At 60.1% G+C, this 456,219-nt stretch carries 415 protein-coding genes, 11 tRNA genes, 3 rRNA genes and 17 pseudogenes (2 of these 446 cut by a window edge); 223 read left to right on the plus strand and 223 right to left on the minus strand.

Annotated features, from left to right (window positions below):
• From AB4P96_RS20050 to AB4P96_RS20060, 3 genes are all read right to left on the minus strand, one after another.
• Positions 1–358: the start of a mechanosensitive ion channel domain-containing protein gene (locus tag AB4P96_RS20050; protein WP_395599987.1), read on the minus strand. It extends 1,088 nt beyond the left edge of the window; the window shows 358 of its 1,446 coding nt (coding positions 1–358); its start codon is at positions 356–358; the stop codon falls past the left edge of the window.
• Between the two features lie 231 nt (positions 359–589).
• Complete coding sequence (ycaC, locus tag AB4P96_RS20055; protein ID WP_138453962.1) at positions 590–1,216, minus strand: isochorismate family cysteine hydrolase YcaC; 627 nt, start codon at positions 1,214–1,216, stop codon at positions 590–592.
• 85 nt (positions 1,217–1,301) lie between these two features.
• On the minus strand, positions 1,302–2,168 hold the full coding sequence (locus tag AB4P96_RS20060) for a pirin family protein (protein ID WP_138453963.1): 867 nt from the start codon (positions 2,166–2,168) through the stop codon (positions 1,302–1,304).
• A gap of 106 nt (positions 2,169–2,274) precedes the next feature.
• Between AB4P96_RS20060 and AB4P96_RS20065 the strand changes: the two genes are divergently transcribed.
• Positions 2,275–3,183: a LysR family transcriptional regulator gene (locus AB4P96_RS20065; RefSeq protein ID WP_395600991.1), complete on the plus strand. Its 909-nt coding sequence runs from the start codon at positions 2,275–2,277 to the stop codon at positions 3,181–3,183.
• Between the two features lie 117 nt (positions 3,184–3,300).
• On the opposite strand, the gene AB4P96_RS20070 is transcribed toward AB4P96_RS20065, so the two are convergent.
• A complete protein-coding gene (locus AB4P96_RS20070; RefSeq protein WP_395599988.1) occupies positions 3,301–4,503 on the minus strand; it encodes a multidrug effflux MFS transporter in 1,203 nt (400 codons plus the stop codon).
• A gap of 101 nt (positions 4,504–4,604) precedes the next feature.
• On the opposite strand from AB4P96_RS20070, the gene AB4P96_RS20075 reads away from it, so the two are divergent.
• From AB4P96_RS20075 to AB4P96_RS20100, 6 genes are all read left to right on the plus strand, one after another.
• Complete coding sequence (locus tag AB4P96_RS20075) at positions 4,605–5,711, plus strand: efflux RND transporter periplasmic adaptor subunit (RefSeq protein WP_395599989.1); 1,107 nt, start codon at positions 4,605–4,607, stop codon at positions 5,709–5,711.
• A 2-nt stretch (positions 5,712–5,713) separates the two neighbouring features.
• On the plus strand, positions 5,714–8,797 hold the full coding sequence (locus AB4P96_RS20080; protein ID WP_395599990.1) for an efflux RND transporter permease subunit: 3,084 nt from the start codon (positions 5,714–5,716) through the stop codon (positions 8,795–8,797).
• Between the two features lie 146 nt (positions 8,798–8,943).
• The gene (locus AB4P96_RS20085; protein WP_395600992.1) at positions 8,944–13,743 is read left to right on the plus strand and encodes an RHS repeat-associated core domain-containing protein; all 4,800 of its coding nucleotides are present in this window, start codon (positions 8,944–8,946) and stop codon (positions 13,741–13,743) included.
• A complete protein-coding gene (locus AB4P96_RS20090; protein WP_099547779.1) occupies positions 13,740–14,120 on the plus strand; it encodes a hypothetical protein in 381 nt (126 codons plus the stop codon). The genes AB4P96_RS20085 and AB4P96_RS20090 overlap by 4 nt, the downstream gene beginning before the upstream one ends.
• 26 nt (positions 14,121–14,146) lie before the next feature.
• Positions 14,147–14,431: a hypothetical protein gene (locus AB4P96_RS20095; RefSeq protein ID WP_017137775.1), complete on the plus strand. Its 285-nt coding sequence runs from the start codon at positions 14,147–14,149 to the stop codon at positions 14,429–14,431.
• Positions 14,425–14,841: a hypothetical protein gene (locus AB4P96_RS20100; RefSeq protein WP_395599991.1), complete on the plus strand. Its 417-nt coding sequence runs from the start codon at positions 14,425–14,427 to the stop codon at positions 14,839–14,841. Before AB4P96_RS20095 ends, AB4P96_RS20100 begins: the two co-directional genes overlap by 7 nt.
• 207 nt (positions 14,842–15,048) lie before the next feature.
• On the opposite strand, the gene AB4P96_RS20105 is transcribed toward AB4P96_RS20100, so the two are convergent.
• The 5 genes from AB4P96_RS20105 to AB4P96_RS20125 form a co-directional block, all read right to left on the minus strand.
• Positions 15,049–16,278: a M20/M25/M40 family metallo-hydrolase gene (locus tag AB4P96_RS20105; RefSeq protein ID WP_177032232.1), complete on the minus strand. Its 1,230-nt coding sequence runs from the start codon at positions 16,276–16,278 to the stop codon at positions 15,049–15,051.
• A gap of 47 nt (positions 16,279–16,325) precedes the next feature.
• On the minus strand, positions 16,326–17,384 hold the full coding sequence (locus AB4P96_RS20110) for a diguanylate cyclase (protein WP_099547776.1): 1,059 nt from the start codon (positions 17,382–17,384) through the stop codon (positions 16,326–16,328).
• An 80-nt stretch (positions 17,385–17,464) separates the two neighbouring features.
• Positions 17,465–18,097 (minus strand): LysE family translocator, encoded by a 633-nt coding sequence (locus AB4P96_RS20115; RefSeq protein WP_017137772.1) that lies wholly within the window; start codon positions 18,095–18,097, stop codon positions 17,465–17,467.
• A 66-nt stretch (positions 18,098–18,163) separates the two neighbouring features.
• Positions 18,164–19,033, minus strand: a complete 870-nt coding sequence (locus tag AB4P96_RS20120; protein WP_099547775.1) for a sugar phosphate isomerase/epimerase — start codon at positions 19,031–19,033, stop codon at positions 18,164–18,166.
• A 27-nt stretch (positions 19,034–19,060) separates the two neighbouring features.
• Entirely contained in the window at positions 19,061–19,225 is a 165-nt protein-coding gene (locus AB4P96_RS20125; RefSeq protein ID WP_016968943.1) for a rubredoxin, read from the minus strand.
• Positions 19,226–19,383: 158 nt separating this feature from the next.
• On the opposite strand from AB4P96_RS20125, the gene AB4P96_RS20130 reads away from it, so the two are divergent.
• From AB4P96_RS20130 to AB4P96_RS20145, 4 genes are all read left to right on the plus strand, one after another.
• A complete protein-coding gene (locus tag AB4P96_RS20130; RefSeq protein WP_017137770.1) occupies positions 19,384–20,793 on the plus strand; it encodes a PLP-dependent aminotransferase family protein in 1,410 nt (469 codons plus the stop codon).
• A gap of 116 nt (positions 20,794–20,909) precedes the next feature.
• Complete coding sequence (locus AB4P96_RS20135) at positions 20,910–21,650, plus strand: response regulator (protein ID WP_395599992.1); 741 nt, start codon at positions 20,910–20,912, stop codon at positions 21,648–21,650.
• Complete coding sequence (locus tag AB4P96_RS20140; RefSeq protein ID WP_017137768.1) at positions 21,647–22,954, plus strand: ATP-binding protein; 1,308 nt, start codon at positions 21,647–21,649, stop codon at positions 22,952–22,954. Before AB4P96_RS20135 ends, AB4P96_RS20140 begins: the two co-directional genes overlap by 4 nt.
• A gap of 199 nt (positions 22,955–23,153) precedes the next feature.
• Positions 23,154–24,236: an LLM class flavin-dependent oxidoreductase gene (locus AB4P96_RS20145; RefSeq protein WP_017137767.1), complete on the plus strand. Its 1,083-nt coding sequence runs from the start codon at positions 23,154–23,156 to the stop codon at positions 24,234–24,236.
• A gap of 137 nt (positions 24,237–24,373) precedes the next feature.
• Here the strand turns inward: AB4P96_RS20145 and AB4P96_RS20150 are convergent, their stop codons facing one another.
• The gene (locus AB4P96_RS20150) at positions 24,374–25,168 is read right to left on the minus strand and encodes a class II aldolase/adducin family protein (RefSeq protein WP_099547773.1); all 795 of its coding nucleotides are present in this window, start codon (positions 25,166–25,168) and stop codon (positions 24,374–24,376) included.
• 241 nt (positions 25,169–25,409) lie between these two features.
• Positions 25,410–26,315, minus strand: coding sequence for a LysR family transcriptional regulator (locus AB4P96_RS20155; RefSeq protein WP_017137765.1), 906 nt, complete (start codon positions 26,313–26,315; stop codon positions 25,410–25,412).
• Between the two features lie 225 nt (positions 26,316–26,540).
• Here AB4P96_RS20155 and AB4P96_RS20160 point away from each other — a divergent pair, with 225 nt between their 5' ends.
• The 6 genes from AB4P96_RS20160 to AB4P96_RS20185 all read left to right on the plus strand — a co-directional run bounded on the left by AB4P96_RS20160 (position 26,541) and on the right by AB4P96_RS20185 (position 33,375).
• On the plus strand, positions 26,541–27,152 hold the full coding sequence (locus AB4P96_RS20160) for a cysteine dioxygenase (protein ID WP_017137764.1): 612 nt from the start codon (positions 26,541–26,543) through the stop codon (positions 27,150–27,152).
• Positions 27,149–28,732: a rhodanese-related sulfurtransferase gene (locus tag AB4P96_RS20165; RefSeq protein WP_236461738.1), complete on the plus strand. Its 1,584-nt coding sequence runs from the start codon at positions 27,149–27,151 to the stop codon at positions 28,730–28,732. Before AB4P96_RS20160 ends, AB4P96_RS20165 begins: the two co-directional genes overlap by 4 nt.
• A gap of 99 nt (positions 28,733–28,831) precedes the next feature.
• On the plus strand, positions 28,832–29,806 hold the full coding sequence (locus tag AB4P96_RS20170; protein WP_236461735.1) for an ABC transporter substrate-binding protein: 975 nt from the start codon (positions 28,832–28,834) through the stop codon (positions 29,804–29,806).
• Positions 29,807–29,820: 14 nt separating this feature from the next.
• Entirely contained in the window at positions 29,821–31,161 is a 1,341-nt protein-coding gene (locus AB4P96_RS20175) for an LLM class flavin-dependent oxidoreductase (RefSeq protein WP_395599993.1), read from the plus strand.
• A complete protein-coding gene (locus AB4P96_RS20180) occupies positions 31,158–32,414 on the plus strand; it encodes an acyl-CoA dehydrogenase family protein (protein WP_236461728.1) in 1,257 nt (418 codons plus the stop codon). The genes AB4P96_RS20175 and AB4P96_RS20180 overlap by 4 nt, the downstream gene beginning before the upstream one ends.
• A 13-nt stretch (positions 32,415–32,427) precedes the next feature.
• Positions 32,428–33,375: a D-isomer specific 2-hydroxyacid dehydrogenase family protein gene (locus AB4P96_RS20185; RefSeq protein WP_138454135.1), complete on the plus strand. Its 948-nt coding sequence runs from the start codon at positions 32,428–32,430 to the stop codon at positions 33,373–33,375.
• A gap of 56 nt (positions 33,376–33,431) precedes the next feature.
• Here AB4P96_RS20185 and AB4P96_RS20190 read toward each other — a convergent pair whose 3' ends face one another.
• From AB4P96_RS20190 to AB4P96_RS20210, 5 genes are all read right to left on the minus strand, one after another.
• Positions 33,432–34,313: a LysR family transcriptional regulator gene (locus tag AB4P96_RS20190; protein WP_176991948.1), complete on the minus strand. Its 882-nt coding sequence runs from the start codon at positions 34,311–34,313 to the stop codon at positions 33,432–33,434.
• A 116-nt stretch (positions 34,314–34,429) separates the two neighbouring features.
• Positions 34,430–35,047, minus strand: coding sequence for an isochorismate family cysteine hydrolase YcaC (gene ycaC, locus AB4P96_RS20195; protein WP_017137757.1), 618 nt, complete (start codon positions 35,045–35,047; stop codon positions 34,430–34,432).
• Positions 35,048–35,075: 28 nt separating this feature from the next.
• Positions 35,076–36,914, minus strand: a complete 1,839-nt coding sequence (locus AB4P96_RS20200) for an amidohydrolase (protein WP_056857894.1) — start codon at positions 36,912–36,914, stop codon at positions 35,076–35,078.
• The gene (locus AB4P96_RS20205; protein ID WP_236461726.1) at positions 36,911–37,501 is read right to left on the minus strand and encodes an antibiotic biosynthesis monooxygenase; all 591 of its coding nucleotides are present in this window, start codon (positions 37,499–37,501) and stop codon (positions 36,911–36,913) included. Before AB4P96_RS20205 ends, AB4P96_RS20200 begins: the two co-directional genes overlap by 4 nt.
• A gap of 96 nt (positions 37,502–37,597) precedes the next feature.
• Positions 37,598–38,506, minus strand: coding sequence for a LysR substrate-binding domain-containing protein (locus tag AB4P96_RS20210; protein ID WP_017137754.1), 909 nt, complete (start codon positions 38,504–38,506; stop codon positions 37,598–37,600).
• Positions 38,507–38,710: 204 nt separating this feature from the next.
• Here AB4P96_RS20210 and AB4P96_RS20215 point away from each other — a divergent pair, with 204 nt between their 5' ends.
• Positions 38,711–39,109, plus strand: coding sequence for a helix-turn-helix domain-containing protein (locus tag AB4P96_RS20215; RefSeq protein ID WP_017137753.1), 399 nt, complete (start codon positions 38,711–38,713; stop codon positions 39,107–39,109).
• Between the two features lie 57 nt (positions 39,110–39,166).
• On the plus strand, positions 39,167–41,929 hold the full coding sequence (locus AB4P96_RS20220) for a winged helix-turn-helix domain-containing protein (protein WP_099547766.1): 2,763 nt from the start codon (positions 39,167–39,169) through the stop codon (positions 41,927–41,929).
• Here AB4P96_RS20220 and AB4P96_RS20225 read toward each other — a convergent pair.
• Positions 41,876–43,321, minus strand: a complete 1,446-nt coding sequence (locus AB4P96_RS20225; protein WP_236461720.1) for a winged helix-turn-helix domain-containing protein — start codon at positions 43,319–43,321, stop codon at positions 41,876–41,878. The two genes, AB4P96_RS20220 and AB4P96_RS20225, sit on opposite strands and share 54 nt — an antisense overlap.
• A gap of 147 nt (positions 43,322–43,468) precedes the next feature.
• Entirely contained in the window at positions 43,469–44,419 is a 951-nt protein-coding gene (locus tag AB4P96_RS20230) for a GlxA family transcriptional regulator (protein WP_017137750.1), read from the minus strand.
• Between the two features lie 180 nt (positions 44,420–44,599).
• Here AB4P96_RS20230 and AB4P96_RS20235 point away from each other — a divergent pair, with 180 nt between their 5' ends.
• Complete coding sequence (locus AB4P96_RS20235) at positions 44,600–45,322, plus strand: pirin family protein (protein WP_177032249.1); 723 nt, start codon at positions 44,600–44,602, stop codon at positions 45,320–45,322.
• A 145-nt stretch (positions 45,323–45,467) separates the two neighbouring features.
• Positions 45,468–45,815 (plus strand): hypothetical protein, encoded by a 348-nt coding sequence (locus AB4P96_RS20240; RefSeq protein ID WP_099547763.1) that lies wholly within the window; start codon positions 45,468–45,470, stop codon positions 45,813–45,815.
• 276 nt (positions 45,816–46,091) lie between these two features.
• On the opposite strand, the gene AB4P96_RS20245 is transcribed toward AB4P96_RS20240, so the two are convergent.
• The gene (locus tag AB4P96_RS20245) at positions 46,092–47,090 is read right to left on the minus strand and encodes a quinone oxidoreductase (protein ID WP_170038579.1); all 999 of its coding nucleotides are present in this window, start codon (positions 47,088–47,090) and stop codon (positions 46,092–46,094) included.
• 102 nt (positions 47,091–47,192) lie between these two features.
• Here AB4P96_RS20245 and AB4P96_RS20250 point away from each other — a divergent pair, with 102 nt between their 5' ends.
• Both AB4P96_RS20250 and AB4P96_RS20255 read left to right on the plus strand, forming a co-directional pair.
• Complete coding sequence (locus AB4P96_RS20250; protein ID WP_395599994.1) at positions 47,193–47,861, plus strand: LysR family transcriptional regulator; 669 nt, start codon at positions 47,193–47,195, stop codon at positions 47,859–47,861.
• Positions 47,862–47,873: 12 nt separating this feature from the next.
• Positions 47,874–48,056, plus strand: a complete 183-nt coding sequence (locus AB4P96_RS20255; RefSeq protein WP_395599995.1) for a hypothetical protein — start codon at positions 47,874–47,876, stop codon at positions 48,054–48,056.
• Position 48,057: 1 nt separating this feature from the next.
• On the opposite strand, the gene AB4P96_RS20260 is transcribed toward AB4P96_RS20255, so the two are convergent.
• Positions 48,058–49,014: a GlxA family transcriptional regulator gene (locus tag AB4P96_RS20260; RefSeq protein ID WP_395599996.1), complete on the minus strand. Its 957-nt coding sequence runs from the start codon at positions 49,012–49,014 to the stop codon at positions 48,058–48,060.
• A gap of 106 nt (positions 49,015–49,120) precedes the next feature.
• Between AB4P96_RS20260 and AB4P96_RS20265 the strand changes: the two genes are divergently transcribed.
• Positions 49,121–49,663, plus strand: coding sequence for an acyl-CoA thioesterase (locus AB4P96_RS20265; protein ID WP_099547759.1), 543 nt, complete (start codon positions 49,121–49,123; stop codon positions 49,661–49,663).
• Between the two features lie 352 nt (positions 49,664–50,015).
• Here the strand turns inward: AB4P96_RS20265 and AB4P96_RS20270 are convergent, their stop codons facing one another.
• From AB4P96_RS20270 to AB4P96_RS20285, 4 genes are all read right to left on the minus strand, one after another.
• Positions 50,016–50,804, minus strand: coding sequence for an ABC transporter ATP-binding protein (locus AB4P96_RS20270; protein ID WP_395599997.1), 789 nt, complete (start codon positions 50,802–50,804; stop codon positions 50,016–50,018).
• A complete protein-coding gene (locus AB4P96_RS20275; protein WP_395599998.1) occupies positions 50,798–51,787 on the minus strand; it encodes an ABC transporter permease in 990 nt (329 codons plus the stop codon). The genes AB4P96_RS20270 and AB4P96_RS20275 overlap by 7 nt, the downstream gene beginning before the upstream one ends.
• Complete coding sequence (locus tag AB4P96_RS20280) at positions 51,774–52,832, minus strand: ABC transporter substrate-binding protein (protein ID WP_177032259.1); 1,059 nt, start codon at positions 52,830–52,832, stop codon at positions 51,774–51,776. The genes AB4P96_RS20275 and AB4P96_RS20280 overlap by 14 nt, the downstream gene beginning before the upstream one ends.
• A gap of 151 nt (positions 52,833–52,983) precedes the next feature.
• Positions 52,984–54,303 carry an LLM class flavin-dependent oxidoreductase gene (locus AB4P96_RS20285; protein WP_395599999.1) on the minus strand — a complete coding sequence of 440 codons (1,320 nt, stop codon included), beginning with the start codon at positions 54,301–54,303 and terminating at the stop codon, positions 52,984–52,986.
• Between the two features lie 345 nt (positions 54,304–54,648).
• Here AB4P96_RS20285 and tal point away from each other — a divergent pair, with 345 nt between their 5' ends.
• Both tal and AB4P96_RS20295 read left to right on the plus strand, forming a co-directional pair.
• Positions 54,649–55,572: a transaldolase gene (gene tal / locus AB4P96_RS20290; protein ID WP_236374482.1), complete on the plus strand. Its 924-nt coding sequence runs from the start codon at positions 54,649–54,651 to the stop codon at positions 55,570–55,572.
• Between the two features lie 528 nt (positions 55,573–56,100).
• Positions 56,101–56,349, plus strand: a complete 249-nt coding sequence (locus AB4P96_RS20295) for a hypothetical protein (protein ID WP_138454274.1) — start codon at positions 56,101–56,103, stop codon at positions 56,347–56,349.
• A 60-nt stretch (positions 56,350–56,409) separates the two neighbouring features.
• On the opposite strand, the gene AB4P96_RS20300 is transcribed toward AB4P96_RS20295, so the two are convergent.
• From AB4P96_RS20300 to AB4P96_RS20325, 6 genes are all read right to left on the minus strand, one after another.
• On the minus strand, positions 56,410–56,778 hold the full coding sequence (locus tag AB4P96_RS20300; RefSeq protein ID WP_171045966.1) for a lysozyme inhibitor LprI family protein: 369 nt from the start codon (positions 56,776–56,778) through the stop codon (positions 56,410–56,412).
• Between the two features lie 99 nt (positions 56,779–56,877).
• Entirely contained in the window at positions 56,878–57,438 is a 561-nt protein-coding gene (locus AB4P96_RS20305) for a hypothetical protein (RefSeq protein ID WP_236462446.1), read from the minus strand.
• Positions 57,435–57,881, minus strand: coding sequence for a hypothetical protein (locus AB4P96_RS20310; protein ID WP_138453531.1), 447 nt, complete (start codon positions 57,879–57,881; stop codon positions 57,435–57,437). Before AB4P96_RS20310 ends, AB4P96_RS20305 begins: the two co-directional genes overlap by 4 nt.
• A gap of 42 nt (positions 57,882–57,923) precedes the next feature.
• Positions 57,924–59,111 carry a sugar transporter gene (locus tag AB4P96_RS20315; RefSeq protein WP_395600000.1) on the minus strand — a complete coding sequence of 396 codons (1,188 nt, stop codon included), beginning with the start codon at positions 59,109–59,111 and terminating at the stop codon, positions 57,924–57,926.
• Between the two features lie 111 nt (positions 59,112–59,222).
• Entirely contained in the window at positions 59,223–59,585 is a 363-nt protein-coding gene (locus AB4P96_RS20320; RefSeq protein WP_017137735.1) for a hypothetical protein, read from the minus strand.
• Between the two features lie 86 nt (positions 59,586–59,671).
• On the minus strand, positions 59,672–60,670 hold the full coding sequence (locus tag AB4P96_RS20325; protein ID WP_099547751.1) for a bile acid:sodium symporter family protein: 999 nt from the start codon (positions 60,668–60,670) through the stop codon (positions 59,672–59,674).
• 85 nt (positions 60,671–60,755) lie between these two features.
• On the opposite strand from AB4P96_RS20325, the gene AB4P96_RS20330 reads away from it, so the two are divergent.
• A complete protein-coding gene (locus tag AB4P96_RS20330) occupies positions 60,756–61,544 on the plus strand; it encodes a helix-turn-helix domain-containing protein (RefSeq protein WP_017137733.1) in 789 nt (262 codons plus the stop codon).
• A gap of 127 nt (positions 61,545–61,671) precedes the next feature.
• On the opposite strand, the gene AB4P96_RS20335 is transcribed toward AB4P96_RS20330, so the two are convergent.
• Positions 61,672–62,685 carry an ABC transporter substrate-binding protein gene (locus AB4P96_RS20335; protein WP_017137732.1) on the minus strand — a complete coding sequence of 338 codons (1,014 nt, stop codon included), beginning with the start codon at positions 62,683–62,685 and terminating at the stop codon, positions 61,672–61,674.
• Positions 62,686–62,850: 165 nt separating this feature from the next.
• On the opposite strand from AB4P96_RS20335, the gene AB4P96_RS20340 reads away from it, so the two are divergent.
• On the plus strand, positions 62,851–63,279 hold the full coding sequence (locus AB4P96_RS20340) for a hypothetical protein (RefSeq protein WP_236447762.1): 429 nt from the start codon (positions 62,851–62,853) through the stop codon (positions 63,277–63,279).
• A 185-nt stretch (positions 63,280–63,464) separates the two neighbouring features.
• Positions 63,465–63,803 (plus strand): hypothetical protein, encoded by a 339-nt coding sequence (locus AB4P96_RS20345; protein WP_169987204.1) that lies wholly within the window; start codon positions 63,465–63,467, stop codon positions 63,801–63,803.
• A gap of 81 nt (positions 63,804–63,884) precedes the next feature.
• Here the strand turns inward: AB4P96_RS20345 and AB4P96_RS20350 are convergent, their stop codons facing one another.
• From AB4P96_RS20350 to AB4P96_RS20375, 6 genes are read right to left on the minus strand one after another with little or no spacing between them, the layout of a single operon-like run.
• On the minus strand, positions 63,885–65,627 hold the full coding sequence (locus AB4P96_RS20350) for an ABC transporter substrate-binding protein (RefSeq protein ID WP_017137730.1): 1,743 nt from the start codon (positions 65,625–65,627) through the stop codon (positions 63,885–63,887).
• Positions 65,628–65,675: 48 nt separating this feature from the next.
• Positions 65,676–65,948: a DUF2160 domain-containing protein gene (locus AB4P96_RS20355; protein WP_026013758.1), complete on the minus strand. Its 273-nt coding sequence runs from the start codon at positions 65,946–65,948 to the stop codon at positions 65,676–65,678.
• A gap of 11 nt (positions 65,949–65,959) precedes the next feature.
• A complete protein-coding gene (locus AB4P96_RS20360) occupies positions 65,960–66,760 on the minus strand; it encodes a carbohydrate ABC transporter permease (protein ID WP_003174634.1) in 801 nt (266 codons plus the stop codon).
• Between the two features lie 10 nt (positions 66,761–66,770).
• A complete protein-coding gene (locus AB4P96_RS20365) occupies positions 66,771–67,637 on the minus strand; it encodes a carbohydrate ABC transporter permease (protein ID WP_017137728.1) in 867 nt (288 codons plus the stop codon).
• Entirely contained in the window at positions 67,634–68,731 is a 1,098-nt protein-coding gene (locus tag AB4P96_RS20370) for an ABC transporter ATP-binding protein (RefSeq protein ID WP_017137727.1), read from the minus strand. Before AB4P96_RS20370 ends, AB4P96_RS20365 begins: the two co-directional genes overlap by 4 nt.
• Complete coding sequence (locus tag AB4P96_RS20375; RefSeq protein WP_177032267.1) at positions 68,731–69,825, minus strand: ABC transporter ATP-binding protein; 1,095 nt, start codon at positions 69,823–69,825, stop codon at positions 68,731–68,733. Before AB4P96_RS20375 ends, AB4P96_RS20370 begins: the two co-directional genes overlap by 1 nt.
• Before the next feature lie 351 nt (positions 69,826–70,176).
• Between AB4P96_RS20375 and AB4P96_RS20380 the strand changes: the two genes are divergently transcribed.
• On the plus strand, positions 70,177–71,994 hold the full coding sequence (locus AB4P96_RS20380) for a sigma-54-dependent Fis family transcriptional regulator (protein WP_395600001.1): 1,818 nt from the start codon (positions 70,177–70,179) through the stop codon (positions 71,992–71,994).
• A 1-nt stretch (position 71,995) separates the two neighbouring features.
• Here AB4P96_RS20380 and AB4P96_RS20385 read toward each other — a convergent pair whose 3' ends face one another.
• From AB4P96_RS20385 to AB4P96_RS20395, 3 genes are all read right to left on the minus strand, one after another.
• Positions 71,996–72,928 carry a FecR family protein gene (locus tag AB4P96_RS20385; protein WP_395600002.1) on the minus strand — a complete coding sequence of 311 codons (933 nt, stop codon included), beginning with the start codon at positions 72,926–72,928 and terminating at the stop codon, positions 71,996–71,998.
• Entirely contained in the window at positions 72,925–73,467 is a 543-nt protein-coding gene (locus tag AB4P96_RS20390) for a sigma-70 family RNA polymerase sigma factor (RefSeq protein ID WP_177032271.1), read from the minus strand. Before AB4P96_RS20390 ends, AB4P96_RS20385 begins: the two co-directional genes overlap by 4 nt.
• 370 nt (positions 73,468–73,837) lie before the next feature.
• Positions 73,838–75,952 (minus strand): TonB-dependent receptor family protein, encoded by a 2,115-nt coding sequence (locus AB4P96_RS20395; RefSeq protein WP_395600003.1) that lies wholly within the window; start codon positions 75,950–75,952, stop codon positions 73,838–73,840.
• Between the two features lie 242 nt (positions 75,953–76,194).
• Between AB4P96_RS20395 and AB4P96_RS20400 the strand changes: the two genes are divergently transcribed.
• The 3 genes from AB4P96_RS20400 to AB4P96_RS20410 all read left to right on the plus strand — a co-directional run bounded on the left by AB4P96_RS20400 (position 76,195) and on the right by AB4P96_RS20410 (position 77,563).
• Complete coding sequence (locus AB4P96_RS20400) at positions 76,195–76,353, plus strand: hypothetical protein (protein WP_017137721.1); 159 nt, start codon at positions 76,195–76,197, stop codon at positions 76,351–76,353.
• A 5-nt stretch (positions 76,354–76,358) separates the two neighbouring features.
• Positions 76,359–76,985, plus strand: a complete 627-nt coding sequence (locus AB4P96_RS20405; RefSeq protein ID WP_236447651.1) for a helix-turn-helix domain-containing protein — start codon at positions 76,359–76,361, stop codon at positions 76,983–76,985.
• A 62-nt stretch (positions 76,986–77,047) separates the two neighbouring features.
• On the plus strand, positions 77,048–77,563 hold the full coding sequence (locus AB4P96_RS20410; protein ID WP_395600004.1) for a hypothetical protein: 516 nt from the start codon (positions 77,048–77,050) through the stop codon (positions 77,561–77,563).
• 240 nt (positions 77,564–77,803) lie between these two features.
• On the opposite strand, the gene AB4P96_RS20415 is transcribed toward AB4P96_RS20410, so the two are convergent.
• Complete coding sequence (locus tag AB4P96_RS20415; RefSeq protein ID WP_138453771.1) at positions 77,804–78,103, minus strand: hypothetical protein; 300 nt, start codon at positions 78,101–78,103, stop codon at positions 77,804–77,806.
• 117 nt (positions 78,104–78,220) lie between these two features.
• Positions 78,221–78,961: a hypothetical protein gene (locus tag AB4P96_RS20420; protein ID WP_170038609.1), complete on the minus strand. Its 741-nt coding sequence runs from the start codon at positions 78,959–78,961 to the stop codon at positions 78,221–78,223.
• 427 nt (positions 78,962–79,388) lie between these two features.
• Here AB4P96_RS20420 and AB4P96_RS20425 point away from each other — a divergent pair, with 427 nt between their 5' ends.
• From AB4P96_RS20425 to AB4P96_RS20435, 3 genes are read left to right on the plus strand one after another with little or no spacing between them, the layout of a single operon-like run.
• On the plus strand, positions 79,389–79,847 hold the full coding sequence (locus tag AB4P96_RS20425) for a (2Fe-2S)-binding protein (RefSeq protein ID WP_017137716.1): 459 nt from the start codon (positions 79,389–79,391) through the stop codon (positions 79,845–79,847).
• Positions 79,847–82,084, plus strand: a complete 2,238-nt coding sequence (locus tag AB4P96_RS20430; protein ID WP_017137715.1) for a molybdopterin cofactor-binding domain-containing protein — start codon at positions 79,847–79,849, stop codon at positions 82,082–82,084. The genes AB4P96_RS20425 and AB4P96_RS20430 overlap by 1 nt, the downstream gene beginning before the upstream one ends.
• Before the next feature lie 16 nt (positions 82,085–82,100).
• The gene (locus AB4P96_RS20435) at positions 82,101–83,438 is read left to right on the plus strand and encodes a cytochrome c (RefSeq protein ID WP_138450651.1); all 1,338 of its coding nucleotides are present in this window, start codon (positions 82,101–82,103) and stop codon (positions 83,436–83,438) included.
• Between the two features lie 146 nt (positions 83,439–83,584).
• Here the strand turns inward: AB4P96_RS20435 and AB4P96_RS20440 are convergent, their stop codons facing one another.
• Both AB4P96_RS20440 and AB4P96_RS20445 read right to left on the minus strand, forming a co-directional pair.
• Positions 83,585–83,947 (minus strand): hypothetical protein, encoded by a 363-nt coding sequence (locus tag AB4P96_RS20440; RefSeq protein WP_170038613.1) that lies wholly within the window; start codon positions 83,945–83,947, stop codon positions 83,585–83,587.
• Between the two features lie 2 nt (positions 83,948–83,949).
• Complete coding sequence (locus tag AB4P96_RS20445) at positions 83,950–84,867, minus strand: hypothetical protein (protein ID WP_395600005.1); 918 nt, start codon at positions 84,865–84,867, stop codon at positions 83,950–83,952.
• 610 nt (positions 84,868–85,477) lie between these two features.
• On the opposite strand from AB4P96_RS20445, the gene AB4P96_RS20450 reads away from it, so the two are divergent.
• The 11 genes from AB4P96_RS20450 (at position 85,478) to AB4P96_RS20500 (ending at position 95,886) form a co-directional block, all read left to right on the plus strand.
• On the plus strand, positions 85,478–85,780 hold the full coding sequence (locus tag AB4P96_RS20450; RefSeq protein WP_186617408.1) for a DUF6124 family protein: 303 nt from the start codon (positions 85,478–85,480) through the stop codon (positions 85,778–85,780).
• Positions 85,781–86,061: 281 nt separating this feature from the next.
• Positions 86,062–87,075, plus strand: a complete 1,014-nt coding sequence (locus tag AB4P96_RS20455) for an iron ABC transporter substrate-binding protein (protein WP_395600006.1) — start codon at positions 86,062–86,064, stop codon at positions 87,073–87,075.
• 3 nt (positions 87,076–87,078) lie between these two features.
• Complete coding sequence (locus AB4P96_RS20460; protein WP_026013755.1) at positions 87,079–88,668, plus strand: iron ABC transporter permease; 1,590 nt, start codon at positions 87,079–87,081, stop codon at positions 88,666–88,668.
• Entirely contained in the window at positions 88,665–89,732 is a 1,068-nt protein-coding gene (locus AB4P96_RS20465; RefSeq protein ID WP_395600007.1) for an ABC transporter ATP-binding protein, read from the plus strand. The genes AB4P96_RS20460 and AB4P96_RS20465 overlap by 4 nt, the downstream gene beginning before the upstream one ends.
• Positions 89,733–89,793: 61 nt before the next feature.
• Positions 89,794–90,558: a hypothetical protein gene (locus tag AB4P96_RS20470; protein ID WP_176991964.1), complete on the plus strand. Its 765-nt coding sequence runs from the start codon at positions 89,794–89,796 to the stop codon at positions 90,556–90,558.
• Between the two features lie 23 nt (positions 90,559–90,581).
• Positions 90,582–91,004, plus strand: coding sequence for a hypothetical protein (locus AB4P96_RS20475; RefSeq protein ID WP_017137707.1), 423 nt, complete (start codon positions 90,582–90,584; stop codon positions 91,002–91,004).
• Positions 91,005–91,086: 82 nt separating this feature from the next.
• Positions 91,087–91,752, plus strand: a complete 666-nt coding sequence (locus AB4P96_RS20480) for a response regulator transcription factor (RefSeq protein ID WP_017137706.1) — start codon at positions 91,087–91,089, stop codon at positions 91,750–91,752.
• A complete protein-coding gene (locus tag AB4P96_RS20485) occupies positions 91,728–93,074 on the plus strand; it encodes an ATP-binding protein (RefSeq protein ID WP_099547738.1) in 1,347 nt (448 codons plus the stop codon). The genes AB4P96_RS20480 and AB4P96_RS20485 overlap by 25 nt, the downstream gene beginning before the upstream one ends.
• A gap of 83 nt (positions 93,075–93,157) precedes the next feature.
• Complete coding sequence (locus AB4P96_RS20490; protein WP_170038621.1) at positions 93,158–94,105, plus strand: ornithine cyclodeaminase family protein; 948 nt, start codon at positions 93,158–93,160, stop codon at positions 94,103–94,105.
• A gap of 21 nt (positions 94,106–94,126) precedes the next feature.
• The gene (locus tag AB4P96_RS20495) at positions 94,127–95,260 is read left to right on the plus strand and encodes an FAD-binding oxidoreductase (protein WP_017137703.1); all 1,134 of its coding nucleotides are present in this window, start codon (positions 94,127–94,129) and stop codon (positions 95,258–95,260) included.
• Positions 95,260–95,886 carry a transcriptional regulator gene (locus tag AB4P96_RS20500; protein ID WP_017137702.1) on the plus strand — a complete coding sequence of 209 codons (627 nt, stop codon included), beginning with the start codon at positions 95,260–95,262 and terminating at the stop codon, positions 95,884–95,886. Before AB4P96_RS20495 ends, AB4P96_RS20500 begins: the two co-directional genes overlap by 1 nt.
• Before the next feature lie 140 nt (positions 95,887–96,026).
• Here AB4P96_RS20500 and AB4P96_RS20505 read toward each other — a convergent pair whose 3' ends face one another.
• Positions 96,027–96,803, minus strand: coding sequence for an ABC transporter substrate-binding protein (locus AB4P96_RS20505; RefSeq protein WP_395600008.1), 777 nt, complete (start codon positions 96,801–96,803; stop codon positions 96,027–96,029).
• A gap of 388 nt (positions 96,804–97,191) precedes the next feature.
• Between AB4P96_RS20505 and AB4P96_RS20510 the strand changes: the two genes are divergently transcribed.
• The 3 genes from AB4P96_RS20510 to AB4P96_RS20520 all read left to right on the plus strand — a co-directional run bounded on the left by AB4P96_RS20510 (position 97,192) and on the right by AB4P96_RS20520 (position 99,525).
• On the plus strand, positions 97,192–97,941 hold the full coding sequence (locus AB4P96_RS20510; protein ID WP_026013754.1) for a response regulator: 750 nt from the start codon (positions 97,192–97,194) through the stop codon (positions 97,939–97,941).
• Positions 97,938–98,999: an ATP-binding protein gene (locus AB4P96_RS20515; RefSeq protein WP_017137699.1), complete on the plus strand. Its 1,062-nt coding sequence runs from the start codon at positions 97,938–97,940 to the stop codon at positions 98,997–98,999. Before AB4P96_RS20510 ends, AB4P96_RS20515 begins: the two co-directional genes overlap by 4 nt.
• Before the next feature lie 220 nt (positions 99,000–99,219).
• Positions 99,220–99,525 (plus strand): hypothetical protein, encoded by a 306-nt coding sequence (locus AB4P96_RS20520; RefSeq protein WP_176991967.1) that lies wholly within the window; start codon positions 99,220–99,222, stop codon positions 99,523–99,525.
• A gap of 195 nt (positions 99,526–99,720) precedes the next feature.
• Here AB4P96_RS20520 and AB4P96_RS20525 read toward each other — a convergent pair whose 3' ends face one another.
• Complete coding sequence (locus AB4P96_RS20525; protein ID WP_099547733.1) at positions 99,721–100,575, minus strand: DNA/RNA non-specific endonuclease; 855 nt, start codon at positions 100,573–100,575, stop codon at positions 99,721–99,723.
• A 296-nt stretch (positions 100,576–100,871) separates the two neighbouring features.
• Between AB4P96_RS20525 and AB4P96_RS20530 the strand changes: the two genes are divergently transcribed.
• The gene (locus tag AB4P96_RS20530; protein WP_169987174.1) at positions 100,872–101,768 is read left to right on the plus strand and encodes a LysR family transcriptional regulator; all 897 of its coding nucleotides are present in this window, start codon (positions 100,872–100,874) and stop codon (positions 101,766–101,768) included.
• A gap of 105 nt (positions 101,769–101,873) precedes the next feature.
• Here the strand turns inward: AB4P96_RS20530 and AB4P96_RS20535 are convergent, their stop codons facing one another.
• The 3 genes from AB4P96_RS20535 to AB4P96_RS20545 form a co-directional block, all read right to left on the minus strand.
• The gene (locus tag AB4P96_RS20535; RefSeq protein WP_017137694.1) at positions 101,874–102,173 is read right to left on the minus strand and encodes a putative quinol monooxygenase; all 300 of its coding nucleotides are present in this window, start codon (positions 102,171–102,173) and stop codon (positions 101,874–101,876) included.
• Positions 102,174–102,412: 239 nt separating this feature from the next.
• Positions 102,413–103,483: an NAD(P)/FAD-dependent oxidoreductase gene (locus AB4P96_RS20540; RefSeq protein WP_395600009.1), complete on the minus strand. Its 1,071-nt coding sequence runs from the start codon at positions 103,481–103,483 to the stop codon at positions 102,413–102,415.
• Between the two features lie 172 nt (positions 103,484–103,655).
• Positions 103,656–104,147 carry a DUF2938 domain-containing protein gene (locus tag AB4P96_RS20545; RefSeq protein ID WP_395600010.1) on the minus strand — a complete coding sequence of 164 codons (492 nt, stop codon included), beginning with the start codon at positions 104,145–104,147 and terminating at the stop codon, positions 103,656–103,658.
• A gap of 81 nt (positions 104,148–104,228) precedes the next feature.
• Here AB4P96_RS20545 and AB4P96_RS20550 point away from each other — a divergent pair, with 81 nt between their 5' ends.
• Both AB4P96_RS20550 and AB4P96_RS20555 read left to right on the plus strand, forming a co-directional pair.
• Entirely contained in the window at positions 104,229–104,654 is a 426-nt protein-coding gene (locus AB4P96_RS20550; RefSeq protein WP_017137689.1) for a helix-turn-helix domain-containing protein, read from the plus strand.
• Between the two features lie 7 nt (positions 104,655–104,661).
• Positions 104,662–104,817, plus strand: a complete 156-nt coding sequence (locus tag AB4P96_RS20555) for a hypothetical protein (RefSeq protein ID WP_186617397.1) — start codon at positions 104,662–104,664, stop codon at positions 104,815–104,817.
• Between the two features lie 57 nt (positions 104,818–104,874).
• Here AB4P96_RS20555 and AB4P96_RS20560 read toward each other — a convergent pair whose 3' ends face one another.
• Together AB4P96_RS20560 and AB4P96_RS20565 are read right to left on the minus strand one after the other, a co-directional pair.
• Positions 104,875–106,239, minus strand: coding sequence for a glycosyltransferase family 39 protein (locus AB4P96_RS20560; protein WP_099547727.1), 1,365 nt, complete (start codon positions 106,237–106,239; stop codon positions 104,875–104,877).
• Positions 106,240–106,422: 183 nt separating this feature from the next.
• Positions 106,423–107,208 (minus strand): helix-turn-helix transcriptional regulator, encoded by a 786-nt coding sequence (locus AB4P96_RS20565; RefSeq protein ID WP_186617396.1) that lies wholly within the window; start codon positions 107,206–107,208, stop codon positions 106,423–106,425.
• A gap of 96 nt (positions 107,209–107,304) precedes the next feature.
• On the opposite strand from AB4P96_RS20565, the gene AB4P96_RS20570 reads away from it, so the two are divergent.
• The 4 genes from AB4P96_RS20570 to AB4P96_RS20585 all read left to right on the plus strand — a co-directional run bounded on the left by AB4P96_RS20570 (position 107,305) and on the right by AB4P96_RS20585 (position 109,877).
• Positions 107,305–107,556: a hypothetical protein gene (locus tag AB4P96_RS20570; protein WP_017137683.1), complete on the plus strand. Its 252-nt coding sequence runs from the start codon at positions 107,305–107,307 to the stop codon at positions 107,554–107,556.
• Between the two features lie 396 nt (positions 107,557–107,952).
• A complete protein-coding gene (locus tag AB4P96_RS20575; protein WP_225933042.1) occupies positions 107,953–108,129 on the plus strand; it encodes a hypothetical protein in 177 nt (58 codons plus the stop codon).
• Positions 108,130–108,386: 257 nt separating this feature from the next.
• A complete protein-coding gene (locus AB4P96_RS20580; RefSeq protein ID WP_017137681.1) occupies positions 108,387–108,842 on the plus strand; it encodes a GNAT family N-acetyltransferase in 456 nt (151 codons plus the stop codon).
• 15 nt (positions 108,843–108,857) lie between these two features.
• On the plus strand, positions 108,858–109,877 hold the full coding sequence (locus AB4P96_RS20585) for an alpha/beta hydrolase (protein ID WP_138450023.1): 1,020 nt from the start codon (positions 108,858–108,860) through the stop codon (positions 109,875–109,877).
• Positions 109,878–109,977: 100 nt separating this feature from the next.
• Here the strand turns inward: AB4P96_RS20585 and gabP are convergent, their stop codons facing one another.
• From gabP to AB4P96_RS20605, 4 genes are all read right to left on the minus strand, one after another.
• Positions 109,978–111,390 carry a GABA permease gene (gene gabP / locus AB4P96_RS20590; protein ID WP_178110952.1) on the minus strand — a complete coding sequence of 471 codons (1,413 nt, stop codon included), beginning with the start codon at positions 111,388–111,390 and terminating at the stop codon, positions 109,978–109,980.
• A gap of 248 nt (positions 111,391–111,638) precedes the next feature.
• Positions 111,639–113,006: a glutamine synthetase family protein gene (locus tag AB4P96_RS20595; RefSeq protein WP_395600011.1), complete on the minus strand. Its 1,368-nt coding sequence runs from the start codon at positions 113,004–113,006 to the stop codon at positions 111,639–111,641.
• A gap of 72 nt (positions 113,007–113,078) precedes the next feature.
• Complete coding sequence (locus AB4P96_RS20600) at positions 113,079–114,476, minus strand: aspartate aminotransferase family protein (RefSeq protein WP_236460865.1); 1,398 nt, start codon at positions 114,474–114,476, stop codon at positions 113,079–113,081.
• A 168-nt stretch (positions 114,477–114,644) separates the two neighbouring features.
• Positions 114,645–115,436: an SDR family NAD(P)-dependent oxidoreductase gene (locus AB4P96_RS20605; RefSeq protein ID WP_170038641.1), complete on the minus strand. Its 792-nt coding sequence runs from the start codon at positions 115,434–115,436 to the stop codon at positions 114,645–114,647.
• Between the two features lie 96 nt (positions 115,437–115,532).
• On the opposite strand from AB4P96_RS20605, the gene AB4P96_RS20610 reads away from it, so the two are divergent.
• Positions 115,533–116,438, plus strand: a complete 906-nt coding sequence (locus tag AB4P96_RS20610) for a LysR family transcriptional regulator (protein ID WP_017136660.1) — start codon at positions 115,533–115,535, stop codon at positions 116,436–116,438.
• 112 nt (positions 116,439–116,550) lie between these two features.
• Here AB4P96_RS20610 and AB4P96_RS20615 read toward each other — a convergent pair whose 3' ends face one another.
• From AB4P96_RS20615 to AB4P96_RS20635, 5 genes are all read right to left on the minus strand, one after another.
• Complete coding sequence (locus tag AB4P96_RS20615) at positions 116,551–118,161, minus strand: gamma-glutamyltransferase family protein (RefSeq protein ID WP_395600012.1); 1,611 nt, start codon at positions 118,159–118,161, stop codon at positions 116,551–116,553.
• 23 nt (positions 118,162–118,184) lie between these two features.
• Positions 118,185–118,964: an amino acid ABC transporter ATP-binding protein gene (locus AB4P96_RS20620; RefSeq protein WP_065888097.1), complete on the minus strand. Its 780-nt coding sequence runs from the start codon at positions 118,962–118,964 to the stop codon at positions 118,185–118,187.
• Between the two features lie 2 nt (positions 118,965–118,966).
• On the minus strand, positions 118,967–119,743 hold the full coding sequence (locus AB4P96_RS20625) for an amino acid ABC transporter permease (protein WP_003236553.1): 777 nt from the start codon (positions 119,741–119,743) through the stop codon (positions 118,967–118,969).
• Positions 119,744–119,755: 12 nt separating this feature from the next.
• Positions 119,756–120,565: an ABC transporter substrate-binding protein gene (locus tag AB4P96_RS20630; RefSeq protein ID WP_395600013.1), complete on the minus strand. Its 810-nt coding sequence runs from the start codon at positions 120,563–120,565 to the stop codon at positions 119,756–119,758.
• A gap of 76 nt (positions 120,566–120,641) precedes the next feature.
• Positions 120,642–121,310, minus strand: coding sequence for a GntR family transcriptional regulator (locus AB4P96_RS20635; RefSeq protein ID WP_395600014.1), 669 nt, complete (start codon positions 121,308–121,310; stop codon positions 120,642–120,644).
• A 433-nt stretch (positions 121,311–121,743) separates the two neighbouring features.
• Here AB4P96_RS20635 and AB4P96_RS20640 point away from each other — a divergent pair, with 433 nt between their 5' ends.
• Positions 121,744–122,805, plus strand: coding sequence for a Rieske 2Fe-2S domain-containing protein (locus AB4P96_RS20640; RefSeq protein WP_395600015.1), 1,062 nt, complete (start codon positions 121,744–121,746; stop codon positions 122,803–122,805).
• 29 nt (positions 122,806–122,834) lie between these two features.
• Entirely contained in the window at positions 122,835–123,785 is a 951-nt protein-coding gene (locus AB4P96_RS20645; RefSeq protein WP_017134660.1) for a PDR/VanB family oxidoreductase, read from the plus strand.
• Positions 123,786–123,791: 6 nt separating this feature from the next.
• Here the strand turns inward: AB4P96_RS20645 and AB4P96_RS20650 are convergent, their stop codons facing one another.
• The 6 genes from AB4P96_RS20650 to AB4P96_RS20675 form a co-directional block, all read right to left on the minus strand.
• Positions 123,792–124,505: a GntR family transcriptional regulator gene (locus AB4P96_RS20650; RefSeq protein WP_017134659.1), complete on the minus strand. Its 714-nt coding sequence runs from the start codon at positions 124,503–124,505 to the stop codon at positions 123,792–123,794.
• 55 nt (positions 124,506–124,560) lie between these two features.
• On the minus strand, positions 124,561–126,303 hold the full coding sequence (locus AB4P96_RS20655; protein ID WP_395600016.1) for an acyl-CoA dehydrogenase: 1,743 nt from the start codon (positions 126,301–126,303) through the stop codon (positions 124,561–124,563).
• Between the two features lie 34 nt (positions 126,304–126,337).
• A complete protein-coding gene (locus tag AB4P96_RS20660) occupies positions 126,338–127,573 on the minus strand; it encodes a thiolase family protein (RefSeq protein ID WP_170038659.1) in 1,236 nt (411 codons plus the stop codon).
• Complete coding sequence (locus AB4P96_RS20665) at positions 127,570–129,444, minus strand: feruloyl-CoA synthase (protein WP_395600017.1); 1,875 nt, start codon at positions 129,442–129,444, stop codon at positions 127,570–127,572. Before AB4P96_RS20665 ends, AB4P96_RS20660 begins: the two co-directional genes overlap by 4 nt.
• A 62-nt stretch (positions 129,445–129,506) precedes the next feature.
• A complete protein-coding gene (locus AB4P96_RS20670) occupies positions 129,507–130,955 on the minus strand; it encodes an aldehyde dehydrogenase (RefSeq protein WP_395600018.1) in 1,449 nt (482 codons plus the stop codon).
• A 76-nt stretch (positions 130,956–131,031) separates the two neighbouring features.
• On the minus strand, positions 131,032–131,862 hold the full coding sequence (locus tag AB4P96_RS20675; RefSeq protein ID WP_017139056.1) for a p-hydroxycinnamoyl CoA hydratase/lyase: 831 nt from the start codon (positions 131,860–131,862) through the stop codon (positions 131,032–131,034).
• A 213-nt stretch (positions 131,863–132,075) separates the two neighbouring features.
• Here AB4P96_RS20675 and AB4P96_RS20680 point away from each other — a divergent pair, with 213 nt between their 5' ends.
• Positions 132,076–132,564 carry a MarR family winged helix-turn-helix transcriptional regulator gene (locus tag AB4P96_RS20680; protein ID WP_099547707.1) on the plus strand — a complete coding sequence of 163 codons (489 nt, stop codon included), beginning with the start codon at positions 132,076–132,078 and terminating at the stop codon, positions 132,562–132,564.
• A 5-nt stretch (positions 132,565–132,569) separates the two neighbouring features.
• Here the strand turns inward: AB4P96_RS20680 and AB4P96_RS20685 are convergent, their stop codons facing one another.
• Complete coding sequence (locus AB4P96_RS20685) at positions 132,570–133,895, minus strand: OprD family porin (protein ID WP_395600019.1); 1,326 nt, start codon at positions 133,893–133,895, stop codon at positions 132,570–132,572.
• Between the two features lie 305 nt (positions 133,896–134,200).
• Here AB4P96_RS20685 and mhpT point away from each other — a divergent pair, with 305 nt between their 5' ends.
• Positions 134,201–135,409, plus strand: coding sequence for a 3-(3-hydroxy-phenyl)propionate transporter MhpT (gene mhpT, locus AB4P96_RS20690; RefSeq protein WP_017139053.1), 1,209 nt, complete (start codon positions 134,201–134,203; stop codon positions 135,407–135,409).
• Here mhpT and AB4P96_RS20695 read toward each other — a convergent pair.
• The 3 genes from AB4P96_RS20695 to AB4P96_RS20705 all read right to left on the minus strand — a co-directional run bounded on the left by AB4P96_RS20695 (position 135,387) and on the right by AB4P96_RS20705 (position 138,732).
• The gene (locus tag AB4P96_RS20695) at positions 135,387–136,334 is read right to left on the minus strand and encodes a transporter (protein WP_395600020.1); all 948 of its coding nucleotides are present in this window, start codon (positions 136,332–136,334) and stop codon (positions 135,387–135,389) included. The genes mhpT and AB4P96_RS20695 overlap by 23 nt on opposite strands.
• A gap of 81 nt (positions 136,335–136,415) precedes the next feature.
• Positions 136,416–137,183 (minus strand): coniferyl-alcohol dehydrogenase, encoded by a 768-nt coding sequence (locus AB4P96_RS20700; protein WP_395600021.1) that lies wholly within the window; start codon positions 137,181–137,183, stop codon positions 136,416–136,418.
• A gap of 73 nt (positions 137,184–137,256) precedes the next feature.
• On the minus strand, positions 137,257–138,732 hold the full coding sequence (locus AB4P96_RS20705) for a benzaldehyde dehydrogenase (RefSeq protein WP_177034103.1): 1,476 nt from the start codon (positions 138,730–138,732) through the stop codon (positions 137,257–137,259).
• Positions 138,733–139,002: 270 nt separating this feature from the next.
• Here AB4P96_RS20705 and AB4P96_RS20710 point away from each other — a divergent pair, with 270 nt between their 5' ends.
• Positions 139,003–140,757: a sigma-54-dependent Fis family transcriptional regulator gene (locus AB4P96_RS20710; RefSeq protein ID WP_186617389.1), complete on the plus strand. Its 1,755-nt coding sequence runs from the start codon at positions 139,003–139,005 to the stop codon at positions 140,755–140,757.
• 99 nt (positions 140,758–140,856) lie between these two features.
• Positions 140,857–141,468, plus strand: a complete 612-nt coding sequence (locus tag AB4P96_RS20715) for a TetR/AcrR family transcriptional regulator (RefSeq protein WP_170038675.1) — start codon at positions 140,857–140,859, stop codon at positions 141,466–141,468.
• Between the two features lie 46 nt (positions 141,469–141,514).
• Here AB4P96_RS20715 and AB4P96_RS20720 read toward each other — a convergent pair whose 3' ends face one another.
• The 5 genes and pseudogenes from AB4P96_RS20720 to tnpC all read right to left on the minus strand — a co-directional run bounded on the left by AB4P96_RS20720 (position 141,515) and on the right by tnpC (position 147,244).
• Positions 141,515–142,618 carry a polyamine ABC transporter substrate-binding protein gene (locus tag AB4P96_RS20720; RefSeq protein ID WP_395600022.1) on the minus strand — a complete coding sequence of 368 codons (1,104 nt, stop codon included), beginning with the start codon at positions 142,616–142,618 and terminating at the stop codon, positions 141,515–141,517.
• A gap of 40 nt (positions 142,619–142,658) precedes the next feature.
• On the minus strand, positions 142,659–143,996 hold the full coding sequence (locus AB4P96_RS20725) for an alginate export family protein (protein WP_017139045.1): 1,338 nt from the start codon (positions 143,994–143,996) through the stop codon (positions 142,659–142,661).
• Between the two features lie 116 nt (positions 143,997–144,112).
• The gene (locus tag AB4P96_RS20730) at positions 144,113–145,375 is read right to left on the minus strand and encodes a serine hydrolase (protein ID WP_169987122.1); all 1,263 of its coding nucleotides are present in this window, start codon (positions 145,373–145,375) and stop codon (positions 144,113–144,115) included.
• A 268-nt stretch (positions 145,376–145,643) separates the two neighbouring features.
• Positions 145,644–146,051, minus strand: a complete 408-nt coding sequence (locus AB4P96_RS20735; RefSeq protein WP_017139043.1) for a DUF3224 domain-containing protein — start codon at positions 146,049–146,051, stop codon at positions 145,644–145,646.
• Positions 146,052–146,120: 69 nt separating this feature from the next.
• Positions 146,121–147,244: pseudogene (gene tnpC, locus AB4P96_RS20740) on the minus strand (IS66 family transposase).
• 52 nt (positions 147,245–147,296) lie between these two features.
• On the opposite strand from tnpC, the pseudogene fabI reads away from it, so the two are divergent.
• Positions 147,297–147,659, plus strand: a pseudogene (fabI, locus tag AB4P96_RS20745) (enoyl-ACP reductase FabI); the annotation flags it as partial.
• A gap of 389 nt (positions 147,660–148,048) precedes the next feature.
• On the opposite strand, the pseudogene AB4P96_RS20750 reads toward fabI, so the two are convergent.
• Positions 148,049–148,262 (minus strand): annotated as a pseudogene (locus AB4P96_RS20750) (helix-turn-helix domain-containing protein); the annotation flags it as partial.
• Between the two features lie 22 nt (positions 148,263–148,284).
• Positions 148,285–149,850, minus strand: coding sequence for a carbohydrate porin (locus AB4P96_RS20755; RefSeq protein WP_017139041.1), 1,566 nt, complete (start codon positions 149,848–149,850; stop codon positions 148,285–148,287).
• Between the two features lie 164 nt (positions 149,851–150,014).
• Here AB4P96_RS20755 and AB4P96_RS20760 point away from each other — a divergent pair, with 164 nt between their 5' ends.
• From AB4P96_RS20760 to AB4P96_RS20830, 15 genes are all read left to right on the plus strand, one after another.
• Complete coding sequence (locus AB4P96_RS20760) at positions 150,015–151,289, plus strand: ABC transporter substrate-binding protein (RefSeq protein WP_026013843.1); 1,275 nt, start codon at positions 150,015–150,017, stop codon at positions 151,287–151,289.
• A gap of 21 nt (positions 151,290–151,310) precedes the next feature.
• Entirely contained in the window at positions 151,311–152,273 is a 963-nt protein-coding gene (locus AB4P96_RS20765) for a carbohydrate ABC transporter permease (RefSeq protein WP_099547696.1), read from the plus strand.
• Entirely contained in the window at positions 152,270–153,112 is an 843-nt protein-coding gene (locus AB4P96_RS20770; RefSeq protein WP_236460883.1) for a carbohydrate ABC transporter permease, read from the plus strand. The genes AB4P96_RS20765 and AB4P96_RS20770 overlap by 4 nt, the downstream gene beginning before the upstream one ends.
• Before the next feature lie 27 nt (positions 153,113–153,139).
• Positions 153,140–154,285, plus strand: coding sequence for a sn-glycerol-3-phosphate ABC transporter ATP-binding protein UgpC (locus tag AB4P96_RS20775; protein WP_017139037.1), 1,146 nt, complete (start codon positions 153,140–153,142; stop codon positions 154,283–154,285).
• 29 nt (positions 154,286–154,314) lie between these two features.
• Positions 154,315–155,784 carry a sucrose-6-phosphate hydrolase gene (locus AB4P96_RS20780; RefSeq protein WP_080593801.1) on the plus strand — a complete coding sequence of 490 codons (1,470 nt, stop codon included), beginning with the start codon at positions 154,315–154,317 and terminating at the stop codon, positions 155,782–155,784.
• 82 nt (positions 155,785–155,866) lie between these two features.
• The gene (locus AB4P96_RS20785) at positions 155,867–156,859 is read left to right on the plus strand and encodes a LacI family DNA-binding transcriptional regulator (RefSeq protein ID WP_099547693.1); all 993 of its coding nucleotides are present in this window, start codon (positions 155,867–155,869) and stop codon (positions 156,857–156,859) included.
• Positions 156,860–157,053: 194 nt separating this feature from the next.
• Positions 157,054–157,770 (plus strand): autoinducer binding domain-containing protein, encoded by a 717-nt coding sequence (locus tag AB4P96_RS20790; protein WP_017139034.1) that lies wholly within the window; start codon positions 157,054–157,056, stop codon positions 157,768–157,770.
• Positions 157,771–157,929: 159 nt separating this feature from the next.
• Positions 157,930–158,505, plus strand: coding sequence for an acyl-homoserine-lactone synthase (locus AB4P96_RS20795; RefSeq protein WP_017139033.1), 576 nt, complete (start codon positions 157,930–157,932; stop codon positions 158,503–158,505).
• Positions 158,506–158,644: 139 nt separating this feature from the next.
• Positions 158,645–159,238 carry an NAD(P)H-dependent oxidoreductase gene (locus AB4P96_RS20800; RefSeq protein WP_017139032.1) on the plus strand — a complete coding sequence of 198 codons (594 nt, stop codon included), beginning with the start codon at positions 158,645–158,647 and terminating at the stop codon, positions 159,236–159,238.
• Positions 159,239–159,251: 13 nt separating this feature from the next.
• On the plus strand, positions 159,252–159,782 hold the full coding sequence (locus AB4P96_RS20805) for a DUF2867 domain-containing protein (protein WP_099547692.1): 531 nt from the start codon (positions 159,252–159,254) through the stop codon (positions 159,780–159,782).
• Positions 159,779–160,984, plus strand: coding sequence for an AfsA-related hotdog domain-containing protein (locus tag AB4P96_RS20810; protein WP_395600023.1), 1,206 nt, complete (start codon positions 159,779–159,781; stop codon positions 160,982–160,984). The genes AB4P96_RS20805 and AB4P96_RS20810 overlap by 4 nt, the downstream gene beginning before the upstream one ends.
• A 13-nt stretch (positions 160,985–160,997) precedes the next feature.
• Positions 160,998–162,146, plus strand: coding sequence for a hypothetical protein (locus AB4P96_RS20815; protein WP_017139029.1), 1,149 nt, complete (start codon positions 160,998–161,000; stop codon positions 162,144–162,146).
• 1 nt (position 162,147) lies between these two features.
• Positions 162,148–162,918, plus strand: a complete 771-nt coding sequence (locus tag AB4P96_RS20820) for an SDR family NAD(P)-dependent oxidoreductase (RefSeq protein ID WP_017139028.1) — start codon at positions 162,148–162,150, stop codon at positions 162,916–162,918.
• A gap of 8 nt (positions 162,919–162,926) precedes the next feature.
• Entirely contained in the window at positions 162,927–163,694 is a 768-nt protein-coding gene (locus tag AB4P96_RS20825; RefSeq protein WP_099547690.1) for an SDR family oxidoreductase, read from the plus strand.
• Complete coding sequence (locus AB4P96_RS20830) at positions 163,675–164,112, plus strand: hypothetical protein (protein ID WP_017139026.1); 438 nt, start codon at positions 163,675–163,677, stop codon at positions 164,110–164,112. The genes AB4P96_RS20825 and AB4P96_RS20830 overlap by 20 nt, the downstream gene beginning before the upstream one ends.
• 30 nt (positions 164,113–164,142) lie before the next feature.
• Here AB4P96_RS20830 and AB4P96_RS20835 read toward each other — a convergent pair whose 3' ends face one another.
• Positions 164,143–165,057, minus strand: coding sequence for a LysR family transcriptional regulator (locus AB4P96_RS20835; protein ID WP_186617380.1), 915 nt, complete (start codon positions 165,055–165,057; stop codon positions 164,143–164,145).
• Between the two features lie 141 nt (positions 165,058–165,198).
• On the opposite strand from AB4P96_RS20835, the gene AB4P96_RS20840 reads away from it, so the two are divergent.
• Positions 165,199–165,594, plus strand: coding sequence for a RidA family protein (locus tag AB4P96_RS20840; protein ID WP_017139024.1), 396 nt, complete (start codon positions 165,199–165,201; stop codon positions 165,592–165,594).
• 266 nt (positions 165,595–165,860) lie between these two features.
• Here the strand turns inward: AB4P96_RS20840 and AB4P96_RS20845 are convergent.
• The 6 genes and pseudogenes from AB4P96_RS20845 to AB4P96_RS20870 form a co-directional block, all read right to left on the minus strand.
• Positions 165,861–166,094: pseudogene (locus tag AB4P96_RS20845) on the minus strand (phage integrase central domain-containing protein); the annotation flags it as partial.
• Positions 166,095–166,261: 167 nt separating this feature from the next.
• Positions 166,262–166,337: transfer RNA gene (locus AB4P96_RS20850), tRNA-Gly, on the minus strand.
• A 63-nt stretch (positions 166,338–166,400) separates the two neighbouring features.
• Positions 166,401–166,961, minus strand: coding sequence for a CDP-diacylglycerol--glycerol-3-phosphate 3-phosphatidyltransferase (gene pgsA, locus AB4P96_RS20855; protein WP_099547687.1), 561 nt, complete (start codon positions 166,959–166,961; stop codon positions 166,401–166,403).
• A 32-nt stretch (positions 166,962–166,993) separates the two neighbouring features.
• Positions 166,994–168,817, minus strand: a complete 1,824-nt coding sequence (gene uvrC, locus AB4P96_RS20860) for an excinuclease ABC subunit UvrC (protein ID WP_099547686.1) — start codon at positions 168,815–168,817, stop codon at positions 166,994–166,996.
• Position 168,818: 1 nt separating this feature from the next.
• Entirely contained in the window at positions 168,819–169,460 is a 642-nt protein-coding gene (uvrY, locus tag AB4P96_RS20865) for a UvrY/SirA/GacA family response regulator transcription factor (RefSeq protein ID WP_003190387.1), read from the minus strand.
• 151 nt (positions 169,461–169,611) lie between these two features.
• Positions 169,612–169,977, minus strand: a complete 366-nt coding sequence (locus AB4P96_RS20870) for a helix-turn-helix domain-containing protein (protein ID WP_099547685.1) — start codon at positions 169,975–169,977, stop codon at positions 169,612–169,614.
• Between the two features lie 81 nt (positions 169,978–170,058).
• Between AB4P96_RS20870 and AB4P96_RS20875 the strand changes: the two genes are divergently transcribed.
• A complete protein-coding gene (locus tag AB4P96_RS20875) occupies positions 170,059–170,298 on the plus strand; it encodes a DNA-binding protein (RefSeq protein ID WP_017139021.1) in 240 nt (79 codons plus the stop codon).
• A gap of 35 nt (positions 170,299–170,333) precedes the next feature.
• Here the strand turns inward: AB4P96_RS20875 and AB4P96_RS20880 are convergent, their stop codons facing one another.
• The gene (locus AB4P96_RS20880; RefSeq protein WP_395600024.1) at positions 170,334–170,780 is read right to left on the minus strand and encodes a GNAT family N-acetyltransferase; all 447 of its coding nucleotides are present in this window, start codon (positions 170,778–170,780) and stop codon (positions 170,334–170,336) included.
• Position 170,781: 1 nt separating this feature from the next.
• Positions 170,782–171,531 (minus strand): carbon-nitrogen hydrolase family protein, encoded by a 750-nt coding sequence (locus tag AB4P96_RS20885; protein WP_395600025.1) that lies wholly within the window; start codon positions 171,529–171,531, stop codon positions 170,782–170,784.
• Between the two features lie 620 nt (positions 171,532–172,151).
• On the opposite strand from AB4P96_RS20885, the gene AB4P96_RS20890 reads away from it, so the two are divergent.
• Positions 172,152–173,231, plus strand: coding sequence for a 3-deoxy-7-phosphoheptulonate synthase (locus tag AB4P96_RS20890; RefSeq protein ID WP_236447016.1), 1,080 nt, complete (start codon positions 172,152–172,154; stop codon positions 173,229–173,231).
• A 120-nt stretch (positions 173,232–173,351) separates the two neighbouring features.
• Here AB4P96_RS20890 and AB4P96_RS20895 read toward each other — a convergent pair whose 3' ends face one another.
• From AB4P96_RS20895 to AB4P96_RS20945, 11 genes are all read right to left on the minus strand, one after another.
• Positions 173,352–174,053: an NAD(P)H-dependent oxidoreductase gene (locus AB4P96_RS20895; protein ID WP_017139016.1), complete on the minus strand. Its 702-nt coding sequence runs from the start codon at positions 174,051–174,053 to the stop codon at positions 173,352–173,354.
• Positions 174,054–174,062: 9 nt separating this feature from the next.
• Positions 174,063–175,682: an ABC transporter ATP-binding protein gene (locus tag AB4P96_RS20900; protein WP_395600026.1), complete on the minus strand. Its 1,620-nt coding sequence runs from the start codon at positions 175,680–175,682 to the stop codon at positions 174,063–174,065.
• Positions 175,683–175,684: 2 nt separating this feature from the next.
• Complete coding sequence (locus AB4P96_RS20905) at positions 175,685–176,512, minus strand: ABC transporter permease (RefSeq protein WP_099547681.1); 828 nt, start codon at positions 176,510–176,512, stop codon at positions 175,685–175,687.
• Positions 176,513–176,515: 3 nt separating this feature from the next.
• A complete protein-coding gene (locus tag AB4P96_RS20910; protein ID WP_236447014.1) occupies positions 176,516–177,475 on the minus strand; it encodes an ABC transporter permease in 960 nt (319 codons plus the stop codon).
• 149 nt (positions 177,476–177,624) lie between these two features.
• Complete coding sequence (locus tag AB4P96_RS20915; protein WP_395600027.1) at positions 177,625–179,211, minus strand: ABC transporter substrate-binding protein; 1,587 nt, start codon at positions 179,209–179,211, stop codon at positions 177,625–177,627.
• A gap of 19 nt (positions 179,212–179,230) precedes the next feature.
• Positions 179,231–180,838 (minus strand): 5-guanidino-2-oxopentanoate decarboxylase, encoded by a 1,608-nt coding sequence (locus tag AB4P96_RS20920; protein WP_395600028.1) that lies wholly within the window; start codon positions 180,836–180,838, stop codon positions 179,231–179,233.
• A complete protein-coding gene (locus tag AB4P96_RS20925; RefSeq protein WP_395600029.1) occupies positions 180,828–182,936 on the minus strand; it encodes an acetate--CoA ligase family protein in 2,109 nt (702 codons plus the stop codon). Before AB4P96_RS20925 ends, AB4P96_RS20920 begins: the two co-directional genes overlap by 11 nt.
• A gap of 18 nt (positions 182,937–182,954) precedes the next feature.
• Positions 182,955–184,115 (minus strand): acyl-CoA dehydrogenase family protein, encoded by a 1,161-nt coding sequence (locus tag AB4P96_RS20930; protein WP_395600030.1) that lies wholly within the window; start codon positions 184,113–184,115, stop codon positions 182,955–182,957.
• A gap of 31 nt (positions 184,116–184,146) precedes the next feature.
• Positions 184,147–184,938 (minus strand): enoyl-CoA hydratase/isomerase family protein, encoded by a 792-nt coding sequence (locus AB4P96_RS20935; protein ID WP_169987095.1) that lies wholly within the window; start codon positions 184,936–184,938, stop codon positions 184,147–184,149.
• A gap of 150 nt (positions 184,939–185,088) precedes the next feature.
• Entirely contained in the window at positions 185,089–185,727 is a 639-nt protein-coding gene (locus AB4P96_RS20940; protein ID WP_069787296.1) for a TetR family transcriptional regulator C-terminal domain-containing protein, read from the minus strand.
• 41 nt (positions 185,728–185,768) lie between these two features.
• Positions 185,769–186,527, minus strand: coding sequence for a class II aldolase/adducin family protein (locus AB4P96_RS20945; protein WP_395600031.1), 759 nt, complete (start codon positions 186,525–186,527; stop codon positions 185,769–185,771).
• Between the two features lie 132 nt (positions 186,528–186,659).
• Here AB4P96_RS20945 and AB4P96_RS20950 point away from each other — a divergent pair, with 132 nt between their 5' ends.
• The 3 genes from AB4P96_RS20950 (at position 186,660) to AB4P96_RS20960 (ending at position 190,319) form a co-directional block, all read left to right on the plus strand.
• Positions 186,660–188,615: an FAD-dependent oxidoreductase gene (locus tag AB4P96_RS20950; RefSeq protein ID WP_395600032.1), complete on the plus strand. Its 1,956-nt coding sequence runs from the start codon at positions 186,660–186,662 to the stop codon at positions 188,613–188,615.
• On the plus strand, positions 188,603–189,181 hold the full coding sequence (locus tag AB4P96_RS20955) for a helix-turn-helix domain-containing protein (RefSeq protein WP_017139004.1): 579 nt from the start codon (positions 188,603–188,605) through the stop codon (positions 189,179–189,181). The genes AB4P96_RS20950 and AB4P96_RS20955 overlap by 13 nt, the downstream gene beginning before the upstream one ends.
• A gap of 310 nt (positions 189,182–189,491) precedes the next feature.
• Positions 189,492–190,319 carry a hypothetical protein gene (locus tag AB4P96_RS20960; RefSeq protein ID WP_236447009.1) on the plus strand — a complete coding sequence of 276 codons (828 nt, stop codon included), beginning with the start codon at positions 189,492–189,494 and terminating at the stop codon, positions 190,317–190,319.
• Positions 190,320–190,328: 9 nt separating this feature from the next.
• Here AB4P96_RS20960 and AB4P96_RS20965 read toward each other — a convergent pair whose 3' ends face one another.
• Positions 190,329–190,724: a carboxymuconolactone decarboxylase family protein gene (locus AB4P96_RS20965; protein ID WP_017139001.1), complete on the minus strand. Its 396-nt coding sequence runs from the start codon at positions 190,722–190,724 to the stop codon at positions 190,329–190,331.
• A gap of 275 nt (positions 190,725–190,999) precedes the next feature.
• On the opposite strand from AB4P96_RS20965, the gene dkgB reads away from it, so the two are divergent.
• A complete protein-coding gene (gene dkgB / locus AB4P96_RS20970) occupies positions 191,000–191,818 on the plus strand; it encodes a 2,5-didehydrogluconate reductase DkgB (RefSeq protein WP_395600033.1) in 819 nt (272 codons plus the stop codon).
• Here dkgB and AB4P96_RS20975 read toward each other — a convergent pair.
• From AB4P96_RS20975 to AB4P96_RS21010, 8 genes are all read right to left on the minus strand, one after another.
• Positions 191,815–192,237: a hypothetical protein gene (locus AB4P96_RS20975; RefSeq protein WP_017138999.1), complete on the minus strand. Its 423-nt coding sequence runs from the start codon at positions 192,235–192,237 to the stop codon at positions 191,815–191,817. The genes dkgB and AB4P96_RS20975 overlap by 4 nt on opposite strands.
• A 134-nt stretch (positions 192,238–192,371) precedes the next feature.
• Positions 192,372–195,998 (minus strand): transporter substrate-binding domain-containing protein, encoded by a 3,627-nt coding sequence (locus AB4P96_RS20980; RefSeq protein WP_099547669.1) that lies wholly within the window; start codon positions 195,996–195,998, stop codon positions 192,372–192,374.
• A 6-nt stretch (positions 195,999–196,004) separates the two neighbouring features.
• Positions 196,005–196,649, minus strand: coding sequence for a response regulator transcription factor (locus AB4P96_RS20985; RefSeq protein WP_026013841.1), 645 nt, complete (start codon positions 196,647–196,649; stop codon positions 196,005–196,007).
• Between the two features lie 262 nt (positions 196,650–196,911).
• Positions 196,912–197,628: an MgtC/SapB family protein gene (locus tag AB4P96_RS20990; protein WP_099547668.1), complete on the minus strand. Its 717-nt coding sequence runs from the start codon at positions 197,626–197,628 to the stop codon at positions 196,912–196,914.
• A gap of 574 nt (positions 197,629–198,202) precedes the next feature.
• Positions 198,203–198,784 (minus strand): GNAT family N-acetyltransferase, encoded by a 582-nt coding sequence (locus AB4P96_RS20995; RefSeq protein ID WP_395600034.1) that lies wholly within the window; start codon positions 198,782–198,784, stop codon positions 198,203–198,205.
• A gap of 13 nt (positions 198,785–198,797) precedes the next feature.
• Positions 198,798–199,142 carry an FKBP-type peptidyl-prolyl cis-trans isomerase gene (locus tag AB4P96_RS21000; protein WP_170038739.1) on the minus strand — a complete coding sequence of 115 codons (345 nt, stop codon included), beginning with the start codon at positions 199,140–199,142 and terminating at the stop codon, positions 198,798–198,800.
• A gap of 94 nt (positions 199,143–199,236) precedes the next feature.
• The gene (locus AB4P96_RS21005; RefSeq protein ID WP_017138992.1) at positions 199,237–199,857 is read right to left on the minus strand and encodes a hypothetical protein; all 621 of its coding nucleotides are present in this window, start codon (positions 199,855–199,857) and stop codon (positions 199,237–199,239) included.
• A 123-nt stretch (positions 199,858–199,980) separates the two neighbouring features.
• On the minus strand, positions 199,981–200,949 hold the full coding sequence (locus AB4P96_RS21010) for a hypothetical protein (protein ID WP_395600035.1): 969 nt from the start codon (positions 200,947–200,949) through the stop codon (positions 199,981–199,983).
• A 171-nt stretch (positions 200,950–201,120) separates the two neighbouring features.
• Here AB4P96_RS21010 and AB4P96_RS21015 point away from each other — a divergent pair, with 171 nt between their 5' ends.
• The 3 genes from AB4P96_RS21015 (at position 201,121) to AB4P96_RS21025 (ending at position 203,288) form a co-directional block, all read left to right on the plus strand.
• A complete protein-coding gene (locus AB4P96_RS21015) occupies positions 201,121–202,617 on the plus strand; it encodes a PAS domain S-box protein (protein ID WP_017138990.1) in 1,497 nt (498 codons plus the stop codon).
• 132 nt (positions 202,618–202,749) lie between these two features.
• A complete protein-coding gene (locus AB4P96_RS21020; RefSeq protein ID WP_064451786.1) occupies positions 202,750–203,001 on the plus strand; it encodes a CsbD family protein in 252 nt (83 codons plus the stop codon).
• 14 nt (positions 203,002–203,015) lie between these two features.
• Positions 203,016–203,288 (plus strand): DUF1652 domain-containing protein, encoded by a 273-nt coding sequence (locus tag AB4P96_RS21025; protein WP_017138988.1) that lies wholly within the window; start codon positions 203,016–203,018, stop codon positions 203,286–203,288.
• A gap of 119 nt (positions 203,289–203,407) precedes the next feature.
• On the opposite strand, the gene AB4P96_RS21030 is transcribed toward AB4P96_RS21025, so the two are convergent.
• Together AB4P96_RS21030 and AB4P96_RS21035 are read right to left on the minus strand one after the other, a co-directional pair.
• Positions 203,408–203,716, minus strand: a complete 309-nt coding sequence (locus tag AB4P96_RS21030) for an RcnB family protein (protein WP_017138987.1) — start codon at positions 203,714–203,716, stop codon at positions 203,408–203,410.
• Between the two features lie 119 nt (positions 203,717–203,835).
• Positions 203,836–204,330 carry an REP-associated tyrosine transposase gene (locus AB4P96_RS21035; RefSeq protein WP_395600036.1) on the minus strand — a complete coding sequence of 165 codons (495 nt, stop codon included), beginning with the start codon at positions 204,328–204,330 and terminating at the stop codon, positions 203,836–203,838.
• A 268-nt stretch (positions 204,331–204,598) separates the two neighbouring features.
• On the opposite strand from AB4P96_RS21035, the gene AB4P96_RS21040 reads away from it, so the two are divergent.
• From AB4P96_RS21040 to AB4P96_RS21055, 4 genes are all read left to right on the plus strand, one after another.
• Entirely contained in the window at positions 204,599–205,156 is a 558-nt protein-coding gene (locus AB4P96_RS21040; protein ID WP_017135024.1) for a helix-turn-helix domain-containing protein, read from the plus strand.
• Between the two features lie 11 nt (positions 205,157–205,167).
• Positions 205,168–206,514 (plus strand): glutamine synthetase family protein, encoded by a 1,347-nt coding sequence (locus AB4P96_RS21045; RefSeq protein WP_395600037.1) that lies wholly within the window; start codon positions 205,168–205,170, stop codon positions 206,512–206,514.
• Between the two features lie 14 nt (positions 206,515–206,528).
• Complete coding sequence (locus AB4P96_RS21050) at positions 206,529–207,629, plus strand: DNA alkylation repair protein (protein ID WP_395600038.1); 1,101 nt, start codon at positions 206,529–206,531, stop codon at positions 207,627–207,629.
• A 165-nt stretch (positions 207,630–207,794) separates the two neighbouring features.
• Positions 207,795–209,654, plus strand: coding sequence for a DUF3857 domain-containing transglutaminase family protein (locus tag AB4P96_RS21055; RefSeq protein ID WP_099547841.1), 1,860 nt, complete (start codon positions 207,795–207,797; stop codon positions 209,652–209,654).
• Between the two features lie 135 nt (positions 209,655–209,789).
• Here AB4P96_RS21055 and AB4P96_RS21060 read toward each other — a convergent pair whose 3' ends face one another.
• Entirely contained in the window at positions 209,790–210,683 is an 894-nt protein-coding gene (locus AB4P96_RS21060; protein ID WP_065911353.1) for a LysR family transcriptional regulator, read from the minus strand.
• Positions 210,684–210,898: 215 nt separating this feature from the next.
• Between AB4P96_RS21060 and AB4P96_RS21065 the strand changes: the two genes are divergently transcribed.
• The 6 genes from AB4P96_RS21065 (at position 210,899) to AB4P96_RS21090 (ending at position 218,766) form a co-directional block, all read left to right on the plus strand.
• Entirely contained in the window at positions 210,899–212,545 is a 1,647-nt protein-coding gene (locus tag AB4P96_RS21065) for a GMC family oxidoreductase (RefSeq protein WP_395600039.1), read from the plus strand.
• A gap of 65 nt (positions 212,546–212,610) precedes the next feature.
• The gene (locus tag AB4P96_RS21070) at positions 212,611–214,233 is read left to right on the plus strand and encodes an MFS transporter (protein ID WP_017135018.1); all 1,623 of its coding nucleotides are present in this window, start codon (positions 212,611–212,613) and stop codon (positions 214,231–214,233) included.
• Positions 214,234–214,454: 221 nt separating this feature from the next.
• Complete coding sequence (locus tag AB4P96_RS21075) at positions 214,455–216,404, plus strand: DNA topoisomerase III (protein WP_026013519.1); 1,950 nt, start codon at positions 214,455–214,457, stop codon at positions 216,402–216,404.
• A gap of 132 nt (positions 216,405–216,536) precedes the next feature.
• Complete coding sequence (locus AB4P96_RS21080) at positions 216,537–216,977, plus strand: CBS domain-containing protein (RefSeq protein WP_017135016.1); 441 nt, start codon at positions 216,537–216,539, stop codon at positions 216,975–216,977.
• An 8-nt stretch (positions 216,978–216,985) separates the two neighbouring features.
• A complete protein-coding gene (locus AB4P96_RS21085; RefSeq protein WP_395600040.1) occupies positions 216,986–217,831 on the plus strand; it encodes an NAD-dependent protein deacetylase in 846 nt (281 codons plus the stop codon).
• Between the two features lie 605 nt (positions 217,832–218,436).
• The gene (locus tag AB4P96_RS21090; protein WP_017135014.1) at positions 218,437–218,766 is read left to right on the plus strand and encodes a hypothetical protein; all 330 of its coding nucleotides are present in this window, start codon (positions 218,437–218,439) and stop codon (positions 218,764–218,766) included.
• Positions 218,767–218,888: 122 nt separating this feature from the next.
• On the opposite strand, the gene AB4P96_RS21095 is transcribed toward AB4P96_RS21090, so the two are convergent.
• Complete coding sequence (locus AB4P96_RS21095; RefSeq protein ID WP_017135013.1) at positions 218,889–219,791, minus strand: LysR family transcriptional regulator; 903 nt, start codon at positions 219,789–219,791, stop codon at positions 218,889–218,891.
• Positions 219,792–219,924: 133 nt separating this feature from the next.
• Between AB4P96_RS21095 and AB4P96_RS21100 the strand changes: the two genes are divergently transcribed.
• Genes AB4P96_RS21100 through AB4P96_RS21110 form a run of 3 tightly spaced genes read left to right on the plus strand, consistent with a single transcriptional unit; the run spans position 219,925 to position 222,507 of the window.
• Positions 219,925–220,623: a CoA transferase subunit A gene (locus tag AB4P96_RS21100; RefSeq protein WP_017135012.1), complete on the plus strand. Its 699-nt coding sequence runs from the start codon at positions 219,925–219,927 to the stop codon at positions 220,621–220,623.
• Positions 220,624–220,654: 31 nt separating this feature from the next.
• A complete protein-coding gene (locus AB4P96_RS21105) occupies positions 220,655–221,314 on the plus strand; it encodes a CoA transferase subunit B (protein WP_017135011.1) in 660 nt (219 codons plus the stop codon).
• 11 nt (positions 221,315–221,325) lie between these two features.
• Entirely contained in the window at positions 221,326–222,507 is a 1,182-nt protein-coding gene (locus tag AB4P96_RS21110) for an acetyl-CoA C-acetyltransferase (protein ID WP_017135010.1), read from the plus strand.
• Positions 222,508–222,685: 178 nt separating this feature from the next.
• On the opposite strand, the gene AB4P96_RS21115 is transcribed toward AB4P96_RS21110, so the two are convergent.
• Positions 222,686–223,111, minus strand: coding sequence for a PaaI family thioesterase (locus tag AB4P96_RS21115; RefSeq protein WP_017134644.1), 426 nt, complete (start codon positions 223,109–223,111; stop codon positions 222,686–222,688).
• Positions 223,112–223,201: 90 nt separating this feature from the next.
• Entirely contained in the window at positions 223,202–224,287 is a 1,086-nt protein-coding gene (locus tag AB4P96_RS21120) for a DUF1615 domain-containing protein (protein ID WP_169987064.1), read from the minus strand.
• Positions 224,288–224,432: 145 nt separating this feature from the next.
• Here AB4P96_RS21120 and AB4P96_RS21125 point away from each other — a divergent pair, with 145 nt between their 5' ends.
• The 4 genes from AB4P96_RS21125 to AB4P96_RS21140 all read left to right on the plus strand — a co-directional run bounded on the left by AB4P96_RS21125 (position 224,433) and on the right by AB4P96_RS21140 (position 231,002).
• Positions 224,433–225,047 (plus strand): LysE family translocator, encoded by a 615-nt coding sequence (locus AB4P96_RS21125; protein WP_017134642.1) that lies wholly within the window; start codon positions 224,433–224,435, stop codon positions 225,045–225,047.
• A gap of 184 nt (positions 225,048–225,231) precedes the next feature.
• Positions 225,232–229,968 (plus strand): RHS repeat-associated core domain-containing protein, encoded by a 4,737-nt coding sequence (locus AB4P96_RS21130; protein WP_395600993.1) that lies wholly within the window; start codon positions 225,232–225,234, stop codon positions 229,966–229,968.
• Positions 229,965–230,396, plus strand: coding sequence for a hypothetical protein (locus tag AB4P96_RS21135; RefSeq protein ID WP_017137783.1), 432 nt, complete (start codon positions 229,965–229,967; stop codon positions 230,394–230,396). The genes AB4P96_RS21130 and AB4P96_RS21135 overlap by 4 nt, the downstream gene beginning before the upstream one ends.
• A 219-nt stretch (positions 230,397–230,615) precedes the next feature.
• Positions 230,616–231,002, plus strand: coding sequence for a hypothetical protein (locus tag AB4P96_RS21140; RefSeq protein WP_236448000.1), 387 nt, complete (start codon positions 230,616–230,618; stop codon positions 231,000–231,002).
• A gap of 53 nt (positions 231,003–231,055) precedes the next feature.
• Here AB4P96_RS21140 and hemB read toward each other — a convergent pair whose 3' ends face one another.
• The 3 genes from hemB to AB4P96_RS21155 all read right to left on the minus strand — a co-directional run bounded on the left by hemB (position 231,056) and on the right by AB4P96_RS21155 (position 233,690).
• Positions 231,056–232,030 (minus strand): porphobilinogen synthase, encoded by a 975-nt coding sequence (gene hemB, locus AB4P96_RS21145; RefSeq protein WP_069786976.1) that lies wholly within the window; start codon positions 232,028–232,030, stop codon positions 231,056–231,058.
• A gap of 115 nt (positions 232,031–232,145) precedes the next feature.
• Complete coding sequence (locus AB4P96_RS21150; RefSeq protein WP_395600041.1) at positions 232,146–232,988, minus strand: PhzF family phenazine biosynthesis protein; 843 nt, start codon at positions 232,986–232,988, stop codon at positions 232,146–232,148.
• A gap of 3 nt (positions 232,989–232,991) precedes the next feature.
• On the minus strand, positions 232,992–233,690 hold the full coding sequence (locus tag AB4P96_RS21155; RefSeq protein ID WP_017137779.1) for a glutathione S-transferase N-terminal domain-containing protein: 699 nt from the start codon (positions 233,688–233,690) through the stop codon (positions 232,992–232,994).
• 251 nt (positions 233,691–233,941) lie between these two features.
• On the opposite strand from AB4P96_RS21155, the gene AB4P96_RS21160 reads away from it, so the two are divergent.
• Both AB4P96_RS21160 and AB4P96_RS21165 read left to right on the plus strand, forming a co-directional pair.
• Entirely contained in the window at positions 233,942–234,643 is a 702-nt protein-coding gene (locus AB4P96_RS21160) for a histidine phosphatase family protein (protein WP_395600042.1), read from the plus strand.
• Between the two features lie 199 nt (positions 234,644–234,842).
• A complete protein-coding gene (locus AB4P96_RS21165; protein ID WP_170038757.1) occupies positions 234,843–235,898 on the plus strand; it encodes a permease in 1,056 nt (351 codons plus the stop codon).
• A 118-nt stretch (positions 235,899–236,016) separates the two neighbouring features.
• Here the strand turns inward: AB4P96_RS21165 and mnmH are convergent, their stop codons facing one another.
• From mnmH to AB4P96_RS21185, 4 genes are all read right to left on the minus strand, one after another.
• Complete coding sequence (gene mnmH, locus AB4P96_RS21170) at positions 236,017–237,120, minus strand: tRNA 2-selenouridine(34) synthase MnmH (RefSeq protein ID WP_395600043.1); 1,104 nt, start codon at positions 237,118–237,120, stop codon at positions 236,017–236,019.
• Positions 237,120–238,154: a selenide, water dikinase SelD gene (selD, locus tag AB4P96_RS21175; RefSeq protein ID WP_017134558.1), complete on the minus strand. Its 1,035-nt coding sequence runs from the start codon at positions 238,152–238,154 to the stop codon at positions 237,120–237,122. Before selD ends, mnmH begins: the two co-directional genes overlap by 1 nt.
• Positions 238,155–238,247: 93 nt before the next feature.
• Entirely contained in the window at positions 238,248–238,997 is a 750-nt protein-coding gene (locus AB4P96_RS21180) for a TerC family protein (protein ID WP_017134559.1), read from the minus strand.
• Positions 238,998–239,025: 28 nt separating this feature from the next.
• Positions 239,026–239,277 (minus strand): hypothetical protein, encoded by a 252-nt coding sequence (locus tag AB4P96_RS21185; protein WP_017134560.1) that lies wholly within the window; start codon positions 239,275–239,277, stop codon positions 239,026–239,028.
• Between the two features lie 134 nt (positions 239,278–239,411).
• Between AB4P96_RS21185 and nhaR the strand changes: the two genes are divergently transcribed.
• Positions 239,412–240,314: a transcriptional activator NhaR gene (gene nhaR, locus AB4P96_RS21190; protein ID WP_395600044.1), complete on the plus strand. Its 903-nt coding sequence runs from the start codon at positions 239,412–239,414 to the stop codon at positions 240,312–240,314.
• 126 nt (positions 240,315–240,440) lie between these two features.
• Here nhaR and AB4P96_RS21195 read toward each other — a convergent pair whose 3' ends face one another.
• The gene (locus AB4P96_RS21195) at positions 240,441–241,598 is read right to left on the minus strand and encodes an MFS transporter (protein WP_017134562.1); all 1,158 of its coding nucleotides are present in this window, start codon (positions 241,596–241,598) and stop codon (positions 240,441–240,443) included.
• Between the two features lie 242 nt (positions 241,599–241,840).
• On the opposite strand from AB4P96_RS21195, the gene sstT reads away from it, so the two are divergent.
• On the plus strand, positions 241,841–243,061 hold the full coding sequence (sstT, locus tag AB4P96_RS21200) for a serine/threonine transporter SstT (RefSeq protein WP_017134563.1): 1,221 nt from the start codon (positions 241,841–241,843) through the stop codon (positions 243,059–243,061).
• 68 nt (positions 243,062–243,129) lie between these two features.
• Here sstT and AB4P96_RS21205 read toward each other — a convergent pair whose 3' ends face one another.
• Positions 243,130–243,639: a DUF1993 family protein gene (locus AB4P96_RS21205; RefSeq protein WP_017134564.1), complete on the minus strand. Its 510-nt coding sequence runs from the start codon at positions 243,637–243,639 to the stop codon at positions 243,130–243,132.
• A 117-nt stretch (positions 243,640–243,756) separates the two neighbouring features.
• Here AB4P96_RS21205 and AB4P96_RS21210 point away from each other — a divergent pair, with 117 nt between their 5' ends.
• Positions 243,757–244,407 carry a YceH family protein gene (locus tag AB4P96_RS21210; protein ID WP_017134565.1) on the plus strand — a complete coding sequence of 217 codons (651 nt, stop codon included), beginning with the start codon at positions 243,757–243,759 and terminating at the stop codon, positions 244,405–244,407.
• Between the two features lie 120 nt (positions 244,408–244,527).
• Here AB4P96_RS21210 and AB4P96_RS21215 read toward each other — a convergent pair whose 3' ends face one another.
• Positions 244,528–245,346, minus strand: a complete 819-nt coding sequence (locus AB4P96_RS21215; protein ID WP_170040688.1) for a shikimate 5-dehydrogenase — start codon at positions 245,344–245,346, stop codon at positions 244,528–244,530.
• A 156-nt stretch (positions 245,347–245,502) separates the two neighbouring features.
• Here AB4P96_RS21215 and AB4P96_RS21220 point away from each other — a divergent pair, with 156 nt between their 5' ends.
• From AB4P96_RS21220 to AB4P96_RS21230, 3 genes are all read left to right on the plus strand, one after another.
• Positions 245,503–245,856, plus strand: a complete 354-nt coding sequence (locus tag AB4P96_RS21220) for a hypothetical protein (RefSeq protein ID WP_170040687.1) — start codon at positions 245,503–245,505, stop codon at positions 245,854–245,856.
• 256 nt (positions 245,857–246,112) lie between these two features.
• Positions 246,113–246,307, plus strand: coding sequence for a hypothetical protein (locus AB4P96_RS21225; protein ID WP_010211349.1), 195 nt, complete (start codon positions 246,113–246,115; stop codon positions 246,305–246,307).
• Positions 246,308–246,397: 90 nt separating this feature from the next.
• Positions 246,398–246,580: a hypothetical protein gene (locus AB4P96_RS21230; RefSeq protein ID WP_017135285.1), complete on the plus strand. Its 183-nt coding sequence runs from the start codon at positions 246,398–246,400 to the stop codon at positions 246,578–246,580.
• A 31-nt stretch (positions 246,581–246,611) separates the two neighbouring features.
• Here AB4P96_RS21230 and AB4P96_RS21235 read toward each other — a convergent pair whose 3' ends face one another.
• The gene (locus AB4P96_RS21235) at positions 246,612–247,679 is read right to left on the minus strand and encodes an AI-2E family transporter (protein WP_017135286.1); all 1,068 of its coding nucleotides are present in this window, start codon (positions 247,677–247,679) and stop codon (positions 246,612–246,614) included.
• A 93-nt stretch (positions 247,680–247,772) separates the two neighbouring features.
• Positions 247,773–248,219, minus strand: a pseudogene (locus AB4P96_RS21240) (thioredoxin family protein); the annotation flags it as partial.
• A 266-nt stretch (positions 248,220–248,485) separates the two neighbouring features.
• Here AB4P96_RS21240 and yegQ point away from each other — a divergent pair.
• Complete coding sequence (gene yegQ / locus AB4P96_RS21245) at positions 248,486–249,799, plus strand: tRNA 5-hydroxyuridine modification protein YegQ (protein ID WP_170040685.1); 1,314 nt, start codon at positions 248,486–248,488, stop codon at positions 249,797–249,799.
• A 65-nt stretch (positions 249,800–249,864) separates the two neighbouring features.
• On the opposite strand, the gene AB4P96_RS21250 is transcribed toward yegQ, so the two are convergent.
• The 3 genes and pseudogenes from AB4P96_RS21250 to AB4P96_RS21260 form a co-directional block, all read right to left on the minus strand.
• A complete protein-coding gene (locus AB4P96_RS21250) occupies positions 249,865–250,686 on the minus strand; it encodes a methyl-accepting chemotaxis protein (RefSeq protein WP_395600994.1) in 822 nt (273 codons plus the stop codon).
• Between the two features lie 36 nt (positions 250,687–250,722).
• Positions 250,723–251,544 (minus strand): annotated as a pseudogene (locus AB4P96_RS21255) (cache domain-containing protein); the annotation flags it as partial.
• Positions 251,545–251,790: 246 nt separating this feature from the next.
• The gene (locus AB4P96_RS21260; protein WP_169987274.1) at positions 251,791–253,110 is read right to left on the minus strand and encodes a Na+/H+ antiporter family protein; all 1,320 of its coding nucleotides are present in this window, start codon (positions 253,108–253,110) and stop codon (positions 251,791–251,793) included.
• A 1,493-nt stretch (positions 253,111–254,603) separates the two neighbouring features.
• On the opposite strand from AB4P96_RS21260, the pseudogene AB4P96_RS21265 reads away from it, so the two are divergent.
• Both AB4P96_RS21265 and AB4P96_RS21270 read left to right on the plus strand, forming a co-directional pair.
• Positions 254,604–254,660, plus strand: a pseudogene (locus AB4P96_RS21265) (hypothetical protein); the annotation flags it as partial.
• Between the two features lie 396 nt (positions 254,661–255,056).
• Positions 255,057–255,566 (plus strand): annotated as a pseudogene (locus AB4P96_RS21270) (methyl-accepting chemotaxis protein); the annotation flags it as partial.
• Between the two features lie 114 nt (positions 255,567–255,680).
• On the opposite strand, the gene AB4P96_RS21275 reads toward AB4P96_RS21270, so the two are convergent.
• Genes AB4P96_RS21275 through AB4P96_RS21285 form a run of 3 tightly spaced genes read right to left on the minus strand, consistent with a single transcriptional unit; the run spans position 255,681 to position 257,982 of the window.
• Positions 255,681–256,994, minus strand: a complete 1,314-nt coding sequence (locus AB4P96_RS21275) for a sensor histidine kinase (RefSeq protein ID WP_017135292.1) — start codon at positions 256,992–256,994, stop codon at positions 255,681–255,683.
• Positions 256,991–257,659: a response regulator transcription factor gene (locus tag AB4P96_RS21280; RefSeq protein WP_017135293.1), complete on the minus strand. Its 669-nt coding sequence runs from the start codon at positions 257,657–257,659 to the stop codon at positions 256,991–256,993. Before AB4P96_RS21280 ends, AB4P96_RS21275 begins: the two co-directional genes overlap by 4 nt.
• Positions 257,659–257,982 (minus strand): PepSY domain-containing protein, encoded by a 324-nt coding sequence (locus AB4P96_RS21285; protein ID WP_017135294.1) that lies wholly within the window; start codon positions 257,980–257,982, stop codon positions 257,659–257,661. Before AB4P96_RS21285 ends, AB4P96_RS21280 begins: the two co-directional genes overlap by 1 nt.
• A 171-nt stretch (positions 257,983–258,153) precedes the next feature.
• On the opposite strand from AB4P96_RS21285, the gene AB4P96_RS21290 reads away from it, so the two are divergent.
• Positions 258,154–259,233 (plus strand): patatin-like phospholipase family protein, encoded by a 1,080-nt coding sequence (locus AB4P96_RS21290; RefSeq protein ID WP_099550066.1) that lies wholly within the window; start codon positions 258,154–258,156, stop codon positions 259,231–259,233.
• 258 nt (positions 259,234–259,491) lie between these two features.
• Positions 259,492–260,659, plus strand: a pseudogene (locus tag AB4P96_RS21295) (tyrosine-type recombinase/integrase).
• Positions 260,660–260,824: 165 nt separating this feature from the next.
• Here the strand turns inward: AB4P96_RS21295 and AB4P96_RS21300 are convergent.
• From AB4P96_RS21300 to AB4P96_RS21325, 6 genes and pseudogenes are all read right to left on the minus strand, one after another.
• Positions 260,825–261,046 carry a hypothetical protein gene (locus AB4P96_RS21300; RefSeq protein ID WP_395600045.1) on the minus strand — a complete coding sequence of 74 codons (222 nt, stop codon included), beginning with the start codon at positions 261,044–261,046 and terminating at the stop codon, positions 260,825–260,827.
• A 188-nt stretch (positions 261,047–261,234) separates the two neighbouring features.
• Positions 261,235–261,897 carry a hypothetical protein gene (locus AB4P96_RS21305; RefSeq protein ID WP_395600046.1) on the minus strand — a complete coding sequence of 221 codons (663 nt, stop codon included), beginning with the start codon at positions 261,895–261,897 and terminating at the stop codon, positions 261,235–261,237.
• Positions 261,866–262,342: a DUF2280 domain-containing protein gene (locus AB4P96_RS21310; RefSeq protein ID WP_395600047.1), complete on the minus strand. Its 477-nt coding sequence runs from the start codon at positions 262,340–262,342 to the stop codon at positions 261,866–261,868. Before AB4P96_RS21310 ends, AB4P96_RS21305 begins: the two co-directional genes overlap by 32 nt.
• Before the next feature lie 31 nt (positions 262,343–262,373).
• Positions 262,374–262,980, minus strand: a pseudogene (locus AB4P96_RS21315) (putative metallopeptidase).
• A gap of 975 nt (positions 262,981–263,955) precedes the next feature.
• Complete coding sequence (locus AB4P96_RS21320; RefSeq protein WP_395600995.1) at positions 263,956–264,231, minus strand: hypothetical protein; 276 nt, start codon at positions 264,229–264,231, stop codon at positions 263,956–263,958.
• The gene (locus AB4P96_RS21325; protein WP_395600048.1) at positions 264,231–264,602 is read right to left on the minus strand and encodes a chemotaxis protein; all 372 of its coding nucleotides are present in this window, start codon (positions 264,600–264,602) and stop codon (positions 264,231–264,233) included. Before AB4P96_RS21325 ends, AB4P96_RS21320 begins: the two co-directional genes overlap by 1 nt.
• A 208-nt stretch (positions 264,603–264,810) precedes the next feature.
• On the opposite strand from AB4P96_RS21325, the gene AB4P96_RS21330 reads away from it, so the two are divergent.
• Complete coding sequence (locus AB4P96_RS21330; protein WP_395600049.1) at positions 264,811–265,674, plus strand: type II toxin-antitoxin system HicB family antitoxin; 864 nt, start codon at positions 264,811–264,813, stop codon at positions 265,672–265,674.
• Positions 265,675–265,977: 303 nt separating this feature from the next.
• Here the strand turns inward: AB4P96_RS21330 and AB4P96_RS21335 are convergent, their stop codons facing one another.
• From AB4P96_RS21335 to AB4P96_RS21350, 4 genes and pseudogenes are all read right to left on the minus strand, one after another.
• The gene (locus tag AB4P96_RS21335; protein WP_395600050.1) at positions 265,978–266,382 is read right to left on the minus strand and encodes a hypothetical protein; all 405 of its coding nucleotides are present in this window, start codon (positions 266,380–266,382) and stop codon (positions 265,978–265,980) included.
• A 116-nt stretch (positions 266,383–266,498) separates the two neighbouring features.
• A complete protein-coding gene (locus AB4P96_RS21340; protein ID WP_395600051.1) occupies positions 266,499–266,870 on the minus strand; it encodes a hypothetical protein in 372 nt (123 codons plus the stop codon).
• A gap of 218 nt (positions 266,871–267,088) precedes the next feature.
• Positions 267,089–267,588: pseudogene (locus AB4P96_RS21345) on the minus strand (hypothetical protein).
• Positions 267,585–267,980 (minus strand): annotated as a pseudogene (locus AB4P96_RS21350) (recombination protein NinG); the annotation flags it as partial. The pseudogenes AB4P96_RS21345 and AB4P96_RS21350, both read right to left, overlap by 4 nt.
• A 130-nt stretch (positions 267,981–268,110) precedes the next feature.
• On the opposite strand from AB4P96_RS21350, the pseudogene AB4P96_RS21355 reads away from it, so the two are divergent.
• The 3 genes and pseudogenes from AB4P96_RS21355 to AB4P96_RS21365 form a co-directional block, all read left to right on the plus strand.
• A pseudogene (locus AB4P96_RS21355) lies at positions 268,111–268,527 on the plus strand (siphovirus Gp157 family protein); the annotation flags it as partial.
• 103 nt (positions 268,528–268,630) lie between these two features.
• Positions 268,631–269,407 carry a hypothetical protein gene (locus AB4P96_RS21360; RefSeq protein WP_395600052.1) on the plus strand — a complete coding sequence of 259 codons (777 nt, stop codon included), beginning with the start codon at positions 268,631–268,633 and terminating at the stop codon, positions 269,405–269,407.
• 936 nt (positions 269,408–270,343) lie between these two features.
• Positions 270,344–270,823 carry a hypothetical protein gene (locus AB4P96_RS21365; RefSeq protein WP_395600053.1) on the plus strand — a complete coding sequence of 160 codons (480 nt, stop codon included), beginning with the start codon at positions 270,344–270,346 and terminating at the stop codon, positions 270,821–270,823.
• A gap of 32 nt (positions 270,824–270,855) precedes the next feature.
• Here AB4P96_RS21365 and AB4P96_RS21370 read toward each other — a convergent pair whose 3' ends face one another.
• Positions 270,856–271,032 carry a hypothetical protein gene (locus tag AB4P96_RS21370; RefSeq protein WP_244383648.1) on the minus strand — a complete coding sequence of 59 codons (177 nt, stop codon included), beginning with the start codon at positions 271,030–271,032 and terminating at the stop codon, positions 270,856–270,858.
• 105 nt (positions 271,033–271,137) lie between these two features.
• On the opposite strand from AB4P96_RS21370, the gene AB4P96_RS21375 reads away from it, so the two are divergent.
• A complete protein-coding gene (locus AB4P96_RS21375) occupies positions 271,138–271,698 on the plus strand; it encodes a hypothetical protein (protein WP_395600054.1) in 561 nt (186 codons plus the stop codon).
• A gap of 4 nt (positions 271,699–271,702) precedes the next feature.
• Here the strand turns inward: AB4P96_RS21375 and AB4P96_RS21380 are convergent, their stop codons facing one another.
• Entirely contained in the window at positions 271,703–271,924 is a 222-nt protein-coding gene (locus tag AB4P96_RS21380; protein WP_094953491.1) for a hypothetical protein, read from the minus strand.
• Positions 271,925–272,470: 546 nt separating this feature from the next.
• On the opposite strand from AB4P96_RS21380, the gene AB4P96_RS21385 reads away from it, so the two are divergent.
• Positions 272,471–273,109: a hypothetical protein gene (locus AB4P96_RS21385; RefSeq protein ID WP_395600055.1), complete on the plus strand. Its 639-nt coding sequence runs from the start codon at positions 272,471–272,473 to the stop codon at positions 273,107–273,109.
• Between the two features lie 26 nt (positions 273,110–273,135).
• On the opposite strand, the gene AB4P96_RS21390 is transcribed toward AB4P96_RS21385, so the two are convergent.
• The gene (locus AB4P96_RS21390; protein WP_395600056.1) at positions 273,136–273,693 is read right to left on the minus strand and encodes a hypothetical protein; all 558 of its coding nucleotides are present in this window, start codon (positions 273,691–273,693) and stop codon (positions 273,136–273,138) included.
• 85 nt (positions 273,694–273,778) lie between these two features.
• Between AB4P96_RS21390 and AB4P96_RS21395 the strand changes: the two genes are divergently transcribed.
• Both AB4P96_RS21395 and AB4P96_RS21400 read left to right on the plus strand, forming a co-directional pair.
• Positions 273,779–274,291: an HNH endonuclease gene (locus AB4P96_RS21395; RefSeq protein ID WP_395600057.1), complete on the plus strand. Its 513-nt coding sequence runs from the start codon at positions 273,779–273,781 to the stop codon at positions 274,289–274,291.
• Between the two features lie 312 nt (positions 274,292–274,603).
• A pseudogene (locus AB4P96_RS21400) lies at positions 274,604–274,864 on the plus strand (DNA cytosine methyltransferase); the annotation flags it as partial.
• 35 nt (positions 274,865–274,899) lie between these two features.
• Here the strand turns inward: AB4P96_RS21400 and AB4P96_RS21405 are convergent.
• Complete coding sequence (locus AB4P96_RS21405; RefSeq protein ID WP_395600058.1) at positions 274,900–275,748, minus strand: hypothetical protein; 849 nt, start codon at positions 275,746–275,748, stop codon at positions 274,900–274,902.
• 210 nt (positions 275,749–275,958) lie between these two features.
• On the opposite strand from AB4P96_RS21405, the gene AB4P96_RS21410 reads away from it, so the two are divergent.
• Complete coding sequence (locus AB4P96_RS21410; RefSeq protein ID WP_395600059.1) at positions 275,959–276,288, plus strand: hypothetical protein; 330 nt, start codon at positions 275,959–275,961, stop codon at positions 276,286–276,288.
• Positions 276,285–276,869, plus strand: coding sequence for a hypothetical protein (locus AB4P96_RS21415; RefSeq protein ID WP_395600060.1), 585 nt, complete (start codon positions 276,285–276,287; stop codon positions 276,867–276,869). Before AB4P96_RS21410 ends, AB4P96_RS21415 begins: the two co-directional genes overlap by 4 nt.
• 335 nt (positions 276,870–277,204) lie before the next feature.
• On the opposite strand, the gene AB4P96_RS21420 is transcribed toward AB4P96_RS21415, so the two are convergent.
• Positions 277,205–277,480: a hypothetical protein gene (locus AB4P96_RS21420; RefSeq protein WP_395600061.1), complete on the minus strand. Its 276-nt coding sequence runs from the start codon at positions 277,478–277,480 to the stop codon at positions 277,205–277,207.
• A gap of 130 nt (positions 277,481–277,610) precedes the next feature.
• On the opposite strand from AB4P96_RS21420, the gene AB4P96_RS21425 reads away from it, so the two are divergent.
• The 8 genes from AB4P96_RS21425 (at position 277,611) to codA (ending at position 283,050) form a co-directional block, all read left to right on the plus strand.
• A complete protein-coding gene (locus AB4P96_RS21425; protein WP_395600062.1) occupies positions 277,611–278,081 on the plus strand; it encodes a hypothetical protein in 471 nt (156 codons plus the stop codon).
• A 62-nt stretch (positions 278,082–278,143) separates the two neighbouring features.
• The gene (locus tag AB4P96_RS21430) at positions 278,144–278,356 is read left to right on the plus strand and encodes an AlpA family transcriptional regulator (protein ID WP_081609232.1); all 213 of its coding nucleotides are present in this window, start codon (positions 278,144–278,146) and stop codon (positions 278,354–278,356) included.
• A gap of 63 nt (positions 278,357–278,419) precedes the next feature.
• Positions 278,420–278,776: a 6-carboxytetrahydropterin synthase QueD gene (gene queD / locus AB4P96_RS21435; RefSeq protein ID WP_003237990.1), complete on the plus strand. Its 357-nt coding sequence runs from the start codon at positions 278,420–278,422 to the stop codon at positions 278,774–278,776.
• A 234-nt stretch (positions 278,777–279,010) separates the two neighbouring features.
• Positions 279,011–279,208: a helix-turn-helix transcriptional regulator gene (locus AB4P96_RS21440; RefSeq protein ID WP_395600063.1), complete on the plus strand. Its 198-nt coding sequence runs from the start codon at positions 279,011–279,013 to the stop codon at positions 279,206–279,208.
• Between the two features lie 25 nt (positions 279,209–279,233).
• Positions 279,234–279,674 carry a GNAT family N-acetyltransferase gene (locus AB4P96_RS21445; RefSeq protein ID WP_395600064.1) on the plus strand — a complete coding sequence of 147 codons (441 nt, stop codon included), beginning with the start codon at positions 279,234–279,236 and terminating at the stop codon, positions 279,672–279,674.
• Between the two features lie 9 nt (positions 279,675–279,683).
• Entirely contained in the window at positions 279,684–280,307 is a 624-nt protein-coding gene (locus AB4P96_RS21450) for an NUDIX hydrolase (RefSeq protein ID WP_017135298.1), read from the plus strand.
• Between the two features lie 140 nt (positions 280,308–280,447).
• Positions 280,448–281,716: a cytosine permease gene (codB, locus tag AB4P96_RS21455; RefSeq protein WP_395600065.1), complete on the plus strand. Its 1,269-nt coding sequence runs from the start codon at positions 280,448–280,450 to the stop codon at positions 281,714–281,716.
• Positions 281,717–281,814: 98 nt separating this feature from the next.
• Positions 281,815–283,050 (plus strand): cytosine deaminase, encoded by a 1,236-nt coding sequence (gene codA / locus AB4P96_RS21460; protein WP_017135300.1) that lies wholly within the window; start codon positions 281,815–281,817, stop codon positions 283,048–283,050.
• A gap of 9 nt (positions 283,051–283,059) precedes the next feature.
• On the opposite strand, the gene AB4P96_RS21465 is transcribed toward codA, so the two are convergent.
• From AB4P96_RS21465 to AB4P96_RS21485, 5 genes are all read right to left on the minus strand, one after another.
• Complete coding sequence (locus AB4P96_RS21465; protein ID WP_395600066.1) at positions 283,060–285,216, minus strand: lipase family protein; 2,157 nt, start codon at positions 285,214–285,216, stop codon at positions 283,060–283,062.
• Positions 285,217–285,230: 14 nt separating this feature from the next.
• Positions 285,231–286,016, minus strand: a complete 786-nt coding sequence (locus tag AB4P96_RS21470; RefSeq protein WP_236447381.1) for a hypothetical protein — start codon at positions 286,014–286,016, stop codon at positions 285,231–285,233.
• On the minus strand, positions 286,009–286,833 hold the full coding sequence (locus AB4P96_RS21475) for a DUF4123 domain-containing protein (RefSeq protein WP_236447380.1): 825 nt from the start codon (positions 286,831–286,833) through the stop codon (positions 286,009–286,011). Before AB4P96_RS21475 ends, AB4P96_RS21470 begins: the two co-directional genes overlap by 8 nt.
• Positions 286,833–288,851, minus strand: a complete 2,019-nt coding sequence (gene tssI / locus AB4P96_RS21480; protein WP_395600996.1) for a type VI secretion system tip protein TssI/VgrG — start codon at positions 288,849–288,851, stop codon at positions 286,833–286,835. Before tssI ends, AB4P96_RS21475 begins: the two co-directional genes overlap by 1 nt.
• 302 nt (positions 288,852–289,153) lie before the next feature.
• Positions 289,154–290,140, minus strand: coding sequence for a diaminopimelate epimerase (locus AB4P96_RS21485; protein ID WP_099550073.1), 987 nt, complete (start codon positions 290,138–290,140; stop codon positions 289,154–289,156).
• Positions 290,141–290,496: 356 nt separating this feature from the next.
• On the opposite strand from AB4P96_RS21485, the gene AB4P96_RS21490 reads away from it, so the two are divergent.
• Positions 290,497–291,648 carry an MFS transporter gene (locus AB4P96_RS21490; RefSeq protein ID WP_017135306.1) on the plus strand — a complete coding sequence of 384 codons (1,152 nt, stop codon included), beginning with the start codon at positions 290,497–290,499 and terminating at the stop codon, positions 291,646–291,648.
• 25 nt (positions 291,649–291,673) lie between these two features.
• On the opposite strand, the gene AB4P96_RS21495 is transcribed toward AB4P96_RS21490, so the two are convergent.
• The 14 genes from AB4P96_RS21495 to AB4P96_RS21560 all read right to left on the minus strand — a co-directional run bounded on the left by AB4P96_RS21495 (position 291,674) and on the right by AB4P96_RS21560 (position 305,269).
• On the minus strand, positions 291,674–292,210 hold the full coding sequence (locus AB4P96_RS21495) for a type III secretion effector protein (protein WP_178110951.1): 537 nt from the start codon (positions 292,208–292,210) through the stop codon (positions 291,674–291,676).
• A 13-nt stretch (positions 292,211–292,223) separates the two neighbouring features.
• Positions 292,224–292,445 carry a hypothetical protein gene (locus tag AB4P96_RS21500; RefSeq protein ID WP_099550076.1) on the minus strand — a complete coding sequence of 74 codons (222 nt, stop codon included), beginning with the start codon at positions 292,443–292,445 and terminating at the stop codon, positions 292,224–292,226.
• A gap of 814 nt (positions 292,446–293,259) precedes the next feature.
• Positions 293,260–295,665, minus strand: coding sequence for a TonB-dependent siderophore receptor (locus AB4P96_RS21505; protein WP_395600067.1), 2,406 nt, complete (start codon positions 295,663–295,665; stop codon positions 293,260–293,262).
• A gap of 97 nt (positions 295,666–295,762) precedes the next feature.
• The gene (locus AB4P96_RS21510) at positions 295,763–296,713 is read right to left on the minus strand and encodes a FecR family protein (protein WP_170040677.1); all 951 of its coding nucleotides are present in this window, start codon (positions 296,711–296,713) and stop codon (positions 295,763–295,765) included.
• A gap of 32 nt (positions 296,714–296,745) precedes the next feature.
• A complete protein-coding gene (locus tag AB4P96_RS21515; RefSeq protein WP_017135310.1) occupies positions 296,746–297,246 on the minus strand; it encodes a sigma-70 family RNA polymerase sigma factor in 501 nt (166 codons plus the stop codon).
• Between the two features lie 90 nt (positions 297,247–297,336).
• Positions 297,337–297,981, minus strand: a complete 645-nt coding sequence (locus AB4P96_RS21520) for an ABATE domain-containing protein (RefSeq protein ID WP_017135311.1) — start codon at positions 297,979–297,981, stop codon at positions 297,337–297,339.
• Positions 297,982–298,075: 94 nt separating this feature from the next.
• The gene (cysC, locus tag AB4P96_RS21525) at positions 298,076–298,690 is read right to left on the minus strand and encodes an adenylyl-sulfate kinase (RefSeq protein WP_017135312.1); all 615 of its coding nucleotides are present in this window, start codon (positions 298,688–298,690) and stop codon (positions 298,076–298,078) included.
• Positions 298,687–299,916, minus strand: coding sequence for a nitrate/nitrite transporter (locus tag AB4P96_RS21530; protein WP_186618187.1), 1,230 nt, complete (start codon positions 299,914–299,916; stop codon positions 298,687–298,689). The genes cysC and AB4P96_RS21530 overlap by 4 nt, the downstream gene beginning before the upstream one ends.
• Before the next feature lie 10 nt (positions 299,917–299,926).
• The gene (locus tag AB4P96_RS21535) at positions 299,927–300,697 is read right to left on the minus strand and encodes a bifunctional 2-polyprenyl-6-hydroxyphenol methylase/3-demethylubiquinol 3-O-methyltransferase UbiG (RefSeq protein ID WP_138454194.1); all 771 of its coding nucleotides are present in this window, start codon (positions 300,695–300,697) and stop codon (positions 299,927–299,929) included.
• Between the two features lie 12 nt (positions 300,698–300,709).
• A complete protein-coding gene (locus AB4P96_RS21540) occupies positions 300,710–301,846 on the minus strand; it encodes a hypothetical protein (RefSeq protein WP_017135315.1) in 1,137 nt (378 codons plus the stop codon).
• On the minus strand, positions 301,843–302,568 hold the full coding sequence (locus AB4P96_RS21545; protein ID WP_236447412.1) for an SDR family oxidoreductase: 726 nt from the start codon (positions 302,566–302,568) through the stop codon (positions 301,843–301,845). The genes AB4P96_RS21540 and AB4P96_RS21545 overlap by 4 nt, the downstream gene beginning before the upstream one ends.
• A 10-nt stretch (positions 302,569–302,578) precedes the next feature.
• Positions 302,579–303,307: a sulfotransferase family protein gene (locus tag AB4P96_RS21550; protein WP_395600068.1), complete on the minus strand. Its 729-nt coding sequence runs from the start codon at positions 303,305–303,307 to the stop codon at positions 302,579–302,581.
• Positions 303,304–304,527 (minus strand): transaldolase family protein, encoded by a 1,224-nt coding sequence (locus AB4P96_RS21555; protein ID WP_026013552.1) that lies wholly within the window; start codon positions 304,525–304,527, stop codon positions 303,304–303,306. The genes AB4P96_RS21550 and AB4P96_RS21555 overlap by 4 nt, the downstream gene beginning before the upstream one ends.
• A gap of 25 nt (positions 304,528–304,552) precedes the next feature.
• Positions 304,553–305,269 (minus strand): HAD family phosphatase, encoded by a 717-nt coding sequence (locus tag AB4P96_RS21560; RefSeq protein ID WP_017135319.1) that lies wholly within the window; start codon positions 305,267–305,269, stop codon positions 304,553–304,555.
• 256 nt (positions 305,270–305,525) lie between these two features.
• Between AB4P96_RS21560 and AB4P96_RS21565 the strand changes: the two genes are divergently transcribed.
• From AB4P96_RS21565 to AB4P96_RS21590, 6 genes and pseudogenes are all read left to right on the plus strand, one after another.
• The gene (locus AB4P96_RS21565; RefSeq protein ID WP_017135320.1) at positions 305,526–306,326 is read left to right on the plus strand and encodes a glucose 1-dehydrogenase; all 801 of its coding nucleotides are present in this window, start codon (positions 305,526–305,528) and stop codon (positions 306,324–306,326) included.
• On the plus strand, positions 306,319–308,145 hold the full coding sequence (locus AB4P96_RS21570) for a glycoside hydrolase family 15 protein (protein ID WP_395600069.1): 1,827 nt from the start codon (positions 306,319–306,321) through the stop codon (positions 308,143–308,145). Before AB4P96_RS21565 ends, AB4P96_RS21570 begins: the two co-directional genes overlap by 8 nt.
• A 123-nt stretch (positions 308,146–308,268) precedes the next feature.
• Positions 308,269–308,817 carry a GNAT family N-acetyltransferase gene (locus AB4P96_RS21575; RefSeq protein ID WP_170040666.1) on the plus strand — a complete coding sequence of 183 codons (549 nt, stop codon included), beginning with the start codon at positions 308,269–308,271 and terminating at the stop codon, positions 308,815–308,817.
• A 56-nt stretch (positions 308,818–308,873) separates the two neighbouring features.
• Positions 308,874–309,114, plus strand: a pseudogene (locus AB4P96_RS21580) (hypothetical protein).
• A 12-nt stretch (positions 309,115–309,126) separates the two neighbouring features.
• A complete protein-coding gene (locus tag AB4P96_RS21585) occupies positions 309,127–309,756 on the plus strand; it encodes a BRCT domain-containing protein (RefSeq protein WP_138452028.1) in 630 nt (209 codons plus the stop codon).
• Positions 309,757–309,965: 209 nt separating this feature from the next.
• Positions 309,966–310,892: an alpha/beta fold hydrolase gene (locus tag AB4P96_RS21590; protein WP_099550087.1), complete on the plus strand. Its 927-nt coding sequence runs from the start codon at positions 309,966–309,968 to the stop codon at positions 310,890–310,892.
• On the opposite strand, the gene AB4P96_RS21595 is transcribed toward AB4P96_RS21590, so the two are convergent.
• Positions 310,862–311,830, minus strand: coding sequence for a GlxA family transcriptional regulator (locus tag AB4P96_RS21595; RefSeq protein ID WP_017135325.1), 969 nt, complete (start codon positions 311,828–311,830; stop codon positions 310,862–310,864). The two genes, AB4P96_RS21590 and AB4P96_RS21595, sit on opposite strands and share 31 nt — an antisense overlap.
• Positions 311,831–311,920: 90 nt before the next feature.
• On the opposite strand from AB4P96_RS21595, the gene inhA reads away from it, so the two are divergent.
• Positions 311,921–312,601, plus strand: coding sequence for an isonitrile hydratase (inhA, locus tag AB4P96_RS21600; RefSeq protein ID WP_170040665.1), 681 nt, complete (start codon positions 311,921–311,923; stop codon positions 312,599–312,601).
• 50 nt (positions 312,602–312,651) lie between these two features.
• Here inhA and AB4P96_RS21605 read toward each other — a convergent pair whose 3' ends face one another.
• Positions 312,652–313,281 carry a LysE family translocator gene (locus tag AB4P96_RS21605; protein WP_395600070.1) on the minus strand — a complete coding sequence of 210 codons (630 nt, stop codon included), beginning with the start codon at positions 313,279–313,281 and terminating at the stop codon, positions 312,652–312,654.
• A 165-nt stretch (positions 313,282–313,446) separates the two neighbouring features.
• Between AB4P96_RS21605 and AB4P96_RS21610 the strand changes: the two genes are divergently transcribed.
• From AB4P96_RS21610 to AB4P96_RS21680, 15 genes are all read left to right on the plus strand, one after another.
• Positions 313,447–313,968, plus strand: coding sequence for a sigma-70 family RNA polymerase sigma factor (locus tag AB4P96_RS21610; protein ID WP_395600071.1), 522 nt, complete (start codon positions 313,447–313,449; stop codon positions 313,966–313,968).
• On the plus strand, positions 313,955–314,905 hold the full coding sequence (locus AB4P96_RS21615; RefSeq protein ID WP_395600072.1) for a FecR domain-containing protein: 951 nt from the start codon (positions 313,955–313,957) through the stop codon (positions 314,903–314,905). Before AB4P96_RS21610 ends, AB4P96_RS21615 begins: the two co-directional genes overlap by 14 nt.
• Positions 314,906–315,011: 106 nt before the next feature.
• Positions 315,012–317,498 (plus strand): TonB-dependent receptor, encoded by a 2,487-nt coding sequence (locus tag AB4P96_RS21620; protein WP_169987012.1) that lies wholly within the window; start codon positions 315,012–315,014, stop codon positions 317,496–317,498.
• A 431-nt stretch (positions 317,499–317,929) separates the two neighbouring features.
• Positions 317,930–319,369 carry an undecaprenyl-phosphate glucose phosphotransferase gene (locus AB4P96_RS21625; RefSeq protein WP_017135331.1) on the plus strand — a complete coding sequence of 480 codons (1,440 nt, stop codon included), beginning with the start codon at positions 317,930–317,932 and terminating at the stop codon, positions 319,367–319,369.
• A complete protein-coding gene (locus tag AB4P96_RS21630) occupies positions 319,369–320,829 on the plus strand; it encodes a mannose-1-phosphate guanylyltransferase/mannose-6-phosphate isomerase (protein WP_169987010.1) in 1,461 nt (486 codons plus the stop codon). The genes AB4P96_RS21625 and AB4P96_RS21630 overlap by 1 nt, the downstream gene beginning before the upstream one ends.
• Positions 320,829–321,740 (plus strand): glycosyltransferase family 2 protein, encoded by a 912-nt coding sequence (locus AB4P96_RS21635; RefSeq protein ID WP_017135333.1) that lies wholly within the window; start codon positions 320,829–320,831, stop codon positions 321,738–321,740. Before AB4P96_RS21630 ends, AB4P96_RS21635 begins: the two co-directional genes overlap by 1 nt.
• A gap of 6 nt (positions 321,741–321,746) precedes the next feature.
• A complete protein-coding gene (locus tag AB4P96_RS21640) occupies positions 321,747–322,541 on the plus strand; it encodes a polysaccharide biosynthesis/export family protein (protein WP_078820823.1) in 795 nt (264 codons plus the stop codon).
• A 76-nt stretch (positions 322,542–322,617) separates the two neighbouring features.
• On the plus strand, positions 322,618–324,597 hold the full coding sequence (locus AB4P96_RS21645; protein ID WP_169987008.1) for an exopolysaccharide transport family protein: 1,980 nt from the start codon (positions 322,618–322,620) through the stop codon (positions 324,595–324,597).
• Complete coding sequence (locus AB4P96_RS21650) at positions 324,597–325,778, plus strand: glycosyltransferase (RefSeq protein WP_017135336.1); 1,182 nt, start codon at positions 324,597–324,599, stop codon at positions 325,776–325,778. The genes AB4P96_RS21645 and AB4P96_RS21650 overlap by 1 nt, the downstream gene beginning before the upstream one ends.
• Positions 325,775–327,115: a beta-xylosidase gene (locus AB4P96_RS21655; RefSeq protein ID WP_395600073.1), complete on the plus strand. Its 1,341-nt coding sequence runs from the start codon at positions 325,775–325,777 to the stop codon at positions 327,113–327,115. Before AB4P96_RS21650 ends, AB4P96_RS21655 begins: the two co-directional genes overlap by 4 nt.
• A 22-nt stretch (positions 327,116–327,137) precedes the next feature.
• Positions 327,138–328,352, plus strand: a complete 1,215-nt coding sequence (locus AB4P96_RS21660; protein WP_017135338.1) for a glycosyltransferase family 4 protein — start codon at positions 327,138–327,140, stop codon at positions 328,350–328,352.
• Positions 328,343–329,446 carry a glycosyltransferase family 1 protein gene (locus AB4P96_RS21665; RefSeq protein WP_176992328.1) on the plus strand — a complete coding sequence of 368 codons (1,104 nt, stop codon included), beginning with the start codon at positions 328,343–328,345 and terminating at the stop codon, positions 329,444–329,446. Before AB4P96_RS21660 ends, AB4P96_RS21665 begins: the two co-directional genes overlap by 10 nt.
• Positions 329,446–330,849 carry an O-antigen ligase gene (locus AB4P96_RS21670; RefSeq protein WP_017135340.1) on the plus strand — a complete coding sequence of 468 codons (1,404 nt, stop codon included), beginning with the start codon at positions 329,446–329,448 and terminating at the stop codon, positions 330,847–330,849. Before AB4P96_RS21665 ends, AB4P96_RS21670 begins: the two co-directional genes overlap by 1 nt.
• A complete protein-coding gene (locus AB4P96_RS21675) occupies positions 330,846–331,667 on the plus strand; it encodes an acyltransferase (protein ID WP_017135341.1) in 822 nt (273 codons plus the stop codon). Before AB4P96_RS21670 ends, AB4P96_RS21675 begins: the two co-directional genes overlap by 4 nt.
• Positions 331,667–333,073, plus strand: coding sequence for a lipid II flippase MurJ (locus tag AB4P96_RS21680; protein ID WP_017135342.1), 1,407 nt, complete (start codon positions 331,667–331,669; stop codon positions 333,071–333,073). Before AB4P96_RS21675 ends, AB4P96_RS21680 begins: the two co-directional genes overlap by 1 nt.
• A 59-nt stretch (positions 333,074–333,132) precedes the next feature.
• Here the strand turns inward: AB4P96_RS21680 and AB4P96_RS21685 are convergent, their stop codons facing one another.
• The 4 genes from AB4P96_RS21685 to AB4P96_RS21700 all read right to left on the minus strand — a co-directional run bounded on the left by AB4P96_RS21685 (position 333,133) and on the right by AB4P96_RS21700 (position 337,527).
• Positions 333,133–333,708, minus strand: coding sequence for a DUF4174 domain-containing protein (locus AB4P96_RS21685; RefSeq protein WP_017135343.1), 576 nt, complete (start codon positions 333,706–333,708; stop codon positions 333,133–333,135).
• Positions 333,709–333,884: 176 nt separating this feature from the next.
• Positions 333,885–334,505: a glutathione S-transferase family protein gene (locus tag AB4P96_RS21690; RefSeq protein ID WP_017135344.1), complete on the minus strand. Its 621-nt coding sequence runs from the start codon at positions 334,503–334,505 to the stop codon at positions 333,885–333,887.
• Between the two features lie 13 nt (positions 334,506–334,518).
• Complete coding sequence (locus tag AB4P96_RS21695; RefSeq protein WP_099550095.1) at positions 334,519–335,097, minus strand: GNAT family N-acetyltransferase; 579 nt, start codon at positions 335,095–335,097, stop codon at positions 334,519–334,521.
• Between the two features lie 72 nt (positions 335,098–335,169).
• On the minus strand, positions 335,170–337,527 hold the full coding sequence (locus AB4P96_RS21700) for a DNA polymerase II (RefSeq protein WP_177034954.1): 2,358 nt from the start codon (positions 337,525–337,527) through the stop codon (positions 335,170–335,172).
• Between the two features lie 324 nt (positions 337,528–337,851).
• Here AB4P96_RS21700 and AB4P96_RS21705 point away from each other — a divergent pair, with 324 nt between their 5' ends.
• Positions 337,852–340,074, plus strand: coding sequence for a TonB-dependent siderophore receptor (locus AB4P96_RS21705; protein WP_138449861.1), 2,223 nt, complete (start codon positions 337,852–337,854; stop codon positions 340,072–340,074).
• Between the two features lie 44 nt (positions 340,075–340,118).
• On the opposite strand, the gene AB4P96_RS21710 is transcribed toward AB4P96_RS21705, so the two are convergent.
• A complete protein-coding gene (locus AB4P96_RS21710) occupies positions 340,119–340,586 on the minus strand; it encodes an SRPBCC family protein (protein WP_170040655.1) in 468 nt (155 codons plus the stop codon).
• 100 nt (positions 340,587–340,686) lie between these two features.
• On the opposite strand from AB4P96_RS21710, the gene AB4P96_RS21715 reads away from it, so the two are divergent.
• Complete coding sequence (locus AB4P96_RS21715; protein WP_017135350.1) at positions 340,687–341,088, plus strand: GFA family protein; 402 nt, start codon at positions 340,687–340,689, stop codon at positions 341,086–341,088.
• On the opposite strand, the gene mrdA is transcribed toward AB4P96_RS21715, so the two are convergent.
• From mrdA to AB4P96_RS21745, 6 genes are all read right to left on the minus strand, one after another.
• A complete protein-coding gene (gene mrdA, locus AB4P96_RS21720) occupies positions 341,089–342,981 on the minus strand; it encodes a penicillin-binding protein 2 (RefSeq protein WP_017135351.1) in 1,893 nt (630 codons plus the stop codon).
• 349 nt (positions 342,982–343,330) lie between these two features.
• Positions 343,331–343,446 (minus strand): 5S ribosomal RNA (gene rrf / locus AB4P96_RS21725).
• A gap of 157 nt (positions 343,447–343,603) precedes the next feature.
• Positions 343,604–346,495, minus strand: a 23S ribosomal RNA gene (locus AB4P96_RS21730).
• A gap of 237 nt (positions 346,496–346,732) precedes the next feature.
• Positions 346,733–346,808: transfer RNA gene (locus AB4P96_RS21735), tRNA-Ala, on the minus strand.
• A 10-nt stretch (positions 346,809–346,818) separates the two neighbouring features.
• A tRNA-Ile gene (locus tag AB4P96_RS21740) sits at positions 346,819–346,895 on the minus strand.
• A 122-nt stretch (positions 346,896–347,017) separates the two neighbouring features.
• Positions 347,018–348,554 (minus strand): 16S ribosomal RNA (locus tag AB4P96_RS21745).
• Together the 16S, 23S and 5S rRNA genes with 2 tRNA genes alongside form the textbook arrangement of a ribosomal RNA operon.
• Before the next feature lie 639 nt (positions 348,555–349,193).
• Here AB4P96_RS21745 and rhtA point away from each other — a divergent pair.
• The 4 genes from rhtA (at position 349,194) to AB4P96_RS21765 (ending at position 351,996) form a co-directional block, all read left to right on the plus strand.
• Complete coding sequence (gene rhtA, locus AB4P96_RS21750) at positions 349,194–350,081, plus strand: threonine/homoserine exporter RhtA (protein WP_017136336.1); 888 nt, start codon at positions 349,194–349,196, stop codon at positions 350,079–350,081.
• A gap of 164 nt (positions 350,082–350,245) precedes the next feature.
• Positions 350,246–350,527, plus strand: coding sequence for a hypothetical protein (locus AB4P96_RS21755; RefSeq protein WP_017136337.1), 282 nt, complete (start codon positions 350,246–350,248; stop codon positions 350,525–350,527).
• Positions 350,528–350,626: 99 nt separating this feature from the next.
• Complete coding sequence (locus AB4P96_RS21760) at positions 350,627–351,358, plus strand: SDR family oxidoreductase (RefSeq protein ID WP_099547899.1); 732 nt, start codon at positions 350,627–350,629, stop codon at positions 351,356–351,358.
• A 47-nt stretch (positions 351,359–351,405) separates the two neighbouring features.
• Positions 351,406–351,996 carry a 2-hydroxychromene-2-carboxylate isomerase gene (locus AB4P96_RS21765; RefSeq protein WP_186618333.1) on the plus strand — a complete coding sequence of 197 codons (591 nt, stop codon included), beginning with the start codon at positions 351,406–351,408 and terminating at the stop codon, positions 351,994–351,996.
• Between the two features lie 175 nt (positions 351,997–352,171).
• Here the strand turns inward: AB4P96_RS21765 and AB4P96_RS21770 are convergent, their stop codons facing one another.
• The 3 genes from AB4P96_RS21770 to AB4P96_RS21780 all read right to left on the minus strand — a co-directional run bounded on the left by AB4P96_RS21770 (position 352,172) and on the right by AB4P96_RS21780 (position 355,694).
• Positions 352,172–353,980, minus strand: a complete 1,809-nt coding sequence (locus AB4P96_RS21770; RefSeq protein WP_186618334.1) for an aminopeptidase P family protein — start codon at positions 353,978–353,980, stop codon at positions 352,172–352,174.
• 49 nt (positions 353,981–354,029) lie between these two features.
• On the minus strand, positions 354,030–355,190 hold the full coding sequence (locus AB4P96_RS21775; RefSeq protein WP_186618335.1) for a cysteine desulfurase family protein: 1,161 nt from the start codon (positions 355,188–355,190) through the stop codon (positions 354,030–354,032).
• Between the two features lie 234 nt (positions 355,191–355,424).
• On the minus strand, positions 355,425–355,694 hold the full coding sequence (locus AB4P96_RS21780; RefSeq protein ID WP_138453707.1) for a hypothetical protein: 270 nt from the start codon (positions 355,692–355,694) through the stop codon (positions 355,425–355,427).
• Positions 355,695–356,094: 400 nt separating this feature from the next.
• Here AB4P96_RS21780 and msuE point away from each other — a divergent pair, with 400 nt between their 5' ends.
• From msuE to AB4P96_RS21800, 4 genes are all read left to right on the plus strand, one after another.
• Complete coding sequence (gene msuE, locus AB4P96_RS21785; protein ID WP_017136343.1) at positions 356,095–356,658, plus strand: FMN reductase; 564 nt, start codon at positions 356,095–356,097, stop codon at positions 356,656–356,658.
• 9 nt (positions 356,659–356,667) lie between these two features.
• Positions 356,668–357,810, plus strand: coding sequence for an FMNH2-dependent alkanesulfonate monooxygenase (gene ssuD, locus AB4P96_RS21790; RefSeq protein WP_017136344.1), 1,143 nt, complete (start codon positions 356,668–356,670; stop codon positions 357,808–357,810).
• Between the two features lie 166 nt (positions 357,811–357,976).
• Positions 357,977–359,164 (plus strand): acyl-CoA dehydrogenase family protein, encoded by a 1,188-nt coding sequence (locus AB4P96_RS21795; RefSeq protein ID WP_017136345.1) that lies wholly within the window; start codon positions 357,977–357,979, stop codon positions 359,162–359,164.
• Between the two features lie 11 nt (positions 359,165–359,175).
• The gene (locus AB4P96_RS21800; protein ID WP_017136346.1) at positions 359,176–360,279 is read left to right on the plus strand and encodes a sigma-54-dependent Fis family transcriptional regulator; all 1,104 of its coding nucleotides are present in this window, start codon (positions 359,176–359,178) and stop codon (positions 360,277–360,279) included.
• Here the strand turns inward: AB4P96_RS21800 and AB4P96_RS21805 are convergent.
• Positions 360,268–360,633 (minus strand): antibiotic biosynthesis monooxygenase, encoded by a 366-nt coding sequence (locus AB4P96_RS21805; RefSeq protein WP_099547893.1) that lies wholly within the window; start codon positions 360,631–360,633, stop codon positions 360,268–360,270. The genes AB4P96_RS21800 and AB4P96_RS21805 overlap by 12 nt on opposite strands.
• A 100-nt stretch (positions 360,634–360,733) precedes the next feature.
• Here AB4P96_RS21805 and soxR point away from each other — a divergent pair, with 100 nt between their 5' ends.
• The 5 genes from soxR (at position 360,734) to AB4P96_RS21830 (ending at position 365,549) form a co-directional block, all read left to right on the plus strand.
• A complete protein-coding gene (soxR, locus tag AB4P96_RS21810) occupies positions 360,734–361,183 on the plus strand; it encodes a redox-sensitive transcriptional activator SoxR (protein ID WP_099547892.1) in 450 nt (149 codons plus the stop codon).
• 165 nt (positions 361,184–361,348) lie between these two features.
• Positions 361,349–361,807: a VOC family protein gene (locus AB4P96_RS21815; protein WP_236448255.1), complete on the plus strand. Its 459-nt coding sequence runs from the start codon at positions 361,349–361,351 to the stop codon at positions 361,805–361,807.
• Between the two features lie 409 nt (positions 361,808–362,216).
• Positions 362,217–363,092 carry an alpha/beta fold hydrolase gene (locus tag AB4P96_RS21820; protein ID WP_170040041.1) on the plus strand — a complete coding sequence of 292 codons (876 nt, stop codon included), beginning with the start codon at positions 362,217–362,219 and terminating at the stop codon, positions 363,090–363,092.
• A gap of 96 nt (positions 363,093–363,188) precedes the next feature.
• Positions 363,189–364,493, plus strand: a complete 1,305-nt coding sequence (locus AB4P96_RS21825; RefSeq protein WP_395600074.1) for a dicarboxylate/amino acid:cation symporter — start codon at positions 363,189–363,191, stop codon at positions 364,491–364,493.
• 141 nt (positions 364,494–364,634) lie between these two features.
• On the plus strand, positions 364,635–365,549 hold the full coding sequence (locus tag AB4P96_RS21830; protein WP_395600075.1) for a LysR substrate-binding domain-containing protein: 915 nt from the start codon (positions 364,635–364,637) through the stop codon (positions 365,547–365,549).
• Here AB4P96_RS21830 and AB4P96_RS21835 read toward each other — a convergent pair.
• The 6 genes from AB4P96_RS21835 to leuC all read right to left on the minus strand — a co-directional run bounded on the left by AB4P96_RS21835 (position 365,530) and on the right by leuC (position 372,525).
• A complete protein-coding gene (locus AB4P96_RS21835) occupies positions 365,530–366,762 on the minus strand; it encodes an MFS transporter (RefSeq protein WP_017136352.1) in 1,233 nt (410 codons plus the stop codon). The genes AB4P96_RS21830 and AB4P96_RS21835 overlap by 20 nt on opposite strands.
• A complete protein-coding gene (locus AB4P96_RS21840; RefSeq protein WP_186618345.1) occupies positions 366,759–367,499 on the minus strand; it encodes a 2OG-Fe dioxygenase family protein in 741 nt (246 codons plus the stop codon). Before AB4P96_RS21840 ends, AB4P96_RS21835 begins: the two co-directional genes overlap by 4 nt.
• A 4-nt stretch (positions 367,500–367,503) precedes the next feature.
• Entirely contained in the window at positions 367,504–368,868 is a 1,365-nt protein-coding gene (locus tag AB4P96_RS21845; RefSeq protein ID WP_395600076.1) for an acetyl-CoA carboxylase biotin carboxylase subunit family protein, read from the minus strand.
• 26 nt (positions 368,869–368,894) lie between these two features.
• Positions 368,895–370,049, minus strand: a complete 1,155-nt coding sequence (locus tag AB4P96_RS21850) for a KamA family radical SAM protein (RefSeq protein WP_169985824.1) — start codon at positions 370,047–370,049, stop codon at positions 368,895–368,897.
• 446 nt (positions 370,050–370,495) lie between these two features.
• Positions 370,496–371,110: a 3-isopropylmalate dehydratase small subunit gene (gene leuD / locus AB4P96_RS21855; RefSeq protein WP_395600077.1), complete on the minus strand. Its 615-nt coding sequence runs from the start codon at positions 371,108–371,110 to the stop codon at positions 370,496–370,498.
• Positions 371,107–372,525, minus strand: a complete 1,419-nt coding sequence (leuC, locus tag AB4P96_RS21860) for a 3-isopropylmalate dehydratase large subunit (protein WP_395600078.1) — start codon at positions 372,523–372,525, stop codon at positions 371,107–371,109. Before leuC ends, leuD begins: the two co-directional genes overlap by 4 nt.
• Before the next feature lie 268 nt (positions 372,526–372,793).
• Between leuC and AB4P96_RS21865 the strand changes: the two genes are divergently transcribed.
• Genes AB4P96_RS21865 through AB4P96_RS21900 form a run of 8 tightly spaced genes read left to right on the plus strand, consistent with a single transcriptional unit; the run spans position 372,794 to position 378,902 of the window.
• Positions 372,794–373,993, plus strand: coding sequence for a PepSY domain-containing protein (locus AB4P96_RS21865; protein WP_017136358.1), 1,200 nt, complete (start codon positions 372,794–372,796; stop codon positions 373,991–373,993).
• The gene (locus tag AB4P96_RS21870) at positions 373,993–374,532 is read left to right on the plus strand and encodes a thiamine pyrophosphate-binding protein (RefSeq protein WP_395600079.1); all 540 of its coding nucleotides are present in this window, start codon (positions 373,993–373,995) and stop codon (positions 374,530–374,532) included. The genes AB4P96_RS21865 and AB4P96_RS21870 overlap by 1 nt, the downstream gene beginning before the upstream one ends.
• Positions 374,529–374,852 (plus strand): hypothetical protein, encoded by a 324-nt coding sequence (locus tag AB4P96_RS21875; RefSeq protein WP_099547881.1) that lies wholly within the window; start codon positions 374,529–374,531, stop codon positions 374,850–374,852. Before AB4P96_RS21870 ends, AB4P96_RS21875 begins: the two co-directional genes overlap by 4 nt.
• Positions 374,849–375,409: a DUF6162 family protein gene (locus AB4P96_RS21880; protein WP_170040029.1), complete on the plus strand. Its 561-nt coding sequence runs from the start codon at positions 374,849–374,851 to the stop codon at positions 375,407–375,409. The genes AB4P96_RS21875 and AB4P96_RS21880 overlap by 4 nt, the downstream gene beginning before the upstream one ends.
• A gap of 19 nt (positions 375,410–375,428) precedes the next feature.
• The gene (locus tag AB4P96_RS21885) at positions 375,429–376,349 is read left to right on the plus strand and encodes a metal ABC transporter substrate-binding protein (protein ID WP_017136362.1); all 921 of its coding nucleotides are present in this window, start codon (positions 375,429–375,431) and stop codon (positions 376,347–376,349) included.
• The gene (locus tag AB4P96_RS21890; RefSeq protein ID WP_099547880.1) at positions 376,346–377,089 is read left to right on the plus strand and encodes a metal ABC transporter ATP-binding protein; all 744 of its coding nucleotides are present in this window, start codon (positions 376,346–376,348) and stop codon (positions 377,087–377,089) included. The genes AB4P96_RS21885 and AB4P96_RS21890 overlap by 4 nt, the downstream gene beginning before the upstream one ends.
• The gene (locus AB4P96_RS21895; RefSeq protein WP_169985818.1) at positions 377,089–377,988 is read left to right on the plus strand and encodes a metal ABC transporter permease; all 900 of its coding nucleotides are present in this window, start codon (positions 377,089–377,091) and stop codon (positions 377,986–377,988) included. The genes AB4P96_RS21890 and AB4P96_RS21895 overlap by 1 nt, the downstream gene beginning before the upstream one ends.
• Positions 377,988–378,902, plus strand: a complete 915-nt coding sequence (locus tag AB4P96_RS21900; RefSeq protein ID WP_017136365.1) for a metal ABC transporter solute-binding protein, Zn/Mn family — start codon at positions 377,988–377,990, stop codon at positions 378,900–378,902. The genes AB4P96_RS21895 and AB4P96_RS21900 overlap by 1 nt, the downstream gene beginning before the upstream one ends.
• Before the next feature lie 123 nt (positions 378,903–379,025).
• Here the strand turns inward: AB4P96_RS21900 and AB4P96_RS21905 are convergent, their stop codons facing one another.
• Entirely contained in the window at positions 379,026–379,739 is a 714-nt protein-coding gene (locus tag AB4P96_RS21905) for a UTRA domain-containing protein (protein ID WP_017136366.1), read from the minus strand.
• 351 nt (positions 379,740–380,090) lie between these two features.
• Between AB4P96_RS21905 and AB4P96_RS21910 the strand changes: the two genes are divergently transcribed.
• From AB4P96_RS21910 to AB4P96_RS21935, 6 genes are all read left to right on the plus strand, one after another.
• Positions 380,091–381,158 carry an ABC transporter substrate-binding protein gene (locus tag AB4P96_RS21910; protein WP_017136367.1) on the plus strand — a complete coding sequence of 356 codons (1,068 nt, stop codon included), beginning with the start codon at positions 380,091–380,093 and terminating at the stop codon, positions 381,156–381,158.
• A 142-nt stretch (positions 381,159–381,300) separates the two neighbouring features.
• Positions 381,301–382,107, plus strand: coding sequence for an alkaline phosphatase family protein (locus AB4P96_RS21915; RefSeq protein ID WP_138453583.1), 807 nt, complete (start codon positions 381,301–381,303; stop codon positions 382,105–382,107).
• Positions 382,086–382,949: an ABC transporter permease subunit gene (locus tag AB4P96_RS21920; RefSeq protein WP_178110818.1), complete on the plus strand. Its 864-nt coding sequence runs from the start codon at positions 382,086–382,088 to the stop codon at positions 382,947–382,949. The genes AB4P96_RS21915 and AB4P96_RS21920 overlap by 22 nt, the downstream gene beginning before the upstream one ends.
• Complete coding sequence (locus tag AB4P96_RS21925) at positions 382,936–383,736, plus strand: ABC transporter permease (RefSeq protein ID WP_170040023.1); 801 nt, start codon at positions 382,936–382,938, stop codon at positions 383,734–383,736. Before AB4P96_RS21920 ends, AB4P96_RS21925 begins: the two co-directional genes overlap by 14 nt.
• Complete coding sequence (locus AB4P96_RS21930) at positions 383,733–384,722, plus strand: ABC transporter ATP-binding protein (protein WP_010565203.1); 990 nt, start codon at positions 383,733–383,735, stop codon at positions 384,720–384,722. The genes AB4P96_RS21925 and AB4P96_RS21930 overlap by 4 nt, the downstream gene beginning before the upstream one ends.
• Positions 384,723–384,752: 30 nt before the next feature.
• On the plus strand, positions 384,753–385,406 hold the full coding sequence (locus AB4P96_RS21935; RefSeq protein WP_099547875.1) for an HAD family phosphatase: 654 nt from the start codon (positions 384,753–384,755) through the stop codon (positions 385,404–385,406).
• Positions 385,407–385,542: 136 nt separating this feature from the next.
• Here the strand turns inward: AB4P96_RS21935 and AB4P96_RS21940 are convergent, their stop codons facing one another.
• The gene (locus AB4P96_RS21940; RefSeq protein WP_395600080.1) at positions 385,543–386,505 is read right to left on the minus strand and encodes a zinc-binding dehydrogenase; all 963 of its coding nucleotides are present in this window, start codon (positions 386,503–386,505) and stop codon (positions 385,543–385,545) included.
• 105 nt (positions 386,506–386,610) lie between these two features.
• Here AB4P96_RS21940 and AB4P96_RS21945 point away from each other — a divergent pair, with 105 nt between their 5' ends.
• Both AB4P96_RS21945 and AB4P96_RS21950 read left to right on the plus strand, forming a co-directional pair.
• Positions 386,611–388,725, plus strand: coding sequence for a carboxy terminal-processing peptidase (locus AB4P96_RS21945; protein WP_017136373.1), 2,115 nt, complete (start codon positions 386,611–386,613; stop codon positions 388,723–388,725).
• Positions 388,726–388,843: 118 nt separating this feature from the next.
• Positions 388,844–390,607 carry a bifunctional diguanylate cyclase/phosphodiesterase gene (locus AB4P96_RS21950; RefSeq protein ID WP_395600081.1) on the plus strand — a complete coding sequence of 588 codons (1,764 nt, stop codon included), beginning with the start codon at positions 388,844–388,846 and terminating at the stop codon, positions 390,605–390,607.
• Here the strand turns inward: AB4P96_RS21950 and AB4P96_RS21955 are convergent.
• The 4 genes from AB4P96_RS21955 to AB4P96_RS21970 form a co-directional block, all read right to left on the minus strand.
• Positions 390,604–390,975 carry a hypothetical protein gene (locus tag AB4P96_RS21955; RefSeq protein ID WP_005786715.1) on the minus strand — a complete coding sequence of 124 codons (372 nt, stop codon included), beginning with the start codon at positions 390,973–390,975 and terminating at the stop codon, positions 390,604–390,606. The genes AB4P96_RS21950 and AB4P96_RS21955 overlap by 4 nt on opposite strands.
• Positions 390,972–391,310 carry a helix-turn-helix transcriptional regulator gene (locus AB4P96_RS21960; RefSeq protein WP_026013635.1) on the minus strand — a complete coding sequence of 113 codons (339 nt, stop codon included), beginning with the start codon at positions 391,308–391,310 and terminating at the stop codon, positions 390,972–390,974. The genes AB4P96_RS21955 and AB4P96_RS21960 overlap by 4 nt, the downstream gene beginning before the upstream one ends.
• Before the next feature lie 96 nt (positions 391,311–391,406).
• Positions 391,407–391,862, minus strand: coding sequence for a YkvA family protein (locus AB4P96_RS21965; RefSeq protein WP_017136376.1), 456 nt, complete (start codon positions 391,860–391,862; stop codon positions 391,407–391,409).
• Between the two features lie 395 nt (positions 391,863–392,257).
• A complete protein-coding gene (locus AB4P96_RS21970) occupies positions 392,258–392,998 on the minus strand; it encodes an FKBP-type peptidyl-prolyl cis-trans isomerase (RefSeq protein WP_017136377.1) in 741 nt (246 codons plus the stop codon).
• A 258-nt stretch (positions 392,999–393,256) separates the two neighbouring features.
• On the opposite strand from AB4P96_RS21970, the gene AB4P96_RS21975 reads away from it, so the two are divergent.
• The 8 genes from AB4P96_RS21975 to AB4P96_RS22010 all read left to right on the plus strand — a co-directional run bounded on the left by AB4P96_RS21975 (position 393,257) and on the right by AB4P96_RS22010 (position 404,904).
• Positions 393,257–395,068, plus strand: coding sequence for a di-heme-cytochrome C peroxidase (locus AB4P96_RS21975; RefSeq protein ID WP_395600082.1), 1,812 nt, complete (start codon positions 393,257–393,259; stop codon positions 395,066–395,068).
• Positions 395,065–396,228: a catalase family protein gene (locus AB4P96_RS21980; RefSeq protein ID WP_017136379.1), complete on the plus strand. Its 1,164-nt coding sequence runs from the start codon at positions 395,065–395,067 to the stop codon at positions 396,226–396,228. Before AB4P96_RS21975 ends, AB4P96_RS21980 begins: the two co-directional genes overlap by 4 nt.
• A gap of 606 nt (positions 396,229–396,834) precedes the next feature.
• Positions 396,835–396,888, plus strand: coding sequence for a K(+)-transporting ATPase subunit F (kdpF, locus tag AB4P96_RS21985; protein WP_231590042.1), 54 nt, complete (start codon positions 396,835–396,837; stop codon positions 396,886–396,888).
• Between the two features lie 107 nt (positions 396,889–396,995).
• Complete coding sequence (kdpA, locus tag AB4P96_RS21990) at positions 396,996–398,702, plus strand: potassium-transporting ATPase subunit KdpA (protein WP_099547873.1); 1,707 nt, start codon at positions 396,996–396,998, stop codon at positions 398,700–398,702.
• A gap of 10 nt (positions 398,703–398,712) precedes the next feature.
• On the plus strand, positions 398,713–399,360 hold the full coding sequence (kdpC, locus tag AB4P96_RS21995) for a potassium-transporting ATPase subunit KdpC (RefSeq protein WP_395600083.1): 648 nt from the start codon (positions 398,713–398,715) through the stop codon (positions 399,358–399,360).
• A gap of 11 nt (positions 399,361–399,371) precedes the next feature.
• Complete coding sequence (gene kdpB / locus AB4P96_RS22000) at positions 399,372–401,441, plus strand: potassium-transporting ATPase subunit KdpB (protein ID WP_395600084.1); 2,070 nt, start codon at positions 399,372–399,374, stop codon at positions 401,439–401,441.
• A gap of 122 nt (positions 401,442–401,563) precedes the next feature.
• On the plus strand, positions 401,564–404,215 hold the full coding sequence (locus tag AB4P96_RS22005) for a sensor histidine kinase KdpD (protein WP_170040011.1): 2,652 nt from the start codon (positions 401,564–401,566) through the stop codon (positions 404,213–404,215).
• On the plus strand, positions 404,212–404,904 hold the full coding sequence (locus AB4P96_RS22010; protein ID WP_395600085.1) for a response regulator: 693 nt from the start codon (positions 404,212–404,214) through the stop codon (positions 404,902–404,904). Before AB4P96_RS22005 ends, AB4P96_RS22010 begins: the two co-directional genes overlap by 4 nt.
• On the opposite strand, the gene AB4P96_RS22015 is transcribed toward AB4P96_RS22010, so the two are convergent.
• The gene (locus AB4P96_RS22015; protein WP_395600086.1) at positions 404,864–405,787 is read right to left on the minus strand and encodes a LysR family transcriptional regulator; all 924 of its coding nucleotides are present in this window, start codon (positions 405,785–405,787) and stop codon (positions 404,864–404,866) included. The two genes, AB4P96_RS22010 and AB4P96_RS22015, sit on opposite strands and share 41 nt — an antisense overlap.
• Positions 405,788–405,892: 105 nt before the next feature.
• Between AB4P96_RS22015 and AB4P96_RS22020 the strand changes: the two genes are divergently transcribed.
• Positions 405,893–407,395: an MFS transporter gene (locus AB4P96_RS22020; protein WP_395600087.1), complete on the plus strand. Its 1,503-nt coding sequence runs from the start codon at positions 405,893–405,895 to the stop codon at positions 407,393–407,395.
• A 79-nt stretch (positions 407,396–407,474) separates the two neighbouring features.
• Here the strand turns inward: AB4P96_RS22020 and AB4P96_RS22025 are convergent.
• The 4 genes from AB4P96_RS22025 to AB4P96_RS22040 form a co-directional block, all read right to left on the minus strand.
• Positions 407,475–407,551, minus strand: a tRNA-Asp gene (locus AB4P96_RS22025).
• A gap of 19 nt (positions 407,552–407,570) precedes the next feature.
• Positions 407,571–407,646: transfer RNA gene (locus tag AB4P96_RS22030), tRNA-Val, on the minus strand.
• 373 nt (positions 407,647–408,019) lie between these two features.
• Positions 408,020–408,096: transfer RNA gene (locus AB4P96_RS22035), tRNA-Asp, on the minus strand.
• Positions 408,097–408,115: 19 nt separating this feature from the next.
• Positions 408,116–408,191, minus strand: a tRNA-Val gene (locus tag AB4P96_RS22040).
• A 159-nt stretch (positions 408,192–408,350) separates the two neighbouring features.
• On the opposite strand from AB4P96_RS22040, the gene rdgC reads away from it, so the two are divergent.
• The 3 genes from rdgC to sugE all read left to right on the plus strand — a co-directional run bounded on the left by rdgC (position 408,351) and on the right by sugE (position 410,867).
• The gene (rdgC, locus tag AB4P96_RS22045; RefSeq protein WP_003172886.1) at positions 408,351–409,271 is read left to right on the plus strand and encodes a recombination-associated protein RdgC; all 921 of its coding nucleotides are present in this window, start codon (positions 408,351–408,353) and stop codon (positions 409,269–409,271) included.
• A 209-nt stretch (positions 409,272–409,480) separates the two neighbouring features.
• On the plus strand, positions 409,481–410,440 hold the full coding sequence (locus tag AB4P96_RS22050; RefSeq protein WP_099547867.1) for a bile acid:sodium symporter family protein: 960 nt from the start codon (positions 409,481–409,483) through the stop codon (positions 410,438–410,440).
• 112 nt (positions 410,441–410,552) lie between these two features.
• Positions 410,553–410,867: a quaternary ammonium compound efflux SMR transporter SugE gene (gene sugE, locus AB4P96_RS22055; protein WP_017136389.1), complete on the plus strand. Its 315-nt coding sequence runs from the start codon at positions 410,553–410,555 to the stop codon at positions 410,865–410,867.
• 107 nt (positions 410,868–410,974) lie between these two features.
• On the opposite strand, the gene AB4P96_RS22060 is transcribed toward sugE, so the two are convergent.
• From AB4P96_RS22060 to AB4P96_RS22070, 3 genes are all read right to left on the minus strand, one after another.
• Positions 410,975–412,849 carry an MFS transporter gene (locus tag AB4P96_RS22060; protein ID WP_099547865.1) on the minus strand — a complete coding sequence of 625 codons (1,875 nt, stop codon included), beginning with the start codon at positions 412,847–412,849 and terminating at the stop codon, positions 410,975–410,977.
• A gap of 65 nt (positions 412,850–412,914) precedes the next feature.
• Positions 412,915–414,093, minus strand: coding sequence for a TDT family transporter (locus AB4P96_RS22065; protein ID WP_017136391.1), 1,179 nt, complete (start codon positions 414,091–414,093; stop codon positions 412,915–412,917).
• Between the two features lie 109 nt (positions 414,094–414,202).
• A complete protein-coding gene (locus tag AB4P96_RS22070) occupies positions 414,203–415,393 on the minus strand; it encodes an MFS transporter (RefSeq protein ID WP_177033479.1) in 1,191 nt (396 codons plus the stop codon).
• A gap of 91 nt (positions 415,394–415,484) precedes the next feature.
• On the opposite strand from AB4P96_RS22070, the gene AB4P96_RS22075 reads away from it, so the two are divergent.
• Complete coding sequence (locus tag AB4P96_RS22075; protein ID WP_395600088.1) at positions 415,485–416,024, plus strand: TetR/AcrR family transcriptional regulator; 540 nt, start codon at positions 415,485–415,487, stop codon at positions 416,022–416,024.
• 174 nt (positions 416,025–416,198) lie between these two features.
• On the opposite strand, the gene AB4P96_RS22080 is transcribed toward AB4P96_RS22075, so the two are convergent.
• From AB4P96_RS22080 to AB4P96_RS22095, 4 genes are all read right to left on the minus strand, one after another.
• Positions 416,199–416,978: an ABC transporter permease gene (locus AB4P96_RS22080; RefSeq protein ID WP_017136394.1), complete on the minus strand. Its 780-nt coding sequence runs from the start codon at positions 416,976–416,978 to the stop codon at positions 416,199–416,201.
• Complete coding sequence (locus AB4P96_RS22085; protein ID WP_017136395.1) at positions 416,975–417,907, minus strand: ABC transporter ATP-binding protein; 933 nt, start codon at positions 417,905–417,907, stop codon at positions 416,975–416,977. The genes AB4P96_RS22080 and AB4P96_RS22085 overlap by 4 nt, the downstream gene beginning before the upstream one ends.
• Positions 417,908–418,041: 134 nt before the next feature.
• On the minus strand, positions 418,042–418,659 hold the full coding sequence (locus tag AB4P96_RS22090) for a glutathione S-transferase (protein WP_017136396.1): 618 nt from the start codon (positions 418,657–418,659) through the stop codon (positions 418,042–418,044).
• 56 nt (positions 418,660–418,715) lie between these two features.
• Positions 418,716–419,387 (minus strand): transglutaminase family protein, encoded by a 672-nt coding sequence (locus AB4P96_RS22095; RefSeq protein WP_099547861.1) that lies wholly within the window; start codon positions 419,385–419,387, stop codon positions 418,716–418,718.
• A gap of 178 nt (positions 419,388–419,565) precedes the next feature.
• On the opposite strand from AB4P96_RS22095, the gene AB4P96_RS22100 reads away from it, so the two are divergent.
• Both AB4P96_RS22100 and AB4P96_RS22105 read left to right on the plus strand, forming a co-directional pair.
• A complete protein-coding gene (locus tag AB4P96_RS22100; RefSeq protein WP_099547860.1) occupies positions 419,566–422,013 on the plus strand; it encodes an acyl-CoA dehydrogenase in 2,448 nt (815 codons plus the stop codon).
• A 91-nt stretch (positions 422,014–422,104) separates the two neighbouring features.
• Positions 422,105–422,512, plus strand: a complete 408-nt coding sequence (locus AB4P96_RS22105) for a PA2817 family protein (RefSeq protein ID WP_010567536.1) — start codon at positions 422,105–422,107, stop codon at positions 422,510–422,512.
• Positions 422,513–422,667: 155 nt separating this feature from the next.
• On the opposite strand, the gene AB4P96_RS22110 is transcribed toward AB4P96_RS22105, so the two are convergent.
• Complete coding sequence (locus AB4P96_RS22110) at positions 422,668–423,600, minus strand: LysR family transcriptional regulator (RefSeq protein ID WP_395600089.1); 933 nt, start codon at positions 423,598–423,600, stop codon at positions 422,668–422,670.
• 89 nt (positions 423,601–423,689) lie between these two features.
• Between AB4P96_RS22110 and AB4P96_RS22115 the strand changes: the two genes are divergently transcribed.
• Positions 423,690–424,316, plus strand: coding sequence for an alanyl-tRNA editing protein (locus AB4P96_RS22115; RefSeq protein WP_138454177.1), 627 nt, complete (start codon positions 423,690–423,692; stop codon positions 424,314–424,316).
• A 248-nt stretch (positions 424,317–424,564) separates the two neighbouring features.
• Here the strand turns inward: AB4P96_RS22115 and AB4P96_RS22120 are convergent, their stop codons facing one another.
• Positions 424,565–426,139, minus strand: a complete 1,575-nt coding sequence (locus tag AB4P96_RS22120) for an alkaline phosphatase D family protein (protein WP_395600090.1) — start codon at positions 426,137–426,139, stop codon at positions 424,565–424,567.
• Positions 426,136–426,690, minus strand: coding sequence for a GNAT family N-acetyltransferase (locus tag AB4P96_RS22125; protein WP_170039993.1), 555 nt, complete (start codon positions 426,688–426,690; stop codon positions 426,136–426,138). Before AB4P96_RS22125 ends, AB4P96_RS22120 begins: the two co-directional genes overlap by 4 nt.
• A 190-nt stretch (positions 426,691–426,880) precedes the next feature.
• On the opposite strand from AB4P96_RS22125, the gene AB4P96_RS22130 reads away from it, so the two are divergent.
• From AB4P96_RS22130 to AB4P96_RS22155, 6 genes are all read left to right on the plus strand, one after another.
• Complete coding sequence (locus AB4P96_RS22130) at positions 426,881–427,288, plus strand: biopolymer transporter ExbD (RefSeq protein ID WP_017136403.1); 408 nt, start codon at positions 426,881–426,883, stop codon at positions 427,286–427,288.
• A gap of 2 nt (positions 427,289–427,290) precedes the next feature.
• Positions 427,291–428,025, plus strand: coding sequence for an energy transducer TonB (locus tag AB4P96_RS22135; RefSeq protein WP_176991161.1), 735 nt, complete (start codon positions 427,291–427,293; stop codon positions 428,023–428,025).
• A gap of 24 nt (positions 428,026–428,049) precedes the next feature.
• Positions 428,050–430,335 (plus strand): TonB-dependent receptor, encoded by a 2,286-nt coding sequence (locus tag AB4P96_RS22140; protein ID WP_395600091.1) that lies wholly within the window; start codon positions 428,050–428,052, stop codon positions 430,333–430,335.
• 25 nt (positions 430,336–430,360) lie between these two features.
• Complete coding sequence (locus AB4P96_RS22145; protein ID WP_069788768.1) at positions 430,361–431,008, plus strand: MotA/TolQ/ExbB proton channel family protein; 648 nt, start codon at positions 430,361–430,363, stop codon at positions 431,006–431,008.
• Between the two features lie 56 nt (positions 431,009–431,064).
• Positions 431,065–432,282 carry a phospholipase D-like domain-containing protein gene (locus AB4P96_RS22150; protein WP_395600092.1) on the plus strand — a complete coding sequence of 406 codons (1,218 nt, stop codon included), beginning with the start codon at positions 431,065–431,067 and terminating at the stop codon, positions 432,280–432,282.
• 270 nt (positions 432,283–432,552) lie between these two features.
• Positions 432,553–434,292: a dipeptidase gene (locus tag AB4P96_RS22155; protein WP_236447089.1), complete on the plus strand. Its 1,740-nt coding sequence runs from the start codon at positions 432,553–432,555 to the stop codon at positions 434,290–434,292.
• Between the two features lie 72 nt (positions 434,293–434,364).
• Here the strand turns inward: AB4P96_RS22155 and AB4P96_RS22160 are convergent, their stop codons facing one another.
• The 3 genes from AB4P96_RS22160 to AB4P96_RS22170 all read right to left on the minus strand — a co-directional run bounded on the left by AB4P96_RS22160 (position 434,365) and on the right by AB4P96_RS22170 (position 436,976).
• The gene (locus tag AB4P96_RS22160; protein ID WP_099547853.1) at positions 434,365–434,913 is read right to left on the minus strand and encodes a hypothetical protein; all 549 of its coding nucleotides are present in this window, start codon (positions 434,911–434,913) and stop codon (positions 434,365–434,367) included.
• Positions 434,914–434,933: 20 nt separating this feature from the next.
• Complete coding sequence (locus AB4P96_RS22165) at positions 434,934–435,188, minus strand: hypothetical protein (RefSeq protein WP_017136409.1); 255 nt, start codon at positions 435,186–435,188, stop codon at positions 434,934–434,936.
• 126 nt (positions 435,189–435,314) lie between these two features.
• The gene (locus tag AB4P96_RS22170; RefSeq protein ID WP_395600093.1) at positions 435,315–436,976 is read right to left on the minus strand and encodes a M24 family metallopeptidase; all 1,662 of its coding nucleotides are present in this window, start codon (positions 436,974–436,976) and stop codon (positions 435,315–435,317) included.
• A 77-nt stretch (positions 436,977–437,053) separates the two neighbouring features.
• Between AB4P96_RS22170 and AB4P96_RS22175 the strand changes: the two genes are divergently transcribed.
• A complete protein-coding gene (locus AB4P96_RS22175) occupies positions 437,054–438,535 on the plus strand; it encodes a PLP-dependent aminotransferase family protein (protein ID WP_395600094.1) in 1,482 nt (493 codons plus the stop codon).
• A gap of 586 nt (positions 438,536–439,121) precedes the next feature.
• Here AB4P96_RS22175 and AB4P96_RS22180 read toward each other — a convergent pair.
• Complete coding sequence (locus AB4P96_RS22180; protein ID WP_099547849.1) at positions 439,122–439,373, minus strand: hypothetical protein; 252 nt, start codon at positions 439,371–439,373, stop codon at positions 439,122–439,124.
• A 55-nt stretch (positions 439,374–439,428) separates the two neighbouring features.
• Positions 439,429–440,532, minus strand: coding sequence for a polyamine ABC transporter substrate-binding protein (locus AB4P96_RS22185; protein WP_017136287.1), 1,104 nt, complete (start codon positions 440,530–440,532; stop codon positions 439,429–439,431).
• Positions 440,533–440,670: 138 nt separating this feature from the next.
• Between AB4P96_RS22185 and AB4P96_RS22190 the strand changes: the two genes are divergently transcribed.
• Both AB4P96_RS22190 and AB4P96_RS22195 read left to right on the plus strand, forming a co-directional pair.
• Positions 440,671–441,462 (plus strand): response regulator transcription factor, encoded by a 792-nt coding sequence (locus AB4P96_RS22190; protein ID WP_017136286.1) that lies wholly within the window; start codon positions 440,671–440,673, stop codon positions 441,460–441,462.
• Between the two features lie 118 nt (positions 441,463–441,580).
• The gene (locus AB4P96_RS22195; protein WP_395600095.1) at positions 441,581–443,800 is read left to right on the plus strand and encodes a hypothetical protein; all 2,220 of its coding nucleotides are present in this window, start codon (positions 441,581–441,583) and stop codon (positions 443,798–443,800) included.
• On the opposite strand, the gene gltS is transcribed toward AB4P96_RS22195, so the two are convergent.
• Complete coding sequence (gene gltS / locus AB4P96_RS22200; RefSeq protein WP_395600096.1) at positions 443,757–444,968, minus strand: sodium/glutamate symporter; 1,212 nt, start codon at positions 444,966–444,968, stop codon at positions 443,757–443,759. The genes AB4P96_RS22195 and gltS overlap by 44 nt on opposite strands.
• 93 nt (positions 444,969–445,061) lie before the next feature.
• On the opposite strand from gltS, the pseudogene AB4P96_RS22205 reads away from it, so the two are divergent.
• Positions 445,062–445,283, plus strand: a pseudogene (locus AB4P96_RS22205) (hypothetical protein); the annotation flags it as partial.
• A 68-nt stretch (positions 445,284–445,351) separates the two neighbouring features.
• Here AB4P96_RS22205 and AB4P96_RS22210 read toward each other — a convergent pair.
• The 4 genes from AB4P96_RS22210 to AB4P96_RS22225 form a co-directional block, all read right to left on the minus strand.
• Positions 445,352–445,427, minus strand: a tRNA-Gly gene (locus AB4P96_RS22210).
• A gap of 4 nt (positions 445,428–445,431) precedes the next feature.
• Positions 445,432–445,507: transfer RNA gene (locus AB4P96_RS22215), tRNA-Glu, on the minus strand.
• A gap of 105 nt (positions 445,508–445,612) precedes the next feature.
• Positions 445,613–445,688: transfer RNA gene (locus tag AB4P96_RS22220), tRNA-Gly, on the minus strand.
• 3 nt (positions 445,689–445,691) lie between these two features.
• Positions 445,692–445,767: transfer RNA gene (locus AB4P96_RS22225), tRNA-Glu, on the minus strand.
• Positions 445,768–446,150: 383 nt separating this feature from the next.
• Between AB4P96_RS22225 and AB4P96_RS22230 the strand changes: the two genes are divergently transcribed.
• Entirely contained in the window at positions 446,151–446,909 is a 759-nt protein-coding gene (locus tag AB4P96_RS22230; RefSeq protein ID WP_080593750.1) for a hypothetical protein, read from the plus strand.
• Between the two features lie 690 nt (positions 446,910–447,599).
• Positions 447,600–448,412 carry an alpha/beta fold hydrolase gene (locus tag AB4P96_RS22235; protein ID WP_176991168.1) on the plus strand — a complete coding sequence of 271 codons (813 nt, stop codon included), beginning with the start codon at positions 447,600–447,602 and terminating at the stop codon, positions 448,410–448,412.
• Between the two features lie 27 nt (positions 448,413–448,439).
• Here the strand turns inward: AB4P96_RS22235 and AB4P96_RS22240 are convergent, their stop codons facing one another.
• The 4 genes and pseudogenes from AB4P96_RS22240 to AB4P96_RS22255 all read right to left on the minus strand — a co-directional run bounded on the left by AB4P96_RS22240 (position 448,440) and on the right by AB4P96_RS22255 (position 452,899).
• Positions 448,440–449,357 carry a methyl-accepting chemotaxis protein gene (locus AB4P96_RS22240; protein WP_371318485.1) on the minus strand — a complete coding sequence of 306 codons (918 nt, stop codon included), beginning with the start codon at positions 449,355–449,357 and terminating at the stop codon, positions 448,440–448,442.
• Positions 449,346–450,407: pseudogene (locus AB4P96_RS22245) on the minus strand (HAMP domain-containing protein); the annotation flags it as partial. The pseudogene AB4P96_RS22245 and the gene AB4P96_RS22240, both read right to left, overlap by 12 nt.
• 114 nt (positions 450,408–450,521) lie before the next feature.
• The gene (locus AB4P96_RS22250) at positions 450,522–451,934 is read right to left on the minus strand and encodes a PLP-dependent aminotransferase family protein (RefSeq protein WP_017134452.1); all 1,413 of its coding nucleotides are present in this window, start codon (positions 451,932–451,934) and stop codon (positions 450,522–450,524) included.
• Between the two features lie 203 nt (positions 451,935–452,137).
• Complete coding sequence (locus tag AB4P96_RS22255; protein WP_170039983.1) at positions 452,138–452,899, minus strand: SDR family oxidoreductase; 762 nt, start codon at positions 452,897–452,899, stop codon at positions 452,138–452,140.
• 228 nt (positions 452,900–453,127) lie between these two features.
• On the opposite strand from AB4P96_RS22255, the gene AB4P96_RS22260 reads away from it, so the two are divergent.
• On the plus strand, positions 453,128–454,135 hold the full coding sequence (locus tag AB4P96_RS22260) for an NADP-dependent oxidoreductase (RefSeq protein ID WP_017134454.1): 1,008 nt from the start codon (positions 453,128–453,130) through the stop codon (positions 454,133–454,135).
• Positions 454,136–454,246: 111 nt separating this feature from the next.
• Here the strand turns inward: AB4P96_RS22260 and pyrF are convergent, their stop codons facing one another.
• Positions 454,247–454,945: an orotidine-5'-phosphate decarboxylase gene (gene pyrF, locus AB4P96_RS22265; RefSeq protein ID WP_017134455.1), complete on the minus strand. Its 699-nt coding sequence runs from the start codon at positions 454,943–454,945 to the stop codon at positions 454,247–454,249.
• Between the two features lie 261 nt (positions 454,946–455,206).
• Here pyrF and AB4P96_RS22270 point away from each other — a divergent pair, with 261 nt between their 5' ends.
• Together AB4P96_RS22270 and AB4P96_RS22275 are read left to right on the plus strand one after the other, a co-directional pair.
• Positions 455,207–455,971 (plus strand): response regulator, encoded by a 765-nt coding sequence (locus tag AB4P96_RS22270; protein WP_026013476.1) that lies wholly within the window; start codon positions 455,207–455,209, stop codon positions 455,969–455,971.
• Positions 455,971–456,219, plus strand: partial view of a HAMP domain-containing sensor histidine kinase gene (locus AB4P96_RS22275; RefSeq protein ID WP_017134457.1) — the beginning only. Its footprint extends 786 nt past the window's final position; 249 of the gene's 1,035 nt are visible here — the first part of the coding sequence; its start codon is at positions 455,971–455,973; the stop codon falls past the right edge of the window. The genes AB4P96_RS22270 and AB4P96_RS22275 overlap by 1 nt, the downstream gene beginning before the upstream one ends.

Raw genomic sequence — 456,219 nt, forward strand, 5'->3', positions numbered from 1 at the left:
TCGCGATCAGGAAGATCACTGCGCCCAGCAGGTCTTGCAACAAGCGCCCGCCGTGCCCGACGCGATTCATCATGACCGTGCCGAGCAATACCGTGAGGGTGCGCGCTGCGAACAGCCACCAGCCGATCTGCAACGCCGTGGCCGCCAGGTGCAAGGCGGTGTTGTCGCCATAGGGCGCAAGCTGCATGGGGTTCATGCCGTCGTTGAACAGCACGGCGCTGAACACCGCAAAGATCGCCAGGCGCGCCGCCAGTTTCCAGTTGGCGAGGTTGGCGGAAATAAGCCGCCACACAGCGATGTCGATAAAGATCAGCGCCACGGCGCACAGCATCGGGTGATCAGCGATAAATGAAGGCATCCAGGCGACTCCAGGGTGTGTGGCGAGAAGATCGCATGAATCGGCAATACTGAATAACAAAATGTGGGAACAGGCTTAATGTGGAAGCAGGCTTTGTGTGGGAGCTGGCTTGCCTGCGATGCGGACACCTCGGTATGACTGATAAACCGAGGTGATGCCATCGCAGGCAAGCCAGCTCCCACACTAACCCGCTCCACACAGGGGGTATGTGGCAACCCTTGGGTCTTGCGCTTACTTGGCGCCAGTCAGCGCGTTATAGCTGGTAAACAGGTTGCGATAGTCCGGGATATGGTTGGCAAACAAGGTACCCAAGCCTTCGATATCGTTGCGCCAGTCGCGGTGCAGCTCACAGGCCAGGCCGAACCAGGTCATCAGTTGCGCGCCGTTGGCCGACATGCGGTCCCAGGCCGAATCGCGGGTGATTTCGTTGAAGGTGCCGGATGCGTCCGTCACCACGAACACCTCAAACCCTTCAGCCAGAGCCGACAACGCAGGGAACGCCACGCAAACCTCGGTTACCACGCCGGCGATGATCAGTTGTTTCTTGCCGGTGGCCTTGATCGCCTTGACGAAATCTTCGTTGTCCCAGGCATTGATCTGGCCAGGGCGCGCAATGTACGGCGCGTCCGGGAACAGTGCCTTCAGCTCCGGTACCAGTGGGCCGTTGGGGCCGGTTTCGAAGCTGGTGGTGAGGATGGTCGGCAGCTTGAAGTACTTGGCCAGGTCAGCCAGGGCCAGCACGTTGTTCTTGAACTTGTCCGGTTCGATATCTCGCACCAGAGACAGCAGGCCAGCCTGATGATCAACCAGCAGAACGGCGGCGTTGTCCTTGTCCAGACGCTTGTAGGGAGTAGTCATGAGTGCTTCCTCTTTTCCATGGGCGACAGCCATCCTTGGCCGGTAAACCGGCCTGGCCATCTGGGTTGGGTGTTGCGGGGGTGAATCAGTGATGCATCTGGCCGAACTGGCCGGACTGGAAGTCGGCAAAAGCCTGGTGGATCTCTTGCTCGGTGTTCATCACGAACGGGCCGTGGCCGACGATAGGCTCATCGATAGGTTCGCCGCTGAGCAGCAGGAACATCGCGTCGTTGTTCGACTCCAGGGAGAGTTGGTCGCCGTCGCGTTCGAACAACGCCAGTTGCCCTTCGCGCACCAATTCCTGGCCATTAACCTGCACCGTGCCTTTGAGCACTACCAGCGCGGTGTTGCGCCCGGCGTGCAGGTCGAGGGTCACAGACTTACCGGCATTGAGGCGCACATCCCACACGTCGATCGGCGTGAAGGTGCGGGCCGGGCCTTGTTTACCGGCAAACTCACCGGCAATCAGGCGCAAGCTGCCGGCGTTGTCGGCCAGCGGTAATGACGGGATATCGCCGTCGAGGATGGTCTGGTAGCCGGCATCGGTCATTTTGTCCTTGGCCGGCAGGTTGACCCACAACTGCACCATTTCCAGCGCGCCGCCCTTTTGGGCAAACGCTGCGGAGTGGAACTCCTCATGCAGGATGCCTTTGGCCGCCGTCATCCATTGCACATCGCCTGGGCCGATGGTGCCGCCAGCGCCGGTGGAATCGCGGTGCTCGACTTCGCCCTTGTAGACGATGGTCACGGTTTCAAAGCCGCGATGCGGGTGCTGGCCGACGCCACGACGTGCTTGGGTCGGGGTGAAATCGGCCGGCCCGGCGTGGTCCAGCAACAGGAACGGGCTGATGTGTTTGCCCATGGTGTCGTAGGAAAACAGCGTACGAACCGGAAAGCCGTCGCCTACCCAATGGCTGCGTGGGCTGGTGTAGATACCGATGATATTTTTCATGGCGTTTCTCCAAAGGCGTGAAAGCAGTGCATGTACACAGCTTAAATCCGCTACCTTTACCGCGCTAGACGGCAAAAATAACCCTTAGCGTTCTATTTGGAGAACGATAGTGGAAGACCTCAACACCCTCTATTACTTCACCCAAGTGGTCGAGCACCGTGGTTTTGCCGCCGCGGGCCGCGCGCTGGACATGCCTAAATCGAAGCTCAGCCGGCGTATCAGCGAGCTCGAAGAGCGCCTGGGTGTGCGCCTGATCAACCGCACCAGCCGGCATTGTTCGCTCACCGAAATTGGCCAGGTCTATTACCAGCGCTGCCTGGCCATGCGGGTAGAGGCCGAAGCCGCCGCCGAAGTGATCGAGCGCAACCGTTCCGAGCCCCAGGGCATTGTGCGTTTGAGCTGCCCCACCGCCCTGCTCAACTCCTGGGTCGGGCCGATGCTGACCCGCTATATGCTCAAGTACCCGCTGGTGGAGTTGCACCTGGAGAGCACCAACCGGCGTGTGGATGTGATTCACGAAGGCTTCGACATCGCCCTGCGCATTCGCTTTCCGCCCTTGGAAGACACCGATCTGGTGATGAAGGTGCTTGGCAACAGCACGCAGTGCCTGGTGGGCAGCCCGGCGTTGGTGTCGCGCCTGTCCAACCCGCCGTTGCCGGGGGACTTGAATGGGTTGCCGAGCGTGTATTGGGGCTCGGCGCAGCGCGAATACCAGTGGGAGTTGTTTGGCGAGAACGGTGCCAGCGCGGTGATCCGGCATTTCCCACGGATGATCACCGATGACCTGTTGACGTTGCGCCACGCGGTGTGTGCCGGGGTGGGTATTGCGCACCTGCCGAGTGTGGTGGTGCGCGAGGACATTGCTGCCGGGCGCCTGGTCAACTTGATCCCGGGTTGGTCGCCAAGGACCGGGATCGTGCACGCGATTTTCCCTTCGCGCCGTGGGCTGTTGCCGTCGGTGCGCACCCTGATTGATTTTCTCGGCGAGGAATTCGCGCACAGCGACATGGCCTGACCGCTGATCGTTCCCACGCTCCGCGTGGGAATGCATCCAGTGACGCTCTGCGTCACGACTGCCAGAGCGGGACGCGGAGCGTCCGGGGCGGCATTCCCACGCAGAGCGTGGGAACGATCAAGCCGCGGCCAGCAGCGCTTGGCGCTGGCGCAGCAGGTGGAACGCCACAAACGCCGAAACCGCAAAGCTCGCCTGGATCATGATCATCGGCGTGGCACTGCCATCACGCAGATGGCTCAGCAACAGGCCACTGCACGTCGCGCCAAACATCTGCGAAAAGCCCATCAATCCCGCCGCCAACCCCGCACGATGGGCGTTGGGCATCACCCCGCCCGTGACAGAGCCCGGCAACACCAGGCCGCCGCCGAGGGTGACCAATGCCACCGGAATATCCAGGCCCAGCGCCGACAGGCCGAACAGCTCGTAAATCACCACCGCTAGAATCCCGCCGATGGCGACCAGCATCACGCCCATCGACACAATGCGTTGCGGCCCCAGGCGCAGGATATTGCGCCGGGTGTAGGTAGAACCCACGATCAGCATCGACACGATCAGGCCAAAATTAAGCCCGTACTCCAGGCTGCTGAACCCCAGCAAGTTGATAAACACCGCCGATGAACCCGCGATCACCGCGAACATCGCGCCGTAGGTGCAGGCCAACGCCACCGCGTACGCCCGATACTGGCGGCCCTTGAGCAAATCCAGGTATTGCCCGCCGAGGGTGCGCCAATGCCCGGCCTTGGGGTCCAGAAAGTGATTGCTCTCGCGAAAGAACAGCAGCGCCAACACCAGCACCACGCTGCCGATCACCAGCGCCAGCACGATCGGCGCCTGCCAGCCCAGCAGCTTGATCAGCAACCCCCCAATCATCGGCGCCACAACGATGGCGTAGAGCATGCCGATCATGGTCAACGCCAGCGCCGGCCCCGCTTCGGCCTTCCACACATCACGCACCACCGTGCGCGCCAGCACCAGCGCGGCGCAGGCGCCCAGGCCTTGCAGCACGCGGGCGGCAATGAACTGTTGAATGTCGCTGACCAGCAGCATCGACAGGGTTGCCAGCACATACAGCGCCAGGCCGCCAAGTAGCACGGGGCGACGGCCGATGCGGTCCGACAGCGGCCCGAACAGCAATTGCCCAAGGCCAAATGCAGCCACAAATGCCGACAACGCCATCAACGCCGAACCCGCTGGCGCCGCCAGTGCCTGCTCGATGGCGCCCAGGCCGGGGATGAGCAATTGGGTCGAGACTTCACCGAGTGCGGTGAGCGCCATCAGTAAAAACAACAGGCTTCGTGAGGGGGCCGGGGCGTTCGACATAAGGAATATCCGGGGGCTGGATTAATTTATATTTCAACCATAATATGAGCAAAAAATTATGTCCATAATTTTTTATCCATTGGCCACCCCTGGAGCCCGTCATGCACCCTCTTCCCCTGCGTCTTCTCACGCCCCTGGCCCTGTTGATTATCCTCAGCGGCTGCAACAGCAAGGCCGACACCGCTGCTGAAGTGCCGCTGCCGCGTCCCGTTCTGGCCGCCAAGGTAGAGGCCGCCGGCACCCAGCAAAGCGCCTACACCGGCGTGGTCGCGGCGCGCACCGAAAGCGATTTGGGCTTCCGGGTCAGCGGCAAAGTCATCGAACGCAAGATCGACCCCGGCCAGCACGTCGCCCGTGGTGACACCTTGCTGGTGCTGGACATCGGCGACTTCGAACTGGCCCTGCGCTCGGCCAAAAACCGCGTCAACGCTGCCCAGGCGCAATTGCGCCAGCGCCGTGATGACGAAAACCGTTACCAGCGCCTGGCCAGCACCGGCGCCGTGTCGCGGCAGATCTTCGACCAGTCGGCGACCAACCTGCGCGTGGCCGAAGCCGAACTGGCCGCGGCGCAATCGGATGCCAGCCAGATCGAAAACCGCCGCACTTACTCGGTGCTCAAGGCCGACGGCGACGGCATCATCACCGATGTGCGCGTGGATCGCGGCCAAGTGGTCGCCGAAGGCCAGATCGTGGCGCGCCTGGCCCACGACGGCGCCCGCGAAGCCATCGTCAACCTGCCGGAAAACCAGCGCGACCAAGCCGCGCAAAAAGCCCTGGCCTTCCCGTTCGGCGCACAGGACCAGGCCGTGACAGCCACCCTGCGCGAGCTGTCGGCCAGCGCCGACCCCACCACCCGCACCTACCGCGCACGCTACGTGCTGCATGGCGCCGTCGACCGTTTTGCCCTCGGCTCCACCATCACCGTACGCCTGCAAGGCAACGGCCAGACCCAGCAAACCCGCGTGCCCATCGGCGCGTTGCAGGATGCGGGGCAAGGCACCGGCGTGTGGGTGATCGGCGCGGACGACAAGGTCAGCTTCGCCCCCGTTAACGTGGCCAGCCTCGGCCAGGAAGACGCGCTGCTCGACAGTGGCGTAACGCCCGGCCAGATCGTCGTCGCCCTCGGCGCGCACTTGCTGCACAGCGGCGACACCGTGCGCCTGCTGCCGGCCCAGGCACTGGCCCTCAACCGTAAACAGGACCACTGAGCATGCGCGGCATCAACCTCTCCGAACTGGCGGTAAAGCACCGCGCCGTCACGCTGTTTCTGATCATTGCGATCCTCGCCGCCGGGATCTTCTCGTTCGGCAAGCTGGGGCGCGCTGAAGACCCGTCGTTTACCGTCAAGGTCATGACCATCACCGCCGCCTGGCCCGGCGCCACCGCCCAGGAGATGCAGGAGCAAGTCGCCGACCGCCTGGAAAAACGCCTGCAGGAACTGGACTACTACGACCGCGTCGAGACCATCGCCCAGCCGGGTTTTGTGTCGATGCGCATGACCTACAAGGAATCCACGCGCCCCAGCGAGATCCAGGACCTTTTCTACCAGACCCGCAAAAAGCTCAGCGACGAAGCGGCGAAACTGCCCAAAGGCGTGATCGGACCGTTCTTCAATGATGAATATTCCGATGTGTATTTCGCCCTGTATGCGCTGGAAGCCGAGCACCTGCCCCATCGCCAGCAAGTGCAGATGGCCGAAGACTTGCGCCAGGGCTTGCTCAACCTGCCGGGCGTGAAGAAGGTCAATATCCTCGGCGAGCAGGCGCAGCGGATCTTTGTCGAGTTCTCCTATGAGCGCCTGGCCACGCTGGGCATCAAGCCGGACCAGATCTTCGCCGCCCTCGCCGCACAGAACGCCGTGGCGCCGTCGGGCTTTGTCGAAACCGCTGGCGCGCGTGCCTATATTCGCATCGACGGCGCCTTCGACAGCCTGGCGCTGATCGAAAACGTACCGCTGGAAGTCAACGGCCGCGTACTGCGCATTGCCGATGTGGCCAGCGTGAGCCGTGGTTATGAAGACCCGCCCAGCTATCGCATCCGCCATCAGGGCGACCCGGCGCTGATGCTTGGCGTGATCATGGAGAAGCACTGGAACGGCCTGGAATTGGATAAAAGCCTCAAGGCCCAGGAAGCCAGAATCCAGGCGGACCTGCCGCTGGGCGTGAACTTCGCCAAGGTCTCCGACCAGGCGAAAAACATCAGCCTGGCGGTGAATGAGTTCATGCTCAAATTCTTCGTCGCCCTGGCCGTAGTGATGGTAATCAGCCTGTTGGCCCTGGGCTTTCGCGTCGGGTTGGTGGTGGCCGCCGCGGTGCCGCTGACCTTGTCGGTGGTGTTTGTGATCATGCTGCTCACCGGGCGTGAATTTGACCGCATTACCTTGGGCGCGCTGATTATTTCCCTGGGTTTGCTGGTGGACGATGCGATCATCGCCATCGAGATGATGGTGGTAAAACTCGAAGAAGGGTTTGACCGGATTCACGCCGCCACGTTTGCCTGGAGTTCCACCGCGGCGCCGATGCTCACCGGCACCTTGGTGACCATCATCGGCTTTCTGCCGGTGGGTTTTGCGCGCTCCGGCGCCGGGGAATATGCCGGCAATATCTTCTGGATCGTCGGCTTTGCGCTGATCTCGTCCTGGCTGGTGGCCGTGGTGTTCACGCCGTACCTGGGCGTGAAGTTGCTGCCGCAGATCAAACCGGTGCCAGGCGGTCATGACGCGATTTACGCCGGCCGTTATTACCAGAAACTGCGCAGCCTGGTCGAAGCCTGTGTGCGCCAACGCTGGCTGGTCACTGGCCTGGTGGTCGGTGCCTTTGTACTGTGCGTGCTGGGCATGGGCGTGGTGAAGAAGCAATTTTTCCCCAACTCCGACCGTTCCGAGCTGATCCTTGAGGTGTATATGCCGCCCGGCAGCGCCTTCAAAAGCACCGAAGCGGTGGCGGCGCAGCTGGAAAAAGCCTTGCTGCAAGAACCGCAAACCAGCCTGGTCGACACCTATGTAGGCGGCGGCGCGCCACGCTTTTTCCTTTCGCTGAACCCCGAACTGCCCGACCCGGCCTTTGCCAAACTGATTGTGCAAACCCCGGACTCCCATGCCCGTGACGCATTGAAAGTGCGCATGCGTGAACGCATTGCCGCCGGTGAATTCCCGGCAGCGCGGGTGCGCGTCACGCAATTGCTGTTCGGCCCGCCGGTGCCGTTCCCGGTGGTGTTTCGTGTGTCCGGGCCGAACCTGGATGTGCTGCGCGGGGTGTCCGAAGACGTGCGCCGCGTCGTGGCGGCCAACACGCTGACCAGGGACGCTTTCCTCGACTGGGGCGAACGCACCAGCGGTTATCGGCTGGTGCTGGACCAGGACCGCCTGCGCCTGCTGGGTTTCACGCCCAACGAGGTCAAATCCCAGCTCAACGCCTTGCTCAGCGGCAACCCGATCACCGAAGTGCGCGAAGGCAACCGCACCGTGTCGGTGGTCGCGCGTGCCCAGGGCAACCAGCGCGAGAACCTCGGTAACCTCAACAACATGACCCTCACCAACAGCGCCGGCACCTCGGTGCCGCTGGCCCAGGTCGGGCACTTCCAGGCGGTGATGGAAGAGCCGATCCTCAAGCGGCGCAACCGTGCAAGCACCGTGGAAGTGCGCGCCGACATCATCGACGGCGTGCAACCGCCCGACGTGGAAATGGCCGTGTACAAAGACCTGCAACCCTTGATCGCCAAGCTGCCCGCCGGTTACCAGATCGAGATCGGCGGCCCGGTGGAAGAAAGCGCCAAGGCCAACGTGGCGCTGGCGGCACTGTTCCCGATCATGATTTTGCTGACCCTCACGGTGATCATGTTCCAGGTGCGTTCGTTCGGCGTGATGTTCATGGTCTTCGCCACCGCGCCGCTCGGGTTGATTGGCGCGGTGCCGACCCTGCTGCTGTTCAACCAGCCGTTCGGCTTTAACGCGATTCTGGGCCTGATCGGGATTGGCGGCATTCTGATGCGCAACACGCTGATCTTCACCGACCAGATCCGCCAGAACCAGGACCATGGCATGGCGGTGCGCGAGGCGATTATCGAAGCCACCGTGCGCCGGGCGCGGCCGGTGATCCTGACCGCATTGGCGGCGGCGCTGGCGTTTATTCCGTTGACGCTGTCGGTGTTCTGGTCGTCCCTGGCCTACGTGCTGATTGGCGGGGTGCTGGTAGGCACCGTGTTGACTCTGTTGTTCCTGCCGGCGCTGTGCAGCCTGGTGCTTGGGCGGGAGCGCACGAAGGCCGTTGAAACTTCCCACGTAAACGCCGGATAAGCTCTACAGAGTTGTCCTGAAAATCTCTGCAAAGTCCTTCGCCTGATCACACAGTGCGAGGGATTGCAGATGGTTTTGTTAGTTAGAGCCCAGGCCAAAGGGGCTAGCGCTTGAACCCGGCCATTGGCAGGCTGGCCCTGACCCCAATGGACGTGAAGACGGTCGACGTTGAAAGCGTCTTCCGTGATTTTCGCGAATGCCTGAATACCTTTGACGAATGGGCGTCGAGCTTCTGGAGCTTCTCGGCGCTGGATGTCGAGCAGGTGTTCAAGGTCGGGGATGAGGTGGCGCTGGTCGCCCCGATCAACCGCTCCATCATTCCCAGCAGCACCGTTGCCACGTGCCAGGCCAATGGCACGTTGACCCTGGTGCATATGTTCCAAAGCACGCGTTTTGTGCCCATCGGCAATACGCCGGTGGTGCTGCAACGCGTCGATCCCAACGGCGGCCCATTGGGCGAGCCGATCCACCACACCATCGGCCCCAGCGGCATTCTCGAAATCACCGAGTGTGATCGTAATCAATCGTACCGAATCAGTTTTTACCCCGATGTTTCCAAAGATCACGTCAAGGCACTGTACGCGTCTTATCAGTCAGTGATTGCGGGGTTGGAAGAGCGCCTGCGTAAAGAGTGGAACGACACCTTCCAAGCGCAGTGGAGAATTTATACCGACGCCAAACCGCTTGATCAACGCAGGATGCTGGAGAAAGCGGCTCTCAATGGCATGGGCACGGCGCTCTACACCCTTTGGGACAACTTGACGCAGCTGTTTGACATGTTGGCGGACATCAAGCCCAACAGCGAAAAGTTGCTCAAGTACATCTCCCAGGCCGAGCTTGATGAGCTGCTGACACTCAGCAATGACGCGATCGCCAACGGCCTGCTGGTACTCAGCGATGAGCCGCTGTTGTTCATTTACGTGTCGGCAATGGTCAGCTGGATGCGCCTGCTGCCGCCGCAAGACATGCAGGAGCTGATGGGCGAAATCACCGGCGAGGTGTTGATCAACTTGCTGTTGATTCGGGCGACGGCGGGCATGGGCGTGGCAGTACGCCTGGGCACTCAAGTCCTCGGGCACATCAAGTCCGGGCGGGCGCGGAGTTTGCTCGAGTTGCTGGCAAAACAGCATGTGGGGCCGACGTTGGAGCCACATGTAGCGGCGGTTAAACCCTTGTTGCTGAGCAGTGCCCCGACGCCGATCAAGACCGTGCCGGTTGCGCCGCTGAAGGCTGGGGACCAGTTGGTTGCCAACCCGGTGCCGGCGGTGCGCGGCAAGACGCAGCAGACCGCGTTGGTGCGCCAGGAACCTGTGGATGATGTGCCGGCTTCGGGCAAGAACCTGAATGGCGATGCGGCGGCTCCGGCCGACAGAACCGTTACCAACGGCTGCCCGGTGTCGATGGTCACCGGCGAGGAATTGCTGACGCTCACAGACGGCACGTTGGATGGGGTTTTGCCGTTTGAGTGGACGCGGTTGTATCGCACCAGTGCAGTGGAAGTGGATTGCGGGTTGGGGTTTGGTTGGAGTCATTCGCTGGCGCAGCGGCTTTCTGTTTCCGGTGATTCGGTGGTGTGGACGGATCATGAGAATCGCCGTACTGAGTTTGTGCTGCCCTCCGCTGCTCGACCGGCGATTACCAATAGCTTGGCTGAAGCGGCGATCTTTTTGGGTGATCTGCCCGATGAACTGGTGCTGGCCCAGGCGTCGCGGTTCTACCACTTTCAAGAGGGTGTGCTGACAGCCATCAGCGATGCGTATGACAACCGGCTGCGCGTTTTTCACGATCGTTTGGGGCGGGTTGAGCGGCTGGATAATGGTGTAGGTCGCTCGCTGTTTCTGCGTTATGAGCTGGGCCGCATTGTGGCGGTGGACTATCAGGTTCATCGGGCCAAAGGGCATGAGCCGTTTGAATGGGTCACCGAACAGAGCATTGTTTCCTACGCCTATGACGACCTTGGCCGACTGGTTTCTGCGACCAATGCTGTGGGTGAAAGCGAGGTTTATCGCTACGACGAGCAGCACGTCATTCTTGAACGTGGGTTGGCCGGTGGCGCGAGCTTCTTTTGGGAGTGGGAACGGGCTGGCAAGGCCGCTCGGTGTGTTCGGCATTGGGCCAGCTTTTCGCAGATGGATACGCGGTATGCCTGGGGCGATGACGGCCGTGTCACGGTGCATAACGCTGATGGCAGCCGGGAAGTGTATGTTCATGATGACCGTGCGCGGCTGGTGCAACGGATTGATCCGGACGGTGCTGAACACTTCAAATCCTATGACGACAAGGGCCGGCTGACGGTCGAGCAGGACCCGCTTGGGGCGGTGACGGCGTACCAGTACGACGAAGCCGGACGCTTGGTGGCGTTGTTTCCGGGGGACGATGAGCCGACGTCCTACGAGCATGACAACGGGTTCGTACGGGTCGTAAGGCGTGGTCTCGCCGTCTGGAAATATGAGCGCAATGATCAGGGCGACGTCATTCGCAAGACCGATCCTGACGGCAATATTACGGACTACAGCTACAACAAATATGGGCAGCTGACGGGGGTTTGGTTTCCCGACAACAGTTGCCATCGGCTGGTCTGGAATGAGCGCGGGCAGCTGCTTGAGGAGCTGCTGCCCAATGGGGGTATCAAGCGTTATCGCTATGACGATCTTGGTCGTCAGATCACGCGGGAAGATGAGCACGGCAAGCTCACACAGTACCAACGGGACGCTGCCGGGCGCCTGCGAAAACTGACCCTTCCAGGCGGCGCGACGCGCGAATACAGCTACAACGCCTACGGAAAAATTACCGCCGAACACGACGAACTCGGCCACGTCACCCGTTACGAATACGCCGACGGCCTGCACCTGATCAGCCGTCGTATCAATGCCGATGGCAGCCATGTCAACTACCGCTACGACAACGCGCGCCTGCTGCTGACCTCGATCGAAAACGAGGCAGGCGAAACCTACCAACTCGATTACCACCCCAATGGCCTGATCCAGCAGGAAATCGGCTTTGACGGCCAGCGCACGGCTTACGTGTATGACCTCAACGGCAACCTGGCGGAAAAAACCGAACACGGCGACGACGGCAGTCAGCTCGTTACACGCTATAAGCGAGACCACGCCGGGCGCCTCGTAAGAAAAACCCTGCCAGACGGCAATGTTGTCGACTATACCTACGACCGCCAAGGCAACCTCCTCAGCGTCGACGACGGCCACTGGGCGCTGGCCTACGAGTACGACCCACAAAACCGCCTCACCGCCGAACACCAAGGCTGGGGCACCTTGCGCTACGGCTATGACGCCTGCGGCCAACTGCACAAACTGCGCCTGCCAGACAACAACCGCCTTACCTTCAACCACGACAAAGGCGGCCACCTTTCCACCGTCGAGCTGAATGGCGAAACCCTCACCTCCCACCTGTTCAAAACCGGCCGCGAACACCAACGCCAGCAGGGCCAGCTCCTCAGTCACTACCACTACGACGACCAAAACCGCCTGCACGCCCACGCGGTCAGCCAACAGCAACACACGCTTTACCAACGCCAATACGACTACGACAAAAGCGGCAACCTCACCCGCCTGCTCGACACCCGCAAAGGCGAACACCACTACCACTACGACCCCCTCGCCCGCCTGACCCGCGCCGACCACTCGCAAGACGTACAGGAACGCTTCGGCCACGACCCGGCCGGCAACCTGCTCATGCAAGACCGCCCCGGCCCGGACATCGTGGCGGGGAACAGGTTGATGATCCAAGGCGATCATCACTACGACTATGACGCCTTCGGCAATTTGATCCGCCAGCGACGTGGCAAGGGTCATCAGCTGGTTACTGAATACCGCTACGACTGCCAGCATCGGTTGATTGGCATTACCCAACCCAACGGGCAAACCGCCAGCTACCGCTACGACCCGTTTGGGCGGCGGATCAGCAAAACCGTTAACGACATAACCACGGAGTTTTTCTGGCAAGGCGACAAGCTGGTGGCAGAACACCACGCGGACTGCCATCGCAGCTACCTCTATGAGCCAGACAGTTTCCGGCCGCTAGCACTACTGGAAGGTTTTGGCCCTGAAGACACCAAGCCCTTCCACTACCAACTCGACCACCTCGGCACGCCGCAGGAACTGACAAATCCCGAAGGCGAAATCGTCTGGTCCGCGCACTACCGCGCCTACGGGGAAATCGCCCGCCTAGACGTCAGAAAAATCGACAATCCGTTGCGCTTCCAGGGCCAATATTTCGATGCGGAAAGCGGGCTGCACTACAACCGCCATCGCTACTACAATCCAGATATTGGTCGCTACCTGACGCCGGATCCGGTGAAGCTGGCGGGTGGGATTAATGCGTACCGGTACGTGCCTAACCCTACCGGGTGGGTAGATCCGTTAGGCTTGAATACTTGTCCTGGGGCTGATGGGTGCAAGCCAAACAATTCTGCTCAGAATCCTATAGCAGGGGTTGAACACGGAGAACCCGCTTTACCTCAACTGGGACGCGCACAGCGACAAGCACGCATTAATGAGCTTGGAGAGGCCAACGCTCACCGGCGCTTATCAGAACTGGAAAGGTCAATCCCAGGGGCGCACTTCTTGGAAAAACACGGTGCTCAGACGTTACTCGAATCTCAACTTGAGCGAGTGATTACAGCTAGAAACCCTACCACTGGGGAAATTGAAACGTTCGATAGAGGGAGGAACGCAGGACAACCTCGGCCTCCAAGCGCCGCCACACGCTTCCTGAGCCATAGAGATCAATTGAACGCTATTGATCGAGCGATTTTAATCTTCAAACTTAACGGCCGGTCCCGAGCGCCTAAAGCAATGAACATGGGCAAAACAATCGGAGAAGGATATAAAAGAGAGGGACTCGAATATGGAAAACAAACCAAAGCAATCGTACATCTAAACACAGATGGAAAACCCATCACTGCTTATACGGAGTTTGACAAATGAACAAAAAACCAGACTTGGAAATCCTTCGAGGCCTATTGTTCACTTATTGTATAGAAAACACTAAAGATCTAGACAGAGAAGAAATTATAGTTTCCAAAAACGTCAACAACCCAAAAGAGCTTGCAGAGCTTTTCGATGCATTGACCAAATCAGAATTTTTCTCCTACAGAGAAGACGAGCAACAATGGTTTATCGATACCCTTGAGCACTTCCTCTCTACCGACGAAAATTTCGAATCTGTTTTTTACTTATTCGATACCTACTTCGAAGATGAAATATTTGACAAAAGAGCCTTCATGATGGTGCTGCTCGAACGCCTCAAAAGCTACATGAGCGAAGCGCTCTCAGCTAAACCGATACAAGACGGCACCCACTAAACCCAACCCAAAGGCAAAACCAACCTATGCAACTAAGTACTAAATTCAAAAGCCACAAAATGCAACTTGCAGCACTGAATGAAGTCACCACAAGAACAGCCCGCAAACTGGAGCCTTTCACTGGAGAGGATTACTACGGAAACCCCATCGTCCGCATAGAACTGCAAGGCTGTGGAGAAGGCTACATTCCTAACCCAGAGGATCTGACCAACCCAGTATATGATGATGACATGAATACCATCGTTGCAAAATTCGACCGTGAAACCAAAAAACTCTACACCGTATTCCCCGTGAGTGACGACCAATGCTAAAACACCCTTTTCTAAATAAGCCCTACCAGCCAAAATTTCGACACTTCCTTTCCCCCTTCGACATCTATGATCGTGAAGAAACACTGGGCGAAATATTTTCAACCTACAACATCAATCATAAACGCGACAGAGAAAAACTAATCAAAAAGTACATTATAGACAAAAGTACAGGCTTAAATTATCGGCATCGAAAACTCCTAGTCGACACTTTAGGCGATGCTCTTGAAGACGAAACTTATGATTTTTCGCAAGCTTTGAGCCAGGCTCCTGGTTTTTACTGTTCTCTACCTTGGGGATGGAGCGATATGGAGGATCCAAGAGGTTTCTTCGAGGATATCTATAGGATGACGAATGAGTGGTGGAAAGACGACCTCCAAAAAGCCAGCCTGGAAGACCCATCAACATGGTAAAAACACCACCTACACCACTGAAACACCCCACCACTGTGGCGAGCAGGCTTGCCCTGCGTTGGGCTGCGCAGCAGCCCCAATAGGGAAAAAGCGAGATACTAGCGTTAACCAGTGTCGTCTGTTTTGGGGCTGCTGCGCAGCCCAACGCAGGGCAAGCCTGCTCGCCACATGAGTACGCTCAGCCGTTCAATGAGCCCTGCGAACCTCTCACCGCTTCGACAGCTCCATAATCATCCGACTCAACAAATAAACCCGTGGCGCCACGCTCTCCACCTCGGCATATTCCTCCGGCGTATGAATATTCCCACCGACAATCCCAAACCCATCCAACGTCGGCGTCCCGACCCCAGCTGACAAGCTCGCATCTGCGGCCCCGCCGCTGCCTTCAATGGTCAATTTACGACCCAATTCGCCATAGATCCCCTGGGCAATTGCGACCAATTTGTCCGACTGCGGCGTCTGTGGCATCGGCGGCAGGCCGCGCAACAAACTCGTTTTCACTTCAGTGTCCGGGATCAGCTTATTGGCTGACACCCGCGCCAGGTCTTTTTCGATCCGATCAAACTCTTCCGGCAGTGCCGCGCGCACGTCGGCTTTGGCGGTGGCTTGGTCGGGGATGACGTTGGTGCGGTCGCCGGCCTTGATCACGGTGAAGTTGATGGTGGTTTTCTTCTCTTCATCGCCGAGTTTGCCCAGTTGCAGAATCTGGTGCGCGGCTTCCATGGCGGCGTTGCGGCCCAGTTCGGGGGCGACGCCGGCGTGGGCGGCTTTGCCTTTGACTTCGACCATTGCAGTGGCGCTGCCTTTGCGCCATACCACCAGGCCGTCGGCTGGGCGACCGGGTTCCAGGTTCAAGGTTACGTCGTGGGCCTTGGCGGTTTTGCGGATCAGTTCGGAGGCGGCTTCTGAGCCGGTTTCTTCGCTGGCATCGAGCAGGAAGGTGATTTGTGCGTAGTCCTTGAAGCCCTGGTTTTTCAGGACTTTGAGCGCGTAGATGCCGGCGACGATGCCACCCTTGTCATCCATCACGCCGGGGCCGTAGGCGCGACCATCCTTGATATGAAACGGTCGCTCGGCGGCCGAGCCTTCCTTGAACACGGTGTCCATGTGCGCCATCAGCAGGATTTTGGCTTTACCGGTGCCCTTGAGGGTGGCGATCACATGGCTGTTGTTAGCCGCTTTGTCGGGCACCAGCTCAATGCTGAAACCGAGCTGCTTGAGCTCATCCACGGCAATGTCGCGCACTTGGGTCAGGCCCGGCTCGTAGCCGGAGCCGGAATCGATGTTCACCAGGCGTTCGAGCAGTTTCAGGGCCTCGGCCTTGTACTGTTCGGCATCCGCCTGGATTTGCTTGTGGGGTTCGGCGCTGTAGGCCGGCACGGCGAAGGTCAGGGCCAGGGTGGCGGCCAGCAGGGTACGGGAGAAGGTGAAGAGCATGGACCGATCCTTGTTGTTGTGGGGGTATGCTGCGCTACCCTACCCCACTAAACCGAGCGTAACCAACTGCCTTGCACGGAACTGACGCGGTTGCGCCCGCTGCTCTTGGCTTCATACAGCGCCTGGTCTGCGTCGTTGAGCCAACTGGTGGAGTCGGCGTGCGCCGGCTGGTACGGCGCCAGGCCAATGCTCAAGCTGGCGCGCAGGGTCGGGTCTTGTGCATAGGCCAGCGCGCTGAAGCGATCACGCAAAGCGTCCATCACTTCGGTGGCGCGATTGAGCGGCATGCCTGGCAAAATCACACAGAATTCGTCGCCGCCATAGCGCCCGGCCAGGTCGGACGCCCGCAGGTTCTGGCGCAACACCTTGCTGAGTTGGCGCAACACGATGTCGCCGGTGACATGCCCGTAGGTGTCGTTGATGGTCTTGAAATGGTCGATGTCGATCAGCGCAATGGCCGCGCCCACCTGTTCACGGCGGCAACGTTGAAACTCGATTTCCAGATGGTCCTTCCAGGCGCCGTGATTGAGCAGGCCGGACAGGCTGTCGGTGCGGCTCAAGGCCAGCAACTCGCGCTTGTGGCGGGCCAGGGTCACGGCCTGGCGGTAGCAGATCCAGCCCAGCGCCAGGGGATACAGCATCAGGATCGGCAGGCACGCATACAGCTGCGCCTCGCTGGTCACCGCGACAAACGCCGGCGCGAACACCAGCAGGGCGGCGCCGATGCCCAGCCCCTGCGCCACCCAGCCGGCGAGCATAAAGCGCGGCCCGCCGATGGCGACGTTGTTCATGGTCATCATCGACAGCGTGGTCACGCTGGGCAGCGGGTTGAAGTGCATGGCACCGACCCAGAAGCCGCCGCAAAACGAATCGAAGAGTAAATTACGCCGTTCGCTGCGCAGTGAGTTGCTCGCCCGGCGCGACAACTGGTAGGCCACGTGCGGCCACACAAACGCGTTAATCAGCATCCAGGCCCACACCCACAGCGACGGGTGCAAGGGGTACATGCCAAATACCACGCAGACAAAACCGAGCGTCAGCCCCAAGAGCCGCGATTTGAACAGGCGCGAAGCGAGCGGAAGTCCATTTCCTCCGGCGGCTGACATGGTGGGGTGTAATCCTGGATGAGTGCCTGGAGTCTAACAGGGCAACGTCAAAGCGCCACTACTGCTTACCTGCTAATACTTCAGTGCGAAAACCCGCGCGCCAGCATCAACGCAACACCCAATAGCAGCACCGCCGTGATCCGCTGCAACAGCACCCGGCGCTTGGGGTTTTCCAGCACGTGCTTGATGCGCTGGCCGAAATAGCAGTACAGGCAGCCGCTGGCAAACTGCAGGGTCAGAAACGTCAACCCGAGGATGGCGATATCCGCCGCCGAGCTGTGCTCGCCTGCGCCTGCAAACTGCGGGAACACGGCGCTGAACATGATGATGGTCTTGGGGTTGGAAAACCCGGTGAGCAACCCCTTGCCGAACAGGCTGCGCGAGCCTTCCACGGCGCCGCCCTGGTTGATCGACACGCCGCTGCTGGTCCACTGCTTGTAGGCCAGGTACAGAATATAGGCCACACCGACGAACTGGATGGTCTGGGTAATGGCGAGGTTGCCCTTGATCAGTTCCGAAAAGCCCACGGCAAAGATCAGGATGGAAATCAGGTAGGACACACTGGCGCCGATCTGCGCCGGGATCGAACTGCGCAAGCCGTCCTTCAAGCCCAGGCTTAGCAGCAACAGGGTCATGGGGCCGGGGCTGAAGGTCATGGTGGCGCAAAACAGCAGGAAGTAGAGAAACGAAGACAGCGTTAACGCACTTGTCATGGGCCAGAACCTTGGAATGGTAAAAACAACAACGGGGCGCGCTTGAAACGCACGCCCCTGCGCCTGTCAGGCAACGGCAATTTCAGTGGTCAGGGATTCACGGTACATCAGCGCCAGGTCGGCCAGGGCGGCCTTCGCGGTCTGGTTGCGGGTTTCGAACGCCACCAGGCCCTTCCAGTTGGTTTCAACGATGGCCTGCACCACGTCGGCGTAATCACAGTTGCCGTCATGAATGCCGAAGTGCTGATCCTGCACGCCATTGTTGTTGCTGAAAGAAATGCCCTTGATCAAGTGGTGATACTTGCGCACCACGTCGGCCGGCAGGCCGTTCTCGATGTTGGCGTGGCCCGCATCCAGGAAGAAGTACACGTTGCCATGGGCCTTCAAGCGCTCGAACACAAACGCGTATTCGGCCTCATGGGTAAAGATGTAGTGGAACGGCCGGTAGTTGACGTAGTTGGACAGGTTCTCCAGGTAGATATCCGTGCCCTTGGCCTCGGCGTAGCTCGCCAGTTCCTGTACCGACTTGAGGTAGTGTTCCAGCGCAACTTTCTTGGCCATCAGCACCATTTTTGGCTCAACGATGCAGCCGCCGTGGATGATCAACGGCGCGCCGAGGCGGCTGGCGATATCAATCTCTTTTTTCACGTAGTCCACCGCCGCTGCGCGGAACGCCTCGACGTCACTGCCCAGCGGCGCCTTGAAGTTGCCGTGGAAGATCGGCGTGACGCCACTGGCCGCGATGTGCGCCTGCAGGCTCTCAATGCGTGCATCGGTCCAGTCATCGACCATCTCGCCGAACAGGCTGCCGTCGATGTACCAATGGGTGCAATCACCCTCGATAGCGGTTTGCAGGCCTTTTTCGGCGCTGAGGTATTTCTGGTGCGCCACGCCGGTACAGAACGGCACGGTGGGGTTGATCAGTTTGCTTTCCATGGAGCGATTCCTTTCGTTGATGGAGGATTAGAGTTCAATGGCCATAAAGTCGGCCTTGGTCACACCGCAGTCAGGGCATGTCCAGTCTTCCGGCACTTCTTCCCAAGGGGTGCCGGCCGGGATTCCGTCCTCCGGAATACCCAATTCTTCTACGTACATAAAACCGCAGGGGGCGCACATATAAGTCTTCATGAGAATGCGAAATCCATTGCTCGCGTGTAAGAAACTTCGCCAGTTTCCGGCGAGATGGCGCGCAGTCTAGGGCAGCGTCATTGCACAAGGCAGGTAAAGTGGTGCCTAATCCGGCCTAACTTCACCGGTAAAAGCACCGGCAAAGACAAGGAAGGTTTATGTTTGTATCCGCCATCGCTTTTGTGGAAGGCACGCCCAAGGTGCAGCAGATCGTCGACGCCTTCAGCCAGGCCATCGAGGCCGGTGAATGGGCACCCGGCAGCAAGTTGCCGTCGGTGCGTGAGCTGACCCAGACCCTGGGCGTCAGCAAGTTCACCCTCAACGAAGCACTGGACCGCCTGCGCGGGCGCCACCTGCTGACCTCAAGCCAGGGCCGCGGCTATTTTGTGGCGATGGAAACCGCACGCCCGGCCGCCGCGACCTGGGTCGACCTGCTGCCCCAAGACCTGCTCAGCGTGCTGCGCCGCCCGCTGGTCACCGCCAGCGGCGAGCTGCGCCCCGGTGGCGGGCACTTGCCGGAGGACTGGTTGAACGGCGAGGCCATCCGCCAAACGATGCGCAGCGTGGTGCGTGCGCCGTCACTGCGCATCGCCGGCCTGGGCACGCCGGCCGGGTTGCTGCCCTTGCGCCAGGCCCTGCAACAGAAGCTGCACGGCGAAGGCTTGTCGGTGCCGGTGGAACAGATCATCACCACGCCCAACACCGTGCAGGGCCTGGACATGCTCATGCGCCTGCTCGCACGCCCCGGCGACACGGTGCTGCTGGACGCGCCGTGCTACTTCAACTTCCACGCCAACCTGGCCCTGCACGGGGTCAAAGTGGTGACCATCGAGCGGCGCCCCGACGGTTTTGACTTTACTGCCCTCGAACAGCTGCTGGCCGAGCATCGCCCCAGCCTGTACCTGACCACCAGCGTGCTGCATAACCCCACCGGCCATTCCTTCAGCCCCGGCCAGGCGTTTCGCTTGCTGCAACTGACCCAGCAGTACCATTGCCATATCGTCGAGGACGACCTCTACGGCGACCTGCACCCCAACCCGCCGCCGCGCCTGGCCGCCCTCGCCGGGCTGGATCAGGTCACCTACCTTTGCGGGTTCTCCAAGATCCTCAGCGCCAACACCCGCGTCAGCTACGTGGTGGCCGCGCCGCAATTGGCCGCCAACCTCACCAACATGAAGCTGATGAGCGGCGGCGTGACCTCGGAGCTGTTCGAGCAGATCGTCTACCGCATGCTCAGCGAAGGCAGCTACGCCAAGCACCGCAAGCGTATGGTCCAGCGTTTGATGGAGTCCGGCGGGCGCGTCGAACAATGGCTCAAGCGCTGTGGCTGCGAGCTGCCGATGGCGTATGAAGGCGGGATGTTTATCTGGGCGCGCCTGCCCAAGGGCGTAAACGGTGAACTGCTGGCCCAGGAGGCGTTGAAACGCAGCCTGGTGCTGGCGCCGGGCGCGCTGTTCGGCTACGACCCGGCGCACCTCAATTCGATGCGCTTCAATGTCGCCCACACTGATGAGCCGCGCGCCCAGCGGGTGTTCGAGGCGCTGTTGCTCAAGGCCGTGCGCCACTGATTTTTGCTTCGCCGTGTATCTGGTCAGCGCCAGATACACTGCAATACAAAGCGCACAAGGCAAAGGCTGCGGCGATGGCTAGACTGCGGCCAAGAGCATTTAACGAGGAAGGCAGCATGGATCATGTCGATCACATCCTGATCGTCGATGACGACCGGGAAATCCGCGAACTGGTGGGCAATTACCTGAAGAAAAACGGCATGCGCACCACCGTAGTCGCCGACGGCCGCCAGATGCGCAGCTTCCTCGACACTACCCCCGTGGACTTGATCGTGCTGGATATCATGATGCCCGGCGACGACGGCTTGCAGCTGTGCCGCGAACTGCGGGTGGGCAAGCACAAGGCCACGCCGGTGCTGATGCTCACGGCGCGCAACGATGAAACCGACCGCATCATCGGCCTGGAAATGGGCGCCGATGATTACCTGGTCAAGCCTTTCGCCGCGCGTGAATTGCTCGCACGCATCAATGCGATATTGCGCCGCACACGCATGCTGCCACCGAACCTGATAGTGAGTGAAACCGGGCGGCTGATCCGCTTTGGTCGCTGGCGCCTGGACACCACCGCCCGCCACCTGCTCGACGAGGACGACACCCTGGTGGCACTCAGCGGCGCCGAATACCGTCTGTTGCGGGTGTTTCTCGACCACCCGCAGCGCGTACTCAACCGCGACCAATTGCTGAACCTGACCCAGGGGCGTGACGCCGACTTGTTCGATCGCTCCATCGACCTGCTGGTGAGCCGCTTGCGCCAACGCTTGCTGGATGACGCCCGCGAACCGGCCTATATCAAGACCGTGCGCAGCGAGGGTTATGTGTTTTCACTGCCGGTGCAAATCCTCGGGGCCGAGCAATGAGGCCATGGCGGTTTGGCTGGCCGCGCACACTGGCGTCCCAACTGTCGCTGATTTTTCTGATCAGCCTGGTGTGTGCCCATGGGTTGTCATTCAGTGCGCAGTTCTACGAGCGCTATATCAGTGCGCGCACGGTGATGCTCGGCAACCTGGAAAACGACGTGTCCACCTCGGTGGCCATCCTCGACCGCCTGCCCGCCAACGAACGCGCCAGTTGGCTGGCGCGTCTCGACCGGCAGAATTACCGGTACTTGCTCAACGCCGGCGAGGCCGGTGAACCGATGACTAGCAACGATGTGCCAATGGCCGCCACCTCGATTGCGGACGCACTGGGCGAGCATTACGCCCTGACCTTTCGCGATATTCCAGGCATCCAGAAACACTTCCAGGTGCACCTGACCCTGGCCGATGGCAACCCGATCACCCTCGACGTACGCCCCGCCGCCCTGCCCGTAGCCTATTGGTTGCCGGTGGTGCTGGTGCTGCAACTGGCGCTGCTGCTCGGCTGCACCTGGGTCGCGGTGCGCCTGGCCGTGCGCCCGCTGACACGCCTGGCCCGTGCGGTCGAAACCCTCGACCCGAACGCTCACCCCACCCCCCTGGACGAAACCGGCCCGAGTGAAGTCGCGCATGCCGCCGCGGCGTTCAATGCCATGCAACAGCGCATTGCCGAATACCTCAAGGAACGCATGCAGATCCTCGCCGCGATTTCCCATGACCTGCAAACGCCGATCACCCGCATGAAACTGCGCGCCGAGTTTATGGACGACAGCGCCGACCGCGAAAAACTGTGGAGCGACCTGAGCGAAATGGAGCACCTGGTACGTGAAGGCGTGGCGTATGCGCGCAGCGTTCACGGCGCCACCGAGGCCAGCCACCGCATTGACCTGGACGCCTTTCTCGACAGCCTGGTGTTTGACTATCAGGACATGCAAAAGCAGGTCAGCCTGCGCGGCAAAAGCGCGCTGATCCTCGACACCCGCCCCCACGCGCTGCGCCGCGTGTTGGTGAACCTGGTGGACAACGCCCTTAAATTCGCCGGCAACGCCGAGCTGGAAGTCGGCTCGACAGCCAATGGGCAGTTGTCGATCAAGGTGTTGGACCAAGGCCCCGGAATTGCCGAAGACGAATTGGCGCAGGTGCTGCAGCCGTTCTACCGGGTAGAAAGCTCACGCAATCGCGGCACCGGCGGCACCGGGCTGGGGTTGGCGATTGCCCAGCAACTGGCGGTGGCGATCGGCGGCACGCTGACCTTGAGCAATCGGGTTGAAGGCGGCTTGTGCGCCGAGATCCGTTTGAGTCTTTAGCGCACTGTTCTGTGGGGAGCAGGCTCGCCACATTGAGTGCACAGCTTTAATAAAATTTACGCATGATAATTCTGCTTTTTATAATTAGGTTAGAACCAACAGGCATTTTACAGACCCCGCCACGGCCCTTACTTTTGACCCGAGTGACCGACCCCACGCCCGGAGGAGGTGTTAATCGCGCAATCGACAAGGACAGACCATGAGCATCGAATTTATCGGTTACATCGGCGGCCATCACGCTTCCGAGATTCACCCGCGCAGCGGCCCTACCCTGCAGCCGGACTACGTCGAAACCGTGGCCCGCGCCCACGAAGCGGCCGGCTTCGACCGCGCGTTGGTGGCGTTTCATTCCAACAGCCCGGACAGCACGCTGATCGCCGCGCATGCCGCCAGCGTGACCCAAAAGCTGCAGTTCCTGATCGCCCATCGCCCAGGTTTTGCCCAGCCGACCCTGGCCGCTCGCCAGTTCGCGACCCTGGACGTGTTCAACGGCGGGCGCACGGCCGTGCATATCATCACCGGCGGCGATGACCGTGAACTGCGTGCCGATGGCAGCCATATCGGCAAGGACGAACGTTACGCACGCACCGACGAATACCTCAGCGTGGTGCGCCAGGAATGGACCCACGAGCAGCCTTTCGATTTTAAAGGCACCTACTACCAGGTCGAAGGCGCGCACTCGACGGTGAAGTCGCCGCAGCAACCGCATATCCCGCTGTACTTCGGCGGCTCTTCCGCGGCCGCGATTGCGGTGGCCGGCAAACATGCCGACGTGTATGCGCTGTGGGGTGAAACCTACGAGCAGGTGCGCGAAGTGGTGACCCAGGTGCGCGCAGAAGCGGCCAAGCACGGGCGCACGATTCGCTTCAGCTTGTCGTTGCGCCCGATCCTCGCGCAAACCGAGGAGCTGGCCTGGGCACGTGCCGAGACAATCCTGCAACAGGCGACCGCACTGGCTGACAAGCAGGGCTTTGTGCGCCGCGAACCACCCAACGAAGGCTCGCGCCGCTTGCTGGCAGCGGCAGCGCAAGGTTCGCGCCTGGATAAGCGCCTATGGACCGGGATCGCCGAGTTGCTGGGCGCGCAGGGCAACTCCACTTCATTGGTCGGCACCGCCGAACAAGTCGCGCAGGCATTGCTGGACTACTACGACCTGGGCATCACCACCTTCCTGATACGCGGGTTCGACCCGCTCAACGACGCAATCGACTACGGCAAGCAGCTGATCCCACTGACCCGCCAGCTGGTCGCCGAGCGCGAACAAGCCAAACAGGTCGCCTAACTAAAGAACACCACACAACCCATGTGGGAGCGGGCTTGCTCGCGAATGCGGCGGGTCAGTCAACGCAAATATTGACTGATCCACCGCATTCGCGAGCAAGCCCGCTCCCACATTTTTGATCTTCAGTGGTTTCAAGTTCAGTTTTTGTAGTCGGTATCCGTACGCTCCAACTGCCGAATCAACGCATTCCAATGCCGCGCCACACCCGGCCCTGCGCCATTGCTGAACACCTTGGCCTGCTCCTCCACCTTGGCCACCACCTCTGCCGGCGGGAAGACAAGCTCGGCATTGCCGCCTGCCTGCGCCGCGATCTGGATATTGCACGCGCGCTCCAGCCCTTGCAGTTGCTGGAAGGCGTGTTCCACGCTGATACCGGCAGTCAACAGCCCATGGTTACGCAAAATCATCACACTCTTATCGCCCAGGTCAGCCACCAAGCGCTCGCGCTCATCCAGGTCCAACGCCACGCCTTCATAACCGTGGTACGCCACGCGCCCGGAGAACGCGATGGCGTGCTGGGAGATCGGCAGCAGGCCATCCTTCTGTGCCGACACCGCAATGCCGTCGCGGGTGTGAGTGTGCAGCACCGCTTGCAGGTCATGACGCGCGCCGTGGATGGCGCTGTGGATCACGTAACCTGCGTAGTTGATACCCAGGCCGGTCGGGTCGTCGACAATCGTGCCATCGAGGTCGACCTTGACCAGGTTGGAGGCGTTGATTTCATCGAACAACAGCCCGTAGGCGTTGATCAGGAAATGCTCATCCGGCCCCGGCACGCGGGCGGAGAAGTGCGTATAGATGTGGTCTGTCCATTTGTACAGCGCCGCCAGCCGATAGGCCGCCGCCAGCTTGACGCGCACCTCCCACTCTTCTGGCGTGACGCGCTGGCGGACATTGCTGGAAACGCTGGAAATCGAGGTGACACTGCTCATGGCAAAACTTCCTGGATGGCCTTAAGGACTTCCAGTCAGCCTAGGGGATGGCCAAAAATAATAAAAAGCACATTTTAATCTAAGCTAATTATTATTTTTTTTTATAAAAAATCAGCTACCACATAGATAGTTCCCACGCTCCGCGTGGGAATTCAGCCCTGGACGCTCCGCGTCCCAAAGCGTGACGCAGAGCGTCACAGGAGGCATTCCCACGCAGAGCGTGGGAACGATCAGTCTGCACTCACGCAGCGTTGCGAATCTTGTGTAAAGAGGCCGCCACCAGCGTCCCAAACGCATCCACCGGCCCTTGCAGGTTGCCCAGGAAGTGCGGGTAGATCAGCCACAAATCCATCACCGGTTTGAAGTCCTTGAGCGGCACCACCGCCAGTTGCTCAAGGTGCGCACTGCGCTCCAGCAGCGGCCGCGGCACCAGCCCCAGGCCCAGGCCGTCCGCCACCAGGCCCAGTTGCAACTCAGTGCCAAAGGTTTCCAGGTTCACTCGCAGCGCCAAACCCTGGTCGGACAAGGTGCGCTGCAACCCGGCACGAAAACCACAGCCATCCGGGTTGAGAATCCAGCCGCCCTGGTACACATCAGCCAACTTGCAGGGCTTTTTCGGCAACTGTGCCTTGGCACACACCACCACCAACTCCATCTTGCCGATGGACTCGCCGACAATGTTGTCCGGGAAGATCTTGCCCGCCGGGAACAACGCCACCGCCGCATCCAGCTCGCCGCGCTCGATCTTGCCGACCAATTGGCTGCCCCAACCGGTGGCGACCTGGGCGCGCAAGTCGGGGTATTCACTGCGCAAGTGCTTGAGCGCATCCAGCAGCACCACATCGCCGATGGTCTGCGGCACGCCCAGGCGCAACACGCCGGTGGGCGGCGCATCGGTGGCCACCAGCTCACGCAGGGCATCCATCTCGCGCAGGATCAACCGGCATTGTTCATACACCCGCGTGCCGATCAGCGTAGGTTTGAGCGGCTTGGTGTTGCGGTCGAACAGCTCCACGCCCAGCGCCTGCTCGAAGTTCTGCACGCGGCGGGTGATGGCCGGTTGAGTCAACTGCAACGACTCGGCGGCGTGGCTGATGGACTGGCAACGAATCACTTCGACAAAGGCATCGATATCGTCAATTTTCATTTGGGCCGCACATAGAGAACAGTCATTAAGATGTGTGGCAAGCATAGTTGCCACACGGCGGTCTGGATAGCCTGCGCTGTGATCGATAACGTCTAACGCTATTCAGACCGGTTCTAAATTACCTAAAGCTATAAGCTAATCATTAAAAAATAGCATATTAACTATAAACATTATGCTTATATAAACCCATCAAGCCATCCCCATAACCGCCATGATGGAATTGCCATGACCCAGTCCCGACACCCCGAAAGACTCAGAGCCTTTATAGGCGCCCTGGCGGAACTGATCGACGGCAACCCGCGCGAAGGCGACCTGTTGCACCGTGGCGGCAAGCTGTTGGCGCAACTGGTCAGCCATGACGACTGGCTGCCCGACGAGTACGCCCAACCGGATCCCGAGCGCTACCAGCAATTTTTGCTGCATGCCGATTCGCGCCAGCGTTTCAGCATCGTCAGCTTTGTCTGGGGGCCGGGCCAGCGCACGCCGATTCACGACCATCGGGTGTGGGGCCTGATCGGCATGTTGCGTGGTGCGGAGTTCTCCCAGGGTTTTGAGCGTGCGCCCGATGGCAGCCTGGTGGCCGAAGGCACACCGGTTCAACTGCTGCCCGGCCAGGTTGAGGCGGTGTCGCCCAAAATCGGCGATATCCATCAGGTCAGCAATGCCCACAGCGACCAGGTGTCGATCAGTATTCACGTGTACGGCGCCAATATTGGTGCCGTGCGCCGTGCGGTGTATCAGCCCGACGGCAGCGAGAAACTGTTTATCTCCGGTTATTCCAACGCCTACCTCCCGAACATCTGGGATTTGTCCAAAGAAAAGAGCCCTGCCCTATGACCACCGTATCGAACCGCAGCTTCGCCCAGATTCGCCAGGCCCTGTTGGACCGTGAAGAAGTCGCCTTGGTCGACGTGCGCGAAGAAGCGCCCTTTGCCGAGTCGCACCCGCTGTTCGCTGCGAATATCCCGCTGTCCAAGCTGGAGCTGGAGGTGTATGCGCGCATTCCCCGTCGCGATACCCAAGTGACGGTCTATGACAATGGCGAAGGGTTGGCCGAACGTGCCGCCGCACGCCTGGTTGCGTTGGGCTACACCCAGGTCAGCTTGCTCGAAGGTAGCCTGGACGGTTGGCGCCGTGCCGGTGGCGAGCTGTTTATCGACGTCAACGTACCGAGCAAAGCCTTCGGCGAGTTGGTTGAGAGCGAGCGCCACACGCCCTCCTTGGCCGCCGAAGAAGTGCAGGCGCTGCTCGACAGCCAGGCCGATGTGGTGGTGCTCGACGCGCGCCGCTTCGACGAATACCAGACCATGAGCATTCCTACCGGCATCAGTGTGCCGGGTGCCGAACTGGTGCTACGCGCCCGTGAACTGGCACCGGACCCGGCCACCCGTATCATCGTCAACTGCGCCGGGCGCACCCGCAGCATTATCGGCACGCAGTCGCTGATCAACTCAGGCATCGCCAACCCGGTGTCGGCACTGCGTAACGGCACTATCGGCTGGACCCTGGCCGGGCAGAAACTCGCCCATGGCCAAGCGCGCCGCTTTGCGCCGACATCGGAAGAACACCGTCAAATCGCCGCCGCAGACGCACGCCGCGTCGCCGACAAAGCACGCGTCGGCCGCGCCACACTTAACGACCTGCAACGCTGGCAGCAGGAGCCGACCCGCACCACCTACCTGTTCGATGTGCGCACGCCGGAGGAATTCGAAGCCGGCCATCTGCCGGGCGCGCGCTCCACACCCGGCGGCCAGCTGGTGCAGGAAACCGACCATGTGGCCAGCGTGCGCGGAGCGCGCCTGGTGCTGGCCGATGACGACGGCGTGCGGGCGAACATGTCCGCCTCATGGCTCGCGCAATTGGGCTGGGAGGTGTACGTGCTGGACGACCTGCAAGCGGCGAACTTCAGCGAACAAGGCGCCTGGGTAGCGCCGGTCCCGGCACCCTTGCAGGCCGAACTGATCAGCCCCCACACCCTTGCCGAGTGGCTGCCCCATGGCGACACGGCGGTGCTGGATTTCACCCCCAGCGCCAACTACGTCAAACGCCATATCCCCGGTGCCTTCTGGGTCTTGCGTGCGCAATTGGCCAACGCCCTGGCCAAGGTGACGCCTGCCGAACGTTATGTGCTGACCTGCGGCACCAGCCAACTGGCGCGCCTGGCGGTCGCCGAAGTCGAAGCCATCACCGGCAAGCCGGTATTCCTGCTGCAAGGGGGCACGCTTAACTGGATCGCCGAGAAGCTACCGCTGGAAGAAGGCGAAACCCATCTCGCGTCACCGCGTATCGACCGCTATCGCCGCCCGTACGAAGGCACCGACAGCCCGAAGGAAGCCATGCAGGCGTATCTGGACTGGGAATTCGGCCTGGTCGACCAGCTGGCGCGCGATGGCACCCACGGTTTCTACGTGATCTGAACCACCTTCACGCCTGCCCCACACCGGGGCAGGCCGCACCGACCCCTTGCCAGGCGGAGGTAACCCACACTTTTTCAATTTGCCTGGGATTTATCCATCATGGTCTTTAGCACGCCCTTCAAACACCTGCTGCTGAGCAGCGCCCTGGCCCTCGGCCTGATCAGCACTGCACACGCCGCCGATCTGCAACCGCTACGCGTGGCCAACCAGAAATCCACGATAAAGGCATTGCTGGAAGCCTCGGGCGAAACCAACAACGTGCCCTATCAAATCCAGTGGTCGGAGTTCCCTTCCGCCTCGCCGCTGGGCGAAGCCCTGAACGCGGGCGCCGTCGATATTGGCGCCCTCGGCGACGCGCCGTATGTGTTCGCCTTGGGCGCCGGTGCCGCGCTCAAGGTGGTCAGCATCATCCACGCCGAAGGGCGCAACACCACCGCCCTGGTGGTGCCCAAGGACTCGCCGATCAAGACGGCCGCCGACCTCAGGGGCAAAAAAATTGTCACCGGACGCGGCTCCATCGGGCACTACCTGGCGATCCGGGCCTTGGCCAGCGCAGGCCTGACGAGCAAGGATGTGCAATTCATTTTCCTGCTGCCCGCTGAATCCCGGCTGGTACTCGATAACGGCACCGTTGATGCCTGGGCCACTTGGGATCCCTACACCACGGTGGTCACCTCACAAAGCCACGCCCGCGTCCTGGTCAGCGGCAAACAGTTGTTGAGCAACCACCTGTATTTCGCCGCCACCAGCCAGGCCATCGCCAACAAACGCCCGCAACTGGATGACTTCGTGGCCCGCGTCGACCGTGCCTACGCCTGGGCCAACACACACCCGGATGAATACGCCGCTGCCCAAGCCAAAATTACCGGCCTGCCCTTGGCGGTGCACCTGGAGGTGGCCAAAGACACGCAACTGAACCCCGTGGTGATTGACGACAGCGTGATCAAGGGCTTGCAAGCCACCGCCGACACCTATCAGCAAGAAGGCCTGTTGCCCAAGCGCATCGACGTATCCCTGGGTTTCGACACCAGCTTTAACGCCGAACGTTTTCCCACTTCCCAAGCATCGCGCTAAGCAAGGAGCCGCACATGAGCACGCCACGTCATCTGAAACTGGGCGCTATGGTCCACGGTGTCGGTCACGGCTGGGGCGAATGGCGCCATCCGCAGGCGCAACCGAATGCCAGTACCAACTTTGGCTTCTACAAACAGCAGGCCGAGTTGGCCGAAAGCGCCAAGTTCGACTTCGTGTTTATCGCCGACAGCCTGCACATTCACGCCAAATCCAGCCCGCACTACCTCAACCGTTTCGAGCCGCTGACCCTTCTCTCGGCCCTTGCCGCGTTGACCACCCACATCGGCCTGGTCGCCACCGTGACCGTCAGCTACACCGAGCCCTACCAGGTGGCGCGCCAGTTCGCCTCTTTGGACCATATCAGCGGCGGCCGCGCCGGCTGGAACGTGGTCACCTCCTGGCTGAGCGGCACCGCCGACAACTTCGGCAAAGCCGAGCACCCGCCCCACGCCGTGCGCTACCGCATCGCCAAGGAACACTTGAACGTGGTCAAGGGCCTGTGGGATTCCTGGGAAGACGACGCCTTTGCCTACAACAAGCAGAGCGGCGAATTTTTCACCCCCGACAAGCTGCACGCGCTGAACCACAAGGGCGAGTTTTTCTCGGTCAAAGGCCCGCTGAACATCGCCCGCTCGCGTCAGGGCCAGCCGGTGATTTTCCAGGCGGGCACCTCTGAAGATGGGCGCAACTTTGCCGCTGAGCATTCCGATGCGATTTTTGTGCATGTTGAGACGCTCGAAGAAGCCAAGGCTTACTCGGCTGATTTGAAACGCCGCGCCAAGGGTTTTGGCCGTGATGCGGGCAGCCTGTCGATTTTGCCGGGCATTCGTCCGATTGTCGGGCGCGATGCCGCCGAGGTGGAAAGCCGCTATCAGCAGGCCGTGGATCTGGTCACCGTCGAAGATGCGATTGTGGCGCTGGGCCGCCCCTTCAACGACCACAACTTCAGCCAATACCCATTGGACGAACCCTTCCCGGAGCTTGGCGACCTGGGCAGCAACAGCCAGAAAGGCGGTTCTGACCGTATCAAGCAACTGGCCAGGGACGAAGGCCTGACCCTGCGCGAAGTGGCCTTGCGTTTTTCGCGGCCCAAGCGCGAGTTTGTCGGTACTCCGGAGCAGGTTGCCGATTCCATCCAAACCTGGTTCGAGTCCGGCGCCAGCGACGGCTTCATCATCAACTCGGTACTGCCCGATGGCTTGCAGTACTTCACCGAACTGGTGGTGCCGGTGCTGCAACAACGCGGGCTGTTTCGCAGCGAATACAGCGGCCAGACCTTGCGCGACAACCTGGGGCTGGAGGTGCCGACCAATCGGTACAGCGAAGTTGAAGTGCAACAGGAAGCGCTGGCATGAGTGAACCTCTCAACCGACTAGCCAAGGTGGGAGCTGGCTTGTCTGCGATAGCGGTCTGCGGGCCTGCATTGCGGGTGGCTGATACACCGCCTTCGCAGGCAAGCCAGCTCCCACACGGGCCGGCGCAATTCGACGCCCTGCTCGAACACCTCAGCGCCGAGCTGGCCAGCAGCGCGCACCTGTATGACGAAAGCGGCGCCTTCCCCCACGCCAACTTCACGCGGCTGCATGAACATGGCCTGGTCGCCCTCACCGTGCCCAAGGCCCTGGGTGGGGGTGGCGCAAGCTTGGCGCAGGCGCGCAAGGCCATCAGCGCGATTGCCAGGGGCGAGCCGTCTACCGCGCTGATTCTGGTGATGCAGTACCTGCAACACACACGCCTGCAAGACAGCAAAACCTGGCCGCAGCACCTGCGCGTGCAGGTCGCCGAAGACGCCGTGCGCAACGGTGCATTGATCAATGCGCTGCGCGTCGAACCTGACCTGGGCACCCCGGCCCGTGGCGGGCTGCCGGCGACCACGGCGGTGCGCACCGCCGACGGCTGGCGCATCAGCGGCCGCAAGATTTACTCCACCGGCAGCCACGGCCTGAGCTGGTTCAGCGTGTGGGCGCGCAGTGATGATGCCGACCCGCTGGTGGGCGCCTGGCTGGTGCCGAAAAACAGCCCCGGCGTGAGCATCATCGACACCTGGGACCATCTGGGCATGCGCGCCACCTGCAGCCACGAAGTGGTGCTCGATAATGTCCTGGTGCCGCTGGACCATGCCGTCAGCGTCAGCCCCTGGAGCGCACCGCAACCTGAGCTGGATGGCGAGGGGTTCCTGTGGATGTCGGTGCTGCTGTCGTCGGTGTACGACGCCGTGGCCCAGGCGGCGCGGGACTGGCTGGTGAACTGGCTGGAGCAGCGCAAGCCGTCCAACCTCGGCGCCGCGCTGTCGAGCCTGCCGCGTTTTCAGGAAACCGTCGGCCATATCGACACCCTGCTGTTTGCCAACCGCAGCCTGCTCGAGGCCGCCGCCCAGGGCCACACGCCAGCCGCCAATGCGGCGCAGCTTAAATACCTGGTGACCGGCAATGCGATCCGCGCCGTGGAGCTGGCCATCGAAGCCTCGGGCAACCCTGGCCTGTCGCGCCATAGCCCGCTGCAACGGCATTACCGCGACGTGCTGTGCAGCCGCGTGCATACGCCGCAGAACGACGCGGTGCTGCAAGGTGTGGGTAAAGCGGTGTTCGCTCAACGTGCGCAACAATGAATAAGGAACGCTCATGAGTCAGGTGATTATCGCCAGCCAGCTGGACGAAGATTACAACCAGGTATTGCGCGAACGCCTTGCCTCGATCCACCCCCATGCCCAGGTGATCGGCGTGCCGGCCGGTGTACCCAGCGACCTGCCGCCCCAGGCCAATATCCTGCTGCTGCGCCCTATCAATGTGCGCGGCTACACCGCGCCCGATACTCCGCCGCCGGGCTGGCCGTATGGCGCGCAGTGGGTACACCTGGTGTCGTCGGGCATCGATTTCTACCCGCAGTGGCTGTTCAACGGCCCGCCGGTGACCACCTCACGGGGCAGTGCGGCCGATAACCTTGCCGAGTTCGCCCTGGCGGCGATCTTTGCGGCGGCCAAGCATTTGCCGGCTATCTGGGTGAAGGATGCCCAGTGGACATTCACCGCGCTGCGCCCGCTCAAGGGCAGCACATTGGGCATTCTCGGCTTTGGTGCGATCGGCAAGAGCCTGGCGCAAAAAGCCCAGGCCTTGGGGATCAACGTGGTTGCGCTGCGCCAGAGCCAGGCACCCTTTGAGGTGGACCATGTTGAGGCCGCCAAGGACATCCACGACCTGTTTGCCCGCGCCGACCACCTGGTGCTGGCGGCGCCGCTCACCGAGGCCACGCGGCATATTGTCGACCGTGATGTGCTCGGCAGCGCCAAGCCGGGATTGCACCTGATCAATATTGCGCGCGGTGGTTTGCTGGATCAGGAGGCCCTGCTGGAAGCCCTGGATAACGGTCAGATCGGCCTGGCCTCGCTGGATGTGACCGAGCCTGAGCCACTGCCGCAGGGCCACCCGTTGTACAGCCATGCGCGGGTGCGGTTGTCGCCGCATACCTCGGCGATTTCGACCAACAGCCAGCAGGAGATTGCCGACACGTTCCTGGCGAATCTGCAGCGGTATGTGCAAGGTTCAACGTTGGCCAATCTTGTCGCCCCTTGAATATGTGTGGGAGCCAGCTCCCACATAAGCCAGTCTTCACAATAGATGCGTGTGGGTCAGCAACCGCTGGCCAGGCGTTCGCGCAAAAACTCCACCAGCGCCTGCACTGGCCGCGAACTTTGCCGGTGCTGCGGGTACACCGCCGACAGGGTCAGGGCTTCGGGGGCGAAGTCGTCCAGCAGGGTTACCAAGCGCCCGTCTTTCAACGCCTCGGCAACAATAAAAGTCGGCAGGTAGGTCACGCCCAACCCGGCGATCGCAGTGTCGCGCAGCAACTCGCCATTGTTTACGCGCATGCGTCCACTGACGCTGAGCGCCTGCAACTTGCCTTTGAAGCGCCATTGCACTTGGCGGCCATGGCCGTAGGGCAGGCAGTCGTGGTCGGCCAGGTCTTCAGGCCTGAGCGGCGTACCCTTGGCGGCGAGGTAGTCAGGGCTGGCGCAATACACTCGCTGCACACTGGCGATGCGCCGGGCAATCAGGGTTGAGTCTTCCAGCGTGCCGATGCGCAAGACCAGGTCGTAGCCCTCGCCGATCAGGTCCACCGGGCGATCACTCAAGTCAACTTCCACCGACACCTGCGGGTGGCGTTGCAGGAACTGCGGCAACAGGCAGCCCAGATGGGCCATGGCAAACGACAACGGCGCGCTGAGCCGAATCGTGCCCCGCGGTTCGCTGTTCTGGCCGGCGATGCCCTGCTCCACTTGCTCGACTTCACCGAGCAGGCGCAAAGCGGATTCGTAATAACTCTGGCCCAGTGGCGTGACGTCCAGCCGACGCGTGGAGCGGTTGAGCAGGCGCACGCCGAGGCGGTCTTCCAACTGGATAAGGCGGCGGCTGACGAACTGCTTGGACAGGCCGAGTTGCTCGGCGGCGGCGGTGAAGCTGCCGGACTCCATGACCTGGCAAAACAGGCGCATGTCTTCGAAGGGGTTCATTGTCGCTTCTCGGTGGACATTTGGCTGGTTTATAGCCTGTCAGCCGCTACGACACAATCAAATGCAGGAGGGGCTTGCCCCCTCCTACAGGGTTAATCTACCCCTTCAAACGCAGCTTACTTGGCCGTAAACGCCGAGTAGCTGTTCATCAGGTTACGGTAGTTCGGAATGCGCGGCGACAGCAGGTTGGCCAGGCCTTCCATGTCGTTGCGCCAGTCAACTTGCAGTTCACAGGCGACAGAGAACCAGTTCACCAATTGTGCGCCGGCGGCCGTCATGCGTGCCCAAGCGGCTTGTTGCACGGTTTCGTTGAAGGTACCCGAGGCGTCGGTCACCACGAACACCTCAAAGCCTTCAGCGAGGGCGCACAGGGTCGGGAACGCGACGCACACATCCGTTACCACGCCGGCAATGATGATCTGCTTGCGGCCGGTGGCCTTGACGGCCTTGACGAAATCTTCGTTGTCCCACGCGTTGATCTGGCCAGGGCGGGCGATGTAAGGCGCGTCCGGGAACAGCGCCTTGAGTTCCGGAACCAACGGACCGTTAGGGCCACTTTCAAAACTGGTGGTGAGGATGGTCGGCAGGTTGAAGAACTTGGCCACGTCGGCCAGGGCCAACACGTTGTTCTTGAACTCGTTCGGAGAGAAGTCTTGCACCAGGGAAATCAGGCCGGTCTGGTGATCGACCAGCAATACAACGGCGTCATCTTTGTTCAAGCGCTTGTAAGTCATGGGTGAACTCCTTTGGGTGTTTTTAAAATCAGAAGGCAAAGCACGAGCAACCAAACGCGCCCCAGAAACCCTGGAAATCGCTGACCGGTACGCTGGAGAGCCGCGCTTTTTCATGGCCGTGGGCATGCACGCCGCACGGTCCGCTGCAGTGGTGTACTTGCGCTTGCACCGGTGAACCTGGGCGCCAGTGCCCCGGCACCTTGACCACCGGCGACCAGTCCGGCAGCACCGGTACTTGGGGCGGGGCGAAATCTTCGAAGTCGCCGGCGCCGTACACCACCTTGCCGCCGACCACGGTCAGTACCGACTCGATCCATTTGATGGCTTCTTCATCGACGCTGAAGAAGTCCGCCGAGAGTGCCGCCACATCCGCCAACTGGCCGACCTTGATCTGGCCCTTCTTGCCCTGCTCCGAGGAGAACCAGGCGCTGCCGTGGGTGAACAACTCCAGCGCGGTGAGGCGCGGCAGGCCTTCGGCGTGCAGCTCCAGGCCGCCGACGGTGCGGCCGCTGACCATCCAGTACAGCGAAGTCCAGGGGTTGTAGCTCGAGACCCGCGTGGCGTCGGTGCCCGCCCCTACCGGCACGCCTTCGGCCAGCATGCGCTTGATCGGTGGCGTGGCTTCGGCGGCCTTGGCGCCGTAGCGCTCGACAAAATATTCGCCCTGGAACGCCATGCGGTCCTGGATCGCGATACCACCGCCCAAGGCCCGGACGCGCTCGATGTTTTTCGGCGTAATGGTTTCGGCGTGGTCGAAGAACCACGGCAGACCATTGAACGGAATGTCGCGGTTGACCTTCTCGAACACATCGAGCATGCGCGAGATGGATTCGTCGTACGTGGCGTGCAACCGGAACGGCCAGCGCTGCTCAACCAAATGGCGCACCACCGGTTCCAGTTCCTGCTCCATGGTCAACGGCAGGTCGGGGCGTGGCTCAAGGAAATCTTCGAAGTCCGCCGCCGAAAACACCAGCATCTCGCCTGCGCCGTTGTGGCGCAGGTAATCGTCGCCCTGGTGCAGGGTGACGCTGCCGGTCCAGTGCTTGAAGTCGCTGAGTTCTTCCTTGGGCTTTTGGGTGAACAGGTTGTAGGCGATGCGCACCGTCAGCTGTTGGTCCTTGGCCAGTTGTTCAATGACCGCGTAGTCATCGGGGTAGTTCTGGAAACCACCGCCGGCGTCGATGGCGCTGGTGAGGCCCAGGCGATTGAGTTCACGCATGAACTGGCGGGTCGAATTGACCTGGTATTCGAGCGGCAGTTTCGGGCCCTTGGCCAGGGTTGCATACAAGATCATCGCGTTGGGACGCGCCACCAGCATGCCGGTGGGGTTGCCGTTGCTGTCGCGCACAATCTCGCCGCCCGGCGGGTTCGGCGTGTCCTTGGTGTAACCGGCTACGCGCAGGGCGGCGCGGTTGAGCAAGGCACGGTCATACAGGTGCAGCACGAACACCGGCGTATCTGGCGCGGCCTGGTTCAACTCTTCCAGGGTCGGCATGCGTTTTTCGGCGAACTGGAATTCGTTCCAGCCCCCCACCACACGCACCCATTGCGGCGTCGGCGTGCGATCGGCTTGATCCTTGAGCATGCGCAACGCATCGGCCAGTGACGGCACGCCTTCCCAGCGCAGTTCAAGGTTGTAGTTCAGCCCGCCACGGATCAGGTGCAAGTGCGAGTCGTTAAGGCCGGGGATCACGGTGCGGCCCTTGAGGTCGATGACCTGGGTGCCGCTGCCGCGCAGGGCCATGGCCTCGCCGTCGGTGCCGACCGCGACAAAGCGGCCCTGGTGGATTGCGACCGCAGTGGCCCGTGGGTTTTCGCGGTCCACGGTGTGGAACTGGCCATTGAACAGAATCAGATCGGCGTTCATAGGGTGTCCTTTACAGAGGCTTCAAGCCAGGGAGCGAACAGGCGGGTGGCGGCCGGCATCAGCAGGTAAACCACCAGCAACACAATGGTCAGGGTCACCAAAAAAGTGGAAACCACATAGTTGGACAGGAACGGGTGCAGACGCAGGATCGGCCCCCAGATAAACGGCAGCAGCAGGGTTTGCGGCAGAATCACGCACAGGCTGACCACCGCCTGCTTCCAGCGCGGCGGTTTGGCGGCGCTGTCGGCCAGTGGCGCGAACCAGAACTCATTAGCCGCACCAATTTCGGTCTTGTCGCCGTCGGCCAGCATCGGCGCCGCTTCAACGATCAGCGCCAGGCGTTCGGGGGAGTCGAGCCAGCGTTGCAGCGCGTCGGTGGAGCGATAGCGCAAGACGCAGGTAAACAGTGCTTGCCCACCCTGCTTGCCGCGCACCACATCCACACCGAGGTGGCCGGGGCGCTCGCCGGCGATGCGTACGATGCGCCGCAACCAGGCCTCGTAATCGGCTTCACGGCCGGCCTTGATCAGGTGTTTGACGACCAGGGTGACGACTTCGTCGGGGCTGGTTTCAGGTGTCGGGTCCATACGGTGTGATTCCCCCTGGAGAGCTAAGCGATGGGGGGAGTCTGGCGGGGAACGGGGGGCAGGAATTGGATGTTTGTGCTGTTTCGCCTGGCGCGCTCACGCCACACGCGCCATATGCTCACTGATGCGCGAGCGCAACCAGCGCTCCGCCGGGTCGTTGTCATGCACGCCGCTCCAGACCATCGAGAGCTCCGAGGCTTCAATCGCGAACGGCGGGTCCTCGGCGCGCAGCACCGTGCCTTCGGTCAAGGCACAGGCGGCGTAGTCGGGCACTGTCGCGATGATTTGCGTGCCCGCCAACAGTGCGCGCAAGCCGCTGAACTGGGGTACCGCCAGCACCACCCTGCGCGCCCGGCCGATGCGCGCCAGGTCAAGGTCGATATTGCCGCTCAAGTCCCCCGAGAACGACACCATCGCGTGGGGCCGCGTGCAGTAGTCATCCAGTGTCAACGGCGCCGCGCCGTCGTCGCCGCGCAGCACCTTGCAGGGAATGTCCCGCAGCTTCTTGCGCTTGGCATTGGCCGGCAGTTCGGTGGTGTAGCTGACGCCCACGGAAATCTCGCCACTGGCCAGCAACGAAGACATCAACAGGTAATTGGCGCGGCGTACCACCACGATGATCCCCGGTGCCTCTTCGCGCAGCTGGCTGAGCAACGGCGGGAACAGACCGAACTCGGCATCATCGGACAGGCCGATTCGAAACACCGCGCAGCTGGTGGAAGGGTCGAAATCCTTGGCGCGGCTGACCGCGCCTGAAATGGTGTCCATCGCAGGTTGCAGCTCCTTGAGTATCGCCACCGCCCGTGGCGTGGGCTCCATGCCGCGCCCGTTGCGCAGCAGCAATGGGTCGTCGAACAAGTCGCGCAGGCGCCCGAGCGCGGCACTCACGGCCGGCTGGCCCATGAAAAGCTTTTCGGCGACCCGGGTCAGGTTCTTCTCGAACATCAGCGCCTCGAAAATCACCAACAGGTTCATGTCGACGCGGCGCAGGTCGTTGCGGTTCATGGCGGTATCCAAACGGTTATCAGGCCGTCAGGTAAGCATGCCGGACAGATCGCAGATTGCATGCCTGTGCTGTCTTTTCCGGGCGCGCACCTGGCGAAATTAACAACGATTAACTCGCCAGCCAGACGGCCCGGCGCCAAAAATACAGCGGTCTACACTGCATCCATTCACCGGGAACGCTCCCATCGACTACGGATATTTGTCATGGCCCGACTTGATGACTGTGCCCCTCGCCTTGGCGTCACCGGTGGCTTGTGCCCCCGGCGCGAGCGAGTTGCCAAGCAACTGATCCTCGCCAACCTCGGCGAAAGCCTGGCAATTGCCGACTTGGCCCAGGCCTGTGCGCTGTCGCGCAGCCATTTTTCCCGTGCGTTCAAGTGCACCACCGGGCTGTCGCCCCAGGAGTGGATTCGCCAACAACGCATTCAGCGGGCCAAGGAACTGATCACCGGATCGTCCCTGAGCCTGACCCAGATCAGCGTCGAATGCGGCTTCTGCGACCAGGCGCACTTCTGCCATATGTTCACGCGCAGCGAGGGCGTGAACCCGATGACCTGGCGAAGTCACCACATCCGTCAAAAATCACAGGTGATTGCAGCCTAGTGGTCTGCACCGGCCTGGAATATGCTGGCCAAACTCTTTTCCTGAACAGGGGCCACTATGCGTGACCTCAACGACCAGGCCGTGCATTTCGGTCCCTACCGTGTCCACCCGCGCCAGCGCCTGGTGCTGGAGGCTGGCCGCCCCTTGCGCCTGAGCCGACGCGCGCTAGAAATCTTGCTGATTTTGCTGGAGCACGCCGGCAATGTGGTGAGCAAGCAGGAACTGATCACGCGGGTATGGCCCAAAACGGTGGTCGAAGACGGCAACCTGCGTGTGCATATGGCCGCGTTGCGCAAGGCCCTGGGCGATGGCCAGGCCGGGCAGCGCTATATCGTCACCGTCGCCCAGCGCGGCTACAGCTTTGTCGCCCCCCTGAGCATTGAACCGATGACGACAGCCATCGACGGTATTCCCCACAACCAGGGCCATAACCTGCCGCTGCGCCGTACGCGGATGATTGGCCGCCAAGTGTTGATCGACGCACTGGTGCAGCAACTGCCGCAGCAACGTTTCATCACCCTGACCGGCGCGGGCGGTATCGGCAAGACCACCGTGGCGCTGCGTGTGGCGGAATTATTGATCGGCCATTACCGCGACGGCATTCACCTGCTGGATTTGGCGCCGCTCAGCGCGCCGTCAATGATCCTGCCCAACCTGGCCGCCCTGCTCCATCTCGCACCCACCGAACATGACCCGCTGCTGACCTTGGCCCGAAGCCTGCACGCGCGGCAGTTGCTGCTGGTGATCGACAACTGCGAACACCTGCTGGACGACATCGCGCTGATCAGCGAAACCTTACTGCGTCACCTGCCACACCTGCACATTTTGGCCACCAGCCGCGAAGCCCTGCGCGCCGAGGGCGAGTACGTGCAACGCCTGGAGCCGCTGGCCTGCCCACCCGCCACCGGGAACCGTGCCCAGGCCCTCGGCTACCCGGCCTTGCAACTGCTGATCGAGCGTGCCATGTCGCACCAGGACAGTTTTGAGCTCAGCGAGGCGCAACTGCCCCTGGCGATCGAGATCTGCAAGCGCCTGGACGGCATTCCCCTGGCAATCGAATTGGTCGCCACGCAGATCGAGCGCTTCGGCTTGCCGGGTTTGCTGGTGCAGATGGAGGACAATCTGCGCCTGCTCAACCGTGGCCTGCGCAGCGACCTGCCCCGCCAGCAAACCTTGCGCGCCACGCTGGATTGGAGTTTTAACCTGCTCACCGCGTGCGAACAGATCTGCCTGCGCCGCCTCGCGGTGTTTCGCGGCGGGTTCAGCCTGGCAAGCGCGGCGGCGGTGATCGCCGGGGAGCAGATCGCACCGGCCGAAGTGCTGGGTTCGATCACCCAACTGGTGGCCAAGTCGCTGCTTAACGTCGAGGCCGGCGATGATGACATGGTCTATCGTCTGCTGGATGTCACCCGCAGCTATGCCCTGGAAAAGCTCGACCACGCAGCTGAACTCGACAGCACACGCGAACGCCATGCGGCGCGCTGTCTGGCGCTGATGGACCAGGCGCGGGAAGACTGGGAATTCACTGCCACCGAGCTGTGGATCAACCGTTATGCGCCGTTGCGCGAGGACATTCGCGCCGCCCTCGACTGGGGCTTGGGCGAACACGGCGCGCACCTGCTGGGCATTCGCCTGACGGTCAGCGCCATGCCCTTGTGGCAGGAGTTGTCGCTGCTGCGCGAACATGGGCTGTACGTAGACCAGGCCCTGGCGCTGATGCCGCAATCGGGCGCGCCCTGCACGCAGTTGACCATGCAACTGCAACTGGCCCTGGGCAGCCTGTCCTATCACGCCTTGGGCGGCGCACCGCAGACCATCGCCGCGTTTGTGGCGGCCCGGCGCCTGGCGCAAGCGCTCCAAGACAATGGGGGCCAGTTGCGAGCCGTCTCCGGGCACATGGCGGTCAACCTGTGTGCCGGCCGCTACCGTGAGGCGCTGGAGCAGAGCATGCAGTTCGACCGCCTCGACCCACGCACCGATCCGCTGCTGGATTTGAGTGCCCAGCGCTTACGGGTACTGGCCCAGCATTTCGCGGGCAACCAGGTCCTGGCCCTGCACAATGCCGAACAAGTACTACAGCGCATGGCCCACAGCGGCCATCTCAACCGTTTCACCCATGGCTTTGGCGTGCAATACGACCAAAGTGTGGCGTCGCTGACGGTGCTCGCGCGCATCCTGTGGCTGCGCGGGTTTCCAGAGCGGGCCGCACGAATGGCAAACCAGGCGCTGGAGCTGGCGTTGCAGATCAACCACGGCACCTCTATCTGCTACACCCTGGCCCTGGCCAGCGTACCGATTGCCCACTACAACGGTGGCAGCGGCGCGGCGCACGCGCTGCTGGCGCTGTTGCTGGAGCACTCACAGAAACATTCGGTGCAGTTGTTTCATACCTGGGCGCGGCATTACGAGGGCACCGCACCCCATGCGACATTGCAAGGCCTGGGCCTGGTTCAGGACATACTGGTGACCTTCAATGCCGCGCAGGTAGATGACACGGTATTTGAGCGCGCCAGAAACGGCGCGGCCGGTTGGTGCACGGCCGAGATTCTCAGGGTGCGCGCCGAGGCCCTGCCCGACCTGCGCGCGCGCGAATCGCTGCTGCTGGAGGCATTGGGCTTGGCGCACGAGCAAGGCGCACTGGCCTGGCAGTTGCGCTGCGCGACCTCACTGGCTTGCCTGTGGCAAAGCCAGGGCCGTGTGCGGGCAGCACGTGAGCTGTTGAATTCGGTCTACGGGCAATTTACCGAAGGCTATGCCACCCAGGATCTAGTCCGCGTGCGCAGCCTGCTCGACCAGTTGCAGGACAAACGGCCGGCCTGAAAATGGCCCCAGATAATGCCCATAGCCCTGCTGCAAACGCGCCACCTGCAACGGGTCACGCAGCTGCGCCAGGGCGTAGCTGCGCACACTGTTGAGCAGCCGATAGCGCCGCGGGCCGGGGCCGGGCTCGACCACCAGGGAAGACATCGCGACCAGGCGTGCCAGCAGGTAAGCCAGGTCGGCGTGCGCAAGTTCAGTGCCGGCCACCAGTTCGGTCAAGGCCGGCAACGTCACCGCGCTTTTGAACAGCGCCAATTGCAGGAACAGCCAACGCTGCGGCAGGCTCAGGCGTTGATACGTCCAATCCAGCGCCGCCGTCAGCGACTGATGGCGCTCGACCGCCGTGCGTCGGCCACGCCTTAACACTTGCACGCCGTTGTGTAACTGCTTTTGCAACCCGCGTATTCCCAGGGCTTCAACCTGGGCCGCCGCCAGTTCCAGCGCCAGCGGGATGCCGTCCAGACGCCGGCAGATATCGCACAACGGCGCCAGGTCCTCAGACCGCAGTACAAATCCCTGCTGACCGGCACGCACCCGCGCCACAAACAATTGCAGGGCCGGATACAGCATGGCCTGCTCGACACCACCCCGGTCAGCCGATGTCGGCAGCGCCAGCCGTGGCACGTGGTGCACCCATTCGCCGGGCACCTGCAAGGTTTCGCGGCTGGTCAGCAGCACGCTCACCTGAGGCGCCCTGGCTTGCAGTGTATGCACCAGATGACGGCAGGCGCCCAGCAACAAATCGGCATTATCGAGCACCAGCAACAGTTGCCGGGCGGCCAATTGCTCGCACAGTGCATGGGCGCCGACACAGGGTTGGAGGTGCAGGGTTTCGCTCAGGTAGTCCAGCAACCGGTTCGGCGCCTGCACAGTTGCCAGGTCCAGCCACCACACGCCATCGCGATAACGCGGCAACACCCGTTCGGCCAGCGCCAGTGCCAGGGTGCTCTTGCCGATGCCGGCGCAGCCGGTGAGCATCATCAGCCGTTGGCCGCCCAGGCGTCTCACCAGGCTGCCCAGCAGTTCGTCGCGGCCGATCACTGGGCTGAGCCGTGCGGCCAGATTGTGCCGAAGCCGCGGTGACGGCACCGGTGACGGCGCCACGAAGCAGTAGCCGCGTTGCGGTTCATTGAGGATATAGCGTTGTCCGTCCAGCGCACGACGCAGGGCGGCGATGTGCACGCGCAAATTATTGTCTTCCACCACGCTGTTCGGCCAGACCCGGCCGATCAAGGTGTCCTTGCTGACAAATTGCCCCGGCGTCTCCAACAGTATCGCGAGGATATCCAGCGCACGCCCACCCAATGGCACCGGCTGGCCGGTCTTGCTGACCAGACGTTGATCACGATGAAAGGTATAGGGGCCGAAGCTCACCGAGTGTGCATTGTTCATCTGCTGACAGCGCTGGAACACCCGGCCTTGGGCGCCTGCGCCTCCTTTCAAGGGGCCTGGGGCTATCTTGCCAGCTATGCGTGACAGGACAATGCTGGCACAGGGAGCGACACGGACAATCAGGGCAGCCAGACGGACATTCCGGCGTCAACTGAACTGTTGGCGGTACTGCGTGGGGTTAAGGCCGAGTTTTTCACTGAACAGAAAGCGCATATGCCGCACGCTGCCGAAGCCTGCGCGGAAAGCCACGGTCTTGAGCGGCAGGTCTGTGCTTTCCAGCAGGTGCCGGGCACGGTCGATACGCGCGCCTTGCACAAAGGCCATGGGCGTCATGCCCACCTCTTTGGCGAACAGCCGCGCAAAATGGCGCGCGCTCATGCCCGCCAGCGCGGCCATGGACACGATGCTCAATGGCTGATCCAACTGCGCCAGCACCTGGTTCTGCACGCGGGTGATCGGGGTTTCCAGCGGCGCGACGGCGGCGGTCATCGGGCTGAACTGAGCCTGCCCGCCCTGGCGTTTCATCACCACCAGCAGCACCTTGGCGACGTCGACCGCCACCTGCCGGCCATGGTCCTGGGCGATGATCGACAGCGCCAGGTCGATGCCGGCAGTGACCCCGCCGGAGGTAATCAAGCGGCCATCCTGCAAGTAAATGCGATCGGTCTCGACGGTGGCCTTGGGAAAGCCTTTGATCAGGCGGTCGGTGTAGTGCCAGTGCGTGGTGACGCGGTGGCCGTCGAGCAGCCCGGCGTGCCCCAGCACAAAGGCGCCGGTGCAGATCGAACCGAAGCGCCGTGCCCGAGGCGCTGCGGCCCGCAGCCAAGGCAGCAGAGCCGGATGGCATTCGTTATAAGCGCCAGGCCCGCCGGGCACCAGCAGAAGGTCGTAGGCCTCATCGGCATGCGCCAGTTGCAGGTCGGCATGCACGTGCACGCCATTGGAGGCGCGCAGCGGACCGGGCTCGGTACCGATCGTCAGGATCCGATAATGCTCCGACGCCGGCAAGTAGCGATTGGCTATGGAAAACACCTCCAGCGGCCCGGCCATATCGAGCAGCAGGAAGTCTGGAAACAGCGCCATGGCCACGGTTTTCATCAAGAGCAAGTCCATCGTAACGGGAGTCGGGACGGCATTATGGCACGCTTGAAACTGTCAACTAAAATGAGACATTAATTCAATTTTCAGCTTATTAATGAATCACTGGAAAACCATTAACCTTCTTCTCAACGCAAGCGCCCTGCATTTCGCAGCCAGCGCTCACTTGAGGACAAGACCATGCTGACCCTTCGCAAAGCCTCGGAACGCGGCGCCGCCAATCACGGTTGGTTGAAGTCGTTCCACACCTTCTCGTTTGCCAACTACTGGGATCCCAAGGAGCAGGGTTTTTCCGACCTGCTGGTGATCAACGATGACCGCGTCGCCGCCGGCAAAGGCTTCGGCCAGCACCCGCATCGGGACATGGAGATTTTCTCCTATGTGCTCGAAGGCGCCCTGGAACACAAGGACACCCTGGGCACCGGTTCGGTGATCCGCCCTGGCGACGTGCAATTGATGAGCGCCGGCAGCGGCGTGGCCCACAGCGAGTTCAACCACAGCCAGAGCCATGGCGTGCACTTCCTGCAGATCTGGATTGTGCCGAATATGGTCGGCGCCGAACCGCGCTACCAGCAGGAGCACTTCAGCGCAGCGCAAAAACGTGGGCGCTTGCAGTTGATCATCTCGCCGGAAGGCACGGATGGCTCGCTCAACGTTCGCCAGGATGCACGGGTGTATGCCGGGCTGTTCAACGGCGACGAAACCACGACCCTGGACGTGCCGGCGGACCGCCATGTGTACGTGCACGTGGCCCGCGGCAGCGTCGAACTCAATGGCCAACGCATGCAGGAAGGCGACGGCGCACGGCTGCGCAATGAGCGGCAGATCCGCCTGAGCCAGGGCGAAGACGCCGAGGTGCTGGTGTTTGACCTGCGCCCTCAGGAACTGCCGCAGATGCCTTGAGCGCCTGCACGATGGCCCGCCACAACGGGCCATCGCTGGCGTCGATAGTCACCATCAGCGCAATGAAGTTCTCTTAAAAAATCCAACGCGTACCATCAAACCCATACCCGGCAACACCCAACTACAACTCTCGGAGCACACCACCATGAAACGCCAACTCTTGCTTAGCCTCGCTTTCTCGGTACTGGCTGCCAACGCTTTTGCCCACCCGGTTGTCGCTGAAGGCGGCGCGGATCGCCTGCAAGGCAACCACGTAGCCGAAAATGGTTCTGACCGTCTGCAGGAACGCCGTATAGCCGAAGGTGGCGCTGATCGCTTGCAGGAACGCGGCCTGGCTGAAGGCGGTGCTGACCGCCTGCAGGAACGTGGCCTGGCCGAAGGCGGTGCTGATCGCCTGCAGGAACGCGGCCTGGCTGAAGGCGGTGCTGACCGCCTGCAGGAACGTGGCCTGGCTGAAGGTGGTTCGGATCGTCTGCAGAGCAACCACGTATAACCCTCGCTGTTGGCGAGGCACCCCAAACCGGCCTGATCAGCCGGTTTTTTTTCGCCTGCGATCTGGCCATGTACCCCACCCAACGTCTGGTTAACGGGCTGTTGTGGCGAGCAGGCTTGCCCTGCGTTGGGGCGCGCAGCGGCCCTGAAACCTGAACACGCGGTTTAACTGAAAAATCGGATTAGCCGCACTGGGGCCGCTTCGCAGCCCAACGCAGGGCAAGCCTGCTCGCCACAACAAGCTTGCTCGCCACAACAAGCCTACTCACCCCACCAATCAGCGCAGGTCGCGGTCCACCCACAACACCGCCTTGCCGATCTGCTGGCGCGCCTCGATGCGCGCGTGTACCTGTTGCACCGTCTCCAGGCTGTAATGGCCCTCGATCTCCACGCTCAACGACCCTTCCAGCATCGCCGCGAACACCGCATTGGCACGCCGCTGCACGGTCGCCCCGTCGGCCATGTGGTCCGCCAGGCGTGGTCGGGTCAAAAACAGCGAGCCCGCCTCGCCCAATTCAATCGGGTCCAAATCGCTCAGTGAGCCCGACACGTTGCCATAATTGACGATCAAACCCCGCGTGCGGCAAGCACGGAAACTCTCGCGCAAGGTGTTTTTGCCGACTGAATCAAACACCACATCCACCCCGCGGCCATCCGTGGCTTGCAGCACCTGATCGGCAAAGCCGTCATAGGTCCAGGCCTGGTGGGCGCCACGTTGCCGGGCAATCGCGCATTTTTCGGCGCTGCTGCCGGTGGTCAACACGGTCGCGCCCAACCGCCGCGCCATCTGCACCAACAACTGGCCGATGCTGCCGGACGCCGCGTGAATCAGGCAACTGCTGCCTGCCTGCAAGCGCGCCACGTCCTCAACCAGGTAGTGCGCGGTGCAGCCCTGAAACATCGCCGCAGCCGCTTGATCGAAGGGGATGGCGCTGGGAATCTGCGCGACTTTGTCGGCAGGCACGTTGGCGTATTCGGCATAGGCGCCCCAGGCAATGCACCAGGCCACCCGGTCGCCCACGGCCAGGTGGCTCACGCCCGGGCCAACCTCAACCACCACGCCGGCGCCCTCCATGCCCAGGGTGCAAGGCAACCGCACCGGGTAAGTCACCGACGCCGCGTATTTGCCCTGGCGGGTATGAATATCCATGAAATTAATCCCGGCGCAGGCCACCTTGACCAGCACATGCCCGGCCGTGACCTGGGGTTTGGCCACATCATGGCGCAGTTGGGCGACATCGGGACCGCCGTAGGCTTGCAGGGTAATGGCTTTCATCAGGGAACAACTCCGTTTGCACTGGGAAGCGGCCATGGTAAAAGGGATTATTCGGTTGGAATATTCCCCAATCCCTCCCAGCCTCTGTGCGGAAATAACCCGATGTTTGATTGGCAGGACCTCTACTACTTCACCGTGCTGGCCCGCACCCAGTCATTGTCGGCCGCCGCCCGCGAGCTGCAGGTAGAACATGCCACCGTCGGGCGCCGGGTCGATGCACTGGAAAAAGCCCTGGGCGTAAAGCTGGTGGACCGCCTGCCCCGCAGCCGCCCGCTCACGGCGCAAGGCCTGGCCTTGGCGCAAGTGGCGGCGGGCATGGGCGATATGGCCACGCAGGTGATGCGCTTGTCGCGTGTGGCCTCCATTGAACTGGCCGGCACTGTGCGCGTCAGTTGCCCGCCGTCCATCGCCAACCACTGCATTGCACCTCAGCTTGCGCGTTTACGCGCCCACTACCCGCAGCTGAATCTGGTGCTGATGCCGTCCACTCAACTGGCCGCGCTGGACAAGGGCGAAGCCGACATCGCCTTGCGCACCCTGCGCCCCGACGAAGCAGCCCTGGTGCGGCGCAAAGTCGGCGTGGTGCGCTTCGGCTTGTACGCCGCACCTGCGCTCGAACACTTGCCGGCAGCGCAATGGACCTTCATCGCCTACGACGCCAGCCGCGACCACCTGCCCCAGCAAGCCTGGCTGCACCAACTGCGCGGCCCTCGCCCTATCGTATTTGCCGCCAGCGAGTTGATCACCCAGCAGATGGCCGCGCGCGCGTAGGTCGGCGCGGTAGTGCTGCCGACCCTGGTGGGCGACCACGACCCGCTGTTGACCCGGTTGCCCACGCCCAGCGACGGCCCGGTGCGTGATATCTGGCTGACGGTCTACCCGGATATGCGCCGCTCACCGTCGGTGAAAGTGGTGATGGAGTTTCTGGTGGAATGTATTGAAGCGCAGGCGCAGCTACGTCGCTGATTCAGGCCGTGGCGAGGAATTTCTTGCGATACGCCGCCGGCAGCATCCCCACGCGCTGCTGGAACAGGCGGCGAAACGAATTACTGTCTTCATACCCCACCGCGTAGGTGATGCTTTCGAGGGTCATGCGCGTGGACTCCAGCATCTGCTTGGCCCGCTCCAGGCGCAGGGTTTGCACATAACCCACGGGCGTATAGCCGGTCGCCTCCTTGAAACGCCGCTTGAAATTGCGCACACCAAAACCAAAGCGCCGCGCCACGTCGTCAATTACCAACGCCTGGGCAAAGTGCTGCTCCAGCCAATGCTGCACCCGCAGGATCTCGCCGTCGCCGTGGTTCTTGGGCAACGACCACAGGGCGTACACCGACTGCTCGGTACGCACGCCGTCGATCAACAGGTATTTGCCACAGGTATGCGCAAGCTCTGGTGAACCGAAGCGGCGGATCAGGTGCAGCATCAGGTCCATCGCCGCGCTGGCGCCACCGCTGGTGATTACACGGTTTTCTTCACACAGGATCTGCGCGTCCTCCAGGCTCACGTCGGGGTAACGGCGCCGGAACAGCTCGGCAAACGCCCAGTGGGTGGTAGCGCGCAAGCCTTGCAACAGGCCGCTTTCGGCCAGCAAAAAAGCTGCGGTGCACATTGATGCCAGCACCGCGCCCTGGGCATATTGCTCACGCAGCCACGGGCCGTAGGCAGGAAAAGTGGGCAGGGCCTGCTTGAGGGTAAACAGGAAACCGGGGATCAGGATCAGGTCGGTGCGGCGCACCTGCGCCGCCGCGCACGCCACCTGCATGCACTGCCCGCTCCACGTGGTGACGGGCTGGCCGTCCAGGGAGACCACCAAGACCTCAAAGGGTGGGCTGTCGGCAAACAGATTGGCGGCGCTGAGCATTTCCAGGACCAGGGTGGCGTTGGCGGCAGAACAATCATCGGCCAGGAGCAAGGTAATGTGCATAAAAAGCCTGTTTGCGTTTTTCGCATGTAATAAGTCATTTGCGCACCTACCTTAGCCGATTCCGGCTGCGTACAGTGCGGCTTCTGATCAACTGCCTGGCACGTTTATGAATCTCTGGTTTCGATTGCTGTTCATGTTGTTCCGTCGTCCCTGGCGCAAGCCCGTGCAGGGTTTGGACACCACTGTAGTGCGCATGCGGGTGTGGCCGCTGGACCTGGATATCAACCGGCACGTCACCAACGGCCGGTACTTCACCCTGGCAGACGTTGCGCGGATGGATTTTGTGCTGCGTACCGGCGCTTTTCGCGTGGCCCTGCGCAACAAGGCGTTGCCGATTGTGGGCGACACCTGGGGCAAGTTCCGCCGCGAGCTGAAGCTCTTTGAAGTGTTCGAGGTACACACCCGCATGCTCGGCTGGGACCACAAATGGAGCCTGATGGAGCATCGTTTTATCAGCAAGGGCCGAGTGGTGGGCGTGGTGGTGATGCGCGGCCTGTTCCGCTCCGCCAAGGGCACCCTGCCCCCGGCCGACTTTGTGCGCGAACTCGGCTTGGCCGAAGCTTCACCGCCCATGCCGCAGTGGCTGAGTGACTGGGCAAACAGTTGTGATGAGATGAGCGTGCAGTTGCGGGCGCAGGAGCAGGTTTGAGCGCACCTAGGCCTTGGATACGAGTTTCTTCAGGTTGGCTTCGGCGTCATCCCTGGCCAGGTGGAGTATCGACGAAATTCATCCCAGTGCAAGTACCGACTTTTGCCGTCGACCGCTTTGCAGAGGCCCGCCAGCTCGATAACTTCCAAGCCGTATTGCTTTAGCAAATCTGCGAAATCGGTTGGCTTATGGGTTCTCGCCATCGCTGAAACTCAATTTTCGAAAACTGAGTTGTTCCTTGCGCATGGGGTTGGCGGTGTCAAGGACTATGCAGTCAGACTGTGGGGTTGCGGGACGCGGAGCGTCCCAAGCGGCATTCCCACGCAGAGCGTGGGAACGATCAGACCGACAACTACCAGCTCTCCCCCAACCCCAACAACCCCAGAATCTGCCGGCGTAAATCCACCAGATAGGCATCATCGCGATGCCGAGGATAGGGCCGGTCGATGGTCAACTGCGCCTGGATCTTCGCCGGGCGGTCGCTGAACACGATCACGCGGTTGGCCAGCAGCAAGGCTTCTTCCACGTCGTGGGTCACCAGCAACGCCGTGTAGCCCTGGCGCTGCCACAGGTCGATAAGCTCCTTTTGCAGGGTGATGCGCGTCAGCGAGTCCAGCTTGCCCAGGGGTTCATCCAGAATCAGCAGCCGTGGCTGGTTGACCAGCGCACGGGCCAACGCCACGCGCTGGGCCATGCCGCCGGAAAGTTGTCGAGGGTAGGCGTGCGCGAAGGCGCTGAGGCCGACTTTTTCCAGGGCTTGATCGACCTTGGCCGAATGGGTCTTGAGCAAGCCTTGAGCCTCCAGGCCCAGCGCGACGTTGTCCCACACCCGGCGCCACGGGTACAGGGTCGGGTCCTGGAACACCACCACGCGGCTCGGGTCGGGGCCGGTGATGGCGTGCCCATCGGCCAGCAAACGCCCGGAGTCAGCCGGTTCCAACCCGGCCACCAGGCGCAGCAAAGTGGATTTGCCGCACCCCGAAGGCCCCAGCAACGCCACGAATTCTCCGGGCGCCACCTCCAGGGAAACCCGCTCCAATACCGGCAAATGCTGCCCGTCCAGTGCAAAGCCATGGCTGAGGTTCTCAATCCGCAGCGCCAGCCCGGGCGCGGGTTGAACTGCCTGTGCCAGCGCTACCATTTCATCGCTCCTTTCTGCCAGGCCAACAAGCGGTCACGCACCAGGAACAACCCGGTGATCAACCCCGAACAGGCCAGTGCCATGATCAATAATGCCGCGTACATGTTCGCGTAGGCGGCCCAGCCTTGAGCCCATTGCAAGTACCAGCCGATGCCGGATTTAACCCCCATCATTTCCGCCACCACCAAGGTCGAAAACGAGGCGCCCAGGCCCATGAACAAGCCGACAAACACGTGGGGCAACGCAGCGGGAATCGCCACTTTGAAAATCAGGAAGCCCGGTTTGGCACCCAAGGTGCGCGCCACGTCGTAATAGGCTTTATCGACACTCGCCACGCCGGACCAGGTCAGCACCGTGACCGGAAACCAGGTGGCCAGGGCGATCAGGAAAACACTTGCGCTCCAACTGCTGGGAAACAGGAAAAAACACAGCGGCAGCAACGCCGTCGACGGCACCGGCCCGAGGATACGCAGCACCGGGTGCAACCAGTAGCCGATGCGCGTGGACCAGCCGATGGAGACGCCCGCGACAAAACCAGTCGCCGCGCCCAGCGCCACGCCCGAACCCAGCAGCAAGGCCGAATGCAGCAGGCTGTCGGCCAGGCGCGCATAGTCTTCGACATACACCGCAAGCAAGGCCTGGGGCGGCGCGAAAAACGGCACCGGCAGCAGCGCCAGCTTGGCGGTGAGCAGTTCCCAGATACCCAGCAACACGGGCAAGGCAATCAACCACGGCCCGTCCTTTTGCAAGCGCTGGCCGAGCCGCGAAAAACGCAGGCCCAGCAGGCTCAACAGAATGAACAGCGCAGCCACCGCCACGCACACATTGGCCAGCCCTTGGGTCATCGGCCAATTGCGCACGGCATTGGGCCAATAGCTGATCAACAGCGCCACGGCCACCCAGGCAGCCACCACCGTGGCGCCCTGCCAGCCGGCCTTGAATGTCAGGCTTGGGTTCAGGGTGGTTGCATCAACTGAAGACATCAGCGGTGATCTCCTTGGCAAACTCCACCGGGTCGGTGCCTTTGCTGATCACCTCGACGGTTTTCAGGTCGGTGACATAGGTGGTGATTTCCTGCGTCAGCGCCGCGCCGACCGCATGGTGGCCGTGGGTATGATCGTGCAGGATCGCCTGCACTTCCTCAGTGGTGGTATTCAGCGCATAGGCCTGGAAGCCCTTGGCGACTTCTTCGGGGTGCTGCACGGAATAATCGTGGGCCTCCAGAATCGCCTGGGTCAGCGCCGCGACCACGCGCTTGTCTTCACGTACCAGCTTGCCGGTGACGCCGACCACGCAGCAACTAAGGTTGGCGTATGCCTCCACCAGGTTGGTGGACAACTCCCGCGCCACGCCGGACTTGATCAGGCGGTACATGAACGGGTCACTGCCGCTGACCGCCTGCACTTCACCACGCTCCAGCGCGGTGCCCAGCAGGTCGGCCGGGTACAGGCGCCATTCGACGTCGCGCACCGGGTCGACGCCGTGCTTTTTCAGCAGGATCGAGAAGAAATTGCGGTCGGGGCTGGCCATGTCGGTGACACCGATGGCCTTGCCCTTGAGGTCCTCCAGCCTGTTCACGCCGCCGTTCGCCGCACTCAGCAAGCGCAGGCAACCGCCGTGGGTACCGGCGGTGAGCTTGACGTCAAAGCCTTGTTCCAGCGCCTTGAGCCAACGCAGCGCCATGCCTATGCCGGCATCCGCCTTGCCGGTGGCGATGGCTTCGAGCAGCACTTCGGTGGAGTTGCCGAAGTTGACCAGCTCCACATCGAGGTTGTGCTTGGTGAAGAAGCCCTGGCCGTGGGCGATCACCACTGGCGCCAGGCACACAGCGTTGAGGTTGACCGCCAGTTTGAGCTTGCGCGGCGCGTCGAGGCGGATGAACTCGCCGGTACCTGCAGGTTCCGCAGGCGTGCCGTGCCCGGCGTGCTCGTCGGCCGCCAAGCCCAGGCTGGGCAGCGCCAGGCCGGCCATGGAAATGCCTGCCATGCCGAGCAAGCGGCGACGGGTCAAGAGATCAAAAGCAGCCATGCGCACTATTCCTTTAAATTGATGTACCCAATAAAAAACACCGCCGCCCAAATGTGGGAGCTGGCTTGCCTGCGATAGCGCAGTGTCAGTCAACAACGGTGCAAACTGACCCACCGCTATCGCAGGCAAGCCAGCTCCCACATAGAGCGCATCAGTCCAGACCGAGGTGCTCACGCAACGTCGAACCTTCGTACGCCGTGCGGAACAGGCCCTTGCGCTGCAAATGCGGAATCACGCTTTCGACAAATTCGGTGAACGAGCCCGGCAAGTACCCCGGCGAAATCACAAAGCCGTCGCAACCGCCTTGCTCGAACAGCTCAGCCAATTGGTCGGCGATCTGCGCGCCGGTGCCCACCAGTTGCGGCACGCGCACGCTGCTGGCGAAGATCCGGCCGAGTTGTTCCAGGGTCAGCTCAGAGCCTTGCATCAGCAGCTTTTCAGCGGCCGCCGCGTGGATCAGCGGCGATTGCGCCACCTCGGCCAAGGTGGCCGACAACGGGAACGGCGACAGGTCCACATTCAGCTGCGAAGCCAGTGTCACCAGCCCCAACTCCGGCCGCGCCAGGGCGTTGTGCTGGTCGCGCTTGGCGCGGGCTTCGGCTTCGCTGCCGCCAATAAACGGCATCACCGCGGTGAGTATTTTGCAGCTGTCGGCGGCGCGGCCTTGTTGCACCACCTGGGCGCGCACGTCATCGCGAAAGGCCCGCATCGCCGCCAGGTGCGGGTGAATGGTAAAAATCGCCTCGGCCCACCGTGCGCCAAAGCGCCGACCCCGCCCGGAAGACCCGGCCTGGATCAGCACCGGCCGGCCCTGGGGCGAACGCGGGATATTCAGCGGGCCTTCAACCCGGAACCACTCGCCCTGGTGTTGCACCGAGGTAATCAATGCCGGGTCGGCGAGCACGCCGCTTTCGCGGTCGAGCTTGAGCGCGTCCTTGCCCCAGCTGTTCCAGAGTTTCAGCGCGACCTCGACAAACTCATCGGCGCGGTCGTAGCGCAGGTCATGCTCCAGGTGCTTGGCCTTGCCGAACAGGCGCCCTTCGCTGTTATTCATCGAGGTGACGATATTCCACGCCGCGCGGCCCTTGGACAGGTGGTCCAAGGTGGCGAATTCGCGGGCAATATGCGCCGGTTCGTAATAGGTGGTGGAACGGGTCGCGCCCAGGCCGAGTTTGGTGGTCTGGCCCACCAGGTACGACAGGATCGGCAGCGGGTCGAGGCGCGTGGCGTCCTGGGCGCCGTAGCGCAAGGCAAACTCACGGGAGCCGCCCATCTGGTCGCCCACGGCCAGGCGATCGGCGAAAAACAGGAAGTCGAACAAGCCTTCCTCCACGACTTTGGCGATACGCGTGTAGTACTCGGGGTCGAGGTAATTGCCGACGGTTTCGGGGTGGCGCCATACCGCGTGGCTGTGCACCACCGGGCCGCTCAACAGGAAGGCTGACAAATGGATCTGGCGGCGTGAGGTCATAAAGCGTCTTCGCGGGAAAGTTCGCTTTTTATTATATTAATCACGCAAAATTATGAAAGAATCATATAACTCTATGGTTATGCCCGATTGGTCGGACGCTGCAAAAAGCGCCCTAAGCTCAGATCGAAAGAGTATTTATCGAATGCTTTTCATAACTTTAAGCTTGGCGCTATTTCGCAAGAAAATCGCGGTGATGACAGGCACGCCTTACGCCAAGGCGGTGGATGCGCAGGACGTGCAGACCTGGAAGCCTTAAGGCCGCGACAGGTTTGCACGCGCGGTAAACAGGGCGCCCCGGAAATGGTACAACAGCTACCTTCACTCTTTTCCTGGGGACCGCCACTCATGACGTCCAAGCTCGAACAACTCAAGCAATTCACCACCGTGGTCTGCGACACCGGCGACCTGGAAGCCATCAGCCGCCTGCGCCCGGTGGACGCCACCACCAACCCGTCGCTGCTGCTCAAGGCCGCCGCCATCCCGGAATACGCCGAGCTGCTGCGCAATGCCGTGAGCCTGTCCAAAGGCGATGTGGACCTGGCCTGCGATCACTTTGCGGTGTCGGTGGGCGCGGGCATTCTCAAGGTGATTCCGGGGCGTATTTCCACTGAAGTCGACGCGCGTTTGTCGTTCGACGAAGACGCGCTGTGGGCCAAGGCCAACCAGCTGATCGCCCTGTATGACCAGGCCGGTGTCGGCCGCGACCGCGTGCTGATCAAACTGGCCTCCACCTGGGAAGGCATCCGCACCGCCGAGCGCCTGGAAAAAGCCGGTATCCAGACCAACCTCACCCTGCTGTTTTCCTTCGCCCAGGCCCAGGCCTGCGCGGATGCCGGGGTATTTTTGATCTCGCCGTTCGTGGGCCGCATCTACGACTGGTATCGCAAAAACACCGGCCTGGACTACACCGGTGCCGAAGACCCGGGCGTGCAGTCGGTGACGCGTATCTACAACTACTACAAGGCCAATAAAACCGACACCGTGGTGATGGGCGCCAGCTTCCGCACCTTGAGCCAGATCGAAGAGCTGGCCGGTTGCGACCGCCTGACCATCAGCCCTGACCTGCTGCAAAAACTGGCTGACGATAACGGCGTGCTGCAACGCAAATTGGCGCCGGGCGTAGAAGGCGAAGCGCGTCAGCCATTGACCGAAGCGCAATTCCGTTGGGCGTCGAATGAAGATGCGATGGCGACTGAAAAACTCGCCGAAGGCATTCGCCAGTTTGCGCGGGATCAGGAGAAGCTCGAGGCGGTGCTGGCTGCGCTGTAAGGTACTAAAACCGCATGCGGTCAAATGTGGGAGCTGACGTGTGGCGAGCAGGCTTGTCCTGCGTTGGGCTGCGAAGCGGCCCCGGCTTTTTCTAGCCACCGCGTCGACTGAATGGGGCGGCTTCGCCACCCAACGCAGGACAAGCCTGCTCGCCACAACAAGCCCGCTCCCACAGGAAAGCAGATTACCGCACAGGCGAATGATCCAAATTTTAGATCCCGCCCATTTGCCTGTTGCCCCTGAGAACCTCGCACGTTAACCTTTCAACTCGCAGCAAACGCTGCGATTGGACTTGGCGGTCCGACCAGATATAGGCGCAACAGCGCCCCCAACACGATTGCAGGCGCTTTTTTGTGCCCGTGATTTCGTGCAATGGCGGGTTGCGCAGGGACTTCTTCGGAAGTGCCGGGTCCTATATCCCCGGTCCGCCAACCTTGCGTAATCCGCCACCCTAATTCTGCTTGGCGGCAGAAGGTGACGGCTCATTCAGATATAGGAGCAAGATCCATGACTGCACAAGATCGGTATATGCCCATCACAGGCCCCGATTGCATTATCCCTACCCTGCTTATCGACACTCAGGCACCACTGGACGCACTGCATGATGCAGCGGTGTTTCGCATACGGGCAGTCACTCAATTTCTTGAGAACCTGGCGCTTCGCGATGGGCTTAGCAGCGACACTGTTGTGCTGCAGGACTTCGCGTTGCTGTTAAGTATTCCACTGCGTGACGGTTGCGACTTACTCGATGTGATGGGGCGAAGATTGCGAGCGTAGGGCTGTAAAGAAAAATGGGCGACCTCTTGGTCGCCCTCTAACTGCCGCGTCTGGAATGACTCAGAACGGCCCTTTCGTCATCACCCGCTCATCAATGAACCCGCGCAACATACCAATCCGCTGCGTATAAGCAGCGCTCAGGCAACTGACTTTCGCCCCGCAGGCATGCCGCTGTTTGAGCCACTCGGCCTGCCCGTCCATCAATGAGCCGCGCCCGCCCATGGCCATAAAGTGCTTGTTCAAGTCGTAGAGCAACGCCATGGTCACATCCTGGTCATTGAGGCTGACGTTTTTGCAAATCGCAATTTCGTCAGGCGCTTTGGCCTTGCCACAGTCGAAGCTGGCGGCTGAGCTCGCAGGGCTGATCAGCAGCATGGACATGCCGATGACGAAAGCGAATACGGCGGGTTTGATCACGGCGTTCAACATCGGTACTGGGCTCCAGGAAAAATAGGCAACGGGTGCTCTAGGCCCTTAACATGCCTGAAAGTTCTGACCGACGATGCCAGCCCGATAGCCGGTCCTAAATCAGTGCGCGCTTTTTGACTTGTCCAGCGCATCAATGTAAGCCGCCTTCAATGCAAGACCGACTGTGCTCAACACCTCGCCGTTGAGAGACGCACGCTCCTGGCTGATCAGACGCTGCCCTGGCTCTTTCAACTTCAGGCGTGACCAGCCGGCATATCGTGTGCCGCCGATGTCCACCGTAAGGCTCACTTCACATGCGTAGTACTCTGGTGAATTCCAGGTTTTAACGAAGACTCTGTCGATTTCAACGGTAGTTTTCAGAGGCGCCTCAGAGGAAGAACCCACTGATAGCCTGGCGAATTCGAGCCAGTCATCCACAGGCACAGCGGCAAAGCCTTCATATAGACCGACGTTGTAATTAGCCGCATGCCAGACCACTTTGCTTGACTCAGAGCAACGCGTGCAGCTTTCTGCCCCGACGACATTCACGATATCAGCCTGAATAACCCTGCTCTTGATCGCTTCCAACTGAGCCGGCGTAGAGTACGAAGCAAAATGCAGTTGATTCGTCACGCAGCCGCTGAGCAAACCGAGGAAAAGTAAAACGATCAGATGCCTCACAGTCCGTAACCGCCCTTGGAATCAGCCACCGACAGGTCAAGGTAAAGGCATTTAACAATGGCGTTATCGCCCTCGTCATATATATCCGGGATGTAGAAGCTCATTCCCAGTGCCTTCGCGTCAATACCGGCGTTATCTGATAAAAATGCGACTTCGTGAAGGCGCAGCGTCTTTTTAAGATCGTCGCAAGTCATTCCGACCAGGATTTCCCCTTTCCATGAAAATTGGCTGCCTTGGAAAAACTCCACGCCCTTGAGCTGATCAGTTTCATCGTAGTAAAGATGAAGACGCTGTACGTCATAGGCGTCTGTGGTATTCATCGACTCAGCTGTCTTTTTGAACGTTTCGAATGCCTTTCCCAAGATTGCGCGGGCCTGTTCCCGAGGCATACCAAAACGCAGTGAGCCAACCGAGCCCGGTGTTAAAAACTCAAAAGCAGACATCATTCAATCCTTCGAAAACTCAAATTCATCATTGAACAAGTATTACTGGGTACGCGCCACACCCGTCCCAAACCGCCGAATCGCCAGGCAATACCCGATCAACGCCACCGCTGCCAACGCCCCGCCCGCCACGCCGATCCAGGCGAAGCCGAAGTGGCTGCCGACCCAGCTGCCCATCAGGGCGCCGCCGCCGATGCCGATGTTGTAGATGCCGGAGAACATTGCCATGGCCACGTCGGTGGCGTCGGGGGCCAGCACCAGCACCTTCGATTGCATGGCGAGGCCGAAGCCCATGATGGCCATGCCCCAGAAAATGCTCAGTATCACCAGGTACGACTCGGCGCCGCTCAAGGGCAGCAGCAGGGTCAAGCAGGCCGCGAGCAGGAACACTGCGCTGACCACGAAAATATGCGGGTTGAAACGGTGCACCAGGCTGAACAGCAGCGAGCCGATGATGCCCGCGCCGCCGAACACCAGCAAAATCAGGGTTACGGCGCCACCGCCCAAACCGGCCACGCCTTCGACGAAGGGTTCGATGTAGCTGTAGGCGGTGAATTGCGCGGTGACGGTCATGGCGGTGAGCACGTACAGCGCCACCAGTGCTGGGCGTTTGAACAGCAACGGCAGGCTGCGCAGCGAGCCGGAGTTCTGGCTCGGCAGCGGCGGCAAGGTGCGCGCCAGCCAGAACACCAGCGCGCCAGCGAACGCGGCGATCACCAGGAAGGTGGTGCGCCAGCCCATGGCTTCGCCGAGCAGGCGGCCCAGCGGAATGCCCAACACCATCGCCAGGGACGTGCCGGTGGCCAATAACCCAAGGGCTTGCACCTGCTTGCCTTCCGGCGCCAGGCGCACGGCCAGGGACGCGGTAATTGACCAGAACAGCGCGTGGGACAACGCAATGCCGATGCGACTGACCATCAGCAGGCCAAAACTGTTGGCGACGCTGGAGAGGATATGGCTGGCGATAAACAGGCCGAACAGCACGATCAGCAACTTGCGCCGCTCGACGTTGCGCGTCAGCAGCATCACCGGCAACGAGGTCAGCGAAACGATCCAGGCATAGATGGTGAGCATCAAGCCGACGCTGGCGATGGGCATGTCGAAGCTCGCACCGATGGCGCTGAGCAGCCCCACGGGCACGAATTCGGTGGTATTGAACACAAAGGCGGCCAGCGCCAAGGCGATGACCGGTTGCCAATTGGCTTGGGGCGTTGCGGCTGAAATGCTCATTGGCGGGCGAGATACTCTGGCGATGATCCAACGGCCGCGCAGAACAGCGCCGCCGCCGGGCATTCTATAGGTTTCTTGGCCCGCTGTTGACGCGGATCGTCGCCCGAAGGCTTAGGGCGAGGTCATGGTAATCACGTAGTTGCCCGACTGGATCGCCTTGCCAGCGGCATCCACCAGCAAGTAACTCTGGTTGTAATAACGCCCATCGCCGCTGTCTGCCACCAGCTTTACATGGGCGGCGTTGACGCTGGCCACTGGCGCAATATTGCGCACCTCGAAGCGACTGCCGCGATTGGAACTGGCGCACCCGGTCAACTCCATCACCGCGCCACTGCGCGCATTTGTCGCACAGCCAGGTTCGACGATGGCGCCGCGAAATTGAATGGTGCCCTGCCCTATGGTCTGCGCAGCACCACAGGCTCCCGCCCATAGGCAAAACAGGCCGGTTAATACCGAAATACCTTTAACGTTCATGCCGACACTCCTTATTGGGCTCTCAATAAGGAAGTCGTCTGCTCGGGCGTTAACTTGAGGTCAATCTTCCCAAGGTGTGCGCTGGATCACGGATCGACCTGGCCCATCATCTCGGGGATGCTTTCCGGGCGTTTGGCATAACGCTGCGCCAACGCCGCACAGACCATCAACTGGATCTGGTGAAACAGCATCAACGGCAAAATCAGCACGCCCATGGTCGCCCCGGCGAACAGCACCTGGGCCATCGGTACACCGGTGGCCAGGCTTTTCTTCGAGCCACAGAACAAGATGGTGATGCGGTCTTCCTGGTTAAACCCAAATGCCTTGCCCAGCACGGCGGAGGCCACCAGCACCAAGCCCAGCAACACGCAGCAGGCGACGACCAGACCGCCCAGCTCCCACAACGGGATCTGGTGCCAGATGCCTTCGTTGACCGCTTCGCTGAAAGCGCCATACACCACCAGCAGAATCGAGCCTTGGTCGACGAACTTCAGCCAGGATTTATTACGCCCCACCCACTCGCCAATCCAGCGCCGGGCGATCTGCCCGGCCACAAAAGGCAGCAACAGCTGCACGCTGATTTTGAGGATGGCATCGACCGTGGAGCCGCCATCGCCGTGTACGTTAAGCAGCAAGGTCACCAGCAACGGCGTCAGGAAGATGCCGAACAGGCTGGAGGCCGCCGCGCTGCAGATGGCTGCCGGGATGTTGCCGCGGGCCAGCGAGGTGAAGGCAATCGCCGATTGCACCGTGGCCGGCAGCGCACACAGATACAGCATGCCCATGTACAGGTCGTTGCCGATCAGCGGCGACAGCAGCGGCTTGAGCGCCAGGCCCAACAATGGGAACAGCACAAAAGTCAGGCTGAACACCAGCAAATGCAGGCGCCAGTGCCCGGCACCAGCGACGATGGCCTGGCGCGACAGCTTGGCGCCGTGCAGGAAAAACAGCAGCGCGATGGCCAGGTTAGTCACCCAGCCGAAGGCCACGGCGGTCTGGCCGCTGGCCGGCAGCAGTGACGCAAGGATCACCGTGGCGATCAGGGTCAGGGTGAAGTTGTCAGGTAGAAAACGCGGGCGGGTCATAAGCAAATCTTCCAGGGGTTGCCAAGAGCATCGCTGCGACTCTAACTTAACGGCCTGTTACCGACTAACGCCAATGAGCCAGTAAATGCCGCCTAAAGGACATGACAAGACGGTTAGGCGCAGTGTGCCCGGGCTTTCCAGCCTGCCACGCCCGGTGTATGGCCGCACCGAATCGCTGCCCAACCGCGCGCTGACCCGCCGGCACAGCCACCCGTGGGTGCAGTTGTCGTATGCGATTTCGGGGGTGCTGGAGATCCAGACCAGTGTCGGCCGTTTCGTCGCCCCGCCCCAGCGCGCCGTGTGGATTCCGGCGGGCGTGCCACACAGGGTGTTCAGTTCACCGCACACGGAAATGCGCAGCCTGTACCTCGATTGCAGCGTCACCGCCTGGGCGGCCGAGCGTTGCCAGGTGCTGGAGGTGAGCAGTTTGTTGCGCGAGTTGATCCGCAGTTTCAGCGAGTTGCCGGTGGAGTATGCCGAGGACGGCCCGGACGGGCGGCTGGCCCAGGTGGTGCTCGACCAACTGGCGGCCGCGCCCCAGGTGGATTTGATGCTGCCGTTGCCCCATGACCCACGGCTGCGGCAGATTTACCGCAGCCTGAACCTGCACCCGGAGCAGCAGACCACCCTGGGTGACTGGAGCCACAAGCTTGGGGTCAGTGAAAAGACCCTGAGCCGGTTGTTTTTGAGTGATACAGGCCTGACCTTTCGCGCCTGGCGTCAGCGCCTGCGCTTGCTCAGCGCCCTGCCCGCGCTGGAGCAAGGCGAGCGGGTGACGGATGTGGCGCTGGGGTGTGGGTATGAGTCGACGTCGGCGTTTATCAATGCGTTTCGGCAGCAGTTTGAGTCTACGCCGGGCGAATTCTTCCGCTGACACATAGACAACAACGATCCACTGTGGGAGCTGGCTTGCCTGCGATGCAGGCACCTCGGTGTGTCAGGTACACCGAGTTGATGCTATCGCAGGCAAGCCAGCTCCCACATTGGCTCCCAATTACAAATCAGCTGCCATCACCACCATGGGCTTCTTCAAAGAAGTAATCCTTCCAGCTCGCCGCCTTGTTCTTCAGCACGCCCAATTCCTGCAGCTTTTGGGCATAGATAAACGTACGCTGCGGCACGATGGTGAAGTCGATTTCCGGGTCCTGGACGATTTTCTCCACCAGGTCCAGCGGCAGCTTGGATTCCTCTACGCGAATATACGTCTTGGCGGCCGCAGGTTTATCGGCCTTGATGATCTTCTCGGCCTCCGCCAGCGCGTCATAAAACGCCTTGTAGGTCCTGGGGTTGTCATCGTGAAATTTCTGCGTGGTGTAGAGCACGTTGAACGACGCCTGCCCGCCAAGAATGTCGTAGGAACTGAGCACCTTGTGCACGTTAGGGTTCAACAACTCCTGATACTGAAACGGCGGGCTGGAGAAGTGTGAATTGATCTCCGAACCACCGGCAATCAACGCCGCCGTGGCATCCGGGTGGGCCAGGCTGATGGAGATGTCGTCGAACTTCTTGAAATTGGCATCGCCGAACAGCTTGGCCGTCTCGATCTGCAAGGTGCGCGACTGGAAACCCACGCCGGCGGCCGGCACAGCGATGCGGTCTTTGTCGGTGAAGTCCTGCAGGGTCTTCACGTTGGGGTTATTGGTCAGCAGGTAATTGGGCATCGAACCCAGGGAGGCGATGGCCTTGACGTTCTGCTTGCCCTTGGTGCGGTCCCACAGGGTGAGCATCGGCGGCACACCCGCCGAGACCACATCCAGGGCGCCGGCCAGCAGCGATTCATTCATGGCGGTGGCGCCGGAAATGCTGTTCCATTCCACCTTGATATCCAGGCCCTGCTCCTTGCCATGTTTTTCGATCAGGTGCTGGTCGCGCACCACGTCGAGGATCAGGTAACCGATACCGAATTGCTGTGCAATGCTGATCTTGCCTTCGGCCTGGGCGCCGGGGCTGAGCAAGGCGCTCGCGGCCGCCAGGGACGCGGCCAACAGGGTCAGGGAGGAACGCTTGAAAGTCATGGGAATCTGCCGCGTTTTCGAGAAGGTGATAGAGCCTAGCGACGAATTTTAAGACTGGAAAAGAATATCGGGATCTATTGTTATGCTAATCATCCCCAAAATGCCGTGTGGCTGTTATTGTGCCGCGCTTTGAAATACACCTGCCAACCTGCGAGGAAATGGACGTTGAACACTGACGATAAAATGACTGGGGATCTGTTCGAGGTCGATAAGCGCCTGTCACTCAAGCCCGTGGTGGACTTCAACGCTTACCTGCGCAGCGCATTCGGCGATGGCCCATGCACCTGCGTGCGCTGCAGCGCCGCCAACGGTGACGAAACCGGCTACGCGTTCCAGCACACCTTCAACTTCGACGGCAAACCCACGCACCGCCGCTTTGCCTCCACGGCGGGCAGCGATGTGTTGATGGTGTTGAAGAAGGCGTGGCTGTCATACACCAAGGCCGAGCTGCCGCTCAGTGGCGTATTGGTGCTGGAGACGGTGAAGGAGTTTGTCGAGCCGCAACTTCACAAGCGCTTGGCGCCGCTGTTTTTGGCCAGTGAGCTGGTCAAGGATGTGGATGGGCAGTTGCAGGTTCAGCCGCAGGCGAGTTGAACCCACTCGATAACTCTTTAGAAATAAAAAAAATTGCTCTACTTATCAAACAGTATAAAAAACTGTCAAGTCTCACAGTATGAAACCTATTCGTCCTGCCTTACCTTCAGTCCATTCAGGCCGTGACTTGCTAGACAACCCGACCAACGTCTGAATAATTGCCCACTCAATTAAGGATGATCAAAATGACTTTGATATATGGCAGCCAAGGCGACATTCCCAGTGACCTCAACGGTGCGAACGATGTGACTGTAATTGCTCTACTGGCCACCATGATGGGACGCTATAGGGTTCTTCCAAACGCCCGGCCTGGTGCAACGGTTTTGATCGTTACCCAAGACTGTCAGTACGGAGAACTCACGATGACGAACATTAGTGGCTACGCGCCTGATACCGTCCTTTATCTACAGAAAAATCATGTGTATCACCTGACGTCCAAGGGGGCGACCTGGGATATGACATTCCGGGATCTGCAATCGGGCGCTGGCTACGGCGTCGTCAATACCCCACCAGCCTATCAGTAACGCCCCTTAAACGGACCAGTCATCGTTCTAAACCTGAAAAACGGCACGCAAGCGTGCCGTTTTGTCATCACGAACCAGTGATTACTTACGCGCCGCCTCCCACTGCTTCAACAGATCACCATAAGCCACGGTCTCCCCTTTGGGCTTCTCATTCGCCAGCTTGGGCTTCGGCGCGCCCGGCTGGTCAAACCAGTACTGCGCATCCCGCTCCGGGTTCATTTTTGGGCCGCACACCGGCTGCACCTTGGAACGCTCCAGGCGCGTCATGATCGCGTCCTGTTCCTTGGCCAGGTTATCCAGCGCCTGTTGCGGGGTTTTCTCGCCACTGGCCGCTGCGGCGATGTTGCTCCACCACAACTGCGCCAGGCGTGGGTAGTCGGGCACGTTGGTGCCGGTCGGCGTCCACTCCACCCGCGCCGGGCTGCGGTAGAACTCCACCAGCCCGCCGAGTTTCGGCGCCATGTCGGTCATGGCCTGGGAGTTGATGTCGGACTCACGAATCGGCGTCAGGCCAACGATGGTTTTCTTCAGCGACACGGTTTTCGAAGTGACGAACTGCGCGTACAGCCACGCCGCAAGCTTTTGCTTCTCGGGCGTGGACTTGAGGAAGGTCCAGGAACCCACGTCCTGATAGCCCTTTTTCATGCCCTTTTCCCAATACGGCCCGACCGGCGACGGCGCCATGCGCCATTTCGGCGTGCCATCGGCATTCACCACCGGCAGGCCCGGCTTGGTCATGTCGGCCGTAAACGCGGTGTACCAGAAGATCTGCTGGGCGATGTTGCCCTGGGACGGCACCGGCCCGGATTCGGAGAAGGTCATGCCCGCCGCTTCCGGAGGCGCGTAGGCTTTCATCCAGTCCACGTACTTTTGCGTGGCAAACACCGCGGCCGGGCCGTTGGTGTCGCCGCCACGGGTCACGCTGGAGCCTACCGGGTGGCAGTCCTCCACGCGAATGCCCCACTCGTCCACCGGCAAGCCGTTGGGCAGGCCCTTGTCGCCGCCGCCGGCCATGGAGAACCAGGCATCGGTGAAGCGCCAGCCCAGCGATGGGTCTTTTTTGCCATAGTCCATGTGCCCATAGATACGTTTGCCGTCGATTTCCTTGACGTCTTCGCTGAAGAACTTGGCGATGTCTTCATAGGCCGACCAGTTCACCGGCACACCCAGCTCGTAGCCGTATTTTTCCTTGAACTTGGCTTTAAGGTCCGCGCGCTCAAACCAATCGGCGCGGAACCAGTAGAGGTTGGCGAACTGCTGGTCGGGCAGTTGGTAGATCTTGCCGTCCGGCGCGGTGGTGAACGAGATGCCGATAAAGTCCTTGATATCCAGGGTCGGCGAGGTGAAGGCCTTGCCTTCGTTGGCCATCAGGTCGGTGATGGATTCGGTCTTGCCATAGCGAAAGTGCGTACCGATCAAGTCGGAATCGTTCACCCAGCCGTCATAGATATTCTTGTCGGACTGCATCTGGGTTTGCAGCTTCTCCACCACGTCGCCTTCCTGCAGCAGGTCGTGGGTCAGCTTGATGCCGGTGATTTCGCTGAAGGCCTTGGCCAGTACCTTGGATTCGTACTCGTGGGTGGTGAGGGTTTCCGACACCACGTTAATCTTCATCCCACGGAACGGTTCCGACGCCTTGATAAACCACTTCAACTCTTCGAGCTGCTGGGCTTCGGTAAGGGTGGACGGTTTGAACTCGCTGCCGATCCATTTTTTCGCGGCATCTTCGTACGCGTCGGCCCAGGCCGTGGCGCTCAAACCGCTCAAGGCCAGTACGGCGGCCAATGAAATGCTATGTCGCAGCTTATTGTTTTTATTCAACATAGAGACCTCCTGGTGGTTTATTCATAAGGGCACTAGTTCATAAGGGCACTAGCCCCAACGCATCACACTCAACAGCCATACCAGGGATAGCGCAGACGCCACCCAGATGCTCCAGTCGGTAACGCCGATCACCAGCAAATGCAGGTAGGCGCTGCCGAGAAGACCGATAAACAAACGATCACCACGGGTGGTGCTGATCGGCAACAAACCGCGCCGAGGAATACTCGGCGAACGCAGTTCCCAGGTGGTCATGCCTGCCAGCAGCAGGCCAATCGTCACAAAGAACAGTGCAGTCGGGGTGGTCCAGGCCATCCATTCCATCATCGAACCCTCTAGACCCGGCCCAGGGCAAAGCCCTTGGCCACGTGGTTGCGAACAAACCAGATCACCAGCATGCCCGGCAGGATGGTCAACACCCCCGCCGCTGCCAGCACGCCCCAATCAATGCCGGAAGCCGAGACCGTGCGCGTCATCACCGCCGCGATGGGCTTGGCGTTAACCGAGGTCAAGGTGCGCGCCAGCAGCAGTTCGACCCAGGAAAACATGAAGCAGAAAAATGCCGTCACACCGATACCGGAGCCAATCAACGGGATAAAAATCTTCACGAAAAACTTGGGAAAGCTGTAGCCGTCGATGTAGGCGGTTTCGTCGATTTCCTTGGGCACGCCGGACATGAAGCCTTCCAGGATCCACACCGCCAACGGCACGTTGAACAGGCAATGCGCCAGCGCCACGGCGATGTGCGTATCGAACAGCCCGATGGACGAATACAGCTGGAAAAACGGCAGCAAAAACACCGCCGGCGGCGCCATACGGTTGGTCAGCAGCCAGAAGAACAGGTGCTTGTCGCCCAAGAACCGATAGCGCGAAAACGCATAGGCCGCCGGCAGCGCCACGCTCAGGGAGATCACCGTGTTCAGGCTCACGTAGTACAGCGAGTTGAGGTAACCGGTGTACCAGCTCGGGTCAGTGAAGATCACCTTGTAGTTGGCCAGGGTAAAGTCCTGCGGAAACAGGGTCAGCCCGCCGAGGATTTCGGTGTTGCTCTTGAAGGACATGTTCAGCAGCCAGTAGATCGGCACCAGCAGAAACAGGATGTAGATCAGCAGCGGAATAACCTTGCGCTTGCTCATGTTGGCGGCCTCAGCGGTTGGCGTCGGAATGGGTCATGGCGGTGTAGAACAGCCAGGACACCAACAGGATGATCAGGAAATACACCAGGGAAAACGCCGCCGCCGGGCCCAGGTCGAATTGGCCTACAGCCATTTGGGTCAAGGTCTGACTGAGGAACGTGGTGGCGTTACCCGGCCCGCCGCCCGTCAGCACGAAAGGCTCGGTGTAAATCATGAAGCTGTCCATAAAGCGCAACATCACCGCGATCAGCAGCACGCTTTTCATCTTTGGCAATTGGATATGTCGGAACACCGCCCAAGCGGATGCGCGATCAATCCGCGCTGCCTGGTAGTACACGTCCGGAATCGCACGCAGCCCCGAGTAACACAGCAGCGCCACCAGCGAAGTCCAGTGCCACACATCCATCACCAGCACCGTCACCCAGGCGTCCATGGTGTTGGCCGCATAGTTGTAGTTGATGCCCATGGCGTTGAGCGTCGAACCCAACAAGCCAATGTCGGCGCGGCCAAAAATCTGCCAGATGGTGCCGACCACGTTCCACGGGATCAGCAGCGGAATCGCCAGGATGATCAACACCAGTGACGACCAGCGGCCCTTGGTCGGCATGGTCAGGGCGATGGCGATGCCCAGCGGGATTTCGATCAACAGCACGCAGGCCGAGTAGATGAACTGGCGCAGCAAGGAGTCATGCAGGCGCGGGTCGAGCAGCACCTGTTTGTACCAGTCGGCACCGACAAAGTAGCGGCTGGACTGGTCGAAAATGTCCTGCACCGAATAGTTGACCACGGTCATCATCGGGATCACCGCGCTGAACGCCACCAGCAGGAACACCGGTAACACCAGCCACCAGGCCTTGTTGTTCTGCACCTTGTTCATGGCTGCACCTCCAGCAGGTAATCGTCGGCGTACACCATCAACCACTGCGCGGGAAAACTGATCGAGGCTTTGCCTTCCGGCACCGGTTTGTCTTCGGCCAGGCGTACTTTCAACGACGCGCCGTCGAGGTTGAGGGTCATGATCTTGTAGGTGCCGAGGTCTTCCACATGCACGACGTCGGCCTGCAGGGCGTCAGGGTTGTACTCGTCCCACACGTGGATAAATTCCGGGCGGATACCCACCTGCAGCTTTTTGTAGTCCGCCTCGCGCAGGCGCTGTTGCAAGGCCTCGGATAACGGCAGCAACGTGCTGGCAAAGCGCACGCCACCGGCTTCGGCCTGCACCTCGATCAGATTCATCCCGGGGCTGCCGATGAAATAGCCGACGAAGGTGTGGCTGGGCCGCTCGAACAACTCGCGCGGTGTGCCGAATTGCACGATCTGCCCGCCGTACATCACCGCGATTTTGTCAGCGAAGGTCGACGCCTCAAGCTGGTCGTGGGTGACGTAGACCATGGTGATATTGAACTGCTCATGAATCTGCTTGAGCTTGCGGCGCAGTTTCCATTTGAGGTGCGGGTCGATCACCGTCAGCGGTTCGTCGAACAGGATCGCCGACACGTCATCGCGCACCAGGCCACGGCCCATGGAAACTTTTTGCTTTTCATCGGCGGTGAGGTTGCGGGCTTTTTTGCTCAGCAGGGCTTGCAGGTCGAGGACTTCGGCAATTTCCTGCACCTTGCTGTGGATTTTCGCCTCAGCCATGCCCTGGTTTCGCAGGGGAAACGCCAGGTTGTCGAACACCGTCATGGTGTCGTACACCACCGGGAACTGGAACACCTGGGCAATATTGCGTTTTTCCGGGGTCAGTTCGTTGACCACTTTGGCGTCAAACAGCACTTGGCCTTCGGACGGGCTGAGCAAGCCGGAGATGATATTGAGCAATGTCGACTTGCCGCAGCCCGATGGCCCGAGCAAGGCGTAGGCACCGCCCTGCTCCCACACATGGTTCATGGCCCGAATGGCGTAGTCCTCAGGCCCATTGGGTGTAGGGCTGTAGCTGTGCGCGAGGTTCTGCAAATGGATCTCGGCCATCAGGCAACCCTCGCGACGCGGCGCCCGGGGGCCTGGACCAAACGGCCCTGGCCATCGAACACAAAGAGTTTATGGGTGGGGATATACACGCGGATCGGCGCGTCGACGTCGTACTCATGCACCCCCGGTAAATGCAGCACCAACAGGAAATGCTCGCTGCGCACGTGCAGGAAGGTTTCCGAACCGCTGATCTCGGCCACCTCTACGGTCACCGCCAGTTCCAGGTCATCGTCGTTGCTCGGCACCAGGCTGATATGGCTGGGGCGCACGCCAAACCGGAACTCGCCTTCGCCGATGGGACGCAGATCCACGTTCAACGGGAAGTGCACGACATTGGCAAAACTCACTTCATTGCCGCTGATACGCCCCGGCATCAGGTTGATCGGCGGCTCGGAAAACAGCTCGGCGGCCAGCACCGTCTGGGGCTGGTGATACACCTCGGCGGCCCTGCCGCTCTGGATCACCCGGCCTTCGTGCAGGATGGTGGTGGTGCCACCCAGGGCCAGGGCTTCATTGGGTTCGGTGGTGGCGTAGATGGCAATGGTATGGCGCGCCTTGAACAACTCGCGCATTTCCTGACGCAGCTCTTCGCGCAGTTTGTAGTCCAGGTTCACCAACGGCTCATCGAACAGGATCAGCTCGGCGTCTTTGACCAAGGCGCGGGCCATGGCCGTGCGTTGCTGCTGGCCGCCGGAAAGCTCCAGCGGGTGGCGCTGCAGGAACTTCTCGATGCGCAGCATCTGCGCGGTTTCCAGCACTTTGCTGTGGATCAGTTCGTTGGACACACCGGCCTGGCGCAACGGCGAGGCGATGTTTTCGAACACGGTCATGGTCGGGTAATTGATGAACTGCTGGTAGACCATCGACACGTTGCGCAGGCGCACCGGCTTGTGGGTGACGTCTACGCCGTTCATCAGGATGCGGCCGCTGTCGGGTTTGTCCAGCCCGGCCATCAGGCGCATCAGGCTGGTCTTGCCGGACAGCGTGCGGCCGAGCAATACGTTGAAAGAACCGGCTTCGAAACGCAGGTTGGCGTCTTCGATCCAGGTCTGGCCTTCGACAACGCGGGAGACATGTTCCAGGGTCAATGACATGACACGCCCTTTTTATTATTGGAATGATTCTGGCCATTCGTAAGAGCGAGTTTCGTGCCAGAAGTGGCAGGTGGTTGATCTGTAAGGAAATGGGTTGAACAGGATGTTCAGGCATGAACACAAATGAACAACCAGCGCTGAACAACTGAACATTAAGCGGGTTGACATTGAACAGTTCTGAACAACAATCGATGGGCGCCACAGATTTAATGTGGGAGCTGGCTTGCCTGCGATAGCGATGGTCCAGCTTGCCAATTCGGTGGCTGACAAACCGCCATCGCAGGCAAGCCAGCTCCCACAGTTGGACGGCGTAAGGCTTGATAAGAATAAAAATAAAAGAAGGTCGCCCCCATGGCCGAACCCCTCGCACACGACACCCTTATCCAGGAATCCTGGCGCCGTTGCCGCGCCTTTGGCCTGGACCACCAGAGCACCCCCAGCTTCGATCAACTGCCCGCCGAAGGCATCAGCCAGTTGCTCGAAAGCCAGCATTCACTGGTGCAGACCACCCATCAGGAAGTGCTGCCCTACTACGAAAACATCCTCAGCAATTCCAACTGCCTGATCATGCTGGCCGACAACCAGGGCCAGGTGCTGACCTCGTGGGGCACCCAGCGTTTTATCGAGCCGAAGCTGGCGCGCGGCTTCAGTGCCGGCGCCAGTTGGATGGAGCGCTCAAGCGGCACAAACGCCATCGGCACTGCGCTGGCCTGTGCCCAGGCGGTGCATATCGAGCACGATGAACACTTTCTCAAGGCCAACCGCTTCATGACCGGCTCCGCGGCGCCGATTTTCGATGCCCAGCGCGAAATCATTGCGGTACTGGATGTGTCCAGCGACAGCTACCTGCCGCCCTCCCACACTTTGGGCATGGTCAAGATGATGAGCCAGACCGTCGAGAACCGGCTGATCCTCAACCTGTTTCGCGGCGAGCATTTCCAACTGACCTTCAACACCGGCCTGAACAACCTCGACAGCCAGTGGGCGGGCCTGATCATCTTTGATGACAGCGGCCAGGTGCTGTCGGCCAACCGCCGCGCCGACAACTTGCTGGGCATCAGTTTGTCGCGGGTGCTGATCGACAGTTTGTTTAAAGTCTCGCTGCTGGAATTGTTGAATCAACCCGAGGGCTTGCCGTTCTCGTTGCAGGCGGCGGGCCGCAATCGGTTCCAGTGTTTATTGAAGCGGCCGCAGAAGATGCCGGTGCAGGCGAGGGTCTTTGCTGAGCCCAAGCCCACAAAACCTGCGCCGATGGGCATCCAGACCCTGCATTTTGGCGATGTGCGCGTAGAAAAGGCCGTGCGCCAGGCCGAGCGTTTGCTGGAGAAGGACATACCGTTGTTGATACACGGCGAGACCGGCGTTGGCAAAGAGGTGTTCGTCAAAGCCCTGCACCAGGCCAGTTCGCGCAGCAAACAGGCGTTCATTGCGGTGAACTGTGCAGCGATCCCCGCCGAACTGGTCGAGTCCGAGCTGTTTGGCTATGAAAAGGGCGCCTTTACCGGTGCCAACCAGAAAGGCAGCATCGGCCTGATCCGCAAGGCGGATAAGGGCACGCTGTTTCTGGATGAAATTGGCGACATGCCCTTGCCGACCCAGGCCCGTTTGCTGCGGGTGTTGCAGGAGCGTTGCGTGCAGCCGGTAGGCAGCAGCGAGCTGTTCCCGGTGGACTTGCGCATTATCTCGGCCACCAACCGTGTGCTGCGCGACTGGGTGCAGGCCGGGCGCTTTCGTGAGGATTTGTACTACCGCATCGGCGGCCTGACCCTGGAACTGCCTCCCTTGCGCGAGCGTACCGACAAACAGGCGCTGTTCCAGCAGTTGTGGCAACAGCACCGTGAGCCGACCCAATGGGCCGGGCTGAGTGCCGAAGTGCTGGCGTTGTTCGAGCAGCACCCGTGGCCGGGCAACCTGCGCCAGGTCAGCAGCGTGTTGCAGGTGGCGCTGGCGATGGCCGAGGAGCAGCCGGTGCGACCGGAGCATCTGCCGGATGATTTCTTTGTCGACCTGAACGTGACCGCGCCCTTGCCCACCCAGCCAAGCCTGGAAGACAACAGCGACCTGAGCCAACGCTTGAAAGCAGCGGGCGGCAACATCTCCCACCTGGCGCGGGAACTGGGCGTAAGCCGCAACACCCTGTACAAGCGCCTGCGCCAGCACGAAGGCTGATCTAGAGCGGTTTGACCACCACCATCAGGTCGGTGAAGTACTCCACCCGAATCGGCAGGTTATCGGCCAGCGCCGAGAGCGCCGCCGCCGTGTCGTCGAGCTTGAACACCCCGGACACACGCAGGTTTTTCAACGCCTGGGCATCAAAGCGCACCAAGCCGTGGCGGTAGCTGGCCAGGGTTTGCAGCACCTCACTCAGCGGTTGGTCGTTGACCTTGAGCAGGCCACGGGTCCAGGCATCCGGGTCGGCGCTGCCGCTGGCCTGTGCAGGCCCCGCGTGGCCATGATCAAGAATCGCGCGCTGCCCGGCCGTGACCTTGACGCCCTCGCCCGTGTCACCTTGGACCGCCACGGTGGACTCGATCACCGTGACCAGGGTGCTGCCGTCCGCCGCGCGCTTAACCAGATAGCGCGTGCCCAAGGCCGTGGCCGTGCCTTGATCGGTGCGTACCACGAACGGCCGTTGCGCGTCCTTGGCCACGTCAACCCACAGCTCGCCCTGCAGCAGTTCGATCACGCGCTGGTGGCCGTCGAATTTCACGTCCACCGCCGAATTGCTGTTGAGCTGCAACTGGCTACCGTCTTCAAGGGCGACCTGGCGGCGCTCGCCGACGCCGGTACGCTGGTCGGCCGTCCACACCGGCATGTGCTGCACACCAAACCAGCCGCACAGCAATACGCCGAGCACCCCCAAGGCCTGCACCCTGCGCGAACGTTGGGGCGCAAAGGCGCGATTCAGGGCGATGCGTGCCGGTTGCGCGGGCAACGTATCGAAGCCACCCCAGAGCGAGCGCATACGCTCGATGGCCACGGCATGGCGCGGGTCGGCCTGGCACCAGGTATTGAAGGCGTGGCGCTCGGCATCGCTGACGTCTTCGTCGTGCAGCCGCGTCAGCCAATTCGCCGCTTGTTGAATGATCTGCTCGGTGTTCACGGCAACGGGTCCGCCCCGTACAGGCTGTGGTAGCAATGCACCAGCGCGGTGGACAGATAGTTTTTGACCGTGCTGGATGACACCTCAAGGCGCGTGGCGATCTCACTGTAGGTGAGCCCGTCCAGGCGGCTTAACAGGAAGGCTTCACGGGTTTTCGCCGGCAGGCCGGCGAGCATCTCGGCGATGCGCTCCAGGGCTTGCAGCGCCACATGGATCGCGGCCGGGTCGGGCATGCCGGCGTCTTCACACTGCACCAGCAGGGCTTGCAGGTAGGCCTTTTCGATCCGGCGGCGCCGCGCCCCATCGATCAACAGGCGCCCGGCGGTGGTGGCGAGAAAGGCGCGAGGCTCCTTGATGGTGTGCGGATCGGCCAGCATCAACACGCGGATAAACGCATCGTGGGCCAGGTCGGCAGCGTACTGGGAACACCCGAGTTTTTTGCGCAGCCAGCCGTGCAACCAGCCATGGTGCTCGCTGTACATCGCCGTAAGGGTCTGCTGACGGGCGCAATCGCCCGGCGCGGCCGGAATGTCATGCATGCGCAAAAACTTCTCAAATGGGAAAGATTACCAATTGAGCGAACAATGCCAGTAAAACTGTGGCGGGGCAAGGGCCACTCGGGTGGGCTGGATGCCGTGGGCGGGCTTGTGTGGGAATTGGTCTGAGTGGATGCTGGTCTGTGTGGGAGCTGGCTTTTGTGGGAGCTGGTCTGTGTGGGAGCTGGTCTGTGTGGGAGCTGGTCTGTGTGGGAGCTGGTCTGTGTGGGAGCTGGCTTGCCTGCGATGGCATCGCCTCAGTTCAACTGAATGACCGAGGCGCCTGCATCGCAGGCAAGCCAGCTCCCACACAAGCCAGCCCCCCCACACAAGCTCGCTCCCACAGTTAGACCTCGGTGACAGTTAAATTGGCTTAGCGCCAGTTCCACGACACACCGGTATAGATACCGCGCCCATCGGCCGGTGTGGAGCGGGCCACATCCAACCCCTTGTCGTCATACCCCGGCGTGACGGTATTGGCATAACGCCGGTTGGTGAGGTTGCGCAGATCAACCCAGGCTTGCCAGTCCTGTTTCGGCGCGTCATAGCCGAAAGTGGCGCCCAGCGTTGTGTACGCCGCCGCGTAGTAAGAGTTGGCGTAATCCACCGCCACCCGTGAAGCGTGCTCGGTGTTGAGGCTGGTGTAGAAACCAGTCGGGTGGCTGTAGCGCACTTGCGCCTGGTAATAATGCTTGGGGATGCCCGGCAAGGTGTTGGCGCCGAAGCGGTCGTCGTCACGGTAGTGGAAATCGCTGTAGGTGTAGGCCTGGCGCAAGGCCAACTGGCCATTACCACCGCCGTCCCACAATGGGCTGAGCAGGCTCAACTCCACGCCCTGGTGCACGGTGGGGCTGGCGTTGGCTTCGGCCACGACGGCGCTGCTGCTCTGTGTCTGCGCCTGGGTCTCCACTGTGAGCAGTTCGTGACGCACTTCGGAGCGATACAACGCCAAATCCCACTGGCCGAACCATTGCTCACCACGCCCGCCTATCTCCAGGGTAGTGGCGGTCTGATTGCGCAAGCTCACGCCTTCGCGGGCCAGCCCCTTGGCCGGGCCGCCGGTGAAATACTTGTTGGAGCCCCAAATCATCGACCACGCGTGCGGCGGTTCGACCGAGCGACTCAGGTTGCCGTACACCTGCAACTGCGGGGTGAAGTCATAGCGCAGGCCAATGCGCGGCGCGTAGTCCCAATCATGCTGGCTGAGCGGCGCCTGCCCTTGCGGGTAGCTGACCTGGGTTTCGCGGCGGGTGTAGATCGCAGCCAGGCCGGTGGTCAGCCACAGGTCTTGCACCAGTTCCAGCTCGTTGCCGATATGCAACACCGTGTCGGAACCCAGGTAGCTGTAGTCGCGGGTCTTGGTGCCGGGGGCGTAATAGGTGGCGGGGTTGCTCGACGGTACGCGCACATATTCCGAGGCACCGTTGTTGGGCATCGCCTGGGTGGTGCGCAGGCCAATGGTGGTTTTGCTGTCGTGGCCGAACCAACTGTCCTGGCGAATGTAGTTCAGGGTGCCGCTGACATCCGTGTAGGCGACTTTCAGGCGGTTGAGCCCTTCGCGCAAATCCATCGGGTAGTCGTGATAGGCCAGCCCCACCTCGACGCGGGAAGTGTCATCGAGCTGCAAGGTGGTCTTGTTGGCGATCCAGGTCGAGCCCGGCTGCAGGCGTTTCGAGTCGCGGGCGGCGTTGAGGCTGTTGGCGGCGGTTGGATCGTGGCTGATCTGGTAGCGCGTCAGCTTGCCGGGGCTGTCGTTGGTGGTTTCGCGGTAGCGAAAATAGAAGCGCGTCTCCAGGTCCGGGTTGAACCGGTAGCCAAAGTTGGCCGCAATGCCCTTGCCGGTGCCGGCGCTCTGGTGCTGGTAGCCGTCGGATTCGGAGTCGGTGAGGCTGATGTAGTAGTCGGCGTCGCCCAGCACCTGGCCGGAGCTGATTTCGCGTTGGGCATAACCGCGACTGCCCACTTCATAGCGCACCTGCAACTTCGGCGCGTCATAGCCGGTGTGCGTGACATAGTTGACCGAGCCACCCAGGGCCAGGGCGCCCTGGTCAAAACCGTTGGCGCCGCGCAGCACCTCGACGCGGCTTTGCCACAGCGGATCCTTGAGTTCATAGGGCGTGCCGCCGGGGCCGGTGAGCGGCAAACCGTCGAGCATTTCATACAGGCCCGAGGCGTGGGAGCCGGGGCTGCGGTTCAGGCCGGAACCGCGGATCGACAACTTCACGCCTTCATTATTCGCCGCCTTGGCATAGACGCCGGCCTGGTACTTGAACACGTCTTCGTTGGTGCTGACGCGCCCCTGTTGCACGCTGCTCATATCAATGAAGTTGGTGCCACCGGGCACGCTCTTGAGCTGCGCCTGGGCCACTTCGCCAGCGCTGGCTTCGCTGCTGGAGACCTCGACCGGGGCCAGTTGCAGGGTGTCGGCGTGCGCCAGTGAACTGAGGGTCAGGGCGGTAAACAGTAGTGGGGGTTGGCGCAACAGCATGGGGTAAATCCTTGGCATTCGGGGGCGTGACAAAGCCTGGGCCATCACGCGAACAGTGATGGGAAGCCAGGCAGGCTCACCAGGTCACGCTTAATTAACGGACCAGACCCTTCCCACAACAGCATCGGAACGGGATTATTTTCTAAGTCCAAAATCGCATTAACACATGCAAACTCAGTATTTAAAGAAATAACCAGCACGCATTACTGTGGAGGCATTGAGTCGCCCACGAGATTTCCCCCATGCAAACATCCGCCAGCGTTATTGACTTCACCCTCCACCGTAAACGCCGCCAGGCGCGTGCCGCGGCCGAGCTGATGTGGGCGATGTACGCGGCACGCGCGGGGCTTGCGGTGTTCTCCGCCCACACCGCAACCGCCAGTGATACGCGCCGGGCGTAACGCCGATGAATTTTTTACAGGTACTGCCCGAATCAGCCCAAGCACTGCCAAAACCTGCGATTGAGGATGACGACACCAGCCTGTGCGTGGCGCAGAACCTGCAACGTTTGCGCAGTAAGCGCCACCTCTCGCTGGACGGGTTGGCACGCGCGTGTGGCGTGAGCCGGGCGATGCTGGCGCAGATCGAATCGGGCCGCAGCGTGCCGTCGATCAAGGTGCTGTGCAAAATCGCCAAAGGCTTGAAGGTGTCGGTCGCGGCCTTTCTGGAGGACCGTGCCTTTGAAGGCGTCGAGGTGTTGCCGGCGCGACAAAGCAAACGCCTGGTAAGTGCCGACGGGGCATTCGTCAGCCGTGCGTTGTTTCCCTTTGATACCGCCCGCCAATCGGAATTTTACGAAATCCGCTTGCGTGCGCTCGGCGAAGAAATTTCTGCCGGTCACGGCCCCGGCATTCAGGAAAACCTGGTGGTGGCCCAGGGCGTACTGGAAGTCAGCGTCAACGATGAGCGCTACTTGCTCTCCACCGGCGACTCGATCCTGTTCTACGCCGACCAGCCCCACCGCTACCGCAACCCGGCGGACAGCGAGGCGGTGGCATTTTTGGTGATCACCTACCCGGAACGCCTGGACTGAATGCAAAAAAGCCCCGACAAGTCGGGGCTTTTTTTTGCGTTTCAGGCAGCAGCGGTCAGCAGGTGCAGCACATCATCGGCATGCCGTTGCAGCTCATCATCATCGGCATGGCGCAGTCATTCATCAGTTTGTTCATGAGCATGCAGCAGTTTTCCATCATGGCCATGCTCATGCCTGGCATTGGCATCATTTTGCACATCATGCTGTCGCCCATCACGCTGCATTCCATCATGCATTTCATCATCGACATCGACATCGACATGCCCATGGTCATCATCGGCATGTTCATGTCAGCCATCATCTTCATGGCATCGGCCGACATGCACAGCATCGACATGTTTGCGCACTGCATCATCATCGGCATGCCGCAGTTCATCATCATCGCCATCATGTCGGCATTGGTCTTGAACTGCGCCATGTCCATACCGGCCGCCGGCTTCATGGTGCACATCATGGCGTCGCCCGCCATTTCGCACTTCATGGTCGCCATCATCATCGGCATGCCCATCATCGGCATCATTGGCATGGACGTGTTCATCGGCATCTGCATTGCGTTCATCATGTTCGAAACTCCGTAATCGACAGGAAATGGCTAAGTTCTGGCGCCGATTCTAGAGACACCGGGCGACGGCGCAAGACGACGGCAGAGCAGCACAAATGGCTGTTCGGGAGCTTGCTTGGGTGACCAGGACAGCGACACCGGGCGTGATAACAGATAAATCGCTGTAAAGACGTTTAAAGCCGCTACTGGCACCGCATAAACGCCAGGATGGATATGCGATTAAAGCCTTGCGACCTCACTTAAGGAAATAAACGATCTAACCCGAGAGCAAAACCTGGTGATCAGTCGCGTCCGTGAGCGGTTCGATCGTGCGCATAAAATCATCCGCCTCAGACCCCCTGAGGAAACTGAACCCCGCCATTTCATCGCAGGCCAGGATGTCAGCCAGGGCTTTACGTAACTGAGACTCCGCCGGCGAATCGCGCAGCAGTTTATGTGCACTCAATAACACCTCGGCAGGAACACCCTGGGCGCTTGCCACGTCGATCACCGCAAAGAGAATGAATCGCAGACGAACTTCGCGATCCGTAGGCCAAACCGTTTTTCGCTTACCCAAGGTAGGCACTCATCCGTTGAGAAAAGTCCGAGGCTATTGCCCACCGAGGGGTGTTTCAAGCGTGGGGACTTAAGATAGGCCACTTCCTACACCTGAAAGGGAAATACCGTACCTACATTACTGCACCGGCAAGAAATTCATCAGCAGCAAACTCTGCGCGTAGTTGAGCGCCACACGTCGGTAGCGTTCATCGAGCATCTGCGCGAGCAAGTCCAGGCGCGCAACCACTTTGCCGAACTCGACCGCAAAGCTCAGGTTACTGCCCTCCTCCGATATCTCGTTGGAAAACAGCAGCAACACCCCGTTGGCATCCTGGCGCTGACTGAGCAGCCAGGTGGCTTTTTCGATATTGCGTGCGGCGTTGCTGACAAACTGCGGGTTGATCGAGTCAGTCATATAGAACTGGGTGCGGCCGCCGTGGGCGGTCACCAGCATGCTGCCGATCGCGTAGATAAACGCACCGACCCGGTCGCCTTTGAAGTCGGGGCTTAACGAGTAACTCAAGGCCGCGAGATCGCGCCGCTCGCCCAGGGCCGGCAGCGGTTGCTGATGCTCGATGGCCTGGCGGATTTCCCGCGCGGCACTCACCGCATCCGGGTAACCGGATAGGCGCCACTGGCTGGGGTTGCGCAGGTAGAGCTTGCTCATCAGCAGATACAGGCTTTGCAAGTTGTCGCGCATGCTCAGGGTTGCCATGCGGTCAACGCTGGTCTGAAAGAACTCATCGGGCCTGCCATTGCTGAACTGGCTGGCGATATCGCGGCCCTGCTGCTGGCTGCAACCACTGGCAAACAGTGCCAAAAGAACAACCAAAAACAACGGCCAGCGGGAGATACAAGTATGTGACGTTCGATCCATCGGCACCGGGTCTGATTCTGCTGCCCACACTCTGAATGAGTGGGGTCGTGACAGGGATAGATCAGGAGAATCAAAAAAAGTGCGGCGAGCCGGGTCGGATCAGAGGTTGCCTACACACAAAGGAGTGCCTATAGGATCGTTCCCACGCGCCGCAAAGGAATGCCGCCCTGGACGCTCCGCGTCCCGCTTCTGACGCCGTGACGCAGAGCGTCACAGGATGCGTTACCACGCGGAGCGTGGGAGCGATCAAGCTGCCGGTAGTGCATTCCTGCGAAATACTTGCCTGATCCTCCGACTTATCGACTGGCGGATAGATAGCCCTTGCGCCGTGGTCTAGAGTGCAACGATGGGCCACAAGTCCCACTCTTCTTATAAGGGCTCAAAAGAGCTCAGCACCACCAACCGATGATCAGCAGGTGAACCCGCCATGGAATTACGTATCAACCAAAAGACCTACCAGGTCGATGCCGACGCCGACACGCCGCTGCTGTGGGTGATCCGCGACGACCTCGGCATGACCGGCACCAAGTACGGTTGCGGCCTGGCCCAGTGCGGCGCCTGTTCGGTACTGGTGGACGGTAATGTGGTGCGCTCTTGCGTTACCCCGGTGGCAGGTGTGGTCGGCCGCGAGGTCACGACCATCGAGGCCATTGAGGACGATGCGGTGGGCAAGCACGTGGTCGCCGCCTGGGTCGAGCATCAGGTGGCGCAATGCGGCTATTGCCAGTCCGGGCAGGTGATGGCGGCCACGGCGCTGCTCAAGCACACCCCCGCGCCGACGGTCGCGCAAATCGATGCCGCGATGGTCAACCTGTGCCGCTGCGGCACCTATAACGCCATCCACACCGCCATGCAGGATTTGGCCCAGCAGAAGGAGCGCGCATGATGAATACGCGCAACGAACTGCTTGATGTGGCCCTGGGCGACCCGGTCAACCTGTCACGCCGGCGCTTTCTGGCCAGCACCGCCGTGGGCGCGCTGGTGATTGGTTTCGGCCTGCCGCTGGGTGGCGGCCGCGCCTTCGCGGCCACCGCCAACCCTGCGGAGCGCGGCACGCAGGTGCCGGCGTTTCTCGAGATTCGCCCAGACGGCACGGTGCGCCTGCTCAGCCCCTTTATGGAAGGCGGCCAAGGCACCCACACCGCCATGGCGCAAATTGTTGGTGAAGAATTGGACGCCGACCCTGCCACCTTTGTCGTCGAAGCCGCGCCACCGGGCGATGCCTATGTGGTGATGGAAAACGGCATGCGCATCACCGGCGGCAGCATGTCGGTGCGCATGAGTTACCCGGTAATGCGCCGCCTGGGCGCCCTGGCCCGCGCCATGCTGTTGCAGGCCGGCGCCGAGCAACTGGGCGTGCCGGTCGCGCAACTGACCACCACCCCCGGCCGCGTGGTACACGCCGCCTCGGGCCGCTCGCTGGGCTACGGCGAACTCGCCAGCCGCGCCCTCGACATGCCGGTGCCTGACCCGTCCACTATCACCCTGCGCGACCCGAGCCAGTTCCGCTGGATCGGCAAGCCGGTCAAACGCCTGGATGCCTACGACAAATCCACCGGCAAGGCGCAATACAGCATCGACCTCAAGGTCGACGGCATGCTCCACGCCGCCGTGCAGCATGCGCCGCGCCTGGGCATGACCGTGGGCAGCCTGCGCAATCAGGCGCAAGTTGAAGCCATGAAAGGCGTGCACTCGGTGCATCAACTGCCTGGCGCCGTGGCCGTGGTGGCCGAGCGCTGGTGGCACGCCAAGCGTGCAGTAGAAGCTATTCAGGTCGAATGGCTGGAAGCCGCCGCTGACTCTACAGTGCGCGCCATGCCGGCAGACTTTTCCAGCGACAAATACCGTGACTTCCTCGCCGCCCAGCAAGGCCCGGCCCGCGACGAAGAAAACGAAGGCGACGTCAACGCCACGCTGGCAAACGCCAAGACCAAGGTCGAAGCCACCTACCACAACCAGTACGTCAACCATGCCCAACTGGAGCCGCCATCGGCCCTGGCGCGCTATAACCCGGACGGCACGCTGGAAGTCTGGCTGCCCAACCAGGCGCCAGACATGTTCCGCGCCGACATCGCCAAGCGCACCGGGCTGGATGTGTCAAAGATCACCTTGCATTCGCCGTTGCTGGGCGGCTTTTTCGGTCGGCATTTCCTGTACGACTCAGCCAACCCGTACCCGCAGGCCGTCGCATTGGCCAAGGCTGTGGGACGCCCGGTCAAGCTGATCTGGAGCCGCGAAGAAGAGTTCCTGCGCGATGTGCTGCGCCCGGTCGCGGTGGTCAAATTCCGCGCGGCGCTGGATGACAAAGGCTTGCCGGTGGCCATCGAAGCCGTGAGCGCCACCGAAGGCCCATCCGAAGCCATCGCCGGCAAACAGGGCGACAAAATCGACCCGACGGCTCTTGAAGGGTTGTCGGGCAAATCCTACGCGATTCCCAACAAACGCATCGCCCAGATCTACGTCAAAGGCCCGGCCATGCTCGGCTACTGGCGCTCGGTGGGCAACTCGCTGAATGACTTTTTCTACGAAGCCTTCCTCGATGAACTGGCTGACAAAGGCGGCCATGACCCGTATGAGTTGCGCCTGCACCTGCTGCGCGACAACAAACGCCTGACCACGTTGCTGCAAGCGGTGGGCGAGTTGTCCGGTGGCTGGAAACGTGGCCCGTATACCGCAGAAGACGGCAGCCGGCGTGCCCGTGGGGTGGCCATGGCCTCGCCATTTGGCTCGCATGCGGCGGTGGTTGCCGAAGTGTCGATCGAAAACGGCCAGGTCAAGGTGCATAACATCTGGGAAGCCATCGACCCTGGCAGCATCGTCAACCCGGCGATCATCGAGGCCCAGGTCAACGGCGCCGTAGCGTTGGGCTTGTCACAAACGTTGGTGGAAGAAGCGGTGTACGTGGACGGTAAACCACGGGCGCGCAACTACGACCTTTACCCGATCCTGCCACCCTCGCGGATGGCCAAGGTGCACGTAAAGATCGTCGAGAGCGGCGAAAAGATGGGCGGTATCGGCGAGCCGCCGCTACCCGCAGTGGCGCCTGCCGTGGCCAATGCGGTGGCGCACTTGACCGGCCAGCGCATCCGCAGCCTGCCCCTGAGCCGATACACCTTCGCCTGACCGACAAGGAACGCCTATGAACAACCAACGATTGGCTAGAACCGCTGGCTGGCTGGTGCTGGCCGGCGCAGTCGCCGCCGGCCTGCTGGCCTGGTACGTCACCCGTCAACCTGCTTCGCCGTTTGAACAGGCCAACGCCACGGCTGACCCGACACTGGTCAGCCGTGGCGAATACGTCGCCCGCGTCAGTGATTGCGTGGCCTGCCACAGCCTGCCGGGCAAAGCGCCGTTTGCCGGCGGCCTGGAGATGGCCACCCCGCTGGGCGCCATTCATGCCACCAACATCACGCCAGACAAGAACGTCGGCATCGGCACCTACAGCCTGGCCGACTTCGACCGCGCCGTGCGCCACGGCGTGGCACCGGGCGGGCGACGGCTCTACCCGGCCATGCCCTACCCGTCCTACGTGAAACTCAGCGACGACGACATGCGTGCGCTGTATGCGTTTTTTATGCAAGGCGTGCAACCGGCCAGCGAGCCGAACATTCCCAGCAGCATCCCGTGGCCACTGAACATGCGCTGGCCCATCGCACTGTGGAACGGCGTGTTCGCGCCGACTAAAACCTATGCCGCCAAACCCGAGCAGGACGCGTTGTGGAACCGTGGCGCCTATATCGTCCAAGGCCCCGGCCACTGCGGCAGTTGCCACACGCCGCGTGGGCTGGCGTTTAACGAGAAGGCATTGGACGAGTCCGGCGCGCCGTTCCTCGCCGGTGCCTTGCTCGACGGCTGGTACGCACCCAGCCTGCGCCAGGACCACAACACCGGTTTGGGCCGCTGGAGCGAGCCGGAGATTGTGCAATTCCTCAAGACCGGGCGTAACAAACACGCAGTGGTGTATGGCTCGATGACCGAGGCGTTTAACAACTCCACGCAGTTCATGCAAGACGACGATCTGGCGGCCATTGCGCATTACCTCAAATCACTGCCGGGCGACCCGCAGCGTGACGGTTCGCCGTGGCAGTACCAAACGGCAGCGCTCGACACGAGCGCACCGGGTGCCCACACCTATGCCACCCGCTGCGCCTCCTGCCATGGCCTGGACGGCAAAGGCCAGCCGGAGTGGATGCCACCGTTGGCCGGTGCTACCTCAGCCTTGGCCAAGGAAAGCGCCTCGGCGATCAACATCACCCTCAATGGCTCGCAACGCATCGTGACCGCCGGTATGCCGGACGCGTACCGCATGCCGGCATTCCGCGAGCAATTGTCCGACCAGGAAATCGCCCAGGTGTTGAGCTACGTGCGCGGTACATGGGGCAACAACGGCGGCGCGGTGGAGGCTGCGGCGGTGAACAAGCTGCGCGGGCATACGGACCCGGCCAGTAGTAGCCCGATTATCCTGCATATGCGCTGACAGATCGTTCCCACGCTCCCGCGTGGGAATGCAGCCCGTGACGCTCCGCGTCACAGCTGCGCAAAACTTGAATGTTGTGAGCGGGACGCAGAGCGTCCCAGGCTGCATTCCCACGCAGAGCGCGGGAACGATCTGATGGCCGCAGGCTACCAGCCATACAAGATGGACCAGAGGATACAGCCAGCAAACCATACCATCCCAAAATGATACGGCCACACCGCCCAACGCTTGAGGGACAGGGGGACGGCCGCCACCTCTGCCTCGGTCACCTCGCCTCTTTTAATGTGAAATTTAGGCATGCCCAACAGGTCACTGATCACGAGCATGCGATGAAACCTGTCGATGTGCTTGTTTCTGCCCCAAAACCGTTTGTTGGCGCAGACCACCTCGTTTTCGCTGAAGTAGCTTTCCAGGGCTTCGAGCTTTGTGCACTCGGCGTAGAAAGTGAGTCCGCCAAAAACGAACGTCGCTATGGATAGAATGATTGCAAGGATGAGTTGAAAATCCATGCTTATGCGCCCTCTGGCTGAAAGATCAGATCACCGTCGATCTCTTCGATTTGCCCGCCCAGAAACGCACCGAAATCGCCAACTACATTGCCTACTGCAAACCCTCCCGCAGCGCCGCCGATCACTGCGCAAGCCAGGTCACCGTTTCCTTTAGCCACGACGCCCAAAAAAACCTTGCAGCCGAGACGGGCTATTTTCGCGCCCGCCTTCCCTCCGCCATAAGCGCCCCCTACGCCACCCACCAACTTCCCCGTTTCCACATACTTCGCCCGCCGACACTGCGCCTCGCGTCCCTCCACACACGCCTCCTTGATCTCCAACCCTGCCACGCCCACGTCCAGTGCCAAGCCCACATAGGTGCCCATCCCCAACCACTTCGAGGTCTGCGCAATGCTCCGCATCCGCTGCGCATACCCGGCAATCTCACCCTTGTGCAGATAGCTTTTGGTTGAAACCCCCAATATCTTTTTCAGCGCCTGATTACCTCGCAACCCCGTGCCAAATCGCGCCGCGCCTTGCAACTGGGTATCCAGCAGCCCAAACAGCGCCTGGCGCTGGCGCAAAAAAGCCTCACGCTCCAAGCCTGCGGTTTTCAGGCGCTGGTGCAGCCGCTCAATCTCTTCCAGCGTCTGCGCCACTTCGTCCAGATGCCGCGCCCACGCCGATGTTGAGCTGCCCACTCCCAACGAGCCGTACCCGAGAAGACTTTGCAGCAGGTCATAGTTGTTGACCACTTGGGTGGCGGCGCGCGCGTCCAGCTCCCGACCGATTGCCTCGGCATGGCGCACAAGCCAGGCCTCTTCCAGCGAGCAGATCACGCTGTAGGGATCGGCACGCTGCCGTCCCGGGGCATGACCCATCAACTGGTTTTTCAAGCTGATGTAGTCCGTGAGGCGGTCGTTGATATAGCCCTGCGCCATGCTTCGTATCCCTGAATGCAATGAAGATGGCGTTGGAATATAAGCAGGCGAACAGGGCTCGGACACAAGGTCGGGAAGGCTGAGTGATATTTGGGAAGTTGCCTACATCACTAGAAATTAACGCCTACAAAAATGGCCGGACTTGATAGATCGTTCCCACGCTCCCGCGTGGGAATGCAGCCCGTGACGCTCCGCGTCGCACCTGCGCAAAACTTGAATGTTGTGAGCGGGACGCAGAGCGTCCCAGGCTGCATTCCCACGCAGAGCGCGGGAACGATCTGTGGCGAGATTAGTGGCATTTGGTCATGGTTTTTAAAGGGCCAGCAGGGCGCGTCCCTTTAAATTGCAGGACGTTTCCTAGACAATCCTTGCCGCCTTGTGCCTGTTGGAATCGATGGCTAGTCTGCGATCCGTCACTGCTTATCAGTGATCGGGTTTAGTCGCTCGGGTCTTACATGGCGCATGGTCCTCCGTGAAATTTTATGGTGGCTGTGCGTAGGGCACCTTCGGGTGCGCCGGTTTTCCATGTGACCGGTCGACTAACCTGCGTACAGCTGCCACCCTCGTTTAGTCGCGACAAGTGTCAGCTCCAACCATGTGGAGTTACACCATGAAAAAAGTCGTCCCCGACCCACCCCGCAACGCCGCCAAAGACCGCGCCGCCTTCAACCGCGCCATCGACCATTACCTGCCCTCCAACGGCGTTAAAATCGAAGACCTGAGCTTCGAAGACGCCCTGCTCTACACCGCCAGCTTGCTCGACAGTGCTTCAGCTACCGCGCTCAATTGCGGTGAATTACTGGCCAGCCCACAGCGCGCGAAGATTCTGGCGGTGTGGCATTTGCTGGAGATGGCCAAGACCACCGTGGACCGATCCATCGAGTGCCTTAAACCCACAGCCCCGCCTGCCTGAACACAATAAAAACGGTGGGAGCTGGCTTGCTCGCGAATGCGGTGGGTCAGACCCAGAGATGCTGACTGAACCACTGCATCCGCGAGCATGCCAGCTCCCACATTTGACCTGCGTCATTTAATAGGCCTCATCACATTTGTTAACCGTTTATTTGACGTTTTTTTCTCATCTGCGCCTCTACATTCGCCGCGCCCCAACATGCAAATGATTCCTATTGGTCTAGTCTCAATCGACCCCTCACGGGCTTCCCGTGCCTACATAAAAACCGGAGCATTCAACGTATGGCTTCCCGTCTACCGTCTTTCCTCACTAAAGCCCTGCTCGCCACTGCATTGGTTGGCGCCGGGCAAGTGTATGCCGCCGAAACCGCCGGCATCGTGGTGTACAACGCCCAGCACGAAAGCCTGACCAAGGCCTGGGTTGAGGGCTTCACCGAGGAAACCGGGATTCCGGTAACCATCCGCAATGGCGACGACACCGAGATGGGCAACCAGCTTGTGCAGGAAGGTGCGGCCTCACCGGCCGACGTGTTCCTCACCGAAAACTCCCCGGCCATGGTGCTGGTGGACAACGCCGGGCTGTTCGCGCCAGTAGCGCCGAGCACGTTGGAACAAGTGGACACCGCCTACCGCCCCGCCCACGGCAAGTGGCTGGGCATCGCCGCACGTTCGACGGTGTTCGTGTACAACCCGAGCAAACTCAAAGAAGCCGAGCTGCCAAAGTCCCTGCTGGACCTGGCCTCGCCAAGCTGGAAAGGCCGCTGGGCTGCCTCACCGGCCGGTGCCGACTTCCAGGCCATCGTCGCCGCCGTGCTGGAACTCAAAGGCGAAGCCGCCACCCTCGACTGGCTCAAGGCGATGAAAGCCAACGCGAGCATCTACCGTGGCAACAGCGCGGTGCTTAAAGCCGTCAACGCCGGCCAGGTCGACAGCGGCGTGATTTATCACTACTACAGCTTTGTCGACCAATCCAAGACCGGCGAAAACAGCAAAAACACCCAATTGCACTACTTCAAACACCAGGATCCAGGCGCCTTTGTGAGCATCTCCGGCGCCGGTGTATTGGCCTCCAGCAAGCATAAAGAAGAAGCCCAGGCCTTCTTGAAGTGGATCACCGGCAAAGACGGCCAGGCGATCCTCAAGGACGGCAACTCGTTCGAATACGCCGTGGGCCAGGGCGCACAGTCCAACCCCAAGCTGACACCGCTGGCCCAGCTGGACGCGCCGAAAGTGGACGCCTCCAAGCTCAACAGCAAAAAGGCCGTCGAACTGATGACCCAAGCCGGACTGCTCTGATTGCTGCCTGAACCTTTAGCTCCCGCCTTAACGCAGGCGCAACCGCGTAAACGCGCCCACGGTTTGTTTAAAAGCCGTGGGGGCACGTGGGTCACCAGTTTGTCAGTAGTGGTGTCGCTGCTGGCACTGCTGCCCATTGCGTTTGTGATCGGCGTGTCCTGGCAAATCGGCTGGGCGCAGATTGAAGCGTTGGTGTGGCGTCCGCGTGTGGGTGAACTGCTGGTCAACACCGTGTTGCTGGTGGTGTTCACCCTGCCCTTATGCGTGGTGCTGGGCATTGCGCTGGCGTGGCTGACCGAGCGCACCAACCTGCCAGGGCGCCGTGTGTGGTCGCTGCTGGCGGTTGCGCCGCTGGCGGTGCCGGCGTTTGTGCACAGTTACGCCTGGGTCAGCCTGGTGCCGTCGATGCATGGTTTGCCGGCCGGCGTGCTGGTCTCGGTGATTGCCTATTTCCCGTTTTTGTACTTGCCGGTGGCGGCGACCTTGCGCCGGCTCGACCCTGCCATTGAAGACGTGGCCGAGTCCCTGGGCCTCAAGCCCTGGGCGGTATTTTTTCGCGTGGTGCTGCCGCAGTTGCGCCTGGCGATCTGCGGCGGCGCACTGCTGGTAGGCCTGCATTTACTCGCCGAATACGGCTTGTACGCGATGATTCGTTTCGATACGTTCACCACCGCGATTTTCGATCAGTTCAAATCCACCTTTAACGGCCCTGCCGCCAATATGCTTGCGGCGGTGCTGGCGCTGTGTTGTTTGGCGATGCTCACGGCGGAATCCGCTGCACGCGGGCATGCGCGTTATGCGCGGGTCGGCTCCGGCAGCGCCCGCGAGCAACGTATTGTGAGCCTGCGCACGCGCACCACGCTGCTCGCCCTTGGCCTGCAAGGGCTGACCTGCGCGCTGGCCCTGGGTGTGCCGTTGATCACCCTGGGCAAGTGGCTGATCGCCGGTGGCCGTGAGGTATGGCAGTTCAACGAACTGCTGCCCGCGCTGGAGCAGACCGTGCTACTGGGCGTGGCCGGTGCCGTGCTGACCACCTGTGCGGCGGTGCCGATTGCGTGGCTGTCGATTCGGGCGCCAGGGCGTTTACAGCGCATCCTGGAAAGCTGCAACTACATCACCAGTTCGTTGCCCGGCATTGTGGTGGCGCTGGCCTTGGTCACAGTGACCATTCATTTCGCCCGGCCGATCTACCAGACCACCATCACCGTGCTGCTCGCCTATTTGCTGATGTTCCTGCCACGGGCGCTGGTGAGCCTGCGCGCGGGTATCGCCCAGGCGCCGGTAGAACTGGAAAACATGGCGCGCAGCCTCGGCCGTTCGCCGGGCCGCGCCCTGTGGCTGATCACTTTGCGGCTGGCCGCGCCTGCTGCGGCTGCGGGTGCGGCGCTGGTGTTCCTGGCGATCACCAACGAGCTGACCGCCACCTTGCTGCTGGCGCCTAACGGCACGCGCACCCTGGCCACCGGTTTCTGGGCGCTGACCAGCGAAATCGACTACGCCGCTGCCGCGCCTTACGCGCTGATCATGATCCTGTTGTCACTGCCGTTAACCGGCCTTCTCTACCATCAATCCAAACGCACGGCAGGCCGATGAACGCCCTCGAACTCCACGCCCTCTGCAAGACCTTCGGCACCCAGCGTGCCCTGGCGGACGTCTCCCTGGCGGTGCCCACCGGCAGCCGCACAGTGATCGTCGGGCCTTCGGGCTCGGGCAAGACCACCCTGCTGCGCATGATCGCCGGCTTTGAATTCCCCGACACCGGCAGCCTCACGCTCAACGGCCAGGTATTGGTCGACGCCACCCATGCGGTGCCGGCCCACCAGCGCCAGATCGGCTATGTACCGCAGGATGGCGCGCTGTTCCCGCACATGACGGTGGCCGACAATATCGGCTTTGGCCTGGCCACCCAAGGTGAAGCCCGGCACACGCGCATCGCCGAACTGATGGACAGCGTGGCCCTCGACGCCAACATGGCCCGGCGCTGGCCCCATGAACTGTCTGGCGGCCAGCAGCAACGCGTGGCACTCGCCCGGGCCTTGGCCCAGCAACCCCGGTTGATGTTGCTGGATGAACCGTTTTCCGCGCTGGACACCGGCCTGCGCTCGGCCATGCGCAAAATGGTCGCGCGCCTGCTGAGCGACGCGGGCATCACCACGATCCTGGTCACCCATGATCAAAGTGAAGCGCTGTCGTTTGCCGACCAATTGGCAGTGATGCGCCAGGGGCGCCTGGTGCAGGCGGGCCACCCGATGGACCTGTACCAATACCCGGTCGATGAGCAAACCGCGTTGTTCCTCGGCGAAGCGGTGGTGATGCCCGCCCGTGTTGAAGCTGGCTGGGCGCATTGCGGGCTAGGCCGTGTGCCGGTGGACAGTACGGCGGACCACGCAGCAACGCGGATCATGCTGCGCCCGGAGCAATTGCAGCTGAGTACCACCGACCTGTCGGGCTGCCGTGGTGTCGTGACCGAGCGCGAATTCGGCGGCAATACCTGCACGTTGACCGTGGTGTTGCAGCCTGCCGAGGATGAACCGGGCCAGGCGATTCTGGTGCGCAGTTCCGGCCTGCAAGCCCCGCCCACCGGCAGTGTGGTGCACCTCACGACACTCGGCACGGCGCATGTATTGAAAAAACCCCAGGCCCTCAGTCTCAGCTAAGTGTCGGGGCTTACCTTCTCCCCTGCGCCAACCACTGCGCAGTCAAGGAGAGGTAACCCCGATGAATGCCACAGCAGCCCGTTGGCTGAACAAAGTACCCGAGGTGACGCTGTCATTCTGGGTGATCAAGATACTGTCCACCACCGTGGGCGAAACCGGCGCGGATTACCTCGCCGTGGATGCAGGCTTCGGCGCCGGCTGGACCAGCTTCGGCATGGCCGCTTTGCTGGGGCTCGCGTTGTTCTGCCAACTGCGCACCAAGGCCTACACGCCCTGGATCTACTGGCTGACGGTGGTGCTGGTGAGCATTGTCGGCACACAGATCACCGATATCCTCACCGATAAGCTCGACGTCAGCCTGTACACCAGCACGGCGATTTTTTCGGTGTTGCTCGCGCTTAACTTCATCGTCTGGTATCGCACCGAGCGCAGCCTGTCGATCCGCGACATCGTGACCCCACGGCGCGAGTGGTTCTACTGGACCACCGTGCTGTGCACCTTCGCTTTAGGCACCGCCGCCGGTGACCTGGCCACCGAAGCCCTGGGCCTGGGCTTTACCCTCGGCGCGGTGATTTTCGCCGGTTTAATCGGCGTGATACTGCTGGCCTGGCGCCTGGGCGTCAACAGCGTGCTGACCTTCTGGATCGCCTACATCCTCACCCGCCCGTTCGGAGCCTCCCTCGGCGACCTGCTCACCCAAGCCAAGACGTATGGCGGCCTAGGCATGGGCGCCAGTTGGACCAGCGCGCTGTTCTTGTGCGTGATCGTGTTGCTGGTGGCCGTGGCGCAAATCAGCATCGGCAGCCGTAAAACCCTCATTCAATAAACTCTCACTCCAAGGAAACTGCCATGAGCAAAGTTCGCAATGTGATCCGCCATGCCGCCATTGTTTCAGCGATTTTTATGCTGGGCATCGCCACCGGTTGTTCCAAGCCGGCTGACAAACCTGCCAGCGCGGCCAACCCCACCAGCAGCCAGCGCCATATGTCGCAACTGGGTGATCTGTCGGCGTTTCGTAACATCGCGGTAGACGTTTCCGGTCTTGTCGCCAAGAACGACCTGGCAGGTGCCAAAGCCCGCATCAAAGACCTGGAAACCAGCTGGGACAGCGCTGAAGCCGGGATCAAGCCACGTGCCGCCAACGACTGGCACGTGCTCGACAAAGCCATCGACCGCGCCCTCTCGGCCCTGCGTGACGGCAACCCTAACCAGGCAGAGTGCAAAGCCTCGATGGACGACCTGCTCAAGACCTTCGACCTGATGAAGGGCTGATATCGGACAAATGCCTGCCCAGGTGCTTCAATACACACGCGGCGATCACCTCGCCGCGCGTGCTTTTTGTGCGGAGAGACTTATGCGAATACTGCTGGTCGAGGACGACCCGATGATTGGCGATGCGATCCAGCGTGCGCTCAGCGACGCGAGCTATGCCGCTGACTGGGTCAAGAATGGCCTCACCGCCCTCGCCGCCCTCGACACCCATCCCTATGACCTGGTGCTGCTCGACCTTGGCCTGCCTGGCAAGGATGGCCTCGACGTGCTGGACACGATTCGCGCACGCAACAACCCCGTGCCCTTGCTGATCATCACCGCCCGCGACAGCCTCGACGACCGCCTGCGGGGCCTTGACGGCGGCGCCGATGATTACTTGCTCAAGCCCTTCGATATCCCGGAACTGCTCGCACGCATGCGCGCCGTTCTACGGCGTAAAGGCGGCAGCGCCCAGTCGTTGCTGGGCAATGGCGTGGTGACGCTGAACCTGCTCACCAAGCAAGCCAGTACGCAAGAACAGCATGAGGTCGCCCTTTCCAGTCGCGAATTTGCGCTGCTGCAAGCGCTGTTGATTCGTCCCGGCGCCATCCTTTCGCGCAGCGAGTTGGAAGACCGCTTGTATGGCTGGGGCAATGAGGTGGAAAGCAACGCCATCGAATTCCTGATTCACGCCTTGCGGCGCAAATTGGGCACTCACGTGATCAAGAACGTCAGGGGCATGGGATGGATGGTTTCAAAAAACGTCTGAGCGAGTCAGTGCAACTGCGCCTGTCGGTGGCGTTATCCCTCGCTATTTTGCTGGTGGCCTTGGTGGCCAGCGTGTTCGCCTTTGTCTCGGCGTTTGAAGAAACCCACGAACAGCAGGACGCCACCTTGCGCCAGGTGGCGATGCTGTATGACCGCCAGCACATGACCCTGCAATACCCACAAGGCCCGGCGCTTAAAGGCGATGACGAAGAAACCCGGGTGATCATCCAGCACCTGAGTGACAGCCCAAGGGCCACGGGCACCACGGATGAAGCCTTGCCTTTGCCGTTTCCGGCCAGCCTCGCCGATGGCCTGTCTACCGTCGCCGTGGTCGGCGAAAATTTTCGCGTGCTGGTGCACACCACCGCCCGTGGTGAACGCATCGCCGTGGCCCAGGAATCCGATGCCCGCGACAAGGACGCCCGCGAAAGCGCCTGGCGCAGTTTGTTGCCGTTCCTGATTCTGTTTCCGGTGTTGTTACTGGTGGTCGGCGACTTGGTGCGCAAGTTGTTTCGCCCCATTGGCGTGCTTGCCGCAGAGATCGACCAACGGGCCGAGCAAGAACTGCACCCGATTGAAGAGCAGCACCTGCCCAGCGAAGTACGCCCGTTTGTGGTCGCGATCAATCGCCTGCTGGCACGCGTCGGGCAGTCCATGGACAGCCAACGGCGCTTTGTCGCCGATGCCGCCCATGAACTGCGTTCACCGATGACCGCCCTGGCGCTGCAAGCCGACCGGCTGGCCGCCACCGAGCTGTCGCCCGTCAGCCGCGAGCGGTTTGAGCCGCTGTCACGCGGCATTCAACGCGGGCGCAAACTGATTGATCAATTGCTGAGCCTGGCGGCAGCGCAGTCGGCGTCTGAGCGGGCGCAAACCACACTGTCGGTGCATACCGTGTACCGCCAGATACTGGAAGATTTGCTGCCATTGGCCGAGAGTAAACAGATCGATATAGGCGTTGAAAGCACCCAGGATGTGCAGGTGACGTTCAACGAATTGGACCTGTTTACGCTGGTGAAAAACCTGGTGGATAACGCCATTCGCTACACCCCGCCGGGTGGGCGTATCGACCTGTCGGTTGCGCTGACTGCCGACGGCGCTCAACTGCAAATCAAAGATTCCGGCCCCGGCATTACGCTAGAGGAACAGGCGCGCGTGTTCGATCCGTTCTATCGCAGCCTGGGCACCGACGAGGCCGGCTCCGGGCTTGGACTCTCGATCGTCAAGGTGATTGCCGATCGCACAGGCGCACGGGTGCAACTCGCGTTTACTGACGCCATTGCGCAACGGGGCTTGTGTGTCACGGTGTGGCTGGCGAAGTAACGTGCAGTTTTTTCTGACGTGGATATTGCCCAACAGAACTAAAAGTCCATAATGGACAAATTAGTTTATCTGCGGAGATTGCCATGTCCAGCACGCCCCTTGTCATGAATCAGGCCCAGGCCCGTGAATTGCTCACCCAGGTCGATGTGCCCCACATTCTGCACAAGCTGTTCCGCGACCTGGCGGCCGGGCTGGCGGTGCAGCCGGCGCAGCAGCTGGTGGAGTTCCCGCATGGGGCCGGCGACTTTATCAACTACCTGGGCGTGCTGGCCGATGAGGGCGTTTATGGCGTCAAGACGTCGCCCTACATCGTGCGCGAGCAAGGCCCACTGGTGACGGCCTGGACGTTGTTGATGTCGATGCACAGCGGCCAGCCGCTGATGCTGTGTGATGCGGCCGAGCTGACCACCGCGCGCACCGCTGCCACCACTGCATTGGCGGTGGACGTGCTGGCGCCTGCTGCCGCGCGGCGCCTGGCGATTATCGGCAGTGGCAAGGTGGCGCAAGCGCACCTGCACTACGTGCGCAACCTGCGCGACTGGCAGCAGATTCGCCTGTATTCACCGAGCCTGGGCCACGCCAGCGTCGACACCCTCGCCCACCTCAAAGGCCTGGACCCGCGCCTGACCCTGGCCGACAGCTGTGACAGCGCCGTGGAAGACGCCGATGTGATCCTGCTGTGTACCTCATCGGCCGGCCCGGTGCTCGACCCGGCGCGTTTGCGTAAGCCAGCGCTGATCACCTCCATCAGCACCAATGCGCCACGCGCCCATGAAGTGCCACCCGCCAGCCTGCACGCCATGCATGTGTTCTGCGACTATCGCCAGACCACGCCGGGCGCGGCCGGTGAGATGCTGATCGCCGCCGAGCAACACGCTTGGGACAAGCGCGCCGTGATCGGCGACCTGCCGGAGTTGCTCAGTGATATGGCGCAGCGCCCGGACTATGACCGCCACGTGTTTTTCCGCTCGATCGGCCTGGGCCTGGAAGACGTCGCACTGGCCAATGCCCTGTACCAAACCCAGCGCTAACCATTGTTTAAGGAGATGTTTATGAGCCATGCAGACTTCATCATCATCGGCGGCGGCATTGCCGGTGCATCCACCGGGTTCTGGTTGTCGCAGCATGGCAAAGTATTGGTGCTGGAGCGCGAAAGCCACCCGGCCTATCACTCCACCGGGCGCTCGGCGGCGCTCTACACCGCGGCTTATGGCACACCGCAAGTGCGCGCGTTGACCCTGGCCAGCCGTGCATTTTTTGATAACCCGCCGGCAGGCTTCTGTGAGCACCCGTTGCTGACGCCACGCGGGGAGATCACCGTGGATTTCAGCGGCGACCCGGCGGAACTGGAGCGTCAATACCAGAGCGCCAAGGCCACGGTGGCGCAGGTGGAACGGCTGAGTGTCGATGAGGCGTGCGCACGCTTGCCGATTTTGCGTCGTGAAAAAGTCCACGGCGCCATCTTCGACCCGACCGCCAGTGACATCGACACCGATGCCCTGCACCAGGGTTATTTGCGCGGTATCCGTCGCCATCACGGCGAAGTGCGTACCGACAGCCCGGTACTGGGCCTGAGCCGTGACGCCGACGGCCTGTGGCAGGTGCGTACCCAGGACGCGACCTACACCGCGCCGATCATCATCAACGCTGCCGGTGCCTGGGCCGATCAGATCGGCGGCCTCGCTGGCGCGGCGTCCATCGGACTGCAGCCCAAACGGCGCTCGGCGTTTATCTTCGCCGGGCCAGAGGGTGTCGACACGCATGGGTGGCCGATGCTGGTGGCCCTCGACGAAGCCTTTTACATGAAGCCTGACGCGGGCATGTTCCTCGGCTCACCGGCCAACGCCGACCCGGTCGAACCCCAGGATGTGCAGCCCGAAGAACTGGACATTGCCATGGGCATTTACCAGATCGAAGAAGCCACCACCTTGACCATCCGCCGTCCTACCCGCACTTGGGCCGGGCTGCGCAGTTTTGTGCCTGATGGTGATTTGCTCGCGGGCTTCGACCCGCAGGTGCCGGGGCTGTTCTGGGTCGCGGCGCAGGGCGGTTATGGCATCCAGACTTCACCGGCCATGGGCCAGGCCAGCGCGGCGCTGGTACGCGGCGCACCGTTGCCGGAGCCGCTGACGCGGTTTGGCCTGGACGCTGGTATGCTCTCGCCCGTCCGCCTGGAGCCGCATTGATGAGCATTGCTGAACAAGAAAACGTTGTGCAGAACTTTCGGGCGATCGCCGATGCGATCGCCACGCTGTTCTTTCCCCACGCCGAAGTGGTGCTGCATGACTTGCGCACGCAAAAGGTCGATTACATCGCCAACAACCTGTCGAAACGCGCCATTGGTGACGACTCCTCCCTGGAGGACATGCTCAGCGATGACATCCGCGAAGTGAATATCGGCCCGTACGAAAAGCTCAACTGGGATGGTCAGAAAATCCGCAGCCTGAGCACGGTGCTGCATGACCACAAAGGTCGTCGGCTGGCAGTGCTGTGCATCAACCTGAATATCTCGTTGTTCGAAAACGCCAAGGCGGCGCTGGACCTGTTCCTGTCACCGAGCAAGCTGATCCCACAGCCGGATTCACTGTTTCGTGATGACTGGCAGGAGCGCATCAACACCTTCTTGCATGCCTGGATGCGTGAACGTCAGTTGAGCCTGAACCTGCTGACCCGCGACCATAAGCGTGAGCTGGTGCTGGCATTGCATGCCGAGGGCGCGTTCAAGGGCAAGAGCGCGTCGAACTACGTGGCGAATGTGCTGGGGATGGGCCGGGCGACGGTGTACAAGCACCTTAAGGAATTGAAGGGCTGAACGATCATTCATCAACTGTGGGAGCTGGCTTGCCTGCGATGGCATCAACTCGGTATTCCTGATGTACCGAGGTGTCTGCATCGCAGGCAAGCCAGCTCCCACATGTGACCGAGTATGGCTCTACTGTTGCTGTTTCACGCTCAGTCGCCGTAGATATCGGACTTGAAATACTGCTGTGAAATCTTCTGATACTCGCCATTCGCGCGGATGCCGTCGATGGCCGTATTCAGCTCACTGACCAACTCGGCATTGCCCTTGCGCACCGCGATCCCGGCGCCCTCGCCCACGTATTTGGGGTCTTTGAGTTCCGGCCCGACAAACGCGTAGCCCTTGCCACGCGGCATCGACAGGAAGTCACTCAACGGGATGGTGTCGGCAAAAATCGCATCCAGGCGCCCCGCCGCCAAATCCATGTAGATTTCTTCGTTATTGCTGTAGCGCTTGACGTTGATGCCCTTGGGCTCGAACACCTCGGTGGCATAGCGGTCGGTGGTGGTGGCGCGCTGCACGCCAATGGTCTTGCCCTTGAGGCTGGCGTACTGGTCATCCACCACCGCGCCGTCCTTCATCACCAGGCGCGAGGAAGTGAAGTAATACTTGTGGGTGAAATCCACCGATTTCTTGCGGTCTTCGTTGATGGTCATGGATGACAGGGCCATGTCGATTTTCTTCACTTTAAGCGAAGGGATCAGGCCGTCGAATTCACCTTCCACCCACACGCACTTGACCTTCATCTGCGCGCACAAGGCATTACCGATGTCGTAGTCGAACCCGACGATCTTGCCATCCTGGGTCTTGGAGGCGAACGGTGGGTAGGCCGCCTCAATGCCGATACGCAAGGTTTTCTCAGCGGCCAGCACATGGCTTGAAGCAAACAGGCCCAGGGCCAGTGCAGCGATCAGCGCGGGTTTCTTCATGGTCGTTATCTCGCAAGTTGTTGTTGGTTTGGCAAGCGTGAAGAAAGAGAGGCATAGGCTTTTTGTACTTATAATTCCATATTGGACTTTTAGGTATTGATCGTCAATCCATGCCACCTTCCTAAGCGCTCGGGCACAAATTATTGCCCGCCTCCATCGTTTCTCCACAAAACCTCCCATGAATGCGCACGTTGGTTGCGCACACTTGCGTTAACCGTTGCGTAGATTTACCAGGAGAACACGATGATTCCTGCTCTGGAGGTCAGCACCCTCACCCAGAAGCTATGATCACTACTGGCAAACGTGGCCATGGACCGGCAGCCACGATAAGGCAGATAAGCACGAGCGCAGGGATGCACAGGCTCGCCGCGTATTCACCGAGCAGACCATGACTGATTTCCCCGTTGCATCGATGCCCCGCCCGGACTGCGTCAGAGAACCCCAGGCTCTCGTGCTGATTGCCGAAGATGAGCCGCAAATCGCCGACATTCTGGAGGCTTACCTCAAACGCAGCGGCTTTCGCACCGCCCACGCGCGTGACGGCCAACAGGCGCTGGACATGCACCTGGCGCTCAAGCCGGAGCTGATGTTGCTGGACGTGCTGATGCCCCACGTGGACGGCTGGCAAGTGCTCGCGCAAGTGCGCCAGCGCGGCCATACGCCGGTGATCATGCTGACCGCGCAAGACCAGGACATGGACAAGCTCATGGGCCTGCGCATCGGCGCCGACGACTATATCGTCAAGCCGTTCAACCCCGCCGAAGTGGTGGCGCGCACCCAGGCGGTACTGCGCCGCTCCATCGCTTATCGCGACCGCGCCTGCCCCACGGTGCTGCGGGTGGACGCGTTTGAAATTGACCTGGAAAGCTATGAAGCCACGGTGACGTTGGCCGGCCGCCGAGTGCCGCTGGCCTTGACCGTCACCGAATTCAGGCTGCTGGCGCAACTGGCCAAGGCACCGAAACGGGTGTTCACCCGCGCCGAGCTGTTGGCCCAGTGCTCACCGGAAAGCGACAGCCTGGAGCGCACGGTCGACAGCCATATCAGCAAACTGCGGCGCAAGCTCGAAGACCTCGGCGTGCAGGGTGTGCCCACCAGTATCCGTGGCGTCGGCTACCGGTTCGGGAGCATGGTGTGAAAGGGCTCAATGGCCTGAGCCGACAGATCATCCTGTCCATGTGCGCCGTGGTGCTGTGCGTGATCGCCCTGGCGGTGATCGGCTCATATATTTTTTATGCATTGCTGTGGACCTACTGGCCGCTCACCGACGCCGAAGTGGATGCATGGCTGCCGGCCAAGGCTGAATGGGTGTGGATGGGCCTGACCACGTGCGTGAGCCTGGCGGTGGGCTCGATTGTGGCGCTGAAACTGTCGCGGCGAATCCTGATGCCGCTTAACTCCGTGGCCGAGAACCTGCGCAAACTGGCCGACGGCGACCTGGACGTACAGGCCGTTGCCGGTGACCAGTCGATCGGCGAAGCGGCGATCCTGGTCAATGACTTCAACAGCATGGCCAAACGCTTGCAGCGCATGGCGCAGGAGCAAGCGTTCTGGAATGCCGCCATTGCGCATGAACTGCGCACACCCCTGACTATTCTGCGCGGGCGCCTGCAAGGGTTGGCCGAGGGTGTATTCGAACCCGACACCGCGCAGTTCTATAGCCTGCTGGGCCAGGTCGAAGGCTTGACGCGCTTGATCGAGGATTTGCGCGTGGTGGGCCTGGCCGACAGTGGCTACCTGGAACTCAACCTGCAAGAAGCCGACCTGGCGACAGGCATCGAAGACGATGTACGGTTGTTCGAACCGAGCCTGGTGGCCGCAGGTTTTGTGCTGCAACTGGACCTGCAACGCCGCACGATGCGCTGCGACCCGGCGCGCATTCGCCAGGCCTTGCTGGCCCTGCTGGATAACATTCGGCGGCACGCGACACCGGGCAATGTCATCGTCCACCTGAGCACCCGCGACGGCTTCAACTACCTGCGCGTGCGCGACGACGGCCCCGGCATCGACGAAGGTTTTGCCGCGCGCCTGTTTGACGCCTTCCAACGCGGTGAAAACTCCCGCTCACGCGCCCAGGGCGGCAGTGGCCTGGGCCTGGCCGTGGTGCGCGCTATCGCCCTCGCCCATGGCGGCGCAGTGACCTGCCGCCGCATGGAAAACGGCGGCACGCTGTTTGAACTCAGTTGGCACGTTTGATTGAGCGAGGCACGGCGATGCGTATGTTTTTTTCGGTGTTTAAGCGCCCGCCCCGTTATCGGCACTTTGCTTTATTGGACGCAAAGCAGGTGTGTATTGCGTTTAAAAGCTGCCGCACAAAACCTGTCGGCGAGCATTGGATAGAAGTCGAACGGGTCAACCTGTCTTGGCTGGGAACCACGCTCCCAGGCTGCGCGCGTACCGTTGAGGGAGGGTAAACATGAGCAATGACATTTCCCGACTCGAAGCCTCGTTAAGGCTGCACACGGCCCGTTTGAAAAGGTTGCAGCGTTTCTGGGTGCCGCTGCAACGGCGTGCCCCGAAGTGGGTGCTGGGGTTGTGGATTGCAGGCATCTTCATATCGCTGGCCACCCAATGTTACGAGCACTGGCTGGTGACCGCACCGATGATCTGCGCATTGATCATGGTGGAGATTATCGTCGATGAGCGGCAAATGACGCTGTTATTGCGCGTCGACCAGATGCGTGACCTGCTCAGAGAAGCACGCAACCGCTATCTGTGTTGATAAGCGCAGGTTGCTGGCGAGCCCTTGCGCAATCATCGTAGTCAATTTTGATCAGCAGATTCTTCAGGTCCGTGAACTACGCCTGGACTAAGTGAAGGCCGAGCGAAGCTGACAGTAAAGGCCAGTATCTGCACCGGTAACCTGTGGCGAGGGAGCTTGCTCCCTCGCCACAGAAGTGATACGGATCCTTAACTATTACAACGCTTGCTTGCACCCAATGCGCCCCGGCAACTGCCCTTGCCTGGCCTTCAACGCGGCCTGCACCGCCTGCGGCAGATCACTCCAGAACGTCAGCCCGGAGCGCTCTTCGATTTGACTCACGGGCACCTGGTAATCGCAGAAGTTCGCGCCTTTGGGCGTTTCCTGGTTCATGACGAACGAGGCGTACATTCCGCCTTCAGGCGAGCTGCCGACAAAGATGATTTTCCAGTAGCCACTGGGAATGGTGTGCACCTTGTTCGTACCCGGCAGCGTGCCGACAAAATGCTCATACAGCGGCCCGGTGGCGACATACACCGCGTCGATCCCCGCCTGCTTGCTCAGGTTGCGCTCCTGGTCTTCCAGGTGCGCCCACGGCCCCTGGTTGAGGTCGGACTTCTGCGGGGTGATGTTCGACAGGTAATTGAGGCTTTGCCAATCGGCTACCCCCGCCATCGAGGCGAGGTTGGCCTGATGGCCACGGTCGACTTTGAGCGCGACATTGGCGCCGTTGTAATCCACCGGGTCGAGGGTTTCGCCGGCCGGAATGTCCGGATCGGTCTGCCAGTCGCGCGAGCGGCCGCTGGCGGGGGTGGTCTTGGTGATTTTGTATGACACCCAGTTGGCAAACTTGGTCGAGCCATTATTGTTCAGGGTGTACGCCTGGCGGTTCAGCGTCAGTGGGCTGCCACCGCTGGGGCAGCCGACCGAGCAGTTGTCGAACTGCCAGGCCTGTTGGGGCTGTGCTTGCGGTGTGACGGCCGACTCACGGGTTCTGTCCGGTGTGGTACAAGCGGCAACCAGCGGGATCAACAGAAACGCGAGGTGTTTGGACTTCATACTTCCATGCATGGTGTAGCTCCTTGGGATGATTCAATGACAGAAGGTCTGTCGGCGGCTGCGATCCATCGCAAGCCGACATAAACATTAAACCACTTAAACGTTTCAAATTGCGTACAGGTTTCAGTGGGCGCTAAAAAAACCGATCACACCGCCGAAAATCAGGTTGCTGCTGTGCTTTTGATCCGCTGGGGATCACGTCAATGCAGGCGATTGGACGCGCAGGCCTTACAATGAGAGGGTCTGCTGCGGGTGCAGGCACGGGCACTTATCCTGACCGCTCACTTATTCCCAGGCTGGGGCTTTAAATGGACATCAAGCAACTCAAATTCCTGATCGCGCTGGAGCAGACCCGGCACTTCGGCCAGGCGGCTGCGCGCTGCCATATCACCCAGCCGACCCTGTCGATGCGCCTGCGCAATCTGGAGGATGAGCTGGGCCTGGAGTTGGTCACCCGTGGCCAGCGCTTCGAAGGCTTCACCCAGGCCGGCGAACGCGTGTTGGCCTGGGCCAGAACCCTGCTCGCCGCCCATGACGGTTTGTTTGCCGAAGCGGCGGCGTGTCGCGGGCAGTTAGTGGGTAGCCTGCGCCTGGGGCTGGTACCGCTCAGCGGGTTCAACTCGATCAGCTACATCCAAGGTCTGTCCCAGACGTTTCCAGAGCTCAAATTCAGCCTGTCGTCCATGAGTTCGGACAAGATCATCGAAGCCCTGGGCACCAATCAACTGGATTTGGGCGTGTGCTACCTGGACCACGTAAACCCCAATTACCTGGAGGTTTTTGAACTGGGCGAAACCCGCGTCGGCCTGCTGTACGACACGCGCCACTTCCAGTTCGAAGGCACCGAAATGAGTTGGGAAGATGCCGCGCAGTTGCCCCTGGGGATGATCAGCAACGGCATGCATTATCGAAAATCCATTGACCTGAGTTTCCGCAGCCGTGGCCTCGACCCGCAGCCCATTCTCGAAAGCGACTCGACCTATCAGTTGTTCCAGGCGATCCACGAAGGTTTTTGCTGCGCGATCATGCCGCTGGACAGTGGCATGGAAAACCCGATCGAGAACCTCGCCTTTATCAACTTGCCGGACGCCAGCGTGCTCGCGCCACTGGGGTTGGTGATGCGCAAGACCGAACCGCGCTCGGCCATCGCCGAGAAGTGTTTTACACACGCCAAACAGATGTTTGCCGGCAACGGCACGCACTGATCTGCAGCGCGAAAGGACGAACACTCTGACTGTGGCAAGCCTGCTTGCCACAGGTCCAGCGTCGCACCACCGTTAGGTCGATAACGGTGCAAGATGACGAATGGCTCAGTTCGACACTTGCTCAAGGAAAATCAGCTGCAGCGGCTCGCTAAGCAAGTCGTCGGCCGTGGCTGCAAATTGCTTGAAGTACGGCGTGGCAAAATGCGCATCGAGGGCCGCCTGGTCCTTGAACGACTCACGCATGTAGAAGGTGCCGGGGGCGTCGCGCAGCTCAAACAGCACATAGTCGAGGTTACCGGGCTCGGTGCGCGTTGGCGCAACCAGGGCCAGCAGGCCGTGTTTGAGTGCCTGCTGTTTGCCAGGTTTGGCTTTGAGTACGGCGATGGAAACCAAGGGTTTTGACACAGGGTTCGCTCCGTCAGGGGAATGGCTCGCACAACCTGCAATCAACAGCGCAAGCAGCGTCACACCCGTAGAAGTGATGAGGTTTTTAAATACCATGTTGATATACGCCGCAGGTGGTTAAGGAGAAACCCAGCGTAATGAAACCCCGGCTGCGTTAGCCATCCGCTCGGGGCGCATAGACTTTCAATGGAATGTTGAAAGTGATTGAAACGGCAGCTGACGATACAAGGTTCTGACGCTCACACCCGAAAACGCATCGGCCGAAAGTTGCTCAGCAATGGCGACGCGACACCGGTGATCAGCTCTTCGCTCAAGAGCCGCGCCAAGGTGGGCGCCAGGGTCAAGCCTGGATGGGCGCTCAAGATATAAAGCCCGCCGTCGTCGCCCGCTGGCCCCACAATAGGCAGGTGGTCGTCAGACAGCGGTCGCCACCCCACCGCTACGGACTTCAGCGCGATGGATTGTGCACCGTTCAACTGCCCACGAATGGCCTCAAGGGCTCTGAGCCCAATGGCAGCGGGGCCATTTTCGGGCGTATCGTCGATGTAGTCTTCAGCCGCAATCAGCGTACAGGTGTCGCCTTGACGAGCCTCCATTTCGGCGTTCGAAACAATGCCATTGAGCAGCGCCTGCGCCACTTCAAACTTCAACAGAATCGCCGGAGACGGTCGAATGGGCAGATGCAGGCTTTGGCCAACTAAAAGATCAAGCACTCCCAAGCCCGCAGCCAGTACCGTTTTTTTGCCATACCAATTGCCTGCCTGCGTACTGACGCCCACAACCTGGCCATTTTCAACGAGCAACTGGCTGACTGCACAATCGCAGACTACCCGTGCGCCAAAGCCTTCAGCGGCCAGAACCAGGCACTCAATGGCTTCGACCGGCGAGATGATCCCTGCCGCCTGCGTATAACGGGCGTGAAGAGGCGGGCGAGAAAGATTGGGCTCCAGTGCTCGGATTTCAGCCTGCGAAACCGTACGCGGTTGAAGGGAAGAAAGGTTCAGGCCCGCTGCTGATGCTTGGGGATTTTCCGGGCAGACGCCATAGGTCAATTCTGCACACCAACGCAACGGGAACGATGGCAACGCAGCCTGAAGGTGGTGGTAATCATCCATCACGCTATACGCCAGATGCTGCACGGGTTCAATCAATGCACTGGCATTGATCCACCCAAAGGCATGGCCGCTGGCACCGCTGGCAGGCCGGGCTTCTTCAATAAGCATCACGCGCTGCCCGGCCTTGGCGCTGTAATAGGCCAAAGCCGCACCATGAATGCCGGCCCCCACAATAATCAGATCGTATTGGTTCATTAAAACAACTCCCTTGCCTGGCACTTGCTTCTTCCCTGGGCCGCAGATCAACCCTGCCCGCTTGCCGCATGCTGATGCCTGCGATAGCCGGAAAGTGAAACCCCGGTTTGACGCTTTGAGTAGCGGCACAAGTATGAAGTATCGGAGAAGTCGCGCACATCAGCCGCGTCACTTACCAGCAGTGGCTGGAACATACTCCAGCCAGATAAAGCCCCACGCCGAACACCGCATGACTGATCAGACTGCGCAGGCAGTTCTTGCCCGGCGTGGGTGTCCTGGAGGAGGCAAACCCCGCGCCCATGGCAGGTTGTATGACACACAGCGGGACAGCCACGGTGGCGATACCCAGCACCAATGCCGGCATGAATGTGGGCGCCTGCAACCAGGCGATTCCTTCTATTCCCACCAGCAGCAGCGCAAACACAACCCCCGTGACGTAGTGCGCGATCCAGCCCAGGGCCACCTCACCCTGCACGGGCGGCGCTTGTGCAATGCTGCGATGCGCAAACTGCCCGTGGCAGGCATGCCCGACCCAGCGCCCCACGAAGGCGAAATTCAGCGTGGGCACCTTCAGTGCCTTCATCAACAGCATCCACATATCCATCACGACCGTAGCCCCGGCCCCCAATAAAATTACCTGTGCAGCCACGTGCAGCGATGCCATATCGACCCCTAATTCATGGACCCATTTAACCTGCGCAGGCATCATAGAAGTTGAAGTCAACTTCAAGTCAAGGGTCTGGTAATGGATATCACTGAGGTGGTCAAACGCACGGGCGTGCCGGCTCACACCTTGCGTTTTTATGCGAAGAAAGGGCTCATCACCTCCATCAGCCCGCCCGGCGCTCGCCGTCAGTTTGGCGCGGCGGTGATTGAGCAGTTGGCGGTGATCGCCCTCGGCCAGGCCGGCGGCCTGTCGCTGGACGAGATACAGGCCATGCTGTCCCCCAATGGCCAGGCCACGGTGGACAGAACGCTGCTGCTGGCCAAGGCCGATGAACTCGACGCGACGGTCAAACAACTGCAAGCCATGAGCCGCGGCTTGCGCCACGCTGCAGCCTGCCCTGCTCCCGACCACGCGCAATGCCCGAACTTTCGGCGGTTACTCGACATTGCCGCCGCGGGGGCGTTCAAGCGTGCCAGGCACGCGGGCGCGAGCCTGACACGTTAGTGTTCAGTTGACCCGTTGCAGGCAGCCGATCAAGGTCTCGATAAAGCCATGGAGCGCAGTAGGCAGCCTGCAATTTTCCAGTCACGGGTTGGGTGTAGTGATCGCCTTGCTATTCGGCTACTTCCTGAACACCCGCCTGAACGACCACCCGATGCTCGACTGAGGTTGGCGCATGACGTTTTTTGTTTGGCTTGATTCCGGGTCTGGCTGCGAACATACCCTACCAGAACCAATAAGGCAGAAACTTGGGTGTCGGCTCATCGGCCAATTCCAGGTGGTAAGTAATCGAATTGAAGAAAAACATATCCAGGACCAGGAAGGCGGCAGCACCAAAACACAACAGTACGAACTCCCGGTGTGGATGTGCATGAAACCGCGACGTCACCCAAGAGCGAATGGCAATAAGGCTGATCAACCCGGCACACGCGCCAAGATAGTTAGGCCGCAGCGGCGTCGCTGCATACAGGCCATAGATAAAGGCAAGTAACAACATGCCCAGGCCGACCATAGGTAAGTTGAGGCAGAACTTCAGCAACTTGTCGCGGGTACTTGCAAAGCGCTGACTGCGATCCACGAAGATATACGCGGCCAATAATGAAATCGCCGGCGTAATCGAAAGAATGTAACGCGCTTTCTTGGAACTTGGAATCGTGAACAGTACGATCACTACCAATAACCAACCGGTCAGGTACAGCAGCATCTGAGTGGCCGGCGCCGGCGAGCGATCCAAGAAGTGTTTGCCCTTCTTGATGATCACGTTTAATGCGATAAAGGCTGTGACGCCATAGGTGAGCAAGCCTGCAGAGAAGTAGAAGTAATAACGCGGGGCGTGATCAGCGCCAAAGCGCCCCAAGCCTTGCATAACCAGCACCTCTTGCACAAAAGCCTGCCCACCTTGCAGGTAGGCCGCGCCGCTCAGCACTGTGATACCTGCGGCCAGCACCAGGCCTGCGAGCAAGCAGAACACCACCAGCAGGCGCCATTGTCGACTTAACAGATAATAGGAGGCGACCACGCCCGCCGGGCCGATCAGGCCAATAGGGCCACGAAAGGCAAAGCCCAGCGCCAGGCCCAGGAGTACCGGCAGCACATGAAAACGGTGCGGGTGCAGTTGGCCCGCATAAGCCAGGTAAAAACACATCACGGTAAACAGCGCCGGGTAGATGTCCAGCGCCAAGGAATTCACGCCGTCCAGAAATGACCAGGTAAACAGCGCAAAGACCACCGCATAGGCGCCCCATTTTTTTTCGTGCAGGGCACCCAGCTTGTAAATAAACACCAGCATCAAGGCAGCCGCCACGCAAAAAGGCAGCCCCATCGACAGTATGGATACACGCCCAAACGGCAAGGAAACCAGGTACACAAGCAGTGTATTGAGCACCGTGTAATCGGGGTATGGCTGCAGGTCATCAGCAATGGGAAACAGTGTCACGCCATGGGCGAGCATATACTCGGCAAAGTCGACAAAGCGTGTGGTGTAGTTGAGCACGGCCGGTTTGTATTGCAGCACAGCCAATACAATAAACGCCACTATAAATATTGATGAACAGGGCTTGTTTACAGCCAGTTCCTTTAGCCTTTTCATGCGCGCCTGCTGCCTGTCGAAAACGCGCAGGCTAGCATGTTTTTTTTTCGCTCATCCAGACTGCAAAGGTAAAGAGTTGTAAAGGTTATACGCCCTGTTTATTCAGTTTAATTCGGCCTGAACAACAGCTTAATAATCATCAATAAAAGTGCAAACCACTAACTTCAGGTATTGATTTTTTACTCATAAACTCTCATGCGTTGTGAAGTAACGCCCAGGCGTCACCCCAAACGTGCGGCGAAACAGCGCGATAAAAGCACTGACGTTGTCATAGCCCAACTCCAGCGCCACACGCGTGACCGGCACACCCGCCGCCAGCCTCTCCAGCGCGCGCAACAAACGCACGCGCTGGCGCCACGCGGTGAAACTGAACCCCGTTTCCAGCACAAACCGACGTGTCAGTGTGCGCGGAGCGATGCCCGCCCATGTCGCCCATTCCTGCAGGTGGCGTTCGTCATCCGGGCAATCGGACAGCGCCTCGGCGATCTTGCGCAGGCGCGCATCCTGAGGCATCGGCAAGCCCAGGGTCACACGCGGCAAGGTTCGAATCTCATCCACAATCACCCCGGCCAAGCGTTGCTGCGCAGCATCCAGTTCAGGGCTCTGCCAGGCGGCAGCGCGCATCACCGCCTCGCGCAAAAGGCCGGAGGTGGCCAGGATGCAAGGCGTATCCGGCAGCTCGACACAGCCCTGCGGCGACACGTAGACACTCCACCCCGCGAAGGGACCATGGGAGCGCGCGCCATGGGCGACATTCGGCGGGATCCACACCGCATGGGTCGCCGGCACCACCCACTGGCTGGCGCCGGCGTCCACCGATAACAAGCCCTGGCCTGTGCCCAGCAACTGCCCACGCGCATGGCAATGGCGTTCGGTGATACGCGGTTCAGCGCCCACTCGGACCACGGCGACAACCAGCGGGTCATCGACAGCCGTTAATACCGAAGTGGGAATCAGCGGAGCGGACATAAGTGGCCTTAGCGGACTATTGATTGTCTTCAATAGCGTACCCAGGCCACATTGGTGCGTCTATAGTCGCAGCCTCAACTCCCAGGAATACACCGCATGCGCGCCGAAGAACTGTTGCCCGATGACCAGAACCAGACTGAACGCCACGGCGTTGTGATCCGCAAAGGCAGCGTCGGAGCCTTTCTGGTGAATGCCCAGGCCTGGTGTGATCCAAACACCGATGCACACCTGCGAACCGTCGCCGAGCAGGACCTGCTGGCGTTGCTCCCGGCGTTACGTGCCCTTGGGCTGTTCGAGGTGTTCAGGATTCGAGACCCGCAGTTGCAGCGCCTGGTGGATCAGTATTGAGCGCACGACTGGCGGACGGGTTGCTATCAGGATGCGGCCGATCTGCTGGCGCAATACGCACGTGCGGATGGCGGCGCGCAGCTGAGTTAAAACAACCCAGCCTACGTAATGCCAGCCAGTTAAGCGTTCGAGCTGACAATCACTGACCCGTGGCGAGGGCGCTTGGCCCCGCTGGAGTGCGTAGCAGTCCCATTTTTGGGGCCGCTTCGCGCCCCAGCGGGAGCAAGCTCCCTCGCCACAGTTGCGAGGCGACAAAACTCAGACCACTGTTTATCCACACAGCATAAAAAATGAAGCACGCTTGCGCTGTAGAAAAATAGCGCTATGACGGCAGTCATACGCTTCGGGCCATGTCGACCCGCATTCAAGCACGCACTTTACTTAAGGATGAGTATCATGAACGACGACTTGCAGCAGTCAGGCGCTACCACTACCACCCAGGCCACCGTCTCGCAGGAGCAGATCAAAGCCGCAAGAGTCCTGGATTTCACCTGGGCACCTGACGCCAACACGACCAGCACCATCGTCTCGACAGATTACATCGACTACCAGGTTGATACCTCCACACGTTAGCAACCCAGGGGTGCGAACAAATACGCTCAATCCACTCGATGAGCTGCAAGCCAGTACCTTCCCGGACGTCCCGGTCTTCCTGGCATTGCGCGTCAGGCCTGGTGCTTGACACGCTGACAGCAAAGCGCTGGCCAAGGAGGCGCTCAAGGCCAGCGCTGGCTGTATGCTGCTGATGCACTTGCCCGCTGTTCTTTTTTTGAACACTGCAAACGCCTTCAACACTAATACCTTACCCATTCGCCCCAACGGTGATTCCAATGGCCCAAGACCGACACTCGCCGGCCCATGAAAACCGGCTAATCCGCCAGGCCACGCCTGATGATGTGCGCGCCCTGGTGGAGTTGGACGCATACGCCACAGCCCACGCTCATCGACGCGTGTTTATCCATGATGCGGTAATTAGCCAGCGATGCCTGGTCGTCGTCATTGCCGGTGAATGCGCGGGCTACCTGGTGTTGACTGATGAGTTTTTCAGCTACGACTTTGTTGCGCTGGTGGTTGTGTCGCCGATACATCAACGCCAGGGTCTGGCGCTGCAATTATTGGCGGGCGCAGAAGCGTTGTGCAAAACGCCCAAGTTGTTTGCGTCAACCAACGCCTCCAACCTGGCGTCCCAGGCCATGCTCGCCAAGGCCGGGTTTATACCGAGCGGGCGAATCGAGAACCTTGATGAGCATGACCCTGAGCTTGTCTATGTAAAGTTCGTGCGCTAATCAGGAGGATTTCCTTTGACCACTTCCACGCTGACTTCGCGTTTTTACAGCACGCCCCGCCATACCACGCACTATCTGGAGTCGGGCCCGGCCGATGGGCCGTTGATGATCTTCCTGCACGGCTGGCCCGAGCTCAGCCTGATCTGGCGCGCGCAAATCGAAGCGTTCGCTGCCCAAGGCTGGCACTGCGTCGCACCCGACATGCGCGGCTATGGGGGCTCCTCTGCGCCCTCCGACATCAACGCCTACACCCTTGAAAACATCGTGGCCGACATGGCCGAGCTGCATGAGCATCTCGGTGGGGCACCCGCCATCTGGGTGGGCCATGATTGGGGCAGCGTGGTGGCAGGTGAACTGGCCGCCCATCAACCGCAGCGCAGCCGTGGCGTGGTGCTGGTGTCGGTGCCGTACTTCCCGAGCACCAATGCACTGCCCACGCTCGTCCCGCTGGTGGACCGAACGCTCTATCCGGCGGACCAGTACCCTGACGGTCAATGGGATTACTACCGCTACTACAACACGCACTTTGCGTCTGCTGTCGCTGATCTTGATGCGGATAAAGCCGCATCGCTGGCGTCGATTTATCGGCGAGGCGACCCGGCGAATATCTCCAAGGTGACGTCAAATGCCGAAGTGACCCGCAAAGGTGGACGGTTTGGCGAGGCGCATCGGGCGCCACCTACCCAACCAGACCTGGCGCTATGGCCGCAGGCGGACTTCGCTGCACTGGTACGCAGTTTCGAAGCCCATGGTTTCCGCGCACCCTGCGCGTGGTATCTGAACGACGATGCCAATATCGACTATGCGCACCGAGCGCCCGATGGCGGCCGCCTGTCATTACCCGTGTTGTTTGTGAATGGCGATTACGACCCGATGAATACCATCAAGGGCAATCGGTTGGGCGACCCCATGCGTGCGGCTTGCGCAGACCTCAGCGTAACCAGCTTGTCCGGCGGGCATTGGTTGCCGGTGGAGTGCAAGACGGAACTGGTTGAGGCTATAAGCACTTGGCTGCTGGGTAGAAAACTCGGGTGACGGTCGAGACAAAAAAACACCGAAGTGTCTATTACGTAAATCGCAGGCAAAAAAACCACTCACCCCTGGATAAGCCAATAACAGTGCGCCGACCGTGCTTTCATGGGCGCGAGACGGCGGGAATCGGTTTTTGTACAGAGTGGGGCTCCCGCGCGGTGATGACGCCGACCAGTGATATCAGCAAGGCCAGGCCGATCGTCGAAGACACCTCGAAGCGATGCTCGGGCGTTAAAAGCATCACCGCCAATGCACAGCAGATAAATACAATTACCGCCCAGGTGAGCCAGGGAAACAGCCACATTTTGAACGTCAGCAGAATATTGCGCTGTTGCAATACCTTGCGCATGCGCAATTGTGAAACGGCGATCACCAGGTACACCAGCAAGGCGATGGCGCCCGAACTGGCCAGCAAAAACTGGAACAGCCCAGCCGGCATGAAGTAACTGAGCAAGGTCACGCCCGCGCCCAGGATGGTGCTGGCGATCACCGCAGCCCTGGGCACACTCTGTGCCGAGGTCTTTTTCATCAAGGCTGGCGCGTCCCCACGCTTGCCCAGTGAATACAGCATGCGCGAAGCAATGTAGATGGAGGAGTTCATGCAACTGGCCACCGCAATCAACACGACGACATCCACCAGCAGCTTGGCATGGGGAATGTTCATCAACTCCAGTGCACGCTGATAAGAGCCGACCGACGCCAGCAACGGGTCATTCCAGGGCACCACGGAAATAACCACGAAGATCGATAACACGTAAAACACGCCGATGCGCCACATCACCGAACGTGTCGCTCGGGCGATATTCTGCGCCGGGTTGCTGGACTCCGCAGCCGCAATAGTGACGGCTTCAGTGCCGATAAAACTGAACATGATGGTAATGAATGCGCCGACGACGGCCGACAAACCATTAGGCGCAAAGCCTCCATGCTCATCCATCAGTCGACTCAAACCGCTGGCCTCCCGTTCGGGAATCCAGCCCATCAACACCGCGCCCCCCAGGCCGATAAAACCTATGATCGCCACCACCTTGGCCATCGCGAACCAGAACTCGAATTCGCCGTACTTGGACACACTGAACAAGTTGGTAACCACCAACAAAAAGATCGACAACAAGGCAAACAGCCAAGCGTCGATCTGCGGGAACCACTGGTTGAGAATATGCCCGGCGGCCAATGCTTCGATGGGAATCACAAGCACCCAGAACCACCAGTAAAGCCAGCCGATGGTGAACCCGGCCCAGCGGCCGATGGCTTGATCGGCATAGGTTGAGAAGGAGCCTGTGTCGGGGTTGGCGACCGCCATCTCTCCCAACATCCGCATTACCAGCACCACCAGCAGGCCGGAAAACAGGTAGGCCAGCATCACCGCCGGGCCCGCCGCCGCAATGGCATGCCCAGACCCGACAAACAACCCTGCGCCGATAATCCCTGCAATGGAGAGCATGGTGACGTGACGCGGCTTGAAACCCTGCGCCAGCTGGCCGCTTGCATCCTTCGAACTTGGGCTGTTGATCATTCTTATTGTTCTCTGTGATCGGCTTTAAGACGTTCTGACTATAGGGTCAGGCGATCATCATTCTCCAATGACGAGTCACAATACGCGGCCTTCCAACCGCAAAAATAGCCTCATAACGGCACACTAGTGCCTGATATCGACATGCAGTGCGCTTCATAAGGCACAACACGTGTCACATTGAGTTGATCCAGCACCTCAGCAGGCGTGAGCGGAGCACGCCGTGCAATCCCAAACTGACGGGCCAGCATTTATGCGTGAGTGAGGTACCAGCGCCAGTCCTGTTCTCCGACTTCAGCATTGAATTCACGGAACTCGCGCCACTTGATCGCCAGGAACACCTTCAGGAACTCAGCGCCCAGCGCCTCACGTGCCCAGGTTGAACGTTGCAGTGCCTGCAAGGCTGTCAGCCAGTCGGTGGGTAGAAAATCGGTCGACTGTTCATAGCCATTCCCCACAATCGCCGCGCCGGGATCGCTTTCATGCGTGATGCCGTAGTGAATGCCCGCCAGTAACGCGGCAGCGGCGAGATAGGGGTTGGCATCGGCACCGCAAATGCGGTGTTCGATATGCCGACTGATTGCAGGGCCACCGGGCACGCGGAACGAAACGGTACGGTTGTTGACGCCCCAACTTTTAGCCAGCGGCGCGTAACTACCGGTTTGGAAGCGTCGATATGAATTGGCGTGGGGGCAAAATATCGCCAGAGCGTCAAACAAGGTCTCCATCATCCCGCCGATGGAGTGCCGCAACAATGGCGTGCCCTGTGGGTCTTCGCTCGCATACAGGTTATTGCCGTGCTCGTCGGCAAGGCTGACGTGCAGGTGCATACCGCTGCCGGCCTGATCGCTGAATGGCTTGGCCATGAAGCACGCTTGCAGCCCATGTTTGTTGGCCACACCCTTGACCAGGCGTTTGTAACGTACGCCTTCATCAATGGCCTGGAGTGCGTCGAACCGATGCTCCAGCGTCAACTCGACCTGGCCTGGCGCGTACTCGGATATCGCCGTACGTACCGGCAACCCCTGCAGCGCGCACGCCGCGTAGAGGTCATCAAGAAACGGTTGAAGCTGCTCCAGCTCGTATACGCCATAGACCTGTGGAGCCACAGGGCGTACGCCATTGGCCTGCAACGCCGGCTGCGGCCGACCGTTGACGTCGCGTTGTCGGTCCAGCAGGTAAAACTCCAACTCAACCGCCATGACCGGGTGCAATCCATCGGCTTTCAGCCGCTCGATAGTGTTCACCAGTACGTGGCGCGGGTCCGCCGGTGCGGCGGGAATACCTTGGGTCGGGTGCATGCTCACCTGCACTTGACCGGTGGGGTTGGTGCGCCAGGGTTGCAAGGTCAGGCTTCCCGCCAAGGGGTATGTCCAACAATCGGCGTCGGCAACCTCCCAGACCAAGCCTGTGTCTTCTACGTCTTCACCCTGCACGGTCAAGGCGAGAATGGAACTGGGCAATGGCCGGCCATTTTCGTAGATCGCCAGCAGTTCGTCGCGATGCAACAGTTTGCCCCGTGGAACGCCATTCGCGTCGATAAGGAACAACTCGATGCTCAGCACTTCAGGGTGGGCGGCCAGATAATCCAGGGCCTCTTTTTTATCCGCAAATTGCATGTCAAACCTCTTAGCGCTCATTCAAGCGACTGGCAGTATGTAAGAACAATGGCGTTTTCAGACGTGCCGTTATCAAGCGATAACCCGCGCGCCAGGCAGGGCAAGCAGCGTGGTCAGCGCGTTATCCAACTCAGCGATCAGCCGGTCGATATCCGCATCACCTGTTTGCGGGCAGCACAGGGTCATGTTGTGAAAAGGCGTGATCAGGATTCCGCGGTTGATTAGATAAAGATGCAGCGCCATTTGAAGGCTGTCATGAAAAGCCGCCTCGGCTTGCGCACCGGTTCTTGGCGGTGTGGCACAGAATTGAAATTCACAACGCGCGCCCAACTCTGTTACCGACCAGTTCAGTTGGTGCCGCTTGAACAACGCTCGAAATCCCTGGGCCAGCCTTGAGGCCAGCGCCAGCATGTGCTCGTAGGCAGACTCGGTCATGACCTCTTCTAGACTGACGCGCATGCAACGCATCGCCAGTGCGTTGGCGGACAGCGTCGTTCCCATGCCACTGTGGCCATGCCCGCCGCTCTCTTCGCTGATGGTCTTCTGGACGTCGCGCATGGCCGAGGCGACTGGCTCGCTAACGCCAAACACCGCGCAAGGCACGCCACCTGCAATGGGTTTACCCACCACGAAAAAGTCGGGTTTCAAATCCCACTGGCGCGTGCATCCACCGAGGCCGGTGGAAATAGTGTGCGTCTCATCAATGACCAACAGGCTGCCATATTTAAGAGTCAGCTCTCGACACGTTTGCATGAACCCCGGATCCGGCAGGACCATGCCAATGTTCGTCATCGCCGGCTCGCACATCAGCGCGCACACATCGCCCTGGGCTAACGCCGCCTCCAGTGCGGCGACATCGTTGAAGGGGATGGATCGACTGTATTGGCTCAAGTCGTACGCTTGGCCCACAAGACCTGAACGGTGCACTGTTTTGCCGTCACGGTAGCGCACCATCACGTCATCCACGGTGCCGTGGTAGCAGCCATCGAACACCAGCAAGACCTTGCGCCGGGTGATAGCGCGCGCCCAGCGCAGCACATAACGGTTGGCGTCAGTCGCATTGGCGGTCACTTGCCAGTAAGGCAGCTCGAATCGCTCAGCCAGCAACTCACCGCAGACCACCGCGTCTTCGCCCGGCAGCATCGTGGTCAAGCCATTGTTCGCCTGTTCGGCTATGGCGCGGGCAACAGGATCAGGTGAATGGCCAAACATCGTGCCGGTGTCGCCGAGGCAAAAGTCGATGTATTCATGACCGTCGACATCGGTGAAGCGCGCCCCTTTGGCACGCTGAACGAAGAGCGGCGAAGGCATCGACCAGTCGCTCATCCAGTGCATGGGCACACCGTTGAACAGATTCGCCTTGGCGCGCTCGGCAAGCGCCAGTGAGGTGGGGTTGTTTTGTATAAACCGGGCACGCTCGGAGGCGGTAAAAGCAGCAATCGCTGATTCACTGATTCCACTTTTCGACATGATCAATACCCCATGTTAATTATCAAATTAATTAAAAGTCCGTTGCTGACTGACAGCCGGATACGGCTCAAAGAACTCATAGGTTCTTTGATACATCACGCTTTTATAAATCTCGGTTATCGCCCCCGCCCACCCTCGTGGATTGAGCGTGCTGGCGCGTATTCAAACTTAATAATCGCCGTGAGGGGCTTTGTTCTCGACCAGACAGTTCCCGCCATCCACCACAAGGACGTCCCCTGTGATGTAACTGGCGTCAGGCGATGCCAGAAATGCAACCGCCGCCGCCACTTCGCGGGGGCTGCCTGCGCGCCCAATCGGGGTGAAACGCCCCGCCTCGGCTTCAACGGGGGTGGTTGAACCCGTGGTGATCCAGCCGGGGGCCACGCTGTTGACGGTAATCCCCTGCCTGGCGACTTCAAGCGCAAGCCCCATGTTCATGCCCACCATCGCTGCCTTGGCGGCGCTATAAGCGGCTTCCCCCGGATTGCTCCCGCGGGTGCCCGTGGTGGAACTGATATTGACAATGCGCCCGTAGCTTCTCGCCTTCATACCGGGCAACACGGCTCGGGTCAGCAGAAAGGCAGTGGTCAGGTTTCGGGCCAGTGAAAGGTTCCAGTCATGCAGTTCCATCGACGCCAATTCCGAGAAAATCTCAGGGCTGCCGTGCATGGACATCCCGGCATTATTCACCAGAATATCGACCCGTCCCCAGACTGACTCTGCCCACAGGCTGAATTCACGCACCAACTTTTCATCAGTAAGGTCTACAGGTCGGCCTTCAACTTCAAACCCTTCACGGCGCAGCTCTTTAACCCGATCCACAATGCGGTTGCTGCTGGCAGTGATGATCAACTTCGCTCCGGATGCACCTAGCCTGCGAGCAATAGCCATGCCGATCCCGGATTCACTCCCGGCACCACTGACGAGTGCAACATACCCTCTCAATTGCGTATCCAACATGGTGTGCCCCACGTACTTCATTTGAAAGAGAGTAGAAACTAGGCGAATAAATCTGATACATAAAGACAATCATCATCAGAAAATCTGACAACCCCCATGGCGTTTACCAGTGAGTCACTTAAGATTTTCCTTTCGGTCATCGACAGCGGATCCTTTTCGGCGGCGGCGCGAAAATTAGGCCGGGTCCCCTCGGCCGTCAACATGGCGGTGTCGCAGCTTGAAGCAGAGCTGGATTTGTTGCTGTTTGACCGATCAACTCGCAAAGCCATTCCTACCGCCGCCGCCAAGGCACTTGAGCCCCAGGCACGACAGGTCGCGAGCCAGATCAACCTGCTGGATGCGCATGCCCTCCAGCTGCATCAGGGGTTGGAGGAACGCTTGGTCTTTGCGATGGCGCCGGAGTTGCAAACAGGCGTATGGAATCGTCCGCTGTCGATTATCGCCAGGGAGTTTCCCACGCTTGAAATCGAGATTCGCTCCGCGTCCCATCCGGAGGCAATGCGCATGCTCCATGAAGGGCGTGTGCAATTGGCACTTGGATTTGAGCGACCAGGGCTTGACGAGCGGGAAACATTTCTTGAGGCGGGGAGCCAGTTGTTAGTCGCGGTTGCTGCTCCGGATCACCCTGCGGCCGCCGGCAAAAAAAGCCCCTTGAGTGAGGAGCAACTGGTCAACGTCAGGCAGATCATCGTCGCGACCGGAGGACCTGCAGACTCTGATCCACGTGTTGTGCTGTCGCGGCGGATTTGGCACAGCGACAATTATCTGGCCACGCTGGACCTGGTGCAGCAAGGATTAGGCTGGGCATATCTTCCAAAATCGCTGGTACACCCTCTCATCACGTCAGGCGCATTGACGGAGGTGGTGTTTGACTACATGCCGAGTCAGATGCGGCTATGGGTCGATATCATCTGGGTAAAAAACCGGCCCCTGGGACTGGGCGCGCTTCGTTACCTGAGCCTGATACGCGAAATTACGCAGGGCGAGCCTCGTCGTATTTGATGAGTCAAAGTGCACATTGAGGCTTGCGGCGGCGCCAACCCGCCGTCGCGAAGATCAAACAACTCATCACCCCGTCATTATTAGCCGTCTGGCCCAGCGCTTGTGTAGCCGCTCACCAAACCGCGATATGCGAATCCGCCCTTGGCTCAGTGCCCCCGCACAACACGCCGGTGGCGGGGTCACGCAGGATGATCTGCCCTCGCCCATAGTCGGTCAGGTCGCTGTCGGTCTGCACCTTGTGCCCACGTCGCGCCAGCGCATTGACCAGGTCGCGGGACGCGCCGTGTTCGATGCCGACCTTCATGTCGCCCAGCCATTGCCAGCGCGGTGCGTCGAGGGCCGCCTGGGGGTTGAGGCCGAAGTCCACCAGGTTCATCACCATCTGCACATGGCCCTGGGGCTGCATGTAGCCGCCCATCACGCCGAACGGGCCAAGGGCCTGGCCGTCCTTGCTGAGAAAACCCGGGATGATGGTGTGGAAGGTTTTCTTGCCCGGTGCCAGGCAATTGGCATGGGACTCATCGAGGCTGAATTCCTGCCCGCGGTTCTGCAAGGCGATGCCGCTGTCGGGCAGCACCACGCCGGAGCCGAAGCCGTGGTAGTTGCTCTGGATGAACGAAACCATATTGCCTTCGGCGTCGGCGGTCGCCAGGTACACCGTGCCGCTGGCATGGGGGGTGCCGGGTTTGGGCGGCTGCGCCTGCTCGCCGATCTCGCCACGGCGACGGGTGCTGTAGTCGTCACTCAGCAAGTCGGCCACCGCCACGCGCATGTGCGCAGGGTCGGTGATGTAATGCAGGCCGTCGCTGTAGGCCAGCTTCATGGCTTCCAGTTGGCGATGCCAGGTTTGCTGGCTGTCGCGGTGATCGAAGTTGAAGCCTTCGAGGATCTTCAGCGCCATCAGTGCAACCAGGCCCTGGCCGCTCGGCGGGATTTCCCAAACATCCACGCCCCGGTAATTGATGTGGATCGGCTCCACCCACTGCGCGCGGTAATCCTTGAGGTCGCTGGCGCGCAGGTAACCACCGCTGGCGCGCGAATGCGCATCCAGACGCTCGGCCAGAGCGCCGCGATACAGGCTTTCGCAGCCGGTGGCGGCGAGTTCTTCCAGGGTACGGGCCTGGGCCGGGTTGCGGAAAATCTCGCCGGCCTGGGGCGCGCGCCCATCGATGAGGAAGGTGTCGAACCAGGCTTGCAGCACGTCATCGCGGTGCGGGCTGAATTCGTTCAAGGATATCTGCCATTGATGGGCGACCACCGGCGACAACGGGAAACCGTCGCGCGCCAGGCTGATGGCCGGCTGCAGCAAATCAGCAAACGGCAACTTACCGAAGCGTTTGGACAACTCGGCCCACGCCGACGGGCAACCGGGCACCGTCACCGAGGTCCAGCCGTACAGCGGCATCTGTTGATGCCCTGCCGCCTTGACCGCCTCGATACTCAAGGCGGCCGGCGCATGGCCGTTGCCGTTGAGGCCATGCAACTGCCCCTTGCACCACACCAGCGCAAAGGCATCGCCACCCAGGCCACAACCGGTAGGTTCTACAACGGTCAGCGCAGCGGCGGTGGCGATGGCGGCATCAATGGCATTGCCGCCCTTTTGCATGATTTCGATGCCGGCCTGGGCCGCCAGCGGCTGGGACGCCGCGACCATGCCGCGACGGGCAAATACGCTCTGGCGTTGCGACGGGTAGGGGTATTCGTGAGCGGAGAATTTCAACATGGCAAAGGCTCTTCAAAAAAAGGTCATAACACGCGGCTGAGAAACGCCCGGGTACGCGGATGGCTGGGACGGCTGAAAATCTGTTCCGGCGGCCCTTGTTCGATCAGCTCGCCCTGGTCGAGCACCACCACGCGGTCGGCCACTTCACGGGCAAAGCCCATTTCGTGGGTGACCACCACCATGGTCATGCCCTCCTCGGCCAGTTCCTTCATCACCTGCAGCACTTCGCCGACGGTTTCCGGGTCGAGGGCGCTGGTGGGTTCGTCGAACAGCATCGCCTGGGGTTTCATCGCCAGCGCACGGGCAATCGCCACCCGTTGCTGCTGACCACCGGAGAGCATCGACGGATAGTGGCTGGCCTTGTCCGCCAGGCCGACCCGCGCCAGCAAGCCCCGAGCCTGTTCCAGCGCCTGGGCACGCGGCACGCCGAGCACCTGGATCGGCGCTTCGATAATGTTTTCCAATGCGGTCATGTGCGGGAACAGGTTGAAGCGCTGGAACACCATGCCGATGTCGCGGCGCTGGCGGGCGATGTTGCGCTCCGAATCGCGCACCAGGCTGCCATCGGCGCGTTCGCGATAGCCCATGGCACGGCCGTTGACGCGAATGCGCCCGCCCTGGATGTCTTCCAGCAGGTTGATGCAGCGGATAAAGGTGGTCTTGCCGGAGCCGGAGGCGCCGATCAGCACCACTACTTCGCCGCGCCGCACTTGCAGGGAGATGCCCTTGAGGATCTGCAACTCGCCGAACGACTTCTGGATATCCTGTGCGTCAATGATCAGCTCTTCACTTTGGTGCGCCATGGTTAACGTCCCCTCAGCAGTTTCAGAGTGCTGCGACCGAACATGCGGCTGGCGGCCGGAGGTGGCGCCGAAGGTCGATCGGACTGGCCGAAACGGTTTTCGAGCCAGCGTTGGAAAAAGCCCCACAGCGTGGTCAGGGTCAGGAAGTAAATCGCGACGACCAGGTACAACTCGAATACGCGAAACGTCGCCGAGGTCACCATCTGCGTGCTGAGCAACAACTCCTGCACGCCGATCACACTCACCAGCGTGGTGTTCTTGAGCATCACATTGAACTCATTGCCCAGCGGCGGCACGATCACCCGAAACGCCTGGGGCAGCACGATGCGCCGCATCAGCTTGCCGAACCCCATGCCCAGGGAACGCCCGGCTTCGTACTGGCCCTTGTCCACCGCGCCGATGCCGGCGCGGATGATTTCGGCCATGTACGCGCCTTCATTCAGGCCCAGGGCGATGATCGCCGCCTGGATATTGCCGGGGATGATCAGCCCGAACAGCTCGATGTCCTCGAAGCGGAAGATCCCGCCCGCTGCCAGTGCGGTGTACAAAAACACGATCTGCACCAGCAGCGGCGTGCCGCGCATCAGCCACACATAAAGGCGTACCGGCAGGTGCAAAAGCGGGTTCTTCGACAGGCGCAACAGCGCCGCCGCCAGACCCAGCGCACAGCCGAGCAGCATCGCCAGCACGCTGATCAGGCAAGTCAGCCACAGCCCGGTGAGGTAGACCCCACTGGGTTGCAGCAGGTATTGCCAGAACACATCCCAATTGAAATTCATCGTGGTAGAACCTCAGTCAAGTGTGTCGCTGCTGACATGCCATTTGTTGAGCAATTGCACATAGCTGCCGTCGCTGCGCATGTCGCTGATGATCTGCTGCACGGCGGCGGTCAGTTGCGGGTCGTCCTTGCGCATGCCCAGGCCGGTGAGGATGCGGCTGAACGCAGGCACCCCTTCCTGAAACAGCTCCGGGGCCATCGCCGCGTAGTAACCGGCGGTTTCCACGGTGGTGCCATAGGCGTCAACCTGGCTGATGCGCAGCGCCTGGAACGCATCGGTGTCAGTGTTGTAGACCACCAGTTTCATCGGTGGCTTGCCGGCCTTGGCGAGGCTTTCGTTGTGGGTGTCGAGCAGGGTCTTGATGGTAGAGCCGTTGAGCACCGCCACCTTGCGCGTCGACAGGTCATCCAGGGTCTTGATGCCTTTGGGGTTGCCCTTGGGCACCACCACCGACTGGCTGGAGTACATGTAGTTGACGATGTCGATCACCTGGCGCCGCTCGGGTTTGTCGAACAGTTGGTCGACGATCATGTCGCACTGCTGGGCAAGCAGCGCCGGCACCAGGCCGGAAAACGGAATGACCCGCCATTGCACGGTTTTATTGCCTAGGCGCTTGGCGATTTCCAGGCCCAGGTCGACGGTGAGCCCACGCGGTTTCTGGGATTCGTCGAAGGACACCAGGGGCGGTGAATCCATCCCCGAGCAATAGGTGAGTTTGTCGACGCTCTTCAGGCGCTCAGGCACCTGGACTGCGGCGCTGGCCCATTGTGTACAGAGACCCAGGGTGACAGCCACCAGCAAGGCGCGGTGTTGTTTATGCATGACCAGACACTCCACTTCGTTAAATAACGGGGCAGGAATCAACGTCTAAACATGGGCGGGTTGGAACCCGCCTCTTTTATTTTTCCAATTGCAGAAATTGAATCAGCAGCGGCACGGTGCTTTCGATGTGTTCGCGTACCACAGCTTCGGCACCGGCGGCGTCACCGGCGCGAATCGCGTCGAGGATTACCGCGTGTTCCTGGCGTGCGCTGAGGGGTTTTTCGCTGTGCTGCAGCCACAAGCGCATGGGCGCTTCCACCAGCGAATACAACGCCGAAATCTGCTTGAGCAAGCGTGGCCGGCCGCTGAGCCCGCACAGGTATTCGTGAAAGGCACGGTGGCAACGGACCCACGCGGCGCTCTCGTCGCGGTAGTCATCCATCTCGTCCAGCAGCCGCTCCAGAGCCGCCAACTGGCGCTCACCGATGCGGCTGACCGCGACGCGCACCGCCAGGCCTTCCAGTGCGCTGCGCATCTCGAACACTTCGTACAGCTCAGCGATATCCAGGCCGCTGACGATGGCACCGCGATTGGGCCGCAGCGTCACCAGGCCCTGGGCATCCAGGCGGCGGAATGCCTCACGCACCGGCATGCGGCTCATGCCGATCTCGCCGGCGATATCCTCGGCGATCAGACGATCGCCCTTGCGGAAACGACCGCCGCAGATGGCGTCGAGCAGGAAGTTGTAGGCCTCCTCCTCGGCAGTGAGGGGCTGGCGGTCAACGTAAGCGGGAGCAAATTGCATTGGCGACCTCTTTGTATTTTTGTATCCAATTATCCATGAATACAAAAAAGCATAACGCGTGCCAACACCTACCGCAGAACATTAGTCATTGATTTAAATGAAGTCTTCCGTTCGGGTGGGGGAAATTACGCAAAGCGGGTAAAGCGATTTGCTACCAAATGACGCAGCAACTTCCCATTTCTGCGCAAAAAAGTAGCGGATGTCCGGTGAAGGGCTTGGTTACGCCCGATGATCTAGACAGGGTATTTTTGGCAGGCCTTTCTTTGCCATCAGCGCACCAAACGCCGCCCACTCAATGGATCCAATAAGAATCCATTGGTCGATAATCGCCCATAATAACCTCAAAATCACTGCCATATATATTGACTCATAGCAGCTCTGGAAATCTAATGGATCCATTAAACAAAAATAATTAACCAGCCAGAGAGTCGCCATGTACCCCAAAAACACTTGGTACGTCGCCTGCACACCCGATGAAATCGCCCAAAAACCCCTGGGTCGGCAGATCTGCGGTGAAAAAATGGTGTTTTATCGTGGCTCGCAAGGCAGCGTCGTAGCCGTCGAAGACTTCTGCCCCCATCGCGGCGCACCGCTTTCACTGGGTTATGTCGAAAATGGCAACCTGGTGTGTGGCTATCACGGCCTGGTCATGGGGGCCGACGGTAAGACCGTCGAAATGCCCGGGCAGCGGGTGCGTGGTTTTCCGTGCAACAAGACCTTTGCCGCGGTTGAACGCTATGGTTTTATCTGGGTATGGCCCGGCGATCAGGCCCTTGCCGACCCGGCGCTGATACATCACCTGGAGTGGGCAGTGAGTGACCAGTGGGCGTACGGCGGCGGGCTGTTTGACATCCAGTGCGATTACCGCCTGATGATCGACAACCTGATGGACCTGACCCACGAAACCTACGTCCACGCTTCCAGCATCGGCCAAAAGGAAATCGATGAAGCGCCTCCCGTCACCACGGTTGAAGGCGACGAAGTCGTCACCGCCCGGCACATGGAAAACATCATGGCTCCGCCGTTCTGGCGCATGGCCCTGCGCGGCAACAACCTCGCCGACGATGTGCCGGTGGACCGCTGGCAGATCTGTCGCTTCACCCCGCCCAGCCATGTGCTGATCGAAGTCGGCGTGGCCCACGCCGGCAAGGGCGGCTACCAAGCAGCGCCCGAACACAAGGCGGCAAGCATCGTGGTCGACTTCATCACCCCGCAAACCGAGACGTCGATCTGGTATTTCTGGGGCATGGCGCGCAACTTCAACCCTCACGATGAGGCGCTGACCGCCAGCATTCGCGAAGGCCAAGGGAAGATTTTCAGCGAAGACCTGGAGATGCTCGAACGTCAGCAGCAGAACCTGCTGGCCCACCCGCAACGCAACCTGCTCAAGTTGAATATCGATGCCGGCGGCGTGCAGTCGCGCAAAATCCTGGACCGACTGATCGCCAAGGAACGCACCCTCGAACCACAACTGATCACGACCACCACCGCCTGAACGGCGCGACAACACTGCGAGGACCGAACATGATCGATGTGGTGGTGGTATCCCGTAATAACGAAGCCCAAGACATTTGCAGCTATGAACTGGCCAGGGTCGATGGCCAGTCGCTGCCCGCCTTCAGTGCCGGCGCGCACATTGACGTGCATCTGCCGGACGGACTGGTGCGCCAGTATTCGCTGTGCAATCACCCCGAAGAGCGTCATCGCTATCTGATCGGCGTACTCAACGACCCGGCTTCTCGCGGCGGCTCGCGCAGCTTGCACGAGCAGGTACACGAGGGCGCCCACCTGACGATCAGCGAACCACGCAATCTATTCCCCCTGGCCCATGAAGCGCGACGCAGCCTGCTGTTCGCCGGCGGCATCGGCATCACCCCGATCCTGTGCATGGCCGAGCGCCTGGCCCATGCAGGTGCGGACTTCGACCTGCATTATTGTGCTCGCGCCAGTGAGCGTGCTGCGTTTGTACAGCGGCTCAAGGCGTCACCGTTTGCCGAGCGCGTGTTCCTGCATTTCGATGAGCAGCCCCACACGGCCCTCAAGACTGCCGAGGTGTTGGCTGCGCCCGCAGACGATGTGCACTTGTATGTCTGCGGCCCCGGCGGCTTCATGCAACACGTGCTCGACAGCGCACGGGCACAGGGCTGGCAGGAGGACTGCCTGCATCGCGAGTACTTCTCGGCGGCGCCAGTGGACAACAGCCTCGACGGGAGCTTTTCGGTGAAGCTCGGTAGCAGCGGCCAGGTCTTCACGATCCCCGCCGACAAAACCGTGGTCCAGGTCCTGGAAAGCCAAGGCATCGAGATTGCCGTGTCCTGCGAACAAGGGATCTGTGGCACCTGCCTGACCCGTGTGCTGGACGGCATCCCGGAGCACCGCGACCTGTTCCTCACCGAGCAGGAACAGGCGCTGAATGACCAGTTCACGCCCTGCTGCTCACGCTCGAAAACGCCACTGCTGGTGCTGGACATCTGAACCGTGTCACGACGCGGGCAAAATCACCTTCATGCGCGCGTCGGCGGTGGTTGAACTGAAGATCTCGGCATAACGCAATGTCGCATTGGCGTGTTCGCGCATGATGGCTTCGGCGCGCGCGCCCTGGCGATTGACCAGGGCATCGAACACCGAGTGATGCTGCATGTGGGCATAGTTGAAGCGTCGGTATTCACGAGCCATGTCCTCACGATCCACCGCCAGCGCGGTCACCGATGCGAAGGGCAGGTGATCATTGCGTGCCAGCGCATCCGTGATCGCGGGGTTGTGGCTGCCCTCCACAATGACCTGGTGAAAGCGCATGTTCAGGTCGTGGTAAACCTCGAGGTCATCTTCGGTCACGTAGCCTTTCTCGAACAGTTGGTCGCCTTCCACCAGGCAGCGCTCCAGCGCCGCACGCGCCGCGTCGGAAAGACCCTGCTCGGCGGCTTGCCGTGCAGCCAGGCCTTCCAGCACACCGCGCACTTCGACGGCGCCGGCAATGTCGCTGGCGCTGACCGACCGCACCTGATAGCCGCGCCCGCCAAACGGCACCAGCAGCCCTTCCTGCTCCAGGGTACGAAATGCCATGCGCACCGGCATGCGCGACACACCAAAGCGTTGCGCCGTAGGGGTTTCCATCAGGCGCTCCCCCGCCACCAACTCCCCGTTGGCAATCATCTTGCGCAGTGCAACCAGCACCAATTGACCGGGCTTACTCATCCAGGCAACTTCCAGAAAACGTGGCCTGCCATAGTACCGCAAGCATCCGATCCCGTCAGACGAACGCCAGCGCGGCGCGCGCCCCCTCTATGGCACCCAGGTGTTGCGCCAGCCGCGACGGCAGGTAATCGAAAAAGAACCCGGCGCTTTGCAGCTTGGCGGCACGCAATGGATCGTCTTCGGGCAATGCCCTGGAGACCCGCGCAGCCCGCGCCCAGGCAAAGGCCAGCAACACCACGCCACAGAGCTGGAGGAAATCCGGCGCGGCCCGATAGGGGTATTCACTGTCTTCCTGCGCGCGTTCATGCACGGCGCTCACCACACTGGCCAGCGCGTCGCACAGGCTGCCCAATGCGCGGGAGAACCCTGCGCACTCGACATATTGCACGCCCTGCCCGGCCTCGGCACGCAACTCGGCCAGCAGCAGGCCAAAGGCTCGACCTTCATCCCCCAGCACTTTGCGCAGCAACAGGTCATTGGCCTGGATCTCGTTACTGCCCTCGTAGATCATCGCGATGCGGCTGTCCCGCAGGGTTTGCTCGATGGCGAACTCGGTGACATAGCCGTAACCGCCGAATACCTGCAGCGCATTGCTCGCCTGACGAAAGCCCTGCTCGGTGAAAAACGCCTTGATGATGGGCGTCAGCAAAGGCGCCAACCGGGCGGCCGACGAATCCTGGCCATGCTCGGCTTGATCCAGCAGGTGCGCCGCCCAATAGCCGATGGCGCGCATGCCCTCGCTGGTGGTGCGCAGCTCCAGCAACACGCGGCGCATGGCCGGGTGATAACGGATCGGGTCAGCGGCCTGGGCCGCCACGTCTTCGGGCCTTGACGGTGCACGCATCTGCACACGCTCGGCAGCGTACTGCCGGGCATTTTGCCAAGCCGCCTCGACATGCCCCAGACCTTGCAGGCCGACATGCAGGCGCGCCGAATTCATCATCACGAACATCGCCGCCAGGCCCTGATTGGCATCACCGATCAGCCAGCCTTGGGCGGCGTTGAATACCAGGGAGCAGGTGGCGCTGCCCCTGATGCCCATCTTGTGTTCGATACCGTCGCAATGCACACCATTGGCCCGGCCATCGTCCAGCTGCTTGGGTACCAGGAACAGTGAAATGCCGCGACTGCCCGGCGGCGCATCGGGCAGGCGCGCCAGCACCAGGTGCAGAATATTGGCCGTGAGGTCATGCTCACCGCCGGAGATAAACAGCTTGCTGCCGCTCAAGCGATAGCTGCCATCCGCCTGGGGTTCAGCGCGACAGCGCAGCAAACCGACATCGCTGCCAGCCTGGGACTCAGTCAGGCACATGGTGGGCAACGCCTGGCCACTGACAATCTCCGGCAAGTAGCGTGCCTGCAGCCAAGGGGCGGCGTGAGTCTTGAGGCACAGGTAGGCGCCGTGGGCGATCCCGGTGTACATGGCCCAGGCATGGTTACTGGCGTAGAGCATTTCTTGCAGCGCCGCATCAAGCAGTTGCGGCAGGCCCTGCCCGCCGAGCTCTTCGGCGCACGCCAGCGCCGGCCAACCACCCTCGACGTAAGCACGATAGGCCTCGACGAAGCCGTCCGGGGTGCTGACCTGGCCCGCCTGCCAGCGGCAGCCCTGGCGATCACCGCGGCTGTTCAACGGCGCCAGCACGCCCTGGCTGAAGCGTGCCGCCTCCTCCAATACTTGAAATGCCAGCGGCAGGTCGAGGGCCTCGAACGCCGGGTTGCGTCGCCAGCTGTCGGGCGCCTGCAACCAGTGTTCGAGGACAAATTGCATATCGCGCAGGGGCGCCTCATAGCTCCACATCGGGACACCTCATCAACTAAAAAGAATCACGTACTCAAGCGCGAAAAGCAGGGTTCTCGATCAGCAGCGCCATGCCCTGCCCGCCGCCCACACACGCCGCGGCAATCCCGTAGCGCAGGTTGTGCTGACGCAGTTGTCGGGCCAGGGACATGACCAGGCGCAGGCCAGTGGCAGCCAGTGGATGCCCCAGTGCCAGCGAACCGCCCTGGACGTTGAGGCGGGCGCTGTCCAGCTCAAGTTCATGGGCCACCGCCAGCACTTGGGCGGCCTGGGCTTCGTTGATCTCGAAGCGGCCGATGTCATCCAGATTCAACCCGCTGCGTTGCAGCAGCAGACGAATCGCCGGTGCCGGGCCGATGCCCATGAACTCGGGGGCCACGCCGACCACCGCGCTGGCCAGCAACCGCGCCAGGGCCGGCCGCATGCAGGCCGAGGCGCGGCCCACCAACGCCGCCGCCGCGCCATCCACCACGGCACAACTGTTGCCGGCGGTTTGCACGCCGCCGGGATGCACGGCGCGCAAGCGTTTCAAGCTCGCAAGGTCGGTGGGCCGAGGGTGGCTGTCCTCGCTGACGGCAGCGGTCCGACGCGCCAGGCTGATGCCTCTGGGCTGGTATCCCTCAAGCTCGAATAGCTGGTTATCGACCGCCACCACCTCGTCAACCCAAGCGCCGTCACGCTGCGCCTGCAACGCTCGCTGGTGGCTGGCGCAGGCGTAGCGGTCCACCGCCTCGCGGCCCAGACCATAACGGCGCGCCAGGTTGTCGGCCGTGGCGATCATGTCCAGGCCCGGGGCCGGGTCGTACAAGGCCTCCCACAGAAAATCCTTGAACTGGACCTCGCCGCCAAGACGAAACCCGCCCCTGTGGGTGTAAGCCGCGATGGGGTTGCGCGACATGGATTCACTGGCCACACACAAGGCCAGTTGCACGCCGTCCTGCAGTTGCCCGGCAGCCTGGCGCAACAGTTCGAAACCGGTGGCGCAGATGCGCTGCACCCCCAGTGCCGGGACCGCTTGCGCCACCCCGCTGTACAAGCCGATATGCCGTGGCAGCAAGTAGGCATCGAAACTGGCCTGGGCCATGGAGCCGGCCAGGACGCTGTCCACTGCCTGCGGTTCAATACCCGCCCGGGCCAGTACCTCACGGCCTACCTTGATCCCCAGGTCGATGGGTGAGACCTGAGACAGTGCTCCACCCAGGTCAATCCAGGGGGTGCGCACGGCCTCGAGAATTGCCACATCGGCAAATGCCGAATACTGCCCGCTCAAGGTTTCGGCTCGGCGCGCAGGATCGTGGCCTCTTCGCCGCGATACAACGCCTCGACCTTCGCCGCGCGCCATTGCAGCACGGCGCGCTGGTTGATCGAACCTTTGTCGGTGATTTCCCCACGGTCGATGGACGCCGGCTCGTCGAGCAAGGCAATCCATTCCAGGCGACTGGCATTGCCGGTGGCCTCGCGATTGAGGCGTTGCAACCAGTCGCCGAACCACTGGCGCACCGGCGCGCTGCCGAGCACGTCGGCATCGCTGGCGGCGGCGTCCAGGCCCGCCAGCCGACGGCATTCGTAGAGCCTGGGGAACACCAGTGCTCCGAGGCACTCGCGATCGGGCGCGGCAATCACCAGGTCCTGCACATAGGGCGAGCCGTCGAGCACCGCGCGATTGCGCAACGGACCCACGCTGACAAACACCCCGGAAGAGAGCTTGAAATCCTCGGCAATTCGCCCATCGAACATCAGGCCCAGTTGCGGCTGCCGAGGATCGGCGAGCTTGATCGCGTCTCCTGAACAGTAGAACCCCTGTTCGTCGAACACTTCGGCGGTTTGCTGGGGCGCCCGCCAGTATCCCGGCATGATATGCGGCCCGCGAAAGCGCCCTTCGAACTTGCCGTCCACCGGCACCAGGCGCACCTCGCAGCCCGGCGCGGGCAGACCGATATAGCCGGCCATGGACAACGGCCCGGTGGTGAAGGTGCAGGACGGCGCGGCTTCGGTCATGCCCAGCCCGGCCATCATGCGGATGCGCTCACCGCAGTGCTGTTCGGCCACGCGGTCGAGGCGATCCCAGATACTTTGGGACAGGCCGGCGGCGGCGAAGAAGAACAGTTTCATCCGCGCAAAAAAACGCTCGCGCAACTCGGCGTCCTGTTCCAGGGCGTTGACCAGCTCTTCCCAGCCCTTGGGGACCGTCAGGTAAGCCGTGGGCGAAATTTCCTTGAGGTTGCGCAAGGTCTGGGCAAAACCCTGGACCGTGGGCTTGCCGTCGTCCAGATAAAAGGTGCCACCGTTGTAGAGCACAATGCCGACGTTGTGGCTGCCGCCAAAGGTGTGATTCCACGGCAGCCAGTCCACCAGCACCGGAGGTTCCTCACCGAACACCGGAAACGTCTGCAGCAGCATCTGCTGGTTGGCGCAGAGCATGCGCTGGGTGGTGATCACGGCCTTGGGCAATTTGGTCGAGCCCGAGGTGAAGAGAAACTTGGCAATGCTGTCGGGACCGGTGGCATTGAAGGCCTGCTCGGCCTCAGCGCCCCCCGGCGTGTGCAACAGGCTGGCGAAGCTTATCTGGCTGCGCCCGGGCACTTGGCCGCGCACGCAGATCAACGGGGTTTCGGCCGGCAATACGGCCTCGATCGCACGCTGGTAGGCCGCCGCATCGCTGACGAACACCAGCCCGGGTTGCAGCAGGTCACAGACATGCCGTAGCTTGGCGAAATCCTGGGACAACAACGCGTACGCCGGCGAGACCGGGCAGTACGGAATACCGGCGTACATGGCGCCGAGGGCGACCTGCAAATGCTCAATGTCGTTGCCGGACAGCAAGGCCAGCGGCTTGTGCGCCGACAGCCCGTAGCTGAGCAGGCCCTGGGCAATTGCGCGCACGCTGTCGAGCATTTCGCGGTAGCTGACACGGCGCCAATCCCCACCGGCCTGGCGTGCCGCGATAAACGTCTGCTCGGGCCGTACCCGAGCCCAATGCACCAGGCGATCGAGCAGGCGCGCCGGCAACTCGGCCAGGGGTTCCAGGGAGCGCATGTGCAACACGCCGTGTTCTTCAGTGACCGCCACCGGTGCGTGGCCGATGGAGACCTCGCGGTATCGCGGTGCGGGCTGGGGTTGCGGTCGGAATTCGGAACTCACAAGGATGTCCTCCAGCAAGGCGGATCACAGCCGCCTTGTTATTGTTATGTCGCAGCAACTGCTCAGATCGGGTAATGCCGTGGCCCGTTCTGCAAGGTCACCCAGCGCAATTGCGTGAAGTGCTCAATGGACGCCTTGCCACCAAAGCTGCCGTACCCACTGGACTTGACTCCACCAAACGGCATCTGCGCTTCGTCATGCACGGTCGGGCCGTTGATATGGCAAATACCCGACTCGACCCGCTGCGCCAGTGCCAGCGCGCGCCCGGTGTCGCGACTGAAGATCGCCGCCGACAAGCCGAACTCGGAATCGTTGGCCAGGCGCAACAAGGCTTCATCACCCTCACCACGCAGCAGGACGGCCACCGGGCCAAAGGACTCTTCGCGGTACAAGCGCATGTGTTCGGTGACGCCATCGATCAGGGTCGGCTGCAAGATGCTGCCCTCGAGCTGGCCGCCTATCACCAGCCGCGCGCCCTTGGCCAGGGCATCGTCGATCAGGGCCTTGATGCGTGTGCCGGCGCTGGCGTCCACCAGTGAACCGAGTACCGAATCCGCCGCAGCAGGGTCACCCGCACGCAGGGTCGCGACCTTGGCCGCCAGCTTGGCGGTGAACGCATCGGCGACCCTGGCATCGACGATCAGGCGTTCGGTGGACATGCAAATCTGGCCCTGGTTGAAATAGGCGCCAAAGGCCGCCGCCGCCACAGCCGCGTCAAGATCGGCATCGTCGAGCACCAGCAACGGCGCCTTGCCACCCAGTTCCAGCAACGCCGGCTTGAGGTGACGCGCCGAGAGCTCGCCGACAATCCGCCCGACATGGGTCGAGCCGGTGAAGTTGACCCGCCGCACGGCCGGGTTGGCGATCAATCGCTCGACAATCGCGGCGGCATCGGCCGGGGCATTGCTGATGACGTTGACCACGCCATCGCCCAGGCCGGCGTCCTGCAATACCTGGCCGATCAGGCGGTGCACCGCCGGGCTCAGCTCCGAGGCCTTGAGCACCACGGTGTTACCGCAGGCCAGCGGCATGGCGATGGCGCGCGTGGCGAGGATTACCGGAGCGTTCCACGGCGCGATGCCCAGCACCACACCGCACGGTTGACGCAAGGCCATGGCGAAACTGCCGGGAACATCCGAGGGAATCACCTCCCCCGTAATCTGGGTGGTCATCGACGCCGCTTCGCGCAGCATGTTGGCCGCCAGACGCACGTTGAAGCCATACCAGTTGGCCATGGCGCCGGTCTCGCCGGCGGCGGCGATGAATTCGCTGCTGCGCGCCTGCAATTGCTCGGCAGCGTTGAGCAAGCGGGTGCGGCGTTCGTTGGGCGCCAGCGCCGCCCACGCGGGGAACGCGGCGTGGGCGGCGGCGACCGCGGCGTCGGCATCTTCCAGGGTCGCCGCAGCCACCCGCGAGACCACTTCACCGGTCACCGGGTTGCGACGTTCGAAGGTTCGACCGTCACGGGCGGGGCACGACTGGCCGCCGATCAACAGGGGCACGTCCAGCATGGTGATTCCTCTTTATTGTCTTTATCGGGAATACGTTCAAGCAGGGTACAACGGCGCGGCCAGGCGGCCGCGCCCTTCAGCGTTTATAGGCCTGCAAGCCAGGCTTGATGCTCTTGTCGTCAAGGAACTGTTTCATGCCCTGCTCGCGACCGCCTTCGGTGTCGAGCAGGCGCGACTGGTCGAGCTTGGCGTAGAGGTAATCCTCGTTCTGCTCCCAGGTCAGTTCACGGCAGCGCTTGAAGCCATGCTTGGCGGCACGCAGCACCACCGGGTTTTTCTCCAGCAGGTTGCGCGCCAGTTCGATGGTCACTTCGCGCAGTTGAGCCAGGGGCACGCTTTCGTTGACCAGGCCCATTTGCGCAGCTTTCTGCCCGCCAAAGGTCTTGCCGGTCATGATGTAGTACAGCGATTGACGATGGCCCACGGTGTCGGCCATGGCCTTGCTCACCAGGTTGCCCGGCGGGATGCCCCAATTGATTTCCGAGAGGCCGAAGGTCGCTTCGTCGGCGCAGATCGCCAGGTCGCACGCCACCAGCGGGCTGAAGCCACCGCCGAAGCACCAGCCATTGACCATGGCGATGGTCGGCTTGGCGTACATGCGCAGCAGTTTCCATTGCCATTGCGAGGCTTCGCGGCGGATTTTTTCCTGGAGGATTTCCGGGCCGGCATCCACTTCGCGGAAGTATTCCTTGAGGTCCATGCCCGCCGTCCAGGCTTCGCCCGCACCGGTGAGGACCAGCACGCCGGCGGCAGGATCCTGCTCGAGGGTTTCCAGGACGTCGATCATTTCCCGGTTCAGGGTCGGACTCATGGCGTTGCGTTTTTCCGGACGATTGAGAATGACCCAGGCGATGCCTTCTTCGATCTCAACCTTGACTGTGGTCCAACGGCCTTCGTAATTGCTCATGGCGGTACGCTCTTGTTCTGGGTGTGAAGATGATTCGAAATTAAACCGCAAATATAGTTATGTCAATTAACTATTAATCTGAATAACCAATATTTTTCCTGCTTAAAACCCGCGCGGTGCAGGCGCTTTCAAAACCCGGCATAGCCATAGCGCGCCAACACCGGCAAACTAGATACTCTTATTAACCTGCACCTTCTGAGGATTGCACTGCCAATGGCCAAGCCTTCCACCATCGCCACCGCCAGCCAGGCCCTGCCCGACAACGACGAGGTACGGCCGCCGCTGGATTCAGCCCTGGACGATCTGATCGGTTACGCCATGCGCCGCGCCCAGCTCAAGCTGTTCCAGAACCTGATCGGCCGGTTATCGGACCACGACCTGCGCCCGGCGCAGTTCTCGGCCCTGGCGATCATCGAGCAGCACCCCGGGCTGATGCAGGCCGACCTGGCTCGCGCCCTGGCCATCGAGCCGCCCCAGGTGGTGCCATTGCTGAACAAGCTGGAAAGCCGCGCTCTGGCCGTGCGGGTACGCTGCAAACCGGACAAGCGCTCCTACGGGATCTTCCTCAGCAAGAGCGGCGAAACCCTGCTCAAGGAACTCAAGGCGATCGCCGCCCAGAGTGACCTCGACGCCACGGCCGCCCTCGACGGCCAGGAACGTGAAGAGCTGCTGCGCTTGCTGAAGAAGGTCTACCAGGACTGATCGGCCTACCAGAGCGCCACGGTGTAGAGCACCAGGAAACGGGTCTGGTTTTCATCGCGAAAGGCCGCGCCGCTCGGGAAGTCATTGCGGTAGATCGACTTGCGCGCCATGAACCCGACGTTCTTCAGCGGGCCGCTCTGAATCACATACCCCAGTTCCATCTGGAACTCGCGCTCCTTGCGATCCTCGGCGTTCAAAGCGGCCAGTTCGATGTGGTCGCCACGCACATAGCGCAGCCGAGTCTTCAACCCCGGCACACCCGATGCCGCGAAGTCATAGTCGTAGATGGCTTGCCAGGTGCGCTCCTTGGCGTTGAGAAAGTCCGAACTCATGGTCAGTTCGCTCATGCCCATCAACTCCGTTCCCGAGATATAGGGCGTGGCCGTCTCCCCGCTTGAGTGCATGTAGCCAAGGCTGACGCGATGGCCGCCCAGGCGGTAGCCAAACAACGCCGAGAGGTTGCGGTTATCCACCTTGCCCGCCTTGGCACTGCCATCCTCACGGCTGAAAAAACTGCGCAGGTCGCTGGTGAGCACACCATCGCCCACCGGCAGGTTGTGCAGCAGCGCCAAGGTGTCCTGCTGGTAGAGGTCCGCGATCTGCGAGTGATAAACCCGCAGGCTGAGGTCTTTATTGACCTGGTAATCACCGCCCACATAAGCCAGGTGCGAGGTGGTGGCGGTGGCGTTGAAGCGCCGGTTGGGCGAGGCGATGGTCATGGCCTGGTAGTCGGTGGAGTCGCGCTTGTTGATGCGGTCGATATAGCCCGTGTTGAGGGTCAGGCCATCGATGTCCTTGGAGCTCAACGTGGTGCCGCGAAACGTTTGCGGCAGCAGCCGCGAGGGACTGGCAAAGGCAAACGGCAGGAAGATCGACACATCGCCGGCCTTGACCGTGGTTTGGGCGAACCGCAGTTTGGCGGTTGGGGCCAGGCGCGAGTAGTCGTCGGCGGCGCGCTTGTCGCTGGCCGACACCGGCAACAACTCGGTACCGCTGCGGTCCGGCGAAGAGTCGAGCTTGACCCCCATCAACCCGCGTACATCCAGGCCAAAGCCGACCGGGCCAGGGGTGTAACCCGATTCCAGGTTGAGGATGAACGCCTGGGCCCATTCCCGTGCGGCGGTCTTCGCACCGTCATCCTTGTAGTCGCGGTCCAGGTAGTAATTGCGCAAGGTCAGGGTGCCGTGGCTGTCGTCGATAAAGCCTGCAGCCCACAGCGAACCGGGCAGCACGCTCAAGGCCAACAATGCCATCAGCCAGCGTGGAGTGTTGTTCGACACACAGGAGACGGACGCCGCTGCAACGGCATCCTCCAAAGGGAGTTCTGGCATGTTCGATGTCCATTTTTGTTGTTGTTATTGGGTTGGCACACGCTCGGCCCTGTGAGCCTCGCGAGCCAAGAATGGAAACAGCCGACGGTACTCGTCAACCGTAACTGACCGATAATCGAACATTAATAAAGCTATCTATTTTTTATCCATGAACAAACAAATATCTCAATCAATTGAATTTAATCACTTTATTCTGTTTTTTTACTGATTTTATTCCTCGATTCGTTTTTAGTTATATTTGTTATCTTAATCCTTAGCAGCCACTCAAGCTCGCCACCACAACAAAAACAACAATGAGGTTTGCCATGGACAGTCCATCGCGTCGTTCGACGCTGACTATTGCGTTGTGCTTTATCGTTGCGCTGATCGAAGGGTTCGATCTGCAAGCCGCCGGCACCGCCGCCGCTGGGTTACGTCAAACCTTCGCCCTGGATCCGAAGATGCTCGGCTGGGTGTTCAGCGTCGGCATCATCGGCCTGCTGCCGGGGGCGTTCTTCGGGGGCTGGGTTGCCGACCGGATCGGGCGCAAGAAAATCCTGGTCAGCGCCGTGCTGCTGTTCGGGTTGTTTTCACTGAGCACCGCATTTGTCGAGAGCTACTCAAGCTTGTTGCTGGTGCGCTTTCTCACCGGCCTGGGGCTGGGCGCAGCGTTGCCCAACCTGATCGCGCTGTGCGCCGAAGCGGTGAGCGAACGCAACCGTGGCACGGCCATCAGCGTGATGTACTGCGGGGTGCCGCTGGGGGGAGCATTGGCCGCGGTGGTGGCGATGTTTTCCAGTGAGCACTGGCAGACCACGTTTATTATCGGCGGCCTGGCGCCCTTGCTGGCCGTGCCGTTGATGATCCTGCTGCTGCCTGAATCCAGTGCCTTTCGCCAACAGCTCGACAACACCCACGGCGCCCGCCCCTCCACCGGCCAGGCGCTGTTCGGCGACGGTCGCGCGCGCACCACGCTGGCCTTGTGGCTCAGCTACTTCTTCACCCTGACCGTGATGTACATGCTGCTTAACTGGCTGCCGTCGCTGTTGCTGGAACAGGGTTTCAGCAAACCCCAGGCGGGCATGGTGCAGATGCTCTTCAATATCGGCGGCGCCCTGGGGTCGCTGCTCGGCGGCGTGCTGCTGGACCGCTGTAATGCCCTCAAAGTGGTGCTGTCTGTGTACGCCGGGCTGCTGGCGGCCCTGGCCGGGGTCGGGCTGTCAGTGGGCATCGTACCCATGGCCATTGCCGGCTTTGCCGCCGGTTTGTTCGTGATGGCTGCGCAGTTGGTGCTGTACGCCTCGGCACCGCCCTCGTATCCCACCTCGGTGCGTGCCACCGGCGTCGGGGCCGCCGTGGCAGTGGGCCGCCTGGGTTCGGTGGCCGGGCCGCTGGCGGCCGGGCAACTCCTCGCTGCCGGCGCCGGCACCGCGGGGGTACTGCTGGCGACGTCCCCCGGGGTGGTGATTGCCGCACTGACCATCATCAGCGTGATGGTGCGTACCGCGCCTACTAGAACTTATGCAGCCAGTTGAGCACCAGTTTGTTGCCCTCGGTGCGGTTCTGCGCCTGCTGTTCAAAGTAGGCGTTTACCGATAGCACCTCCTCCTTGCTGAACGCATAGACCAGGCCTGGGCCAATGGCCCAGACCTTTTCCCGGCGCCCGCTCACGGCGTGCCCAGCGACCTGGGTGTCGGTGATCTGCTTCAACCAATAGCCGTTCACCCCCACGCTCAGTTGCTGGCTCAAGGCATATTGCAGCGTCAGGTTGGCATGCAATGCCTGGCCGGCCTGGGTATCGGAAACATCCCCGAAGCCTGCCTGCGGATCATCATTCTTGCCATTCCACAGGTACATGAAACGCCCGCTCGCCGACCATGTCGGGCTGAACCAGTACGTCGCCGCGTAATACGGGTTGAATGACCAGAAGTTGCTGCCGGGGTTGATCGAGCGATGGCGGTCATAGGCCCCCACCGGGATCGAAACATCAGCCTCGGCACGCTGGGTCAACAGCGGGCTGCCATCAGCGCGATTCAGGGTTGGCAGTTGCAGGAAGGCACCGACCGTCAGGTCACCGACGCCAGCACGGGAACTCAGCGCCGCATTGTTCAACCCATCGTCGACATTCACCCGGGCCAGGGAAGTGTTGATCAGGGTGAAGCCGGGCATCGCGCCATTGGCCAGGGGTTGGCCGACGTAGATGATCTGCGTGGTGGGCGCCACCACTTCCAGGTCCTGCTTGGGCAGCGCCAGCTTGTTGCCGTGGGCATCATTGAAACGGTTGGACCGCGAGTAGGTCAGGTACTCCTCCAGGTACCAGCCAGGGCCGGCCGGCGCTGGCGAGCCGTCGTAGAAACTGGTGGTGCCGAGGTTGAGTCCGGGCAGGTCGTAAGCATGTGCAGTCGATGTCAGCGCGACAAATGTCGTGGCCGCAACCGTCCGCAAGATAGGCTTGAGCATCTTGTATGTCCTGTATTTTTGTTGTTGTTCAAGACTCCCGGCACGTAGGGCCCGCACCGGGATTTATTGCTGTGGCAGGCCCTACACGTAGGTGGCGGCCAAACCGCCATCCACCGGTAGATTGACCCCGTTGACCCAGCGCGCAGCGTCCGAGCAGAGGAAGGCAATCACCGCCGCCACCTCATCGGCCAGGGCTGGACGGGTCATGCGCTGGCTGTCCTCGGCCACCCGCTGCGGCCCGAGCATGCTGACGAAATCGCCGAGAATCGGGGTAAACACCGGCCCCGGCGCCACGCAGTTGATACGCACCGAGTGATCGCGAAACCAGCCCTGGGATTGTTGGAAGCTCCACACGATCAGCGCCTCCTTGAAGTATTGATAACAGCTGCCCTGCTCCACCGGATTGGCCGCCAGCCACTGCTGCCCGGCCTCGAAGCTGGGTATCGCGGCCAGCGCCTTGTGCAGCTCCAGCCGTTGCGGCCATTGCGCGCCAAGCACCGAGGCGACATTGACGATGCTGCCGCCCGCCGGCATGCGTGGCAGCAGCGATTGAGTCAGGTGCCGCAGCCCCAGGTAATTGACCGTGGCCACCGCGTGCACGGGCGCCGTACCAGGCACACCAGCGATGTTGCACAGCCCGTGGACCCGCGCGGGCAGGCGCGCCACCAGCGCATCAATGCTGACAGGGTCACCCAGGTCAGCCTGGAAGAAACCATCCAGGGTCAGTTGCGGTTCATGGCGATCCACGCCGATCACCGTGGCCCCCTGGAAACGCGCGAGCCGCGCCAGTTCGGCGCCAATGCCTGAAGCGACGCCGGTGACAATCAGGGTTTTGTTGTTCAGGTTCATGTTCAAGCCCTCTTATTTTTGTATAGGCACGGGGGTAACAAAGCGATGAGCCAGCGCCCAGAACGGCTATGGCTCAGAATGGATAGACAGGCGGCGTATTTTTCAGCGTGACCCACTGCCACTGGCTGTACTCGTCCCAGTCGGCCGGCCCGCCGACGCTGCCGCCGTTGCCGGAAGCACCGCGCCCGCCGAACGGGTTGATGCATTCGTCGGCCACGGTCTGGTCGTTGATGTGCAGCAGGCCGCAGTCCAGCCGCTCACCGATGGCCATGGCGCGCCCAACCGACGGCGAGATGATGGCGGCCGAGAGGCCGTACTCCGTGCGGTTGGCCAGTTCGATCGCTTCCTCGTCGGTGGTAAAGCTGACCACCGTGGCCACCGGGCCGAACAGCTCTTCCTCAAAGGCGCGCATGCCCGGACGTACGCCACTGAGCACGGTGGGCTGGTAGAACAACCGGTCATAGTCGCCGCCCGCCTCGAGCCGTGCGCCGGCCTGCAGGCTGTCACTGACGATCTCGTGCACGCGCAGCAATTGCCGTTGGTTGATCAACGGGCCGAGCGCCGCTTCACCCCGGGCGGCATTGCCCACCGTGAGTGTCCGGGCCTTGTCCACCAGCTTGCGGGTGAGGCTTTCGGCGATGGATTGATGCACGAGAATCAGCCCGGTCGCCATGCAGATTTGCCCCTGATGCAGCCAGGCGCCCCAGGCTGCATTGCTCGCGGCCAGGTCGAGGTCGGCGTCTTCAAGAATGATCAGCGGGTTTTTCCCGCCCAGCTCCAGCGCAACCTTTTTCAAGTGTCGCCCGGCCACTTCAGCGACTTTGCGCCCCGCCGCCGTGGACCCGGTGAACGCAATCATCCGCACATTCGGATCGCGGCACAGCGCTTCCCCCGCCGGCGCCGCGCCGGGCATCACCTGCAGCAGGCCCTTGGGCAAGCCCGCCTCTTCAAACAGCCGGGCAATGAGAAACCCCCCGCTGACCGGGGTCTGCGGGTCAGGCTTGAGCACCACTGCATTGCCTGCCGCCAGCGCCGGGGCCACTGAGCGAAGTGACAGCACCAGCGGAAAGTTGAACGGTGAAATCACCCCGACCACGCCGTGGGGCTGGCGCCGTGCATAGGACAGTCGGCCGGCTGCACTGGGCAGCACCACCCCGTGAGGTTGGGACAACAGCCCCGCCGCCTGATGCAGCAGCACAATCGCTTCACGCACTTCGTGCTCGCCCTTGAACAACGCGCCCCCGGTTTCCCGGGCGACGTACAGCGCCAGCTCGGCGAAGGACCGCTGGGCCAGGTCCGCCGCCTTGCGAAACACCTCGGCGCGCTCCCGTGGGCCCAACGCAGCCCAGGCCGGCTGCGCCAGGGCCGCACTGCGGCAGGCGATGGCGATGTCGGCCGCGTTGGCCATGGCGCAGCGCATCAGGGGTTCGCCGGTGGCGGGTTCAATCACGTCAATCACAGATCCCGACACGGGAATCCAGTCGCCGTTGAACAGGCATTCGGACGCGATGGCCCGCTGTAGAAAGGGGGTGGTTTCAGACACTGGCATTGGCAACTCCGGTTCTTGTAATTGTCATCGTCTGCACAGGGTGCAAACGCCGCATCCAGTCTTGAGCAAAGGCTGTGCCGCTTGCACGCAACGGCGCGCACATAAACCGGCGAGGGCTCTGGGTCGAGGCCTGCCGCGCAACGCTCACACGCCTGGGGCGTTGACCCGCAAAAAACCCGGGCTCAGCCACTTGTTCAATTGATAAGGTTATGTTTTATAACTATCTGAGCAGTTGCTCATATCGATCACTCGCTTTGCAGGGGCATAACAATGACTAATCCCCACAGCGCGCTGCCCGACGACCGGGTGGCCAGCGCGCCCTACCCTCCGCGAGGCGACAGTCGCCAACTCAGTGACAGCAGCTCGCCCACCACGGCGGAACTGGCCGACTGCCTGTTCTTTTCCCCTGAAGACGGGCGCATCTGGCTCAACGATCAACGCATGTTGTTGCTGCACAGTTCGTCGTTCGGCGCCCTGCGCGCCGAGGTCATCGAGCGCCTGGGACTGGACCAGGCCCGGGGCCTGTTCACCCGCACCGGTTATGCCTCCGGCGCACGGGATGCGCGCTTGATCCGCGAGCGCTGGCCACAGGCCGATGCCGCCGCGGTGTTTCGCGCCGGGACACACCTGCACACCCTGGAAGGCATGACCAAGGTCGAACCGCTGCACTTCAAGTTCGATGCCGACTCGGGGTTCTATGAAGGGGAATTTCTCTGGCACCACTCGTGCGAAGCCGATGAACATATAGGGGCTTACGGCATCGGCCAGGACCCGGTGTGCTGGACCGAAACCGGCTACGCCATCGGCTTCGTCAGTGGCCTCTTCGGGCAAATGGTGATTTTCCGCGAAGTGGAATGCCGTGGCATGGGCCATCGCCGTTGCCGCGTGATTGGCAAGACGGCCGAGCAATGGGGTGATGTCGAACAGGACCTGCGCTACCTGAATGTGTCCCAGGCCGTCACTGGCCCTGCCACCCCCACGCTCGCAGGCCCCGTGGGCAGCAATGGCGGAACCCGCCAGCTGCAACCGTTGGTAGGCGCCAGTGCTGCGTTCAACGCGGCGATGCAAGCGCTGCAAAGGGTTGCACTGACGCCCGCGACGGTGCTGATCAGCGGTGAGTCCGGTGTGGGCAAAGAGATGTTTGCGCGCCAGCTGCACCAGCTCAGTCGTCGCCATGACAGCCCGTTTGTGGCACTCAATTGCGCCGCCATCCCGGATAACCTGGTGGAGGCCGAACTCTTTGGTGTCGAACGCGGCGCCTATACCGGCGCTACGCACTCGCGCCCCGGGCGATTCGAACGGGCCCAGGGTGGCACCCTGTTCCTGGATGAAATCACCAGCCTCAGCCTGCCCGGGCAAAGCAAGTTGCTGCGAGCCTTGCAGGAACGGGAAATCGAACGGGTCGGCGGGGTGCGCGGGATCAAGGTGGATGTGCGCGTGGTGGCCGCCACCAATATCGACCTGCGTAAAGCCGTGGCAGACGGAAGCTTTCGCGAAGACCTGTTCTACCGGCTGAACGTTTACCCCATCGCCCTGCCCCCGCTGCGTGAACGCCGGGACGACATCCCGCTACTGATCAATGCGTTCCTGACGCGCTTCTGCCAGGACTACGCCCGGACCCCGGCAGGCCTGACCATGCGCGCCCTGAAGACGTTGCTGCGCTACGACTTCGCGGGCAATGTGCGCGAGCTGCAAAACCTCATCGAACGCGGCCTGATCGCCAGCGACGAAGGCCAGGCCATTGACCTGGTGCATCTGTTTCGCAACGAACCGATGCCCGCCGAGCCCTATGGCCTCGACGACCAAGGCAGCCTGTCAAATACCGCGCAGGCGCCTCGCTCGACGCTGCTGGATACCCTCGACCCGTTGGACCAGGGGGTTTCCATTGAAGGCCTTGAATCGCGCCTGATTACTGAAGCATTGCAACAAAGCGCCGGCAACCTGGCCGCGGCCGCCAGGCTCGTGGGGCTCAGCCGTGCTCAATTTGCTTACCGTATGAAGAAGCACCGGCGGCAAACTCCTTGAATGGCAATTAGTGCTTTAAAAGCTTTACCCAATTAAGTATTTTGCAGGGGTATGGGGCCGACACGCGCCCCTCTTTATTATTCGTGACAAGGATCTCCTGTGAGTGGACTGCGTGAACGTCAGAAAGCCGAGCGCCGGCAAGCTATCAGTGAAGCTGCGGTCGAACTGTTTGAGCGCCAGGGTTTCCAGAACACCACCATCGAACAGATCGCCAGCCAGGCCGGAGTGTCGCCGCCGACGGTGTTCAAGTACTTCGGCAACAAGCAGGAAATCATCCTGGAGATCCTGCACCACGCCGATCAACGCGCGATCACCGACACCCGCAGCCTGATCCACCAAATAGACGACCCGGTCGAAGCGCTCTGCCACCTGGAACGCCTGCTCACGGGCTATGCCCTGGAGGTCATGCACCCCAGCCTGTGGCGTGAACTGCTGCCGCTGATCCTGTTCGGCGGCAGCAATGGACTGCCGGAAGGCTACCGAGCCATGAACGATGCGCTCAGGGCCGAAATCAGCGAACTGCTGCGGGAACTGCAACGGGCCGGCAAGCTGCGCGCGCAACTCGATGTGGAATTGGCCGCGTTCCTGTTGAACGACTATTCGCACCTGCAATTGTTCAGGCTGGTAAACCAGGAACACCCGGATATCGACGCGCACTCCCTGCAGGTCAGGCGTATCACCGAGCTGGTGTTTTACGGCATGCAGGCCTGATTGCCTCCTGAGTCGAGCCCGGCGCGCACGCACCGGGCCACACAGATCATCGGTTGCTCTTGATGGCGGTCCAGGTGCGGGTACGGATGCGCTCCACGGCGGCCGGAATCGGCTCCAGGGCAAACAGGGTCTTGCGCGCTTCGTACGGCACATACATGTTGGGGTCGTTGCGGATGCTGGCGTCCACCAGCGCGGTAGCGTCCCTGTTCGGGTTGGGGTAGCCGATCTTGTTGCTGATACGGGCAATCACGTCCGGGCGCAGGATGTAATTGATGAACGCATGGGCCTCCGCCAGATCAGGGGCCTTGGCCGGGATCATCATCACGTCCGACCACATCGGCGCGCCTTCCTTGGGCAGTGCCATCTGGACCTTGACGCCCTTGCCGGCGGCATCTGCCAGGCGCATGGCCAGTGCGACGCCGCCGGACCAGCCCACGCCCACACAGATATCACCGTTGGCCAGGTCCATGCCGTAGCGCGACGAGTTGAAGTAAGTCACGTAAGGGCGAATCTTCATCATCACCGCCTGGGCTTGCACATAGTCTTCACGCTTCTGGCTATTAGGGTCGAGGCCCTTGTAGTGCAAGGCAATCGGCAGGATCTCGTTGCCGGCGTCGAGGAAACCCACGCCACAACTGGCGAGCTTGGCGAGGTTTTCTTCCTTGAAGATGATGTCCCAGCTGTTCATTTGCACGTCGGGGCCGAGGGCTTTGCGCACCTTGTCGACGTTGTAGCCGATCAATGTGGTGCCCCACAGGTAAGGCGCGGCGTAGCGGTTGCCGGTGTCACCCACGGCTTCCAGGGACTGCATGAACTGCGGGTCCAGGTGCTGCCAGTTGGGCAACTGCTTGCGGTCCAGCGGTTGCACGGCACCGGCCGTGATCAAGTGCCCCAGGTTAGCGGTGCCGGGGAACACCACGTCGTACCCGGAGTTGCCCGTCAACAGTTTGGACTCCATGGTTTCGGCACTGTCGAACACATCATAAATAGGCCGAATGCCGGTTTCTTCCTCGAAGCTCTTCAGCACTTCGGGTGGCAGGTATTCGATCCAGTTGTAGATCCGTACGGTTCGTTCTTCAGCCAGGCAAACACCACTGATGAGCAACGAGGCGACAGTGCCCAGCACGGTATTACGCAGAAATCTGTTCATGATCAAAACACTCCAGCGCGGCCGCGATGGCTCGCAGCACTTAATAGCGGTAGGTGAAATACAGTTCCAGCGCACTGAACGTCTGGTCATCGCCAAACACCTGTTTGGCGGTGGCCAGTGGCTTGACCCAGTTGTAGGACAGCGACGTATAGAACGACGGCGTGGGTGTCCAGTCGAGGAAAACCACACTTTCGTCGGCAAAGCGCCGATCTCTGACCGGTGCGCCCAGGTAGTTTTTCTCATCCAGCCAGAACTGGTAGTGAATCGCGCCGAGGGTCAGGGTTTCGTTGAGGTGGGTCTTGAGGGAGAACTGCTGGACATTTTCGTTGCTGTTGAACAGCAGGTAATTGCCGACCACGTCCCCGACCAGCCACGTGCTCCAGTCGACGAAGCCTTTGCTCAGTGGGTCCCAGGCTTTTTGCCGGTTGTCGGTGAGGTTGTCGTCGCCGGAAAAGCTCGCGTAGCGGTAGCCAAGGACCGGCGTCAGCGGCAAGGTGTTGAAGGCATAGTCGGCCTGGGCATACCAGGCGCTGGCAGCGTAATCGACACCCTCGCCGCTGCCCCGCTCCAGCGCGTACTCGGCATTCAGCGTCAGCGCCTGTACGCCGGGCACTTTGGCGTTGAGCGCCCGCAGGTTATACACCTGCATCCCGTCCCGGCGGCGCGGGAGCGTGCTACCTCTGGGGCCAAGGGCATTGACCTTCATGGCCATGGCGCCGAGCGTCACCTGGTCATCGAGGTTGTAATCCAGGTTGACGCCGGTCATGCGAAAATCGCCCAAGTCATCATCGGTGCGCAAGGTGAAAGCCTGAGACTTCAGCGCACCATGATCCCAGGCGAGGATCGCCGAATCCCTGAACGCGGTTCGCGGGCCGAGCCAGTAGGCGCCATCCTTGAACTGGTCGAGGTTGCCATCCATGACGATGAACCCCGTACCGATCATGTAGTTCTGGCGGCCGGCGGTGAGCTTCCACTCGCCGGCGCGAAAACCGCCATAGAGTTCTTCGGCGGCGGCCTTGCCATCGGAACTGCGGCTGAAGCCACCCGCGTCACCATCGCCAAAGGTGCTCGCCGCCACCAGGGAACCGCCCGCGAGCAGGCTAAAATCCGGTTGCAGCGCGTACTCGAGTTTGACCCCCGGTTTTACGTAAACCTCTTGCCAGTTGATCCGGGCGCCGCCGTTTTTACCGTTGCGCGCATCGACCCGGCCGCTGCCGAAGTTGACCCCACGGGTAAACAACGTTGCCCCGCCTGCGGTGAGATTGACTTCGCCCTTGAGATCGCCGTCCTCAAAGGTGTAGCCCGCGAATGCGACGTGGGTGGTCAAGGGTAAGCCGACCGCCAACAGCGCTCGAGAGAAACGCTTGGTGAATACCATAAGAAGCTCCTGTGGAATTATTGTTGTTACAGGGCAGTCAATGGCGACGCAGGGCGCCGCCAACACCTGGGCAAGCCAGGTGAATAGAACGCAAAACTCTTATTGTTTGGCGTGGGTCAGTGGCTCAGGTGGGCGGCGATCGCGCGCAGCATGCGCACGCTGTCAGTATCAAATGGGCTGACCGCATCGGTAAGCGAAGACTGCTTGACGATCACTACGCCGGACGGCTTGTCGATGAACAGGTACTGGCCGTGAATACCCCCGGCCATCAGGGCCTGGCTGTGGTCGTTGAACACGTACCACTGGCTTCGATAGGACGCACCGGGCGTCCAGCGGGAGAACTCAACATTTTGCGTGTAGATGGCCGGGTCCGCACCGGCGGTGATACGGGCCACAGTCTCGGGCGACAACAACTCAACACCGTCGTGACGACCGTTGTTGGCCAGCAAGCGACCGAAACGCGCCATGTCTCTCAAGGTGGCGCTGAAGCCCGCCCCGGCCACGTTACGGCCCCAGGGATCGGCCAAAAAATAGCCGTCGCGCTCGCATCCCAGGCGCCCCCAGACCTCCTCCAGCATCTGACTGCAGGCCTTGCCCGAGGCACGTTCCATGACCCACGCCAAGGCTTCGGTGGTGGCCGTCACATAATGGAAAAAGCCCCCGTGGCTGCCGCGTTTCTTGAGGGATGGCAAGTACTGGTACAACGATTCGAACTGCGCGTACTGCGCCGGTGCGGGTTGAAAGCCGCAGGCATAGCCGTACTGCGAGCTTTCTGAATTGGGGTCGTCATACACTTCGCTGTAGTCGATGCCCACCGCCATATCGAACAATTGGCGCACCGTCGCATCGCCAAATGCGCTGCCCGCCAGTTCAGGCACGTAGTAAGCGGCCGGCCGCTCGGGCTTGAGCACGCCGCTCGTCACCAACTGTTCACCCAAGGTACCGATCAGCGACTTGGTGACCGAGAACATGATGTGCCGGTCACAGGCGCGCTGACCGTTGAAGTAGCGCTCGTACAACACCGTGTCACCCTGCATCACCAAAAAGGCGTCCGTCTGGCTGGCGACAAGGTGCTCGATCACACGGATGCCCAGCCCACTCTCACTGTCGAAACACAGCTGATCCAGCGCGCGCGGGGCCTCCTGAAGCTGACCGACAGGCCCTGGCCCCGCCGACACATCAATGCTGGGGCGCAGTCGCGCCAGATGACGGAACCCCCACTGATTGAAGGGCGTGCGCATCCAGTTGTTCCACGTTACCCGGTGTTCCGGCGCGGCGGGAAACCCCTGCATCAGCAGCGGCGCCACGCGAGTGGCCAATGAAGACTCATTGGCCTCGACATAAGAAGTCGCGAGGGAGAATTGGGCTTTATGACTCATCGGGGTAACCCTGAAGATGACTCTGCATGAAGCAGATGCAGAGAAATAATTACCCCATATAATATTTTAGTCAATAAAACTTTTTACCATGAAAATATATCCCCTTACACGCAGTGCCCGGGGCAACTGCAGCCTGTGTGGTCACACATTACCTTTGCGTGGATTGTTACCGTCGATCAAAGGTAAGCGTCCGGCAAAGCCACGGTAAGCACCTAGCCAGGACACCTCCCTGGTGCGTCAGGGGCGGTGCCCCTTACGGTTTGTTAAATTATTCGAGGTGGTAATTCAACCAAATATGGTGCGTTCCATCGGTGTCAATTGTGATCCCTCCTGACCCTGATATCCCTTTCAAACCGTCCGTACCACTGCCTCCAACTATGCAGAAAAACTCATCTGCACGATCAATTCCGGTAGTGGAGGCGGAATGAATGAAGTTAAAGGAACCCTCTACCCCATTCACCGTACCCTTGAAACTCTCCATCGCGATGTAGCTGCCCCTTCTTGACGCTTGGTCGAACGCCGCAGTAAAGGCTGTTGAAGAAATACCATCGATAGCTCCTGTATAGGACTTTTCCATGGAGCTGATCGACACTGGTAAGCCTGTTGTAATTTCGGGCGTGAGAGTCAGGTCAGTTGGTTTGAAATTCTTGGAGGAAAAAGTGGCTCGCGCTTCCATTCGGATCAATCCTGTTCCATATGAGTTGAGCGGTCATTCTAATGCAAGAGCACCCTCACGTTGAGAACGTCAGGCCGAGATCCAATGCTCTGGCAGCAGTTGGTCGATCTCACTTGCTCGCTGCGTCGGCAGGCGCGTCAGCACATCTTTCAGATACGCATAAGGATCATGCCCATTCATGCGGGCGGACTGAATCCAGCTCATGATCGCAGCTGCCCGTTTACCGCTGCGTAGCGACCCGGCGAACAACCAGTTCGAGCGTCCAAGTGCCCACGGCCTTATCTGATTTTCGACCGCGTTATTATCTATGGGCACAGCCCCGTCCTCGAGATATCGAGTCAGTGCCGTCCAGCGTTTGAGGCTGTAATCCAGAGCTTTCGCGATAGCCGACCCTTCGGGCACAAGATCATGCTGGGCCAACATCCAGGTATGCAGTGCGTCGATAATGGGGGCCGCTTTTTCCTGGCGTATTCGCCAGCGATTTTCGTCGGTCATTTCCCGCGCTTGCCGTTCAATTTCGTACAACCCGCCAATTGAGTGCAGCGCCTGCTCAGCCAGTTGGCTTTTATTCGTCGCGTGCAAATCGAAAAACTTGCGGCGGGCGTGGGCCTGGCAGCCGATTTCGGTGATGCCTTGTTGGAAGCTGGCTTTGTAGCCGGCAAAATCATCGCAAACCAGCTTGCCATTCCACGGGCCAAGAAAGTTGCGTGCATGTTCGCCCGCACGGCTTGGGCTGAAGTCGTACACCACTGCCTGGAGCGCCGAAAAAGGCGTAGTGCAGTCGGCCCAGACATAAGCGCGATGGATTTTCTTCTCGCCCGGCGTGAGCATCTGCACCGGCGTTTCGTCAGCGTGGATCACGCCTTGAGCAAGCACTGTTTCGCGCAGTGCGTCGACCAAGGGTTGGAACTGCACGCCAGTTTGGCCGACCCACTGCGCCAGTGTCGAGCGGGCGATAGCCAGGCCGGCGCGGCCGGCGGATTCAGCGCCTTCAGCTCGGCTTCGATGACCGCGATGTCGGTGTCGAGCAGGCAGCCTTGGGCAGGGCTCAATTGCTCACTGCGCTTGGCAAACTTGTTACGTTTGAACCAGGCGATTTCGTGGGTGAGCTGCTCGATGATGGTTTGGTAGCGGTCGTTCTTCTTGCCCATCCGGTCGACCTGCTGCCCGAGAGAATCAACCTGGGACAGCAACTGCGCCGCGAGCCTTGGGCGCTCATTGGGACAGCCTGGACTGCATTGTGCACTCTGTCTTTCCTACCTGGGCGCGGAACGCACCATGCCTAACTATAACGTCATGGGCATGGCAAAAGCCTCTCTCGAAGCCAGTGTACGTTATCTTGCCGGCTCACTAGGCCCGCAAGGCACTCGCGTCAATGCCGTCTCGGCTGGCCCGATACGCACGCTGGCCGCATCAGGTATCAAGAACTTCCGCAAGATGCTCGCGGCTAACGAGGCGCAGACTCCACTGCGCCGCAACGTTACTATCGAAGAAGTTGGCAACGCTGGCGCATTCTTGTGTTCGGAGCTGGCGTCCGGAATTAGCGGCGAAATACTGTATGTCGATGGCGGCTTCAATACCACAGCGATGGGCAACATTGAAGATTGAGGCTTCATAGGTTGCGGAAGCTTGTTATTAAGACTCAATGCTTCTGCACTTTTGGATCAGGGGCGGCCAATAGGCCGCCACCTGGAGACTCATGAAGCATTCATTTGCTGAAATAACTTAACCGTATAGGCAAGAAATCCAACTTGCCCCGGTTACCGGGGGACGTAAATGCGTTATGTTACGGCCCCCCATCTTAATGATTAATCCCATGCAACTCACACGCCTCGATATTAATCCAATGTAAGGCAAAGAGGTGTCTACGAAACCCCGGGCGATTCAGTCAGGGCTTCGCCAAATACCACTGCGCGAGGCAATATCATCGTCATTTCCTCATTTTCCTGTCGTAGGGACAACTGCTGGCTGATCAGCTTCGACCGGTAATCACTTACTCAATGCGCTTTGGTGAAAGGCAGGGATTGATGAGCACCGTTTCGATTGAATAACGTCATCGCCTGTTCCGCGACGATATTCGCTCGGTGTCTGTTCCATTTCGATGCGAAAGTGTCTGTTGAAGTTAGAGAGGTCTTCATAGCCAACTTCAAAGCAGATGTCTGCAGCCGACATCTCTGTTTGCGACAACAGCCGACAGGTGCGCTGAAGGCGGTTGGCCGGACGCGTTCAAATATTAAAACCAGGTTTCCATCTGTATGCCGTATTGCCATACGCCTCCAGCGTGGAAGTCCGTCATGCCAAAGGAGTCTGTGGTACTGAATCTGTCCAGATCCGAAGACCAGTTCATGAAGCTTGCGAACACTCGCAATTCGGGGCGTGTGAGAAGATCTCCAACGTCAAGTTTGAATGTCGGGGCGACAGTGAATTTCCAGAAGTTACCGTCGACCGCATTACGTTGTAGATAGCCCTTGGGGTCGAGCTTCATGGTTTGCCAACTCATTTCGTAGGCCATCTCGAAGTTGCTGTTGATTTGGTTAGCCAATCGCACGTTGAGGGTTAGCCAGCGGTAGTCGTCACCCTTGACGTATCTGTCCTTGCTCTGTTCGGCCAGCAAACTGGGCCCGATGCGCCAGTCAGGCGCAATAGGCGTCTCACCGTAAAGTGCAAGACGCAGAGCGCGGGCGTCGTCAATCAGTTCACCGTCCGAGCCAACGTTCTTGACCTCGGCCCCCAGGCCTTGCCCATAGAGCAGCGCGGTTTTGAAGAAGCCTTCTCTGCCGAAAAAGTTTTTCTGGTGATTGGCCAACATGGTGTGCAAGCCGGAATTCGCAGGCGTCAAACCTGCCTTATTGGTGCGGGTACCGAAATCGTTTTTCTTTGCGCCGATGGCGTTGTACATCCACTGCCATTGACCCTCCTCGAAGAACTGGTTGGAGGTCAGGATGTAGCTTTCCACATTGGCATTAATACCGCCCTGACTGAAATCCCCGTAGCTACGCCCAATCAAGGAGTAATTGGAGCGCCAATTCTTGTTCATCTGCACATCGTAAATGCCACCGCCGGTGCCGGCCAGGTAGACGACGTCAGAGTCCAGCCAGTGGATATCGAAATTATCTCTATCAAATCGCTTGCCTGCCCACAGCGTGGCGTTCTCGAACACTGAATTCCCTTTGAACGCCGCCACATGGTCGAGCGCGGTGAACACCTGGCGTACGTTCAGTTTGCTCTCGTCGGCCGTCCAGTCATTGGAGCTTTCCACCCCGTCGGCGATGGAGACCGTGAATTTGGAACGGGTACCGTTTTGCGCATAGATTTCTTTCGACAGGTCTATACGCATGTAGGTGTCGTCCTCGTTACCGAGTCGCCCGACTGCGCCACCGACCGAGCCGGCCGGCGTTGTATAAGGGCCACCACGGCCACCACCAAGCCCTTCGTCGACCAGCAATCCAGAGCGGGCATAGCCGTGGAAGCTGAACCCATCCGTGAGGTGTCCGGTATTGCCCTCTTTCTCCAGGCTTTGCTGACGGGCTTCGAGTTTCGCCACCCGGGTGTCCAAAGCAGGCTCCGCAATGACTTTCGCTGTAGACGCGGCGGGCTGCAAGGGAGGTGTGGCGAGTTTGATCTGCTGCAGTTCCCTGGCAAGTGCTTGGGTCTGCTGTTCAGCCGCGGCTGCACGCTGTTCTGCTGCGCTGGCACGGGCTTCAAACGCGGCCATGCGCTCTTCCAGAGTCATGGCCTGAGAGGTTGCCGCCGATGTGCCGAGCACACCTGCAAGTAGCCAGTTTGATCCTTTCCGCATGGTGGATTTCCTATTTTTTTATTGTTTGCTCCCGCGACCGGGCTTTTTTGCGTGAGTTGCGAGTTGTTCCAATTGGCGAAAAAAGGATGTCTTATCGCAAATACGCTGATACATTTGGCCGTGTTAACGTTAACTTCTCTAAAAACAAAAATAAAGGGTGATCAATGAAACATCTGAAATCTCTTCTTCCTGCCGCACTGTTCACCCTCTGTGTCGGACTTCCATCCGTCTCGAACGCAGCCGATTTGACGATCTCGTGCGGCGCGGTGGGTGCGGAGCTGCAACTCTGCAAAGAGGCAGTCGAGGCATGGTCCAAACAGACCGGCCACAACGTCCAAGTGGTTTCCACGCCTAACTCGGCGACCGAGAGGTTGTCGTTCTACCAACAAATTCTCAGCGCGCAGTCCACTGACATCGACATCATTCAAATCGATATGGTGTGGCCCGGGATGCTGGCCAAACATCTGTTGGATTTGCGCGACGTGCTGCCCGCCGATGCGACGCAAGGCTACTTCCAGGCACAGGTGGATAACGCGACTGTGAATGGACGGCTAGTAACGATGCCGTGGTTCACCGACTCGGGCCTGCTGTATTACCGCAAGGACTTGCTCGAGAAGTACAACAAGCAGGTTCCCCAGACCTGGGAGGAAATGACCACTACCGCCAGGGAGGTTCAACAGGCTGAACGCAACGCCGGGAACGCCAATGCGTGGGGTTATATCTTCCAGGGACGCGCTTACGAGGGGCTGACGTGTAATGCGCTGGAGTGGATCAGCAGCCAACCGGAAGGCGGGCTGGTCAATCCACGCGGAGAGATCGTGGTCAACAGTCAGGCCTCAAGAACTGCTTTGGCCCTGGCGAAAAGCTGGGTAGGCGACATCTCCCCACGCGGCGTACTCAACTACACCGAGGAAGAAGGACGTGGCGTATTCCAGTCGGGAAATGCGTTGTTCATGCGTAACTGGCCTTATGTCTGGGCCCTGGTGCAAAGCCAGGACAGTGTCGTCAAGGACAAGGTTGGGGTTGCTCCCCTGCCCCGAGGCGGCATGACCGGTAGCCATGCGTCCACGCTCGGCGGCTGGGGCCTGGCGGTATCCCGTTACAGCGCTCATCCCAAACTCGCGGCAGAGTTGGTGAGCTACCTCACCAGTGCTCAAGAGCAAAAACACCGTGCCCTGATCGGCGCCTATAACCCGGTTATCGAGTCGCTGTATCAGGACCCCGAATTGCTCGCGTCAATGCCTTATTACAGTCAGCTCCACAGCATTCTCAGCGACGGGGTCATGCGCCCCGCCTCAATCACCGCCGAGCGTTACCCACGGGTCTCCAATGCGTTCTTCGATCGAGTGCATGGCGTGCTGGCAGGCGAGTTGCCTGTCGATCAGGCACTGGCCGAACTGGAAAGCGAACTCACGCGCATCAAACGCAAGAACTGGTAAGCCACAAGGAAGAAAATCACCATGCCTGCCTCTATTACCCATGCCTGCCCTGATGAGCGCCTGCTCATCAGGGAAACCCCCATAGAGCGTCGCCGAATACGCGCTGCCTGGCTGTTTCTGACACCGATGTTGCTGTGTCTGGCCCTGGTGGCCGCCTGGCCGCTGCTACGGACATTCTGGTTCAGCCTGACCGACGCCGACCTGGCGGACACCGGTGGCGGATCCTTCGTGGGCTTGAGCAATTATCTGTCCCGCGACGGCGCCAACTGGTCGGGCATCCTGGTTGATCCACAATGGTGGAACGCCGTGCGCAACACGTTGCATTTCACCGTGGTGTCGGTGGGACTGGAAGTCGTCCTGGGGCTGCTGGTGGCGTTGCTGCTGAACACCAAGTTCACCGGCCGCTCCCTGGTGCGCGCGCTGATTCTGATTCCGTGGGCAATTCCTACCATTGTCTCGGCGAAGATCTGGTCATGGATGCTCAACGACCAGTTCGGCATCATCAATCACATGATGCTGAGCGTCGGCCTGATTGATGCTCCCCTGGCCTGGACAGCAGATGCGGATCTGTCGATGTGGGCGGTCATCATCGTCGACGTCTGGAAGACGGTGCCTTTTGTCACGCTACTGATGCTGGCTGCCTTGCAGATGTTGCCGAGCGATTGTTACGAAGCCGCCAAGGTCGATGGTATTCATCCGCTGAAAGTGTTCTGGCGCGTTACGCTTCCACTGTTGATGCCAGCCTTGTTGGTGGCCGCGATCTTCCGCATCCTCGATTCCCTGCGGGTATTCGACGTCATCTATGTGCTGACCTCAAACTCTTCCAGCACCATGAGCATGTCGGTCTATGCCCGCCAACACTTGGTGGAGTTCCAGGATGTTGGCTATGGCAGCGCGGCCTCGACTCTGCTGTTTCTGGTCGTTGCGGTAATCGCCATGCTTTACCTCTACCTCGGACGCCGTCAAATGGAGGTTCGAGCATGAGCCTGCGCTTACTCAAAAAAGCGCTGTTGCGCTTCGGGTTCTGGTGCCTGATCGGGATTTTGTTGCTGTATGCGGTCTTCCCTTTCTATTACGCCATCGTGACGTCACTAAAGCCGTCCAGCGCTTTGTTCGAGGTCAGTTACTGGGTCGACAGTCCCGACTTTTCCAACTATGCGACGGTACTCCACCAAGCCTCATTCCTGCGGGCTATCGGTAACTCGCTGACGGTCGCGCTTTGCGTGGTGACGCTGGCGCTGTTCCTCAGTGTGACTGCCGCCTATGCCTTGGGAAGAGTGAAATTCCGTGGGCGTGGCACGGTATTGATGATGGTGCTGGGCGTGTCGATGTTTCCCCAGGTCGCGGTACTGTCGGGGCTGTTCGAAGTGATCCGCGCTCTGGGCCTGTACAACACGTCTTGGGCGTTGATCCTGAGCTACACCATTTTCACCCTGCCCTTCACCGTCTGGGTGCTGACCACGTTCATGGGTCAACTCCCTCATGAACTGGAAGAAGCGGCAATCATGGATGGCGCTTCGCCCTGGGTCACGCTTACCCGGGTGCTGTTGCCACTGCTATGGCCCGCACTGGTCACCACCGGTTTGTTGGCCTTTATCGCCGCGTGGAACGAGTTCCTGTTCGCCTTGACCTTCACCCTTACAGACTCACAACGCACGGTGCCTGTTGCCATCGCCTTGATTTCCGGCGGGAGCCCCCATGAGCTGCCTTGGGGGCTGTTGATGGCCGCATCGGTACTGGTCACCGTCCCACTGGTGGTCCTGGTGCTGATCTTCCAGCGTCGAATCGTTTCCGGCCTCACTGCCGGCGCGCTAAAGGGTTGATGCCCAACAACTACAAGGAACAGCATCGTGATCAAATTGAAGCTAGATAATGTGAACAAACAATTGGGCGGCGCACGGATTCTTCGCGACGTCAGCCTGGAGATTGCTGCGGGTGAATTCGTGGTCTTCGTTGGCCCTTCGGGTTGCGGAAAGTCGACCCTGCTGCGACTGATCGCCGGGCTGGATTCCATCTGCGGCGGCGACTTGTTGATCGACGGGCGAAGGGTCAACGACCTGGAACCGCGCGAGCGTGGCGTCGGCATGGTGTTTCAGTCTTATGCGCTGTACCCGCATATGAGCGTCTACGACAACATCAGCTTTGGTCTCAAACTGGCCAAGACTGAAAAGACCAGTCTGCGCGAGCGCGTGCTGAAAACTGCGCAAATCCTGCAGTTGGACAAACTGCTGCAACGCAAGCCAAAGGAACTGTCTGGCGGGCAGCGTCAGCGTGTGGCGATGGGTAGGGCCATGGCGCGCGAACCGGACATTTTGTTGTTCGATGAGCCGCTCTCCAATCTGGATGCATCCTTGCGGGTGCAGATGCGCAACGAAATCGCCCGGCTGCATGATCGACTTGGCTCGACAATGGTCTACGTCACCCACGATCAGGTGGAAGCGATGACCCTGGCGGATAAAATTGTTGTGCTCAACGGCGGTCGCGTAGAGCAGGTCGGCTCACCGCGTGAACTCTATGAGCGTCCAGCAAGCCGCTTTGTCGCCGGTTTCCTCGGCTCGCCCAAAATGAATTTTCTGGCGGCACGCCTGCAGGCCCCGGGAGCCACCAGCCTGGTCGACGCCCCCGTGTTGGGCATGACCACCCTGCCCTTCGAGAGCGCCGACCTGGCGGCGGGTACGCTGCTGACCCTGGGGGTTCGCCCCGAGCACATTTCGCTCAAAGCGGCAGAGGCAGACGCCGGAATCGTCGTGACCGGGGTCGAATACCTTGGCAGCGAAACGTATGTGCACCTCGAAACAGGTCAGGACGAGCCACTGATCTGTCGTTGTGAGGTCAGCGCCGGCTGGCAGGCTGGCGATCGGGTCGAGCTGCAGCTGGACATCGACAACCTGCACCTGTTCGGCGAGGACGGCACTGCCTTGAAGCGCCCCCCCCACACTGTTGAAAACCCGCGCAGTGATGTCTCCCTGCACGCAGTCCGAGTACAGGCCCTATGACCATGCCGTCAAATAACATCAGCGATCCAATGTCTTCCTGCCTCGACCTTGCGCAGCGTGCACTGACTGATGGCCTGTCTCGCGTCATCCAGGATTATCGACCCGATTATCATATCGCCCCCCCGGCAGGCTGGATGAACGACCCTAACGGGGTCGTGTACTTTCGTGGCGAATACCACGTGTTCTATCAACATTACCCCTTCGAAGCCAAATGGGGCCCTATGTATTGGGGGCACGCCAAGAGTGCCGACCTGGTTCATTGGCAGCACCTGCCCATCGCGCTGGCACCTGGCGAAGACTTCGACCGTGACGGTTGTTTTTCCGGTAGTGCCGTGGTGTGTGGAGAGACCTTGGCCCTGATCTACACCGGCCACACCTGGCTGGGAGAAGTGGGGGATGAACGCTTGATCCGTCAAGTTCAGTGCCTGGCCACCAGCACTGACGGCATCCAGTTCGTCAAGCATGGCGCCGTCATCGAGACCCCACCGCAAGACACCATCATGCACTTTCGTGACCCCAAGGTATGGAAGGAAAATGGCTGCTGGTACCTCATTGTCGGCGCACGCCTGGGCGATACGCCGCTGCTGCCGTTGTACCGTTCCACCGATCTGCACGCCTGGGAGTTTCTCGACTATGTGGCAAGCGGCAGCGAGGGTGATGGCTATATGTGGGAATGCCCGGACCTGTTTCGGCTGAACGGACACGATGTACTGCTGTACTCCCCTCAAGGAATGCAGTCCGAAGGTTACGAACGGCTCAACAAGTACCAGACGGGTTACCGCGTGGGCCGACTCGACAACGAGTGGCACTTCACTGGCGGGCCGTTTATCGAGCTGGATAATGGCCACGACTTCTATGCCGCACAAACGCTATTGGCCCCCGATGGTCGGCGCCTCGTGTGGGCGTGGCTCGACATGTGGGAAAGCCCGATGCCAAGCCAGGCCCATCATTGGTGCGGCATGCTCGGTTTGCCACGCGAGCTTGAACTCAGCGCAGATCGCCTTTGCATGTTTCCGGCACGGGAGCTCACCGCTCTGCGCCAGGCAGCGTTGCCGAGTACGCCCTGGTGGGATGAGCAGGGAACCCGGGACGTGCCGCACGTGAATGGCGATAGGCTGGAAATCCATGTGCACCTGGATGTGCTCGACTGCACCGATGGGCACTTGGGGATCGCCTTGCGCTGTAGCGACGATGGCCATGAACAGACCCTGCTCTACTACGATGCGGTGTTGCAGCGCCTGGTCCTTGACCGCAGCCGCTCAGGTGCGCAAGTCACCGGTCAGCGCAGCGTGGCGATAGACCCGACACAAGGCTTGCTGGCACTGCGGGTGTTCCTCGATCGCTCGTCCATTGAGGTGTTCGACGAAAACGGGCGTTTCAGCCTCAGCAGTCGCCTATACCCACAGCCCGGTAGTTTGGGTGTGAAGCTTGTTGCAAGCGGGAGTGGCGGACGTGTCTCGATTTCCAGGGCATGGTCTCTCGCCTCGGGATGGTTATGAGCAGCGTCATTGGAGTCGCGAGAAGCGCAAACCATGTGTCATGTGTCATGATTCGTCGTCAATCTGACCGGTTTCTCTTCGCATGACTTCAGTGAAAGACGTTGCACGGCTGGCCGGCGTGTCCCTGATGACGGTTTCCCGAGCGCTCAGCAATCCGGAAAAACTGAGCCCCGAAACCTATCAACGGGTGCGTCGTGCCATTGACGAATTACAATTCGTGCCGAGCATGTCGGCGCGAAAGATTCGTGGCGACAACCTCCAGAGTCGAACCATCGGTGTGTTCGCACTGGACACTGCTACAACACCGTTTGCTGTCGAGTTACTGCTGTCCATCGAACAGACCGCACAGCAAGCTGGCTGGAATGTCTTTATCCTCAACCTGCTAAGCAACCCGCCCACCGACCAGAATATCGACCTGATGCTATCGCACCGTCCCGACGGGCTGATCTTCAGTGCCATGGGGTTACGCCAGGTGTGCATTCCTGAGCGATTGAAAAGTAAACCCCTGGTACTCGCCAATTGCCTGGCGGATGACAGTCACCTGGTCAGTTATGTGCCAGACGACGAAATGGGACAGTATCGGGCGGTACACCACGCCCTGAGCCAGGGCTATAGGCGCCCTCTGTGTATCAATTTGCCCAAAAAGAGCCTGGCCTGGCACCTGCGACAAAAAGGCATGCAGCGCGCCTGTCAGGCATTCGGCCTGGCGCCTGACGCGCTCCTGCAATACGACCTTTCTGATCATGACGCCTATGGTGAAACCGCAGCCATCCTCGACAGGCACATCATGGACGGTCGTCCCCAATTCGACATTCTGATCTGTGGCAACGACCGCATTGCCTTTTGTGCCTATCAGTTGTTGTTGGGCCGTGGCCTGAAAATTCCAGACGATGTCGCAGTACTCGGCTACGACAACATGATCGGTATCGCTGAACTGTTCATCCCACCGCTGACAACGGTACAACTGCCGTACTACGAGATCGGGCGCAGGGCCGCCCGGCACCTGATCGAAGCCCTCGACGTATCCGGAGCCCAGCCAGTTGATTGCCCATTGGTTGCCAGGACATCGCTGTAAAGGATTTAGTTAATTCGGCGAAAGCCGCCCTCAGTTATCCAGCTACCGGTAGCACGACAGGGGCAGGCATTGCTGGCTCGGCGTGGTTGTGGCCGATCAGTCAACCCAGCCATGACAACACTGCCCTGCGTCATCAGTGCCTCCGAAAGTGATTTTCGGCGCAGATAGAACGTAACAAGGTCAATTCAAGGAGAATGACAGTGAAGTGGATGGATGATTTGCTAGACACGATCGACAATGCCCGAACCGAAGTTGAATTGTTGACCCGGATCGTAAGCACTGCAAAACATCTAGGGTTTGACTATTGCGCCTATGGGATCCGAATACCTATACCCGTCACCCGCCCCAAGGTCGTGATGAGCAACAACTTTCTGCCTTCGTGGCGACAACGCTATACCCAATGCGAATACATCGCCGTGGACCCGACGGTACAACACTGCACGAAATCGACGGTACCGATTGTCTGGGACGAGCAAATGACCCAGCAAAACCCGCAGATGTGGGAGGAAGCCCGCGCCGTCGGACTAGCCCACGGTTGGGCGCAATCCTGTCTGGACGGCCGCGGCAGCGGCGGCATGCTGACACTGGCGCGCCCCAATGACCCTATTACTACCCAAGAGCTTGCCGCCAATCAAAAATACATGCGTTTTTTGGTGCAGGTCGCCCATCAGGGTTTCTTGCGCGTGCTGACACCGCACTGGCAATTACCACAGGAAAAATCGCTGTCGCGGCGCGAATGTGAAGTCCTTAAGTGGGCAGCCGACGGCAAGACCGCCCACGAGATCGGTTTGATCCTCTCGCTATCGCGGGAAACCATCAAGTTTCACCTGCGCAATGCAGGCTCGAAACTGGGCGTCCATAACTGTACCGCTACCGTAGTGCGCGCCACTTCACTGGGCTTGCTCGTCTGACACACAACTCAGTTCCGCACCTCTGATGCGTTAAGGTCGCTGAGTGATAACAACAATAATGATACTCGCACCTTGGCGGCACACCTGCCCAAAAGAGCAGTACCTAAGCATTCGATTATTCTGCCGAATAGCCCCTCGATTATTTGCCGAGGGTTCCTCATGTATATGACCACGGGTACGCGCCTTACATTACCGATAGAACTGTGGCAGGCCCTGTTGCTCTATCGCTATCGCGTATTTGTCGAGAAGCTTGGATGGCATCTGGATTGTGCGATCGGTGAGGAACTGGATCAATTCGACCGCGACGACACGGTATACGTGATCGCCCATCAAGGCCCGCGCATCGTCGGCGTAGCGCGGCTGCTGCCCACGCACAAGCCCTATCTGCTGGGAGAGGTGTTCCCCCAGGTGATTGGCGGCCAGGCACTCCCTCATTCCGCAGACATCTGGGAAATCTCCCGTTTTGCCGCCGTCGACCTGCAACAACAGACCTTCACTGGCCATTCACTGTCATCGCCGAACGCCGTGGCGCTACTGCACGAAGTGCTCAAGGTCGCGGCTCGCCACGAGGTTCGCCAATTGATCACGGTCTCTCCGCCGGGGATTGCCCGATTGTTGCGCAAAGCGGGCTTCGACGCGCATTGCGAGGGCAAGCTGACCGTAATCGACGGGCATAAGATCATGGCCAACTGGATCAGGGTACCGCCCAGCCTTGTTGATCGAGCAGTGGCCTGAAGCACCACGAAAGGCCTGCCGCTGCCGGCAAGTTGGCCAAGCCGACTCCCCAAAAGGTTAGGTTACAACCTCAGGCACCTACTCTTAAATAGTGCTGCATCGGCATTCCAACCGACTCTATAAAGGACACGCGCCCTACATGAAAAACGTCATTGTCATTTCTGGCCATCCTGATCTCTCGGTTTCCCGCGTCAATACCGCGATCATGAGCAAGATCAGCCATCGTGGCGTCAAGGTCCATAGCCTGGCCAGCGCGGTCACGCCCACCGGGTTCGATATTCATGCAGAGCAAGCGTTGCTCGATGCCCATGACCGCATCGTGTTGTTGTTTCCGTTGTATTGGTATTCCTGCCCGGCAATCATGAAACAGTGGATCGATGAAGTGTTCACCCCCGGCTATGCCTACGCACGCGGCGGCGACAAGCTCAAGAACAAGGAGTTCATGATCATCACCACGGTGGGTGCACCATCCACAGGCTACCGCGCTGGCGGGTTCAACCGTTACACACTGGATGAATTGCTCAGGCCTTTGCAGCAGACGGTGGCGTATGTCAAAGGTATCTACCTGCCTGTTGTCGGGATTTACGAATCGGTATTCATCGATGACGAATCAATCGACGTCACCGCTCGGAATGTCGCCGAACAGGTCATTGAGGACCAGGCATCCGCCGACCAGCTCTACGAAAACATGCTGTTGCAGGCCGAGCAGGCGCAAATCGCCCTGCTGCAATAAGGCGTCATCAAGGATGAAGACGCCAAATGACCAGATCCCACCGTGCGCCAGCCTGGTGGCCGCGCACCATGAGCTGAATTTTCTGCATTCGGCCAGCGCGATCATCGACACCGAATCCACGGTATTCGAACTGTACTGCCAAATGACGGCCGCGACGCCCGCCTGGCTCAAAGGCGCGTTCAGGCTGCGCGACAGCATCTCCCAGCACTTTCACGTCGAGAGGATCGGCGGGTTCTCGGGCGTCACACCACAGTGCGTCCCGACGGTCGGCGAAAAGCTCGATTTCTTCACCATCGAGGCCATCAGCGCACAGAAGCTGGTACTGACCTCACGCGATACCCATCTGGCGGTCATGGTCTCGATCGATGCAACACTCGCGCAACCGCGTTGCCTGCATATCACCACCTCCGTCAAGACCTTCAACACGTTCGGCCGCCTGTACATGCTGCCGGTGGCGCCGGTGCATGGGCTCATCATCAAGCTTTTACTGTCCCACCTCCCCCTACATTCCCCAACTCGCTCACTTGGAGATCGCAACTCATGAACAGCGCAGACTCGATTGACCCTCATCTGTTGCACAAAGACACATCCAAGGATGTCCTGATCGCTCGACCAAGGCTGCTTCTGCCCAGTTTTCTCAGCACTCCGATCGGTGCCGAAATACTGGCTGGCAACGCGCAGGATCAGGCCCTGTTCAAGGCCCTGTACCGTGCGCAAGATGGCCAGTATGTGCTGCGCTATCTGCCCTTGACCATCAGCGCGCAGCAGGCGAGCACACTCTCCACCTTCGAGATCCGCCTGACTGACTTCTATACCGAGTGCGGCGACCACTTCATCCTCACGGCTGAATTCATCCCCCAGCAGGCCCAACGCTACCTGGCCCAGCATTTTCAGGGCGGTGATGCCGAAATACCGGCCGACGGGGTATTACGCATGATCGAATGCCTTGAAGCGCTCGCGCAGTGGGATAAGGCCAGGCAGGGGTCTTATCTGTTGATCAACGACACCAAGAATTACTACTTCTACAACAAGCAGCACGAACATGTACCAGGCCTGATGTTGATCGAAGTGGCCAGGCAAGCCATGTACCACTACGTCTACAACTACTTGGGACACCAACGCGGCGCAGTTTCCATTTCTATCGAAGACTTGCGCATTTCCTTCAATGCCTACACCGAATCGGCCTATGAAGTCGAAGTCGTGGTGCAGCAGGCCCAGGGCCTCAAGCGATCACAACCCAAGTCCATCGACAAGTGCGCGAACTTCTATCAGAACGGTCGGCTGGTGTCGCGTCTTTGGCTACAAGGCGCAGTGATCAAGTTACCGCTGTTCAAACGCATGCGCTCGTTGAACTACCCTCAGGATCATTGGTTTGCCCCTTCTGATCGCTTGCCCAAGAACATCCTCGTGCATCACGCCGATAGCGTGTTGCAAGCCAGGCTGAGCCTGCTCTCGGTACTGGGAGTGCTGGTGACTCATCAAGCCGGGGCCATCGATTGGAGCACGGTCAGTACCGTATCGCTCTACATCGAAGGGGGTGGTTTCCTCAGTCTGCCAGTTGCTTCGAGCTGCTCCACCAGCGAGTCCGACCAGCGAGTGCTGGTGTTCGGCAAGCTGTCCAAGAACCAGGCCAGCGAACTGCGTGAAACGATCAAGTGCCACTGCTTCTTTGCCGGGCAGATGCAATGGGCCGCTGCCGCTGCCCCTTCACCTGCCTCTCTCGCCCACGAGCAAATCGTGGCATGAGGATCGTGCACCCATGAGCTATGAGATATCACAACGCCCACTGGTGATCGGCCAGAGCGTTTCGCTGAAAAACCGCTTGTATTTCGCCCCGATGGGCATCGACCTGGCCACCTCGGACGGTTCGCTGTCCGAGGAAATGCTCACCTTCTATAAACATGTGATCGACGGTGGCTGCGCCATGGTGGTGCTGGGTAACTCCTCCATAGCGCCCTCCACGCGTCTGCATGCGCGTGGCCTGTGCCTGCACAGCGATGCCAACCTGGAAAAGCTCGTGCCGCTGGTGGAGTACGGTCGCCAGCGGGACTGCCCAGTGGTGGTGCAACTTCAGCATTACGGAGCCCAAGGCGGCACGCAGATCAGCGGCCAACCGCTGCTTTGCCCGAGCCGCAGTGCGTTATCCGCCAGCAGCGGCGCCGATCTATTGGTAGAGATGAGTGTCGAGGACATCGACGCTGTCTGCGATCAGTTTGCCCAAGCGGCTCTGCGTGCCAGGCAGGCCGGTGCCAGGATGGTCCAGCTTCAGGCATCCAACGGCTATCTGCTGAGCAGTTTTCTGTCGCCCTGGACCAACCATCGCCGTGACGCCTATGGCGCAAGCCCCATCAAGCGAGCGCGGTTCCTGCTGGAAGTCATCGACCGCATTCATAGGGTTACCGCTGGAGACCTGGAGGTTTCCGTGCGCCTGGGCATCGATGATTGTCTGGGCGCCAGAGGGCAGCAACCGGAACTGCTCGAGGACGTGGTGGCAGCCCTGGCGGACGCGGGGACGTCGGCAATCATGTGCTCGATCACCATCAAGGAAACCTTCCGCTACATGCTTACTGCCCATCCGACAATTCAGCGACAGTTCGTCGAAGGGGTACGCCTGATCAAGTCGTTCACCTCGCTCCCGGTCGGCTATGCCGGTTTCATTGGCTCCCTGCAGGAGGCAGAAGATCAACTGCGGCTTGGTCACTGCGACCTGATCGGCATGAGCCGGGCCCTTTTTGCCGATAACGACCTGATCAGCAAGTCGCTCGCCGGCCACGAGGATCAGGTCCAGCAATGCCGGTTTGACGGTAACTGCTTTCGGGACAAGAGCAATCCGCAACTCGATCGGGTGTATTGCTGTGTAAATGAGCATTACAAGCGTCCTGCTCACATCCATTACGGGAATCAATAACATGGAATTTAAAGACAAGAACATCGTCATTACCGGCGGTGCAAGCGGCATCGGCCTGGCGGTGGCAAAGCAACTGGCCGAAGCAGGCGCACGGCTGTTCCTGATGAGCAGGAACCAGCAAAAGGCTGACGCCGCTCTGGAGATACTGGGTGCTTCGGCGCAGTTCATCTTTTGCGATGTGGCGTCGCAAACGTCAGTAGCCGAGGCATTCGCGACGGTGGCTGGCGAGGTTGATCGGTTGCACTACGCAATCAACAACGCAGGCATTACCGCCCCCTACGCGCCGATCGCAACAATCCAACCGCAGGACTGGAACAGGGTCATCCACACCAACCTGAACGGCCCCCTTTACTGCCTGCAAAAAGAACTGGCATTGATCAGCCAGTACCCCAATGGAGCGATCGTCAACGTGTCCTCGTGCGCTGGCGTGATGCCCATGGCCAATCAGGCGGCCTATGTCGCCAGCAAGACAGCGCTCAATGCCTTGACGCAGGTCGCCGCCATGGAAAATGCCTGCGACAGCGAATCCCGCTTTGCCGTGCGCGTCAACGCCGTAGCGCCCGGGCCGACACTGGGAGGTATGAACTCTCCGGAACGGCTGGCTGCCCACCCGGAAAACACCCAGCGCAAGCTTGACGTGACGGCCATGAAGCGCTTTGCCCAGCCAGAGGAAATCGCCGATGCGATCGTGTTTTTGCTGAGCAAGAGATCCAGCTACATCACCGGCACGGTGCTCAGCGCCGATGGCGGCTATCACATCGGCAAATTCTAGGGGCAATCATGGCTAGCATATTGATCACCGGTGTAAGCACCGGTATCGGCAACGCTTTGGCGCGCTATCACCTGGCCAGAGGCGACGAAGTGCTCGCGGTGTCACGAAGCCCTGCGGCCAATATCCCGCCACAGGAGCGCTTCCACTTCCTGCGGTGCGATTTGACCGATATCGAGCGCGCGCCGGCAATCTTGCAGGCGTTGCTATCGCGCACCCCTACCCCGGTAGAGACCGTCTACCTGAATGCGGGAAGGTTCGGCAGCGCGCCCCAACTGGCCACGCAGACCTCGATGCAGGAGTTCAATAGCGTCTTGGCGCTCAACCTGGGCGCCGTGAAAATGGTCCTGGACATTATGCTGAGTGCGACGCAGCCCCCCAGTACCGTGGTCTTCTCATCATCGATTTCGGCACTGCGCCAACGTGCAGGGATGCTCTCATATTCGGTATCCAAGGCGGCGTTGAACGCCCTGGCAAAAATCTATCAATTGGAAAACCCACACACCTTCTTTGCCGTTCTGGGGCTCTGCAACGTCCAAACAACGGTGGCACGAACCATCATGGCGGCGGATGAGCGTTTCAGCGACCTTGTCGCGCTGCGACAACGAGCGGCAACTCCCGGCTACATCGTCGACGCCGAGTCCCGCGCTGGGCATATCGCCTACGTCTTGGCCGAGCGCCATCGTAATGGACTGAAATCGGGAGAGTTCCAAGAAATTCGTGACTTGTTGAACCAGCCACTCCAGGAGGAGACTCGCAATGACCCAATCCACACATGAGAAAATCGTACGCGTCGGCGCTGCATACGACGTCCTTGCAATGGCTCCATTCGCCTTGCCGGTGGTGTCCATCTGGGCCTATTCACTGATCCAATGGCTCGATCATCAACTGGGCTTCGACAGCCCCTTCTCGACGCTCGACCCCACGGCCATGTTCCTGCTCAACATCGGTGCGTGGGCCTATCTCGTGTGGGGCTTTGTGCGTTGGCGAGCCCCCACACGCGAACACGCCCGTCTCAGCGCCTTGCTACGCGTGATCGTAGTGGTATTGCAGGTAGTGGCCGTCAGCGGTGGCGCTTCGCCGTTCTTGCTGGTGCTGGGTGCCGTTCAACTGGTGCTGGCGGTACTGGAGTTTTCCCACGGATTATTCGAGCGCAACGTCGCCAAACCCACCCAACAAGGGGCCCGCTCTTCCTGATCCTGCCGGGCCCCCATTGTGGGCCCTGTTTCACTTAACCACCGGCGCATGCTCGGCCATCAATTCTATTACCCAGTCGATAAATACCCGCACCTTGGCGCTGACGTGGCGATTCGGCGGGAATGCCAGATACATCGGCATTGGCGCCATGTGCCAGTCCTCAAACAGCGGCAGCAGCTCGCCGCTGACCAGGTGCGGTTTGGCCATGTACTGCGGTAGCCAAAGCATGCCCAGGCCAGCCAGGCCGGCGGCGAGGTACGCATTACCGTCGTCGACCGTCAGTTGCGGGCGACCCTGGGCCTCAATGCGTTCCTCACCCCGCTGCATCGCGTAGGGCAAGGATTTGCCGGTACGAAACCAGAGGAAGCCAACGGTACTGTGCCTGCCCTCCTCCATCTCACGAGGGTGCGCCGGCATACCGAAGCGCTGCAGATAGCCGGGCGCGGCATACATGCCGATGTTCAGATCGCCCACATGCCTTGCCACCAGGGACTGATCGGTGATCTCGCCGCCGCGCAACACGCAGTCGACGTTTTCGCCAATGATATCAACGATGCGATCGCTCGCGCCCACGGTCAGCTGGATTTCCGGGTAGCGTGCAAAGAACCCCGGCAAGGCGGGTATCAGCAGCATTCGCGCCAGCGGGCTGGGCACATCCACCCGCAGCCGCCCGCGCGGTGTCATCGACGCGCTGGACAGGCTGGTCTCGGCGTCGTCCATATCGACCAGTAGCCGGATGACGCGCTCGTAGTAGGCCGCGCCGTCGGCGGTGACGTTGACCTTGCGTGTGGTGCGGTTGAGCAAACGCACACGCAGCCTCGCTTCCAGTTGCTGAACGAGCTGCGTCACGGTGGTCTTGCTCATGTGCAGGGTGGCTGCCGCCTTGGTGAAGCTGCCGGTTTCCACCACTCGGGCAAAGGCCTGCATTGCATCGAAACGGTCCATTTCACGCCTCACTCGGATCTGGATAGTTTGGATTCTACAAACAGTCATGACCAGCGTTGCGCGTTTATTCAGGTCGCTCGTCTTTTTACACTGGCTCCATCGTAAACAGCGGGCCGCGATGGCCCCCGAAGGAGGTATGCAATGACCCGCAAACGTGATGTCGTTTTCCCGCCTGACCGCCATGCACTGTACGAGCTCCACCGCTACTCACCGGCGATTCGCTCCAACGGTTTTCTGTTCGTATCCGGTCAGGTCGGCAGCCGCAAGGATGGCTCGGCCGAGCCAGACCTCGCGGCACAGGTTCGCCTGGCCTTCGCCAACCTCAACGCGATCCTGGCCGAGGCCGGCAGTAGTTTCGAGGATGTGGTGGACACGACCATCTTCATGGTCGACCCCGACTCAACATTCGAAACAATCTGGGAAGTAGCGGCCGAGTACTGGGGCGAAGCTCCCTACCCGACGGCGACCGCTATCGGCGTGACCTGGTTGTCCGGCTTCGACTTCGAGATCAAGGTGATTGCCAAACTATCCCCATAAACTCAGCTCAGGCCTTCTCCGACCGACAAAGGGAACCCTCTTGTTTTTTCTGAAGTGACCCTCCGCTCCCGGTCGGTTTATGCCTGATGTCATCGCCTGCTTCTGGCCAGGCTGTGTGAAAACACATGTTTATAACGATTCGGCCATGGGGGTATTTGTCTAGGTTTTGAGGCACCATATCGTCTCTAGGAAGCCAACAGCTCGACGCAGCTCGCAAACCAAATCAGGAAGAATGCTCCATCAGTAGATAGGGGTGTTCGTCACCGGGGATTGAGTTCCATACCTTCGACCTTTACCAGGGCATAGTGAAACAGCTGGTTGAACCAGGTTCGGCATTTTTCAGCCATGATGAAGGCTTTGCGTTGTTCGATGGTATTGAGAATGGCCAGCAGGTCATGGCGGGTGATGCTTTTGATAGGACGTTCAGCGAGGGTCGGCAAAATGTCTTTTTTGAAGACCCTGAGGATTTGCGAGAGGGTGGTTTGGCGACCTGAGGGGATCCAGCAACAATACGAATTCGAGTCTGTCGGTTAGACAGTACTTAAAACGATACTTAAACGTACCGGATTGCCCTGGATTCCAGTAGTTTTCCGCAGAAACGAAAAAAGACGCCTAAGCGTCTATTTCGTGGATCCCAGCGTCCAGTGGACATCTGTGGATCAAATTTTGGAGCGGGAAACGAGACTCGAACTCGCGACCCCGACCTTGGCAAGGTCGTGCTCTACCAACTGAGCTATTCCCGCGTCTTGGTGGTGTGCATTCTATAGAATCCAGAACCCCCGTCAACCCCTTGATTCAAAAAAGTTTTATTTCTTTTCAACGGTGGTACGCAGATGCGGCCAGGCGGCGCGCAAATACTGAAGCATGGACCACAGGGTCAGGCCGGCGGCGATGAGCAGCAAGGCGTAACCGATAAGAACCCAAATCGAGAAGTCCGATGGGTTGGCCAGCAAAATCACCAGCGCAAGCATTTGCGCGGCGGTTTTCCATTTGCCCATGTTGGAGACGGCCACGTGGGCGCGGGCGCCGATTTCGGCCATCCACTCGCGCAGGGCCGAGACAACGATCTCGCGGCCGATGATCACGGCGGCCGGCAGGGTCAGCCACAGGTTGCCATGTTCCTGCACCAGCAGGACCAGGGCGACGGCGACCATGAGTTTGTCGGCCACAGGGTCAAGGAACGCGCCGAATGGCGTGCTCTGCTCCAGGCGGCGCGCCAGGTAGCCGTCGAGCCAGTCGGTTGCGGCAGCGAAGGCAAACACCGAACTGGAGGCGGCGTAGCTCCATTCGTAGGGCAAATAGAACAACAAAATGAAAATCGGGATAAGCAGGACGCGTAGAACGGTGATCAGATTAGGGATATTCATCGGCACAACTGGCTACGAGGTGAGAAGGCATTCTATTCGCTGTGCAGACTTGCATAAATCAATTCTGCGAGCTTTTTACTGATACCGGGGGCTTTGGCTATTTCGTCAATGCTGGCACGGGATAGCTCCTGCAAGCCACCAAAATGTTTAAGCAAGTCGCGACGGCGCGTCGGGCCAACACCCGCCACCCCTTCCAGGGTTGAGGTTCGCCGGGTTTTGCCACGGCGGGCGCGGTGGCCGGTAATGGCAAAACGGTGGGCTTCGTCACGAATCTGTTGGATCAGGTGCAATGCGGGTGAGTCGCCCTTCAAAGTGAACTCATGGGCGGCATCATTCAAGTACAACGTCTCGAAACCGGCCTTGCGCGTGGCGCCCTTGGCCACGCCGAGCAGGATCAGGTCGGGCACGGCCAGTTCGTTGAGCACGTCACGGGCCATGGACAACTGGCCCTTGCCGCCGTCTACCAGCAGGATATCGGGGAGCTTGCCCTCGCCGTCCTTGAGTTTGCTGAAGCGCCGCGTGAGCGCCTGGTGCATGGCGGCGTAGTCATCGCCGGCGGTGACGCCTTCGATATTGTAGCGCCGGTAATCGGACTTGATCGGCCCTTCCGGCCCGAATACCACGCAGGAGGCCACGGTGGCTTCGCCGCTGGAGTGGCTGATGTCGTAGCACTCCAGGCGCTGGGGCGGCTCGTCGAGGTTGAGGACCTCGGCCAGGGCATCGAAACGTGCGGCAACGTGCTGACGATTGGCCAGACGCGCGCCCAGGGCCTGTTCGGCGTTGGTCACCGCCAGTTGCTGCCAGCGCGCGCGGGTACCGCGTACACGGTGGCTGATGTCCAGCTCGCGCCCGCGCAGCTCGTGGATCGCCTCGATCAGCGTGGGGAAGTCCTCATGCACCACGTTGACGATCAGTTCGGACGGCAAGTCGCGCTCGGGGCTACTGACGTAGTACTGGCCAAGGAAGGCGGCCATGACTTCGGCCACTTCCTCGTCGATACCGGTCTGCGGGAAGAAGTTCTTGCTGCCCAACACTCGCCCGCCACGCACGCTGATCAGGTGCACACAGGCGCCGCCCGGGTTGACGAATGCAGCGATCACATCGACGTCGCCGTTGCCACCCTCCATGCTTTGCTGGTCCTGGACGCGGCGCAACAGCGAAATCTGGTCGCGCAACTCAGCGGCCCGTTCGAAATCCAGGGTGCTGGCGGCCTGCTCCATGGCGCCGGAGAGTTCATCGGTGAGGGCATTGCTGCGTCCTTCGAGGAACATCACCGAATGGCGCACGTCTTCGGCGTACTCAGCAGGTTCAACCAAGCCGACACAGGGTGCCTTGCAACGTTTGATCTGGTATTGCAGGCACGGCCGCGTGCGGTTTTTGTAGAAGCTGTCTTCGCACTGGCGCACAAAAAAGGTCTTTTGCAGCAGGCTCAGGCTTTCGCGGATCGCACCGGCGCTCGGGTACGGGCCGAAATACTTGCCTTTGGCCTTCTTTGCGCCTCGGTGAATGCTCAGGCGCGGGAAGTTGCCGTCGGACAAATACACATAGGGGTAGGATTTGTCGTCACGCAGCAGGATGTTGTAGGGCGGCCGCCACTCCTTGATCAGCGTCTGCTCCAGCAGCAGCGCCTCGGTTTCATTGGCGGTGATGGTGGTTTCAACCTGGGCGATACGCGCCACCAGCGCGGCGGTTTTCGGCGCCAGCCCGGTCTTGCGAAAGTAGCTCGCCAGGCGGTTCTTCAGGTTCTTGGCTTTGCCCACGTAAAGCAGGCGTGCCTCGCTGTCGAACATGCGGTACACGCCAGGGCGGCCACTGCAGGTTGAGAGAAAGGCACTTGGATCAAACGGTGTGGTCATGTCAGGCGCTGGCGTCCACCATGCCGTGGCGTACCGCGAGCAGGGTCAACTCAACATCACTGCTGATGGCGAGCTTCTCGAAAATACGATAGCGGTAGGTGTTGACGGTTTTGGGCGACAGGCACAGCTTGTCGGAGATCGTCTGTACTTTCTGGCAGCCGACGATCATCAAGGCGATCTGGATTTCCCGCTCCGACAGCGCATCAAACGGCGAGTCGCTGGTAGGCTGGAACGATTTGATCGCCAACTGCTGGGCAATCTGCGGGCTGATATAGCGCTGGCCGGCAAATACCAGGCGTATGGCTTGCACCATCTCGGCCAGGCCTGCGCCCTTGGTCAGGTAACCGGCTGCCCCAGCTTGCAGAAGCCTCGTAGGAAACGGATCTTCCTCGCACACAGTGACCACCACGACCTTGATGTCCGGATGGCTGCGCAACAATTTGGTGGTGGCACCAAGACCGCCAATCCCAGGCATCTTGACGTCCATCAAAACCACATCGGGTTTCAACTCCCGAGCCTTGATCAGGGATTCCTCCCCCGATTCAGCCTGGCCGACTACTTGCAGGCCATCGATGTCAGCCAGCATTCGTGTAATGCCCGTACGAACGAGATCATGGTCATCGACTACTAGCACCCTAATCAAGCAGACACCTCGCGATATGGTCTTATAGGTTGCTGAACACCTTAGCAAAAAACCAAGGCGCAGACCTAGCTGCTAGCGTCATATATATAGAGTTTCAACGCGATGCGGCGGCCCGTCGGATGACAAGCAGCGCTATTTCCTGGGTAAAAGGTCAGGAATCCTGGGGTTGCGGTTTGCTTTTCCCATTCGACGCAGCCGAATGTTCGGCCAGGGTAGACGTCAGGCGGCGGATTGCATCCTGGTCTTCCTTGAACATGGCGCGGTAATCACCGAGGACCTTTTCTTCTATCTGGCTGAGGTTTTCCAATTGAATCGGGGTGGCGTTGCCGGTTAACACATACAGGATGTCCACACCTTTTTCGGCTACCCGTGACAGGTAGTCGGCTTTAGGCGCCCGGCCCCCATTTTCATATTTACCCTGGGCATTGGCCTCAACCCCTCCAATTTCACCAAATGCTTTTTGCGACAAGCCAAGTCGCTCTCTTTCTTGCCGCAAACGCGAACCGATTCCACTCATTTGGATGTATGATCCTATCTGGCACACCCCAAGAGGTGACACATTCATCTCGCATTACACAAACTTGAACGGTTTTGAACTATGCCCGGAATCCGTACCGCTGCACAAGCCAAGGCCTGGCTGGAATATCAAGGAAAGTCAGTTCAAGCGTTCGCACGTGAACATGGCGTTGATCCGGCCACCACGTATCAAGTGCTTGCTGGGCGTAAAAAGGGACGGCGTGGGGAAGCCCATAAAGTAGCGGTGCTGCTGGGCATGAAAGAAGGGATTATCGTGGATGAACGCGTCGCTCAACACCTTAATCCAAGCAGTGTGTCCTGAGCGCAGTATGCGCTTATTCCTACAGCGTGCCTGATTTAGTCCACGACAGCCGCCCGACACTCGCGCTCCATGCGCCAAAAGCAGTCCTTCTCCCCGACAATACTCAACCCTTGGCGCTGATACAGGCGTCTCGCCGGGTTGGTCTTGAACACGGTCAAGCGTAAAAGGCCCAAGCCCTGCGCACACGTCTTAAGCACCATCTGCTGTAACACCCAACTGCCAGCGCCCTGTTTGCGGCAGCGCTCGAGCAGGTGTAATTCGCGAATATAGAGTGCCTGGCTGTCACGATTCACGCTGATAAACCCCATCACGGTTTCATTCTGGCAAATCAGCCAGTTTTCACGCGAAGCCCAGGCGACGTCAAAGCCATGGTCAGACCACAACAAATCGTACTGCAGGTAATAGCGGTTCATGGCTTCATGGGTCAGCGTTCGTGCGAATGGCAGGTCGCGGTCCGTCGCCGCGCGCAGGTGAAAAGCCATTTCAGAAGGCTACCACTTGGCCAGTCCATTGCTCACCGTTGCGGCGAGCAATCACCAAGGCCTCGCCAATGCCCGGTACGTCGGCAAGCAGGGTTCCATCAGCGCTCCAGATAGCGCTGCGCCCCGCACAGGTATAACCGCCGGACGGGCCACCATGGTTGGCCATCAGTACCAGCATGCGATGCTCTGCGGCATACCCCTGAAGCAGCGCGCTGTCGGTCGCGTACCCGCCTTCGCTGATCAGCACACCGGCGGCGTACACCGTAGCGCCAGCCTCTGCTGCCAGACGCGGATGGCTGGCGTGGGAAAAGTCCGCACAGACCGCCAGCGCAATCCGGTCATCCGCCCATTCGAGTGCTGCACCGCCCTGCCCTGCGACAAACGCCACCTCTTCGCCCGGGTGCAAATGCTGCTTGGTGTAGACCGCCAGCGAGCCATCTGCGCCCAATACCAGGGCGCCAATAAACACACCGGTCCCGGGTGCCAAGCGAATCGGCATGCCCACCACTGCGGTCATTCGCAACTCTTGCGCCATCTCACGTAGCGGCGCCAGCAGCACGTCCTCGGGCGTAATTGCCAGTTGGGCGGCCACAGCGGGTTCATAGCCGGTCAACGACAATTCCGGAAACACCAACAATTGCACGCCCTGCTCCGCCGCCGCCTGCATGAACCTCAGGTGCCCCTGGATGTTGCCCGGCACGTCGCCGGCGATGGAAGTGGTTTGAGCTGCGGCGAGGGTCAAGGCAGTCATGGTCGCGTCCTGGCAATCATTATTAACGTGTTACCAGCATATCGGCACTTACCCCATAGCCGTAAGTAGGTCATGCGATAGAAATTACTGATTGAATCAACCCGCGTGCCTCTAGTAAGCTCCCCCCATCATTTGGAGACACACCATGTTGCAACTCACCCATACTCAGGTTTGCCCTGCTGCCAGCGCCCAGCGCTCGGTGTCGGCTACCCGTGTGAGCGGTTTGAGCGCACTGGTCAGCTTTTATTTTGGGTATTGGTTTAGCCACTGGCGCGCCTGATACCTGAAATCGGCGCCCACTACTCAAGGGGTCGCCTACCAGAGAAATCTAACCCCCGGTCGGCTCCCCGACCGGGGGTTTTGTTTTTTCAAGGCCCCAATAATTTTGCTTCACACCGAACACTAAAAGGACTCACGACATGAACTACGCCACTTATTACCGTTACGACACTTCGACTGCATGGCGATTTAGCAAGCTCCGTTCGGGACAGCCTGCCGCCTCCGATCGGTCACCTATTGGTGGCAAGCCAACACACGTAGCCAATACGGCCAATTGTCGAACACCCCAGTAGGGCAGAGCGTGCGGGAACAGCCCGCCGCTTGCCCAGGAAGCCTTGAATATGAACTCTGCCACTGCCGCCTTGCCTGTTGCCAACCTGTCCAGCGCCAATGAAGCCCTGACCCAGCGCCTGCCCAGTTCCCTTGAACTCAAGCACCAGTTGCCCCTCAGCCCGTTCCTCAACGAACAGATCCACGCCCATCGCCAAGCCGTGCGCGCCATCCTCAATGGCGAAGACTCGCGTTTGCTGGTGATTGTCGGCCCGTGTTCGATCCACGACCCCGAGTCGGCCATGGAATACGCGCGCAACCTCAAGAAGCTCGCGCTGGAAGTCAGCGACCAGATGTTGCTGGTGATCCGTGCCTACGTCGAAAAACCGCGCACCACCATCGGCTGGAAAGGCCTGGCCTACGACCCGCACCTGGATGGCAGCGACGACATGGCCGCAGGCTTGACCCTGTCGCGCGAACTGATGCGCGAGATGCTGCGCCTGGGTTTGCCGGTCGCCACCGAGCTGCTGCAACCCATGGCCGCCGGCTACTTCGATGACCTGCTCAGTTGGGTCGCCATCGGCGCACGCACCACCGAATCGCAGATCCACCGCGAAATGGCCAGCGGCCTGGGCATGCCGGTCGGCTTCAAGAATGGCACCGACGGCGGCGTCGCGATTGCCTGTGATGCGATGCGCTCAGCGTCTCACCCGCATCGTCACTTCGGGGTGGACAGCCAAGGCCATCCGGCGATCATCCAGACACCGGGCAACCCCGACACGCACCTGGTATTGCGCGGCGGTCATCGTGGGCCGAACTACGATGCGAAAAGCGTGGCGCAGGTGAAACACGACCTGGCCAAGTCCAAGGTCGCGGCGCGCATCATGGTCGATTGCAGCCACGCCAACAGCGGCAAAGACCCGCTGCGTCAACCGGCGGTGTTCAACGACGTGCTCCAGCAGCGCCTGCAGGGTGACACGTCGCTGATCGGCATGATGCTCGAAAGCCACCTGTTCGAAGGCTGCCAACCGTTGAGCGCGTCGATGAAGTACGGGGTGTCGGTGACCGATGGTTGCCTGGGTTGGAGCGGCACCGAGCAATTGCTGCGCAGTGCGGCTGAGCGCCTCCGCCAGCAACACACAGCCAACTGATCCATGCAGATCAAAATGTGGGAGCTGGCTTGCCTGCGATGCAGACACCCCGGTGTGTCAGGTACACCGAGTTGATGCTATCGCAGGCAAGCCAGCTCCCACATTTGAATATCGTTGCGTTCAGGACAGTGGATACAGCGCCTCATCAAACTGCGCCAGCTTCGGAAATACCAAGGGCTGCTCATCCGCAAGCCCTTGCAGCCGCTGTTCATACCCCAGCAGAAAATCCTGCCGCGCCTCGGCACTGATATACGGCACATGCCAGGCCACAAATGGCGCCAGCACGTCATACCCGACATACGCCAAGGTGCCGCGCAGAATCGGCCGCAGCATCTCCTCCAACGGCCCGTGAATCGTGCCCTCACCAAACATATGCTCACGCCCGCCCAAGGTCACGGCGACCAGCGCGCGCTTGCCTGCCAGCCCGCCCTGATCGTAAAAACGCTTGCCGCCGTAACACACGCCGGACACCAGCACCCGGTCGATCCAGCCCTTGAGCATGGCCGGTGCCGAGAACCAGAAGATCGGGAAGTTGAGGATCAGCAGGTCGGCCCACAGCAGCTTGTCCAGTTCGCCCTGGATGTCCGCCGCGATCGACTGATTTTTTACGCCCAGGCGCTGCTCCAGGGCATACACCAGATAATCCGGATTCTCCCGCGTGGCAAAGTCAGCGGCAGACGCCACAGGGTTCCATTGCATAGCATACAAGTCACTCACCTGCACTTCATGGCCCTGGCCTTGTAACGTAGCCAGCGCCTGGTCGCGCAACGCCGCGGTAAACGACTGAGGCTCAGGGTGAGCGTGAACAATCAACACCTTCATGTGCATTCCTCAAACAGTGGGCGCCGCCCGTTGGGCCAGCAAATGGTCGAGCCAGTCCGGGTCCATTTCCGGCTCCGATGAAAACAACAGGCCGGTGTAAGCCTGGTACGGCGGAGTAAAAATCGCATTGCGGCTGCCTTGGTCCACTACCCTGCCCCGCTGCATCACCAGCACCTCGTCGGCAATCGCCCGCACGGTGGCCACGTCGTGGGTGATAAACAGGTAGGCCACGCCCAGTTGTTGCTGCAGGCGGTTGAGCAGTTTCAGCACGCCCTCGGCCACCAGTTGATCAAGGGCCGAGGTGACTTCATCGCAGATGACCAGTTGCGGGTCGGCCGCCAGCGCGCGGGCGATACAGATACGTTGCTTTTGCCCGCCCGATAATTCACGGGGCTGGCGCTCCATGAACACCGCCGGGTCCAGTTCAATCATCTCCAGCAACTCGGCGACCCGCGCGCGCATCGCCTTGCCTTTGAGGCCCAGGTAAAACGTGAGTGGCCGGCCGATGATGTCGACGATGCGCTGACGCGGGTTCAGCGCCGTGTCGGGGATCTGGTAGATCATCTGGATGCGCCGCAATTGCTCCTTGCTGCGCCGCCGAAAATCCACCGGCAGCGCCTCGCCGTCATACAGCACCTGCCCCGCCGTGGCCGGCAGCAGCCCGGTAATCAAGCGCGCGGTGGAGCTTTTGCCACTGCCGGACTCGCCGATCACCGCCAGGGTCTGGCCGCGATACAGCTGCATCGACACCCCATGCAGTACCGGCTGCTGCCCATAGCTGGCGCAGGCCTGACGCACTTCCAGCAACGGCACCTGCGCCACCGGGCATGCCTTGGGCTCGGTGCGAAAGCTGCGCACTGCCCACAACGATTTGGTGTAGTCCTGCTGCGGCTGGCTGAGCATGCTGCGAGTGTCGGCCTCCTCCACCAACTTGCCGTGGCGCAGCACCATGATGCGGTCGGCCATCTGCGCGACCACGGCGAGATCGTGGCTGATATACAACGCGGCGCTGCCGAAGGTTTTCACCGCGTCACGGATCGCCGCCAGCACTTCGATCTGGGTGGTGACGTCGAGGGCGGTGGTGGGTTCGTCGAAGATAATCAGGTCCGGATGGCAGGCCATGGCCATGGCCGTCATCACCCGCTGCAACTGCCCGCCCGAGACTTGATGCGGGTAGCGTTGGCCAATGGTCTCGGGGTTGGGCAAACGCAGTACGCGGTACAGCTCCACCGCCTCGCGCTCGGCCTGGGCGCGGCTGATGCCGCCGTTGATCACCGCCGTTTCCACATGCTGGTCGATCAGGCGGTGCGCCGGGTTGAAGGACGCCGCCGCGCTCTGCGCGACATACGCGATGCGCAAGCCGCGCAGCTTGCGCAAGGCTTCGGGCTTGGCCTGCAGCAACTCAATGCCATCAAAACACACCGAGCCGCCGATGATGCGGCAACCGTCGCGCGCATAGCCCATCGCTGCCAGCCCGAGGGTGGATTTACCCGCCCCGGACTCACCGATCAGCCCCAACACTTCACCGCGCTGCAAGGTCAGATCAATGCCCTTGATCAACGGGTGCCAGGCATCCTCGTAATGCCCTTCCACCTGCAGGTTGCGGATTTCCAGCAATGGCCTGTCCATCCTCAACCCTCCTTCAGGCCGCTGGATTTGTGCAGCATCCAGTCGACGACAAAATTCACACTGACGGTGATCAACGCCACCGCCAACGCGGGCAACAATGGGCTGATATCGCCGAAGGTAATCAACACCGCGTTGTCGCGCACCATGCTGCCCCAGTCGGCGGTGGGCGGTTGGATGCCCAGGCCGAGGAACGACAGCGCGCTGATAAACAGGAACACAAAGCAAAAACGCAGGCCGAACTCGGCGATCAGCGGCGCCGCGGCGTTGGGCAGCACTTCGCGGGTGACCAGCCACCACAAGCCTTCACCGCGCAGGCGCGCGGCTTCGACAAAATCCTGCACCACCACCGTCATCGCCACCGCGCGGGCCAAGCGAAACACCCGCGTCGAATCCAGCAGCGCAATCACCAGCACCAGCGAGGTGGCATTGGTGCCGACCACGCTGAGAATCAACAAGGCAAAAATCAGCTGCGGGATCGCCATGAGGATATCCACCACCCGCGACAACCCCTGGTCGACCCAGCCGCCCTTGATCGCCGCGACCAAACCGCTCAAACCACCGAGCAGAAACGCCAGCGTCGTCGTCAGGAAGGCAATGCCCAAGGTATTGCGCGCGCCGTACATCAGGCGGCTGAACATGTCGCGCCCCAGGTTATCGGTGCCCAGCAAAAACTGGCCGCTCCACGGCGCGAAGCCTTCACCCACCACCTGGGTTTCGCCATAGGGCGCCAGCAGCGGCGCCAACAGCGCCAGCGCGACGTATAACAGAATAATCAGCAGGCCGAACTTGGCGCTCAACGGCGCCCGGGCCACTTGGCTCAACAGGCTCATGGCTTACCCCTTGGGATGCATCAGGCGTGGGTTGCTGGCGATGGACAGCACATCCGCCCCGGTATTGAGCAGGATGTAGGTGGCGGCAAAAATCAGGCTGCACGCCTGCACCACCGGGATGTCACGCTTGGACACCGAGTCCACCAGCAACTGGCCGAGCCCTGGATAGACAAACACCACCTCGACCACCACCACACCCACCACCAGGTACGCCAGGTTCAGCGCCACCACGTTGACGATCGGCGCCAGTGCATTGGGCAACGCGTGCTTCCAGATAATCCGCGATTGGCTGATGCCCTTGAGCCGGGCCATCTCGATATACGGGCTGGCCAACAGGTTGATCAAGGAGGCGCGGGTCATGCGCATCATTTGCGCGATCACCACCAGACTCAGGGTGGCAACCGGCAGCACCGAGCGCTCCAGGAGCATGCCGAACGTGGCATCCGGCGCCAGGTTGGACAGGCTGGGAAACCAGCCCAGCTTCACCGAGAACACCAGGATCAGCAGGTACGCGACAAAGAACTCCGGGAACGACACTGCGCTCAACGCCGTGGTGTTGAGCAGGCGATCGAACCAGCTGTTGCGGTACAGCGCCGCAAGCATGCCCAGTACCAGCGCGGTAGGCACCGACACCAATGCCGCCAGGGCGGCCAGGTTCAAGGTGTTACCCAGCCGCGCACCGATCAACTCGGCGATGGGCCGCTGGTTGGCCAGCGACGCACCCAGATCACCCTGTAACAGCCGCAACAGCCAGTGCGCAAAGCGCGTCAGCGGCGGCAGATCCAGGCCCAACTGCGCGCGGAAAGCGGCGATGGTTTCCGGCGTGGCCGACTGGCCGAGCATGGCCTGAGCGATATCGCCGGGCAGCAGGCCGACGGCGAGGAAGATGATCACCGAGACGGCGAACAACGACAGTAGGCCGAGGGCCAATCTCTGGAAGACCAGTTTCAACAGACTATTCATGTGTGTGTTGACTCCTAAGCCACCACAAATCCAGTGTGGGAGCTGGCTTGCCTGCGATAGCGGTACATCAGCGATAGATTTTTAGCCTGACACACCGCCATTGCAGGCAAGCCAGCTCCCACATTGAATCTTCATTGTTTGGAGGGTTTCTATGCCTGCCACCACCGCTCAATCAACCGCAACCCATCCAGTTCGCCGTAGGGCGCCGTCAGCGGCCCATGACTCACGCGGTTCGAGCGCGCCGCCACGGAGCTGGCGAACAGCGGCACAATCGCGCCGCCGTCATCGCGGCACAGGGCCTGCATTTCGTTGTACATCTCTTGGCGCAGCGGCGCGTTCATCTCGCCACGGGCGGCGGTGAGCAGTTGGTTGAAGCGTGGGTTGTCCCAGTGGGTTTCGTTCCAGGCTGCACCTTTGGCATAGCCGATACTGAACATGCGGTCGGCGGTCAGGCTGCTGTACCAGAACGAGGTGGTGAACGGCTGCTTCATCCACACATTGGAGAAGAACCCGTCAGCCGGTTCGCGTACCACGTCAATGTCGATACCGGCCTGGCGCGCCTGCTCCTTGAACAGCACCGAGGCGTCCACCGCGCCGGTGTAGGCGGCGTCGGAGGCTTGCAGGCGCACCTTGAGTGACTCCACACCGGCTTTGCGCAGGTAAAAGCGTGACTTGTCCGGGTCGTAAGTGCGCTGCTCCAACGCCGCGTTGATAAAGCGGCTGCCGGGCTGGATCGGGTGGTCGTTGCCAACCAGGCCATAGCCATGCAGTACTGAGGCCAGCAAGGTTTCGCGGTTGATCGCGTGCTTCATCGCCAGGCGGATGTCGTTGTTCTTGAACTCGTTGCTGTCGCACAGCATCGGGAAGGTGTAGTGCTGGGCGCCCTTGGTTTCCTCGATCACAAGATTTGGATTGCGCTTGAGCAAGGCCACGGTTTTGAGGTCGACCTTGTTGATCACATCCACTTGCCCGGTGACCAGTGCATTGACCCGCGCCGCGCCGTCGGCGATGGCCAGCAGTTCTGCGCTGGCGAAGTGCGCGCGGCCGGGCTTCCAGTAATCGGGGTTGCGTTCCAGGTCCATGCGCACGCCGGGTTCAAAGCTTTTCAGGCGGTAACCGCTGGTGCCCACACCGGCCTGCCAATCGGCGCCGCCGTCCTTGGCGGGCATGATCACCAAATGGTAATCGGCGACTACATAAGCAAAGTCGGCATTGCCGGAATGCAGCTCGAATACCACCGTATCATTGCCCTTGGCGCTGACACTGGCGACGTCGCCCAGTACGGTTTTGGCCGCCGACGTGGAGTCTTTGCTCAGGTGGTGATTGATCGACGCCACCACATCGTCGGCGCTGAGGCTTTTGCCATTGTGGAAGGTCACGCCCTGACGCAAGTGAAAGGTCCACACCCGCGCATCCGGGGTGAACTCAAAACGCTCGGCCAATTCGGGGATCGCGCTGCCGTCGACGGCGATTTCAGTCAGCGTGTTGTACACCGCCGAGAAGCCGACGAACGTGAAGGTGTCGACCCAGGAGCCGGGGTCGCGCGAATCGGTGGTGCTGCCGCCTGCCAGGCCCAGGCGCAGCACGCCACCGGCTTTGGGTGTCGCCTCTTCGGCAAACGCGTGCAACGGCAGGCCCATGGAAAACGCTGCCGCCACCGCACCCGCCACGGCGCTGTGTTTGAGAAAGTCCCTTCGGTGCATCGCTTGAGTCATTTTGTTGTTGTTTTCGCTCATGGTCTTGCTCCTCTAAAGGTCAACAGGCACAGGCATGTTTGAGCTCGATCAAGGTCACGCCATTGCGTTTGAAACCGTTGCGCAAGTCCGTCTGCAACTCATCCAGGTTTTTGGGTTGGTTCACGGTGCAGCCGAACGCCTGGGCGAACAGCGCAAAGTCCGGGTTGCGTGGCAGCACGCCGATGGGCTCGATGTCCAGGCTGAGCATGTCGTCGCGGATCTGGCCGAGGGCGTCGTTGTTCCATAGCAGCACCACCAACGGGCTGTGCAGTTCCTCGACCGCGGTCGCCAGTTCCTGGGCGGTGTAGAGGAAGCCACCATCGCCCACCAACACCAGGCCCGGACGCAGCGGCGCGCCGAACTTGGCGCCAATGCCGGCAGGCAAGCCATAGCCCAAGGTGCCGTAGCCGGTAGGGTGCAGCCAACTGCGCGGGGCGCGGCTGCGGTAGGCGTAGTTGCCGGTGTAGGCCAACTGGGTCATGTCGCTGCTGATAAATGCGTTGGCGGGCAGCTCGGCCTCGATACGCTCAAGAATGCCTTGGTGAATGGTCTGCAAAGGGCCGTGCCCCCGCTCGACCGCCTCAAGCAATGTCGCGACCTGTTGGCTTGCCGCATCGGCGTTACGCGGCGCAGGCGGCAGACGTTCGAGCAAGGCCAGCAAGGTCTGTTGGGCATCGCCTTTGAGCGCCACGGCGCAAGGGTAGAAATCGTTGAACTTGCGCGGGTCGATATCGATGCGCAGCAGTTCGCCGGTGATGGGCAAGCGCTCGCGCCAGTAATCGGTGTCGGCCATTTCCGTGCCGACGGCCAGCACCACATCCGCCTGGCTGATCAGTTGCCAGCCGGGTTCCACGCACAGGGTGGCACCGGCATTCAGCGGGTCATTGACCGGCAGTAAACCCTTGCCGGCCACACTGCTGAAAAACGGCGCCGCCAACAACGTGCTCAAGCGCTGCAACGCATCACCCGCCGCCAGCGCGCCGCCACCGGCAATGATCATGGGTTGCTTGGCCGCCGCGAGCTTGGCTACGGCCAGCTCCAGCGCCTCGGCCGATGGCAGGCCGCGTCCCGGGCGCCGCACGACTTCATGGCTCCAGTCGCGTTTGATCGGCGCTGCCAGCACATCCAGCGGCACCGAAATATGCACCGGCCGTGGCCGCTCGCTGTCGAACACCGCATAGGCGCGGGCGATCAATTCGGGCAAATCCTCGGCACTCAAGGCCAGCGCCGAAAACGCGGTGATCGGCGCGGTGATGGCGCGCTGGTCCTGGGTTTCGTGCAGGCTGCCCCAGCCTTTGCCGAGGCTGGCGGTGTGGTTGACGCTGGAGATCACCAACATCGGAATCGAGTCGGCGTAGGCCTGGCCGATGGCGGTGGCGGCGTTGGTCACGCCAGGCCCGGTGATCACAAAGCACACGCCCGGTTTGCCGCTGACCCGCGCATAGCCGTCGGCCATAAAACCGGCGCCCTGCTCGTGGCGTGTCAGCACGTGGCGAATGCCGCTGCCGGGCAAGCCTCGATACAGTTCCAGGGTGTGCACGCCGGGAATGCCGAACACGGTGTCGACGCCATAATTAGCCAGCAACCGCACCAGGGCCTGGCCGCCGGTCAGGGTCTTATCTTGCATGTTCATCTCCTAGGCGAATCAACGCATCCACCGCCAGCGTGCCGTGGGCATTGACCAACAATGGGTTCACATCCAGTTCCAGCAACCGCCCGGCGTTGGCGCAGGCGTAGTCGGCCACCGCGCGAATGGCCGCCACCAACGCATCCATATCCGCCACTTCACGCCCGCGAAAACCTTGCAGCAAGGCCGCGCTGCGCAGGCTGAGCACGGCGTTGCGAATCGCCTCGTCGGTAGTCGGCAGCAGCAGGCTGCGGCTGTCTTTGAGCAACTCCACGAGGATCCCGCCACCGCCAATCACCAGGGCCAGGCCAAAGTCATTTTCACGTTTGATGCCCACGATCAACTCGGCCAAGGGCTTTGTAGCCATGCTTTCCAACAGCAATTGATCAAAGACAATGCCCGGCGCATAAGCGCCGATTTGCTCGCGCATCTGCTCCAGCGCGGCGGTCAGTGCGACACCGTCTTTCAGGTTGAGCGCCACTGCACCGGCTTCGGTTTTGTGCGGCAGGTCGGTGCTGACGGCCTTGAGCACCAACGGATAGCCCAAGAGTTTGGCGTCTGCGATGGCGCGCCCTGGCGTGCTCAGCACCGCCGCTGGCGTGCTCAAGCCAAAGGCGCGCAAGGCTTGTTTGGACGCCCATTCATCCAGCGCCAGGCCTTGGCCCGCAAGAGGCTGAGGGCACAGCGGTGCAAGGATCGACTCGCCGCGTTCCAACAACACACGGCGATGGTTTTGATAGTCGGCAATCCGCCCCCAGGCAGCGAGTGCATCTTCCACCCCCTGCAGCGCGGCAATGCCGTGGGCATGCAGGCGTTCGCGGGCATGGGCCGGCAGTAATTCGGGAAAGGCCGAGGTGACGAATCCGGTTTTGCCATGACGACTGAGCGCGGCGCAAAACAGCGCCAACAACAGGTCGCATTCCTTGCGCTCGCCAGTGAATTCGGCCGGGTAATCCAGCACCAGCATCGCCGCATCGGCATCGGTGCGCAGGGCCGTTTCGAGCATGCGTTCGAGCGCCTCGCGGTCGCCCCAGATGGCGGTGGTGAAGTCCAATGGGTTGACCAGGTTGGCATAGCTGGGCAGCACCTGCGCCAGTTCGGCGCGCTGGCCTGCGTCGAGCTTCGGCAAGGCCAGTTGGTTGCGCTCGGCGTAGTCGGCAATCAGCCCCGCGTCGCCACCGGAACAGGCCAGTGCGATCAGGCAATTGCCGCCAGGTAGATTGCCGCAGGCCGCCGCTTTCAAGGTTTCGACAAAACTCACCGGCCCACTCACGCGGATCACGCCAAGGCGCGCAAACAGGCTGTCGTACAGCGCATCGGAACCAGACAGCGAACTGGTGTGACTCAAGGCCAACTCGGCGCCGATCTGCGACACGCCGGTTTTCAGCGCGATAATCGGGATGCCTTTTTCCAGCGCCTTGTGCGCCGCGCGGGCAAACCCCGGCACATTCTTCAAGCCTTCCAGGTGCAGGCCGATGGCGGTCACGCGCGGCTCATCGAGCAGCACGTCCATCAACTCGGCAACCCCCAACTGCGCCTGGTTGCCCACCGACGCCATATAAGCAATGGGCAGCGAGCGGTCGCTCATCGACAGGTTGTAGGCGAAGTTGCCGCTCTGGGTGAGCACCGCCACGCCCTTCTCTACCGCCTTGCCGCCGTGGGCCACCGGCCACAGCGCGGCGCTGTGCAAATAGTCCAACAAGCCGTAGCAGTTGGGGCCGAGCAAGGCCATGTCGCCCGCCGCTGAAATAAGCTGGTGTTGCAAGGCCGCACCAATGGCACCGGTCTCGGCAAACCCGGAGGCATAGCAAATGGCGCCGCCAGTGCCGAGGGCGGCGAGTTCGGCTACACAAGCCAAGGTCAGCTCCCGGTTAGTCGCGATAAACACCGCATCCGGGCCGTAAGGCAAATCGGCAACCCGACGTACACACGGGATGCCGTCGAGGCAGTCATGCTGCGGGTTGACCAGCCACATCGGCCCGGTAAAACCGCCGTCGGCGCAGCGCTTGAGGGCGCGGGCCATGCTGCGCCCGCCGACAAAAGCCAGGTGCCGGGGCGCCAGCAGGCGCTTGAGGTTGTCGCGAATAGCCTGGGACATAAGCGTTCTCCGCGCCGATCAGCGCAACAACGGCCGCAACAGTTCACGGGCAATAATGTGCCGCTGGATTTCCGAAGTGCCTTCCCAGATCCGTTCGATCCGCGCGTTACGCCAGATGCGCTCCACCGGCCCTTCATCCATCAAGCCCATGCCGCCAAAGATCTGCACGGCTTCATCGGCTACCCTGCCCAGGGTTTCACTGGCAAACAGCTTGGCCATGCCGGCCTCACCGTCAGTCATGCTGCCCTGGTCCATCTTCCAGGCGGTTTGCAGGGTCAGAAGCTCGGCGGCGCGAATCTGCGTGGCCATGTCGGCCAGCTTGAAACTCACGCCCTGGTAGGTGCCGATAGGCTGGCCGAACTGCTTGCGGTCCGCCGCCCATTGCAGCGACAACTCCAGCGCACGCTGGGCCTGGCCGACGCAGTTGGCTGCGACCATCACCCGGCCAGCGGTGAGCCAGGCGTTGGCGACCTCCCACCCCTTGCCGACTTCGCCCAGCACTTTGGAGGCTGGCACGCGGCAGTCGTCGAAGAACATTTCATAGGTGTGATAACCGCGGTTGCTCACACACTTGGGGCCACGGCGGATGGTCATGCCGGGCGTGCCGCGATCGACCAGGAATGCAGTCACCGCATTGCGCTGGCGGCCGTTGTGTTCGTAGGTGTCGGTGACGGCAAACACGATGGCAAAATCGGCATGGCCGGCGTGGCTGATGAAGTGCTTGCTGCCGTTGATCACGAAGTCATCGCCGCTGCGCACGGCGCGGGTCTTGATCGCATTGGCGTCGGAGCCGGCGCCGGGTTCGGTCAGCGCGAAACAGTCAATTTTCTTGCCTTGCACGCACGGCAACAGGTAGTCCTCGACCTGCGCGCCGGTGCAGGCCATGAGAATCTTGGACGGGCGCGCGACAAACACATGCAGCGCCCACGAGACTTTGGACAGCTCGCGTTCGATCAACGCCTGGGACAGGTAATCCAGGCCACCACCGCCCACCTCTTCGGGCATGTTGAAGGCATAAAAACCGGCAGCGACAGCCTTGTCGCGAATCTGCGCGGCCAGCTCGGGCGAAACCGCGTCGGCACGGTCCACCGCGTCCTCATGGGGCAGCAATTCCCTGGCAACAAAGCTGCGTACCGCGTCCACCAACATGTCTTGTTCTTGGCTGAGTTGGAAATTCATGGCGCTACCTGTGTGTGCTTCCTGTGTGGGCTTAGTGACCGGAGAAAACCGGCAGGCGTTTTTCCATCGAGGCACGCAGCGCTTCAGCGCCGTCGTCGCTGCGCCCGCACAGCAGCCCGGCGGCCAGTTCGGCCTCAAGCTGTTCAGGCAGGCTGCGCCCGGCGCCTTCGCGGATCAGGGTTTTGGTCTGGGCGAAAGCGAAGGTCGGCCCGTTGGCCAGGCGCGTGGCCAGCTCGCTTGCGTGGGCATGCAGCTGCTCATCGGCGACCACTTCGCCCACCAGCCCGGCGGCCAGTGCACGCTCGGCGCTCCACAGCTCATCGAGGAACAGCAGGCGCTTGGCCTGCTCGCTGCCGATCAAGCGCGGCAAGTGCCAACTGGCGCCAGCGTCCGGCGAATACGCCATGCTGGTGTAGCCGGCCTTGAACCGCGCCGACTGGGCGGCGATGCGCAGGTCGCAGCACAGGGTCAGGTCCATGCCCGCGCCGACGGCGGTGCCGTTGATCGCAGCAATCGTAGGTTTGTCGAGGGTATGCAGACGGGTCATCAGGGCGTGAGCGGTTTCGGTCCAGCCGTAGGTTTCCAGGGCGCCACGGGACTCGGCGTCGGCCCACTCAGCCAGGTCGGCACCGGCGCAGAAACTACGGCCGCTGCCGGTGAGCACCACCACCCGCACGCTGGGGTCGGTGTTGAACGCGTCGAGCACCGCATGCAGGTAGTTGAGGGTCGGGATGTCGAGTGCATTGCGCTGCGGGCCACGGTTGAGCGTGATCCAGGCAACGCCAGCTTGCACCTGAGTGAGCACGGGCGAATCGGTAGTCATGGCTTCCTCGAATTATTTTAATTGGCGTGAGGGGTGCGACATGGCGAGATACTAAACGAGTGTTCAGCAAGGAGGCAATCGGCAAACTGCAAATATTTTCAGGGCGAAAAAAAACGCCCGAATAGAGCGTTCAGGCGCTGCAGGGAAGGTTCAGGCTTTGAGCTGGTAGCGCGCGCGACCGCCGCCTTGCAGGCCGTCCACCCAGGCTTCGCAGATCTGGATGCCCTGCTGCGGCGTGAACGTGCCGGGGTTGAGCCCCGACTCCAGCCACAAGCCATCGAGCAACGCGCTCAAGCCGATGGCGGCCAAATCAGCGTCGAATTGCTCCCAGCCTTCCTCTTTGGCCATGTCCGCCAACGCCGAACGCATGATGGTGCGGTACTCGCCATAGGAATGCTCGTGGGCCTGGTTGATCGCCGGCGCGGTCTTGACCGCGCCCCAGAACACCAGCCAGGCGTCCAGCAGCTGTGGGTCGAGCAGTTCAGCTGAAAAGGAGCCACGGAACAGCGCCGATAAACGCTCACGCGGCTGCGGCGGCGCCTTGGCCATGGTCTCGCGCAACAGGCTCATGACTTGGGCGGTGATGGTGCGATAGGCCTCGGCCACCAACTCATCCTTGCCCGAATAGTGATGGCTGATCAGCCCTACCGACACCCCGGCCTCAGCGCTGATCTTGCGGATCGAAGCGCCCTGGAAGCCATCGCGCTTGAGGCACGTCAGCGTCGCCTGAACCAGGTTGGCCTTGCGCAATTGCGGCTCCATGCGGGAGAAACGCGATTCCTGAGTCATGGGGCGGTGTCCTTCGGTTGAGTCGGCTGCACGACTCTACCTCAGTCGCGGTAACCGGGCGACACCCGATCCAGCATCCGCAGCAACGCCGCCCATGCCAGCTGCATGGCATTCACATCGGTCAGCTCGCCCTCCTCCAGCGATCGGTTGGGATTATTGAATTGCTGCTCGGTGTAAGCGCAAACCTCAGCCGGCGGCAGGATCAGCTTGCCGCAGGCCTGCGCGGCGATCTGGATATCGCAGGCCTTGTCCAGGTAATACATGCGCAGAAACGCCTCACCAACCGTCGCGCCCACCGTCAACAAACCATGGTTGCGCAGCATCAGCACCGGCTTGTCGCCAAGGTCCTGCACCAGCCGGCGTTGCTCGTGCATGTCCAGGGCGACGCCTTCATAGTCGTGGTAGGCAACCTTGCCGTAGAACTCCATCGAGATCTGATTGACCGGCAACAAACCGCACTCCAGCGCCGCCACCGCACAGCCGGCGCGGGTGTGGGTATGCAGCACGCACTGGGCGTCTTCGCGAGCGCCATGAATGGCGCTGTGAATGACAAAACCAGCCGGGTTTACGGCATAAGCAGAAGGTTCGACCGCCTGCCCGTCCAGGCCGATCTTGACCAGGTTGGAGGCGGTGATTTCATCGAACATCAGCCCATAAGGATTGATCAGAAAGTGATGTTCCGGCCCGGGAATACGCACCGAAATATGCGTGAAGATCAGGTCGCTCATGCGGTAGTGCGCGACCAATCGATAGCAGGCCGCGAGCTCTTCGCGCAGTTGCTGCTCGGTGGAGTGAGTCATTTTTATTCTCCAGGCACGGGGTTGGTAAAGGCGACGCTAAGCCAGCCGTCAGTAAAAAAACAAGTTGATTTTTTACTGGCGCTCGCCTCTTACTAGAAAAATAACAATAACAGCGCCTGGAGTATCCGCACCATGTCGCACGCTGCCTTCCCGCATCTGTTCGAACCCTTGGTACTGCGTGGCAAACGTCTGAAGAACCGCATCATGTCCAGCGGGCATGACACCTCGATGCCGACGGATAACCGGGTCAATGCGCAATTGATCGCTTATCACCGTGCGCGCGCCGAAGGCGGTGTGGGGCTGATTGTGTTGCAGGTGGCGGGCGTGCATGACAGTGCGCGGTACACCTCCCATGTGCTGATGGCCACCGACGACGAATGCATCGACGGCTATCGTGAGTTAGCCGATATTTGCCACGCTCAGGGCACCGTGGTGCTGTCGCAAATATTCCACCCGGGCCGCGAGATCATGGAGTCGGCAGACGGGTTGCTGGCGGTGGCGTACTCGGCGTCGGGAGTGCCTAATGAGCGGTTTCGGGTGATACCACGGGCGCTCGACCAGGCGATGATCGATGAGATCGTCAGCGGTTACGCAGCGGCGGCCAGGCGCCTGCATCAGGCGGGAATTGACGGCGTGGAAGTGGTCGCCAGCCACGGCTATCTGCCCGCGCAGTTTCTCAACCCACGGGTTAACCGGCGCACCGATGACTACAACGGCGTGCTTGAACAACGCCTGAGATTCCTGCGGGAAATTATTGCGGCCGTGCGGGCCGCGACCGACGCGCAGTTCATCATCGGCCTGCGCATTTCTGCCGATGAGCGCGACAGCGAAGGCCTTACCGAAAGCGAATCCCTGGAGGCCGTGCAACACCTGCAAACGCAGCTGGATTATGTGCATATCGTCGCCGGCACCTCGGCGTCCACGGGCGGCGCAGTGCATATCGTGCCGCCCATGGCCATCGCCGCCGCGTACCTGGCCGATGCGGCCGCGACGTTCAAAGCCAGCCTGTCGATACCCCTGTTTGTCACCGGGCGGATCAACCAGCCGCAGGAGGCCGAGCTGATCCTGGCGCGCGGCCAGGCCGATGTGTGCGGCATGACCCGCGCACTGATCTGCGACCCGCTGATGCCGGCCAAAACCCTCGACGGCCGCGCTGAAGACGTGCGCGCGTGCATCGCCTGCAATCAGGCCTGTATCGGGCACTTTCACAAGGGCTTGCCAATCTCCTGCATCCAGCACCCCGAGACGGGGCGCGAGCTGCACTTCGGTAACCTGCAACCGACGTTGAAACGCCGCCGCATCATGGTGGTCGGCGGTGGCCCGGCCGGCATGAAAGCTGCCGCTGTGGCCGCGCAACGCGGCCACGACGTGACCTTGTTTGAAGCCAGCGGGCAATTGGGCGGGCAGGTGCTGTTGGCGCAGTTGCTGCCACGGCGCAGCGAATTCGGCGGCGCCAGTACCAACCTGCAACGAGAGATGACGCTGGCAGGCGTGCGTGTGCTGCGCAATACCCGCGTCGACCGCGCCCTGGTGGTGCAGGAGCAACCCGACCACGTGATCATCGCCACCGGCGCCGAACCCTATTGGCCGGCATTCGAGCGCGGCGGCGAGCTGCAAGTAGTGGATGCCTGGCAGGTGTTGCGCGATCAGGTCACCTTGGGGCGCTCGGTGGTGGTGGTCGACTGGCGCTGCGACTGGATCGGCCCCGGTATCGCCGAGCGTCTGGTGCGCGCCGGCCATCAGGTGCAACTGGCGGTCAATGGCACGCATTGCGGGGAAAACCTGCCGCTCTATGTACGCGATCAACTGGCGGGCGAGCTACACCGCCTGGGCATTCCCATCATCCCTTATGCGCGCCTCTACGGCTGCGACGACAGCACGGTTTACTTGCAACACAGCGCCAGCGGCGAACCGATGCTGCTGGAGAATATCGACAGCCTGGTGTTGTGCCAGGGCCATCAGCCGGTGGACACTCTGGGCGCGGAGCTTGCGGGGCTGATGCCCTTTGAGCGCATCGGCGACTGCCTGGCGCCGCGCACCGCCGAAGAGGCGATCTACGAAGGACTCAAGGTAGCGTGGAAACTCTGAACGACGAACCGCAGCCACTGTTTCTCGGTACGCGCATTCGCGGTCTGCGCAAGGCACGCGGCCTGACGCTGACCGAACTGGCGCAACTGAGTGAACTGACCGCCGGCTATCTCAGCCAGTTGGAGCGCAACCTGGCGTACCCATCGATCCCGGCGCTGTTCAATATCGCCCGCAGCCTGGGCGTGACTATCCAGTGGTTTTTTGCCAGCGAGGCCGCCCCTGCCCCAGCGGATGAAGGCTATGTGGTACGTAAAAACAATCGTCAAAGCATCCGTTATGAAGATGGCATCGTCGACCAACTGCTGACGCCATTGCCCAACCACCAACTGGAGATCCTGCACTCATGCTTCCCACCCGGCACCTACAGCCAGCAAAGCTACAGCCATGAAGGCGAAGAAGCGGGCTATGTGTTGAGCGGCACCTTTGAGCTGTGGGTCGGTGAGCGGCATTTTCTGTTGGCTGAAGGCGACAGTTTCAGCTTTGCCAGCAGCGAGCCGCACCGGTATGGCAACCCGGGCAAGGTGGATACAGTGGTGATCTGGGTGATTACACCCCCGACATTTTAGGCCGCTGTAGCAAATGCAGACGTTTCCTACGGGAACTGGCGACAGTGGCGCGGCTTGCCATCAGTGGTGAGGCACCCAGTCGCTTGCTATAAAAATGGCTACTTCTTTTCGAGGTTGTCGCCATGTCTTTATTGCATTTGTTGTTTGGGAAACCGACTCAGGATGATTGGGATCGAGTAAGGGATGTCAAATCCCGTAAAACCTGGAAGGTCGTACGTGGAGGCATCGGCCTGGACATCGATGAGGTTATCGCGTCAGAGGGTTACAGGGACGCTCTGCGCCAAGTGCAAAAAATGGAGTCAGACGACTCATGGGCCTGCTGATCATTGTGCCGTTACTGGTCAGTGGCTATCTGGTCTGCCTCAGGCACCCGTTTTTCTACTTGCGATTGCACCGATTCCAGGGACAGTTGCTTTACCTGCAGGTAGCAAGGCTCGGAATGCTCTGCCTAATCGTTGCCACGTTTTTGAGTGCTGCCCTGCTGACGTTATCAAAACAAGCAGCCTTTATCGCCGGGCATGAAGTTGCGGCGGACTACAGCCAAAAACTGGGTACGCTATTGGTACAACTCGACATTGCCAATGAGAAAAACTGCACGCTATGGGTTTTCATGTTGCAGGCGGGCATGACCACTCTGGCGATTCCTTTTTTCTGGGCAAGGCTATATGTACGCGCGAAGAAGAAAATGCTGAAGCTGGAAACCGACACGCAGCTCTACCACGTGCTTTCGCTGGGTATTCTTGAGGGCACGCCATTCAAGCTTTTATTGAGAGAGTCCATCGTCAAGTGTGTGCCGTGCATGTTCAGTTTGAGCGACAGGAAGGTCTATGTCGGGATTGTAGTATTCGCAGGCACCCCCACGGAGTCCGAAGGCATTGGTCAGGGGTTCAGCCTGGTGCCCATACTCAGCGGGTACCGGGACAAGGACACATTGGAGGTCACGCTCCACACTCACCACGCCCCTATAAACCGCCCCAGGCCGATCCTGCTGGTTCAGGAAAACGTCGTGTCGGCCACTCGTTTTGACTTCACCACATGGATCCGTTCCCAGTCCCGCAGAAGCCGAAAGGCGCAGCAGGGGCAGTTCTATCACCACCGCCCTGCGCGCCCGGCAGAAGCCTCGCGCATCTGCGCATGAAGCTGGGTATCACGGCCACTTGAACATATCGTCCACTGGTACACGGTAGCCGGTAGCCAGGCGGTTGGTCTCGTTGGCCATGCCGACCACGGCCTGCAATTCGCCAAACATCTCGTCTGTCATGCCGGCCTTGCGTGCGGCGGCGGTGTGGGAGGCGATGCAATACGGGCAATTGTTGGTCACGCTGACCGCCACATACAGCAACTCCTTGGTCAGCGGGTCGAGAGCTCCCGGTGCCATGATTTCCTTGAGGCTTTCCCAGGTGCGGCGCAACGTCGGCGGGTGGGCGGCCAGGCATTTCCAGAAGTTGTTCACCTGGTCGACCTTGCGTGTTTGCATGATGTCGTCGTAAACCGCACGCACTTCAGGGCTGGCGTCGGAGTATTCGGTGAGGTGTTGGGTCATGGTCTTTCCAAGGCTGGCATAAAGCATTCTGGAATACCGCGCCACACCCATGGCTGGCAAGTGAAGCCGGTAAGCATCGGGTGACAAAGTTGACCAGCGGTCATGCGAACCCGTGCTGTTGTGAATCAGCGTGCTGGGCACAGCCTGCTCACCCTGACAAGGCCGCGGGCATTCGTGACTTGTGGTTAAGAGTCCTTTTCGCAATGGGCGGTTTTTCCGAGTGAACGACGGGCGGATACTCGACTCCATTGTTCACACCCCTTCTGGAGTTACTGATGTCTACCCCAACCCCAAACGTCCCCGCCTTCGGCCTCGGCACCTTCCGCCTGCAAGGCCAGGTGGTGATCGACTCGGTGAGCACCGGCCTGGAACTGGGCTACCGCGTCATCGACACTGCGCAGATCTACGAGAACGAAGCCGATGTCGGCCAAGCCATTGCCGACAGCGGCGTAGCGCGTGATGAGCTGTTTATCACCAGCAAGATCTGGATCGCCAATTTCGCCGAAGGCCAGTTGATTGCGAGCCTGCGCGAAAGCCTGCGCAAACTCAAAACCGATTATCTCGACCTGACGCTGATCCACTGGCCATCGCCGGAAGACCAGGTGCCGGTCGCCGAATTCATGGGCCAGTTGCTGGAAGCCAAGCGCTTGGGACTGACACGCCAGATCGGCATTTCCAACTTCACCATTGACCTGATGAAGCAGGCAATCGCTGCGGTGGGTGCCGAGAACATCGCCACCAACCAGATCGAGTTGCACCCCTACCTGCAAAACCAGAAGGTTGTGGATTTTGCCACCGCCCAGGGTATCCAGATCACATCGTACATGACCCTGGCCTATGGCGAAGTGCTCAAAGACCCGGTGATCCAGCAGATCGCCGAGCGCCATCAAGCCACACCGGCGCAGGTCACGCTGGCCTGGGCCATGCAGTTGGGTTACGCGGTGATCCCGTCGTCGACCAAACGCGCCAACCTGCAAAGCAATCTCAAGGCCCTGCACCTGACCTTGAGCGCTGCCGACATGGCGCAGATTGCAACCCTGGAGCGTGGCCACCGTTTAACCAGCCCCAAAGGCATTGCGCCGAAGTGGGACTAAACCCCGGCCAGCGGTTTGCGCGATAATTCCCGCAGCCATGGCAACACCCGCAGGCCCGCCGTGGCTGCGGGTGGGTCGATGATGTCCATGAAGTGTTCGAGGTTGACGCTGTCCGGCACACCCGGCAACCGCACCAGCACCGCAGGCTGAGTATCAGCCGGTTCGCCCAGTTCCTGATGGTCATAGAGCAGCACATGCCGCACCTGAGGCTGCGGCCCGCAAGCCTGCAGCGCCAGCCCCGCATTAATGATCAATACGTCGAAGGGCTCGGCAGGGATCGCGGTGAGTATCTGGACTTCCTGGTAGGTTTGCACCGGCACAATGCGGTGGTAACCCAACTGATTGAGCATTTTTTCTATGTACAGTCGTTGCAGGTGTTGTTCATCGGCAATCAGGATGGTCAGTGCTTTGTTCGGCATGGCGAACCCCTGGGCTGGCAGCGCTCGTCAGTGAGCGTGCCCCATTCTCCAGACATATACCGAAGACAAAATCAGGCATGTTCCCCCTTCATGTAGGAGTTCTCCCAAATTCACCGAATGCCCCTCAACTGCAGTCAGGCCTGCTTGCAATAGTCACCCATGCGCTGGTGCAAATCAGCAATTGCCGTGTCAATTGTTGCAACAGCCGCGCCCAATGTGCTGCGCTCCTGTCGCTCACACACCGCCTCCAGCATTTCGCAACTGGCTATCAATGGCTCGGCCTTGACCATTCGCGCCCCACCTTTGACGCGGTGTGCGAGGTCATGCAGCCCACTAAAACTATGCTGACGTGCCAGCAACGCCAGCATCGCGCGGTCTGCCTCCAAACTGTCGAGCAAGGCGCTCAAAAGCTCATTGAGCGCGGCGTGATCGTCTCCCGTGACGACCTTCAAAGCCTTTAAATCAAACCCTGGACCAGCGTCGGGTGACTCAGGGCCGAGCGCATAGACGCTCAGCGCAGAGCGCAAGTCCTCAAGCCCGGCAGGCTTGAACAGGCAACCATCCATGCCCGCCTGCCGGCAGCGCTCGGTTTCTTCCGGCTGGGCATTGGCGGTAAACCCCAGCAGCAGGCAGGCGGGCAAGCCATGCTCACGCTCTTGCGCACGGATTTCACGCGCCAAGGCATAGCCATCCTTGAGGGGCATGTTGCAATCGGTGATTACCACATCCGGCCGCTGGGTTTGCCAGCGTTCCAAGCCCTGGACGCCGTCTTCGGCGGTGCTGATGCGATGCCCCAGAAAGCTCAGCTGCCGGGCCAGCAGCAGGCGATTGGCCGGGTAGTCATCCACCACCAGAATGTCCAAAACACGCACGGGACGGGTAGGTTCCGGCGTAGCCGAAACCTCGGCCGCTATTGCTGCTGTGGTGGCCAACGTGAGTGCTACGTCCACCCGTGTCCCCTGCCCCAGCGTACTGCTCAACTGCAGTTTCCCCGCCATCATTTCGCATAGCGTGCGGCTGATCACCAACCCCAGGCCCGAGCCGCTGCGCGCCGACTGCTCGGTATTGCTGCCCTGGATAAACGGGTTGAACAGCCGCTGCTGGTCCTCGGCACTGATGCCTATGCCGGTGTCTTCTACCCACAAGGTGAGGTTCAATTGGCCGGGGTCCGATGCCAACCCACAGCGGCCGCCCAAGCGCACCCGGCCGTGGTCGGTAAACTTGATGGCATTGCTCAGCAGGTTGGACACCACCTGCTTGAATCGCAACGGGTCGATCAACACCGCGCAATCCATCTGCGGATCAAGCTCTACTTGCAGCGCCAGGCCTTTCGCGCGCGCCAACCCTTCGAATACCCGCGCCACCGACTTCAATAGCTCATGCAGGTTGGCCGGTTCAAGGGACAAAGACAAATGGCCGGACTCAATTCGGGCAATATCCAAAATGTCGCCGATCAGGTCCAGCATGCCGTGGGAGGCCACCGAAGCGACTTCCAGGGCGTCACGGTCGGCACGCCCTTGTTCAGCGTTGGCCAACGCCAGCTCGATCATGCCGATCACCGCGTTCATGGGGGTGCGAATTTCGTGGCTCATGGTCGCCAGGAACGTGGTCTTGGCACGGTTGGCGGCGTCAGCGTCCTCCTTGGCTTCCTGCAACTGGCCCAGCAGCCGCTGGCGCTCGCTCACATCGACCCAACCGGCAATCATGCCCACGACATTTTCGTCGCCATCACGGTACGGCAGCATCCAGTGGTAAATGGTCAACACCTTGCCCGCAGGCAACCTGAGCACCCGATCATGAATCTGCGGTTCGCCCCGCTCCATCAACCGCAGATAGTCCTCATGGAACGACTGGGCCTGCGGCGGGTTGCCGGTGTCGGTCTCGATCACCGTCTTGCCGATCACCGCTTCAAGCTTGAAGCCAAACACGTCCAGGTAGGCACTGTTGCAGGCCATCAGCCGACCCTGGCGATCACGCACGTAGATCGGGTGGGGCGTACCGTCGATCAGCACGCCCATAAAGCGCATCTGGTCACTTAACGCGCGTTCGGCCTGAGCGCGCTTGCGTATCAGGCTGCGCAGGTAAATCGCCCATCCCAGGGTGATCAGCAGCAATACCGCCGCCAGGCCGAACCCTTGGATAATCGTGCGGCGATGGCGTAGCCAATGATCTTCGATGATGACATCGGTGCGCCATTGGCTGATCAGTTCATCCATTTCCTGAGGCGGGATGCTCAGCAACGCCTTGTCCAGTATCGAGTACAGCTCCAACTGCCCCCGGTTGACCCCGAACGTCATACGCACAGGTTCAGAGCCGACGGTGCTGGTCACGTGCAAGCGATCGCGGTACTCAAAGGCGATCAGGTAACGCGCATAGATCAGTGAACTGACGGCACCCTCGGCGCTGCCATTGGCCACCAGAGCCATGGCATCCGTAGGATTTTTCGCCTCCACAAACTGGATACCGGGATAGTCGCGATTGATGACGTCACGCAGCGCATTGCCGCTGGGTATTACCAGGCGTTTACCCAGCATATTTTCCAGTGTCATGGTGCCAGGCGTGTCGGTACGGGTGACCAGCACCAGTGGATTGGTCAAGTAGGGCCGCGTAAAACGCACCTGGTCAGAGCCTTCGAGGCTGGGCGTGACCACCGCCATCATGTCCGCCCGGCCGGAACGGACCGCCTCTATTTGCTGAGGCATTGAGCCGCCCGGGACCACATCGAACTTCAAGCCGGTGCGCAAGCTGATCCGGGATAGAACGTCTGCACTCAAGCCCTCTGATTGCCCTTGTGCCGTGAAGGATGCCAACGGCAACATCTGGTCGGACGCTACCACCCTCACCCGTGGGTGTTTTTCCAGCCAGCGTTGCTCGCTGGTGCTTAAGCGCAGGCGCTCGGTCCCCAGAACACCAAGATTGCCAGCACTCCAACGGCGCAAAATATCCAGCTGCTGGTTAGCCGGAATCGACCTCAGCGCGCTGTTGATGATGCGCAGCAAGCGAATATTGTCCCGGGCCAGCGCGAACGCAAAGGCGTTGGACTCCAAAGTGGAAAAGTCCGCCAGCTGTACATTGTTGAGGTGGTTGCGGTTGATCTGGTAGTGGGCGGTGATGGCGTCTCCGAGGTAGACATCGGCACGGCCAAAAGCCACGGCGCCGATGGCTTCGAAGACCGACGCAAACAGTTCCACATGGGCCTTGGGGTAAAACGCCTCGACCACATCGGGCGGCATATAGTGATAAAGCATCGCCACACGCTTGCCGGCCAGGTCGACACTCAGGGACTGGGTGTCTCCGGTACGGGTGACCAGGATGGGCTGATCATTGGCATAGGAGCGCGAAAGGACGAGTTGCGGGTCCCCCGCTTCAAACCCGTTGGCCGACCCCAAGAAATCGATAGAGCCCTGCTTGAGCGCCTCAATCACTTCATCACGGGTGTCATAGCGGCGCACTTCAACGCTGACGTTGAGCGCCTGGGCAAGCAACTTGGCATAGTCGGCGGTGACGCCTTCCAGTTCATCGTTATTGTTGGTCAGTTCGAAAGGCCCGTAATCGGGCGCGGAAACCCCCATCCACAGCGTGCGGCGCTCACGCAGCCAGTGCCAGTCAGCGTCCCCCAGCACCACGGGCGGGCCATTCTCGTCGAGGCTGGAATGCCCCAGCAACCGCAAGGTGTGGGGCTCATCAAGGGCCGCAGCGAGCAACGGCAGCAGGCTCATCAACACCAGCATGATCAACCGTCGGACCTGGGCAAGGATCATGTCGATTCAGATCAGATGATTACGCTGGGCAAACTTGGCCATGTGCACCACAGACGTCATCCGCAGCTTCTCCTTGAGCCGGGTCTTGTAGGTGCTGATGGTCTTGTGGCTCAGCAGCATATCTGCAGCAATTTTGTTGTTGGTAAAGCCCAACGCCAACATCCTCAGCACTGCCAGCTCGCGGTCTGAAAGCGAGTGCACCAGCTCGTGCTCGGTGGTCTGCAAATCATCACGACGCACCGAACTGCTCGGCAGACTGGGGAAGCAGTTGTAGTTGGACATCACCGCCTTAATGGCTTTTTGCAGCTCCTCCAGCTCTCCGGTCTTGGCGACAAACCCCATGGCGCCGGCACGCATGCACCGCGTGGAAAAAAACTCCGGCAGATACGACGTCAGTACCAGAATTTTGCACGGCACACCCAGCGCCTTGACCCGGCTGATCACCTCCAGCCCACCCAGTTTTGGAATGGCCAGGTCGAGAATAATCAAGACTGGACGCTTCTCTCTAACCTTCTGAAGCGCGTCCGCCCCCGTACCGGCTTCCTCGATGTCAGTGAAGCCTTCGCACTTGAGCAAATGCTTGACGGTTGCCCGTATAAACGGATGATCGTCCACAACTAACACGGTCCCACTACTTAGCGCTTTGCTCATATCACTACCCTGAAAAGAATAAGTACCCTTACACATCACACGGGACACCACTACCTGTGAGAAATGACAGTTTCGACCAGCGGTACTGCCGTCACTCAGGTGGTCCGCTTCTATCGAAGTCACATCGAGCACGTATAGCCAAACCGTGACCACCGGCTAGCTGCAAGTGCGCAACCTTAACAACGAAATGACGTATTGACCGAAGGGGCAATCCCAATCAGATGTAGGATTTTTCTTCGCAAAAGTAGCCGTTGAGCGCGTGTCAGTCAGTGGTACTCGGGCTCCAGAACGCTTGCACCACCAGTGTCGAGGTGGAAATTCGCGCCACCAGCGCGTCCAGTTCGTCGCCGTCTACCGAGGTCGCGGCCAGGGTGGCCTCGATCTCCACTTCTTCGCTGCCGAACGGCCGCACATCGACGTCGCTGGCCGGGTAGTTGCACCGCGCCAGTTCGGCCTCCAGCAGCACCATCACTGCCTGCTGCTGGCTGCGCCGGGCGATGACATAGAGGATGTTGGTGACCTCCGCCGACACCACGTCCAAAGGCTGACGGTTGATGTTATTGACGATCGGCCGCAGCAAGGTGTTGGCCGCCAGCACAAATAGCGTGCCCAGCAGTGCTTCGAGGATCAGGTCAGCCCCCGCACACGCCCCCACCGCTGCCGAAGCCCACAACGTCGCAGCAGTGTTGAGCCCACGCACGTTGCCTTCCTCACGCATGATCACGCCAGCGCCCAAAAAGCCGATGCCCGAGACCACGTACGCAACCACCCGCACCGCGCCTTCCGCGCCACCCAGGCGGTTGGCCATGTCGACGAAGATCGCCGCGCCCACTGCCACCAGCACATTAGTGCGCAAGCCCGCCGTGCGCTGGCGGTACTGGCGTTCGAAACCGATCAAGCCACCGAGGATAAACGCCGCGGTAAGGCTGACCACGGTATCGACCAACGAGTTGAGGTTGATGTTGTTGATTGCCTGCATAAAAATTCTCCATGACTGCTGCGCATGCCAGAAACCTTAGTGCAGGTACGACCGACTGCACCGTCCCCGTTTAAAGGCACAGTCAGCTTGGCCCGCCCGCCGTAAAAGGCAGGCGCGTCCGTAGCATCCCAAGTGATTTGAGGTGCTGGTCAGCGTCGATGAGAGGGATGCAGGCAGGTGCCAGGACTGGCCGCTGCCGGAATGCCGCTTCTCGCTTTTTGAGGCGAGACAACGGCATCAGGAAAAATGCGCGTTACCTTGCCAAGTATGTGCCAGTAACCGAAACCGGCCGACGACTGTCGCTCGAACAAGTACCCACTGAGGGTCTCCGCTATTGATGAAAACGCGCGGAGTTTACGCCGCGTTTTCGAGGGAGTAAACCGTAGGAGAATTTACCATAGGGGTTTAGGTGGATTGTTCAGGGTGAGTTCAGCAACTGTTTTTTGGGTCACGCCGAAGATCAACTGTGGGAGCTGGCTTGCCTGCGATGGCGGTCTGTCTGCTGGAGGTTTATTGCCTGACACTGCGTCATCGCAGGCAAGCCAGCTCCCACAAGGAGTGTGCACGTCCGCTATTACGGCATATCGGGCCGATCCCGCTCAACCCGTTTCAAGTACTCGTCCATCTGCCCACCTGCCAGCGGCTTGACCTGAATAGACACCCTGTTGACCTGCCGTCCCATCCTGATGCCTTCACGCGTGCGCACCTGCACATACCCAAGCTTGGGCCAGAAGCGCTCGGCCTTGGTATTGCCGACCACCACCGTCAACCGCAGCCACTGGGCACCGTTGCTCACCGCCCACGCTTCAAGATCGGCATGCAATTGTCGCGCGAACCCGGTGCCATGCAGGCGCGTATGCACCAGCAGCAAACCGATATGCCACACGCCGACGGCCAGCAAGTCGGCCGCGATGTTCACGACGGCGGCCAGTTGGTCCTGCATATCGCGATAACCCAGCCAGTACATCCGGCTGCAACGCCAACCTGCCGGCAACTGACCCTGTAACTCTTCGTGCGCTTCGGTCGGTGTGGCCGGTTCACCATTGACCGCGATGAAATATTCGGGTGCCTGGTCAAAAAAACACTGCAGTTCGGCCGCGTCGCCGTCGTGCAGTTCAACCACTCGAATACCTTCGAGTGCGCAATCAACCTCCATGTTTACTTCCCCTTCAATCGTCGCGCGTCAGCACTTCCAGCAACTCGATTTCAAAGCACAGATTGCTGTTGGGCGTGATATGCGCGCCCATCGAACGCTCGCCATAGGCCAGGTGCGCCGGCACAAACAGTGTGCGCACGCCACCCACCTGCATGCCCATCAAGCCCTGGTCCCAGCCCTTGATTACGCGCCCGGTGCCGATCACGCACTGGAACGGCTTGCCGCGCTCCCAGGACGAATCGAACACGGTGCCGTCTTCGAGGGTGCCGGTGTATTGGGTGGTGATCAGCGCCCCCTTGACCACGGCTTTGCCGGTGCCCAGGCGGGTGTCGGTGATCTGGAGTTCATCGTTGCTCATGGGGCTCTCGTTGGATGAGTTAAGACTGGGGTTTTCCCAGAATAAAATGAGCTTGGCAAGTGCGCCCTCGCCACACCCTTATGCCGATCGTTCCTTACAGCCAATGCCAGAACCGGCTCCAGAAACCCCGGCCCAAATCATCCTTACAGCGCGCATATTGCGCCGCGTACATCTGCGAGCGCGCCTGCACCTTGCTCGCCACCGGCGGCAGCCAGGCTTTGGCCGCATAGGTACGCTGGCGATAGCCGCCCCAGCCTTCGTGGTAGTTCAGGTATTGGCCGTAGGCGTCGTATTTGTACACGCCGTTGATGGTGTAGGTCTTGTCCATGTACCACCCCACAAAGTCGATGGAGTCATCGAAATCCTGACGGCTCGCACCGCTGCGGCCGGTGCTCTTGCGGTAGTCGTTCCACACTTCATCCTTGGCCTGGGAATAGCCTTCGGCGGTGGACACGCGCCCCCAGGGGATGATCCATAGCAGGTATTTGCGTGGTGTCTTGGCATCCTGGCGGAAGCCCGACTCTTGATACATGATCGCGAACGGCACCTGGATCGGCACGCCCCAGCGCTTTTGCGTGACCTTGGCGGCGTCGTACCAGTCATCTTTTTCACGGAAGATGCCGCAGATGTCGTTTGGCGTGCGTGGCGGCGAAGTACCGCACGCCGCCAACAGGGAGGTGAGTAATAACAGTCCGACAGCTTTGCCTGCGCTCAAGGGGCACCTTTGCGTGATACACGTAAAAAGCCGGTATTTTACGCATTCATTCGAGCGCAGGGGGTAGCGAGTTCACTCCATAACCAGCTTCCACAGGCGGCATCCATGCCGCACATGCTCAGCTTAAGCCAACGGCACGCGACGCGTGGTCAGCGCGGTACGACCCACAAAGAAGCTCAAGGCTGCACCCAGCAGCAACATGGCCAAGGTGCTCCATGCAGCGCGGGACAGCTGCTTAGCCGCTACTTCACCGGCTTCACGGGCTTTCTGTTCGGCTTGCTGTTTCAGCTCATCGACCTTCTGCATGGCTTGCTGATAAGCCTGGGCATAGTTCTCGACGATCTGCGTGGCTTCGGCTTTGCTCTTGCCGGTACGGGCGGCCACGATGTTGACCAGCGCGTCTTTGTCCGCAGCATTCAACGCAGGCTCGCCGGAGGCTTTGACGCGTTCGAACCACTGCTTCAACTCATCACCGGCCTGGGCAGGGTTGGTCGCGGCGTCCTTGGCCGATTGCTTGCCGTCGGCGGCGGCCTGGTCGGTTTTCTGCTCGACGTTGGCAGGGTCCAGCTCAGGCTTGCCGCTTTGCTTGAGCAAGGTGTCGAGTTGGCCTTGCAGGCTGTTCCAGTCCAGTTGGATACCCTGCTCGTTCAACTGCTGCTTGATGCTGTTGCCGATCCCAGGCGCAGCAGCGGCGATACCACTGCCGGCGGCGGACAAGCCTTTGCCTACTACGTTACCGGCGGTGCCGACCACGCTGGCGGCCAGGCCAGCCAGCAGCCAGGTGGTGAGCAAGGTGGTGAAGGTCCAGGTCAATACGCCGTGCAAGCCGCCACGGTCCGGTGCAGTGCGCCCGGCCACAAAGGCGCCGAGGCCGACAGCCACCAGGGTGGAGACAAACAGCCAGATCCCGGCGCCGGTGCCGAAGCCGCTCAGGGGGTTGCCCGCTTCCATCGGGTTGACGGCACTGGCGCCGATGGCCGTGCCCAGCACGCTGAGTACCAGGTAGGTCACCAGGGCAATTGCACTACCGGCGAGCACAGAGCTCCAGGACACGCGAAACGGTGAACGGTTGGTTTCATAGACAGTTGTCATGATTAATCCTTTGAGTGGTTGACCGTATCAGTCTGGCGAGACCGCTGCCGGTCGTCCCCGCTCAAATGCACCAGAGCATCTGGTGCATTCGCACCCCGCAACGGGCACGTTGTGTGCACTATCCTGATGCCTGGGTGTCGTACCCTTCATGCGCCCATCCCCGGAGAGACCATGACCCAGGACGTTCTTGCCAAAGAAACCAACCGCCGCCAATTACAGCAGATCATCTCCGGGTTATCGGACGGTGTGATCCTGGCCGAAGTCGACCAGACCATTCTGTGGGCCAACGAAGCCGCGCTGGCCATGCACGGGGTCAGTGAGGTCGAGCAGCTCGGCGCCAATACCGAGCAATACGCCAAGCGCTTTGCCTTGCGCTATCGCAACAACCACCCCTTGCCGCTGGACAGCTACCCGCTCAGCCGAATCGCAGCCGGTGAAGAATTCAGCGATGTGGTGGTGGAAGTCACCCCCGTTGACGACGAGGACCGCAGTTGGGTGCATCGCTTGCGCAGCCTGGTGCTGACGGACGCCCACGGTGAACCGGAACTGCTGGTGCTGATCCTCAGCGACGCCACCGAATGGGCCAGCGCCGAGCAGCGCTTCGAAAAAACCTTCAACGCCAACCCGGCACCCGCGGTGATCTGCCGCCTCAGCGACCTGCGCTACATCAAGGTTAACCAGGGTTTCCTGGAGATGACCGGTTACAACCGCGATCAGGTCATCGGCAAATCCGTCTATGAACTGGATGTACTGGAACACGCCGATCGCAAGGACCTGGCCATTCAGCGCCTGAGCGAAGGTGCGACCATCCCGCAGATGCAGGCTGAACTGCGCCTGCCCGAAGGCGGCAGCAAACTGGTGATTGTCGCCGGCCAGCCGTTGGACATGAACGAGGAAGACTGCATGCTGTTTTCCTTTACCGACCTGGAGCCAAGGCGCAAGGCAGAAATCGCCCTGCGCCAGAGCGAAGAACGGTTCGCCAAATCCTTTCGCCTCACGCCGGTGCCGACCCTGGTGTGCAACGCCGCCAACCGGCAAGTGGTGGACATCAACGAAGCGTTCATGAACATCACCGGTTACATCAGCGAAGAGCTGATCGGCAAGAACGTTGAGGACATCAACTTCATCGACAGCGCCCCTGCTGGAGCGCAGTTGTTCGCCACCCTGGAAAAAGCCGGCAACCTCGAAGGCCAGGACCTCAAGGTGCGCAAGAAAGGCAACGAGGTGATCGACTGCGTGGTCTCCGCCGACACAGTGATTATCGAGGACGTGCCCTGCTACCTGTTGGTGCTGATGAACATCACCGAACGCAAACGCTCGGAGCTGGAGCTGGTGGCGGCCATTGAGGAGGTGATGCAAGACGCCTCCTGGTTCAGCCAGACCCTGATCGAGAAACTGGCCAACGCCAAGAGCGTCAACAGCCCCAACCTGCCGAACGTAGCCTTCACCGACCTTACCGCCCGTGAGCGTGATGTGCTGGGTTTGATCTGCGAAGGCCTGGCCGACAAGGAAATTGCCTCGCGCCTGAAGCTTGCGCCCAACACGGTGCGTAATCATGTGGCCACGGTGTACTCCAAACTCGGTGTGCACAGCCGCAGCGCGGCCATTGTATGGGCCAGGGAGCGCGGCTTGTTTGCCGGCGAACTGCGCGTCAAAAGCAAACCATAGAGTGCAAATGCACTAGTGCGACCAGTGCAAATTCGCCTTATTGCGCTGGCGTACGCTGCTTAACCTTGAAGGGTGGGCACAGGGCCTTTGGTCCCGTGCCGTAATGGTTTGATCTCTTCCAAGGAAAGCACGATGAAAAGCGAACAAGTCAAAGGCGCCGTAGAGAAGGTTGCCGGCAAGGCCCAGGGTTTTATCGGCGACCTCACCGGCGATGAACAATTGCAGGCTGAAGGTGTGGCGCGTCAGGCCGCAGGTCAACTGCAGCAAACGTACGGCGACGCGCTGGACACTGTCAGTGATTTTGCCAAAAACAAACCCCTGGCTACCGTGGCTGTCGTCGCCGGTATCGGCCTGCTTGTGGGCCTGTTGCTGCGTCGTCGTTGAGGAGGCCGAGGCCCATGTTTACCCTCTCTCAACTGCGCAACTGCATCGAAGAAGGTTTGTCACCGCTGACCTGCGAGTTCACCCTGTGCCGGGACGCGTCCCTGACCCTCAAGGTCTACGACGCCGAAACCGGCCGTGTTGATCTGGTGGTGACAGGCATCAGCACCAACCGGCTGCAAACCGCGCAAGAAGTGGCCAAGATGGTTGAAGAGTTGCGCTACGAACTGCAAAGCAACAACGTCGGCAAGCTCACACTGGATGATCTGCCTTCAACGACGGCCCAATGAAAATGAAGGCAGGCTGATATCCAGGTCGACCTGGGTGACGCCGAGGCCGAAGTGATGGGTGAGGTAACACGACCGGTGTGGCCGGTTACCTTAACGCAAGAGCGAGGAAAACAGACCGATCACCGCTTGACGGGGGTGATCTCAAGAATGGTGCCGTTGGTGGTTTTGAGCAGCACAAACTTATCACCCACCCGCGCCCATTGGCTGTCTGCCTCAGGCTGCTTGAGGCCGCGTTTTTTCCAGTCGCTGACCGCCGATTCCTTGCGCATCAGGATATCCGGGGCGCGATCACCTTCTTTCAGATCCCGCGTATTGATGCTGGAAGGCTGCACGGTTTCCTGGGGTGTATCACCGGCCTGCACGACAAAGCTGACGGTGGACAGGCCAGCGGTGAGCAGCAGGCAAGCGGCTAGGGTCTTGGACTTCATGGGTGCTCCTTCAATGAATGATGCGTACCCAGGTTCCGACCGCAGGCGCATGGAATCATTCAAGTTTGCACCCTTCTTGTGGCAAGGGAGCTTGCTCCCTCGCCACAAGGGCGCCGGGTCTATAACCAGGCTGCGTCCCAGAGCGGATAATCGCCGATATGTTCAGCCAACCCAGCGCGCAATGGGTTGCCAATTATGTAGCGTGCGATCTTTATAAGATCCTCCTCAGCGCGCGCTGCGCGATCATGGTACCCGCACTGCCAGAACGCGCCCCGTGCATGACAGGCTCGATTGATGGTCAATGTGCTGCGCGACTTCACCCTTTTCATCACTTGCGGCAACGATGCGGCTCTGAGTTCAAATAGCCAACGGAAATGGTCTGGCATGATGACCCAAGCCAAAGAGTTAACCATCTCAAGGTCATGAGCCTGTTTGAACTCTGCCACCAACAACCGCCCCAAGCGAAAATTGGCAAACACCGGGCGGCGCTGATAAACCACAGCAGTTACCAAGTAAGCCCGACCCGCCTCTGAATAACGGCCACGTCGCAATAGGTGAGAATTGGGTTTCTGAAGCAATCCTTTGCTCTGCGATTGAATGAATGAATGATCCATTTACCCTAGCAAGCCACTGCAATACCTCCGTTCAATTCAGTTTCCCAATATGTCCCCCCCACTGTGGCGAGGGAGCTTGCTCCCGTTGGGCTGCGCAGCGGCCCTAAAAAGGCTGGCCGAGTAACACCTGAACCAACGCTGTGGGTCGATTGGGGCCGCTTCGCTGCCCAGCGGGAGCAAGCTCCCTCGCCACAAAAGCTATGCCACACCCATTGCCACCGTGAAATAATCCGTGTAATTTTTCATGAAATTTCTCGACATAAATTTCATGAACCAACAACAAGAACTCGACGCCCTGGCTGTGCTCATCCACGATCTGCGCAAGCACAAGAAACTCACCCTCGCCCAACTCGCGCAAAAAATCGAGCGCTCGGTGGGCTTTTTGTCTCAAGTCGAACGCGGCCTGTCACGCCCTACTGTGGCCGACCTGACTGCCATCAGCCACGCCCTGGATGTGCCCACCACCTACTTCTACAGCCTGCCCAAACCCAAGGCCGTCGACTGGGTCACACGCCCCAACGAGCGGCGCACGGTGTATTACGCCAATGGCATCACCGACATTCTGGTTTCGCCAAGCATGCACGGCGCCTTTTCGATGCTCGACAGCCTGTTGGCGCCCGGCGCCAACAGTGGCGAGCACACCATGAGCGACCGCGCCGAACAGGCCGGTTTTGTACTGGAGGGCGAGTTGACGCTATGGGTGGAAGGTGAAGCCGATTCGGTCACCCTCGGCCAAGGCGACAGCTTCCACCTGGCCAGTTTTGCCCATTGCCGCTACGCCAACCTGACTGATCTGCCCGCCCGCGTATTGTGGGTTTACAACTAGGAGCAACACCCGTGAAAAGCCAATCCTCCACGTTGCTGGCCGAAGTACGGACCTTTCGCCAGAACCACCCCGAGGTGCGTTACGTCGACCTGATCGCCCTGGACATTCCCGGCCATTTCTACGGCAAGCGCTACCCGGTGGAGATGCTCGAAAAAGTCGCCGCCGGCAGCCCGCTGAAGCTGCCGCAAAATGCCGTGCTGCTGGGCGCCCAGGGCGGGCTGTTCAAAATTGGTGACTATTGCTTCCACGACGGCGACCCGGATGCCAATCGCCGCCTGGTGCCGGGCACGCTCAAGCCGGTGAGCTGGGAAGCGCAACCGCTGGGGCAGATGCTGATCACCTCGGATGGCACTGAAGCGCCCATCGAGTTTGAACCACGTGAAGTCCTGGCCAAGGTGCTGGAGCGCCTGCAGCACAAGGGCATTCACCCGGTGGTGGCGTTTGAGCTGGAGTTTTACCTGTTCGATAAAAAGCTCGACGACGGCCTGCCGCAATTCGCCCGCGACCCGCTGAGTGATGACGCTGACGACCAGCCCAACCTGCACATCGAGCGGTTGTCGCGCTTCAGCGAAGTGCTCGACGACATGGCGCAAACCGCCCAGGCCCAAGGCATCGACATCACGGTGATCACCGCCGAACTCGGCCCTGGCCAGTTCGAGATCAACTTCGGCCACTGCGACGACGGCCTGCGCGCCGCCGACTGGGCCGCGCTGTTCTGCCGCAGCACGCGTGGCGTGGCACTCAAGCATGGCTACCGCGCCAGCTTTATGGCCAAGCCTTACCTGCAATTTCCCGGCAGCGGCATGCATGTGCATGTCAGCCTGTATGACGGCGCGGGCAATAATTTACTCGCGGCGCACCAGCAGCAACCGCTGCGCCACGCGGTGGCCGGTTGCCTGGAATTGTTGCCGCACTGCATGCCGATTTTCTCGCCCAACCACAACGCCTTCCGCCGCTTGGGTGGCACCGTGAACGCGGCAACGCGTGCCAGCTGGGGCTTTGAAGACCGCGACGCGTGCGTGCGTATTCCCGATTCAGACCCGCGCAACCTGCGCATCGAACACCGCCTGGCCAGTGCCGATGCCAACCCCTACCTGGTGCTGGCAGCGATCCTGGCAGGGTTGGAGCATGGCCTTGAAGCCAGGCAAGAACCCATCGCCCCGCTGAATGAGGACCGTAACAGCGGCGCCGACTTCCCCCTGGAAATGCTCGATGCCGTACGCGCCATGCAGCATCAAGCGGTATTGCGCGATAAGCTGGGCGCCGAATTTATCGACGTGTACTGCGAAAACAAACGCCAGGACCACTTGGCCTTTCAACAAGAGATCAACGCGCGGGAATACCGCTGGTTTCTCTAGCCATGGAATCACCGATGACCGACCAAAGCGCCCCGGCCCTCAAGGAAATCTTCAACGTTGAACGCCTGCAACACATCGCCAGTGAAATGACAGCGGTGTACCCGGCCTTTGATGCAAAAGGGTTTCTAAAGCACGCCAAAGCCGGGCTGGCCGAGTTGTCGGTGATGCAGCGCATGGCGCGGGTCAGTGAGAGCCTGCATGCGGTAATCCCACTGGATTACGCGCAAACCCTCAAGCTGCTGCATGCGCTGGCTCCGCGACTGAACAGTTCATTTGTGTGCCTGTTTCTGCCGCACTACGTGGCCAGTTACGGGCAAAGTGACTTCAAGCGCTCCATGGCCGCGCTCAAATACTTCACCGTGTTTGGCTCGGCCGAGTTCGCCATTCGCCCGTTCTTGTTGAACGACTTCGAGCGTACCCTGGCCGTGATGCAGCAGTGGTCGCTGGACGCCAACGAACACGTGCGTCGCCTCGCCAGTGAAGGCTCGCGCCCTCGCCTGCCGTGGTCCTTTCGCTTGGCCCAGGTGCAGGCCAACCCGCAGCTGTGCGCCTCGATCCTGGATAACCTCAAGGCCGACAGCAGCCTGTATGTGCGCAAGTCGGTGGCCAACCACCTCAACGACATCACCAAGGACCACCCGGACTGGGTGCTCAGCCTGATCGAAGGCTGGAACCTGGACAACCCGCACACGGCCTGGATCGCCCGGCACGCCTTGCGCAGCCTGATCAAGCAAGGCAATACCCGCGCACTCACGATCATGGGCGCCGGCGCCAAGGCCGAGGTAAACATTCACCACCTGAAAGTCACACCGGCGGTGATCAACCTGGGCGAGCGGATCAACCTGTCGTTCAGTCTGGAATCCACCGCCACCGCCGCGCAGAAGCTGGTGGTCGACTACGCCATCGACTACGTAAAAAGTGCCGGCCATAGCGCGCAGAAAGTGTTCAAGCTCAAGGCCTTTACCCTGGGCGCGGGCGAACATCAGAGCATCCGCCGCGAACAACATATTCGTGAGTTGACCACGCGCAAGCATTACGCAGGCAAGCACTGGGTGCATGTGCTGGTGAACGGCGAAAAGCTCGCCAGTGCCGAATTTGAACTGCTAAAACCCTGACAAAAATCAACCAAAAGGCTCTAGAACGGGCCTTTCAGACACATTAATTGTCAGACAATCCTGGCTTTTTTTGTTGCGATCCATTATCATCCGGCGCCTTCTCACTACCCATCGGGTAGTTGTTCCACTGTGTCACCCGAGGCGCCAATGTACCGTTCGCACCGTTTGTATCGTTTTTCGTTTCACAGCCCCTTGCTTGCCCTGAGCCTGGGGCTGGTTTCCCACGGTGTCAGTGCCGCCCTGCAACCCATGGCCGAAGCCCCGCTGGCCAGCGACACCGAGCTGCACTGCCACTTCAACCGCGACGCCAGCACCGACTGCACTACAACCCAGCACTACACCATCCTCAAGCCCAACGGCCGCGAAATGCTCTCGCGCATCGACTTCGATTACTCCGAAGGCGACACCTTTGAAGTGATCAGCGCGCAATCCACCCAACCAGGCGCCAAGCCGGTCGCGCTGGACGCCGCGCAAATCGACACGCGCACCGCGCCCAACCCGGACCAAGGCTTCAGCCGCTACAAGCAAACCTCGCTGGCCTTCCCAAACCTGCGCGTAGGCACGCAAATTCGCTACACCGTGCGCGAACGTCGCGCCGCCAAACCGTTGGTGACCCAGTTTCACTACGCAATCATGTTTGGCCCCAGCACATTCCGGCGCGACCACGTCAAGGCGCGCTTTACCGCCGAGCGCCCGATCCAGTGGCGCAGTGAGTTGTTCGACGGTTTCAAAGTAACGGCATCTGCCAACGGCAAAACCCTGGACGTGGTGCAAAAAAAACCGACCTATCTCAATTACATCAACGAATCCTCCAGCGCCGCGCTGCAACGCATCCCGCGCCTGGAAGTGGGCAGCGCCCTGGAGCGCCAGGCGTATTTCGGTGATTTCGCCCAGCGTTACAACCAGATCCTCGGCGCCAACCTGCCGGCGCAAGCGGCCGCAGCCGTAGCTGCCGCACGCAACCTGGCGCCGGCACAACAGGTCGAAGCGCTGATGCAGCACATCAACGATCACTACCGCTACCTGGGCGACTGGCGCGCCACCGAGCGCGGCTATGTGCCGTTCAACCTGGCGGAAATCGAGCAGCATGGTTATGGCGACTGCAAAGACCTGGCGATCCTGCTGACCGCAATGCTCAAGGCCAGCGGCATCAAGGCCGAAACCGCCTGGGTCAGCCGTGGCGACGTGGCGTTCTCATTGTTGATCCCCGGCACCAATGCAGCGAACCACGCCATCGTGCGTGCCGAAGTCGATGGCCAGGTCTGGTGGCTCGACCCGACCAATCCGGTGTTCGCACCCGGCCAGACCATGCCCGACATTCAAGACCGCTGGGTGCTGGTCAATGATGCTCAGGGCCAGGTACGCGAAGAACAGATCCCGCTGGAACGCCCGGAAACCACCCTGCGCCTGGACAAAAAAGTGCACTTCGACAAGCAAGGCAATGGCGCCACCCAGGCCACCATCACCTTCAGCCGCCTGCCGCTGATGCAAATGAGCGTCGCCGACCGCCAGCAAGGCACCACCGCCACCGACCAGAACATCTGCGGCAACTTTGGCAACGAAATCAGCGACTGTAAAATCACCCGCCAACCCACCGCCTTCGTGGTGCACGACGGCTACACCGTCAACGCCAGCATGAACGACCAGCGCGCGCTGGAAAAGCTCGCGAACGACTACGTCTACACCGACGAGTCACTCAAAGGCCGTTGGGATGGTTTCATCAACTACCGTCGCCATGATCAACAAGCCGACCTTTACCTGGGCAACCCCGAAACCTACGACTACCGTTTCACGCTGACCGGTGGGCAGATGGAAAAAGCCATCCCCGGCTGCCAGGTGCGCTCGCCCTGGTATGACCTGGATTTGGATGGCAAGCGCACGGATGACGGCCTGCAGTATCACTATCGCCTGAGCCAGAAGATACGCTGGCTGACCCATGCAGAAGTCGCCAGTGAAGCGTTTGGCAAGATGATTGACGAGGCGCGGGCGTGTGCTGAGCAGGTGCATCAGGTGGTGAAGCTCTGACCCCTCACTGACACAACACAAACCCAATGTGGGAGCTGGCTTGCCTGCGATTGCAGTGTGTCATTCAACAAATAAGTTGACTGACAGGGACTCATCGCAGGCAAGCCAGCTCCCACATTTTTTTATCCGGTTTCTTCAGTGGGTTTCGCCTAACAGCAACCCCTGCTCCCGCGCACACAACTCCACCACATAATCCCACAACACCCGCAACCGCACTGACTTGTGCAGCTCCCGGCGCGAGCTGATCCAGTAGCTGCGCTGGATGCTTTCTGCCGGCAGCAAAGGCACCAGGTCCGGGTCGCCAGCAGCCATAAAGCACGGCAGCACCGCAATGCCCAATCCCGAACGCGCCGCCTGGTGTTGAGCAATCACGCTGGTGCTGTGGAACACCACTTTGGGGTTGCGGCAAAAGCTGCTGAGGAACTTGAGTTCCTGGCTGAACAGCAGGTCATCCACGTAATCGATCCATGCATGGGCGGCGAGGTCTTCACGTTTTTCAATCGGCGGATTGCGCGCAAGGTAGGCGCGGCTGGCGTAGAGCGCCAGGCGGTAGTCGGTGAGTTTGCGCGTGACGAGTTGGTCGACGCTGGGGCGTTCGAGGTGGATGCTGATTTCCGCTTCGCGGTTGAGAATGCTCACAAAGCGCGGCACCGCCACCAGTTCCACTTCCAGCCCCGGATAACGCTCGAACAGCCCGCCCATGCGGCTGGCGAGGAACATCACGCCCAACCCCTCAGCCACGCCAAGGCGGATCTTGCCCAGCGGCGCAGCGGAATGGGTGAGTTCGTCTTCGGCCAGCAACGCGACGTTTTCCATGGCCTCGGCGTGCTTGAGCAGGGCTTCACCGGAAGGCGTCAGTTCGTAACCCTGGGCATGCTGCACGAACAGCGCGGTGCCGAGGCTTTTCTCGATGGCCTCGATATGCCGGGCCACGGTAGCGTGCGTGGTTTTCAGGCGCTGTGCAGCGGTGAGCAGGCGGCCGCTGCGTTGCAACTCAAGAAAAAACCGCAGGTCATTCCAGTCGAACATGTCGCCTCCCTTGGACAAATGTACCTTCTAATGCCTGGCCCGGCACCTGTGGCTGGCGCTTACTGTGGCAAGCTCGCTCGCCACAGGCATAACGTTGCTTCGAGGTTTAAGTGCCGCTGTTTAAAAACGCACAGCAGCTGGGTAAAAACTAACATTTTTAAGACGAAAACTAACAACTAGGATGGGCCCAATAAGAAAAACAAGCGAGACCTCAGATGCCCATTGCAACTGCTGAATACGATTACATCGTCGTAGGCGCCGGCCCCGCAGGCTGCCTGCTGGCTAATCGATTGTCCGCCAACCCCGCCCACCGCGTGCTGCTGCTCGAAGCCGGTGGCCGCGACAATTACCCCTGGATCCACATCCCCGTCGGTTACCTGTTCTGCATCGGCAACCCACGCACCGACTGGTGCTTCAAGACCGAAGCCCAGGAAGGCCTGCAAGGCCGTGCACTGAGTTACCCACGCGGCAAAGTGCTGGGCGGCTGCTCGTCCATCAACGGCATGATCTATATGCGCGGCCAAGCCCAGGATTACGACGGCTGGGCCGCCGCAGGCAACCCCGGCTGGGCCTGGAAAGACGTGCTGCCACTGTTCAAACAGAGCGAAAACCATTTTGCCGGCGGCTCGGAATTTCACAGCGACGGCGGTGAATGGCGCGTGGAGCAACAGCGCCTGCACTGGCCGATCCTCGATGCCTTTCGCGATGCGGCGGCGCAGAGTGGTATCGCGCCGATCAGCGATTTCAACCAGGGCGACAATGAAGGCTGCGGCTACTTCCAGGTCAACCAAAAGGCCGGGGTGCGCTGGAACGCGGCAAAGGCGTTTCTCAAGCCGATCCGCCAGCGCCCCAACCTCACCGTGCTGACCGAAGTGGAAGTCGACCGTGTAGTGCTGGAAAACGGTCGTGCTTCGGCCGTGGTCGGGCGTCAACATGGGCAACAACAGAGCTGGAAGGCACGCAAGGAAATCGTCCTGTGCGCCGGTTCTGTCGGCTCGCCGGGCATCCTGCAACGCTCAGGGATTGGCCCGTCCACTGTGCTCAAGCCATTGGGCATCAACGTGCTGCATGAACTGCCGGGTGTCGGTGGCAACCTGCAGGATCACCTGCAACTGCGGCTGATCTACAAGCTGGAAAACGCACGCACCTTGAACCAGATCGCCGGCACCCTGTTGGGCAAAATGGGCATGGGCCTGCGCTACCTGTATGACCGCAGCGGCCCGTTGTCCATGGCGCCCAGCCAGCTTGGCGCCTTCGCCCGCTCCGGCCCGGAACAGACTACGGCCAATCTTGAATACCACGTGCAGCCGCTGTCACTGGAGCGTTTTGGCGAGCCGTTGCATGCCTTCCCGGCATTCACCGCGTCGGTGTGCGACCTGCGCCCGCAAAGCCGTGGCCGCATTGATATTCGCTCCGCCAACCCGGCGGATGCACCCCTGATACGGCCCAACTACCTCAGCCATCCCGAAGATTTGCGCGTGGCCGCCGACGCGATCCGCCTGACCCGCCGCATCGTCGCCGCACCGGCCTTGAGCCAGTTCAAGCCGGTGGAATACCTGCCGGGCGACGCGCTGCAAACCGAAGAACAACTGCATGAAGCCGCCGCGCGTATCGGCACGACGATTTTCCACCCGGTGGGCACTTGCCGCATGGGCGATGACCAAGATGCAGTGGTCGATGCGCAACTGCGCGTACATGGCGTGCCGGGCCTGCGTATTGCCGATGCCTCGGTGATGCCACGCATTACATCCGGCAACACCTGCTCACCTACACTGATGATTGCGGAAAAGGCAGCGCAGCTGATGCTTTCGCCGAACACAAGGAGTCTCGCCCCGCAGAGAGAAACGGTTCATGCAATCTGAATAGCGGCGCCGCACCCGGCGCCGACAGTGGAACAACAATAAATAATCACTGTGAGGGATACCCGATGTCAGAACATGCTCAACCCCTGGGCTCGGCCGTCAAGGCGAGCACCGGCAGCGAATCAAGGAAAGTCATCTTCGCCTCGTCTTTAGGGACGGTGTTCGAGTGGTACGACTTTTTCCTCTACGGCGCCCTGGCGGCGGTGATCAGCAAGCAATTTTTTGCCGGGGTCAACGACACCACGGCGTTCATCTTCGCCTTGATGGCCTTTGCCGCAGGCTTTGTGGTGCGGCCGTTCGGCGCGTTGGTGTTCGGCCGCCTGGGCGACATGATCGGGCGCAAGTACACGTTTTTGGTCACCATCATCCTGATGGGTGTCGCGACCTTCTGTGTCGGGCTATTGCCGACCTATGCCAGCATCGGCATTGCGGCGCCGATCATTCTGATCGTGCTGCGCATGCTGCAAGGCCTGGCGTTAGGCGGTGAATATGGCGGCGCAGCCACCTATGTGGCCGAGCACGCACCGGCCGGCAAACGCGGCCTGCACACCAGCTGGATTCAATCCACAGCCACCCTTGGCTTGCTGCTGTCGCTGCTGGTGGTACTGGCTTGCCGTTACTTCACCGGCGACCAGTTCGAGGTGTGGGGCTGGCGCATTCCGTTCCTGTTCTCGATTGTGCTGCTGGGCATTTCCACCTGGATCCGCATGAGCCTGCATGAGTCGCCGGCATTCCTGAAGATGAAAGAGGAAGGCAAGGCCAGCAAGTCGCCGATCCGCGAATCCTTCGGTAAATGGGAAAACCTCAAGGTGGTGCTGATTGCGCTGTTCAGCATCAACGGCGGGCAGGCAGTGACCTTCTATGCGGCGCAGTTCTATGTGCTGTTCTTCCTCACGCAGTTCCTGAAGATGGACCCGGCCCTGGCCAATATGCTGTTGATTATCAGCGTAGTGATCGGCGCGCCGTTCTTCATCCTGTTCGGCTGGCTGTCGGACAAGGTTGGGCGCAAACCGGTGCTGATGCTCGGCTTGCTGTTGGCCACCGCACTGTACTTTCCGATCTTCAAAGGGCTGGCGCATTACACCAACCCGGCGATGGACCAGGCCAGCCACCAGGCGCCGATTACCGTATTGGCCGACCCGGCCACCTGCACCTTCCAGTTCGACCCGGTGGGCAAGGCGCGTTTTGACAGCCCGTGTGACAAGGTCAAGACCTTCCTGGTCAAGCAAGGTCTGCCATACAGCAGCGCCGCCGCGCCAGCCGGCAGCCCGGTACAGGTGAGCGTGGGTGATGTGCGTATCGACGGTTACGATGAAGCGGCCCTGCGCGGCGCGGTAACCCTGGCCGGCTACCCGACTTCGGCGGATGTGGCCCAGGTCAACAAAGTGATGGTGGTGGTGCTGATCGTGGTGCTGATCCTGATCGCCGCCATGTGCTACGGCCCGTTGGCAGCACTGATGGTGGAACTGTTCCCGACGCGCATCCGCTACACCTCGATGTCGCTGCCCTACCACATCGGTAACGGCTGGTTTGGCGGGTTCCTGCCGACCGTGTCGTTTGCCTTGGTGGTGTACACCGGCGATATCTTCTACGGCTTGTGGTACCCGGTGGTGGTAACCGGCGTGAGCTTGATTGTGGGGTTGTTCTGCCTGAAAGAAACCAAGAACGTGGATATCAATAACAACTGATCTTCAAAACGCTGAAGCCCCCTGTGGGAGCTGGCTTGCCTGCGATTGCATCACCTCGGAGTGTCAGATGTGCCGAGTTGTCCGTATCGCAGGCAGGCTAGTGCCCACATTTTTCTGAGTGCTGACCACACAAATTGCTGTACATCCATACAGATAACAGTTGCTCAATTGCCTTTGACTGAGCATCCTGCAAGGCATCGACCCAATCTGATGTGATGACCATGCGGCTGTACCTCTGTGAAAAACCCTCCCAGGCCAAGGATATCGCGGCCGTGCTCGGCGCCAGTCGGCGTGGCGACGGGTGCTGGCTGGGTAACGGGGTCACAGTCACCTGGTGCATCGGGCACCTGTTGGAAACCGCCCCACCCGACGCCTACGACGCCAAATACAAGCGCTGGGTGCTGGCCGACCTGCCAATCGTGCCGGAAAAATGGAAGATGCTGGTCAAGCCCAAGACCGCCAGCCAGTTCAAGGCCGTCAAGCGTTTGCTCGGGGAAGCTCAGGAACTGGTGATCGCCACCGACGCCGACCGCGAAGGCGAAATGATCGCCCGGGAGCTGGTGGAGCATTGCCGCTATCGCGGGCCGATTCAGCGTTTGTGGTTATCGGCGCTGGATGACGCCTCCATTCGCAAAGCCCTCGCCGCCCTCAAACCCGGCGCCGAAACCTTCAGCCTGTATCACTCGGCCCTCGGCCGCTCACGCGCCGACTGGTTGATCGGCATGAACATGAGTCGCTTGTTTACCTTGCTCGGGCGTCAATCCGGATATCAAGGCGTATTGCCGGTGGGCCGCGTGCAAACCCCGACCTTGCGCCTGGTGGTGGACCGCGACCGCAGCATCGCCGACTTTGTGCCGGTGGCTTACTGGGCCATTGATGTCGACTTGCGGCATGAGCGCATGACCTTTACGGCTCAATGGCGGGCCGCTGAGGATGCCTGCGACGATCAAGGCCGCTGTCTTAACCCGCAACTGGCTCGCGATGCTGCCGATGCGATGACCAACGCCGCCAGCGCCAGGTTGGTCAAACTGCGTACCGAACGCGTGCGCGAGGTGGCGCCCCTGCCCTTCGACCTCGGCACGTTGCAGGAAATCTGTTCCAAGAAGCTCGGCCTCGGCGCCCAGGAAACCCTGGACATCGCGCAGTCCCTTTACGAAACCCACAAAGTCATCACCTACCCTCGCAGTGATTGCGGCTACCTGCCGCTCAGCCAACACAGTGATGCGCCGAAGATCTTGGCCGCGCTGGCCCGCGCGGATGCGGCGGTGAATGAGTTGATGCCGCATATCGACCCGCAACGCCGCTCGCGGGCCTGGAACGACGCCAAGGTCAGCGCGCACCACGGCATTATTCCTACGGGGGCCGGTAAGGACGTCGCGCAACTGGCCGGCAAACACCGTGCGGTCTACACGCTGATTCGCGCGCGTTACCTGGCGCAGTTCCTGCCCAACCATGAATACGATCGCACCCAGGCGGATTTCGACTGCGCCGGCCAAGCCTTGCGCGCGGTAGGCAAAGTCATCATCGAGCCGGGCTGGAAACGCGCCCTGCCCGAGGCGCTGGCGCCTGCCAAAGGCCGTGAAGCTCCTGCACCGCAGGCCTTGCCGACCTTGGTGCAAGGCCAGGATTACGCGGTGGCCAAGGTCAACCTCAAGGACCTCTGGACCCAGCCGCCCAAGCCCTTCACCGAGGGCGACCTGATCAAGGCGATGAAAAACGTCGCCAAACTGGTGGAAGACCCGCTGCTCAAGCAAAAGCTCAAGGACACCACCGGCATCGGCACCGAAGCCACCCGCGCGGGGATTATCCAGGGTTTGCTCGACCGGGGTTATCTGGTCAAAAACGGCAAGGCACTGTCAGCCACTCCGGCTGCGTTCAGCCTGATCGACGCGGTGCCTCGGGCGATTGCCGACCCAGGCACCACCGCGATCTGGGAGCAGGCGCTGGACATGGTGCAAAGCGGTGAAATGAGCCTGGAAGAATTCGTCGCCAAGCAGGCTGCCTGGATGAGCAAACAAGTGGCACGCTGCAATGGCATGCGCATGACCATCACCGGCCCAGCCAGCCCGGCAGGCCGAGGTGCTACGCCGTGGAAAAACAAGCGCAAGGCTGCACCGCGCAAGACGACAGGCGCTCCAAAGCGGGCGAAAAAGCCGAACAGTGCCGGCTGAATAGCGAAATAATCCGGCGAATGACGTTTTTCGACGGGTTTAACGCCGCTTTGGGCCTTGCGGCGCTGTAGCCCGTCTAGGATTCTGTAAGGGACTCGCTGACTTCCTAATAACAACACCGGAGTGGCCGCCATGAAAACCGTTGCACAACTGCTCAAAGCCAAGGACCAGAAGAACCAGGACGTCCATACCATTCAATGGGACCACACGGTCTTTGAGGCGCTGGTGCGGATGTCAGAGAAAAACGTCGGGGCCTTGCCGGTGGTCAAAGACGGCGCGGTTGTCGGAATCATCAGCGAACGTGATTACGCCCGCAAACTCATCCTCAAGGGACTCTCTTCGGTTACCACAAAGGTCCATGAGGTGATGAGTTCACCGGTCATCACCGTGGATACCCATAAAAGTGTCGAAGAATGCATGAACATCATGACCGACAGTCACTTGCGCCACCTCCCAGTGGTCGAAGACGGCGAACTGAAGGGCCTGCTGTCCATCGGTGACTTGGTAAAAGAGGCCATTGCCGAACAGACCGACCTGATCAAACAGCTGGAGCAATACATCCGCGGCGAATAGGGGAACCCATGCTCGATACGCTGGACCATCAAGAAAATCACCTCGACACCCTGTACCGGGCCATGGCTGAACGACGCTTTTTGGTCTTGACCGGTGCAGGTATCAGCACGTCATCGGGCATCCCGGATTATCGCGACAGCGAAGGCGTGCGCCGTGGCAAGGCGCCGATGATGTACCAGGAATTCCTCGCCACCGCGCAAGCGCGTCGCCGCTATTGGGCACGCGCCATGCTGGGTTGGCCACGGGTGCGTATTGCGCAGCCGAACCAGGCTCATCTGGCGCTGGCCACGCTGCAGCAGCGTGGCCGTATCAGCGGGCTAATCACGCAAAACGTCGACACCCTGCATGATCAGGCCGGCAGCCATGATGTGATCGAACTGCATGGCAGCCTGCATCGTGTGCTGTGCCTGGACTGCCAGCAGCGCAGTACCCGCGATGTGATTCAGCGGCAGATGGAAATCGACAATCCTTACCTGGTGCAGGTCCACGCGGTGCAGGCGCCCGACGGTGACACCCTGCTCGATCCGACCTTTGAAGAACGCTTCCAGGTTCCTCGCTGCCCCCATTGCAATGGCGAGCGCTTGAAGCCAGACGTTGTGTTTTTTGGCGAGAACGTGGCACCGGCTACGGCAGCCAGGGCCATGGCCGCCGTGGGGCATGCAGACGGGCTGCTGGTGGTGGGTTCTTCGCTAATGGCCTATTCCGCATTTCGCCTGTGCAAGGCGATGGTGGAGCAAGGCAAGTCGGTAATTGCCATCAACCTGGGCAAGACCCGTGAGGATGAGCTGTTGCAGGTGAAAATCGAGGCGTCATGCGAGCGGTTGTTGCCTCTGCTGGCCGAACGACTGAGTTAGCAAAACCACCGAAAATCCAACTGTGGGAGCTGGCTTGCCTGTGATAGCGGTGTATCAGTTAACAAGTCTTTGGCTGACACACCGCGATCGCAGGCAAGCCAGCTCCCACAGGGATTGCGCGTTGGATTGGCTATCTGCCCACCACGACCCACCGCACAAAAAATGACGCCCAAGTCACGTTTTCCCGCATTCTCCCGTCCCCACAGCAATTTATGTAGTGACTAAAAATAATCACTACATAATCGTTGACGTAACCTTTTTGTCCTTGCATTATCGAGACGTCTCCCGGATCGGGAGCGTTGGTAACACGCGTTTTGAACAAGCTCGTCTGACCGCCGAGCTGTTTTTTCCGGATGTGCACTGCCCACAAGGCAGATTGATGAAGCTGACCGGCCCGCAAGGATCGGTACAAGGAGCTCAAACGCTGCTTGTCTTCGTGATGAAACCATTACGTAGCCGCTCATCAGCAAGACTACATGCATCAGGTTCAAGACCCTGCCCGTATTCGGCAGACCGTTACTGACGCCCGGTTTTCGCAACCGGAGACAACTAAGCAGTTTTAACGAACCAACTGATAGATCGCCAACTGGTCAAGGGGCTTACACATGAATCTGAACAACCAACCAACTATCGATGAATTGGCTGAGATGTTCGCAGCGCAAAAAGACAAACTCGACGACCATATCCTGTGGGTTGGCAAGTCGGGCGAAGTCAAAATTGACTGCCTGGCGCCCCACACCGAAGAAGCCGAGTTTGACCGCACTCACCGTGAACTCGCGGCGCGCCTGAAGATGTACCGCCGCGGCCAGGGTTATGTCGGCAAGAAAGCGGCGGCCGATCGAAACTTCATTGAGCAAGTATTCGACACACTTAACAATGCCTGGGCATCTTTCAAGGATAACTCGCAAGTTAAAGTGATCGACCGCTACTACTAAGTAAAACTTGCCCACTGTGGGAGCTGGCTTGCCGGCGATAACGGTTTAACTGCCAACACTTTTGTTGAATGTTAACTGGCTATCGCAGGCAAGCCAGCTCCCACATTTGTTTTGTGGCACGCTCAAAACGTCGGGAAACGTCCCTTCGCCGCTTCGTCGCGAAAAATATCAAACAACACCTGCGCCGCCGCCGACAACTCATGCCCAGGTTTGGTGAGCACGCCGATCGGCCGCTCGATCACCGGGTCGCTCAAGGTGATGCAATGGGCGCCCGCCTCCTCCATCTGGCGCGCGCATAGCGCAGGCACGGCGCTGACACCCAGGCCACTGGCAACCATCTTGCCGACCGTGGCCAATTGATGACTTTCCAACGCCACCGGCAATTTCATCTGCAAGGCCCCAAGGTGCTCCTCCAGCATCACGCGCACCGTCGAGGGTCGTTGCAGGGTGATGAACGGGTGTTCCAACAGGGTTTTCCAGTCGACTTCGGTACATTGCGCCAAGGGCGAATCACCGGGCACCACCGCAATAAACCGGTCCAGGTATAAAGGCGTGAATGCCAGGGACGAACCTTCGGATGGCTCGAACGCCACGCCCAACTCCACTTGGCGATCGCGGACCATTTCCAGCACCTGTTCATTGATAAGGTCATGCACCGTCACATTCACCTGCGGGTAACGTGCGCGGAATATCTTAAGAATCGGTGGCAGCAGGTTGCCCGCAAACGAAGGCATCGCCGCCACGGTGACGCGGCCACGCTGCAGGGTGAAACGCTGACGCAGTTCGTCTTCGGCATTGTCCCAGTCGGCAATCAACCGGCGCGCCAACGGCAGCAGCGATTCACCTTCAGGCGTCAGTGCGACGTTGCGGGTATTGCGGCTGAACAGGCGGCCGCCCAGGCCCTCCTCCAAGCCCTTGATGGTCAGGCTCAGCGCCGATTGGGAAAGGTGCAGGCGCTCGCAGGCGGCGGCAAAACTCAGGCTTTGGGCCACGGCGAGAAAGGCGCGCATCTGTTTGACGGTCATGAGGCTGCTCCGGGCGGCGATTGGACTATGCTGTTTTCTAAATCAATCAACCTTAAAAAACAACTTAACAAATCAATCCGTCGGCGCAACACTCAGTTCATTGGCTGGCCCACAAACAATAAAAGAGGTGCATATGGCAGGTTTCGATAAACGCGTGGCGTCCTATGAAGAAGCACTGGCAGGCCTGGAAGACGGCATGACCGTGCTCTCCGGTGGTTTTGGCCTGTGCGGCATTCCAGAAAACCTCATCGCCGAGATCAAGCGCAAAGGCACCCGCGACCTGACCGTGGTTTCCAACAACTGCGGCGTCGACGGGTTTGGCCTGGGTGTACTGCTGGAAGAAAAGCAGATCAGCAAGGTAATCGCCTCCTACGTCGGTGAAAACGCGCTGTTCGAGAAGCAACTGCTCAGCGGCGAAATCGAAGTGGTGCTCACGCCCCAAGGCACCCTGGCCGAAAAAATGCGCGCAGGCGGCGCCGGCATCCCGGCCTTCTTCACCGCCACCGGCGTCGGCACTCCGGTGGCCGAAGGCAAGGAGACCCGCGAGTTCAACGGTCGCCCGTACCTGATGGAAGAGTCCATCACCGGCGACTTCGCCATTGTCAAAGGCTGGAAAGCCGACCACTTCGGCAACGTCATCTACCGCCATACCGCGCAGAACTTCAACCCGCTGGCGGCTACTGCGGGCAAGATCACCGTGGTCGAAGTTGAAGAAATCGTCGAACCGGGCGAGCTGGACCCGGCGCATATCCACACCCCAGGGATTTACGTCGACCGAGTCATTTGCGGCACCTTCGAGAAGCGCATCGAACAGCGCACCGTCCGCAAATAATCCGCCAGCCCAAATAATAAGGAGACAACACATGGCTCTTACCCGCGAACAAATGGCTCAACGCGTCGCCCGCGAAATGCAGGACGGTTTCTACGTCAACCTCGGCATCGGCATCCCGACCCTGGTGGCCAACTACATCCCCGAAGGCATGGAAGTGATGCTGCAATCGGAAAACGGCCTGCTCGGCATGGGCCCGTTTCCGACCGAAGAAACCATCGATGCCGACATGATCAACGCCGGCAAACAAACTGTGACCGCACGCATCGGCGCCTCGATCTTCTCCTCTGCCGAGTCCTTCGCAATGATTCGCGGCGGGCATGTCGACCTCACCGTGCTCGGCGCATTTGAAGTGGACGTGCAAGGCAACATCGCGTCGTGGATGATCCCCGGCAAGCTGGTCAAGGGCATGGGCGGCGCCATGGACCTGGTGGCCGGTGCAGAAAACATCATCGTGATCATGACCCACGCGTCCAAGGACGGGGAGTCCAAACTGCTCAGCCAATGCAGCCTGCCGCTGACCGGCGCCAAGTGCATCAAGCGCGTGCTGACAGACCTTGCGTACCTGGAAATCGAAAATGGCGCTTTTGTCCTCAAGGAACGCGCACCTGGCGTCAGCGTTGAAGAGATTGTGAGCAAGACCGCCGGTAAACTGATCGTCCCGGACCACGTTCCAGAAATGCACTTCCAGTGAGGACAGATTCCATGCAAGACGTCGTGATTGTTGCTGCCACCCGCACCGCCGTGGGCAGCTTTCAAGGAGCGCTGGCCAGCATTCCGGCACCGGAGTTGGGCGCGGCCGTGATCCGTCGCCTGCTGGAGCAGACCGGTCTGGACCCGGCTCAGGTCGATGAAGTGATCCTCGGCCAGGTACTGACCGCAGGCAGCGGCCAGAACCCGGCGCGCCAGGCCTCTATTCTGGCGGGTCTGCCCCATGCGGTGCCGGCTTTGACCCTGAACAAGGTCTGCGGCTCGGGCCTCAAAGCCCTGCACCTGGGTGCCCAAGCCATCCGTTGTGGTGACGCTGAGGTGATCATCGCCGGCGGCATGGAGAACATGAGCCTGGCGCCGTACGTATTACCCGCTGCGCGCACCGGTTTGCGCATGGGCCACGCCAAGATGCTCGACAGCATGATCACTGACGGCCTGTGGGATGCGTTCAACGACTACCACATGGGCATCACCGCCGAGAACCTGGTGGACAAGTACGGCATCAGCCGTGAAGCCCAGGACGCCTTCGCCGCCGCCTCCCAGCAGAAAGCCGCCGCCGCTATCGAAGCCGGCCGGTTTGTCGATGAGATCACTCCGATCCTGATTCCACAGCGCAAGGGTGATCCGTTGTCCTTCGCCGTGGATGAGCAACCGCGCGCCGGCACCACAGCCGAGTCGCTGGCCAAGCTCAAGCCCGCGTTCAAGAAAGAGGGTAGCGTCACCGCCGGCAACGCCTCCAGCCTCAATGACGGCGCCGCCGCTGTCTTGTTGATGAGCGCCGAAAAAGCCAAGGCTCTCGGCCTGCCGGTGCTGGCGCGTATCGCCAGCTACGCCAACGCCGGCGTGGACCCTGCGATCATGGGCATCGGCCCGGTCTCGGCTACCCGCCGCTGCCTGGACAAAGCCGGTTGGAGCCTGGGTGACCTGGACCTGATCGAAGCCAACGAAGCCTTCGCCGCGCAATCTCTGGCGGTGGGCAAAGAGCTGGAGTGGGATGCGAACAAGGTCAACGTCAATGGCGGCGCCATCGCCATCGGCCACCCGATCGGCGCCTCAGGCTGCCGCGTGCTGGTGACCCTGCTGCATGAAATGATCAAGCGCGACGCCAAGAAAGGCCTGGCCACCTTGTGCATCGGCGGCGGCCAAGGCGTAGCCCTGGCCCTCGAGCGCAGTTGATCTAAAGAGCAACATGAGAAAAGGCTCGATTCCACGAAAAATCGGGCCTTTTCTTTGCCCGGTTTTCCTGAAAAAAAAACAATACTCATGTGGGAGCTGGCTTGCCTGCGATAGCGGTGTGTCAGCCAAGCAGTTGTTACCTGATACACCGCTATCGCAGGCAAGCCAGCTCCCACATTTAATCTTCATCGTCAGAGTGAGGTACCGCAAACACCGCATTCGCCCGTGCCACCACCTTGTCCCCCACTTGCAGGCTCACGGTGGCAAACGCCATCTGCCGGCCACGCTTGTGGTGCTCCAGCCGCACCACAATCCACTCCCCCACCTGCACGACACCCAGGTAGTCCAGAGTCATGCTAGCGGTTATCAGCGGTAATGGCGGTTCGCTGGAAAACGCCATCGCATAGCCCATGCCGACATCCGCCAGCGTTGCCAACACCCCACCGTGCACCGTGCCGCGCCCATTGGCGTGGCGGTTGTCGGCACGCAGGCCGATTTCCAGTTGCAACCCTTCACCCCGGCAATACGCCGGACCTAACAGGTCGAGCAACGGGCTGCTGCGTGGCAGCGAGACAAAGCCTTCGGGCACGGTGTAAGTGATCATGGCGAGCTCTTCCTTGGCCAAAACACGAGGTGTACCCCAGCCTCCCCAAGTTCACCATCAAGATCAGCCAAGCCAATGATCAACAATCAGCTAACGCTTCATGCAACGCTGATAGCGCTCATCCACACGCTTGGCAAACCACGCGGTAGTGAGGTTGCGGGTGATCTTCGGACTCTTGAGCACGATGCCCGGCAAAATCGCGCGCGGCACAGGCTTGCCGGCAGCTTTGTCGGCCAGGGCAAATACGCGTTTGTAGAGGGTGGTTTCTTCGAAGTCGAGCTGCTCGCCCTTTTCCAGCTGGCTGCGGATGCTGGGGTTGCGCATATCCAGCTTCGCGCCCAGGGAACGCACCGCCAACTCGGTGGTGCCGGGCAGCAGTGAGCCATAACGAATCAGGTCCCCATCCAGCGCCAGCTCGGTGCCGCTGACTCGGCTGACAGCAGCCTGGAACGCGGCATTGCGGCTGGCATACCACCCCGCGTTGAAATCGGCAAAGCGGTACAGCGGCTGGTCGTAGCTCACCGGGTAACCGAGAAGATGCGTGATACCGAAGTACATGCCGCCACGACGGGTGAAGACTTCGCGACGAATTGTGCCATCCACGGCGTAGGGATAATCGCGAGCGTGTTGCTGCGCAAAATCGATGCTGACCTGCATGGGGCCGGCGGTGTGCACCGGGTTAAAGCCGCCGAACAAGGTATTACCCAGGGGCACCATGCTGATGAAATCGTCAAAAATGCCGCTCAAGTCCTTCTCTGTGCGCGCGGCATTCAAGCGCTCGGCGTAAGTCTTGCCGGTCGGCGAACGCAGTTGCAGCGTGGTACGCACCACAAAGGCCGGCACATGGACCTTGCCGGCGCGGCGCAGGATTTCATCCTGGGCGATCTTGCCCATGTTCGGCACCGGCGGGTCTACCTGATAGGTGGACTCTTGCTCGGTCACCGCCAGCACAGCGCAGATATTTTCGCTGCTGGGGTAGATTTTCTGGGTGTCGAAGGCGGTGTAGATGTCTTTGGCCCAGCCGTTGCGGTCCGCCACCGTGGCCGGTAACAGCCGCACAATCTGCGCCTTCACCTCGGCCTCGCTGCGCTCAGGCTGCTGCGGGCCGCGTGGAGTGGAGCAGCCGGCCAGCACCAGCAAGGTGGTGAGGCACAGGATCAGGCGGCTTGAATACATGGGGTTTCCTTGAATAACGACGGGCCGGTTGTGCGGATATCGACAGGTAAGTCTAACCGGGGTTCGCCGACCTGTTGCACTCGCCAGTTATCACTGAACGTGACAGGATCGGTCATCGACCATTCGTACAAGGAGTTTGAATGCCATGCTCAGCCTGAACTTCTTCGTCACCTGCCTGATCGTCGTGCTGATCCCCGGCACTGGGGTGATCTTTACCGTGTCCACCGGCCTCACTGCCGGCAAGCGTGCCAGCCTGTTCGCCGCGTTGGGCTGTACTGCCGGGATCATTCCCCACTTGCTCGCATCGATATTGGGCCTTTCCGCCCTGCTGCATACCAGCGCCCTGGCCTTTGAGGCGTTGAAATTCGCTGGGGCGGCCTACCTTTTGTATCTGGCCTATGCCACCTGGCGTGACCGCTCGGCCTTCGCCATGAGCGACACACCAGCGGTCGCGACTGCACGCAGCCTGATGCTGCGCGGCTTTCTGCTGAATATCCTGAACCCCAAGCTGACGATTTTCTTCCTGGCCTTCCTGCCGCAATTCGTCACCCCCGGCAGCACGGCGCCCGCTGTGCAGATGCTGGTACTAAGTGGCGTTTTCATGGCGATGACGTTTGCGGTGTTTGTGGTGTACGGCCTGCTGGCCAATGTGTTTCGCCGTGCCGTGATCGAGTCACCACGGGTACAGAATTGGTTGCGCCGCAGTTTTGCCGCAGCCTTTGCGGGGTTGGGGTTGAACCTGGCGTTTGCACAGCGCTGACAAGAACTAGCGAAACCTCCTACCCAACACCCGGATAAGCTCTACAGATCCTTCCTGAAAACCGCTGCAAAGTCCTTCGCCTGATCACACAGTGCGAGGGATTGCAGATGGTTTTGTTAGTTAGAGCCCAGGCCAAAGGGGCTAGCGCTTGAACCCGGCCATTGGCAGGCTGGCCCTGACCCCTATGGACGTGAAGACGGTCGACGCTGAAAGCGTCTTCCGTGATTTTCGCGAATGCCTGAATACCTTTGACGAATGGGCGTCGAGCTTCTGGAGCTTCTCGGCGCTGGATGTCGAGCAGGTGTTCAAGGTCGGGGATGAGGTGGCGCTGGTCGCCCCGATCAACCGCTCCATCATTCCCAGCAGCACCGTTGCCACGTGCCAGGCCAATGGCACGTTGACCCTGGTGCATATGTTCCAAAGCACGCGTTTTGTGCCCATCGGCAATACGCCGGTGGTGCTGCAACGCGTCGATCCCAACGGCGGCCCATTGGGCGAGCCGATCCACCACGCCATCGGCCCCAGCGGCATTCTCGAAATCACCGAGTGTGATCGTAATCAATCATATCGAATCAGTTTTTATCCCGATGTTTCCAAAGATCACGTCAAGGCACTGTACGCGTCTTATCAGTCAGTGATTGCGGGGTTGGAAGAGCGCCTGCGTAAAGCGTGGAAAGACACCTTCCAAGCGCAGTGGAGAATTTATACCGACGCCAAACCGCTCGACCAACGCAGGATGCTGGAGACGGCGGTTCTCAATGGCATGGGCACGGCGCTTTACACCCTTTGGGACAACTTAACGCAGCTGTATGAACTGTTGGCGGACATCAAGCCCAACAGCGAAAAGTTACTGAAGTACATCTCCCAGGCCGAGCTTGATGAGCTGCTGACACTCAGCAACGACGCGATCGCCAACGGCCTGCTGGTACTCAGCGATGAGCCGCTGTTGTTCATTTACGTGTCGGCGATGGTCAGCTGGATGCGCCTGCTGCCGCCGCAAGACATGCAGGAGCTGATGGGCGAAATCACCGGCGAGGTGTTGATCAACTTGCTGTTGATTCGGGCGACGGCGGGCATGGGCGTGGCAGTACGCCTGGGCACTCAAGTCCTCGGGCACATCAAGTCCGGACGGGCGCGGAGTTTGCTCGAGTTGCTGGCAAAACAGCATGTGGGGCCGACGTTGGAGCCACATGTAGCGGCGGTTAAACCCTTGTTGCTGAGCAGTGCCCCGACGCCGATCAAGACCGTGCCGGTTGCGCCGCTGAAGGCTGGGGACCAGTTGGTTGCCAACCCGGTGCCGGCGGTGCGCGGCAAGACGCAGCAGACCGCGTTGGTGCGCCAGGAACCTGTGGATGATGTGCCGGCTTCGGGCAAGAACCTCAATGGCGATGCGGCGGCCCCTGCGGACAAAACCGTCACCCACGGTTGCCCCGTTTCGATGGTCACCGGCGAGGAATTGCTGACGCTCACAGACGGCACGCTGGATGGGGTTTTGCCGTTTGAGTGGACGCGGGTGTATCGCACCAGTGCGGTGGAAGTCGATTGCGGGTTGGGGTTTGGCTGGAGTCATTCGCTGGCGCAGCGGTTGGTGGTTTCGGGTGATTCGGTGGTGTGGACGGATCATGAGAACCGCCGTACTGAGTTTGTGCTGCCTACCGCTAATCGACCGGCGATTACCAATAGCTTGGCTGAAGCGGCGATCTATTTGGGTGAATTGCCCGATGAACTGGTGCTGGCCCAGGCGTCGCTGTTCTACCACTTTCAAGAGGGTGTGCTGACCGCCATCAGCGATGCGTATGACAACCGGTTGCGGGTTTTCCGCGATCGTTTGGGGCGGGTTGAGCGGCTGGATAACGGTGTGGGTCGCTCGCTGTTTCTGCGTTATGAGCTGGGCCGCATTGTGGCGGTGGACTATCAGGTTCATCGGGCCAAGGGGCACGAACCGTTTGAATGGGTGACGGAGCAGAAGGTTGTTTCCTACGCCTATGACGACCTTGGCCGACTGGTTTCTGCGACCAATGCCGTGGGTGAAAGCGAGGTTTATCGCTACGACGAGCAGCACGTCATTCTTGAGCGTGGGTTGGCCGGTGGGGCGAGCTTCTTTTGGGCATGGGAACGGGCTGGCAAGGCGGCGCGGTGTGTTCGGCACTGGGCCAGCTTCTCGCAGATGGATACGCGGTATGCCTGGGGGGATGACGGCCGTGTCACGGTGCATAACGCTGATGGCAGCCGGGAAGTGTATGTCCACGATGACCGTGCGCGGCTGGTGCAGCGCATTGATCCGGACGGCGCTGAACACTTCAAATCCTATGACGACAAGGGCCGGCTGACCGTAGAGCAGGATCCGCTTGGGGCGGTGACGGCGTATCAGTACGACGAAGCCGGACGCTTGGTGGCGTTGTTTCCGGGGGACGATGAGCCGACGTCCTACGAGCATGACAACGGTTTCGTGCGGGTTGTACGCCGTGGTGAGGCCGTTTGGAAGTATGAGCGTAACGATCAGGGCGACGTCATTCGCAAGACCGATCCTGACGGCAATATTACGGACTACAGCTACAACAAATATGGGCAGCTGACGGGGGTTTGGTTTCCCGATAACAGTTGCCATCGGCTGGTTTGGAATGAGCGTGGGCAGTTGCTTGAGGAGCTGCTGCCCAATGGGGGTATCAAGCGTTATCGCTATGACGACCTTGGTCGGCAGGTTGCCCGCGAGGATGAACAGGGAGCGCTGACCCAGTTTCAGTGGGACAGCGTGGGTCGGTTGATTCGTGTCGTATTGCCAGGCGGTGCAACACGCGAATACAGCTACAACGCCTACGGAAAAATCACCGCCGAACACGACGAACTTACCCACGTCACCCGCTACGAATACGCCGACGGCCTGCACCTGATCAGCCGCCGTATCAACGCCGATGGCACCCACGTCAAGTACCGCTACGACAATGCGCGCCTGCTGCTGACCTCGATCGAAAACGAGGTGGGCGAAACCTACCGACTCGCTTACCACCCCAACGGCCTGATCCAGCAGGAAATCGGCTTTGACGGCCAGCGCACGGCTTACGTGTATGACCTCAACGGCAACCTGGCGGAAAAAACCGAACACGGCGACGACGGCAGTCAGCTCGTTACCCGTTACAAGCGAGACCACGCCGGGCGCCTCGTAAGAAAAACCCTGCCAGACGGCAATGTTGTCGACTATGCCTACGACCGCCAAGGCAACCTCCTCAGCGTCGACGACGGCCACTGGGCGCTGGCCTACGAGTACGATCCACAAAACCGCCTCACCGCCGAACACCAGGGCTGGGGCACCTTGCGTTACGGCTACGACGCCTGCGGCCAACTTAAAAACCTGCGCCTCCCGGACAATAACCGGCTGGTGTTCAACCACGACAAAGGCGGCCACCTTTCCACCGTCGAACTGAACGGCGAAACCCTCACCTCGCACCTGTTCAAAACCGGCCGCGAACACCAACGCCAACAAGGCCAACTCCTCAGCCACTACCACTACGACGACCAAAACCGCCTGCACGCCCACGCGGTCAGCCAACAGCAACACACGCTATACCAACGCCAATACGACTACGACAAAACCGGCAACCTCACCCGCCTGCTAGATACCCGCAAAGGCGAACACCACTACCACTACGACCCCCTCGCCCGCCTGACCCGCGCCGACCACTCGCAAGACGTGCAGGAACGCTTCGGCCACGACCCGGCCGGCAACCTGCTGATGCAAGACCGCCCCGGCCCGGACATCGTGGCGGGGAACAGGTTGATGATCCAAGGCGATCATCATTATGACTATGACGCCTTCGGTAATTTGATCCGCCAGCGGCGCGGCAAGGGTCATCAGCTCGTCACCGAGTACCGCTACGACTGCCAGCATCGGCTGGTGGGTATTACTCAACCAAACGGGCAAACCGCCAGCTATCGCTATGACCCATTTGGACGGCGGGTCAGCAAAACCGTTAACGACATAACCACGGAGTTTTTCTGGCAAGGCGACAAGCTGGTAGCTGAACACCACGCGGACTGCCATCGCAGCTATATCTACGAGCCAGATAGTTTTCGCCCGTTGGTACTGCTGGAAGGCTTTGGCCCACAAGAAACAAAGCCCTTTCACTACCAACTCGACCACCTCGGCACGCCACAGGAACTGACAAACCCCGAAGGCGAAATCGTCTGGTCCGCGCACTACCGCGCCTACGGTGAAATCGCCCGCCTAGACATCAGAAAAATCGACAACCCGTTGCGTTTTCAGGGCCAATATTTCGATGCGGAAAGTGGACTGCACTACAACCGGCATCGCTACTACAATCCAGATATTGGTCGCTACCTGACGCCGGATCCGGTGAAGCTGGCGGGTGGGATTAATGCGTACCGGTACGTGCCGAACCCTACCGGGTGGGTGGATCCGCTAGGTTTGAACTCGTGCCCTGGTGAGCATGGCTGTAAATCAAAATCTGAAGCGGTAGACATCGCCAAAGCGAAAGTAAACAAGGGAGAGCCCAAACAGCCAGCCAGCAACAGCGAATACTTATTCCGTGGCGATGACAAAACTCCAGACCGTATTTTTCAATATGGTTTTAAAAGCAAGGGCGACAGCAATGACTTATACTTGCACGCGCTCGACAGCAACAACCCACCGAGCAACTTCATAAGTACTTCTCCCTCGAAACTTATCGGAATTGATTTTGCGACCGAATACGGAACTCGAAAAGGCTTTCTCTACGCGCTAAAAAAGATTCCCGGTCGTGACGTTAACAAAGAATTAGGAAAATTAGCTCCTTTTGACAATGAAGCCGAAATAGCTATACAAAGCAAGATAAATACAGAAGACATTTTGGGTGCGACGCCTATGAAACGAGATGGCAGCTATGTGGGATATTCGATTCCAAACCCAAACAGGAAAATAAAATGAAAACAAAAAAAATCAAAGCCATAGTAAATGGTGTAGAAAAATACGTCACTTTCAAGTATGACTCAGCCCATATAAAGTTAAAGTTTTCCGAAGCAGATAATTTTGCGAAAGTATACACAGCAGAAGACATGTACAAATGCTTGGCAAAAGTTAGAATAGAATTCCCTCATATAAAGTTTCTTTGCAAAGGCGCAAAAATCAATGTCAGGCCTTCTAGCATGGCCTCGCAGATGAGTGGAGGAATGGTTGCTTATGAATTAACTCTTGGAAAACGCGCTACACGAGAAGATTTGGTCAACATATTTGACTTTGAAGAACATAACCTCACGAGCGATCCAAACGAGCAATATAATTTTTACAAAGAATGGATAACGTCTATAGGTGCAGATCGAACTGAAGCCCTTGATCCAAAAGAAAGTAACGACTGACGAAATCAGTCAATACCAACCCTGTGGCGAGATACTCACTCGCCACAGGCCTACAAACCAAATCAGATCCCGGCCAACGCTATGATTTGGATTTGGGTGAAGCCAGCGTCGTCGAGTACGCAGCCGGTCGCCTGGACTTGGCCGTGCATGGGCGCCGACGCAGGCGGCTACGGCTTGTTTGCCGAGGTTGACCTGATTAATCCCAATAGAAGTTAGAAAGTGAAAAAATTAGAAATCACCACAATCAGAAATTCGATTCGCGAAAATGCGACCATCGAGTGTGATGGAAAAACAGCAACGCTCTCGATAACGTTCGCGAACGGCGTAAAAGAAACTTACACCGACATTGACATCTATATATGTTTCGGCCTAATGAGAAAAGACTTTAGCGACATAAAATTCCTCTGTAAAGGCGCTAAAATCAATGTATATCCTTCGGCAATGTGCTCACAAATGTCTAGTGGATTGGTTGCTTACGAAACAAAACTAGGTGATCCGGACGCGAAGCTCGTTCGTATATTCGATTATGAAGAAAATGAACTCACAAACGACATTAACGAGCAAATTGCGTATCGCACACGATGGTCTGAATCACTGTATGCATAGCTTCAAGCTCCTGTGACGAGCAACCTCACTCGCCACAGGCCCACAACCCAAATTCAAATCCCAGCCAACGCCAAATCCATCGCAAAATACGTAAAAATCAAATCCGCGCCAGCCCGCTTGATCGACCCCAACGTTTCGCGCACCACCCGGGCCTCATCAATTGCGCCTGCCTGGGCGCCAAATTTGATCATCGCGTATTCGCCACTCACCTGATACGCCGCCACCGGCAAGCGTGAGGCTTCGCGAATGTCGCGGATGATGTCGAGGTAGGCGCCAGCCGGTTTGACCATCAGCGCATCGGCGCCTTCCTGTTCGTCGAGCAGGGACTCGCGTACGGCTTCGCGGCGGTTCATTGGGTTCATCTGGTAGCTTTTGCGGTCGCCCTTGAGGGCGCTGCCGCCGGCTTCGCGGAATGGGCCGTAGAGGGCCGAGGCAAATTTGGTGGAGTAGGCCATGATCGGGATATGGGTGAAGCCCGCGTCGTCCAAGGCACGGCGAATGGCCTGGACCTGGCCGTCCATGGCGGCCGACGGTGCGATGACATCGGCACCGGCGCGGGCGGCGGCCACGGCTTGTTTGCCGAGGTTGACCAGGGTCGCGTCGTTGTCGACGTGGGCACCGTGCATCACGCCGCAGTGGCCGTGGTCGGTGTATTCGCAGAAGCAGGTGTCAGACATCACGATCATGTCCGGCACGGCGTCCTTGATGATCGAGGACATGCGCGAGACCAGGCCGCGCTCTTTCCAGGTGTCGCTGCCGTTGGCGTCCAGGTGGTGGGACACGCCGAAGGTCATCACCGACTTGATCCCGGCACGGGCATAACGCTCGATTTCACCGGCCAGTTTTTTCTCAGGAATACGCACCACGCCCGGCATGCTGGTAATCGGCACAAAGTCGTCGATTTCTTCTTCGACAAAAATCGGCAGTACCAGGTCGTTGAGGGTGAATTCGGTTTCCTGGAACAGGCCACGCAGCTCCGGGGAGCGGCGCAGGCGGCGAGGACGGGCTTGGGGGAACTGGCTGGTCATGGCTTTCCTGGATAGCGGCAGAATAGTTGGGGCAAAAGCTTATGCCCCTTGGCCCCCGCAGCACAAACGCCCAGGGGCCAATAGTGTATTGCGTGGGCCGTAACAATATATTGATCTAGAGCTGGACTCGCCCTTCGATGCACGCCGCCACTGCGCCGCCCACCCAGATTTCATCACCTTGGCGCTCCACGTGAATTCGCCCGGCACGCCCAATCGCGGTGCCCTGGCTGACCACATACCGCTCGGGCGCGAGGCCTTCGGCCAGCAACCATTGGGCAACACCGGCATTCAAACTGCCGGTGGCCGGGTCTTCCTGGGCGCCGTCACCGGCGATAAAAGCGCGCACTTCAAAGTGGCTGTCCACCTCGTCACGCGCCGGGTCACAGGGCGCGATGACGCCAATGGCCAGGCCGTGCAAATGCGCGTAATCGGGCTGCAAGGCCAACACCTGCTCGCGGTCGGCCAGCATCACCGCCAGCCAGTCCGCGCCGTTATCCACCCACTGGCTGCGCACAATGGCCTCAGGTGCCAGGCCCAACCCCAGGCGCACGCGCTCCAGCAGGGGCGCTTCCACCGGCCCTGTGCGCAACAACGGCGGTGCAATAAACGCCAGTTCATCACCTTGGCGACGGACACGCACCAGGCCGATTTCGCACTCCTGGATAATCTCCTCACCCTTGGGCACGCCGCCTGCCTGCAGCCACGCATGGCAACTGCCCAGGGTCGGGTGCCCGGCGAACGGCAGCTCTTTAAGCGTGGTAAAAATTCTTACCCGATAATCCGCCCGAGGGTCACGCGGCGTCAGCAAAAACGTGGTCTCGCTGAGGTTGGTCCAGTTGGCGAAGTCGGCCATTTGCTGGTCGGTGAGGCTATCGGCGCCGAGCACGACCGCCAAGGGGTTGCCCTTGAGCGAAACCCGGCTGAACACATCCAGTTGCTTGAAATCGAAAGTCGGCATGTCTTAGCTCGGAATACTCAGGCCACGAATCACCGCCGGGCGGGCGACAAAACCGTCCAGTGCACGCAACACATTAGGGAAATCAGCGATGCCAACCAAGTCGCCGGACTCGTAGAAACCGATCAAGTTGCGGATCCATGGGAAGGTGGCAATGTCGGCGATGCTGTATTCATCACCCATGATCCAGGTGCGGCCCAGCAAGTGTTTTTCCAGCACGCCGAGCAAACGCCGAGATTCGGCGGCGTAGCGATCACGTGGGCGTTTGTCTTCGTATGCTTTGCCGGCAAACTTGTTGAAGAACCCGACCTGACCAAACATCGGGCCGATACCGGCCATCTGGAACATCAGCCACTGCAGGGTTTCGTAACGGGTGGCCGGGTCTTCGGAGAGCAACTGGCTGGTTTTTTCCGCCAGGTAAATCAGGATTGCGCCGGATTCGAACAACGCCAGCGGCTGACCGCTCGGGCCATTGGGGTCGATGATCGCCGGGATTTTATTGTTGGGGTTCAGGGACATGAACTCTGGCGACAACTGGTCCTGGGTCTCGAAACTGACCTTATGTGCTTCATAAGGCAGGCCCAGTTCCTCCAGCATGATCGACACTTTGACCCCATTGGGCGTGGGCAGCGAATACAGCTGCAAGCGCTCCGGGTGCTGGGCGGGCCATTTGCTGTTGATCGGGAAAGCGGCAAGTGCGTTCATCGGGAAGTCCCCAGGCTCAAAGTCCCCATAATAGCCACCTGCACGCCGTCCTGCATGGGTCATCATTGCGCAACATAGCCGCGCTATGGTGCGCACAGGCGAACCAAAGAGCCGATTCACACTCTTAACTGCGCCATGACGGTGAAAGGAGATACGCCGTAACAATCACAGGTTAAACCGCAGCACGCCGGATGCGTCGCTGGGGCCAGGCTTGCCCGCCTTAATCGCCGCACTGAAGACTCGAACCTACAATGACAATCAAGCCTCTGTGCCTTGCGCAACGTCTTAAACGTTATGCCTACATCATGTTGCCGCTGTTGCTGGTGGGCGGCGCCATCGGCCTGACCCTGGAGTCGCGAATCAGCCGCGCCGCGCCGGTGGACGGTGTGCAAACCCTGGTGTTCCTGCGCCACGGCGAAAAACCCGTCGGCGGCCTCGGCCAGCTCAATTGCCAGGGTTTGAACCGCGCGATGAACCTGGCCACCGTGCTGCCGGAAAAATTCGGCAAGGCCAACTACGTATTTGCGCCCAACCCGACGCGCAATATCGAGGAAGGCGAGCACGACAACTCCTACAGCTACATTCGACCCCTGATGACCATCAGCCCCAGCGCCATCAAGCTCGGCCTGCCGGTGAACATCAAGTTCTCCGCCAATGACACCCACGACCTCGCCGATGAGCTGGTGGAAGACAAGTACCACAATTCCATCATCTACACCGCCTGGTCACACGGTTATTTGCCGGAGCTGATCAACCGGGTGGCCAGTGAAGCCTCGGGTGAAAAACACACCATCACGGACGATTGGTCGGGCGGCGATTACGACACGCTCTATGTACTGACACTGACCTGGCACAACGGCAAGGCTTCGCTGCTGAGCCGCAACTACAAGCAAGGCCTGGATAACGGCCAGCAGACATGCCCGGATGCAACCCAAGTGAGCGCGGATATCTGAAGCCCTGCAGATAGAGCCCACGCTCCCGCGTAGGAATTCACTCCGTAACGCTCAACTTTCACCCTGGGCGAGGTTCAGGTGCTGGGGCCAGCGTCGCGACGCAGAGCGTCTCAGCCTGCATTCCCACGCAGGAGCGTGGGAACGATCGGTAGTAGGCGCGTATGATGCCCCGCTATTGAATCATCTGCGGACCTGCACCATGCCCAACCTCATCTCCACCCAGCCCAACCGGGGCTGGTCGTTCTGGTGGAAACCAGCGCTGTTCATATTGGTGGCCTGCATCGGCCTCTATTACGTGAAGTGGTCGCCCTACTACCTCAAGGCCTTTGTCGCTGCGGATAACCACAGCATCGGCGCCTCGATTCTCAACGATCAGCAAAGCTCACCCTTGGCCGCGGCACTGGCCTATGCTCAGGTGTATTTCCTGGCGATCTGGAAAGCTGCCGTATTGGCGGTGATTCTGGGGTCACTGCTGCAAGTGTTGATCCCCCGCGACTGGCTATTGCGCCTGTTTGGCCGCGCCGGGCTGGGTTCGACCCTGCGTGGCGGGCTGTTCGCCTTGCCGGGGATGATGTGCAGTTGCTGCGCGGCCCCGGTGGCAGCGGGCATGCGCCGTCAGCAGGTGTCGGTGGGCGCGGCGCTGGCCTTCTGGATCGCCAACCCGGTGCTGAACCCGGCAACCTTAGTGTTCATGGGCTTTGTGCTGGGTTGGGGCTTTACCGCGTTACGCCTGGTGGCGGGGATTGTGCTGGTGGTGGGCGTGTCGCTGGTCGCACAACGCATTGCCCGTCCCGACCATGTGCCGGAAGCGGCACTGGACGCAGTGGCTGACGCGAGTCAGACCGAGTCGCAGCCATTTTTGAGCCGGTGGCTGCGGACCCTGTGGCAGCTGTTCTGGAGCACGATCCCGATCTATATCGTCGCCGTGCTGATTCTGGGCGCCGCGCGGGTGTGGCTGTTTCCCCATGTCGACGGGGCCATGGCCAATAGCCTGGTGTGGCTGGTACCGCTGGCCATCGTCGGCACGCTGTTCGTCATTCCTACGGCAGCCGAGATTCCTATCGTACAAACCATGATGACATTGGGCATGGGCACCGGCCCGGCCGTGGCGTTGCTGATGACCTTGCCCAGCGTGAGCCTGCCGTCGCTGTTGATGCTGCGCAAGGACTTCGACGCGCGGGTGCTGGTGACGGTGGCCGGGCTGACCATGCTGGTGGGGGTGGTGTGTGGGCTGATCGGGGCGGTGATTCTTTAGGCTTTGTTGTGGGGCTTAGGGCCTAATCGCAGGCAAGCCAGCTCCCACATGTTGATCTGTGAATGCAGTCAAATGTGGGAGCTGGCTTGCCTGCGATGAGGCCCTCAAACCCACCGCATCACCCCCGCCTGGCACCCCGCTCGCGCAAGTACTCCACCACCGCGCCCTGCTCCCCTGCAAACTCGATTCGCGCACCTTTGCTTTCACGCTGGAACGCATACATCGGGTCGTAATACTCGCGCAACAGGCCTTCGATCCACACCCGGTGTAAATCCACAGCACCGCTGCGCGCCTGCTCTGCCAGGGCATCTTGCAAAATGGCCTGCAAGCGCTGGAAGCGTTCGCCACCCAGGCGCTTGTGGATGTTGGCCAGGCTCTGGGTCAAGCGCTCGGCAAACAACACCTGCCCGCCTTCGCCAAACACCGCGATAAATTCGGCGTAAAGATCAACCACGTAATCGCGCAGAATCCGTTCGACGCGGCCTTCAACACTGTCTTGCAGCCACACCATCGGGAAGGTCTGCATGCCCTTATGCAACGGCAACGGCAGTGCACAGCTGCCGATCATGCGGCTTTCGTCCTCGACCACAAACTGTTCGATACCGCCCGCGCGTTTCTTCAGCAGGTCCACCGCCAGGCGGTTCTCAAAGTCGATGTTGGTCGGTTGCGCCGTCGCGCGCTTGCCGAAGCTGGAGCCGCGATGGTTGGCGTGCCCTTCAAGGTCCAAGGCATTGCGCAACTGGCTCAACACCTCGGTCTTGCCGGTCCCGGTCATGCCGCCGAGCAAGACGAAATCACACTCGGCCGTCGCTTGCTCCAGGGTTTCCAGCAGAAAGGTGCGCATGGCCTTGTAACCACCGCCGACGCGCGGATAGTCGATGCCGGCCTCGGTTTTCAGCCACTGCTGCACAATTTGCGAGCGCAGCCCACCGCGAAAGCAGTACAGGTAACCGTCGGGGTTGGCCTGGGCGAATTGCGCCCAATGCTCGATGCGCTCGGCCTTGATTGCCCCGGACACCAACTCATGCCCCAGCACGATGGCCGCTTGCTGGCCCTGCTGTTTGTAGCAGGTGCCGACCCGCTGGCGTTCGTCGTCGGTCATCAGCGGCAGGTTGACCACGCCGGGAAACGCGCCCTTGGTGAACTCGATCGGCGCGCGGGTATCCATCATCGGCCGGTCGTTGAGGAAGATGTCGCGGTAGTTGGTGATGTCAGTTGCCATCAAAACACCTCTACCGCGTGGGTCTGTCGCTCAACCAGTGCGCCGATTGGCTCAAGGCTCAGGCCCAGTTCTGCGGCCACAGAGTGAAACTCGGCGTCGCCCTCCGGGGTAACGGCGATCAACAAGCCGCCGCTGGTCTGTGGGTCGCACAGCACGCGCTTGTGCAGTTCCTGCAGACGCCCCAGCTTGCTTGAATAGCTGTCGAAATTACGCAAGGTGCCACCGGGCATGCAGCCTTGGTCCAAGTAGTCCTCGATCCCGGCGAGGCGTGGGACTTTGGCGTATTCGATACGGGCGGTGAGACCACTGCCGTCGGCCATTTCCACCAGATGACCCAACAGGCCGAAACCGGTGACATCGGTCATTGCCGTTACGCCGGCCAACTTGCCAAAACGGCTGCCAGGCTTGTTGAGCGTGCACATCCAGTCACGGGCCAGGCCGATGTCCGCCTCGCGCAATTTGCCCTTCTTCTCGGCGGTGGTAAGGATGCCGATGCCCAGCGGTTTGGTCAGGTACAGCTTGCAACCCGCGGTGGCGGTGTCGTTGCGCTTCATATGGCGCTTTTGCACGATGCCGGTCACGGCCAGGCCGAAGATCGGCTCCGGCGCGTCGATAGAGTGCCCGCCGGCCAGCGGAATACCGGCGGCGTCGCACACCGAGCGGCCGCCACGGATCACTTCGCGGGCTACTTCCGGCGCCAGCACATTCACTGGCCAGCCCAGAATCGCAATGGCCATCAACGGGTCGCCGCCCATGGCGTAGATATCGCTGATCGCGTTGGTGGCGGCAATACGGCCGAAGTCGAACGGATCATCGACAATCGGCATGAAAAAGTCGGTGGTGGAGACCACGCCGCGTTCGTCGTCGATGGCGTACACCGCCGCATCGTCACGCGAGGCGTTGCCCACCCACAGGTTGGGGTCGAGGTTCTGTGCGCCGCTGCCGGCGAGGATCACTTCCAGCACCTGGGGCGAAATCTTGCAGCCGCAACCCGCGCCGTGGCTGTACTGGGTGAGGCGAATCGGCTCGTTCATGGTGGACCTCAAGGTAACAAGTGGGCCGATTCTAACAGACAGCAAAAAGCCGGCTGGGCTCTTGTGAGCACAGCCGGCTTTTTGCTTCAGCGCTTACGGGCGGGCTGCCAGCAAGCGTTTGTGACGGTTACGGCGGGCAATGTTCAGGCATTCGATCACCGCCGAGAACGCCATGGCCGCATACACATAGCCTTTTGGCACATGGGCGCCGAAACCTTCGGCGATCAGCGTCATGCCGATCATGATCAAGAAGCCCAGGGCCAGCATCACCACGGTCGGGTTGTCGTTGATGAACTTGGCCAACGGCTCGGCCGCCACCAGCATCACGATCACCGAGACCACCACGGCGATGATCATGATCGGCAGGTGCTCGGTCATGCCCACGGCGGTAATGATGCTGTCGATGGAGAACACCAGGTCGAGCAACAGGATCTGCCCAATCGCGGCGGCAAAGCCGATGGCCACGGTGTTGCTGACGCTGGCTTTCTCCTCGGGCTCCGGGTCCATGCTGTGGTGGATCTCGGTGGTGGCCTTCCACACCAGGAACAGGCCACCGGCGATCAGGATCATGTCCTTCCAGGAAAACGCCTGGCCGAAAATTTCGAACACCGGCGCGGTCAGCTGCACGATAAACGCGATGGTACTCAACAGGCCCAGACGCAGGATCAACGCCATGCTGATGCCTATACGTCGCGCTTTGGCCCGGTGTTTTTCGGGCAGCTTGTTGGTGAGGATCGAGATGAAGATCAGGTTGTCGATGCCCAGCACGATTTCCATGACGATCAAGGTGGCCAGTGCAACCCAGGCGGTCGGGCTGGCGGCCAGTTGTAAAAGGTAGTCCATAGGTCAGTCCTGACGTTGTGCTGGGAAATTAAGCTTCTTTACGCTGGGTTTCAGATTCTTTTTCGGCCTGCTCAGCGTCTTTTTCAGGTTTGATCAAACCTTGGGTCGCTTCACTCAATGCCTGCTCGGCGGCCTTGTGGGTGTCATCGATGGCTTGTTTGGCCGATTCGGTGGCTTTGCCCAGCACCTGCTGCGCGCTCTTTTCGACTTGATCACAGCCGCTGATCATCACCAATGAAAGCGCAAGTACGGACGCCGCGCCCAGGGAATTGAGTTTCATCATGTATTCCTCGTTAGAACCATTGGGTCCAAATAGTGGCCCCTCGATAGCGAGGCATTCTATGCAGCTGAACAGTTCAGTAAAATTCGTATTTTTCTCACGTATACTTCGATTTTTACGAAGTGTAGACCGCCATGCTCAATTATCGACAATTGCATTACTTCTGGGTGGTGGCCAAGACCGGCAGTATTGTGCGCGCCTGTGAGCAACTGAACCTCACGCCGCAGACCATCAGCGGCCAGATCAGCCTGCTGGAGCAGACCTTTGGTATCGCCCTGTTTCAGCGTGTCGGTCGCCAATTGGAACTCACCGAAGCCGGGCGACGGGCCTTGCCCTATGCCGAGCAGATGTTCCAGACCGGTAACGAGCTGGAAGCCATGTTGCGCGCAGCACCCGACGAACAGCAGATCCTGTTTCGGGTCGGGGTCGCGGATGTGGTGCCAAAATCCATCGTTTATCGGCTGATCGCGCCGACCATGGAGTTGAGCGAGCCGATGCGCATCACCTGCCGCGAAGACAAACTCGAACGGTTATTGGCCGACCTGGCGATCCAGCGCCTGGACCTGGTGATCTCCGACAGCCCTATGCCCACGCATCTGGACATCAAAGGCTACAGTCAGAAACTCGGGGAATGCGGCATCAGCTTTTTCGCCACCCAGGCATTGGCGGACCAATACGGCGGCGATTTCCCACACTGCCTGCAGGGCGCGCCGTTATTGATTCCGGGCGCAGAGACGGTGGTGCGCAGCCGCTTGCAGCGCTGGTTTGCCGAGCAGCAGATCCAGCCGAAGATCATCGGCGAGTTCGACGACAGCGCGTTGATGCAGGCGTTTGGGAAGTCGGGCAGCGGGATATTTATCGCCCCCAGCGTGATCGCCGATGAGGTAGTGCGCCAATATGTCGTGGCGCTGATCGGCCAGACCGATGCGGTCACCGAGTCGTTCTACGCGATCTCGGTGGAACGCAAGATCAAGCACCCCGGCATCGTGGCGATTACCGAAGGGGCGCGGCGCGAGCTGTTTACCGCCCTGCCCTGACGGCAAGGTGTGGGAGCTGGCTTGCCTGCGATAGCATCACCTCGGTCTTACTGATACACCGAGGTGCCTGCATCGCGGGCAAGCCCGGCTCCCACATAAGCCTGATCCCGTCCCAGCCAGGCTGACTCAGGCGCTGGACGCCATCGGCTGCTCGGCGGTCATCAACCACAGCGCCAGCAGGATCGATACGAGGATAAATCCGGACGCCGCAAACCCCAGGCTGGCAAGGCCAAGGGTGTCGATCACATGCCCACCCACCATTGCCCCCAGGCCAATACCCAAGTTGGCGCCAGCGATATTCAGCGACGCCGCAAACGCCGGGGCGTGGGGCGCGGCTTTCATCAGGCGCACATGGCTGACCAGAAACATCGCCGCCTGGGTCACGCCCCACACCGCCATCGCCGCTGCCAGGCCGAGGGTGGAGTGAATCGCCGGGACCACCGCGACCATGCCGGCGATCATGAACCCGCAAAACACCATGGACGCAATCAGCGGGTGACGATCCACCGCACGCCCGCCGAGGGCGTTGCCGATCAGGCCCACTGCGCCAAAACCCATCAGGCACCAGCCCACCAGCGTGCCGTCGAAGCCGGCCAGGCGCTCAAGGATGTCTGCCAGGTAGGTGTAAGCGGTAAACATGCCGCTGAAAACCAGGATCGACAGCAGGATATGGCCCTGCATCAACGGGTTGCGCAGGAGCTTGAACTGCGAGCGCAGGCTCACCTGATCGTTCTTGGGTGTGGTCACCGGCAGGTAGATAAACAGCAGCAAGGCCTTGGCCAACGCCACCACGGCGAGAATCGCAAACGCTGTGCGCCAGCCGAACATATCGGAGATCAAGGTGCCAACCGGAATGCCGAACACCGTGGCGCAGACAATCCCGAAACCGATCTTTTCAATGGCCCGGCCGGCAAACTCCGGCCCGACGATATCCACCGCCGTTTCACTCGCCAAGGCCCAAAACACTGGCAAACCCAACGCCGGAATCAAGCGCGCCAAGGCCATGACCCAGATGTTCGGCGCCAATGCCGCCACGGTATTAGCCAGCGCAAACATGATCAGGATGCAGATAAACAGGCGCTTGCGCTGGAACCGCGCGAAGTATGCGGTCAGGAACGGCCCGAATGCCGCCACGGTAAACGCGAACAACGTCACCAGCAGCCCGGCCTGGGACACGCTGACGTTCAGGTCGCGGGCGATCGACGGCAGCAGCCCGACAATGATGAATTCTGTGGTCAGCACGGTAAAACCGGCGGCCGACAGCAGCAGGATAGGGAACAACATGAAAACTCCAGAAACGACGACATCAACGACAGCCCGAAGGGCTCGCTGACGGAGAGGAAAGATGAGAGGCCGCAATCTTAACAGAATAGGTCTTGGCCTGGCCAAACCCTACAGTTGAGGGTGACGGAATGCCGCACCGAAACGGGACGCTTCCTACAGCATGTTAGACTTTGGGCCTGCTTCCTACGTCGCTATGTGCCTGCAATGCTGCGTCCTACTAAAAAAACTAGAGACAACTGTTTATGACTGCTGCCCCTTCCCTGCTGCAACGACTGATGCGCGTCAGCCTGGTCACCCAAATTGTCATCGGCCTGGTGGCCGGTATCTTACTGGCCTTGCTGTTGCCCGAGGCTGCGCGAGCCACTGGTTTTATCGGCAAGGTGTTTGTCACCGCGCTGAAGGCCGTTGCGCCGATTCTGGTGTTTGTCTTGGTCATGGCGTCTATCGCCAACCATAAACATGGCCAGGAAACCCATATCAAGCCAATCCTGTTCCTGTACCTGCTCGGCACCTTTGCCGCTGCCGTCGTCGCAGTGGTTGCCAGCATGCTGTTCCCGTCACCTTTGGTGCTGGCTACCCACGACGCCACCGTCAGCGCCCCCGGCGGCATCGGCGAAGTGCTGCAAAGCCTGCTGCTGAGCGTGGTGGATAACCCGGTGAGCGCGCTGATGAATGCCAACTTTATCGGCATCCTGGCCTGGGCCATCGGCATGGGCATCGCGATTCGCCATGCAGGTGTTACCACTCGCACGGTGCTCGATGACCTGTCCAATGGCGTCACCCTGATCGTGCGCGTCGTCATCCGCTTTGCGCCGCTGGGTATCTTCGGCCTGGTGGCCTCGACCCTGGCCACCTCCGGTTTCGGCGCCCTGCTCGGCTATGCCCACCTGCTGGTGGTGCTGATCGGCTGCATGCTGTTTGTCGCGCTGGTGATCAACCCCGCCATCGTGTTCTGGAAACTGCGCCGCAACCCTTATCCGCTGGTGCTGATGTGCTTGCGCGAAAGCGGCATCACCGCATTCTTCACGCGCAGTTCGGCGGCGAATATTCCGGTGAACCTGGCGCTGAGCAAACGCCTGGGCCTGCATGAAGACACTTACTCGGTGTCGATCCCGCTGGGCGCCACCATCAATATGGCCGGCGCGGCGATTACCATCACCGTGTTGACCCTGGCCGCTGTGCACACGCTCGGTATTGCCGTGGACCTGCCAACCGCCGTGCTGCTCAGCGTGGTCGCGGCGGTATGTGCCTGCGGCGCGTCGGGTGTGGCCGGTGGCTCGTTGCTGCTGATTCCCCTGGCGTGCAGCCTGTTCGGCATTCCCAGCGAGATCGCCATGCAGGTGGTGGCCGTAGGCTTCATCATCGGTGTGCTGCAGGACTCGGCGGAAACCGCGCTCAACTCGTCCACCGATGTGCTGTTCACGGCAGCCGCCTGCCTGGGCAAGGAAGAGCAAACGGCTTAACTATCCAGGCGTAAAAAAGCCCGGGGCGTTCGACAGCAACGATCCCGGGCTTTTTTGTATCTGGATGCTTAGAAAGCGCCCATGTAATCGCGTTTGCCCACTTCCACACCGTTGTGACGCAGCAAAGCGTAAGCGGTGGTGACGTGGAAGAAGAACTGCGGCAGGCCATAGGTCAGCAGGTAAGACTGACCGCTGAAGCGCTTCTCTTTCGGCGTGCCTGGGCGGGTGATGATCTCGATGCCTTCCTTGCCGTCGATTTGCTCAGGCTTGATGGTGTCGACAAATGCCAGCACCTTGGCGATCAGTGCTTGCAGATCGGCGAAGGTCACTTCGCTGTCTTCGTACTTCGGCACTTCGATCTCGGCCAGGCGCGCGGAAACGCCCTTGGCGAAGTCGACGGCGATCTGCACTTGGCGCACCAGCGGGAACATGTCCGGGAACAGACGCGCTTGCAGCAAGGCATTGGGTTCGATGTTCTTGGCGGTGGCGTGGGCTTCGGCTTTGTTCAGCACGTCGCTCAGCGCGTTGAGCATTTGCTTGAAGACCGGGATGGAGGCGGCGTACAGGGAAATAGTCATGACAGTCTCACGGTGATGGCAGGGTTTGGAACCAGCGGCGATTATAGCCATGCCTGCGGCTTGTCTTTTATTTTTTCAGGATTAGGCTAGTGAGCTTCACTGCATAGGGAAAGCGCGATGACCGCCGAGCACGACACCGACACCCCTGAGCCGCGCCTGAACAGCACGGAAATCCGCATCCTGGGCTGCCTGATCGAAAAACAGGCGACCAACCCGGAGACCTACCCGCTCACACTCAATGCGCTGGTGTTGGCCTGCAACCAGAAGACCAGCCGGGAACCGGTGACCAACTTGAGCCAGGGCCAGGTCGGCCAGAGCCTGCGGGTGCTCGAGGGCCAAGGCTTTACCCGCCTGGTGATGGGCAGCCGCGCCGACCGCTGGGAGCATCGGGTGGACAAGGCACTGGAGCTGGTGCCGGCCCAGGTAATCCTGATCGGGCTGCTGTTTCTGCGCGGGCCGCAGACCGTCAACGAACTGCTGACCCGCAGCGGGCGCATGCATGACTTTGAAGATGCCGAACAGGTCGTGCACCAGCTTGAACGCCTGATTGCGCGCGGGCTGGCAGTATTGGTGCCGCGCCAGGCAGGGCAACGGGAAGATCGTTATACCCATGCGTTGGGGGATCCGGCGGATATTGAGGCGATCATCGCGGCACGCGGGAGCCCGGTGGAGCGCTCGGCGGGTGGGGTTTCGGTGGAGCGAATCGAAGAACTTGAAGCCAGGATTGCAGCGCTGGAAGAGCGTTTGGCCCAACTGGAACAGGCTTAACTCGATTAAAAATGTGGGAGCGGGCTTGCCCGCGATTGCGGTGGGTCAGTGATGTATAAGGCGGCTGACACGCCCTCATCGCGGGCAAGCCCGCTCCCACATTTGGATCTGCGCAGTGCTTTAGGTTCGGGCAAAGGCCACCGCCGCCTCAAACTGCTCTTGCGTCGGCCGCACACCGGTGTACAGCACAAACTGCTCCAACGCCTGGATTGCGATCACTTCCAACCCGGTAATCACTCGTTTGCCCTGGGCACGCCCGCGCACGATCAACGGCGTTTCGGCGGGGATCGCCACCACATCGAATACAGTGTCAGCAGCGTCCACAGCGTCCGCCTCGAAGGCCAACTGGTCCGCTTCTGCACCGCCGGTCATGCCGATCGGCGTCACGTTGACCAGCATCTGTGGGCGCAACTCGCCCAGCTCTGCTTGCCACTCATACCCCAGGCTCTGCGCCAACGCCCGGCCCGCCGCTTCGTTGCGCGCCACAATCACGCCGTTGGCATAACCGCCGTCACGCAGGGCACTGGCCACCGCCTTGCCCATGCCGCCGCTGCCACGCAGCGCGAAGGTCGAATCCTTGGGCACCGCGTGCTTTTTCAGCAATTGTTCCACGGCAATGTAGTCGGTGTTGTAGGCCTTGAGATGGCCGTCGGTGTTAACGATGGTGTTGAGCGAAGTAATGGCCTTGACCGAGGCATCCAACTCATCGACCAGGGCAATGGCAGCTTCCTTGAACGGCATGGACACCCCGCAACCACGGATGCCCAGCGCCCGAATACCGCCGATCGCGCCGGGCAAATCCTGGCTGCTGAAGGCTTTATAGTAGAAGTTCAGCCCCAGCTGTTCGTACAGATGGTTGTGAAATCGCAAGCCAAAATTCCCGGGACGCGCCGACAATGACATGCACAGTTGGGTGTCCTTGTTGGGGTGCATCTGCATGGAAAACTCCTTTGAGTAAGCAAATCGGTACAGACCTTACACAACCTTTACCTAGTGGCGGTGCTGTTTTTCAGAAATACGTTGTCTTAAAAGTATCCCCGCGACAATCCTTGAGTCTATTGATTGCAGACCACAAGCGCAGGGGCTAACCGAGGAATGACCATGATTCGTAAAATCCCCAAAATCGCCTTGCTTATCGGCGCACTCGCTATGGCAGGCCAAGCCTCCGCCCACGGTGGTGGTTGGGGTGGCCCGGCCATATTGGGTGGTTTGATCGGCGCAGCCGTTGTCGGCTCCGTAGTTGCCAGCCAATCCCAGCCGGTTTACGTGCAGCAACCGGTGTATGTCCAGCCTCAACCGGTGTATGCCGCACCGCCGCCGGTCTACTACGCACCGCCACCGCCGGTGTATGTGCAACAGCGGGTTTACTACCGCCCGGCGCCGGTCTATTACGGCCCACCACGCGGCTACTATGGCCCTCCCTACGGTTATTATGGCCGCGGCTGGTAACACGCGGTCAGGTTAGAAATGAACAGGCCTCGCCCACACGCGGGGTCTTTTTTTACCTGCGTTTTGCCTGGGTTTTGCCTGAAAAGCCCGGTTTTATCATGCCAAGGTCGCTATGAGGACAATGCCCGAGCCGCAATCCCACATCATGACGGTCAAATGTCCACTTGCTTGACCTGGGCCTGCGCTGTCATGTTTACGTCACTCAACGGTCTCACTATCGAGCGGTCCACCCAATAACAATTAAGGACGACTGACCATGCCCACGCAAAACCCGCACCGCACCGCTGGCCTGTGCACGTCCAGCAAGGTTTACAGCGCACTTACCGAACTCAAGCACCTTGAGGGCCACCGCAGCGCAAAATTTCTCGCGCTGCTGGCAGAAAACCTGGTGCGCAAAGGCCTGCTCAGCGAGCAGGAAGTGGTGAACATGCTCGATCAAGTAGTGGATTGACGCCTGGCGTTAATGTTGACTATCGAGAAGGGTGATTTTTCCTACGCGCCATCAGCCCGTAAGGTGACCCCCATACCTTTGGAGGTGCCTATGCCTACTGTTCAAATCATGTCCGTTGTCGGCAGTGCCGTCCCCGCCCCACTCCGGGAGCTCGGGTTGCTGGCCTGCTGGTATGTGGTACGCGATGGCGAAACCATCAGCGGCCCGCTCACCTCGCTGTCCGCTGCGCAACAACAGCAACAGCAGGTGTCGAACTTCAGGCTCCATGCCTGAAGCCTCCGGCCTGAAAACTCACGTCTGAGAACTAGGGCAATGGCAGTTTGACCCGCGGCTTGCTTTCGACAAACAACGCCCAACTGGACATAAACAGCGCCGCCACCAGCGGCCCGATCACAAAGCCATTCAAGCCAAACACCGACAGGCCGCCCAAGGTCGAGATCAGGATCAGGTAATCCGGCATCTTGGTGTCTTTGCCCACCAGAATCGGACGCAATACATTGTCCACCAGCCCGATCACGAACACGCCGAACAAGCCCAGTACCACGCCCTGCCAGATCGAACCGCTCAACAGGAAGTAGGCGGCCACCGGCCCCCACACGATCCCCGCGCCGACGGCTGGCAGCAACGACAGAAACGCCATCAACACCGCCCAGAGCAACGCGCTGGGAATGTCCAGAAACCAGAAGATCAAACCGCCCAGCGCACCCTGGGTCACGGCGACCAACACGTTGCCCTTGACGGTCGCACGTACCACCCGATTGAACTTGAGTTGCAACCGGCGCTTTTGCGGCTCGGCCAACGGCACCGCCGTACGTACTTTGCGCACCAGTTCCGGGCCGTCACGCAGCAGGAAAAACAGCAGGTACAGCATGATGAAAAAGCTCACCAGGAAATCAAACGTGCCCTGGCCGAAGCTGAACGCCTGGGTGGCAAAGAACTGGCTGCCTTGCATGGCGCTCTTGACGATCTTTTCCCGCAGCCCCTCCAGGTTACCCATGCCGAAGCGGTCGAGCAGATGCTGGAAATAAGGCGGCAGGATGTTCTTGAACTGTTCGATATACCCCGCCACGTCCAATTTGCCGCTTTCGATATTTTTATAGAGGGTGGCGCCCTCTTGCACAAGCAGCACGCTGGTGATGATCACCGGCAAAATTGCGATCACCAGGCATACCGTAAGGGTGGCCAGGGACGTCAGGTTGCGGTTCCAGCTGAAGCGTTGCTGCAGGCGCCGCTGCATCGGGGCGAAGATGATGCCAAGGATGACCGCCCAGAACACCGCGCCATAGAACGGCAGCAATATCCAGATAAAGGCGATGGTCACCAGGGCCAGCAATAACAGCAGGGTTTTGAATTGAAGGTTGGTTTGGTTCATGTCCGGTCCATGTCAGAAAAGCAGAGGGCCTTCAGCGGCCCTGTTGCTTAGTCCGCGGCAGAACCTGGGAGTGCCCTTCAAGCGTAGACCGCCTCATTGAATCGCCCTGGCCTCATTCAACAGTACTTCAATCACCTGTTCCTGAGCCTCGTAGCGTCCCTCACCGAAGTGGCTGTAACGCACGTGCCCCTTGGCATCGATCAGGTAGTGGGCCGGCCAATATTGGTTATCGAAGCTGCGCCAGATCGCGTAGTTATTGTCGATGGCCACCGGGTAACCGATGCCCAGCTTGCGCACCTGTTCCTTGACGTTGGCCGGGATGTGCTCAAACGCGTATTCGGGCGTGTGTACGCCAATCACCACCAAACCGTCTTTTTCGTAGCGTTTGGCCCAGGTATTGACGTAGGGCAGCGCACGCCGGCAGTTGATGCAGTCATAGGTCCAGAAATCTACCAGTACCACTTTGCCTTTGAGCGCTTCAAGGCTCAGAGGCGGTGAGTTTAGCCATTCGACCGCTCCCGCCAGCGACGGCGTGGCGCCCGCAGGTTGCTTGCTCTCGCCACTGGCCATCCAGCTTGCGGTCAGAGCGAAAGCCAGCAGCAGGCTGGTAAACAGGAATGTGATAGGTCGCATGGTGATTACCTTGTCGAGTCGCAGAGTGCCTATTGAAACCCTCTGAGGTATCACGCCTGTGTCGAACGGCACCCGCCGATACACAGCGATACAAAACCCGCAAAAGCCCGACCTGGATCAATAAATGCGTGTGCCAGCTCCTTTACGCTCGCGACCTTTTGCGACCCGAGCCCATGCCCCCCGTGATTGCCCCCGAACTACTCGCCCCCGCCGGCACCCTGAAAAACATGCGCTATGCCTTCGCCTACGGCGCCGATGCGGTCTACGCCGGCCAGCCGCGCTACAGCCTGCGGGTGCGCAATAACGAGTTCGACCACGCCAACCTCGCGCTTGGCATCCAGGAGGCGCATGCACTGGGCAAGCGTTTCTACGTGGTGGTCAACATTGCCCCGCACAACGCCAAGCTCAAGACCTTCCTCAAGGATTTGGCCCCGGTGATCGCCATGGGGCCGGACGCGTTGATCATGTCCGACCCAGGCTTGATCATGCTGGTACGCCGTCACTTCCCGTGCATGCCGATTCACTTGTCGGTACAGGCCAATACGGTGAATTGGGCCAGCGTCGAGTTCTGGCAACAGCAAGGTATCTGCCGGGTAATCCTGTCGCGGGAATTGTCACTGGAAGAAATCGGCGAAATCCGCCAACAGGTGCCGGCCATGGAGCTGGAAGTGTTTGTGCACGGTGCCCTGTGCATGGCCTATTCCGGGCGCTGTTTGTTGTCCGGCTATATGAACAAGCGCGATGCCAACCAAGGCACCTGCACCAACGCGTGCCGCTGGAAATACCAGGCCACGCCGGCGGTGGAGAACGCCACGGGCGATATCGTCCAGCAGTGTGAACCGACCTTGGGTATCGGCGCGCCGACCGATCAGGTGTTCCTGCTGCAGGAAGCCAACCGCCCGGATGAGCAGATGCCCGCCTTCGAAGACGAACACGGCACCTACATCATGAACGCCAAGGACCTGCGCGCCGTGCAGCACGTGGAGCGCCTGGCGCACATGGGCGTGCATTCGCTGAAGATCGAAGGGCGCACCAAGTCCCACTTCTATTGCGCGCGCACCACCCAGGTGTATCGCCAGGCCATTGACGATGCGGTGGCTGGCCGTGCGTTTGACCGCAACCTGATGACTGATCTTGAGTCCCTGGCCCAACGCGGCTACACCGAAGGTTTCCTGCGTCGCCATGTGCACGACGAATACCAGAACTACCAGAACGGCAGCTCGGTGTCGGAGCGCCAGCAGTTTGTCGGCGAATTGACCGGCGAGCGCCGGGGCGAGCTGGCCGAGGTCAAGGTGAAAAACCGCTTTGCCGTGGGTAATCATCTGGAATTGATGACACCGGCCGGCAACTTTCACTTTGACCTGACCAACCTGCACAACGCCAAGGGCGAGGCCATAGACGTGGCGCCGGGGGATGGGCACACGGTGTATGTGCCACTGCCGAGCGACATGGACCTGCGCTTCGGCCTGCTGATGCGTGACGTCTAACGCAGGGGCGGTGACAGGCCTATTTGTATCAGCGCCAGGCAAACATACGCTGAGGCCAGGGTTGATCAGATCCTGAACTGCCCCACCAACTGCCCCAGGCGCTGGCCCAGGTCCGCCAGGCTGCGCGAGGTTTGCGCGCCCAATTGGGTTTCATCCGCCACGCTGTCGACCGCCACGGCAATCTGATGCACGCTGCGGTTGATCTCTTCGGCCACGGCGGTCTGCTCTTCGGCGGCGCTGGCGATTTGCGCGTTCATCGAGTTGATGGTGCCAATCAACTGCGCCATGGTATCCAGCGACGCGCCGGCTTGGTTGGCCTGGGCCGAAGTGCCATCACCGGCATCGCTGGAGCGGCGCATGGCATCCACGGCGGCGACGGTGCCTTTTTGCAGGCGGTCGATCATGCCCTGGATTTCCTGGGTGCTGGTTTGCGTGCGACTGGCCAGCGCACGCACCTCGTCGGCGACCACCGCAAACCCGCGACCAGCCTCGCCTGCCCGTGCGGCTTCGATGGCGGCGTTGAGCGCCAGCAGGTTGGTCTGCTCGGCAATCGAGCGGATCACGCCGAGCACGCTGACGATCGACGACACGTCCTGCTGCAAACTGTCGAGGGACACGCCGCTGCTGCGGATGTCGTTCACCAGCGCATGGATCTGCGCGATGCTGCCATCCACTACCCGCTTGGCGGCCTGGCCTTCAGCGTCGGTCTGTTGCGCGGCCACCGCAGCGCCCTGGGCACTGCGCGCCACTTCGTGGGCCGCCGAGGACATTTGGTTGATTGCGGTGGCCACCTGATCGGTCTCGTGGCGCTGGCGTTCCATGGCGGTTTCCGAGCGCTGGGCCTGATCGGACACCTGGCTGACCAGCCCGGTGAGTTGCGCGGTCATCTCGGTGATCTGGCGCACCAGGCCGTGGATCTTGTCGACAAAGCGGTTGAACGCGCCGGCCAAGTCCCCCAACTCATCCTGGCTGGTGATGGCCAGGCGGCGGGTCAAGTCGCCCTCGCCCGCGGCGATATCGTCGAGGTTGGCTTTCATCAGGCTCAGTGGGCGCAAGATGGTATTGGCCACCAACATGCCCACTGCAGCAATCACCAGCAGCACCACCACCGCCACACCAAGGATGCTCAGCAGCACGCCTTCCATGCGTTTTTCGACCTTGGCCTCGACCACCGCCACCTGGGCTTCGATGCCATCGAGGTTCACCGACGTACCAATCACCATGTCCCACTTGGGCAGGTATTCGGTGTAGCCAAGCTTGGGCACCAGTTCGGTCTGGCCGGGCTGGGTCGAGCTGTATTGCAGGTAGTGGGTGCCGTCCTTGCCGACCTTGACCAGGTCGCGGTTGACGTAGACACCGTTGGGGTCACGGTTGTCCTTGAAGCTCTTGCCTACGCCGTCCGGGCTGTTGCCCTTGAACAGGCGGATGGTCTCGGAGTCGTAGCCGAAGAAGTAGCCGTCCTTGCCGTAGGTGGTGTTGGACAACAGTTTGACTACCTGCGCCCGCGCCGCCGTGTCGCCGGGGGCGGCCGCGTCGTAGAGCGGCTTGATGGTGGTCATCGCCACTTCCACATAACTTTGCAGCGTGGCCTTGGCGTCATTGAGCAGGCGCTGGCGGGTTTCATCCACCTCATTGCGCGCCTGGCCCTGCAGGATCCACACCGTGGTCAGGCTGATGACCACGGCAAACAACAACACAGGCACGACGGCCAGGGACAGGACTTTGGCCTTCAAACTCAGACGCATGGCTTTTCTCTCTTATTCGTGGCGACTTGAGAGGTTAACGGCCAGTGGCGAAATATCTGTAGGGCACCTTGGCTGAGTGGCGACTGGACTGTTGTGGCGAGCAGGCTTGCCCTGCGTTGGGCTGCGTAGCAGCCCCCTTTTCAGGCGCCGTAACACGCCAGGTAGATCGAGGTGTCTGGATTCAGGACCGCTTCGCGCTCCAACGCAGGGCAAGCCTGCTCGCCACAATTGAACCTGTTCCAGATACTAGAGGGTCATCGCGGCAAACCAGCCAAACGCCAGCAACGGAATGTTGTAGTGCAGGAAGGTCGGCACCACGGTGTCCCAGATATGGTGATGCTGGCCGTCAATATTCAGGCCGGAAGTCGGGCCGAGCGTGGAGTCCGACGCTGGCGAACCGGCATCGCCCAGCGCCCCCGCCGTACCCACGATGCACACAATCGCCAACGGACTGAAGCCCAGCTGCACACACAACGGCACAAAAATCGCCGCCAGAATCGGCACCGTAGAAAAGGACGAACCAATGCCCATGGTCACCAACAGCCCCACCAGCAACATCAGCAGCGCGCCCACACCACGGCTGTGACCAATGAATGCCGCCGAGGCTTCCACCAGTGAGCGCACGTCACCGGTAGCCTTGAGCACTTCGGCAAACCCCGATGAGGCGATCATGATGAAGCCGATCATCGCCATCATCTTCATGCCTTCGGTGAACAGGTCGTCGGTTTCGCGCCAGCGCACAATGCCCGACACCGAAAAGATCAGAAACCCAGCCAGGGCGCCGATGATCATCGAATCCAGCCACAGCTGAATGATAAACGCCGAGGCAATTGCCAGCCCGGCCACCAGCAGGGTCAGCGGGTTGTACTGCACGGCTACTTGCTCGACGCGCTCGATTTTTTCCAGGTCATACACACGCTTTTTGCGGTAGCTGATAAACACCGCCACCAGCAGGCCCACCACCATGCCCAACGCGGGCAAGCCCATGGCATGGGTGACGTTGACTTGGCTGATGTCCACGCCGCTCTTGGCCACGTTGGCCAACAGGATCTGATTAAGGAAGATATTGCCGAAGCCCACCGGCAGGAACATGTAGGGCGTGATCAGGCCGAAGGTCATCACGCAGGCGATCAGCCGGCGGTCCAGTTGCAGCTTGGTCAGCACGTAAAGCAGTGGCGGCACCAGCAGCGGGATAAACGCAATATGGATCGGCAGAATATTCTGCGAAGCAATCGCCACCACCCACAACAGACCAATCAGCAGCCATTTGACATGACTTCCGCCGGTGGCTTCCTGGCGATCGACCAACAGCAGCGCCTTGTCCGCCAAGGCATGCGCCAGGCCGGACTTGGCAATCGCCACCGCGAAAGCGCCGAGCAAGGCGTAGGACAACGCCACGGTCGCGCCGCCGCCCAAGCCGCCGTTAAAGGCCTTGAGCGTGGCCTCGATGCCCAACCCGCCGGTCAAGCCACCGACCAGGGCGCCGACGATGATGGCGATGACCACATGCACACGGGACAAACTGAGCACCAGCATGGTGCCGACCGCGGCGATGACTGCGTTAATCATGGTTACCTCAAGCAAAAAACATAAAAAACAGACAGGCCCGCGACCGGGCGGCCATCAAGTGGCGTCCGTGTGCAGGCTTTAAGAGGTCTTATTAGAGGGCGCGCACTTTGCCGCAGGCGGGCCGTCATGTCAAAAACTGTGGCGAGGGAGCTTGCTCCCGCTGGGCTGCGCAGCAGCCCCAAAAAAACAGGAGCGCTGCGCACTGGAGCGCCAGCGGGAGCAAGCTCCCTCGCCACAGAATAAAGAAGCGTGAAAGGCAGCCGATACAAAGGCTCTCTGTGTTTTCAGGTTAAGGATGCTCCTCGATGTCGCTTAGACAGCTCTCCATTCAATGGAAAATCACCCTGCTCGCGGGCCTGTGCCTGCTGGGGATCGTGACCCTGCTGGTGGGTCTGTCGCTTTTTCGCATGGAGCAGAGTTCACAGCAGGTCAAAGCGTCCAGCATGCAGATGCTCGACGCGTCCGCCCAGGCGCGCATCGAGGCCCAAGGTGAAGTGCAGGCGCTGGGCATTCGCCAGCAATTCATGGACGCCTATCAGTACGGCCATGGTTTTTCGCGCCAAGTGTTGTTTTTGCGTGAGCAGGCGGAAAAACGTTTCCTCGACGCCTTCGATACCCGCGAAGACCTGACCCGCCAAGTCAAGGCCGCCCTGCAAGCCAACCCCGATCTGCTCGGCCTGTCGTTGGTGTTTGAGGCCAATGCGCTGGACGGCAAGGACGAGTTGTTCGCCAATCAGGCAGAACTGGGCAGCAACGACAAAGGCCGCTTCGCCCTCTACTGGTCGCAGCCCACACCCGGCAAACTCACCTCCATGTCACTACCCGAAAGCGACATGGCCGACATCAGCGTCGGCCCCAGCGGCGAAAAGGCTAACGCCTGGTTCACCTGCCCACGCACTACGCTGAAACCCTGCGTGATCGAACCGTACTTTTATGTGATCGACGGGCAAAACGTGCTGATGACCAGCATCGTCTTCCCGTTGATGGTCAACGGCAAAGTTATTGCCTCGCTGTCGGTGGACATCAACCTCAACAGCCTGCAGGCCGTGAGCCAACAGGCCAGCCAGAAGCTGTATGACGGCCAGACCCAGGTCAGCATCCTCAGCCCCACCGGTTTGCTCGCCGGCTACAGCCCGGACGCCGGCAAACTCAGCCAGCGTCTGGATCAGGTCGACAGCGCCAGCGGCGCGCAACTGATCAGCGTACTGGCCAGTAACCCTCAGACCAGCAGCCTGCGTACCGATCACCAACTCAAGGTGCTGGCGCCCTTCGCGCCGATTCCCGGCGGCAAGCCGTGGGGCGTGTTGCTGGATGTGCCGGAAAAAGTCCTGGTCGGCCCCGCCGAAACACTCAAGGCGCAGTTGGACGCGGACAACGCCCGTGGCACGCTGCTGGAATTGAGCCTGGGCCTGCTGGCGGCCGTGGTTGGCTTAGTGCTTGTGTGGCTGATGGCCCGCAGCGTGACCCGGCCGATCCTCGGCGTGGCACGCATGCTCGAAGACATCGCCAGCGGCGAAGGCGACCTCACCCGCCGCCTGGCCTACGACAAACAGGATGAACTGGGCCAACTGGCCGGCTGGTTCAACCGCTTTCTCGACAAGCTGCAACCGATCATTGCCCAAGTGAAACGCTCCGTGCAGGACGCCCGTGGCACTGCCGACCAGTCCGCCGAAATCGCCACGCAAACCAGCGCCGGCATGGAGCAGCAATACCGTCAGGTCGACCAAGTGGCCACCGCCTCCCACGAAATGAGCGCCACCGCCCAGGACGTCGCCCGCAGTGCTGCCCAGGCGGCACACGCCGCACGCGATGCCGACCAGGCCACACGCGACGGCTTGAGTGTGATCGACCGCACCACCACCAATATCGGCAACCTGGCGGCGGATATGAGCACCGCCATGGCCCAGGTCGAAGGCTTGGCGGCCAATAGCGAGAAGATCGGTTCGGTGCTGGAAGTGATTCGCGGCATCGCCGAGCAAACCAACCTGCTGGCACTCAACGCCGCCATCGAAGCCGCCCGCGCCGGTGAGGCTGGGCGTGGTTTTGCGGTGGTCGCCGACGAAGTACGCAACCTGGCGCAGCGCACCCAGGAGTCGGTAGAAGAAACCCGCCTGGTGATCGAGCACCTGCAAAGCGGCACCACCGACGTGGTTGGCTCCATGGGCAATAGCTATCGGCAGGCCCAAGGCAGTGTCGAACAGGTCGGCCAGGCGGTCACCGCCCTGCGTCAGATTGGTGAGGCGGTCACGGTGATCAGCGACATGAACCTGCAAATCGCCAGCGCCGCCGAACAGCAAAGCGCCGTGGCCGAAGAGATCAACAGCAATGTGGCGACGATACGGGATGTGACTGAATCGCTGTCGGAGCAGGCGAATGAATCGGCGCGGGTGAGCCAGGCGTTGAACAGCCTGGCGAATCAGCAGCAGGGGTTGATGGATCAGTTTCGGGTGTAATGATCGTTCCCACGCTCCGCGTGGGCGCGCCTCCTGTGACGCTCCGCGTTGCCCGTCGACAGCGGGACGCCGAGCGTCCAAGGCGGCGTTACCACGCAGAGCGTGGGAACGATCTCAACGTTTGGGTAATTCGATCAGCACCTTGAGCCCGCCCAGCTCGCTGTCCTGCAACCGCAACGTACCGCCCCACACCTCGACAATATCCCGCACGATCCCCAGCCCCAGGCCATGGCCGTCAATCTGCTCATCCAGACGCGCGCCCCGGCTGAGCACTTGCTCACGCTGAGCCGGCGGGATGCCGGGGCCGTCGTCTTCGACTGCCAGCAGAAAGCTGCGCGGGGTTTCGCTGACCGTCAAGCGCACGTCGGCATCCGCCCATTTGCAGGCGTTATCCAGCAGGTTGCCGAGCAGTTCCAGCAGGTCTTCGCGGTCCCAGGGCAATTGCAGGCCGGGGTCGACGTGGTAGCTCAAGTCCAGGTGTTCACCGTGGATCATGCTCAAGGTGGCCAGCAGGCCGGGCAGTTCTTTTTCACAGTCAAACAGCGCGCCGGGCAGGGTTTCACCGGCCAGGCGGGCGCGGTTAAGTTCGCGGTTGAGGCGTTGTTGCACCTGGTCAAGCTGCTCGCGCAGCAGCTTGCCGATTTCGGGGTGGTCCTTGAGCGCTTCACTGGAGGCTGCACTCAGTAGCACCGCCAATGGGGTTTTCAGCGCATGGCCGAGGTTGCCCAAAGCATTGCGTGAGCGCTTGAGGCTGTCTTCGGTATGGGCCAGCAGATGGTTGATCTGCGCCACCAACGGCTCCAGTTCCAGCGGCACTTGGGTATCAAGTTGCGAGCGCCGGCCCTGTTGCAGTTGGGCAATCTGGTTGCGTGCCGTCTCCAGCGGGCGCAAGGCGCGGCGCACGGTGACCCGTTGCAGGATCAGCACCAGTAACAGCGCCGCCAAGCCGATGATCAGGCCGATCTGGCGCATCAGGCGAAAGCTTTCGCGCACGGGCGTGTAGTCCTGGGCCACGCTGATGGAAATTGACTGGCCGAAACGCTTGTAGTCCGAACGCAACACCAGCAGTTGCTGGCGTTCCGGCCCCAGTTGCAGGTTGCCCTTGAGCCCCGGCTCGGTCAGGCGCGGCAGTTCCTGGTCCCACAGCGAGCGGGAGCGCCAGTGAACGTCGGCAAAATCAATGCGGAAATAATGCCCGGAAAACGGTCGCTGATAGGCCGGTGACAGACGCTGCTCATCCAAATGAACACCCTCCGGCCCACGCACCAGTGCTGCCAGCAGGTTCTCGCTGTCGTTGCGCAGCCCGGCTTCCAGGTAGCGCTGCAAACCGGCCTCGAACAACCACAAACTGGTTTGCGCCAGCACCACGCCCACCACCACCATGACGCTGATCAGACCCAGGCTCAAACGCCGTTGAATCGACCTCATGCCGGGGCGGCGCCAAACCGGTAACCCTGGCCACGCCGGGTTTCAATCACACTGCGCCCCAGTTTGCGACGCAGGTGGTTGACGTGCACTTCCAGCACATTGGAGTCGCGCTCGGTTTCGCCGTCATACAAATGTTCGGCCAGATGGCTTTTCGACAGAATCTGCTCCGGGTGCAGCATGAAGTAGCGCAGCAGGCGGAATTCGGCGGCGGTCAGCTGGATCTCGTCGCCATCGCGCAGCACACACTGGCGCCCTTCATCCAGGTGCAGGCCGGCGGCTTGCAGCGTCGGCTGGTTGGCCTGGCCGTGGGAACGGCGCAGAAGCGCCTGGATGCGCAGGTAGAGCTCTTCGGGGTGAAAGGGTTTGCTCAGGTAATCGTCGGCGCCGGCCTTTAGCCCTTCGATACGTTCGGCCCAGGAATCGCGCGCGGTCAGCACCAGCACGGGCGTGGCCAAGGCCGCGGCGCGCCATTGCGCGAGCACCTCCAGGCCCGGCAGGCCCGGCAAGCCGAGGTCGAGGATGATCAGGTCATAGGGTTCGCTGCGGCCTTGATACGCGGCGTCGCGCCCATCGGCCAGCCAGTCGACCGCGTAGCCCTGGCGCTGCAGACCGGCCAACAGTTCATCAGCCAGCGGTACGTTGTCTTCCACCAGAAGCAGGCGCATCAGTCGTCTTCCTTATCTTTGAGCAGCTTACCGGTACTGGCGTCGAGCTCGATTTCGCGCACCACGCCTTCGACGGTCAACAGTTCGATTTCGTAGATATAGCGCACCGAGCGATCCTTGTGCTCCTCAAGCTCGGCGTCCAGCAGCTTGGCACCCGGGTAGCGCTCCAGCGCCGGCCCCAGCAACTGTTCCAGCGGCGCGATGACGCCCTCCTGACGCAATCGCAGGGCTTCATCCTGACCAAGGTCATGGGCCGACAGGCTGGCGCTGCTCAGTAGCAATACCAGCGCCACCTGACTGCCCGCGCGTAGATTTACCTTCATTACGTATCCTGATGTTCCTTGAGGGCGGCCCGATGCGGGACATGGGCCACCACGGTACCCGTGACAACTTAACTGAAACTGAATTGCCACCATGGCAATTTTCAATCGGCAACCTTACCCATCGCTGCAAGAACTCTCTTATATTGCCTGTTCGCTGCAACCGAGACCTGTATGACTGCCATCCACATCAAGTTTCCCGCGCTGACCCTCAAGGCCGGCAAACGCGCTTTCACACGCATTCGCGAGCAAGGCCTTGCGCCGGCGGATGTCGGTATCCTACCCGGTGCGGCCGGTGGCCCCAAGGCGTTGGGCATTCAAGGCCTGGACCTGGCGCTGTTCGGCGATTGGCTGCCACGCGCGCCGCGTGAGCGTGCACTGATCGGCGCGTCCATCGGCTCCTGGCGGTTCGCCAGTGCGTGCCTGCCCGACCCGGTGCAAGGCCTGCTGGACCTCGGCCGCTTGTACAACGAACAACGCTTTGCCAAGGGCGTGACCATGGCCGAAGTCAGCCACAGCTGCCAGCGCATGCTCGACGACCTGTTGGCCGGCCGCGATGCGCGGGTGCTGGACAACCCCGACTATCGCCTGAATATCATGGTGGTCAAGAGCCACGGCCTGCTCGCCGATGACCACCGTGGGCGACTGGGGCTGGGCCTGTCGTCGGTGATTGCCGACAACCTGCGTGGCCGTGCGCGGCTGTCGCGGCATTTTGAGCGGTTGATCATCCACGACCCGCGCCAGGCGCCACCGGTGCATGCGCTGACGGACTTTCCCTCGCGCTTCCTCGACCTGCAGCTGGGCAACCTGCGCCAGGCGCTGCTGGCCTCCGGTTCCATCCCCATGGTGATGCAAGGCGTGCGCGACCTGCCCGGCGCAGGCACGGGCACTTACCGCGACGGTGGCCTGCTGGACTATCACCTCGACCTGCCCTATCACGGCGACGACATTGTGCTGTACCCGCATTTCACCGACCGGGTGATCCCCGGCTGGTTCGACAAGGGCCTGCCGTGGCGACGCAGTAATCCACAAGGCTTGCAGGATGTGCTGCTACTGGCGCCCTCCAAAGACTACCTGGCCCGTCTGCCCCATGGGAAATTGCCGGACCGCAGCGACTTCAAGCGCTTTATGGGCGATGACTCTAGCCGCAACAAATACTGGCAAACCGCGATGAGCGAAAGCCAACGGCTGGGGGATGAGTTCCTGCAACTGGCGGACAATGGTGGGCTGGGCGAGCGGCTGCAAGCGCTGTAACCCAGCGGTATGCGCGGCAGAGGATCAAACTGTTAAACTCGCCGCCTGCCAGATACCTGACCGAGCTGAAAATACTGTGGAAATCTTCAAAGATTCCACGGTAGCCTCCCGACTGAACCCCCCCCTTCCCAATTCCCTCCGTATATCCCAATAAACAAAAGCTTTTGAGTATCAACGCGTACCACGCAATACCGTCCCAATGACAATTAGTTAGTACATCATCCAGTACATTGAAAATGGTTTTGAGAGGATGTACTAGTGGCACTCACGGACACAGCGGCCAGACAGGCTAAGCCAAAGGAAAAGGCATACACCCTCCCCGACTCCCTGGGTCTTTCGCTTTACGTGGCGAACAGTGGAATTAAAAGCTGGCACTTTCGGTTCACATGGCTTGGAAAACAGGCAAGGATTTCTTTTGGAACATAACCGGAAACGGGCCTGAAGGAAGCGCGCTCTCGCAGAGATGAGGCGCGGGAAGACATTGCGCGCGGCGTAGATCCGCGCGAATCGAGGAAGGAGAAGTAGGCAGGACTGATTGAGGCCGGCGGCCGCACATTCCGCCGCGTGTACGATGAGTGGCTGGCATTCAGGAAGGGCAGCATATCGCCGGGCACGTACCGGATCATCAGCAATTTGATGGAGCTGGACGTGCTTCCAACATTTGGCGGGCGGCAGATCGACGCCATCAAGCGCGCCGACGTGATCGGGCTGATACGGCGCATCGAAAAGCGCGGCTCTATAGTCACGGCGGTAAAGGTTCGGCAGCGGATGGGCCAGGTGTTCAGCTATGCGATCGCCACCGGACTGATTGAATCGAACCCTACAGCTGAGATGCACGCCGTCACCGAGAAAGGCGCGCAGAACCGGCCTCATCCATTCTTGCCGTTCAGCGAACTACCCAAGCATTCAACAGTGCGTGTCCGGCCACCAGTTGCGGTCAGCGATCATGCTGATGATTTACACCGCATCACGCCCGGGCGAAGTAAGGTATGCCGAGTGGTCTGAAATTGATCTCGATGCGGCGATCTGGACGACGCCGGCGGCAAAGAAGATGAAGGCACGACGTGAGCACGCCGTGCCGCTGCCAGCACAGGCCGTTGAACTGCTGAAAAGCATGCTACCCATCACTGGTGGCCTTCGCTATGTGTTCACAAATCGTAGCAATCCAACAATGCCGATTGGCACGAACTACGCCAACAACGTCATGGACCTCTGCGGGCTCACCGGCAAGCAGTCGCCCCACGGCTTCAGGCATCTATTCTCGACCGAGATGAACGGGCGCGGTTACAACCGTGACTGGATCGAACGGCAACTTGCCCATGCTGATAGCAGTTTCATCCGCGATGTGTACAACCATGCTGCGTATCTGGAGCAGCGTCGAGAAATGATGCAGGAGTGGGCGGACCTTGTGACGGCAAATATCTAACACCCCATGCTGGGAGCTTTACGCACTCAAGCCATTGATTAAAAAATTTAATTATTCATATAACGATTGCAAGACATCGTCTTAGCCGTGCTTTTGAAAAACGGTAAGACGTAGTCTTTAGCAGAGGTTTGCGCAAACGCGTGGCCGCCCTCACGCAACAAACACCTAGGGTGAACCATCTTTTTCCCTCATCAATTTTTTTGCTGCATTAGCGCCCGTTTGTGCATTTTTCTTCGCTTCATCCATGCAGCTAGAACGCTCCAGCCCCACAAGACCTTGACAGTCTCTGGTCAGATAGATAGTCGTATAATAATTCCATATCATTACACCGATCATCAGTAGCACGCATAGTCCTAACAGCACCAAAAACGCCTTAATCCCTTTCATATTTGCCCGTCCGTCCATATTTTTTGACTGGTCAGCCTCACAGCAATAGCAAAATACCATTACCAATCCCTGGCGTCCTGCCGAACGAATACAAACTCCCCAAAGAAAACCGACTGCTAAGCTGTCCACCCCACCAGAGGAACGCCAATACCAAACTCCGACCTACTCCCTTCACTGCCCTCCAAGCTTTACGAAAAGCAGTTGGCCCTTGAAGCTTCCATCGTGGAAATAGCGAACTGGGTAGAGCAGCGCGGCTCCCCGCCTGGTTTACCGTCCAGATAAGTGTCGTAGCAGTGGTTGAAGCCCTTGGGCGTACCAATTCGCAACGCATGCCCGCCCTTACGCATACCAACGCCGGGAATCTGGTACTGACAAGTCGATAGCATCGGCCGCAGCACTTCTTCCCACGCAGCCCACGGGCAGTCTGCCCATTCATCCACCAGGACGAAGAACAGGCCGGAGCCCCGCAGGTTGTCGTAGTTGTCGAGCCCCACCACGCGCATGACGTGGCCAGACTTGAGGGTGATCGAGCATTCCGTCTCATTCGGGCGGTGCGCACGCCATGCTTCGGGGATAGCCTGCTTCAGGCGACGCCAGAACACCCGCTTGGCCTGTTTGAAGGTCGGTGCACCGTACCAGATCTCGTCTTCAACGCTCACGCCCCACTCAGCCGCTAGTCGAGCCGCGCGGCGCATCTCTGCCTTGCCCAGGAACGTTTTACCGAACCGCCGGCCACACACCGCATCGCGGAATCGGGCCTCAGGCTGGAAGCCCCAGCAGTAAATGTTCGCCTGCTTGGGCGTCAGCTTTACCGGCGGGTCAAAGGTACGGGGTAGCGGGGATATTCTCATCAGGCTCCAAGGTGTACTCAGCAACGGCGTGCTGCTGGTCCGCTTGAGAGCCCAGAGGTTTTTCAGGTTCGAGGCGACGATTCACGTAAACATCGCCCACCTCTTTGGCGGCCTGCTCGTACAACTGAGCGGTCAGCGCCAGGTTGCGCATGTTCTCGGCCTTTTCAGCCATTCGCCCTAGGCCACGAAGCCGGAAGGCGCGGTTGGCAATCGGGATCTCTGCGGTCTCTTCTCGGAACCGCTTCCTGGTGTCGTGGAAAAGGGTCACCCACTTCACCGCCAGCCCCTTCCCCGCGGACTTGGTTAGGTCGTGCGTCTCCACCTGCTGGCGGCTCACCACAACCCCGTATTCGTTCTTGACGGCTTCCACCACCTGGGATGGGGTATCAAAGCACGCCAGCGCCTGAACGATGAAACTCTTCACCTCATTTTTCAGGGCTGCCATAAATTCTCATCCGTCTAGAGCCTGTCAAGAATCAGGCCGATCTCAGCAGACAGGTTCCGCAGGCCCTCGCAATGTTCAATTTCCCCACCTCAGCAGGACTGTTTGCAGCATCCACCAACGCTTGAACGTCAGGGCTTGCACCGTAGCGGCGGACAACACCGACGAACTCTTCCACGTCGTGGCCCTGCAGCTTGATCTTCGGTGCACCGTCTTGGGTGAATGCTGGTTGACCATACCTATCGGTCGCGTGAGCCAGGTGATACAGCTCGTGTTCAATCAAAGCGCAGAACTCAAGGTCGCTGCACTGGGCGCAGTAGTCGGCAGCCAGAGTGATGATGAAGGCCAGCACGTCGCCGAACCAATCACGCATCTGTTGCTCCATCCGGGCTTTCTGCCAACCGCCGGCGCGGAACGCTGCCTGTTCGGCTTGGCCAAGCACTGTCCTGCCCTGCTTCTCGAAACTCGACGACGCCCACATGACCCGTGTCCGCATCCAGTAGGTGGGTGTGGTCTTCGTTGTGAGTGTTGCCGGTGTCGGCGAGGATCTCGGCTTGGAGCCACTCCCATGCCTCTGGGGCTGGACGCAGAGTCAGGCACAGACAATTCAGAAGGTCGGCCGGTGGTATCGGTCGGCTCATTTCTACCCTCATATTTGTCAATGCTCTGCCGATATGATGTCACCGGTGAAACGGAATTCATGACTGAGTTAACGTGAGAGCAATTACATGTCGAGAGATAACTTTACTTCCGCGACCAAAAGTGCGCTGGCACGAAACGTACATTTTCGATGTGTTTACCCAGGGTGCCCCAATGTCACCCATGCTTCTACACCACATGGGGGGAACATAAATGTAGGTCAAGCTGCGCATATGTCAGCGGCAGCCGCTGGAGGTCCACGATTTGACGAAGAGCTTACCCCCGAGCAACGTAGGGCTTATGAGAATGGCGCGTGGCTCTGCGCCATACACGCGAAGCTGGTAGACGACGACCCCATAACCTTCCCAATTGAAACCATGCAGCTATGGCAGCGCACAATGGAGGCAAGCGCAAGGGCCGCTATCTATGGTTCGCCCATGAATGCCAATTTCGATTTTTCTGAGATTTGCAGAAAACTGGAGCTTTTCCTCAAGGCCTGCAGGAAAACAACTTTCCCAATTTATATAGAACCCAAATACATCCAGATATCCCGAGATTGTGTGATCGCTATGCAAGAACTGCTGAGGGAGTGCCCTCGGGACCATTGGAGACCGGTGCATCAGTGGCATTCGCTACATCCACTCACTCACAGCATTCAAGTGCGAGCTGTGGACGCAATTCGACGAATTTCTCATGAAATTAACGATTACTCCAAATGGTACAACGACGGATATAGGTATGTCGTAATCACACCGAATGATTATAGTCCCGATCATGCCGAGCAAATCGTGCGCGCCACCCAAACGGCAGCGACTGTAAGTCAGGCCGCTCAAGAGCTCGCAGATTGTTTGGCTCATCTTAATGAATACGCTGCAGGCAAGAGGCACCCCGGTAACATTTCTTAATCCGGTGGCGGTTCGAGAGCTCGGGATGAAGCTCGACCCACGATAGGAGCTGCCTTTCCAAGCTGGTAGCAATCAAGGCGATACCCGGTTGAGGGCTTCATCCGCCTTGTCGGCAGCAGTGCCGGTTTGGCGGGTCAGCTCTTCCAGGCGCTTGTCGCGCTCACCCATCGCAGTGTCGTAGGCCTTGCGGATGTCAGTCACTTGGCTGCTCTGCTTCTCGGCGAGCGACCAGTAGGCGGCCTGGTAACCCAGAACTGCACCACCACCCACCAGCACGACTGCAATGGCCCAGACCTCAGCCCGGCGCCACCAGCGGCGCGCGATAAATTCCAATGCGCATCTGTCCATCATGCGACTCCTCCCAACTTGGTGCGCAGGCGGGTGATCTCGTCGCTCTGTTGCGTCACGCGGTCAGTGAGCTGGGCGACCTGGCTGGTGAGCGCTTCGATCTTGCCTTCCATACGCCCAACGGCAGCCGCCAGGTCGTTCCGCTCTTTCGCAAATTGATCAGCTCGGGCCTCCGCTTCTTTGCGGGCGGCTCGCTCCTGGTTCAGCAGCTCGTTCTGGCGCTTCAGCGTACCGATATCAGCGCTATCCATTGCGCGGTCGGCCGCATCCTTGGAAAGGAACCGGCGGAGCCATAACAGCCCGCCCAGCACTACGGTGGCACTACCGCCCAGCCAGGTAGCTGTGCCTGGGCCGAGGTCAGTAGGATCCATCGTCACTCCATGAAGAAAATGGCCTTGGCCAGAATTAGGTCAGCCCCGGCGGCACTCCCTGCTCAGTGCGAAGGGTGTGGCAGGGCCGAAAACGAAAAAGCCCCGGCGAATGCTGAGGCCTCAATATGTACCGGGCCCAACAACACAAAAGTGTTGTATTAAAACATAAATGTTGTATTGTGAGCTCGGCAAACAACGAAGTGAGGTGATGGGGTTCAGCGAATTCAGGCGATGGTTCAAGGCCCAAGGGGAAATGCTGGAAGCGGGCATAGGAAGCCACTTCAAAGTCACCTCCCCAAACGGTAAAAAGACAACCTTCGCAGATCTACGCGCTGAACCATCACCAGGAGATATTTCTATGTACGACTATGCAATGCGATTCGAGCAAGACGACCATCTGGGGTACGCAATCTTCTGTCGCGACCTGCCAAAGCTCAACAGCTATGGTGACAACCTTGAGCATGCAATCCGGGAGTCATTCGATGCGGTTGAAACGACCTTGTCCCTTTACGTTGACCAGCGCTTGCCTATTCCTGAAGCATCTGCGCCACGCGATGACGAACGAGTTATACGCCTTTCCGCGGTGACGATTGCGAAGATCACGCTCTGGAACAGAATGATGTCGCTTGGGATGCGGAAGTCCGATCTATGCAAGCGGCTGAAAATATCCCAGACACAGGGTGATCGCCTGGTTGACTTTCTGCACACATCAAAGATGGAACAATTGGAGAAAGCCTTGAAAGCACTGGACACCGCTGTACGCGTAACTTCCGCAGATCCCGAGTGGATCGACCTTCCGCACGGTGGAGGTCAAGCTGGGTTTTATGTCGGTCGCCTCGTGGACGAGCTTCGCACCCGGCCTAACCAAGAGGCGCCTATCGGAGCGACGAAGAGCAATTTGGACGAGGTCAAACCTGAGTCCCTGGATTTTTTCCTGCGCAGCCGTTACGCAAAAAATCCCAACACCATGCAGGCTGTCCAGTCTGTAATCCAGGCTATCGTTGACACAGACAAATTTGAGTATTTGCCTCGTGCACCCGGTCAACCCGCGGGACTACTCCGTCTGAAGTAATTAGAGGCCCTGGCTGTGAGCCCGAACGTTTTTCAGAAAATTGTGAGAGTCGTTCCCCTCCTGTCCGCCAAAAGCTTCACCATCGCCGGCACCCAACTGCACCAGTCTCGACGGATCACCTCGCGCAGCAGATGCAAGCATGATGGACTGCGCGCGGATTGCCGGTGTTTTATGCAGCACGGCACCACCGGCTTATCAGTGTCCAGATATCCCCCTAAAGACTGCCCTGGTTACAGGTGCAACAAATGGCGGAGACAAAAAACCCGGCTCGGTGGCCGGGCTTGAGTCTAAGGATTGAGCTCCTTAGCTCGTAGGTATCCCTTCAGTCACTACGGCAGCAGGAGCCTCCAGAGCAAGCCGCTGCTGTCGCTTTTCCTCAAGCAACTCAACGAGTGAGGCCCGATGTTTTTCGGTATGCGCGAGGAATGCGGATCTTGGAAGCAAAAGACGCACAGGCGCAGGCAGAAGCTCAAAAGCTTTCTCCGCAACAAGCAAAAACACTTCGTCATCCTTGATGCGATCATGCGTAACAGTAAGCAGGCCATCAACCACGACGCGCTCTATCTGTGGCCAATTTTTTTCCAAATACTCAGTCGCTGCGTTTGCCCCCTCTCCAACAGAGTTAAGGACTGCATCCTTCGCTGAGATCGCCGTCTCGCTAACGGCCTCTGACAATGCCTTTGCCTTGTCGGCCAAAAATCCGAACATATTCATCCGCTCCATGAATGCACGATAAAGATTTATCGACACCGATTGAGCGTTCTTTAGAACAAATTTCTAGCATAGAAAACCCAGCGCTTGACTGGGTCTAGGATTTGTGAAAATCAAGAATCTAGCTGGTGCAAGATTCCCCGAATTTCTCCAGCGTCAATCGTGGCCTGCATGGACTGGAAGAGCAGCACCACGTTGTGGCCTCGGAGCGCAGAATAAAGCTCATGTCCAAATTCGGTTTTACGCTTCACGCCCAGAATGGCGGGGCCATGCCCAGATGCTGGTGCCTTCTCAATCAGGCCAACGAATTCCATTTGGGCTGCGAGAGTTTCGGCCCAATTGTGGAAGTCTTCTACTGGCGGGAGATCACGTTCTCCAAGACTTTCGAGATGTCTTCGATACGCAGACCCAGCGAGAGAGGGAGTAAATGATTGCCCCTCGTTGGCCGAGGCCAGAATACGCTTAGCGAGCTCCCACATTTCCATACATATCACTCCTTTGAAGTTAGGAGGACTTTGCCATGACTACGGAAAATAAAAAACCCGGCTTGATGGCCGGGCTTTACTATGCAACCTAAACGCGCAAGATCGACAGGATGGACAAATACTCTCTCACTCTCTCACTCTCTCACTCTCTCACTCAGTGCAATGGTTTTTTGCTACGCGGCACAACTTTCGATAAGCCCCTCTGCATCGAGCAGTTCCTAAGCGACGGCCAGCGCTTCGTTCACCTGGTCATCAAGCGTCTTTCGGATCCCTGAGCGCCACCGGTAACGCGTCGACTCAGGCTTGCCGTCGTTATCCCAGTTAGTGATGTCGTACCAGGCGGCTGGCAGCACCGAGGCGGAGCGCTTGCCCTCGGCACCAGCCACCTGCGGAATGGCCCTGGTCAGCACGGCACATTCCCGGAAGCGTTTCGGCGCCGGCGTCTTCACCGAGTTGAGCAATTTCAAAATAGCTCCGTGCTTGCGCTCCTGGTGCGTCGAGTACTTCGCCACAAGTGCCCGCCAGTGCGCCGGGGTCAGCGCCTTGTGTAGCCGACCGAACACCCAGCAGTCCTGGAGAAACGCCGCCTCCCTGCCGACGATCTCCCCCTTCTGCTGGCGCACTGAACCTTCGAATCGAAGTCGCAGCCGCCGGCGGAAGTGATCGTCTCGGCGGCCAGCGCCCGAACCACTGCTGAAACAACATTGCGATAGGTCATGCTGCCTCCCTCTTCAGTTCTCTGGTCTTTGCCCGGTACTCGGCCTTGATGGCCTTGATCTCTTCCACGGTGTACTTGCAGGCCGAGTGCAGACCTTCGAGCCATGCGACCTTTTCGGCGCCGATGCGCTGCACCAGGCGAATGCGGTACTCCACGGCGTTGCCGGATAAGTTGCGATTGCACTTCACACACTGGCGGTGGATGTTCAGCGGCTCGAAGCGCAGCTCTGGGCAGGCACCCACGGATCGGTAATGCCCAGCGTCCCACCGACTGCCGGTCATGAGGTCGTTGTCGTTCGGCGTCGAGTCGCAGCTGATGTAGGGCAGGTGTGCATCACGGAGGCGCACGTACTCGTTCACCGCGGCCTGGGCTTCGCGCAAGTGACCCGGCCGACGCTCGCCATTACTGCAAGCTGCACTTCGGCGTGCAGATCCTGCTGAACGAGGACGCTGGCTTTCAGGCCGAGTGGTACCGGGTCATGCGTCATCTGCCCTACGAAACGAAGCTGGCCATGATGGGCGATTGAGTCGGAACATCCAGGGAGCTATCGACGCAATCGAAAAAGAGGTTCATCGGCTGAACGAGCTCAAGCGCATCAGGAAGAATACCGTCGGCAAGCTCGACGAGTACCTGCGCAAGAACATGGAGGCCGCCGATTTGAAGACGATCAGGCGGCCCTTGTTCACGATCACTTTGGCTCTAGCGCCCGAAAAGGTCATCGTCGATAAAGAGGACGATATCCCGGACGACTTCATCGACACCAAAACCGTGTTCTCTCCCGACAAGCGCGCCATCGCGGCCAAGCTCAAGGAAATCCGAGAGCACAACGTAGCCGTACGAAAACGCATGGCCGCCGGTGAAGATGCAGAACACGAACTACTCGAAGAGCCCATCTGGGCACACCTCGAGCGCGGTGACAGCTCCATCCGGATCAAGTAAGACAACAGGGTCCTGTAGGAAAAGTGACGTCATGACGGCGGTCATACGTTTCGGGTCAATTCGACCCACACTTAAATACGCACTTCACTTAAGGATGAGTATCATGAACGATGATTTGAAGCAGTCAGGCTCTACTACTACCTCGCAAACGACCACCTCTCTAGAGCAGGTTAAAACCGGCAGGGTCTTGGATTTCACCTGGGCGCCAAACGCCAACACAACGACCACCACCGTCTCAGCGGACTTTGTCGACTACAAGGTCGACACCTCCCAGGGCAGCCCTACTGGAGACAGCCACTCCATTGCGCGCTTTACCTATGTCCAAGGTACAGGCGGTGGCCAGATCAGTCAGCTGTTCCTTGAAGAGATGCGTGCAGGCGTACGTGCCAACACCCAGATCGGGCTGATGGTAGGACGCAAATGGGTTCTGGATCCCAACGCTGAAGTATCAGGCAGCATCGGCACCTACGTGGTCGAGCAATTCGATGACATGCGCGCCAGTGTGAATTATGTCGGCGCCTTCGCCCGCGTCTTCGCAGACCCACGAATGGTCAGCTACCACGCTGGGGGCCACGTACACACCAACGTCTCCATCACCGGCAGCAGACCACTGACTATGGCGGACTCAGGTAAGTCGATCCTGGTCATCAGCGACACTGACGTCACGCTCACAATTGGTGATGACGTGACTGAAGGGTTCAAGGTGAATTTGATCCAGGCGGCCGCCGGCAAGGTCAACATCGCCGTATCGAGTAGCCATGTGATCTACAGCAATGCTGGGAGTCGCACACGCACGCTCAACCCACTAGATGAGTTGGAAGTCAGTACCTTCCCATTCGGGCCCGTGTTCCTGGCCTTCCGGGTCAGACCTACGGCCTAACGATCCATTGCGGGCTGGTAGAGATGGATCTTGCTGCCAGCGCCGCATCAACATCCAAATCACCGGTAGACCTGGCTCGCACTGCCGGCCAGCGGAATACAAACCGTCTGGTGAAACCGCAAATGCCCCTAAGGATCAAGATGAGCTTTCAAGTCAAGGTTTTCATTCTCCTTGAAACTGATAGAAAGCAAACTAACGTCATAAAAAACCTAAGAAGCAATTCGCTATAACAGCCCCTTATAGCCGAATATCTGAACAACTAAATTTACAATCTCAATATGATATCAATTTGACACCTCAAAAACTTGTGAACTCTAAGTTCTAGAGCTAAGTTAAGTTCTGTTGGCAATCGCCAACAAAAACTCAGGATGAGGATACTGCAATGAGCGACTGTACTTGCAAAGAACATAAAAACTCAGACTCCAATGAACATGTACCCGATTATTCTACAGTCGGGTTCGACGCAGCGGCGGGCTCAGCCCCCAAATTAGATGGTGTACTAGCTCTTAGGATGTCCGTGTGCGTTGGGGCCAGCTACAATCAGGCCACAAACAAAATCTGCTTTACCATTCCCGTATATGGCGATTATTGCTTAACATCGCCAATTACAATCCCGGTAAGCGGACAGCTAAAAGTTTGTGCCGAAACATGCGGATCTATTATACCCACAGGTCTTAAGGCTACTGTCTACCTGAACGGAACCGTGCTGTTCACAGCAAAGCTATTTGGTATCTGCTAAGTATCAGAGCTTAACTAGCAATACCCAAAGAGGTACTGCATTCAGCATCTCTTTGGGCTTTTTTACATTTACCCCTGCGCAACTACAACGCCGCACTAGCAGATTTTTCTTATAGGTTACCGCTATTCAGAGTTATGGATAATTATTAGAGCAGTAAATCGAAAAACAACAAACACGTAAATTCGAAGAGGTAGGCCATGGCTGCCGAACAGAAGGAACGCACAGCCAAGCTTGCCGAGAAACGGCAGGAACTGGGCGAGCAGGAATTGCGGCACACGGTCCCGTACGGCACCCGGCAGATGCTCGACGATCTGATGCTCTGGCATGAGGTAGAGGAAGTCAGCGAGGCAGTGCAACTGCTGGTGCTGAACGGACGTGCCGAGGATATGCCGCCGGCGCCGCCGAAGGTCAAAGGGCCGTCCGATATCATCCGTCACTACTTCCGGCAGGGAATGCGTGACCGGCTGGCGGCAATCACCGCAGAACTTGGCGAGACGAAAGACCGGGCGACCATTTGGCGGTTGATCGCACACGCCCAGTCGCTGGGCGCCGATGAATCCGCAAGCTACTTCAAAATCAAGCGCCACGTTTTAGACGTATCCGAAAACGTGGCGCGCAAATTACGGCAAGCAGGCTTCGCTGAATCGCTCCAAATGAACGCCGAAGAAGACGAATAATCCAACAAATCTGACTAAAACCTTGGTCAGGCTCAGACCTTAGTCGACTGCGTGAAAGCCCACCCAAATGCGACCGCTGCGATGACTGGTCGAATCAGATCTGTCGCTGGCGCCATGCCGGTAAAAATTTGCAGGCTAGCAAATACGAAGACGACAACTGCAGCAAGGATGCCCAGCACGGAAATCCAGCGGAAATATCTTGGAAACATCGAATCACTCCTTTGCGAAGGCCGCAATCGTAATTGCAATGAGCCATCACATCAACTCTCGCTGCATCCGGTAACCGGAGGGCGGCGCCTGACTGGAGATAATCCATGAGCAACTACATGTACAAGACCACCGCCCCTGCCGTGGTTGCGTCGGTCATCGCATGGGAAACCAAGCGCAAAGAGTGGGACGCCCAGCGCGTCAAACTTGGCCAGGTGTTCGGTGGTGCGGCCTCGCCGATGCGGTCAGGTAATCGAAGCTACGTCGGCGGCGTGAAGATCAGTGATAGCCGCGAACTGGACGTGCACTGGTGCCGACCCGACCAGTACGACTACCGTGCTCTGCGCTCCAGTGCCAAGCCAGCGAAAGGAACGCCAAAGGAAGCACGCGCCGCGCAGGTCGTCGAGCATGAGCGCCTTTCGGCACTGTGGAAGGAGCATTGCCCCGCCAGCATCGACATGGACGAGGCATGGGAGGCAATTGGCCTCAGCCCGGGCGCCCTGTGGATGTGTGGCGGTGTGTTCTTCGAGCTGGATGGGGTTGTATACCTGAACCTGGGCCTAGGTCTTGAGGATGGAAACGAGAACATCGAGGGCGCCGCCGAGATCCTCGGCAGCGAGTTTGAAGCGGCGCGGCAGCAGGTATTAAGCCAGCGCAACGCGGCTTGAATTGTTACTCCGTCCTTGATAGCACCAGTGCGTGGGCATTACTAATCTCTTGCACGGCCTGAACCCCGTAGGCGTTGCTGGCAATTTGATAAGGGCTGCCGCTGTCGATGATATATAAGCCGGCCTTTTTAATGATATTTCCGACGTCCACACCACCGCCTGTTTCGGCGGCTGCAATAATAGCGACGAGCGCCTGTTCCAATGCGACTTCACGATCTGTTGGCATCTGTCTCTCCTTGATCCGGCTCCATGCCGGACACCCGTAATACCGCCGCCAACACCAAATTGCCATTGCCCCGGAGAACGGTGCCTACCTAAACAAACACGATACTCAGCTTGGGGTTTCGCTAACGACTACCCATCTCATTTTGTATGGGTAGTGGTCGTCGCCGTAGCTGCACTGCAAGGAAAGATCCTCTGTGGGTTGAAGAGTGAAGGGCTTTATCGCTTCCGTTGGCTTTCCCCCGCCCCATGGATTGAAGATCTCTTTAACAACGACCCTATATGCCCGTTTGGCATCGCTGTTTACCAGATGTGCGATTTGGCCGGCTGAGGCGAACCCGCAGCGTTCATTGTATTTGACCGTTACGACAGGATCCGCAATTGCTGGGCCAGACAAAATCAGTGCGACGAAAAAACCTACCCAAATTCTTACTCGCATAGACACCTCGCGCATTCGTGCTAGCCCTATGCCAGCTCTAAGGTTATAGACCACCAAAACCAAATTGCCACCACCGGACGGCGGAGGGCGGCGCCTGACTGGAGATAATCCATGAGCAAGCCAAAAGTCGACCCAGCATCGCGTAAGGTCCTGGCCTACTCCGTAGAGACCAACGACCCCGAAGAATCCAACATCCAGTTCGCTACTTCGAACGCGGCGGCTCGACGCCAGGGTGCGGACGAGATTGGCACTGACTTCGGCGCGGTGTCCTGCCGTCGCGCTCATTGGGCCGACCAGTATGTCGGCCAGCGCTTTATCCCAGCGAAAGCCTACATCGATGCTGGCTGGTGGTTCGGATGCAACCACTGCGGCGCCAGGTGCGACAGTGATGCCAGCTACTGGGATGAAGAGACCGAAACCGATATCACACTGGATTTGGTGTTCGACGGCCGTGTCGTTTACTGCTCGCCTGAGTGTAAGACTGGGCACGAAGCTGAGGTCGCGGCCCGCAATGCCAGATTTGAAGAATTCAAGGTTCGTTTGGTAGCAGAGCGACCCGGCGTGACCTTCACCGAGTTCACCGGCGGATACCCGTGGTGCGGTAACAAAGGGTTATTCACCTTCCCTGGTGCCCAGTACGGCGGCTCAGTTACTGACAACGAAGAAAGCACGGAACTGAAATGGTATGTGGCACAAAGCGACAAAGCTGCTTGGGACTACTTCATTGCTGGGCAGTCCGTTCCTGATTAGCCCTCGCCTATTGCGCCGAGCGCAGATTAAAGATCAGGCGCCCTGATTACCTCGACTCCGCCACTATATCCATCTGCAAAGGAAGTTAAGCTCAGTAAAGCCTTTTCGGGCGCACCGTTGAGCACCCACAAAGATTTTCGGCTTTCATCGGACTGATATCCTTGAGTGGATATTTGATCTAGAACTTTGTGCATTCGATTTGCGTACAGGGCTATGTTCTGCACGTCCCTAGCGACCAAAGCTCCAGGGAGTTCGTAAATAGGAAGCCTTGCAATCCATAGTGCTGCGGCCTCAAGAGCTTCTCTATGTAAGGGCGCACTCCCTTCAATCATGATATCGGGCATCTTCCTGGCAACCTCAATTACGCGCCTAGCAACAATTTCAGCAACCTCAACCGTAGCCCTGAGCGACGCAATACGCTGAAGCCTGGCTTCTTCCGCCGCGTGGTTAACCTGGTATCGAAACAACTTTTGCGACTGGCGTCCTTGCCACCATGCAACGCCTATAGCAACAAACAAAGCAACGACCGACCCAATTGCTTGAGCCCACGATGCTAGTCCTGAGTGGCTATCCATCCAATTCAACTCTATCCGCTCCTTCCGGCCCCATGCCGGTCACCCGTAATACCCCATATCAAACCAGAGTTCCACTACCCAACTCGGTGATGACATGCCTGATATGTACTCAGAGCAGCGCACGCGGCTGCTCAAAGAAAAGATCGCCTACGACCCAGAGACTGGGTTGTTCACCTGGAAGGTTGATCACTGCCGACGCAAAGCGGGCGAAGTGGCGGGATCGATAAAGCCTGACGGCTACGCCTACCTGAAGCTCCACGGGCAAACCTACGGCGCTCACTGGGTTGCATGGATGTTGGTCACGGGGTCATGGCCAGAAGGCCCGATTGACCATCGAGACGGTGACCGGAGTAACAACCGACAGACAAACCTGAGGGCAGCCACCAGAGCGCAGAACAACGCAAATGTGCCAGCGCGAGGCGCGTCAGGGCTGAAGGGCGTGTGTTACAGCAAAATGGACCGGAAATGGAAGGCTCAACTCTGTATCAATGGTAAGCAGACTTGCCTCGGATACTTCCATACGCCCGAGCAAGCTCGCGCCGCATACCAATCGGCAGCCAATCAGCATCAAGGCGAGTTTGCGCACCACCGCTCACGAATAGCCTAAACACCCCCCACCTAAAACGAATCACGCCAGCCGGCGAGCCAGGCGCACGCTTGGAGATAACCCATGAGCGTTCCCGCAAGTGCGTTGAGCGACGAAGAGTGCCTGCACTACGCAGCGCTTGAGCCGGCAGCCGCCGCTGAGCTGACCCGGCGCCTTACCGCGCAATGCATTGACCCGAGCGCTGAGGCCGAGAGCCTTCGCGAAGATATCCGCATGCTCGAGAGACGGGCCGACGACGCTGATGAAGAGTTGGATCAGTTGCGATACGGAGCTGAAGAAGCGTGCAGGTACATCAAGCGCGCAATAAACCACGGCGGGTATGTTCTGATGGACATCACCTTACGCATGCTGCAACTGCAAGAGCTGAAAGCCGCACAGGGCTTCGACAAGGACTACATCATTGACCGTGGTCTGTTCATCGATCCGGTGACCGGCGCCGAGCAATGGTTGCCGATCAACAAGACCAATCAGGTCAGGCTCATCGGCAACAGCGTTTGTCCGGACGAAGCGGAGGCTCTGGTCAGGGCGAACGCCGCTGACATCATTGAACTTTATCGGCGGCTTGCAGCATAGGCCTATGCTTCAACTCTCGGAAGATACATTCCCCATCAATCATCGAACTCGAGCATCAACATATCGGCAGCTATTACATCATCAATATCTTTAGCGCTAAGAGGCTCTCCCTTTTTATCACTTTTCTTAAGAGTCTTTTTTCCTATTATTAAAAAAAGCTTTCTAAAAATTAGATATTCACGAAGGCCTTCATGTCCCAGCTGAAATAAACGATTGCGCTCTTTTGCTCCGAAGTCTTCAGAAGACCGCAGCGGGTCTTCATAGTTTTCAGGGAAGCTCATGAACGTATATACCACATTAATTATTCTAGTAGGAATCCAGCTTCTACCCCCTTCAGGATGATCGACGCCACTGACAACCTCACCAATAGTCTGACCTTGATTCCCCCCACAAAAAAATGCGCCTCTAAGCTCTTTTCCACCGACTTTCAACATATCTCCAAATTTGTGCCTCTGAAAATCACGTTCTGCCTCGAATATCAAAGCGTGAGTTTCAGTGGTGACTTTTTGGCTTAATACTTCAGCTCGAGTTATCAAACGAGCACAAGTTACCCAAGCAACTCTATCGTTTGTTAATTTACCGTCCACCACAAGCACATGCGCCGCCCTCTCAATTAAGGACAAAGCGCTTTCTAAATTTGTAGCTGATTGAGAGTACTCTTTTTCATGCTTGTGAGACCTTATCCCGACGAACATGGTTCCCGCGATAAAAACCATAATAACTACTTGTATGCAATCAGCAGGAGTTAAAGCCTGCACCTTTAGCGCACCACTCCAAACAAACAAGCTAATGATAATAATTACCTCTATACCAATTATTACGTAAGTCCATTTTTTACAGAAACATACCAAAGCATTCCAGCAACCACGAATCCAATTACGCATTTCAAGTCCAGCGCTATAGTTAATCTTTAGAGGAGAGAGCCGGGTTCTTATCAAAGTTTCGGTCCACACCGTTTGTTTCAGTCTTTATTCGATCCTAGATTAATCCGGAAGACCAACAGTAACTGAAGACTAACATTCATACCAATTCCGCCGCCACCAGCAGCGCGCTCCCCCTTGAAAGTCAGCCGCTATAGCGGCAAGGACGAAGTCATGCCTGAAGAAATCAAATTGATCCAGCCAGCCCCGGTCGTGCGCGACGAATACGGCATGTTCGCTCACCCCGATATGCCCGACTTCGACGAGGGCGACGGTGATAAGTGCAAGGCCTGGGTCGCTGCACAGCGGTTGCAGGTGAACATGGTGCAGCTCGAATACCACAGCGACGAAGCGGTGTCTGAGCGCTATTTCGAAGCTGGCGACCCGGACTGCAGCTACTGGGATCCTGACCGCCCTGAAGGTGAAGGTTGGTTCTGCCTGTCCATCCACGACACTGACGACGGCCCGGTCTGCTGGTGGGCGCGCCGGGAAGTAGCACCGTGAGCGTTATCGACGACGTGATGACCGACAAGATCACCCTGCACGGCCTGGGCTTTGTGCAGATCCAGCTGGAAGGCAAGCAGCGCATGCACGTCTGGCACCCTGAGCTACCACGCCGGGCGTGCTTTGAGCACTCGGCCATCCACAATCACCGCTTTGATTTTAACTCTTTGGTAATCGTGGGCACGCAGATCAACGTTGAATTTTCCGAGTTACCGCCCGCAGCCGCCTGTTTCAAGCAGGCAACGCATGAACTGTACATCCATGAAGGCGCCCGCAGCGCCAGGGGCGGCCGGCCATGGGTGCGCAATGGAACTGTAGAGATGCTGCAAACCTGCCGGCAGGCCATTGCTGCCGGGTCGACGTACCGCACGCGGGCCTACGACTTTCACCAAACAGAGCCAGGTGGTGACGGAAAGGTAGCGACGATCCTGAAAAAGGGTTGGGAGGGCCAGCAAGGCGCGCAGTCGAGCTGCGTAATCGGAATTGAGCCCGATGGCGACTTCGACCGCTACCAGTGGTCACCGGCACAACTCTGGGAAATTGTCGCCGACGTGATGTTCGGCCAGCGGGTGACGCCATGATCGCCACCCTCTGGTTCGCCTACGTCTTCATCTACAAGGCAGCGAACTGATTCGGCATGCCTTTCGGCTCTTAGTTTCATGCCAGAGTGCGAGGAGGATTGGGCCCATACTCAACGAATACATCGGCCACACGCCGATCTTATCCGCGCCGTGAAGTGCAATGGCTGAAAGCCCGACCACAACGGCAGCGCTGTATCCAAAAACTACAGAACTTTTCATAGTGATATCTCGAATTCCATTTTCGAAAGCTGGGGGTGAATAGCGAACCTGATACGTCTTGATCTACAAGGGGCCGAGATTATGGTTATAGAAATCAGTCAGCACTCGGTGCTCCATCATTTTTTTGGAAATAGCCATCTCAGGGCGACCGAAAGAGCCGCTGCTATGAAGGAAGCAGCAATTTTCGAAGATGAATGAATCACATTGAGAAAATCTCCAAAGGTCGCCGTCTCCGGATCAGCTTCCACTAGAAATAATACGATAAATCCAAGATAACAGCCTAGAGCACACGCCAAAAAAGCCTTCATTTCAGAGCGCGCAAAAGCTATGAAGCGTTGAGTTAACAAAGTACCACGGTGGGCGGCGCTTCTTAGCGACTCGTTGAAACTCATAGCCTGGTTCCTTCCATTGATTGCTGGCTGATCGATAGTAAATCAACGCAAATAAAACCCCAATCCCCCTACATGCCTTCCGGCGAGCGGAGGTCGAGGTATTCGTATGCCTGCAAACTGTGAATACAGCATGGAAAAAAGTGATGCCTCGAACCTGGCGGGCATGGCGCAGCTGGATCTGGAAGAGCGGCGCTCTGCGCTTGAGGTTTACCTGCAGATCCATGGACAGCGCCGTTTGGTTGAGTTCACGGCACAACTGATCGGCATGGCCAACTCGGTCGCGGAGAACTGCGCTGAGATGAGCGATCAGGTGCTGATCGAGGAATGCGGCGTCCACCCCGACAGGTTTACCAGCGTGAACCTGCCAACGCTCATCGGCGCATGCCAGGGCGTAATGATCGCCAGCAAGTGCGACCTGGCGGGCGCGTGCCATGGGTGCGCTTACCGCCTCGGCTCAATAGCCAATCAGTCACCCATCACCACGTGTGATGCGGAGTTCATGGAGCACAACCAGAAAGGGTTCATGTGTCACGCGCACCTCGACGAACGCGGCGAGCCCACCAAGGTATGCGTCGGGCACGCGAAAGCAGCAAAACCCTAACCCACCTTCTGCCGCCCAGCGCGGCTCATTGACTCACGCCGCCCGCGGCACGGAGAATCAACATGGCAGCAGCAGAGAAAATTGATCGTTTCCTGCGCCTCGACGAGGTGCTTTACACCACAGGCCTGGGCCGCAATACAGTTTATCGGCGGATCAGGGAAGGCACATTCCCAAAACAGGTTAGAATAGGCCCCAATTCGGTCGCTTGGCGCCAGTCGGCAATTGCTGAATGGATGACATCAACAACGCCCAGCAACGACCAATCAGTACATTGATCAGTACACCAGTTACTGGCAATACTCCACAAGCCACGCAACACAAGCCCTACAGGTCACACCGTGGAAATCTTCAAAGAGTTTACCTTCGAGTCCGCCCACCGCCTGCCCCATGTACCGGAAGGCCACAAATGCGGGCGCCTGCACGGGCATTCGTTCAAGGTGGCTATCCACCTGAGCGGCGACCTGGATCCCCATACCGGCTGGATCCGCGATTTCTCGGAAATCAAGGCGATTTTCAAGCCGCTCTACGAGCGCCTCGACCATAACTACCTCAATGACATCCCTGGCCTGGAGAATCCGACCAGCGAAGTGCTGGCCAAGTGGATCTGGACCGAACTCAAGCCCCTGTTGCCGGAACTCAGCGCGATTCGCATCCACGAGACCTGCACCAGCGGTTGCATCTATCGCGGCGAGTAAGCGCTTGAGTGTTTAAAACCACCTGCGGGTGGTTTTTTTATGCCTGGCCCCTGCAATTGTAAAGCGTGCTTGACATGAAAAACCTGCACACCCAACGTAAAGCACCCTTTGCTTAAACTTCAGCGACGGTTTCCTGGAAACCGCGGGCCTGCCGCGCCTGTCGGCCTTCATGGTCTGGCCGATCATGAGCGGCGTCTGGTGTGTGGCCACAATCATTGGCACAAGGCGCTATCAATGAATAATCAGTTGCGCCAGTTACGCGCAGAACTGGGTTGGTCCCAGGCCGATCTGGCGCAGCGCCTGGGCGTGTCGCGCCAGACCATCAACGCCATCGAGACCGGCCGCTACCACCCGAGCTTGCCGCTGGCGTTCAAGATCGCCAAGGTGTTCGAACGGCCCATCGAAGCGATCTTCGAAGCGCCAGTGGACTGAGCCTTTATGACAGGAGCACGCTGAATTGATACGCCCCGCCACTGCCGACGATAGTGCCGCTATCGAGGCCATCGTCCAGGCTGCCTATGCGCCCTACATTGAGCGCATCGGCCGCAAGCCCGGGCCAATGCAGGAGGACTACCCGCAGTTGGTCGAAGACGGGGGCGTGCATGTGCTGGACCACGCCGGGCAGGTTCAAGGCGTTGTTATCCTGAGGCACACCGACACGGCGTTGCTGTTGGATAACCTCGCCGTCACCCCACAAGCCCAGGGCCTTGGTTTCGGCCGACAACTGATGGATTTTGCCGAACAGCAGGCACTTGATGCCGGCTACAGTGCCATCCGCCTGTACACCAATGAGGTGATGACCGAGAACCTCGCGCTGTACAGTCGCCGTGGCTATGTGCAAACCCATCGCGCCGAGGAACACGGCCTGCGCCGCGTATTTATGATCAAACATCTATAGGAGCACCCCATGGAAAACCTCTGGCTGGCCCAGGCCAAACGCTTGCAGGCACTGGCGTCCACGGGGCTTCATTTTTGCACTGACGACTTTGAGCGTGAGCGCCTTGAGGAAATTGCCGAGATTGCCCACAGCATGCTCGCGCAACTGGCGGATGTGCCGCTTGCGCGCATCACCGGGCTGGTGCCGGATTTTGCCAAGCGTTATTCAACCCCGATGATTGACGTACGCGGCGCGGTGATCGAGGGCGACCGGATACTGCTGGTGCGCGAATTGACCGACGGCTGCTGGGCCCTGCCCGGTGGGTACGCCGATATCGGCCTGTCGGCGGCGGAAAACATCGTCAAGGAGATCCGTGAGGAAGCCGGGCTGAGCGTCACGGCACGCGCGCTGTACAGCGTCACGCACAAGGCCAAGGGCTTGTATCGCCCGGATGTGCGGGACTTCTACAAGCTGTATTTCCTGTGCGAGCGGGTCGACCAACGGGCGCCGATGGCGGGTTTTGAAACCACTGAAGTGGGCTTTTTTACCCTCGACGACCTGCCGCCCCTGTCCCGTGGGCGCACCATCGAAAGCGACCTTGAAGCGGCGTTTGCGTTTCATCGTGGCGAGACCACCCAGACGCTGTTCGACTGATCCATTTTGTCTCACCGCTGCACTGCTTTCGTGCCTGCTTGGGCGCGCTCGACACAGCTGCCTGGCGACAAATACGCCGCGCTGCCGGTTTGGCACGCGCAGTGCAACAGCGCTGCGTCAGTCATCCAGGGAGCAAGGCCATGACGCAGCAAGAACCGGGTAACGATTACCCCCTCAGCGAAGTGCCGATGCATGCGCGCCAGGGCCTTGCGTCCACCGCCATGGTGTTGCTGGGCTTCACCTTCTTCACCGCGACCATGTTCGCCGGCGGCAAGCTGGGCGTGGCGTTCAGTTTTACCGACATGCTCGGCGTCGTGGCCCTGGGTAACCTGTTGCTGGGTATTTACGCCGCAGGCCTGGGCTACATCGCCTTCAAGAGCGGCTTGAATTCGGTCCTGATGGGGCGCTTCTGTTTTGGCGAGGTGGGCAGCAAACTCAGCGACTTGATCCTCGGCTTCACCCAGATCGGCTGGTACGCCTGGGGCACCGCCACCGCAGCCGTGGTGCTGGGCAAATATTTCGAATTGAACCAAGGCACGGTGCTGGCACTGATGGTGCTGTTTGGCCTGCTGTTCTGCGCCACCGCGTATATCGGCTATCGCGGGCTGGAGATTCTGTCCTATATCGCGGTGCCGGCCATGGGCATCCTGCTGTTGCTGTCGATGTGGGTCGCCACCGTCAAAGTCGGCGGCCTGGAAGGCTTGCTGGCAGTGGTGCCGACGGCGGAGCTGGACTTGTCCACCGCCATCACGCTGGTATTCGGCACTTTTGTCAGCGGCGCCACCCAGGCGACCAACTGGACGCGTTTTTCTCGTTCGGCCAAGGTCGCGGTGCTGGCCAGCCTGATCGGCTTTTTTATTGGCAATGGCTTGATGGTGTTGATCGGTGCCTATGGCGCCATCGTCTATCAGCAACCCGATGTGGTCGAAGTACTGTTGCTGCAAGGTTTCGCCATGGCGGCGATGGTCATGTTGCTGCTCAACATCTGGAGCACGCAGGACAACACCATCTACAACTTCGCCGTGGCCGGCTGCAATCTGCTGCGTACCCGGCGGCGCAAAACCGTAACCCTGGCCGGCGCGGTGATCGGCACCCTGCTGGCACTGCTTGGCATGTACGACTTGCTGGTGCCTTATCTGATTCTGTTGGGCACCGTGATCCCGCCGATTGGCGGGGTCATCATGGCGGACTTCTTCTACCGCTATCGCGGCCAGTACCCGCGTCTGGCCGATGTACGCCTGCCGGCGTTCAATTGGCCAGGGCTGGCGGCGTATGCCGTGGGCACCGTGCTGGCGTTTCACTCACCGTGGGTGGCGCCGTTGGTGGGGATTGTGGCCGCGTCCCTGGCCTACATCGCACTCACCGCGGCCCTGCGCGTGCGCGCACCTTTGGCTGACGTACAGGCATGAACCCGACTGTTGCCATGAGGATGGTAACCTTGTGGCTGATAACCCTGATGACCTGGCGGCTGACTGCCTGATTATCCAAAGCCAAGAGGAACTTGCCCATGCATATCATCAATGCCCGCCTGCGCAACCGTGAAGGCCTGCATGATCTGCACCTGGAACACGGCCGGATCGCCCGCATTACTGCACAAACCGTGGCGCCGACATTAACAGCTGACGATCTCGACGCCGCTGGCAACCTGGTCATACCTCCGTTCGTGGAACCCCATATCCACCTGGATGCGACGCTGACCGCTGGCGAGCCACGTTGGAACATGAGCGGTACCCTGTTCGAGGGCATTGAGTGCTGGGGCGAACGCAAAGCCACCATCACCCAGGAAGACACCAAGGCTCGCGCCAAGAAAACCATCCAGGCCCTGGCCGCCCATGGCATCCAGCATGTGCGCACCCACGTTGATGTCACCGACCCTGACCTCACCGCGCTCAAAGCCATGTTGGAGGTGCGCGAAGAAAGCACGCACCTGATCGACCTGCAAATCGTCGCCTTCCCGCAGGAAGGCATCGAGTCTTACCGCAACGGCCGCGAACTGATGCAGGAAGCCATTCGGCTGGGCGCTGATGTGGTCGGAGGCATCCCGCACTTTGAATACACCCGCGACCAAGGGGTTAGCTCGGTGAAGTTCCTGATGGACCTGGCCGAACGCACCGGCTGCCTGGTGGACGTGCACTGCGACGAAACCGATGACCCGCACTCGCGCTTTCTCGAAGTACTCGCCGAAGAAGCCCGCAGCCGCGGCATGGGCGAGCGCGTCACCGCCAGCCACACCACGGCGATGGGTTCCTACGACAATGCCTACTGCGCCAAACTGTTTCGCCTGCTGGGCCACTCGGGCATCAGCTTCGTTTCATGCCCTACCGAAAGCATCCACCTGCAGGGCCGCTTCGACAGTTTCCCGAAACGCCGAGGCGTCACCCGCGTCAATGAACTGCTCGAGGCCGGCATGAACGTCTGCTTCGGCCAGGACTCCATCGTCGACCCATGGTACCCGCTGGGCAACGGCAACATCCTGCGCGTGCTGGAAGCCGGTCTGCACATCTGCCATATGCTGGGCTACCGCAACCTGCAAAGCGCCCTGGACCTGGTCACCGACAACAGCGCCAAGGCCATGGCCCTGGGTGACCGTTACGGCCTGGAAGCCGGTCGCCCGGCCAACCTGCTGGTGCTTTCGGCAGACAGTGACTACGAGGTGATCCGCAGCCAAGGCCTGCCGTTGTATTCGATCCGCAATGGCAAGGTGCTGATGCAACGCAGACCGGCACAGGTGGAGTTTTTGTAAGCCCCGGGGTCAGACGATTGAATCAATATCCAGTGGCTGCACCCGGCCGGCGCCGTCCTGAAGTGGCGCAGGAATACTGGCGATTTGCGCCAACTTGCGGTTTTCGCGGTGGCGCAACCAGCGTTTCACGCTGGGCTGCAAGCCGGTGGAATGAGCGTGGCTGCCATACACGTCACGCACGTCCAGACGGCGCCAGCGTAACGACTCCAATCGGCGCCGACTGCTGCGCAAGCGGTCGACTTCAGCGTTCAGTGCCTGGTTATGCGCATGCCCATAATCGCGTTGGTTCGGTGGGCGACGACGCTCGAGCTCGCGGTTCTTGTCGCGCAGTTGTTGGGTCATGGTGTCGAGCGCCAGGTCTATCAACTCGAACTCTCTGGCGGTGATCAAAGGCCCCTGGCACTCCACGGTTTGCTGCCAGCGGCGCAGAGTGGCCCACGCGGCTGGAATGTAGCTGGCGGTCATGAAATGCTGGCTGGCCTGGAACAGTTGTTTCAACAGGTTGGCACGCTCGGGCATATCGCCATGCAGTTGCAGTATACGGTTGCATCCCGCCTCAAGGATGGACTCACAACCGGGCGTCCATAACACTGAGGAGTGCGTGCCGTCCGGCAGCTTGATGGGCATGAAGTGCTGTTGTTCGCCGTGATGCTGGTAAGGATTGCCGCCGACGCGCACAAGGCCAGCGGCGAACAGCAGGCCACCCGCACCGGGCGCGGCAAAAAGCGTGACGGCGCCCGGCACCCAGAGTTTGGCGGTGGTGTTCATCCACGTGGCAGGGACACTGGGAACCGGGTCGTTGTGGTTGACGATGCGGTGATGGATAAGGGCTGAGGCGCCGTCGGTAAACTCGGAGTCTGCGGCGCGGGGAGCGCCGTAGGTGTAGAGGAGGATGTTGTACTTACGATCAGGAACGCGGCGTAGCCCTTCAGCCAACAGCAATGCAATGGCACCGCCCAGACTGTGGCCGCAAATCACAATGCGCTGTCCGCTGTAAAATCGGTAAAGGTAGCGCAGAACAAAGTCGCGCATCGCTCGATAGGCCTGATAAAAGCCCTCATGGGCTTTGCCAACACCTTCAGCAAATGGCACTTGGTGGGCATTCGCGTCTCGCAAAGCATCGGCACCACTGGCGGTACCGCGTACAGCGATCAGAATCACTTCGTTGTGGTGACTGATAAACGCCTGGGTATCCGTACCGAAGGCTTCATCGTCAAAAAAGTGCAGGCTAGCTGGATGCTCCTGTTTCTCTTCAAGCTCCGGACGATTTTGTGGATACAACTCAGGATCGAAAGGCAATATCTCAAACCGCTGGGAGTATGGAACCTCTTCATACAACGGGTAGAAGCGTTGAGCCTGATCACGATCGACCTTCCAGGCTTCTTGAAACCCCGAGAGTTTTTCCACGAACAGATTGCCTGCGCTGGGATCCAGGGGAAAACTGACGTGTTCCACCGGAGGTTTTGGAGGTTGCTGGCCAAAATCGCAGTAACTCAATGTGGACATCAACGCCAATTGATACAGGTTCAACGCACAAAACTGATCATCGGTCGACAACATCGGGCGCAGGGCCCGCAAAGGCCGTACCTCCAACACCGTGTGCAGGTTGGGGAACAGCACGACGCCTGACAATGCCGGCTGCGGCGGACCAAACCCCAGCTCAGCCATCATTTTCAATGCATGCCTTGGAGGCTGATAGGTTCTGGAGGCAAACGGCGGCAGGTGGGCACTATGTCGAACCAGGTCGCGCACCTCAACCTGATAAAACCGGTCGGCTTGGCCTTGTGCAGGGTTACCCTCGATACGTTGGCCATCAGCCGCTGAAAATCGGGTGTGTTCGGCGCGGGCTTGAAGTTCGGTGATAGGTAACGGGTAAGTCTTGCGCTTTCTCAATTTGGAATATGGCTCTTCGTCGCCTGAATACTGCGCATCCAAAGAAAGAATGACAGGGCCGCAATAAAACCCTTCCACCTTGGCGTATCCCTCTCCATTCAACCTTCCGTTGTACCGGCGCCCTGTAGTGTCTTGGATTGTGTAGACCAGCCCACCGTAAGCCTTCCCGCTGCCCGTTTCATCCACCAGGCAAACGCTTGCCCAATGTCCTTTCAACGGGCAAGCGGGCATCTTGCTACTGAAAAAAGATTGCTTCCATGCTGCCTGGCTCATGAGTCATCTCCTTGTTAATTGCACGTCGGATAAACATCACAGATACGTCCATCCGGCATCTTTATAGGTTTAAAGTCCGTGGTGTTACTGCCACAGTATCCGGACAGATCTTCAAAGCTTTTACCCCGGCACCGTTTCCATCCCCCTGGTACAGCTAGCCAAGTGTCCTGAAAAGCGGGTGCCTCCTCGTCTATAACGCTCAACGTCAGCCTTACTTTTTTTCCTGGGAGCAGCTCTCTCTGTACTACACCACCCGCCAGCCTTTCTTCCCTTTGCCCCGCTGTGTTCAACGCTCTGCATTCCAACAGTTTCGTGATCGCATGCAAGGGACCCACCGTACGAAAAAACCACATACATTGCCCGGCGAACTCCTGGACACCCGAGTCCGGCATGCCTGCGACACGTTCAGACTCAATGGGATCGGCGAAAAAGATCCCTGCGGAATCCCCGTCGACATCGCTATATCGCTCACCCCACTTCGCATAAAGAGTGAACTCCACGCTACGCAACACCGTAGGGCACCCCTCAATGGTTTCAGTCAGCGGGAACTCATAGCTCACTCGTTCGGCCACGGGTTTGTAATCGGCAATAAAGATCTTGCGTTCCGGCCTTTTGCCTCGACGCTGCGGCAAGGTGCAGAGTTCATATCTGGCGGGACGGTAGTTAGCGGCACCGATGAATCGAAACTGTGCGGGTAAATCCACCTCCAGGGTAAAACGCTTAGCCGGCGGTGCCAGCGCACAACCCGAGAGCCATCCTGCACCGAGCGTTATCAAAACGCTGCGCGTCCACCTATTCATGCTTTTGCCACTCCCGTAACACCCGCTCAAAATGTTCCGACGGCGCCTCGCCCTCTATCGGCTGCCACCGAATCGTGCTGCCTTGCGTCGCCTCCTCCAACCGACGCACCACCAGAAACTCGAGCTGCTGGGGGGCTCGCCATTGCCAGGCACGGGCCTGCTCCAGAACCTGCGCCAGCCAGATTCTGGGGTTCTGAAACTCGACCAAGCCGGCGAGCTTTTCGCTGTGTTCAGTCAGCAGATAACGCAGGATATTGGCGTGCAGAATCACTTCGGCCTGAGGATTGGGCGTGTTCAGCCAGGGCACAGGCACAGGCACGGGATACTCCCCCGGCATTGGGTTTTCACCCCGACACCAACAGCCTTGGTGCCAATAGCACACACCGATCAGTGGGCCGAGAAACACTGGCCAGTGCTCGCCCTGTAAATGGGTCAAAGCACGTGCCAAGGTACGGTTATCGTGAAAGCGATACACGGCCTGGCTTCCCTGGCGCCCTACCAGCAGACGTTCGCGCCAATGCCGAACCACGCCAGCCAGATCATCACCGGGCAGGCTGCCCAGCCAGCCCCAGTTCGTCTCGGGGTGTTGCAGCAGATCAACCAGCGCAGGCTCGTCCGCCTGCTCCACCAACAGAATCAACGGGCCTGCCGCTGCCAACTCGACCAGGGCGGTCTCAGCGTACAGGCTGCAATACTGCGACAGGTTACGCACCGCCAACAGCTGTTGACGTGCGCCGTGGTGACCATCAAGGATCAAGCACAGTCGGCGCCCCGCCTGATGCTGTTCGGCCATCCACTGGCCTGGCTCGTTTGGCATCAGGCAGCCCTCCGCATGAGGGTGCACTGGCCTTCACGACACGCCTCGCACACTGGGCAGAAGTCCGCGCCCAACTGCCGGGCCTCGTCCAGAAGGGTGCCTTGGGCCGTCGAGAGGTTCGGCGCATCCATGGCCGATAATGGGTTCGCGGACCGAGTGAGGGGCGGCAAGCCGCCAACGGTGACAGGCCGGCTGCTGAAAATGCCGCCCGCCTGGATAATCAGGTGCTCGCCTCCAGCCTTGAGGCTCAATTGTGCGCCCGCATCGATGATCAGGCTGGCGCCGGCCTTGAGGACGATCTGCTGCCCGGCCTGGATAACCATGGACTGACCGATATGCGTCTGGCTGTCTCCCTGCACATCCAGCCGATCGTTCGTGCCAAGCATGGCAGTGCGGTCTCCGGTGATGTGTCGCTGCTCGCCACTTTCCAAATGAACCGTGCTTAACCCGCGGATGATTTCACGCCGCTCTCCCGCCACCTCAAGACGACTGTCATGGCCGACCTGCTGTTCCAGGTCCCGTTGGGCGCGCAGGAAGATGAGTTCCTCGCCGTGGCGATCCTCAAGGTGCAGTTCGTTGGCCCCCGTGCCCCCCGGAACACTGCGGCTGCGCAACACGCTGCGTGTCTTGTGTTGCGGCAAAGGGTAAGCCGGCCTGTGCAGCGCATTGGGCAGGCAGCCGTTGATCAACGGCTGGTCCGGGTCGCCTTCCAGAAAGGTCACCAGCACCTCCATGCCCACCCGCGGAATCAGCATGGCGCCGAAGCCATCGCCCGCCCAACCGGATGCTACCCGTACCCAACAACTGCTGTTGTCATCGGTGGGGTCCAGGCGGTCCCAATGAAAACGTACCTTTACTCGACCGTAGGCGTCGCAGTGCACCTCCTCGTCTGCTGGCCCCGTCACGATGGCGGTTTGGCTGCCGTTGAGGGTAGGTTTCGGGTGTCTGATGGGGGGCCGATGCACGGCGCGCCAGGGTGTTGCGGTAAACCGGTTTCGGTAGCCGTGGAATGTGCCCGCCACGGGCGCTGCTTCCTCCAGCACCTGCGGTTGATAGCCTTCGTGATGCACCGACGTGAGCAACCACAAATCGTTGCAGGTGGGATCAGGGTGGTCACACAGCTCAAGAAAATGGCCGCTGCCCAGCGCCGGTTGATCACTTTTGCCCACGGCACGATGGCGGTCACGCAGATGCCGCTCCAAGCCCCTTTGCGCCAATTGCCGACCTCGCGCATGGTCGCTGAAACCACCAGGGTAATGGTAATCCTCAAGGCGCTGCGTCAATGCAGGCCCGGCCTTGTCTTCCAGGCGCAGCGACGGATGCTCGAAGTCATGATCACGGCGCACCGTCAGCTGGGTACGGGTCTCCAGGCGCACGTCGAACTGCCGGATGGCTCTCGTATTGGCTGCCAGCTCGTGCGTCGCGCAAAATCGCTGTGCAGCCAGACGCCGAAACACCGTCTGGTCATCACCGAACACCAGCACGTGATTATTCGGGCCATGGCGAAAGTGGTAGTGAATACCCTCCTCCTCGCACAACCGCTGGATAAAGTGCAGGTCGGTTTCCGCGTACTGAACGCAGAACGGACGGGATGGGTAGGCCACAGGGCCCAGTTCGAAGGCATAGGCGTCCGCCAGAATGCCGTGGTGCTCAAGGACCGCCGCAATAATCTGCGGCACACTGCGTTGTTGGAAGATCCGCTGGTTGTGTCGATGGGCAAGACACGCCAGGCGTGGTGCCAGGGTGAGACGATAGCGAGTGAGCCGAACGCCGGGCCCCTCACGGCCGATAGCGTAGATGCGCCCATGCAGCCCCGCACCGGATTCGCCAAAGTCCAGATAAGCCGGCTGGTGAAGCAGCGCCTCCAGATCCAGAGAGGGATTTTCGCTGACTAAGTGCACGGTAATGAAGTAAGGCTGATCAAGGCCTTCTCGGCCTTTGAAAGCGAGTACCTGAAAGTCATTGTTTATTTCTGGAAGTATCAACTTGAAACGTGGCGCGGCAGATGTTTCAACCATCCCTAAGTTACCCATCATCAATTATTTGACTGAAAGGCCTCCCCCCATCGGGCATTGATTGAACTGCCGGGAAAAAGCGCCTGAACCCAATAAATCTTAGCGATTTCAGGCGGAATTTGACCCTTTAAAAATAAAAAAGACGTTTCGCACAACGTGGTAGGACGTGTCTTTTACAAAATAATAAATTCGCAGAATTTAGTAGCATTCAACAACAAGAAACTTCTTACGCCAACTTTAACCACACAACTAACCGATAAAGAAACGGCTGACACGCATTCAAGATATCAGCCACTTCTGCGCCTTCAGGCTTGCACGCATGCAGTCCCGAACAGACTGACGCTCAGCAGCGTTTCGGCCTGGCACTGTAAACGCACCGGCACTGTGCCACCTGGCATGACCACAGCCACCTCGCCGGCGTCAACCCAACCCGCGCGCCATGCCGCGCAGGCAACTGCGCTCGCGCTGGTACCCGAGGACGCGGTGGGTCCTTCTCCTCGCTCAAATACCCGCGCGATGACCCGATTGCCCGAAGCATGTGCGGCCCATTGCAGATTGATCCCCGCCAAACAAGGTTGGCCGCGCCCACCTGGCGGTGCAAAGGCAATGGCCCGTAACGACTCAAACAGTGCGGGCTGGTGCATCGACTGATTGTCCGGCAAGGCCTGTGCGTGCTCGACGAGCGTCACACAATGAGGATTGCCCACACGGACGAACTGGCTGACGGCCCATTGCGGGTCAATCGCCGCCAGTGCAGCCACATGGCTGAATTCACATTGCCCCAATGTTGCTGCGCCAGTACCGGTAGCGGCCACCGCTGCTGGCCCGAAACTCGGCCGGCCCAAGGCCAGCCAGAAGCCTGCAACCTGTTCAAAGATCGCCGGTTGTGAATAGGTCACCAGCACAGAGACTGAATCCTGCTTGTCGTGATGCACCTGCAACTCACACCCTTGCGTCATCAAACCTTGATCCGTCAGCGCCTGGGAAAAAATCGTCAACCCGTTACCACTGCGTTCGGCGAGCGTGCCGTCAGTATTGACGATCAACACGTCAAACGGCGGCGCAGACTGGAACGGCCCGACCAGCAAACCATCGCAGCGGTGTGCCTTGGGAGTGGCCGCACGCGGTAACGTGCCCCATTCACACTCCGACGCGATAGCCAATGCTGCCCACTCTTTTCGAGTGCTGGCAGCGCGGTCGGCACATTCAGGCACGGCAATGCCCCTGCTGCGTAGGTAGTCGGGGCTGGCCACACCGTAAATATTGCCCCGCGCGTCATAGAACAGAGTCATCGAGACACCTTCCCAAGAAAATTCACCGGAAAATTTCTCCGATTGCCTACACACTTGGTAGCAGCGTATTACAGAAAACCGGCGCAGTGGGAAGTGGACTGGAAGGTGGTAATCCAACGCAAAAACCTGGGGTTCATCCGTTTTCACGCAGATTACGCACCTTCCAGACCACCGCCCAACAATCCGATAGCCTCTGTGTGGTCGCCACCGTCCATGACGTTCCGCTGCTGTAACAATAAACCTGCACCTGCGTGTCAGCCCCTCTCTTCAAGGGAACACGGCTCGCTCGACAGGGCCTGATGTGCAAGGATGTCGCGCCGGACATCGTTCGTTGAACGCAAAACCAAGGATTTTTCATGACTGCCATCCCCACCCCAGCGCCCGTGGTTCCCGGACGGCTGGAACAAATGTCGACGCGCATTGCCTTTTTCATCGCCGGCTTCGGTATCGCGGCTTGGGCGCCGCTGGTGCCCTACGCCAAGGCACGGGCAAACCTCAATGAAGGCACGCTGGGCCTGTTGCTGTTGTGCCTGGGCGTCGGATCGATCATCGCCATGCCGATGGCTGGCGCCCTGGCTTCACGCTTCGGCTGCCGCCGGGTGCTGACCGCCGGCACAATCATGATCTGCCTGGCACTGCCGATGCTCGCCACGGTCAGTTCAATCCCCTTGCTGATCGCCGGGCTGTTCCTGTTCGGTGGGGGCCTGGGCACTGTGGATTCGACGGTCAACCTGCAGGCGGTCATCGTTGAACGTGCCAGCGGCAAAACCATGATGTCGGGCTTCCACGGGTTGTTCAGCCTTGGCGGCATCGTCGGCGCAGCAGGGGTTGCCGGGCTGCTGGGGCTGGGCTTGTCGCCGTTGCAGGCGACCCTGGTGGTGATCGTCATCATGGCGCTTGCATTGTTCAAGGCCGGGCCTCATCTACTGCCCTACGGCAGCGAAAGCTCAGGCCCGGCGTTTGCCGTGCCGCACGGTGTGGTGTTGTTTATCGGCTGCCTGTGTTTCATCGTGTTCCTGGCCGAAGGCGCCGTGCTGGATTGGAGCGCGGTGTTTCTCAATGCAGAACGCGGTCTGGATGAAGCTTACGCAGGCTTGGGTTACGCGGCGTTTGCCTTGACCATGACCGCAGGGCGCCTGACCGGTGATTCGATTGTCCGCCGCCTGGGCGCCACCCGCGTGATCGTCATTGGCGGCGCGCTGGCGACTGCCGGCATGTTGCTCGCGACATTATTGCCGGCCTGGGAAACGGCGCTGTTGGGGTATGCCTTGGTGGGCGCCGGCTGCTCGAATATCGTACCGGTGCTGTACACCGCCGTAGGTAAACAAACGGTCATGCCGGAACATATCGCCGTGCCGGCCATCACCACGCTGGGGTATGCCGGTATTCTCGCCGGGCCTGCAGTTATCGGGTTTATCGCCCATGGCAGTAGCCTGAGCACGGCCTTTGTGCTGATTGCGCTGCTGCTGGCCGGGGTGGCCATCAGCGGTAAAATTCTCAAGGTGTAACAAGCTCACCGCACAAGGCCATGGGCTATCTGGCTTTGTGCGCTTCGTATTGTTCCAGCCAGCGTTCCAGGCTTTTGTTACAAAGCCAACCCTCATGCCTGGGACGCCCCAGCAAACGCATGTTGTTGGCACGCTCCAGCGAACGCAGCAGGCCTGGGCGCTCAATGATATTTTTGGCGGTGTAGACGCAGTGTTCACTGTACTTTTTCCTCGGTAGCCCAGTAGCGGGTTCCAACAGGGGCCGGCCCTGCGAATCGAGGTCGTCAGGATCACTCATCACGATTTTGAGCTGGGTTATTTCCACGTATTCAAGCGCTTCAAAAAATACCGTGCGGTCTTTGGGTATGTCCCGCAACTGTTTGAAATAGCCTTGCAAAGCCATTACGACCTCGGCGTTGCCCTGATCATGAAAAGGGTCCTGGCTGAAGGCGCCAGGGGAGCTGTTACCCAGCAACGCTGCAGCGGCTGCGCTGAGGCTGTCGCGGGTGATGTATCCCGCGCCGTCGATGATCGCGTCGTTCAGCAGCGGGCGGTTGAGAATTTCCCTGACCAGCAGGATCATACGGTCGCGCACCTTACTCTCCACTCAAGGTTTGAGCTGCGATCTGGCGCAACGACGCCTGCGTCAAGCGGCCTTCTTTTAAAAAACCGTGCAGCTCGCCAAAGTGTTTTTCCAGCTCGCCCGCCAATTGGCTATCAGTGGAACTCGGACCTGGCGGTGTGGTGTTGGCGCGAGCCGTGGGTGCATTTTGCAGCGCCTGCTGGCGCAGCGAAGACAAGCCTCCACGCCACAACATGGGTCGCTGCGACGGCAACTCCCGCGTTGCGAATGACTCATCGCCGGGCGAATGAAAAACGCGGGACGATGAAACCCGACCTACCTCTGGCCCGCCCAGGCCGATTGGCTGCGCGCGCAGTATTGCACCCTCAATCTTCATGCTTCATCTCTCGCCTTTTGCAGATCCATGCTTGCCTGAAAGTCAGTACCAGAGTGGCCCGAATCATCGATTCGCCCTCTGGGCAGCAAGCAACCGATATGTGGTTAGCGCCACGCGATAGTTCCGGCCGGCAGGAGCATCCCAATAACAGCATGTAACACTGGATCACCCAGATGTTTGCCCACGCCACCGGGAGCAGAGGCCATTGATCAGCGCAGCCCAGCGAAAAATGGGGCGCCTCAAACAGTGAGCTTTAGAACTGTCGGCAGGCCCTGACGCATGCAGCCCGCGGGCAAAATCATCTGCGACGGGCGCCTGGAATTTTTTTTGACCCACAAATGCTTTCATTCGCAGCGTTTCGGTGGCGTATACCGTCGACAAGGCTGCGCAGGTGTCTTCCTTACTTGACGATGTCGAGCAAGCAACTTCATGCCAGCCATCAAAGGTGCAGCGGCCATCGGTCTGGCCGGATTGAAACGAAGGTGAAGTCATGTCTGGCCTCTGGTTCAGCGTCTGAAAACGACCAGTACGATCAACGTCGCTGGTTACAACCTGTGTGGCGAACGCGCGGAAACAGTTCCTGCCCGGGCCCGGGCAGCTTGGTGAGCACCTTGAAAAACAAGTCAAAAAAAATCGCAGCCCTTGAGCTGCGATTTTTCTTACAAACGGTCGGTCAGAAGCCGACGCTCGCCTGCACGAAGAACGTACGCGGCTGACCGAGGTACAACCCGGCGTTGTTGTCACTGGATCGAGTGTAGTGCTGTTGGTCAAAGACGTTCTTCACGCCCACACCCAGTTTCAGGTTCGACAGTTGCGCGCCGAAGTCATACCCGCTGCGCACGTTGACCGAGACATAACCGGGGATATCGCCGTACTGCCCATCGGCGGTGCCCTGGGTGATGTAGGTGGTGCCAGTACCCGGCGCACGCTGACCGGATTGGGCATAGACGTCCAGGTTATGGGTCCAGTGATTGATGTCGTAGCGCAGGCCCGCCGTCAGCACTTCACGGGAGTAGAGCGGCAGGTCGCGGCCCTTGAACGGCACATCACCCTCGGCAGTCGCCTTGGTGTAGGTGAAGCCCGCGTTGGCAGTCAGGCCATCGAGGCGTTGGTCCAGGTTCGACAGGTCGTAGTGGGCCGAGGTTTCGATACCCTGGTGCCTGGTGGCGCCGAGGTTGGTCCAACCCACGTCGTTGCTCACATATTGCAGCTCATCCGAGAAGTCGATGTAGAACAGCGTCACTTCGCCGCCCCAGACACTGTCGTTGTAGCGTGTGCCGATCTCGTAGGTCTTGGCTTTTTCCGGGTTCAGGCCGTCGGCCGCCTGGTTGACGCGACCGCCCTGCCCGATCTGCGCGTACTGCAGGCTGCCGAATGAGGTTTCGTAGTTGGCGAAGACTTTCCAGGCATCGGAAATGTGGTACATCACGCTCAACGCCGGCAACGGCTCGTTACTATTGATTTTGCGATTCTTTTCCACGGTGCGCACACCGTTCAAGGCAACCACCGGGCGGTCATGCCAGTTGGTTTCAATGTGTTCAAAGCGAATGCCCGGCGTGACGGTCCACTTGCCGATATCGATTTTGTTGTCGATGTAGAACGCGTTGGCGACGGTGCCGCCAGTGCGATCCTGGTAAACATGCCCGTCATTTTGCCCGCCCGGCGTCGGCACGTTGTTGACCAGATTGAGGCTGCTGGCCTGTTCATGCATGCCTTCTTTGAGGTAGCGATAACCGACGCTGACTTCCTGGGTGCTCGGGCCCACGTCGAACACATGGGAGATCCGCGGCTCGATACCGAAGGTGTAGTAGCTGCGCGGGTAGGAACTGATGGTCTTGAGGTCGCGGTTGGCAATGTTGCTGCCACGGAAGCTGTCGATGTAATAGGTCAGCACTTCGGCCTGGGTACGGTCGTCGATCTGGCGGAGGTACTTGAAGGACACATCCTTGCGACGGCCGCTGAAATTGTCCCAATCGCGCACCGACTGATACGGGTTGGCGTCAAATTGCTTCTGGGTCAGGCCGCCGGGCATATCGGCGTTGGCATTGTAATAGTGAAGGTTCAGCGAGAAATCGTCTTGATCGGTCGGCGCCCAGTGGGTCTTGAGGATCACGTCGTCGATGTCGTTGGAGTTGTTGCTGTTGCGGTAGCCGTTGCCATTTACCCCGGTATACAGCAACGCCACGCCCATGCCGTTATCGGCAGTACCGCCGACAAAAGCATTGTCGACGTGTTTCCAGCCGCCGTGGGCAGAGGTTTCCAGGGTGGTGCCGACTTCGCCCGAGGCTTGCTCAGGAATCGCGCGGGTCACGAAGTTGATCACGCCGCCGACGTTCTGCGGCCCATAACGGACAGAACCTGCGCCGCGCACCACGTCGATACTGTCCAGGTTACCGGCAGAAATCGGCGCCATCGACAGTTGCGGCTGACCATACGGAGCGAACGCCGCCGGCACACCGTCGATCAATACGGTGGAGCGCGGCGACAGGCGCGAGGTCAGGCCACGCACGCCGACGTTGAGGGAAATATCGCTGCCACCCGTGCCGTTGGCCTCTTGCACCTGCACGCCAGGGACGCGGCGCAGCACGTCACTGACATTCATCGCCCCCTGCTCCACCATGGCTTCACGGCGGATCACAGTACGTGCGCCCGGATGGTTCTGCACCACTTCGGCATTGGCATCGCCCAGCCAGTCGCCGACCACTTTGATGTCAGTGACGCCCAACTCCACCGGCGAGCCGGCTTCCCCCGTGCCGCTGCGCAGTGGACGAAGGGTCACGGAACCGGCATCGATCTGGTAATCCAGGCCGCTGCCCTGGAGCAATTGGCGCAGAGCCTGCTCGGGAGACAGGTTGCCGTCCACTGCAGGCGCATGCTTGCCCGCGACCATGTCAGGGCTGAAGAACACTTGCAGGGAAGTCTGCTGGCCCAGTTGACTCAGCGCAGCGCCCAGCGGCTGCGAGCGAATATGGATGCCGTCGGCCGCAGAGGCCGCAGGCAGGGCGGAACTGACCGCAAGCGCCAGCGCCAGGGGCGCCCAACGGGAGACTTTATTGTTGTACACGACAAGTTTTTTCACGTCGAACCTAGTCCTGTGATCGCAAGAGTGTGCGGCTGTTAATGCAAACCAGTTGCAGTTGCAGAAGAAGACGAAGAACTCGAAAAAAACCTGAATATCAGCGTGAAATAATTTCCTGACTGCCGTCCGGCAAGGCTCGTACGGCCACTGGCAGGATATGTGGCAGCGCTTTGAGCAAGGCGTCGGTGTCGCTGGATTTGAACACGCTGGTCAGCCGCAGGTTGCTCACCGCCGCCGTGTTGACCCGCAACGGCTGCTCGCGATAGCGCGATACTTCCCGCGCGACTTCGCCGAGGGTGGCGTTGTTGAACACCAACTTGCCCGTGCGCCAGGCTGTCAGCTCATCAGCATTCACGGCATACGCCGTAACGACTTGCCCGGTAGAATCGACATGCGTGCCCAGCCCTGCCGTGAGCATCACGATCTGATCCGACGCACGCCCCTGCACCTTGACCGTGCCGGCCTCGACCACCACGCGGGTCTGGTCGTCATCACGGCGAACATCAAAACGCGTGCCGGTGACCGTGACCTGCCCTGCCCCGGCGGCCACCACAAATGGGCGGCGGGTGTCGTGCTCGACGCTGAACATGGCTTCGCCCTGTTTGATTTCTACGCCGCGCCGCCCCTTTTCATAGTGCACCGCCACCACGCTGCGGCTATTCAGGTCCATCACCGAACCGTCGGGCAATGCCACTTGGCGATGCTCGCCCAAGCGCGTGCTGAACTCGGCACTGTAGGGTTTGGGATGATCAAGCCCGCTGAACAGGCCAAGCCCCAAGGCGATGGCCACCACACTGGCAGCCACGGCGTAACGCACAATAGCGCGACGTTTGGGGCGTTCGACCGGGGCCTCGCACAGCGCTTGCAAACGCGCCGTGGGCACAAGGTCGGCGGCGTTCCACAGGCCTTGCAGCACTTCAAATTCGTATTGATGCTCAGGCTGCTCGGCACACCACGCATCAAAACTCTGTTGTTCTTCGGGGCTCAACTCGGCGTCTTGCAGGCGTACAAACCATTGCGCGGCTTCGTCGCGAGCACGGCTATCCATCGTGGAAGATCCTGTTTCAAAACGGGCAGAGTTCATGGGGCCATCGCGTCCAGGCGGTCGCGCAGATGCCGCAAGGTGCGGATCATATACTTTTCCACCATGTTTTTAGACAGGCCCAGGCGTACGGCGATTTCTTGCTGGGTGAGGCCCTCGATTTTCTGCCAGATAAATATCTTGCGACAGTTAAGCGGCAACTCGGCCAAGGCCCGCTCGATGGAGTCCGCCAATTGGATCGCGTGCATGACATGCTCCGGGTCACCGTTGTGGGGCGAACGCTGATCAAAGGCGTCCAATGCCAGCGCCTCACGCCGGTCTTCGCGACGGTAAGCGTCCACCGCAATGTTGCGCGCCGTTTGATGCAGATAGGCGCGCGGTTGCTCAACGTCGCTCGAACGCGACTCAAGCACGCGCACGAAGGTGTCGTGAGCCAGGTCTTCAGCCTGCTGACGGTTTCTCAGGCGGCGTGTCCAGGTACCGATCAACTCTTCGTAATGCTCGAAAAAGCCTGTTCTGCGGGGCGGCTGAGGAATCATCGCGTGAGCACTGGGAGGCGGGGCGTGAATAGTAATGCTTCCTATTAATCGGAGCAATTGCTTCCCATCGCTCGCCTTACTGCGTTGCAACTAAAGATGACCGGCCACCTGTTTGAGTCGGCTCAGCTTCTCTCGACTGCCACACACACTCATCTGGCACCATTTGCGTTGTTTACTTTTGGAGAGGTCGAGAAATATCCAATCGCAATCCGCGCAACTGCAGCACCTCAACGCACGAAGTTCACTCGATACCAGCAGTTGCGTCGCGTCTGTTGCCAGCCGTGCGATCAGCATCGACGTCAACTCCTGCGCAGATGCGCAGGTGCGCCAACCCCATGCGGGCATCCCGTCAATGGAGCGCAATACTCGCCACACCGCGCCTTGTTGGTAGTGCAGATTGATCTGCTGTAATGCCTCATCGGTGACGTTCTGGCGTAATGACAGGTTGTGGAAGACGCCGTACAGACGCTCTCTGAATGCAATAACAGCGTCCAGGTCTGGCTGGAAGGATATAGGCGAGTCAAACACCATAGGCGAGTATGCATCGTACTCTTGCTCAGAGAGCAAAGAGGCGTGTAATGCCCACTCAATGAAGAACTTAAAACTGGTGAGCCGCTCTTCCGTCACCTTAAGTGTGGAATACGGCCTGCGCCCATTAGTGGTATTGATAAAATCCAATACCCGGGCGCCGCCGATCAGCCGGATTGATTTTGCAGTGCCCGTGAAATGTGTCATTCCAACTCCCGAAAAACCTGCACGCTCTGCCTTGGCAGAGAATACCTCGTTTCTTGGAGTCGAAGTCGTCACCCCGTAGCTGGAAGACCAATGGCTAAGCAGGGGCCTGCGCACGCGCCATCCAATCAAGAATGATCCCGACCGATTGTTCAACCGAAAACACGTGGGTCTGCAGATGCACTTCAGGAAACAGCGGAGTGTCGTAGTTCGAATCAATACCCGTAAAGTTCTTGAGCAGCCCGGATCGCGCCTTTTTATACAAACCTTTAGGGTCCCGCTGTTCGACAGTTGCCAGTGGGGCATCCACGTGGACTTCTACAAAATGGTCGTTGCCAATAATCGAGCGCGCGTAATGCCGACTGGCCGATGACGGCGAGATCAGCGCGACAATGACGATAAGTCCCGCCTCCACCATCAAACCCGCCACCTCAGCGACCCGCCGAATGTTTTCATCCCGATCACTGTCGGTAAACCCCAAGTCACGACAAAGCCCACTGCGTACCGAATCGCCGTCAATGATGCAGGTAAACCGGCCTTGGGCCCTTAAGGCAATATCCAGCGCATCGGCAATGGTCGATTTCCCGGAGGCAGAAAGGCCAGTCATCCAAATGACCCTAGGTATTTGCTTCATAAGTGACTGTTCGGCACGCGCGTGGCTGAACGCAAACTCATGCAAATTCTGTTGTGGGCCCTGTGCAAAATAGCTCATGACCGTTCTCCCTCCGTCAGCGAAACAGGCTGTTTGCCCAACATGAACACCATCACGCATTGCAATAACAGAAGCAGCGAAACCACCCAATAGACTGTCGCGAACGACCCTGTCAGGTCTTTGGACAGCCCGCCCAGAAAGTTACCGCACACGCCACCCAGGCCAATCAGCACATTGGCAATGCCAAATGCCTGCGTCAGCCGGTTGACCGGAACGATTTGTCCGATATAGCTGGGGACCAGCCCGAAGATAGGGTAGAACGCCAGCGCAAACAAAAAAGCCGCCAAATAGAACAACGCGATAGCGTTAAAACTGAACACCAGCATGGCTGCCAGACCCGCACTCAGAAAGCACATGGCCAAGGCCGCCCTGGCACCCACTTTGTCCGCAACCCACCCCACCAAAAAGCCCGACGCCATCCCCACAGCGCCGATCGTCGTCCAGATAAACCCTGCGTCCTGTACCGAAACGCCTAATTCATCGCGCAGGTAAGGTGCCAGGTAAGTCTGAAACGGCAGCAGTGCCATCCCATTGAGAAAGGCGATGCCCCAGATCAGGTACAGCGAACGGCTCAGCCATGGCGTGTGGCCATCGAGCGACCGCGAGCGCTCACCTGAAAAACCAGCCGCCTGCTCCGCCCCCATGTTACGCAACAGAAACCAGGCCACGAAACAGAGGCCCAATGACACAAGGCCGGCGGTCAACCAGATCGAGCGCCAGCCACCCTGCAAGGTGAGAAACGACACCAGTAACCCGTTGATGAACACGCCATAGCTGGTGCCACTGGAGATCAGCCCCATGACCCGGGAGCGATTACCTGGACTGAAACCCTTGGTGACGATTTCTGCCAGCGGGATGTAAACCGAAGCGGAGCACCCTCCCAGCAAAATCAACAACCCACCCGACAACCAAATGCTGTCGCTGACGCTCAAGCCCAGCAGGGCCAGAGACGTCACCACGGTGGATACCAGGCTGATTTTCCAACCTTCGAAAAAACGGCTGATGTAACTGGTGACCGAAGAAAACAGCAGAAAGCCGATCTGTGCGCCGCCGGTGATCAAGCCCACAGTGGTGTAGTCAAAGCCGATATCTCGGCGCATATCAACGACCAGGTTGGCGAACAAGTAAACGCCGAATCCATAGGTACTGGCCACAAACCCTGTCAGTACGACTGCCAGCACCACGCTGTCCAGCGCGCGAGAATTATTCTGTACGAGTGTGCTCATCATGACGCCCTCACACGGCGCGGGCGGTGTGGATGACAAAATCACAATTCATCCTGTCGAAGTCACGCTGAAAATCACCGTAATCTTCATGGGCAGAGAAGCCGCTAGCCTGAATCTCGTCGGCCAGTTCTTTGGGTAATAACGGATACACTTTCAGGCTGTAGCGTTGTTTATCTTCAAAGTCGTAAATGAACTCGCACACCTGTGCATCGACCCTTCCCAGGCTGACCGACGCACTGGCCCCGCAGTAATAATAATTGCCGCTGGATTTGAAGTTGCCCGCGCGGATAGCAAAAAAATTACGCTGATCAACAATCAACACACCGCCTGGCTTGAGCAATGCCCTGAACTTGCGCAGCACGCTCATGCGGTCGTGCGCCTCAAACACATGGCACAGTGAACTGCCCAGGCACACTACGGCATCGAACGTGCCCAGCACGTCCGGGTCGAGGTCAAGCCACTCCATATGGTGGGATTCAATAGCCAATTCACGTTCAAGGAAGTTCTGCCGGGCTTTTTTCAACATCGTGCCGCTACCGTCCGTAGCGACCACCTTGAAACCTGCCTGTGTGAGTTGTACGGCATGAAAACCACTGCCCGTGGATACATCCAGCACCGATCTCACACCGTGACTTTTCAGCAACTGCTCAAAGAACCCCTTCTCGCCGGCCTTTCTTTTTTCCCAATCAATCAACGCGTCCCAGCGCTCGACAAAGTCCGACGAATATTGAGTTGAGTAATTGGCTACTTCCTCGTGTTCATACCCCAGGATTTGACTCATGGCACACCGCTCCTAGCCGATTGAATTCTTGAAAGACAGGTACTTTCCCGCCAACTCCCGAGCACAGTCCGCGGACTGCCGAACCGACATGATGTCCTTGGAGTACCCCAGCATCGTCTGCATGATTGCCATGCACCTGGGGTTGAAGGTGACCGAGCCGTCACAATGGATTTCGTCGATACCGTCGTGGCTTTGGCAAATGCTGTTAAGGCGCACCGCGTCGTCGTAGGGGCATTTGTCGGAGAACTGCACATTGATGCGTCCGTCCTGAAGCCAGACCGGATAGCCGCCCGGAAGCCCCAACGGACCGGGCGCGTGCACCAGTACCGGCGTCGGTGAGAACAGCCCTTCGATCACGGTGACCGCAGAACACGCGGTTAGAAACTGCCCATCAACCCCGCCCAAGCGACGAAACTCGGATTTCACCGTAGAAAAAATCACCTCATCGGACAGACGAGCGACTTCGCGCCGGCCGCGAACCTCATACAACAAGCGATAGCTGGCACGCGGGGGCCGTCCGCCCCGTGGCACGTAGTGGCTGAAATAATGCTGGGCATACAGCATCACCTCCACGTCAGCGGGAGAACACTTCAGCAACCGCGCGATGGAGAAACGCACGGCCGGAATCAGGTTGGCGACATTACCCACCCCGATGTCAGGGGCCAGACCGACCCTGGCCAGAATCGGATTGACGGCGTCAGGAAAGGCCGCATTGACGGTCAGGGTCGTGATACCGGAAGCCTTCACTGCCTGCATCAAGTCATGCATCAGTGTCAGGTGCATGGGTAACCAGGGACCGAACTGTGCCTGGTCAAGTTGTTCGAACGAGTGTTTGGGCAACCCGGTGATCACTCTCCATGACTGCAACGAGGCGCAGTTCACGATGATGTCCGGCGCATGTTCCCGAAGCACTTGGGTAACGCTGCCGATATCCGTCAAGTCCGCGATCACTGGCGAGATAGCAACATACTGCTCCAGTTGTGCGCACGACAGCGTCACCAGGTTACACATCCGGATGGTCATTTCTTCGTTGCGCCCCAGCACGACAAACTCGAACCTGTTCCTGGGCGCCAGAATCTTGAGAATGTGCAGGCACAAATTACCTGCGCCCACCAACAGCAACTTTTTCTTCGGTATGGGCTGGCTCACCGTGGGTAGGCTCCGTTATCAACCGGGATAACCTTGCCGGTCATATGACGAAAACCTTCACCGACCAACAGCAAAATGACCTCAGCAACACCACTGGGCAGGATGGGGTCTTTAAGAATTTCCTGGCGCGCGTATTCAGCCCGCCGATATTCAGGAATAGTGTCGTAGATGGCCGTGTCGTGAATCAGTGCCGGAGACACCGCGTTTACCCGCACAAAAGGGGCGAAGTTCCAGGCATTGGCCTTGGTCAAACCGATCACTGCAGCCTTCGTGGCGCCGTACAGGGCATCACAACTGCCCACTTCCCCTGCCACTGAGGTGATATTGACGATGCTGCGCGGTGCTTCGTGCTTCATTTCGCGTTCGGCGAAATCTTTGGAAAGGTAAACCAAGGCTTTAAGGTTAACGTTAAGCATTTCATCCACTTCGTTATCGGAATAGGCATAAATGCTTTTGCCGTGATACAGCCCTGCATTATTAATTAACCCATAGATAGTGGCATGACGCTCATACAGGCTTGGAATAAAGCTCTTGATCACAGCGTCACTGGAAAGATCGGCAACCTGTGTCTCTAATACACTCGCACTGTAAGTTTGTTGCAAGGTGTTGAGCGCATCCACGTCCTTATCGACGGCAATCACAAAGTAACCATCAACAATCGCCTGTTCCAGTGTCGCCCTACCAATTCCATTAGCGGCACCGGTAATAATCAATTTTTTCATGCCCTGTTTCCTATTGACAGAATTCGTTCATGCGCGCGTAAAAAACCCGGTGATAGTCATACATCGCTTTTAACGCTGGCGTATTATCGAGAACCTCTTTATGGGGCTGAGTCTTACTCGACGAAATAATGCACTCACTGTTTTCTGCGGCGACGTGCCAACTTCGCCAGGTTTTCCATTGCGGAGGGCACTCGCGTTTCCACACCATGGCTTGCGGCAGAAATTCAATATCCAAATAGTCACACAGTTTGCCAATCACGCGCTCCGGCGCTGCCGCCAGGTCATCAGCATTAATCACATAGGGCACTTTGCCGGTGAGTTTGGTGACCACACAAAAGATCTCATACAAGGCTTTATGCCCGATGGCTTGCAACGGCATGTTGGGGTGTATTCGATAATGCGAAAGAATGCTGCTGGCGGGCTCCCGAATAAGAAAGATATTGTCTTGTTGCGCCAGAAAGTCCACGTCTACTTTTAAGTCATCGAGGCAGTGATAACACATGTCTTTGTGAAATACGCTGGCCGTCTCCCTGGCCTTGACCAGTCGTTCTTTTATGCCCTGATACGTGGTTGGAAAACTATGATCCCATTCATCCGAAGGAATGGCAGAGTCTGCAGAAAATGCCATATGAGCAAACGGCTCGTGGAAGACTTCAAAGTCTTTGCGCTCGATAAACACGCGCTCCAACACCGTTGAACGAGAACGGGGGTGCGCCCATAACCCGACCATCTTGTTCATACGAGCACCCCGTATTCGGCCGCCATGATCGCACTGAGCGAGCGGCTGAAAGCGTGCACAGGGGGGCAGAGTCGAGTGCAAAAATCGGCCAAGCGTCGGTGCGCACTGTTGGCCTCATTGCACGTGTTGATAAAAGCCTCATGATTGCAAAAGTCATAAGGCTCAATGCCGTCCAGGCAGTAGGCTTCGCAGAAGTACGGAATACGAAACAACTTCGCGAGCGTCGAAGCCGGGGGCTTCAAGGGTTCCGCTGCAGGAAATACAGGTTTACCGCGACTTTCGCGCTCAATCAAAAACTCAACCACCTCCGGCGTCAGTGTGTAGCACGTCGCCGACAAGCCGGTCTTCTCCAAGTGCCAGCAATGCTTGTTTCCACGCTCGTCGACATCGACTTTTATACTGGAAAGCAGGGTTTTGACTGGAACGGAAGACGCCGAGACCAGCGCCTGTATCTGCTCATAAACCAGCAACTCGGCCCAGCGCAGATCCTCTGGACTCAGCGTCAGGCCACGCTCCGCCGCTTGTAACGCAAGCTCGGGTTGACAGGCGAAGCGGCCGATCATGAACGTGATCACGTACTTGCAATGGCTTGTGTCAACACCCTTGCTGCGTGCAGTCACCCTTCCACGCTCTATTGCCTGGATGCCTGCCTTGAATTGCGAAACAGTGAAGCAGAACGTGATGTTGAGAGAACTTCCTTGCGCCACTAAGTGCTCGACAGTCGTAAGGCCTTCCTGGCTTGCGGGGACCTTCACCATCACATTCGCAGACAACTGACGCAGCGCCACTCCCCTGGCAGTCATGCGTTCAGCGCAGCGCACATCGACCGGATCAACTTGAGCGCTAATCCAGCCTTCACACTGCCCGGATTGAACCCAGCGTTGCTTCAGATCCGCAGCCCCCTGCACGATCACTTCGTCGTACAGTTTCCTGCGCAACTCTTGGGGCGCCAGTTTGGCAAGATTAAACCGCGACAACCAATACTCGCGTTTTTCAAGAATCACCGCAGTGACCAGTCGAGGGTTTGTCGTCACATTGCTGAACCCACCGGGTTGCGAAAATGTGTCTGGCATTAACTGCTCTATGCAGCCGGACGCTGCCGGGTATTTTTCAAGCAAGTGTTTCTTATAAGGCACATAGACGGCAGGCGACGAATCCCACCAGACCTCCGAACGTTGATCATTACCCTTTAGCCGCTCTGTATAACCTGAAGTCTTCACAACGCCTCCTCCCTGAGTAGTCATATCACGCTAGCGCCGTGCGTAATTCACGCATATTGGAAAAAGGCAACGCCCCGGCATCAGCCAAAATTAAATGTCGGCCCACGGGCCCAAAACCCAACACGCTTATATTCGCCGCAACCGCCGCGCGAATGCCGGCAACACTGTCTTCAATAACCAATGCATCACGAGGGTCGACGTTATAAGCAGCGCACGCCGTTAAAAATACTAAAGGGTCTGGTTTCCAACGCCCCAACTCGTAACAACTGAATATGTGCCCCTCAAAATAAGACAACAGTCCCGTGAGACGTAAACAGTGTTCTATTTTATTACGGGGCGCACTGGAGGCTACGCAAAAAGGTAGCGTCAGGCCCTCCAGTACTTCTCTTATTCCATCGGTAGGTTTTAACTGCGCCGTCAAATCGATCCGTGCACGCTGACGGAAAGCTTCTTCAAACTGACTGTCCAGGCAAATACTCAATACCCGTTCAGCTTCACGTAAGCAGTCGGCAATCTTGCGCCCACGAAAGCGCTCAATAAATTCTACTAAGTCAAGGCCCGTAGCCTCTGGTGCGTCACGACGTGCTTGTTCATTCAGCAGGGAGATCAATACAGACAGGGTGATTTCTTCGCTGTGTACAAGTACACCGTCGCAGTCGAAGATCACTAACTTAGGCACGCCCACGCGGACAGGCGCAGCCTCCTGAACTGGTAGTTCCCCTATAAAGGCCAATGGGTACATGGGCATCTCTTATAGGTATATCCGCGATGACTTCTGAACTACCAGCGGAGCACATTTAGGTGTGCTTATAAGACGCCTAGAGAAAAATCCTGTCAAACGATTTTTAGCGGTTTATTAATTACTTTTAATTATCTATATTGTGTTTTTTATTCCTAAAAGCTAAGCGCTTCAATCGAAAAACCCATTTGCGACTGCTGAACTTCTACCGACACGTGTCAGTCAGCACAAAGGACTCTCATAGAACGGTGGGTGGGCAATGCAGATCTCCTTGCAGCAACAAGTGGCCCTGGTCACCGGCGCCAGTTCCGGCATCGGCGCAGGCGCAGCCAAGGCGTTGGCCGAAGCCGGCGCGGCCGTGGTGCTCAACTACAACTCCCAGGCGGCGCCAGCCGAAGCCCTCGCTGCGCAGATCAACGCAGGCGGCGGGCGGGCAATTGCCATCGGCGGTGACGTGTCCAAAGAAGCCGACGTGGAGCGCCTGTTCGCCCAGACCCTTGAGGCCTTCGGTCACCTGGACATTCTGGTGGCCAACTCGGGCCTGCAAAAAGACGCCAATCTGGTCGACATGACCCTCGACGATTGGAACACCGTGATCGGCGTCAACCTCACCGGCCAGTTCCTGTGCGCCCGCGCCGCCGTGCGGATCTTCAATCGCCAAGGCATTCGCGACGGCGTCTCGCGGGCGGCCGGCAAAATCATCCATATGAGTTCGGTGCACCAGGTCATCCCGTGGGCCGGGCATGTGAATTACGCAGCCTCCAAGGGCGGTGTGGAGATGCTGATGCGCACCCTCGCCCAGGAAGTCAGTGAACAGCGCATCCGCATCAATGGCATCGCGCCAGGGGCGATTCGCACGGCAATCAACCGTGCGGCCACTGAAGGCGCGGCTGAAAAAGAATTGCTCAAGTTGATTCCCTACGGCCGCGTAGGCGACGTGGAAGACGTGGCCAATGCGGTGGTCTGGCTGGCCAGTGATGCCTCCGACTACGTGGTGGGCAGCACCTTGTTTATTGATGGCGGCATGAGCCTTTATCCGGAGTTTCGTGGCAATGGTTGATTTCAAGAATGAACAACAGAGCGCCATCGATGCCCATGGCATCATCGGCGATATGCGTAGCGCAGCGCTGGTGAACGACAAAGGCAGCATCGATTTTTTCTGCTGGCCGGAATTCGACAGTCCATCAATCTTCTGCTCACTGCTGGACACGCCCGAAGCCGGTGTTTTCCAACTCACCCCCGACCTGCCCAACGCACGCCGCGAGCAAATCTACCTGCCCGACACCAACGTGCTGCAAACCCGCTGGCTGAGCGATGAAGCCGTGGTGGAAATCACTGACCTGCTGACCGTTGGCGAAGACGTCGACGACCTGCCGCTGTTGATTCGCCGCGTGCGTGTGGTCAGCGGCAAAGCCACCCTTCACCTGCGCTGCGCCGTGCGCCATGACTATTCCCGCGCACAAACCCAGGCGACGACCGACAACGGTGGCGTGCTGTTTACGGCTGACGGCCAGCCCGCCCTGCGCCTGGTCGGTAGCCATCCGCTGAACCTCGAAGACCACGCGGCAGTCGCAAGCTTTAGCCTGAGCCAGGAGGAAGGCGCCGAATTTGTCCTCGGTGGCGCCGACGACCCACGCGTCACCAATGACTGCACCGACCTGTACCTGGAACGCACTCTGAAGTTCTGGCGCGGCTGGATCGCGCAATCAAATTACCGTGGGCGCTGGCGTGAAATGGTCAACCGCTCGGCATTGGCCTTGAAGCTTTTGACCTCACGCAAACACGGCGCAATCATCGCTGCCGCCACCTTCGGCCTGCCGGAATCACCCGGCGGCGAACGCAACTGGGATTACCGCTACACCTGGATCCGCGACGCCTCGTTCACCGTTTACGCGTTTATGCGCCTGGGCTTTGTCGAGGAAGCCAACAGCTACATGCGCTGGCTCAAAGGCCGAGTCAGCGATTGCTGCGGCCAGCCGACCAAAATCAATATCCTCTACGGCATTGATGGGCGCCAGGAGCTGCCGGAAACCACACTCGATCACTTGACCGGGCACGGCGGCGCCAAGCCGGTGCGCGTCGGCAATGAGGCGTTCGACCAGATCCAGTTGGATATCTACGGCGAGCTGATGGACGCGGTGTACCTGGTTAACAAATATGGCGAGGCGATTTCCCACGAAGGCTGGAAACACACGGTGGAAGTGGCCGACCAAGTCTGCGAAATCTGGAACCAGAAAGATGTGGGGATTTGGGAGATGCGCGGCGAGCAGCATCACTTCCTGCATTCGCGGCTGATGTGCTGGGTGGCGCTGGACCGCGCAATCCGCCTGGCCTCCAAACGCTCGCTGCCGGCCCCATTCGCACGCTGGGACCAGACCCGTCAGGCCATCTACGCCGATATCTGGAGCAATTTCTGGAACGAAGAGCGCGGGCACTTTGTGCAACATATCGGCAGCACCGCACTGGATGGCTCGATGCTGCTGATGCCGCTGGTGCGCTTCGTCGCGGCCACCGACCCGCGCTGGCTGTCGACCCTGGAAGCAATCCAGAAAAGCCTGGTGCGTGACGGCATGGTCTATCGCTACCGCAACGACGACAGCCAGATCGACGGCCTGCAAGGCACCGAAGGCGCCTTTACTGCGTGCTCGTTCTGGTACGTCGAATGCCTGGCCCGCGCCGGCCAAGTGGAGAAAGCCCACCTGGAATTCGAACAACTGCTGCGCTACGCCAACCCACTGGGCCTGTACGCCGAAGAGTTCGACAGCCAGGCCCGTCACCTGGGCAATACGCCCCAGGCGCTGAGCCACCTGGCATTGATCAGTGCGGCGACGTTTTTGGACCGTAAGCTCAGTGGGGAAAAGACCGTGTGGCAACCCTGAGGTGGGCTGTGCACAATGGGCAGTCCCGTCGTTAGACTGCTCGGAAAACTTGGAGGTAGATGTGGGGTGGCATCCTTTTGCCAAAATCATTGATCGCGAGCCGGTTTTCGCGACACTAGCGCCATGAGCGGATTTCCTGCCCTCGCTACCCCGCGCCTGCACCTGCGAGAACTGCAAGTGAGCGACGCCCCCGCGCTGTTCGCCATCCACGCGGATGCCGCGAGCATGCGCTGGTTCGGCGTCGACCCGATGACTGACCTCCCCCAGGCCGAAGCCCTGATCGAAACGTTCGCCCAGTGGCGCACCCACCCAAACCCAGGCACACGTTGGGGCCTTGAACACCAAGGCAAATTGATCGGCAGCTGCGGCCTGTTCAAGTGGAACCGCGCCTGGAACAGTTGCGCTTTGTCCTGCGAGCTGGCACCTGCTGCTCGTGGGCAGGGCTTGATGAGCGAAGCCTTGCAGGCCATGCTCGATTGGGGCTTTGAGCATATGCAGTTGCATCGCGTCGAAGCCTTGGTGCACCCGCAGAACACTGCTTCTGTAGCGCTATTGAAACGCCTGGGTTTTAAAACCGAAGGCACATTACGAGACGCAGGGTTCTGGAATGGCCAGCGGCATGACCTGAGGGTGCTGGGGTTATTGGCGCAAGAGTGTATAGACAACCACTGAGAGGCCTATAACGATACCGATGCCACTTAACGCGCCCTGATATTCAAGGAATGAATATGATCCTACGTATTGAAAGAGATGTAAGCACACCGATCCGACCTATATTGAGCTGGAGCGAAACGTGGGAAAGCTACGATAAAGGCTTGATCAAATGTTGGGAGGTTGGTCGGGCACTGGCAACTGGATATTGATCCTGCGCAGGAGGTCCCTAAAACGTGCTCGCGTACTCACATGATGGTTACGTTCACGCCCGACAAAGCGAAGTACATCAATCAGACCACGGAATCTGAAGGTTAAGGAGCAGGACGCATGGATCTTCATAAGGAATTCGAGCGAAGCATTTTCTTTCACCAGGCACGTATTGACCGACGCTCTGCCGATGCATTGGTCGGGATTACCGCCGGCTTGACGGCTGATGGAAAAATCAACCAAAGGGAAGCCGAGTTTCTCAAAACTTGGATAGAGACCCATCTGATACAACTTGAAGATCCGGTCGTTAACATTCTTTATCAACGTCTCGCCAATATGCTGAGCGACGGTGTGCTGGATGAAGATGAGTCGAACGAGCTATTGGAAATGCTGCATCAATTCTCGGGCCTTCCAATTGGGGCGCCTCAGCGCACGACAGGCGTTAGCAGCCTGCCGTTGAACGACCCGGTTCCTGAGCTCGATTGGCAGGGCAGGGTTTTCCTGTTTACAGGAGTCATGGCATACGGCCCTCGCAAAGACTGCGAGTCGCTCGTACTCGAACGAGGAGGCGTGATCGGAAACTCTGTTAGTAAAAAAGTCCATTTCCTGGTGGTGGGCAGCATTGGCAATGAGCAGTGGCTCCACAGTTCCTACGGTACGAAAATCAAGAAAGCAGTGGCGTTGCGAAACAGCGGCGTTCCCATCGCAATCATCAGCGAAAGCCACTGGCAACAGGTGGTGTTCGGTTGAATCCCATCATTTCCATCCTCATTCACGTCCCAGACTGGCGCACCGCAACCGACGGGCTAGACAAGTCAGGCAACTGACTTCAAGCGTGCAATGCACCGTCATCGGCTTGAGCTAGAGTTCCAGCAACGTTGGCCTGACCCTGACCTGTGGCGAGCAAGCTCGCTCGCCACAGGTATCTATCGTTCGATCAATCATTTGGTATTTACACCATGAACCCACTCGCCCAGCTGCTCTACGTGCGCACCTCCATGCTCGACGTGGCCTATGAAGCCCACGGCCCCGAAGGCGGCGCGCCGATTATCCTGCTGCACGGTTTCCCCTACGACCCGCGTGGCTACGATGACATCGCGCCGGTGCTGGCCGAGCGTGGCTACCGCGTGCTGGTGCCTTACCTGCGCGGCTATGGCCCGACGCGGTTTATCAATGAGCAGGTCATGCGCTCCGGCCAACAGGCGGCGTTGGCCAAGGATTTGCTGGACTTCATGGATGCCCTTCACATCCCGCAAGCCACTTTGGCGGGATATGACTGGGGTGGCCGCGCCGCGTGTATCGTCGCCGCGCTGTGGCCCGAGCGCGTACGTGGGTTGGTGACGGGAGATGGCTATAACATTCAGGACATCGCCAACTCACTCAAGCCGGGTGCGCCCGAGACAGAGCATCGCTTGTGGTATCAGTTTTACTTTCACACCCAGCGCGGTGTGGACGGTTTGACTGCCAATCGCCGCGAGCTGTGCGAGCTGCTGTGGAAGCTGTGGTCGCCGACCTGGGCCGAAGGACCGAGCCTCTACGCCAAGACCGCGCCGTCATTTGATAACCCGGATTTTGTCGAGGTGGTCATTCACTCCTATCGCCATCGCTTCATGTACGCCCCCGGCGACCCGGCGTTGGAAGCCATCGAACAGGCACTGGCGCTGCAACCGCCGATCTCGGTGCCGAGCATTTCGCTGTGCGGTGCCGATGATGGCGTCGGCCCGGCCCCGGTCGAGGACGACGATGTGGCGTGCTTCAGCGGCGAGTATCGGCGCCAGGTGTTGCCGGGCGTTGGCCACAATGTGTTCCAGGAAGCGCCGCAGGTGACCCTTGAGGCGCTGTTTGAACTGCTCGCTCACGACACCGGCGAAAAGCGTTCGCGGTAAGCCTGGGGCGTCACCGATAACGCGCGCAGAAAGCTGCGGCGCAAGGTTTCTTCGCAGCCGAACCCGCACTGCACGGCAATGCGTTTGATGGACGCCGTGCTGTCGGCCAACTGCCGCCGCGCCGTTTCCACGCGGATCAGTTCGACGGCGCGTGCCGGGGTTTGGCCGGTTTCGGTGCGGTAGTGGCGCACAAAACTGCGCTCGCTCATGCCAGCCTGGGCGGCCAACGTGGCGATGTTCAAATCCAGGGTAAGGTTTTCGGCCATCCAGGCGTGCAAGTCGGCAAAACGGCTGTCGCCCTTTTGCAGCGATAACGTCGCGCTGAATTGCGATTGCCCGCCCGGACGCTTGAGGAACACCACCAAATGCCGCGCCACTTCAAGGGCGACGGCGCGGCCCAGGTCTTCTTCCACCAGGGCCAGGCACAGGTCGATGCCGGCGGTGACACCGGCGGAGGTCCACACCGCACCTTGCTGGATAAAGATCGGGTTGGACTCCACCGTCAGCGCGGGAAACTTGCGCGCCAGCTCTTCACAGCGCGTCCAGTGGGTGGCCACGCGGCAGCCGTCGAGCAAGCCGCTGGCGGCGAGCAAAAAAGCCCCGGTGCACACCGACGTCATGCGCCGTGTGTGCCTGGCCTTTTCGCGCACCCACTGCACCAACGCGGGGTCTTCGGCAGCGCCATACACGCCCCAACCGCCTGCGATCACCAATGTGTCGCAGGGTGTATCCAGCGCGGGCAGCGGCTCGGCCACCAACGCCAGGCCGGCGGAGGTCATCACCGGCGCATCCTGCGCGGCGACCACCGAAACCGCGTAAGGCAACGGCAGGCCGCGCTGGCGCGCCAGGTCATTGGTTGAGGCGAACACCTGCAACGGCCCGGTCACGTCGAGCACTTGGGCATTTTCAAAAGCGAGAACGTGGATGATCCGGGTCATGATTGGCGTGATTTGTGGGCTCAATGGCGTATTCGCCAAAGCCTAGGCCTCTACAGTGAAGCCGTCCACCCCTTTATCGGAGCTTGATTCATGACCTTGCAGATCGGTTTTCTGTTGTTCCCCGGTATCCAGCAGCTTGACCTTACCGGCCCCTATGACGTGCTGGGGTCGCTGCCGGATGTGAAGCTGCACCTGGTGTGGAAAGACCTGGCACCGATCACCTCCAGCACCGGACTGGTGTTCACTCCGACCATGACGTATGCCGACTGCCCGCGCCTGGATGTGCTGTGCGTGCCCGGCGGCTCCGGCGTCGGTGCCTTGATGGAAGACCCGCAAACACTCGACTTCCTCAAAGCCCAGGCGCAGACCGCCCGCTACGTGACCTCGGTATGCACCGGCTCACTGGTGCTCGGCGCGGCCGGTTTGCTGCGCGGCCGTAAAGCCACCACCCATTGGGCTTACCACGACCTGCTCGCCCCGCTGGGCGCCATCCCGGTGCAAGCGCGCGTGGTGCGTGACGGCAACCTGTTCACCGGTGGCGGGATTACTGCGGGGATCGATTTTGCGTTGACCCTGGCCGCCGAGCTGTACAGCGAAGCCGCCGCACAGCTGGTGCAACTGCAGATCGAATACGCGCCGGCACCGCCGTTTGACGCGGGCAGCCCGAGCACCGCGCCTGAACATGTGCTGGAAGAAGCCCACAAGCGCACGGCGGAATCGCGTCGGGTGCGCGGTGAAATTGTGGCGCGGGCGGCGGCGCGGTTGGGCTGATGGCACCTGCGCAGCAAATTCTGTGGCGGTAGTGCTGTAATGGCGGTGGGTCAGGCAGGCCGGGACATAAACGCCAACCGCGCCGCCAATAGCGTCAGCACGGTCGCCAGGCCCCATTTCTGCAGCCTGGCGCTGTGGCTGCTGCCCGCAAACACTCGGCTTATCGCCCCGCCAAAAATGCCCAGCAAGGCGTGGAAAACCCCGGCGATCAGGGTCAGAACGCCGCCCAGCACCCACAGCTGCACCGCAATGGAGCCGGCCTCGGGCCTGACGAATTGGGGCAGAAACACCATGAAAAACAGCAACGCCTTAGGGTTGAGCAAACTGTTGAGCATGGCCTGCACAAACACATGCCGTAAACGCACGCGCTGGACCTGGCTCATGTCCAGGCCGGTGTTTTTTTGCAAGGTCTTGAACACCAGCCACAGCAGGTAGATCACCCCGGCGTAACGAATCAAATCAAACGCCGGCGGCCAACTGGCGACCAAGGCGGTGACCCCACTGGCCGTCAAGGCGGTCAACAGCAAATCCGCCACGCAGATCCCCAGGCTTGAAGCCACGCCACCGCGCCAGCCATAACTCACGCCATGGCTGATCACAAACGCCATGTTCGGCCCCGGCGACAGCAGCAACAGCAAAACAGCGCCGGAAAACACCGCAAGGGTTGCAAGGTCCATCATGCTCAAGCCCTCCACCAGAGAAAGCCTGCAGATTAAACGGCGCGCCGTGCGGCAACAAAAAATTGTGCTGGATACATTCTTCGCCAACGGTCATGTCGGGTGATTGCTCATTGCCACAACCAACGATTAGAATGCGAAACATTATCAATAAGACCCTGCGTCAGGATGCCCCTGTTGAGCGACCATCCTCTGGACTCTGCCGCTATCGGCCAGCTCTACCATGCCCATTCTTCCTGGCTGCGCGGCTGGTTGAGCCGGCGCACGGGCTGTCGTGAACATGCCGCTGACCTGGCGCAGGAAACCTTTGTGCGGCTGCTCCACGCGCGCAAACAACAGACCTTGCAACAACCGCGCGCCTACCTGAGCAGCATTGCGCGCAGCCTGATGATCGACCAGTACCGGCGCCGCGAGCTGGAGCGCGCCTACCTTGAAAGCCTGGCGCACTTCCCGCAAGTGGATGTGCCGTCGGAAGAAACCCGCCTGTTGATCCTTGACAGCCTGGAGCGCATCGACCGCTTGCTCGACCAGCTCAAGCCACGGGTGCGCGAAGCGTTTTTGCTGGCGCAACTGGACGGCCTGACCTGCGCACAAATTGCCCTGCGTTTGGGCGTGTCCAAGGCCACGGTTGAGCGCGACCTGGCCAAAGCCCTGCATGCCTGCTACCGGTTACGTTATGCCGAACTTTGACCCGCGCCTGGTCGACCAGGCCATCCAGTGGATGATCCGGCTGCGTTTCAACATCGCCGATGACGTCAGCACTGCTGCGTTCGAACAGTGGCTGCAGAGCAGCCCCGAGCACCAACGGGTGTGGCAACGGGTGGCCACCATGAGCGATGAGTTCAGCCACGTGCCCGCCGGTGCCGGGCGCCATGCCCTCAACGGCGCACGCCAACGCATCAGTCGCCGTGACACCTTGAAGGTGCTGGGCCTGTTTGCCGGCGCCGCCGGCCTCGCCTGGCTCGGGCGCGACCACACGCCCCTGCCGGTGTTGATGGCCGACTACCGCACCGCCACCGGTGAGCGTCGTTGGGTGACACTCAACGATGGCAGCCAGATCCAGCTCAACAGCGCCAGTGCGATCGACGTTGCGCTCAGTACCGAACGGCGCCGGGTCCGCCTGCGCCAGGGTGAAATGCTGATCAACACCGGCGCCGACAGTCGACCGTTCTGGGTACAAACCCGTGACGGCTACCTGCGTGCCCTCGGCACGCGCTTTCTGGTACGCGAAGAAGGCCAAGGCACGTTGCTCGCCGTGCAACAAGGCAGCGTGGCGGTGTATGCCGACCTGTACGACAGCAGCGCGCGCCAACTGATCAACCCCGGCGAACAGGTGCTGTTCGACCGCACCCATCTGCGCCCACCGATCGCCAACGGCCTGGATCCCTGGGCCTGGAGCGACGGCGTGATCAGCGCCCACAACATGCGCCTGGATGATTTCCTCGCCGAGCTGAGCCGCTACCGCAACGGTTTGGTGCGCTGCAGCGAGGCCGTGGCCGGGTTGCACGTATCGGGCACTTACCAGTTGGATGACACCGACCAGGTGCTCAACCTGGTGGCGCAGTCGCTGGCGGTCAACGTCACCTATCGCAGCCGTTATTGGGTGACGGTTACGTCCCGCGCTTAGTGCATAAAAAATAAATGAGGTTATTTCTCATTGCCGCTCGACCTGTAAGGAAAGGCCGATCAACAGGCCGGTTCTGTTCACTTCCTTAAAGGAGCATCCCGCGGTCATGCAAGCGTTCCCTTCCCAACGTTCCCCCCTCAAGCGCGCGGTGCAGGCCGCCCTGCTGGGCGCCTGCCTGAGCGGCGGCGCCCTGCCGCTGGCCGTGATGGCCGAAACACTCGCCAACGACACCCAGGCACGCGATTGGCAGATTGCCCCAGGTGCGCTGGCCAACGTGCTGGACCAGTTCGCCCGCCAGGCCGGCATCAGCCTGTCCTACGACGCTACCAGCGTCGCCAACAAGTCGAGCCCAGGCTTGAACGGGCGCTATGAGCGCGAGCAAGCCTTGGGCGAACTCTTGCGTGGCCACGGCTTGCAGGCACAACGTCAAGGCGCAAGCACTTGGCTGCTATTGCCACACATCGCCGAGACCGGCGCGCTGAACCTGGGCGCCACCACCGTCACCGGCGAGCGTCTGGGTGCCACCACCGATGGCAGCGGTTCCTACACCACGGGCGCGGTCACCATCGGTAAAGGTCAACACAGCCTGCGGGAAACCCCGCAATCGGTCAGTGTGATGACCCGCCAACTGATGGACGACCAGAACCTCACCACCATCGAAGACGTGATGGAACACACCCCGGGAATCACCGCCTACGCATCCCCCATGGGCGGTAAATATTTCTATTCCCGTGGCTTCAAGATGCTCGGCCAATACCAGTACGACGGCGTACCGCTGGACATGGGCAAAGACTACGTACAGGCCGACAGTTTCAGCGCCAACATGGCGATCTACGACCGCGTGGAAGTGCTCAAGGGCGCAGCCGGCATGCTCAAGGGTGCCGGTACCGCCAGTGGTGCCGTCAATTTTGTGCGTAAACGCCCCCAGGCCAAGCCGACCTCCAGCCTGTCGCTGGCCGCTGGCACCTGGGACAACTACCGGGCCGACGTCGACACCGGCGGCCCCTTGAATGACAGCGGCACCGTGCGCGGCCGCGCGGCATTCAGCCAGCAGGATCGCGGTTCCTACATGGATATTTCCAAACGCAAGGACCAGGCCTTCTACGCCGCGCTGGATGTCGACCTCAACCCCGACACCACCCTGGGGCTGGGCGCCAGCTACGAAGACATCGACGCCAGCCCGTGCTGGGGCGGTCTACCGCGTTACAAGGATGGCAAGAGCGCCAAATTGAGCCGCTCCACCTGCCTTGGCCAATCCTGGAACGACTGGCAAAGCCAGCGCGCCACCTTCTTCGCCGACCTCACCCACCACTTCAACGACGACTGGCAACTCAAGGTCGCCGCCGTGCATAGCCGCAACCTGCAAGACACCAAGTACGCCGCCAGCGAAGGCACTATCGCCTATGGTGATCCCGCGCCCACTGCCAATTCCTACGCCGCGCTGATGGACTACGATCACAAGGACTTCGGCCTCGACGCCTACCTGGACGGCAAGTTCGAAGCCTTCGGCCTGGCGCATGAACTGATCATCGGCGCCAACGGCAGCCGTGGCACTCAGGACGACGTCTACGCGATCCGGAATCTGCCGACTCGCCAGAGCATCTATCAACCCGACCACCACTTCCCGGAGCCGGCCAACGACACCTTCTGGCCGAATATGTACCGGGGCGGTACGGTCAAGGAAACCGCCACCCAATACGGCGCCTACGCCACCTTGCGCCTGCGCCTGGCCGAACCGTTGATGCTGGTTCTCGGCAGTCGCGTCAGTTGGTATGAAAACCGCCGTGAGTCCTTGAACCTGGCCTGGGGCGAGTGGGCCGACCAGGATGCGCGCACCAAGGAAACCGGGGTGGTCACGCCGTTTGCCGCGCTGATCTACGACCTCAATGACAACCTTTCGGTGTACGCCAGCTACGCCGATATCTTCCAGCCACAAAGCTCCTACGCCACGGTCAGCGGTTCGGCCCTCAAGCCGAAAATGGGTGAGAATTATGAGCTGGGTATCAAGGGCGAATGGTTTGACGGGCGCCTTAACAGTTCCCTGGCGCTGTTTCGCGCCATCGAAAAAAACGCCGCCCAAACCGATTTCATCACCCGCTGCGGCAGTTCCTCCGACGGCTACTGCTACACCGACACTGGCAAAGTTCGCGCCCAAGGGGTCGAGGCCGAGCTGAGCGGCGAATTGCTTGAACGTCTGCAAGTGTTTGGCGGCTACACCTACACGCAAACCAAAAACCTGAAGAACATCGACAGCGCAGCCGAAGGCGCGGTGTCCAACACCTACGTACCCCGGCATATGCTGCGTTTATGGGGCGACTACCAATTGGACGGTGCACTGTCAAAATGGACAGTGGGCGCAGGGGTCAACGCCCAGAGCAGTAACTACCGCCTGCAAACCATCAAACTGGAGCAGGCCGGGTATGCGTTGTGGAATGCGCGCATTGCGTATCAGGTGGACGACACCTGGACGGTGGCGCTCAACGGCAACAACCTGTTCGATAAAAACTACTACCAGACCGTGGGTACCTCAGGCTGGGGTAATCTTTATGGAGAGCCGCGCAACCTCACGCTGAGCCTCAAAGGCAACTTCTAAACATCACCAGTCCTTGCACCAGAGCCGGCAAGCCGGCTCTGGTTCGACAACCCCCCTTCCCCCGCCCTGCTTCTGTCAAAAAAAGCTTTTTTCGCTGGCAGGCAAATCCCCACGTTTGTTCCTACACTCCAAAAAGCCATCATCGATTCTCGATTTTTCTGAAAACACGGCCTCCAATGTCAATAAATCGTCATACCATGGGTCTCATGAGAGCCATTGAGGGCGACGGCGAAAAAAAGCCAAAACATTGACACGGAACCTCAAGGAAGCCACTATTTAGCCATCATTCCGTAAATTCCTGCGTCTGAACAGGCATTACGTATTACCCAGCAACTGCAGTTGTTCGATTTGCACCACTTGTAAAGCAAACCTGCCTTATGGATGAGCAAAACGAACAGGAACGTTCTGGTGGTGTATTGAGGATCTGATCTATGCGCGGTAAATCGTCGGTCGATAGCCTGTTTTTGACTCGTCCCGGTTTCGTTGAGTTTTTTGTCGTCTTCGTCAAACTGATCCACGGCCTCACTGCTGTGGTGCCGGCAATTATCCTGTTGTTCTACCCGGAACCTGTCGCCGAGCACATGCGCAACCACTACCTGGGCCTGCTGGTATTCTTTGCGCTCTTGACCATCATTCTGTTCCAGGCCCTGGGGGTGTACTCCGAGGATCTGTTCAGCAATCGCCTGCGTTTTCGCGTGATGCTGGTGGCCTGGGTCTCGGCGTTTTGCATCTTGCTGTTCATGTACCAGATCCTGCTGCTGTTCCCACAGTTGAGCCCACGCAACCTGACGGCCTGGTTCTCCATGAGCCTGGTGCTGTTTGGCGTGGAGCGGATATTGATGCTGCGCCTGTATCGCCATTTGATGAAGAACGGCAAGTTCTTGCAACGTACGGTGATCCTGGGCTTTACCGAGACGGCGGTGCATGTGGCTGAACACCTGTCGCGCAACAGCGATATCCGTTCCGGCCTGATCGGCTTTATCGACGACCGTACCGAGCGCATTCCCAAGGAATTGAGCCGCCTGCCCTTGCTGGGCAATACCCGCGACCTGGAAAAGCTGATCCGCTCCGAACAGGTCAGCCAGGTCATGATCACCCTGCCCTGGGCCGCAGAGCAGCGTATCAACGGGCTGGTCAAGCGCCTGCGGCAGATGTCGGTGAACGTCATGCTGGTGCCCGACATGGCTGCCTTGCGTTATGGGCATAACCGCATCACCGATGTGGGCGGCATCCTGATGTTCAACACCTCGCAGTTGCCGCTGCGCGGCTGGTCGCCCTTTATCAAGCGTTGCGAAGACCTGCTGCTGGCCAGCATCGGCCTGTTGTTGCTGTCACCGGTGATGCTGGCGACGGCCATCGCGATCAAGCTCGATTCCAAGGGCCCGGTGCTGTTTCGCCAGAAGCGCTTTGGCTACAACGACAACCTGATCCGGGTGTTCAAGTTCCGCTCGATGTACGTCGAACAGACCGACCTGAACGCCGAGAACCAGACCACACGCCAGGACCCGCGCATCACCCGGGTAGGCAGGATCATTCGCAAGACCAGCATCGATGAGCTGCCACAACTGTTCAACGTGCTGCTGGGCAATATGTCGATGGTCGGCCCGCGCCCTCACGCCACGGCCACCAAGGCCGCCGGGGTTCCGTTCGAGCAAGCGGTCAGCGAATACAGCTCACGCCACCGGGTCAAGCCAGGCATCACCGGCTGGGCACAGATCAATGGCTACCGTGGCGAGACCGACACCCTGTTCAAAATCCAGAAGCGAGTCGAATACGACCTGGAATACATCGCCAAATGGTCGGTGTGGCTGGATCTGTACATCGTTTTCATGACGGTTCCGGCCGTCCTTTCCACCAAGGAAGTCTATTGATGAACCCTCTTAACGGATTGATCCCGTGCATCATCTCCGGTGGTTCGGGCACGCGGCTGTGGCCGGTTTCGCGGCAGAACATGCCCAAACCCTTCATGCGCATGCGCGACGACCAGAGCCTGCTGCAAAAGACCTTCCTGCGCGCCAGCCACTTGCCAGGGGTGGAGAGCATCCTGACGGTAACCAACCGCGACCTGCTGTTTCGCACCCTCGACGACTACCGCGCGGTGAACACCCAGCGATTGGCCCTAGAGCTGCTGCTGGAGCCGTTTGGACGTAACACCGCCGCCGCCATCGCCGTGGCCGCCTTGCATGTGCAGGAGCATTTCGACGCTGAAGCGCAGTTACTGGTGATGCCCGCCGACCACCTGATCCTTGATGAAGCGGCCTTCGCCCAAGCGGTAGAAAAAGCCCGCGCACTGGCCGAGGCCGGTTACCTGGTGACCTTCGGCATTCAGCCTGACCGTGCCGAAACCGGCTTTGGCTATATCGAACAAGGCGCAGCGTTAGGGGCCGGGTTTCAGGTCCGGCGCTTTGTCGAGAAGCCCGACCTGGCCACCGCCCAAGGCTATTTGGACGGCGGCAAGCACCTGTGGAATGCCGGCATGTTCTGCTTCAAGGCTGCCAGCCTGTTGGAAGAATTGGCCAGCCACGCCCCGGCAGTCCTGGACGCTGCCAAGGCCGCACTCGAGCACAGCCAGAGCCTGCAGAACAGCAGCAGTCGCCAGCGTGAACTGAGCCCGGAAGGTTTCAGTACCGCGCCGGACATCTCCATCGACGTGGCCCTGATGGAAAAATCCGCAAAGGTCGCGGTCGTGCCCTGCAACATTGGCTGGAGCGATATCGGCTCCTGGGAAGCGCTGCGCCAACTCACCCCCAGTGATGACAATGGCAACCAGATCAATGGCGAGGCGATCCTGCACGACGTGCATAACTGCTACATCGACTCGCCCAAGCGGGTACTCGGTGCAGTGGGCGTGCGCGACCTGATCATCGTCGACACCCCGGACGCACTGTTGATCGCCGACGCCCACCGCAGCCAGGACGTGCGCTATATCGTCGCCGAACTCAAGCGCCAGAATCACCCGGCGTTCAGCCTGCATCGCACGGTCACCCGCCCGTGGGGCACCTACACGGTGCTGGAAGAAAGCACGCGCTTCAAAATCAAGCGCATTGTGGTCAAGCCCAAAGGCTCGCTGTCCCTGCAAATGCACCATCACCGCAGCGAGCATTGGGTAGTGGTCAGCGGCGCAGCGATGATCACCAATGGCGAGCGCGAGATCCTGCTCAACATGAACGAGTCCACCTACATTCCCGCCGGCCACAAACACCGCCTGACCAACCCCGGCATCATCGACCTGGTGATGATCGAGGTACAGAGCGGTGAGTACCTGGGCGAAGACGACATCGTGCGTTATGACGACATCTACGGCCGCGCTCCGGTGGAAGTGAAACCCTGATGCGCACGTCCCTGATCATCCCCACCCGCAACGCGGCCAGCCATCTGGACCGCCTGCTGCCAGCGCTGCGCATGCAGACCTTGCAACCGGACGAGATGCTGGTGGTCGACAGCGCATCGAGCGATGACACCGTGGCGCGCTTTCGCGAGTTTGGCGCGCGTGTGGAGGTGATTGATGCCCGTGACTTCAACCACGGCGGCACACGGCGCTGGGCCAGTGAACAGGTGGGCGGCGACGCTTTGATCGTCATGACCCAGGACGCGATCCCCGCCACGGCCGAGACCTTCACCAACCTGATCGCCGAATTGCAACGGGAGCCGCTCAATGGCGTGGCCTACGGCCGGCAACTGCCGCACCCCGGTGCAGGGGTGCTGGGGGCACAGTCGCGGCACTTCAATTACCCGGCGGCCAGCCGCAGCAAAAGCCTGGCCGATGCACCGCAGCTAGGGATCAAGACCTGCTTCAGCTCCGACTCGTTTTCGGTGTACCGGCGCAGCGCCCTGCAGGCGGTGGGTGGTTTCCCCCAGGATGTGATTGGCAGCGAAGACGCCTACGTCGCCGCACGCATGTTGCTGGCCGGCTACCAGGTGCGCTACGCCGCCAGCGCGCAGGTGTATCACTCCCATGATTACCGCTTGCTGGACGAGTTCAAGCGCTACTTCGATATCGGTGTGTTCTACGGCCGCGAGGCGTGGATTCGCCAGGCGTTCGGCGACGCCGGCGGCGAAGGTAAACGTTATGTGCTGGCCGAACTGCGCGCATTGCGCGAGGCCAACGCGCTGCACCGCGCGCCGGAAGTGGTGGTGCGTAGCGCCTTTAAATTGCTGGGTTATCGCCTCGGCCACCTTGAACGCCACTTGCCCAACGCGCTTAAACGGCGCCTGGGCATGTTTTCCACCTACTGGACTTGAGCCGTCATGAAGACTACCAACCGACGTTCCCGTCTTACCCTGCTCAGCCTCTTGAGTGCCTCAATCTGGCTGGCGGGCTGTTCGACCCCCGCGCGGGTGCCGCTTCCTGACAACAATACGCTCAAGGCCGGCCATCAAGCGGCGCTGACCCTGGCCGACCTGCCACCGCCGCAGGTGCTGATCCAGACCGGCGACTCGCTGCGGATCGTGCGCGATGCCCAGGAGCCGGCGGCGGCCGATGACATGACCGTATTCGTCGTGCGCCCCGACGGCGTGATCTCGGTGCCCAATATTGGCCGGGTCAAGGCCGCCTTGCGCACGCCCGAAGACCTGGGCAAGGAAATCACCGAGAAGTACAAGCGCATCTACCGCGAACCGGCGGTGACGGTGAACATCGCCAGCGCGCCGAGCAACAAGGTGTTTATCGGCGGTGCGGTGTCCAACCCGGCGTTTTTCGACTTGGCCGGCAACGTCAGCGTCGAGCAGGCGCTGCTCAGTTCCGGTGGTGTATTGCCCTCGGCGGATGCCTCCAACGTGGCCTTGCTGCGCACCGGGCCAGATGGCAAGTACAGGACGTACTTCATCAGCCTGGAAAGCATGTTGACCAACCCCAATCACCCGCGGGTGGCGTTGCAGCGCGGCGACTTGATCTTTGTGCCGCAGTCGGGCATCGGCGCGACGGTGGAGGCCGTGGATATGTACTTCACCAAGCTGTTTCCGGTTAACAAAGGGGTTGGACTGGGCTTGAATTATCAGCTCAACAACAAGTCCGGCGATACCACTTACAACATCAGGCCATGATCATGACGCAGGCTTTTTATCACTTGAGCACGCCGATTTCATTCGGCGAACAACATCTGTCCAATGGAGTGATCCTGTGATCGAAATCCGCTCTCTTCGCGACCTGCTGCGGCTGTTTTTCATCTACCGCCGCGAATTCAAACTGGCAGTGATCACCACGATCGTCGTCGCGGTGCTGGGTGCCTTCCTGCTGCCGGCTCGCTACGAGTCCGACGCGCGCTTGCTGGTCAAGCCGGGGCGGGACAACACCACCTTGCCGATCGAAGCCGCCAACCGCCAGACGCTGATTGCCCCGAGCACCCAGCACGACCCGATTGTCGACGAAGAAAAAATGCTCACGGGCCGGCCCATCGTGCATATCGTTGCCGAGCGCTATATGGCGATGACCTCCGAGCCGCCGCAGGGCTTCTGGAAGGTCACCAAGTTCTACGTCAAGAAGGGCGTTGGCGAAGTCGTCAACGGCGTGCGCAGCGTGCTGCAGTTCGTAGGCCTTGCCGAGAAACAAAGCCCGCTGGAGCGCCTGGCGACCTCGCTGGAGAAGAACTTCAAAGCCGCTCACGAGCCAGGCTCTTCGGTGATCGAGATTTCCTTTACCTGGGACGACCCGGCGGTGGCGCAAAAAGTCGTCGAAGAATGGGTCAACGCCTACCTTGAGGAACGTGCGCGGATTCTCGGGCGCAAGAGCCTGCATACCTTCTATGAAACCGAACGCGCCAAGGTGGCGGAAAATATCCAGAGCCTGAAGGACCAACTGCAAGTCCGTTTGAAGCAGATCGATTCGATCAGTGTCGATGCGCGCCTGAAGAACCTCACCAGCCAGATCGACCGTGTCACCGACGCCAAGGTCAGCGCACAAAACCAGATCTCGGGCATTCGCAGCCTCCTGGCCAACGCCAGCCAGCAGATCAAGAGCCAGCCGGCAGACGTGGTGACGATGCGCGAAACCAGCCTCAACCCCACCCAACTGGACCTCAAGCGCCAGCTCAATGCGCTGCAAGTGGAACGCGCACGCCTGTTGCGCACCTACCTGCCGGGCACGCCGCAGGTCAATCAGATCGAGCAGAATATCCGCGACATCGAAGCCCTCAGCGCTCAGGAAGCCACGCGCCTGGAACGCTCGCAAAACACCGCGCCCAACAGCCTGGTGATCAACATCAAGCAGCAAGTGATCGACGCCCAATTACAAGAGCGCAAACTGGCCGGCGAAATCGAGAACTACGACAAAACCCTCGCCGAGCTGCGCGACCAGCGTGACAAGGCGATGACCGATGAGCCGGAACTCAACAAGCTGAGCCAACAACTGCGCGCCGCCGAAAAAAGCTACGCGTTGTACTCGGACAACCTTGAACAGGCGCGAATCGATCATGAACTGGACAACAGCCAGATCAGCAACATCGCCCTGATCGAACACGCCACCCTGAACCCGTCACGTGTGTTTCCCAAAAGCCTGCTGATTCTGTTGTTCGCCATTCCCGCCGGCGTGGCCGTGGGCTTCTTGACCATTTATGTGCTGTACCTGCTGGACCAACGCATCCACGATGGCACACGCTTGCAGGAGATGTTCCAGGTGCCGTTGTGGAGCAGCATCCCCGACGTGCAAGACGCCACGCCGGCCGCCGTCACCGCCAGCCTCTATCGCTTGTACAGCCTGCTGCCCCTGGAGCGCATCGCCAGTGAAGGCTTTGCCCTGGGCCTGACCTCGGCGCGGCATGGCGAGGGTGTGACGTTTATCATCGAGCAGCTCAAGCGCCTGCTGGAAGAACGTGGCCATCGCGTCTCGGTCGACGGGGCGAACGCGCCCACGGCGGGTGAAGTGCTGTTGCTGGATGCCTCGGCCTTGTCATCCAACCCGCAGGCCTTCCTGACGCTGCGCCGTGCCGACCAGATCGTGCTGGTGATCGAAGCCCGCACCAGTACCGTACCGACCATCGAAAACGCGGTGTCGCTGCTGACCACCGCGTTCGGCAAAGTCGACGGCATGATCCTCAACCGCCGCCGCTTCGAGGTACCGGCCAAGGTCCTGGCGCGGATCAACAGCTGGCGCGGTGCGGCCTGATGCGTATTGCATTGCTGGCACCTCTGCCGCCGGAGCAGACCGGGATCGCCGATTACGCCGCGCATTTGCGCAACGCGTTGATCGAACTGGGCCTTGAAGTGGTGACCCCCCTCGCGGGTTGCCAGGACCTGGCTGAACAGTTGCGGCGCTTGCAAGCCTTTGACTGGCACGGTGTGGATCTGGTCCATGCCGAACTGGGAGGTGGGCGCTTCGGTGAGTTCCAGGCGCTTGACTACCTGCGTCGGGCACAACCACAACTGCCGTTGACCGCTACGGTGCATGACCCGGAGCGCTTGATCTGGCGCCGGGCCAAGCTGTTTTTCCCCTTGACCCTGCTTGAACGCCTGCCCCACCCGTTGCCCCAGGCGGCGGCACTGCTGGCCGACCCGCTGACCTTGCACGAAGAACGACGCCTGGCCAAAGGGATGCGCCGGCTGATCACCCTCACCCACCTGGGAGGCGACTGCCTGCGCCAACGCATGGGCCTGCGTCCGCAGCAAGTGGCGGTGATTGCTCACGGCAACCTACCCATCGCGGCCCAGGACTTGCCGCCACTTGCGCCGTTGCGTCTGTTGTATTTCGGCTTTATCTATCGCGGCAAGGGCATTGAGGACCTGCTCCAGGCCCTGGCCCAGTCACTGGCCACCCACCCGCAATGCCGAGGCCAGGTGCGCCTGACCCTGGCCGGCGGCACCGCCCCGGAAATGACCTTCGACCCGGCCGGCAACTACCTCGACGGCCTGCGCCAACAGATCATCGCGCTGCACCTGGAGGATGTGGTGGACTGGCAGTTGGACCTGCCATCAGCGCAGATCGCCGCTACGATCCAGGCGCACCATGTGATGGTGCTGCCCTACCGCGAATCGAAAAAACTCGGTTTCCTGGGACAGATGCGTGGCACCAGTGGCGCGCTGTCATGGGCCAATGCCTGCGGGCGCGGGGTGATCACCTCCAATGCGCGTGCCTTTGCTGAAGAGGTGGCCGGCGGCAATGGCATCACCTATCAGCAGGGCGATATCGATTCCTTGAGCAACGCCTTAAACCGCTTGATCCTCGACCCGCAGCAGGCCCGGCAATGGGCTACCCGGGCAGCGGAAATCGGCCACCAACGCCAGTGGGCCACCACGGCCCGACGTTTTGCCGAATTATTTCGGGATGCTTGTGAGGAGCCGTTGCGATGAATATTTCATCTGTTCGCCCGATGTGGCGCTATCTGCCGCTGGTGCTGGCAATCGCCGTGGGTGGCGCCCTGCTGTCGAGTGAAAAAGTCGATGCGCAGCCGGTGAACCTGACCCCGGAGCGCAGTGTGGTATGGAAGGACTTCCTCGGCGTGAACGCGCACTTTCTGTGGTTCACGCCCGAGCAGTACCGCCAGCAGATCACGCAATACAAGAAACTTGGATTGCAATGGGTGCGGGTCGACCTGCACTGGGATCGCCTGGAGCCCACAGAAGACGGTTATCAACTCAGCACCTTCGATGAACTGGACCGCACCCTGAGCGCTGAAAAAATCCGCTCGGTGTTTTACCTGGTGGGCTCGGCGCCCTTTATCACCACCGCCCCCAAGGGCGCGAAGTTCCAGGACCAGTATCGCCCGCGGGACCCCGAAATCTATGCGCTGCGCCTGGCACTCCTGGCCAAGCGCTACCCCAATATTGATGCCTGGCAGGTATGGAACGAGCAGAACCTGCCGAACAACTGGCGCCCCGAAGTCAACGCCAAGGAGTACGGGCAATTGTTATTGGCCAGTCACCAGGCGTTGAATATTGCCGCGCCCGGCAAACTGCAGGTCATGGGCGGCATGGCGTACTACAGCCAAATGCCGCCGCGTGGCAAAAGCCTGATGTTCGAAGCGCTCGGCGCGCTCGGCGTGCAAAACCTGGGCATGGTCGCGGCCTATCACCCTTATTCGATGACCCCGGAAACCGATGAACCGGGCAAGAACGAAGTGCTGCTGCGCGGTGATCAACTCAATACCATGCTGCACGGCGCCGGGATCAAGAACGTATGGGCTACCGAGTGGGGCTGGTCCAGCTATGCCGGCCCCAAAGAGATGCAGGACCTGATCGGTATCGACGGGCAGGCCGACTACACCTTGCGCCGTCTGGCGTTGATGGCGTCCCAGGACTATCAGAAGATTTTCCTGTTCGCGCTGTCCGACCTCGACCAACGCGCCTCGCCACGCGACCAGCATTACGGCCTGCTGAACCTGGACGGCGAACCCAAGCCGGTGTACACCGCCCTCGCCCGCTTCCTTGAGATCACCGGTCCCTCTCTTAAACCCGGCACCACGCCACAACTCAAGGACGTGCCGGACAGTTTCTACAGCGTGGCCTGGACACGGCCTGACGGAAAACACCTGTTGATGTACTGGAGTGCCGAAGGCAGCAGCATCAGCCTGCCGGATATTAAACGCGCAGAACTGCTGGACCCGCTGACCGGAGCCCGGCAAACCCTGAGCGACGACAACGGTATTCGCCCAGTGGTGAAGCCGAGTTTGCAGATACTGGTGTGGTAGCCCCGGGCATGGAGAGCTGTACATGAGAATCCTATGGATTGTGCCCTACCTGCCGTGGCCGACCACCAGCGGCGGCAAGACCCGGCAGTATCATTTGCTGCGCACCTTGAGTGAGCGCGGGCATCGCATCACGCTGCTGGCGCAATCGAAGACACCGGCCGATGACGCGGCGCACGCAGCCCTTGAACCCTTGCTCGAGCGCCTGATCGTGGTGCCGCGCCGGCCACTGAAACACCCGATGACCCTGCTCGCGGGCGTATTCGCACCGTGGCCGTTGCTGACCACGGTCAATGGCCTGTCGGCACCGTTGCAAGCCCAATTTGCGCAACTGTTGAACGAGCGCTGGGACGTGATTCAAGTGGAACACAGCTACAGCCTGCAACCGTTTCTGCGCACCTTGCAGCAGCGCAAGCGCGAGTTTGTGCTGACCGAGCACAACCTGGAATCAAGCCTGGGCGGCGCCACTTATGACCGTTTCCCCAAGTGGGCCGCGCCGTTCGTGCAGTACGACCAATGGCGCTGCCGGCAATGGGAGCGCAAGGCCTTCGATGCCGCCGCCCATGTGATTGCGGTGACCGAGGCGGACGCCCAGGCCATGCGGCCGTTGACTGCAACGCCGGTAAGCGTGGTGGTCAATGGCGTCGACAGCCGTGCCTTCGCCCAGGTCAGTGCCGATGCGCAGAGCCAGCGTTTGTTGTTTGTCGGCAATTACGAATACGCACCGAACCTGGACGCTGTGCAGTGGTTGCTTGAGGAGATATTCCCCCGGGTCTGGCTGCAGTGTCCGAACGCGCGCCTGGCGGTGGCCGGTTACGGCTTGCCCGAACACTGGCGCGACCGTTGGCCGGATGAACGTGTCGAGTGGCTGGGGTTTGTTCCTGATCTGTGCGCTCTGCAACGGCGCTGCGCCGGTTTTGTCGCCGCGTTGCGCCATGGCGGCGGCTCCAAGCTCAAGGTGTTGGAGGCAATGGCCGCCGGCTTGCCGCTGGTCAGCACGGCCCAGGGTGTTTCCGGGTTGGCGGTGCAACCACAGGCGCATTACCTGGCGGGCGAAAGCGCCGAGGCTCTGGCCGACGCCATCGTGCGCCTGCTCGATCAGCCGCTGCTGGCCCGGCAACTGGCCGATGCGGCACGCGAGTATGCGCGGCAGTACCACGACTGGGCGGTGGCCGGTGACGAACTGGAGCACATCTACAACACCTTGATCGACTCTAAGGAATTTCAGCCATGCGCGTAGCCCTGGACTATCGCCCCGCCACGGTTGCGCCCTCGTCGGGCATCGCCCGCCAGGTCCTGGCGCTGGAAGATGCCCTGCGCGCGCGGGACAACACTGAGGTGCTGCTGTTCACTGAGGCGCCCCTGGACCACCCGCAACGCCAGACCGCCATATGCCCACCGTGGGCCAGCCCGCTGGATGGCCTGCAACGGCCGCAGGTACGCTTGCGGTTTGAGCGAAAATTTTTGCCCAGATCCTTGCATGAGCAACAGATCGACCTGCACATCGCCACGGCCAATATGGGCTTGCCGCTGTGCCGCAAACCCGCCGGCACCCGTTATGTCCTGGTGCTGCATGACCTGTTTCAGCTGACTCAGCGTAACTTCCATCGCTCCAGGCTCAAGGCCCTGGCCTATCGCTTGATCGACGGTGCCTCGATTGCCTGGTCGGTGTGGCAGGCTGACCGGGTGTGGTGCCCTTCGCAGTTTTCCTGCAACGAAGCCGCCCGCGTATTCCCCTGGGCCCGGGCCAAGTTCCGGGTGTTGAGCAACCTGGTGCCCGAATTGAATGCAGCGCCAGAACCGCTGCCAGACAACCTGCCGGCGCGTTACTGGTTGGTGGTGGGCACACGGGAGCCGCGCAAGAACATGGCATTTTTCCTGCGCCAATGGCAGGCCTGCCGTACGGCGAACCCTGAGGTGCCGGACCTGGTACTGGTGGGCCACGCCAGCGATGTACCGTCCGCCCTTGGCGAACTGCCGGGCCTGCACTGGTGCAGCGGTTTATCCGACGGCCAACTGCAAGCCCTTTACCGTCATACCGACTGCCTATGGCAGCCGTCTTATGCCGAGGGCTTTGGCCTGCCGGTGGTGGAAGCCTTGAGTGTGGGCACGCCGGTGGCGGTGGCACGCGGTTCCGCACTGGATGAAGTCGCGCCGCCCGGCGCCCCGCGCTTCGACCCACACGATGCCAGGCAATTGCAGAACGTCATGCAGCAAATGGCAACCGCAGGCAACACGGCAGACGCCGAAACGCAGCGCGCCTGGGCCCGGCAATTTGCCGAACCGGCCTATCGCTCGCGCCTGGATACTTTGCTCAAGGAATTGGACCGCTAATGCTGCCAGGAAAATTCATCAGCCTGCTCCTGGGCCTGGTCTTCGGCATTTTGCTGTTGGCCCTGTCGCCGATCAAGACCTTGCTGGTCGTGGCCGGCGCGGGTGTGGCCTTGACCCTGATCCGCTTTCCCCTGTGGGGCTTGCTGATTTTCGCGGTGTTGGCCACCAGCATTCCCTACACCACGTTGGAACTGGGGATCCGCACCACCATCAGCGAAGCGGTGTTGGGGCTGACCTGGGTCGGGGTGTTCTGGCAATCGTTTATCGGCAAGACCCGCGGCTTGATCCTGTGGCGTCCGACCGAGCGCGCGCTGATGTGGCTGATGCTGTTCAGCACTATTCCGTTTATCTGGGGCATGGTCATCATCCATGCCGAAGGCAACGGGCCGGTGAACTGGGTACGCTGGCTGATGAACCTGTCGTTGCTGTTTATCGTGCCGTTGCTGCTGCGCACCGACGCCGACCGCGACAAGGTGGTGGTCGCCCTGCTGCTGGGCAACCTGGCGATGCTGTTGCTGTCGATTTTCATGTTTCTGAAGACGCGCAACGCCATGTCGATGATCGAGGTGCTCACCGACCTCAAGTACGCCCACCCGGAAGCGGTGAAGGATATTTTTTCCGCCAACTACACGCGCATGGCCTCGCCCTGGGTGCACCCGAACCTGACGGGTGGCGTGCTGGTGCTGTTTATCCCCCTGGCGCTGTTCTACGGCTGGACCCGCAGCGGCTGGCGCCGGGCGCTGGGCCTGGCGGTGGCGGTGCTGGGGTGCGCCGGCCTGCTGCTGAGTATTTCCCGTGGCGCCATCGTGGCCCTGGCGCTGGTGCTGATCTGGCTGACCTATAAGCGCGTGCCTAACAGCGGGCGCATCATCGGTATCGGCGTGGCGTTTGGGGTTGCGCTGGTGATGTTCTATCCGCCGTTGCAGGAGCGCTTGCTGACCATCTTCTCGTCCACCAATGCCAGTACCGAAATCCGCTTCGACGAGTACGCAAGATTCCCCGAGGCCATGTCGACATATCCCCTGGGGATCGGCTTCAAGATAGACCCACCCGTACCCGGCACCAACCTGCTGGGCATCTCTAACCTGTGGCTGAACTTCATCTACAAGGTCGGCATTCCTGGGATGCTGTTGTTTATCACCGTCACTGTGTTGTGGTGGCGGGAAGTGCGGCCCCTGGGCCAGGTGCGCAAGGTCACCGCCGACAACGCCCTGTGGCTGGGGTGTATCTGCGGCGTGATGGCAGCGCTGTTGACGGGGATTTTCGACCACTATTTCAGCTTCACCTTTGTACTGATCGCGCTGTTCTGGCTGTTGATGGGCATGAGCCTGCAACAGGTGCGTCTGCGCCCCTCCATTACCGCCCCTGTTGCTGCTATTGCGCCAAAGGATAACCAACCATGAAGCACCGGATGATTCACTCCACCGATTTGCGCGACCGCCTCCCCACACTGGCCGCTGAAATAGGCGTGAGCCTGCCGGACCTGGAAGAGGCGCTGGACTGGTGCCTGGCCAACGACGTGGTGTTTGAAGAGGGCGAAGGCGACAACAAGCGCTTCTGGATAAACTCCATCGACCTGGAACCCGCCCTTGAGCACCCGGTGGCCCGCCTTTTGTTCCGTCGTATGAAACAGGACCTGCCGGGCAAGCTACTTCCGCGCTATGGCAAAAACTGGGCAACTATCAAGGATCGCTGGCGCAACGCCTGGGACATGGCCTACAACATTTTGATCAACAAGATCCCCAGCCACCATGTGCGCATTGCCTGGCTGCGCCTGGGCGGCGCGAAGATCGGCAAGGGCACAAGCTTGTGGCGTAACACCGAAGTGTTGGGCATCCACAACTTGAGAGTCGGTGACGATACGGTGATCGCCTGGCATTGCCAGGTGGACGCCCGCGCCGGGCTGGTGATCGGCAACCACGTGGCGATCGCCTCCCACGTGCTGATCATCGCCGGCAGTCATGACTTGCAGGCTCCGGAGTTCTGGTCGATTTCCGGGCCGATCTACATCGACGACTATGTGTGGATCGGCAGCCGGGCGTTGATCGGCTACGGCACGCACCTGGGGCATGGCTCGGTGATCAGCGCCAATACCGTGGTGGCCAAGGCTGTGGCCCCCTACAAAATCATTGGCGGTTCCGGGGCCAAAATCATGGGCGAACGCTGCCATGATCTGAACTATAAGGTGGGTGGCAAGGGCCTGTTCACCCTGTTCCACTGATGTTCGGCAGCACGCTCTGGCTGACCGTCGCGACCCTCGCCGGGCTGGTCGCCGGTTTTGCCCGCGAATGGCTGCTGGTGGCGGCCTGGGGCGCGGGCAGTCGCAGCGACGGGTTTCTGGTGGCGGTGTTTTTGCCCGAAGCGTTGCGCATGACCCTGGCCGCCGGCTTGCTTGCGGCGGCTGCCCTGCCCCTTTATCAACAACGCGACCCACAACGCCAGCAAGCCTGGCTGGCCAGTCTTTCCCCACGCCTGCTGGGCGTGGGCCTGGCCCTGTTTGCCGTACTGGCGCTGGGCGCGCCGCTGTGGGTGCGCCTGATCGGCCCCGGCCTGGACGCCGAGGCCCATGCCGAAGCCGCCGCTAACTTGCGTTGGCTGGCGGCCTGTGCGCCGGGCCTGGTGATGCATGGGTTGTTCAGTATTCCCTTGCAGGCACGCCAACGTTTTGTGCTGCCGGGCCTGGGCTCTTTACTGTTCAATCTGCCACCGGTGCTGTACCTGTTTATCCGTGGCAGCGCAAGCGACAGCGGCGAACTGGCCATGAGCTTTTTTGCCGGCAGTGTGTTGATGTGCCTGCCGCTGCTGGCGCCGGTCTGGTCTTTCGGCTGGCGACCGTGGCAAGTCACTGGCGACAAGCTGGCGGGCCGCGAACTGTTGGGGCGCATCGGGCCATTGTTGGCCAGCAATGTCGCCAGCCAGGGGCTGGCGCTGCTCGAACGCTTGATCGCCAGTTACCTGGGAGAAGGTGCCGTTACGTGGGTCAACCTTGCCCGCAAGTTGATCAACCTGCCATTGATCGCCCTGATGAGCCTCAACCAGGTGCTGCTGGGCATGATGAGCGGCGAACAAGGCCAACAGCGCCTGGCCCTGCTGCGTCGCGGCCTGGATGCTGCGACCCTGCTCAGCCTGCCGGCCGCCCTCGGACTGATCGGCGCCAGCCCGGTGCTGATTCATCTGCTGATGCCCACCCAAAGCGCCGACGGCCCACTGCCGGCGCTGCTGGCCTGGTTCGCGACGCCACTGGTGTTCGGCGCCTGGAACGCCATGCTCGCCCGCTATGCCTATGCCAGCGGCGACACGCGCCTGCCCTTGCGCTGCGAATTGCTGGGCAGCGGGGTCAACGCTTTGCTGTTGGTGCTGCTGCCGTACTTTCTGGGTTTACCGGGTATCGCCTTGGCGGCATTGGGCGGGGTTATCGTCACCAACCTGCTGCTGATGCAACGCCAACAATTGCTTGGCCAACTGGGCTGGCCGCTGCAATGGGGGCTGAGTGCGGTATTACTGGGTTTTGCAGCCGTCATCTTGCATCCACTGCAAAACGATGGCTGGCAACTGGGCTTGAGTACCGTGACGGCAGCCCTGGTATTGGGAGGGTTGGCTGGGTGGTTCAAGCCGTGGAAACAGTAAACTGGAACCACCACCGCAACGGCCTGCGCAGGAGCTGGTAAGCCAGCTCCTGCACGGACTCAGTCATCCAGCTGTTGAGGCGCAGCCGGCTTGGCTGCCTTACCCGCTTTGGTAGCGTTCTTGCCAGGCGCAGGCGCAGGTTCTGGCACAACCGGAGCAGCCGCTTCTTTCTCGGCCATCGGCATCTGGTCGATGGTGCTGAAGAACACCTTCAGGTCGAGGGGATCCGGCGGTACGGTCTTCTCCAGTTTCTTCTCGCCATCCTTGCCGATCAGGATCACCTTTGTACCGCTGCCGGCGCCGAGCTTGAGGGCACGGATCAGCGCGTTGGTTTCAGGTGGCGTGAGCTTCTTGTTGTCCTTGGGGTCCTTGGCGAATTTTTCGCCTTCAGCACCGATGCTGCCGAACTTCACGGTGTAGAACACCATGCTGCGCTCTTCAAAGGACTGCTTGGTAGCAGGCTCATCCAATTGTTTCTTGAGGGTCGCCAAAGTGTCGTTGCCGGAATCGAGCTCCACCACCACCAGCGGCCGAGCCTTGCCCAAGTCCTGCTTGAGCGGGTTGATATCATCAGCGGCCAACAGCGGCCCCGTAAAAGCCATCAAGGTAGCCAGGGTCAGCGACCGGATGAGCATGCGCACCTCCTTTGAATTCCATGCAGGGTTCTTGAGTTTCATGTCTGCGACAGTCAATTTCAAGGATGATTCCTACACCTCGTTAAGAAGCGTAGGTCAGTAAGCCTGCCACGCAAGGGCTCGAATGGGGTTATCAGTCATTGTTTCTTCAGATTGCGGAACCATTACGAGGCGTTCTATTGCGGCCAATGCCGCGCAAATACCGGCGCCACCACCGGGTCGGCATCCACTCGCGCCAGCGTCTGGGCAAAGCCTGGCGCGAGGTTGTTCAACACCTCCCGCGCCGCGTCCCAACGCGACACCGCGGCCGCCATAATGCCCAGCGCGTTCGGCACATTGCCGGGGGCGAACAACTGGTCGGCAAACTGCTCGGCAAACACCACCCAGGCCTGGTGCAGGTAACGGCGCGTGCCGCTGATCAATTGTGCCTGTGCGGCGTCATCCACATTACCGAGCCAGCGTTGCGGGTAGTCGATGATGCCGACCGCCGAATAGCAATTGGCGGCGATGTATACCAGCCCGCGCAGGATCTGCGCACGGTTGCCGGCGAGCAGCTCGGAGGCGGGAAACTCCAGGCCCAGGTGGATCAGGATCGCGGCGCTTTCGGTCAGCACCTGGCCCTCGGGCGTCACCAACGTGGGAATTTGTTTGAGTGGGTTGATGCGGGCCAGGGCGTCGCTGCCTTCGCCGTCTTCCCAGGAGCTGGCGTCGATGCGCCGCCATGCCACCGCGCAACGCTGCAGGGCGATTTCGATCATGCAGGAGCCGGATTCGTCGATGCCGTAGAGCGTGTACATGGGGGTTGTCTCCTTATCGCTGCAGTTTGGCCTGCAAGCTGGCCTTCACCTGCAGCCATTCCGAATCGATGATGCTGAACCGCACCGAATTGCGCTTGCGCCCATCGGGCATGATGCGCTCGTGGCGCACAATGCCCTCTTGCACGGCGCCAAGGCGCAGGATCGCGGCACGGGATTTTTCGTTGAGTTCATCGGTAGTGAACTGCACCCGCACACAGTCGAGCACTTCAAAAGCGTAGGTCAGCAGCAAGAGCTTGGCTTCGGTGTTGATGCCGGTTTTTTGCGTGGACTCGGCCAGCCAGGTGTGACCGATTTCCAGCTTGCGATTGGCCCGATCGACCTTCCAGAACCGCGTGCTGCCCACCACCTGGCCAGTGCCTGCGCGCACCAGGGTGAAGGGGATCACGCTGCCCGCGTCGCGGCCGGCCAAGGCCGTGTCGATGTAGGTGTCGATGGTGTCCGGACCTGGCACGTTGGTGACCTTGAGGTTCCACAATTGGCCGTCGGCGGCCGCTTCAAGCAAGGCGGTTTTGTGTTCGCGTTGCAGGGGCTGGAGTTCGACCGTGCTGCCGGTCAACGTGATCTGAGTCATGGAAGCTGCGCCGTCTGAGAGTGGTCGTCAGCGGCCAAGAGTGCAGGCTCGCCCCACGTACAGGCAAGCGTTTTAAAACAAGCCCATTTGCCCGCCGACCAGCGTGCCGAAATCATCATTTACGAACGGCAGGATCGCATCGGCCACCGGCTGCAATTGCCGGGTGACGTAGTGGTCGTAGTCGATCGGCGCCTGGCGTACTTCCAGCGGCTGCGGGCCGTTGACCGTGATCACATAGCTGATCCAGCCGCCGCGCTGATACTGGCGCGGGCGCCCCAGACGGTCGTTATATTCATCCGCCAGGCGTGCGGCGCGCACATGCGGCGGCACGTTGCGCTCGTAATCGTCGAGTGGGCGGCGCAGGCGTTTGCGGTAGATCAGCAAGTCGTCGAGTTCGCCGCTCAAGGTACGCCGCACATAGTCGCGAACGTAGTCTTGATACGGCTGGCGATGGAAGATGCGCTGATAGAGTTCCTGCTGGAATTGCCGGGCCAGCGGCGACCAGTCGCTGCGCACGGTTTCCAGGCCTTTGTAGACCATTTCTTCGCTGCCGTCGGCGCGTACAACCAAGCCGGCGTAGCGCTTTTTGCTGCCCTCCTCAGCGCCGCGGATGGTCGGCATGAGGAAGCGGCTGAAGTGGGTTTCGTATTGCAGTTCCAGGGCGCTTTGCAGGCCGAATTCGTTGTGCAGATGCGCGCGCCACCACTCGTTGACGTGCTGCACCAGTTCCCGACCGATGCGGCTGGCGTCCTCCGCAGCATGCGCGCTGCCGAGCCAGACGAAGGTGGAGTCGGTGTCGCCGTAGATCACATCATAACCCTTGGCTTCGACCAGCTCGCGGGTCTGGCGCATGATCTGGTGCCCACGCATCGTGATCGAGGACGCCAGCCGCGTGTCGAAGAAGCGGCAACCGCTGGAGCCAAGCACGCCGTAAAACGCGTTCATGATGATTTTAAGGGCTTGGGACAACGGCGCGTTGTGTTCACGCTTGGCCACTTCGCGGCCTTCGGAAACCCGCGCGACAATCGAGGGCAGGCAATGCCGGGTGCGGGAAAAACGCGCACCGCGAAAGCCCTCTACCGATTCGCTGTCCTCGGGATGTTTGAGGCCTTCGATCAGGCCCACCGGGTCGATGAGAAAACTGCGGATGATCGACGGGTAAAGGCTTTTGTAGTCCAGCACCAGCACCGATTCATAGAGGCCGGGACGCGAGTCCATCACGAACCCGCCGGGGCTGGCCTGGGGCGGTTTGTCGCCCAGGTTCGGCGCGACGAAGCCCTGGCGGTGCATCAGCGGCATATACAGGTGCGTGAACGCCGCCACGGAGCCGCCATTACGGTCGGCCGGCAGCCCGGTGACGCTGGCGCGTTCGAGCAGGAACTTGAGCAGTTCGGTCTTGGCGAAAATCCGCGTGACCAGCTCGCAGTCCTTGAGGTTGTAGCGCGCCAATGCGGGCTTGTCCTCGGCGAACATGCGGTTGATTTCGTCCATGCGCTGGTACGGCGTGGAGATGTCCTTGCCTTCGCCGAGCAGGGTTTGCGCGACGTTTTCCAGGCTGAAGGATTCGAAACTCCAGGTGGCCGAACGCAAGGCTTCGATGCCATCGATGATCAGCCGCCCGGCGGCAGCGGCGAAGTAGTGGTTGCGGCTGCCATGTTCACGCCAGGCCATCGCCTCGCCGCCACGCCCGAGCAACAGCGGCACGTTGAGGCGCTGGGCATGTTCGTGGAGCACGCGCAGGTCGAACTGCACCAGGTTCCAGCCGATGATGGCATCGGGGTCGTGGGTAGCCAGCCATTGGTTGAGGCACTCGAGCAGTTGGGCGCGGGTATCGCAGTAGTCGAGTTTGAAGTCCACCGCATCGGCTTTGTTTGGCGGGCCGAGCATGTACACCTGGCGCTCGCCGCAGCCTTCCAGGGCAATGGAATACAGGTCGCCTTGGGCGGTGGTCTCGATGTCCAGGGACACCAGTTTGAGCGGCGGGCGGTAGTCCGGCGCGGGTTTCATCTGCGCCTCAAGCAAGGTGCCGCTGGCATCCGGTGTGCCGCCAAACCACACGGGCGCGGTGATGAAGCGTTCCATCATGTAACGCTCGGGCGGGCGCACGTCGGCTTCGTAGACGTCGACACCGGCGGCGCGCAGGCGCTTTTCCAGGTCCATCAACTGGCGGTGCTGGCGGGTGTAGAGACCAAGGACAGGGCGATGATGGAAGTCGCACAATTGCAACGGGCGCAGTTCAATCTCGCGCTCGCCCTTGAGTAGCCAGTCGAGCGGCTTGCGATGGGCTTGCGGAATAAACATCACCGAGGTTTGCACGGGTAGGCGCACGCACCGTGGGCCTTGGTCGGTGGCCAGCCAGAAACTGACCTCCGTGCCCGCCGCCGTGTCGCGCCAATGCCGGGTCAGGACAAAACCCTGCTGTAAATCCACCGTACCGCACCTCAGGAATCGCTTTCAGGGCGTGATTCTACTCGGCATCCGGGCAAACGCGATGGGCGATGGCATTTACCTTTGCGTTTGTACTCAGCGCACGGTCTATCACCCTTGCCCAGGCGCCCGAAGAAGCGTGCGCCGCACGCACCTTTGCCGCCGCTGGTCGGCAGCTCGCGCCTGCGCGGACGACGATTTCACAAACTGGTTGCGAAACATTAATGACAATTACTATCATTCGCACCGGAGTCGTATCCGCGCAGTGAGGAAGCGCAACGTTGTTGCCCTTTTCCTCACATTGACGGTTCGCCGTCCGGATCGACCATGCCCACCTGCAACCAAATTTCTGTGCCGTTTCGCCCTGCCCTGCTTGCCCTTTGCTGCTCACTGAGCCTTGCCGCTCACGCGGCAGCCCCAGAAACTAACAACCGTCCAGACGGCAACACACTGGAATTGGGTGCAACCAACATCAGCGCCGACGCACCTGCACCGAATGCATTGCCGCCGGTTTACGCTGGCGGCCAGGTCGCGCGCGGCGGTCAGCTAGGCGTGCTGGGCAACCAGGACATCATGGACGCGCCGTTCAGCATGTCCTCCTACACCGAGAAGTTGATCCGCGAGCAGCATGCGCAAACCGTCGGCGATGTGTTGCTCAATGACTCGTCCGTGCGCCAGGCATCGGGCTATGCGAACCAGGCTCAAGCCTTTGTGATTCGTGGCCTGCCGCTCAACGGCGACGATATTTCGTTCAACGGTTTGTACGGCATCCTGCCGCGCCAGATCATGTCCACCGACGCCCTGGAACGGGTTGAAGTGTTCAAAGGCCCCAACGCGTTTATCAACGGCGTCACACCCAGCGGCTCCGGCATCGGCGGCGGCGTTAACCTGCAACCCAAGCGCGCTGATGATGTGCCTTTGCGCCGTTTGAGCACCGACATCAGCAGTGACGGCCGGGTGGGTGAACACCTGGACATCGGCCAGCGCTTCGGCGAAGACAACCGTTTTGGCGCGCGGGTGAATATTTCCCAGCGCGAAGGCGACACCGCCATCGACGACGAAAGCCAGCGTTCGAAGCTGTTTTCGGTCGGCCTGGACTATCGCGGCGATGCCCTGCGGGTGTCAGGCGACTTTGTTTATCAGAAGCAGCAGGTCAATGGCGGACGCAACACGGTGTTGCTTGGCAGCGGGCTGACCCATATCCCGAATGCGCCGTCGGCCGACACCAACTACGCGCCGAACTGGGGCACCACCAGCCTGGAAGACACCTTCGGCATGTTGCGCGGCGAGTATGACCTCAACGATAACTGGACCGCCTACATCGCCGGGGGCGCCAAGCACACCAACGAGCTGGGCCGCTATTCGTCGGTGACCCTGAGGGACACACTAGGCAATGCCACAGTCAGCGGCTCGAACATTGCGCATCAGGAAGACAACACCAGCCTGATGGCCGGCCTGAACGGCAAGTTCAAGACCGGTGCTGTCAGCCACAAATTGAACCTCGGCTTGACCGGCATCTGGACCCAGACCCGCAACGCCTTTGACTTTGCCTCCGGCAGCCAGCCGACCAATATTTACAGCCCGGCCGATGTGACCGCTCCAGCCAAAGGCGGCTTCACCTCCGGCAGCGACCTGAACGACCCCGGCATCACCGCCAAGACCTTCGCCCGCAGCGCGGCGGTGTCGGACACCTTCGGCTTTATGGATGACCGTTTGCTGTTCACCGCCGGCCTGCGCCGCCAGGAGCTGGTGGTTCAGGGCTACGCCTACGGCACCGGCACACGCACCGCCAACTACGCCAAGGGCATCACCACGCCGGTGTATGGCCTGGTGTTCAAGCCATGGGAGCATGTGTCTCTCTACGCCAACCACATCGAAGGCCTGGCGTCAGGGCCGACGGCTCCCTCCACCTTCAGCAGCGCCATCGTAACCAACGCCAACCAGACCTTTGCACCCGCGCGTTCGAAACAGACCGAGGCTGGCGTCAAGCTCGACATGGGCACCTACGGCGCAACGCTGGGTGTGTACCGAATCGAACAGCCGACCCAGGGTTTTTCCCAACTGAATGCGGACGGCACCGCGACCTTTGTCTTCGAAGGCGAGCAAGTCAACAAAGGTGTAGAGCTGAACGTCTTCGGCGAACCTGTCAGCGGCTTGCGCCTGCTGGGCGGCGCGACCATCATCCACACCGAAGTCAACGGCACGGCAAACGGCGCCAACGACGGCAACCGCGCCATTGGCGTGCCGTCCTTCCAACTTAATGCCGGCGTGGATTGGGATGTGCCGGGTCTGCAAGGCGTGAGCGTCAACGGCCGTATGCTGCGTACCGGCGGCCAGTACGCCGATGCGGCGAACAACCTCAGCCTGCCGGCATGGAATCGCTTCGATGTGGGCGCCCGCTACAACTTCAAGGTGGCCCAGCGCGATGTGAGCCTGGGTGCCACGGTGGAGAACGTGGCGAATACCAAGTACTGGGAATCGGCGCTGGGCGGTTATCTGACCCAAGGTGATCCGCGGGTCGCCAAGTTCTCGGCGACGGTGGATTTCTAAACGCGTTGTAACCACATGAGTCAGCGGATTTGCGCATCGCTGGCTCAGGCGCGGTGGGCCTGGTTCAGATAATTTTCGATGTTACCCATTTGCTCGTCCCAGCCTCGGGAATTCATCCTGAAGGCTTTTTGGCGACGGGGTTCGGGCACTGCGTCAAAACCGGATTCGACCACCCGCAGCAGGATGCCCGGCGCGCGGTCTTCGAGGGTGAACTCTACCAGGGTCGGAGTTTCGTGGTCGTAGTCGACGCCCTTCTCGACAGCGTAAGGGTGCCATCTGAATGAGAACAGGGTTTGGGGCAGGATGCGCACGATTTCGGCCTTCCACACCACATGTTCATAGCCTGGGTAGGTGATCGGCGCCTCGATGTTTTTTCCAGCGGTAAAGGTTTTACCCTTGAGGGCGATGCCAAACCACTCGCCAAATTGCTCGGCTTTGGTGAGCGCTTCCCAGATCTGCTTGCGCGGTACGTTGAGCAGGACTTTTCGTTCGATGCGATCTAACACGTGCATAAGTCACCTCCTCCATTGAAAGTAGGCGACAACAAACAATGCGCAACCTCAGGTTGTAAGCAATGATGATTGTCCCCGTCCTTAATCAGGCAATACGTGTATGACTGACCCGCTGAATGGAAGTTGCTTCTGCAAAGCCGTGCGCTATCAAATCGACAGCTTGGACATGCCCATCAGCCACTGCCATTGCGACAGTTGCCGCAAGGTGCACGCAGCCGCATTCGTGGCCACCGCCGGAGTGATGCGCGAGCACTTTCGCTGGATGCAGGGTGAGGCGCTGCTGTCGTCGTTTGAATCTTCACCGGGCAAGCTCAGGCATTTCTGTTCGCGCTGCGGGTCACACCTGATGGCTGAGCGTGGCCATCAGCCCCATGTGATTGTGCGGGTGGCGACACTGGATGATGACCCTGGCGTGCGGCCCACCTCGCACATCTGGACGGCCCATGATGTGCCCTGGCTTGCTTACGCAGGCGTAGAGCACTGGGATGAGTGGAAGGTTTGACTAGACGTGCGGGTCACCGGGCGCCTTGGCCGGCGTCGCATATTGCGGCTTGAGATGGCCTTCCTGGTCAAGCAGCCAAGCGTCCATGATCTGCCGCACCACCGGGCCCGCCACGCGGCCACCGGCCTCGCCGTTTTCGATCATCACCGAGATCACGATTTTCGGATGTTCGGCCGGAGCAAAACCGACGAACAAGGCGTTGTCGCGATGCCGTTCCAGCGTCTTGTTGCGGTCATAGCGCTCACCCTGCTTGATCGCCACCACCTGCGCAGTACCACTCTTGCCGGCGATCCGGTACTGAGCACCGGCCGCTGCTGCACGGGCGATACCGCGAGGGTCATGCATCACCAGCTGCATGCCGTGGTTGACCTGCTCCCAATCATGCGGATCCTTGAGCACTACGTTAGGCATTGGGTTCTCGTCCACCGGCGGCACGCCATTGATAGTCTTGGCCAAGTGCGGACGGTTCCACACACCTTTGTTGGCGATCAACGCGGTGGCCTGGGCCAACTGCAATGGCGTGACCTGCATATAGCCCTGGCCAATGCCGAGGATCACGGTTTCGCCCGGGAACCAGGGTTGGCGACGGGTTGCACGCTTCCAGGCCTGGGAAGGCATCAGGCCAGCTGATTCTTCGAACATGTCGAGAGAGACTTTCTGACCGAGGCCGAACTCGGCCAGGTAGTCGTGCAGGCGATCAATACCCAGCTTGTGGGCCAAGTCGTAAAAGTAGGTGTCGTTGGAGCGCATGATCGCCGCATCCATGTCCACCCAGCCGTCACCGCTGTGGTTCCAGTTGCGGTATTTGTGGTCAAAATCGGGCAGTTGGTAATAACCGGGGTCGAACACTCGGGTTTGCGCGGTCACCACGCCACTGTCGAGGCCGGCGATGGCCACTTCCGGCTTGATGGTCGAGCCAGGCGCGTAAAGCCCGCGTAGCACGCGGTTAAACAGCGGTCGGTCGATGGAGTCGTGCAGCGCGGCATATTCCTTGAAACTGATGCCGGTGACGAACAGATTCGGGTCAAAGCTCGGCTTACTCACCATGGCCAGCACTTCGCCGGTCTGCGGGTCGAGGGCCACCACCGAACCACGGCGATCGCCCAAGGCCTCTTCCGCGGCTTCCTGGAGCTTGACGTCGAGGCTCAGCACGATGTTTTTGCCGGGGATCGGGTCGGTATGCTTGAGCACGCGCAACACGCGGCCCTGGGCATTGGTCTCGACCTCTTCATAGCCGACATGGCCGTGCAGCTCGGACTCGTAGAAACGCTCGATACCGGTCTTGCCGATGGACTGGGTACCGCGGTATTCCACCGAGTCGAGGGCCTTGGATTCTTTCTCGTTGATTCGGCCAACGTAGCCAATCGAGTGGGCAAAATGCGCGCCCAACGGGTAATGCCGCACGAACTGAGGTTCAACATCGACGCCCGGCAAGCGGAACTCGTTAACGGCCAGCAAGGCAATCTGCTCTTCGGTCAATTCGTAGAACAGCGTTACCGGCACAAAAGGATGGCGGGCTTGTTTCAATGCCTTGTCGAATACCGCTCGGTCTTCCGCGGGTAAGTGCAACAGGCTGACGATAGCGTCCAGCTCGCCCTTGAGGTCGGTGGTGCGCTCGCGAGTGATGGTCAGGTTGTAGCTGGGACGGTTGTCGGCCAGCACCACGCCGTTGCGGTCATAAATCAGCCCGCGCGTCGGCGTGATCGGCAGTACGTGGACCCGGTTGTTCTCGGAAATCGTCGAGTGATAGTCGTACTGCACCACCTGCAGGAAATACATGCGCCCGACCAGGGCGCAGGTAATACCAATCACCAAGAGTGCGCAGGCGAGCAAGCGCTTGTTGACCAGGCGGTTTTCTTTTTCGTGATCCTTGATCGGTATCGGTTCAGGCATTTCTACAGCATCTCGTTGAAGAAGTTCGACGCCGCGTCCTGCGGTTGAAAGATCAATCCTTGTGAAAATGTGCTGCACCATACCAAAAATGCAGAAACACTTTGCATCGATTTCCCCAACGGCATGCTGTTTTGTCAGACACGGACCGATTTGGGCTGCAAAAGGCCTTAATCACGCAAGTGCGATCAATCACATGACCTTCCAGCTTTGTGCAGGGCGCGTGTGAGAATGGCGATCGGGATGATGCCGATTGAGCTGATCAAGGCGTAGAGGTTTTGAAGTTGGCGCTTTTCGAGCGCCCAAAACAAAACCCCTGATTGCGTTAGCAATCAGGGGTTTCGGAATTTAATCTTGACGATGACCTACTCTCACATGGGGAAACCCCACACTACCATCGGCGATGCATCGTTTCACTACTGAGTTCGGGATGGGATCAGGTGGTTCCAATGCTCTATGGTCGTCAAGAAATTCGGGTACTGAGTCGTAGCCAGATGGCTTCGCTTCAGCAAATTGGGTATGTGACAGCTTTCGGTGTTTTGTGAGCGTCGAACTTTCGGTTCATCTCGTCTTCACACACCGCAATATGATGCTCTTTCGAGTAGTCAAATTGCTTGGGTGTTATATGGTCAAGCCTCACGGGCAATTAGTATTGGTTAGCTCAACGCCTCACAGCGCTTACACACCCAACCTATCAACGTCGTAGTCTTCGACGGCCCTTCAGGGAACTCAAGGTTCCAGTGAGATCTCATCTTGAGGCTAGTTTCCCGCTTAGATGCTTTCAGCGGTTATCTATTCCGAACATAGCTACCCGGCAATGCCACTGGCGTGACAACCGGAACACCAGAGGTTCGTCCACTCCGGTCCTCTCGTACTAGGAGCAGCCCCTCTCAAATCTCAAACGTCCACGGCAGATAGGGACCGAACTGTCTCACGACGTTCTAAACCCAGCTCGCGTACCACTTTAAATGGCGAACAGCCATACCCTTGGGACCGGCTTCAGCCCCAGGATGTGATGAGCCGACATCGAGGTGCCAAACACCGCCGTCGATATGAACTCTTGGGCGGTATCAGCCTGTTATCCCCGGAGTACCTTTTATCCGTTGAGCGATGGCCCTTCCATACAGAACCACCGGATCACTAAGACCTACTTTCGTACCTGCTCGACGTGTCTGTCTCGCAGTCAAGCGCGCTTTTGCCTTTATACTCTACGACCGATTTCCGACCGGTCTGAGCGCACCTTCGTACTCCTCCGTTACTCTTTAGGAGGAGACCGCCCCAGTCAAACTACCCACCATACACTGTCCTCGATCCGGATAACGGACCTGAGTTAGAACCTCAAAGTTGCCAGGGTGGTATTTCAAGGTTGGCTCCACGCAGACTGGCGTCCACGCTTCAAAGCCTCCCACCTATCCTACACAAGCAAATTCAAAGTCCAGTGCAAAGCTATAGTAAAGGTTCACGGGGTCTTTCCGTCTAGCCGCGGATACACTGCATCTTCACAGCGATTTCAATTTCACTGAGTCTCGGGTGGAGACAGCGCCGCCATCGTTACGCCATTCGTGCAGGTCGGAACTTACCCGACAAGGAATTTCGCTACCTTAGGACCGTTATAGTTACGGCCGCCGTTTACCGGGGCTTCGATCAAGAGCTTCGCGTTAGCTAACCCCATCAATTAACCTTCCGGCACCGGGCAGGCGTCACACCCTATACGTCCACTTTCGTGTTTGCAGAGTGCTGTGTTTTTAATAAACAGTCGCAGCGGCCTGGTATCTTCGACCGGCATGAGCTTACGGAGCAAGTCCTTCACCCTCACCGGCGCACCTTCTCCCGAAGTTACGGTGCCATTTTGCCTAGTTCCTTCACCCGAGTTCTCTCAAGCGCCTTGGTATTCTCTACCCAACCACCTGTGTCGGTTTGGGGTACGGTTCCTGGTTACCTGAAGCTTAGAAGCTTTTCTTGGAAGCATGGCATCAACCACTTCGCTAACTAAAAGTTAGCTCGTCATCAGCTCTCGGCCTTAAGATCCCGGATTTACCTAAGATCTCAGCCTACCACCTTAAACTTGGACAACCAACGCCAAGCTGGCCTAGCCTTCTCCGTCCCTCCATCGCAATAACCAGAAGTACAGGAATATTAACCTGTTTTCCATCGACTACGCTTTTCAGCCTCGCCTTAGGGACCGACTAACCCTGCGTCGATTAACGTTGCGCAGGAAACCTTGGTCTTTCGGCGTGGGTGTTTTTCACACCCATTGTCGTTACTCATGTCAGCATTCGCACTTCTGATACCTCCAGCAAGCTTCTCAACTCACCTTCACAGGCTTACAGAACGCTCCTCTACCGCATCACTTACGTGATACCCGTAGCTTCGGTGTATGGTTTGAGCCCCGTTACATCTTCCGCGCAGGCCGACTCGACTAGTGAGCTATTACGCTTTCTTTAAAGGGTGGCTGCTTCTAAGCCAACCTCCTAGCTGTCTAAGCCTTCCCACATCGTTTCCCACTTAACCATAACTTTGGGACCTTAGCTGACGGTCTGGGTTGTTTCCCTTTTCACGACGGACGTTAGCACCCGCCGTGTGTCTCCCATGCTCGGCACTTGTAGGTATTCGGAGTTTGCATCGGTTTGGTAAGTCGGGATGACCCCCTAGCCGAAACAGTGCTCTACCCCCTACAGTGATACATGAGGCGCTACCTAAATAGCTTTCGAGGAGAACCAGCTATCTCCGAGCTTGATTAGCCTTTCACTCCGATCCACAGGTCATCCGCTAACTTTTCAACGGTAGTCGGTTCGGTCCTCCAGTTAGTGTTACCCAACCTTCAACCTGCCCATGGATAGATCGCCCGGTTTCGGGTCTATTCCCAGCGACTAGACGCCCTATTAAGACTCGCTTTCGCTACGCCTCCCCTATTCGGTTAAGCTCGCCACTGAAAATAAGTCGCTGACCCATTATACAAAAGGTACGCAGTCACCCAACAAAGTGGGCTCCCACTGCTTGTACGCATACGGTTTCAGGATCTATTTCACTCCCCTCTCCGGGGTTCTTTTCGCCTTTCCCTCACGGTACTAGTTCACTATCGGTCAGTCAGTAGTATTTAGCCTTGGAGGATGGTCCCCCCATATTCAGACAAAGTTTCTCGTGCTCCGTCCTACTCGATTTCATGACTAAGAGATTTTCGCGTACAGGGCTATCACCCACTATGGCCGCACTTTCCAGAGCGTTCCGCTAATCTCAAAGCCACTTAAGGGCTAGTCCCCGTTCGCTCGCCACTACTAAGGGAATCTCGGTTGATTTCTTTTCCTCAGGGTACTTAGATGTTTCAGTTCCCCTGGTTCGCCTCTTACGCCTATGTATTCAGCGTAAGATAACCATCTTATGATGGCTGGGTTCCCCCATTCAGACATCTCCGGATCAAAGTCTGTTTGCCGACTCCCCGAAGCTTTTCGCAGGCTACCACGTCTTTCATCGCCTCTGACTGCCAAGGCATCCACCGTATGCGCTTCTTCACTTGACCATATAACCCCAAGCAATCTGGTTATACTGTGAAGACAACATTCGCCGAAAATTCGAATTTCTCAACTAAGAGAACTCACAAATTTTACCTTAGCCTGATCCGTTACCAGTGAAAGTAACGTTCAGTCTATCTTTCTATCACATACCCAAATTTTTAAAGAACGATCTAATCAAAGACTAGAAATCAATATTCACTTCAGAATATTCATTTCTAAACTCTAACAGCAGAAGCAGTTAATGGTGGAGCCAAACGGGATCGAACCGTTGACCTCCTGCGTGCAAGGCAGGCGCTCTCCCAGCTGAGCTATGGCCCCATAACAAAATTGGTGGGTCTGGGCAGATTCGAACTGCCGACCTCACCCTTATCAGGGGTGCGCTCTAACCAACTGAGCTACAGACCCAATTTCGAGCGTCACTGATTAGCTAAGAGCTATCAGCTTGGAGCTTAAAGCTGCTTCTATCGTCTTCTTCAATGAATCAAGCAATTCGTGTGGGAACTTATGGAGCAGCTGATGTCGTCGATTAAGGAGGTGATCCAGCCGCAGGTTCCCCTACGGCTACCTTGTTACGACTTCACCCCAGTCATGAATCACACCGTGGTAACCGTCCTCCCGAAGGTTAGACTAGCTACTTCTGGTGCAACCCACTCCCATGGTGTGACGGGCGGTGTGTACAAGGCCCGGGAACGTATTCACCGCGACATTCTGATTCGCGATTACTAGCGATTCCGACTTCACGCAGTCGAGTTGCAGACTGCGATCCGGACTACGATCGGTTTTGTGGGATTAGCTCCACCTCGCGGCTTGGCAACCCTCTGTACCGACCATTGTAGCACGTGTGTAGCCCAGGCCGTAAGGGCCATGATGACTTGACGTCATCCCCACCTTCCTCCGGTTTGTCACCGGCAGTCTCCTTAGAGTGCCCACCATTACGTGCTGGTAACTAAGGACAAGGGTTGCGCTCGTTACGGGACTTAACCCAACATCTCACGACACGAGCTGACGACAGCCATGCAGCACCTGTCTCAATGTTCCCGAAGGCACCAATCTATCTCTAGAAAGTTCATTGGATGTCAAGGCCTGGTAAGGTTCTTCGCGTTGCTTCGAATTAAACCACATGCTCCACCGCTTGTGCGGGCCCCCGTCAATTCATTTGAGTTTTAACCTTGCGGCCGTACTCCCCAGGCGGTCAACTTAATGCGTTAGCTGCGCCACTAAAAGCTCAAGGCTTCCAACGGCTAGTTGACATCGTTTACGGCGTGGACTACCAGGGTATCTAATCCTGTTTGCTCCCCACGCTTTCGCACCTCAGTGTCAGTATTAGTCCAGGTGGTCGCCTTCGCCACTGGTGTTCCTTCCTATATCTACGCATTTCACCGCTACACAGGAAATTCCACCACCCTCTACCATACTCTAGTCAGTCAGTTTTGAATGCAGTTCCCAGGTTGAGCCCGGGGATTTCACATCCAACTTAACAAACCACCTACGCGCGCTTTACGCCCAGTAATTCCGATTAACGCTTGCACCCTCTGTATTACCGCGGCTGCTGGCACAGAGTTAGCCGGTGCTTATTCTGTCGGTAACGTCAAAACAGCAAAGTATTAATTTACTGCCCTTCCTCCCAACTTAAAGTGCTTTACAATCCGAAGACCTTCTTCACACACGCGGCATGGCTGGATCAGGCTTTCGCCCATTGTCCAATATTCCCCACTGCTGCCTCCCGTAGGAGTCTGGACCGTGTCTCAGTTCCAGTGTGACTGATCATCCTCTCAGACCAGTTACGGATCGTCGCCTTGGTGAGCCATTACCTCACCAACTAGCTAATCCGACCTAGGCTCATCTGATAGCGCAAGGCCCGAAGGTCCCCTGCTTTCTCCCGTAGGACGTATGCGGTATTAGCGTCCGTTTCCGAACGTTATCCCCCACTACCAGGCAGATTCCTAGGCATTACTCACCCGTCCGCCGCTCTCAAGAGGAGCAAGCTCCTCTCTACCGCTCGACTTGCATGTGTTAGGCCTGCCGCCAGCGTTCAATCTGAGCCATGATCAAACTCTTCAGTTCAAACATCTTTGGGTTTTTAAGAAACCCTAAACTTGGCTCAGCAATCGTTGGTTACATCTTTGATTTCTCGCGGAGTAACTTGTGATGCTGATAATCTTGTTGACTATCAGTCTGACTCCACAAGCACCCACACGAATTGCTTGATTCAGTTGTTAAAGAGCGGTTGGTTAAGATCTTTCGTCTCAACCGAGGCGCGCATTCTACAGCAGCCTCACTTGCTGTCAAGTGATTATTTTCAGAAGCTTTCGAAGAATTCTTCAACAACTTCAACCACTTGCGCTTACGATCTCTCGTTAGCGGGAGGCGAATTCTACAGCGTTACACGCTGCTGTCAACACCTCTTTTTCAACTTCCTTTTGGCTTCGATGAACTGAAGCAACTTGCTGCCGAAAACTTCGTAACTCATTGTTTACCAAGGAGTTTTCCGTTTCGACTGCGCCGGAAGTGGGGCGAATTATAGACAGATATAAAACGCCGTCAACACTTAATTTAGATTCTCTATCAAAAACCCCAAAAAGCCCTATCCCTTTGTATATAAAGAGGACAGCAACCAAAGCTGAGCAATATATTGCTCAAAAGCCGCCGGTTAAGCATCATAGCCGCTCTGCTTCTTTACCACGACTTCGGACACCCGCCCCAATGACCACTCCACCTCGCAGCCTGGCCTCGGCATTGTTCCCGGTCGGCCTGCTGTTGATCGCCATGGCCTCCATCCAGTCGGGTGCCTCGCTGGCCAAGAGCATGTTCCCCATAGTCGGCGCACAGGGCACTACTACTCTGCGGCTGATTTTCGCCAGTGTGATCATGCTGCTGCTCTTACGTCCATGGCGCGCCAAGCTCACGGCCAAGTCCCTGCGCACTGTCATCGTCTACGGCATGGCATTGGGCGGCATGAACTTCCTCTTCTATATGTCCTTGCGTACAGTCCCCCTGGGCATCGCAGTAGCGCTGGAATTCACCGGCCCGCTTGCCGTGGCTATCTATGCCTCGCGCAGGGCGGTGGACTTTGTATGGATCGGTCTCGCGGTCGCGGGCCTGCTGTTGTTGATCCCCACCGGAGAAACCAGCACCGGCATCGACTTGATCGGCGCCGCTTATGCACTGGGCGCTGGCGTTTGCTGGGCACTCTATATCCTGTTTGGGCAAAAAGCCGGCAACGACAACGGCGTGCAAACCGCCGCCCTCGGCGTGATGATCGCCGCTTTGTTCGTGGCGCCGATCGGCATCGTCCATGCCGGCGCCGCACTGCTGACGCCCTCGCTGATTCCCGTTGCTATCGGTGTAGCCATCTTGTCCACCGCTTTGCCCTATACCCTGGAAATGGTCGCGCTTACTCGCCTGCCCGCTCGCACCTTCGGCACCTTGATGAGCATTGAGCCCGCATTCGGCGCGCTCTCCGGTCTGTTCTTCCTGCAGGAGCACTTGTCCCTCGCGCAATGGCTGGCAATCACCTGCATTATCTTCGCCTCCGTCGGTGCCACACTGACGATGCGCAACGAATCCAAACCGTTGGTGCCAGCCGATTGATTCTCATCGCAGGCAGCTCTGGCATTTGCCGCTCATTTAGGCCATGTTTAAGCCGTAAACGAATGTCTTTCATGGAGAATTTCGACAGGGACAGCTGAACGCTACAATCGAGAGCGAGTTAAGCCTGCATCGAGCCTTTTTGCGACGCGGCTATAAGGATAGTAATGAAACGAATTTTGATACTGTTACTGGTCGTGGGCATTGCTGGCTGTGCTGCGACCACCAAGACAGAAGTGAAACGGGGCAAAAAAGGCATGCACATCAACTGTTCCGGCCTGTCCTCCTCCTGGGACCAGTGCTACACCAGTGCAGCCAACTCCTGCGGCGCCAAGGGCTACCGGGTTATCGCCAAGTCCGGTGACAATTCCGAAGAGCCAGGCGACTATCCTTTCGGTATCAACCCTGCCGGCTACACCAGCCGCAGTATGATCGTCATCTGTAAATGACCGCCCGAGCAGTCCTCTTCCGGCTGCTCCTTTCTCTTTACACGCCCTTCGCTCTGCTGCGGCTACACTCCTGCCCGACACTCGAGCAACGGAGTTCCCATGACACCCAACAAAAAAATCGTATTGGTGGTTGGTGCCGGTGATGCAACCGGTGGCGCCATTGCCCGACGCTTTGCCCGTGAAGGCTATGTAGCCTGCGTCACCCGTCGCAGTGCCGATAAACTACAGCCCTTGGTCGAGAGCATTCAGGCGGCGGGCGGAGAAGCCCACGGTTTTGCCTGTGATGCGCGCAAAGAAGATGAGGTGATCGCGCTGGTTGAGCAGATAGAAACCGAGCTTGGCCCCATCGAAGCTTTCGTCTTCAATATCGGCGCTAACGTGCCGTGCAGCATCCTCGAAGAAACCGCGCGCAAATATTTCAAAATCTGGGAGATGGCCTGCTTCTCCGGGTTCCTGAATGCCCGCGAAGTCGCTAAACGCATGGTCACCCGCGAACGCGGCACTATTGTGTTCACCGGCGCCACTGCCGGGCTGCGTGGCGGTGCAGGGTTTGCCGCATTCGCCGGCGCCAAACACGGTATCCGTGCGCTCGCGCAAAGCATGGCGCGGGAATTGGGGCCCAGGAACATCCATGTGGCCCACGTGGTGGTCGACGGCGCTATCGACACAGATTTTATTCGCGACAATTTCCCGCAAAAATACGCGCAGAAAGATCAGGACGGCATCCTCAACCCCGAACACATCGCCGACAACTATTGGTACCTGCATAGCCAACCACGCGACGCCTGGACCTTCGAACTGGACCTGCGCCCCTGGAGTGAACCCTGGTAGGCACGCCGCCCCCGGTCAAGAACAACAATAAGCAGCGAGAATCGACGATGAGTAAAACCCTGGAATTTTTTTTCGACCTCGGCAGCCCGGCCACTTACCTGGCCTATACGCAATTGCCTGCGCTTTGCGCCGAGACCGGTGCGCAACTGGTGTATCAACCCATGCTGCTGGGTGGCGTGTTCAAAGCCACCGGCAACGCCTCCCCCATCAGCGTGCAGGCCAAAGGTCGTTACATGTTTGATGACTTGGCGCGATACGCCAAACGCTACAACGTGGCGCTCAAGTTCAACCCGCACTTCCCGATCAATACCCTGGTGCTGATGCGTGCCGTCATGGGTATCCAGATGCGCCAGCCCGAGCGCTTCCAGGCCTTCATCGACTGCCTGTTTCGCGCCATTTGGGTCGAAGGTCGACATCTGGGCGACCCCGCCGTCGTGGCCGCCGTGCTGAGTGAGGCCGGTTTCGACCCAGAGGAAGTCCTGAACCTGGCCAACGATGAAAAGGTAAAAGCCGCCCTCAAGGACAAAACCGAACAGGCTGTTCAGCGCGGGGTATTCGGTGCACCCAGTATGTTTGTAGGCAATGACCTGTTCTTCGGTCAGGACCGTCTGGAATTTGTGCGCGAAGCGCTCCGCTAAAACTCGATCGCCAGGCGCCCCTGAGCGCCGCTTGCGAGCAAATCGCAAGCGGCGTTTACCGTATGCCGGTCGAAGCGGTGCGGATCCATGTCACGTTGCGTATCGGCGAATTAGGTGGTGTCGGCCCCCAATCGACGCCAGCCGGCCAGGGGCAAGGCCCCTGAACGGCAACCGATCAGATAGCGGCGGTACGTACCTGCAGCCATTCCAAGGCTGCACCACTGAGCAGCGGGCTCAGGCGTTCACGCACCTCGGCGTGGTAAGCGTTGAACCATTCGCGCTCATCCGCCGTCAGCAACGACGGCTGCAGGCAACGGGTGTCGATCGGGCACAGGGTCAGGGTTTCAAACCTGAGGAAATCACCGAACTCGGTCTTGCCTGCTTCGCGGTTCAACACCAGGTTCTCGATGCGCACGCCCCAACGACCCGGGCGATAGGTACCTGGTTCAATCGAAGTAATCATCCCCGGCTGCATTGCGGTTTGCGGTGCGGTGGCGGCCTGGTAGGCGATCACCTGCGGACCTTCGTGCACATTCAGGAAATAGCCTACGCCATGACCTGTACCGTGGCCGTAGTCCACGCCTTCGGCCCAGATCGGCGCACGGGCGATGGCATCCAGCAATGGCGAGAGAATGCCCTTGGGGAAATGCGCACGCGACAAAGCAATCACGCCCTTGAGCACGCGCGTGCAGTCGCGTTTCTGCTCGTCGCTTGGCGTGCCGATGGGCACCATGCGCGTAATATCCGTGGTGCCGCCCAGGTACTGGCCGCCGGAGTCGATCAGCAACAGGCCATCGCCTTCGATCAACGCATGCTCTTCTTCGGTGGCGTGGTAATGCGGCATCGCACCGTTGGCGTTGAACGCTGCGATGGTGTTGAAACTCAGCGACACATAATCGGGGCGACGGGTACGCGCGGCGGTCAAGTGCTCGTCGATGGTCAGCTCGGTGATGCGCTCACGGCCCAACGCACTGTCCAGCCAGGCGAAGAATTCACAAAGCGCCGCGCCGTCTTGCTCCATGGCTTGGCGGATATGTTCGGCGTCCGCCAGGCTTTTGCGCGACTTGGCCAGCGTGGTCGGGTTCAAGCCCTCGACCAGCTTCACGCCGGCATCGAGGTTTTCCAGCAAACCGGTGGTGACGCGTGCCGGATCAACTTGCAGGCTGACACCCGCCGGAACTGCACGCAGCGCATCCGTCACTTCGCTGTAGTCGCGCAAGGTCACGCCGTCCCGCTCCAGTACCGCGCGCAGCTCGGCATCGACCTTGCTCAGCGCCACAAACAGCGTGGCCTGCTGTTGATTGATCAAGGCAAAGGACACAAACACCGGGTTGAACGACACATCACCGCCGCGCAGGTTGAACAGCCAGGCGATGTCATCCAGGGTCGCGATGAAGTGCCAATCGGCGCCCTTCTCTTTCAAGCTGGCACGCAGGGCGGCGAGTTTGTCGCCACGGCTGACCGTCGCCTGCGGCGGCAGGTGTGGGTAGATCGGCTGGTTCGGCAAGGCCGGGCGGTCTTGCCAGACTTCATTCAACAGGTCGATATCGGTACGCAGGCGAGCGCCGCGCTCGGCCAGCTTGTCGCCCAAGGTACGTGCCGAGGCCACGGCCATCACCGCGCCGTCCACTGCGACCACGCCGCCTTCCGGGGTTTGCTCGGCCAGCCATTCCAGCGGGCCGGGTTGGCCCGGTTGCAGCTTCACCAATTCGATGCCGCTGCCCTTGAGCTCCTTGGTCGCCTGTTCCCAGTAACGGCTGTCGGCCCACACGCCGGCAAAATCCGCGGTGACAATCAACGTGCCTACCGAGCCATAAAACCCCGACAGCCATTGCCGCCCCTGCCAGTAACCCGGCAAGTACTCGGACAGATGCGGGTCGGCCGACGGCACCAGCAGGGCATGGATGCCCTCGCGGCGCATCAGTTCGCGGGTATGCGCCAGGCGCTGGGGAACCGTTCCATGGGTCAAAGGCTGCGTGCTCATCATGTCTCCTGCTAACCACTCATAATTGTTATGTGTTGTGACTGAAAAATCAGACCGCCCAGAACGCCGGCGCATTGACCAGTGCGGCCTTGATCAACTGCACGGCCGCGTCGATATCCTGCTCGGTGGTAAACCGGCCCAGGCTCAAGCGAATAGTTCGACCGGCGCTGCGTGCGTCATGGCCCAAAGCCAGAAGCACGTGTGACGGCGCATTACTCGCCGAATTGCACGCCGAGGTGGCCGAAAACGCGATACCTGCGCTCAGGGCCTGGGAATTAAATTCACCCTCGGTGAACGTGAGGCTCAGTGTATGGGGAATGCGCTGGGTGGCGCTGCCATTGAGGCGCACGCCGGCAATCGTGTCCAACTGATTGAGCAGGCGCTGACGCAACGCGACGATAGCGGCTTTTTCTTCAGCAAAGGACTGCGCCGCCAAGGCGAAGGCAGTTCCCATACCGGCAATCTGGTGAGTCGCCAGGGTGCCGGAGCGCAACCCGCCTTCGTGGCCGCCACCGTGAATCTGCGCCAGTACCTTCTGCTGCGCGCGCGGGCCAACATACAGCGCGCCAATGCCCTTGGGTCCGTACAGCTTGTGCGCAGAAAACGACATCAGGTCCACCGGCCATTCAGCCAGGTCGATCGCGACCTTGCCCGCGCCTTGCGCCGCATCCACATGCAGCAGCGCGCCGTGCTCACGTACGCGCGCACCAATGGCGGGGATGTCATTGAGGGTGCCCAACTCGTTGTTTACCAGCATCAGCGACACCAGGAAGGTGTCTTCGCGCAAGGCTTCACTGACTGCCTCGGCGCTGATCAAGCCTTCAGCGTCCGGCACCAGGTAGGTCACGGCCACGCCGGCGTCCTGCAACTGCCGCGCGGTATCCAATGTGGCCTTGTGTTCGATCTGGCTGGTGATGATATGCCCACCTGCCACACCTCGCGCCTGGGCCACGCCTTTGATGGCCAGGTTGTTGGATTCGGTGGCACCGGAGGTCCAGACGATTTGCTCAGGCTGGGCACCGACCAGCTCGGCCACTTGGCGCCGTGCCTGCTCGACCGTGTGCCGGGCCGCCTGGCCGAACGCATGGGAGCTGGACGCGGGGTTGCCGAAGTTGGCATTGAAGCCCAGACACTCGACCATCACTTGAATGACCCGCTCATCCACCGGCGTGGTGGCGGCGTAGTCGAAATACAACGGACGTTTATTCATGACGTTAAGACTCGCAGAGCGTATTCCCCAGGACAGCGCCTCGGGAGGGCATCGACCGGAACAGAGGTCGTCAGGTTTAACCCGTCGGATGCCATAAAAGAAGGACCACTTTATGCAAATGTGCGTAGGAACGCTCCTGAAATTCAGCTTAACAGGCTGAAGTATCCCAATGGCAAACAAAAAGCCCGAGGTTCCTTAAGGGAATCCTCGGGCTTTTTGCCACTTGGCGCCGGCTCAACTGGGGCGACCGTGCATCACCACACTGCGTTCGGCGTTCATTTCGCCCTGGTGGTCGAAGCCGAACGGCTTCTGTGGCTGCCCGGTCAACGCGGCCCGCTGCTGTTGATATTCATCAAACGACAGGCCACGACGGCTCAAGGCTTCAAGGGCCAATTGCCTGGTTTCTTCGGCGGTATAAGGACGCGACTCAGGCGAAGGATGGGTCGCACATCCGGCAAGGACAGCGCTGACAACTATTAAGGAAACAGCCAGAAAGTGGTTCATGGTGAAGGCCCTGCGAAGGAGGTTTGTAGTCAATGAACACAGGCTACTCCCGCCCTCGCACAGTGAAAAATCATCCGCCGTGATAGTCGCTATCAACCGTTCCGGCATGCTTGATAGCCGCCCACTCATATTCATTTAAGATCTATAAATATGGAAATACGTTCGTTTACGGCATAACCATAACCTTCTATAAATGGCCCTGCGCGCAACCGACACTGTTCGCCACGCAACTGTTGGCCAGGCAACAGTCATTCAACAAAACCGCAACCAGGCAACAGTTCCTTTTTCAACAGTTCGTCTGCAGCCCTCGCCAATCAAGGCTTGCAGCCATTGGTACAGCTCTTGCTCAACACGCTCCATTTCACCTGCTACCCACCCCTGTTGAAAAAGGAACTGTTCTATGTCACGGCCCCTGAATGTCGTTGCCCTCTCTGGCGGAACCTGGCGCCCATCGCGCACCTTGGTATTGACCCAGGCCGTGCTGGCCGAACTGGCCACGTTGCTGCCGATCCAGACCACCCTGATCGAGTTGGGTGACATTGCCCGCCCCTTGGGCGGCGCACTCTCACGCGATGAACTGCCGGCCGAGGTCGAAACGCAACTGTTGGCCATCGAACAGGCCGACCTGCTGATCGTTGCCGCGCCGGTGTATCGCGGCTCCTATCCTGGCCTGCTCAAGCACCTGTTTGACCTGGTAGGCCTCAACGCCTTGATCAACACTCCGGTGTTGCTCGCGGCCACCGGCGGCAGCGAGCGCCATGCACTGGTCCTCGATCACCAGTTACGTCCGCTGTTCAGCTTCTTCCAGGCCTTGACCCTGCCGATCGGTGTGTACGCCACCGAAGCTGACTTCACCGACTACCAAATAACCAGCGAGTTATTAAAAGCCCGCATTCAACTGGCCGCAGAACGCGCAGCGCCGCTGTTTGCCGCGCACTCCCCTTCTCTGCTGAAAATCGCTTAAGGATTTGTCATGGATGTTTTCTGGTTTCTGCCCACACATGGCGACGGCCATTTCCTCGGTACCACCCAAGGTGCGCGCCCGGTCACCCTCAATTATCTGAAGCAGGTGGCGCAAGCGGCTGATAGCCTCGGTTACTTCGGCGTGCTGATTCCTACCGGGCGCTCGTGTGAAGATTCCTGGGTAATCGCCTCGGCGCTGGTACCGCTGACGGAACGCCTGCGTTATCTGGTGGCGATTCGCCCGGGGATCATCTCGCCCACGGTGTCGGCGCGCATGGCCGCGACCCTGGACCGCTTGTCCAACGGCCGATTGCTGATCAACGTGGTCACCGGTGGCGACCCCGACGAAAACCGTGGCGACGGCAGCTTCCTCGACCACAGTGAACGCTACGAAGTCTCCGACGAATTCCTGCAGATCTGGCGCCGTGTGTTGCAGGGCGAGTCGGTGGATTTTGAAGGCAAGCACCTGCGTGTGCAGAACGCCAAAGCGCTTTACCCGCCGGTGCAGAAGCCGTATCCGCCGCTGTACTTCGGCGGTTCGTCGGATGCTGCCCACGACCTGGCCGCCGAGCAGGTCGACGTGTACCTGACCTGGGGCGAGCCACCCGCCGCCGTTGCGCAAAAACTTGCCGACGTGCGTGAACGCGCAGCGCGCCATGGGCGCACCGTCAAGTTCGGCATTCGCCTGCATGTAATCGTGCGCGAAACCGAAGAAGACGCCTGGAAAGCCGCCGCCAAACTGATCGAACACATCAGCGATGAAACCATCGCCGCGGCGCAAAAATCTTTCTCGCGCTTTGATTCCGAAGGCCAGCGGCGCATGGCGGCTTTGCATGACGGGCGCCGCGACAACCTGGAAATCGCCCCCAACCTGTGGGCCGGTGTCGGCCTGGTACGCGGCGGTGCCGGCACCGCATTGGTGGGCAACCCGCAGCAGGTGGCCGAACGCATCCAGGAATACGCCGACCTTGGCATCGAGAGTTTCATCTTCTCCGGCTACCCGCACCTGGAAGAAGCCTATCGCTTTGCCGAGCTGGTGTTCCCGCTGTTGCCGGAACCTTACGCCAGCCTCGCCGGGCGCGGCATCACCAACCTCACGGGGCCGTTTGGCGAAATGATTGCCAATGATGTGTTGCCGAACACCAAAGCCTGAGCGCGCTGAAATCCCCCCCCTATGTGGACACTGCTCTCCTGTGGGAGCCGGGCTTGCCCGCGATGCAAACGACGCGGCGTTTCAGTTGCACCACAGCGATGCTATCGCAGGCAAGCCAGCTCCCACATTTGAACGTGATTGCCAGACAGACATTGAGGAACCCCGCGTGACAGCCAACCCCCACAGCGTCCTGCCTTCACCCTTGCAGACCGCCAAGCTGCTGGCCGCCGAATTTGCCCTCACCGCCGTTGAACGCGATGAGCGCGGCGGCACGCCCAAGGCCGAACGGGACGCGCTGCGCCAAAGCGGCCTGCTGGCCCTGAGCATCCCCACGCAATACGGCGGCCTCGGCGCGCGCTGGAGTGAAACCCTGGGCATCGTGCGCGAGTTCGCCAAGGTCGACAGCTCCATCGCCCATGTCTTCGGCTTTCACCACCTGATGCTCGCCACCGTGCGCCTGTTTGCGCGCCCGGACCAATGGCAGCCGTGGTTCGAGCAAACTGCGCGTAAAAACTGGTTCTGGGGCAACGCCCTCAACCCGCTGGACACGCGCACGGTGGTCAAGGATTTCGGCGGCTGGCGAGAATTTTCCGGCAAGAAGAGCTTCTGCTCCGGCGCCAGCGATTCGGAAATGCTCATCGCCTCGGCCGTGGACGAAAGCGCCGGCGGCAAACTGCTGATCGCCGCGATTCCCAGCGGGCGCAGCGGCATTACGTTGCACAACGACTGGAACAACATCGGCCAGCGCCAAACCGACAGCGGCAGCGCCAGCTTTGAACGGGTGCGCGTCGAAGAGTCCGAGTTGCTGCTCGACCCCGGCCCGCTGAGCACACCCTTCGCCTGCCTGCGCCCGCTGATCGCGCAGTTGACGTTCACGTATATGTTTCTCGGGATTGCCGAAGGCGCCTTTGAAGAAGCGCGCAACTACACCCGCACCGAAACCCGTGCGTGGCACAAATCCTCGGCGGGCGATGTGCGCCAGGACCCTTACGTGCTGCACCACTACGGCGAATTCTGGGTGGCCCTGGAAGGCGTGCGCCTGCTGGTCGAACGCGCAGGCGAATTGCTCGACCAGGCCTGGGCCAAAGGTGCCAGCTTAAGCGAACAGCAACGTGGCGAACTGGCCATTGCCATCGCCACCGCCAAAGTCGCCGCCACCCGCCAAGGCCTGGACCTGTGCAGCCGCCTGTTTGAAGTCACCGGCGCGCGCTCGACCCATGCCTCACTGCGCCTGGATCGCCACTGGCGCAACTTGCGCACGCAAACCCTGCACGACCCGGTGGATTACAAACTCCACGAACTGGGGGACTGGGCGTTGAACCAGTCCCTGCCGATCCCGACGTTCTACTCCTGAGAGAGGTGCCCATGCAGCTGTTAACCTTACCGCCCTCGCCCGCCCTCGCGACCTCGATTCGCGCTACGGCCCAGGTCTTCGAAGACCCCAAATCCCAGGCGCTGCTCGACCATATCCAGCAAGTGGCGCCCAGCGAAGCGAGTGTGCTGATCATCGGCGAGACCGGCACCGGCAAAGAGCTGGTGGCACGCCATATTCATAACCTCAGTGCGCGGCGCAACCGGCCCTTTGTGGCGGTGAACTGCGGCGCGTTCTCCGAATCCCTGGTGGAAGCCGAATTGTTCGGGCATGAAAAAGGTGCGTTTACCGGCGCCCTCAGCGCCAAGGCCGGCTGGTTCGAAGAGGCCGACGGCGGCACCTTGTTCCTCGATGAGATCGGCGATTTGCCGATGGCGATCCAGGTCAAACTGTTGCGCGTACTACAGGAACGCGAAGTGGTGCGCCTGGGTTCGCGCAAGAGCATTGCGATTGATGTGCGCGTGCTGGCGGCCACCAACGTGCAGCTGGAAAAAGCCATCAACGCGGGGCACTTTCGCGAAGACCTCTACTACCGCCTGGATGTGGTCAGCCTGGAACTCAGCCCATTGCGCGAGCGCCCCGGCGATATCCTGCCGCTGACCCGGCATTTTATCGAAGCCTATAGCCAGCGCCTGGGCTACGGCCCGATCACCATCAGCCGCGAGGCCGAGCACAAGCTCAAAAGCTACAGCTGGCCGGGCAATATCCGCGAGCTGGAAAACGTGATTCACCACACCTTGCTGATCTGCCGTAATGGCGTGATCGAGCGTGATGATCTGCGCCTGTCGAACATGCGCATCGAGCGCCAGGACGACAGCCAGCACGGCACCGACAACAGCGCCGACGCCTTGCTGGCCCGCGCCTTTCAAAAGCTCTTCGAAGAACAGGCCGGCGCCCTGCATGAAAAGGTCGAAGACGCGCTATTGCGCGCCGCTTACCGTTTCAGCCATTACAACCAGGTGCACACCGCGAACCTGCTGGGTTTGAGCCGCAACGTCACGCGCACGCGCCTGATCAAGATCGGCGAGTTGGCGGTGAACAAACGCCGCCCCGGCGAAAACGTGCAAGGCGAGCGCATGCTGCATTTATCCATTTAGGCGGCAGTGCAACGCGTTGTCATGGCTGCGCTCGAAACTGCGCAGCACCTGGAATGAACCGAAGGTCACCGCCGTGGCCTGGTGGGCGCGAATCAGCATCCAGAAGTCTTCCTCGCCGTGCTCAAAACACTTGAACGCCGCCTCGCCGTCCTCACGCGATCGCCATTGCAGGTAATTGAGCACCCGCCGCCCGTCGTCGCTGACTTGCACACTGGCATTGATAAAACCGCCATGGCCCTGGGCCAGGCGTTCGCTCTGGGTGGACAAGGCCGCTACCAGGGCAAATTGCTGCCGGGGCTCGATCTGAAACTCGATCAACTGAGTGAAGCTGCGATTTTTCTCTGATACCTGCATGAACACTCCCCTCTCTCTGTAGGCAGAATCTTGCGATTCGATGCCACGCAGGGTAAAACCTCTAGTTAAGTCAAGGTCAAGCGCTTATCTGGAGTTTTTTATGCTTACCAAGGAACTCACCGTCGGCCAACTCGCCGCACGTAGCGGCGTGGCGGTTACGGCGCTGCACTTTTATGAGTCCAAGGGGTTGATCAAGAGCAACCGCAACGCCGGTAACCAACGGCGCTACCCACGGGATGTGTTGCGGCGCGTGGTGGTGATCAAGATCGCACAACGTTTGGGGATTCCATTGGCGACCATTGGCGAGGCGTTGCAGACCTTGCCGGACGGGCGCACGCCCACTGCACAGGACTGGGAACGCTTGTCGGCGCTGTGGCGCGAGGATCTGGATGAACGCATTAACAAGCTGATGCTGCTGCGCGACAAACTCAGTGGTTGTATTGGTTGCGGGTGTTTATCGCTGGAGGCGTGTCCCCTGCGTAATCAGGATGACAAGCTGGGGGAATGTGGGCCCGGCGCGCAATTACTTGAGCCCAGCCCCGAAACCTGACCTGAAAACCCAATCAATGTGGGCGCTGGCTTGCCTGCGATGCAGACAACCCGGCCTGTCAGTTAAACCGAGTTGCCAACACCTCGTCGGTTACCTGCAAGCCACGGCGGGCGTGGCCTATAGTGAAAAGGCCGGACCTTCACAACCCCACCTGAGGAGAACGATATGAGCGTTAAGCCAATCCCTGAGGGTTATCACAGCGTCACGCCGTATATGGGCATCGATAACGCCGCCGAGGCTATCGAGTTCTACCAGAAAGCCTTTGGCGCTACCCAGGTCATGCGCCTGGACATGCCCGATGGCAAGGTCGGCCACGCCGAGCTGCGCATCGGTGACTCGGCGATCATGCTCGGCTCGCCTTGCCCCGAAATGGCCTTGCGCAACCCTGACGAACACACCAGCGTCGGTTTGCACCTGTATGTGAGAGACGTGGATGCGCAGTACCAACAGGCCATTGATGCAGGCGCCCTTTCGGTGTCTGAGCCAAAAGATCAGTTTTACGGCGACCGCTCGGCTAGCGTGAAAGACCCCTTTGGTCATCTGTGGTTTTTGGCTACGCGCAAGGAGGACCTGACTGAAGCGCAGATTCGCGAGCGAGCCACGGAAATGTTCAAGCAAGGCTGAAGTTTCAATAACCCTGCACATCCAATGTGGGAGCTGGCTTGCCTGCGATAGCATCAACCGGTTGTACCTGATGTACCGAGGTGTCTGCATCGCAGGCAAGCCAGCTCCCACAGAAAAGCAGATCTTCGGTGTATGCGGATCCGCTTTAGCTTTTGACCTAACCACTCAGGTCGGCTACTAGGCCGCCGTGCTCTGCTTTTGATCTGAGGCGCCCCGTTAACCACGATGGCCGAACGCAGGCTTGAATCCGTGACCCGCCGTAAGGGCGGAACCCTAAGTAGCCGTTACCGCAGCAACGGATATGTACCCCGCTCCTACACACTTCATGAACAACCCCTCCACGCTTTCCCCCTTGCCCCGAATCCCACGTGATTCCACGATGCAAGCACTTACAAAGAGGAGTCATTCCATGTTCGCCGGATTCCAAAAAGACCAGTGCCACGTCAACGGCGTGGACATCAGTTACCGCAAAGGCGGTACAGGTCCCGGTCTGCTCCTGCTGCACGGGCACCCGCAAACCCACGTCATCTGGCACAAAGTCGCCGAACAGTTAGCCGAACAATTCACCGTGGTCGCCGCCGACCTGCGCGGCTATGGCGACAGCAGCAAACCACCCGTCAACGACCACCACACCAACTATTCCAAACGCGAAATGGCCCGCGACGGCGTCAAGCTGATGCAAGCCCTGGGCTTTGACACCTTCTCGGTACTGGCCCACGACCGTGGCGCTCGTGTGGCCCACCGCCTGGCCCTGGACCACCCCGCCGCCGTGCAGCGCATGGTGCTGCTGGATATCGCGCCCACCTTATCGATGTACGCCCAGACCGACGAAGCCTTCGCCCGCGCCTACTGGCACTGGTTCTTCCTGATCCGCCCGGCGCCGTTGCCCGAAGCGCTGATCGAGAGCAACCCCGAGCTGTACCTGCGCAGCGTCATGGGCAGCCGCAGCGCCGGGCTCAAGCCATTCACCGATGAAGCCTTCGCCGAATACCTGCGCTGCCTGCAACTGCCCGGCACCGCTCGCGGTATCTGCGAGGACTATCGCGCTGCCGCCGGTATAGACCTTGAGCACGACCAGGCCGACATCGACGCCGGCAACCATCTGAACCTGCCGTTGCTGGTGATGTGGGGCGCCGAAGGTACTGTCGGCCGCTGCTTCGAGCCGCTCAAGGAATGGCAGAAAGTCGCCACCGACGTGCGTGGCAAAGCCCTGCCGGCTGGCCACTACATCGCCGAGGAAGCACCTGAGTTATTGCTTGGCGAAGTCCTGGCCTTCCTTCGCTGAGTGCACTGACACCGTGATCTGAAACACCCGCCTCGCAGGCTGCCAATGACCTGCGACGGGTTCGCTTTGCCCAAAAAACATCCCGAGATAATAACAATGACAATCCGAAAACTGCTGGGAACCCTGTATATCCAGGTGCTCATCGCCATCGCGCTGGGTGTGTTGATCGGCCATGTCTGGCCGCCAATCGGTATCGACCTCAAGCCGCTGGGCGACGGGTTTATCAAGCTGATCAAGATGATCATCGGCCCGATCATCTTCTGCACGGTGGTGTCCGGCATCACCAGCATGCACGATGTGAAACAGGTGGGCCGGGTCGGCGGCAAGGCGCTGCTGTACTTCGAGATCGTTTCCACCATCGCCCTGCTGATCGGCCTCCTCGCCGCGCACCTGCTGCAACCGGGCGTGGGTTTCAACATTGACGTGAAGACCCTCGACAGCTCGGCCATCGCCGGTTTTGTCGGCCAGGCCGAACATGGCGAAGGCATCACCGGGTTCCTGCTGCACGTGATCCCCACCACGTTTTTTGATGCGTTCTCCAAGGGCGAAATCCTGCCGGTCCTGTTTGTCTCGGTACTGTTCGGTGTCGGCCTGGTGATGGTCGGGGAAAAAGGCCGGCCATTGGTGGGCGTGATCAACCAGGCCAGCGAAGTGTTCTTTCGCATCGTCGGCATCATCAGCCGCGTGGCGCCCATCGGCGCGTTTGGGGCGATTGCCTTCACCATCGGCAAATACGGCGTGGGTTCATTGCTGCCGCTGCTGAAGCTGGTGGGTACGTTTTACCTCACCGCGTTTTTCTTTGTGGCCGTGGTGCTGGGCAGCATCGCGCACTACGCCGGCTTCAGCATTTTCAAGCTGATGGGCTATATCAAATCGGAGCTGTTGATTGTGCTCGGCACCAGTTCGTCGGAGTCGGCGCTGCCGCAACTGATCCAGAAACTCGAAAGCCTGGGTGCGTCCAAAGGCGTGGTGGGCATCGTGGTGCCGACCGGCTACACCTTCAACCTCGACGGCACCAACATCTACATGACCCTGGCGGTGTTGTTCCTGGCGCAGGCCACCAATATCCACTTGCCGCTGGAGCAACAATTGACCTTGCTGGCGGTGGCCATGCTGACCTCCAAGGGCGCCGGTGCGGTGGTCGGTGCAGGTTTTGTGGCGCTGGCCGCGAGCCTGGCCGTGGTGCCCACGGTGCCGGTGGCGGCGATGGTGCTGATCCTGGGTGTCGACCGTTTTATGGCCGAGTGCCGCTCGCTGACCAACATCATCGGCAATGCCGTCGCGGCATTGGTGGTAGCCGCATGGGAGGGTGAGTTGGACCGCGAAAAAATGGCCCCTATCGCCCTCAAGCATGGCCGCCATGCGCGGGCTGCCGCGCAGGCGAAGATCGCCGCCGAGTAAGCTTTAAAGACAATCACCTTGCTCCCGCTGGGCTGCGCAGCAGCCCCAGAATCCTGGGCACACCCACCAGGTCCAGCGGCAGCAAGCTCCCTCACCACACCGGTGCTATTCTGGCGGCTCATGCCGCCACGTCTGTCTCTGATGACTCATAAGAAAGATACCGTGCCTCTACCCGAAGACCTGCGGGTGTTCCTCACCGTGATCCGCAAGGCCGGCTTCGCAGCCGCCGCCGATGAACTGGGGCTGTCGCCTGCGTATGTGAGCAAGCGCATTCAGATCCTCGAATCCACACTGGCCACGCGCCTGCTGCACCGCACCAGCCGCCGCATCGCCCTGACCGAAGACGGCGAGCGAGTACAACGCTGGGCTGTGCGTATCCTCGAAGATTTCCAGCAACTGTCCGATGAACTCAGCGATGCCCACGACAGCCCGCGCGGGCATCTGCACCTGTGCAGCAGCTTCGGTTTCGGCCGCAATCATGTGGCGCCGGCCCTGTCGTTGCTGGCCGAGCAGTACCCGGACCTGGAAATCCGCCTGGACCTGTTCGACCGCGTGGTGGATATCGTCAGTGAAGGGTTTGACCTGGAGATTCGCGTCGGCGATGACATCCCCGGCCAGCACATCGGCAGGCGGCTGGTGAGCAATCGCCGCGTGCTGTGCGCGGCACCGGAATACCTGCAACGCAAAGGCACGCCGCAACAGTTGAGCGACCTGGAGCAGCACGACTGCCTGGTGCTCAAGGAGCGCGACAATGCGTTCGGTATCTGGAACCTGGAGCGTGACGGCGCGCCCGAAAGCGTGCGCGTGCGCGGGCCGCTGTCATCGAACAATGGCGAGATCGTGTTGCAGTGGGCGTTGGACGGGCGCGGTGTGTTATTGCGCTCGATGTGGGACGTAAAACCGCTGCTGGAACAGGGCAGGCTGGTGCAGGTGCTGCACACCTACACCCAAAGCGCCAACGTGTGGGCGGTGTACCCGACACGTTTGGCCTACTCCGGCAAATTGCGCGCCTGCGTGGAATTTTTGCAGGAGCACTTCAAGGGGTTGTCGATCTGACGCCCCGCGTGGCGCTGACACCCAGCCATACCGTCATGATCACCAGGGCGGTCAATGGCAACCCGTGGAACAGCACGATCACCTGGGCCGGCGTCCACGTCAGGTAGAACGGCCCCACCACCAGCATGCCCACGCCAAAGCCGGCCATCTGGATCAGCGTCAACAGGCTGAACAGCGGCAGGCGCAAGCTATCGGGTTCGCTTTGTGCGCGGGAAACCAGCGCCACCTCGGAGATGCCATCGCCCAGCCCGGCCCACACCACCAGCAGCAGCGCCAGCCACAGTTCGGTTTGCTGGAAGGTCAGGATAAAGCCGCTGGACATCAGCGCCACACCCGCCATGAACCAGCGCTCCATGCCTTGGGTGCCACGGCCCTTGAGCAACGCACTGGCCAGGCGCGCGCCGATGAACTTGCCGCAGGCCCACACCGCCAGCAAGTAGCCCATGACGGTTTTCGCAGTGTCCGGCGAAATGTATTGCGACAACACCGGCCAGCCGACGTTATGTGCCGCGCTGCCGAGGGTGTCGAGCATGCTGATCAACAACATCGCCGCCAACACCGGTGCACCGCGCAGGCCTTTGGTCAACTCATGCCATTCGGCCGCAAGCCCACGATGCGCGGCCACGGCGACTGAATACAAGGCGCGCAACGGCAGGATCAGGCAAGCCGCCACCACGTAAGTGCCGATGTTGACGGCAAACACCGCCTCGAATCCGCCCGTGGCGATCAGCACACCGGAAAGCAAGCTGCCAAACACCGCACCGGTAGCCGCCGCCGAGGTGATCCAGGCATTGGTGCCCACCCGCTGTTCAAGCGCCACCCAGGTCGGCAACTGGCTGTTCAGGCCAATGGCAAACAGCGAATTGCACAGGCCGATGCCGAACGCGATAAACGGCAGCACGTTAAGTTGATGCGCCGGGATCAGCACCAGCAGCGGCACCAGTAACAGCGCGCGGGCCAGGTCCAGCCCGGCCAAGGTACTGCGCCCCGGGAAGCGCCGGAAAAACGGGATGCCGAACAGGCTGGCGACAATCCCGCCCGTGACCCGGCACGCCAGGAACACACTGACAAACACCACGCTTTGGCTGAGCCAGTAAACGTAGGTCGAGAGCGCCACCATGTTGAGGAATGCGCCGAAGTCCGACACGCCCCGCGCAAAGATGATCAAGCGTGCGTTGCGGGTCGACAGGCCCAATGGCTGAACGTCACTCATGCCGGTTGTACCTCGTCTTCTACCCGTACGTCATCAGCCGTCACGCCGCGCAGGCTCACCAGCAGTACATCGCGCCAGGCCGGTGCCGAATCGGCCTGCGCCCGCACGGCGCCGGCGCGGTGATATAGCCCACGGTCGTTGATCACGATGGTTTCCAGGAACTGCTCCATCGCCAGGTCCAGCACGCGGCTATGCTCCGCCTCACCGGTAAACACCTCGGACACCACCGGCACCGTGTTGCTCTGGCCAATGAAGTGCATGAACACCCAGTCCAGGCCATCCTGATGAATACCCGAGGTAGTCGGGCTGGGCGATGGCCCCTCTGCACGCACGCGAAACTGGTGGATATCAATGGTGTAGGCATGCGGGCCAAGGTGCGGTTCGAGCACCGCCAGGTCGGTGGCGAGCAATTTCTGCATCAGTGGGTGCTCGATAAAGCCCTCCTCGCTGTAGCTCAAGTGGTTGACGCCCTGGCGATAGTTGACCGCATAGGTGACCGGCGACTTGAACGCGCTATTGCGGTCGATCTGCAACTGCCGCGTCGGGGATAAACGATAGCGCAGGATCCGCCGTTCGCGATGCGTGTATGCCTTGAACGCCTCATCGCGCACCAGGTTCGCCCAGTAGGCGCGAAAGCTTTGCTCCTCGCCAGGCTCAACCTTGAGCAACTGGCCAAAGTCCCGACGGTGACAATAGTGGTGCTCGCGCAAGTACGCGCCAATCTGTGGGATATCCATATCGCTAACCCTTATTGTCGATAATCACGCGCAGATTGTGCCGTATTGCATCATGCACCGCATGGGCGTGGGCAGCATCGTCGACCCTGGCCCAGCACTTGAGCAAGTAATGCTCTTCGATATCGGCATCAATAGAGTGACCGGACTCCTGTTGGGCATATTCCAGCACCGCCGGCTGTTGAGCGAGCCATTCAAGGCCTTCAATACCCTTGAAGTGGCCACTGTGCTCCGGATAGATCGCCAGCATCGAGTAGTGTTGCGAGGCCTGCGCGACCTGGCGTGCGCCGGCGTCCAACTGCGCATTCACACCTGGCTCACCCAGCAGCAGCGACAGATACAGCTGGTACGGGTCAATGCCTGCCAAGTCACGGAACGCGGCATTGACGTACAGCCCGCCGACGCGTGGGTTGATTTCGATCACCACCGGCCCCGCGTCCGTCATGCGGAACTCGAAATGCACCACGGCATTGGTCAGGCCCACCGCGCGCAGGCACTCCACGGCGTACTGGCGGATCTGCTCACACTGGGCGTCGGTAAAGGACGTCGGCGGCGAAATCAGCAGGTTCTCCAGGACGGTGCCACTGCGCTCGGTCAACATCAGTTTTTCATTGATCAGCAGCGCATGCACCTGCTCGCCCGCCACCACACACTCCACACTGCCTTCAATACCTGGGATGAACCCTTCAAGCAAAAGGCTACGCCCCGGCAGGTATTCTCGTCGCTGCCCATCGTCCTCCGGCAACGTGTGGGCGCAGCCGTAGAAATCCGCATAGGCTGCGCTGGCATGATCTGCCAGGAAATGCGCGTAGTGGCTGCGCAACTGCGCCCAGTCAGAGCATTTCTTGATAAACGCCGATGCGCCACCAAAGGGTGGCTTGGCGATCAGCGGGTAACCGACTTGCTCGGCACCTTCGCGCAGTTGCTGTTCGTTGTTGCACAGCGCAAACGGCACCGAACGCACGCCGAGTTTTTTCAGCGCGCGGCGCATCAGGAACTTGTTGTTACACGCAGCAATGGCAAGTGGGTCGCTATGCACCAGGCCCAGCCGCCGACAGGCCTGCGCCACGATGCAGCCGACTTCGCCCTGCGCAGACGGGTGGCCGGCCTGGCAGAAGATTGCGCGGATCTGGTACTGCCCATCCAGCCGCCCCACCAAATCCAGAATCGATTGTTCATTCAACGCGTCGAGCAGGAACACTGCATCACTGTCGTCCCGCAGCCGCTGCAGGTGCTTGCGTCCGGCCACCCCCGCCGTCAAGCAGGCCAGGCCTTGGGCACGGGCCGCCGCGAAGTGCGGCTCGCGGTAGCAATAGCGAACAGAGGCACTGTCATCCACATCAATAAAAAGAATGGCATCTTGTTTCATCATTAATACCGCCTCATGCGTCAGTCACTTCAGGCATCCTGCCAACTGCACCACTGCCCTTCCCAATTACGGAAGCGGTAATGACGTTGCCCATCGCGCACTTCAAAGTGCGGCAAGTCTTGTGGCTTTTCAAAGTCCAGCAGCGGCACGGTAAACTTGCCCTGTGCATGCGGCAGCACATATTCCGGCATGGCTATATTGGACACGCGCCGCTTGAGGCGATCCATAATAGCGATGGCGTGGCTGATCGATGCTTTATATTCCGACGCCCCCGGAGAAAACGGCATGAAGTGGTACAAGTAATACGGTTTTACGCCCAGCCGATATAGGTCAATAAACAGTTTATGCAAGGTGGCTTCATCGTCATTCACACCGCGCAACAGCGGCATGTTGGAGAACACAATCGGCACCACACTCTGGATACGTTTAACCGCCACGGCAAAGTCCGCACTCAGTTCCAGCGGGTGGCATACATGCACGCCAAACGCATTGACCTTGTACTTTTCCAGCATGGCCAATAACTCATCGGTCACCCGAAACGGGTTAAAGCTCAAGGCCCGTGTGTGCAGGCGAATCAGCAGGTCGTCGCGGATGCCACGCAGGGCGGCGAGGTTCTCTTCGAGCTTGCGGTCGGCGAGCATCAACGGGTCACCGCCGCTGAGAATCACCTCTTCGATGGCCGGGTTGTTGCGGATGTACTCGAGCGAGTCCTTGAACGAGTCGGCGCTGGCATTGGCCTTCTCGGTACCCACTTGCAGGGTGCGCAGCGCTTCGAAGCAGAACTGGCAATAGGCGTTGCAGGTGTTGGTCATGCGCAGGATCACGCGGTTGTCGTATTTGTGCTGGCAAATCGGCGTTTTCATTTCGTGGCCAAGTTCCCAGTTCTCCGAGGTGCCGTCGTAATCGCCAGCGACCTGTTCGCTCCAGTAGGGCACTACTTGGCGCCACAGGGGATGGTCCATCACCTCGCCATCGGTGAGAGAGCGCTTGATCAAGTCAATGTAATAAGGGGTTATCTGCAGCTTGCGGTCTTGCAAGTTGTGTTCGATATGCGCGCTGGTTTCCTCGCTCCAGCCACCGCAGGCAGCCCGCAGTGCCGGTTCATCGCGGATGGCATTCTTCTGCTGCCAACGCCAATCCTGCCACTGTACCGAACGGTGGATCGCTTGATCAAAAATCGACATGAGTTTGAACTCTCTGTGTTCTGAACGAATGTTAAGGCATCGGCATACGTGCCTTTTCACACTGGAAAAGACCGTAATATCCGCAACAACGACAACTGATTGACAGGTGGCAGAAGTCGATCAAGTTACCCACTCGATCACCGGCACCAGAGAGATATAAATGACCACTAATTCACGGGGCATGGCATCAACTTCCTTTTCTTATAATGTGCGACTTTCCAAGTCAGCATCCACTTAAGCCGATGACCTACAAGGTGTCAACAAATACCCTTGTATTTTTTCAGGGCTTCATCTACTAACGCTACACCGCCCTTGCAATCACTGAGGTTACGCGGTGCAACCGGCGTTATTTGAAAAGTAAATAGTCCCCCCAAAAAAAACGCCCCCCAATAACTGGAGGGCGTTTGTTCTACTTATATAACTACGTAGTTACCCCATTAAGGTTTTCAACCAAGCCAGGGGTTGGCCGCCAGATGCTGGCGCTCGAAGGTTTTGATCTGCTCACTGCGTTGCAACGTGCTGCCAATCGCATCCAGGCCGAGCAACAACGCGGTCTTGCGCAAGGTGTCGATCTGGAACGAGATCACCTGGCCATCGCCCAAGCGAATCTGTTGCGCCTCAAGGTCCACGCTGATCTGCGCCTGCGCAGGCTGGCTGACCGTCTGCCCGAGTGTGTGCAACACCGCCTCGTCCAAGGTAATCAGCAACACTCCGTTGCGCTGGCAGTTGTCATAAAAGATCCCGGCAAAGCTACTGCCGATCAGCGCGCGAATGCCCATCTGCTTCAAGCCCCACACCGCGTGTTCGCGGCTCGAACCACAGCCGAAGTTGGGCCCCACCACCATAAAACTCGCGCCCTGCCAGGCCGGCTGGTTCAATACGAATTCGGGGTTGGGTGCGCCATTGGGCAAAAAGCGCAGGTCAAAAAACAGCCCGCGATCGAGGCCGGCGCGGTCGATGCCTTTGAGAAATTGCTTGGGCATGATCACGTCAGTGTCGATATTCGCCGCCAGCATCGGCGCGGCCTGGCCGGTGACCTGGGTAAACGGTTGCAGGCTCATGGGCGGTCTCCAAAATGACGGATATCAGTGAGGCGGCCGGTGATGGCCGCAGCGGCGACCATCGCCGGGCTCATCAAGTGAGTGCGCGCCCCGGCGCCCTGGCGGCCTTCGAAGTTGCGGTTGGTGCTGGACGCGCAGCGATCACCGGGCGCCAGCACGTCATCGTTCATCGCCAGGCACATCGAGCAGCCTGACTGGCGCCATTCGAAGCCGGCGTCGATAAAGATCGCCGCCAGCCCTTCGGCTTCGGCCTGGTCACGCACTTCGGTGGAGCCCGGCACGATCATCGCCCGCACATGCTCGGCCACCTGCTTGCCGCGCACCACACTGGCGGCGTCGCGCAGGTCTTCGATGCGCGCGTTGGTGCAAGAGCCGATAAACGCGTGGCTGATCACAATGTCGCTGAGCGGCATGCCGGCTTCCAGGCCCATGTAGTTGAGGGCGCGGCGCATGTCCTGGCGCAGGATCAGGTCGCTGACGTCTTGCGGGTCCGGCACGCGGGCGCCGATGGGCGCGGCCTGGTCGGGGCTGGTGCCCCAGGTAACCATAGGCTCCAGGGTGCTGGCGTCCAGCTGCACTTCCTGGTCGAACACCGCGTCGGCGTCGGTGTGCAACGTGCGCCATTGCACCAGGGCTTGTTCCCACAACTCGCCCTTGGGCGCACGCGGCTTGCCTTTGAGGTAGGCGAAGACTTTTTCGTCGGGTGCCATAAACGCGCCCCGCGCGCCAGCTTCCACCGCCATGTTGCAGATGGTCATGCGCGCTTCAACACTCAGCGCATCAATGGTGGCGCCGCGAAACTCGATGGCGTAACCGGTGGCCCCGGACGCGCCGATCTTGCCGATCAGCGCCATGATCACGTCCTTGGAGGTCAGGCCGTTGCCCAGGGTGCCCTCAACCGTCACGCGCATGCTTTTCAGGCGTTTGTACACCAGGGTCTGCGAGGCCAGCAGGTGCTCGATTTCCGAGGTGCCGATGCCAAAGCCGAAGGCGCCGAGGGCACCGTAGGTGGTGGTGTGGCTGTCGCCGGCGGCGATCACCATGCCCGGCAGGATAAAGCCCTGCTCCGGGGCAATCACGTGTTCGATGCCTTGGCGTTTGTCGAGGATGTCCAGCAGCTCGATACCGAAGTCCTGGCAGTTTTCCGCCAGGTACGAGACTTGCCGCGCGCCGCCTGCGTCAGGCATCGCGGCAATGCGCATGGGCGTGGTGGGGTTTACGTGGTCGACCACCGCCAGCGCGGTGCCGGGGCGCCATACGCCACGCTTGGCCTCGCGCAGGCCGCTGAACGCCTGGGGGCTGGTGTATTCGTTGATCACCTGGCGGTCTATATACAGCAGCACATGGCCCTGGTCATCCAGGGCGCACACCGTGTGGGAGTCGATGTGTTTGTCGTAGAGGGTTCTGGCAGTCATGTTTGTGGACTCACTTTTATAAGCGCTCGCTCAACGGTATGACCCCATCCTACGCAGCCCCCCGGCCCCATCAATGGCACCTGGGTGATGGCTTGGAACATGTTTCGTGTTCAATCCGGCAACGCTGAAACATTTTCTTTCATATCCCGCTTAGGGATTTCTCATTCTCATCCGTCTTAACTTAGATACAGCCCGTCGCGTCAGCAAAAGCTACGACTGGCCTTTTCCGGGCCTCCTTCGCCCTCCTCCGATCAAGACCCGCATTCACATGTCGAAGAAGTCACGCTCAAAACTCTGGTTTCTGGTTCATAGCTGGTTGGCGTTGCCCATCTGGTTTTTTGTACTGATCGTCTGCGTCACCGGCACCCTGGCGGTGGTCAGCCAGGAAATCGTCTGGCTGGCCAACCCGGACATCCGCGCCAGCAAGCCGTCGGACGATGCCGAACGGCTGAGTTACGACCAGGTCATCGGCGCCATCAAGCGCAACGAACCCCAGGCAATCGTGCAGTCGATCACCCGCCCGGACGAGTCGCACTTCGCGCTGAGTGTCGACCTCAGTTACCCCGACGGGCGCTCGGTGGAGGTCTACGTCAACCCGTATACCGGCGTGATCCAGGGCATCAGCCCAGCGTTCAACTTCCAGCAATTTACCCGTGCCTTGCACGGTTGGTGGCTGGTGCCGTTTACCAATGGCTACAGTTGGGGCTGGTACCTGGTGTCGGCGCTTGGCATACCGCTGCTGGCATCCCTGGTCACCGGGCTGGTGGTGTACAAGCGTTTCTGGAAAGGGTTTCTGCGCCCGACCCTGCGAATCCGCCATGGCGCGCGGATCTTCTGGGGTGACTTCCATCGTTTGAGCGGTATCTGGTCGATCTGGTTTATCGCGGTAATTTCCATCACCGGCATTTGGTTCCTGATCCGGGCAATTCTGGGCGACAACCAGATATCCATCTCCAGTGAGCCCATCGTGCCGGTAATTGCCCGGGAGAAGGTGCCTGTGTCGGCACCGGGCGTACCGGCACCAATGATCCCGATCGATCGGGCCATCGAGATCGCCACGCAGCGCATTCCCGGGCTGGAGGCCAGTTTTGTGTTCCTGCCCAGCAACGCCTATAGCCACCTGCAGATCGGCGGGCGCGGCTGGTACCCGTTGATGTTCCAGACGGCGCAGCTCAACCCGTACGACGGTGAAATTGCCGTGTCGCACCTGCTGTCCGACCGCTCGACACTGGAGTTCGTCACCGAATCCATGCGACCGCTGCACACCGGCGACTTTGGCGGCCTGTGGGTCAAGCTGATCTGGGCATTCTTCGGCCTGATCATGAGCATGATGGTGTTGAGCGGTCTGCTGATCTGGACCAAACGCACCGCGCTGGCCACCCTCAACGCCTTCAAGCGCGAGGCCAAGACGCAACGCGCGCCGGCCCCCGCCACGGCCAGGCAGGCTGAAACCTCGGAGGCCAATTGATGAGCAAACATGCGACCACCACACCACCTTCGCCGCTGCGGGCCTTTTGGCTCAAGTGGCGCTTCCACATCAATGTCCTGCTGTTGCTGGTACCGCTGGGGTTCATGCCCAAGTACTTTGCCGACGCTGCACTGTTTCGCGGTGACAGCGGCATTGGCGAGCGCGTGGCCGGCGAAGTGCAGGTGGGGCCGTGGAGCCTGACCCTCGCAGAGTTTCGCAACGAAGGCCCGCGCCCGGACCCGGCCGGCCCGATGAAATTTTTCAACGCCGCCCTGTGCGACACCTGCGCCGAGCAGGTCAAGGCCACTTACCTGCGTATCGGCAAACCGCGCAGCCTGCGCGCGGCCGGGGTGATTTTCTTCGGCACGCCGTACCGCATGGGTGCGGTGTTGCCGGTGCCGGAACGCACACCCGTGGATGCCGAAGTGTGGGTGACCATGGAAGGCTGGGACGGCTCCATGCACCAGGGTTCCATTCCGCTGAGCCAGGCCTCGCCTGCCACCATTGCCTGGCTGAACAAGCAAGGAGTTAAACCATGACGTTAATGCGCCTGACTCGCGCCGCTTTATTGCTCTGCGCCGGCTTCAGTGGCGTCGCCCTGGCCCATAACCCGATGTGCGAATGCAAGGAAATCCCCGGCGAACAGATCCAGTGCACCGGCGGTTTTTCCGACGGCAGCGGCGCGCCGGGCGTGACCCTGGATGTGATCGGCTACGACGAAACCATCCTGCTGCCGGGCAAGCTCGGTCAGGACTCGACCCTGACGTTCAAAAAGCCCTCGGCCGAGTTTTACGTACTGTTTGATGCAGGCCCCGGCCATGTGGTGGAAATCGACCAAGCGGATATCCAGCCCCAATGAGCACCACACAGGTTGTACGCCCTGCCGGGGCCGGCCATGAAACCCTTTACGTGTTGCTGCTGTGCCTGATCATCCTCGCGGTGGCTGGCACGGTGGTGGCGCTGCACGGTGAAACCCAGGAGGTCGCCGCCGTGCCCAGCCACCAACTGGACGCACGCCGTGACCTGAGCGCTGCCGAGCAAGGCATCTACGCCGACCTGCGCGTGACCCTGGATGAAATCCAGCTGTTGCAGCAGGAGCAAAACGCCCTGCCGACGCCCACGCAACTGGCCGAAGAAGGCTTCGCACCGTTTGCCCAGGACGCCAGTTCGGTGAGCCGTGGCGACCATCGCTGGCAGTTGCTCGAGCCTGCGGCCTACCTGGGTTTGAGCCAAGCGCCAAGCACCAGCGGCTCGGTGCTGATGCGCGTGCAAGGTGACGAGCCGGATGTGTGGCTCAACCGCCAGGCCAACCTCGCCGCCCCTGCCGACCTCACCGACGCGGCGCTGATCGCCGCCGGCTGGCGCCAGGTGGTCACGCAATTCGATGCCGGCGTGACCCGCCAGCACCGTCACTGAACCAGAAGACCGAGTGACCATGTCTATTTCATCGCCCCTGTTACGCCTGTTGCTGGTTGGCCTGTTCAGCCTGATGCTCGCCCCGCTCGCGAATGCCGAAGCGGCCAAGCGCCTGCGCATCGGCATCACCCTGCACCCGTATTACAGCTACGTGGCCAATATCGTCGGCGACAAGGCCGAGGTGGTGCCGCTGATTCCCGCCGGCTTCAACCCCCACGCCTACGAACCGCGCGCCGAAGACATCAAGCGCATCGGCACCCTGGACGTGATCGTGCTCAATGGCGTCGGCCATGATGATTTTGCCGACCGCATGATCGCCACCAGCGAGCGCCCGGACATCCCGGTGATCGAAGCCAACGCCAACGTACCGCTGCTGGCCGCCACCGGTAACGCCGCGCGCGGTGCGGGCAAGGTGGTCAACCCGCACACCTTCCTGTCGATCAGTGCGTCGATTGCCCAGGTCAACAACATCGCCCGCGAACTGGGCAAGCTCGACCCGGACAACGCCAAGACTTACACCCAAAACGCCCGCGCCTACGGCAAGCGCCTGCGCCAGATGCGTGCCGATGCCCTCGCCAAGCTGACCAGCGCGCCGAACCCGGACCTGCGCGTTGCGACCGTGCACGCGGCCTACGACTACCTGCTGCGCGAATTCGGCCTGGAAGTCACCGCCGTGGTCGAGCCCGCCCATGGCATCGAGCCCAGCCCCAGCCAGTTGAAAAAGACCATCGATGAACTGCGCGCACTGGATGTGAAGGTGATCTTCTCGGAGATGGATTTCCCGTCTACCTACGTCGAGACCATCCAGCGTGAATCCGGGGTCAAGCTGTACCCGCTGTCGCATATTTCCTACGGCGAATACACGCCCGAGAAATACGAAGTGGAAATGACCGGCAACCTCAACACCGTGGTACGGGCGATTCAGGAGTCGGGGGCATGACGGCAGCGCAGCAATTGAAGGTGGCCAGCATTGGCCCGACCCTTGAGTTCGACACGGTCTCCCTGACCTTGGGCCGCACAGTGATTCTCGACGCGGTGAGTTTTGAGGTCGAACCGGGCAGCATCCACGCCCTGGTCGGCCCGAACGGCGGCGGCAAAAGCTCGCTGATCAAGACCTTGCTGGGGCAGACCCCGCACCAGGGCCAATTGCGCCTGCACTGGCCGAACACGCCAGGCACGGTCGGCTATGTGCCACAGGCGCTGGAATTCGATCGGGGCCTGCCGATGACCGTCGACGATTTCATGGCCGCCATGTGCCAGCGGCGCCCGGCATTTCTGGGCCTGTCCCGGCATTACGCCGCCTCGATTGGCGAAGCGCTGGAACGGGTCGGCATGCAGGACAAACGCAAGCGCCGCATGGGCGCGTTGTCCGGCGGTGAGCGTCAGCGCGTGCTGTTGGCCCAAGGCCTGATTCCGGCGCCGCAACTGCTGGTGCTGGATGAGCCAATGTCAGCGCTTGATGAGGCCGGTATCCAGGTGTTCGAACGGCTGCTCAATGACTGGCGCCTGGCCGGGATCACCGTGCTGTGGATCGAGCATGACCTGGAAGCTGTGGGCCGCCTGGCCGATCGCGTTACCGGCCTGAACCGTCGCGTGCTGTTCGACGCCACACCGAAAGAAGCGCTGACCCCGGACCGCCTGCTGAGCCTGTTTTCCACCCATCCTCGGAGCGCGGCGTAATGAGTTATGAAGCCTTTCGTTTGATGGTCCAGGGCTGGGCTTCATCCGGGTACCTGCCGGAAGCACTGGCCTATGGGTTTGTGGTCAACGCTTTGCTCGCCGGCTTGCTGATCGGCCCGGTGCTGGGCGGCCTGGGTACACTGGTGGTGGTCAAGCGCTTTGCGTTCTTCTCTGAAGCCGTCGGGCACGCCGCGTTGACCGGCGTGGCCGTGGGCATTCTGCTCGGCGAGCCCTATACCGGGCCTTACGGCAGCCTGTTCGGCTACTGCCTGTTGTTCGGCATCCTGCTCAATTACCTGCGCAACCGCACCGGCTTGGCGCCAGACACCCTGATCGGCGTGTTCCTCTCGGTGTCGCTGGCGTTGGGCGCGAGCCTGCTGTTGATTCTGGCAGGCAAGATCAACGTGCACATTCTGGAAAACGTATTGTTCGGCTCGGTGCTGACGGTGAACGGCAATGACCTGCTGGTGTTGGCGGTCGTCGGCTCACTGGTGATGGCCCTGGCGCTGCCGCTGTACAACCGCATCATGCTGGCCAGCTTCAACCCGCAATTGGCCGCTGTGCGTGGCGTGGCAGTGAAGACCCTGGATTACCTGTTCGTGATCCTGGTGACCTTGATCACCGTGGCGGCGGTCAAGGTGATCGGCGCCATTTTGGTCGGCGCCCTGCTGGTGATTCCGGCGGCGGCAGCGCGCCTGTTGAGCCAGTCGCTCAAGGGGTTTTTCTGGGTCTCGGTGGTGATCGCCACGCTCAGCACGCTGTGCGGCATTCTGCTGCCGATCATCTTCGACCTGCCCATCCCGTCCGGTGCCGCGATCATTCTGGTGGCCGGTATCGCCTTTGCCGTTGCCGCCATCGCGCGCGGCACCGTGCCCAGCCTCAAAGGGAATCTTGGATAATGCGCTCTGTTTTTCATCCGCTGGCCCTGGCCATTGCCTGTTTATTCACTGCGCCGTTGATGGCCGCTGAAGCCGCAAAACCTGCGGTTCACGCCGCCAAACCGGTGAAAGTGCTGGCCTCGCTGCCCATCACCTACGGCCTGGCCGAGGTGCTGCTCAAAGGCACCGATGTACAGCTTGAGCGCGCAGCACCGGCCAACCTGCCCGGTTCGCGGCAGGTGTCCTACTTCACCGGCCGGGGTGCGCCGGCCTTGGGCAGTTTGGCCCAGGACGCCGACGCGGCTATCGGCCTGCGCTCGCTGTGGGCGGATGACCCGCTCTACCCCGTGGCGCGGCGCAGCAATATCCGTATCGTCGAAGTGGACGCCGCGCGCCCGGTGGACGGCGGCTTGCCGGGTATTGCTGTGCAACCAGGCGGTGCCGATGGCCTGAACAGCCAGCCGTGGCAGTCGAGCAACAATATGGGGCGCATGGCCGATGTGATGGCGGCCGACCTGAGCCGCCTGGCGCCCGCGGCCAAACCCAGGATCGACGCCAACCTCGCGGCGCTCAAACAGCGCCTGCTCAAGCTCAGCGCCGACAGCGAAGCAAGACTGGCCAAGGCGGACAACCTGAGTGTGGTCAGCTTGAGTGATCACTTTGCTTATCTGGTCAGCAGCTTGAACCTGGAAGTGCTCAGCACCGATGCCCGGCCGGATGCGCAGTGGACGCCTGAGGCCTTGCACACCCTCAGTGCCGACTTGAAAAGCAACGACGTGGCCGTGGTGCTGCATCACCGCCAACCGAGTGAGGCCGTTAAAACGGCGGTGACGGCAGGCGGTGCGCAATTGCTGGTATTAAATGTCGACGGAGCTGACCCGGTGGCGGAGCTGGAAGGCAATGTGGATCAGGTGATCAAGGCACTGACGCCCTGAATGTGGGAGCTGGCTTGCCTGCGATGCGGGCAACTCGGTATCACTGTCAGATCGCGGTGATGCTATCGCAGGCAAGCCAGCTCCCACATTCAGTGTGTGGTGCATCCGTTGAATGTCCGGCGGTCAAACCACATCCACCCCCACGTGAATCGCATCATGGCGCCAGAATTCCAGGTCGCAGTCGATCAAGCGCTCATGCTGGTCATAGTTGACCCGGGCGATCCGCAAGCCGGGGCTGCCCACCGACACACGTAATGCGCCAGCAGCCTCCACCGGCAGTGAAGTCGGCACAATCTCGAAACGCACGCGGCCGTAATGCAGGTCGTACTTGCGTGCATACAGCTCGGTCATCGACTGGTTAAGGTCGCACGCCAGAATCCCCGGAAAATATTGCGGGTTCAGGTAATGCTCCACATACAGCACCAACCGCCCATCGATCCGCCGGCCCCGGCAGATCTGGATCACACTCGACAACGCCGGCAACTGCAACCATGCACACACCGCTGCCGATGCCGGCTGCAGCCGCGCCGAAATCACTTCGGTCGAGGCTACGCGCCCTTGCTCACTGACCATCGCGTGAAAGTGGCTGCGTTGCATCAGGTTATAAGCCAGGCGCGGCGGCGAGACGAACCAGCCACGCCGCTCCTCGCGATAGATCTGGCCCTGGGCCTCCAGTTGTAACAAGGCTTCCCGCACCGTAATACGCGTGGTACCAAACAACTCGCTGAGCTTGCGCTCGGCGGGCAGTTTGCTCGCGGGTGGCAACAGCCCGTGGCCGATCTGCTCTTGCAGTGCCAGGCCGATGGATGTCACCGCCTTGATTGCCTCATCACGCATCAACGTTACCTATCTGGACTAGACCAGCACCGTTCAGGTGCACAAACCGCGCTGTATTCGGGCGTCTGCCGTTACCTGCCAGCCTAGGCATTACAGATGACCGACAGATGACAGCCCGTGCCGCCTCCCCACTCCACACCCTGCAATACATCGGCCAAGTCCAGGGCCTGCGGGCACTTGGGCATGGTCTACGCTGAGTCTGAAGTCAGCGACATAAACGATTTAAAAACGACATCGACATGAAACTGTCATCCACCGAGCCTAAATTGGCTCAGGTATTGCTGACCTAGACCAACACCACCGCAAACGTCGATAAAAACGCAGCGTTGAAAACGCCCAAAGGAGCTTCGGATGAAACAGCTTTTCCTGGCATCACTGTTAGGCTCGACCATTGCCATGTGCACCGCCGCCATGGCTGCTGATACCGATCTAAAAACTCTGGAAGCCGCCGCGAAAGCGGAAGGCGCCGTCAACAGCGTCGGCATGCCCGATGACTGGGCTAACTGGAAAGGCACCTGGGACGACCTGGCCAAAACCTACGGCCTCAAGCACATCGATACCGACATGAGCTCGGCCCAGGAAATCGCCAAGTTCGCCGCCGAAAAAGACAACGCCAGCGCCGATATCGGTGACGTCGGCGCTGCCTTCGGCCCGATTGCGGTGAAACAGGGCGTGGCACAGCCGTACAAACCGACCACTTGGGCACAAGTGCCGGATTGGGCCAAAGATAAAGACGGCAACTGGGCCCTGGCCTACACCGGCACCATCGCCTTTATCGTCAACAAAAAACTGCTGCACGGCTCTGAAGCGCCAAAAAGCTGGGCTGATCTTAAAACCGGCAAATACAAAGTCTCTATTGGTGATGTGAGCACCGCCGCCCAAGCCGCCAATGGCGTGCTGGCTGCCGCCCTGGCCAACGGTGGCGACGAGAAGAACATCCAGCCTGCACTGCTGATGTTCGCCGAGATCGCCAAGCAAGGCCGCCTGTCACTGGCCAACCCGACCATCGCCACCATGGAAAAAGGCGAAGTCGAAGTGGGCGTGGTCTGGGACTTCAACGGCCTGAGCTACAAAGCCAAGATGGCTAACCCGGATGACTACGTGGTGCTGATCCCGTCGGACGGCTCGGTGATTTCCGGCTACACCACCATCATCAACAAATACGCCAAGCACCCGAACGCCGCCAAGCTGACCCGCGAATACATCTTCAGCGACGCCGGCCAGACCAACCTGGCACGCGGCAATGCACGTCCGATCCGTGCCGAGCACCTGACCCTGCCAGCCGATGTACAGGCCAAACTGCTGCCGAACGAGCAGTACAAGAAGGTCACGCCGATCAAAGATGCCGACGCGTGGGAGAAAACCTCCAAGGCACTGCCGCAGAAGTGGCAGGAAGAAGTCATCATCAATATGCAGTAAGGCTCCCGGGTCTTATTTAGACCCAGAGCTGTGAAAGCGGTCAGTGTGGGAGCCAGCTCCCACACAAACCCGCTCCCACAGTTTTGACCCCGTTCCCCAAGTGAAATTGAGTCAAGCCTATCGTCGCGGAGCGTCTCCCCCTATGAAGCACAACGTCATCCTTGTGGTGCTCGACGGCCTGAACTACGAGGTTGCCCGACATGCCATGGGGCATCTCCAAGCCTATATCGGCGCAGGACGCGCAGCGCTTTACAAACTGGAATGTGAACTGCCGGCCCTGTCCCGGCCGTTGTATGAATGCATCCTCACCGGCGTGCCCCCGATCGACAGCGGCATTGTCCACAACCATGTCTCGCGCCTGTCCAACCAGCGCAGCATTTTCCATTACGCCACCGATGCGGGCCTCACCACCGCGGCGGCGGCTTACCACTGGGTCAGCGAGTTGTATAACCGCACGCCCTTTGTCGCCGCGCGTGATCGTCATACCGACGACAAGGCGCTGGCGATCCAGCACGGGCATTTCTACTGGAATGACCACTACCCCGACTCACACCTGTTCGCCGATGCCGAAAGCCTGCGGCTCAAGCACGCGCCGAACTTCCTGGTGGTACACCCGATGAACATTGATGACGCCGGCCACAAGCATGGCCTGGATACCGCGCAATACCGCAACAGCGCGCGCTCGGCCGACATCATCCTCGCCGACTACCTGCAAACCTGGCTCGACGCCGGCTACCAGGTGCTGGTGACTGCCGATCACGGCATGAATAACGACCGCTCCCATAACGGTGTGCTGCCGGAAGAACGCGAAGTGCCGTTGTTCGTAATGGGCTCGGCCTTCACCTTCGACCCAGGCGCCATCCCGAAGCAAACCGACCTGTGCGGCACCGTCTGCGAACTGCTCGGTGTGCCCCACGACAAACCCGTATGCCGGGAGCTGCTGAAGTGAACGCCATAACCCGTGGCAAATGGCTGGCGATCCTGTGCCTGGTGCCGTTTGCGCTGTTTTTTATCGTGTTTGAAATCGCCCCGCTGCTGTGGGTAATGATCAACAGCCTGCAGTCGGAGGAGTTCGGCTGGGGCCTGGCCAACTTCACCAAAATCTTCAGTTCGAAGTTCTACCTGCAAGCCATCCAGTACAGCCTGGAGATCAGCTTCTACTCCAGCGTGTTCGGGATCATCATCTCGGTGCTCGGCAGCTACTCATTGCGCCGTGTGGATGGGCCACTGCGTAACTTCGTGACAGCTTTCGCCAACATGACCAGCAACTTTGCCGGCGTGCCCCTGGCCTTCGCGTTCATCATTTTGCTGGGCTTTAACGGCAGCATCACCATCATGCTCAAGCAGGCGGGGATCATTCAGGACTTCAACCTGTACTCCAAGACTGGCCTGATCATTCTGTACACCTACTTCCAGATTCCGCTGGGTGTGCTGCTGCTCTACCCGGCCTTCGACGCCTTGCGCGAAGACTGGCGCGAATCGGCCTCGTTACTCGGCGCCAGCAGCTGGCAGTTCTGGCGGCACATCGGCCTGCCGGTGCTCACCCCGGCGCTGCTTGGCACTTTCGTGATCCTGCTGGCCAACGCCCTCGGCGCCTATGCCACGGTGTATGCATTGACCACCGGCAACTTCAACGTGCTGCCCATTCGTATCGCGGCAATGGTTTCCGGCGACATCTCCCTGGACCCGAACATGGCCAGCGCCCTGGCCGTGGTGCTGGTGGCGCTGATGACCGTGGTCACCGTCGTCCATCAACTGCTGCTCAAGAGGAGCTACCATGTCTCGCGCTGAAGCTGGCTCGGCCTCCCTCTACCATCGGGTAGTGGTGTACCTGTTGTTTGCGATCCTGGTCTTGCCGCTGGTGGGCACCTTTGTCTACTCCATTGCCAGCAGTTGGTCGGCCACCATCCTGCCCGCCGGTTTTACCCTGAAGTGGTACGTGCAGCTGTGGAGTGACCCGCGCTTTCTGGCCGCCTTCGGTCAGTCATTGCTGGTGTGCGTCGGTGCACTGATACTGTCGGTGGTGCTGATTCTGCCGCTGCTGTTCGTGGTGCATTACCACTTTCCCAAGCTCGACGCGCTGATGAACATCCTGATCCTGCTGCCCTTCGCGGTGCCGCCGGTGGTGTCATCGGTGGGCTTGTTGCAACTCTACGGCTCCGGGCCATTTGCGATGGTGGGCACGCCGTGGATCCTGATCGGCTGCTACTTCACCGTGGCCTTGCCGTTCATGTACCGCGCGATCACCAACAACCTGCAAGCGATCAACCTTCGCGACCTGATGGACGCCTCGCAGCTGTTGGGCGCCAGCACCTGGCAGGCCGCAATTTTTGTCGTGCTGCCGAACCTGCGCAAAGGCCTGATGGTGGCGCTGTTGCTGTCGTTCTCGTTCCTGTTCGGTGAGTTCGTGTTCGCCAACATCCTCGTGGGCACTCGCTACGAGACCCTGCAGGTGTACCTGAACAACATGCGCAACACGAGCGGCCACTTCACCAGTGCCATCGTCATTTCCTATTTCTTCTTTGTGCTGGTGCTGACCTGGGCCGCCAATATCTTGAACAAGGACAAAAGCCAATGAGCTTCGTCAGCGTCCAACACCTGCAAAAAGGCTACGCCGGCACGCCGGTATTCAGTGACATCAACTGCGAAATCGCCAAGGGTGAATTCGTCACCCTGCTCGGCCCGTCGGGTTGCGGCAAGTCGACCCTGCTGCGCTGCATCGCCGGGCTGACCTCGGTGGACAGCGGCAAGATCCTGCTGGATGGCCAGGACATCGTGCCCTTGAGCCCGCAGAAACGGCACATCGGCATGGTGTTCCAGAGCTACGCCCTGTTCCCCAACATGACCGTGGAACAGAACGTCGCCTTCGGCCTGCGCATGCAAAAGGTCAACGCCGACGACAGCCACAAGCGCGTGCAGGAAGTGCTGCAACTGGTGGAGCTCAAAGAACTCGCCGGCCGCTACCCGCACCAGATGTCCGGCGGCCAGTGCCAGCGTGTGGCCCTCGCCCGCTCGCTGGTGACGCGTCCGCGCCTGCTGTTACTGGATGAGCCGCTGTCGGCGCTGGATGCACGGATTCGCAAGCACCTGCGCGAGCAGATCCGCCAGATCCAGCGCGAACTGGGCCTGACCACGATTTTCGTGACCCATGACCAGGAAGAAGCGCTGACCATGTCAGACCGCATTTTCCTCATGAACCAGGGCAAGATCGTACAAAGCGGTGATGCCGAGACCCTTTACACTGCGCCCGTGGATGTATTTGCCGCCGGCTTTATCGGCAACTACAACCTGCTTGACGCCGACAAGGCCAGCCAGTTGCTGCAACGGCCTATCAGCGGGCGCATCGCGATTCGCCCGGAAGCCATCGAACTGAGTCGCAGCGGCGAACTCGACGCGCTGGTACGCAGCCACAGTTTGTTGGGCAACGTGATCCGCTATCGCATCGAAGCGCGTGGCGTGGAATTGGTGGTGGACGTGCTCAACCGCTCGGCCGACGATCTGCACCCGGATGGTCAGCGCCTGGCACTTTCCATCGACCCCAGTGCGTTGTGTGAAGTAGCCTGACGCAACGATTGATTTGAGAGAGCGTGACAGATGGCATTGGTAATTTTTGATCTGGACGACACCCTGATCCACGGCGACTGCGCCACCTTGTGGAGCGAACAGATGGGCCGCCTGGGCTGGGTTGACCCAGAGTCGTTCATGCGCCAGAACGACGAACTCATGGCCGCCTACAGCCGCGGCGAGCTGGCCATGGAAGACTTCATGGACTTCAGCCTGGAGCCGATGATCGGGCGCACGCCGGAAGAGATCGCGCATCTGGTCGAACCGTGGGTAGAAGACATCATCGAGCCGCTGATCTACAGCGACGCCACCAAGACCATCGCCCGCCACCGCGCGAAGGGTGACCGGATCCTGGTGATCTCTGCCTCGGGCACGCACCTGGTCACGCCCATTGCGGCACGTATCGGAATTGATGAAGTGCTGGGCATTGACCTGGACCTCAGCCATGGTGTGTACAGCGGCAAGACCGTGGGGGTACTGACTTACCGTGAAGGCAAGATCACGCGGTTGCTGGAATGGTTGAAGCAGGAAGGTGAAAGCCTGGAGGGCGCGTATTTCTACTCGGATTCGCGCAATGATTTGCCGCTGTTGCTGAAGGTGGATCATCCGCAGGTGGTGAACCCGGATCCGGTTTTGCGTGAGCATGCTGAAAAGGCTGGCTGGCCGATTCATCATTGGGTCTGACAGTTTGAATTGAAACCCAATCAACGGTGGGAGCTGGCTTGCCTGCGATAGCGGTGTATCAGATGAAACATTCTTCATTGATGCACCGCTATCGCAGGCAAGCCAGCTCCCACAGTGGCTGTATTTCAACTTGAGATCAGACCAGGGTCTCGTCAATCACCAACACCAACTTGCCGGAAATCTGGTTAGTCGCCAGCTCCGCAAATGCTGCCTCGGCATCCTTGATCGCAAACGTCCTGGCCAGTTGCGGGCTCAGGCGACCTTCAACAAACAGCGGCCACACATGCTGGCTCAAGTCGCTGAACAGGTCGGCCTTGAACTGATCGCTGCGGCTGCGCAGGGTCGAGCCCAGCAGCTGGATGCGCTTGCCCAGCACCTGCGCCAGGTCCAGTTGCGCATCACGACCGCCCATCAAGCCGATCAATACCCAACGCCCATCGAGGGCCAGCAGCTTCAGATCCATCGCCGCATAACTGCCGCCGACCGGGTCGAGGATCACGTCGAACGGCCCGAAATCACGCAGCCCTTCAATGCCGTCGGTACGCACCACGCCGCCCTGGGCGCCGAGTGCTTCGCAGTAAGCCAGGCGTTCTGCCGAGCCCACGCTGACCCAGCACGGGCTGCCAAACGCCTTGCACAACTGGATCGCTGCCGAGCCCACGCCGCTGGCGCCGGCATGCAGCAAGACTTTTTCGCCGGGCTTGAGGCCCGCCAACTGGAACAGATTCAGCCACGCAGTGCCGTACACCTCGGGCAACGCCGCCGCTTCGGTCAACGTCAAACCTTCAGGCACCGACAGCACATGGCGGGCATCCACCACCACTTCCTCGGCAATGCCGCCCCCGGCCAGCAGCGCACAGACGCGGTCGCCGACTTGCCAGGAAGAACCCGCGCCTACCTCGCTGATCACCCCGGAACACTCCAGGCCCAGCACTTGGCTGGCGCCAGGAGGTGGCGGATAGAGCCCCGCACGTTGTAATAAATCGGCGCGATTAAGGCCCGCTGCCGCCACCCGAATGCGAACTTGGCCTACATCGCAAGTAGGACTGGGTTCTTCCATCCACTCCACATGACCTTCAACGCCTTGCAATGCTTTCACAGTGCCTCCATAGTGAGTCTGGACTGAGCCCGTAGCTGTAGCGCCGGGCTTTTTGCATTATGCGACCGGATCATATGGAACCGGCTCCCTCAAAGACGGCCTAATATGCGTTATCAATTGCCCCCGCGTCGAATCAGCATGAAGCATTTGTTCCCCAGTACCGCCCTCGCTTTTTTCATTGGTCTCGGCTTTGCGTCGATGTCGACCAATACGTTCGCAGCCAATAGCTGGGACAATCTTCAGCCTGATCGCGATGAGGTGATTGCCAGCCTTAACGTCGTCGAGTTGCTCAAGCGCCATCACTACAGCAAGCCGCCGCTGGACGACGCGCGCTCGGTGATCATCTACGACAGCTACCTCAAGCTGCTGGACCCGTCGCGCAGCTACTTCATGGCCAGCGATATCGCTGAGTTCGACAAGTGGAAGACCCAGTTCGACGACTTCCTCAAGAGCGGCGACCTGCAGCCTGCGTTCACCATCTACAAGCGCTACCTGGATCGCGTCAAAGCGCGTCTGGACTTCGCCTTGGGTGAGCTGAACAAAGGCGTCGACAAGCTCGACTTCACCCAGAAGGAAACCCTTCTGGTGGATCGCAAGGACGCGCCCTGGCTGACCAGTACCGCCGCCCTCGACGACCTGTGGCGCAAACGCGTCAAGGACGAAGTGCTGCGCCTGAAGATCGCCGGCAAAGAGCCCAAGGCCATTCAAGAGCTGTTGACCAAGCGCTACAAGAATCAGTTGGCACGTCTGGATCAGACCCGCGCCGAAGATATCTTCCAGGCCTACATCAACACCTTCGCGATGTCCTACGACCCGCACACCAATTATCTGTCGCCTGATAACGCCGAAAATTTTGACATCAACATGAGTCTGTCGCTGGAAGGCATCGGTGCCGTCCTGCAAAGCGACAATGACCAGGTCAAGATCGTGCGTCTGGTGCCGGCAGGTCCGGCCGACAAGACCAAGCAGGTCGCACCGGCCGACAAGATCATCGGCGTCGCCCAGGGTGACAAAGAGATGGTCGACGTGGTCGGCTGGCGCCTGGACGAAGTGGTCAAGCTGATCCGTGGGCCGAAAGGCAGCGTGGTGCGCCTGGAAGTGATTCCGCACACCAATGCGCCGAACGACCAGACCAGCAAGATCGTGTCCATCACCCGTGAAGCGGTGAAGCTCGAAGACCAAGCCGTGCAGAAGCAAGTCCTCAACCTCAAGCAGGATGGCAAGGACTACAAACTGGGCGTGGTGGTGATTCCTGCGTTCTACCTGGACTTCAAAGCGTTCCGCGCCGGTGACCCGGACTATAAGTCCACCACCCGTGACGTTAAGAAAATCCTGACAGAACTGCAGAAAGAGAAAGTCGACGGCGTGGTCATTGACCTGCGCAACAACGGCGGCGGTTCCCTGCAGGAAGCCACCGAGCTGACCAGCCTGTTTATCGACAAAGGCCCAACCGTGTTGGTCCGCAACGCGGACGGCCGTGTCGACGTGCTCGAAGACGAGAACCCGGGCGCGTTCTACAAAGGCCCGATGGCGCTGCTGGTCAACCGCCTCTCGGCCTCGGCTTCGGAGATTTTCGCCGGCGCCATGCAGGACTACCACCGCGCGTTGATCGTTGGCGGCCAGACCTTCGGTAAAGGCACCGTGCAGACCATTCAGCCGCTGAACCATGGCGAACTGAAGCTGACCATTGCCAAGTTCTACCGGGTTTCCGGGCAGAGCACCCAGCACCAGGGCGTATTGCCGGATGTGGACTTCCCGTCGATCATCGACACCAAGGAAATCGGCGAAAGCGCGCTGCCTGAGGCGATGCCATGGGACACCATCCGCCCTGCGATCAAACCGGCTTCGGACCCGTTCAAGCCGTACCTGACGCAGTTGAAGGCTGACCACGAGACGCGCTCCGCCAAGGATGCCGAGTTCGTGTTTATCCGCGACAAACTGGCCCTGGCCAAGAAGCTGATGGAAGAAAAAACCGTCAGCCTCAACGAAGTCGATCGTCGTGCGCAGCACACCAGCATCGAAAATCAGCAGCTTGTACTGGAAAACGCTCGCCGCAAGGCCAAAGGCGAAGACCCGCTCAAAGAACTGAAGAAAGAAGATGAAGATGCGCTGCCGGCCGAGCCGGAAAAAACCAAGCCGGAAGACGACGCCTATCTGTCCGAGACAGGCCGGGTTCTGCTGGACTACCTGAAAATCAGCAAGCAGGTGGCCAAGCAGTAAATGATGGCAATTTAATGTGAGCGCTCCACGGAGTGTCATCATATAGACATCATTCTGTCGTGAAATAAAGGGACCGCTGGCGTTAGCCTGCGGTCCTTTTTTTTCGATCGAGATCGCCATGACCATGACCGAACAGCTGAATGCATTGGGCTCAATCCTGGCTCAAGGCAGTTTACACAGCCTGTTCCAACCGATCATTTGCCTGTCCGAGCGACGACTCCTCGGCTACGAAGCGCTCAGCCGTGGCCCGTCCAATAGCCCCTTGCACTCCCCCGTCGCCCTGTTCAGCGTGGCCAGCCATGCCGGGCGCCTCAGCGAACTGGAAATGGCCTGCCGCGAAAGTGCCTGCCGACGCTTCAGCGAGCAAAAGTTGCCGGGCAAGCTGTTCCTGAACATCTCGCCGGAGTCCTTGATGGAGACAGCGCATCAACCGGGCCGCACCTTGCAGTTGTTGCGCGACTTCGGCATCCCGCCGAGCCAGGTGGTGATCGAACTCACCGAGCAAACGCCCACCGACGACTTCGACCTGCTGCAAACCGCGCTGCATCATTACCGCGACATGGGTTTTGCCATCGCTCTGGATGACTTGGGCGCCGGGTATTCCAGCCTGCGTTTATGGTCTGAGCTGCGCCCGGACTACGTGAAAATCGACCGGCACTTTATCGACGGTATCCATCAGGATGCGCTCAAGCGCGAGTTCGTCGGCTCCATCCTGCAAATCGCCAAGGCATCCCGCGCCCAGGTGATTGCCGAAGGTATCGAGCTGCCGGAGGAGTTGGCGGTGTTGACGGAAATGGGCGTTGACCTGGTCCAGGGCTACCTGCTTTGCCGCCCCCAGGAACAACCGCCCCAGGAAGCGCGGTTGATGTTGCCCAAGCAGGACCACACCAACATCACCCTCAACGAAGAAGGCAGCGACCTCAGCGCCTTGCTCAACGAGCAACCGGCGGTGGATCAGGACACCGCCACCGCCCAGGTGCTCGAATCCTTCCGCCGTCAGGCCAACCTCAACTCGCTGGCCGTGCTGGATGGGCGCGGTCACCCGGTCGGCATCGTGCACCGGCATTCGTTGTCGGATGCGCTGCTCAAACCGTTCGCCACCGACCTGTTCGCGCGCAAACCCATCAGCCGCTTGATGAGCGATGACTTCCTGGCGGTGGAGTTGAGCCAGTCCCTGCAACAGGTCAGCCGCCTGCTCACCAGCCGCGCGCGGCAACGGATCGAGGAAGACTTCATCATCACCCTCAACGGTGACTACCTGGGCCTGGGTCGGGTGATCGATGTGCTCAAGTTGATCACCGAGCTGAAGATCCAGCAGGCACGCTATGCCAACCCACTGACGCTGCTGCCGGGCAATGTGCCGATCCAGCAATGCCTGACGCGGTTGCTGCAGCAACAACGCGAGTCGGTGATCTGCTACGTGGATATCGACAGCTTCAAGCCGTTCAACGATATCTACGGCTACGGGCGTGGGGATGAGGTGTTGTTGTGCCTGGCGCAGTGCCTGAACGATCGGGTTGACCCTAGCCGCGATTTTGTCGGGCATATCGGCGGTGATGATTTTTTGCTGGTGCTCGGCCCGCAGGATTGGCGCAAGCGGCTCAACCAGTTACTGGATGACTTCCACACCCAATGCCGACGCTTCTATCGTGCCGAGCACTTGGACGCCGGTTGCTTCGTGGCATTGAACCGTCAGGGCGTGCGCCAGGAATTCGCTTTGCTGTCGTTGTCGATCGGCGTGGTGCATTTATATCCACAGGCCTGTGCACAACTGGATGCCAGCCAGTTAGCGGAGCTGGCCTCGCAAGCCAAGCACCACGCCAAAGACATCGCCGGCTACAGCATCCATGTGATCGACAGCATGGACAACCTGCCCGCTTAGGCCTCGGCGGACTCCGGATACTCGTACTCGAACACCCGCACCACTTCCGAAGCATGCCAGGACGCAGCAGCCACACCATCGGACGGCCCGCTGAAACGCCCCAGGCGCTCCACACACTCAAAGAAACCGGTACGCGGCAAGCGGCTGGCGCCCTGGCTGATCACCAGCGAGCTGCGCAACGGCTGCTCGGCCTTGGCGTCCAACGCGGCCAGGTGCTCAAGGGCAGCGGCCAGGGTTTGCATTGCCGGCGTGGGAAATTGCAGGCGCTCCAGCAGCGCGCGGTAGGTGAGCAAATGGCGCTGGCGGCGCGCCTGGTCCAGTTCGTTGAGTAACCCATCCCAATGTTGACGACTGATTCGTAGACTCAAGATTCATCCCTCCAACCTGCAACGCCCAATTCCCAGGCCAGGCTGCGGCGGATGGCGGCATCCGGCTGGCGTTCACCACTTTCAATCAATCCGAGGTACGAAGGGCTGATGCCCACGGTGCGGGCCAGGCTTTCAATGGCCAAGCCCTTGGCCTCACGCAGGCCGCGCAGGTCCGCGAGCGGGCGTAAAGCCTGATCGGGCGCGACCTGAGCGGTAGAAGAAGGAGTGGCGACAGGCTGTTGCTGACCGGCTGCTTTTAGTAGCGCCTGGTACTGGTCCCATGGCAGCACCGCATACTCGGGTGCGCCATCGCGTGAAATTATCTGAATATCCATGACTGCCCCGTAGGATAACAACACTTACTAAGTAAGTTCTTTCCTTAGAAGTGTAATCCTAACAGCCACAAAGGTCGCAGGGGGATATAAGCGTGTTCAGTTTTTTTGCGGGTTTTCCTGGGCCAACAGCGCAGGCGTCGCAGGCAGCCGCTCAACCACCGCGAGTTTTTCCGGGCGCTGGGCGTCGCGCCAGGCGCGAAACGCGCTCAGTTCGCCGTCCAGGGTCTTCATGACCCATGCCAGCACGGCAATGTCATCGAGCATGCCGAACACCGGGATAAAGTCCGGGATCGCGTCAATCGGGCTGAGGAAGTACATCAGCCCCGCCACTACCGAGATCAGCGCCTTGGGGCTTATGGCGCGATACTCACCGCGCCAGTAAGCCAGGCACAAGGCCTGGAGCAATTTGAGATCATCCTTGAGTTTACCCAGCCGATTGCCCTGGCTTGAGCCTTTGGCGGCCACGGCGAACAGCAGGGTCGGCAACCGGCCACGACCAAGCAAGCGTGCGGCCATGGGCAGGAAACGGGTGAAATTGAAGGGTGGTTTCATCGGTCACTCCAGTTCCAGGCGACATAAAAGGTTATCCACACAAATTGTGGATAACCTTGTGAACAGAGCCTGTTTTATCGGCTGAAAGCCGCGATTTACAAGGCTTGCAGTCAGATCGGGCGTTTTTTGCGCACATAAAAAAAACCCAAGAATTCATTGACTTGGCATTGATGTGCGGCTACCCGTGCTCGAGTCTTATATCAGACTGTGACAGTTTCCAGGGGTTCGGTCGGATTTGCGATCCTTACCACGCTCTGGGTGGGAATGCCGCCCCAAGGCACATGTGACGCAGAGCGTCACCGGATGTGTTCCCACGCAGAGCGTGGGAACAATCATGCAAACGCCAGAAACAACAACGCCCCGTAAAAACGGGGCGTTGTGTGTTCAGGTGCCGATTACTTCTTGGCAGCTGGCGCCGCAGGTGCGTCAGGGGCTTCAGCCTTGGCTGGGTCCTTGATGGCCAGCAGTTCCAGGTCGAATACCAGCACGGAGTTGGCTGGAATCGCCGGGCTCGGGCTCTGTGCGCCGTAGGCCAGGTCGGACGGGATGTACAACTCGACCTTCTCGCCCACGTGCATCAGTTGCAGGCCTTCGACCCAACCCGGGATCACGCCGCTGACCGGCAGGTCAATCGGGCTGCCGCGATCTACGGAGCTGTCAAAGGTGGTGCCGTTGGTGAGCTTGCCGGTGTAGTGAACAGTCACTACGTCGGTCGGCTTAGGCTGAGCGCCGTCGGCCTTCTTCACGATCTTGTATTGCAGACCGGAAGCGGTAGTGACTACGCCGTCTTTCTTGGCGTTGTCTTCGAGGAATTTCTTGCCGGCGGCTGCCGACTCTTCGCTCATTTTGGTCATGCGTTCTTCAGCACGCTTTTGCAGTGCGGCAAACGCTTCAACCAGTTCGTCGTCCTTCAGCTTCTGTTCTTTCTTGCCGACGGCATCTTCGATGCCTTGGGCTACCGCTTTGGAGTCCAGGTCATCCATGCCTTCTTGAGCAAGGCTTTTGCCCATGTTCAGGCCGATGCCGTAGGAAGCTTTCTGCGCCGGGGTTTTCAGCTCTACGCTGGTCTGCGAATCACAACCCGCAAGTACCAGGCTAACCAGGGCCACCGCCGCCGCCAACCGATGCTGTTTCATGCTATTTCCTTGTTCGTGCGCCAAAAGGGCATTCGAGTAAAGTCGCGAGCTTATCAGGCGGCCACGACCAATGGCTACCGGCATGTGAGCAGGAAACTTCTGATAAGTTCACGTGTTTAAAAGCATTTTCATTCATTATGGAGGCCCGCGAAGGATCGCGGGACCATTCGCAACCAGGCTGCTGGCCACTTGCCGCACCTGTGACGCAATGGCATAAGAACGCTACAACTCGACAAGGCCGAGACAAGGATAGCCATCTTGCGCATTTTTTCCCGTGTTTTACTTCTGATATTGCTCGCCCTGGGTTTGCTGCTGGGCGTGGTCCTCTATTACACCCTCAACCCCAAGCTGCCGGACTACGTGCCCGTGGAGCAGGTGCACTATCAGCAACAATGGAGCGAAGCCGATCGCCAGACCTACTACTTCACGCCCCAGGGCACCCAGGTAAAAGGCCTGCATTACGACTGGTTCACCGCCCTCGAACTGCCCTTTTCGGACCGGCGTTTTGCCACACCCGACTACCTCGCACGCTTCGGCTTTCTGGTCGATCCCAAGCAGGTGCCCAGCGCACAAAACCCCGGCAACCTGCCGGTGGGTTTCGCCCGGCACCAGAACGCCGGCAGCCAGGTGCAGTACCTGGACATCACCTGCGCCGCCTGCCACACCGGCGAGCTGCACTTCAAAAACCAGGCGCTGCGCATCGACGGCGGTTCGGCCCAGCATGTGCTGCCGTCCAGCGTACCGACCCTGCGCGGAGGCAGCTTCGGCCAGGCGCTGGTGGCCAGCCTCGCCGCCACCTATTACCTGCCCTGGAAGTTCGATCGCTTCGCCCACAACGTGCTCGGCCACGACTATGACGATCACAACAAGCAACAACTGCGTCAGGACTTCAAGCAGTCGCTGAACCAGTTCCTTAAAGTTGCCTGGAACGACACGCACCGTGGCCTCTACCCCACCGAAGAAGGCCCGGGCCGCACTGACGCATTTGGCCGCATCGCCAATGCCAGCTTCGGCGACGCTATCTCGCCGGCTAACTACCGGGTCGCCAATGCGCCGGTGGACTACCCGCACCTGTGGGATATCTGGACCTTCGACTGGGTGCAATGGAACGGTTCGGCCCAGCAGCCCATGGCACGTAACATCGGCGAGGCCTTGGGCGTGGGTGCGACCCTGGCCTTTTTCGACGCGGCCGGCCAACCCCTCCAGGGCGATGCCCGTTACCCTTCCAGCGTGCGCGTGCGCGACCTCAACCGGATCGAAGAAACCCTGCAACGCCTCAAGCCGCCGACCTGGCCGCAAGACCTGTTCGGCGCCATCGACAAGCCCCTCGCCGCCCAAGGCCGCGCGCTGTTCGCCGAGAACTGCGCCGGTTGCCATGTGCCTGCAGTCACGCAGGAAAACGGCCGCCCGGTGCAGCAACTGAAGATGTTGCCCGTGGACTACATCGGTACCGACCCAGGCACGGCCAATAACATCGCCGACCAGCGCTATGACCTCAGCGCCCTGCAGTGGGACCCGGAGGAACTGGCCAGGCTCAATGTCGAGCTGCACCCCACGCCCACCGCACCGCTGGACCTGCACAACCTGTCGGTGGCCCAAGGCCTGGCCTACGTCACTGCCTTCGTCGAAGCACACGCCTACCACGCCGCCGGTGTAACCCCGGCCGAACGCCCAGGCCTGGATGGTTTTGGCCTGCCCATCGGTGTGCGTGAATTGCGCGCCTACAAGGCCCGACCGCTGGCCGGCGTATGGGCCGCACCACCATTCCTGCACAACGGCTCGGTGCCGACGATCTATCAATTGCTCTCGCCCCAGGACGAGCGCAGCACCACCTTCTACAAAGGCACGTTCAATTACGACCCGCGTCACCTGGGCTTTGAAACGGGTGCGTTCAAAAACGCCTTTTTGTTCGATACCAAAATAACCGGCAACCACAACAGCGGTCACGAATTCCGTGATGGCAAGCGTGGCAATGGCGTGATCGGCCGTGGCTTGCTGCCGCAGGAACGCTGGGCGCTGCTGGAATACCTCAAAGTACTGGGCGGCCCGCTGGAGCAAACACTGCCATGATTATCCGATCTCAATACAACCAACGTTCGCTGCTCGCACGCCTCTGGCTACGCCTGGGCGCCTTTCTCGGTAAAACCCTGCTGTGGCTGCTGGGTTTGGGGCTGCTGGGCTGGCTGTTCGCCACGGCCTGGTTCGCCTGGCAACACAGCGGCCCGGTGTCGCCGGATGAACAGATCCCACCCGGCGAAACAGCCATGACCCAAGGCATCATCCAGACGGCAGTGCGCATCGTCGATCAGCATCGCGAAGGCACGCGCTACCTGCGTGACGCGCATGCCAAGGCCCACGGCTGCGTGAAGGCCGAAGTCAGCGTGCTGACGGACCTCGACCCGGCGCTGCGCCAAGGCGTATTCGCTGAACCTGGCAAGACCTGGCAGGCGCAGATGCGCCTGTCCAACGGCAACGCCTACCCGCAGTTCGACAGCATCCGCGATGCGCGGGGCATGGCGATCAAGCTGCTGGATGTGCCAGGCAAACAATTGATGGCCGACCAACAGACGCGCACCGAACAGGACTTTGTGATGTTCAGCCACCCGAACTTTTTTGTCAGTGATGTGGCCGAATACGCGCAGAACATCGGTGCCCAGGCTGACGGCAAAAAGGTGTTGGCGTTCTTCCCTAAAGCCGACCCGCGCAGTTGGCAAGTGCGCCACCTGTTTATCGCCCTGGCCACCCTGGCGCCCGCTCCGGCGAGCCCGACGCAGACGACGTACTTTTCGGTTTCCCCCTACAAATTTGGCGCGGCAAATGCCAAGTTTCGTGTAGCACCCGACCCGCAGAGTTGCCCGGAATATGTGTTGCCCAAGCAGAATCAGGACCTGCCGAACTTTCTGCGCAGCGCACTGAACCAGCAACTGTCCACCGACCGTGTACCGGCGTGTTTTGTGTTGCAGATTCAGCGGCAAAATCCGCAGAAATTCATGCCGATCGAAGACACCAGCATCGAATGGAAGGAAAGTGATGCGCCCTATGAGACAGTGGCCAAGGTGCGGATTCCTGCGCAGGACTTTGATACGCCCGCGTTGAATCTTGCCTGTGATAACCAGTCGTTCAACCCGTGGTTCGGGCTGGAGGCGCATCGGCCGATTGGTGGGATTAACCGGTTGCGCAAGGCGGTGTATGAGGCGGTGAGCGACTATCGGCATAGTCGGAATTTGTGAGGTTATGATCGTTCCCACGCTCCGCGTGGGAATGCCGTCTTGGACGCTCTGCGTCCGCAGTTAAGGGGCGTGACGCGGAGCGTCACAGGATGCATTCCCACGCAAAGCGTGGGAACGATCGAACAGAAAAGCCAATCACCGTAAAGAATCCGTATAAATCCGAAGTTCCCCATAACGATTACGTCGCCTCTATTGAACAACTAAGCCCTAAACTCTACCGTCACTTCCTACCTCCAAAACCCGTAGGAAGTCATCGTGGAAAGTTCAACTTTAGGCATGGTCGTCCTGTCAATGATTGCGCTCTTCGGCACCGCCGCGTTTTGCTTCGAACACCTCGCCACCCGCAGCGAGAAGAAAAAGAAAGCCAAATAAGCTGGTCAACGAAATCAGCAGAACCCCAGACTTTCAAGGGATCAGCCACCCGCGGGCTATCCCTTGTTTTCGTGCGCCCTGCTTTAAACCTTCTATATACCGTCTTAATACCGCCCGCCGTAATCAGTGCCCGAGCTTGATACAAGAGCGCCTAACCTCCCCGGCTTACTCAACAAGGGGAGTTACACCGTGCTGACACTAACGTTCATTTATGTGGCCAGCGGCTTATGCGCCGTGGGGCTGTTCGCTTACTTGGGCTACGCCCTCATTCGCGCCGAAAAGTTCTAGGGAGCCCGCCATGTACGACGTGATGTTTATGGGCCTCTCCCTGGTGTTTTTTGTTGCGACTGCCATGGCCATTGTCGCCATGGGCAAGCTTTGAACGGAGCCACGACATGCTAAGCACTTTGCTGGAATTTGCGCTGGTCCTGGGGTTGATGACCGCGCTTGCCGTGCTCATGGGCAAGTGGCTGACCCGGGTATTCACCGGGAACCGCCATGCCCTGCCGGAACGTTTTACCTACCGCCTGCTGGGCATCAACCCATTGGAAACCATGAGCTGGGGCCGCTACGGTTCAGCGCTGTTGCTGTCGAACGCGGCGATGATGCTGCTGGGCTACAGCATCCTGCGCCTGCAGGCGGTAACGCCGATCAACCCCCTGGGGTTGGCTGCGCAAACCCCGGACCTGGCGTTCAACACCGCCGTGTCCTTTATCACCAACACCAACTGGCAGGCGTATTCGGGCGAAACCAGCCTGTCGAACTTCAGCCAGATGGCGGTCATTACCTTTTTGATGTTTGTCGGTGCCACCTCCGGCGTGGTGGCGGCCGCCGGTTTTATACGTGGCTTGAGCCGCTCAAGCGCGGCCGATATCGGCAATTTCTGGGTCGACTTCACCCGCACCCTCTACCGCGTGATGCTGCCGCTGTGCGTGGGCATGGCGCTGGTGTATGTATGGCAAGGCATGCCGCAAACCTTAGCCTCCCAAGCCCTGGCGACAACATTGGAAGGCGCGCAACAACAGCTGATCGTCGGCGCGGTTGCGAGCTTTGAATCGATCAAGCACATCGGCACCAACGGCGGCGGTTTCTTCAGCATGAACGCCGCGCACCCGTTCGAAAACCCGACGCCGCTGACCAACATCCTGCACATCCTCAGCATGCTGTTGATCCCCTCGGCGCTGACCTACACCTTTGGCAGCATGCTGTTGCAACGTCGTCAGGGCTGGGTGTTTTTCGGCACCTTCCTGGTGATGTTTATCGGCTTTCTTGCGCTTGTGTATGGCGCCGAGCAAACCGGCAACCCGTTGCTGACCCAGGCCGGCGCCAACCAGGTGCTGTCGATCGAGCAAAGCGGCGGCAACATGGAAGGCAAGGAACTGCGTTTCGGCATTGCCGACAGCAGCTTGTTTATCGCCACCACCACGGCAGCCACCACCGGCTCGGTCAATACCATGCACGACTCGCTGACGCCCATGGGCGGCTTCGTGCCCCTGGCGCAGATGATGCTCAACTGCGTGTTCGGCGGTGACGGCGTGGGCTTTATCAACCTGATCCAGTACGCGCTGCTCACGGTGTTTCTGGTGGGCATGATGATCGGCCGCAGCCCGGAATTTCTTGGCAAGAAAATCGAGGCCCGCGAGATGAAACTGGTGATGCTCTCGGTGCTCGCGCACCCGGTCAGTATCCTGGGTTTCACCGCCCTCGCCGCCCTGTGGCCAGACACCCTGGCCAGTCTCAACAACCTTGGCCCGCACGGTTTCAGCGAGGTGCTGTACGCCTACACCTCCGGCACCGCCAACAACGGTTCGGCGTTCGCCGGGCTGAATGCCAATACACCGTTTTTTAACACCACCATTGGCCTTGCGATGCTGATCGGGCGCTTCTTCACGATGCTGCCGATGCTCGCCGTGGCCGGTTCCCTGGCGATGAAAAAAACCGTGCCGGCCGGCGCAGGCACCATTCCTACCGCGACCCCGCTGTTCATGTTGCTGGTGGTGTTCGTGGTGCTGGTGGTCGGTGGCCTGACCTTCTTGCCCGCGCTCGCGCTTGGCCCGCTGGTGGAGCAACTGCAGTTGCTGTCCGGCCAGACCTACAACTAAGGACATGTTGATGACCACTCAATCGATCTTCAAAGGGCTGCTGCGCCCGGTGCTGGTGTCGGCGGTGTTTTTCATGCTGCTGACCGGGCTGGCTTACCCGGCGTTCACCACCGTGGCCGCGCAATGGCTGTTCCCGTTTCAGGCTCAAGGCTCGCTGATTGAACGCGATGGGCGGGTGATCGGCTCGGTGCTGATCGGCCAGAATTTCACCAAGCCGGAGTACTTCCAGGGCCGCCCCAGCATGACCCTCGGCGCTGATCCGCAAGACCCGAGCAAAAGCGTGCCGCAGCCCTACAACGCAGGCGCAAGCGGCGCCAGCAACCTCGGCCCTACCAGCCAAAAACTGCTCGACCAGGTGGCTGCCCGCGCCAAAGCCTATCGCCAGGATAACGGCCTGGCCGCTGACGCCCCGGTGCCGGTGGACGCAGTCACCGCCTCAGCCTCTGGCCTCGACCCGCATATCTCGGTGGCCAACGCCCGCCTGCAGTTGGCACGCGTGGCGCGCCTGCGGCACATCCCCGAACCCGAGCTGCTGCAACTGCTCAACGACCACACCGCTGCACGCACCTTCGGCCTGCTCGGCGAGCCACGGGTGAATGTGCTGCAACTCAACGTGGCGCTGGATGCGCGTCAGCCCTCTATTGCGCTCAGTGAGTAAGAGATTCCTTCATGAAAAATGCTCGTTTACCTCTGTTTGACCGGCGCATCGTGCTCACTGCCGGCGTCGATGCACTGAAGAAATTGCTGCCCCAGGCCCAGTGGAAAAACCCGGTGATGTTCGTGGTGTACCTGGGCAGCATTCTCACCACCTTGCTGTGGTTCCAGTCCCTGGGCGGCAAGGGTGAAGCGCCCAGCGGTTTTATCCTCAGCATCACCTTGTGGCTGTGGTTTACCGTGCTGTTCGCCAACTTCGCCGAAGCCCTGGCCGAAGGGCGCAGCCGTGCCCAGGCCGCGAGCCTGCGCGGCATGAAACGCCAGACCCTGGCCAAATTGCTGCAGCAACCGCGCCACGGTGCAGCGTGGCTGCCGCTGGAGGCGAGCCTGCTGCGCAAGGACAACGTAGTGTTGATCGAAGCCGGTGATCTGGTGCCGCTCGACGGCGTGGTGATTGAAGGCGTGGCGTCGGTGGATGAAAGCGCAATTACCGGCGAATCGGCGCCGGTGATCCGCGAGGCCGGTGGCGACTTTTCGTCGGTCACCGGCGGCACGCGGGTGCTGTCGGACTGGCTGGTGGTGCGCATCAGCGTCAACCCCGGCGAATCGTTCCTCGACCGCATGATCTCGATGGTCGAATCGGCCAAGCGCCAGAAGACGCCGAATGAAGTCGCGCTGACGATTCTGCTGGTAGGCCTGACCCTGTTGTTCCTGCTGGTGATCGCCACGCTGAGCCCCTACTCGATCTTCGCCGTGGCCATGAGCGGCAATGGCAGCGTGATCAGCGCCACGGTGTTGGTGGCGTTGCTGGTGTGCCTGATCCCCACCACCATCGGCGGCCTGCTCTCGGCCATCGGCGTGGCGGGCATGAGCCGCATGATGTCGGCCAATGTGATTGCCACCTCCGGCCGTGCCGTCGAGGCGGCGGGTGATGTCGACGTGTTGCTGCTGGACAAGACCGGCACCATCACCTTGGGCAATCGCCAGGCAAGCAGCTTTTTGCCGGCACCCGGCGTGAAGGAAGCCGAACTGGCTGACGCCGCACAACTCGCCTCACTGGCAGACGAAACCCCGGAAGGCCGCAGCATTGTGGTACTGGCCAAGCAAAAATTCGACATCCGCGCGCGGGACATCAACGCCCTGGGCGCACGCTTTGTGCACTTCACCGCGCAAACCCGCATGAGCGGCGTCGACCTGGCCGAAGGCCGGGCGATTCGCAAAGGCGCGGCGGATGCGATTCGCAGCCATATCGAAACCCTGGGCGGGAGTTTCCCGGCGGCATTGCAGGCCAAGGTCGATGAAGTCTCGCGGCGCGGCAGCACACCGCTGGTGGTCAGCGACGGTGCCAAGGCCTTGGGCGTGGTTGAGCTTAAGGACGTGGTGAAAGGCGGCATCAAGGAACGCTTCGCCGAGTTGCGGCGCATGGGCATCAAGACCGTGATGATCACCGGCGACAACCGCCTGACCGCCGCTGCGATTGCGGTGGAAGCCGGTGTCGATGACTTCCTCGCCGAAGCCCGCCCGGAAGACAAGCTGCAACTGATCCGCGACTACCAGGCCCAGGGCAAGCTGGTAGCCATGACCGGCGACGGCACCAACGACGCACCCGCGCTGGCGCAGGCCGACGTGGCCGTGGCGATGAACAGCGGCACCCAGGCGGCCAAAGAGGCCGGCAACATGGTCGACCTCGACAGCAACCCGACCAAGCTGATCGAAGTGGTCGAGGTCGGCAAACAGATGCTCATGACCCGTGGCGCGCTCACCACGTTCAGCGTGGCCAATGACGTGGCGAAGTACTTCGCAATCATCCCGGCGGCGTTTGTCGCCACCTACCCACAGCTGGGCGCCTTGAACGTGATGCACCTGAGCAGCCCCAATTCGGCAATTTTGAGCGCGGTGATTTTTAACGCGCTGATCATTGTCGCGTTGATTCCGCTGGCCTTGCGCGGCGTGAAGTACCGGGCCATCGGCGCAGCGGCGTTGCTTAACCGCAACCTGTTGGTCTACGGCCTGGGCGGCGTGCTGGTGCCGTTTGCCGGGATCAAGGTGATCGACATGCTGCTGAGTGGATTGGGCTTGGTGTAACACCACAAACCCAATGTGGGAGCTGGCTTTTTGGGGGTGCTTCGCACCCCAGCGCAAGCAAGCTTGCTCGCCACAACAAGCCAGCTCCCACAGTTAATCGTGTTGTATTCAACAGGAAGAACATGCCCGCACTCAACCACGAACGCCCCGACCCCGACGCCTTGCTCGCGCGGGTACAGCTCGAAGAACAGGCCGCCTTGCGCGGCAAATTGCGTATTTACTTCGGCTCAAATGCCGGGGTGGGCAAGACCTGCGCCATGCTCGCGGCGGCGCAACGCGAAGTCGCCCTGGGCCGTGATGTGCTTGCCGGCGTAGTAGAAACCCACGGCCGCACGGAGACTGCCGAGCGGCTCGACGGCCTGGAGCAACTGCCCCGCGCTGCCTTGCTGCACCACGATTTTTCGCTCAGCGAATTCGACCTAGACGCCGCGTTGCGCAGGCAGCCCGCCGTATTGCTGGTGGACGAGTTGGCCCACAGCAACGCGCCTGGCTCGCGGCATCCCAAACGCTGGCAAGACGTTGAAGAACTGCTCAGCGCCGGCATCGACGTGTGGACCACGCTCAACGTCCAGCACCTGGAAAGCCTGAATGATCTGGTCAGCGGCATCATCGGCATTCGCGTGCGCGAAACCGTACCGGACCACGTGTTTGATAACGCCCATGACGTGGTGGTGATCGACCTGCCGCCCGACGATTTGCTGCAACGTTTGAAGGACGGCAAGGTCTATCTCGGCCCGCAAGCAGAACGCGCCGCACAGCATTTTTTCCGCAAGGGCAACCTGTTGGCCCTGCGCGAGCTGGCGCTGCGGCGCACGGCGGATCGGGTCGACGCGCAAATGCGCGTGTACCGTCGCGAACAGTCGATCAAAGCCTTGTGGCCAGCCCGCGAACGCTTGCTGGTGGGTGTGGCGGGCGACGCCGGTGATGAACGCCTGGTGCGCGAAGCTGCACGATTGGCGCAAAAGCTCGAAGCTGACTGGATCGTCGTGCATGTCGCAACGGCCCAAGGCAGCGGCGCCAAGCGTTACCTCACGGCGATGAAAACCCTGAGCCTGGCCAGCGAATTCGGCGCCGATACCGCGACGCTGCCGGGCATGGACGTGGCTGAAGCCCTGGCCGCCTGCGCCCGCGAACACAACGCCAATCGCCTGGTGCTCGGCCATCATCCGCGTCGGGCCTGGCGCTTCTGGCATCAGTCGGTCAGCGACCGGATCAGCCGACATCACCCGCAGATCGATCAGATCGTGATCGCTCACAGCGTCTTGCCCGGGCCTGCGCCGACCCTCGAAAAACCCTCGCTGCCCCCCGGCCGCGCCTTGGCCTACCTGTGGGCCACACTCGCCTGCTTCAGCGCCAGCGCCGTCGCTGCATTGCTGCTGCAAGTGTTCGACCTGGCCAACGTGGTCATGCTGTTTTTGCTCACCGTGGTGCTGGTGGCCTTGCGTTATGGGCGCGGCCCCGGTGTGTGGGCGGCGATGCTGGCGGTGCTGTGTTTCGACTTCTTTTTCGTACAGCCGCGCTACTCGTTCACCGTCAACGACACTCAGTATTTCTTCACCTTTGCGCTGATGCTCGGCATTGCCTTGATCACCGGGCAACTCACCGCCCGCCTGCGCCATGAAGCACGCACGGCGGCCGCGCGCGAACGGCGCGCTACCTCTTTGGCGCGGCTGGCTCGCGACTTGTCGGCGGCACTGACCGTAGAGCACATCAGCGAAGTCGCGCTGCGCACCTTCAGTGGCGTGTTCGAAGCACGCGTCGGCCTGGCGCTGCCGGACGCCGCCGATGGCGTGCACAGCGTGAGTGCCAGCGGCTTGCCGATTGACGAAAGCATCGCCCAATGGACTTACGACCATGGCCAAGCCGCAGGCCATGGCACCGACACCTTGTCAGCAGCCAAAGGTTGTTACTTACCGCTCAAAGCGCCGATGCGCGTGCGCGGCGTGCTGGTACTGGAACTGGCCCAGAGCGAGCGCCTGAACGACCCGCAGGAGCGCCGTCTGCTGGAAGCCTGCATGAGCCAATTGGCGATTGCGCTGGAGCGCGTGCATTTCGTCGAAGTGGCGCAAAGCACGCTGGTGCAGATGGAAGGCGAGAAGATGCGCAACACCCTGCTCGCCGCTATTTCCCACGACTTGCGCACGCCCCTGACCACCCTGATCGGCGCCGCCGACACCGCCCTGCCCCATGCCCCGCCAGGTCCGCTGACCGAATTGCTGCACGGCATCCATGAACAAGCTACATCGATGCAGCGGCTGATCGAAAACCTGCTGGACATGGCGCGCATGCAAGAGCGCGGCGTGCGCCTGAACCGGCAGTGGCATTCGCTGGAAGAAATCGTCGGCAGCGCCCTGCGCCAGTTGCGTGAGCCGTTGGCACACCACCGCGTGCAAACCCTGTTGGATTCACAGTTGCCGCTGGTGGATATCGACGCCCTGCTGATCGAGCGGGTGCTGGTCAACCTGCTGGATAACGCCGCCAAATACACGCCGGCGGGCACCCTCATTACCGTCACTGGCAGCAAAGTTTCGGACAGCATCGTGCTGGAAGTCAGCGACAACGGCCCGGGCAAGGCTCCCGCCAACCTGTTCGAACCTTTCGCACGTGGCCAGCAGGAATCTTCCGTCACGGGCATCGGCCTGGGCCTGGCGCTGGCCAAACGCATCGTTGAGGCCCATGGCGGGCATATCCACACCCACCCGCTTGAGACGTGCGGCATGCACTTCATCATCACCTTACCGGCCGGCACCCCGCCGGCCATGGAAAACCTATGAGCCCTGCACGCATTTTGATTGTTGAAGACGAAGCCAATATCCGCCGCTTTGTCGGGATCGCCCTGCAAGATGAAGGCTTTCAGGTGTTCGAAGCCGACAGCGTCAAACGTGCGCTGATTCATGCCGCCAGCCGTCAACCGGACCTGGTGATCGTCGACCTCGGCTTGCCCGATGGCGATGGCAAGCAACTGATCAGTGAGTTGCGTGGTTGGCTGGCGGTGCCGATTCTGGTGTTGTCGGCGCGTGATCGCGAAGAAGAGAAAGTCGCCGCTTTGGACGCAGGGGCCGATGATTACCTGACCAAGCCGTTCGGCGTGCCCGAATTGCTCGCTCGCATCCGCGCACAACTGCGCCGGCACGGGCAGACGGGCGCTGTGGCGGCGACCAGCAAGGTGGCGTTTGGCGAAATTGAAGTCGACCTGTCGACCCACGAAGTGTGGCGCCAGAGCCAGCCGGTGCACCTCACACCCATCGAGTACCGCCTGCTCTGCGCAATGATTCGCGGCCAGAGCCGGGTGCTGACACATCGGCAGTTATTGCTCGAAGTGTGGGGGCTGGACTACATCGACCGCCCGCACTATCTGCGTGTACACATGGCGCACTTGCGGCAAAAGCTGGAGGCGGATCCGGCGCAGCCGCAGCATTTTATTACCGAGTTGCAGGTGGGGTATCGGTTGATGGGGCTGTGAACAGGCGTTCAGCAACAAAGTCCACAAACACCCGGATCTTGGGTGACAGGTGCCGGCTGGAAGGCCACAGCGCCCAGAATTGGCCTTGGTCATCAGAGTGCCCGTCCAACACGGTTTCCAACTGTGCCTGGGCCAGCGCCTCACGGGCCAGAAAGTCCGGCACGTAAGCGATGCCATGGCCATCGATTGCGGCCCGAAGCATCGCTTCCATATTGTTCAACGTCAGCGCCGTGGGCAGCCGTAATTGGGTGATCGCCGGGTTGGCGGATAAGGTCCACTCCATGATTTTGCCGGTGGTGGCGAAGCGATAACGCAGGCATTGGTGGCGCTCAAGGTCACTGAGGGTTGCTGGCCGACCGTTCGCACGCAGGTACTCAGGCGATGCACACAACACAAAGCGAAATGGCCCGAGTCGGTGCGCCATCAAGGTCGAATCGGCCAGACCGCCGCTGCGGATCACCACGTCGAAGCCTTCCTCGATCACATCCACCAGGTGGTCGTTGAAATCCAGCTCCAACTCAATTTCCGGGTAGGCCCGCCTGAAGGCGACCATATGCGCAAATAGAAACCTGTAACCGATGGTGGGCAGGCTGACCCGCAACTTGCCGCGGGGGGCCTGCATGGCATGGGAGAGCATGGCGCGGGCGTCCTGCAGGTCATCGAGAATTTTCCGACAGCGCTCGTAGAACAACTGGCCTTCAGCAGTCAGGCTGACTTTGCGCGTGCTGCGGTGCAACAACCGCACATTCAACGACGCTTCCAGCTTGACCACATTTTTGCCCACCGCCGAGGCGGAAATGCCCATCGCCCGCGCCGCGCCTGTGAAGCTGAGCGCTTCAGCGGTTTTCACGAAGGCGATCACACCGCTGAGATTGTCGCTCATACCAATGCATCCAATTTGTCCGTTATGTGTGGAATGTAGGCCCATTTATCCGCCATTACATCCTGACTAGAGTCTTTATCTTTACAGGCCCACAGGAATCTCCCGATGAACACAGCCGACTCCGCCCATGGCCGCTATGCCATTCTTGCCGCGATCTGCCTGGCGGCTCTGGTGTTGCCCATGAGCTTTACCGGTGGCGCCGTAGCGACGCCCTTTATCGGCCACGCATTTGCTGCGCACCCCACACAGTTGGCGTGGATCACCAACGCGTTCATGCTTAGTTTCGGCAGCCTGCTGATGGCCGCCGGCACCCTTGCCGATCGGTATGGTCGCAAGCGTTTGTTCCTGTGGGGCATGGCGCTGTTTACAGGTGTCTCGCTGCTGCTGACCGTGGCGCCGGGCATACTCTGGCTGGATGTACTGCGCGGTGTACAGGGTGTTGCGGCGGCTACCGCATTGGCCAGCGGCTGCGCAGCGTTGGCGCAGGAGTTCGACGGCCATGCCAGGACACGCGCCTTCAGCTTGCTGGGCACCACCTTTGGCGCAGGCCTGGCTTTCGGGCCGCTGCTGTCTGGGTGGCTGATTGAACTGTGGGGCTGGCGTGCGATTTTCTTCACCACCGCATTGCTGGCGGGCCTGTCGTTGCTGTGCGCCGCACCCACAATGCGAGAGAGCCGCGACCCGCAAGCGCTGCAGTTGGACCTGCCTGGCGTACTGACGTTTTCGGCAATGCTGGTGAGCTTGACCACGGCGATCATTCTCGCGCCGCAGTTGGGTTGGGCTTCGGTGACGACCGGTTGCCTGCTTGCGGCGGCTGCGGCTTTCTTGCTGGTGTTTATCCTGGTTGAACAGCGTGCGAGCCAACCGATGCTGGATCTGCGCCTGTTTCGCTTTGCGCGTTTTATCGGCGTGCAATTGTTGCCGATTGGCACCTGCTACTGCTACATCGTGCTGGTGGTGTTGCTGCCGCTGCGGTTTATTGGGGTCGAAGGCGCCAGCGCGTCAGAGGCGGGTTTGATGATGCTGGCGCTGTCTGCGCCGATGCTGGTGGTGCCGTTACTGGCCGCAACGCTGACACGCTGGCTGTCGGCGGGGCTGTTGTGTGCCCTTGGCCTGTTGATCGCGGCGTCGGGGTTGTATGGGCTGAGCCTGGTCCCGCTCGGCCAGCCATTGCTGACTGTCGTGGCAATGTTGGTGATCGGGATGGGGACGGGCTTGCCGTGGGGCTTGATGGATGGCCTGGCGATCAGCGTGGTGCCCACAGAGCGTGCGGGCATGGCCGCAGGCATTTTCAATACGACCCGGGTTGCCAGTGAAGGTGTGGCGCTGGCCATCACCGTGGCTGTGTTGAGTGCGCTGGTTGCCCATCATCTGCCCGCAGACAGTTCGCAGGACATTGCTGGGGTTGCCCAACAGTTGGTCATGGGCGACACCCGTGCAAACCTCCCGCTGGAATTGCTGCGCACGGCCTACCTCGCGGGCTTCAATACGTTGCTGCAATGGCTGGCCGGGCTCACCCTGTTTACGGCGGTGGTGGTGTTTGTGTTTCTGAGCCGACGTGAGATTGCACCCGCGCCTGTGGCGCTCGCCGCCGAAGCGCAAAGCTGAATCGCAGGCAAAAAAAAGCCCGCTCAATGAGCGGGCTTCTTGTGGTGACCTGGCGTTCAGTGTTCCAGGTTACCGAATATGGCGCAGCGGACGGGACTCGAACCCGCGACCCCCGGCGTGACAGGCCGGTATTCTAACCGACTGAACTACCGCTGCGCGTAACACTTGAAACGAATGGTGGGTGATGACGGGATCGAACCGCCGACATTCTGCTTGTAAGGCAGACGCTCTCCCAGCTGAGCTAATCACCCTTCGCTTCGGTGTGGGCGGCATAATACACCAAAAATCTGCAATGTCTTGATTTAAATGCAATTTATTTAAAATAATTTCTCTGGTGTCCTCCGCGCCCCGGAAAACGGGGCCTCAAGCCCCAAATGTGAGTCTATTGCGTTTATACGTTGCTTGGCGGCACTGTTAAAAACCATTATCAATGACACCTGAGCCGCGCAACGTGATGGTGACAACGCGTTGGGATTTCTGATCAGCCCATAAAAAAACGCCGCCAATCATCGGAAATGATCGGCAGCGTTTTTTTGGTTTTACAAACCCCGGACAGCAAAAAGCCCGCTCAATGAGCGGGCTTTCTGTGGTGACCTGGCGTTCAGTGTTCCAGGTTACCGAATATGGCGCAGCGGACGGGACTCGAACCCGCGACCCCCGGCGTGACAGGCCGGTATTCTAACCGACTGAACTACCGCTGCGCGTAACACTTGAAACGAATGGTGGGTGATGACGGGATCGAACCGCCGACATTCTGCTTGTAAGGCAGACGCTCTCCCAGCTGAGCTAATCACCCTTCGCTTCGGTGTGGCGCGCATTCTACGGAGCGACCTTAAGTCTGGCAAGCACTTTCTTAAATCTTTTTTTTCAGCCCTTCCAATGGCTTAGGCAGGGTTGGCCTCAGCCCGGATCAAGAGAATAATGCCCCCCTTTGTATAAAGGAGAGACTCACCCCATGTGGTTCAAGAACCTGCTTATCTATCGCCTGACCCAAGATCTGCCTGTTGATGCCGAGGCGTTGGAAGCGGCCATGGCCACCAAACTGGCGCGCCCGTGTGCAAGCCAGGAGTTGACCACTTACGGTTTCGTCGCACCTTTTGGTAAAGGTGAAGACGCTCCCCTGGTGCATGTCAGCGGTGACTTCCTGCTGATCGCTGCACGCAAGGAAGAACGCATCCTGCCGGGTAGCGTGGTGCGTGACGCGCTTAAAGAGAAAGTCGAAGAGATCGAGGCCGAGCAAATGCGCAAGGTCTATAAGAAGGAACGCGACCAGATCAAGGATGAAATCATCCAGGCCTTCCTGCCGCGCGCCTTTATCCGTCGCTCGTCGACTTTCGCCGCCATTGCGCCGAAACAGGGCCTGATCCTGGTCAACTCGGCGAGCCCGAAACGCGCCGAAGACCTGCTGTCGACCCTGCGCGAAGTAATCGGCACCCTGCCGGTACGCCCGCTGACGGTTAAAACCGCACCAACGGCGATCATGACCGACTGGGTCACCACGCAGAAGCCGGCCGATGACTTCTTCGTCCTCGACGAATGCGAACTGCGCGACACCCACGAAGACGGCGGCATCGTGCGCTGCAAGCGCCAGGACCTGACCGGCGAAGAGATCCAACTGCACCTGACTACCGGCAAAGTCGTGACGCAATTGTCCCTGGCCTGGCAGGACAAGTTGTCCTTCATGCTCGACGACAAAATGACCGTCAAGCGACTGAAGTTCGAAGACCTGCTGCAAGACCAGGCTGAACAGGACGGCGGCGACGAGGCATTGGGCCAACTGGATGCCAGCTTTACCCTGATGATGCTGACGTTTGGTGAGTTCCTGCCGGCGTTGGTTGAGGCACTGGGCGGCGAAGAAACCCCGCAGGGCATCTAAGCCATGTGAAGATCAAAATGTGGGAGCTGGCTTGTGTGGGAGCTGGCTTGCCTGCGATAGCATCAACTCGATCCAGCTGAAGACCGAGGTGCCTGCATCGCGGGCAAGCCCGGCTCCCACACAAGCCAGTCCTCACACAAACATCTCCCACACAAGCCCCACATTTGATTGCAGTTACACCCTCGAACTCTAATAACAAGGACTTCCCCATGCGCGCACTCGCCGCCTTGAGCCGCTTCGTTGGCAATACCTTCGCCTACTGGGTGTTGATTTTCGCGGTGCTCGCCTTCCTTGAGCCCGGCTGGTTCATTGGCCTCAAAGGCGCCATCGTGCCGCTGCTGGGCCTGGTGATGTTCGGCATGGGGCTGACCTTGAAACTGGAAGACTTCGCCGAAGTCGCCCGCCATCCCTGGCGCGTGGCCCTCGGCGTGGTTGCGCATTTTGTGATCATGCCGGGCGTGGCCTGGCTGCTGTGCCAGGCGTTCCACTTGCCGCCGGAAATCGCCGTCGGCGTGATCCTGGTCGGGTGCTGCCCAAGCGGCACTTCATCCAACGTCATGACCTGGCTGGCCCGGGGCGACCTCGCGCTGTCGGTAGCCATCGCCGCCGTCACCACCCTCCTCGCCCCGCTGCTGACGCCCGCATTGATCTGGCTGCTGGCCTCGGCCTGGCTGCCGGTGTCATTCATGGAGCTGTTCTGGTCGATTCTGCAAGTGGTGTTGCTGCCGATCGTGCTGGGCGTGGTGGCGCAACGCGTGCTGGGCGACCGGGTGCGCCATGCCGTGGAGGTATTGCCGCTGGTCTCAGTGGTAAGCATCGTAATCATCGTCGCTGCAGTCGTTGCAGCGAGCCAGGCGAAGATCGCCGAGTCCGGCCTGTTGATCATGGCCGTAGTCATGCTGCACAACAGCTTCGGTTATCTGCTCGGTTACTTCACCGGCCGCCTGTTCAAACTGCCGTTGGCGCAGCGTAAATCCCTGGCGCTGGAAGTGGGCATGCAGAACTCCGGGCTGGGCGCCGCGCTGGCCAGTGCGCACTTTTCGCCCTTGGCGGCGGTGCCGAGCGCGCTGTTCAGCGTGTGGCACAATATTTCCGGGGCATTGCTGTCGACTTACTTTCGCAGAATGAGCGAAAAAGAGGACCGCCGCGCCCTGGAGAGCGCGCCGTAAACTTGATCACCTGATCAATTTTCGGCAAGCTACCGGGCTTCGCGGGGACGACCTCGCGACGCTCTCAAGCGCTTAATCCGGGGACGACCCCAGCTATAGAGGGGAGATCAACATGTCCTGGATCATTCTGTTTTTTGCCGGGCTGTTTGAGGTCGGCTGGGCGGTCGGCCTGAAGTACACCGACGGTTTCAGCAAGCCGCTGCCGACAGCACTGACGATCGCCGCCATGGCCATCAGCCTCGGCCTGCTGGGCCTGGCCATGAAGGAGCTGCCGCTGGGCACCGCCTATGCCATCTGGACCGGTGTGGGTGCGGTGGGTACGGTGATCGCCGGGATTATCCTGTTTGGGGAGTCCATGGCGCTGTTCAGGTTGGCGAGTGTGGCGTTGATCATTTGCGGGCTGGTTGGGCTCAAGATCAGCGCCTGAGCCACTACCGCTATCGCAGGCAAGCCAGCTCCCACATTGGACGGTGTTCAGCGTTAAAATGTGGGAGCTGGCTTGCCTGCGATGAGGCCCTTACAGCCAGCAAATAACTACCTGACACTCCCGCGCAACACCCCTACCCGCGCCTGCAACTGCTCAGGCGTCGCGGCCTCCACCGCAACCGGCTCACCCGCCACCAACACCACCCGCGACCAGATCCGATGAAAGATGCCCTTGTTCGGATCGCGACTGAAAAAGCTCCCCCACAACCCCTGCAACGCCATCGGAATCACCGGCACCGGGGTCTGCTCCAGAATCCGCGTCAACCCGCTACGGAACTCATTGATCTCGCCATCGGCGGTCAGCTTGCCTTCCGGGAAGATGCACACCAACTCCCCTTCCTTCAGGTACTGGGCAATTCGCATGAAGGCCTTTTCGTAGATCTGGATATCTTCATGGCGCCCGGCAATCGGAATCGCCCCGGCCGTGCGGAAGATAAAATTCAGCACCGGCAAACGGTAGATCTTGTAGTACATCACAAAGCGAATCGGCCGACGTACCGCGCCGCCAATCAACAGTGCATCGACAAACGACACGTGGTTGCACACCAGCAGCGCCGCGCCTTCATCCGGAATCAGCTCAAGGTTGCGATGCTCCACGCGGTACATGGAATGGCTGAGCAGCCAGATCATGAAGCGCATGGTGAACTCGGGGACGATTTTGAAGATGTAAGTGTTGACCGCAATGTTGAGCAGCGACACCACCAGGAACAACTCGGGGATCGACAGCTTGGCCACGCTCAGCAGCAGGATCGAGACGATGGCCGAAACCACCATGAACAACGCATTGAGAATATTGTTGGCCGCAATGACCCGCGCGCGCTCGTTCTCGGCCGTGCGCGACTGGATCAGCGCGTAGAGCGGCACGATATAGAAACCACCGAACACACCCAGGCCAAGGATATCGAACAACACCCACCACGCCTGACCGTAGCTGAGTACCGCCAGCCAGCTATGTTCCTGGGCCGATTGCGGAAAGCCGCCCGAGTGCCACCACAGCAGCAGGCCGAAGACCGTCAGGCCAAACGAGCCAAACGGCACCAGGCCGATCTCGACCTTACGGCCCGAGAGCTTTTCGCAGAGCATCGAGCCGACGGCGATGCCCACCGAAAACACCGTAAGGATCAGCGTCACCACAGTTTCGTCGCCGTACAACCATTCCTTGGCGTAGGCCGGGATTTGCGTGAGGTAGATCGCACCGACAAACCAGAACCACGAGTTGCCGACAATCGAGCGCGACACTGCCGGCGTCTGCCCCAGGCCCAGGCGCAAGGTGGCCCAGGATTCGCTGAAGATATTCCAGTTCAGGCGCAGCTCGGGCGTGGACGCCGCCGCCCGCGGAATGCTGCGGCTGGCCAGGTAGCCGAGCACCGCCACGCCGACAATCGCCACCGCCACCAGTGGCGCGTAATTGCTCGACGACATGATGATCCCGGCGCCAATGGTGCCGGCCAGAATGGCCAGAAACGTGCCCATTTCCACCAGTCCGTTGCCGCCCACCAGCTCATCGTCGTGCAACGCCTGGGGCATGATCGAGTACTTCACCGGGCCGAACAACGCCGAATGCGTACCCATGGCAAACAGCGCCAGCAGCATCAGTTCCAGGTGGTTGAACAGAAAGCCCGTGGCGCCCACGGCCATGATCACGATCTCGCCGATCTTGATCGCGCGGATCAGCGCGTCCTTGTTGAATTTCTCGCCAAACTGCCCGGCCAGCGCCGAGAACAGGAAGAACGGCAGGATAAACAACAAGGCGCACAGGTTGACCCAGATGGAGCGGTCGCCCTCGATGGTGAGCTTGTAGAGAATCGCCAGGATCAGCGATTGCTTGAAGATGTTGTCGTTGAATGCGCCCAGTAACTGGGTGATGAAAAACGGCAGAAAGCGCCGTGTGCGCAGCAAGGTGAATTGTGAGGGGTGGCTCATCGTCCGTGTTCCTGCGTGGCCTGAAGGCGTGTAGTTTCTCAGGCCACGACTTTACCTAATCGCGCTTACTTATTCGCTAGTCCTGCAATGCATGGCGAAACAAAAAGCTCACCTTTATAGGCGCCCTGCACGGTGCGCTTGGCCACGATCAGCCACATCAGCGCCAATGCCAGCACCAGCACGCTGCCAAAGATGCTGAAAAAGCTCAGGTGCAGCAGACTCGCCAGCTTCAGCGTGGCTAACGCGTAAACCCCCAGCGGGAAGGTAAACCCCCACCAGCCGAGGTTGAACGGAATGCCGGCGCGCAGGTAACGCAGGGTGATCAGCACCGCGATCAACATCCACCACAAACCGAAGCCCCACAAGGTGATGCCGGCCACCACGCCCAGGCCATTGGCCATTTCACCCACACCCGGCAACCCATTGGCGGCGAAAATCGCCGGTGCGTCACCGCCCAACAGCAACATGCCCAGCGCACCAGTGCCGATGGGGCCAAGGGCCAACCAGCTCGATGCGGCCATATTGGCAGGCGGCAGTTTATGCAGGGCCATGCGCAACATCAGGATGGTCAGGATGCTGAACGCCACCGGCAGGGAAAACGCCCACAGCACGTAGCTGGTCACCAGCATCACCAGTTGCGCATGGGCGTCGGCCAAGTGCGGCGCCAGCAAGCCACCGCTGGCGGCAGCGACTTCGGCGGCAACCACCGGCAACAGCCAGACGGCGGTCATCTGGTCGATGCTGTGTTCCTGGCGGGTGAACATCATGAACGGGATCAACACACCGCAGGCCAGGGCCATCGCCACGTCCAGCCACCATAAGGCTTCAGCCAGCGGGATCACCTCACTGCCCCAGCGCGGCAGGCCGAACAGCAGCAGGCCATTGAGAATGGTGGCCAGGCCCATGGGAATGGTGCCGAAGAACATCGACACCGTGGAGTGCCCGAAGATGCGTCGCGCTTCGTGGAAGAACATCACCCAACGCGCCGCGTACAACAGGCTAAACAGCACAAACAGGCCAATGGTGAACAGCCACAGCCCTTCGGCAATGGCGTGCAAACCTGGCAGGTTGAACGGCAGTTGAGCCAAGGCCAGGGCCAGCACGCCGGTACCCATGGTCGCGGCAAACCAGTTGGGGGTGAACTGGCGAATCACTTCCCGTGGGCGGGTCAGATGGCTCAAGGGCTTATAGCTTGGGGTTTTGCAGCCTGGGGGCGTGCAACTGGGAGTCGTCGTGCAGGTCATGATGGCAATCCTCTTCCTCGTATGAGGTTGAAGCCATCATAGAACCTGATCGAATATCTATATAACGGGTAATATCTCTATAAGTTATCTACTTTACCAATATACAGCATCACTCTACTGCCGCCTTGGCCCGCACCGAGCTCTGCAGCATCAAACCGACCAAGGCACTCAGGGCCAGCAATATCAGCGCCGCACCATAGCCTTCAGTCGTGACGATAAGGCCGTAAACCTGGCACAAGTAACCCGCCAACAGCGCTGGCAGGCAAAACGCCAAGTAGCTCAAGACATAGAACGCCGACATCAAACCGGCCCGCTCATGGGGCAACGCCAGTCCGACAATGCTGCGCACACTGCCCATGAAGCCGCCGCCAAAACCAAAACCTGCAATCACACTGGCGACAAAGAACAGCCACAAAATACCCATGTGGACGGCCACCAGCAGCAACGCGACGCCCACGGCCAGCAGCCCTGCCGACAGCCGCATGATTTTATCGCCCGGGCGCTCGCGCACGCTGTAGATCATCACCGCGCCACTCAAGGTCACGACCGCCACCAGGCCGCCACCGATCAGGTGCGAAGTGGAACCGGTGGCAGCCTTGATCAGCGACGGCGCCAGGGATGAGAAGAACCCGCCGAGCGCCCACACCGCCACATTCAGCGGCATCACCAACCATAAAGCCCGGCGCGCTTGCTGCGGCACATGCAGGGTCGGCGCCAGCGACTTCAAGGCCCCCGGAATACGACTGACGGTTTCCGCCAGGCGCCACACATACACAGCCTGCAACACCATCAACCCCAACAGCGTGAAGTAAATCAATTGGGTAGGACGCGGCGCGAACTCCACCAGTAGGCCACTGCCCAGCCCGCCGCTGGCCATGCCCAACAGCGGCGCCAGGCTATTGAGCATCGGGCCGCGCTGGCGGTCGGTGTCGAGCAAGGTCGCACTCAGCACCGCCGTGGCCATGCCGGTGGCGAAACCTTGCAGCGCGCGGGCGGCAATCAGATGCGCGGTGCTGTCGGCGTTGATAAACAGCAGCATCGCCGCAATATTGAGCAGCAATGCGACGAAAATCACCGGCTTGCGCCCCAGGTGATCCGACAGTGAACCCACGGTCAGCAACGCTGCCAACAGGCTGACGGCGTATACGCCGAAAATCACCGTGAGCATTGTCGCGGAGAAATGCAGGTTTTCCTGATACACCTGATACAGCGGCGTCGGCGCGCTGGACGCGGCGAGGAAGGTCAACACCGTGATGACCAGGAACGCCAGGCTGGACCGTTGCGAAATAACGCGAGACATGGGCACACTCCACTAAAGCTAATACTTTGCTTTTGCGCAGTGTGCTACCGGCGCGCGCTTAAAGCAAATTCTTTGTGTTAAGGTTTTACGCATGGTGATAAAAGAAGGCCTTCGCCCGGGAGGCCGCAGTGCCCGGGTCCAAGAATCGGTGCATTCGGCAGTGCGTGAGCTGTTGGAAGCCCATGAGCGCTCCAGCGTTACCGTACCGATGATTGCGACGCGCGCAGGCGTCACGCCCTCGACCATTTACCGGCGCTGGGGCGACTTATCCGTGCTGTTGGCCGATGTGGCCCAGGCCCGCATGCGCCCCGACTGTGAGCCGGCGAATACCGGCAGCCTGCGCGGTGATCTGCGGGCCTGGGCCGAGCAATACCTGGATGAAATGAGCTCCGAGCCAGGGCGCAACATGATGCGTGACCTGCAGAGCATTATCACACCGGGTTATTGCGTGAGCATTCTGAGTGGGCAGCTTCAGACGATTATCGATCGCTACCCACAGAGTACGCCGCCGAGCGTGGACCATTTGATCAACCTGCTGGCGGCGCCGACGGTGTTTCGCATTTTGTTCTCGACCGAACCGCTGACGGTGCAAGAGCTGCACGGACTGATCGAGCTGGCACTTAAAGGTTAAACCTCTGCACAAAACCAAAGGTGGAGCTGGCTTGCCTGCGATGGCGGTCTGTCAGTTAAACAATGGCTGCCTGACCCATCGCTATCGCAGGCAAGCCAGCTCCCACATTGACCCTGCCTGCAGTCAATAAAAAACGGCCTCACTTGGAGGCCGTTTTTTATTGCAGCTAACGGCTTAGGTACGCATCCCGCGCCCACTCACCAGCAACCGCGCACAGCCGACATACAGCACCACGGTCGCCACCAGCATAAAGGTGATCGCCACGCTGATCTTGATATCCGACACGCCCAGGATGCCGTAGCGGAAGGCGTTAACCATGTGCAACACCGGGTTGGCCAGCGACACGGTCTGCCAGAACGGCGGCAGCAAGGTAATGGAGTAGAACACCCCGCCCAGGTAGGTCAGCGGCGTCAGCACGAACGTCGGGATGATCGAAATATCATCGAAGTTGCGGGCAAACACGGCGTTGATGAACCCCAGCAGTGAGAAGATCGTTGCCGTCAGTACCACCACCAGCAGGGTGACCCCAAGGTGATGCACTTGCAGATGGGTGAAGAACAGCGACAGCAAGGTCACGATCACCCCCACCATCAAGCCGCGCAGCACGCCACCCAAGGTGTAGCCGATCAGGATGGTGTGCGGCGACACCGGCGAGACCATCAGTTCTTCGATCGAGCGCTGGAACTTGCTGCCGAAAAAGCTCGAGACCACGTTGCCGTAGGAGTTGGTGATCACCGACATCATGATCAGGCCCGGCACGATGTACTCCATGTAGGTGAAGCCACCCATGTCGCCGATCTGGCGGCCGATGAGGTTACCGAAGATCACGAAGTACAAGACCATGGTGATCGCCGGCGGCAGCAGGGTCTGCGGCCAGATCCGGGTAAAGCGCTTCACTTCGCGGTAAACGATGGTCTGCAGTGCGACGAGGTTGGGTTGCAGTTCGGAACTCATACCGCCACCTTCGCCAGATTTTTCTCCACCAGGGACACGAACAACTCCTCAAGGCGATTGGTTTTGTTACGCAGGCTCAGCACTTCGATGCTCTGGGCCGCCAACTGGGTGAACAACGCGGTGATGCCCATGGCCTTGTCCACCTGCACTTCCAGGGTGTGGTCATCGACCAGGCGGCTTGGGTAGCCGAGCAGTTGCGGCGCCACCGACAGGTTGTTTTTCAGGTCCAGCAAGAAGGTTTCCACATGCAACTGGCCCAGCAGGTTGCGCATGCTGGTGTTCTCGACAATGGTGCCGTGGTCGATGATGCCGATGTTGCGGCACAGCTGCTCAGCCTCTTCCAGGTAATGGGTGGTGAGGATGATGGTGATGCCCTTCTCGTTCAGCTCGGTGAGGAAGGTCCACATCGAACGGCGCAGCTCGATATCCACACCGGCGGTCGGCTCATCGAGGATCAACAGGCGCGGTTCATGCACCAGCGCGCGAGCGATCATCAGGCGGCGCTTCATACCGCCGGACAGCGAACGCGAAGGCACGTCGCGCTTGTCCCACAGGCCCAACTGAGTCAGGTACTGCTCGGCGCGTTCCTTGGCGATTTTCGCCGGGATGCCGTAATAGCCGGCCTGGGTCACGACGATGTCGAAGGTCTTTTCAAACTGGTTGAAGTTGAATTCCTGGGGCACCACGCCGATGGAGCGCTTGAGCGCCGCCGGGGATTTGTCCAGGTCATGGCCAAAGATATTCACCGAGCCACTGGTTTTGTTGACCAGGGTCGAGAGGATGCCGATGGTGGTGGATTTGCCAGCACCGTTGGGGCCGAGCAAGGCGAAGAAGTCACCTTCGGCAACGTCCAGATCGATACCACTCAGGGCCTGGAAACCGTTGCCGTAGGTTTTGGTTAGCTGCCGGATGGACAGAGCGGAACTCATATCGGATTACGCACCAGAGAAGGGAATAGAAAGAGTAGATGAGCGCGCAGCGCATGTAGTTCAACGGCGGCGCATGACAAGCATGGTGCTTGCCCGCGCCGCACAAGTACAGTCACCTGTATTAATAGTCAGTATTAAGTCAACGCGGTCATCACGGCCTTGCGGTAGGCCGGGCGATCTTTGAGGCGCTGGTACCAGGCCTCTAGATGGGGCATTGCCGGGCGCTCGATGGGCATCTCGAACCAGGCGTAGGCAAAGCAGCCCAAGGGGATATCGCCCATGCCGAAATGCTGGCCGCTGAGGTAGGGTTGCTCGGCGAGGGCCTGGTCAACGGTGTTAAGCGCATCGATACAGGCTTGGCGCCCGGCATTGATGCTGTCCCAGTTCTGTTTTTCCGCCGGGGTACGCAGGATGCCCCAGAACACCGCCTTGAACGGATCGGCGAGCGTCGACGTGGTCCAGTCCATCCACTTCTCGGCGCTGGCCCGGGCTTGCAGGTCGCTCGGGTAAAAATCCGACGCGCTCTTGGCGCACAGATAACGCACGATGGTGTTGGATTCCCACAACACAAAGTCGCCGTCTTCGATCATCGGCACCCGGCCATTGGGGTTCAAGGCCCGGTATTGCGGCGTGTCGACCACACCAAAAGCCCCGCCCGCATCAATTGCCTCATAGTCCAGGCCGAGTTCCTCGGCGCACCACAGTGCCTTCCTGACGTTTGATGAATTTTTACGACCCCAGATTTTCAGCATGACCGCGCCTTATCGTTGATGAACATGGCTTGATGAACGCAGCAGCATACGCCGGTTCACCCGCGGCTTAAATCGCTGTGCATATCGCTGTGCATGTCCTTCAGCGAGATCGGCATGTCGTCGGCAAACAGGTGCGGATAACACTGCTGAATATGCGCAAAGAAAAGCGCTTCGGGCACGTCGCTGAACTGCCCGTGGTCCAGCACATATTCCATTGAGCGCCGGCCCTGGCGGTTGAAGGCGTGGAACACGCTGTCGTTGACCCCATCGAACGCCAGCGGTGGCACGTCGAACAACTCGCACAGTTGACTGTTGAACGCCGGCGTGGCCTTGACCCAACGGCCGTGCAGGTACAACTCGGTATAGCCGTGCATGGCGAACACATCACTTTTGAGCAGCGCGAGCAGGCGCGGTGTCGATAAATGATTGCGCACGTCCGCCAGGCCAATGCGCGCCGGGATCCCGCAATGACGGGCACAGGCGGCCAATAAGGTGGCCTTGGGTACACAGTAGCTCTCGCCGGTGGCCAGGGCAAAGCTGGCACTGAGGGTATTTGGATCACGGCTGAAGGTGTACGGGTTGTAGCGAATCGCCTCACGCACGGCGTAGTAGAGACTGACCGCCTGGTCACTTAAATCCGGGCGGGTTCCGCGATGTTTTTCGGCGAACTCCACCACCGCAGGGTGGTCACTATCGATGAAGCGGCTGGGATTCAAGTACGTATCCATGAGCTTTATCTCCAAGGGAAGCCTTGAGTCTAACGACAGGCCTGCCGTGGAGATAACGACGATTCGGCCAAATGTCGGCGTGCGCCAGCACAACTCGTTACACCCTCGCCACCGCGCTTTTTCGGATGCCGACTAAGCTCCATGGTGGTTTCGCCCTTGGTTTCACGGAGGATTGAATATGCTGTTGTTGTGGATACTGGTTCTGGTGGTCGGCATTGCCTACCTGGCACACCGCCGCACCGCGCCCCTGCCCGCGCTGGGCGTGGTTGCCGTCTACCTGCTGGCGATGGGCGCCTGGAGCCATGCACCGGGTTGGCTGCTGGTCATCCTCTGGGTACTGATCGCCGCCGTGGCCGTGCCCCTGTTGCTGCCCGACCTGCGCCGCCAATACTTCACCAAGCCGCTGTTCAGCTGGTTCCAGAAAGTCCTGCCGCCGATGTCCGAGACCGAGCGCGACGCCATCGACGCCGGCACCGTGTGGTGGGACGGCGAACTGTTCAGCGGTCGCCCCGATTGGGATAAATTGCTGGCCTACCCCAAGGCGCAACTGACTGAAGAAGAACAAGCGTTTATCGACGGCCCTACCGAAGAACTCTGCGCCATGGTCAGCGACTGGGAAATCGGCCAGGCCATGGACCTGCCGCCCGCCGCCTGGGAGCACATCAAGACCCACGGTTTCTTCGCCCTGATCATTCCCAAGGAATATGGCGGCAAGGGTTTCTCCGCCTATGCCCACTCCCAGGTCGCGATGAAACTCGCCACCCGCAGCGGCGACCTCGCCTCCACCGTGATGGTGCCTAACTCCCTCGGCCCGGCCGAGCTGCTGCTGCATTACGGCACCGACGAACAACGCAACCACTACCTGCCACGCCTGGCCCGTGGCGACGATATCCCCTGCTTCGCCCTCACCGGCCCACTGGCCGGCTCCGACGCCGGCGCCATGCCCGACACCGGCGTGATCTGCAAAGGTGAATGGGAAGGCAAGGAAACCCTCGGCCTGCGCCTGAACTGGGAAAAACGCTATATCACCCTCGGCCCGGTCGCGACCCTCCTCGGCCTGGCCTTCAAGGCCCATGACCCGGACCACTTGTTGGGTGAGGAAGAAGACCTGGGCATCAGCCTGGCGCTGATCCCCACCGACACGCCCGGCGTGGAAATCGGCCGTCGCCACCTGCCGTTGGGCGCCGCCTTTATGAACGGCCCCAACTCCGGCAAGGACGTATTCATCCCCCTGGAATTCCTTATCGGTGGCCAGGAAATGCTCGGCAAGGGCTGGATGATGCTGATGAACTGCCTGTCGGTCGGCCGTTCGATCTCCCTGCCTGCGGTCGGTACCGGCGCGGCCAAGTTCACCAGTTTGGTGACCGGCCAATACGCTCAAGTGCGCGAGCAATTCAACGTGCCGCTGTCGGCCTTTGAAGGTATCCAGGAAGCCCTGGCGCGCATTGGCGGCAACGCCTGGCTGATGGACAGCGCGCGCATGCTCACCGCCAACGCGGTCGACCTGGGTGAAAAACCCTCGGTGTTGTCGGCGATTCTCAAGTACCACCTCACCGAGCGCGGTCGCGAGTGCATCAGCCACGCCATGGATGTGCATGGCGGCAAGGGCATCATCATGGGCCCCAACAACTACCTGGGCCGTAACTGGCAAGGCGCGCCGATCTTCATCACAGTGGAAGGCGCGAATATCCTCTCGCGCAACCTGATGATCTTTGGCCAGGGCGCGATCCGCTGCCACCCGTTCGTGCTTAAGGAAATGGCCCTGGCCGGTCGTGAAGACCATGACCAGGCGCTCAAGGAATTTGACGGCCTGCTGATGCAACATATCGGATTTGCCGTGAGTAACGCCGCCAGCACGTTGGTGCTGAACCTCGGCATCGGGCACTTTGAAAAAGCCCCGGGCAACCGTTTGAGCCAGGGTTATTTCCGTGCATTGAACCGTCAGGCCGCAGCATTCGCCCTGCTCGCCGACTTGAGCATGATGTTGCTCGGCGGCGAGCTGAAACGCCGCGAACGCCTGTCGGCGCGCCTGGGTGATGTGCTGAGCCATATGTACCTGGCCTCGGCAGCGCTCAAGCGTTATCACGACCTGGATTCGCCGGATCACCTGGAGCCGCTGTTTGCCTGGGCCATGGAAGAAAGCCTCGGTGAGTCGGAGCGTGCCCTGGATGAGCTGCTGAGCAACTTCCCGAACAGGGTCCTCGGTTGCCTGCTGCGGGTGATCGTGTTCCCGTTCGGCCGTCGTCACACCGGGCCGTCCGATGCTTTGGACGCCGAAGTGGCTGCGGTGATTGGCCGTGCCAAAGGCGACCCGACCCTGGAAGAGTTGCTGGCGGGTTGCTATCGCCCGCAATCGGCAGAAGACCCGGTGGGTGCCCTGCAACATGCCTACGACCTGCTGGGTGCCAGCCACCCCTTGCAGAAAAAACTCCACACCGCGCTCAAAAGCGGCCAGGTCAAACCGGCCGCCGGCGAGCATGCCATCGACGCGGCGCTGCACGCGGGCGTATTGCAACCGGCCGAAGCGCAAACCCTGCGCGACGCCGAAGCCGCGCGCCGCAAGGTGATCGATGTGGATGATTTCAGCAAGGAAGAGCTGACCCAGGCTGAGGGTAAAGTGCGCTGACCGCTCACACCCTATAAAGCTAAGGTCATATAAATACGGGCGCGAGAGGCATATACTCTCGCGCCCGTTTTTGCTTTAGAGGACTTATCTCGTGTCCAACGTCGTTGCCGATCATCTCGTCTTGCTCGACCACTTGCGCAGCATCCTGGTTGCCGTCGGCGAAGCCGAACAGGTGCCCGAGGAAAGCCACACCCTGTTCCTGGAGCGCTTCGACGAATTGCGCGCCCTGCTGCCGATCGACCCGATCGAGAGCCAGTACCTGGGCCAGGACCTGATGAGCCAGGTCATCCTGCGTTACCCGCAAATCGCCCACCTTGTGCCACGCGACCTGCTGTGGTTCTTCGGCGGTGATTGCCTGCACTTCATGCCCGATGAAGAACTGGACCTGTACCAGGCCCTGGAAGAACGTCGTTTTGAAGCCGAACAGAACGATGAACCGTTCGACTGGAACCAGGAAAAACAGCTGCTGGCCATGCCGCAGGATCAGAGCAAGCACTGAGTCCAGCTAAGACCGTATGCAGTAAATTGCTTTTCTGTGGGAGCTGGCTTGCCTGCGATGCAGGCGACTCGGTTTGTCAGTTAAACCGAGGTGATACAATCGCAGGCAAGCCAGCTCCCACATAAGCCAGCTCTCACACACGCCAGCGCCCACAATCAGCGGCGGCGCAGTGTCGGCTCCTTCGCCATGCACTCCACCAGATAATCAATAAACACCCGCAACTTCGGTGGCAGATACCGCGTGGGCGAATGCAGCAACCACGCCTCACCATGGTAGGACGCAATAAAGTCCCACTCGGGCAATACCTGCACCAGGCTCCCCGCCGCCAAGGCATGCCGCGCCGTGAAGTACGGCAAGCTGCCAATCCCCACATGCTGCAACACCGCATCCAGGCGCACGCCGGTGTGGTTCGCGGCGTAGCGCCCGCGCACGCCCACGGTCACCGCCTTGGCACCCTGACGAAACTTCCAGCGTGAATCCCCCGGCGTTTCGCCCAGGTAGATGCAGCTGTGTTCCAGCAAATCATGGGGATTTTCAGGCGTACCCTGCGCGGCCAGGTACTGCGGCGTGGCACACAACAGGTGCTCGATGGGTAACAGTTGGCGGCCGACCAAGCCCGGCGGCGGGCTGTCGGTGATGCGGATGCTGAGGTCCACATTGTCGTCGATCAGGTCCACATGCCGGTCTTCCAGGATCAATTGCACATCCACCTTGGGATAGCGCCGCAAGAACTCCGACATATGCGGGTGCACCACAAACCGGCCCACCGCCTTGGGCACGCTGACCCGCACCAGGCCTTCGGCTTCATGGGTGAACTGGCCACTGATCTCCATCACCGAGCGCGCCGCGTTGACCATCTCCTGGCAACGCTTGAACACCTCTTCGCCGCCTTCGCTCAAGCGCAATTTACGCGTGGTGCGTTGCAGCAAGCGTGTCGCCAGCGCCTGTTCGAGACGCGAGATACTGCGGCTCACGGCCGAGGGCGAAACGCTCAGTTGTCGCGCCGCTTCGGAGAAACTGCCGGTCTCCACGACTTTGACGAAAATCGCCATTTCACCCAGCAGTGGCAAAGGAAGATTGATGCTCATGACGCACAGGTCCATTGATAATTGAACGGATTATCACCCATCCACGCACTATTTATACTGCCCGTAGAACCCTGATGCGGATGTAAATGATGACCGAGCGCCTGTTTTTCACCCACGACCACCTGACCGCCGAGCTTGAAGTGCTGAGCTGCACACCCCACGAAGGCCTGTTCGCGGTCACCCTGCAGTCGACGATTTTTCATCCCCAAGGCGGCGGGCAACCCTTTGATACCGGTTGGCTGGGCGACAGCCAGGTGCTGCGCGTGACTCAGGAGGCTGACCGTGTGGTGCATTACGTGGACCAGCCTGTGCAGCCCGGCCCGATCAGCGCACGGGTCGACGCACAACGCCGTGCCCTGTACACGCGCCTGCATTCGGCCGGGCACCTGATCGGCAATGCGGGAGAAAGCTTCGGTTGGATGCCGATCAAAGCCCACCATTGGCCGGGCGAGTGCAAAATCACCTTTATCCGTGGCGAAATGGCCCAGGCCATCGACGCCGAGGCGATCCAGCAACAGGTCAACCAATGGATCGCCGCCGACTACCCGCGCCATATGACCCTGGAAGACGGCGCCCGCGAAGTGGGTTTCGGCGAACTGCCCGCCTACGCCTGCGGCGGCACCCATGTGCAAGCCCTGAACGAGCTCGGCCAAGTGACCATCCTGGCCTTGTCGGAGAAAAAAGGCGCGCTGTCGGTGCGTTACGAAATCAACTGACAGACCACGCGGCTTTTGTGGTCACCGGGCTGTTGTGATGAGCAGGCTGTTGTGGCGAGCGGGCTTGCCCCGCGTTGGGGCGCGAAGCGGCCCTAATACAGTCACCGCGTTTTTTCAGGCAAACATAAGCGCCTGGTTTTGGGGCCGCTTCGCAGCCCAACGCGGGGCAAGCCCGCTCGCCACAACAGCCTGCTCGCCACAAATCCCCCCGCGCTCGCCACGTTGAGTATTTACACCCTACAAGTGCGCTAAACCGCAATCGCCCCCGCTCGCCCCGGCTCCACCACAAACGACTTGAGGGTCGACACCGTGGCGTTGGGATCGCGCGGGTCAGTTATCACCCGAAAGTTCGTCAGCATCTTCTGAGCCGTAAGCTCTACCGACACATACCCTCGCTGGCGGCTGTCGAAAAACTTCACATGCGGATTAAGCGGCAGGATCTTGCTGAACGCTTCAAAGGGCGGGCCATCGGAGGTCACCGAGCTGCCGACAAACTCAGTGGCGATCACTGGCGAGTCCGGGTTGTTGGCGTCGGCGTGCAGGTCAGTGGTCCAGAACGAATGGATATCACCGCCCCAGAACACCGGGTTGCTGACCTTGTGACGCCCGATGGACGCCAGCATGCGTGAACGATTGGCCACGTAGCCGTCCCAACCATCGGTCCAATGGCCCACCTTGTGGTTGCTCAGGTCGCGCTGGAGCAAGGGCGCCACCAGCAAGTCCTGGGCGATCACATTCCACTGTGCCTGCGACTGGGCAAAGCCCTGGTCCAGCCAGGCTTCCTGTTGCCAACCCAGCATGGTGCGGCCGAGATCACGCAGGTCGCTGCAAGTGTTGGCGGCGATATGCCCCTGATGGCTGCCGTTGGCCTGGATGCAGGGTTGCTCGGAGCGATACTGGCGCCCATCCAACACATGGAAGCGCGCCAGCCGACCGTAATCCAGGCGCCGGTAAATGCGCATGTCCGGCCCCTTCGGCACACTGCTGGCGCGCAGCGGCATGTGCTCGTAAAACGCCTGGTACGCCGCCGCCCGCTGCTGGAGAAATTGCGCCACGGGAATCTTCGGGTCTTGGGACCAGCGGTTGGCGTAGTCATTCTGCACTTCATGGTCATCCCAGGTTGCCACGCTGGGGGCAGCCGCGTGCAGGGCTTGCAGGTCCGGATCGGTTTTGTACAGCGCGTAGCGGTTGCGGTAGTCGCTCAAGCTCACCGCGTTACCGCTGCCGTGGGCCCGAAAGACTTTCCCCGAGTCGGCGGCGTAAGAGCTGTCGTAAATGTAGTCCCCGAGAAAAAACACCAGGTCAGGTTGCTCTGCGGCTAAATGGCGATAGGCGCTGAAGTAACCGCGCTCCCAATGCGAGCAGGAAACAAACCCCAGCCGAGCCGAGGCCATCGCCTGCAAAGGTGGCGTGGTACATGCCTGGCCCACCGGGCTCTGCGCGCCGAGGCCTTCGAACTGGTACCAATACGGCCGGCCCGCCGCAAGCCCGGCCACTTCAACATGCACCGAATGGGCGAACCGCTCCGTCGCCAAGACTTCGCCCTGCTTCACGATGCGCGTCATCGCCGCATCACTGGCCACCCGCCAACGCACTGGCACCGCGCGGCTCAAGCCGCCCTGCCCATCCGCTGCGTTGAACAACGGCGCCAGGCGCGTCCATATCACGAAACCATCCGGCAGCGGGTCGCCCGAAGCCACGCCAAGGGTGAACGGGTAATCCACCCCGGCACTGCGCGCAAACGGGCTGAGGATTGAAAACGCGGTAGCGACCGCCAGCCCGGTAAAGACTCGCCGCCTGCCGTGGTCCACTGCGTCATTCACAACGCGCGCTCCCAGTCCTCACGCACGGTGGCAAAGCCCAGCAGGTCTTCGTACACGCCATTTTTGAGAAACGCCTGACGCAGGCAACCCTCGTAGCGCAGGCCGATTTTCTGCATCACTCGCGCCGATTCCTTGTTGCGGCCAAAGCATTGGCTGCCGACACGCTGCAGCCCAAGCTCGGTGAAGCCAAAACTCATCATCGCGCTCGCCGCCTCAGCGGCATACCCCAGGTTACGCGCATGCGCCGCGACCCAGCCGCCCAAATGCCCTGCGTGATGACGAGCGTTAAGGCGCAGGCTGACCATGCCAACCAACTCACCGGTTTCACGCACATGCATGCCCAGGTTCAACAACTCGCCCGCCCGATATTTGTCTGCGGCCCCGGCAATAAAACTCTGTGCAGTTTCCAAGGTATAGGGCGACGGAATGTTGGCCGTGTTGTCAGCGATTTTCGGCCCGTTGGCGAGCATGAAGAGCACCTCGGCCTGGTCCATTTCCAGCGCCCGCAATAGTAGTCGCGGGGTCGACAATTGAGGCAGTGCAGTGGGCATACGCGGCAGCTCTTCAAGTAAATTCCCCCAGAATGTACTGCCTTCGTGTCAATTGCATTACGTCATGAAACCGCAAGGTAAAATCTCTGAAAGACGCGTCCTAGAGCCTTTAAAACGTCAATTAAAGTTAACCATTCGGTCATTTTTGGTTGTTAGCGTGTCGCCCCTAATTCAACGACGGGGTAACAGAATGAGAACCTGGGATGAACCCAAGAAACGCAAGGCACATATCGAGTTGATCCCCATGATCGACGTGATGATGTTCCTCCTGGTGTTTTTCGTACTGGTGAGTTTGAACGTGATCCCCGCACTCGGCATGAAGACCCAACTGCCCAGCGCCAGCAGCTCGCAGCAACTCAAGCCGCAGAATAAATTCATCCTGACCCTGGGCCTCGAAGGCCAGTTGCAACTCGACGGCAAGGCCCTCACGGTCGATGCGTTGGTGCCGGCACTGAAGGCTGCAGAAAAGCCTGATACCAAGTCGACCATCATCGTCAACAGCGACAAAGGCGTAGAGGTTTCGCGCCTGGTGGAAGTCATGGACACCCTGCGCCTGGGTGGCTTTACCTCCGTGTCCATTGCCACGCGTAAGTCTTGATCATGTATGTACTGTTTCGTGCGCGTCAGCTGCTGGGCAGTGTCCCGGCCCTGATCGCCCTGGTGCTGATTGCACTGGGTATCCAGTCCCAACCGTTGAAAATCCAGCCGCAGTACGACGAGTCGGCGGTCGAGCTGGCCCTGGTCGAACCCGAGCCCGAAGTGGTTCCCGAGCCTGTGGTCGAGCAAGAGCCGCCACCGCCGGTGATCGAGGACGAAGAAGCCGAACCGGCCCCGCCGCCGCCACCTCCAAAGCCACTGCCAAAACCTGAGCCCAAGCCCAAGCCGGTGCCCAAACCCAAGCCCGTGGTGGCCGCCAAACCGACTCCCACGCCAGCGCCAGTCGCACCAGTGGCGGCCAAGCCAGTACAGGCCGCTGTCGCGCCAACACCTGTGCCGCCCGCGCCACCAGCACCGCCCAAAGTAGATGGCCAGGCACTGGAAGGCGGTTACCTCAAGGGGCTGCGCAACGAGCTGGACACGTACAAGCAATACCCCACCGGGCGCCAGGCGTCCCTCGAGCGCCCCAGTGGCGAGGTGGTGGTGTGGTTGATGGTGGATCGACAAGGCCGCGTCCTTGATGCCGGGATCCAGACCCCGGCGCCGAGCATGCTGCTCAATCGGGCCGCTACCAATAGCTTGCGCCGCATCAAGCAGGTCAAGCCGTTCCCCGAACAAGCCTTCGGTGGACGTAACGAGCAACGCTTCACCGCCACCTTCAACTACAGCGTGCAATAAGCACCCGACACCAGGACGACAGTGATGAGGTTCACACGTATTCATCTGGCACTCGTTGCCGCGACAAGCATGACCCATGGAGTGGTCATGGCTGATACCAGTGACAGTGACGTCGGCACGATCGGAGTTCAGGGAGGCAAGGCAACCGCGGGGGGCGGTTACATGGTCCAGGAAGAGAGCGCCAAGGGCCGCTCGACCATCACCAAGGAAGCGTTGGACAAACAAACCGCCACCGGCAACGCCATCGACAAGCTCAAATACACGCCGGGCCTGAACATCTCCAGTGAGGACAACACCGGTCTGTCGGGCTTTCGCTTCACCATGCGCGGCATGAACTCCGACCAGGTCGGTATGTCGGTGGATGGCATGCCGATCAATGACTCCGGCAACTACGCGCTGTACTCCAACCTGCTCGGCGATCCGGAAAACATCGACCAGATCTTCGTCACCCAGGGCTCGTCGGAAGCCGACGGCCCGCACATCGGCTCCAGTGGCGGCAACATCGGCATCGTGACGATTCGCCCGACCAAGGAAACCGGTGCGTTCGTTAAACAAGTGGTGGGCAGCAACGCCACCCGCAAGACCTTTGCGCGCCTCAACACCGGCGAAGTCAACGGCCTCTCCAACTGGCTGTCGGCGTCCCACACCGAAGGCCAGATGTGGCGCGGCTCGGGCGCGGTGCGTGCGGACAAGGTGGAGTGGAACAGCTTTTTCGACGCCGGCAACGGCAACACCGCCAACCTGATCCTCAAGTACCACGAGCAGGACAACAACAGTTACAGCCAATTGACCAAGGCGCAGTTCCAGCAGTTCGGCCGCCAGTATGACCCGTACCCGGCCAAGCCGGCGCTGGGCTCCAACGGCAAGATCAGCAGCTATTACGACCTGGCACAGAACCCGTTCCAGACCTTCACCGCCGTGCTCAACACCCAGTACAAGCTGAGCGACAACCTGTCGCTCTCGGTGATCCCGTATTACTACTACGGCAACGGCAGCGGCGTGGGCTCCTCCGCCTATGCGCTCAACAGCGGTTCCAACAAAGGCGGCGTATTCGACCTCGGCAACCTGCCGACGCAGGCCCAATACAACGCTGACGGCTCCGCGACGACGGGCGTCTACTACCGCCCTTCGCGCACCCAGACCTGGCGCCCGGGCATCACCACCAAGCTGAACTGGGACCTGGGCGACCACAGCCTGCAATTCGGCTACTGGTACGAGCGCGCCCGCCAAAGCCAGACCCAGCCGTTCATTGCCCTCAAGAACAGCGGCAAGCCCAGCGACACTTGGCCGGACGCCAGCTCCGTGGTCGACGCCAATGGCAACACCGTACAAGGCCGCGACCGCTACACCGTAACGCCAGCGCAAAAAGTCTGGGCTCAGGACACCTGGTACATCAACTCGGACTGGACCCTGATCGCGGGCCTTGCCTACATGAATGTCGAGCGTGAGGGCACCAACCACGGCAGCCTCACCGAACAACCGGGCAAGGCCAACCAGACCTACAACAAGTTGCTGCCCAACGCTGGCCTGAAATACCAGCTCGACGAGCGTGACCAGTTGTTCTACAGCCTTTCGCGCAACATGCGTATCCCGCAAAACTACGTGCTGTACGACAAAGGCGTGGGCTCCCTGGACTCCAAGCCGGAACTGAGCTGGAACCAGGAACTGGGCTGGCGCTACACCGGCGAAGACATGACCCTCGCCGCCACCCTGTTCTACATGCAGTTCAAGAACCGCCAGCTCACGTCCCTGGACAGCAACGGCGATTCGGCCGACATCAACGCCGGTACCGTGATCAACAAAGGCCTGGAACTGGAGTGGAGCGGCAAGCTGCCGCACAACTTCAACTACTACACCTCCTACACCTATACCAGCTCCAAGCAGCAGGATGACCTGACCGTCTTCAGCGCCGGCAAACCGATCGTATTGCCCACCAGCGGCAAGCAGTTCGCCAACGTGCCGACCAACATGCTGGCGGCCAACATCGGCTACGACGACGGGCGCTTCTACGGCACCTTCGGCGGCAAGTTCACCAGCAAGCTCTACGGTGACCTGACCAACGACGAAGCCATCTCGGCGCGCACCATTTTCAATCTCGGCGCCGGTATCTATCTGCCGGTCGATAAGAAGGTAGTCAAGGACGCCACCCTGCGCCTGAACGTCGACAACCTGTTTGACAAGAAGTACCTGGACGGCGTGTACACCACCAAGACCAACGCGGCGAGCTACAGCGGTTTCCGCGATGGCGACCCGGCTTACATCGTCGGCCTGGACCGTACCGTCACGGTTTCCCTGGAAGCGAATTTCTGATTAATCACCTGAGAGGAACACACTCATGGACATGGACCTGCTGCACCAAATCACCTTCTATGTGATGTACGCCGCGATGGCGATTGCGATCTTCATCACCATCGAACGGGGCATCTATTTCGCCTACGTGCGCCGCCAGGCCCGCGCCCTGACCGACGTGCTCGGCGCCAACGTACACAGCGAGCGCGACCTGCCGCAAAGCCTCACCCGCCGCGACAGCCTGCCCTTGAACATGGTGCTGCCGATCCTCGCGCAGAAGGCCTCCAACGGCTCGCGCAAGGACCTGGACGACGAAATCGAAACCCAGTACCTCAAGACCCGTGCGCCGCTGTCGCGCAGCCTGTGGATCATCGAGACCATCACCACCGCCGCGCCATTGCTGGGCCTGCTGGGCACCATCCTCGGCATCATCGACACCTTCAAGGCGCTGGCCAGCGCCGGCGTGTCCGACCCAGGCCAGATCTCCGGTGGCATCGGTACGGCTTTGTTCGCCACCGGCCTGGGTATCGCCATCGCGCTGTTCTGCGTGGTGTTCCACAACTTCTTCCAGGACAGCCTGGAGCGCATCAACGACCAGCTGAAAATCCTGCTGATCCGTGCGGCCACCGGCGCCCGTGTACAGGGTGAAGTACCGCATCTGGTGCCAACGCCGTTGCACACCCGCACGGCATGACCTTCAGGGCGGGCGCATGATGCGCCCGCCTTTCTTTTTGCCCCGATGAGACGCCTATGTCCCTCTCGATAAAGTTGCGTATCGCAGGCCTGACCGGCCTTCTGTTGAGTCCGCTTGCCCAGGCGGACTTTTCAATTCCAGGGTTTGAACTGGTACACACCGTGCCGGTGGACACTGCGCTGGGGACTGCCGACTTGCGCCAGCCAGGGCCGGTGTGGATCGAGCTGTTTGACGGCGCAAAAAGCAGCATTGATATCGGCCAGTTCTACGCGGCCGACCATCCCGGTTCGGTGATGGACAAGGTGATCGAGCATCTGGAAGCTGCCGGCAAACGGGGTGTGAAGATTCGCTTTCTGCTGGAGGAAAAAGGTATTCGGCTGTCGGAGGCGTCTACGCTGGAACGCCTGCGCGCAATTCCTAACCTGAGCTTTCGCGTGTTGGCCTATGGGCAGTTGAGCGGTGGGATCATCCACGCCAAGTACATGGTGGTGGACGGCAAGCAGGCGTTTGTCGGCAGCCAGAATTTCGATTGGCGCTCGCTGGAGCATATCCATGAAACCGGCTTGCGCATCAGCGATGCCAGCGTGGTCAGCCAGGTGCAGGCGATCTTCAACCAGGACTGGCAAGCCCAGGCCGCCTTGGCGGATAAGCAACCGGTGCCACTGCCCGCTGCGGCCCAGGAGCCTGCGCGCACCGGCAACTACCTGGTGGCCAGCCCGCAACGCTACAACCCGCCCGGCGTGGGCGACTCACAACTGGAACTGCCGCGCCTGCTAAGCGAAGCCAAGAAAGAAGTGCGCGTGCAATTGCTCGACTATGCACCGCTGTCCTACGGGCCGGATAAAACCCGCCCCTACTACGCAGTGATCGACAACGCCGTGCGCGCCGCCGCTGCGCGTGGGGTGTCGGTCAAGCTGATGGTGTCCAACTGGAACACCGACAAGCTGGAACTGCCCTACCTCAAAAGCCTGGCCGTGCTGCCCAACGTCGAGGTCAAGATCGTCACCCTGCCCGAAGCCAAACAAGGGTTTATTCCGTATGCGCGGGTGATCCACAGCAAGACCATGGAGATCGACGGGCAAGTGGCCTGGGTTGGCACCAGCAACTGGTTGGGCGGGTATCTGGATAACTCGCGCAACCTGGAAGTGGTGATGCACGACGCGGCGATGGCCAAGCGCATCGGGCAGTTGCACGAGCAGTTGTGGGAGGGGCCGTATGCCAAGGCGTTGGACGTGATGGCATCGTATCCGGAGCCGCATCCGGGTAAGCCTTGAGCACTCATTTCAAACTTCACTGTAACCCCCTGTGGGAGCTGGCTTGCCTGCGATGGCGGACTGTCAGTCGACAACTTCATTGCTGATCCACCGCTATCGCAGGCAAGCCAGCTCCCACATTTGGTTACTGGGCAACCCTGATATTTGAGTAGGACATTTCCCACATCGAGGCTCCCTATCCCGGCCTTGGTGATGGTAGTGTGTGGAAATGTTTCTGACAGATCGATCAGAAACCTCTTACTCACCGCCTGCAAAGGAATGCCTCTAACCATGCACTTTCCACTCAAGAAACTGGTGGCTGCCACCCTGTTCGCCGCCAGCTTTGCGGCCGTCGCCACGCCTGCGTCCGCCAATATCAGCGTCGAACAAAGCACAGCCATCATCAAGCACTTTGGTGAAACCCCAACCACCGATTTCCGTGGTTTCCTCGGCACCCTGGCCAAGGGCGACCTGGCAAAAACCGACGACGTCGGCCCGGCCATCGAAGCCTTCCTCGCCAACAAACCCCTGAGCGCCGACCAGCAGAACGAAATCAATCGCCTGCTGGGGATTTATACCCGCGTGAAGTACGGCAAGGCCGCGCTGGAAACCCTGCGCGAGCTGGTCGAGATCCCAACCTTCAACATCGACGGCCTGCCGCAGTACAAGAACCCGGAATTCCTCAAGATCGCCGACAAGATCCAGGGCCTGGCCAAAGCCTTCAACCTGAACTTCCGTAACGTCGACAACCGCGTGTATGAAATCTCCCTGGAAGGCAGCGGCGATGAAGTGGTCGGCATTCACGCCCACGCCGACGTGGTGCCAGTGACCCCGGAAAACTGGGTGCTCAAGGACGGCACCAGGCTCGACCCGTTCAAAGTCACCCTGATCGGCGACCGCATGTACGGCCGTGGCACCGAGGATGACAAGAACGGCATCGTGGTGACGATGTATGCGATGAAGGTCATCAAGGAAGAAAAGCTGCCACTGGCGCGCAACTTCAAGCTGCTGGTGGACACCACCGAGGAAACGTCCGGAGACGCCATTCCTTACTACTTCGAGCATAACCCGACGCCGCAATACAACCTGGCGCTGGATGGCGGCTACCCGGTGGTGATTGCCGAAAAAGGCTACGGCACCGTCATGGCAAGCTTCCCGGTGCGCAAAGGTGACGGCAAAGGCGCAGAAATCATCGCCATGACCGGCGGCGCGGCCACCAATCAGATTCCTTCGGTGTCGGTGGCCACTCTGCTCAGCGACAAGCCTGCGGAGCTGGCGGCCAACCTGCAAAAAGCCGGCGACGAATACGCCAAAAATAACGGCGCTGACTTCACCGTGGCGGCCAAGGTGGTGGGCAAAGAGGTCAAGCTGACGGTCACTGGTGTGTCCGCGCACTCGTCCGAGCCGGAAACCGGCGTGAACCCGGTCGCACGCATGCTGGAGCTGATCCACAGCGTCGACGGCAAGATCGCCCTTAAGCACAACCACATCACCGACGCCGCAAAATATGCCGCCGACAACTGGGGCCTGGATTACCTGGGCGGCAAGTTGGGCGTGGGCTTCTCCGATGCATTCATGGGGCCGCTGACCACTTCGCTGACCTTTGTTGGCCAAGACGCCAAAGCCTTCAAACTGGCGGTGAACTTGCGCATTCCCAAGGGCAAGTCGCCGGAAAAACTCAAGGCCGAGATCGAAGAGAAAATCAGCGCCTGGGACAAACACACCAAAGTGGCCATGGACGTCACTTACTCGGTGGCAGAACCGATGTATCGCAACCCTGAAGGTGAGTGGGTCAAAGCGCTGTTGGCCGTGGCCAGCGAAAACCTCGGCATGGAGCACAAGTTCGGCACCTCAGCCGGCGCGACCTCCGTGCATGAGCTGCCCAATGGCGTGCAATTCGGCCTGGCGAAGCCGGACGTGAAGTACACCGGGCACACCGACGGTGAGTTCAAGACCGTCGAGCAGTTCCTGTTGGACCTGCAGATCGTCACGGAAATGATCGGCCGTGTGGGGCAACTGCCGAAGCTCTGATAAGCGCAGGTAAAAACCACAACGCCGATCAACATTGATCGGCGTTGTGATTAAACAGGTCTGGCTTGCGGCCTAAAACATATCCATCGCATTGCACAGCTTGGCCTTCTCTACCGGCACGTTCTGCGGTTTCCCCGTCGGGTTCAGGCGCTGCAATGCAATCAGGCACTGGCCACCGTCCAGCAGGATCAGTTCGTAATCTTGCCCGGCCTTGGGGGTGAAGTGAAAGCTCTGCCTGCAGCTGTAGGAATTGCCGCCAGAAACATAGCCCTCACTCTGGAAGTTCATGGCAAAAGGCTTGTTCGCCGGCACCTTCAGTTCGCTACGCGCCGAGCCTTGCGCCTCCACCCGGCGGTTGCTCTCGGGCATGCCCAGGCTGCGGCCATTATTCTGACCCGCAAAGCCGGATTCGGACACGGCCATCACCCCGGCGCCAGGCACACGCCAGTCGATGCAATCACGGCCCGGCACGCCGCGCGCCATGCCATTGGTGATTACACGCAAACGTGCGGTATCCCCGGATGTGGGTTCAACATAGGCCGTGTTGTAAGCACGGATATTGGAAATATTGCCGCAGCCACTTACGGCCACGGCCAGGCCTGCTATCAGAAACGCTCTCATGGAAATCCTTTTTTTGAGGCTTAACGGCAGTGATAAGGGCTTTCGCTGCGCAGTTCCTCGCCGGTCCGGGCATCGCGAATGATGACCGTCGCCCCCGGCGCATTGAGGCAGAACGCATTGCGTATGGGGTAAATGTTATGGCCCTCGGCGGTGAAGGTGCCGAGCCTGGTTAACGGGGCGCCGGAGGCGTCCTGAGCCGTCACGGTGTATTCACCCGACATGGTCAGGCAGCCGCTCAGTGACAGCAGCAAGGTGGCGCAGATTGCATATTTCACAGGTGATGTCCCTATCGCACAGAAATAATTGCCGTGATTGGCAATGGCTGTATGAGCCGACTGCGCCCATATAGTTCAGGGAAACTCGGGAAACCTCCTACCTAACACCTAGAGTGCCTCAGCCCTTCAAGCTTCAAGCATCAGGATATCTTCAAAGAACCCACCAACCGGCTCGGTGGGGTGGCAGAGCTGGATCTCCAGCACCCACACCATTTCACTCGGTGTGATCTCAAGCTCGGCCAATTCCGTGGTGCCGAACAATGCGTGGGGGAAATCCGCAATACGGTGGCCGGCCAGGTTGCGCGACAACCGCCAGCCCTTGGAAACGGCCCGTTCCTCGGCAAAGTCATAGAGTTCACAGCCGGTCATGCCACGCTTCCAGGCCTCGCGGGTTTCATCGAACACTTCATGCACGGCCTTGAAACAATCGCGGTGCAGCGCTGACTCGCCGAAGACGAAGGTGTCGCCATAGTCGCCCTCGTAGCCGTCCCACACCGGGCCGAGGTCGACCACCACGATATCGCTGGCACGCAGCGGGCGCAGTGGGTCAATGCCTTCTCTCGGTGGGCGAACCGTGTCGTCGCCAAAACGGATGTACGTCGGGTGCCAGGTGTGGGAGGCGCCCATGGCCTGCAACTGCTCGGCGGCCATGTCGAGGGCTTCCCCGGTGGTCATGCCGACCTTGAGCTGGCTGGCAATCGCTGCCAGGGCGCGGATGGTTTTTTCACGAGCGGCGAGCATGCCGTCCAGCGAATACCTCGGGCCGACCTTTTCCCAGGTGTCATCCAGGGTCTTGAGCAGCGCGTCGGCGCTCGACTGGCCGCTGGGCACAAAGGCTTCGGCGATAAACCGATGGCTCGGTAAACCTGCTTCCAGGCACTTGGCACGCGTCTGGCTGATCATGCCGCCATTACCGCAGGCATACACCTGAGCGGCTTCCCAACGGTGCCCGTGGCCTAGCGCGACTTCCTGCACCTTGCCCTGCGAGGCCAATACTGGGTGCCAGTGGAAACGCGGGTGGTCGATGACCGTCTGGTCCAGGAATGCGCGGTCGTAAAAATCTGCTGCTTGCGCGCCGCCCCAGTAAAACGTCACCTCTACATCACGCTTCAAGGCGGTCAGCAAGATCGGCTTGATACCCGCATAGCCGGTGCCGGTGGCAAACAGGACGACCGGCGCAGCGTCATCGTCCTGCCAGGTGCAGGCACCAAAAGGCCCTTCCAGCGGCAACAGGTCGCCGGCCTCAAGGCTGCCCAGCAGGGTCTCGGAAAACAGCCCGCCGCTCACCTGGCGAATCTGAAACACCAGCCGCCCATCGCCGTCGGCCGGCAAGTTGGCGATCGAGAAGCACCGCGAATCACCATCGACCAGGCGGACCTTGAGGTACTGGCCTGCCCGCACGGCCAATGGCATATCCGGCATCACCACCAACTCGATGATGTCGGAGCTCAGTGCGCGCTTGCTCAGCACTGTCGACTCGACGACCAGCGCGGGCGTGTCCAGCGACCAGCCGGGAATTTCCAGGCGCATGTCGGCGCAGGCATGGCTTTGGCACAGCAGCATTTCATTGGCCGCCAGCGGGTAGCTCGGCGCGGGTGCGCCGGGGGCCAGTTGCTTGGCGCGGTATTCACCTTGGGTGACCACCACCTTGCACGACCCACAGGCACCGCGTCGGCACGAGAACGGCACTGACAAACCGCTGGCGAGCATCGCGTCCAGCAACAGCTCATCACCGGCTTCAAAGGTTTTACCCGAGGGAGAGAGTTCGATTACATGGCGTGTGTTCATAAAGACCTCGGAGTAAGTGAGGCCTGATTGTTGCGCTAGACTAGGCCCATTAAAACCTCCAGTTTTGGATACTTCAGATGGTCCAGATGCGTAAGTGGCGCCCCTTGCTCAAACTTGATGACGGTTCAAGCCAAGCCTCCTATCGCAAGATTGCCGAAGGCCTCGTCGCGGCCATCCTCGAAGGGCGGCTGCCGCCCGGCACGCTGCTGCCGGGCACTCGGGAGATGGCGCACCTGCTCGACGTCAACCGCAAAACCGTGATCCTGGCCTACGAAGAGGCCATGACCAAAGGCTGGCTGATCAGCGAGCCGCGCCGTGGCACCTTCGTCAATGCGCAACTGGCGCCCAAGCCCGTGCCCAGTCGCTCGCAACCGTCTTTCGCCCCAGCGCTGGTGCCACAGGCGGTCGTGCCCTACTTCGCCCAGAACGCCCAGGTGATTGCCCTGGAGCACCGGCATGACGCGTTATTTTTCGATAACGGCGCGTGCGATCACCGCTTGCTGCCGCAAGCCGTGCTGCATCGTTACTACCGCAACGCCTTGCGCAGCAGCTTTACCACCAACACGGTGCGCTACGGCAGCGAGGGCACCGGCTATTACCTGCGCTGCGCGCTGGCCGACATGCTGCGTAACAATCGTGGGCTGATGATCAGCGCCGAGAATATCTGCCTGACGCCAGGCACCCAGGTGTCGCTGTACCTCACGGCCAGCCTGCTGATCCAGCCCGGTGACGTGGTGTTGGTGGAGCGCCTGAGTTACCCGCCGGCGTGGGAGATTTTCCGCAAACTCGGTGCGCGTTTGATCACGGTCGACATGGACGATGAGGGCTGCCGCACCGACCATATCGAGCAGCTCTGCCAAACGCATAAAGTGCGCATGATCTATCTCACCCCGCACCATCAATTCCCCACCACCGTAAGCCTGCATGCGGCACGTCGGCAACAGCTGCTGGCCTTGGCGGCGCTGCATGATTTTTGCGTGATCGAAGAAGACTACGACCACGAGTATCACTTTAACGGGCGGCCCTATTTGCCGCTGGCCAGTGACAGCGCGCAACGCCATGTGATCTACATCGGCTCGCTTTCAAAGGCATTGGGATCGACGTTTCGTTGCAGCTATGTGGTGGCGCCTGCCCATGTGATTGAGGTGCTGCAAAAAAGCGCCGCACTGGTGGTGGGCGACACCGATGCCGTCGCGCAGAAAATGTTGGCGGACCTGATCAATGAGGGTGAATTGAAGAAGCACTTGCGCCGTGTTTCGAAAGAATACGCCGCGCGGCGCGAAGTGTTGCAGAGCTGTCTGCACGAGGCGTTCGGCGAGCGTATGCAGGTGCGTACGCCCGAGGGCGGGCTGGCGCTGTGGGTGCGTTTCCAGGATGAGACGAATGTTGACCGGTTAGTGGAGGATGCCCTGGGCCAGGGAGTTGTGGTGCGCAGTGCGCGTCAGTTTTCGCCTGAGGGCTTGGCGGAGAACGCGTTGCGCCTGGGGTTTGCTTCGCTCAATCGGGATGAGATCCGCCAGGGTACGTTGCGCTTGGCGCGGGCCATGATGACGTGTTGAACACAGGCCGAACGCTCTGTGTGGGGGGATGGGTTGTTGAGTACATATCCGTTATTTGGGTGATGGCTGAGTAGGGTTCCGCTCTTACAGCGGGTCACTTTTGCAAGGACCGGAATGCCGGCCCAGTCAAAAGTAACCAAAAGGTCCTCGCCCCAACACTCGGTGCCTCGCTATGGCTCGGCATGCCCGCAATCCGCCAGTGATTTGGGGGGCGATTTCAGATCAAGATCAAAAGCGCAGATCAAAAGACCGCTGACTTCGTCATCGAAAAGGATGTAAGGACCAGAGCAACAGCAACAGCAGAGCCATACTCGGTCTAATGTGGGAGCTGGCTTGCCTGCGATGGCATCAACTCAGTGTGCCTGACACACCGAGGTGCCTGCATCGCAGGCAAGCCAGCTCCCACAGAAAAGCAGTTTTTCAGTGTATTCAGTGGTTACTTTTGGCTGGGCCGGCATTCCGGGCGTTTGCCAAAAGTGACCCGCTGTAAGAGCGGAACCAATAGAAGCCGTTACCGCAGCAACGGATATACACTCAAAACCACCGCCCCTAAGACCGCCTCAAAAGACCTGAAAAAGCACCACCCTCAAAGAGGAAGCATCAAACGAGACCGCTCTTGCACCCGCGCCAACTCAGGAAACTCCAGCAGCAGCGCCCGATTACCCCTGCCGATATGCTCCATGACCGCCCGCGTAACGTATTCACGCACCATCCCGGTCGAGACGTAATACATGGCCCAGGCCTGCTCCGGCGTACAGTGACCGATCTGCTCCTCAATCTCCTTGTACGCCTGATAATCGTCCGATTTCACATCGCACGGGTCATCACGTCGGGCCATGATTTATCTCCCTCTCTGGGATCTATGCGAAAGCACTCGGGCCTCACTCAGCCAGTCACGTACCGCTCTTCACCTTGGTCCACACACGTGTACGGATACGCTCCAGCTTCAAGGGCAACGGCTCAAGCGGCACCAGCGTGGCGATGGTGGCTTTGGACGGATAAATCCACGGGTTATCGCGCAACTTCTGCTCAACCAGCGCGGTGGCGTCCTTGTTGGCATTCGGGTACAGCGTGTGATTGGAGCTCTTGGCAATCACCTCGGGCTCAAGCATGTAATTGATAAACGCCAAGCCGGCCTTGGCGTTGGGCGCATCCTTGAGCAACACAAAGTTTTCCGACCAGACCAGCCCACCCTCGCGCGGCAAGCTGTAGGCAATCTTGCGGCCAGTATGGTTTTTCTCATTGATGGCCTGGGCCGTCAGCGCCCCGCTCGCCCAACCCACGACCACGCAGATATTGCCATCGGCAAAGTCGGCGTCGGTTCTGGAGGAGTCGAAGTAGAGGACATAAGGGCGGATTTTCAGCAGCAGCGCCTGGGCCTTCTGGTAATCCTCGGGGTTTTGGCTGTTGCTCGGCAGGCCGAGGTAATGCAAGGCGATGGAGATGATTTCACTCGGCGAGTCGAGCATCGCCACGCCGCAGGACTTGAGCTTGCTGATGTTTTCTTCTTTGAAGATCAAGTCCCAGCTGTCCACCGGGGCGTTATCACCCAGTGCCGCCTTGACCTTATCCACGTCATAACCAATGCCGGTGGTGCCCCACAGGTACGGAATCGCGTATTGGTTGCCCGGATCGTTAGTGGCGAGCAAGGCCAGCATTTCCGGGTCGATATGCGCATAGTTGCTCAGTTGGCTGCGGTCCAGCGGGGCCAGCACGCCCGCCTGGATCAGGCTTGGCAATACGTTGGAGGTGGCGACGACGACGTCATACCCGGTGCGCCCGGCCATGGCCTTGCTTTGCATGACCTCGGCACTGTCGAAGGTATCGATGTGCATCTTGGTGCCGGTTTTCTGCTCGTATTCCTTCGGTGTCTCGGGAGCGATCAACCCGAACCAGTTGTACAGGTTAACCCGGGGTTCTGCCGCCGCTGCGGGCGTGCTGGCCCCGACAAAGACAAGCGAGGCTAAAAAAATGGCTCGCAAATGTGATTTATTCATATAACTATCCTTGTCAAAAACGACAGGCCTTCATGGCCATCAACGCTGGTGGGTGAATATACCCGGCGTCGTCGAATAGTAAATACCTACAAATACTTAGCTCAGCCCCATGAATCCCTAACCCAAAAGGGGTAGTCCATGTCACTCGACCTTCACAACCTCGCCTGGCACCGGTCAGCCGGCAAACTCATCATGGAGCTGAACCGCCCAGCCTTCTGGAGCTCACTGGTTCGCGTGTTGAATGAGTATGTGCAGATCGACAATTGGGTGGTCCTGGTGTTCAGCAACCAGCAAGTCAACGTCGTCAGCGTGACCGAGGTTGCGGATGCCGACGAAGTCGACGCCCTGACGCAACTGTATGTAAAAGGCCTTTACCTGCTGGACCCGTTTTACATTGCCAACCGTGAAAACCCGCAGAGCGGTTTTTTCCATCTGTCAGACATTGCCCCCGAGCACTTCCTGACCACCGAGTACTACCATCAGTATTTCGCCCGGTACGTGTCCGTCGATGAGGTGCAGTACAACGTCCAGCTCGACGCGGATCGAACCCTGTGTATTTCATTTGGCAGTAACACGCGCTACACCCCGGAACAGATCACCACACTGGATATCATCAAGCCGTGGGTCATGGCCTTGATGCATCAACGCATGTGTTTTGAAGTCGATGAAGAAAAAAACCTCAGTGAGCCGCCGCCCTGGTCCGAAGCCATTGTGCAGTTGGGCACGCAGATCACCACGCGCGAGAAGGACGTGCTCAAGTTGCTGCTCAGTGGTTTTTCCAATAAAGAAATCGCCGGCAAACTGGCGCTGTCGACAGAAACCATCAAGGTGCACCGGCGCAATATCTACACCAAGCTCAACATCAAATCGCAGTCCGAACTCTTTTCGCGTTTTTTCATGCCTAAACAGGACGTTTACACGCTGAATTAGGCGCGCGATCACTCGCCATCCTCAAGAAGCCCCCGGGCGGTAACCTAGCCGTTCGGTCAGTTACCGCGCATGCCCCCTTTGCTTACCCTTTCCCCTGGTTTCTATCGGAGGGGGCGTGATGTCCTTGATCAGCGATGTAGAACGCGCTTGCACACGCCTGGCCTCAGCAGGATGGCATGACCTGTTGCTGCACCACGGCCTGGACATCACCTCGACAAGCCTGCGTGAGGAACTCGCCAGGCCTGTGCAGATTGATCGCACCCAGCCAGGCTTTGAGGATTTTTCCGCTGATGCCACACGCGGTATAGAGCCTGGGCACCCGGCCGACAGCCTGCTGTTTCATGCCTTCGCCTCGCCCAATGTGGTCACCGCGGTCCAGGGTAAAACGCTCACGGCCTTCCCCACAGCCGCTGAAATCGAGCACGTCCTCAATTATGTCTACGGCGCCGCTCCCCCGACCCTGGAGGCTTTGCAGCAACTGGCCGGTGAGGCGCAACTGGCGATTGCAGTGTTCGCGTATGAATACCGGCCCTACGCCGAAACTGTGCACAGGCGCCAGGCGGACCTGTGTTTCTCGCGTACCGGGGTGGCCCGGGTCGGCACGGCGGACGCGCTGTATAACCCGCAGCAAAGAGGTTTTTTGCCCTTTGTCGAGGGCCAGCCAAACCAGATGCGGGTGATACCGGCGCGCTACGGCGCGTTCATCGCTGCCCGGCACACCGGCCAACCGGCGCGGTTTGGCCCAATGGATGCTCAACCTATCGATGAGGATCTGGAGTTCTGGGTGCCCCTGCACAAAGTGTTCGATGGCAACGAGTGCCTGGCCGGAATGGACCTGACTGTGCAGTTGGAAAACCACCAGATCAATGAAAAAATCGGACAGATCCATAGGCGATTTCGCGATACCGGCTGGCAAGAGCCTGACATTCTCAACGCGCCTTTCGTCATTACCGAGGGCTTGTGCCATTGGGCGAATACCGATGAGTTCGCGCCGGGGCTGTTGATGCCCGACGCCAAAGAAGCGCTGGTGGAACTGGCCTATTACCAAGACCGTCCGCTGTCGTTCATGATGCCTCCCAATACCGGTGGGTTGGTGCATGGGCGCCATCATTTGCGCGACGACGGTTCGATCGAAGACCTCAACCAGCGTGAGGATGTCGACGCCATCGTCAAGGCGGGCGGCTACCGAGCCCTGCATTATCAGGATGCCATGGCCGACGGCTGGGTACGGGCCCACTGCCCTGCGCTGGAACTGGCGAGCATCGCCGCCTACTCCATCATCGGTGCGCCGGATTTTTTTCCGTTATGTGGGCAACGAGAGCTCAAGCAATGGTCCAGCGACCCGGCGGTTTTCCCTTGCCCTGCGCCGCCCTGCCCAGAGGTTTGGCATACACGGGTCAACCCACTGTCTGACGTGCGCTTTTTCATCAATCAAGCCCTTGCCGGTGGTTACTTCGCCCCTGAAGACCGTGGCGTCACCGCCATCGTCTCCCACCCACAGTCCTCTACAACACCAGGCCCGACGCTACCTGTGCAACGCACACAACGGCAATCCTGGCTGCCGGATTTCGCCAGCGGGGTCTTTGGGCCGGGCTGGGAAGTGGGCCGGGGCCTGGTCGACGCTCCGTTTACGAACATGCTGTGCGGTTATCAGCTAGCCAGCCCGTTTACCGAGGATGCACGCATCTGTGCGGCACTCGGCTCGTACTGGCCGGGGGTGGCGCCTGACTCCACCCGCAGCTTTGAACCGCGGAATGTTTCGGCCACGGTCATTCCGCTGACAGACAGCGAAATCGGCCTGGGCGACAGCCCGGCCTGGGATGGTCGCGCCGGTCCCACCTTGATTGAGTCGCAGGGGCGCATGCTGGTGCAGTACCGTGCTTATGAGTACAGCGACTACACGCAGGCCGCATTGGATGGCCAACTGTCGCTGGCCATCACCGGGCAGACCAGCACCGCGCAGTACCACCAGAGGGTGCTGGGGATGCGTCGTGCTTATGAGGCAGTAGGCGCCGGATCAGACAAAGAACAACGAAAACGCTGGCCATTGCTGTCGTATTTTCGGGTGCAATTGCCGGATAAAGCTTTCGAAGCTGCGCAGCAGGAGGCCGGGTTGCAACTCTCGGGTGAGGTGCATTTTTATACGCTGTACAAACATGGCGCGATAATCACCCCCACGCATGACTTCAAGCTTCGCCACGTGCAAATAGAGCAAGTCATCGACCTGTACATGAGCCACGACGCCGTACTGATCCGTCTGGACGGCGCCGCCTGGCGACCATTCGAAGGCCCCCTCAACCCGCCGCCCCCAAAAACGGCAACGCCAGGTACAGTTTGATCACCACCGCATTGGTAATGTCGATAAAAAACGCCCCCACCATCGGCACCACCAGAAACGCAATCGGCGATGGCCCGAAGCGCTGCGTGACCGCCTGCATATTGGCAATGGCGGTCGGCGTGGCCCCCAAGCCAAAACCACAATGCCCCGCCGCCAGCACGGCCGCATCGTAGTTGCGGCCCATAACCCGGAACGTCACGAAGATCGCAAACAGGGCCATCAGCAACGCCTGGGCCGCCAACAGAATCACTATCGGCAAGGCCAATGCCGCCAGATCCCAGAGCTTGAGCGACATCAGCGCAATCGCCAGGAACAACGACAAGCTGACATTACCCAGCAGCGACACTTCACGCTCAAACACCTGATGCCAGCCAAGCGCCGACAAGCCGTTGCGCAACACCACGCCCACAAACAGCACGCATACAAACGTCGGCAATTCGAAAGCCGTACCTTTAATAAAGCCATACAGGAAGGTGCCGACCTGCAAGCTGATCGCCAATAACGCCAGGGTCTCGATAAATGAAAACGCGGTGATCATGCGTTCCTGGTTGGGCTGCTCAAAGCCTTTGGGCTGGGGCGGTTGCGCCAACTCAACGCCGGGCACCTGCACACGTTTGATCAGCAAGCGGGCAACGGGGCCACCTATCAGCCCACCCAATACCAAGCCAAACGTCGCCGAGGCAATCGCCAGTTCGGACGCCGAAGCCACGCCATATTTTTCGCTGAACACCGCGCCCCAGGCTGCGCCAGTGCCGTGCCCGCCGGACAAGGTGACGGAGCCTGCCAACAGCCCCATCAACGGGTCAAGCCCCAGCGCCTTGGCCAGGGCAATGCCCATGGCATTTTGCACCACCAGCAGGGCCGTCACGACCAGCAGGAAGATGCCGAGGATGCGCCCGCCTTTCTTCAGGCTGGCAAAGTCCGCATTCAGGCCGATGGTGGCAAAGAACGCCAGCATCAAGGGGGCCTGCAATGAGGCGTCGAATCGAACTTCGATATCCGTTAATGCGCGCAGCAACAGCAGCAGCGCAGCCACCAATAAGCCGCCGACCACCGGCTCCGGAATACTGTAGGCGCGTAAAAAGCCGATACGGGCGACCAGCCAACGCCCCAACAGCAGCACCAGAGAGGCGGCGACCAGGGTTGAGTAAAAATCGAGTTGGAACATCTGGGCAGTTCTCTGAAGTGAACAGGCACACGGGGCTGGCCAGAGTAGAGACAGCAGAACCAGTACACACCCACCCGCTATTAACTACAGACTATTCCCACGCACTTCACAACAAGGCCTACACATGTCGCGTGCAGCCGCTATCGCTGGGTGGTCGCCGGTTTGATTTTCGTCATCTACGCCATTGCGGCGGCCGACCGCGCCAACCTCGGTGTGGCGATGCCATTTATTCGTAAAGAATTCGACATGAGCAACGCCGAGGCAGGCGGCCTGATAAGCCTGTTCCTTCTCGCCTATGCCCTAGCGCAGATTCCTGACCCGGCTGATTAAAATCAGCACAAACAAAAACGCCGATCATTGCTGATCGGCGTTTTCGTTAAATATGGAGCGGGAAACGAGACTCGAACTCGCGACCCCGACCTTGGCAAGGTCGTGCTCTACCAACTGAGCTATTCCCGCAAAATGGCGTCCCCTAGGGGACTCGAACCCCTGTTACCGCCGTGAAAGGGCGGTGTCCTAGGCCACTAGACGAAGGGGACACACAACTGAAACACATGGTGTGTATTTCAGTGCCCAGAGGTTAAATCCGAAGATTATGCCCTGGTTTCACTCAATGCCGCCCGAGGGCCACATTGCTTGTAAATTGGAGCGGGAAACGAGACTCGAACTCGCGACCCCGACCTTGGCAAGGTCGTGCTCTACCAACTGAGCTATTCCCGCATATGGCGTCCCCTAGGGGACTCGAACCCCTGTTACCGCCGTGAAAGGGCGGTGTCCTAGGCCACTAGACGAAGGGGACACACGTACAACATTCACTCCCTACCGCGTTTCGCTGTGTGCTTTACGCTGTAAGTGGCGCGCATTCTATGGATGGATTGAAAGGTCGTCAACCCCCAAGGATAAATTTATTTAAATCAATGACTTCGCCCTGCTTTCCGGGCCTTGGCGGGCATTCTGCCCGTCCGGGCTTTGACGCCTATATTCTGGCGCCCGACAAGGCGCTATAGTTCGTCCGAGCAAATGATGGCAATGTGCATCTATGCAGGGAGCCCGCCCGGCAACGCTTACCTATATAGAAGAAACTACCTGGGCAACTGGTCGAACAGTCCTATCCGCCGGATGGTCCAGTCACTACACTCCACAGCAAACCCTATAAAAGAGGTCACACCGGTGACACCACTCATGATCACCCTGCTGGTAATAGCCGGGATCGTAATACTGATCGCCATTGGCTACATGAACCACGTGGTGGAAAACAACAAGCTGGAAAAGAAACGTACCGAGATCGAGCTCAATGATCGGCTGCGTCGGTGCGGTGAAATCACCGAGACCTTTCCTGGCCAATTGATGACCCCGGCGCTCAAGCTGCTGCTCACCCGCCTTGAGCTGAACGTCAACCAGCGTCTGTTGCACCTCAACAAGTCCAGTGCAGCACTCAAGGCGCGTATCACTGAGTTGAATGCGCTGATCGCCCAGGGCGAATCGATTCCGGTGACCAACCCGCCGGCGCCGATCCAGACTGAAGCCAAGGCCAAGGATGTGCGTTTCCTCCTTGAAGCCCTGCATGGCCAAGTGACCCGCGCGGCTCAGGATGGTTTTCTGCCGACCAACGAGGCCAAGCACTGGATCAAGGAAATTCGTCATATCCTGGTGCTGCTGCACATCGAGTTCTTCAACAACCTCGGCCAGCACGCCCTGCAACAGAACCAACCCGGCCAGGCACGCCTGGCATTCGAGCGCGGTGTGCAGTACCTGCGTAAACAGCCAGAGCCGGTGCTCTATAGCGCGCAGTTGCAATTGCTTGAGAATCAATTGGCCCGTGCTAATTCGACGGTACTGACTAACAGCAAGCCGGCTGAAGATGAGGTCAATGAGTTGACTGAAGGGCTTAAAGTTGTGGATGCGGATGCGGAGTGGAAGAAGAAAGCTATCTACGATTGATCGTTGGGGGGCGCGCGCGGTGGATGGATGGGTTGGGTACATATCCGTTGCCGCGGTAACGGCTACTTAGGGTTCCGCCCTGACGGCGGCTCACTTTTGGAAAGACCGGAATGCCGGCCCAGCCAAAAGCAACCAAAAAGTCTTCGCCCCACCACTCGGCACCTCGCTTAGGCTCGGTGTGCCAGAACGAAGGCTTGAATCCGTGGGCCGCCTCAGATCAAAAGCAAGATCAAAAGCAGAGCACGGCGGCCTAGTAGCCGACCTGAGTGGTTAGTTCAAAAGCAAAAGCGGATTTGCATACACTGAAGAGCTGCTTTTCTGTGGGAGCTGGCTTGCCTGCGATGCAGACACCTTGGTGTATCAGGTACACAGAGTTGATGCCATCGCAGGCAAGCCAGCTCCCACAGTTGACCGAGTTTGGCTTTGCTGTTGCTGTTGCTGTTGCTGTTGCTGTTGCTGTTGCCGAGTGTTGGGGCGAAGACTTTTTGGTTGCTTTTGTCTGGGCCGCCATTCCGGTCTTTACAAAAGTGCCCCGCTGTCAGGGCGGACTCCTAAGCCGCCGTTACCTAAATAACGGATATGCCCCCCAACGCAACACGCCACAACAAAGTGCCATCAATTTGCACCTATCCCCCCGCCCCCGACTAGCGTAAAAAAGTGCCCCTAACTCCGTGAAGTCAGAGGCCTGCTATGCCTGTCGCCGTCATTGATGGACAACCGCTGCACTACGTCGACCAGGGCACCGGCCCGGTCGTTCTGCTGGGTTCAAGCTACCTGTGGGACCGCCACATGTGGGCGCCGCAAATCGAAGCCCTGTCGCAACAGTACCGCGTGATCGTCCCCGAGCTCTGGGGCCATGGTGAATCCGGCCCGCTGCCGGCCCAAACCCGGTCCCTCGACGACCTGGCGCGCCAGACCCTGGCCCTGCTGGATCAGTTGGACATCCCACAGATCAATCTGGTGGGCTTGTCGGTCGGCGGCATGTGGGGCGCACGCCTGGCATTACTGGCCCCAGAGCGCATCAACAGCCTGGTGCTGATGGACACCTACCTGGGCGCCGAGCCCGAGGCCACGCGTCAGTATTATTTCTCGCTGTTCAAGATGATCGAAGACGCCGGTGCCATCCCTGAGCCGTTGCTGGATGTGATCGCACCGATCTTCTTCCGGCCAGGCATCGACCGCGAGTCGGCGCTGTACCAGGATTTCCGCCAGTCACTGCAGGCCTTCTCCAAGGAGCGCCTGCTGGACAGCATCGTGCCATTGGGCCGCCAGATCTTCAGCCGCGCCGATATCCTCGACCAACTGCACCGCCTGGACACCGACACCACCCTGATCATGTGCGGTGAGCAGGACAAGCCACGCCCACCCGCCGAATCCAGGGAAATGGCTGAGTTGATCGGTTGCAGCCTGACCCTGATTCCAGACGCCGGGCACATCTCCAGCCGCGAAAACCCGGACTTCGTCAACGAAGCCCTGCTGACCTTCCTCGCCAACAACGCCTGATCGTACGGCTCCGCCTTTGCTCATTGATCAAAGGCGGAAGTGCCCCACCATGCCCTTGAGCTCCGCCCCCAACTGCGCCAACTGAATGCTCGACGCGGCGTTGCCTTGCATGCTCAGCGCCGATTGATCGGCACTCGCGCGAATACTGGTGACACTGCGATTGATCTCTTCGGCCACCGAGCTTTGCTCCTCGGCGGCGGCGGCAATCTGCTGATTCATCTGCTGGATCAGGGACACGGCAGCGGCGATGCTGCCCAACGCGCTCTCGGTTTCCAGCGCATCGCTGACGGCGAGTTTCACCAGCTCGCCGCTTTGCTGAATCTGCTGCACCGATGACTGCGCCGCACTGCGCAAAGTACTCACCAACCGCTCGATCTCCTCGGTCGATTGCTGAGTACGCTTGGCCAGTGCCCTCACCTCATCGGCCACCACCGCAAACCCCCGGCCTTGCTCGCCGGCACGGGCGGCCTCGATGGCGGCGTTAAGGGCCAGCAGATTGGTCTGTTCGGCGACACTTTTAATTACCCCCAATACCGTGCCGATGTGCTGGATTTCGGCACTGAGGCTGTCGATACTGGCGCTGGCACTGGTGCTGGAGGACGCCAGCAATTCGATGCGTTGCAGGCTCTGACGCACCACCTGCTGGCCGCTGTCGACCTTGGCATCGGCGGTCTGCGCCGCTTGCGCGGCTTCTTCGGCGTTACGCGCCACGTCATGCACGGTGGCGGTCATCTGGTTCATCGCCGTGGCGACCTGCTCGGTCTCCTCCTTCTGGCTGCTGACCTCTAGATTGGTTTGTTCGGTGACGCTGGAGAGTGATTGCGCAGAGCTGGCCAATTGCTCTATGCCGGCCTGCAAGCCGCTGACCATCTGGCTCAAGCCATTGCCCATCTGTTGCATCGCTTGCATCAGCTGGCCAATTTCATCGCGGCGACTGACCTCCATCCGCCCGCTCAGGTCACCGGCGGCGATCCGCTGGGCCACTGCGATCACACTGCGCAGCGGCGCCACGATCAGGCGGGTAATCAGCCAGGCTGCAACCAGCCCCACCAGTAACGCCAGTGCCGAGGAACCGACGATCAGCAGCGTGCTTTTCTTCAATTGCGCCTGCATCGACTGGTCTTCGGCGGCATACGCCTGGTTGACCCGGCTGACCACCTGGTCGGCGCGGTCATGCAATTGCTTGTAGACGATTTTTTCCTGAGCCAGCAAACCGGTGTACTCACCGAGCTTTTCGCTGAAGGCCGCAATATGCCCGGACACCTCATTGAGCACGGTCTGGTAACCCGCGTCCTTGACCGAGGTTTTCAACTGCTCAACCTGCGCCAGGGCCTGGTCGGCCTGTTCGATCTTGCCCTGTTCGGCGTTGTCGGCATCGGCCTTGCGGCTCTGGTCCAGGCGTACCCGCGCCTCGTTCATGGCTTGCAGCATCAAGCGAGACACCTGGCTGACCTGCCCGGCCTGTTCGATAAACTCGGCGCCCTCCTTGCCCTGGCTTTCCTTGAGGCCATAGGCGCCATCGTCGGCCAGGCCGGCTTGCAGCACATCGAGGTTATTGGCCACGCTGGAAACGGACCAACTGGCCATTTCCAAAGCCAGGTCCTTGGTCTGGGTCAACTCGACAAATTCATCGAACGCCTTGCGATACGCGGCCAACGCCTGTTCAACGTCGCCCATCACCGGCACATTGGCGGCGGACTGGGCCTTGAGCGTGGCCGCCAGGGCGGCCAGTGCATCGACGCTCTCATGCAAGGCATCAACGGCTTTGGGGTCGGCGTGCAACGCGTAGTCTTGCTCGATCAAGCGCACCTTGAGCAAGCCGCTGTTGAGCGAGGACATGGCATTGAGGCCTTCGAAACGCTGGCCAATGGTTTGCAGCGACCACACGCCAATGGCCGCCACCAGCGCCGTCAGCAGCAGCACCAGGAAGAAGCCCAAGCCCAGCTTTTTTGCCATACCGAGGTTGGCGAAACGTCGTTGCACGGCCGAAATCATTGCACTTGAATCCTCTTGCACGGGCAGATGCCAGCAAGCCTGGTTGCCATGCAGCGAGATTCGCAACGAGACGCCATTGGCACAAGACGTTGGCGTCACAATAATGGCAAAAAGCTACATGCTCGTCGTTTTCAGAATGGTTGAGGTCGATCTGGCAGGCCCCATGGCACGGAACAACTCCAAAGCCCGCTGATCAGCAGCATAGGCCACATTTATGCGCAGCCAGTCACTGTGCTCACCGCGGGGAGTGAACAGCGCCCCGCAAGACAGCAGGACACCAAGCCTGCGCGCGCACGCCTGCAACCGTGAATGATCGCCCAGGCCCGGCCGCGCCCACACAAACATACCGCCAGCAGGCACGGCAAACACCTGCCATTCCTCATCCTCCAGCACCTGCAGGGTGGCTGCCATTTGCGCATTCAAACGCTTGCGCAGGCGTTGCACCCACTTGCGGTAGGTGCCATTGGCCAGCAATGTGGCGACCACTGCTTCGGCAAACCGTGAAGTGCCGATACCGGTCAGGGTCTTGAGGCTGGCCATTTTCGCAACGATGTCTGTGCCGGCACTGACGTAGCCCACGCGCAAGGCACTGCTCAGGGTTTTGGAAAAGCTTGATACGTAGATCACCCGGTCATCATGGGGCAACGCCGACAGCCGCGTGCAACTGGCGTGCTGCAGGTCGCCATAGACGTCTTCTTCAATGATCAGGAAGCCATCGCGTCGCGAAAGCTCCAGCAACCGTTCAGCCACGGCGCGGCACAGGCTGGTGCCGGTTGGGTTGTGGTAGAGGCAGTTGATGAACAGGCACTTGGGGCGATGCCGTAGCAGCAGTTGCTCAAGCACTGGCATGTCCGGGCCGCCCACGGTGCGCGGAACTTCCAGCAACGTGACGCCATGGCGCTCCAATTGTCGATAGAGATTGGCGTAGCCCGGCGTCTCGACCACCACCGTATCGCCAGCCTTGAGCAGTGAGCGGATCAACAGGTCCTGTGCATGGCCGGCACCATGGGTGGTCAGGATGCGATCCAGGCAGGTGCCCACCTTTATCTGGGTCAGCCGCTTGAGCAGTTGCTCGCGCAATGCTGGCAGGCCCAATGGCGTGCTGTAGTTGAAGAGACCGGCCGTGTCGGTGCGGCTGATTTCCCGTATCGCGTAGCACAGGTCATCACTTTCACGCCATGTGTCCGGCAGCCAGCCGCAACCCAGCTTCAACTCGCCCAACGGGCCATCGACATAGGCGCCCCAGCCCAGCTCTGCACCCTCATACCAGTGGCCTTCAAGGCAAACAGGCGGCTGGGCGACCACAAATCCCGAGCCTTGCCTGGACGCCAACAACCCCTGGGCCACCATTCGCTCGAAAGCCTCGATCACGCTGGACTGGCTGAGCAGGTTGTCGAGGGCCAGTTGCCGGATGGACGGCAAGCGCGTGCCGGGGCTCGCGCCGCTCTTGCGTATCCATTGCGCCACCGCGCTGACGATTTGCTGCACCACCGGTACAAGGGCTTGTCGATCGATCCCTAAATCCATGAGCCACTCACTTGAACTGTCTGTTATTCAACCCCAAACAGTTAAGCACAGAAGCTCGCTCAAGCCGGCCGCAAAAAATTATTAAAGTATTGATTTTATTGACTTATTTACCTGCTGATACACATTCTGACGAGGCCTTGTGCCAGCCATGGAAACGCCCCACAGCAGCCCCATCCTTTTCTAAGAGTGCATGGCATGGAGTCCTAGATAGCCGTTGCGCCACCATCCACCGCCAAGGCTTGCCCGGTGGTAAACGCCGCCCCATCACTGCACAGGTACAGCACGGCACTGGCGATTTCCTCGACCTTGCCGATGCGCCCAACCGGGTGCATGGCGGCGGCGAACTCGGCTTTGCGCGGGTCTGCTTCATAGGCACGGCGGAACATGTCGGTGTCGATCACCGCAGGGCACACCGCATTCACGCGGATTTTCTTCTTTGCATATTCAATTGCGGCCGATTTGGTCAGGCCGATCACAGCATGCTTGGACGCCGCATAGATGCTCATCTTCGGCGCAGCGCCCAGCCCGGCTACCGAGGCGGTGTTGACGATTGCACCGCCGCCCTGGGCCAGTAACAGCGGCAGTTGATACTTCATGCACAACCACACGCCCTTGACGTTGACGCCCATGATTGCATCGAACTCATCCAGGCTGCCGTCGGCCAGCTTACCCTTCTCAATCTCGATGCCGGCGTTGTTGAAGGCATAGTCCAGGCGCCCATAGGCGGCGATGGTCTGTGCCATCAATTGCTGCACATCGGCGTCCAGCGTGACATTGCAACGCACGAACAGCGCTTCGCCGCCTGCTTGTTGAATCAACGCAACCGTGCCCTCGCCGCCCGCCACATCCAGGTCGGCTACCACTACTCTCAAGCCTTCTGCGGCAAATGCCAGCGCGGTGGCGCGGCCAATACCGGCGGCGGCGCCGGTCACCAGGGCAACCTGGCCGGAAAACGTCATGCTCATGGGGGATGTCCTATGCAAGAAATAGCCGTGGGCCGAGTCTAGCCAAGCCGACGGCGGGCGCGTCAGCACTATCATATGGCCGGTTGGGGTTGCATGAATCGCAGTGATAAGACGCCCAGGCCAACTATCAGTCCAACCTATCGGCGGGCATTCGCAGCCCCCCTTAACCTTGCCCACAGGCCGCTGAAGGTCTATCACTCAGGGTTCACTTCTAACAGAGTCCCTGCCATGACTGCCCAGACCAACCGCCAATTCCTGCTCGCCAAACGCCCGGTCGGCGCCGCCACGCGGGAGACCTTTACCTACCAGGAAGTGCCGGTGGGCACGCCAGGTGATGGGCAAGTGCTGGTGCGCAATGAATACTTGTCCCTGGACCCGGCCATGCGTGGCTGGATGAACGAGGGTAAATCCTACATTCCACCGGTCGGCATCGGTGAAGTGATGCGGGCGCTGGGCGTGGGCAAGGTGATTGCCTCGAACAACCCTAAATTTGCCGTGGGTGATTATGTGAACGGCGCGCTGGGTGTGCAGGATTATTTCCTGGGCGAGCCGCGCGGCTTTTATAAGGTCGACCCCAAACTGGCCCCGCTGCCGCGCTACCTGTCAGCGCTGGGCATGACCGGCATGACCGCCTACTTCGCCCTGCTCGACACCGGCGCGCCCAAGGCTGGCGATACCGTGGTGATCTCCGGCGCCGCTGGCGCAGTGGGCAGCATTGCCGGGCAGATTGCCAAGCTCAAGGGTTGCCGCGTGGTGGGCATCGCCGGGGGCGCCGACAAGTGCAAGTTCCTCATTGATGAACTGGGCTTTGACGCGGCCATCGACTACAAAAGCGAAGACGTGCCCGCCGCCCTCAAGCGCGAATGCCCTAAAGGCGTGGATGTGTATTTTGATAACGTCGGCGGCGACATTCTCGACGCCGTGCTCAGCCGCCTGGCCTTGAAGGCACGGGTGGTGATCTGCGGCGCAATCAGCCAGTACAACAATAAAGAAGCAGTGAAAGGCCCGGCCAACTATTTGTCGTTGCTGGTCAATCGTGCGCGCATGGAAGGGTTTGTGGTAATGGACCACGCGGCGAACTTTGCCGCCGCCGGCATGGAAATGGCCGGCTGGATGGCCCAGGGCAAGCTCAAGAGCAAGGAAGATATTGTCGAGGGGCTGGAGACGTTCCCGGAGACGTTGATGAAGCTGTTCAACGGCGAGAACTTTGGGAAATTGGTGCTTAAAGTCAGCTGACCCGATCGTTCCCACGCTCTGCGTGGGAATGCAGCCCGGGACGCTCTGCGTCCCAAAGCGTGACGCAGAGCGTCACAAGAGGCGTTCCCACGCAGAGCGTGGGAACGATCATCAGGCGATTTCGGCGACGACTGCGGCCAGTGCCTTGGCCGGGTCCGCCGCCTGGCTGATCGGGCGACCGATCACCAGGTAGTCCGAGCCTGCATCCAGCGCCTGACGCGGCGTCAGGATACGACGCTGGTCATCCTGGGCGCTGCCCGCGGGACGAATCCCCGGGGTTACCAGTTGCAGCGACGGGTGCGCGGTCTTCAGCGCCTGGGCTTCCAGGGCCGAACACACCAGGCCATCCAGGCCAGCCTTCTGCGCCAAGGCTGCGAGGCGCAGTACCTGCTCCTGCGGCTCGATGTCCAGGCCGATGCCGGCCAGGTCTTCGCGCTCCATGCTGGTGAGCACGGTCACACCGATCAGCAAGGGTTTCGGGCCGCTGCGCTGCTCGAGCACTTCGCGGCAGGCGTTCATCATGCGCAGGCCGCCGGAGCAGTGCACATTGACCATCCACACGCCCATTTCGGCGGCGGCTTTAACCGCCATGGCTGTGGTATTGGGGATGTCATGGAATTTCAGGTCGAGGAATACTTCGAAGCCTTTGTCACGCAGGGTGCCGACGATTTCGGCGGCGCAGCTGGTGAACAGTTCCTTGCCGACCTTGACCCGGCAAAGCGCGGGGTCCAACTGGTCAGCCAGCTTCAGTGCGGCGTCACGAGTGGGGTAATCCAGGGCGACGATGATAGGAGTCTGGCAGACGGACATTGGAATGGGCTCTCAGGCAAGTCGAAATCGGCGCGGATTGTAGCGCAAGCGGCGCCGTTGCGGGATCCGATGATCGGTAAAATGCTGATCAAGCGCGCATAACCCAGTGTTTTAAGAAGATGTGTCAAGACTGATACATTCCCGACATGCCCTCAACACGCCCCGCGACTAGCCTCGCGCACATGACCGCTCGCCCGGCACTTCCAGCCATGGAGCCGGGCGCCTATGCTCAATGCAACAACCCAGGCAGATGATCGCACTATGCATACCCCTACCGTCTCTGTAAACGAAGAGCAAAAAAGCGCGGTGATCGCCGAAGACAAGCGGTGGAACACCCGCGCGCTGATCGTCGATGACGACCTGCCGATCCGTGAACTGCTGATCGACTACCTGGCCCGCTTCAATATTCTTGCCACCGGCGTCACCGACGGCACGGCCATGCGCACCGCCATGCAAGCCGAAACCTTTGATGTGGTGGTGCTCGACCTGATGCTGCCGGGCGAAGACGGCCTGTCGCTGTGCCGTTGGCTGCGCACTGAATCGGACATCCCGATTTTGATGCTCACCGCACGCTGCGAACCCACCGACCGCATCATCGGCCTGGAACTGGGCGCCGATGACTATATGTCCAAGCCGTTCGAACCGCGCGAGCTGGTGGCGCGTATCCAGACCATCCTGCGCCGGGTGCGCGATGACCGCACCGAGCAGCGCGCCAACATCCGTTTCGATAACTGGCGGCTCAACAGCGTATTGCGCCAACTGGTGGCCGACGATGGCCTGGTGGTGCCGCTGTCCAACGCGGAATTTCGCTTGCTGTGGGTGTTTATCGAGCGCCCGCGCCGTGTGTTGAGCCGCGAACAATTGCTCGATGCTGCCCGTGGCCGCTCCATCGAAGCCTTTGACCGCAGCATCGATCTGCTCGTATCGCGCCTGCGCCAGAAGCTTGGGGATGACCCGAAAGCACCGCAACTGATCAAGACCGTGCGTGGCGAAGGCTACCTGTTCGACGCCCGGGATATCGGTTGATGCGCGCCACCTTCAATACGCTGTTTGGCAGGCTGTTCGGCGTATTGCTGGTGGCTATTGTGCTCGCTCATGTACTGGCGATCTTCTGGTTCCGTCATTACGGCCCGCCACCACCACGGCCCCAGGAAACCTTTGTCGAGCAACCAGACGGCACGATGAAGCCATTGGCCCGCCATCACCGGCCCTGGTACGGCGGCCCCGTGGTGCCGCTGACCTTCCAGTTTATCTCGCTGATCATCGCCGCCTGG

The organism is Pseudomonas sp. B19125, assembly GCF_044218855.1.
Lineage (GTDB): Bacteria > Pseudomonadota > Gammaproteobacteria > Pseudomonadales > Pseudomonadaceae > Aquipseudomonas > Aquipseudomonas edaphica.

Coding starts and splice junctions, on each gene's coding strand:
- AB4P96_RS20600 (WP_236460865.1), bottom strand. CDS start 114,476: ATGTCGAAAAGTGGAATCAGTGAATCAGCGATTGCTGCTTTTACCGCC.
- AB4P96_RS20650 (WP_017134659.1), bottom strand. CDS start 124,505: ATGAGTAAGCCCGGTCAATTGGTGCTGGTTGCACTGCGCAAGATGATT.
- AB4P96_RS20990 (WP_099547668.1), bottom strand. CDS start 197,628: ATGCAGGCAATCAACAACATCAACCTCAACTCGTTGGTCGATACCGTG.
- leuC (WP_395600078.1), bottom strand. CDS start 372,525: ATGACTGCCAGAACCCTCTACGACAAACACATCGACTCCCACACGGTG.
- AB4P96_RS21470 (WP_236447381.1), bottom strand. CDS start 286,016: ATGAATAGGTGGACGCGCAGCGTTTTGATAACGCTCGGTGCAGGATGG.
- AB4P96_RS20400 (WP_017137721.1), top strand. CDS start 76,195: ATGCAAACATCCGCCAGCGTTATTGACTTCACCCTCCACCGTAAACGC.
- AB4P96_RS20505 (WP_395600008.1), bottom strand. CDS start 96,803: ATGAAGAAACCCGCGCTGATCGCTGCACTGGCCCTGGGCCTGTTTGCT.
- AB4P96_RS21430 (WP_081609232.1), top strand. CDS start 278,144: ATGGCAGCAGCAGAGAAAATTGATCGTTTCCTGCGCCTCGACGAGGTG.
- gabP (WP_178110952.1), bottom strand. CDS start 111,390: ATGATCAACAGCCCAAGTTCGAAGGATGCAAGCGGCCAGCTGGCGCAG.
- AB4P96_RS20070 (WP_395599988.1), bottom strand. CDS start 4,503: ATGTCGAACGCCCCGGCCCCCTCACGAAGCCTGTTGTTTTTACTGATG.
- AB4P96_RS21310 (WP_395600047.1), bottom strand. CDS start 262,342: ATGGCAGCCCTGAAAAATGAGGTGAAGAGTTTCATCGTTCAGGCGCTG.
- AB4P96_RS21465 (WP_395600066.1), bottom strand. CDS start 285,216: ATGAGCCAGGCAGCATGGAAGCAATCTTTTTTCAGTAGCAAGATGCCC.
- AB4P96_RS21920 (WP_178110818.1), top strand. CDS start 382,086: ATGCCGGGAGCTGCTGAAGTGAACGCCATAACCCGTGGCAAATGGCTG.
- AB4P96_RS20945 (WP_395600031.1), bottom strand. CDS start 186,527: ATGACTCACTCCACCGAGCAGCAACTGCGCGAAGAGCTCGCGGCCTGC.
- AB4P96_RS21060 (WP_065911353.1), bottom strand. CDS start 210,683: ATGTTCGACTGGAATGACCTGCGGTTTTTTCTTGAGTTGCAACGCAGC.
- ycaC (WP_017137757.1), bottom strand. CDS start 35,047: ATGACTTACAAGCGCTTGAACAAAGATGACGCCGTTGTATTGCTGGTC.
- AB4P96_RS20610 (WP_017136660.1), top strand. CDS start 115,533: ATGGCGTTTACCAGTGAGTCACTTAAGATTTTCCTTTCGGTCATCGAC.
- AB4P96_RS20225 (WP_236461720.1), bottom strand. CDS start 43,321: ATGAACAATGCACACTCGGTGAGCTTCGGCCCCTATACCTTTCATCGT.
- AB4P96_RS20980 (WP_099547669.1), bottom strand. CDS start 195,998: ATGATCCTTGCCCAGGTCCGACGGTTGATCATGCTGGTGTTGATGAGC.
- AB4P96_RS21960 (WP_026013635.1), bottom strand. CDS start 391,310: ATGGATATTCAGATAATTTCACGCGATGGCGCACCCGAGTATGCGGTG.
- AB4P96_RS20230 (WP_017137750.1), bottom strand. CDS start 44,419: ATGAAAACCGTGGCCATGGCGCTGTTTCCAGACTTCCTGCTGCTCGAT.
- AB4P96_RS21585 (WP_138452028.1), top strand. CDS start 309,127: ATGGATCTTCATAAGGAATTCGAGCGAAGCATTTTCTTTCACCAGGCA.
- AB4P96_RS20210 (WP_017137754.1), bottom strand. CDS start 38,506: ATGAACCGCAACGACCTGCGCCGCGTCGACATGAACCTGTTGGTGATT.
- AB4P96_RS20325 (WP_099547751.1), bottom strand. CDS start 60,670: ATGACCCGCCCGCGTTTTCTACCTGACAACTTCACCCTGACCCTGATC.
- AB4P96_RS21590 (WP_099550087.1), top strand. CDS start 309,966: ATGAACCCACTCGCCCAGCTGCTCTACGTGCGCACCTCCATGCTCGAC.
- pgsA (WP_099547687.1), bottom strand. CDS start 166,961: ATGAATATCCCTAATCTGATCACCGTTCTACGCGTCCTGCTTATCCCG.
- AB4P96_RS22270 (WP_026013476.1), top strand. CDS start 455,207: ATGCATACCCCTACCGTCTCTGTAAACGAAGAGCAAAAAAGCGCGGTG.
- AB4P96_RS22190 (WP_017136286.1), top strand. CDS start 440,671: ATGTCACTCGACCTTCACAACCTCGCCTGGCACCGGTCAGCCGGCAAA.
- AB4P96_RS21970 (WP_017136377.1), bottom strand. CDS start 392,998: ATGAAACAGCATCGGTTGGCGGCGGCGGTGGCCCTGGTTAGCCTGGTA.
- AB4P96_RS21870 (WP_395600079.1), top strand. CDS start 373,993: ATGAGCAAACATGCGACCACCACACCACCTTCGCCGCTGCGGGCCTTT.
- AB4P96_RS20920 (WP_395600028.1), bottom strand. CDS start 180,838: ATGCAAGATAAGACCCTGACCGGCGGCCAGGCCCTGGTGCGGTTGCTG.
- AB4P96_RS21710 (WP_170040655.1), bottom strand. CDS start 340,586: ATGCACGTGTTAGATCGCATCGAACGAAAAGTCCTGCTCAACGTACCG.
- AB4P96_RS20420 (WP_170038609.1), bottom strand. CDS start 78,961: ATGGATCGAACGTCACATACTTGTATCTCCCGCTGGCCGTTGTTTTTG.
- AB4P96_RS20810 (WP_395600023.1), top strand. CDS start 159,779: ATGAACAGCGCAGACTCGATTGACCCTCATCTGTTGCACAAAGACACA.
- AB4P96_RS20830 (WP_017139026.1), top strand. CDS start 163,675: ATGACCCAATCCACACATGAGAAAATCGTACGCGTCGGCGCTGCATAC.
- AB4P96_RS21905 (WP_017136366.1), bottom strand. CDS start 379,739: ATGCGTGATGAGGCAATCAAGGCGGTGACATCCATCGGCCTGGCACTG.
- AB4P96_RS21090 (WP_017135014.1), top strand. CDS start 218,437: ATGAATCTGAACAACCAACCAACTATCGATGAATTGGCTGAGATGTTC.
- AB4P96_RS21285 (WP_017135294.1), bottom strand. CDS start 257,982: ATGAAGGTAAATCTACGCGCGGGCAGTCAGGTGGCGCTGGTATTGCTA.
- AB4P96_RS21330 (WP_395600049.1), top strand. CDS start 264,811: ATGGGGTTCAGCGAATTCAGGCGATGGTTCAAGGCCCAAGGGGAAATG.
- msuE (WP_017136343.1), top strand. CDS start 356,095: ATGTCACGGCCCCTGAATGTCGTTGCCCTCTCTGGCGGAACCTGGCGC.
- AB4P96_RS21500 (WP_099550076.1), bottom strand. CDS start 292,445: ATGTTGTGGCGTGGAGGCTTGTCTTCGCTGCGCCAGCAGGCGCTGCAA.
- AB4P96_RS20265 (WP_099547759.1), top strand. CDS start 49,121: ATGAATCTCTGGTTTCGATTGCTGTTCATGTTGTTCCGTCGTCCCTGG.
- AB4P96_RS20440 (WP_170038613.1), bottom strand. CDS start 83,947: ATGGATTTTCAACTCATCCTTGCAATCATTCTATCCATAGCGACGTTC.
- AB4P96_RS20685 (WP_395600019.1), bottom strand. CDS start 133,895: ATGCCAGAACTCCCTTTGGAGGATGCCGTTGCAGCGGCGTCCGTCTCC.
- AB4P96_RS21185 (WP_017134560.1), bottom strand. CDS start 239,277: ATGAAACTCAATTCCCTGGGCGCGGCGTCCGTACTTGCGCTTTCATTG.
- AB4P96_RS21945 (WP_017136373.1), top strand. CDS start 386,611: ATGCGTTATCAATTGCCCCCGCGTCGAATCAGCATGAAGCATTTGTTC.
- AB4P96_RS20185 (WP_138454135.1), top strand. CDS start 32,428: ATGAGTCAGGTGATTATCGCCAGCCAGCTGGACGAAGATTACAACCAG.
- ssuD (WP_017136344.1), top strand. CDS start 356,668: ATGGATGTTTTCTGGTTTCTGCCCACACATGGCGACGGCCATTTCCTC.
- AB4P96_RS20215 (WP_017137753.1), top strand. CDS start 38,711: ATGGCCCGACTTGATGACTGTGCCCCTCGCCTTGGCGTCACCGGTGGC.
- AB4P96_RS21235 (WP_017135286.1), bottom strand. CDS start 247,679: ATGAACCAAACCAACCTTCAATTCAAAACCCTGCTGTTATTGCTGGCC.
- AB4P96_RS20235 (WP_177032249.1), top strand. CDS start 44,600: ATGCTGACCCTTCGCAAAGCCTCGGAACGCGGCGCCGCCAATCACGGT.
- AB4P96_RS21300 (WP_395600045.1), bottom strand. CDS start 261,046: ATGAAAGGGATTAAGGCGTTTTTGGTGCTGTTAGGACTATGCGTGCTA.
- AB4P96_RS20435 (WP_138450651.1), top strand. CDS start 82,101: ATGAACAACCAACGATTGGCTAGAACCGCTGGCTGGCTGGTGCTGGCC.
- AB4P96_RS20280 (WP_177032259.1), bottom strand. CDS start 52,832: ATGGCTGCTTTTGATCTCTTGACCCGTCGCCGCTTGCTCGGCATGGCA.
- AB4P96_RS20105 (WP_177032232.1), bottom strand. CDS start 16,278: ATGCTCTTCACCTTCTCCCGTACCCTGCTGGCCGCCACCCTGGCCCTG.
- AB4P96_RS20100 (WP_395599991.1), top strand. CDS start 14,425: ATGCTAAAACACCCTTTTCTAAATAAGCCCTACCAGCCAAAATTTCGA.
- mnmH (WP_395600043.1), bottom strand. CDS start 237,120: ATGGCAACTGACATCACCAACTACCGCGACATCTTCCTCAACGACCGG.
- AB4P96_RS22110 (WP_395600089.1), bottom strand. CDS start 423,600: ATGAGCATCAATCTTCCTTTGCCACTGCTGGGTGAAATGGCGATTTTC.
- AB4P96_RS21845 (WP_395600076.1), bottom strand. CDS start 368,868: ATGATGAAACAAGATGCCATTCTTTTTATTGATGTGGATGACAGTGCC.
- AB4P96_RS21070 (WP_017135018.1), top strand. CDS start 212,611: ATGTCAGAACATGCTCAACCCCTGGGCTCGGCCGTCAAGGCGAGCACC.
- AB4P96_RS21825 (WP_395600074.1), top strand. CDS start 363,189: ATGACAATCCGAAAACTGCTGGGAACCCTGTATATCCAGGTGCTCATC.
- AB4P96_RS20825 (WP_099547690.1), top strand. CDS start 162,927: ATGGCTAGCATATTGATCACCGGTGTAAGCACCGGTATCGGCAACGCT.
- AB4P96_RS20300 (WP_171045966.1), bottom strand. CDS start 56,778: ATGTTGAACGCCGTGATCAAACCCGCCGTATTCGCTTTCGTCATCGGC.
- AB4P96_RS20540 (WP_395600009.1), bottom strand. CDS start 103,483: ATGAACCAATACGATCTGATTATTGTGGGGGCCGGCATTCATGGTGCG.
- AB4P96_RS20145 (WP_017137767.1), top strand. CDS start 23,154: ATGAGCATCGAATTTATCGGTTACATCGGCGGCCATCACGCTTCCGAG.
- AB4P96_RS20135 (WP_395599992.1), top strand. CDS start 20,910: ATGGATCATGTCGATCACATCCTGATCGTCGATGACGACCGGGAAATC.
- cysC (WP_017135312.1), bottom strand. CDS start 298,690: ATGAGCTATTTTGCACAGGGCCCACAACAGAATTTGCATGAGTTTGCG.
- AB4P96_RS20525 (WP_099547733.1), bottom strand. CDS start 100,575: ATGCATGGAAGTATGAAGTCCAAACACCTCGCGTTTCTGTTGATCCCG.
- AB4P96_RS20480 (WP_017137706.1), top strand. CDS start 91,087: ATGCGAATACTGCTGGTCGAGGACGACCCGATGATTGGCGATGCGATC.
- AB4P96_RS20670 (WP_395600018.1), bottom strand. CDS start 130,955: ATGCTGGACGTGCCCCTGTTGATCGGCGGCCAGTCGTGCCCCGCCCGT.
- AB4P96_RS20675 (WP_017139056.1), bottom strand. CDS start 131,862: ATGAGCAATTACGAAGGCCGTTGGACCACAGTCAAGGTTGAGATCGAA.
- AB4P96_RS21180 (WP_017134559.1), bottom strand. CDS start 238,997: ATGGACTACCTTTTACAACTGGCCGCCAGCCCGACCGCCTGGGTTGCA.
- AB4P96_RS21800 (WP_017136346.1), top strand. CDS start 359,176: ATGCAGCTGTTAACCTTACCGCCCTCGCCCGCCCTCGCGACCTCGATT.
- AB4P96_RS20960 (WP_236447009.1), top strand. CDS start 189,492: ATGGGCCTGCTGATCATTGTGCCGTTACTGGTCAGTGGCTATCTGGTC.
- AB4P96_RS20060 (WP_138453963.1), bottom strand. CDS start 2,168: ATGAAAAATATCATCGGTATCTACACCAGCCCACGCAGCCATTGGGTA.
- AB4P96_RS20220 (WP_099547766.1), top strand. CDS start 39,167: ATGCGTGACCTCAACGACCAGGCCGTGCATTTCGGTCCCTACCGTGTC.
- AB4P96_RS21880 (WP_170040029.1), top strand. CDS start 374,849: ATGAGCACCACACAGGTTGTACGCCCTGCCGGGGCCGGCCATGAAACC.
- AB4P96_RS20900 (WP_395600026.1), bottom strand. CDS start 175,682: ATGGACAGGCCATTGCTGGAAATCCGCAACCTGCAGGTGGAAGGGCAT.
- AB4P96_RS21335 (WP_395600050.1), bottom strand. CDS start 266,382: ATGTTCGGATTTTTGGCCGACAAGGCAAAGGCATTGTCAGAGGCCGTT.
- AB4P96_RS22065 (WP_017136391.1), bottom strand. CDS start 414,093: ATGACCTGCACGACGACTCCCAGTTGCACGCCCCCAGGCTGCAAAACC.
- AB4P96_RS21910 (WP_017136367.1), top strand. CDS start 380,091: ATGAAACAGCTTTTCCTGGCATCACTGTTAGGCTCGACCATTGCCATG.
- AB4P96_RS20095 (WP_017137775.1), top strand. CDS start 14,147: ATGCAACTAAGTACTAAATTCAAAAGCCACAAAATGCAACTTGCAGCA.
- AB4P96_RS20615 (WP_395600012.1), bottom strand. CDS start 118,161: ATGTTGAAATTCTCCGCTCACGAATACCCCTACCCGTCGCAACGCCAG.
- AB4P96_RS20245 (WP_170038579.1), bottom strand. CDS start 47,090: ATGAAAGCCATTACCCTGCAAGCCTACGGCGGTCCCGATGTCGCCCAA.
- AB4P96_RS20425 (WP_017137716.1), top strand. CDS start 79,389: ATGGAATTACGTATCAACCAAAAGACCTACCAGGTCGATGCCGACGCC.
- AB4P96_RS20075 (WP_395599989.1), top strand. CDS start 4,605: ATGCACCCTCTTCCCCTGCGTCTTCTCACGCCCCTGGCCCTGTTGATT.
- AB4P96_RS20550 (WP_017137689.1), top strand. CDS start 104,229: ATGGATATCACTGAGGTGGTCAAACGCACGGGCGTGCCGGCTCACACC.
- tssI (WP_395600996.1), bottom strand. CDS start 288,851: ATGGTTGAAACATCTGCCGCGCCACGTTTCAAGTTGATACTTCCAGAA.
- AB4P96_RS21770 (WP_186618334.1), bottom strand. CDS start 353,980: ATGAGCACGCAGCCTTTGACCCATGGAACGGTTCCCCAGCGCCTGGCG.
- AB4P96_RS20335 (WP_017137732.1), bottom strand. CDS start 62,685: ATGACTTTCAAGCGTTCCTCCCTGACCCTGTTGGCCGCGTCCCTGGCG.
- AB4P96_RS21475 (WP_236447380.1), bottom strand. CDS start 286,833: ATGCCAAACGAGCCAGGCCAGTGGATGGCCGAACAGCATCAGGCGGGG.
- AB4P96_RS22250 (WP_017134452.1), bottom strand. CDS start 451,934: ATGGATTTAGGGATCGATCGACAAGCCCTTGTACCGGTGGTGCAGCAA.
- AB4P96_RS21290 (WP_099550066.1), top strand. CDS start 258,154: ATGACTGCCATCCACATCAAGTTTCCCGCGCTGACCCTCAAGGCCGGC.
- AB4P96_RS20595 (WP_395600011.1), bottom strand. CDS start 113,006: ATGCAATTTGCGGATAAAAAAGAGGCCCTGGATTATCTGGCCGCCCAC.
- selD (WP_017134558.1), bottom strand. CDS start 238,154: ATGAACGAGCCGATTCGCCTCACCCAGTACAGCCACGGCGCGGGTTGC.
- AB4P96_RS21865 (WP_017136358.1), top strand. CDS start 372,794: ATGTCGAAGAAGTCACGCTCAAAACTCTGGTTTCTGGTTCATAGCTGG.
- AB4P96_RS21690 (WP_017135344.1), bottom strand. CDS start 334,505: ATGTACACGCTCTACGGCATCGACGAATCCGGCTCCTGCATGATCGAA.
- AB4P96_RS20310 (WP_138453531.1), bottom strand. CDS start 57,881: ATGTCTGCTTTTGAGTTTTTAACACCGGGCTCGGTTGGCTCACTGCGT.
- AB4P96_RS20080 (WP_395599990.1), top strand. CDS start 5,714: ATGCGCGGCATCAACCTCTCCGAACTGGCGGTAAAGCACCGCGCCGTC.
- AB4P96_RS22090 (WP_017136396.1), bottom strand. CDS start 418,659: ATGCTGAAAATCTGGGGTCGTAAAAATTCATCAAACGTCAGGAAGGCA.
- AB4P96_RS20805 (WP_099547692.1), top strand. CDS start 159,252: ATGAAGACGCCAAATGACCAGATCCCACCGTGCGCCAGCCTGGTGGCC.
- AB4P96_RS22010 (WP_395600085.1), top strand. CDS start 404,212: ATGAGCCCTGCACGCATTTTGATTGTTGAAGACGAAGCCAATATCCGC.
- AB4P96_RS21670 (WP_017135340.1), top strand. CDS start 329,446: ATGCTGCCAGGAAAATTCATCAGCCTGCTCCTGGGCCTGGTCTTCGGC.
- AB4P96_RS21595 (WP_017135325.1), bottom strand. CDS start 311,830: ATGACCCGGATCATCCACGTTCTCGCTTTTGAAAATGCCCAAGTGCTC.
- AB4P96_RS20450 (WP_186617408.1), top strand. CDS start 85,478: ATGAAAAAAGTCGTCCCCGACCCACCCCGCAACGCCGCCAAAGACCGC.
- AB4P96_RS20680 (WP_099547707.1), top strand. CDS start 132,076: ATGGCCAAGCCTTCCACCATCGCCACCGCCAGCCAGGCCCTGCCCGAC.
- AB4P96_RS20510 (WP_026013754.1), top strand. CDS start 97,192: ATGACTGATTTCCCCGTTGCATCGATGCCCCGCCCGGACTGCGTCAGA.
- AB4P96_RS21575 (WP_170040666.1), top strand. CDS start 308,269: ATGAGCGGATTTCCTGCCCTCGCTACCCCGCGCCTGCACCTGCGAGAA.
- AB4P96_RS20905 (WP_099547681.1), bottom strand. CDS start 176,512: ATGAGCCTGTTGAGCCAAGTGGCCCGGGCGCCGTTGAGCGCCAAGTTC.
- AB4P96_RS20705 (WP_177034103.1), bottom strand. CDS start 138,732: ATGCCAGTGTCTGAAACCACCCCCTTTCTACAGCGGGCCATCGCGTCC.
- AB4P96_RS21615 (WP_395600072.1), top strand. CDS start 313,955: ATGCCGAACTTTGACCCGCGCCTGGTCGACCAGGCCATCCAGTGGATG.
- AB4P96_RS21560 (WP_017135319.1), bottom strand. CDS start 305,269: ATGTACCCATTGGCCTTTATAGGGGAACTACCAGTTCAGGAGGCTGCG.
- AB4P96_RS20870 (WP_099547685.1), bottom strand. CDS start 169,977: ATGAGTGGAATCGGTTCGCGTTTGCGGCAAGAAAGAGAGCGACTTGGC.
- AB4P96_RS20520 (WP_176991967.1), top strand. CDS start 99,220: ATGAGCAATGACATTTCCCGACTCGAAGCCTCGTTAAGGCTGCACACG.
- AB4P96_RS22150 (WP_395600092.1), top strand. CDS start 431,065: ATGTCCCTCTCGATAAAGTTGCGTATCGCAGGCCTGACCGGCCTTCTG.
- AB4P96_RS22140 (WP_395600091.1), top strand. CDS start 428,050: ATGAGGTTCACACGTATTCATCTGGCACTCGTTGCCGCGACAAGCATG.
- AB4P96_RS21015 (WP_017138990.1), top strand. CDS start 201,121: ATGACCCAGGACGTTCTTGCCAAAGAAACCAACCGCCGCCAATTACAG.
- AB4P96_RS21280 (WP_017135293.1), bottom strand. CDS start 257,659: ATGCGCCTGCTTCTGGTGGAAGACAACGTACCGCTGGCTGATGAACTG.
- AB4P96_RS20465 (WP_395600007.1), top strand. CDS start 88,665: ATGAACGCCCTCGAACTCCACGCCCTCTGCAAGACCTTCGGCACCCAG.
- AB4P96_RS22125 (WP_170039993.1), bottom strand. CDS start 426,690: ATGCCCACTGCACTGCCTCAATTGTCGACCCCGCGACTACTATTGCGG.
- ycaC (WP_138453962.1), bottom strand. CDS start 1,216: ATGACTACTCCCTACAAGCGTCTGGACAAGGACAACGCCGCCGTTCTG.
- AB4P96_RS20365 (WP_017137728.1), bottom strand. CDS start 67,637: ATGAACAAGGTGCAGAACAACAAGGCCTGGTGGCTGGTGTTACCGGTG.
- AB4P96_RS21680 (WP_017135342.1), top strand. CDS start 331,667: ATGTTCGGCAGCACGCTCTGGCTGACCGTCGCGACCCTCGCCGGGCTG.
- AB4P96_RS20620 (WP_065888097.1), bottom strand. CDS start 118,964: ATGGCGCACCAAAGTGAAGAGCTGATCATTGACGCACAGGATATCCAG.
- soxR (WP_099547892.1), top strand. CDS start 360,734: ATGCTTACCAAGGAACTCACCGTCGGCCAACTCGCCGCACGTAGCGGC.
- AB4P96_RS21085 (WP_395600040.1), top strand. CDS start 216,986: ATGCTCGATACGCTGGACCATCAAGAAAATCACCTCGACACCCTGTAC.
- AB4P96_RS20205 (WP_236461726.1), bottom strand. CDS start 37,501: ATGGACCCGACACCTGAAACCAGCCCCGACGAAGTCGTCACCCTGGTC.
- AB4P96_RS21135 (WP_017137783.1), top strand. CDS start 229,965: ATGAAAACAAAAAAAATCAAAGCCATAGTAAATGGTGTAGAAAAATAC.
- AB4P96_RS20890 (WP_236447016.1), top strand. CDS start 172,152: ATGAACTCTGCCACTGCCGCCTTGCCTGTTGCCAACCTGTCCAGCGCC.
- AB4P96_RS20260 (WP_395599996.1), bottom strand. CDS start 49,014: ATGCACATTACCTTGCTCCTGGCCGATGATTGTTCTGCCGCCAACGCC.
- AB4P96_RS20275 (WP_395599998.1), bottom strand. CDS start 51,787: ATGTCTTCAGTTGATGCAACCACCCTGAACCCAAGCCTGACATTCAAG.
- AB4P96_RS20730 (WP_169987122.1), bottom strand. CDS start 145,375: ATGAGTCATAAAGCCCAATTCTCCCTCGCGACTTCTTATGTCGAGGCC.
- AB4P96_RS21025 (WP_017138988.1), top strand. CDS start 203,016: ATGTTTACCCTCTCTCAACTGCGCAACTGCATCGAAGAAGGTTTGTCA.
- AB4P96_RS21210 (WP_017134565.1), top strand. CDS start 243,757: ATGACCGCCGAGCACGACACCGACACCCCTGAGCCGCGCCTGAACAGC.
- AB4P96_RS21655 (WP_395600073.1), top strand. CDS start 325,775: ATGAATATTTCATCTGTTCGCCCGATGTGGCGCTATCTGCCGCTGGTG.
- AB4P96_RS20330 (WP_017137733.1), top strand. CDS start 60,756: ATGCCGCCTAAAGGACATGACAAGACGGTTAGGCGCAGTGTGCCCGGG.
- AB4P96_RS20840 (WP_017139024.1), top strand. CDS start 165,199: ATGACCCGCAAACGTGATGTCGTTTTCCCGCCTGACCGCCATGCACTG.
- AB4P96_RS21440 (WP_395600063.1), top strand. CDS start 279,011: ATGAATAATCAGTTGCGCCAGTTACGCGCAGAACTGGGTTGGTCCCAG.
- AB4P96_RS21895 (WP_169985818.1), top strand. CDS start 377,089: ATGAGTTATGAAGCCTTTCGTTTGATGGTCCAGGGCTGGGCTTCATCC.
- AB4P96_RS20605 (WP_170038641.1), bottom strand. CDS start 115,436: ATGTTGGATACGCAATTGAGAGGGTATGTTGCACTCGTCAGTGGTGCC.
- AB4P96_RS21625 (WP_017135331.1), top strand. CDS start 317,930: ATGCGCGGTAAATCGTCGGTCGATAGCCTGTTTTTGACTCGTCCCGGT.
- AB4P96_RS21120 (WP_169987064.1), bottom strand. CDS start 224,287: ATGTATTCAAGCCGCCTGATCCTGTGCCTCACCACCTTGCTGGTGCTG.
- AB4P96_RS21360 (WP_395600052.1), top strand. CDS start 268,631: ATGAACGATGATTTGAAGCAGTCAGGCTCTACTACTACCTCGCAAACG.
- AB4P96_RS20785 (WP_099547693.1), top strand. CDS start 155,867: ATGACTTCAGTGAAAGACGTTGCACGGCTGGCCGGCGTGTCCCTGATG.
- AB4P96_RS20475 (WP_017137707.1), top strand. CDS start 90,582: ATGAGCAAAGTTCGCAATGTGATCCGCCATGCCGCCATTGTTTCAGCG.
- AB4P96_RS21885 (WP_017136362.1), top strand. CDS start 375,429: ATGTCTATTTCATCGCCCCTGTTACGCCTGTTGCTGGTTGGCCTGTTC.
- AB4P96_RS20190 (WP_176991948.1), bottom strand. CDS start 34,313: ATGAACCCCTTCGAAGACATGCGCCTGTTTTGCCAGGTCATGGAGTCC.
- AB4P96_RS20455 (WP_395600006.1), top strand. CDS start 86,062: ATGGCTTCCCGTCTACCGTCTTTCCTCACTAAAGCCCTGCTCGCCACT.
- AB4P96_RS22050 (WP_099547867.1), top strand. CDS start 409,481: ATGCGCGCACTCGCCGCCTTGAGCCGCTTCGTTGGCAATACCTTCGCC.
- AB4P96_RS22075 (WP_395600088.1), top strand. CDS start 415,485: ATGGTGATAAAAGAAGGCCTTCGCCCGGGAGGCCGCAGTGCCCGGGTC.
- AB4P96_RS20880 (WP_395600024.1), bottom strand. CDS start 170,780: ATGGCTTTTCACCTGCGCGCGGCGACGGACCGCGACCTGCCATTCGCA.
- AB4P96_RS20130 (WP_017137770.1), top strand. CDS start 19,384: ATGTTTGTATCCGCCATCGCTTTTGTGGAAGGCACGCCCAAGGTGCAG.
- AB4P96_RS20320 (WP_017137735.1), bottom strand. CDS start 59,585: ATGAACGTTAAAGGTATTTCGGTATTAACCGGCCTGTTTTGCCTATGG.
- AB4P96_RS21900 (WP_017136365.1), top strand. CDS start 377,988: ATGCGCTCTGTTTTTCATCCGCTGGCCCTGGCCATTGCCTGTTTATTC.
- AB4P96_RS21925 (WP_170040023.1), top strand. CDS start 382,936: ATGTCTCGCGCTGAAGCTGGCTCGGCCTCCCTCTACCATCGGGTAGTG.
- AB4P96_RS21660 (WP_017135338.1), top strand. CDS start 327,138: ATGAGAATCCTATGGATTGTGCCCTACCTGCCGTGGCCGACCACCAGC.
- AB4P96_RS20345 (WP_169987204.1), top strand. CDS start 63,465: ATGACTTTGATATATGGCAGCCAAGGCGACATTCCCAGTGACCTCAAC.
- tal (WP_236374482.1), top strand. CDS start 54,649: ATGACGTCCAAGCTCGAACAACTCAAGCAATTCACCACCGTGGTCTGC.
- AB4P96_RS21305 (WP_395600046.1), bottom strand. CDS start 261,897: ATGAGAATATCCCCGCTACCCCGTACCTTTGACCCGCCGGTAAAGCTG.
- AB4P96_RS21320 (WP_395600995.1), bottom strand. CDS start 264,231: ATGGACAGATGCGCATTGGAATTTATCGCGCGCCGCTGGTGGCGCCGG.
- AB4P96_RS22060 (WP_099547865.1), bottom strand. CDS start 412,849: ATGAGCCACCCCTCACAATTCACCTTGCTGCGCACACGGCGCTTTCTG.
- AB4P96_RS21385 (WP_395600055.1), top strand. CDS start 272,471: ATGAGCAAGCCAAAAGTCGACCCAGCATCGCGTAAGGTCCTGGCCTAC.
- kdpC (WP_395600083.1), top strand. CDS start 398,713: ATGACCACTCAATCGATCTTCAAAGGGCTGCTGCGCCCGGTGCTGGTG.
- AB4P96_RS20930 (WP_395600030.1), bottom strand. CDS start 184,115: ATGAATTTCCAACTCAGCCAAGAACAAGACATGTTGGTGGACGCGGTA.
- AB4P96_RS20355 (WP_026013758.1), bottom strand. CDS start 65,948: ATGGAATGGATGGCCTGGACCACCCCGACTGCACTGTTCTTTGTGACG.
- AB4P96_RS20285 (WP_395599999.1), bottom strand. CDS start 54,303: ATGACCTCACGCCGCCAGATCCATTTGTCAGCCTTCCTGTTGAGCGGC.
- AB4P96_RS20940 (WP_069787296.1), bottom strand. CDS start 185,727: ATGACTCAGGAATCGCGTTTCTCCCGCATGGAGCCGCAATTGCGCAAG.
- AB4P96_RS21020 (WP_064451786.1), top strand. CDS start 202,750: ATGAAAAGCGAACAAGTCAAAGGCGCCGTAGAGAAGGTTGCCGGCAAG.
- AB4P96_RS21075 (WP_026013519.1), top strand. CDS start 214,455: ATGCGGCTGTACCTCTGTGAAAAACCCTCCCAGGCCAAGGATATCGCG.
- AB4P96_RS21340 (WP_395600051.1), bottom strand. CDS start 266,870: ATGGAAATGTGGGAGCTCGCTAAGCGTATTCTGGCCTCGGCCAACGAG.
- AB4P96_RS22095 (WP_099547861.1), bottom strand. CDS start 419,387: ATGGATACGTACTTGAATCCCAGCCGCTTCATCGATAGTGACCACCCT.
- AB4P96_RS21275 (WP_017135292.1), bottom strand. CDS start 256,994: ATGAGGTCGATTCAACGGCGTTTGAGCCTGGGTCTGATCAGCGTCATG.
- AB4P96_RS20295 (WP_138454274.1), top strand. CDS start 56,101: ATGCCCATCACAGGCCCCGATTGCATTATCCCTACCCTGCTTATCGAC.
- AB4P96_RS20495 (WP_017137703.1), top strand. CDS start 94,127: ATGAGCCATGCAGACTTCATCATCATCGGCGGCGGCATTGCCGGTGCA.
- AB4P96_RS20490 (WP_170038621.1), top strand. CDS start 93,158: ATGTCCAGCACGCCCCTTGTCATGAATCAGGCCCAGGCCCGTGAATTG.
- AB4P96_RS20115 (WP_017137772.1), bottom strand. CDS start 18,097: ATGACAAGTGCGTTAACGCTGTCTTCGTTTCTCTACTTCCTGCTGTTT.
- AB4P96_RS22160 (WP_099547853.1), bottom strand. CDS start 434,913: ATGAGAGCGTTTCTGATAGCAGGCCTGGCCGTGGCCGTAAGTGGCTGC.
- AB4P96_RS21230 (WP_017135285.1), top strand. CDS start 246,398: ATGCCTACTGTTCAAATCATGTCCGTTGTCGGCAGTGCCGTCCCCGCC.
- AB4P96_RS20500 (WP_017137702.1), top strand. CDS start 95,260: ATGAGCATTGCTGAACAAGAAAACGTTGTGCAGAACTTTCGGGCGATC.
- AB4P96_RS21110 (WP_017135010.1), top strand. CDS start 221,326: ATGCAAGACGTCGTGATTGTTGCTGCCACCCGCACCGCCGTGGGCAGC.
- gltS (WP_395600096.1), bottom strand. CDS start 444,968: ATGTTCCAACTCGATTTTTACTCAACCCTGGTCGCCGCCTCTCTGGTG.
- AB4P96_RS21325 (WP_395600048.1), bottom strand. CDS start 264,602: ATGGATCCTACTGACCTCGGCCCAGGCACAGCTACCTGGCTGGGCGGT.
- AB4P96_RS21605 (WP_395600070.1), bottom strand. CDS start 313,281: ATGATGGACCTTGCAACCCTTGCGGTGTTTTCCGGCGCTGTTTTGCTG.
- dkgB (WP_395600033.1), top strand. CDS start 191,000: ATGTCTACCCCAACCCCAAACGTCCCCGCCTTCGGCCTCGGCACCTTC.
- mrdA (WP_017135351.1), bottom strand. CDS start 342,981: ATGCCTGAACCGATACCGATCAAGGATCACGAAAAAGAAAACCGCCTG.
- AB4P96_RS21205 (WP_017134564.1), bottom strand. CDS start 243,639: ATGACTATTTCCCTGTACGCCGCCTCCATCCCGGTCTTCAAGCAAATG.
- AB4P96_RS20565 (WP_186617396.1), bottom strand. CDS start 107,208: ATGTCCGCTCCGCTGATTCCCACTTCGGTATTAACGGCTGTCGATGAC.
- AB4P96_RS20200 (WP_056857894.1), bottom strand. CDS start 36,914: ATGAACGCCGATCTGATTCTGTTCAATGGCCAGTTCCACACCGTGGAC.
- AB4P96_RS20915 (WP_395600027.1), bottom strand. CDS start 179,211: ATGAGCGAAAACAACAACAAAATGACTCAAGCGATGCACCGAAGGGAC.
- rhtA (WP_017136336.1), top strand. CDS start 349,194: ATGACCACTCCACCTCGCAGCCTGGCCTCGGCATTGTTCCCGGTCGGC.
- AB4P96_RS21780 (WP_138453707.1), bottom strand. CDS start 355,694: ATGAACCACTTTCTGGCTGTTTCCTTAATAGTTGTCAGCGCTGTCCTT.
- AB4P96_RS20645 (WP_017134660.1), top strand. CDS start 122,835: ATGATCGATGTGGTGGTGGTATCCCGTAATAACGAAGCCCAAGACATT.
- AB4P96_RS20170 (WP_236461735.1), top strand. CDS start 28,832: ATGGTCTTTAGCACGCCCTTCAAACACCTGCTGCTGAGCAGCGCCCTG.
- AB4P96_RS20085 (WP_395600992.1), top strand. CDS start 8,944: ATGGACGTGAAGACGGTCGACGTTGAAAGCGTCTTCCGTGATTTTCGC.
- AB4P96_RS20360 (WP_003174634.1), bottom strand. CDS start 66,760: ATGAGCAAGCGCAAGGTTATTCCGCTGCTGATCTACATCCTGTTTCTG.
- AB4P96_RS22155 (WP_236447089.1), top strand. CDS start 432,553: ATGCACTTTCCACTCAAGAAACTGGTGGCTGCCACCCTGTTCGCCGCC.
- AB4P96_RS22085 (WP_017136395.1), bottom strand. CDS start 417,907: ATGAGTTCCGCTCTGTCCATCCGGCAGCTAACCAAAACCTACGGCAAC.
- rdgC (WP_003172886.1), top strand. CDS start 408,351: ATGTGGTTCAAGAACCTGCTTATCTATCGCCTGACCCAAGATCTGCCT.
- AB4P96_RS21490 (WP_017135306.1), top strand. CDS start 290,497: ATGACTGCCATCCCCACCCCAGCGCCCGTGGTTCCCGGACGGCTGGAA.
- AB4P96_RS21105 (WP_017135011.1), top strand. CDS start 220,655: ATGGCTCTTACCCGCGAACAAATGGCTCAACGCGTCGCCCGCGAAATG.
- AB4P96_RS21095 (WP_017135013.1), bottom strand. CDS start 219,791: ATGACCGTCAAACAGATGCGCGCCTTTCTCGCCGTGGCCCAAAGCCTG.
- AB4P96_RS21550 (WP_395600068.1), bottom strand. CDS start 303,307: ATGAACAAGATGGTCGGGTTATGGGCGCACCCCCGTTCTCGTTCAACG.
- AB4P96_RS22185 (WP_017136287.1), bottom strand. CDS start 440,532: ATGAATAAATCACATTTGCGAGCCATTTTTTTAGCCTCGCTTGTCTTT.
- AB4P96_RS22180 (WP_099547849.1), bottom strand. CDS start 439,373: ATGGCCCGACGTGATGACCCGTGCGATGTGAAATCGGACGATTATCAG.
- AB4P96_RS21165 (WP_170038757.1), top strand. CDS start 234,843: ATGCCCAACCTCATCTCCACCCAGCCCAACCGGGGCTGGTCGTTCTGG.
- AB4P96_RS21805 (WP_099547893.1), bottom strand. CDS start 360,633: ATGCAGGTATCAGAGAAAAATCGCAGCTTCACTCAGTTGATCGAGTTT.
- AB4P96_RS22255 (WP_170039983.1), bottom strand. CDS start 452,899: ATGAGCATGACGTTTTCCGGCCAGGTTGCCCTGGTGACCGGCGCCGCC.
- AB4P96_RS21115 (WP_017134644.1), bottom strand. CDS start 223,111: ATGATCACTTACACCGTGCCCGAAGGCTTTGTCTCGCTGCCACGCAGC.
- AB4P96_RS20625 (WP_003236553.1), bottom strand. CDS start 119,743: ATGAATTTCAATTGGGATGTGTTCTGGCAATACCTGCTGCAACCCAGT.
- AB4P96_RS21565 (WP_017135320.1), top strand. CDS start 305,526: ATGCAGATCTCCTTGCAGCAACAAGTGGCCCTGGTCACCGGCGCCAGT.
- AB4P96_RS21620 (WP_169987012.1), top strand. CDS start 315,012: ATGCAAGCGTTCCCTTCCCAACGTTCCCCCCTCAAGCGCGCGGTGCAG.
- AB4P96_RS21835 (WP_017136352.1), bottom strand. CDS start 366,762: ATGAGTGACGTTCAGCCATTGGGCCTGTCGACCCGCAACGCACGCTTG.
- sugE (WP_017136389.1), top strand. CDS start 410,553: ATGTCCTGGATCATTCTGTTTTTTGCCGGGCTGTTTGAGGTCGGCTGG.
- AB4P96_RS21695 (WP_099550095.1), bottom strand. CDS start 335,097: ATGACTCAGATCACGTTGACCGGCAGCACGGTCGAACTCCAGCCCCTG.
- AB4P96_RS21675 (WP_017135341.1), top strand. CDS start 330,846: ATGAAGCACCGGATGATTCACTCCACCGATTTGCGCGACCGCCTCCCC.
- AB4P96_RS21065 (WP_395600039.1), top strand. CDS start 210,899: ATGCCCATTGCAACTGCTGAATACGATTACATCGTCGTAGGCGCCGGC.
- AB4P96_RS20405 (WP_236447651.1), top strand. CDS start 76,359: ATGAATTTTTTACAGGTACTGCCCGAATCAGCCCAAGCACTGCCAAAA.
- AB4P96_RS22260 (WP_017134454.1), top strand. CDS start 453,128: ATGACTGCCCAGACCAACCGCCAATTCCTGCTCGCCAAACGCCCGGTC.
- AB4P96_RS20125 (WP_016968943.1), bottom strand. CDS start 19,225: ATGAAGACTTATATGTGCGCCCCCTGCGGTTTTATGTACGTAGAAGAA.
- AB4P96_RS21915 (WP_138453583.1), top strand. CDS start 381,301: ATGAAGCACAACGTCATCCTTGTGGTGCTCGACGGCCTGAACTACGAG.
- AB4P96_RS21195 (WP_017134562.1), bottom strand. CDS start 241,598: ATGTTGTTCCCTATCCTGCTGCTGTCGGCCGCCGGTTTTACCGTGCTG.
- AB4P96_RS21485 (WP_099550073.1), bottom strand. CDS start 290,140: ATGACTCTGTTCTATGACGCGCGGGGCAATATTTACGGTGTGGCCAGC.
- inhA (WP_170040665.1), top strand. CDS start 311,921: ATGACCTTGCAGATCGGTTTTCTGTTGTTCCCCGGTATCCAGCAGCTT.
- AB4P96_RS22100 (WP_099547860.1), top strand. CDS start 419,566: ATGCTGTTGTTGTGGATACTGGTTCTGGTGGTCGGCATTGCCTACCTG.
- AB4P96_RS21840 (WP_186618345.1), bottom strand. CDS start 367,499: ATGGATATCCCACAGATTGGCGCGTACTTGCGCGAGCACCACTATTGT.
- AB4P96_RS21510 (WP_170040677.1), bottom strand. CDS start 296,713: ATGGATAGCCGTGCTCGCGACGAAGCCGCGCAATGGTTTGTACGCCTG.
- AB4P96_RS20975 (WP_017138999.1), bottom strand. CDS start 192,237: ATGCCGAACAAAGCACTGACCATCCTGATTGCCGATGAACAACACCTG.
- AB4P96_RS20175 (WP_395599993.1), top strand. CDS start 29,821: ATGAGCACGCCACGTCATCTGAAACTGGGCGCTATGGTCCACGGTGTC.
- AB4P96_RS21890 (WP_099547880.1), top strand. CDS start 376,346: ATGACGGCAGCGCAGCAATTGAAGGTGGCCAGCATTGGCCCGACCCTT.
- AB4P96_RS20270 (WP_395599997.1), bottom strand. CDS start 50,804: ATGGTAGCGCTGGCACAGGCAGTTCAACCCGCGCCCGGGCTGGCGCTG.
- AB4P96_RS21830 (WP_395600075.1), top strand. CDS start 364,635: ATGACTCATAAGAAAGATACCGTGCCTCTACCCGAAGACCTGCGGGTG.
- AB4P96_RS21160 (WP_395600042.1), top strand. CDS start 233,942: ATGACAATCAAGCCTCTGTGCCTTGCGCAACGTCTTAAACGTTATGCC.
- AB4P96_RS22015 (WP_395600086.1), bottom strand. CDS start 405,787: ATGAGCGACAATCTCAGCGGTGTGATCGCCTTCGTGAAAACCGCTGAA.
- AB4P96_RS20765 (WP_099547696.1), top strand. CDS start 151,311: ATGCCTGCCTCTATTACCCATGCCTGCCCTGATGAGCGCCTGCTCATC.
- AB4P96_RS20150 (WP_099547773.1), bottom strand. CDS start 25,168: ATGAGCAGTGTCACCTCGATTTCCAGCGTTTCCAGCAATGTCCGCCAG.
- AB4P96_RS21040 (WP_017135024.1), top strand. CDS start 204,599: ATGAACCAACAACAAGAACTCGACGCCCTGGCTGTGCTCATCCACGAT.
- AB4P96_RS20995 (WP_395600034.1), bottom strand. CDS start 198,784: ATGGAGGTTGATTGCGCACTCGAAGGTATTCGAGTGGTTGAACTGCAC.
- AB4P96_RS20155 (WP_017137765.1), bottom strand. CDS start 26,315: ATGAAAATTGACGATATCGATGCCTTTGTCGAAGTGATTCGTTGCCAG.
- codB (WP_395600065.1), top strand. CDS start 280,448: ATGACGCAGCAAGAACCGGGTAACGATTACCCCCTCAGCGAAGTGCCG.
- AB4P96_RS20570 (WP_017137683.1), top strand. CDS start 107,305: ATGCGCGCCGAAGAACTGTTGCCCGATGACCAGAACCAGACTGAACGC.
- AB4P96_RS20895 (WP_017139016.1), bottom strand. CDS start 174,053: ATGAAGGTGTTGATTGTTCACGCTCACCCTGAGCCTCAGTCGTTTACC.
- AB4P96_RS20370 (WP_017137727.1), bottom strand. CDS start 68,731: ATGGCCGAGATCCATTTGCAGAACCTCGCGCACAGCTACAGCCCTACA.
- leuD (WP_395600077.1), bottom strand. CDS start 371,110: ATGAGCCTGCAACCGTTTACCCAGGTCACCGGCCAGGCCGCGCCGATG.
- AB4P96_RS21760 (WP_099547899.1), top strand. CDS start 350,627: ATGACACCCAACAAAAAAATCGTATTGGTGGTTGGTGCCGGTGATGCA.
- AB4P96_RS22175 (WP_395600094.1), top strand. CDS start 437,054: ATGGTCCAGATGCGTAAGTGGCGCCCCTTGCTCAAACTTGATGACGGT.
- AB4P96_RS21050 (WP_395600038.1), top strand. CDS start 206,529: ATGACCGACCAAAGCGCCCCGGCCCTCAAGGAAATCTTCAACGTTGAA.
- AB4P96_RS21775 (WP_186618335.1), bottom strand. CDS start 355,190: ATGAATAAACGTCCGTTGTATTTCGACTACGCCGCCACCACGCCGGTG.
- AB4P96_RS21685 (WP_017135343.1), bottom strand. CDS start 333,708: ATGCTCATCCGGTCGCTGACCCTGGCTACCTTGATGGCTTTTACGGGG.
- AB4P96_RS22115 (WP_138454177.1), top strand. CDS start 423,690: ATGACCGAGCGCCTGTTTTTCACCCACGACCACCTGACCGCCGAGCTT.
- AB4P96_RS20350 (WP_017137730.1), bottom strand. CDS start 65,627: ATGTTGAATAAAAACAATAAGCTGCGACATAGCATTTCATTGGCCGCC.
- AB4P96_RS20925 (WP_395600029.1), bottom strand. CDS start 182,936: ATGTCCCAGGCTATTCGCGACAACCTCAAGCGCCTGCTGGCGCCCCGG.
- AB4P96_RS20430 (WP_017137715.1), top strand. CDS start 79,847: ATGAATACGCGCAACGAACTGCTTGATGTGGCCCTGGGCGACCCGGTC.
- AB4P96_RS20720 (WP_395600022.1), bottom strand. CDS start 142,618: ATGAACAGATTTCTGCGTAATACCGTGCTGGGCACTGTCGCCTCGTTG.
- AB4P96_RS21215 (WP_170040688.1), bottom strand. CDS start 245,346: ATGCAGATGCACCCCAACAAGGACACCCAACTGTGCATGTCATTGTCG.
- AB4P96_RS21545 (WP_236447412.1), bottom strand. CDS start 302,568: ATGAAAAAATTGATTATTACCGGTGCCGCTAATGGAATTGGTAGGGCG.
- AB4P96_RS21250 (WP_395600994.1), bottom strand. CDS start 250,686: ATGACCGCGCAACTCACCGGGCTGGTCAGCCAGGTGTCCGATCAGGCC.
- AB4P96_RS21155 (WP_017137779.1), bottom strand. CDS start 233,690: ATGAACGCACTTGCCGCTTTCCCGATCAACAGCAAATGGCCCGCCCAG.
- hemB (WP_069786976.1), bottom strand. CDS start 232,030: ATGACCAGCCAGTTCCCCCAAGCCCGTCCTCGCCGCCTGCGCCGCTCC.
- AB4P96_RS20635 (WP_395600014.1), bottom strand. CDS start 121,310: ATGCAATTTGCTCCCGCTTACGTTGACCGCCAGCCCCTCACTGCCGAG.
- AB4P96_RS20710 (WP_186617389.1), top strand. CDS start 139,003: ATGACTAATCCCCACAGCGCGCTGCCCGACGACCGGGTGGCCAGCGCG.
- AB4P96_RS20630 (WP_395600013.1), bottom strand. CDS start 120,565: ATGCATAAACAACACCGCGCCTTGCTGGTGGCTGTCACCCTGGGTCTC.
- mhpT (WP_017139053.1), top strand. CDS start 134,201: ATGGACAGTCCATCGCGTCGTTCGACGCTGACTATTGCGTTGTGCTTT.
- AB4P96_RS22235 (WP_176991168.1), top strand. CDS start 447,600: ATGCCTGTCGCCGTCATTGATGGACAACCGCTGCACTACGTCGACCAG.
- AB4P96_RS22170 (WP_395600093.1), bottom strand. CDS start 436,976: ATGAACACACGCCATGTAATCGAACTCTCTCCCTCGGGTAAAACCTTT.
- AB4P96_RS21815 (WP_236448255.1), top strand. CDS start 361,349: ATGAGCGTTAAGCCAATCCCTGAGGGTTATCACAGCGTCACGCCGTAT.
- AB4P96_RS21370 (WP_244383648.1), bottom strand. CDS start 271,032: ATGTTTCCAAGATATTTCCGCTGGATTTCCGTGCTGGGCATCCTTGCT.
- AB4P96_RS21220 (WP_170040687.1), top strand. CDS start 245,503: ATGACCATGATTCGTAAAATCCCCAAAATCGCCTTGCTTATCGGCGCA.
- AB4P96_RS21665 (WP_176992328.1), top strand. CDS start 328,343: ATGCGCGTAGCCCTGGACTATCGCCCCGCCACGGTTGCGCCCTCGTCG.
- AB4P96_RS20770 (WP_236460883.1), top strand. CDS start 152,270: ATGAGCCTGCGCTTACTCAAAAAAGCGCTGTTGCGCTTCGGGTTCTGG.
- AB4P96_RS20795 (WP_017139033.1), top strand. CDS start 157,930: ATGTATATGACCACGGGTACGCGCCTTACATTACCGATAGAACTGTGG.
- AB4P96_RS20390 (WP_177032271.1), bottom strand. CDS start 73,467: ATGCATGACATTCCGGCCGCGCCGGGCGATTGCGCCCGTCAGCAGACC.
- AB4P96_RS20815 (WP_017139029.1), top strand. CDS start 160,998: ATGAGCTATGAGATATCACAACGCCCACTGGTGATCGGCCAGAGCGTT.
- AB4P96_RS20120 (WP_099547775.1), bottom strand. CDS start 19,033: ATGGAAAGCAAACTGATCAACCCCACCGTGCCGTTCTGTACCGGCGTG.
- kdpA (WP_099547873.1), top strand. CDS start 396,996: ATGCTAAGCACTTTGCTGGAATTTGCGCTGGTCCTGGGGTTGATGACC.
- AB4P96_RS20800 (WP_017139032.1), top strand. CDS start 158,645: ATGAAAAACGTCATTGTCATTTCTGGCCATCCTGATCTCTCGGTTTCC.
- AB4P96_RS22130 (WP_017136403.1), top strand. CDS start 426,881: ATGAGAACCTGGGATGAACCCAAGAAACGCAAGGCACATATCGAGTTG.
- AB4P96_RS21530 (WP_186618187.1), bottom strand. CDS start 299,916: ATGAGCACACTCGTACAGAATAATTCTCGCGCGCTGGACAGCGTGGTG.
- AB4P96_RS20560 (WP_099547727.1), bottom strand. CDS start 106,239: ATGAAAAGGCTAAAGGAACTGGCTGTAAACAAGCCCTGTTCATCAATA.
- AB4P96_RS21420 (WP_395600061.1), bottom strand. CDS start 277,480: ATGAGTTTCAACGAGTCGCTAAGAAGCGCCGCCCACCGTGGTACTTTG.
- AB4P96_RS21130 (WP_395600993.1), top strand. CDS start 225,232: ATGGACGTGAAGACGGTCGACGCTGAAAGCGTCTTCCGTGATTTTCGC.
- AB4P96_RS20700 (WP_395600021.1), bottom strand. CDS start 137,183: ATGAACCTGAACAACAAAACCCTGATTGTCACCGGCGTCGCTTCAGGC.
- AB4P96_RS21365 (WP_395600053.1), top strand. CDS start 270,344: ATGGCTGCCGAACAGAAGGAACGCACAGCCAAGCTTGCCGAGAAACGG.
- AB4P96_RS21650 (WP_017135336.1), top strand. CDS start 324,597: ATGCGTATTGCATTGCTGGCACCTCTGCCGCCGGAGCAGACCGGGATC.
- AB4P96_RS21035 (WP_395600036.1), bottom strand. CDS start 204,330: ATGGATCATTCATTCATTCAATCGCAGAGCAAAGGATTGCTTCAGAAA.
- AB4P96_RS20140 (WP_017137768.1), top strand. CDS start 21,647: ATGAGGCCATGGCGGTTTGGCTGGCCGCGCACACTGGCGTCCCAACTG.
- kdpB (WP_395600084.1), top strand. CDS start 399,372: ATGAAAAATGCTCGTTTACCTCTGTTTGACCGGCGCATCGTGCTCACT.
- AB4P96_RS20375 (WP_177032267.1), bottom strand. CDS start 69,825: ATGTCATTGACCCTGGAACATGTCTCCCGCGTTGTCGAAGGCCAGACC.
- AB4P96_RS20240 (WP_099547763.1), top strand. CDS start 45,468: ATGAAACGCCAACTCTTGCTTAGCCTCGCTTTCTCGGTACTGGCTGCC.
- AB4P96_RS20695 (WP_395600020.1), bottom strand. CDS start 136,334: ATGCTCAAGCCTATCTTGCGGACGGTTGCGGCCACGACATTTGTCGCG.
- AB4P96_RS20950 (WP_395600032.1), top strand. CDS start 186,660: ATGTCGCACGCTGCCTTCCCGCATCTGTTCGAACCCTTGGTACTGCGT.
- AB4P96_RS20910 (WP_236447014.1), bottom strand. CDS start 177,475: ATGAATAGTCTGTTGAAACTGGTCTTCCAGAGATTGGCCCTCGGCCTA.
- AB4P96_RS21000 (WP_170038739.1), bottom strand. CDS start 199,142: ATGAGCAACGATGAACTCCAGATCACCGACACCCGCCTGGGCACCGGC.
- AB4P96_RS21450 (WP_017135298.1), top strand. CDS start 279,684: ATGGAAAACCTCTGGCTGGCCCAGGCCAAACGCTTGCAGGCACTGGCG.
- AB4P96_RS21100 (WP_017135012.1), top strand. CDS start 219,925: ATGGCAGGTTTCGATAAACGCGTGGCGTCCTATGAAGAAGCACTGGCA.
- nhaR (WP_395600044.1), top strand. CDS start 239,412: ATGCTCAATTATCGACAATTGCATTACTTCTGGGTGGTGGCCAAGACC.
- AB4P96_RS20725 (WP_017139045.1), bottom strand. CDS start 143,996: ATGGTATTCACCAAGCGTTTCTCTCGAGCGCTGTTGGCGGTCGGCTTA.
- AB4P96_RS20545 (WP_395600010.1), bottom strand. CDS start 104,147: ATGGCATCGCTGCACGTGGCTGCACAGGTAATTTTATTGGGGGCCGGG.
- AB4P96_RS22195 (WP_395600095.1), top strand. CDS start 441,581: ATGTCCTTGATCAGCGATGTAGAACGCGCTTGCACACGCCTGGCCTCA.
- AB4P96_RS21705 (WP_138449861.1), top strand. CDS start 337,852: ATGCCCACCTGCAACCAAATTTCTGTGCCGTTTCGCCCTGCCCTGCTT.
- AB4P96_RS21950 (WP_395600081.1), top strand. CDS start 388,844: ATGACCATGACCGAACAGCTGAATGCATTGGGCTCAATCCTGGCTCAA.
- AB4P96_RS20835 (WP_186617380.1), bottom strand. CDS start 165,057: ATGGACCGTTTCGATGCAATGCAGGCCTTTGCCCGAGTGGTGGAAACC.
- AB4P96_RS20820 (WP_017139028.1), top strand. CDS start 162,148: ATGGAATTTAAAGACAAGAACATCGTCATTACCGGCGGTGCAAGCGGC.
- AB4P96_RS20485 (WP_099547738.1), top strand. CDS start 91,728: ATGGATGGTTTCAAAAAACGTCTGAGCGAGTCAGTGCAACTGCGCCTG.
- AB4P96_RS20380 (WP_395600001.1), top strand. CDS start 70,177: ATGGCCGAACCCCTCGCACACGACACCCTTATCCAGGAATCCTGGCGC.
- AB4P96_RS21410 (WP_395600059.1), top strand. CDS start 275,959: ATGCCTGAAGAAATCAAATTGATCCAGCCAGCCCCGGTCGTGCGCGAC.
- AB4P96_RS20985 (WP_026013841.1), bottom strand. CDS start 196,649: ATGAGCAAAGCGCTAAGTAGTGGGACCGTGTTAGTTGTGGACGATCAT.
- AB4P96_RS21765 (WP_186618333.1), top strand. CDS start 351,406: ATGAGTAAAACCCTGGAATTTTTTTTCGACCTCGGCAGCCCGGCCACT.
- AB4P96_RS20395 (WP_395600003.1), bottom strand. CDS start 75,952: ATGCTGTTGCGCCAACCCCCACTACTGTTTACCGCCCTGACCCTCAGT.
- AB4P96_RS22240 (WP_371318485.1), bottom strand. CDS start 449,357: ATGGAGGTCAGTCGCCGCGATGAAATTGGCCAGCTGATGCAAGCGATG.
- AB4P96_RS21030 (WP_017138987.1), bottom strand. CDS start 203,716: ATGAAGTCCAAGACCCTAGCCGCTTGCCTGCTGCTCACCGCTGGCCTG.
- AB4P96_RS20110 (WP_099547776.1), bottom strand. CDS start 17,384: ATGTCAGCCGCCGGAGGAAATGGACTTCCGCTCGCTTCGCGCCTGTTC.
- AB4P96_RS21980 (WP_017136379.1), top strand. CDS start 395,065: ATGATTATCCGATCTCAATACAACCAACGTTCGCTGCTCGCACGCCTC.
- AB4P96_RS20575 (WP_225933042.1), top strand. CDS start 107,953: ATGAACGACGACTTGCAGCAGTCAGGCGCTACCACTACCACCCAGGCC.
- AB4P96_RS20780 (WP_080593801.1), top strand. CDS start 154,315: ATGTCTTCCTGCCTCGACCTTGCGCAGCGTGCACTGACTGATGGCCTG.
- AB4P96_RS21150 (WP_395600041.1), bottom strand. CDS start 232,988: ATGCCGACTTTCGATTTCAAGCAACTGGATGTGTTCAGCCGGGTTTCG.
- AB4P96_RS21395 (WP_395600057.1), top strand. CDS start 273,779: ATGCCTGATATGTACTCAGAGCAGCGCACGCGGCTGCTCAAAGAAAAG.
- AB4P96_RS22135 (WP_176991161.1), top strand. CDS start 427,291: ATGTATGTACTGTTTCGTGCGCGTCAGCTGCTGGGCAGTGTCCCGGCC.
- AB4P96_RS21630 (WP_169987010.1), top strand. CDS start 319,369: ATGAACCCTCTTAACGGATTGATCCCGTGCATCATCTCCGGTGGTTCG.
- AB4P96_RS20885 (WP_395600025.1), bottom strand. CDS start 171,531: ATGACTGCCTTGACCCTCGCCGCAGCTCAAACCACTTCCATCGCCGGC.
- AB4P96_RS20580 (WP_017137681.1), top strand. CDS start 108,387: ATGGCCCAAGACCGACACTCGCCGGCCCATGAAAACCGGCTAATCCGC.
- AB4P96_RS21535 (WP_138454194.1), bottom strand. CDS start 300,697: ATGAGTCAAATCCTGGGGTATGAACACGAGGAAGTAGCCAATTACTCA.
- AB4P96_RS20180 (WP_236461728.1), top strand. CDS start 31,158: ATGAGTGAACCTCTCAACCGACTAGCCAAGGTGGGAGCTGGCTTGTCT.
- AB4P96_RS22020 (WP_395600087.1), top strand. CDS start 405,893: ATGAACACAGCCGACTCCGCCCATGGCCGCTATGCCATTCTTGCCGCG.
- AB4P96_RS20530 (WP_169987174.1), top strand. CDS start 100,872: ATGGACATCAAGCAACTCAAATTCCTGATCGCGCTGGAGCAGACCCGG.
- AB4P96_RS21635 (WP_017135333.1), top strand. CDS start 320,829: ATGCGCACGTCCCTGATCATCCCCACCCGCAACGCGGCCAGCCATCTG.
- AB4P96_RS20445 (WP_395600005.1), bottom strand. CDS start 84,867: ATGGCGCAGGGCTATATCAACGACCGCCTCACGGACTACATCAGCTTG.
- AB4P96_RS20655 (WP_395600016.1), bottom strand. CDS start 126,303: ATGTGGAGCTATGAGGCGCCCCTGCGCGATATGCAATTTGTCCTCGAA.
- AB4P96_RS21640 (WP_078820823.1), top strand. CDS start 321,747: ATGAAGACTACCAACCGACGTTCCCGTCTTACCCTGCTCAGCCTCTTG.
- AB4P96_RS21405 (WP_395600058.1), bottom strand. CDS start 275,748: ATGCGTAATTGGATTCGTGGTTGCTGGAATGCTTTGGTATGTTTCTGT.
- AB4P96_RS22230 (WP_080593750.1), top strand. CDS start 446,151: ATGATCACCCTGCTGGTAATAGCCGGGATCGTAATACTGATCGCCATT.
- AB4P96_RS21225 (WP_010211349.1), top strand. CDS start 246,113: ATGCCCACGCAAAACCCGCACCGCACCGCTGGCCTGTGCACGTCCAGC.
- AB4P96_RS22080 (WP_017136394.1), bottom strand. CDS start 416,978: ATGAGTTCCGAACTGCAACCCAACCTCGTCGCACTGCAGACCATCGTT.
- AB4P96_RS21515 (WP_017135310.1), bottom strand. CDS start 297,246: ATGATTCCTCAGCCGCCCCGCAGAACAGGCTTTTTCGAGCATTACGAA.
- AB4P96_RS22145 (WP_069788768.1), top strand. CDS start 430,361: ATGGACATGGACCTGCTGCACCAAATCACCTTCTATGTGATGTACGCC.
- AB4P96_RS20470 (WP_176991964.1), top strand. CDS start 89,794: ATGAATGCCACAGCAGCCCGTTGGCTGAACAAAGTACCCGAGGTGACG.
- AB4P96_RS21125 (WP_017134642.1), top strand. CDS start 224,433: ATGCTCAGCCTGAACTTCTTCGTCACCTGCCTGATCGTCGTGCTGATC.
- uvrC (WP_099547686.1), bottom strand. CDS start 168,817: ATGACCACACCGTTTGATCCAAGTGCCTTTCTCTCAACCTGCAGTGGC.
- AB4P96_RS21495 (WP_178110951.1), bottom strand. CDS start 292,210: ATGATCCTGCTGGTCAGGGAAATTCTCAACCGCCCGCTGCTGAACGAC.
- AB4P96_RS20965 (WP_017139001.1), bottom strand. CDS start 190,724: ATGACCCAACACCTCACCGAATACTCCGACGCCAGCCCTGAAGTGCGT.
- codA (WP_017135300.1), top strand. CDS start 281,815: ATGCATATCATCAATGCCCGCCTGCGCAACCGTGAAGGCCTGCATGAT.
- AB4P96_RS21425 (WP_395600062.1), top strand. CDS start 277,611: ATGGAAAAAAGTGATGCCTCGAACCTGGCGGGCATGGCGCAGCTGGAT.
- AB4P96_RS20165 (WP_236461738.1), top strand. CDS start 27,149: ATGACCACCGTATCGAACCGCAGCTTCGCCCAGATTCGCCAGGCCCTG.
- AB4P96_RS21850 (WP_169985824.1), bottom strand. CDS start 370,049: ATGTCGATTTTTGATCAAGCGATCCACCGTTCGGTACAGTGGCAGGAT.
- AB4P96_RS20790 (WP_017139034.1), top strand. CDS start 157,054: ATGACAGTGAAGTGGATGGATGATTTGCTAGACACGATCGACAATGCC.
- AB4P96_RS21380 (WP_094953491.1), bottom strand. CDS start 271,924: ATGCCAACAGATCGTGAAGTCGCATTGGAACAGGCGCTCGTCGCTATT.
- AB4P96_RS21965 (WP_017136376.1), bottom strand. CDS start 391,862: ATGAAACCACCCTTCAATTTCACCCGTTTCCTGCCCATGGCCGCACGC.
- AB4P96_RS21080 (WP_017135016.1), top strand. CDS start 216,537: ATGAAAACCGTTGCACAACTGCTCAAAGCCAAGGACCAGAAGAACCAG.
- sstT (WP_017134563.1), top strand. CDS start 241,841: ATGACTGCTGCCCCTTCCCTGCTGCAACGACTGATGCGCGTCAGCCTG.
- AB4P96_RS21930 (WP_010565203.1), top strand. CDS start 383,733: ATGAGCTTCGTCAGCGTCCAACACCTGCAAAAAGGCTACGCCGGCACG.
- AB4P96_RS22005 (WP_170040011.1), top strand. CDS start 401,564: ATGCCCGCACTCAACCACGAACGCCCCGACCCCGACGCCTTGCTCGCG.
- AB4P96_RS21715 (WP_017135350.1), top strand. CDS start 340,687: ATGACTGACCCGCTGAATGGAAGTTGCTTCTGCAAAGCCGTGCGCTAT.
- AB4P96_RS21375 (WP_395600054.1), top strand. CDS start 271,138: ATGAGCAACTACATGTACAAGACCACCGCCCCTGCCGTGGTTGCGTCG.
- AB4P96_RS21010 (WP_395600035.1), bottom strand. CDS start 200,949: ATGACAACTGTCTATGAAACCAACCGTTCACCGTTTCGCGTGTCCTGG.
- AB4P96_RS20935 (WP_169987095.1), bottom strand. CDS start 184,938: ATGACTACCGATTCGCCCGTGCTCACTCAGGTGCAAGCTGGCGTTGCC.
- AB4P96_RS21755 (WP_017136337.1), top strand. CDS start 350,246: ATGAAACGAATTTTGATACTGTTACTGGTCGTGGGCATTGCTGGCTGT.
- AB4P96_RS22070 (WP_177033479.1), bottom strand. CDS start 415,393: ATGTCTCGCGTTATTTCGCAACGGTCCAGCCTGGCGTTCCTGGTCATC.
- AB4P96_RS20760 (WP_026013843.1), top strand. CDS start 150,015: ATGAAACATCTGAAATCTCTTCTTCCTGCCGCACTGTTCACCCTCTGT.
- AB4P96_RS20640 (WP_395600015.1), top strand. CDS start 121,744: ATGTACCCCAAAAACACTTGGTACGTCGCCTGCACACCCGATGAAATC.
- AB4P96_RS21520 (WP_017135311.1), bottom strand. CDS start 297,981: ATGACACATTTCACGGGCACTGCAAAATCAATCCGGCTGATCGGCGGC.
- AB4P96_RS21935 (WP_099547875.1), top strand. CDS start 384,753: ATGGCATTGGTAATTTTTGATCTGGACGACACCCTGATCCACGGCGAC.
- AB4P96_RS20160 (WP_017137764.1), top strand. CDS start 26,541: ATGACCCAGTCCCGACACCCCGAAAGACTCAGAGCCTTTATAGGCGCC.
- AB4P96_RS21570 (WP_395600069.1), top strand. CDS start 306,319: ATGGTTGATTTCAAGAATGAACAACAGAGCGCCATCGATGCCCATGGC.
- AB4P96_RS21820 (WP_170040041.1), top strand. CDS start 362,217: ATGTTCGCCGGATTCCAAAAAGACCAGTGCCACGTCAACGGCGTGGAC.
- AB4P96_RS20090 (WP_099547779.1), top strand. CDS start 13,740: ATGAACAAAAAACCAGACTTGGAAATCCTTCGAGGCCTATTGTTCACT.
- AB4P96_RS20250 (WP_395599994.1), top strand. CDS start 47,193: ATGTTTGATTGGCAGGACCTCTACTACTTCACCGTGCTGGCCCGCACC.
- AB4P96_RS20735 (WP_017139043.1), bottom strand. CDS start 146,051: ATGGAAGCGCGAGCCACTTTTTCCTCCAAGAATTTCAAACCAACTGAC.
- AB4P96_RS20315 (WP_395600000.1), bottom strand. CDS start 59,111: ATGAGCATTTCAGCCGCAACGCCCCAAGCCAATTGGCAACCGGTCATC.
- AB4P96_RS20755 (WP_017139041.1), bottom strand. CDS start 149,850: ATGCGGAAAGGATCAAACTGGCTACTTGCAGGTGTGCTCGGCACATCG.
- yegQ (WP_170040685.1), top strand. CDS start 248,486: ATGCCCCCCGTGATTGCCCCCGAACTACTCGCCCCCGCCGGCACCCTG.
- AB4P96_RS21610 (WP_395600071.1), top strand. CDS start 313,447: ATGCCCCTGTTGAGCGACCATCCTCTGGACTCTGCCGCTATCGGCCAG.
- pyrF (WP_017134455.1), bottom strand. CDS start 454,945: ATGTCCGTCTGCCAGACTCCTATCATCGTCGCCCTGGATTACCCCACT.
- AB4P96_RS20875 (WP_017139021.1), top strand. CDS start 170,059: ATGCCCGGAATCCGTACCGCTGCACAAGCCAAGGCCTGGCTGGAATAT.
- AB4P96_RS21875 (WP_099547881.1), top strand. CDS start 374,529: ATGACGTTAATGCGCCTGACTCGCGCCGCTTTATTGCTCTGCGCCGGC.